Below are 461,373 nucleotides of genomic sequence, written 5' to 3'. Positions count from 1 at the left end.
TTACAGTGATGGTTCGCCACTTATCGCAGCTAATAACCTTTTTATCGCAACAGATGGTGTAGAAGGTTGTCATCCAAAGTACCCTTTGCCCATTGATCACATCGTGATATCGGCTTCCATGAGGCGCGCTTTGGTGCCATCTTCTGTGAAATTTCACAATTACAGCACAGATCATATGTTAAGCGATCACTGTGCTTTATCAGCGCAATTTAATTTTTAAAAGAAAGAGAAAACAATGAAACACGTACTCGCAACCGCGATTAGCTCAGCGTTATTATTAACGGCCTGTTCTGAGCCACAAACAACAGAAAATAAAACAACAACTGAACAAGTTGCAACAACCGCTGACGTTGAGCAAGCAAACCCATTATTAGTAAAAAGCGTATTACAATACGAAACGCCTGATTTTAGTGTAATAAAAGATGAGCACTTTATGCCTGCTTTCAATAAAGGCATGATAGAGCAAATGGCTGAAGTACAAGCTATTATTAGTAATCAAGCTAAGCCTGACTTTCAAAATACCATTGTTGCCCTTGAGCTAAGTGGTGAATTACTGACTCGCACCCGCAGCATTTTTTATAATCTAGCAGGGAGTGATTCAAACCCTAAACGTCGTGAAATACAAAAAGAGCTCGCACCAAAGCTTGCTGCACATAACGACAATATCTTTTTAAATAAAGACTTATTTGAGAAAGTCTCTGCTGTATATGCTGAGTCAGATAAACTAGCATTAACCGCTGAAGAAAAGCGTCTTTTAGATGTTTACTACAAGCGTTTTGTACGTGCTGGTGCGAAACTAACCGCGGAAGAAAAACAACAGATCCGTGATATTAATACAAAACATTCAAGCTTAACGACTCAGTTTTCGCAGAACTTATTAGCACTTACTAAAACGAACGTTGTGCTTGTTGATGACAAAGCTGAACTTGAAGGTTTACCTGCAGGTCAAATCGAACAGCTTGCTAATGCAGCAACAGAAGCTGGCCACTCAGGCAAATACCTAATTAAGATCACCAACACGACACGCCAACCTATTTTAGCGACACTTAAAAATCGTGATTTACGTGAAAAAATTTGGCGTGCCTCAGCTGAGCGTGCACTTTCTGGTGAAAACAGTAACCGTGAAATCGTTGCAGAACTTGCTCAGTTACGTGCTCAAAAGGCTAAACTACTTGGTTATGATAGCTGGGCGGCATTCGGACTAGAGTCACAAATGGCGAAAACGCCGCAGGCAGTATTTGATATGTTTGCTGGTATGATCCCTGCGTTAATGCAAAACGTTAATGCTGAGGCTGAAGCGATCCAAGCTAAGATCGATGAGTCAGGTGAACAGTTCAAACTACAACCTTGGGATTGGTTATTCTACGCAGAACAAGTTCGTAAAGATAAGTACAACCTAGACGAAAATGCAGTCAAAGAATACTTTGAATTTAATCGTGTGCTAGAGGACGGTGTATTCTTCACCATGAACCGTTTATACGGTATTACATTCAAACCACGTAACGATATTCCAGTTTACCATCCTGATGTTAAAGCCTATGAGTTATTTGATGAAAACGGTAACAGCTTAGCCATTTTCTTTGCTGACTACTTTGCTCGCGAAGGTAAGCGTGGCGGTGCATGGATGAGCTCATTTGTAAAACAATCAGGCCTTAAAGAACAAAAGCCTGTTGTTGTTAATGTAATGAACATCCAAAAAGGTGCTAATGGTGAACCTACGCTTATCAGCTATGATGAAGCGACGACTATTTTCCACGAATTAGGCCACGGCTTACATGGCATGTTCTCAAAAGTAAAATATCCTATGCTTTCAGGTACGTCGGTATCACGCGACTTCGTTGAATTCCCGTCAACGTTCGAAGAAGACTGGGCAATGTATCCTGAAGTTATCGCAAACTATGCGAAACACCATAAAACAGGTGAACCTATTCCTGATGAGTTACTGAAAAAAGTAATCCAATCACGTAGCTTCAACCAAGGTTTTGATACGTTAGAATATGTTGCTGCTGCACTTCTTGATATGGAATGGCACTCACTGCCTGCAGATGCACCATTACAAGACATTGAAAAGTTTGAGCAACAAGCACTTACAAAACATGGTGTAAATGTACCATTTGTACCACCACGTTATAAATCAGCATTCTTCTCACACTCTATGGGTGGCGGCTACTCAGCTGGTTACTACGCATATATGTGGAGTGAGATTTTAGCAGCTGATGCGTTTGCTTATGTACAAGAGCAAGGCGGTTTAACTCGCAAAATGGGTGACAAATACCGTAAAGAAATTTTAGAAATGGGCAACTCACGAGACTTGATGGAATCGTATAAAGCATTCCGAGGCCAAGAGCCAGATACTTCAGCGTTATTAAAACGCCGCGGTTTAAAAGCGACGGTTCAATAGTGTTGTAATGCAACTTTTTGCTTGCCCTGACATGGGCAAGTAAGAAAATAAAAAGTCAGCATATATTAAAAAAGCCCTTACAGAAAACTGTAAGGGCTTTGTTTTTTATCACTGTCTGATAATTAACTTAGCGTTTGCGGCGACGGCCTACTAACGCTAATGGAGCAAGTAGTAAGGTTAAGAAACCAAAACTACCACTGCTTGACTTTCTAGGCTCTGGGGTTTCAACCACAGGTTCAGCTTCATTTGTAACAGCAACCGTTACTTGCTCTGACACGGATGCAACACCGTCGCTAACAACAACCTCAAAGACGACTTCTTCATCCGCTGAGATTGAGCCAGGAGTGAAACTTAATGTTGCAGTATCTTCGCCTGATAGTGTTGCAGCTGAACCACTCACTTGCGTCCAAGCATACGTTAATTCATCATCACTATTACGATCAGTTGCAGTTACGCTTAACGTACCTGTTGCAGACTCAGAAATACTTTCATCGCCAGACACGCTAATAACAGGCATTGCATTATCACATGCAAAAGTATCACCCGCGATAACGTTTGATAGTATCGGTGTTGTTACATTGGTAAATGACACATTATCAATCCACCAACCAAACTCACGTACAGCGCTATCAGACGATAAACGGAAACGAAGCTTCGCGCGGTTACCATTTAATTCAGTACCAAATCGAATTGTTTCGTAATTACCATACGCACCGTTCTCATCAATGTTATTGCCTGTAAACGTATCACGGTCTTGAATTGCCTGTGCATCATTTTCAGTCAGCGGACCATCATAGCCAACATCAAATGTGCCACCCATTTCAGTTACATCAACCCAATTACCACCATTTACACTGATTTCAACAACACCACCATCCCAATTTTCTTCAATTAGATAGAAGTGCCAGAATGACACTGCAAACTCGCCAGCAAAACCAATCTCAAACTCTTTAGTTTCAACAGCAACGTCTGATTCAAAATCATTGTTATTTAGGTACATGGTTTGCTCACCAAGCCCAAAACCAAAGGTATTGAAAAAGGCTACGTTGCCATCATTAGCCATGCTTTGAGTGCCCTCTGCTAGGTCACCACCCGTCATTACGTTTTCTTTAAAGTCATTTAATGATGTCGCTGCGACTTCCATGTTATCTGAAGTTTGAGAACCTACAGGTGCTTTTGCTTCAAAGTCCATGTTAACCGTATATGAGAGTGTCTCGCTTGCTGCTTCAACAATTTCATCATCAGCAGAAAGTTCTGGGAATGACACTTGGATCTCAAGCGTATCTGCGGTACCCGCATCATTTAGTGTAAATTTAATAGGCGCACTTGTAGCCGATGTGAATGGAGTCATCTCATCAAACGTGATTAAGCCATCGTTTTCAAAAGTAACATCATGGTTACTAACAACGCTCAACTGTGCTTGTGTACCTGTTAGTGTTTCACTACCTGTATTGGTAATGCTCACAGTTAGTGTGCCAGTTTCACCTTTATCTAGAATGTTATCATTCGAGCAATAACCTAACTCTGCTCCATTAAAGTTATTGTTTACGCTCACATCTTTAAGAGTAAAGCTGGCAAGCTCCATATCATCAGATTCAACCACACCGGTTAAATCTGTGCTGAAACGCTCTGGAGCAACAGCACCTAAGCCCATACCACGCTTAGCAAATGCACCTAAAATAAGCTCGTAATCGTTTGTATCAACAGCATAAGCAGCAGCTAAGACAGCATCACGTGCTTCTGTGTATAGCGGCGCAATTGGTGTTAATTTATAACCCGCAACAAGGTAGTTAGCCATGCGGTTTTGTGCTTCTTCAAAGCCATGCTCGTTGATTAGTGCAACATAGCTCTCCCACAACATTGTTGCCCAAATTTCACCTGCTGCGTGTGGTGAACCTACATTAGTTGGAGCAATACCTACATCAGTACCGGCATTTTCAGTAATGTGACGGAAAGACAGTGGGTTTACTTCCATGTTTGTAGAATATGGAACACGGCGAATACCAAAATAGAAGTCTTCTACGAATGTACCGCTACCGTAAGCTTTTTGGAACTTATCGTTGCCAGGAATGTTGATATCGCCTGCTTTAGCAATAAACATAAGTGAGTGGAAATCACCCCAGCCTTCACCCATGGCACGGCCTTGGAAGTTGATAAGACCAGACGAGTTACCGACTAAACGGTTACTAATATAGTGACCCCATTCGTGTGCAATAATACCGTTATCTAACGTGCCATCTTTTAACGTTGCTTTGTTAAACATGTTTACAGTTACAGCATTACCTGCATCTATCGCGTCATACATTTTATGACCGTCAGCAAAGTTAAGTCCCATGTTTGGAATAAGCACGGCATCATCTTCACCGCCCATAGGTGCAGGATCATCGGTATTAGGATCATTATTTACAACGATTGCACCAATAGCGCCCGCTTCTTGAGCGTGGAATACTTTTGCAGTGAAGTTACACGAGCCACGGTCAATTAAAGCAATTTTACCAGCTAAATCTGCTGCATTCGTTGCAGGCTCACAACCATCCGTTACACTCCCTGAGTCAACATCATTACCATCGATTAGGCGTACAACTTCAGCTGCCACGTCTGCAAACTGACCTTGACCAAAACCAGAAACTTGCGTTGACTCAAGAAGACCAATCGTTTCATCAGATGTAACTACAACACCAAAGTCTACACCTACTTTCGCATCTTTTGAGTTGTATAAATACATTTGCATACGAGGGCTTGCACCATCTGCTGGCGTAAACATATTTGCGTTGTTTAGACCGCTGTTATCTTGTGCTTGCGCTTCAATTGGATCGCCTTCTACACCACCACGGCCATAGTTAGATACCTGTGCAACATTTGATGTTTCGTCAAAACCATGATCATAAAAGAAATCATGTAAGAAGTTGTTCATGTAGAACAAGTTAACGATAGCTGCTTTACGGTTGTCATAACTATTAGCAACCTGATCAACTTGATATGGGTAGTCAAAAGTAAAATCAGACGTTGTTTCAGCCGTAAAGTCACCCTCAGTAAAACCTTGTGGTGCAATAACATCAGCATACGCAAAAACGTTATTACCTGATGTAGTCGTTGCATCATCCTCAAGCCACGGGTCCATTGTGCTCAGCTTGCTGTAGTAAGATAAGCTAACTAAAGGTGCATCTAGAATTTCAGTTTCATCAACTTGATCAGGGCCATCAGCTGGGATTACGTCGCCGTGTGGACCTTCCCAAGGGTAACCATCTGCATCAGCCCATACACGATAGTTAAAGTCTACCGCGTGTGCTTTTAAGTCTTTTTTGAAGTAAACCTTATTGTTGTCAGCACCAATAACGTAGCTGAAGTAGTCGCTATCTAGACTATTTTTATCGGCAACTTCAACTTCAACATAATAAGCTGACTCAAGTTGTCCATTAACTTCAAAAAACACTTTCTTCGCACGTGGTTGACCAACGACAACTTTTTCACCATTTTGGTTAGTTACATTGTACTTAACATAGTCACCTTGCTCTGTAGACTTAACCAGCGAAACATTGATATCTGCTAGCTCTTGAATAGCGCGCTTGATACTTTGCTCAGCACCCACAAATTTAGCAAGTGGTGCAAATGATTTAGTCGCATTAGAACTAACGTTAGCAAAGTAACCAGAGCCAGCTACTAGGTTTTGCTCTTTATCCATGATTAAGTTGTATTCACGGTTGAATACTTCGATATCATGTACTTTTTGCTTGTATTTAGCCGTTATTGAGCCCAGTTTTTGCTCAGATAAATCTGTTAATACTGCACTTGATACACCTTTCTTAGCTGTACTTACACCCGTTAGCGCATTTAAATAAAAATCTGCAGCGTAAGCATTGCGTTGCTCTGGTAAAACAACTGACATATCTGGTTTCGCTTGACCAACAGCCTGCCATAAGAATGTCGCTTTGCCTAATTGAGCATCAAAAATAGATTTATGACCCGATACAGTGCGGCGCTCAGCTAATGCACGTTGCTGAGTTATTTGTGGGTTGAATTGCGCGTGTGAGCTTGTACTAGAGGCACTGTAGAAGCGAGTTTGTTCACTTGCTTGTACTTGTGATGATGCCAAAATAGCCGTTACTAATGTTGCTACAGCGCTTACTTTAAATTTAGCCATGCATAAGTTCCCTGTTGTTATATTTTTAATTTTGGTTAACAATTTAACCAACTATAATGTACCTAAAGCTGTTAATAAAAAATAGTAAAAACTGTAAACAAAAGTAACAATAGTAGGAGATTAGATGCACCAGATTAATAAAATACAACTAATTATAGTGTTATCCATGTTAACCTTAGGTTGCCAAGAAGGTGAAGATGTAAATAAAAAGGAAGACATACCTAAAAATACAGTTCTTCAAAAAGAGCAAAACACACCACAAACCACAACAAAAAAAACTGAAGAGTTAACGAAAACGAACAGTCGTTCTGTTAATAACAATGGTGAAAAACTAACTTATAACTCTGAGCAGCTTGTAAAAGGAACCATCGTCTTTAACCACGCAAATTCAGAGCAAGGTACGGTGACAGGCACTGTATTTATTACACTCAAAACCGAAGAAGCATCCTTAGCACTACTGGACACCTATAAATTAAAAAAGGTAGCTGAGCATACGTACAGCTTTTTTGTCGATAAAGGTACTGATTTAAAAGTAGTCAAAACTGAATTAGAAAAATACCCAGAAGTCGGTATTGTTGAAATTGCTGTGGATTACACACCCATTAACGAAATACGTTAATTTATTTTATTACAAAGTTAAAATAAGTCGCAGGGTAAGCCTGCGGCTGATAAGTGAAATGCCACCACTCCATTGAATACGGAGCAAAACCCGCATCACTCATAAGTGTTTTAAGCTTATAACGATTAGCTTTTTGAGTGGCACTAATTCGAGGATCATCTGTATTTGAAAGCGTATCAAACATGTCAAACGGTGATGCCATATCAAGCTCAACACCATATGCATCTACTAACGTTAAATCAATGGTTGAGCCACGGCTGTGGCCTGATTTAGCAGCAATATAATCACCTAACAGCTGATCTTTATTAAGGTTAGGATAAAACTCAGCTTTGGTGCGCGTATCACTTAAATCATTAACCCAACGTACAAAATGATCAACAGCGCGCTGTGGACGATAACAATCGAATATTTTTAAATTCAACCCCTCTTTCTGAGCCGCCTTTTGTACGTTTTTAAGCGCATTCGCTGCGGTTTTGTGCAATAAGCATTTAGGCGCAGTGTAACCATCAATAGGAGCGCCCACAAAGTTATGACGCCCAAAGTAGCGAATATCTAAAACCGCGTTAGGAAGGAGCTCACCAACATCAATAAACTCACTACGCTTATTCTCATTCGTCTTAGCTTGCACTGGCGATGTATTGAGTAAAATGACACTCAACACACAAGCCATTTTCATTAAACGAGACACACTGACGGATACCATGTGATTTTCCAAAATAACCTAATGGTATTTACTATTACATATAAAATAACTTATTCCAATACTGGCACTTCAGACACGAGTGGAAGATCTTGGCAAAAGGTGGCATCAAGTACACAACGATTTCGACCTGTTTTTTTAGCTTTGTAGAGTGCTTGGTCAGCTAATTTCATCACATCTTCAATACTGAGCTGCTCCAAAGGCCAGCCTGAAATACCAATCGACACATTAATACAGCCCACAGGTTCTATATAATATTCAGACACTTGCATTCTTAAGCGTTCAGCAAGCTGATAGGCACGTTTTGCCGTAACCTTTGGCATAATAACAATAAACTCTTCCCCACCTGTGCGAGCGACAACATCGCCTTCTCGCGTTGCATCAACTAATAATTTAGCCAATGATTGCAGCACTAAATCCCCAATATCATGGCCAAAATCATCATTGACTCGCTTGAAATGATCTATATCGATTGCTAAAACTGCAAATGGGCATCGCTGTGCCATCAACTGGCTTAACCTGATATCCAAACTTCTTCGGTTGTGCAGGCAAGTCAAGGGATCCGTCTGCGCTTCCTGCCTTAGTAGGCCTATTTTACTTTGCAAAAGCCCAACTCCTTTGAGCATTGCATTTCTTAACTCGTTACTTTCATAATACCAAGAACGAAGTTGCTTGAGCTCTTGCGATGTTGTTGGTCTATCTAATGTGCTTGCTGTTTCTGCCAGCTGTTTCAGTGGCTGTGAAATAAGTCTTGCTAACACCCAAATAAGTATAAAAGTAAACAAACCGATAGGTGCTGTACGTAAAAAGACCTGCCACATAAGATTATCAAGTGGCGCAAGTGTGCTTTGAAGGGGTCTTTGCGTGACGACTCCCCATGGAGCCACCGACAAGGGTGCATACCCAGCGAGCATTTCAATCCCCTGACTATTCTTAACGTTCTGTGTGCCAGCGTGACCACTTAAAACCGATTCAATAACTTTATTATCAAATACTTGCTCGCCTATACGATGTTTATTAGGGTGGTAAAGTAAGCGATTATTTTCATCAACAACATACAAGTATGAGCCATCTTGATAATAATGAACTTGCAATAATTCATTCAAAATACTGGCGCGTTTTAAATACAATGTACCACCTACATAGCCAATAAACTCCCCTGTTTTATCAAACAAAGGCTGTGACATAAAAATTAGTAGGTTGCCGGCCATGGAAATGTAAGGCTCGCTAATCATTGGCCTACGGTATGATAAAGCGGCTTTAGTTCCAAAACTGTCGACTTTGAGGTTTTGTAAGTTTAATGACGCTGGAGACACGCCTAAAATATTGCCTTTTTTATTTACAATAATCGTAGAATTAAAACTATTGGTTTGTAACCTTAAGCGTTCGGTTTCTGCATTAATTAACTCTTGGTTATTAAAATCTGCCTCTAATATTTTACCAACATAAGCAAGCTGTTGTTGAGCAGCTAGCAAAAAGTTATCTGTGGCTGACACCAATTTTGCAGCATAAGCTTTATGGTTATTCAAAGTTTCATTAATAAGTTGCTGTTTTTGAACTTGGTAACTTGAGTAATAACTATTAAGAAAAGTAATCAGCGTTGCTGAAAATGCTAGCAACAAAATTAAACGATGCAGGTTTAAACCTGTTCTAAGACTATTAAGCACGGTATTTTTCTCATATTAAACCCAATATCCGTATCGGGTACATCTAATACCTTTATATTAGCAACTACTACTTTGTACCTCTATAGAACTTTTGTCATAATTTGATTTAGCGCAAGAAAAAGAGCAAATACTCTACTCGTTACTCTGCTGATCTAACAAATACAAAATTGATTGATAGCTAATGCCACTGTGCTCAGTTAAACCAATTTCGCAACTACGACTATTTGACACACCGCGACGACAGTTGTTTGGTACTTGTTGTTTAAGGGTTTTTAACGCATTGTTATTGAGTTCTGGCAAATTAAAGCCTTTATCACCAGCAAAACCACAGCACTCAATATCAGCAGGTATAATCACCTCATTACTACATGCCTTGGCAAGTGATACTAGGCTTTGCTCTTTACCTAATCGCTTTGAACTACAGGTAACATGGAGCATCACCGGCTCATTTACGGGCGTGACTTGCAAATTAGGCAGTAAATGCTGGGCTGCAAAATCAGCACTTTCATAAATTGTGAGTGCCGTATTTTGCGAGGCATTAAGAGTAGTAAGTGCACAAGGGCTGGCATCAAAAACGATGGGATATTGGCCATTATTTGAAAGCGTCTCGAGTTCAGTAAGTAACTGCTCACTTTTGTTTTTAAACTCGTTATTAAAGCCTTTGCTAGCAAATGGCATACCGCAACAAAGTGAACCTGCTTGTTTCGGCAGAACTACTTCATAGCCTGCTTTGGCAGCGAGTGAATAAATAACATCTAGCAATGGGCGCTTATCATCAGCAAGTTTATCGGCCGCGAAAACTCGGCTTGCGCAGCTTGGCATATACACAAACTTTTTCGCTTGTTGGGGTTGTTGAAGCTTTCTATTTATTGGCTGTTCGGCCCTTGGCCACGCCGAGTAATACAGCGGTGTACCAAGCAACTTATTAGCAGGTTTACTCAGATTTCTAAGGTTACTACTGCCGATTGCTTTTTCGAGCACCTGCATCACGCTTAAACCAAACCGTGCCCCCGTAGCAACAACCGCAAAATGCTTGCTGGCAAAGCGTGATAGTGACCGCGCAACTTTGTTTGATAAGGCTAGCTCTGCTCTGAGCGATTTTATAAATTCGCCCGTGTTTATCCCCACTGGGCATTTAAGGCCGCAAAGACCCGTTGCCGCGCACGAATCAATACCAAGGTATTTAAAGTCGGCCTCGATAACACCGAGCTTTTGATTTAATTTCTGTTTGCTTGCTACATCATCAGTTGTTAGTAATTGATTGTGCAGTTCTGTGCGGTGTCGCCATAAAGTAATGCGCTGCCTCGGTGTTAAGGTAAGCCCTTTTGATGGGCAAACAACTTCGCAAAAGCCACATTCAATACAGGTATCGATAATATCATCACTTTTTGGCATGACTTTTAAATGCTGAGTGTGAGCATTTTTGTCGTGATTAATAATAACCCCAGGGTTAAAAATATTTTGTTTATCGAATAATGCTTTAAGCGCAACCATCACCGCGAAGCCATCATCTCCCCATTCGGTGGCAACAAACGGCGCCATGTTACGCCCAGTGCCATGCTCAGCTTTTAATGACCCTTTTAGTTCAACCGCCACTAAGTTCGCCACATCTGCCATAAATTGCTCGTATCGGCTTACTTGCTCATAGGTGTCAAAAGCTTGGGTGAATACAAAGTGTAGATTTCCGGCAAGGGCATGCCCAAAAATAATGGCTTCATCATAACCATATTTGATAAATAACTGATGCAGCGCATTCACCCCCTCAGCTAATTTATCAAGGGCAAAGGCAACATCTTCAATAATCACTGTGGTGCCTGTTTCGCGCACTGCGCCAACCGCAGGAAACGTGCCTTTACGGATATTCCAAAGAGCCGCATTACGGGCAGTATCTGCAGAGAACTCTATCGCTGCCAGTTGGCTTTGCTTAAACTCGGCAAGAAGTTGCTCGGTGACCTTTGTGAGCGCATCGAGAGCCTGTGCATTTTCAGCTCTTAACTCAATTAACAGTGCCGCTGATTGCTCTGGGTAGCTGGCCACTTCTTTTGGCATTATAACATGCTCAGACACCGACATCAGGGCGCGTTTATCTAGTAGCTCAACAGCTGCAACATCAAGCTCACTCAGCCTTTGTACCAGCTCACACACCTTGCTGATATCATCAAAAATAAAGAAGCCTGTGTGTTTGTACTTATGCTCAACCACGGTGTGGTAGGTGATATCGGCGATAAAAGCTAACGTACCTTCAGAGCCAATAATGAGGTGCTTGATGACTTCGATTGGATCAGCAAAATCCAGCAGCGCATTTAAACCATAACCCGTGGTATTTTTTAAACGGTACTTATGGGCGATGCGCTTACTCAAATCTGGGTTTTGCTTTACGCTATCAATCAGGCTCATTAACTCATCAACAAAGCGACTATGGCTTTGCAAAAAGGCATTACAGCTTTGGCTATCAGCCGTATTTAGTACAGTGCCATCGGCAAAAATTAGCGTCATATCTTTTACTGTGTGATAACTGTTTTGCGCTACCCCACAGCACATGCCCGATGAATTATTTGCCGCCATACCGGCTATTTTGCAGCTATTAATAGACGCAGGATCAGGGCCAATTTTTTTACCAAACGGGGCTAATACTTGATTTACTCGAGCACCGATGATCGCCGGTTGTAACCGTATTGCCTCGGCGTCATCAAGGATTTCAAACTTGCTCCAACTATCGCACAACAAAACCAATACCGAATCGGTAATTGCTTGCCCAGATAAACTCGTGCCAGCGGCGCGAAATGTGATGGGTACGTGTTGCTCGTTAGCAGCAATGATCACTTGCTGTGCTTGATTTTGATTGCTCACTAATACAATTAACTCAGGAATTAATCGATAAAAGCTGGCGTCTGTCCCGTACGCATAACGGCGCGAGTAATCTTCTATTAATGCAGACTCTGGTAAAAAAGGTTTAATTTGCTGTTTAAATGCGTGCAATCGAGTTAAAGCCATCTCGCCCCCAGGCTTGTCATATTTACGCTGATGATTATGGAATATATTATTACTTTAAATTGACCTAAAAAGCGACCTATTAAATTGATAAATTATCAACTTGCCAAGGTTTTTATCAGTATTAAGGGTTGGTTATTTAAGCCTATTAGCCTTATTTGGTGATCTAACTTAGCTTTTTGCAGTCGGACTCAAAAACCGCTAGGGTAGCAAAAAAATACTGTATTTATATTTAAAAACCCATTAACATCAAGAATAATTTATTCTAAAAACTAAATAAGCGTTTTGCTTTGGAGCTTGCTGTGTTAAATAAGTTTGCACTATCGTCACTGGTTATCGGATTAGGATGTTTCATGCCATTACAATCATCATTTGCTGAGTCTGCATTAACTTTAAAACAACAGTTAGGGCAAAAGCTCATGCTTGACCTGCGCTATTACTGTGAACAAGACCCAGGTGAGCAAAAATGCCGCACACCGGTGACAGAGCTGCCGGCCGATTTAGCGAATATCATCACTAAACATAACATTGGTGGGGTGATTTTGTTTGCAGAAAATATCGATACCGTGCCGCAAGTAATCAAACTTAATAATGATCTACAAAAAGCCGCTGCCAAGTCAGAGTTAGGCTTACCGCTGTTTATTTCGATAGACCAAGAGGGTGGCCGAGTTGCCCGTATTCCTCGTGATGTAGGTACGTCGTTTACCGGTAACATGTCGATTGGCGCGACCTATAAAGAGCATGGCACCCACTTCGCGACTGAGTCTGCCCGCATTATTGCCGACGAGCTATTGGCACTGGGTGTGAATGTTAACTATGCACCCACAGTCGATGTAAACATGAATCCAGATAACCCAGTTATTAACGTGCGCTCTTACGGTGAAGATCCGCAATTGGTTGCAAAACTAGGTGGTGCCCAAGTGGCAGGATTCGAAAGCAACGGCGTTATTTCATCGCTAAAGCACTTTCCAGGGCATGGCGATACCAATGTAGATAGCCACACAGGCTTGCCAAAAGTAATGCATGATAAAGAAACCATTTGGCAGCAAGACCTACCTCCTTTTAAAGAAATTATTAAAAACCAACAACCGGGTATGATCATGACGGCACATATCCAATACCCAGCCCTCGATAACAGTACATTTGTCAGTAAAGAAGGCAAAACCATGATCAAACCTGCGACGATGTCGCGCAAAATCATCACCGACTTATTACGAGAAGAGCTCGGTTATCAAGGTGTGGTGATCACAGATGCACTCGATATGGCGGGGATCAGCCACTTTTTTGAACCAATTGAAGCGGTAGTAAATACCTTTGCAGCAGGTGTGGATATTGCCCTTATGCCCATCGAAATCAGAAGCCCTAAAGACCTAGCTGTACTTGAAGCCCTGATTGAGCGATTAGAGCAAGAAGTACAACGCGGCACGTTAAATGCAAACGAAGTGAGCGCTTCTGCAACACGTATTTTAAAACTAAAAGAAAAATTTAAACTCAGCTCTTCACTTGATGACGAAGCAGCCATCAAAAAAGCGCAGCTTTTACTTGGCGATCAAAGTCACAGGAAAGTAGAAGCTGAGTTAGCATTAGCGGCTATCACCGAAATTAAAAACGAGAAAAACACCCTACCGCTTAGCATTAAATCGGGCAGCAAAGTGCATATTATTATGCCTGATACCCGCAAATGCTATGCTCTGCAACAAGCGTTAATTGATAACACCGATCAGCTAATCAGCTTTAGCTGCACGAGTTTGCAAGGCTACGAGCCGCTTGCAACATTACAAAAAATTAATGAAGCCGATATCATCATTGCCGCAAATGCGTCACCAAAACAAAGCGCTGTTGAAGTGGGCGGTATGGACGATTTAGCCGATAACCCAGAATTTGCAATTGCTAAGACTAATCAATCAGCTGCATTAGAGTCCTTATTAAAACAAGCAAAATTAGCCAATAAAAAGACCGTATTTGTAAGCTTGCGTGCCCCTTACGATATTGCGCAGTTCGGACAATTTGGCGATGCAGTACTTGCCACCTATGCTTACAATATAGATGTTGACACTGATGAAAAAATTGCTGGTCCTGCTTTTACAGCGCTGGCAAACGTTTTACTAGGGAAAGCCCCTGCAAAAGGGCAACTGCCCGTTACTATTAATGACCTAAACTGAGTGTTATTGTAATAACCTCGGTTAGGTTTTAATTTTCAAGGAGAGGCACTTGCAAAAAGATGCATCATTAACCACCCCAGCGGCTATTCGTAAAATAGTACGCACGGGTGATTACAGTGGTAATACGTCTGGGTTTGCGCCTGGGTTTGTACAAGCAAACTTAGTGATCTTACCTAAACAATACGCGTTTGACTTTTTGCAGTTTAGCCAAGCCAATCCTAAATCATGCCCGATTATAGCAACCAGCCGTTTACCAGGCGTTACCGATATGCCAACTGTTGGCAAAAACATCGATATTCGTAGTGATTTGCCGCGTTATCGTGTTTTTAAAAACGGACAAATGATTGAAGAAGTGACTGATATCACAAGCCATTGGCGCGACGATTTAGTCACCTTTTTGATTGGTTGCTCATTTTCATTTGAAGAAGCATTGATTGCCGCAGGCCTTGAAATTAGAAATATCAGCGAGCAAAAAAATGTGCCTATGTATGTGACCAATATAGCGTGTCAGAGTGCGGGGATCTTCCATGCTAATATGGTTGTGAGTATGCGCCCAATGAAACCCGCTGATGCCATTCGCGCCATCCAGATTTGCAGCCGTTTTCCAAGTGTACATGGTGCGCCAGTGCATTTTGGCGACCCTGCAGCAATCGGTATTAAAAATATTAACAAACCTGAGTTTGGCGATGCAGTGACCATTAAAGAAGGCGAGGTGCCGGTATTTTGGGCCTGTGGTGTTACTCCACAAGTTGCGATTGCCAATGCAGCACCTGATTTTTGTATTACCCATAGCCCAGGGCATATGCTGGTAACCGATATCCCAAATAGTAAAATGGCAGCATTTTAAATGACGATGAAACTAAACTGCGACTTAGGCGAAAGCTTTGGTATGTGGAAAATGGGCCTAGATGAGCAAGTGATGCCACATATTGATATGGCTAATATCGCTTGTGGCTTTCATGCGGGCGATGCCGATGTAATGGCAAGCACCCTCTCCCTTGCAAAAAAGCACAAGGTTACTATAGGCGCACACCCAAGCTATCCAGATAAACAAGGTTTTGGTCGTCGTTCGATGGCAATGAGCGAAAAAGAACTCACTAACTGCCTTCATTATCAAATTGCTGCAATTGATGGCATGGCAACTGTGCATGGTTTAACGCTGGAATACGTTAAACCACATGGTGCTCTTTATAACGATATGATGCGCGAAGAGCATACGTTAAATATCGTTATGCAAGCAGTTGCTCGTTATCCAAAACCACTAAAATTAATGATTTTAGCCACCAATGAAGCAACCAAACACAAAGCACTAGCAAGTGAATTAGGTATCGAACTCATTTTAGAAGCCTTTGCCGATCGCCAATATACCGATGAAGGAAAGTTAGTCTCACGCGCTCTTGCGGGAAGTGTTTTAGAGAAGCCAGCTCTTTTGAAGCAGGTAAAACAATTAATTGAACATGGTACTGTTACCACTCGAAGTGGCCAGCAGCTCACGCTCCAAGCCGACAGCCTTTGTGTTCACGGCGATAACGAAGCAGGCATTGCCCTCATTCAAGAGATCAACGCATTATGCCAAGTCTAAGTGATGAAGCACTCAGTCTAAAAATAGAAAGCATGATGGTCGAACTAAATCCACGAGGTATGCAGTATTTATATGCTAGGCAAACCAAGGGCACTTATTTACGCGCCGCTCAGTCACTTCACAAGGCACAACATACTATTCTGATTGGTACAGGCTTTGCGGTTAACAACACCTTTGAAACCGATGGCCCTGTTGGCGCTATAGCACTTTACAAAGTACTCGAGAAGCTTGGTAAACAGCCAATTTTGGTCACTGGCAACCCCCTTTACAGTGCCCTGAAAAAAGACTTTAACTGTTTTGAGCTGCCGATTAACAACATTGATAATGCGCGCACTTTTAGCATTAAAGCCCTTGAGCAGTTAAAGCCTGATTGTGTTTTATCAATAGAGCGCCCGGGGCTTAATCAGCATCAACGTTATTACAATATGCGCGGCATTGATATTTCTGAACATTGTGGCTGCTTTGATTTTTTTGTGACAGAAGCACACTGCCCCACTATCGCAATTGGTGATGGCGGTAATGAAATAGGCATGGGTAACCTTGCACAGCATATGCAAGATCTTAGTATTACACCTTGTTTAACACCTTGTGATGAGTTGCTGTTGGCTGATGTATCTAATTGGGCTGCTTATGGTCTCATTGGATTCTTAAGCCGCTGGCACAACACTGACTTATTGGCAGATATTGAGCCACTAGACATTCTGCATTACCTAAGTGAGCGCGGTAGTGTTGATGGTGTTACTCATAAAAACGAGCTCACTGAAGACGGTTTGCATGCTATGCATGGCCAACAATTAATAACTCAGCTTCGCCAACTTGGCGGCTTTATTACAGAGAATGAGGTTTAACAATGGGCACGGTATACCTAAACGGTGACTACCTTGGTGCTGATGAAGCAAAAATTTCACCTATGGATCGCGGCTTCTTATTTGGCGATGGCATCTATGAAGTGATCCCATCTTACCAAGGCAAAATGCTTGGCTTTGGCGCACATATTGAGCGTATGAATAACGGCTTAAATGAGCTTGAAATTAAGCTCGATTACAGTGCCGATACGTGGCGTAAAATCTGTAATGATTTATGCGAGAAAAACCATGGTGACAACTTGGGGATTTATTTGCACGTAAGCCGCGGCGCCGACACTAAACGTGCCCATGGCTACCCAACTAACATTACTCCAACAGTATTTGCATTTACTTTTGAAATTCCAGCAGAACCTGTTAGTGACATCGATAATGCGACAGTATATACCGTATCACTTGAGCAAGACCGCCGCTGGCAGCGTTGCCATATTAAATCAACGGCACTACTTGGTAACGTTATTCATTACCAACACGGAGCAGCTGCAGGTAACAAAGAAACCATTCTATTTAATCGTTTAGAAGAAATTACCGAAGCCAGTTCAAGTAATGTGTTTATTGTTAAAGATGGTGTGATCAGTACGCCACCTCTTGATAACCAAATTTTACCTGGGATCACCCGCTGGTTAATTCTCAATATTCTACACAGCTACAGTGACTTTAAAGTGCAAGAACGCATTATTAGTAAAGACGAGTTACTTGATGCCGACGAAGTATGGATCACCAGCGCGACTAAAGAAGTTGGCCCTGTCGTAAAAGTGAATGGCAAATTAATTGGCGATGGTAAGCCTGGTGCGGTTTGGCAACAAGTGCAAAGCTTGTTTACCAAGCATAAATTTGATTACTAATTTAATCGTACTCAAGAACAAACGCCTACTTTAAGTAGGCGTTTTTGTTTTATCTACTTTTTGCTGCTATTTGTTGCTTTTCATCTCAAACGGCCAAGCCTGCAATAGACCGTCACTGGTTTGTGAATATAACTGCGTACCATCGTAAGCCACACTCAGTACTGACGTGCGCTGACGCTGCTGTTTAGCTTCGTATTCAGCGATTAATTCACCATCTGCAACACGGTATAAACGCATCTTCATTTTTGGCGAGCCAGTTAATAGCCATTTGTCTTGGTTGATAAATTGCGATGCGGTGAACTCAATAAAGTTAGAGTATGAGTCCACTTCTGATAGCTCTTTTTTATTGGCCAAATCAAAGAATACACGATCATCAACCGAATCAATTGCAAAGGCCAAGCTTGCTGATTTATTTAAAGTTACGTGATTCACTCTAGTCGCTAAACGCTCTTCAAAGCGAATGCTACCATCACTCGTTGACCAAAGTTTAACGTACTTGTCGCTTGAGCCACTAAACGCCCACTGACCATCAACCGATAACGCCACGCTATTAATATCTAAACGATGAATATCAAAACGCTTAGTATCACCTGTGCGGGTGTTTATCACCTCAGCCTTGCCGCTACGATAGGCAATAACCAACGTATCGCCCACGGATGAAATAGCGATGTCTCTAGCAATTTCTTGCCCGGTGAGCCAAGTGCCGATACTGCGCCCCGTGCGAGTATCGTATAAAGTCACCGATAACCGATTTGAAATAAAAAAACGAGATTTGTTAGCGCTAAAACCCACAAGCTCAACATGCTCAGCGCCCTGCCCTGTTATACAATCGTATAAACGTGCTTTTAACTGATTATCCCAAACACACACTTCAGATTGGGTTGCCACTAACGCGTGACTCGCATCCTCGGTTAGCGCTGTGGCACTTAATAGCTCATCACCATGAGCAAACTCACTACTAGCAGATGCTGTAAACACCTCATTTGTGCCACATCCAACCAACGCTAATGTAACGGCACATGAAAGTGACTTAAACAGTTTCGACATTATTCTAACTCGCTTATTTTTATAGTTATTTTTTATAGCAGCAGTTTAATGAAAATAGGGAGAATTTGGTAGCTGTAAGAGCTTTAAGCTGTCAGCTTTGTAGGCGTGCAATTTATTTCGCGCGAGACTGCAACATGTTGTGGGATGTTGCAGCTGCGACTACATTTGCTAACTTCACTCATCCATGCGTAAAACAAAACACATTAAGTTTGTTACCGTCTAGGTCTCTGAAGTATCCCGCATAAAAGCCGGGCATTTCACGTGGGCCGGGGGCGCCTTCGTCTGTGCCGCCAAGCTCTATGGCTTTTTTGTAAAAAGCATCTACTTGAGCAGGAGTTTCAACTGCCAACGCAATCATAGTGCCATTTCCTACGGTCGCTTTTTCATCGTTGTAAGGCTTGGTAACCGCAAAACCAGGTTTATCTTGCCCAGTGTTCCATGCGACAAAGCGGTCAGTTTCTAAAAAGCGCTCGGCGTTTAGGGTGGCGAACAATTCATCGTAATACTTTACTGCTTTAGCTAGGTTGTTAGTGCCTAACATGATGTAACCTATCATTGTGTGTTCCTCACGTTTAAAAGTGTCTGTACTCAACATAAAAGGGAAATGACCATCTGTCTATTGATTTCTCCATTCATCGCAATGGACTATATTTCTGATGGTTGTTACTTTATAACAGGTTAAACACCGCTCACTAACAAGGAAATCAAATGAAGTTTAAAACGTCTGTAGCACTGCTTGCAGCAACCAGCTTTTACAGCCATGCGGGAGCTAGCAATACCTTTGGGCTCGAAAATGTTTTTGATCTTGAATACGCCAACCAAATAGAAATGACAAAAAATGGCGATACAATTTATTTTGTGCGTAATCGCATGGATATCAAAAGTGACCGTAAAGTTAGTAATATCTGGTCAGTAAACCCAGATGGTAAAACCATGCTACCGCTAACGTCTGGCGTGCATATGGATTACTCTCCGGTGTTGTCACCTGATGAAACTCGTTTAGCGTTTATTTCTACCCGAGATGGTAGCAGCCAAATCTATGTAAAATGGTTAAAAACCGGTAACGTAGCAAAAATTAGTAACCTAACGCAAAGCCCTGGCGGATTAACTTGGACGCCAGATGGCAAACAATTGGTGTTCAGCCAATTTGTGCCAGCAAAATCAGCCAGTCCAGTGTCTTTACCAGGCAAGCCTGAAGGCGCTAAATGGGCAGAGCCAGCTAAATATATTGACGATACCTATTACCGCGCCGATGGCGGTGGCTACTCTGAAAAAGGCTACCGTCACTTTTTCATTATTAGTGCAACAGGCGGCAATGCCCGCCAATTAAGCTCTGGAGATTTTGATCACAGTGGTGCTATTAGCTTTAATGAACAAGGCGATGCGTTTTATTTTTCAGCTAATCGTTATGAAGACAATGAGCTACATCCGACTGAATCTGAAATCTATAAACTTAGCTTAGCGGATCGTTCAATCAGCCAAATAACAGACCGTAAAGGCCCTGACTCAAGTCCTAAAGTCTCTCCAAATGGTCGTTATCTCGCTTACACTGGCTATGATGACAAAAAGACTAACTATGAAAATAACGACATTTATTTACTTGATTTAAAATCAGGTAAAAGCTCGGTGCTCACTGCTGATTTAGATCGCAGTGTCGAAAGCATTAAATGGGATGATAGCGGCCAAGGTCTTTATTTTAGTTACGATAGCGAAGGTAAAACACACCTAGCTTACCAGCCGCGTAGTGGTAAACATAAAGTGATTACCTCACAGATTGGTAGTGTCGCCTTTGGTCGCCCATATTCAGGTGGTGACTTTGATGTGAGCGAAGATGGTGAAGTTGCATTCACACTCGCTGATACACAGCGTCCAGCTGATGTAGCATTAATTAAGCGCGGAAAAACGGCTCGTTTAACGCAATTAAACGAAGATGCGCTGGGCGACAAAGAACTGGCTAAGGTTGAAGAAATTTGGGTTAAATCAAGCCATGATGGCTTGGCTATTCAAGGTTGGATTGCATACCCACCTGGTTTTGATAAAAACAAAAAGTACCCACTTGTTTTAGAGATCCACGGTGGCCCTGTTGCAAACTACGGCCCTCACTTTAGCCCTGAAGTGCAGTTATACGCAGCCAAGGGCAATGTTGTGCTTTATATGAACCCACGCGGCAGTGATTCATACGGTAAAGAATTTGCGCAAACAATTCATCACAACTACCCAAGTAATGACTTTGATGATTTGATGACAGGTGTTGATGCTGTTATCAATAAAGGCTTTATTGATGAGAGTAAGTTGTTTGTTACCGGCGGTTCAGGTGGCGGTGTTTTAACTGCATGGATTGTGGGTCATACAGACCGCTTTGCAGCAGCTGTTGTTGCTAAACCAGTCATCAATTGGATCAGCTTTGTACTAACTGCTGATTTCTATCCTTTCTTTGCTGACTATTGGTTCCCAGGTAAGCCATGGGACAATATTGAGCATTATATGAAGCGCTCTCCAATTAGCTATGTGGGCAATGTAAAAACACCCACTATGCTATTAACAGGCGAATCAGACTATCGCACCCCGATTTCTGAGACTGAGCAATTTTACCAAGCGTTAAAGCTACAAGGTGTTGATACAGCGATGGTGCGTATCCCTAATGCCTCACATGGTATTACCGCGCGCCCATCAAACCTAATGACTAAAGTAGCCTATATTCAATGGTGGTTTGATAAAAACAGTGGAAATGATTAACGACATCGAGCGAAGCGAGAACGCTTCATTTGCGCAAGGTGAACTGATTTCGTGATGCAGTTTCGCTTAACTTATCTCAAATTGTATTAGGCGCGATTCTATATCGCGCCATATCCAAATGATCATTTAATAAAACCATAACGCGGGGTAAACCTGCTGCTACTTGTTAACTTTACTCTTTCTCACTTTGCCCCTTGCGAGTTCCCTCTCTGTAAACCCCCTTTACAGTCAAAAATGTGAGTAACTCCTTACATACCTCTAATGAATATCGGACATTAAATAAAAAGCAGTTGGTAAAAAATCGGTTTATAGCCAAAATCAGTAACTTGAGTTAGTAAAAAATCGGTTTGTGCCGCTAAAAACCTAGCTTCAGTTAGTAAAATTTTGGTTTGTGAGGATGTTGAGTTGGTAAAAAATCGGTTTATAGCTTGGGTGAGTTAATAAAAAATCGGTTTATAGCTTGGGTGAGTTAATAAAAAATCGGTTTGTAAATCGCAAGATTTTACAAAACAGCATTAAATTGCCGTTTATATGACCTAATTTTAGCCATTCTAGAGGCTGTGCTCTGCCAATAAGCCCTAAATTAAGGCTCATAAGGCGGAGGTAGTTAAATCCTGATCTAAAATTCTTAAGCTGGTAAATGCGTGATCTGTATTTTTATAAAGCTAGTAAATAGCTGATCCAAGACTTGGTTAAAGAGTGATCCGAACCTACGAGGTGCGAGATACGAGATGCGAGGTGCGAGAAACGAGTCTGAAAGCTGATAGCTAAAAAGCGAAAAAGGGCCCGAAGGCCCCTAACAACATTATTGAATAGCTATAAAGGTATTACATCATTACTTGGTTAGAACTGGTTCATGGTATTTGCTTCACCACCGGCTTTAAGCGCATTTTCACCAGAGAAGTACTCTTTATGAGTATCACCAATGTTTGAACCTGCTAGGTCTTGGTGTTTCACTGATGCTTGCTCACGGCGAATTTCTTGACGTTGTACGTCACGAACATAGGCCAGCATACCTAGGTCGCCGAAATAGCCTTCTGATAGAATATCAGTGCTTAGCGCCGCTGTATGGTAAGTTGGTAGCGTGATTAGGTGGTGGAAGATACCCGCTTCACGTGCACCATCTTTTTGGAAATTTTGCACAAGTACGTCTGCTGCCGCTGCAAGCTCTGTGTCATCCATTTCTGGAGCCATTAATGCCTTGTTGTCATCGATGCTTGGGTAAGCAGATAGGTCTTTACCTTGTTCTTGCCACTCAGCATATACTTGCTCACGGAATTTAAGTGTCCAGTTGAACGACGGTGAGTTGTTGTATACCAGCTTAGCATTGGGTACTTGCTCTTTAACGCGGTTAACAAGCTCAGCGATTTGTTTAACGTTTGGCTTTTCTGTTTCAATCCACAGTAAGTCTGCGCCTGATTGTAAGCTAGTTACACAGTCTAGAACTACGCGGTCTTTCTCTGTGCCTTCGCGGAACTGGTATAAACCATTGTCTAAACGTGTTGGCTTGCAAAGCTGACCATTAAGCTTCATCGCTGTGTCGCCTTCGTTTAAGTCATCCACACTGTTTACTGGTGTTGTTTCAAGGAACGATGTGTATTGGCTAGCAAGGTCGCCAGGTGTTTTAGATACCGGCACTTTTTGAGTAAGGCTTGCACCTAATGAGTCAGTACGCGCAACGATAATACCGTTATCAATACCAAGCTCTAAGAATGCGTAACGAACTGCGTTAATTTTTGCTAAGAAATCTTCATGCGGTACAGTTACTTTACCAGCTTGGTGACCACATTGTTTTGCGTCAGATACTTGGTTCTCGATTTGGATAGCACATGCACCCGCTTCAATCATCTTTTTAGCAAGTAGGTAAGTTGCTTCTTCGTTACCGAAACCCGCATCGATATCAGCAATAATTGGCACAACATGGCTTTCGAAGTTATCGATTTTATTTAGCACGGCTTGAACATCACCGCCGTTTGCTTTCGCTGCGTCTAGGTCTTTGTAAAGGTGGTCAAGTTCACGTGCATCAGCTTGCTTTAAGAAAGTGTAGATTTCTTCGATTAGCGCTGGAACAGATGTTTTTTCATGCATACTTTGGTCAGGTAATGGACCAAACTCAGAGCGAAGTGCCGCAACCATCCAGCCACTTAGGTATACATAGCTGCGTTTAGTTGTTTTGTTGTGACGTTTAATTGCCATCATCATTTGCTGTGCAGTGAAACCATGCCAACAACCTAATGATTGTGTGTATTGGCTGTGGTCAGCATCGTAAGCTGCCATGTCTGCACGCATAATGTCTGCAGTGTATTGAGCTATGTCTAGACCCGTACGAAAACGGTTTTGTAAGCGCATACGGCTTGCGTATTCAGGGTTGATTGACTGCCACGTTTTGCCTTGTGTTTGACATAAAGTAGCTAAGTTATCGGTTTCGCGTTGATATGTTGTCATAATAAAAATCCTTCGAACGGGTTATCTATTTTTTGTTAGTGAGAGTGGCTACTTGGCGTTTGCTTCGTAGCGCTTAATTCAACATTAGGCGGATTTTTTGGATTTAGTAAATTTATAGTTGTTATTACCACTATATTTTCAGTGAATGACAAATAGCCTGCTTATTAGCCTTTTTTACGATATGGTTGAACCATGAATGATCAAATTAAGCTCGTTTAAAGGACATTATTATGACCACTCTCTCACTTAACGGTTTAAGCGTTGATCAACAACTTGCACAGTTTGTTGAGCAGCAACTTTTACCTGGAACAGGCATTAGCACAGACACTTTTTGGCAAGGTTTTGCTGATATTGTCAATGAACTAACGCCAATCAATCGTGCGCTTCTAGAAAAACGCGAACAACTACAAGCCAAGATTGATGGCTACCATAAGCAGCAACCAGTGTGGGATGCAGCGAATTATCAAGCATTCCTTGAAGAGATTGGCTACCTCGTTCCTGAGCCAGCTAGCTTTAACATCGAAACAGAGCAAGTAGAGCCTGAAATCGCAAGCACTGCAGGGCCGCAGCTTGTTGTGCCAGTGAGCAATGCACGCTTTGCCTTAAACGCTGCGAATGCTCGCTGGGGCTCTTTGTATGATGCGCTATACGGCACTGATGTATTAAGCGATGATGACGGTGCTGAGAAAGGCTCTACATACAACCCTGTACGTGGCTTTAAAGTGATGGCTTATGCCCGCCAGTTCCTTGATAAAGCATTGCCTTTAGCAAATGGCTCGCACATCGAAAGCACCAGCTATGCAGTGGTTAACAATGAGCTTTTAATCACATTACGTGACAGCAGTCAGGTTCGTTTAGCTAACCCTAAACAACTTATCGGTTACCAAGGTGAAGCGCAAAATCCAAGCGCTATCTTATTGAAAAATAATAGTTTACATATTGAGCTGCAAATAGACCACCATCACCCAATAGGCCAAGCAGATAAAGCAGGCCTTAAAGATGTATTACTTGAAGCAGCCCTTACAACGATTATGGACTGTGAAGACTCCGTTGCTGCCGTTGATGCCGAAGACAAAGTAAACGTTTATCAAAACTGGCTTGGTTTAATGCAAGGAAACCTTGTAGAAGCATTTAACAAAGAAGGTAAAACCATTGAGCGTCGTTTAGCAGAAGATCGCCAATATCAAGGTGTGAATGGTGAAACGCTGACACTAAAAGGCCGCAGCATGATGTTTGTGCGTAATGTTGGCCACTTAATGACAAACCCTGCTATCCAAGATAGTGAAGGCAATGACGTGTTTGAAGGCATTATGGATGCCATTATCACTAGCACCGCAGCACTTCATGACTTAAAAGGCACAGGCAGCCTTAAAAATTCAACGGCCAATAGCATTAATATTGTTAAGCCAAAAATGCATGGCCCAGAAGAAGTGGCCTTCACTAATACCCTATTTACTCGCGTTGAGCAGCTATTAGGCTTACCAGCAAACACCATTAAAATGGGGATTATGGATGAAGAACGCCGCACTTCAGCTAACTTAAAAGCGTGTATTTTCGAGGCTAAAAAGCGTGTTGTATTCATTAATACAGGTTTCTTAGACCGTACCGGTGACGAAATTCATACTTCAATGCAAGCAGGTGTAGTACTGCCAAAAGGCGCAATTAAACTTGAACCTTGGATCAGCGCATACGAAGACCGCAACGTAGATATTGGTCTTGCAACTGGCCTCAGTGGTAAAGCACAGATTGGTAAAGGTATGTGGCCAATGCCAGATAAAATGGCGTTAATGATGGAACAAAAAAGTGGTCACCCAAAAAGTGGTGCAAATACCGCGTGGGTGCCCTCTCCTACTGCTGCAACTCTGCATGCAATGCATTATCACGATATTGATGTATTTGCTTGTCAAAAAGCGCTTATGGACCGCAAAGAAGCAAGCCTTACCAGCTTACTCACTCCACCGCTTATGAAAGATGCCAGCAACTTAAGCAAAGAAGATATTCAAGCCGAACTGGATAACAATGCACAGGGTATTTTGGGCTATGTTGTACGTTGGATTGACCAAGGTATTGGTTGCTCAAAAGTACCAGACATCAACCATGTAGGCTTAATGGAAGACCGTGCCACACTGCGTATTTCAAGCCAACACATGGCTAATTGGCTGTATCATGGTGTGTGTTCTGAAGAGCAAATTCAAAAAACCATGGCGCGAATGGCAAAGGTTGTTGATGGTCAAAATGAAGGGGATCCGGCTTACAATAATATGGCTGATTCAGCCGAAACCTTAGCACAAAGTGTTGCTTATCAAGCTGCATTAGCCCTTGTATTAGAGGGAGTTAAACAACCTAGTGGCTATACTGAACCATTATTGCATGCGTTCCGTATTAAGTATAAGTCGTTAAATTAGCCACTACACAACTCCCCTTCGAGTTTCATGTGTCGTTCATAGCAGCCCAAGGGCTGCTTTTTTTTGACTAATATCAATTGAAATCATAACGACAGTGAATAGCCACCATTCATGGCATAATAAAAATCTATTAAAAAAGGGGCATTTGTTACCAAATGCCCCTTTTTAAGTGTTAATTTTTAAAAATTAGTTTTTAACAATCGCATTGTGATAAACGTTTTGAACGTCATCACAGTCATCAAGCATAGAAATAAACTTTTCAAAGTTTGCGATATCATCTGGATCAGTGATGTCAGTATGAACTTGTGGAACAAACGTAATCTCGTCTACTTCAAAGTTAATACCTTCAAATGCTTCTTCAAGAGCAGTTTTTGCTTTGTAGTACTCAGTATGTGGAGCGAAAACTGACACTTTGCCATCTTCTACTTCTACATCAGTTACGTCTACATCAGCCATCATTAGCGCTTCAAGTACAACTTCGTCGTCATCACCTTCAAAGCCTAAAACAGCTAAGTGGTCGAACATATGCGCTACACAGCCCGGTGTACCAATTTTTGAATCTGTTTTTGTAAACGGTAAACGTACATCTTTGATAGTACGGTTAGGGTTATCAGTTAAACAGTCTACAATTACCATACAGTTACCAGGGCCATAGCCTTCGTAACGTGCTGGAGAATAGTCTTCCCCTGCTCCACCGGCTGCTTTTTTGATAGCATTATCGATTACATGTGCTGGAACTTGGTCTTTTTTTGCACGCTCAATAATACGTTTTAGCGCTTGGTTAACTTCTGGATCTGGTTCGCCATTTTTAGCAACAACGTAGATTTCTTTACCGTACTTAGAATTTACTTTAGTTTTTGCATTGGCTGTTTTAGCCATGGCGTTTTTGCGGACTTCAAATGCTCTGCCCATCTTATGCCTCTATGAATACATTTGATAATTGCCGATATTTTAGCAACTCATGACGGCTTGGGCTAGTACTAGGACATTTTGAAAAATAAAAAACTAACAATTAATATCAGGAAAAATAAAAAACAAGACTATTTAACATAACACCTTACTTTCTTGGAATGAATCAACCAAAATTGGCAATTCTGAAAAATGATGCAGTACATAATCAGCTTGATTTGCATATTCAGGAATTTCATGTGGTGCGTATAAACAAGCTCGCATGTTAGCGTTGTGGGCTGCTTGTATATCAAATAAATAATCACCGACATACAGCAACTCAGATTGGTCAAGCTCCCACAGTGTGGCAATCGCATTTAATGCACTTGGATCGGGTTTAGCAGGTGCATCAGAGCGAGTCAAAACAGTTTCTATTGGCAGTGGATTATTTTTTAACTTAATGGCAGCTGCACGGTCGTAATTACGAGTCACAATTGCCATTGGAATATTACTTTCTTTTAGTTTGGTAATCGCATCAGCCACACCAGGCAATAAATGTGCGTGCTGCGCATCAATAAGCTCATGTTGATGGACAATATTCATCGCCTCTTCGCGCATGTAAGGCGAGGGAAGAGTGGCAATATACGCCAACAAATCCTCCTCAAGAGGACAACCCACTTGTGCTTTGATCAGTGAGAAATCCAGCTCTGATGACACCAAAGTGCCGTCTAAGTCAAAAATCACACCACGAATATTGTTATCATAAATACTCATATAAATCCTTGTATATGGCGATTGGGAAATGTTCATACCCACTAATAAGATAGTGTACGATATAGCTTTATTAAAGGATCAAAGGATTAAAAAGCCAAGTTTTTTAATCCTTTTGTATAAGACTAATGAGGTTCTAACGCCTCAAACTTAGCTTCAAGCCAGGTATCATCTTGGCTAAAGGTCAGTGTTTTTACCTTCCCTTTACCCTCAATATTTACCATATTCACTTGTGCAGGCCAAAGGTCGCGAAGTGCTCCGTTGCTCATACGAATGCCATGAATTCCCTTTGGGATCGTGACTTCCTGATAAACCCAAAAGAACTTACCATCAACTTGCGCACCGACTTCTTTCAGCTCAAGTGGCTTACCATCTAAAGTTTGCAGAGCAATATGTGACTCAACATAATCAGCAAAACGCTTTTGGTCGTCTTTATTACTTAAGATATCGGCATTGCCATCAAACAAGTGTTCAACAGCATGCTCAGTATCATGCAAATAAAAGCGATGCATTAGCTCTATGTTGTTGGTGCGTTTGTTAAACAGCACCGTTGTCACAGATGCTTTTAACTGGTGCGCCATGGTTGGCGCACTCAGTAATAAAACAAAAACAATGGCTGCGAAGCGCATTATTGTTGCTCCTGGGCGTCTTTCTCATCACCTTTTTTCAGCTCAGTTTTAATATCTTGCATGATATCGCGACTGACTTTCGCTTTACTCTTCTCACGCTTATACACTTCAATACGCGATGGAATAATACGACGCGGGTAGTTGTTGTTTTCTACATCTACATCCGCTGTTTCCCAGCGTGGGTCCACTGTAACTGACTCTAGATTTTTACCCTTTTCTGTGACAATTAGCTTTTGAACATGCTTGTGGTTACGACGCCAAATTTCAGCCGGAATGTACTGCTCTTCTTTGCTACCATCTTCATAAGTAAGCTCAAGTAAGATAGGCATGACTAAGCCACCTAAGTTTGAGAACTCAAGTACGTAGTAGTTTTTATCTTCTTTGATTGCACGCTCAAACGTTTTGCGTTCCCAAGGCTCTAAACCTTTAAGGAATTTGTTATACGCGTTGCGCTCTTTGTTAGTGACCGTAAAGCGGTCATTTTCGTCATAGAAGTCAGTTATATCTGGGTTTTCTTCAACCCACAGTTTTTTACCTTCTTCTTTATTACGTTTTACGAATAATGGCATTGGCTTATCAGCTTCAATGTCACGCAAACGGCTAAAGTCGATATCAGGGTTTTTCGTGTCTAAACGTAGTTGGTAAACTTTATCTAGCGAGATATCAACGTGATCTGTGGTATAGAACCAGCCACGCCAGAACCAATCTAGGTCAACACCTGATGCTTCTTCCATAGTACGGAAAAAATCAGCAGGAGTAGGGCGCTTGTATTTCCAACGCTGTGCATACTCTTTAAATGCAAAGTCGAATAGCTCACGACCAAGGATCACTTCACGTAATATGTTAAGTGCGGCAGCAGGCTTAGTATAAGCATTAGGGCCTAAACGTAATACGCTGTCTGATTGCGTCATAACCGGCACTTGGTTTTCTGACTTCATGTATTCAACGATATCGCGAGGCTCAACACCCCAAGGAATTGTGTGGTCCCATTCACGACCAGCAACACCATCTAAGAAGCTGTTAAGACCTTCATCCATCCACGTCCATTGACGCTCATCAGAGTTAACCACCATAGGGAAGTAAATGTGACCTACTTCATGGATAACAACGCCGATTAAGAAACGTTTTTCTGCTTGAGAGTAAGTACGTGTACCATCGTCTTGTAGGTCAGTACGCGGACCATTGAAGGTGATCATAGGGTATTCCATACCACCTACAGGGCCATTTACAGACTGAGCCACAGGGTAAGGGTAGTCAAACGAGAAGCGCGAATACACTTCCATCGTATGCACGACAGCTTCAGTAGAGTACTTCTTCCAAAGATCGCCACCTTCTTTCGGGTAGAAAGACATCGCCATCACTAACGGCTGATCTTTACCACCTTGATGATAGCCTTTTGCATCCCACATAAATTTACGTGAAGACGCCCACGCAAAGTCACGGACGTTTTCGGCTTTAAAGTGCCATGTTTTGGTTTTGTCTGTGCCTTCTTTCTCGTTTTCTAATGCTTCTTCTTCAGTCACGATGAAAACAGGGCGTTTAGCATCTTCAGCTTGCTCTAGGCGTTTGCGCTGCGTACTAGTCAGAACACTGCTTGGATTATCAAGCATACCCGTTGCCGATACGATATGGTCAGCAGGAACGGTTAATTCAACGTCGTAGTTACCAAATTCAAGGGTAAATTCACCACTACCTAAGAAAGCTTTGTTCGTCCACGCTTCATAGTCAGTGTATGCAGCAAGGCGAGGGAACCACTGCGCTAATAAGAAGATATCGTTGCCATCTTCTTCAAAGTGCTCATAACCAGAGCGGGCGCCAACGGCATCTTCTTCAACAATGTTAAAGGCGAAGTCCATGCTGAACTCAACGTCTTTACCCGGTTTAAGCGGCTCGTTTAAGTCAATACGCATTAAGGTATCAACGACTGTAACTTTAAGCTCTTTTCCGTCTTCGTCTTTAACATTGGCGATTTGATAACCCAGCTCGTTGTCGGCCATAAATTGCTGACGACGTAACTGACCTAAGCTCAATTTGGTTGATTTTGGCTGAGGGTCACCTTGCAATGTTTTACCATTGAAAGTTGATGTCATTTCAGCAATTGAGTCAGATTTAAAGATATTTTGGTCAAGCTGTAGCCAAAGGTACTTTAAGGTGTGAGGTGAGTTGTTTTTGTATTCAATTGTCTGGCTTGCTGTTAAGCGACGTTTCTTTTCATCAAGCTTAGCATCAATATCGTAATTTACCTGTTGCTGCCAGTAGTTTTCAGCAGGGGCACCCGCAGCACTTCTATATACGTTTGGAGTTGGGAGTGCTTCGTCAAGTTGACGAAACTTATCAACAAACGAGCCTTTAGTTTGCTCTACCGATGACGCCATGACTGCTGAAGACACTGCCAAAGGCAATACCAAAGCACTCAAATGGAGAACTGCTTTTTTCATTGTTAATCCTGTAAATTAAGTGTAAGCCTACCATCTCAAACAGCTAACAAGGTTGCAATAAAATCACGATAAAATGCTAGTTTTTTAGGTTAGTATTCGTCTTTGTGCAATGAATCGTTTATGGAGCCATATGCCTCTACTTTTGGGTTGTGTAAAGGGGGTTTACAAACAGATTGGTTGTTTTTAGTTCAGCACTAATTCATTGCAAAGTATTACAGTTAGTATTAAGCCAACTTGGTTAAATTTTATTTAACAGTAATAAAGGTGATTAGATGAAGTTTTATATTGTAAAAAAAGACTCTCGTTTAGCCGCTATTCCTGCGCAAGAATCGATTTTAAACGAGTACAAAGAACGTGGCTTTGAATATGTTGAAGTGATCAATGCATGTGATAAAGACGATGCATTAGCACGCACATCTCCCTGTTCAAAATGGACTAAAAAAGGGCTGTTTTTAGGCTCATCTTTAGTGATTTTGACTCTAATCCTCATTATTTTCGCAATAAATTAATTTTTGCGACATTTTCTATTGAAATTTACTGCCATTTGTATTTAAAATCGCCCACTTTTTTGATTTTGGGTCAATACAGAAGCTGTATTTATCCCAAAAATGTGTCGGTAAACAGCTTAGAATTCGGTGGGCTTATGGATTTCTATATCCTAAAAAAACAACAAGAACTAATTGCAATTCCAGCGGACGAACAAAATTGTAAACAGTACCTAGATTCAGGGTATTTTTATATTGATAAAGTAGCGGCATGTAATGAAACGAATGCCCTTAAAATTCTACAAGCAAAACAAACCAAAGCGCTTAAAGTTCCATTGATTATGGCGTTGTTAGCTCTACCTATGGTGGTTTTTGCTTGGTATAGCTTAAGTTAACAAACCAAGCTGGGCATCTTGGCTCAGCTTAGGTATATTGACGCTCTTAATAAATAATAAGAGCGTTTAATGAAAGTCCTTCATACATCTGATTGGCATTTAGGCCAGCAATTCTACGAGCACTCCCGATTCGATGAGCATCAAGCATTTCTAGCTTGGTTAACCGATACGCTTGTCTCAGAACAGATCGACTTATTACTGGTTGCGGGTGACATTTATCATACGGCAACGCCACCTGCCAGTGCAGAAAACCAACTCTATCAATTTATTAAAACCACTAAGCAGCATTGCGCTGACTTACACATAGTGATTATTGCAGGTAATCACGATTCAGCAAATCGTATTATGGCGGCAAAACCTTTATTAGCTCAGTTTGATACCCATGTTGTTGGCCGCTTTGATAGCAATGCCCCTCATGAAGTAGTACTGCCAATCAGCACAAAAAACGGCGATGCGAATGTTGTTGCTATGCCATTTTTACGTAGTAGTGATTTAAGCAGTTATAACCGCCAGCAAGAGCAGCCGCTAACATACAATCAAGCAGTAGCCCTTGCCTACAAAGATGCATTACAAGCAGCAAGCGAATTACCAAACGCGCCATTAATTGCCATGGGCCACCTGCATGCAAAAGGCGGAGATATCTCATCTGATTCTGAACGTAACTTAGTGATTGGTGGTGAAGATGCGATATCGGCAAGCATATTTACTGATCAACCTGATTATGTGGCGCTAGGGCATCTTCATAAAGCACAAACCGTCGCGAAGAAAGAGACCATTCGCTACAGTGGCACGCCAATGCCGATGTCATTTTCTGAAAGACGCTATCAGCATCAAGTTGTGATTGTCGATCTTAGTGACTCAGGTACTTCTGTAAACCCCCTTTACATCCCTAGCTTTTGTAAAGTTATGTTGCTACCAGAAAAAGACTGTGTGCCACTAAACGAACTCTGTGAGCTTATAAAACAGCTCGATTTAACAGATGAAGATTTAGCGCCATACCTGCGGGTTAAATTGAGCGCCCATGACACTGACACCACTTTCAGAGAGCAAATAGAACAAGCCCTTGAAGGTAAGCATGTTAAGTTCTGCGGCATTGAAAGGGTGAGACAGCAGAGTAATCAGCAAGACGATGAACAAACCCTATTTGAAGATGTCTCGCAAATTGAAGCGCTAAACCCACATTCACTTTTAGAGCAAGCATTTGCAAACAATAAAGATATGGCAGGGCAGGCGGTGCCAAAAGAGCTAGAAGGTTTACTTAGCCAAGTGATCGATGAATTGAATGCAGAGGACCTACTATGAAAATTTTAGCAATTCGTGTTCATCAACTCGCCTCTATCTTAGACGCCGAAGTCGACTTTAATGCTTCACCTTTAAAAGAAGCTGGGTTGTTTGCCATCACGGGTGATACCGGCGCGGGTAAAAGTACTTTGCTCGATGCTATTTGCTTAGCACTTTATAACAAAACAGCACGGCTACGTGGTGATACAGGCAATAAAATTGACTTTAATGGCGACAATATCAAACTCAATGACTCGCGAAACTTACTACGACGCGGGGCAGGGCAGGGCTTTGCCGAAGTCGACTTTATTGGCCAAGATAAACAACAGTACCGAGCAAGATTAAGCTTTAGCCGAGCGCGTAATAAAGCCGATGGTAAATTACAGCCTGCACAACATAGCCTTTATTCATTACCTGATGAAACCCTAATCGCTGATAGAAGCGCGGCAGGTAAAGAAATCGAGCGCATTATTGGTTTGAGCTTTGAGCAGTTCTCACGAGCTGTACTACTTGCGCAACATGAATTTGCAGCATTTTTAAAAGCAACAGGGGATGAGCGTGCGCAACTACTTGAATGCTTAACGGGCACCGATAAATTTAGCCGTATTGGTCAGCGAATTTTTGAACGCCACCGTGAACAGCTGCAAGCATTAGAGCAGTTAAAATTAAGTTTAAGTAATTATCAGGTTTTAAGTCCTGAACAGGTCGAAACGAAACAAGCAGAACAAAAAGCGCTTGAGGCTAAACTTGCTGACTTACAAAAACAAATAAAACAATTTGAACAGTACCAAGCTTGGTATAAGCAAGCATCTCAGCAGCAGCAACAGCTGAACCAAGCTGAGCAAGCAAAGCAAGAGTTACAGCTGCAAATGCACGCGCTTGCTGAAAAAGCCACTGAAGCCAAACAAGCCCAGCAATGCTTAGAAATAAAAGATAACCGTGAACGCGTAGCGACAATTACAGCTCAACATGGGCAACTTATTAAAAACCGTGAGCAGCTTTTAAACGTTGACCATAAAACACTGATCAAAGACGCTGAGCAAACACTTGAAAAGCAAACCGCGCAACTTAACCAAGCAAAGCAAGCACAAAAAGACGCGCAACCTATTATTAGCCAGGCCCGTGAGTTAGATAAGCAACTTGCCGTATTAAACCAGCAAGCAGCGGCGCAAAAAGTACAAGCTGATAAAGCGAAACACCATCATCAAGAGCTGACTAATACACTAAATAGCCATAAAGCCGAGCAGCAAAAACAGCTCGATCAACAAGCACAAATAAATAGCTATTTAGAAACACACGCACAATGGCAACCATTAGCGAAAGACTGGTCATTCTATAAAAGTGAGTTAAGCCGCTTTAGCCAGCAACAGCACACACTTAGCCAATCACAGCAAAACGTAAAGTCTCTTCAGCCTAAGATTGATGAGCAGCAAGCAGCTGCGCAGCAGTGTAAAACTCAATACCAAGCCCTTGAGCAAGAAATTAAGCGCCTAAATGAGCAAGATACCGCCTTTAAATCGAGTTTAAACACCCAATCAATGGCGGATATTGATGCGGGGCTTGAGGCGATTAAACACCTGATTGAAAAGCGCCAAGTATGGCAAACTAATCATCAGCAGTTAAAAAATTGGCAAACCCAGCTAAACACATTAAGCCAAACTGAGCAGCAACTGCAAACAGCACTAAAAGATGCGCAGCAAGGGGCAGAGCAAGCACAGCAACAGGTTTCGCTTTGTGAGCAAAACTTACAGCAAGTGCAGTTAAGAGCCAGTGAAGGGGTCAGCCAGTTACGTGCCACTTTAAAAGCAGGGGAGCCGTGTGCAGTATGTGGCTCAAAAGAGCACCCGTTTATGCATGAAGAAATGGTAAACGAGCAATTTAGTCAACTTATTAACGACTTTACCAGGGAGCTAACTAACGCCAAACAGCACTTAAAAGCTCAGCAAGCATTACAGCAAGCTAAAAGTAATGAGCTGGCGGCATGCAGCCAACAGATAAGCTCGTTAACTGGGCAAATCTCAGAACTGAGTGCTCAACAACAGAGCCTCAAAGAAACCATGGCGGCTAATCGTACTGAGCTAAATGATTTAACCGAAGATCAGTTAAACGAGCGTCAGCAACAGCTAAGCTTGCAAAAACAGCAATATTACAAAACCCTCGAGCAGCAACAACAACTCCAAAACACGCTTGCGGCTAAGCAAGCTGAGTATAATCAGCAAGGGCAAGCGCTTCATAGCAAAGAGCAGCAGTTAAACGAATTACAGCAACAGCTGAATAATCAGCAAACACGTTTAAACGAGCTCAATGATGAGCATCAGCAGCTTTATACGACACTGAATCAACAGTTCACTAGTGTACCTTGGTGGCAGGCACTCAATACACAAAGCATTTCTTTAGAGGTCATTGCAGAGCACGTTGAGGCTTATCAAGCTTCGCTGCAAACGGCGGATGAGCTTAAAACTAGCTTAAAAGCCATTGAGCAGCACCTTGCACATGTAACGCCGCAGCTAAACGAAGCACATACCTATTTAACTCAGTGCAACGAGCAACTAAGCCAAACTCAAATAGAATTAACGCAGATAAAATCAAAGCGCGAGGGCTTATTTAGTAACGCGGCGATATCAGTAGATGAGTTTATAGCAGAGCTTGAAAAGGCGATAGATTCAGCGCAGCAGGCACTGCAACTTGCCCAGACAACCCATAGTAACGCGGTAAAGGCGCGTGACGAACAAGCCATTCAAATCGCCAATTTTGACGAGCGTGAAAACGAGCTAAACGCTGAGCAAGCGGCGCTTAATGAGCGCTTTAGTCTGTGGTTTAACGATTTTAAAGCGCAGCACCCAAGCTTGGATGAGCAAGCCGTTAGTCAGCTATTAACAATAAGCCCCGCTGAAATTAAACAAACTCTGGCAGATTACAACACCGCCGAGAGCAGCTTAAAAGACGCTGAGGCTCTTTTAAAACAACGACAACAGGCGCTGGCTCAGCATCAAAATGATAAGCCAGCTCTCGGTGAAGATGAGCTGCAATTACAGCTTAATCAAGCCACAGAGCAACAAGTACAAGCGAATAACGCATTATTGCAAGTTGCGACTGAGCTTAAAACCCATCAACAAAATAGCCAAGCGCTTGAAGATAAACAAAAGCAATTAATGAAGCAGCAAAAAAGCTATGAGCACTGGCATTTACTCAATAAGGTACTCGGTGATGCCAGCGGCAAAACCATGCGTAATTTAGCGCAAACGCAAACCTTAAAAATACTGCTGCATTATGCGAATAGTCACTTACAAACACTAAATAAGCGTTACAAATTAACAGCCATAGGGCAAACGCTCGATATCGCTATTATCGATAAAGACATGGCCGATGAGCAGCGCTCTGTTAATACATTATCGGGCGGTGAGTCATTTTTAGTGTCGTTAGCACTGGCGCTAGGGCTTGCTTCGTTGTCGTCGAATAAAGTGCAAATAAACTCTTTGTTTATCGACGAAGGGTTTGGTACGTTGGACAGTGAAACGTTAAGCATCGCGATGGATGCTCTTGATTCTCTACAAGCACAAGGCCGCAAAGTGGGGGTTATTTCGCACGTATCAGAAATGACCGAACGCGTTGCCACGCAAGTGCATGTGGCGAAAAAACCAGGTGGTTATTCGACCATCTCTGTTATTTAAAGGATTAGCATGCCAACTTTTAATCATGAAGAAGCAAGTCACTACGACGAACGTATTTTGCGACTAGTTCCAGGTTATGAGCTATTACATCAAGCAACCGCAGCCCAATTAGCAACCACGCTGAGCGATGATGCGTGCATTTTAGTGGTTGGTGCCGGAACAGGTAAAGAAATCATCGAATTAGCAGCGCTAAAACCAAGCTGGCAATTTATTGCTCAAGATATTTCACAAGACATGCTCGATATTGCCGAGCAACAGTTTGGCCAGCATAACATCAGCGATCGCGTGACAGTACACTGCGGTGATATCAACGATATCGACACTCAATGTGACGCCGCACTGTGTCTTCTAGTAATGCACTTTGTTGAAGATAACGGCGATAAAAAAGCGCTGTTAAAAGCGATTCACAGCAAACTTAAAAAATCGAGCAACTTATATATTGCCGATTTAATGCGCCCTGAAACCGCTTTTGAGCGCGAATCTCAACTACAGCTGTGTACGCAGTTAGGTTTAACCGAAGCCGGTACAGAACGCATGCGCCACAACCTAGAGCACGAGTTTTACCCATTAGACCGCATTCGTTTTGCAGAGTTAATAAATGAAACCCGCTTCAGCACCCCAAAACAGTATTTTAAAGTGCTTGGTTTTGCAGGGTATGTGGTTGGGAGTTAGCTAGGTTCTAGAGCTGTCAGCTTTCAGCCGTCAGCTTTCAGCCGTCAGCTCTCAGATTTAAAACCGAAAGTTAGCGAGCTACGAGGGGAAAGGGGAAAGTTAGCGAGCTACAAGTGGAAAGAGTAAAGTTACATCACGTAGGCGTGAAATTTATTTCGCGTGATTTATGTTATTTAATTTAACTCTTTTAACTTGCTAACTTTACTTGGTAGTAGTGTTGAATCTTAGCGTGAATAACAGTTTTGTACCTTGAGTCAATCAACTTATTTCTAGACAAAGGCATGTTAGCTCGTCGGTTGTATTAGGTGAATTTCTCATAAAACTTTCTATGCACTAACGCCGCAATATGGGGCGGTTAAATATAGTGGCGATGGGTTGAAACATGCGAAAATCGCCTCTTAGTTTTGGTGTCCAACGGCGACTTGTTAAGTTTGTTATGTTTCTGCATGCTCAAGCCGATGTTGAATTTTCATGAACACATTGAGACACTCTTCAACTATATTTTGCTTAGGGTTTTGAACAACAAACAAATATATAATATGTATCAAGAAGGTAGCTCCTAGGTGCCTTTCTAAAAGCTCACCGATACTTCGAACGCATGGGATTGCTGTGTCAGATGCGTAAAGCATCTTATTACGAATATTGGCAACTTCCTTAATATGCCCGAAGATTGACGAAATCCCTTTATCCTGAGCCACTTTTTTCACATCTCTTAGATAGTCTTTAGCTTTCCCTGAAGGATCTACCGAGACTAAATTTAATGGTGGGTCAGGATAAATATATGTATCGATCCCATTGACCCCTCCAATAAACATTCGAGTTTTTATTAATTCGTTATTTTCATCACTTGGAATCTCAAATGTTATCTCGATTGGTAGCTCATGCTTCAAAATGTTGAGCGTTTCTCCCACTAACATAAGGAATGGATATACACCTGCCTTGTGTTTGTGAACGTTTTTCTTCAACGCTTTTGATGCTGTGTATTTTTTGTTCTTTAGGGCTTGAAATAGAGCTGTAGATGCCTCTTCCTCAGCGGTGATAGCTAAGAATGCAGATATTTCTGGCATTGAATCAGCCAGTTCAAAAGCTCTGTGAAGATGTTGGATGCTCGACTTTGCAGCATAGCCAGCAGGGCCTTTAGTTTTAGATGACACTTCTAAAACCTTCTTCTGAAACTCAGTTAACACCATAAGCTCCCTAAAAACCTACGCCCGCAACAACGGTAAATTACAGTGAGGTATTTTTGTGTAAAATGGCGAAGCCAACAAAAAATGCCTAACGGAGATTTGTCCGCGGCTTGCGTTTATTGTATGCAAACTTACCTGAAAAGCTCTAAGATTTCTTCACTGTTATAATTAACACTTAGTTGATTACAACCTTCAGATATTATTTGAACATCGACAAATGAATCTTGAGCTGCACTATACATTTTTGCATCCCAATTTGCTGAAGTTAAACCAGACTTAAGGCCTTTTAAAACTACTAACCCGACTGCTTTAGCATTGTTATCATGAGAATGAACAGAGATTTCGCCTTTACTTAAGTCGACTAGCAATTTTGCTAGCTTAGTTGAATGTTTCCAAATACCAGAGATATCGCAGTCAGCTTGAACCTCTGAGGAATAAATTGAGGTTACTAAAAGAGAACTTAAAACTAAGAATCTGAGCATGAGTATCCTTTGCATAGCGCTTGCAGCAGCGAAGATTGTTACGAGTCCTCTGACTGCACTTGTTATACCAATTTACATATTGTAGTACTTTGTTCCAAAGCTCACTGATAGCGGAGCTCCATCATATAAACAACTAGCGGTAACTTTCATTCGCTTTTTATGATCATAATATGTATGAAAATTAGTTCTTTTCTTGACGAGCTCTAGTTCGTGAATACCGATACTTAAAGCACCCAATAAAGCTTCACTGTTGAAGTCTTCACTTTGTGAATGTGGAGCTGTTTGGAGTAAATCCACTTCCACAAAACTCACAAAATTCCCTTCTCCCCATAAAATCATTTTACAGTGTTTACTCTCAACAATTATATTTCGAGCTTCATTTGCTTGAACACCAACAATCTTTTCTACATCGCTCAATACCATGCCAAGATACTGATAAGGCCTATGAAATGGAGAGGACATAATCGGTAAGCCTATCATGTTTGCAGAATCTAGAGATTGACCTAAGTTTGATGACGTCTGCGGAGCAACAACATTCTTATTAAATACTATTCCCATACTGGTAACTAGTCTTTTCAACTCATCATCGTATGAATTAGCTTTCGAAAAATTACTGTACAATTTCCCTATCAGAAAACTTGGCAGATCAACATCTTCAAGAATTATTGGTAGAATTTTTATCTTTCCTGCAATCTGATAATTCATCGCAACATCAAGCTCATTTACGACCCAAGGGGCATTTACTGAATTACTTGATAGGATTACAGCAAAATAGTCTACGTTATCAATTCCCTCTCTAATTTTTTGTACAAGAGAATCACCAATTTTCATTTCTGCTTCATCTAACCAAACTCTTATTCCATGACTTTCAATATCAATGGCAAGGCGCCTGACAAAATCCTTATCCTTGTGATTGTGGCTGAGAAATACACTCGTGCCCATAACTCCTCCTTATTAGTATAATGCTCTTCTAAAGGCTAAAAATGCTTGACTAAATTTAGCGACAAATGAGTGCTGTCAAGCGTTTTTCATTCAGGTGTTTGTTATATGCTATTTATCCTGCTCAAAATCAGGTTATAAAGATCTAAATGACCATCAAAATCTGGTTCTTGCTCACGATAGGTTCCATGCTTTTTAGCTACTTGAGCATAGGCAAAAATCCATTCTGATGAATGCTTATTTTGAACAGTGATTCTTGCATTAGTTATATTTGAAAACTGAGAACCGGTGATGTCGACGTACTTATCATCAACTTCGAGCCATGCATGACTCTTGATATATGGAGATTCATCCGAATCAACATTAGCGCTAATTAGCTTAACATTCTCAGCGCCTTGCTGTTGCAGATACATTCCCAATAAACTTGAGGATAAGAAACACGAGCCATTAGGGAAGCTATTTAAACCAGCCCAAGCAAAACCACCCAACTTAATTATTTTGTATGACTCAAACTCTACTAGATAAGACAGCGCATTTCTAAATTTGTGAACTTCCATGTGATATTTCACTCAATCCTCCATTGCATATAACAATTTTATTGTGCGCTTCGCACATCTTTTTGTCGATATCACGCTCATATATTTAATAAACTTATTATTAACAAATAACGTAATGCATTGCTAACTATAAATTTTTATTGATACTAAAGATGTTCAGAAAGAAAAATGGCTCAGCGCTGATTTTTATCGGTACTAAAGATGTTCAGAAAGAAAAATGGCTCAACGCTGACTTTCATCATATTTGCAGGGTATGTGGTTGGGAGTTAGCGAGTAATGAACCATCGCGCGAAATAAATTTCACGCCTACGCGATGTAAAATCGCTGCTACATCAAGGCTCGCTAACTTTCCCCTTGAAACTCGCTAACTTCCGAGAGCCTAATACCCCGCAGCCTGACCGTCTTTACGGGTTTCTGATGCGCCGTAATAAACGCCGGTTTTTGGGTCTTTCAATATTGCTTGATAACCACCGTATGGGCCAACCGCGTCTTGTAAGGTGTGGCCTTTTTTCATTAACTCACGGCGGGTTTCCATTGAAAAACCTGACTCTAAGCTAACAAAACCACCGTCTTCCATGATCTCACCGGTTGGCTGCGATGAACCTGTGTGCAAAATACGCGGTGCATCACCGGCTTCTTGTAGGTTCATGCCAAAATCAATCATGTTAATAAGTATTTGAGCATGCATTTGTGGCTGTGTGGCACCGCCCATCACGCCATAACTCATATATGGCTTGCCATCTTTGGTGACAAACGCAGGAATGATTGTATGAAATGGTCGTTTGCCTGGCTCATATTGGTTCATGTGGCCTTTTTTCAGCGCGAACATTTCGCCACGGTTTTGCAATACAAAACCTAATTTGGCTGGTGTCATACCTGAGCCCATACCACGGTAATTACTTTGAATAAGCGAAACCATATTGCCGTCTTTATCGGCAGTCGTCATATAAATGGTATCACCTTCTACAGGGCCTGCATGGTCACGTTTTGCGGCTTTATTAGGGTCTATCAGTTTGCGTCTTTGGTCAGCATATTGCTGCGAAATAAGTGTTTGCACTGGAATCGTATTAAACGCTGGATCGGCGTAGTACTTTGCACGATCTGCAAACGCGAGCTTTTTCGCTTCAACAAAGGTGTGTACGTATTCTGGGCTATCAAAACCCATTGCTTTGATATCGTAACCTTCAAGAATATTCAAAATTTGCTGTGCAGCAATACCTTGACCATTTGGTGGTAATTCCCAAAGCGTATACCCTCTATAATCGGCGCTTACAGGCTTAACCCATTCACTATGGTGGGCAGCTAAATCTTCATAGGATAAGTAGCCGCCGTTTTCTTTCATGTAGCGACCAATTTCTTTAGCAATATCGCCTTTATAAAAAGCATCGCGGCCGTCCTTGGCAATTTTACGATAGGTGTTTGCAAGGGCAGGGTTCTTAAAGATCTCTCCTTTTTCTGGCATTGCCCCATCAGCCATATATACATCTTTAAAGCCTGGATATTTACCACGCGCCGCCACACTTTTTTGCATGTAATAGGCAATCAGTTCAGACACTGGGAAGCCATTTTCAGCGTAGTCGATAGCAGGCTGCAGTAAGGCTTTCATTGGTGTTTTGCCAAACTTTTTATGTAACTCAAACCAACCATCTACTGCACCAGGTACCGACACAGGCAAGGGCCCATAAGCAGGAATAGTGTCACCTTGTGCTTTTAAAGTATCAAAAGACAAGCTTTGAGGTGAACGACCAGAGGCATTTAAGCCGTATAGTTGCTTACTTTTGTTATCCCAGACAATGGCAAATAAATCGCCACCAATTCCACACCCTGTCGGCTCAACGAGCCCCAGTACTGCATTAGCAGCAATCGCCGCATCAATGGCATTACCACCGTCTTTTAGTACTTGTAAGCCAACCTGCGTAGCTAATGGCTGTGATGTGGCAACCATACCTGATTGTGCGATGACTTCAGAACGACTGGCAAAATTATGGCCAGTGATGCGATCGTAAGCTTGAGTAGCACCTGTTGTACCTAAGCATACCGCTAGTACTAAGCTTTTTATATGTGAAGCTGGTTTCATCGTTATTGCCCTTTTTTATTGTTTTATTCACTATAAAAAGCAATTTAAAGCTAAGCAAAAGCTTTGCGTCCGAAGACCAAAAAATACGACTATTGCCAGAAACCCAGCTATATTAGACTCTCTTCAAGAGAAAACTAATAAATAGCGGTACCGGTAAAACACTCTTTTAACATAGCGGATGCATAAGGATGGCTTTGCTGAGCTGAAGGTATAAACTGACTAACAATATCGCCAACTTGGTTGGTTGCTTTTAACTGCTTTAAATGACTTTGTAACTCTTTTACGGTTTCAATTGATGTGCTTTTATTCAGAGCTAAGTAGTTCCCAGCCAGTGCAGGGTGGTTAAGCGCAAATACCGGAGCTAACTGTTCGGGACTCAACCCCACTTTTTCTAACTGAGAAGCCAATGTTAAAGCCGAGCCAATTAATAAGTCGTGCTCGCCTCTTTTAAACATTTTTAGCTCCTCAAATTTTTTAGAGTAAGTTAAAAAATGCTGACCTTCTTCCAGATTTAAATCCATTAAAACGGAGTGATATACATCTCCCCGCGCCACACCTACGGTGTAATTTCGTAAAGACGCCATACTATTCACAGTTATATCTGAGCGAGTCGCTAACTTATAAAAACATGTTTGGCCAGAGGCTAATGGACCAACCCAATAAAACTTAGATTCTCTTTGTACTGTGCGTGAAGTTGAAAAGATGCCAGTATCTGCTCTCGTAGAGACGAGTTGCATCGCTCTTTTCCAGGGGTATAAGTCAATAGTGCAATGTAAACTTGCTTTTTCGCAAAGAAGCCGAATGATCTCTGTGTTAATTCCTGTAATTTGGTCTTCTTTTTCGAAATTATAGGGAGGGAAAGACTCTGTATAAAGTGCCAGTGTTTTTTGCTTAGCAAACACATCCCCTACAAATATAAAAAACAACACGCTTAGAAGACGTATTAACATAGTCAACTCCAAACAAGGTCTATCACTCTAGTCATGTTTAACAATGCGGCTCAGCTGTTTATTTAGGGTATTCAAGCAAAATGGCTTAATAATAAAACCATTCACTTTGGCGCTAATCATATCTGTAACGGTCTGTTTACTGTCTTCGCATGTAACCATTAAAACAGGAATGTTATGAAAATCAGGGCTATCACGCATTTGCATAAGTAAGCATTTGCCATCCATTTTTGGCATATGCAAATCAGTAATGACTAGGTCAAAATGTTGTTTCCCTAATAATTCGATAGCTTGATTGCCATCAGTCGCTTCTGTAATGTCATCATAGTTTAGACGGCGCAGCATGTTTATTAGAACATGGCGCATCAAAGGCATATCATCGACGACAAGAATTTTCATACTAAGCACACTAGCTTTTATAATATCTTAAGCTTAGTTTGCATATTCAATAACGCAATGAAGTATTTAAGCCAAAACATCAGCCACTAATTGGCTTAGTCGAGCAATCTTAATATTACTCAATTGCCGATAATCGAAGTAAGGGCATACGATAACCTTGTCACTCTTGCTAATGGCAAATTCATCATCTAACCAAGTTAGTGGTGAATTAAGCAGCCCTGATTGAATCAGTTTTTTAGCATGGGTACGACCTGCAATAATATGCAATTGGTTACCTTCATCTAAAAGTGGCGGACTAAACAAAAGCGCAGTGCGGCTGTTAGTTTGCAGTAATAAATCATCTCGGAAGGTTTGCCAGTCACACGCTTGCTTTGCAAATTTAAAATGTTCACTAGGCAGAGCAAATAATACCTTGGCATATACGTTAAAAACTTTTCTCCAGCCATTACCGCAAGCTTGATTTATGCTATTAATTTCGCTTGCTTGCATTGCATGCAAAAAATTGAGTGTTTGCCACGGCACCATAGGTGGGCGCTTTTCAATGTATACCGCTACAGTGAATTTGCTGTCTCCAAAACCCTGTAGCTGCTTCTTTATGTCCATCATAGTTTTTTAGCTAGAATGCGATCTAAATTATTAGCAAAGTTTTGCCTGTCGGCTTGGCTTAGAGGCGGTGGTCCTCCAGACATTTCAACTCCACTAGAACGCATTGTTTCCATAAAATCTCGTACGTTTAATCTAGAGCGAATATTCTCCGTGGTATAAAGCTCTCCACGAGGATTCAGCGCTTGTGCATTTTTTTCTATTACTTCTGCGGCAAGTGGAATATCCCCTGTGATAACGAGATCACCCGCTTCAACGCGTTTCACAATCTCGCTATCAGCAATATCAAACCCTGATGAAACTTGTATACGCGAAATAAACTTTGAGGGTGGCACACGCATCGCATGATTAGCAACCAGCGTTGTAACTGTTTGCGTGCGCTCTGCTGCGCGAAATAATATCTCTTTGATAACGGTAGGACAGGCGTCCGCATCAACCCAAATTTTCATAGCACTCTCGACAGAATTTTTAAGTGTGAGATAGTTTACCGTAATTGAACTTATTTACCGCTATTAACGTATTAAAATATTTGATATTAAAAGGAGCTTTACGTGCGCAACTTCCATAAACTTCTCATTATAGCAATTACCTCTACGATACTCTCTGCCTGTACTGGCACTCCAGAGAATATAAAACCGGTTGAAAACTTTGAACTCAATAAATACACAGGTACCTGGTATGAAATTGCGCGGCTAGACCACTCTTTTGAGCGTGGCTTAGAAGGAATAACAGCTCAATATTCAGTTAATCCGGATGGCAGTGTAAAAGTAATTAACAAGGGCTACAATCTTGAGGAACAGGCATGGGAGCAAGCCCAAGGCAAAGCTAAATTTGCGAGCAAACCTAATATAGGTCATTTAGAGGTTTCTTTCTTTGGCCCATTCTACAGCTCGTATGTCATTTTTGAATTAGATAAAGAAAATTATCAATATGCATATATCACTGGCTACAACAAAGAATATTTATGGTTTTTATCAAGAACACCCAAGGTGAGCAAAGCACAATTAAAAGACTTTAAAGACACAGCTAAAAAATATGGCTTTAAAACCGAAGAATTAATATTCGTTGAGCATGACGAACTGTAAAGGGGATTTACAGATTGTCTTTAAAACATCATGAATGCGTAACACAACTGTCATTGAACCAAGGCAAACTCTGCTTTATTAAATTGAAGCAACATGTAATCCCCCCAATTTAATTCCCTGCTCGGGTAGGCTATGCCTACCCATTTTTTCAGATCAGTTTTTTACTAACTAAGCTAAAAAATCATTACCGAAAAGCAACTCAACAGTAAAATTGATAAATTGAGTATACTTATATGCTTTACCCATGAAACGGTAAAACTATATAAAATCATGAGCATAAGTACACTTAGCGCCATATAACCGCAAAATAATAATGCACCATATCCACCTTCGCTCAATACAGATAACACTAAACTTAGTAAAATAGTGATCCAGCCTGTAGTTAAAAAGCTATGTCGCTGTTTATCAGTTAGCTTTTTTTTAAAAACTTCACGAAAATGGTTAAACTTTGCTAAAGCAAAACAATTAAATGCCATAAAGCACAAGCTAAACTGCAGTAATTCCATCATCCTTGTTGCTCCTTAAGCTCCTTGGGCTTTTGAAAACGGCGAGTACTTACTTTTTTGCTAGCAGTACGTAATTTTTTGCCCTGTAAAATAAACAGGCTTCCCGCAATAATGAAACCAAAATCAACGCAAAACAGCGCCCAGTTTTGAGTTAGTAAATAACTGATCCAATCACCTTCTGTTGTCATAGCATTTACTAAAGGAACAGCAAAACATACCAATGCGTTAAGCCACGCAGCTAATTGCCATTGACGTTTGGAGCTACTTATTATTGCCAGCACAGTCATTGCTAACCATGCGAGGAAGAACACGAGTATTTCTTTATCGGCACGCGCTACCATCTCTAAAGGTAATAATCGATTAGCAATAAAAAATGATGCCGTAGCAAATGGTAACCCCATCAGAGTAGCTAGATTTAACGTTTCTACTAATTTCAAGCCAACCCCAGCTTGCTGCTGCGGCTTTAAACGCTCTCTTAAACGTTTAGCCCACATAATGCAGCCTGTAGCAATCATTGCGCAGCCAGCGATACCACATAAGAAATATAGCCAGCGTAATAATGGGCTAGCTAGTCGCCCTGCATGTAATGCTGTCATCGAATCATAAAAGCGTGCCGATGCCGACCAGTCCTTACCTTGCTCAGCGAGTAATTCGCCAGTACTACCTGAAAATAAAAATGCCGCCCCATTATCCACAACTTCTTTACCTGTATTCAAATACACACTCACGCGTGATGACTCTTTGTTTGCATCGCGAATAAAGAAAAAGCCAATATCAGCATCAGGTGACCTAGTATAAACCTGATCTAAAATAGTATTCATGCTCACTAGTGGCGCAGGAACATCACTCGATTCGACACGAGCCCTGATAGGACTTGCCTCGTTAAACATTTGTTGTAGCCCCTTCTCATACACCGTTTGAGCAGGGTAGGGGAAAACCATAAATATTAACGTTATCAAGCCTGTATACGTAATCATAATATGAAATGGTAAGGCTAATACCGATGATACATTATGAGCATCAAGCCAACTGCGACTTCCTTTGTTTTTTCTAAAGCTAAACATATCTTTAAAAATACGCTTGTGAATAACAACACCTGTAATCAAAGCAATCAGCATAAATAATGATGCTAGACACACTAGCCAACGTGCAGTTCTGACATCGATGTAATGTAAATCAAAATGCAGTCGATAGAAAAAATACCCGCCTTTGGTCTCTCTAGGCGGCGCAATTTCCTCTTTTGTAGCAGGGTCTAAATAAGTCTCAGTAAATTTAGCGCGTCGTTGCTCTGGCTGCTTAGGCTCAGCATAACTATAGGTATATAAAGGGTTACGAGGCTCAGGTAAATAAATACGCCATGATGATGAGTCTGCTGCTTTATTTTGCAACTGCTCTACGGCATAGTTAATTTGCTGTCTTTGCTTATCTAGACGGTTATCTTGATGAGTAATAGTGTGCGTTTCTGGCTCAGACCAATAAGTAATCTCGTCTTTAAAAAAACTGATTGTGCCAGCAAAAAAAATTAAAAATAATAACCAACATACTAACAAACCAACCCAAGTATGTAGCCAGGTCATTGAGCGAAAAAAGTTCTCTTTCATAACCAACCCTTAATCAACGAAAGAATTACAAACTGAACACCTGTAGTTAGTAAAATAGTGATCCAGACACGCTTTAATGACTTAACCGCAAACACCCAAATAAAGACACAACTATAAAAAAATACCGACAAAGTGGTGGTCAATAACACACTGTCTAGTTGATTTAAGGGAAGCAGGATGGCTAGTAAAGAGATAAGTACACTGGTAAACACATAGCCCCCAAAGATGGCAGCAACAAACCGAAAGAATACCGATATTCGATAAGAGATGCTCACAGAGCGCTTTTTAGGCACATTTTTAGGACGCTGCGAAGGCACTGCATCAATGGATTGTGAATGCATGATAATCCTTTAAATAAACACGAATAGAAAGCGCACTATTATAAACCGACAAAATAAAAAAGATAGTGATTATCATTTGCGTACCCATGAAGAATAAGTAAATTTATCGGGTACTCTCTAGTTAGTAAAATAATGATCTACTGGCTTTGCGAAGCCTAATATCATAAGGTGATATAAAAACCGGATAGGGGGCTAGGATGCGAACAATAGGATTAATTGGCGGTATGAGCTGGGAGTCAACGCAAAGTTATTACCAGCTTTTAAATCAAGGTGTTAAAGAAACCCTTGGTGGACTTCATAGTGCACAAATAGTACTGGTAAGCTTGGATTTTGCCGAAATAGCAAGATTACAACAGCAACAAGATTGGCCACAGATGGCAGAGATACTGATCAAAGCAGCCAAGCAAGTTGAGGCTGCAGGTGCGGATTATTTATTAATTTGTACCAATACAATGCACAAATTAGCTGAGCAAGTACAAGCTGCGATTTCAATTCCTTTATTACACATTGCTGATGCAGTTGGTGAAAACCTGATCCAAAATAATCATAAAAAGGTCGCTTTACTTGGAACCCAGTTCACTATGGAACAGGATTTCTATAAACAACGACTAGCAGATAAATTTTCTATTGATGTGTTAATCCCAGCAGCACAGGAGCGAGCCATCATTCATAATGTTATTTATAATGAATTATGTAAAGGGATTATAAAATCAGAGTCTAAAGCTGCGTACTTAGCAATTATTGATAAACTAAAACAGCAAGGAGCAGAGGCTGTTATTCTAGGTTGTACAGAAATCGCATTACTAGTACAGCAAGCTGATACTTCAATGCCGCTGCTTGATAGCACTGCGCTACATTGTGAAATGGCCCTTGAGCATAGCCTTAATAAGGAATAAATAATGTCAAACCATCATACTTTAAATTACGTTGAATTTGCTGCGAGCGATTTAACAGCAACTAAAGCTTTCTTCCAGCACGTGTTTAAATGGCAGTTTACTGACTATGGACCTCAATACACCGCATTTAGCTGTGAATCAGCAGGCCTAGACGGAGGCTTTTATCAAGCACCATTAAAATGTCTATCAACGAATGGTGGGGCGTTGTTAGTGCTTTACTCAAACAACATTAAGGAAACTCAATCACAGGTTGAGAGCCATGGCGGTAAAATAATAAAACCTCTTTTTCATTTTCCGGGTGGTTATCGCTTTCATTTCACAGAGCCAAGCGGTAATGAGCTGGCAGTTTGGTCAAAACAAGCCTAGATCATATTTTTACTAACTCATGAATACAAAAGTTTTAATAGAACAAGTTAGTAAATGCGTGATCTGTGAACCTCATTTACCACTTGGCGCACACCCTGTTATCCAGTTTAACAGTAACGCTCGTATCTTAATTGCAGGCCAAGCGCCCGGAGTTAAAGTTCATCAAACAGGTAAGCCGTTCAATGATGCAAGTGGCGATAGGCTTCGAAAGTGGCTTAATGTAAGTACTGATGAATTCTACGATGAACAGAGTTTTGCTATTTTACCTATGGGTTTTTGTTATCCAGGAAAAGGCAAATCAGGTGATTTACCGCCAAGAAAAGAATGCGCTATTGCATGGCGTGAGAAGCTTCTGGCGCAATTAAATAATATTCAGCTGACTATTGTTCTTGGCAAGTATGCGCGAGCTTATCATTTACCACAAACAAAGAAGCAGCCATTAACAGAGTTAGTAAAATCATGGCGTGACTACTGGCCAAGCCATCTTCCGTTACCTCACCCTAGCCCCCGCAACAATATATGGCTAAAGAAAAATCCTTGGTTTGAACAACAAGTACTGCCCGAGCTTAGTACAAAAGTACGCTCCATACTTAAAGGCTAATAATGCAAAACCGCTATTATGAAGAATATGGCTATTACCATGTAAAGGGCCTTTACAATGATAAGAGCCTATCAAAGGTTCGCCCAATTCTAGATAAGTTTCATGATAACTGGTTACAGGAAAACCAACATTTTTACAAAACTAAAGGCATCAATAGTTCAGGACTGACCGCAGCACGATGTTTAACGGATGACGAAAAATTAATTTTATTTAAGTTCATTAATTCAAATACTTTGCTCAACCACGTAAGACCAATTATTGCTGCACCGTGCTTTATGAATACCCAGCTTTTCTTTAACCCTTACAAAAAAGAACAGCGTAATTATTGGCACAGAGATATGCAGTACCATTTAAACCTAACCGAGCAAAAAAAAGCCCTTAAGGGCCCAGAGGTTTTGCATTGTCGAGTGGCTTTTGAGGATGAACTTGGTATTGAAGTCATTCCTGCAAGCCATAAACACTGGGACTCAAAAGAGGAGTTAACAGTGCGGCTAGAGAAACAGGGGGCTTCAAATAGTAATGCACTAAAGAGCGGAAAAACGATTGCTCTGGAAAAAGGGGACTTACTTATTTTTTCTGCAAATATGATTCATAGAGGCCTATATGGTTTAAATCGGTTTGCTTTTGATATTTTATACTTTGAACGCCATCCCAGTATTGAGCAATTTTTACAAACCGATTTTTTACCAACTGAAAATCAAAAGCTGCAACTCGACAACCCAGATGCCTTTATTTGGCCACAAAAAAACGGCTAGTTAGCCGTTTTTTATTGAATGGCAAGATTACTGTAACATTGCAAATAGTTGTTTTAGTTGTGGCATATATTCCTTAACCAAACTCACATTGCCTTCGTTCACGTTGGTGCTTGATTTTGCCCCTTCTAATGCACCTGCCAATGATCGTGTGCCCGAATTAGCCGAAGAAGCGCCGAAACTTTGCAAGCCTGTTACAGCTTGATCAACACGCTTTTGATTCTCACTAGACAAGCTACCTTTTAAATTAGCTAAATAGGCCATTGATACTTCAGAGCCAACGGCAATTAACTGCTCTGGCGTAAAACCATATTGCTCAGTTAAGCCCGCAAACTCAGTATATAGCTCGTGTTGTTTTATTTGATCAAGAAACCCCATCATTGATGATGTATTCGTTGCCTCAGAACCACTTAACATACTTCCTAAGTCAACGTTTTTAAGCTCAGGCTGATTCTGCGACCAATTAGCCACTGCAGGTAACGCTTTAATATAACTTTGAAGTTGGTTTTCCGTAATATCTTCTGCGAAGCTTGAAAAACTCATTACGAGTAAACTCATTGATATAAGTAACGCTTTCATCAGATTCTCCTTGTGTACAATTTTTAGCCGCCAGTTAGTTTTAACGGGTTATTATGATCAGCTAATTACAAATGTTAGAATATAGTTTTTATCATAGCTAACTGAACCTAATGTTAATTATTTCCAATACTGTAACAATCGATGAATGGGAGCTCGATATAAGCGCTATTCGTTCTCAAGGAGCGGGTGGGCAAAATGTGAACAAAGTGGCGAGTGCTATCCATTTACGCTTTGATATTAATCGCTCCAAACTTCCTGACTTTTACAAACAACGACTGTTAAATTTAAATGATTCTCGAATCACAAAAGAGGGCGTTGTTGTAATAAAATCGCAAAACCATCGTACTCAAGAACTTAATAAAGAAGATGCACTTAACCGCTTAAAAGAACTTATTATAAGTGCGACACAGGTTCAAAAGAAACGCAGACCAACCAAACCAAGTAAAAACTCTCAACGAAAGAGGATGGACAGCAAAACCAAAAGAGGACAAACAAAAGAGTTAAGAAAAAACATAAAATTATAACTTTATAACTATATCCTGGTATCAAAAATAAGCAGAACTGTAAAGAAGTGTAACTTGTTAACAAAGTTAATTGATGGTTAATCTAGCAGATACTATAATAATCATACTATCTCACTTTTGAAGGAACCGTGCATGGACTACAAAACACACCATTTTGCAATTGCAATGATAACGCTGTCAGTTTTGCCTATGTCTAGTTTCGCGCTTGACTCTTGGCAAGCCGGTAGTGCATATCCGCAAGGAAGTGAAACCTGCTACAACGAGATTTTATATAAGGCTCGATGGTGGGCCACCCCAGGTGAAGAACCTGGTAGCTCGCAGTGGGGAGCATGGGTTGCAGATGTTGTTTCAAAAACGTGTGTGCACAATGTGGTGAAACAAGATGAATTATTAAAATCATTGCCCACTATTTTTGAAGCAAATAATAAAAAAGGGAGTTCATCAGAGTAACTCCCTTTTTTATTAATCAAATGTATGATGCCGTGTTACAGCGAAACGATTGAGTATATGGTGCATAATATACACAGCACATAAACTGACTAGAATCGCCACAGATACTGACGAGAACCGATACAAAGCACTGTAAACCAAGTCCTGTCCTGGCCCTAACGATTGACCAAACAAAATACCAAATGTAGTAATAATACCAAAACCAACGCCAGGAATGCCGCCAGAAATTATATGGTATCGACTAAAGATGAACGTCAAAATCCATAAGATAAGCGCAGGAAAAATCAATATATCAGTGTGATTGTATAAAAAGAGCTGCGCAACTAACGCTAAATTACAGCCAATTAATGTGCCAATTGCACGCTGCCACGCCGCCATACCGGCCGCTTTCCAGCACAATGAAAATAAGATCAATACCGATGCCGCTTGCGCGGAGATTGAGTCTTGTAAATCAAACACCTGAAATACCACAAACGACAAGGTTGCCACTGTTGAGCAAAGTAAAACTTCATGGCGTATACTTTCTTTCGCTTTTTCTGGCATTACACGAGCTTGACGCGGTGCAACATCAGGAAACAAACCATGCATAAGCATCGAAAAAATAACAGTGACTACAACAGCAACAGCGTTACTAATAATAAGTGGATAAATACTGACTCCTCCACCTGTGTAAGTCGAAAAGTGTAATTGAATCGACAAACTCACAACCGTTGTAGCACCAAATAAAAAGTTAGCGCCACGGCTCATTTGATAAAACAAAAAAGCGAATGCGACAAAACTCATCATCGTCATAACAACAGGTAAGTGGGAAAATAATCCTTGCACAACAAGCACAAACAACGCACTGAATACAGCACCAGCGTAAAACTGACGAATGATATGCATATTAAGTACAGGGACTAAGCCGAGCAATAACATAGGGTAGACAGTAAAAAAGATGCCATTAGGCCAATTCATCAATTTTGCCAGTGCGAACCCTAATGCTGAACCCGTGGCAATGCGCAGCGCTTGGCGCAAGCCATTACCATCAAGTTGCAATACTGACATAACTTACCTTGCCTTAGTAAATGAAGTGCAGAACACTGATAAAACGAATTTGCATGCTCGCAAACCAACTTCCAACGCTTGAGTCAGGCAGAAGCTGAACTGTAGCACGGGCACCACTTGGAAATTTAGCTAACATTTGGTGCTCATCTAATTGAATATGAATACGTTGACGTTGTGCATCTCGTACCCAACGATTGCTGCTTTCAGTGGCACTGAGTAAACCGTTTGCATTGAGTTGACCATCACTCACCCCCGCTTCAAAACTAATAATTTTGCCAGTAAATACTTTCCCAGGTAGCGCATCAAAGCTTACTTTAGCAGTACTGCCAATTTGCACGTGCACCAAGGACTTTTCGCGAAAATCAGCCACAAGGTCAGCCTTGTTAGCAACAATCGCCATTAAAGGTTGGCCTTTATTGGCATATGTACCCGCTGTCACTTGTAAGTTGGCAGTTTTACCATCGGTATCAGCCGTTACTGTTGTATAAGACAAGTTGAGTTTAGCCTGTTCAAGCTGATTCAGGGCATGACGTAATGCTAAGTTATCATCACCTATTTTACCGCGAGCAAGTTTAGCTTCGCTAAGCTGAGCTTCAATTGCCGCTACATTTGCCTTACTTGATTGGTAATTTGCATTGATTGTTTCGTATTCTTGCTCTGAAATAGAGCGTTTTTTTAGTAACGATTCACCACGTTCAAACAATAATGTTTGCTCATGCAGCTTTGCTTTCGCTGCCGCAAGTTGCGCTTCAATTGCTTTCACACTGCTATCTAAACGTTGGTTTTGAAGTTTAGCATCGTCATAAGCAAGCTCAGCCTGTTGAACAGCCAACTCAAACGGTTCATCATTAATCTTAAACAATGCTTGGCGCTTTTCGACTGCTTGATTATTGGTTACTAAAACCTCCGTCACGCGGCCACTTACCTGTGGTGTCACTTGCACAACAGGGTGGTATACACGGGCCTGTGGCGTCACTGGCATATAAAGATCAGCAATTACAAAATACAAAAATAAAACAATGAAGCCCACTAAGGAGATTTTTACATAACGGGCAAATTTTTGATCCGGTGTCATAAAGTTATTTATCTCCTGAGTAGTGATTAATACACTGACGGGCATTCTTTTCCATCTGAACAAGGCCATGTGCCATAGTATCGAGCTGTTGTGTTGTTAAATCTGCATAAAGGTTTTGTTTTACATCTGCAATGATCACACGCAAGGTCTCCAGTAAGTTTAGACCTTGTTCAGTAAAATACAGTCGCTTACTGCGTTTATCCTCTGCATCAGCTTTACGTACAATAATCTGTTGTTGTTCAAGCTGCTTGATAGTGCGTGTTAAAGACGGCATTTCAATACCCAAGCTATGCGCCAACTCTTGCTGGGTACAACCCTGATTTAAGTGAAACAAATGAATCATAACAGTCCAACGAGACTGAGTTAGACCAAGAGGTTCCACAGCGAGCGTGACGGCATCACGACACAAACGATGTACACGACCCATGCTCCCGCAGAGGGTTAAATCTAACGTTTCATGAAAGGGGATAGTCGAAGACATAATGCACTCCAATTACTTAGCATGCTAACTATTATATTTTACTTAGCATGCTAAGTAAATATTAATGCATTTTATAAAACAAATAGGATCAATCGAAAAAAACGAAAAGTTGCGAAACTTATGCACAGCCAAACGATTTGAAGCAATACCCTTTCAGTTCTCACCCTTTTTCAATTAGTTTAGCCCTGTCAAAAACGGGGTAGGCAGGTATCGTTGCTCTGCCAACAGCAGAGCAACTAAATCAGTCTCATTAAAAAACATGTACTTATTGATAATTTAACAGATTTGCTGGCGAATATTGATCCGTCAGTACTTTAGTATCTTCAGGCCAATCCTGATTATCTCTGGTATAAAGCAAATGCTCGCTCAAAGAATGTATATCTACATCATATGGCGCTAACTTAACCGCTAATTGTTTTACGCGCTTTGCTATTTGCGGCTCACTTGGCATCGCATTTAACCCCGCCAAGATTATGCGGTTTGAGTTTTTATCTGTCACAACATTTACAAAGTCACCAAACACATCATAATAAGTAGCGGACTCATGCTGATAAAGCTTACTTGAAGAAAAAGTATTAGCAGCAACAATGCCTCCCTCAGCAAGCACACTTTTTACCTCAGCAAAAAACTCCTTAGTCAGTAAGTGCTCAGGAATGTAGTCACCATTAAAGGCATCAAGAATAATCCAATCGTACTTCTGCTTTTTTAATGCCGCTCGTTTAATAAAAATACGCCCATCTTGTACTTTTGAAGTCACTTTATCGGTTTCTATAAATTGAAAATAATCACGCGCAACTTTAATAACAGCGGGGTCTATCTCAACATTTTCTATACTTGCGTTAGGATAAAGCTCGTGGATAGTATTGGATAATGTCCCACCGCCTAAACCGATAATAAGCACATTTTGGGGGTTATCGATAAAAAGTAAACTCGCAAATGTCATTTTTGTATAGTTGAACACCAGCTTTTTGGGCTTACTTTTATACATGCAACTTTGCGTACTTTTGCGGGTTTTTTCATTAAATTTTAAACACAGTAAATCACCGGACTCTTCAACTAATATATTGCGATATAACGAGCGTTCCTTATGTATTACCTCACTGTAGACACCGAACGACAATATCAAAATTACACACCCTATCAAGACTCTAAACATACTGTACGCTCCTTAGTACGTGTTTGACTGACGACAATAGCAAGCAGGCCTAACGCACCGAGTACTGATGCAAATGTTTTAATAATATCGTTTACATCAAAAGCTAACACCATGTAGAAAGATGTGATAATAGTCCCAAGAGCACTACCTAAAGTGCTAACAAAATATAAACCACCGGCAACCTGACCGCTTTTTTCGTGATCGGTAACCAATAACCGCACTGAATAAGGCGAAATCATTCCGAGAATAGTCGTTGGAATAAAAAACAATGCTGTTGAGGCTAATAAAGAACCGTAACGGCTGTCTTCAATATGGCTAAAAATAAAAGCCATAATAGGCTCAGCAAATAAAACAATGGGTACGACCATAATACTGGCAATAAAAAAGATAGCGCCATATTTAGTTAAGGAAGGGTTACGTGTAGAAAGCTTTCCGCCTAGTAGATAGCCAATTGATAAGCTCAGCATAAACACAGTAATTATACTGCCCCAAATATGTACACTGCTACCAAAATAAGGGGCTAAAATTCGCCCTCCTAAAAGCTCAATCCCCATGATACAAAAGCCACTACTAAATGCGAGAAAGTAGATGAGAGCATTGATTTTATTCATAAAAACACCTGCTAATTTTATTTTAATTTAAATTCATCTTAACCTGATGGTGATTGCGATACTATGACTATTTTTTAGCCTGTTAGATATATCCATAAAGCTCAAGACTAAAATTTTCCAAAAAAGCTATATATCTAATCCAAAACTCTGATATTTTATAGGTACAAAATACACAAGGAAAAAGCGCTATGGATCAGCAAAAAACACATATCACTATCGATAACTCCACAACACTATTTGGTTTAAAAGTTCGCACTTGTAACAGTAATGAAATGAGTGGCCAAGGCGCTAAAATAGCGAGATTATGGCAAGCGTTTTATGCCAATGTTGCGCCAAAATTATCTCCTGAAAGCCAAGTTTATGGTGTATACACACATTACGAGTCAGATGTTACGGGTGACTTTGATGTCTATGCTTGTACCAATACCCCTGTACAATCAGCCAATACAGAATCAATAGACCTTGCAACGGGAAAATATCTTCGCTTTAGCGGTCAAGGAGCCATGCCTCAAACAGTTGTGGATGTATGGGGGCAAGTATGGCAATACTTTAGTAATGAGCACTGCGCATATATTCGCGCTTATAAAACTGACTATGAGTTTTACAAGAATAGTGAAGAGGTCGAGGTGTTTATTTCTGTAGAATAAATACCTCTAAGCTCCCTGCTATGACAAGCTTCTGGGAGCTTAATTGAAAAGCATTACTGTAACTGTAAGCAATCAACGAAAAAGCGCTCACTATTATGCGCACCTCCCCATAGACAACTTTGAAGAGGGCTCATTTGACCATCAGCATAAGTAAAGTGATGCTTTCGATCTTTTAACACTAACAGTGGCCCATCCAAATCGACATAACGAGCTTGTGATGCAAGTAATGAGGCTGGCGCCATCGCTAGAGAACTGCCCACCATACAACCAAGCATTATATCAAACCCCATCTCTTGGGCTTTGCTGGCTAACGAACAGGCTTGAGTTAATCCTCCTGTTTTATCGAGTTTAATATTGACAACTTGATATCGTCCCTGCAAATAAGGAAGATCATTTTCAGTATGGCATGATTCATCAGCACAAAGAGGGATTGGCGATGTAAAGTTAATCAGTTGCTCATCCTCACCAGCGGGTAGAGGTTGCTCAATTAGTACAACATTAAGTGCTTTTAGCGCCTCTACATTCTCTTCTAAATCACGAAAGCACCAATCTTCGTTTGCATCTACGATAAACTGACTATGAGGCGCTGCGTTTGCAATAGCCGTCATCCTAGCAATGATGTCTTGTTTATCTAGTTTTACTTTCACTAGAGGAGGGGAATTCATCGCTAATACAGCCTCTTGCATGGCTTTTGGTGTATCAATGCTAAGTGTATGCGCGCAAATACTCGTTATACTGGTTTTACTCAATATTTCTGCAACTGGTCGTGCACTTTGTTTGGCCTGAAGATCCCACATAGCACAATCTAGTGCATTACGGGCAGCACCAGCGGGAAGTGTATTAATTAACTCGGAAAGTTCCATTTTGCGAGTGAAGGAACGATCACAAAACAATGCTTTAATTTGTTTTGTCGATGTATTTATTGATTCATCATAACGCGCATAGGGGACCGATTCAGCCCAGCCGTAAAATTCTTTGTCTGCAATCACAACCACAATCACATCTGCGCTCTTTTTTGTTCCTCTAGAAATTTTAAAGTCTGATTTCAATGGTATTGATTGATGAAAAACAGAGACAGTGTAAACGCTCGACAACGTTTCTAAGGATATATTGAACAATCTTTCTGTTAGCATAAGTTGGCCACTATTGAATCGACGCCATCACGTAAGGGATCAACACATGGCACACCAAATGTCTGACTCAGACGCTCACAAATTTCACTTCCTTGTTCAATACTAACACTGGATGTATTAACGGAAATACCGACTACCTGAACATCAGGGTTCGTTAATTTTGCCGCAGCAATATTTAACTCTATCGTCGTTTCAATACTAGGAAAGGAAGTATGTGGTAAGCCACGCATATGGGTTCTATTTAAAGCATGACATATCACTAACGCATCAGGCTGAGAACCATGTAACAATCCCAAGCTAACGCCAGCAAAAGCAGGGTGTGACAGCGAACCTTGCCCTTCGATAATATCCCAATGGGTTTCCTCTGCATCAGGACTTAATGATTCCGCAGCACCGGAAATAAAATCAGCAATAACGCAATCTATCGCTACACCACTGCCTGAGATTAAAATTCCGCATTGTCCCGTAGCCCTAAAGTCGACATCTATATTTTGTTCTTTCATCGCTTTCTCTAGGCTTAAGCTTGTATACATTTTACCTACAGAGCAATCTGTTCCCACAGTAAGTAATCGCTTACCTTTGCGTTTATATCCCTTGCCTGTTGCAAATGCTGTACTTGGATGACGAATATCCAATAAGTTTGTATTGTGCTTTTGCGAAAGACTGACCAGCTCATCAAAGTTAGTGAGCTTATCGTGAAGCCCACTTACGATGTTCATTCCGTGCTCTATTGCCTCACTAATAATTGGCAACCACTTTTTGTCTAACACACCACCACTATTAGCAAAACCTAGAACGAATGTTTTTGCACCTAACTTAGCAGCTTCACAGATGCTACATTGATTGAGACCAGTACTCACTGTACAACCGTTAACGCTCAGCTCGCCTACACAAAGTTCAGCGCGCCAATCAGCTAAACTTTGTGCCATTTTAATTGAGAGTTTATCGGTCGCATCACCGATAAATAGTAAATAAGGAGGCTTAATTTGCATAATATATCTCTAATTTAGAAAGAAAAATTGACTAAACAGAGCATATTATTTTTTAAAATTTAGAAAAGAATGAAGAATTATTGCACCTATAACCTATGTTTATAGCCAGACAAAATACCCTTTAAATACAATTAGATAACTCATTTAAAAAGGCGTCTAAAACATGTGATAAAACTTTATTTTCTAAATGAAGAGCACTCACGTTGAAAAATAAAGGAGGACTGAATGAGGCGATAGCAATGTCATCTGACAAGTTTCCCATTGCAGTATACTTATCAACGATACATACACCCACTCCCTGTGCTACCAAGCGTGCAGCAATAAAGTAAGTTTGCACTTTAATTGTAGAGTCCAGTACGATATTTTCCTCAAGCATGCGCTTCCACAACAGGTGCCCTAAAGGGCCACTATCACTTATATCAATAAATTCTGCCCCTTCAAGTTCCTGAAAAGTCAGCTGAGCAGGTATAGATGGAAATAAACGTTTAGGAAATACCGCAACCAGCTCTGACTGTGCAATTTTAATAGCTTTAACGCCTGGCATCGCACTCGGCGAAAAAACAACAGCCAAATCGCACTTATGTTCAAGTAATGCTTGCAATGCTTCATTGTTATGAATCGTCTGCACATTAAAGTTAACTTTTGGATACGCGTGATGATACTTTGCTATTGCACAGGGAAGTGCATCGAAACCTAAGGCAGGTGTAACACTTAAATTTATATTGCCAAACTCAGCTTTTTTTATATTTTCAGCTGTGTTTTTAATCGACCGCATTTGCTGATAAATTTTGTCAACTTCGTTGAATAGCATCGACGCCTCCTCCGTTGGAATGAGACGTCCCTTTACCCGCTCAAATAACTTAAAACCTAATTGCATCTCCGCATGCGATAAAACTTTACTAACCGAGGGTTGTGATACATGTAAAGCTTTAGCGGCATTCGTTATTGAACCCGTTGTATAGATTGCATGGAACACTTCGATATGTCGCAGTCGCATTTATTAACTCCCAAAGTTAGGCAAAAAAGTAAACAGTCAAAGTCCAAAGTAAACCTGCCAGACCAGCTGCGATTGATGCAGGAACAAGCTGCGACTTAACATGATCCATCAGATCACACCCAGTGGTCATAGCGCTTAAAATCGTTGTATCTGAGATAGGTGAGCACTGATCACCAAATACGCTCCCATTTAAAACCGCAGCAAAGCATACAGCCATAAATAACTCTGGATGTGCGAGTTCTTGTGATTGACTAATAGCCCAAGCGAGTGGCATTGCTAAAGGAAATGCGACAGCATAGGTTCCCCAACTTGTGCCTGTTGAAAAAGCTATTGCGAGCGTGATCAGCTGTAGAAGTATTGGCAGCAACCAAAAGGGCAAACCATCCCCAAGTAGAGATACAAGATACAAACCTCCACCTATTTGTTTACTAATGGTTCCTATAATAACCGCAAGCATTAAAATAACAGAGGCAACAACAACCCCCTTTAGGCCTGTTGCAAACCCATCCATCAGGTCACTTAACGACATACCTTTACACAACGCAATAAACGCAGACATTAACAACGCAACCCCAAATGCCCAGTTAACTTCAGGCGTACCACTGTATAAAAAAGTAATTATGGCGATACTAATCAAACTTATCAAAGGCAATAAAAACTCTAATACATGTGGCGAGTAATGAGAAGGGACATGGGTTTGCTGTAACTCTTTTGCACTCAATGGTGTTGCATCTGGGGCATCAAGCTGTCCTGTTGATAATGCGCGTTGATGAGCATCTCTAATCCGCTTGCCAGAAAAACGTGTAATATTCATGCTCAACAAAAATGTGCCTAAAACGGCGAAAAAACTATAAAAACTAAATGGAATACTTGAGAAGAAAAATTTAATTCGCTCTGATTCTGTGGCAAGAAAAGAAACCCCAGGTACAAAAATTAGCGCTTGAATATAAGCAGGCCATGCATTAAATGCGAGGATTGATGCAATAGGGGAGGCTGTTGAATCAACAATATAGCTCATTTCTTCATGGCTCACTTTTGCTTTATCAGCAAGGGGGCGCACTGTGGTGCCAACTAAGGTTGTACTCATGGTACCGCCTTGAAAGAAAATAATGCCTAAAAACCATGAAATCAACTTGGCTGAGCGCTGCCCTTTCACAAAGTGCTTGGTCATAAAGTTTGCAAACGCTTGAGCCGCCCCAGTTCGAGACCAGATACCAATCAACCCGCCTAATAACCACAAGTAAAGTAATAACAAAGCGGCGCTACTTTCAGTTGCTAAATTCACAATGATAACGTCATTGGTTAAGTCGTAGTGACCAAGTAATAAAGCCCCAACAACAATGCCACTAAATAGAGACGTAAGTGGCTCTTTGGTAATCAAACACAATAAAATGGTGACAAATGCAGGCAGTAGTGACCATAAGCCATAATGAAAGGCAGGTTTTAGCAAGCGTACCTTGCCATCATCAGTCATAACCCATTGCTCTTTTAAACTCGGAGTTTGTTTACTCGCATCTAAAGAGGCTTGATTTAAAGGTGAGTCTTGATATGCCACAACTGAGTTTATAGTAACTTCTTTTCCTTTATAAATATAAGCATACTGATTATGCTCAGTTTGATATGTATCATATAAATAAGATTGCTCTAACCATGTTGGAGTGACAAAAAAGTTCACATACAGTGCACTTGCAATGGCACTTAAAAGGATCAGAAAGGGTAAAAGTTTATTGTTGCTTATCATTTTATTGTCTTTTTTTGAAATGCAAATGAACACCCAACTTGAGCCCGAAGTCGAACGCTTGGGGCTCAAAAATGCACACTATCTGGGCGATACGAATAACTTTGAAAAGAATAAGCTATTTAAAAATAGCTTCTCTGTTCCATAAAAGTAGCCTCTAAAGTTTGGATCATCGGCAAATAAAATAACACTTCCTTTTCCTAACCTTTGTGCAACTAAACTTGTTTTTCCTGCTAGTTGCTGTTGATTTTCAACTGAAACAAACCCTGTTAATAACGGTTTTTGAGCTATCTGTACAATAGACGCGTAAGGGTTTTTTGGCATTTCAAACGCCAGTAAGCCACTTCGGTGACTGGCAATCTCTCTTCTTACATAACCGTATCCAAGCGGGTGGGTAATGTCTAAGTCTCCTAACATGACTGCACCACCAATAATATCTTGCGCTTCAAGGTGTGACTTCTGGCCATAATTGATTCTTTCTCGCTGATTCTCAATACCCGGGCTAATCTCGACCGTAACAAGGTCTAGCAACTCTTTGCTGGCCCATTTGGCACCGTCAGCTATACCAATAAATGTCCCTCCCGAGCGGGTCCAAGTTAATAACTTATTGGTGGTTTTCTTATTAATATTTGCGTGTTGACCGTCAACAAGCACAATGTGGCTGTAGTTATTTAGATCTAACTTTTCTAACTGTGATTTAGTCACTAAAACACTAGGAATATTCATGCGCTTATCAAGTAGATGCCAAACTTCTCCAGCTTGATACTGTGAAATTGAAGGCCCAATAACAAGTAATACGTGAGGCTGTTCAATTGCTTCGATGTTATTACTACCCAAATCCATGCCAATACTCTGAGTATGCGATGATTGCAATGCGTAGCTAGCTATCGCATCTTGCTCCGCAGCCTGGCTCATTAATGAATGTAATTTACTTTTATCTTGATTCGATACAGGCACCACCACTGTACCGCGCATAAATGTTTTTTGCCCTTGGTCTGTTTCTGCTTGAAAACCATTATTAGCAACACGGGGACGAAAACCTTCTTGCAGTAATTGATACATCAATTTAGGGGCGTAATAATTGCTCCATTCAAATGCATAAGCAACCTGAGCCTCGCTTGGGGAAGGTTGGCGAGGAAAAGTAACCGCAAGCACTTCACCTACTTGGTAATTACTTTGTTTGAGCTCTTCATATTCAATGCCAAAAGCTAACGGCATCGTCCAGCCAGATACATCATAAAATGTATTATTTTCAAAGCGCGTTACTTTTGAGAACAACCCCTTGAGCATGGGATAACTCGCTTGTGCTGATTCAACAACGTATGCTTGATTTGCAGAAAATGATTTACCGTTAACGGTTATGTCTTTTGTCAGGGGCTTAACGTCTATTTTATTGCGGCTAAGTAGCTGTAAGAAATGAAAGATCTTTGCAGGGTCTTCTGGTGCTGAAAATACATACCCTTTAACACTATCGTTCTTCGCGGTTTCTTTAGTCTCTTTAGAAAACTGATACTGATAATTAAGTAAGGCCTGTTTTTTGTCTACAGCATTATTAAGAAGCGCTAGGCCTACATGATAATACGTTTTAATATTTTCTCGAAATGACAACAGCCCTCTTGGTGTTTCCAAAACCCCAGCAGAACTGGCCTGTTCAAATAGAATACCTAAACTGCCGTATAAATGTGGATAAGTCGCTCCTTTACCAAGGTAGAAATTATCATAGGCCTCTTCATTAAAAAACAAAGTAGCGGCGCTATCTAGATACGCGCGAGGTTGCTCAACAACATCCGATAACAACCCCATAGCCTGCTTATTGATTAATGGATGAACCCTATCAGGTGCGCCTGGGTGAAAATAAAACGACTTATAAGAGCGCATTTCATGAAAATCAGCCACGATGTTTGGTCGCCAGTCATGGAACTTTTTCACCCAACTCACGGGCTCTGGGTGTTGCTGCAACATCCACTGCCGATTTAAATCAAACCAATAATGATTGGTTCTCCCTGACGGCCATGGAGAACCATGTAAAGCATGCGCAGGGTCGCTAATAGCTACCTCTGATTGATAACGTAAATTCCAAGAGGCTTCACGACTATTGCCATCAGGGTTCATACTAGCTGTTAACAAAATAACGCTATTTTCTAATAGCTTTTCTGTTTCTTTACCTTGTGCAGCTGCAAGGTGGTAGGCAATAGGTATCGCAGAGTCTGTTGAGCTTACTTCACTGCCATGAACACCAAAGTTAATCCAACTTATCACTGGCATATTTGAAGTATTTAATGCATTACCTTGCTGTAAAAGCATATGCTTTTGCTGTATTTCGGGCAGCTTTTTTAGGTTTGCTGGCGAGCTAATTGTCAAAGTAATTATTGGCCTGCGCTCGTGACTATAGCCAATTACTTCAAAACTAACGCGTTCTGATTGTTCCGATAACATCTTAAAGTAAGCAACTAACTGATCATTACGAACCATTTGCTCACCTAGTTGATGACCCAAAAAGTTCTCTGGGGAAATTATATCTGTATTAAAATTCGTTGCTGAACTATAAAAGTTGCTCGCGGCGCTAGAGAACACATAACAAGAAGAAAACATGATGAGACAACAGAAAAGCGCCTTAAAAAACATTTTCATAATGACTACCTTAGTGATTGATTTTGTCGAATAGTTTGGCCTGCCAATACATTTAACACTTTGCCATTATCAATAGCTAACTGGCCGTTTATCAGCATCCATTGCACACCAGAACTTAGCTTTTCTGGGTTTAAATAATCTGCATTAGCAGCAAATTTTTCTTTATCAAAAATAACAATATCAGCGACATTTCCCACAACTAATTTTCCTCGATTAGTTAAACCAAATGTCTCTGCGGTTAGCGTGCTGCTTTTATGTATAAACTCAGCTAGATTTAGCCATTTTTTTTGATAAACATATTCATGATATTTTTTTGGGAAAGAGGCGTACTTTCTTGGGTGACCAGGGCTGCCATCGGATGAAGTCATCACCCATGGAGCTTGCATATAAGCTTTAATATCGTCCTCAGACATATTAAAACTGGCAACCCGCGCATTACCTGAAATAATTATTTTTTTTGCTGCGTCAATTGCATCCAACTGCCAGTCTTCAGCGATTTGAGCCAGTGTCTTACCACGTATATCAGGGCGCGTAGGGTCACTTATCAATAAAGAATCAGCGCCGCCTCTTCGCCTTAAGTTTTCTAACATGGCTGTACGAATTGCAGGCCATTGCGAAGCGTCTTGTAATCTCGCTAAATACTCTTCTTTGCTACCGGCAAGGACTTCACGTGGTACTAAACTACCCGCAACACTGGTTCCTGAGGCTCGCCAAGGATACTGATCCGCAGACACCTTAATTCCCCGTGCTCTCGCATTATCTATAAGTTTAATAACTTGCTCACTTTCTCCCCACACGTCGGTTCCTAACGCCTTAATGTGAGCGATGTGAACGGGCAACCTTGCTTCTTCACCAATTGTTATAACTTCTTCAATAGCGCCTATAAGACCAATACTGTAAGAGCTTTCATCACGAATATGGCTATCATAAACACCACCATGCTCTGCTGCGACTTTAGCCAGCTCAATAACCTCCTCGGTTGTCGCATAGTTACCAGGCACATAATAAAGCCCTGTTGATAAACCCAATGCTCCCGCGTTCATTGCCTCTTTTACAAGCTCTCTCATTTGCTCAAGCTCGCTGTTGCTTGGCGCGCGATTTACGCGTCCCATTACCGCCTTACGGACTGAACCATGACCAACATAAAGCCCAACATTGGTGCCAATACCTTGCTGCTGGTAATCTTGCAATGTTCCCGCAACATTAACATCGCCACCGCCATCGACGTTACAGAATACGGTGCTGACACCTTGCGTTAAGTAGTTTGCATTTAGATTTGTCAGCCCACCTTTAAAATCGTTACACGCATGTGTATGAGGGTCAATAAAACCAGGTGCGATGATAAAATCTTGCGCGTTAATTGTCTTTTTTGCTTTGATATCAGTAGGTAGATGTTTTTGAACGAAGACTATATTGCCTTTATCAATACCAATCACACCAGAAAACGGAGTTTCAGATGCTCCGCTATAAATAACCTCTCCAATAATAATTGTGTCGATAGATTGCGGGGTTCCCTGAGTACAACCCGCCAGTAAAATAACACTCGCGATGATGCTTGTTAGTTTATTAATTCGCATTTTTTATCCCATAAAGCAGATAAGAAGCACACAACCTCTCATCTAATTGAATGATTATTTATTCAAAACTAAAACTAAAGTTAGCGTATAAATAACGTCCCTCTGCATTGTGCAAGCTTGCGTTATAACCGTATGTTTCATCTGCTAGAGGTGGCTCTCTATCAAACATATTTCGCATACCTAAACGAACGCGAGTACCAGAATCAAACGTGTATTGACCATACACGTTAAAAGTACTCCAACTACTTACATGCCAATATTCACCGGTTTCATCATGAACGGCGCTCGTATCATAAAAATCACCAACATATTTACCATACAAGCCTGCTCCCCAATTGTTATAGCGCCAAGTTAAAGTACCGGTTGCTTGCCACTGAGGACGGCCGTCCATTTGAATTAAATCGCCCACATCTTCAAGAGGTAAACCTAATGCAGCTAACTTTGCCGATTCACTATCAACACTTTGATATGCTTTTAGTAATTTTGCCGCGTTAAGTTTTATATCAAAATCACCAAAGTCAGTATCAGCTAAGCGATAGTTGATGCTTAAATCGAGGCCCTCAGTAACACGAGAGTCTAAGTTTTCATATAAACCAACAACTTCAACCATGTCGCCTACCGCTGCCAAACCAGAACCGTCAAAAAAAGCGATATCATCAGCAGTTGCCTGTGAGCGAATAACATTTGGGTTAGCTGCGCCATTTAAACGGTAGAAATAATCTAAGTCAGCGATATTTTGATAGGAGCGTATACCGATCAGGTCTTCTTGTTCTATACGCCAAAAGTCGGCTGTAAGCGTTAGGTTGTCAATAAATTCGGGTGTATAAACTAGGCCTAATCCATAGTTGTAATCATTTTCTGGTTTTAGTTTTGTGTTCCCTAAGCGAATATTAGAGACGCTGTCGCTGCCATTACATTCACTTAAGTTGCTCAACTCCCCTTTATTTATTCGCGCTTGGCATCGATAGTAATCTGTTGGGTAATTAACACGAGTTGTACTGGCGGTATGAAGTTGCTCAAGATTAGGAGCTCTAAAACCTTCTGAGTAAGAGCCTCGTACTTGTAAACTAGAGGTAGGATACCAGCTGAGTACTGCTTTTGGCTTAAATACACTTCCTACGTCATTGTACTGCTCAAAGCGACCAGCAAGCTGAAAGTTAAGCTTCTCGACTAGAGGGACTTCCATTTCAGGACTTATCAGCGCTCCTGCAAACTCAACGAACGCCGACGCTACATTACGTGAACCATCAGCATTTGGTTGACCACTAGAGCCCATAACATCAGAAGCATAATTACTCCCCGTTACGGTATCTGTGTAGGTTATAGTGCCATTTAATCTGTCATCATAAGTGTTTGCGAAACTTTCATAACGCCACTCAGCTCCCATTGCTATACCAACATCACCAGCAGGTAGTGAAAATAAAGCAGGATTCGACACTTTAAAATCAACTAATGCGAGTTCTGTTTCACCCTCACGACTGATATCGATTAAAAAGCTATCAATCGTCTCTTGAGAGTTACAAGATGCATTACAAAAAGGGTTATATGCAGAGCTGTCTTGGCGGTTTACACTGTCTTGAAAGAGACTTAAACTTATACGGTTATTCGTTTTATCAACTGTTTTAGCTTTGGAATAAAGTACCGCACTGTCCCAACTCCATGCATCAAGATCACCTCGGGCACCCGCTAAAGCACGATAAGATTTATTGTCCACATTAATCCCTCTAGCACCAGCATCAACAACACGGTAAGCATCAATAGTGACATCGAGTCCTTGTACAGGAATACCAAAACCAGACACTTGATTAATACCATTCCCTAGCGGGTTCCAATATGCATCACTTGAGATTGTCACCGGTGCAGAGGTTAACGTAGCGGTTTCACCTCGCTGTGAGTTTGACTCGGCTTGGTAATAACCTAGTTCACTGTATAACTCGGTACCTGAGCTTAGTTCATGATTAATAAAAACAAATGAATTTAACCGTTCAGTTTCAGGAATAAGCGTACGGCTACTATTGGTGTTATAACCTTGAGTGTCACTTGAAATGCTGCCACTATCAATGCACAAGCCATTGCTTAATACACATCGCTGATTTGAATCACTGGCATCCACATCTTCGATATGAAACCGTCCGGCTGAACTTGTCAGGCCGTCGACTGCTTGACTCGCATCAAAACGTCCCCAAGGAGTTGTTGTTGAGTTATTTCTAAAGTTAGAATCTCCCTCCCAACGCGTGCCCTCTAAGAATGGTCTTAAATCATTATTGCGTGAAAACTTCGTTTCTGAAGCCATAACCTCAGAACCATGATAGTAATTAACTGAGGCTGTTATATTGGTTGAACCATCATTAACATCCCAGCCAGCTAACGCATTTAAATTGAGCTTTTCACGACTCGTATTTTCAGCCTGGCCATACTGCATATCAAAACGGTAACCGCTAAAATCCTTTTTCATTTGCGTATTAACGACCCCTGCAACCGCATCGGAGCCATAAATAGCAGCAGCGCCATCATGTAAAACTTCAACAGCATCAATCCCCATTACTGGAATCGAATTCATATTAACGGTCGTTACTGGCACTGAGTTTTCTGTTTGCGAGCCTGGGTGTTGTACCAAACGTCGCCCATTCAATAATACAAGTGTGTTACCCGTACCAATACTACGTAAGTTAATTGATGCTACATCCCCTCGTGACGCATACACACCACTCACTACATCGTTACCATTAAAACTTACTGTTCCATTACTAGGTATCGATGCAAACAACTCACTTCCTGAAGTCGCGCCAATTGCGTCAACATCATCAGAATCAATAACAGACACAGGGAGCGCCCCTTCAATATTAGCCCCTTTGATCATTGAGCCAACGACACTGATAATCTCTAATTCTTCATTTTCAGGTGTCTTAACCTGTTTCTTGTCAGCTTGCTGTGCTGCAACCTCAGATATATGGAGTAGATTAAGAGCAATTAATAAGGATAAACTGACTTTATTTAATGGGTATTTTGTTATCTTTTGCGAAGGCATTTTCTTCATCCTGTTTTATATTTTTAATTATTCCATTCATTACCTTGCACAATTAACTTAACCTAAACAATTGACAAAAAAGCTTTAAATCATAGCCTTGGGTTATAGGCTGAAACTATTGGATAAATGTTCTAACTTTAAGCTGTTCTAAAGAAGATCTAATGAGGTAAAGCAAAATCTTTGAATAGTGATTTGTTACCAAGATGAACAAGTAAAAACCAAAAAGTGAGAAGACGTTAAGAAAGCGGTGATATGAATTTTAACTCTCGTCGTATCTGTAAACCCCCATTACAAAAACTAAATAAGCCGCATCAAGCGGCTTTCTTTATTTATATTGAGTGAATGCTAATTGCTCAGCTTTCGCGTAAGCATTGGTAAGTGAACGCTGATGTCTATCATCTTTAAACTCTTGGTATTCACAGGCAATTTCGTCAATTTTATCGACTCCTAAATACTGACTTAAGGTGCGAAGGTGAGGCACCAAATGACTCATATGTTCACGTATTCCACCTTGTTCAAAACCAAATTCTCCAGTGGAGGTAATGATCACTAATCGTTTCCCTTTAAGTAGCGGCTTTAGAGGAAAATCTCCTCGTTCTAAATCAAAATCAAAGGTTTCGTTAATTCTTACAATTTGATCAAACCATGCTTTAAATTGTGCTGGCATGCCGTAATTATACATAGGCGTTGATATCACAATAGTGTCGGCTTTTGCCACTTCACCAATCAGCTCGTCAGATTCAGCTAGCAGTGTCTGCTGCTGTATAGTCCTTTTTTGAACAGGGGTGAACACAGCCTCTATCCAAGCTTGAGTTATAAAAGAGGGAGGATGTATCCCTACATCACGATAGATATACTCAGCTATAGCATTATTTTTTTGTAAGGTATCAATATAATATTTAGCAATATTTTTAGAAATAGAGTTATGATTTGGATTATCATTTTTCACTTCACGTACACTAGCATCAATGTGTAAAAGAGTAGTCATAATTAAAACCTTATTAGTTAATGTATAGATATCATCAACAAATTGAGACGTTTTAGCAAACGAGTTAAAATTCACTATAAATAAGTTTTACTCAGCTATTAATATAAGTGAGTTTAGTTATGCATATATCATTACAAGCTTTAAAAGCCTTTGAATCAGCAGCCCGCCTTGGAAGCTTTAAAGCTGCGGCAACTGAACTTGCCATTACGCCCACAGCGGTTTCACACCACATCGCAAATCTAGAAAGCCGGTTAAATACTGATTTATTTCATCGCGAAGTGAGAAAAATTACCCTAACTCACGCGGGTAAGTTCTTAAGCCTCAACGCATCAAAAGCCTTTAAACTTATTCATGATACAATAGAGGAGCTAAACAGCTCGCATAACCAAATTCACATAAGCACAACTTCATCGCTTGCAGCGCTGAGACTCATACCTGCATTACATGAATTAAATACAGAACATCCTCACCTAAACGTGGATATATCAACCAGTGAATCTCTAGATAAACAATTACATACTTTACCCGTTAGGTTAGGAGAAAAAGGGAAAGTTAATAAAAATGATATTATAAATAGTGAAGTATTTAATGTATTTGCTCCAACCACACTACGAACAGCTCCTTGGCTGAATAATCAAGTAACGCTATACACTTGCCACTGGAAAAACAACAACTTACCTGAACCACCTTTTGCTGACTGGCTCACTAAAAATAACTTAAGTTCAAAACAGTTTAAAATTAAGACGTTTGATCAAGAACTATTCGGCATTCAACAAGCCTTAGCAAATAACGGTATAGTATTTTGTTCAAACACATTGGTAAAACCTTACATCGAAGCAGGTTTGTTAACGCAATTTAACAGCCAAGCGATTGAATCTGAGCTATGTTATTACATTCCAGATAAATCTCGATTTGCAACAAACACATATAAAATCATAATTGAGTGGCTTAAAAAGATAATCAATTAACCCTTATACCTGATCAAAAATCGAATAGCCTAATAGCTATTTTTACGTGATAAATACTATTACTTCTCAACTGAGTAATTTAGAAACGAGTATCTTCTACCAGCTTTCTGTAACGGGGGTTTACAGTTTGCATAAAAAACCGCAGCTTAAGTGCATAAGCTGCGGTTTATTACTGAAGCATATTTACTTGTTAAGTAAATGCTTTTCGAAGAAGTTAGCCATCATAGTGTGGTAGTGCAGGGTAGTGCCTTCACCTTCACGTAGGCTGTGAGAACGGTTCGGGTAAGAGAAAAAATCGAACTGTTTATTGTGCTTAACTAATTCGTTAATTAAACGCTCTGAACCTTGGTAGTGTACATTATCATCTCCGGTACCGTGGATCAGTAGCAACTTACCTTGCAGGTCTTTTGCAAAGGTGATCGGAGACGTGTTGTCGTAACTTTCTGGATCGGTATTTGGGTTACCCGCATAGCGCTCTTGGTAGATAGTATCGTACAAGCGAATATCTGGCACTGGGGCAGAGGCAATACCCACTTTATATTTATCACCATGGCGGAATAACAAATTAAGCGTTGAACTACCGCCACCTGAGTGACCCCAAACACCAACACGGTCAGTATCAATGACATCCCAACGTTTTGCCATTGCATCAAGGGCGTCAACTTGGTCACGCACAGTAATAGAGCCTATTTTTTTGTAGATAGACTTACGCCAATCTCTGCCTTTTGGTGCGCGCGTGCCTCGGTTATCAACTGAGGCAACAATAAAGCCTTGCTGAGTTAAGTACGATTTGTATAAGTAACTGTCGCCTTCCCAGCGGTCTTGTACTGTTGAGCCCCATGGCTCACCATAAACATAGAAAACGATTGGGTATTTTTTGCTTTTATCCATATTCGCTGGGAACATGATGTAGCCATCAAGCTCAACACCATCACGGGCATTAACTGTAAAGAACTCGTGAGTCGGTAATTGCTCAGTCGCTAATTTCTCTTTTAATGCTTTGTTCTCAACTAAGGTTTTCACATTACTGTGATCGCTTACTTTGATGATCTCTTTCGTTGGTGGAGTGCCAAACTTAGAGAAGGTATGCATTGCCCAAGAGGTGTCTTTAGACATGTAATAGCTGTTTGAACCATCGAATGACGCTGGCGTTACACGCACCGGTTTAGAGCTGCCATCTAGCGAGGTACGGAATAAATAACGTTGGCCAGGATCATCCGGTGATGCAGTAAAGTACATAACGTTTTTATCTTCGTTGAGCGCTAACATATCAATGATGTCGTACTCGCCCGGTGTTAAATCAACAACCGTTTTGCCATCACGAGATACACGGTACAAATGACGCCAACCATCACGCTCACTGTGCCAAATAAAGAACTTACCGTCTTTTGACCAATTTGCTTTATAAAACCACTCAATAAAGGCATCGTCTTTATCTTCAAGAATTTTAGTCAGCTGCTGTTTTTGCCAGTCGAATAACCAAACTTTATTGTGGCTTTGCGGGCGGTTGAGATCTTGAATCATCAATGATTCACCAGTGCCTGCCCAGCTAATACGTGGAATATAACGATCGCGATTATCGCCACCTAGTTCAGCCCAACGGGTTTTCTTGTCATTAAGACTAACCACACCCACTTTAACCGCAGAGTTCATTTCGCCAGCTTTTGGATACGGAAATTCTTTAAGGGTAGGGTAGAGATCATCGGTGTTATTGATCATGGTGAAGTATTTCACGCCACTGGTATCAAGCTGCCAATAGGCAATTGATTTGTTGTCTGGACTCCAGCGGAAACCATCACGAATGGTAAATTCTTCTTCGTATACCCAGTCAAAATTACCATTAACAATGGTGTCGTTACCATCAGTGGTTAAAGCAGTCACAGCCTTGCTACCCACTTTTTCCATGTAGATATTGTTATCACGCACGTAAGCTACTTTTGAGCTATCTGGTGAGAACTTAGCAAACATTAGCTTTTTCGCTTCGATGTTTTCGCCACCTAACTGATATAGCGAATCGGTTTCGAGGTTTAAAAGCCAAAAATCACCACGGCTACGTGAGCGCCACACTTGCTCGCCATTGGTAAAAACCATCAGCCATTTACCATCTTTAGACCATTGGTAGCTTTCAACGGTGAGTGGCTCTTTATCACCTTTGGGAATTAATTTTTCGTAGTTAACAAGTACCTTACGACCCGTTCCATCGGCGTTATAAAACACAATATCATTGCCTTTTACGCCATGCTCATCGTCTTTAGCTTTATCGTCTTGGTTGTTTTTATCGCTTTCGCGCTCTTCAAGTACCGTATAACCAGTACCATCATCGAGCCACGTAAAATAGGTGCTACGCTCAGCTTTAAAGTCTTTTTCTTTATAAATTTGTTCAAGCGAGAGCGGATTAGCCGTTGCGTTCACTGTTGCTGATGGCGTGCTCGCTTGCTCTGTACTTGAGCATGCTTGCAAACCTAAACCCGCAACCACAGCAAACGCAAGGGTTGATGTTTTTATTAAGTTCATTTTGTTATCCCTTGGTTTTAACCAATCAAGCGTAACAAATTAACTTAATAAAATCTTAACATTTATCGTGAAAACAATGTGTTTAAACTTAAAATCACGCGTTCCACAAGAACATACTGGCTTGCTTGTTAGCAATACTTAGTTCGTAAATATCACTACACGGGCGCATCGCCGCACCATAGCAAACATGTAATGGCAATAAGTGTTCTTCACGAGGATGACTAAAACGCGCCGCAGGGGCCATTTGCCATTCTAATAACTTAGCTTGTCGCTGTTGCTCACTCAGCTCAGCATTACCACATACATCAACTAGCCATTGCTCAAAAGCCATATTTTGCGCTTGAATTTCAGCGCTTTCAGGGGTGAAAAATGCGCGCATATTATGAAAAGTAAAGCCAGACCCAATGATCAATAAATTATCGTAATCAAGTTGTTGTAAAACCTCACCTATCGCTAGGTGTAAGCTTGGCTCAAGGCTTGGATGTAACGACAATTGCACACAAGGTATATCTGCTTCTGGATACATAATTTTCAAAGGCACATACATACCGTGATCAAAGCCACGAGATGGGTTTAATGCGCTATCGATATTAGCTTTTGCCAATGCCTGATGTAATTTTTCGGCAAGGGCTGGTTCACCAGGGCTTGGGTACTCAATACTGTAAGCAGGGTCAGGAAAACCATAGTAATCATAAATTAGCTTAGGAGCAGCGCTCGAAGTGATGCTAATAGGATTCGCTTCCCAGTGTGCACTCACCATCAAAATAGCTGACGGCTTTTGAATTTTTGCAGCAATAGATTGCAAACAAGTTACCATATCAGCATGACTTGGATCGCCAAGTAAAGGCATAGGACCGCCGCCATGAGAAACAAATAAAACGCGTGGCTTTTGCATAAATGTGCTCCTTAAATACGCTTATCACTATAGTGCACGCACAGAGATACAATAACCAGCCAGAAAAACGCACAACTAGAGTGTGAATTTACACACCACTAGTTTGTAAGTACTAACTTAAATGCCAAGCTACGTTCATAGCAGGGACTTGCCCTTTTAAGCCACCTTCGAGAGGTTCTTTGCACAGTAATGTTAGTTGATAAAAAGCATCGTAGTGCTGATGTAGCTCATCGGCTACTACACTAAACGGCGGGCCCGAAAACTCATTTTGCTGATACTCAAAGACCACCACTAATTGTTTAGCTCTATTGGTCAACTCTAGTAAATGCTGGGTATAGCGAATGCGCATGGGCTTTGGCAGCGCAACTAAGGCAGCACGGTCATAAACCGCGTTGATAGTGCCAAGTTCATTCGCGGTCAGTGCAAAGATATCACCTACCCAAACGGTTAGATTTGCGCCTTGGTAACGTAATAGCTCGCCGTGTTGGCTGATTTCGGGTTCTAGTTTTAACTCATCAAATAATTGCTTAATGGCAATCTCACTAAGCTCAGCCCCAACAACACGCATACCTTGCGCGAGCAAATAATGAATGTCGTGAGTTTTGCCACACAGTGGCACAAAAACAGTATCGCCTTGCTGTAAATTTAAGTTAGTAAAATAGTGATCTAGGTAACGGTTAACGTCTCCTTCATGAAAACCTATTTCGTTATTTTCCCAACGTTGATGCCAATGCTTTGCGTCCATTACTTACTCCTAAATAAATTGAATGAATTGAGCTGATAAATATAATCCGACACCAAAAAGTAGGTGAGTTACACTACTCTTTAAGCGGGCTTGAAATGGGTTTGCGCTTTTCGTAGCCATTATCCCCATCCCTAAAGCTGGCTGCATAACAAAAAATGGCATAGATACGCTAGCTAATCCAAATATACATGCAGCGATTAAGGTGGGCTGTTCAAGCCAAGCAATACCGACCAGTAATATAAATAGAAACGAAAATAAAACACCAATAAAGTAGTGTAAGCACCAGCCAAACACGCACTCAAAATGCTTAACAGGGCTAGCTGCTATATTCTGGTGCATAAACTTTCCATCTAATAACCCCAAGCCCCAACGGCCAACTAAACAAAAGTTTAATGAAGGTACCTTAAACACTTTAGCCAGCAAAAAAGCATAAAGATCAATGAACAAAGTCGCCGCTATGCCTACAAAAGTTATCACATAAATATCATTAACACTCATAATTAGATGCTCTTAAATGATTTAATAAAAGGCATGATATCTAATTGCAAAAGTGCTAAAAATAGCAAGATAAACAAACAATGATTGCATTAATGAGAACATGATTGACGATATTGCTCTATTCATACAGATTGTTAAACAAGACGGCCTAAGTAATGCGGCTAAGAACTTGTCGCTGCCTACCGCAACAGTGTCACGACGCTTACAGCGACTTGAGCAACGCCTAGGTGAGCAGCTTTTAAATCGCTCAGCAAGGCAATGCACGTTAACGCAAGCAGGGGAGGTGTATTTTCAAAGTTATGTTGAATTAATTGAGCAATTTGAACAAACTCATCGCCAGCTTAATGAGCAAAAAGCACAATTGTCAGGAAAGCTTAAAGTGTTAGCACCTCTGAATATTAGTCATGGTTTCTTAAAGCCAATGTGGCTCGCATTTACTAAACAGTTCCCTGATATTCAACTTGAGCTACTGCTTAATAATCAACTTGAGGATCTGAGTAAAAGCCAAGCTGATATAGCGATAAGAGTAGGGCCACAGGCAGATTCTATGCTCCATCAGAAAAAGTTAGGCAGTGTTGATACTTTATTTGTATGCACTAAAGCATACCTTAATTCGGCATCTGCCATAGAAGAGCCTGCTGATTTAAAACAACATAGGTTAATTGGTACCACGTTGAGAAATAAGTGGCAGCTAACCAATACACAAACGAATGCAACTTATACTCACATGTGCCGATTTGCTAGTACTTTTAACGATACAGGATTTGTAAAATACTTAGTTTGTGATGAGCAAGGTATCGCCTTGTTACCTCGGTTTGAGGTTATAGATGAATTAAAATCTCAGCAGCTAGTTCAAGTACTGCCACACTGGCGAGGGGAAAACCGCGACATTTATGCTATCTGGTCAAGCGCACGTTTACTGAGTAAAAAGGCTGCCTGTTTAAAACAGTTTATAACCGACTATATTGCTGAACAATTATAAAGTCTGCCATTGATATTCCATCTGTTTGGCAGTCAGTAGGGCGTGTTCGTAACTAATAAACTCAGCGACTAACGCTAGGCTCATATCAATGCCAGCAGAAATTCCCCCAGAACTGGTAAACTTATCGTCGGTGACCCAGCGAGTATCTGCAATCACATTGAGATCAGAAAACATAGCAGCCAGCTCAGGTTGATCTTGCCAATGAGTCGTGACATTTTTACCGTTTAAAAGCCCAGTTTTAGCAAGCAAAAACGCCCCCGTACAAACACTCGCAACACGCTTGGTGTTAGTGGCTGTGTGTTTTAACCAAGTAATAACCTCTGCTTTTTCGAGCTCTCGTGTATGGTCGCCACCAACCACAACAAGGAGATCAAGCAAAGGGCAACCAGCAAAGCTGTAATGGGGGTTTACACTATAACCACCACGGGCAAGTACAGGCCTATCATTTTCAGCAATTAAACTCACTTGCCAGTCATTATTCGCTAGGCGCTTGGCAGTACTAAACACCTCAAACGGACCTGAGAAATCGAGCACTTCGGCATCATCATAGATGTAAATTCCAATATTCATACAATTGTTCCTATTATGTGGATTTATTTCTCAAGTAAAAAAACGTACTATGCCATTTTTGCAGTTCGTTAATGACATATTATTAAATTGCGCACTGTATACAAACAAAACTTCAAGGCATTGTTAATGCGTTTTTTATTTTTATTGAGCGTGCTGCTGGTTGGTTGTAAAACAACACAGCAAAGCGTTGCTGAAATTAGTGAAGTATCGCCGGGCACTATTTATTTTCAGGGCGAAACATCAAAGCAAAATGTTGAAAAGTTTGAACAATTATTAGTAAATAGCGATCAGCAAATCAACACCTTAATTATTAATAGCGAAGGTGGTGATGTGATGGCAGGTCTCCATTTCGGAGGCTTAGTTCATGAATATCAACTCAATGTTGTGGTGCGAGAGCTTTGTGCATCGTCTTGCGCTAATTATATCGTTACCGCAAGTCCACATGTCCTCGTTGAAGAGCAAGCCGTTGTAGGCTGGCATGGCGGCTCATTACAGCCACTATACGTGCCAATGAAGCAGCCGCCAGAGGTCGCTAGCTATATAGCAAAATGGCAAACCGCAGAGCGACAATTTTTCGATATTATCAATGTTGAACAAGCGGTTACTATCATAGGTATGATGCCTGGTATTACCGAGAAACGTGACGCTGCTATTTATAGTTACGATACCCAAACCCTGAAACGTTTAGGGTTACATATCGAGTTTGCAGGTGCGCAAACGGGGATGTCAGCAAGTGGTGAAAAAATCGCGCAGGTATTCGAACTTGAAGAGTCAGTACTTAACCACTTTTTGATGCTCAACGATATCGTGTCAGCTGAACTTATTAATTAATAAAAAGCCAACATGACGTTGGCTTTTTTGTTAGATATTAATCTAACTCTAAGTGGGCTTTTTCAACAGTTTCCGCGGGTAGCTCTTTTTGAACAGAAACCCCCAGTTCTTTGAACTCAGAGGCCTGCTTAATTAAGTTTCCTTTACCACGATACAGCTGAGAAAATGCTTTGTCGTAGCTTTCTTTGGCGCGGTCTAATTGCTTACCAACCCCTTCCATACTGGTTAGGAAACCATTGAGTTTGTTGTAAAAACGCTCTGCACGAGCGGCAAGCTCTTTTGAATATTTAGTTTGCTCTTCAAAACGCCACAGTTGTTTTACGATATTCAAGCTAGTCAATAAGGTCGTTGGAGTAGCAACTAAAATGTTTTTTTCGATTGCTTGCTGATAAATATCACTTTGGTACTTAAGCGCTTCAACAAATGCCGACTCTATCGGTACAAACATGATCACCACTTCTGGTGAGTTAATACCGGGTAGTCTGTCGTAGGCTTTGCTTGCTAACTCGTTAATACGCGATTGCACCGCCATAACATGCTCTTTAAGCGCTTGCTGAGCCTCAAGCTCTGTATCGGCATTTACATAGCGTGTATACGCGTTTAAAGAGGTTTTAGCATCAATAACTAAATGACGTTGCTGGGGTAAATACACCACAACATCAGGGCGTAAACGGCCATCTTCGGTGTTAAACGACACTTCACGCTGATAATCTACTCCAGCACGCAGCCCTGCGCTGTCTAGTACATTTTCAAGCATTAACTCTCCCCAATTACCTTGGGTTTTCTTTTGCCCTTGTAATGCGGTGCTCAGCCTATCAGCTTGTTCAGTGATAGCTTGGCTTTTAGCTTGTAAATGCAATAACTCAGTTTTTAGTGCTGCACGTTGCTTTAGATCTTCAACGTGGATCAATTCCATTTTATCGCGAAAGCCTTTTAGTTCACCCTGAACCGGTTTTAATAATTGCTCAATACTTTCTTGGTTTAAGGTTTTAAAACGCTGCGATTTTTCTTCAAGGATTTGATTAGCGAGATTTTCAAACTCTTTTTTCAGTTGCTCTTTGCTGTCTTTGATATGACTAAGCTGCTCTTTAAAATGCAGTTCTTTTTGCTCTATAGTGCTTCGTAAGGTACTTAAATCAACATCCCGCTGATTAAGTGCAGCTTTTGTATCAACAAGTTCAGCTTCAACTTGACGCCAAAACTGGTTGTATTGTTGTGCTTGTTTTTCTTGTTCTACGAAACGGGTTTTAAAGTGTTGAGACTCATCACGTTGTTCAGCGTAATCTTGCTGTAGCTGCGAAAGGGTAAGCTGGGTTTCTTGCAATTGCAGCTGCTTTTGTTCTAAATGATTTTGCAGGATTTGCTGGCTATTTTGCAGTTCGGTTAACTGATTTTTTAAGCGACTTTTTTGTAGGGCAAAAATGACACCACTAGTAACAGCACCTACAGCAGCACCAAGTACTCCACTTTGCCAATTAATCTGTGTAATTAGCTCTGTAATCATAACGAAAACTCAATAACTTAAAGACACATCATCATAACGAATTAGCGCACAGCAGAGTAGGGGGTTTAGGCATAAAAAAAGCCAGCTCAAGGTGAGCTGGCTCTAACATTACTAAAATTTAGTAACCAAATGGGAAATCAACATAATGCTTATGTAAACTGCAATTTAACAACAAGCATAACAATAGACGCCCCAAAATTTGATTAGTTCAAAAAAACTTTAAAAAAATTTAATTTTTTATCAGTGCGAGCATTTGCTCTTCATCAAACTGAGTGAAGCTCATTGATTTTTCAGTAAATAAAGCATCAACAAGGGCTTGCTTATGCTGCTGCATTTTAAATACTTTTTGTTCAATTGAGTTAGCCATAATCAATTTATAAACAAACACTGGGTTCGTTTGGCCAATTCGATAGGCACGATCTGTCGCTTGTTTCTCAACAGCAGGGTTCCACCAAGGATCAAAATGAATCACAGTATCGGCTTGAGTTAGGTTTAGCCCTGTACCGCCGGCTTTAAGGCTAATTAAAAACACGGATGTATCACCTTGAGTAAACTCTTCGATAACACGGTCACGGTGTCGTGTTTGTCCAGTAAGCATACTAAAGCGAATGCTAAGCTCATTTAATCGCTCAGCTATCACATCAAGTGCCATGGTGAATTGACTAAATATAATCACCTTTCGACCTTCGCTAAGCATGATAGGCAAATGCTTAGATAACCACTCAAGCTTTGCGCTGCCAGCCTGTGAACTAGGGTCGATCAATTTTGGATGACAGCAAATCTGTCTGAGCTTTAACAATGCATCTAAAAAGGCTAGCTTACTTTTTTGCACACCTTGCTGCGCAAATAGGTCGACTAATTTCTGTTCTAAAGATTCAGTGATACCGGTGTAGATTTCTTTTTGTTTGCTTTCAAATTCAAACTCTTTAACTAGCTCGGTCTTCTCTGGTAGCTCTTGCGTTACCTGAGCTTTAGTTCGACGCAAGATAAATGGCATGATCAACGATTTAAGTTCATCTGCACGGGCAACATCGTTATCACGCTCAATAGGCGTTTGAAAATAACTCTTAAAATGTGTTTGCGAACCAAGCAAAGAGGGCATTGCAAAGTCGAGCAAAGATTTAAGCTCAAATAAGTTATTTTCAATTGGCGTGCCGCTTAAGCACAGTTTGAAGTCAGCATTCAGACGCTTGACCAAGCGTGAAACCTGCGCAGCATCGTTTTTGATATATTGAGCTTCATCAAGAATGATGTTTTCAAAATACAGCGGCGAATAAAAGGCAATGTCACGCTTCAACAGTGGGTAAGTTGTTAAGATACAATCTGCTTGCGACAACTGTTGTAATTGGTCGCTGCGCGCAGCACCAAATACGGTGGTGATTTTTAAGTTGCTCGCAAACTTATTGATTTCGCTTTGCCAATTACCGACCAAGCTGGTTGGGCAAACAATTAACGTAGGGCCTGCTTGTGGTGATTGCTTGGCATTAGCTAAAAAGGCAATAACTTGTAAGGTTTTACCTAGCCCCATGTCATCTGCCAAAATACCACCAAGTTGATGACGTTTTAAAAAGTTAAGCCAATCAACACCGTGCTGTTGGTACTCACGTAATTGCACACCTTGGTTTAAGCCTTGAATATCGGACTTTTTAATAAGTTGTTGTGAGCTATTTAGTTCAGATAAGTACGCATCGAGTGCATCGTCGACAATATTAACCTTAATTGCTTTTTGCTCGATAAGCTTAGGCAAAAACGATAAAGGCATTAAGATTTCGTCACGGGTTTTAATGTACTCAAATCGCTTGCGATAGTCATTTAATTGTGTGATTGCATTTTTTTCTACTACAGCAAAACGTTTTCCCACATTGAAGTAATAAAACAGTTCGCTTTGTCTATTGAGAGATTGGAAGTCGGGATTCTCTGTAGTAAATAGTTGTAGTGTTTTGACTCCCGAGATCACGATTTTACTAACTATTTGATGGCCTTTACCACGCTGGACTTGGAGTGATACTTGCTTCAAGCCTTTGCTGACACTTAGCTTATCGTCTATTTTCCAACCACGTTTCAATAAGTTAGGAACTATTTCATACTTAAGCCAGTGCCCATGAATCGCCGAGTTTCTATTAAAAATGAGCTCGGTTTGTAAAGCCCCTTTACAGAGTTCAAAACCGAGATTTGTTAGCTCATTTACAACCGTATTCTCAAGCGACTTGTTCAGTATATCAGCAGGTGCCTGACCTAAATCATACAGCGAATTATGATAATTAAACTTTAAAGAGAGTGTAATTACGTTCTCATCACTATTGATACTAATCACAGGAAAAACTGTACGGGAGTTATTTTTCTTACTTTGTTTAAAAGCGTGAGGGATAACACCTTCACCAAAGTTATCATTGAGTTGCTGATAAACGCGATCAAAGTTCTCTGTGTGAATAGCTGGCATATTTGCAAGTAAAGCAATCTCATCAGCCGTTAACGGAGTACGAATACGGCCTACCTTCAGTTTTTCAGGGTCTAGGTAAGTAGGGGGCGTTGTTTTTAATAATAACCAATTATCTTGGCCTGCAAGTGTCATACTCAATGACGTTAAGTCTTTACGTTGTTTCCAATCAAACTCTAGCGCTTGCATGCTATCAGCTTTAATAGCTTGGCGAGAGCGACCTAAAAATAAACGCTGGGTGGCAATTAACTGCTGCAGTGCTGCAAAGCCCCATTGACCTTTAAGCTCTAATTTACCAAGGGCATTTTGAGAACGGATCCAGCTATATAAACGAAAATCCGATTCTAATAAATCAGTAGGAGTCACAAAGCTATTTAATTGCTGCTCAGTTAGGTTTCGACCTAATGTATAGTCGTGTTCTGAGTCATAATTAGCAATTTTTGGAGTGAGGGTTACAACAGACTTCTCTACATCGAGGACAAATAATAGAACCTGTTTAGCAGTATTACTGGTATTTTGTTTTAGCGTTTTTAGTTCACTAAACCAATCATTAATGATGTAGTCTTCGCCATAGTCACCTGAATGTTCAATTTTTAGCTTAAGAAGCACAGCTGCGACATGACGACATTTAGTTTTAGAGCCACAAGTACAATGCGAATCAACCGAAAAACCACTTGGTAATTTACTGATCTCAATATGCTGAGTAAAGGTATTTCCTTCGTTACCAAACATTGATGCATCGATAATACTAAAGTCACTGTTATGCTCTAACCAGTTGATTTGACCGTTCTGATGATATTCTTTTGCTTTACTTAACACATGTGGCTTAAATAGCTGTTTAATGAAGCGCTCGGATAGAGGAAACTGAGTTTCTTGCTCTTGTTTAATTTCTTCAAAGATAGCTAGCAAGTCACTTTTAGATAAGTTAGCAGACATAACGTTTTTGGCAGTAAAAACAAAAAATAATTCTGCCAGTATATGATCTATCGGCCCAGAGCTAAAGCACTATTGGGCAATATTGGACTGGTTGGAGCTGATAACTTGGTAAAAAACTGTTTTAAACGAGAATCAAAGCTACAAACTGACATACTGAGCATTTAACAAACAACAATCGCACAAGATACAAACAGGTTAATAACAAGGCAGGGGCTTTACAGATCAATTTTTTACTAAGCAATCTAATTATGAGAGTAAAAAGCCTGTAAAGGGGTGATTAGTTGGTAAAAAACTGATCTGAGAGTGTAATAAATACCAATTTTGCCCGTCATAGATCATTATTTTACTAACAAAAGAGAGGAATAGATCACGCTTTTACTAACAGTAAAAGCGTGAGGGATCATTCTTTTACTAACTAATTAAAGCTATTTAAAAGCTTAGTTAACTGCTCTAAGCGTTTGTCTGTCATCACTTTATTATCGATTTTAACAGATAAATCGCCGCTTTTAATGTTACGCTGTACGCTGACAAACTCACTGTCGATAAGCGCTTCACGGCGGCTTGGCGCTGCAGGCTCGGCTGTCAATAACTTAGTAATTGCTAACGCACGTTTATCATCACTACTAATTTGCGCTATTTCGCTATCTCTGCTGACATCGTTTACTAGTTTGGTAAACAATTGTTCATCACGCTCTTTGGCACTTATAAGCTTTTTCGCTACTTCACGGCCAACATGGTTTGCTGTTGGGTAAAGGCTTAAAACCGTTGAAGGTAGGTTCTCATAAGCTTTGATAGCATCAGCAATGGCTGTGTGTGATACTCCCTCAATCGCAGCAATCTCACGATAAGAGCCCTTTTTACCTTCAGCAATAAGCTCATCACGGGTCTGTTGATATGCTTGACCAAGCTCCCATAGGCTTGGAGCAATATATTGATCAGATGATACAGCAAGTATTTTAGCATCTTGATCTGTGAAATCTTTAGAGCTTAAAACTAAGTAATCAGAGTTACTTAAGATACATGCTTTACGACGACGAGAGCCGGCTAAAACAAGCATTTCGTCACCTTTATCCCAACATAGGGCAGGGTGCTGATTACGACCGTCTTCGGCAATCGCTGGAAGAATATCAGCGACTGATTTTTCATTTAATAATGATTGTACTCGTCGGTTTTTACCATATACCTTTGTTTTAGCTTCAATTTCAGAGCTAGGGATAACCTTACACACTAAGGTAATTAAGCGAGTAGGATCGCTAGGCGAAGGCATACTCACTACATCTCCAGCTGTTGCTTGTTCCAGTAACGCATCTAAGCTACTGCTTTCAATTGACGTTGAAAATGGATCTAAGCTGGTATCATTCTTACGTTTTTTAGCCATTTTTATTATTAACCTTACTTAGCTGGATTGAGAGATGATTGGGTTGATTGCCAATTAGAACGAATCAACATTTCTAGTTCATCAACGACATCTTTGATATTTTCTTGAGCACGAAGTAGTGACTCTCGGCTAGCTAAGCTATCAGATGTTTTTTGATCAAAAATAGTATTAAAAGATGATGAACTAGCAGTAATAGCTGAGCTATGATTAATCGGATAGCTCATAACTTGGCGACCAAATGCACTACGTACATCTTTGACAATGTCACGCTGCGAGTGATTTCCTTTCACATAATTAGTTACCAAGAATTGCATAAAATCCCAGCCTTGATGGCCTAGTGCTGCAACAGTATGATAAATCTCACCCAATCGTTTTAAGTATTTATTATTTGCATCAAAATCTACAGCTTCTGGATGAACTGGGATAAGCATGGATGTTGAGGCCATTAACGCGTTGTAAAACATAAAGTTAAGGGAAGGTGCGGTATCTATTAAGATAAGATCAAATTGATCTTTCACGGGTTCAATGACTTTCTCAAGTAACTTATGATAATGACGTGTTCTATCGTAACTAGAGCTATCTTTTAATAGAGTTGCTGTTTCATGCTCAAAGTAAAAATCATCCATACCAGAAGGCAAAATACGAATATTTGGGATATGAGTTGGTAAAAAAGAATTAGTAACCAATTCATCCCAGGTTTCGTTTTCTTCAAGTTCAATACAATCACGCATTAAGTCACCGACAGTGATCGGATCTGGCTCGCTAGGAGGAAAGAAACTTGATGAAGAACCTTGCGGATCGAGGTCGATAATACCAATTCGGTAACGCTTGATATTTGTAGTAGCAAGTGCCGCAGCGATATTCACCATGCTAGTTGTTTTACCACAGCCACCTTTTAATGAATTGATAACAATAACTTGTAATTTGTCATCTACAGTACGGTGATCAGGCTTAATATCCATGATGTCAGCCATAGCAAAGATATTGACTAACGTGTAAGCATAGTGACCATTAGCTCCACGTTTGATATTAAGTTCATCAAAATCACCATTGTCGTGGCGTCTTTTTAACGTACGATTATTACAGCCTAATAGATCTGCGGCTGCTTTTTGAGTGTAAGTCCGAAGTTCTTTTTCTTCAGACTTAAGATGAGCACGATAATGTTGAATACGTCCTTCTAGCGATTTTTCAGCAACTTCTGCTGTCGCTTTTAGTAACCTATAAGTGGCTAGCGCATTATTATTGATAGACATACTTTCTTCCTCAAAGTTATGATTTAAGTATAATGTCCATTCAAATTGCTGTAAACAACTATTTAAGGCGACATACCTTTTATTTATAAGACATTTAATAAAAATTTGTAACTTTACTAATGCTAAGTATAAATAAGTAAGTTTAATATCGGTTAAGTATATAGGTATATAAGATTAAGATGCTAAAATAGTGAAATATATAGCTGATTTCATTGAATATTTACTAAAAAGCCAGATCGTGTTTTTACTTGGTAAAGATCAGATCTTTAATGACTCGCAGATCAACCAATTACTAAGCAAAAGATGAGCTTTCGACTTATACACAGTTTAGTCACTGCTTTACTCACAAAAATAGTGGTATAGATCAATTTTTTACTAACTAAATTATAAAGTTATACACCGAGAGCATGACTAAAATGCGCAATAAGTTGGTATGGATCTGATCTATAGTTGGTACAGATCAGATCTATGCTAACTAAAGGGCTGTTTATCCACATGCTGTTTTAAAAAAGCAATTTATGTCGTGTTAATTTGCTTTAAAAAGGTGATAAGCAGGACATAATTTGAACTGAGTTAGTAAAATCGCGACCTATCAACTATAACTTAGTAAAAATCTGATCTGAAAATCAGCAATTACGAAACAGTTAGTATAAAACTGATCCAAAGAAATTAATTATGATCGGATCAAGTTTATACTAACTTAAACATTTAACTTTTGAAGTTTTATGTGTTGTTATTAACTGTCGAAGAAAAATTGGAAATAAGAACAATGAGCCGAAAGGTCAACATCTCGGTAGATAACTTACCCGATACATTACGCGGGCAGATCCACGGGGTGGAAAGTGCAATAGATAATGAAAGTCTTGCACTATTTACAGACAACAAAGATGTGCGTGTTTCAATTGAAAATGCTGCACATGGTTTGAGAGCTTACTCAAATACATTTAATCATTATGATCTATGGGGACGATTTGTCCGTTCTGGTCATAAGAAGCTTCCGGTTGAAGAAGCACCAAAGAAAACCATCGTTACACGAAAAATCTCTGAAAAAGTAGACGGCATTCTATATGATGGTGAAATCAAAATTACACCTGCGGTAGTAAGCACAAGAAAAGATGGTGAAGATGTTGAATATCTTGTTTGGCCATCTGATCGTGAAGAAAAGGTCGAACGTGCCTTAATTCGATTAGCCTCTAAAGGTAAAATTGTAAAAATCAATTTTAAGTCTGGTATTCAATACGCAGTTGTTTTTTCTATGAATGAATTAGCGCAAGAGCTGAAAGCTGTTGGTCAGTCGATGCCTTATCCGCAAATCAAAGAATCATTAGAAGCATTACAAGGTTCTAAACTTTCTTTTAAATATTCAGCAACAGATACGCGTAACTCGGATATTGATGACTCATTTTACGAATCGAACATGAACTTTTTATCGTCACTTCATTTTAGTGGTAAGAAAGGTCAGGGTGGTAACGTAAAATGTGTAGCTTGTTTGAATGCCTTCGTTCATAACATGATCGATAACCTTGAATACAAAGGTTACTACTTTAATAGTGCTCAAGAATTAAAACGTGGTTTATCTCGTTGGATGATGCTTCGTTTATATCATTTATGGCGTTATGCGGCACCCGGTAAGACCTACCATTTCCGACTATTATCGATTATGGAAAAATATGGCTCTATTTATTCAACAGACGAAATTACCGAGAATAAATTAAAAGCTTTGCGTCGTGATATGACAACGACAATGAAAGACTTAATTGAGAAAGGTGCTATCTCTGAATATAACATTACCAATGTCAAAGATGACAAAACGGGTAATATTATTGATTACACATATGAGATGCATCCATCTGATCAATTTTGTGATGAGATTCTTACGCTAAATAAACATAACAAACGAATCGAAATTCAAGGTGGTAAGCGCATTGTTGAAAATGCTGTTTTAATCGATGAAGATAAAATTGAAGAAATAGTAGAAGACTAAATTTTTAAATACTTCTAACTATAAAGAAAAGGCCACATATGTGGCCTTTTTAACATAATCAATCTGTTACTTGTTCTAAGTAAAGTCTATCAACTAAGAAATCATATTCCCTTTTTCGAGGATGACTTTCTGGTTTTTGGTAATCAGATAATGTACCCAGTTTTACATCTGGTTCTGGGTTTATCAAAATAAAAGGTAAAGCAGCACTAACATGATATCGGTTTTGAGCTGTATATCTTACATTAACTTGTGGACTAACTCTTGTTGGTCTACGAATTCGTAATTTTTCTTTATCACCTAAACTTGCAACACGACTTTGCTCTTGTGCAACTAGCGCTTGCCAAGAGTGTTGGTCTATCATTCTTGGATTAGAATAACTAGCCGATTTATCGAGCATTGCTAAGGCCATTTTTTTAGTTAGCGTTTTAGTTGCGTGTTTGTGCATCCAAGTAAAACGAACAGAGTAGGGCGATTCAGTTTCAAAATGGATTTTACGATATGCAGAAAGTGTAATGAGATTAGGCACAGCATTGTGAACCGCTTCAAATCGCGCATCATTATTATCGATAGCTATTACACTATTTTTAAAATCAGCTTTGGCTTTATTTAACTGATTTATCCTTGCAATGAAATGTTGCTTATCGACATCTTTTAAAACTAATAAACCTGGATGTCTTTTTAATACTCGACTGCTTAATCCAGTCTTTTTATAAAAATCACCAAAAGAATTTAGAATTAACTTATGAGCATCATTGCCTTCAATTTTTTGTACACTAATTGAAGAAGGGACTTTCTTTTCGTCGTTTATATCGATATCTGGCAATTGATAATATGATGCTTTATGAAAACCCACTTCCTTTAATTCTTCACAAAACAAATGAGTTAACTCACTTACTAAATCAAACTGACTGCGTATTTCTAACTTCGTACTCATAGGAACACATCTTACTTAAAGTTAATTCAATTCTAACCTTATCACTTGATTATTTAAAGTTAATTTCTTCTTATTGCTGACCTTACACTTGAATATAATAAAGTATGATGTGTTCTTTAGTGTATTTGATAGTACAACTTTTTAATTTGATCAATGTAGACTTAAAAAAGGATTTTTTATACATGTAAAGCTGAGGTTACACTATGGCTTGCTTAAGGTAAGATGTGTTCTTTTATGATGCATCAACGAAAAATATCGTAAAACAGGTGTAACTAACTGGTTTAGAACAATAAAATATTGGAGTTTTAATTGTTAATATCGAAACTGTTTATCAAATAACGAAATAATCATAAATAGCTGAATATTGTCCTTGAACTTAGTACGTGCAATAAGTTAGTTTTCGTTAACGGTCTATGTTAGGAATGAGGAAAGAACATGCAATCGTGGAACCCAGACAGCTGGAGAAAACTGCCGATACTTCAGCAGCCAGAGTACCCAGATCAAGAAGCCCTAAAATCAGTTGAAGGGCAATTAAAAAGCGCACCACCTTTAGTATTTGCTGAAGAGACTCGTAGCTTATACAAGCAATTAGAAGCTGTATGTGAAGGCAGAGCCTTTTTATTACAGGGTGGTGATTGTGCAGAGTCATTCAGTGACTTTAATGCAGCAAATATCCGCGATACATTTAAAACGCTTTTACAAATGGCCGTTGTTTTAACTTATGGCGGTAAATGCCCTGTCGTGAAAATTGCGCGTATGGCTGGTCAGTATGCAAAGCCACGTTCATCAGATTATGAGACAATTGACGGTGTATCTCTGCCTTCATACCGTGGTGATATCATCAATAACTTTGAATTTACTGAGCAAGCACGTGTACCTGATCCACAGAGATTGATGACTGCATATCATCACAGTGCAGCAACGTTAAATTTATTACGCGCATTCGCACAAGGTGGTTTAGCCGATTTACATCAAGTAAACCGTTGGAACATGGGTTTTGTTGCTGCAAATCCACTTAAAGAGAAATACCAACAACTAGCTGACAGAATTCAAGATGCGCTTGAATTTATGGAAGTGTGTGGTATCGACTCAACCGTTGCACCGAGCTTAAAAGAAACAGACTTATTTACATCACATGAAGCGTTATTATTAGGCTATGAAGAAGCTCTAACACGCCGTGACCACTTATCAGGTGATTGGTACGATTGTTCTGCACACTTTGTTTGGATTGGTGAACGTACACGTCAACTTGATCATGCACACATCGAATTCTTTAAAGGCATTAAAAACCCAATTGGTGTGAAGGTTGGCCCGGGTATGGACCCAGATGAGCTAATCAAACTTATCGATGCAGTTAACCCAGATAACATTCCAGGTCGCTTAACGTTAATTACACGAATGGGCGCTGATGTTCTTCCAGAGAAACTACCGGCACTTGTACGTAAAGTACAACAAGAAGGCCGTAAAGTTATTTGGAGCTCAGATCCAATGCATGGTAATACTGAGAAAGCGAGCTCAGGTTATAAAACACGTAGCTTTGATAATATTCTTCGTGAAATTAGCCAGTTCTTCGCAGTACACAAAGCTGAAGGTTCATACCCAGGTGGTGTTCACCTTGAAATGACTGGCCAGCACGTGACTGAATGTACTGGTGGTGCGTATGGCTTGTCTGATGAAGATTTAGCACAACGCTACCGCACACAGTGTGACCCACGCTTAAATGCGGATCAAGTTTTAGAACTAGGTTTCTTAGTTGCTGACTTATTAAAAGACGCTCGTAAGTAACACTAAGTTATCCAAAAAAAGGCTGCACATTGCAGCCTTTTTTAATGTCCGATACTAAAATAAGTTAGTACTTACGTCTTTCAAGTCCAGTATCAGATATAATCTTTGCAGAAATTTCTTCTACAGAATGATGAGTTGAATTTAAAAATTGAATCTTCTGCTTTTTATAAAGCATTTCTACTTCACGCACTTCAATACGACACTGTTTTAAAGACGCATATTTTGAATTTGCCATTCGACGCTGGCGAATATCGGCAAGGCGAACAGGGTCAATCGTTAAACCAAATAGTTTATGTTTGTAAGCTTTTAAACACTCAGGCAGGCTGCCTCTTTCTAAATCATCTTCTGTAAGCGGGTAATTAGCTGCTTTAATACCATATTGTAATGCCAAGTATAAACTAGTCGGTGTTTTACCGCTTCTGCTAACACCCACTAAAATAATGTCGGCTTCAGAGTAGTTTTTAATGTTAGCGCCATCATCATTAGTCAACGCATAGTTAACCGCATCAATACGAAAATCATAACTTTTCTCGTGCATTGAATGCGTTCTATGAACCTTCGGTACCGGCGCAACTTTTAACTCTTGAGAAATTTTATCACTGTATTGTGATAAAAAGTCATAACACACTGCGCAAGACGATTTAATAATTTCACTTAGCTCGTGGTTAACAAAAGTAAAGAACACGAGTGGCTGCTCACCATCACGTTGAGCAGTCGAATTAATTAAGTTCTTAACTTCAATTGCTTTTTTTTCTGTTTCAACAAATGGGATTGTTTTGTGATTAAACTCAACAGGAAACATAGATAAGGTCGCATGACCAAAGACTTCAGAGGTGATAGCTGTTCCGTCAGAAATATAGAATGCAGTTCTCATAATTAACCTTTTTATTACCTTTATCTGCAAAATAGGGGCTTCACGGTTTACGTGAGGTCTGTTGCCAGTGTAGAATGAAGCTGACCTTTTTAGAAGGTTTTCTTTCTTAACTCTCACAGTTAGTACTACAATTTGTTTTATGGAGAAAGATCCGTGCAAGAATACGTTCTCTGGTATCAAGAGCTTGGTATGCAAGATGTTCCACGTGTTGGCGGTAAAAACGCTTCACTGGGTGAAATGATCTCAAACCTAGCTAACGCTGGTGTTCAAGTGCCAGGTGGTTTCGCTACAACCGCTGATGCATTCAACGAGTTCCTTGAACAATCAGGGCTAAACTCAAAAATCCACGATATTTTAGACACATTGGATGTGGATGATGTAAATACACTCGCTAAAGTCGGTGCCGAAATCCGCCAATGGATTATCGATACACCATTCCAACCTAACCTAGACCAAGCCATCCGCGACGCATATAGCCAATTACATGGCGACGCATCACAAGATGTTTCATTTGCAGTTCGCTCGTCTGCTACAGCAGAAGACATGCCAGATGCTTCATTCGCAGGACAACAAGAAACGTTTTTAAACGTACGTGGTATAGATTCAGTAATGACTGCAATCAAACACGTGTTTGCCTCACTATTTAATGACCGCGCAATTTCTTACCGTGTTCACCAAGGTTATGATCACCGTGGTGTTGCATTATCAGCTGGTATCCAACGCATGGTACGTTCAGATAAAGCTTCTTCAGGTGTTATGTTCAGTATTGATACTGAATCTGGCTTTGAAGATGTTGTATTTGTAACTTCAAGCTATGGTCTTGGTGAAATGGTTGTACAGGGTGCTGTAAACCCAGATGAATTTTATGTTCACAAACCAACTCTTGCTAACGGTAAACCAGCAGTAGTTCGCCGTAATATTGGCTCAAAAGCAATTCAAATGATTTACTCTGCGGATGAGTCACATGGTAAGCAAGTTGAAATTGTTGATGTAGATTCGTCACTTTCAAACAAATTCTCAATCACAGATGCTGAAGTTCAAGAACTTGCAAAGCAAGCTGTGATCATTGAAAAACACTACGGTCGTCCAATGGACATCGAGTGGGCAAAAGACGGTAACGACGGTAAACTGTATATCGTTCAAGCACGTCCAGAAACAGTTCGTTCAAACGAAGACGCTAACGTGATGGAGCGTTTCCAATTAAACGGTACAAGTACAGTTGTTGCTGAAGGCCGTGCAATTGGTCACAAAATTGGTTCAGGTACAGTACGTGTACTCGATTCAATTGATGAAATGGACAAAGTACAACAAGGTGACATTCTAGTTACTGACATGACTGACCCTGATTGGGAACCAATCATGAAACGTGCTGCTGCGATTGTTACAAACCGCGGTGGCCGTACTTGTCATGCGGCAATCATTGCACGTGAATTAGGTATTCCTGCAGTTGTTGGTTGTGGTAACGCAACTGATTTAATTAAAGCAGGCCAAGATGTAACAGTATCGTGCGCCGAAGGTGACACAGGTTACATCTACGAAGGTATTTTAGATTACGAAGTACTTACTTCACGTGTTGATGAAATGCCTGAATTACCAATGAAAGTTATGATGAACGTGGGTAACCCTGATCGTGCATTTGACTTTGCACGCTTACCCCATGCAGGTGTAGGTCTAGCGCGTGTTGAATTCGTAATCAACCGAATGATTGGTGTTCACCCTAAAGCACTTCTTAACTTTGATGCACAGTCAGACGAGCTTAAAGCTGAAATTTCAGAGATGATGGCAGGTTATGAATCGCCAGTTGAATTCTACATTTCTAAGCTTGTTGAAGGTATTGCAACACTAGGTTGTGCATTTGCACCTGAGCGTGTAATTGTTCGTATGTCTGACTTCAAGTCAAACGAATATGCAAACCTTGTTGGCGGCCAGCAATATGAGCCGGAAGAAGAAAACCCAATGATTGGTTTCCGTGGTGCAGCACGTTATATCTCTGAAGATTTCCGTGACTGTTTCGCGTTAGAGTGTGAAGCGATTAAACGCGTTCGCAACGAAATGGGTATGACTAATATTGAAATCATGATCCCATTTGTTCGTACACTTGAAGAGGGTAAACGCGTTATTGAATTACTAGAAGAGCACGGCCTTAAACGTGGCGAAAATGGTCTTAAAGTAATCATGATGTGTGAATTACCATCAAACGCGTTACTTGCAGATGAGTTCTTAGAGTATTTCGATGGTTTCTCTATCGGTTCAAATGACTTAACTCAGTTAACATTAGGTCTTGACCGTGATTCAGGTTTAATTGCCCATCTATTTGATGAGCGTAACCCTGCAATCAAGAAACTATTATCAATGGCTATTCAAACAGCTAAAGCAAAAGGCAAATACGTAGGTATTTGTGGCCAAGGTCCTTCAGATCATGAAGACTTTGCAGCTTGGTTAGTTGAGCAGGGCATTGATTCTGTTTCTCTAAACCCAGATACAGTATTGGAAACGTGGTTATATCTTGCTAAGAAATTAGCCGACTAAGTACTTTATTTAACTAAAATAAAGAACCTAATATAAAAATGCCAGCACTTAGCTGGCATTTTTGTTACTTCGAAGGGCGTGTTGACCTTTTATGATTGATTTTGCAGCAGTGTGTTTGGTATTTAGGCAAGGCAGAGCCTGTGTAGTGTGGTTGTTCCACATAAATAGGTGATAACGCAGCATCAATGTCAAACACGCGCTGCTCTTCGGGTTCTTCCTAGGGGCGATTAACTCTTTGTTGCTCGATTTTTACTTAGCCCACTAGGTTACAAATCTCGCGCCGCGATTAAATCGCCCCTAGAGTGAACAAAGTCTAATCTACAAAGGGCAACACGCCCTTTAAATCAGCGAGCAAGTTTTTTATCAATATAGGCACATGACTTAGTAAGTGCCTTTTGGCACAAGGTTAAATAATCACGCGCTTTAGGATAGTAAAAAGATAAACAGAAAAGTCCTGCAATAAAGAAGATCAGCGACGGTCCGGGAATAATGACAAAACTAAACCCAATAACATGCACAAGGCACCTAAACTGATTAATGCAATTTTTTTCATCTGACTATCTCATTTGCTGCTTTAATACACAGTATAAAAGTATTGCCCCCTAAATCGATAAAAAGAGTGTTACAAACTGTAAAATCTTCAATTTATCTTGGCTATTAGCATGATATAATTTGCAAAATGCCTTAATTTATCACCGTCATGATAGCAACAATAAGCCAACAACAAGCCGCCACAGAACTCGTTTCTAATTACTTAGAAACAATTAAAAAACAAGGTTTTAGTGGTGATACCGATGCAAGCTTTTCTACACGTTTAAGTTTATCGACCGATAACAGCGTTTACCAACAAGTACCTCAAGGTGTCATCTTTCCAAAGTCTGCAAAAGACATACAACTTGCTATGCAAATTGCTTCACGTGATCCGTTTTTATCACTGACATTTGGTCCACGCGGTGGCGGTACGGGTACTAATGGCCAATCGCTAACACCCGGTATAGTTGTTGATTTATCACGTTATATGCGTGAAATCTTAGAAATCAATGTCGAAGAAAACTGGGTACGCGTGCAGACAGGTGTAATCAAAGATCAATTAAATGACTTTTTACGCCCTTATGGTTTTTTCTTTGCGCCCGATTTATCAACAAGTAACCGAGCAACAATCGGTGGCATGATAAATACAGATGCCTCTGGTCAAGGCTCTTTGGTTTATGGCAAAACCAGTGATCACGTTTTAGGCCTTACTACTTATCTTGTTGATGGCACTGAAATGTCAACAACCTCTATGCCTATTGAAAAAGCAAAAGTAATTGCTGAACAAAACACGACTGTAGGTAAATTATATAAAACAGTTATCGATATTGGCCTTGAAAACCGTGATGCTATTTTAGAAAAATTCCCACGTTTAAACCGTTTTCTTACCGGTTACGATTTAGAACATATTTTTTCTGATGATTTACAAACCTTTGATATGAGCCGATTAATTACTGGCTCCGAAGGTTCTTTAGGTATTGTTACAGAAGCGAAACTTAACATTACGCCAATTGCAGAATTTAAGACTTTAATTAACATTAAATACGATAGCTTTGATTCTGCACTTCGTCATTCCCCCTTTCTAGTCGCAGCAAATGCAACTTCGGTAGAAACAGTCGACAGTAAAGTGCTTAACCTTGCTCGAGAAGATATCATTTGGCATTCAGTATCGAACTTAATAACCGATGTTGAAAACAAAGATATGCAAGGGCTCAACATGGTTGAGTTTAATGCGGTTTCACCAGAAGACATAAAAGACAAAGTAGACACTCTTTGTAAGTTACTTGATAAATGTGTTGCAAAGCAAACTAATGGCGTGATCGGTTATCAGTTAACGAATGACAAGGCTGATATTTTAAAAATTTATGCAATGCGTAAAAAGTCAGTGGGTCTTTTAGGGAATGTAAAAGGCAATCAAAAACCATTAGCTTTTGCTGAAGATACTGCAGTACCTCCAGAAAACTTAGCAGATTTCATTGTCGAGTTTCGCGAACTTCTCGATAACCACAATCTTCAATATGGTATGTTTGGCCATGTTGATGCGGGTGTTTTACACGTACGACCTGCTTTAGATATGTGTGAACCTGAGCAAGAAAAATTGCTTCGTCATATTTCTGATGAAGTCGTTAAACTGACGGCCAAATATGGCGGCTTAATGTGGGGTGAGCACGGCAAAGGATATCGAAGTGAATATGGCCCTGAATTTTTTGGCGAGCATTTATTTACACAACTTCGAAAAATTAAAGCGGCATTTGATCCAAATAACAGAGTAAACCCTGGTAAAATCTGTACGCCAATTGAAAGTAAAGACTCACTCGTTTCTGTTGACGATCAAAAGCGAGCCTGGTTCGACAAAGAAATTTCTATCGATGTTAAAACAGAATTTAATAACGCGATGACCTGTAATGGTAATGGTCTGTGTTTTAACTACGATGAAAAATCACCAATGTGTCCGTCTTATAAAGTAACAGGTGACCGCCGATATTCACCAAAAGGTCGCGCGAGTTTAATGCGCGAATGGTTACGACTTCAAGAGTCTGAAAATATTGATTTACTCAATGTTGAAAAAGAATTGATCAATGGTGAAGTAATCACTTGGTGGGAGCGCTATCAACATAGTCGCGATAAGAAGAAGGGCGTTTATGATTTCTCTCATGAAGTGAAAGAATCAATGGACGAATGTTTAGCTTGTAAAGCATGTACAACTGCATGCCCAATTAAAGTTGACGTACCAACATTCCGTTCACGCTTTTTAAATTTCTACCATAGTTATTATGCACGCCCAGCAAAAGATTACTTAGTGGCAGGCATCGAACAAACGGCGCCGGTAATGGCCAAGTTTGCTAAAGTGGTAAATCCGATTGTAAATACAAAACTAGTTTCTGGTTTAATTAAAAATACAATTGGTTATGTTGATACGCCAAGCTTAAGCGTACCGCAACTTTCTAAACGTATTTCTAAAGATCAGCAATTTAATTTTGAATTACTTAATTCGCTTTCCAAAGAACAACAAGCTGAATATGTATTGATAGTTCAAGATCCATTTACGAGTTTTTACGAAGCCGAATTAGTTGAAAGCTTTATTAAAGTCATTAAAGCGTTAGGCAAAAAAGCAATGCTATTACCATTTAAACCTAATGGTAAAGCACAGCATGTAAAAGGGTTTTTAAATGAATTTAAAACAACAGCAAAAAATGCAGCTGAGTTTTTAAATTCACTCAGTGAAATCAATGCACCTTTAGTTGGGCTCGATGCATCTTTGGTTATGTGTTACCGAGATGAATATGTGTCAATTTTAAAAGAGAACCGTGGAGATTTTAAAGTTGAACTTGCGCATGAATGGCTTCAAACGCAAAACTTCAAACAGGTTACTCTTGCCACAAAATCGAATTCGCCATTTAAATTGTTAAGTCATTGTACTGAAACAACAGCTATGCCAAATGCATCTAAAGTTTGGCAAACTATTTTTGCTGATTTAAATTTACAACTAGATACGACTAGTACAGGTTGTTGTGGTATGGCAGGAACCTATGGCCATGAAAAACAAAACCAAGAAAATTCACGGGCACTTTATGAAATGAGTTGGCAACCGATTATTTCTAATAATGAGCCTGAAACTATTTTAGCAACTGGATTTTCTTGTCGTAGCCAAGTGAAACGCTATGAAAAATTTAAACCAAAACATCCACTGCAATTAATTGCAGAGCTACTCTAATTTTTAAAATAAATAAGGCGCGTTACGCGCCTTTTTTATTGGTAACTTTTTGCGATCGGCTTAGTACTCACGCCATGAATAAAAACACTAAATAAAATGGTTGTTAATGTTACGGTGGCTATTTGCTCTTTGTTCACAATATCTGTATCCATCACCATTAAAGTAAAAACGATAGACGCCAAACCTCGTGGACCAAACCAAGCAAAAGTTAATTTATCTTTGAAGTTTAGATTAGTAAACATAAGTGAAAGCAGTACCGGCACAATTCTAAAAATCGTCACACTTAATAGCGCATAAAAAACAATTGGCCAGGTAATATCATTCACAATTAAGTGACCACATACAAAACCGAATAAACACCAAATCAGTAGCGCAACGAATTCAGCGATATGTTCAGAATCTTTAACTAATGTTAAACGTACTTTTTTAGGGGCTAAGTAATCGAATAAAAGTCCCGCTACAAAAACAGCAATAAAACCACTGCCATGAAAATTCTGTGTTAAAGAGAAAATTGCCATGACTAAACCAATCAATAAAAATGGACTGCTATTATTTGCAAAGTAATGACGTGCTAATGCAATTTTTAAAAGTGGAATAAAGACGGCCATCGACACGCCAGCAATAACAAGTGCTACTCCTAACTCTCTTGCAAAAACAAGTAGAGTATCAACGGTAGTTACAGCACTTTCTGGATTTTGAGCTAATAAAAGTAAAACTAAAAAGATGGGTACGCAAAGACCGTCGTTCAAACCACTTTCCGTATTTATTCCTTCGCGAACTTTCTCTGGAACCGATGTACATTCTAAAATTCCCTTACTAAGCGCGGCATCAGTTGGCGTTAAAATAATCGCGATCAATGCAGATTGAAAAAGTGATAACTCAGAAAAGAAAAACAAAGCACCGGCAACACCTAACAGTAATGTCAATGGTAAAGCTACAAAAAGTAACAGGCTAGGGTACTGATAACTATGTTTTAAAACGGTTAGTTTTGATTTTGCTGCATCGGTAAATAAAAAAATGCTTAAGGTTAATTCAACCAAAGGTAAAATGTCACTGAGTCCAGCATCGCCTAGCTTAAACTCGCTCGGTAAAAAGTAAGACATTGCAATTCCTACTAACACAAAAAACATCGGCCCAGTAATTTCTGTTCGCTCTAACTGACGGATTGTCAGTGAGTAAAATAAAAGAGCTAAACCGACTAACGCAAGTATTGTATATTCCATTAGATTTTCCTTTTTATTCCAGACTTTGCGCGTTCTTTTATATTAGTTTGAATATAAATTTGATCTGTTGTAGCTATTTTGGCATGACCTAAATCTTCAGATAAATGCTTAAGAGGTCTTGTTTGCGCATCGTGTGTTGCACCTGTATGTCTTAGCCAGTGAGCCGTGGCAGCTTCAAGTTGTTCCGCATCATCTTTAAAGCCGTCATCTAATAATGATTGTTTTGCTAAATCAAAACTTTGCTGTACTAAACGGCGAATTTGTCGAACAGTCATTCCCCCTTTACCACGAATTTTGTGAACAAGCGGTTCAGCTTCATCAACGCGGGGCAGGGCAGGTAGACCACGGTAAAGTCTGTAACGTTTTAGGTACGTGATAAAATCTTCGCTTAAAGTAACATCACGTAATTTATTGCCTTTCCCCATTATTCTTAAAAACCAAAAGCCATCATTATCTTGCCAAAAATGTGACATAACGGGTGACCACTGAGGTCGTTCTGATAACTCAGATATTCGTAAGTACAATCCTTTTAAGCAAGCAAGAGTGAATAAATTTCTTTCTAAATCAGGTTGTTGTTCACATAAATCCCGAGTAACACCAAAAACATATTCCCATTGAATATCACTGAGTGTATCGGGGATTTTGATTTGCGATTGCACCACTAAGTAAGGGCTATTCTTTTTAACAACGGGTACAAAGTTAGCAAATGTTTTTTCTTCTAAAATTGCAAACTTATAAAAAACATTGAGTGCTGTAAACATAGCGGCGAGTGTTTGTTGGCTTGCTATATTTTCTCTATTGATGAAAGGGCGCCAATTTGTATTTAGTCGTCTTATCCCTTGTTCATCTTTATAACGCCATTGAACTGAATTTGATAACCAGGCTGAATCTGGTTCAACCATAAAATCAACATAGGCTTCAATATCGTCACGCTTTAGATCAAAAACTGATTTTTCAGCAATTAACCATGCCCATAAGCAGAATCGCTCAAGTTCATTTCGAAAGCGATTAAATGTTGCTTCTGATTTTCGGCCGTAAACATACAAGAATTGATATAGAAAAGTTAAGTCTTTTCTTGATTCAGCAACAGTCAATCCAACTTGATGTATAAAGTTATCAAGTTCAGGATATTCTGTAGCAAGAGTATCATCTTCAAGATGGGCAATTTGGTAGCGCAGTTGTTTAAGTGTATCGACGAGAGCAACGAGCATAATGATTAAATATCTTGTAAAATAACAAGTTATAAGACTAACACAAAGTCCGATACTGTCTAGTATTGGACTTTAAATATTATCTTTTTAGTCTATATTTATCATAACCATTGCCATACAAATATTCGAGGAATATGTATGAAAAAGTTTTTTACTATAAGTTTAATTTTAGTTACAGCCATCCTAACTGGTTGTGCTACTACAGGAAGCGCTTCTCCCGATGAAAAACGTGCTTTAGTACAAAGCATGAAAAATAATACACTAAGTGAGCTTTACGCACAAAAACCCGATGTAAAACAGCAAATTGCTAACTCAGCAGGTTATGCAGTTTTTGATAATGCCAACGTAAATGTTGTTTTAGCTAGCTTTGGTGGTGGCTATGGTGTAGTTAAAAATAACCTAACAGGTAAATCAACTTACATGAATATGGGTGAAGCTGGTTTAGGCTTAGGTCTAGGCGTTAAAGACTTTAATGTCGTTATGGTTTTTCATAACCAAGCCGCTGTAAATCGCTTTATTGAACACGGTTGGGCATTCGGTGGTAACGCAGATGCAGCTGCTAAATATGAAAATAATGGTGGCGCTTTAGTTGCCGAAGCAATTGCCGACCAAGTAACAGTTTATTCTTTAACCGAAAATGGTCTTGCGTTACAAGCAGTACTTAAAGGCACTAAATTTTGGGTAGATTCTGAGCTAAATTAAGTTATTTAAAACCCTTCTAAAAGTGGGCTAGTTAGCAACCTAACTCCCACTTTTAATTATTTAACTAAATTTAACATAACGTAATTTATGGGATATTAGTTTATTAACAGTACAAACCTCAAGCTAGCTATCTTTTATCCTTCAAAATAATTTTGTTATGGTTATCAGGCTTTAAAATTTAAATATACAACTTAGGTAAACACTAACAAAAAGCTATACCATTGATTTAATTAATTATTTTATTTATTAGATTAATGGAAGATTAACAAGCATTGACTATACTAAATTAGTATTAGCTAATTTTTAGTAAGGAATTATCTTGCCAGTTCCTGGATATAGTTTGGTTGATTATATCAACAGCGGTAGCTACTTTTTATTACACAGCGCTAAGTCACAAAAAAATGGTGACTTAGTAATAATTAAATCATTAAAAGAGGCAAACAGAAACAACGATACAATAAACAAACTTGTATTAGAGCATGCTTTTTTAGAAAAACTAAACCATCCCAATATTTTAAAACCAATTAGTTTCATCAACGAAGATGAATGCACAGCAATTGTTTTTGAGTATTTCCCTGCAAAACTTCTTTCAGAGCGTATACATAAGAACCCACTTGAAGTAAGAGATTTTTTGCCCCTTGCAGTTAAGCTTTCAGAAACTATCAGTTACCTACACTCTAAAAAAATAATCCATAAAGATATTAGCCCTAGTCATATTCTAATTAGTGATGATCTGTTTAGCTTCAAGTTATTTGGTTTACATATTGCGACCTCAATGAGTAGATCTTCACAAAGATTAATCAGCCCAGCAGTTTTAGAAGGTACATTAGCTTATTTATCACCTGAACAAACCGGACGCATTAATCGTAAAATAGATTGCCGAACTGATCTCTATTCTTTAGGTGCCAGTTTCTATGAAATGTTAACTGGTCAGCCTCCTTTCAATGAACAAGATCAACTTGCTCTCGTACATTGCCATATCGCAAAAAAAGTAACTGCAGTTAATAAAGTAAAGCCTAATATTCCAAAAGTTCTTGCTGGTGTTATTACCTATCTCCTTAAAAAAAATGCGGAAGATCGTTATCAATCTGCTTGGGGCTTAACTAAAGATTTAGAGCTGATTAATAATCGCTTTAAGGAAGATTCATCACTAACTAATTTTGAGCTTCCAAGTAAAAATCTTAAAGCAACAGAGCAATTTAGTATTCCACAAAAACTATACGGCCGAGAGAAAGAAATTAATGAATTAATGCAATCCTTCGCACGAGTTGCTACAGGAAGTTGTGAAATATTCTTAGTCTCTGGCTATTCAGGTGTGGGTAAATCAGCACTGGTCAGAGAAGTCTATAAACCAATGACAGGGGAATATGGATATTTTAGTTCAGGTAAGTATGACCAATATCAACGGAATATCCCCTACTTTGCTATTACTGATGCATTAAATAAGTTTTGTCGATACATATTAACAGAGCCTAACGATGAGTTAATGATTTGGCAAGATATTATCAATGAGCATCTAGGTGAAAATGCTATATATTTGTGCAACATAATCTCTGATTTAAATTTAATTCTAAATATAAAAAAACGAAACATAGAAAATAAAAATATCGACAAGACAATTTTGCATAATTTATTTTTGAATTTTATTACTGCAATTTGCAGTAGAAACCGCCCTTTTATTTTATTTTTAGATGACATGCAATGGGCTGATTTAGCATCGCTAGAGTTAATCGCATCTTTATTTAGCCACTCTAAGTTACACCACTTATTAATAATCCAAGCATATCGTGATAACGAAGTTGATGAACAGCATGTTTTTACTAAATTTATAACAGACATCAAAAAACAAAATACAACTATAAATCACGCTTTCCTTAATAACTTATCAAAAGCGGTAATAAATAAGCTTATCAGTGACACCATAAATATTCCTGAAGCAGATTGTCGGTCTTTGAGTGAAATTATATTCAAAAAAACATTAGGCAACCCCTTTTTCGTTTTACAATTCATTACGGAATTATATGAAAAAGGACTTCTATACCATGATATTGAACAAGATTATTGGTACTGGGATAAAAACACAATTTTAGCAGAAAACATTACGGATAATGTTGTTGATTTTATGGCAAAAAAGATAAACGAACTACCAAACAAAGCTTGTGAGTTACTAAAATATGCTGCGAGTGTTAGTAATACTTTCGACACAAATTTGTTAGTTGCACTATCAGATAATCAATACACCGCAAAACAGATAATTGAAAACTTGATCCCTGCTATTGATAAAGAACTAATATTAACACCTCAACCTATTTCAAATGTTATTACTTCACAAGCTGCCTTTAATGAAAATGTACAATTAAAGTTTTTGCATGACCGCGTACAACAAGCCGCCTACTCACTTATCCCTGATAATGAACGGCAGCAAGTTCATATTAGTATCGCTAGGCTGCTTTATCAATATGTACTTAATAATAACATACTTGAAGAAAGCTTGTTTGAACTTGCCAATCAGTTTAATAAAGCAATTGAACTATTATCTAACCCATTAGAAATAAAGCAAGTAATTGAAATTAACTTTTTAGCGGCAAAAAAGGCATTTGATTCGGCTGCTTATAACTCCGCACACGGTTACCTTTGTTATGCTAAAAACTTAATAGGATTGGAGCATTTTAAAATTAACTATAGTGTCACCTTTGAAGCTTTACTTTTGTTATGCAAAGTAAATTGTATTTTAAACAAATATACTGAGTCCGATGAATTCTATGAATTGCTATTAAAATATAAGCACACACCTTTAGATCATGCACGAGTTTTACTGATTAAAATGGATGATTATCATCAACAAGGGCTCTACCAAGAGGCCCTAAATACACAATATTTAGCTCTAAAAGTACTAAATTTAACTCCCCCCTCTGAGTTAGATGACTTAGATAGCCAAATAGCGAACGAGATTTCACTCATAGATACATACCTTGCGCACCGTTCTATTGATAGCCTTTCTGATTCCACCCCTTTAAAGGATGAAAAAGTATTAGCTCTATTGGATACACTTACCAGCCTTTGGATCACTGCATATTTATTATCTGATGAAGATGTTGTGCAGTGGGCTTCAGTAAAAATGTGCAGGCTCTGCCTTGAACATGGCAGATGTGAGCAGTCAGCTTTTGCATATATTCTTTACGGTTACGTTTGCGTTAATAGACTTAATGAATTTAATAAAGCAGATGAATTTGGCAAAGTTGCACTAAAAATTGCAGACAATTACTCTAATCTTGCATTGCGCGGCAAAGTTTACTTTATGTATGGCTTAACAATTTGTCACTGGAGTAATCATCTCTCACTTTCTACCAAAAGTTTTCGAAAAAGCTATCAATTCAGTTGTCAAGCTGGTGATTGGACCTACGCCAGCTATGCAGCAGTTAATATTATTTCAAATTTAATAATAGAAGGAGCACCTTGCGATCAAATCTTTTCTGAGGCAGATAACTATTTAAGTTTTTTAAAGGAAAAGAATGAAGAATCTACTAAGAGTTTTTTCATACCAGGTGCATATGTGCCATTACTGCATTTTATGGGGAAATGCGATAATAACAACAGTTTTGACTGTGATATTTTCAATGAACAAGAACACCTTATTTGTGCCGAAGACTCCCCTATCACACAGGCGTGGTATTTCTATGCAAAAGTGAGGGCTCTTTATTTGATGGGACAATATTGTGAGGCACTTGCGGTTATTGATCAGATAAATATCATCCCAATCGGTGTTCCCGGGCAAATTAAAACACCTGAAGCCTATTTTTATTCCTGTTTAGTTCTACTTGCTAAACCAGAAGCTTATCTAGACTCCATTAAATATCAGGGCATCTTTTATCACATGTATGAACGGTTGAAAGTTTGGAGTTGCTCTTGTGAAGATAACTTCCTTCATAAGGTAAAATTGATAGAGGCAGAATTGGCTAGTTTGCATAACCAACCTTTCTATGAAGTGTTTGCTCTATATCATCAAGCAATCGAGCTTGCTAAAACAGCCGACTACAGGCTAATTGAAGCATTAGCTAATGAGTTATTCGCCAATTATCTTATCAGTCAAAACAAACTCGATTATGCAGCACTCCACCAGCAAAGGTCTCATTCAGTTTATAATTACTTATCGATTAATATAAAGAAAGAAAACTCACTATTAACTAACGATAAAACGTCTGTGCCGCCGACCAATTTACCAATGGAAGTGTCAACGGGTTCAATTGCTCTTCAGTCAATGATGCAAGCTGCTAACGTACTTTCAGAAGAGATGGTTATAAATAAGTTAATGGATAAATTAATTGCTATAGTTATGGAGTTTTCTGGTGCCTCAAAAGTTGCTTTGTTACTTAAGAAAAATTCAAAATGGTGGGTCGAAAATATTGGCATTTTAAATGAGCCAAATTACCAATTTAAATCTGTACCTTATACTAAATCAATTGATATTCCAGCCAGTGTTATCCGCTATGTAATTCGTAGCGAAAGTATGGCGTTAATTGGTAATGTGTCTGTTGATTCAGTGTTCGCTAATGATCCTTACATTAAAAAACATCAACCAAAATCTATTTTGTGCTTACCCCTTATCTACAAAAATCGGGTCAATAGTATTGTCTATTTAGAAAATGAACTTACTAGTGATGCATTTGGCCAAAATCATTTAGACATGCTCAACTTGCTAATAGGGCAAATGGCGATATCTATCGAAAATTCTGTACTCTATAGTCAAATGGAAGAAAAGGTGGTTGATCGAACTAATGATTTAGAAGAATCGCTAAAACAATTAAAACAAACGCAAAACCATTTAGTTGAATCAGAAAAAATGGCTTCATTAGGTCGTTTGGTCGCCGGTGTAGCTCATGAGCTTAACACCCCATTAGGTGTTAGTGTAACTGCATCGTCGAACTTATTAGAGCTTGCTGAAAAACTGCGCACTGCATTTGAATCACAAACCCTAACACGAAAAGACTTTGTTTCATGCATCGACAATATCAATGAAGCAGGTACTATCGTTTACCGTAACTTAAATAGAGCAGCCGAACTTGTTACTAACTTTAAACTTGTTGCTGTAGATACCAGTAACGATGAGCAACGTGAAATTAACTTAAAAGAATATTTAAGCGATTTAGTCAGTAGTTTATCCCCTGCTCTTAAAAAAGGCCGCCATAATATTCAGATTAACTGTAGTGAAAACTTAGTGATTAAGGTTGATCCAGGTGTTATCGCGCATATTTTCACAAATTTGATCCTAAACTCACTCATACATGGCTTTGAAAATAGACAAAAGGGTCAGATAACAATAACAGCAGAACTTCAAAGCTCTAAGCTTACCGTTCATTATAGAGATAATGGCAAAGGCATGAGCGAGGAAGTACAAAGTAAAGTATTTGAGCCCTTTTACACCACTAAAAGAGGGGCGGGTGGAAGCGGCCTTGGGATGAATATTGTTTATAACCTTGTAGTTCAAAAACTCAAAGGCACGATTAGTTGCCAATCAAAAATAGGTGAAAGTACCGAGTTTTTTATAACTGCAGATTTCTAGAAGATTGAATTTATATTTTTAATTAAGCCTTGTTGGTTTTGAACTAGATTAATTGCAAATATTGTTACTTCTGAGCATTAATTCATATTTTAAACATATTATTTAAGGTTAACATCATTGTTATTCAAGGCTATTAACTTGCTTTTAAATACAGCTATTGAAGCTACCTGAACTGATATTCAATTCCATAGATTTGACTTTGTTGCCGATGAAGTACCCGCACTTCCAAAACAACTTCAGGATTTAACTAAAAGGTGTTAAATCACAGCTGCTTTGCGAAGCACTTCTCAGTAAAACAACAAAACTAACATCTTGATTAATTAGTTTAAGTAGTTAAGGCAAAGACAAATTATTTAATAAGGTGTATTTTCGGAGTGTGAGTTTTAGTACACACCGCATCAAATGCCTCTGCCAGTCGTTCGGTTTTTTTGAATACTTGCTGCCAATATTTAATCCGTGTATCGGCATCAAGCTCAGTAAAGTCTTTCCGATCAGGGATTTTGCCATAAGGTAATGAAGCTACAAAGTCAGCTGATGGAGTGATCATCACCACATTATCATAGTTCCTAGGGGTAATACCACGTTTTAAACTTTTATCAAACCACCCTGCTTTAGGGTTGTTATTAAAATGCGGATATAAAATAAGTCCGTCATTATGAATAGTTAAGTCAAAGTGATAATCAATGATACCGCCATCACGGTACATACCAGGCGGTGTTCCTGTTATGTTTTTAATGCCTTGCATGACTAATGGAATAGAGCCTGAAGCAAGTAACGCATCGGCTAAATTATCTTCGCTAAGCTCAATAGTATGGGTATTGAAGATGTTGTTATCTGAAAACGATAACTGACTATCTGCAGGCTGAAATACATAACGCTCATATTGCTTACTCAGAAAACGCCTATTCATTCTATTGGCTAAGTAACTTTTAGATAACCCCATTAACTGCATTACTTTGTTTTCTGATGCTGTAAAGCCATTCGATTTTGCAACTATAAAGTGGGCTTTAAAAATCGGGTTGTTAATGATTTCTTGAATACCATTTTCAGCAAAAACAGTGCTTAATAACTCTCGTGCTTTTGTTGTTATTTCTTCTGGTTTTGCTTTATTCGATGAATAACGTGTTTCAGAATATGACTTTGCTAATCGAGATATTGCAGCAACAGGGTCGTTTTGTGCAAAACAGGCAGCTCTAAATGCCCCTGCACTTGACCCTAACAAGTTTAGAGGCGTGGTACGGTCTTTAAAAAATTCACCAAATAGATATTTATCCAAACCAAATAATGTAAACCATTTGGGGCCGCCGCTTGCTCCTAAAAAGGTATTAAACAAATCAGCAGACAGGCCTTGCTCTTTTATTATTTTTGCAGCACTTGGCCCTGCGTAAATATCTATCATGGTTACTTTTCTCGTTATTGTTTTAGATTACTTTCGCCAAATCCCTTGTTCTGTTTGACCTTGAACCTGTACTTTTTCAGAATCAAAACTGGGTTCTTGCCCTGCTTCACGTTGACTATGGTAGTCCTTTGTCACAGATAAGATGGTTGGCGTTAAGCGTATGATAGCGATAACGTTCACCACTGTCATTAAACCTAAAGCAATGTCTGCGAGATCCCACACTTGTTTAATCGTGGCCGATGCCCCCCAAATCATCATGGATAAATATAAACAGGTATAAATACCTCGGCCGAGTTTATTATCTAGTTTAAATAAATGAAGGTTACTTTCTGCATAGGCATAGTTTGCAACCACAGAAGTAAACGCAAATAAACAAATAGCAGCTGCTACAAAGTAAATGCCACCAGCGGCCATATGAGCTGTCATTGCAGATTGAGTTAAGCGTATTCCTTCCATTTCGCCACTAATATCAATATCAGCTAATAAAATAATCACCGCAGTACAACTACACAGCACAATAGTATCGAAAAACACGCCTAGCATTTGAATGTAGCCTTGAGTGACCGGATGATTAGGTACTGGCGATGCGCACCCTGATGCATGGGGTACACTACCCGCTCCGGCTTCATTGGAATAAAGCCCTCGCTGAATACCATTTTTAATTGCTGCGCCCATAGCCCCTGCGCCTGCCTCTTGTAAGCCAAAGGCTGAAAGTAAAATATCTTCAATCATCGCAGGCACTTTGCCGATATTCAGTAAAGTAATTATGATGGCAGCAAGTACAAATAAAATGCCCATTACTGGCACAATACGTTCAGCAAAGCGGGCAATAGCTTTAAAGCCACCTAAAATAATAGAGCCTGCCAGTATAGTGATCACAATACCTGAATAGAGTGTTGGAATTTCAAATGCGTAATTAAGGGCATCGGTAATGGTATTCGTTTGCATGGCACTAAACGTAAACCCATAACCAAGGAACAAGCAAAAGGCAAAACACACTGCAAGTGTTCTGCTGCCTAATCCTTGTTGAATATAATAAGCTGGCCCGCCTCTAAACTCGCCGTTGGCATCCCTGACTTTATAGACTTGCCCAAGTACGCTTTCGGCAAAGCCTGTGGCCATGCCCAAAATGGCAATCACCCACATCCAAAATATTGCACCACTGCCCCCTAACGAAATAGCAACGGCAACCCCTGCAAGGTTACCAGTTCCGACACGGGCTGAAAGACCTGTACATAAGGCTTGAAATGAGCTAATTGAGTTTTTATCTGTGCTGCTACTCGACTTTAACAAGCTAAACATATGGCGAAACTTAACCAGTTGGATTGCTTTTAGCCTTACCGAAAACCAGATCCCAGCAAACAGAAGAATATAAATAAGAATTTGGCCTTCTCCCCAAAGAAGACCATTGATTGTCGATACAGCTGTGTTAAACATGGCAAGCCTTTATTGCTCTTTAGATAAAAAGTCACAAAAAGTGAATAGCCAACCACTTTAACTCTATTTAAAAATATCTCAAGTAGGCAGTGAGATTAATTAACTGAGCCTGCTCCCAACTAATTTAGCAGTTGTTGCTGTAGAAATGCACGGCCTGCTGCTAAACCTAATTTGTGATCATAACGAAGATCTGAATCTGTACTACCTAATAGCTTACTGCGTAGTTTATCGCCTGCAAAAATTTGTGTGATACGGGCATCACTTGGCGGGTTTGCAATGAAATCTAATTCATCTTGATATGCTTGTTCGTGCTGAACTAGGTAATCAAATGTTTTGGGGCAATAGCCTGATACGCGAACGAGTGTCTTTAGCTTATTAACCCATTCCGATTGCACTTGGAAGTTTTCATCAACAGTACGAATAACCACAATATCGCGGGCACCACGGTTATAGGCTTCTTTCACGGGTAAAGGTGCAGCTAGGCCACCATCTAAATACATATCATGAACTAAATCAGTATTAGAGCTTTGAATAATGGCATCATTTGCGGCTTTGGTAGTAAGCCAAGGAGTTAAGTTAACACCATCTTTATATAAAAACGGTAATGCACTTGATGCTTTTAACAGGGCCAACCATTGCGTATCTTCACCATTCGGGCTCAAGTAATACGGTTTACGGTCAGCCGCGTTAGTGGTTGTAATCAACAGTTCGCGATTACCTAGGCTTTGTGTTGCTGTTTTAAAATCTAAGGCACGGTTTACTTCTTTGGTTTTGTCAAAATACCAATCAAGATCGACAATGCTTTTACCAAACAGTCCACGGCCAAGTTGAAAAAAACGTTTATGGCGAGAAAGCCCTCTGATCAGACGTTTTGCATAACCTTTTTGGCGCGCTAAATAACTTGTTAAGTTTTGTGAGCCTGCCGATGTGCCAATGAATAAATCGAATGGGTCGTAATTATTTTCTAACCACGCATCGAGTACACCTGCGGTAAAAATCCCTCGTTGCCCACCACCCTCAGCGATTAATGCTGTTTTTGTTTGTGGTTCTACTGCGGCAATTGTTTGAGATTTCACGGTGCACCTTCCTAGGGTAATGGTTAATAAATGTATTGTATAAAGTTAAATTCAATCCTTAAAACGGAATAATTAAATTAAATCAATCTATAAAACCGTTTAACAAGTGAGTGCAAGGGCTTAAGCAATGCGCATAAAAAATCATTACACGCATTCACTATTTGCTAAACCGTATTAGTGCATGATGCTTGCTAATATTTCCAGCGCATATTGTCTGTCACTCAATTCATACAGGTCATTTGTAAAAATAAACTCATCAACCTGTAGCGTTTGTTTAATCATACTCAGCTTATGCTTAACACTCGCTTGACCGCCAACAACTGAAAGCCCTAAAAAGCTTTCTACTTGCATTTTTTCTTGTGCTGTCCATAACCCCTCCATGGTTTGAACAGGTTCTTTAAGCCAAAGTGGCTTACCGCGCATAAGTGCTAAAATACGTTGTTTCGCTGTGGTTGCTAAAAACTGTGCTTGTTCGTCGGTGTCAGCGGCAACAACAGGTAAACCGAGCATGACGTATGGCTTATCTAACACCTCAGATGGCTGAAACTCTCTGCGATACAAAGCAATGGCATCTTCAACAAAGCGTGGCGCAAAATGACCAGCAAATGCATACGGCAACCCTTTTTTAGCTGCAAGCCCAGCACTATAAAGGCTTGAGCCAAGTAACCAGATAGGGACATTCGTATTTTCACCTGGAATTGCGCGTACTGGAGAGTCACCTTTATATGGGCCAAGTAAACCTTGAAGTTCAGATACTTCATCATTGAAGTGCTCAGCGCGCTGTTCGTCACGGCGCAAAGCACGGCTGGTAATTGGGTCACTACCTGGGGCACGGCCTAGCCCTAAATCAATGCGACCGGGGTATAAACTTTCTAGGGTGCCAAATTGCTCAGCAACCACCAGCGGTGGGTGGTTAGGTAACATCACCCCACCTGCACCTACGCGGATATTCTGGGTTTTGCCTGCTATGTGGCCTATCAGTACAGAAGTTGCGGCACACACGATACCACGCATATTGTGATGCTCTGCCATCCAAAACCGATTAAAACCCAGTTTGTCGGCTGTTTGTGCATAGGTAACGCTATTTGCTAGTGTTTGCGAAACGGTTTCGTGCTCTTTCATTGGGCTCAATTCAAGCAATGAAAAAGGTGTATTGCTAAGGTCTGACATTCGCTCTCCAAAATTTAACTCTTTATAATTATTTAATGAGAGCGAATGGCTATTTTTCAAATGCTAATTAAGCACGGCTTTGTTGCTGTTTTTCCACCTTTAGGCCATCGGCATCAATACCACGCTTCCAATAGGCCGATGCAACAATGTGTTCATGGTCAATCGCAAAACTGCTTGTTACTAAACGGCGAATTGCTTTTACCAAGTTTGCTTCTAGTGCCATAAACACCATAGGTTGCGTGTTATAGCTTGCACATAAGCGTGTTACTTGGTCGAGCAGTTCTGTTTCTGGCTCATCTGTAACTAGCCATTCAACACTATGTTGGCTGTGTGCTTCAATTTGCTCAAGCTCAATGATGTCGGCTTTATCAGCAACATGAATAATGACATCGACAGTGGCATCTTGTGGCAGGGCTTGTAAGTAGCCATTGATTACATTGACAGAGGTTAAATCTGCCAGCATTAAATAATGTGTTTGCGTAAAATCAGTGAGTTTTTTAGGGCCCGGGCCTGCTATACCTACCTCGTCGCCTACACACGCATTTTGTGCCCAGTTGGTTGCCACGCCTTGATGTTGATTAACAACAAAATCAAGAGTAATTGCACCGTTAACGGGGTTTATATCACGAATAGTGTAAGAGCGCATTAATGCTGGATGCTCTGCGTGTAAATCAAGTTCAACCTTAGATTCACCGGCATGCGGGAGTAATACCTTTACGTACGCACCTTTTGCATCTTGTGGAAAATCGGCAAACTCCTCTGAGCCAACAACAATTCTTTGTAGATGTGGGGAAATACGTGTAGTACTTAATACGTTTGCACGACGAACTTTTCTAGCCATGTTAGTCTCCTAGCTGGTTAAATTGCACAACGCCCCAATAGTTGATATAGTCAACTATACGCTTTTGATTGACTTTGTCAACTAATAATAACTAGGTGAACCATGCCACAAACCTCTCTTTCTTCTGCTTTATTTACTCTGGCACAAAGTTACCGTGTTACTGTACGCGAAGCCATTAACGCCAATGAGCTTGGCCTTAACGCATTACATGTACGCTGCTTGCACATTATTGCTGAAACAAAGCACTGCACAGCGAACGATATAGTTGCGAAAACGGGGCGTGATAAGGCGCAGATAGCACGCTTAGTGAAAGATCTCATCAAGCTTGAGTTGGTGTCTAAATGTGCCGACGAAAATGATAAGCGCTGTTTGATTTTGTCGTTTACTGAGCAAGGTAAAGCCCTGTTCTCGCGCTTAGAAGTTGCAGAGCAACAGGTTGATTCTAGGCTTTGTGAAGGGTTAACTGAAACTCAGATAACTGAATTCATATCAACAGCGACAACAATGATCAACAATATTAAAAGCTAGATTAAATTATTACTTAAAAATTTACGTATTGACCGCGCGTTAAAGTCATAAGATCTTTTGGATTTAAGGCAATCTCTAGCCCACGTTTACCTGCGGATACATAAATGCTTTCAAAGCTTTTTGCGCTAGTATGAATATAAGTTTTTAGTTGTTTTTTTTGTCCAAGCGGGCTTACTCCACCCAGAATGTAGCCAGTGGATTTTTCAACAGCTTGTTGGGGAGCCATCTCTATTTTTTTTACCCCCGCAAACTTAGCTAACATTTTTAGGTTAAGCTGCTGGCTCACAGGCACCACGGCAACGAATAAGTTCTGAGTATTGTCTTCAACAACCAGGGTCTTGAAAACCTGTGCTGCGGGTAAATTTAATTTTTCAACGGCTTCTAGCCCAAACTGCTTTTGATTTGGCTCATGGTCATAAGAAAGCACATCAAATTTAATTCCTTTTTTCTTCAACAAATTGATTGCTGGTGTCATTAATTCTAATCCAAGTTACTCTATAATCATTTTGTTCAACATAACATAAAATTCTTAATAAAGAACCAATCGTACTAGGGTATGAATTTTATAATCAACTAGACTAATAGAACCAATCGTTTTTGGACAATTGTCATGTTGAAATCACATACTCTGTATTGGTTAAAGCAAATATTCATTCTTTTAACTTGTTTCTTCGCTATTAACTTTGTGTGCAATGAATATATACGGTGGAATGCTTTTGTGGATTGTCAGAATAAATGTCAGTTACTCGGGATTGAAAAAGGCAGAATACAAAAAACTCAATATGATGACGACGTCACACTTTGCAGGTGCTTAGCTAATAGCGACTACTACGTGGTTCTAAATTAGATATTTTAAACGACTAGAGTAATTTTTAGTAATAAAAAAGGCGCTTATCAGTAAGCGCCTTTTTATTAACTAACCAAATTTATTTAGTTAAATCATCGAAAAACTTCTTCACACCATCAAAGAAACCTTTCTCTTTAGGTCGGTTTTTCGATCCATCTTTCCCCATGCTTTGCTCAAGCTCTTCAAGCAATTCACGTTGACGGTCATTTAGGTTAACCGGTGTTTCAATGACCACTTTACAGATCAAGTCACCTTGAGCACCGCTGCGAACCGATTTCACACCTTTACCGCGCATACGGAACATTTTGCCCGTTTGGCTTTCCGATGGGATCTTAAGTTTTGCTCGACCATCCAGTGTTGGTACCTCGATTTCGCCACCTAAAGCAGCCGTAGTGAAACCGATAGGAACTTCGCAATAGAGGTTATTACCATCACGTTGGAAAATCGGGTGTTCACGAACAGAGACCTGAACATACAAATCACCTGCTGGGGCTCCATGTATACCTGCTTCACCTTCACCAGATAAACGAATACGGTCGCCCGTATCTACACCCGCTGGGATCTTAACAGATAAAGTTTTCGTTTTCTCAACGCGACCTTGACCATGACAGCTATCACATGGATCAGAAATAATCTGACCTGTGCCCTGACACGTCGGACAAGTTTGCTGCACAGCAAAGAAGCCCTGGCGCATTTGAACTTGACCAGCACCATGACAGGTAGTACAGGTTTTTGGTTTAGAACCAGCTTTTGCACCAGTGCCATCACATGGTTTACAGCTAACCCAAGTAGGAACTTTAATCTCTACATCTTTACCACGAACTGCCTCTTCAAGGCTCAAGTCCATGTTATAACGTAGGTCAGCGCCACGTTGTTGGCGAGATTGACGACGGCCACCGCCACCAAAAATATCACCAAACACATCACCAAAAATATCACCAAAGTCACCGTGACCGCCACCAAAGCCACCATGCCCGCCACCGCCGTTTTGATCAAAGGCGGCGTGACCGTATTGATCATACATTTGGCGTTTTTGCGGATCAGTCAGCACTTCGTAGGCTTCTTTTACTTCTTTGAACTTCGATTCAAGTTCTTTATCGCCCGCAGTACGGTCTGGATGATATTTCATCGCTAAGCGCTTATACGCTTTTTTGATGTCTCGTTCGCTTGCATCTTTGCTTACGCCGAGAGCTTCATAATAATCGCTTTTTGACATATGTATCACACTACTCTTTTTAATGCAGTTTTACTGCATGATGCTAAACGTTTGTTTACCATCTATATACATGCAAAAGGCGCGTCAAGCGAATTCGCTGGCGCGCCTCAATGATTCATCCTAACTTAAATAGCACAACAAAGCAGCTAGTTTTAAATTAGGCAGAAGCGTTACGAGCAATTACTTGTCGTCTTTCACTTCTTCGAATTCTGCATCAACAACGTCATCATCTTGCTTAGCAGATGATTGTTGCTCACCAGCATCTGCACCACCTTGCTGTTGCGCTTTAGCTTGTGCAATTTCCATTAGCTTTTGTGATTTTTCAGCAAGAGCTTGAGTTTTAGCTTCAATCTCTTCTTTATTATCACCTTTAATCGCCGTTTCTAGCTCTGTAAGCGCAGCTTCGATTGCTTCTTTATCTTCTGCTGGTAATGCGTCACCTGCTTCTTCGATTTGCTTGCGTGTACCGTGAACCATTGCATCAGCTTGGTTACGAGTCGCTACTAGCTCTTCGAATTTTTTATCTTCTTCAGCGTGCGCTTCAGCATCACGTACCATTTTTTCTACTTCTTCATCGCTTAGACCTGAAGAAGCTTGGATTGTGATCTTCTGCTCTTTACCTGTATCTTTGTCTTTAGCAGATACATGTAAGATACCGTCCGCATCTACGTCGAATGTTACTTCGATTTGAGGTGTACCACGTTGTGCTGGGCGAATACCTTCTAGGTTAAATTGACCTAGAGATTTATTGTCGCTTGCACGCTTACGCTCACCTTGTAGTACGTGAATCGTTACCGCTGATTGATTGTCTTCAGCTGTTGAGAAAACTTGTGATTTCTTAGTAGGAATCGTCGTGTTTTTCTCAATTAATGCTGTCATTACTTGACCCATAGTCTCGATACCTAGTGATAACGGAGATACGTCAAGTAATAGTACGTCTTTAACGTCACCAGCTAGTACACCACCTTGAATCGCAGCACCTACAGCAACAGCTTCATCAGGGTTAACATCTTTACGTGGCTCTTTACCAAAGAACTCAGCAACTGTTTTTTGTACTAAAGGCATACGTGTTTGACCACCAACAAGGATGATGTCATTTACGTCGCTTACTGATAAATCAGCATCAGCGAGTGCACGCTTAAGCGGCTCGATTGACTTAGTGACTAAGTCTTCAACAAGTGACTCAAGTTTTGCACGAGTAACTTTAACGTTCATGTGCTTAGGACCAGTTGCGTCAGCAGTCACGTACGGTAAGTTAACTTCTGTTTGCTGTGCAGAAGAAAGTTCAATCTTCGCTTTTTCAGCAGCTTCTTTAACACGTTGCATTGCAAGCGGGTCATTTTTAAGGTCAATACCTTGGTCTTTCTTGAACTCTTCAACTAAGTAATTGATAACGCGGTTATCAAAGTCTTCACCACCTAGGTGAGTGTCACCGTTAGTTGCTAGCACTTCAAATGTGTGCTCGCCTTCAACTTCGTCAATTTCGATGATAGAGATATCGAAAGTACCACCACCTAAGTCGTATACCGCAACAACGTTTTCACCTTTATTTTTGTCCATGCCGTATGCAAGAGCAGCGGCTGTTGGCTCATTGATGATACGTTTAACTTCAAGACCCGCGATACGGCCAGCATCTTTAGTTGCTTGACGTTGTGAATCGTTAAAGTATGCAGGTACAGTGATTACTGCTTCAGTAACCGCTTCACCTAAGAAGTCTTCTGCTGTTTTCTTCATTTTTTTCAGCACTTCTGCTGAAATTTGTGGTGCAGCACGTTTCTCGCCACGTGCTTCAACCCATGCATCACCGTTATCAGCTTTTACAATTTTAAAAGGCATAATACCGATATCGCGTTGTACTTCTTCGTCTTCAAAACGACGACCAATTAGACGCTTGATTGCAAATAATGTGTTAGTTGGGTTAGTTACTGCTTGGCGTTTTGCAGGTTGACCAACTAATGTTTCACCGTCTTGCGTGTATGCAATGATCGATGGTGTTGTGCGATCGCCTTCCGCGTTTTCGATAACGCGTGCTTTATCACCGTCTAGTACTGCTACACAAGAGTTAGTAGTACCTAAATCGATTCCAATAATTCTACCCATGAATCTTCTCCAACTTCAAAATTCGTTAAAACGTTCGATGACTAGTAAATAGGGGTGCAACAAACTGAATTCAACTATTAAAATGAAAAAAATTTACTTTTTTTTGAAATATTTTCCAAATGGGCATTTTTTCTTCAAAAAGAGGTGTTTTCTTAGCTTCATTGCAGGGTAAGTAAACTGGTCTGATCACTTTTGCTATGCTATAACCAATAATATAATAATAAATGTTAAGGAAAGTTATGCATTTTGAACAATTACTCGCCAAAGCGAGTGAACTAGGCTGCGACAAAACGAAAGTGATGCAGTTCCCAGAAAACTGGTGTCAGGGCCGTACAGCCTTTGGCGGGTTATCAGCCGCTTTGTTGTATCAAGCAATTCGTCAACATATTGATAGCTCTCGTCGTTTACTATCTTTAAGTACCAACTTTGTGGGGCCTTTAATTGCTGATACTGATTTTTCCATTGATGTTGAAGTATTACGCGAAGGTAAAAACAGCGCTCAAGTGCTTGCTAAAGTGGTTCAAAACGGCGCTGTCTGTGTTATTACTCAAGCCTGCTTTGGGGCACAGCGCCAATCAACTGTACGTGTTGATGTCACTAAAGTAATGCAACTTAAACCTGTTGATGAGCGTTTTACGCTACCTTATAAGGAAGGAGTAATGCCGGCATTTTTTCAACACGTAGCACTGTGCTTGCAAGATGGTCAAATGCCCTTTTCAGGTGCTGATACCTCTCATTTAGGTGGCTGGATGAAATTTAAACATACCCCAAAGCAAATGAGTGAAGCACATATTATTGCCCTAACAGATTCATGGCCACCAACGCTTCTTCAAATGTATAAGCAACCTGCGCCAGCAAGTAGCATGTCGTGGTACCTTGAGTTTGTTGAGGAACCTAACATTGCATCGGATGCATGGATAGGCTATGAGGCAATCACTCACCACAGTAAAGATGGTTATGGCCTTGAAGATGGCTGTATTTGGAGTGAAGACGGCAAACTAATCGCACTTAGTCGTCAAACTGTTGCGCTATTCGCGTAATTCCTCTGTTGATAGCTGCGCATACTCAGTGCCATCTAGGCGGATAATTGCTTGATATTCGCCTGATTCAATAATCTTACCTAAACCAAGGTTAAAGCTATCTTTAAGTGCTTTGTTAGAAAAGTACGCAGGTCTTGGCGCTTCTTTAAATATTGGGTGAACAACAAAAGGAAGTACCTTGCTAGATTGTTTATATTTTTCTAAATAAAAAAGAAAGACACGACGCTCTATTATTATAACATCTACCCACCCTTTCATTAGATGGTCAACTTGTGCTTCTTGATTAACGACTTCGTCGTAGGAGGCCAAATTTTCTGAAACAGACTTAAATGGTTGCTCTATAAAATTTATTGCATTTTGAAATGCTAAAACACTCTTACCAGCAAGATCAAACACTGAATTAATAGCAAACTCGTTTGTTGCCAAGCTTATTGCCACATTCTGATACATTACAAGTGGCTCACTTTTATAAATGTCTGCTATGGCAGTCGGAGGAAAGTTCAGAACGATATCAACTTTACCCTGCAATAACTGCTGCTCGGCTCGTTTATTAGACATGTAGTGTATAGTAGGGTCAGCAATACCTTGTGCTTGTAACGCTGCTTTTAAAATTTCAATTTGAATACCGCTGTTTGATTGCTTGACTATATAAGGAGGTAAAAAAGAGCTTGCAGCCACAACAAGCTGCATTTCGTGGCTCTGCTCAGACACGCACTCGCCTTTAAAAGAAAACATAAATAACAAAAGTATTAATGTACGACTCACATTCCACCTTAAAGTTTTGGGCCGAAATATTTTCACTGACACTATGCTCAATACTAGTCCAGAACTTGAGTGCTTGCATTTGTATTTAGCGGTTAATTGGTGCAAAATTAACTAAGTTCTTGTTTAAGAGTACCAAAGTTTGCAAACAGCATGTCCTAGTTGTGATCTTGTCATCGAGATACCGCACCTTAGTGCAAAACAAATGGCTGTATGCCCTCACTGCAATACTAAACTGTCGGTTTCAAAAGCCAATCAAGACAGTAGTGTTGTCGCGCTTAGCTTAAGTGCTATCTTTATGCTGCTTAGCAGTATGTTCTATCCATTTTTATCATTCAGTAGTAGCGGCATAACCCAAACGATTACCCTCCCAGACGCAGCTCGCATTTTATTTAACTACGACAATGACTTTTTAGGCCTCTTTATTGATACAAGTATCATCGGGCTGCCTATGTTACTTTTAGTTTTGATCATTCCCTTACACTTAGGTTTACTTAAAGCTTTACCTTATGAATGGGGAAAACGCTTGTTAAAGGTTACCTTTGCACTTGAACCTTGGATAATGTCAGAGATATTTTTGATAGGTGTTATGGTCAGCATGGTGAAGATCATGTCCATGGCAGATATCACGTTTGGCGTTAGTTTCTGGTCTTATGTTGCCTTTGTTGTCTGCTACGTGGCCGCAACAACGCGCTTAAACAAACAACGTTTATGGCAACAACTAAGAGAACCTATTTATATAGAGCAAACGCTACCCAATACAAGAGCAATTGATCAAGGCCTTAAAGCCTGCCATGTATGTGGTCAATTATGTAATACAGAGGTGTGTTCACGCTGTGAAACTAAAACCTTTAGCCGCAATCCCAATAGCATTCAAAAAGCGGCTGCTTGGTTAATTACGTCGGTTGCGTGTTATATCCCTGCTAATGTCTACCCTATCATGTATACAACCAGCCTTGGTGACGAAACGCCATCAACTTTAATCGGTGGTGTTATGATTTTATGGGCGAGTGGCTCATATCCCATTGCTATGATTATCTTTCTAGCAAGCGTTGTGGTGCCTTTGGCAAAAGCACTGGTACTGAGCTTTCTATGCTTTATGGTTACACGTCCTGCTAATAGGCAAACCAAAAGTTACACACGAGTTTATCAATTAACTGAATTTATAGGTAAATGGTCAATGATTGATGTCTTTGTGGTAGCAATTTTAGTAGCCTTGGTGCAACTGGGGAATTTGATGTCTGTAACACCTGGAATAGGTACCGTCTTTTTTACAACTATGGTTATTTGCCAAATGCTTGCAGCCCATGCATTTGATCCTAGATTATTATGGGATAGCCCTGCTAATTTAAAAACCGCTAAACAAGAGAACTTGGCATGAGCGAAACAGCTAAAATAAAAACAGCGCCAAATATTTCCGCTATTTGGATTATTCCATTAGTGGCATTACTGATAGGCGCCTGGATGCTATATCAATATCAGGCAAATCAAGGCACCACAATTTTTATAAGAATGCCTCACGCTGAAGGGATTGTCGCTGGCAAAACAGAAATTAAAGTTCGAAGTGTAAAAATAGGTCAAGTTGACCATGTTAGACTATCTGACAAACAAAATAGCGTCATTGCACGTGCCCAGATAGATAAACATTATGAAGACTTACTCACCGATGATGCAAAAATATGGGTGGTAAAGCCACGAATTGATGACACAGGTATCAGTGGCATGAGCACGCTATTATCGGGCGTATATTTAGAGTTTTCGCCTGGTGAAAGCAAAAAGCTAGCGGATGAGTTTAAGCTTCAAGATGAACCTGCTTTGATTGCAAATGACGTTAAAGGAGGGCGTTTTACCTTATTGAGTTATAACGCTGAAGTGCTAGACGTTAGCACAGGAATATACTTTAAAGACTACAAAATAGGCCAAATAGAAACCGCGACTTTCGATTGGAAAAACCAGGCAATGAAGTATGGTATTTTTATTAATGAGCCTTATCAAAACTTAATCACATTGAATTCTATTTTTTGGGTTAACTCTGGTATTGAAATTGACCTCTCTGCGGATGGAATTAATGTCAATACGGGTTCATTAAGCAAACTTCTAAAAGGCGGAATATCTGTAGGTATACCAGAGCAACAAACACCGGGCGAAATTGCAACTAATGGCCATAGCTTTTCATTAAGTAACAGTTATAAAGCAGCCCTTGAAGAACGTTTTTATGACTTTGACTACTATTTAATTGAGTTTGAACAATCGATTCGAGGCTTAAGAGCAGGTGCCCCCGTTGAGTACAGAGGAATGAGAATTGGAACCGTTGTTGAAGCACCTGCAAGCGTTATTATCAATGGGAAACCTGCACACTTTAGAACAGACAACACCGCTGTTCCTGCGCTTATAAAGGTTGAATATGGTCGCTTATATCACGACAGTACAGCAGCACGTGAGTTTTGGCATTCAAGTTTAGATGGCTGGGTAAAAAGTGGCCTTAGAGCCTCTTTAAAACCAGGTAACCTTTTAACAGGTGCAGTTTATGTCGACTTAGATATTTACAATAACGCCGAGCCGGCCAGTTTATCAAAAGTTGCTGAATATACTGTATTCCCAAGTATATCCAGCGGTATTACTGTTATTGCCGATCAAGTTTCAGATGTTTTAAATAAAGTAAATAATTTAAAAATAGAAGACAGCTTAGCGCAAATGCAAACCACATTCTCAGAATATCAAGCGCTTGCGCATGACATGCGTGATTTGCTCAATAAGCAAGATACGCAAGACTTACCGGGTGATATTAATAGAAACTTTGCAGAAATGACCAAAAGTATGCAGCAGTTTGATAAAACCATGAAACAGTTCGAAAAAACCATGGCAAGCTATCAACAAGGGTCAGCGTTTCACCAACAATTGCAGACTACTCTTTCTGAGTTTAAACGCTTAAGTGAAGAGCTACAGCCCCTAACGCGTGGCCTAAATCAGCAACCAAATATGTTGATTTTCGATAAAGACCTTCCTGCTGATCCGACACCAAGGAAACAATAATGAACTATAAACTAATTGCTTTTGTAAGCTCGCTATTCGTACTATCTGCATGTAGTCAAACGTCATTTTCAACAATGCAGTATTACCAATTCTCGCAGCCTATAACTGCGATGAAACGTTTAAGTGACGAAACCCAAGCTCAACTAAGAGTTAATACGGTACAACTACGAGGTTCATTAAATAACCGGGGTATTGCGATGGTGCTCGATAATAACCGCATAAATGCAGCTAATTATCACCTTTGGAATGAGTCACCGGATTTAATGCTTACGTCAAGTGCGCATCAAACTCTCTATACAAAGCTAGAAAACTGGATGGTAATTAAAGGCTTACCTGTCATTACAGATATAGACCAGCAAACTTATTATGAATTAGAGTACGAGCTACACCACTTTAATGGTGATCAAAATGGTAATGCGAATATAGCTGGATTATGGCGCTTATATTACACAACACCTGAGTCGGGTAGACAGCTAAAAGCGATAAACTACTTTAACGAAATTACGCCTCTTGACGAAGATGGTTATGAAGGTCTTGTTATGACGTTAGAATCAACATGGCTTGAAATTAACCAAGAAGTCGGTGCAGAGTTATCAAAACTTACTCTTTAAAAGAACTTTCAGAGGTTGGTGGTCATCATTGATAATAAGGTCACCAACATCTTCAAACCCTAATTTTATTAGCACTTTTTGCGATGCGACATTTTGTAATGATGTCATAGCAGCTAACAAGTCAATATTTCTCACGTACTCTTTTGCAAACAATAAAGATGCCGCTTTTGTTGTAATTCCCCGCCCCTCATACTCAGCTAAAAGGGCAAAACCTAAATCAGGAATTGCCAATGCATCTCTTTGAAAAAGCCCAATCATTCCAACGGGTGTTTCGTCAGCGAGGCAAACGATATAACAGCCCAAACCATTTTGCTGGTGGCTATTGATAAAAGTTTGTTGTATGTAATGCTGAGCTTGAGCATGCGTTTTGATACCTTTATCGCCAATATGCTTTAAAAACGATGTCTGATTTAACAGTTTTAGAATAAAACTATCATCACTTGGGTACCCGGCACGTAAAAAAATATCGCTCATAACACGCTCCTAAAATACTTTACTAACAACATCTGAGGTAAAATTGAGACAATCAAGGACACGTTCCTTTTGAACATCAGAAAGCTCATCAAGGTTAAAATACCCATAGTCAGTATGCTCGTCGCTTAGGGTTATTTTTGCATGTTCAGGCAGAAAAGCTCTAAATATAAATGCATGCGAATTAAACGCTGTGTGGTAATAAACACCACTTAAGTAGGCAATCTGTACATCACAATCTAGTTCTTCATCGCATTCACGTATGAGTGCTTGATGAATGGTTTCGCCCTTATCTAAAGCGCCACCAGGTAGCCCCCAGCTTTTTTGTCCGTAATTAGCTTTCAGCAATAACACCTGACCTTGTGGATTAGTGATTACCGCATGACTACTTAATCTGTATGTATCTGAAAAAGCCATAAAAACCCCCGTTAAACTAATTGATAGCCTAACATAAATACTGCAATTAAATTAATTTGGATAAGATAAAAATTCTTATTGACTAAATTAAAATTCAGGATTATTTTTCGTGCGATGTTTTGGGCAAAACAAAAGCAGTATACCCTCTATACTGTCTGGCGCCAGCCAACGCAGGCACTTTCCCTTATGGGTCCATAAAAGTGTGTTCGCGTAAAGCAGTTACTTGAGTCGAAAGACTTTTGATTTCTGTAAGCAATCTCGCATTGCTTAACTGTGTGAAAAATATAATGCAAGAACCTTCTGCGTTAAGTTTACTACCTCCTATATTAGTAGTGGTTTTGGCCGTATTTTTACGCCGCCCTATATTATCATTACTTATTGGTGCTTTGTTTGGTTTAGCCATGCTAGGCCCTACTGCTGTATTGTCTAATTTTGCTGATATCTCATTAAAAGTAATGCAAGACGAAACCATTGCTTGGCTTATATTAGTGTGCGGGGGCTTCGGTGCTCTCATCGCTTTATTAGTGCGCACAGGCGGCGCAAGTGCATTTGCTGAATTAGCATTAAAATTTGCTAAAGGACAACGTTCATCACTCGTTATGACATTTGTGTTAGGCGTCATTATTTTTATAGACGATTACCTTAATGCGTTAACGGTTGGTGAAACCATGAAACGTATTACCGATAAATTTAAAATCAGCCGTGAAATGCTCGCCTATGTGGTCGACTCAACTGCCGCGCCTATCTGTGTACTAGTCCCGCTATCAACGTGGGCAGTATTTTTTGGTGGTTTATTAGTTGATAACAATGTAGCACCTGAAGGCCAAGGCATTGCTGTGTATATTCAAGCAATTCCATACATGCTCTACGCGTGGTTTGCTGTACTCGTTGTATTACTTGTGAGCGTAAACATCATCCCAGCCTTTGGCCCGATGAAAAAAGCGCAGCTACGTGCCATGAATCATCAAATCGAGATATCAAACAGTCAATACACCGATATCCAGACAGCTGATGAATATGCAGTAAAAGCGGCCGAAGAGAACTTTGAGACTGCCGCAAGTAATGGCAAACTTTACAACTTTTTAGTGCCCATTATTTTGCTGGTGGCATTCACTGTCTACTTTGAGATTGATGTATTTAAAGGGCTGCTCGCAACTTTTGCCATTGTATTACCCTTTTATATGCTGCAAAAGCTAATGACGTTGTCAGAGCTAGTAGAACGCATGCTCGATGGATTTAAAAGTATGATTCCGGCAATTGGCACTGTAGTCGCTGCATTTATTTTCAAAGATGTGTGTGACCAATTAATGCTACCACAATATGTTATTAATACACTAAGCCCCTACATGACGGCACAATACCTGCCTGCAATGGTATTTTTAGCTATGGCAGTGCTTGCCTTTGCAACGGGTTCAAGCTGGGGTATTTTCGCGGTCACTATCCCTATAGTTATGCCTCTTGCCTATGCAATTGATGCGAATATTCCTTTGGTGATTGGCGCATTGCTGTCGGCTTCTTCTTTTGGCAGCCAAGCGTGCTTTTATTCTGATTCAACGGTACTGGCTGCACAAGGCTCTGGTTGCGATTTAGTGAGCCATGCTATTACTCAACTACCCTATACCATATTGGCAGCAACAGCTGCATTTATTGGTTTTTTACTTATTGCATAAGAACAAAAGCCCAAGCATATGCTTGGGCTTTGATTTATTGAAATATAAATCCTATTTTTGGAATTGAATTCCTTTGTAATAGGTTTCTAAGTTATCAACTTTAATCTGATTTTCCAGATCAGCGAATGGCTTATCCGCAAATTTACTACCACGCAGTTGAATGTTCAAACGCGGTGCTTGAGCATTTAACATCGTTTTCTTATAGTAATCTTTAAGATCAGCTAAGGTTACTTTTTCAACCTCAGCAATCAGTTTATCTTTAGAATCAAAGTTAAAGTTTTCGCGATACCAATCAGAAATTAAAGGGGCCATTTCATCGCCAAGATTTTTAGGCTGCTCTTTTAAAGACACAAGGGTGGCGTTCTTAAGCTGCATAAAGGTGTCTTCTGTCATATTATCAAGCTCAACTGCGTATTGCTTTTTAAATTCATCAAAGCGAGCTTGCATTTCTTTTGGACCTTTAACTGGCGTTTGGATATAAAGCCCAAGTGCTGAGTAATCTTCAATTGGGCGAGCAAGTGCACCAACCGCATAAGCAAGTTGTTCTTCAGTACGTAGTTTATCAAAAGCAACTGTTCTAAAGTGGTTTTGTAATACTTGAGCTTGTGCTTGCTGCTTATACCCTGGGGTCGGATGAACAACCATATCGATAACTGCAACGTCAGCGACAATAATATCTTTTTGTAACACAATGCGCTCACCTAGCTTAGGTAACCACGCTTTGCTGCGAGCAAATTTCGATACTTTGTGCGTCTTAGGCAAGATAGCTATCAATTTATTGGCAATCGAGTTTACATCGTCTTGATTATAATTGCCGAAGGTAAATACACGTAGGTCATTAGCTGCCAAGGTCGACTGCTTAATTGCAGTAAAATCAGCGAGCGTTAAAGCATTGGCTGCTGCAATGAGTGCCTCGGTGTCAAATTTACCGCTGCGTGTTAATTTCGAGTATTCCCCAAACGCTTGATAGAAAGGAAACTGTTGCTGTTGGTTCAATAAATCGCGCTTATAGCGGTCAATTGCTTGTTCAAAGCCTTCTTTTGATACTTCTAGCTGTAAGTTTTCAAGTGCTTGTGCCAATAAAACATCTTGTTTATCAGTAAAGCCGCTTAATGATAAAACCAGACCATTACTAGGCTGTAGCCCTAAACTCATACCTGCAACGGCTGCTTCTGTGCTTAATTTACTTTGCTGTAAGTTATAGATATCCGCCCAAACCGAGTAAAGAACTTTCGCCTTTGCATCAACCAGTGCGTCAGGTGTATTGATATAAACCTCAACAAGCCCTTTTGGCTGCTCTGCAAATTGTTGACTTGCTTGACGCCATACCTTCACTCCTTGTTCATCAAACACCAGCTCTGGATGAGCCTGTTGCTTAAATTCAGCTGTTTTGATTGCAAAACTTTCGGGTAGCAAGCGGTTTACAGTCGGTAGAGCTAATTCATACTGACTCGGCTTATTCCAACTGCCAATTTCTTCTTCACTGATATCTTCAATACGGTATTTGCCATCATAAAAATGCAGCTGTGAATCAGTCTCTTCTTGTTTTGATATGTACCAAATGCGAAGAGTATCTTCATTTAATTGCGACAGTACATTCTGCACAGCGTCAGCATCAAATTTTGCATAATAATAAGGCGCATTGATTGCATTATTTACAGGGAATTTCTGCATACTATCGGTTAGATTACTGACATAACCAAACTCGTCACCTTTTTCTAAAAATTGGAATTCATTATTTAAAGATGTTCGAATTTCATTGAAGTATTTACTATCAACACCCTGCTCTTTGATTAATGCAATGTACTGCATGATAGTCGCAACTATTTCTTCACGGTTTTGCATGCCAGAATCGGTCAACTCAATACTAACTTTAAGGGTGCCATAGTTGCCATATTGAGTCGGCGCATCGCTTGCAGATAAATGCGAAACCCAGCCTTTATCTCTAAGGATTTGTGCAGGGCTGCCTTGCATTTCATTACTAAGTAAATAAGACACAAAGCGATTAGGTTTAACAGCGAACTCAGCGCTGTTGTCTTTGATAGTAAACTCCAACTCTAATTGTTTAACATCTTCATTCGGAGAGTAATAAACACGTTTACCACCTGCTTTACTAAAGTCGAGCTTATCAGTCACAGTTGGCTTTTCTATCTGCTTATTTTCAATGTCTGCAAAATACTGCTTCGCTTTTGCTTCCATTTCAGCTAGCGGACGATTTGAAATCATCGCTACTTTCATGATGTTAGACGAGTAATACTTGTTATAAAAAGCCACAGTTTCTTTATGAAGGTTACTGCCCTCTTTATCGCCTAATGTTTCCAAGTTACCAATTAAGAATCGGTTTGCTGGATGCTCCCCCATCATTTGTCGAGCAAGCTTAAACTGGCCGAAAAAGTCCATTTCACGACGCATAGACCATTCTGCATTTACGGCATTTTTTTCTTTATCAGTGTACTCAGGATAAAGCTTGGGCGATTTAAAGAAATCAGCAAAACGATCAAGCGCTTCGTCGTATGCGTCGTTGTTAACTTTAAACATGTAATTGGTAATATCTAACCAAGTATAGGCGTTATGTGCACCACCATTTTTAGTCATAAAATCACTATAGCCCTTGGTATCAGGGTATCTTTCTGTGCCAAGGAATAACATATGCTCTAAATAGTGAGCCATCCCCTGTTGACTCATAGGGTCGTGCAACAAACCAACCCCAACACTCAATGCAGCAGCTGATTTTTCGGCACTTGGGTCCGAGATTAAAATCACATCAATTTCATTGGCTAACTTGAGGGTTTTATATTCGCGAGTGTCATTAGGACTAACAATAAGCGATTCGGGAATTAAGTTTGGGTTAGTTGTTTGATTTGGTGCTGAACTACACCCTGCTAAGACGGCAAATGCAATAGCACTCAAGCCCATTATTTTTTTCATTATTTCGTATCCATTAGAAATTGACTGTGTTTTTATTTATCATGTGCTCATATAGGCCGCAATTCAATGCTTATTAGGGTATAGACTCTAAAACTTTGTAACACATTGTGAAAAATAAGTACTTACGGCTCGAATATCAACTGAATAACTATAACAAAGGATGAGCTATGGAAAAGTGGCTAATTGCGGCAATGTTCACTCAGGTATTACTTACATTCTCTATCATGGTGATTATGGGAAGGCGCCGTTTCACAGCGGCAAGAAATAAAGTCATAAAAATGCAAGACTTTTTAACAATGGAACTAGATAAGGCTGGTTCTGAGGTTAGAGTCGCAGATCGAAACTTTATAAACCAGTTTGAAATGCCGATTTTGTTTTTCATTGCCTGTTTAACGGCTTTACAGGTTAACGCAGCTGGGTTTGTATTTGTAATTCTTGCATGGATTTATGTTGGACTAAGGTTATTACACAGTGTAATTCACTTAACAACAAACACACTAAAGCTACGTTATTATAGCTTTGTAATCAGTAGTTTCATCATGCTTATCATGTGGTTAATGATTTTAATAAGAATTTTCTAAGGCGCAAATTGCGCCTTACATTATTTTTCAAGGTATGAACCTTCTACTGTATAAACTTTCTACGGTAGAAAACGCTGGCAGCCAAAATCGACATCAACCAAGCCATTGAGCCACTGCTTGAACCAGAATCTCCACCCTTGTCATCATCGTCTATTAATGTATTTTCTACTGGTGACAAACCTGCTGATGAATCAGGATTTTCATCAATAACCACAACACTGTTAATAGTCACTAAATTTTCACCATTAAAGCCAGCGGTTGTTTCTGGGCATTGGTCTTCGTTTAAACCAACTACGGGGATTTCGCCACAATGTACAAGATCAGTGATTTTAGTCAGCACCTCAAAGCTTTCTTGTGTGATCTCACCAAATACTGTAAAGCCACCGTTTTGAACGTCTAAATTAGCGCTATTATCTTTTAAGTTGAAAAACCATTGGCTTGTGGCACTGTTTGCATTACCACTTTGTTTAGCCATAGCAATGGTTCCTTTTACATTAGATAGGACTGGTTCATTCGCAATGGCTGCTTTCTTTTCTATTGCTGTAAAATCTGTATCGAATGTGAAACCACCGCCTTGCACTACAAAATCGTCCACAGAACGATGAATAAGACTTCCATTATATGAGCCATCTGACACATATTCTAAAAAGTTTGCAACGGTCACAGGGGTATGTTGATCATAGAGATTGACTGTAACCGTGCCTTGATTCGTTTGCATTTCTACGATGGTTGCATTCGATTGAAAACCTATTATGAGTAATGCAGACGCTAACAAATTTTTTTTCATTGTCTCTTCCTGATAGTTTTTATTTTGAGATGATGAGGTTAAATAAAAACTAACTGCTATTGAATAGAGGGAAAACTTGTTACACAAAACAAATCAAGTTGATTACATATTAATTACAATTGTTCACACCGTATATTCATTAATGTTATAAAAACTTGATAAATTAAAGCCAAATCGTCTTATCAAATTAGCTGAGTTTGTTAGTATTCACACGACAACAATGAACACATAGGAATTAACCATGGCGAATAAAGAAAGCGCTATTTGCGATTTTGGCTTACACCAAGGTGAGCCTTACAATAAATTACCGGCCAGTTTTTTAAACTGGATGGTAGGTAATAATCATCAAAAATCACACTATGCTGAGCAAGAGCTTCAACGGCGTCAATTAGCCGCGACAGGTGAGTTAAATTTTGAAAATGACAATAAAAATTATTAAAAGTCATTTAATTTAAACCTAAGTCGTTTAAACTAAGCGCATAATTAACCTACTGCTTTAATATGGCAAACAATTATGCGTTTTATTATTTTATCGTCGCTGCTGTTTTCACTAACCGCTTGCAGCACCTTCCAAGAAAAAGATACCAATTCTCAGTACTTTACTCTTCTACATACTAATGATAATCACGGTCGTTTTTGGCATAACGAACAAGGTGAGTATGGTATGGCAGCCCGTAAAACTCTGATAGACCAGCTAAGAGCTGAAGCAAAAGCTCAAGGCCATGCTGTTTTATTACTTTCGGGTGGTGACATCAACACAGGTATTCCAGAATCGGATCTTCAACATGCAGAACCTGATTTCAAAGGTATGTCACTCATCGGCTATGATGCAATGGCAATTGGTAATCATGAGTTCGATAATCCGCTCTCTGTACTTGATCAGCAGCAAAAGTGGTCAAACTTTCCGTTTTTATCTGCCAATATTATAGATAAAGAAACAGGCAAGGCGCGCTATCAAGGCTACAAAATATTTGACAAAAATGGACTTAAAATTGCGGTAATTGGTTTAACAACGACTGACACAGCAAAAATAGGGAACCCGCAGTACATTGGCGGCCTTGATTTTAAAGATCCAACTCAAGTAACAGCAAATTTAGCGCCGACACTCAAAGCCCAATATCAGCCAGATATTACGATTGCTGTAACTCACATGGGCCATTATGTAGACGCTAACTTCGGTATCAACGCGCCTGGAGATGTAACGATGGCACGTAACCTCCCAAAGGGTACACTTGATATTATTGTTGGTGGTCATTCGCAAGAACCCGTTTGTATGTCAAGTGCGAACGTTGCCGATAAAAGCTTTGCGCCTGGTAAAGACTGTAAACCAGACCAACAAAATGGTACTTGGATTATGCAAGCTCATGAGTGGGGTAAGTATGTTGGTAAAGCGGAATTTAAATTAGAAAATGGGCAATTAACTCTACTAAATTATGAATTGATCCCCGTGAACTTGTATACCACAAATAAACAGGGCAATAAGCAGCTTGCTGGTGACTATATTGAACCAGATAAGACAGTCCACGATGTGCTTGCGGTTTATCAGAAAAAAGGGGCTGCTCAGATTGCGGGCAAGATTGGCTCAGTCGATGCTAAACTTGAAGGCGACCGCAGCAAAGCACGCTACGAACAAGTTAATCTTGCTCGTGTAATTATCGCCGCTCAAATGCAATCTGTTGGAGCTGATTTTGGCTTGATCAGTGGCGGTGGTATTCGGGATAGCATTCAAGCAGGTGATGTTAGTTATAAAGATATTTTGAAAGTTCACCCCTTCAAAAACCGCATTACTTACATTGATATAACAGGAAAAGAACTGTTCGATTATCTGTCAGTTGTGACCTCATTCCCACCCGACTCAGGCGCTTATTTACAGTACCATAAACTTAGTTTTAGTAGACAAGATGGGCAGCTCAACGATGTAAAAATTAATGGTAAGGCACTCGATATGGACAAAATTTATCGTATGAGTATCAATAGCTACAACGCATCAGGGGGCGATGGTTACCCAACATTGACGAATAGGCAGGGATTCGTAAGTACAGATGACACGGATGCCCAAGCATTGAAGCGCTTCTTCGAAGAAAATAGTCCTTTAACAGCGGCTGATTACGCACCTGAATAAGTAAAGCATGGGAAGTAGTATGCTACTTCCCTATTACTTCGATATCATCACAGGAAATTGCTTTTAAACCATAGTGATGCAATCGAGATCGAGAACCTTCACCATATGCTTTAGGAGGGTAATATATTTCTTTAAGTTCAGGCTCATCCTGCCAAACTTCATCCAATGCAGCCCTAATTTCACTTAAGGTTTTCTCAAGACTATTGGTAAAGTTCGGGCGCTTTCTGATTGTATGACCAAGCTCTACTAAACGATAAAAATATTTATTAGCAAGGTTTAACAACTCATCTGGCACATCTTTATTTTGATTAAGCACAACATCAGGATATTGGATACAAAACTCAACCAATGCTAAATAAAAGCACAATGGCTTATTCGCTAGCGCAACTGACTTTTCTTCAAGTGCGCTTGATGAAAATGTTTTCGTGTTTAAATCGACAACAAGTTTAGCTGCCTCAGCAAGTATTGGTTCATCATCAGCTGTCGCTTCAATTGCACTAAAAGATGACTGCCTGCTCTGGCTAACTAAATATGTAAATAATGACGCTATTAAAATCACAAAAATTAAAACGGCAATATCAGACTTTACTAATAGACTATTGTTAAAAGTAAAAGTAATTGACACACTTCTGTTCGGGGTTTGTAATTGAGTTGGAAAATGCGCCCCTTGCACTGTTGAATTTGAAATTCCCGCTATAGAATAAACTGCTACCCCTGATTGATTAATTCGAGCATTTAGCTGAGTAATGTAATTTGAAACCATTTCTTTACTGCCTGAGTGCTTCAAAAAATCATCAGGTAAGTTTAAGTAGTTCAAGTCCAGCGCGATCCTGCTTTGCACCTTTGCAACAGACAATTCATTATTCATCTGCATTTTGTAAAATTTTGCACTATAGAAGCTTGCAACTAAGAGTGCAGTTGTAAACAAAAACACGATTGTATTAAAAAGCTTATCTTTATTTAGAAGCATTGATGACCTCTACTGACTGCTTATTTGCATCGCTTTTACAATCCCAAAATGATTCAACATGATTAAAGTAGTGAGAACTTTGATTGCGAGCTAAATCCGTGAGGCGTGCCTGAACAGCACATAAAAGGTCAGTGTTTTCATCTTGCATTTTTAAATACCAGCGGCTGCCACTAATGTTATCTCTTATCGGTGTTATATAATTAACTGAAAAACTAGCTTGATCACTGTCTTGCCAATAGGATGAAATTAAGTCAACTTTACCACTGGCCAGTAATTCTCTTAATTCTGTATGAGAACTCGCATAAGTAATATTTAAGTTTTCTAAATTTATATCTAATGTTTTAAAAAGTTGTTTGGGTAATATGTGGCCTGAACGGCTTGTTGGATAATCCAGTAACCCAATACGTTTGTCTAAAAAGTACGACTTTTCAATTCGTGGCTTTTCTTTACTTGAAATAAGGTAAGCGGTGTAATCAGGAAAACCGACAACAGCTTGATAGTTATAAGTGGATTGTGCCATGAATGCGTCAATTAAATTCTCTTTTGCGAGGATTAAGTCTGCAATTCCTTTGCCTAAAAACTCGATAGAATCCGATGTTTTATAGCCCCAGTAAGACGTAACCTTTCCATACTGTTTACTAATAGTTAAATCATCACACAAGGATGTTGCTACATCTTCAGCGAGTGTTTTTCCAGACACATAAACGACCAAATCATTTAAATTGCTGTCTGACTTTGTACTGCAGGTAAACGAGGTTTCAATAAACGATTTTAAGTCAGGTGCAACTGCTCTTCCCTGTATGAAACCAATGCAGAAAAACAAAATAATAGACAGAAACAAAAATGTAACAATCGATGATTTTTTTATTAATATAGTTCTTAAACTCAATTTTACTAACCACTTGCTCGTGCTAGCCTCTATTTGAACAATTATTCTTACTTATTACAACAAGTAATTTTACTTAAACACTGTAAGGTAATGATTTTATTACTTTATGAACAAGAAATTATGAATCTTATTGAGTCCTTTCTATTTATCTCAAAATTCAGGAGAATTGGCACCAGAAAATTTGATTAAGCAAACATTCACTTTGGACGCTCAACCAATGTTACTAAAAACAATGAAGATGTTGCTGTTAACTACACCAGTAATTTCTGTTTTATCTGCCGCCCCTGCACATGCTTGGGGTCAAAATGGCCATCGAATTGTTGGTGAATTAGCAGCAATGCATATTACCGACACCACACGAGACGCTTTAGTTCCCTTACTAGATGGTGAATCGCTCCCTCAAATAGCCACATGGGCTGATGAAATGCGCTCTGCACCAGAAGAATTCTGGCAAAAAAAGTCATCACGCTGGCACTACATAAACTTTTCTAAAGATGATGCAAAACCAAGCTATGATGCACACTCTCATCACAACAAAGAAACAGTCGCAGATATCCTAGAAGGTATCGAATATTCAATTTCAGTATTAAAAAACGAAAAAGCATCATTAGCTGAAAAGCAATTCGCATTACGCTTTTTAGTACACCTTGTTGGTGATAGCCATCAACCTTTCCACGCTGGTCGCAGCGAAGACCGCGGTGGCAATCGCATTTCTGTCACATTCTTTGGGCAAGATACTAACCTACACAGCCTTTGGGACACTAAATTAATAGAAAACGAAAATTTATCTTACACAGAGTTTGCCAAGTTCGTTGATACATCAAACCAAACATTAATATCAGATTACCTTGCAAGTTCGCCAAGTGATTGGTTGATTGAATCAAACAACATTGCTAATTCACTCTATAAAGAAAATGAAACAAATGTAAGTTACAGTTATATCTATAAAAATTTACCAATTGTAAAAACTCGTCTACAACAAGGCGGGATTAGATTAGCCGGTTTATTAAACTCATTATTTGATAAATCAGCAAAACCGTTAGTAAAGGCACTTAAGATGCCAGCTAACAGTGAACTATAAACCAACAAACCTCTAACACGGGAAATAACATAATGAATAAGTTACGCCTTTCGAAATTAACCGGAGCAGTTATATTAGCTCTTGGTGTTTCAACAAGTGCTATGGCTGCAGATACCTCATCTTCAATGAGAGGTAAAATCACAACGCCTTCTGGTGAAGCAGCTGCAAATGTTAAAATAAAGGTTATTCACCAACCAACTGGCACAGTCAGTGAATTAACTACAAATGAAAGCGGTACTTTCATCGCCAATGGTCTACGTGTTGGTGGCCCATACACTGTATTTATCGACTCAGATACACACAGTGACAGCATGGTAGAGAATATCTACTTAGAGCTTGGTGATACTTACCGCTTACAAGAACAATTAAACTCATTAGCAATGGAAAAAATTGAAGTTTCTGGCTATAAAATTGTTCAACAGTCTGGCGGTTCGAGCAGTGTTTTCGGTGAAGACACAATCAACAATATGCCAAGCTTTAACAAAGACATTAAAGATGTAGCGCGATTAAACCCTCTTGCAAATATCAATGGTAGTGGTGAGCTTACATTTGCCGGTAATAACCCGCGTACAAATAGCCTAACTGTTGATGGTATCGGCCAAAACGATGACTTCGGTTTAAACTATGGCGGCTACCCTACTGCTCAACCACCTGTTGCACTTGATGCAATTGAGCAAATTTCTGTTGATGTATCACCTTTCTCAGCATCAAAAGGTAACTTTGGTGGTGGTACAATTAATGCCGTAACAAAATCTGGTACAAATGAATTTAAGTTCTCAGGTTTCTACGAAACCTCAACACCTGATATGGCAGGTGATGTAGACAATATTTCAGAAGTTTATGCTGATGGTCGCCCTGTTTTAGACGAAGATGGCCATAAAACATTTGAAATTAACAAAGTAGAACCAATTCAAACAGAAGAACGTTTTGGTTTTAACGTGGGCGGTCCATTAATTAAAGACACGCTTTTCTATTTTGTAAACTACAACAGCTGGAAGAGCGAACTAGATTTAGATTATGGTTTTGAAGGCTCTGGTGCAACGAACGAATACGATGTAACAGAAGAGCAACTAAATAACTTTTTATCTGTATTAGACAATGTATATGGTTTCCAAGACTCTTTAGGTGGCGATCCTGAAGATACAAATGAATCATTACTTGTTAAACTAAGCTGGAACATCAGCGATGCACATCGTCTAGATTTCACATATCAGTGGCAAGACGACCAAGAAGAGCGCAACTTCGGCACTGGCGGTGACACGGTATTACTTGCTTCAAGCCGTTATACTTATGCAACTAAGTTCAACAATTTCTCGACAAAACTTTACTCAGATTGGAGCGATGTTTTCTCATCAGAAATTGGTATCGCGTATAAAGATGTCAGTTCAAACAGCTTAACAAACTCGAATATTGGTAGCGTAAAAGTTGAAGAATACTACCGTGGTCCAGCGTATGAATTTGGTACCAACCAATACCGTCACGCGAATGAGTCTTCAACTGAAAACCTAACATTAACATTTGATGGTACTTACCTTCTGGATGAGCATGAGCTTAACTTCGGTATTCAGTATGAATCACTCAATCTGTATAACCTATTTGCTGCAAATTCATTAGGTTCATGGGAGTTTGACAGTGTTGCAGGTTTTGCAAACCGTGAGGTGGGTAACTTTAATGGTACTTATGACTTCTCTTACGCAAATGCCTATACAAACAATGCTGCAGACACAGCATATGATGCAACGCGTAGCCAATTAGCAATCTACCTAGAAGATACTTTTTATATTGGTGACGATTTAGAAGTAAATGCTGGTATTCGTTATGAGCGTTTAGCATCTGACGACAAGCCAACTCTAAATGAAAACTTCCTAGAGACTTACGGTTTTTCAAATCAAGAGAATCTTGATGGCGTCGATATCATCCTACCACGTGTTGGGTTTAAATATTACGCAACAGAAAACCTAACAATCAGCGGTGGTGTAGGTCGTTTCCAAGGTGGTATTCCTAACGTTTGGTATAACAACTCGTACCAAAAAGACGGTATTACACTTGTTGATGCACCACAATCAGTTATTAATGATTACTACGCAAATAACCCTGCAGATATCACATCTGTACCAGGTGCAATTCAAGATTCACTGACAAAAGGTGCGGGTAGCACAAACTACATTGACCCTGATTTTAAATTACCTTCAAGCATCCGTAGCCAAATTGGTTTCGAGTATGACTTTGACTCTGAATTACTTGGTAATGGTTTCAAATGGCAAGCTGAAATCGCTTACCACAAGAAAGAAAACGAAGCAATTTGGCACAACACAGCTATCGTACCTGTGGGCGTTGCGGCTGATGGCGAGCGTTTAATCCAAGAAAGCATCTACTCAGGTGATTTAGCTGATAACTTCGATATCATGCTAACAAATTCATCTGATGATGGCCGTTCAGTTATCTTCTCAACAGCACTTGCAAAAGAATGGGATAACGGTTTATACATCTCAGCAAGCTATGCACACCAAGATATCACTGAAGCGTCTTCAGGTTCATCTTCACAAGCGCAAAGTAACTACCAGCACAGTGTTACTAAAAACCGTAACCAAGACTTAGCACAGCGTGGTGCCTATGAAGTAGAACATAGCTTCAAAGTGAATATCAGCTACCACACTGAATTCTTTAAAGGCTATAACACTAAGTTTGACCTTTACTTTGAGCGTCGTTCAGGTCGCCCTTACAGTCACACAATGGCTTCGTACCAAGACGGTGCGCTAGGCGACTCGCGTGACTTCTACTCAAGCTCTGCATACTTAGCTTATATTCCAACTGGTGCGGATGACCCGAATGTAAACTGGGATGAATCGCAACTTACTTGGGGTGAGCTTGAAACACTACTTGATAGAGCGGGTATTTCTGAGCGTGGTGAAATCTTAGACCGTAATACAGGTACTATGCCTTGGGTAACAACTATGGATATCAGCGTTAAGCAAGAAATCCCAGGTTTCGCTAAAGGTCATAGCGGTGAAGTGTATTTCATGATTGATAACTTTGCTAACTTACTTAATAGCGACTGGGGCATTGAAAAACGCCTTAGCTATCAAGACCAATCAGTTTATGACTTTGGTGGTTTAGATGACCAAGGCCGCTATATAATTGATGAAGCGTACAATGGTGCCGATGTAAGAAATTACACACTAATCGACCAAAGTGCTTCTGCATGGCAAGCTAAAATTGGTATTAGTTACAAGTTCTAATCTATACTGTTTAAAGCCCGTTTAATTACGGGCTTTTTTATATCTGTAATAAAAATGACACACATTGATTTTAAAAAAGGAAAGGTACTTACACCCAGTAAGTATCATAATTTAATAACGGGAAACCTCATGAAATCAACATTTAATAAAAGTACACTGGCAATCGCTGTTGCGACTTGTTTAACGTTCAGCCATGCTGCAATGGCTAATGAAACCTCGTCTTCTATCAAAGGACAAGTTACAGGCCCGAATGGCAACCCTGCTGCTGGCACACAAATAACAATAATCCATGTCCCTTCAGGCTCAGTTAAAAAAACGACAGTAACAAATGAAGGTAATTTTTCAAGCCAAGGCCTTCGCGTCGGTGGCCCTTACAAAATTATCGTCGATTCTGATCAATATGAAGATCAACAACTTGATGGTATTTATTTGACTTTAGGTCAAGATTACCCTGTGACTGTTAGTTTACAAACACAGCAAATGGAACAAATCGTGGTATCTGGCGCACCGATAAGCGCACAAACTGGCAGCACAGGTCCTGCAAGTCATTTCTCACTTGAAGATCTAGAGTCTCGCCCTGCCATAAACCGTGATTTGAAAGACATTATTCGCGCCGACCCGCGCATCTTTATTGATGAAACAAATGCAAACTCAATTAATTGTGGCGGCGGTAATCCTCGCTTTAACAGCTTGACTGTTGATGGTGTGCGCATGAATGATAACTTTGGTTTAAATTCGAGCGGCTACCCTACCGAACGCATGCCATTTTCATTCGATTCTATAGACCAAGTGGCTGTTGAACTTGCGCCATTCGACGTGCAATACGGTGGTTTTACATCATGTAATATTAATGCGGTAACAAAATCAGGTACCAATGAAATTCATGGTGGTTTATTTTACGACTATACCAATGACTCAATGTCAGGCGACTCTATCGAAGGTAAAAAGCTTGATACAGGAAACTACACTGAGAAACGTTATGGTTTTAACCTAGGTCTACCTTTAATTGAAGATAAGCTATTCTTTTTTACCTCTTATGAGAAACTAGAAGGCGCGCAAATCTTCGATTATATTCCATTTGCTGACAACCGTATTGATCAAGCAACGATCGATCGCATTACACAAATCTCAAAAGATAACTACAACTACGACCCAGGTAGTATGATTCCAAGCCTACCTGTCGAAGACGAAAAGATTTTAGTAAAGCTTGATTGGAACATTAACGATGCCCACCGTGCAAGCCTAGTGTATAACTATAATGATGGCTTCTCTCTAGCTCAATCTGATGCAGATTCTAACGAAATAGCTCTTTCAAACCACTTCTATGAGCGTGGCGCTAAATTAGAATCTTATGTTGCCTCTGTTTACTCTGATTGGACAGATAACTTTTCAACAGAAGTAAGAGTGGGTTATTCAAAACTCGATAACCGCCAACAATCATTAGATGCTGCATCTGGTTTTGGTGAATTCCGTATCGACACAGGTGATATTGATGTTTATATCGGCCCTGATGATTCTCGCCAATCAAATATCCTAAATTATGACAACCTATCACTTAAATTAGGTGGCACATATTATTTAGAAGATCATGAATTATCATTTGGATATGAGCGTGAAGAACTGGATGTATACAACTTATTTGTTCAGCACACAGAAGGCGAATATCGCTTTAGTTCAATAGAAGATTTTGAAAATGGTATTGCGCGTGTTTACTATGGCAACGCATCATCACAAAATCCAGACGATGCAGCAGGCGAATTTGCTTACGCTTTAAACACCGTTTACTTTCAAGATAAATTTGAGCTAATTGACTACGATATCACGATTACAGCGGGTCTACGTTATGATTGGTATACAAGCAGCGATAAACCAACCCATAACCAAAACTTTGAAGACAGATATGGCTTTTCAAATAGCCAAAACCTCGATGGTATTGACCTTCTTCAACCGCGTTTAGGCATCAACTGGATTTATAACGATCAATTAGAGTTGCGTGGTGGTTTTGGTCTATATTCGGGTGGTAATCCAAATGTTTGGGTTTCGAACAGCTACTCTAATGACGGTGTACGAAATATTCAGATTGACCAAAGAGGTTTACAAATTCTTGGTGATGATGCCATTGCATTTAATGGTGGCGGTATGCCAGGTTATGACATTCCTCAATCACTCTATGACGAGGTTGGACAAGGTGGTGCAGATGCAAGCGCAAATGTGACAGACCCTGACTTTGAAATTCCTTCAGAATGGAAGTTCTCTTTAGGTGGTACTTACATCACCAGCAATGATTATGTGTTCAATGTTGATTATCTCTATACAGATAAACAAGACTCAGCAATCATTCGCAACATCGCCAACGTACAAACAGACACAGCGCCAGATGGCCGCCCTGTTTACAACGATGTTTTACACCCACGTGTATCTGACTTTATGCTGACAAACGTAGAAGGCAGCGATGCTTATTCACATGTACTTTCTTTATCGATGAATAAAGCATTTGATAATGGCATAGATTTAGCGCTTTCTTATGCTTATACCGTGGCTAAAGATGTGAGCCCAATGACAAGCTCTGTAGCATTCTCTAATTACCACTTTATTGCGGTATCTGATTCAGAGAATCCTGGGGTGACAACTTCTAATTATGAGATACCTCATCGCTTTACATTATCTTTAGGTTATAGCCATGAAATTTTTGATGGCTACGAAACTAAGTTCAACCTATTTGGTCAAGCACAACAGACTAACCCATACTCGTATACCTTTGATAGAGATTCAGGTGGTTTAGGCTTTAATGATGCGAGTCGCCAACTTTTATATGTACCAGAAGTTGATGATGCAGCAGTTGTTTATGGACCTGACTTCGATCAAACCGCCTTTAATAACTGGATTGAAAGTGAAGGCTTAAAACGAGGTGAGATCCAAAAACGTAATAATATTGATGGCGACTGGTGGGTTACATTCGATCTAAAAGTTGAGCAAGAGTTCATGGGCTTCACGCCTGATCAAAAAGGCTCTGCTTATTTCGTAATTAAAAACATCGGTAATCTGTTAAATGATGATTGGGGTGTTTTAAAATCAGGTAGTTCGTTACAAAGTGCTGTAACAGCTGACATTGTTGATGGTCAGTACGTTTATAGCTCTTTCAACAACCCTGCTGGTACGAGTGTACAAACTGAACCTTCTTTATGGGAGATGCGTATCGGGGTTCGTTATAGCTTCTAATAGTTAAAAGCAAATTATAAGCCCGCCTAATTAGGCGGGCTTTTTATTAGTTAGCGCGAATATACGGCCAGCGGATGGGTTGTGTTAATTGATACATGTACGTGGTCATTCGGCCGCACAACGACTTCATGGCTTACACGGCTTGTAACTGTTGTTTTGCAGGCAAGTTCTACAGCACATAAACGGCTACCACCTTCGTAGCGCACCCATGTAACCACACCATTTGACGATTGTGCATTTTGAATTAAATGAACATCATCAGGTCGCAATAGCACATCAACCGCTGCGGCATTGTGGTCAACTTTAATTGCAGGGGCATTACCTAAGTCTGTTGTAGCTATATCACCTTCACATTGACCTGCTATGAAACTCGCTTCACCTAAAAAACGAGCCACAAAACGGTTTGTTGGTAAGCTAAAACAACGCTCAGGGGTATCGATTTGCTGAATTACCCCCTCTTTTAGTACACCAACACGGTCACCAATGGATAGGGCTTCTTCTTGGTCATGAGTGACCCAAATAGCAGGGACGCCAGCATCTTTTAATGCATTACGAATATCCCATCGTAAAGTATCTTTAAGCGCTGCATCAAGATTAGATAAGGGCTCATCAAGCAGTACAAAATCAGGTTCATGAGCCAATGTACGCGCAAGCGCGACACGTTGCTTTTGGCCACCTGATAGTGTTGCAGGCTTTTTATTACGAAACGCCTCAAGACCCAGTAACTTTATCCAATGATCTGCTTTGGATGTATCGGTCAACCTAAAGCATATATTCTGTTGCACCGTTAAATGCGGGAACAACGCAAAGTCTTGAAAAACCATACCTACTTTGCGTTTCTCAGGCGGCACTTTGAGCTTTGGAGTAGCACGCCATGTGCCTAAATTAATTTCACCTTCGCTGATAGGAATAAGCCCTGCCAGAGCTTGCAAAATTGTACTTTTACCACAGCCAGTTGGACCAACTAGCATAAGGATCTCACTCTCTCCAAGTGATAAATTAAGATCACTCACCACACGATTGCTACCATAATCGATAGACAGCTTACTAACTGATAGCATTTATACTGATCCTTAATGTTCTAATTGACTGCGCTTTTCACCAGAGAGCATTATAGCCAAGCCACAAGCTGATATCACTACCAACAATAAGCCTGGTATTGCAGCACGGCCAAAATAGCCGGCTTCATAAACACGCCATAAATACGTTGAAAGGGTTTCAAACCCTGTCGGGCCTAATAAAAGTGTCGCTTCAAGCTCACGCATTGATTCTAAAAATACCAAAGCCGCACCGGCAATAATACCGCGCAGTGTTAAAGGCAAGGTGATACGCATAAATGCTTCACGTGGACTTGCACCTAGTACGCGCGCTGATTTGATTAAGCTTGAATCTAAGTGTTCAGTACTAGTACGCACAGAACCAACAGCAAGCGGTAAAAACCGCAGTACATAAGCGATGACCAATAATGCCAATGTTTGATATAAAAGCGGTAATTGTAAGCCACCATAAACTAGGGCAGTTCCCATTACGATACCTGGAATACCAAAACCAAAATAGGTTACTCGTTCCATAAAGCGCCCTACTTTACCGCTTAGTGCGGCATGAGCAACTGGCACAGCAACAACCACAGCTGCAATAGCAGCAATCCCAGAAGCATAAGCCGAATTCCAAGCAATGCTGAAATCAAAATCAGCAATTCCGTCACGGGCAAGCCATAGGGTAAAAATTGCCAGTGGTAAACATATTGCCAATAACAATACTGGCAAAAATGTTACTAGCATTGCCAGTTTTTGCGCATTTGTTGGAAATAACATCAAAGCTCGACCATGACGCTCTGACGTGGTTTTAATTTGCGATTCGATGAACAATAAAAAGCCAACTATCACCATTAACTGCAGCGATAACATCGCAGCACGACTTAAACCAAATGCATTGTATTCGACATAGATAACACGGGTGAAGGTATCCAAACGCATCATCGCCGGCGTGCCAAAATCTGATAGTGTGTATAGGGCGACCAGTAATGAGCCAGCGGCAATCCCATTAACTACACGCGGAAGAATAACTTTAAACACACTCATGCTCATCGACATACCTAAAGTACGAGCAGCATTTACCATACTCGCATCGAGGCTAAGTAAAGAAGAACGTGTTGTTAGCATAACAAACGGAAAAGTATACAGGGTCATTACAATGGCAGCACCAGGTAAGCCATACATAGCTGGGGTTTCAAACCCTAACAGCTGGTTAATTTCACCACCTGGGCCAAATGCCGCATAGAGTGTAAACGCACCAATATAGCTTGGAATTGCAAGTGGAGCTGCAAATAACACTAACCAAAGCTTTTTAAAAGGAAGTTGTACATAGGCACTAATAAACGCCAGAGGCACGCCAATTAAAATAGAGCCTAATACAGTTAACACCATAAGCGATAAGGTGTTACCAAGAATTTTTAAATTATGACTATCAAAAACAGCCGTCGCATCACTGGCTAGTGTGATCAGAATATAAACTGGCACTAACGCCAAAAGCGCTGCAAGCAGCGCCATGGGATAAGAAGCAGGTATGCGCATTATAAAACACCGCTACTGCGCATAAGGTCGAGTGTTGGCCTTAAATCTGCCAATTGAGTTAAATCGATTTTCGGCGGTGAAACATCCATTAATGCTGGTAAACCAGCTGGTTGTTCAATACCTTGGATCAGTGGAATTTCATAGGCTTCGCGCGCTAAGTAACTTTGTACTTCTTCACTTAACAAGTAACGCATGAAATTCATTGCATTAGGATTGTCGGTCAGCGATAACACACCTGACGCATTTACTAAACAACCGGCATCTTGATTCGTGAACGCAAGGTCTAGGTTAGCATCTGGTTTACCTGACTTAAGACGTAATGTGTAATAATGATTTGCAAAACCAATATCAACTTCACCACGTTCAACCGCCATCACTACACCAAGCTCACCCGCATAGGTTTTTGAGCGCTTTTGAACTTTCTTAAGCCATTTAGCTGTTTTATCTTCACCTTCAAGAATACGCATTGCTGTTACAAACGATTGAAATGACGCATAAGCCGGTGCCCAGCCGATTGATAAATCGCTATCTGCAATCGCCATAATACTATCTGGGATCTGATCTTTGCTAAGGCGCTTAGTGTTATAAGGTAATGTACGAATGCGACCTGTCACTGGAGCCCAACCAGGGTAGCGAAACTGTGGTTGTAACTGTGTTTCTAAATCACTTGGTAAAGGTTTAGCCAGGCCTGCGTCTGTAACTAAGCCAATTGCACCAGAATCAACGGCCCAAAATAAATCAGCACGTTTTACACCCGCTTTTGCTTCCGCAACAATCATATTAGCTAATGCTGCAGTAGGCCCACGTCGAATCGATAAATTAAGTTTTGGGTTTTTCTTTTGGATTGATTGCAGTACATTTTCATACAAACCGCCTTCGCCGCGGCCTAAATATAATGTTAAATCACCCTCAAGGGCTGGTAAGTCTTTCACTGAAATTGGGCTTGCAGCAGTCGCTGCAAAGGCTTGTGATAGAGGTAGCGGCATTGCGCCCACTACCCCAAACGCAGCCAGGCCTTGAATAAAGGTCCTACGCTTCACTAAAATACATCCTTACGTGCTTTTTCGGCTTCTTCTAGTAACACCTTAGCGCGATCTAGTTTTTCTTGCATATCAACAACCACTGCACGTACTTGGTCAACAGACCCTTTATCTGAAATAGCTTTTGGCAGGGTTACGTTAAAATCTTTTTCGAGAACTTCTACTAACTTCGCATCTTTTTCAATCAGTGTACCTTCAACACCTTCGAATAAGTGAAGGTAAGTATCGTGTACAATCTGTGTTGCTTCTTCGCTTAAACGCTCTGCATATTTTGCAACAACACGATCTAACTTGTGTTTAATTTCATCAATTGTTGCACTTTGCGTCATTGTTTCAGAAGCCGTTGCTTTTACAGCTTTTAATAAACCTTTTTGCTGAAAGTCGGCAGCCAGTTTAACAGCTCCTAAACCTTGCCACAAGGCAGCATTCAAGGCCTTTTGGTGCGTGCGTACTTCGCTTGCTGGCTTTTTATCATCAATGGCCATTTTAATGCCATAGATACTCTGCCAAATTGATGCATAAACCGGTACGTAGTTTGTTTCTATCGCACTGTGAAACTTCACCGATTCCCAATATTCGAGTAGGTCATCGCTTTTTACCGCTTTTGCACCTTTTGTTTCGTAATCGGTTACCAAAGTGTCTACTTTGCCGATCATCCACTCTACGTCCTCAGAATAATCTTTTAAATTTTCTTTTAGATGATTAACGTGCTCACCAATTGGGCCATTTGCCAATACAGGTTGGGCAATAAAAGTAGATGCTAATACTAGGCTAAGGCCTAGCGTTTTCACGGTGTTTAACGCTAATTTCATAGGGAGACATCCAAGTTTCTAATTGTAAATGATAGCCATTATCATATACGTATAGATTGCCTAAATCAATTGCTATAAAGCACTGATTACAGATTTACACATTTTTATTTAAGTGATTGGAAAGCTTAGTAAGAATGTTAAAAAATTGTGTTAATTCATGATTATCTAAGCCACTAACTAAATGTGCTTGCCATGCAATTGCTTTGGGTACAATTTGTTCATGTAAACAGACCCCTTTTTTAGACAACATAAGCAAGTTTGCACGTTTATCTATCGGGTCTGGTTTCGCCGTTAAGAGCTCTCTTGCTAATAGTGACTTTACTGCACGGGATACAGTCGATTTATCCATTTGTGCCATATCACACAAAGCTTTTGAACTACACTGACCATATTGAGCGAGATTGGCAATAACGCGCCATTGCGGCACCGTTAAATCAAATTGTTGTTGATATAGTTCACTAAACTGATCACTCATTTGCACAGCTATATTAGTCAGTGAGTAAGGTAAGAATTTTTGTAAATCGAGTGTTGGCTGTTTATCTGTTGTCATGGCTTCACTACTGTCAAAGAATGTTTACATAATGAAATTCAGCGTGGTTTGAATTTACTCTCACATGAGAGTATCTTACCTAAAACCTTTCAGGAGTCTAGTGATGAATAACGAATTACAATATATGACAGGCTTTGGTAATGAATTTGAAACCGAAGCATTACCCGATGCATTACCTATCGGTCAATTCAGCCCACAAAAAGTAAAATACGATTTATATGCTGAGCAGTTCAGCACAACGGCATTTACAGCGCCCCGTGCTGATAACCGACGAACATGGTTTTACCGCATTCGCCCATCAGTTGTACAAGGTGATTATACACCAATTGATAATGGCCTTATTCGCACTGCACCTATCACAGAAGTACCAACGCCACCCACCATGCTACGTTGGGATCCAATTGAAATACCTGAAAAGCCAACTGATTTTATTGATGGTTTAGTCACCATGGCTGCCAACGGCAGTGCAAATGCACAAACAGGTATTGGTATTCATATTTATGTAGCCAATAAATCAATGCAAAACCGTTACTTTTATAATGCAGATGGTGAAATGTTGTTTGTGCCGCAACACGGTGAGCTATTGCTGAGAACCGAGTGCGGTAAACTGACCATTCGTGCAGGTGAAATTGCAGTTATTCCTCGAGGGATTAAATTTGCAGTTGATTTATTAACAGATACAGCCCGTGGCTATATTTGTGAAAACTATGGCCATGCCTATATTTTACCAGAGCGCGGCCCAGTGGGTGCTAATGGTTATGCTAATGATCGTGACTTCCACTACCCTGTTGCGGCCTATGAAGACATTGAAGGTGATTTCGAACTAGTTGCTAAATTTAATGGCAATATGTTCCGTTGTGATATCGGCCATTCTCCTTTGGATGTGGTTGCTTGGACGGGTAATAGTGCACCTTACAAATATGATCTTGCCCGATTCAATGTTATGAATACGGTAAGTTATGACCACCCAGATCCATCAATCTTCACCGTATTGACATCACCATCGGGGACTGAGGGGGTTGCTAATATCGACTTTGCTATCTTCCCTCCTCGTTGGATGGTTGCAGAGAATACATTCCGCCCACCTTATTATCACCGTAATATTATGAGTGAATTTATGGGCTTAATCGAAGGTGTGTATGATGCGAAAGAGCATGGTTTTGTGCCTGGTGGCTCAAGTTTACATAATTGTATGTCGCCTCACGGTCCAGAAGCTGATGTATTTGAAAAAGCTTCAAATGCTGAGCTTGAACCACAACGCTACGAAAATACCTTGGCATTTATGTTCGAATCACGTTACGTTATTTCACCAACAAAATATGCCCTTGAAGGTAAAGAGCGTCAGCCTAATTACACAGACTGTTGGCGTACTATTAAAAAACATTTCACTGGTAAACAGGACGCATAATGAAACTTTATAGCTATTTTCGTTCATCTGCTGCATACCGAGTGCGCATTGCCCTTAATTTGAAGAACATTGATCACGAGCTGGTGACAGTTAACTTATTAAAATCAGAGCAACAAAGTGACGAGTACCTAGCAAAAAACCCACAGGGTTTATTACCTGCACTTGAAACTGAGCAGGGTGTACTTGCTCAGTCTCTGGCTATTTTAGAGTGGCTTGAAGAAACGCACCCAGACACACCGCTTTTGACTGGTGATGCATGGCAAAAAGCTCAGATCCGCAATTTATGTTATGCCGTGGCGTGTGATATCCACCCTATTGATAATTTGCGCGTATTAAAGTATTTAGCTAACGATCTTGGTGTTGACGAAGAGGCAAAAACAACCTGGTATAAGCATTGGGTAGAAGTTGGTTTTCAAAGCATCGAAAAGCTACTTGATGAAGCGAATACTTTTTGTGTTGGGAACAAACCAACGCTTGCTGATGTGTGCCTTGTTCCGCAAGTATTTAATGCACTGCGCTTTAAGGTCGATATGACTAAATACCCTAAGATTGCAGCTGTCTACGAGCAATGTAATAAGCTTGATGCTTTTATTGATGCTGCGCCGCAGAATCAACCTGATGCAGTTTAATTAAACTAACTTGCAAGGAACAAAGTAAAGGCCCGTTAATATCGGGCCTTTTAAATTTTATATTTTCTAACTGAGCGCTGAATTAATAACGCTTACATGCTTGATCAAATCCAGTCCTAAATCCGTTAAATAGCCACCATCTGGACTATCAGTAATGCCTTTATCATAAAGGCGCTTTGCAGCATCCCTTATTGAAGTATCTGCATCTGAGTGGATTTTAATACCCTGCATTTGTGAATCACGCGGAAACTTTGCAAGAAGCGTTAACTCATCAAGCATATTAGTATCAAATTGCATGTGTTCTCCTTTTTATTATAGATATGTGTATTTTTATAGTAACAAGGATTAAGCTTAGTGTAGTTATATAAAACTGCATACACAGAGGTACATTTTGAGTCTATTAAAGCATACGTTTTTAATGTTTAGTATTTTATTTTCAGCGAGCTCAATCGCAAGAGATAAGCCTGTTGTTGTATTTGATTCTCAAGATATATATGACCAATCAAAGCTGTGTTGGTATGACAACAAACGCTACATTGAGGGCGCTATTATTCAGATAGGTCAAAGCGAGCTCGTTTGTGCAGCAAAGCATACACACTTTAACAACAGCGAGTTATCTTGGTTAAGAATTGATAAAGATGGCAACATTATGAGACCACGTCCAGCCAAAACTATTCGTGTTAACTAGATCTGTAAATAGCAAAGGTAGCGGTTCTAAGTTAGAATGCACTGGTTTAAAGTTATAAAGAAGAGTCATGGACAATCAACCTAACAATCCTCTACATGGTGTTAAACTCGCTGATATCGTAACTAAGCTGCAAGAAAAGCTCGGTTGGGATGGTTTGGCGGCGCAAATTGATGTGCGCTGTTTTCAAAATGATCCGAGTGTTAAATCAAGCCTCAAGTTTTTACGCAAAACACCTTGGGCACGCGAAAAGGTAGAGCAATTATACATTGATACCTTTTCTAATACCTCTAACGATGACGACGCACCGTTCCAATGGAAAAGTATAAAAAAGTAGCGTTAAGCCTGCTCTGAGGTTATCACCGAAAGTGATTTCGGTGATACTTCAACCACCAGCTTATCGGCCGTTTTAACTTCACCATCTATCACATAACTCAGCGGTTCATCCGCACTTATAGTCACTTCCCTTGCATTTGTGTGATGGCTGTCAATCGCGAAACTTGTTTGCGTAATACTCGAGAAAACCAATTCGGCAATACTCAAGGTGCTTGCTTTTGAATCTGTATTAGGTGTTAACCAATTCACATCTAATAGACCATCTTGATGATCAGGCTGACCCGCTGACTGAGCCAACAAAGTAGTAAAAGGTGCTGCATTTGCCACAATCAAACTTGTGGTATTAATCACTTGCGGCTCATTACTGTCGATTGTCACTGTATAGTCCTGTGCTTCATGCTCTCCCAACGCCTGCCAAAAGCCTTGCAAGTACGCAAGTTGACCAGATTCATTCTTAGCTTCACGGTGGGCTTTTTCAATCATTTGTTGCTCGAACCCTACACCGGCTAAAAGTAACATTCTTTCGCCATTACAAACCGCTGTATCAATGCGCGTCGCCTGTCCTTCTATAATTAATTCGCAGGCTTGCTCAACGGGAATAATTTTTGACTTAATTCCCATTAAAACATGGGCAAGCGCATTTGCTGTACCAAGCGGGATGATACCTAGTTTACAATCTGTATTAACCAATACTGTAGCAACCTCTGTCACAGTTCCATCGCCACCACATGCAATGATTACATCTGGTTGTGACTTTATCGCCTCTTTGGCAAGCTCTGTTCCATTTGTATCCTTAGTGGTTGTATGCACAGTAAGATCATAATATTGCGATAATCGTGAGGTTATTTGCTTATTTTTAGATTCCCATAATTTGGTGCCCGAAACTGGGTTTGCAATTAACACAGCTTTATTTTTAATTAATAAATCGCCATTTCGATGACGACGAACTAGATGGCGCAATTGGCGCTTATTTAAATTTGCAGTTTCGCGGGTTTCTTTAATTTTCAATAGAATGTCGTGCACATCTGCATCTTTATTTTGACTTAACAGATAAGCAGCCATCACAAAAACGGAGCGTCCACGGCCAAGAGCACAATGAACGACAACACGGCGGTCTTGTTTAACCTGATGATGGATCCAGTTAATTGCTTGGTTTAATTGTGCCCTAGTTGGCACACTATGATCTAAAATTGGGATATTTAAATAACGAATATTTTCTTGAGTAGATGACCACTCAAGCCCATCAAATTCACATGTAACATCTAAAATAGCTGTTATACCCATCTCTTTCATAGTGTCTATGTCAGAGGGGAATAAACGGCATGCTAAAAATAACTGCTCGTCAATTTGCTGTAATGGCGGAACTTTGTCATTTTTGCGAGACCATGCATTGTATAGTTGTGCACCCATCAGAAAAGGGATAAATGCCCAGCGGATATAAATGGGAATAACGCCATTTTCACGCTTACGAAATATACGTGCCAAGTTAAAGAAATAAGCACCGCTTACGAGAAGTAAGGATAAAGCAGTCCAATAAAAAAATAACGCAAAATAAATAGCCTTAACACTCAACCCTGCAATTATAAATGCAATTCCCAACGCCAAATAACTTATAGCAGCCCACATAATCACTCCTTGTTTTTCTAATTTATTAATTAAAAGCAAGTTTCAAACCAGTAATTTACTTAAACACTCATAATTAGAGCTAATAAAAACAGTGACTTAATAATTTAAAATAAATCTATCTTATAGTTTAGGTCATATTTTCACAAAATTATGAATAACTTACATAAGTGCATGAAAATAAATGAGCTAAAGTTGCCAAGTTGGACATCCATGCTAGGCTAACTAATAGAAAAGGTGTGGTTTTATCATTTAATTACAGTCTTTTCTCTAAAAGTAATGTTTTTTTGCATCTAAAAAGATGAGTTAACCGTTAATTAAATACAACAAGAAAAACAGGAACTTTATGGACAATGATCAACTATTAGCACTGCTCAGTGCAACAGCAAAAGGTGATAAACGCGCTTTTGCTGATTTGTACCAGACAACCAGTGCAAAGTTATTTGCTATCAGCGTAAAAATGCTGGGTAATCGAGCTCAAGCTGAAGAAGTTTTACAAGATGCTTTTGTTAAAATATGGCATAACGCCAGTGACTATCAGGTATCTAAAGGTGCTGTAATGTCTTGGATGATAAGTATCGTGAGGTATCGCTGCTTAGATCTGTTACGTCATAAAAAGGTACGTAAAGAGCAAAGTTTAACTGATGAGCAAGAACAAGAAGATCTGACCTCCATACAGGTGTCCTATGAAGATGACTCAAAATTAGTAGACTGTATTGAACAACTTGATCCACAACAAAGACAAGTTATTCACTTGGCTTATTATAAGGGTTTGACTCATCATGAACTTGTTGATCATATATCGTCTCCTCTAGGTACTGTTAAAAGCTGGATCAGACGCGGGTTACAACAGTTACAAAGGTGCTTAACATTATGAATTATGAAAACCAAACACTTATTGATATGTTGGCCGCTGAATATGTGCTTGGCACTTTAAGAGGCCCAGCCCGTGATAGGTTTGCCAGGTTAATGCTGACATCAACTCGAGCCAGAGAAGCAACATGGATGTGGGAGCAGCATCTTAACAACTTAGCAAGTTCCATTGAGTCTATCCCTCCTGATGATCATGTCTGGGAAAAAATAGTCAATCGTGTCGACCCAGATGTTATTCCTATTAACAGCAAAGCAAAAAAATCGAGTTCATCGATACTCCAAGCATGGTCATTAATAGCAACTGCTGCATGTATTGTGCTTGCTCTGATCATTTGGCAGCCTCATGAGTCTGCAAAATCTCAAGCACAACAAATCGCATTATTCAAAAACCAAGAGCAAACACCTTTATGGTTTATTGATGTTCAACAAAATAACTTATCAGTGAAAGCATCTGCCGCGTTAATTCCTCGCACCGATAAGGATTATGAACTTTGGATGATAATAAAAGGGCAAGAAGCGCCTATCTCCCTTGGCCTATTACCAAAGTCAGGAAGAATAGAACTACCTAAGGATGCCCGCTTTAATGCGGATGACATAAGCTTACTTGCAGTCAGCCTTGAACCATTAGGGGGCTCCCCAAATGGCTCACCAACTGAGGTTCTTTACACCACAGAGCTAGTTGTTCTTTAGACTAATAAGCCGTGCTAAGCACGGCTTTTTATGTTTTTGTTAAAAAACTTTAAAGTTATTGCATCCAGTTAAATTACTAATACGTATTCACTATGACTTAATTTAAAAAACTAAGGATAAAGTCATGAAGAACGTAACTCCATCTCTTATTGCAATTGTAGTATGTAGTACCCTATTCAGCTCTCCAACTGAAGCTTCAAGTCATCGTGAAGCGCCAAACATCGCGCGCTTTCCGACATTAGATTCAACTGACTTTTACGCGTTTAATAGCTACGAAGAAGGTCGTGGCGACTATGTCACCTTTATCGCTAACTATATCCCACTTCAGGATGCATATGGCGGCCCTAATTATTTCGCTATGGATCCTGATGCAACTTACAGCATTCATATCGATAATGACGGTGATGCCATAGAAGATATGACTTTTGCTTTTAATTTCAAAAGCATGCTCCCTAATGACAATATGGGAGTTGCACTCACAGTGGGACCAGAAGGCAACCAAAGAACCGTGGCAGTACCTCTTAAAAACGTAGGTGGTGTCGCAGCTGGAAATGACGCTGCAGTAAATTTTAGTGAATCATATACTGTTAGTGTTATTTCAGGCCCACAACGTACCGGCACTAAAGCAATGCTGACCAATACCATGAACAGCAGTAATGAGTTTTACAAACCACTTGATTACATCGGTAACAAAACATTTTCATCGATGTCTGCTTATAAAGAGTATGCAAACCAGTATATCTATACTGTTGCGATTCCAGGATGTAGCGGTATGGGTAAAGTATTTGTAGGCCAGCGCAAAGACCCATTTGTTGTTAACCTTGGTAAAACCTTTGATTTAGTTAATTATGTGCCAGTTGAAGGCGACAGTGCCCCTGGGGCAGGTGACGGTAATGGCTTTCCTGGAGGTATTACACAATCTGCAGACAATGATGATTTAGCAATGAAAAATGTCACTGCAATCGCAGTTGAAGTACCCAAAGCATGTGTCACTGGTGAAGGTAACGGCACAATTGGTAGCTGGACAACGGCAAGTTTACCTCAAGCACGCATTTTAAACCCAAATGCTTCATTTGCTAAAAATGCTGTGAACGGGGGTGCCTTAACACAAGTGTCTCGCCTTGGTAACCCACTTGTAAACGAGCTTGTCATTGGCCTTAAGGATAAAGACACTTTCTCTACATCTGCTCCTGCTGATGATGGTCAGTTCGCTGATTATGTAACACACCCTTCACTACCCGAACTACTTAACATCTTATTTAAAGATGCTGTAAATACTACCTTAGGTACGAATATCGAAACCCTTGCACCAACCAACTTCCCTCGTGTTGACTTGGTAACTGCGTTTTTAACTGGTTTCCCAGGTGTAAACCAGCTTGCAACTGTAACACCATCAGAAATGCTACGTTTAAATACCGCTATTGCAGCAACGGCGCAGTCAGAACAATCCGCATTTGGCGTAGCAGGTGATGATTTAGCAGGCTTCCCTAACGGTCGTCGTCCGGGTGATGATGTTGTTGATATTGCGCTTCGTGTTGTAATGGGTCGTTTGTGTTATCCAATCCCTGTCAACGGCACCGACACAGACTTAGGCTTATGCACATCAGATGATGCGAGTGTAGGTACTGTTCCATTCACAGATGGTGCACCATTGGATGCAAGTATGATGGATGCTAGTTTCCCTTATCTTGCAACGCCAATTGCTGGGTCTAAGTAAGGAGGCAATTATGTGTAAATTCAATCGTTCTACCTTACTCCTTAGCGTTTTTGCAGGCGTACTCGCAGGCTGTGGCGGTAGTGATAATGATGACAAAATGAAACCGACACCTGTAAACAATGCACCCAGTGCAATTGATGCAATGGTAACAACACAAACAGAAGTTGCTATTGAAGATATGCTAAAAGGGTCTGACCCTGACGGGGATGCACTCACTTACAGTTTAGTGTCAGAACCGAGCTTAGGTGATGTTGTTGTTAATGCTGATGGTAGTTATACGTATACGCCAAATCCAGAAACAACAGGCTCTGACAGTTTTGATTTTGCTGTGACTGATAGTAAAAACAGTCAAGCAACAGCCACTGTGAGTATCACCATTGAGGCGTTGCAAGTTGACTTTGCAACAATTGGCCGTGCTGCATTTAGTCAGAGTGCATCAGATAAACCATTGAGCCTAAACGGTCGTGTATTTACAAATACAGGCGCAGAGGCAAACTTTGATGATCTGGTTAGTGGAAATTAATTGCAAACTTGGCCATGGATGGCCTTTATAAGGATAAATCATGAAATTATTTTCTTTCTTCCTACTATTTACAACAACGCTATTGCAAGCAGAGCCATATATACCAAACGACGAAGATGTAATAGCAAGTTCAAGAAGTCCTTTACCTGCCACATTAACAAAATACGAATTGGCAACGTTATTTGAGCAGAATCAATGGGCTGGTAAAACAGAATCAAACCAAGGCCTGTTAAAAAATTACTTATCAGAAAAAATTCGCGAAACTGATGACCCTGATATCCACTACTATTATGCACGCCTGCTGCAACGCGAGCACAAGTTCGAACTTGCTTTGGCGGTACTGAATGATTTATTAAAAAACGACCCTAGCCATGTGAATTCAATTTTACTAAAAGCAAATATTCTTAAAGTACAAGGCCAATTTGCAGCAGCAAATTCAAATTGCTTATCGCTGGTGGGTAAAGCCAGTATTGAGACAATTTCAACCTGCTCACTTGATGTTAAAAGTCAAATGGGTGATTTGGCAAAAAGCTATGAAGGCTTAAAAAAAATTATCAAAGAACGAAACATAAGCATGAATACACGCCATGTTCTTGCAGAAATGGCTTATCGATTAAACATGCCAGAGCAAACCTTACAGTATTTAAATGAAGTTGACTTAGCCAAAGCACCTGTCAGCTTAGTTGTGTTGTGGGCAAATGCGCAATTAGCGCTTGGTAATAACGAAAAAGTGCTTGTGACACTTTCAAAACTTACAGCAGATGAAAGCAATCTAGAAGATGCTTTATTACTTCGCTTGGCACAAGCAGAACTAAATAAAGAAGACAGCCAATCAAGTAAGTGGCAAACACTGCTGAAAAAGCGAGTAACACTACGAGAATTGAGACAAGATACCTATCATGCCAGTGACCTTGCTTGGTATTATTTAATGATAAATCATGATCCTACAAAAGCCACTTATTGGGCAAACGTTAACTGGCAGCATGCTAAGTTAGAGAGCGATAAACGCCTGCTCGAATTAGCGACCAAGAAGAACTAGGAAATTACAATGAAACAGTCACTTTTAATTGCTTTAATGCTTTTTGCTTGTAGCTTTACGTTAAAAGCACACCAGTTAAGTACAGCCTATTTGAATCTCGAAGCTGATTCGACCGAGCAGTTAAAGTTATCGGGTTCTTGGCAGGTTGCCGTTGGTGATTTAGAACAAAAAATCCCCTTTGATTTAAACCAAGATAACGTGATTACATGGCAAGAAATTAAAACCAAACAATCGGCAATTACCTCTTATCTAAGTAATCATTTTTCTACAGTGCAATCTGCAGCGCCTTGCTTGTTATCTTACAATGGAGAATTAAAAGTAGACTCTCACTTTAATCAATCATACATTGATGTCCCTGTTCAGATAATTTGCCCAAACGCGTCTGCCGCAATTACCTTAAAATACACCGCGCTATTTGATATAGACTCAAATCATAAAGCGATTGCAGCTGTTGCTAATTCAAGCAGAGTATTTAGCCAGAACAAACAATCGCAAGTCATTAATTTCAATAAATCGAGTTACAGTGACACATTCATCGAATATGTCTATCAGGGCGTGTTACATATTTGGATGGGTGTCGACCATATTTTATTCCTTGTGGCTCTATTATTAACATGCGTTCTCGTTAGAAATGATAAACGTTGGCAAGGGATTAATTCTAAAAAGAAAATAGCCGTGGATACAGCGTGGATCATCACCGCTTTTACACTCGCCCACTCAATCACATTGACAGCTACTGCATTGGAACTGGTATCACCTAATAGTCGTTGGGTTGAACTGGGAATAGCAATTTCAGTGCTATTTGCAGCGCTTAATAATATTTGGCCACTAATTGTTCGCTTAGGATGGGTAACCTTTGCATTTGGTCTTTTGCATGGAATGGGCTTTGCCAGCGTACTCGGTGAGCTTGGCTTATCTTCTAATTACCAATTGATGAGCATACTTGCATTTAATCTAGGTGTAGAGCTAGGTCAACTTGCAATTTTAGCTGTTTGCTTACCGTTACTTATTGCTATGCGAAATTATGATTGGTACAAAAAATGGGTCATGCCAGTAGGGTCAGTTGCAATTGCTCTTATCGCGTTACAGTGGTCAATAGAACGATTTTAAAAATAGAGGCGTATCGCGCCTCTATTTGATATTACTCAAAAGGGACTAACAAAGTCTTCATGGCGGGTTTTAGTGCCTTCATTATCTGCTCAGTATCAAGGGAAGGGTTAAGCATCTTTCTGAGCAATAACCCGCCCATTACTGAAAACATTACTTCAATACGAGCATTTACCTCAGACAGCTCTGTGTCTTGCAAAGGACCTCTTTCACCGATTAGTAACTCACGCATAGAATCACGAGCATGGGTATCGGACTCTCTCAGTAAATTAGCCACTTTTTCATTGCGCGCAGCTTCAGCTAACATTTCTAAATCAAGCGCACCTTGGTTTAAATCAGTATGGCGTTCAACCCCTCGCTCTAGGCCATCGAGCAGCACCGTAACACGGTCACCGGGTTTATTAGCAAACTCTTTAAAGATAGAGAACATCTCTTCCATGTCGCGCTCGACAATAGATTCAATGATAGCTTCTTTACTCGCAAAGTAATTGTAGATATGGCCAGCACTCATACCCGCTGTTTTAGAAATTTCAGCCATACCCGCACCATGGTAACCTTTGCGTCGGAAACAATCAGCAGCCGCACAAAGCACTTGATTCCGTCTGGCCTCAGCAAGCGCAGGGTCGTTGTGTCTTTTGGTTTTTTGCGTCATTTTGTCTCCGAGGTAATGTGACGTGGGTTAACTATAACTTAAATAAGGTTTACATGATCTTAATCATTGCTTGGTGGTAAAACAACTAAGATCATGCAAGTCCTTAAATAAATTATGCAATTGATAGTTTATTGAGCAACCTGTTGGGCACTCCAGCCACCACCGAGGGCTTTGTAAAGGTTAATTTGGCTCGCAAGATACGCTTGCTTACCTAAAATTAACTGCTGCCCTGCACTATACCAATTACGTTGTGCATCCAGCACTTGCAAATAACTATCAGCACCTTTTTGGAAGCGTGCATCCGACAAGGTAAAAGACACCTCATTGCTACGATAAAGATCATTTAAAGCATCAAGCTGTTGTTTATAACCTTGACGGTCTGCAAGTGCATCTGATACTTCTTTAAACGCCTGCTGGATGGTTTGCTCATAACTTGTTAACGCAGCTTCTTGCTGTGCTTTAGCCACATCTAAGTTAGCCTGATTACGTCCCATATTAAAAATAGGTAAGTTAATCGAAGGTACAAAACTCCATGTGCCTGAGCCTGAATCAAACAAATTATCAAGATCAGCAGAAGCTGTTCCAGCATTGGCTGTTAAACTAATGCTTGGATAAAAAGCCGCTTTCGCAACACCAATATTTGCATTAGCAGCAAGTAGGTCATGCTCAGCAGCTCTTATATCAGGACGCTGTGTTAATAACTCAGACGGTAAACCAACAGGCACCTCAGGCATGTTAAGCACTGTATCAATACTTTGCGTAGGTAATAAATCGGCACTCACCGTTTTACCCACTAAAAAGTCTAAGGCATTTTTATCACGCTTAAGTAGGCGTTGATAATTTGCAATATCCACCTTTGCTGTTGCTACTGTGCTTTCTAACTGAGATAGGGTTAACTGTGAGGCAGCCCCCAATGCGAAGGTCTTTCGCGTTAACTCTAATGACTCTTGTTGTGATTTAAGCGTATCGTTAGCAAGCGCAAGTAACGCTTTATCGGTTGCGTAGTTTAGCCATGCATTAACCAATTCAGATATCAAGCTGATGCGAACACTGGTCAAGCTATACTCTGCTGAATATAAGTTTTGCAGTGCCTGCTCAGACTGATTACGTACTTTCCCCCACAGGTCAAGCTCGTAAGCCGTTAAGCCAACCGTTGCAGAGTATTGCTCTGTGATTGTCGCTTGCCCTGTGTTAGATAAATCTGCTGGTAAACGCTGACGTGTGCCTGATGCATTTAAATCGATACTTGGATACAAATTTGAATCCTCGATTTGATACATAGCTCTCACCTGCTGCACATTGAGTGCAGCAGTTTGAATGTCTTTGTTATTCTCAAGCGTGAGTTGAATTAACTGTTGTAATTGTTCATCACTAAAGAATGTTTGCCAATGCAGCGCGTTTATATCGCCTTCACTACCCTCTACATCATAGTTTTGCGCAACGGGTAATTCACGTTGTTCAAGGTCTGGCGCCATATTACAAGCAGAGAGTAACAAAGCTGCCACAGAAACAGAAACGAGTTTAAGGGTCATTATGCTTGCTCCTCATTTGTCGCTTTATGCTTACCAGGGAAGATACGACGTACCAATACAAAGAATAACGGCACAAACAACACCACAATACTTGATGAAGCAAGCGTACCGCCGATAACCGCAATACCTAGTGCATTTTGAGCACCCGAGCCTGCACTTGAGGCTATTGCAAGAGGTAATACACCACATACAAACGCCATTGAAGTCATAAAGATTGGGCGTAAACGTAGACGAATAGCTGCCACAGCCGCATCAACTAACTTCATTCCTTCATCCATTTTATGAATAGCAAATTCAACAATAAGAATGGCATTTTTGGATGCTAAACCTATGGTGGTTAATAGACCTACCTGTAAATAAATATCATTCGATAAATTAAATACAAATGACGCAACTCCTGCACCAAATACACCCAATGGTACAATTAACATTACAGCAGCAGGCACAGACCAGCTTTCGTATAATGCGGCAAGGCAAAGGAATACAACTAATAATGAAAGCGCATACAATAATGGAGCTTGACCACCGCTTAGGCGCTCTTCATAAGAAATACCGGTCCATTCAAAGGCAACACCTGGCGGTAATTTCTTAATAATTTTTTCCACTTCAATCATTGCTTGACCAGTACTATAGCCAGGCGCAGCTGCACCTTGGATTTCCATAGCTGAAAAACCATTATAACGTTCTAGTCGTGGTGAGCCATACGTCCAGAATGAACGTGCAAATGCTGTAAATGGCACCATATCACCTGCAGAGTTACGCACATACCATTCATCCAAATCTTCTGGAACCATACGTGATTCAGGGATACCTTGCAGATACACTTTCTTAACGCGTCCACGGTCAATGAAGTCATTTACATAACTACTACCCCAAGCGGTTGATAGCGTATTATTTATATCAGCCTGTGTTAAACCCAATGCCTCGGCTTTAGCCAAATCAATATCAAGTTCAAGCTCTGGCTTATCTTCTTGACCATTTGGGCGTACACCTGAAAGAACAGGGTTTTGAGCCGCCATACCAAGGAACATATTGCGCGCTTCAAGTAACTTGTCATGCCCCAAGCCAACACGATCTTGTAGGAATAAAGTAAAACCATTTGCCGTGCCTAGCTCAACAACAGCGGGAGGTGGAAAAGCAAATACAAAAGCTTCTTTAATAGTTGAGAAAAAGCCCATTGCTTTACCAGCTACTGCACCAACAGATAGATCGTCACGTTGACGTTCATCCCAATGCTTTAAGCCAACGAAGCCAATTGCAGCATTTTGCCCAGAACCTGCAAAACTGAAGCCTGTTACTGTAAAGATAGAGCGAACAGCTTCAGATTGGTCTTCTAAAAAGTGACGTTCCATCTTTTCAACAACTTTTAACGTTTGTTCTGTTGTTGAACCTGCAGGTAAGCTGACTTGGTTAAATAAAATCCCTTGGTCTTCATCTGGCAAGAAAGCAGATGGCAATTGCGAGAAAATAAATACCATGCCACCAACAATCAAACCATAACAAAGTAAGTAACGTTTGCTGTGCTTGATCATGCGTGACACAAAGCTTTGCGCACCATTATTGGTTTTATCGAATCCTCGGTTAAATCCTAAGAAGAAGCGGCCAAAAAGTGATTTATCATTATGGACATGGCTAGGCTTTAACATAGTTGCACATAAAGCAGGTGTTAAAATTAACGCCACCAATACCGATAAACTCATTGCTGTTACAAGGGTGATCGAGAATTGACGATAAATAACGCCTGTAGAGCCCGCAAAGAATGCCATTGGAACGAACACCGCTGAGAGCACCATAGCAATACCGACAAGCGCACCTTTAATCTCGTCCATCGATTTACGTGTTGCTTCCAGTGGAGATAAGTTCTCTTCGGTCATTACACGTTCCACGTTCTCAACAACTACGATGGCATCATCAACAAGCAAGCCGATTGCCAGTACCATTGCAAACATGGTTAATGTGTTAATTGAATAACCAAACACCTGCAAAATCGCAAAGGTTCCTAGTAATACAACAGGCACCGCTATGGTTGGAATAAGTGTGGCTCTAAAATTCTGCAAGAATAAGTACATTACTAAGAATACCAATACAACGGCTTCAATTAATGTACTGACTACTTTTTCAATTGATAATGATACGAATGGCGTCGTGTCGTAAGGAACAACAGTTGTTAGCCCTTCAGGAAAAAATGGCTCAAGCTCAGCAAGTGCTGCTTTTACACCATCGGCAGTATCAAGTGCATTAGCACCGCTGGCAAGTTTTACACCTAAACCAGAGGCTGGTTTACCGTTAAAGCGCGCAACAACGCCATAGTTTTCGCCACCAAGTTCCACTTCTGCCACATCGCTTAAGCGAACAACTGAACCATCTGCATTCGTTTTTACAAAGATATTTCTGAATTGCTCTGGTGTTTGTAAGCGGCTTTGTGCGGTTACTGTAGCATTCAATTGCTGACCATCAACTGCAGGCAGCGCACCGAGCTGACCAGCGGAAACCTGCGCGTTTTGAGCACTAATCGCAGCGCTGATATCCGCTGGTGTTAGTGCGTATTTTTGCAGTTTTGATGGGTCTAACCAAATTCGCATGGCATATTGTGAACCAAAAAGCTGAACTTCACCAACGCCGTTCACACGGGAAATAATATCAAGTACATTCGATGAAACATAATCACCAATATCAATATTATTCATGCTGCCATCTTCGGATACAAAGCCCACTACCATTAAAAAGTTTCTAGCAGACTTAGCAACAGAGACACCTTGACGCTGCACCTCTTGCGGAAGTAATGGTGTTGCAAGTGACAACTTATTTTGTACTTGAACTTGCGCTATATCAGGGTCCGTATCAGCACTAAAAGTCAATGTTAATGTCGCTGAACCATTCGATTCTGAGGTAGACGACATATATAACAAACCATCAAGACCCTTCATCTTTTGTTCAATAACCTGGGTAACCGTATCTTCTAATGTACGGGCCGACGCACCTGGGTAATTGGCTTGAATACTGATTGCTGGTGGTGCAATTGATGGATACTGTGCAACCGGCAAACTTCTAATTGCTAGAATACCTGCCAGCATCACTACAATGGCAAGTACCCAAGCAAATATGGGCCGATCAATAAAAAATCGTGACATTAAGTTTCTCCGTTACTGGCTATTTGCAACTGACTCTGCAGGCATAGGATTAACAGGTGCACCAGGTCTAATTTTCTGAAGACCTTCAACAATCAGCTTATCGCCGCTTTGTAGTCCCTCAGTCACTAACCAGTTAGCACCGACTGTACGGTCTGTTTTTAAAATACGAGGCTCAACTTTGTTATCTTTACTCACCACCATCGCAATTGGCTCACCTTTAGTATTACGGCTTACACCACGTTGTGGAGCGAGGATAGCGTCGTTCTTAACGCCTTCAACAACAACAGCACGTACATACATTCCCGGTAATAACAATTTTTCAGGGTTAGGAAATTCAGCACGAAGAGTGACAGAGCCTGTGCTTGGGTCAACTGTCACTTCAGAGAACTTAAGTGTCCCTTTATGAGCATAAGTGGTGCCGTCTTCCATTTTTAGCTCAACTTTAGAATGCTGTGCGGCATCTTTATCAAGCTGACCTGTTGCAATTGCTTTTTTAAGACGGGTTAATTCACTGCTTGATTGCGTTAAATCCACAAAAATAGGATCAAGTTGTGTAATTGTCGCTAATGCCGTTGCTTGATTCGCACTGACAAGTGCACCCGCTGTAACATCTGACTTACCAATTTGACCGCTAATAGGTGCTAACACTTTGCTGTAGTTCAAATTAATCTCTGCAGTTTTTAATTGTGCTTGAGCTGTCAACAAATCTGCTTTAGCGCCTTTGTATGCCGCATCAGCTTCATCATAATCTTGTTGACTCACTGCTTTAATATTTAACAGTTCTTTATAACGCTCTGATTTAGCTTTTGCATTTGCAATACTTGCTTCTGCTTTTGTGATTGCCGCTTTACTTGTTGCTACTTGCGCTTCAAACGTCGAAGGGTCAATTTGATAAAGAGCTTGGCCTTTTTCAACCTCAGCACCTTCAACAAATAAACGCGATTGTATAATGCCGTTCACTTGCGGTCTTATTTCAGCGATACGAGACGCTGATACGCGACCAGGAAGTTCTTTTGTAAGTGTAAGTGGTTTGCTTTGCATCTCAATTACACCAACAGGAACCGCTTGAGCTGCCTGAGTCTGCCCTTGAGCCTGTTCTGATTGGCCGCAGCCTGATAAAAAAACAGCACCAGCAAGAGCTGACACTGCAAAAAATGGAATGCGAGAGCGCTGCATGTTTAAATCCTTAGTTTAGAGTGAACGATCATTCTAAACTAAAAAGCACGCAGATCAAGCGTCTTTAAACTAATTTACATTAAATAAAAAGCTTGCCTTGGAGCATGTTTTTTGTGCAATAAATAATTACTATTCGCAGATTTGCGGTGATAACTGATAATTTTGATTATAAAATCGTTTTAAAACTATCAGTTAGGGCCGTTGACTAATCGCCTAAGCAAATGCCCATTGCACGAGCACTTGTAATTAACGAATGTTCTGAAGGGATAACACGATATTCTGAAGTTGCTTCTTTTAAACTGATCGGTTTAATTTCACCGTCTTTACTAACAGGAATAAAACCGAATCGCCCCTGCTTAACTAGCTCGAATGCTTGCACACCGAACTCTGCTGCTAACACCCTATCAAACGCATTAGGTGTACCGCCGCGTTGAATATGACCTAACACGGTTACTCTGACATCAAGGTCAAGCGCAACTCGTATTTGTGAGGCAAGCTGCTCAGCAATACCACCAAGCACTGGGTTTTCGTAGCCAAATTCATTTGATTGTTTACTAACTACAGTACCAGCAAGGGATTTTGCCCCTTCTGAAATGACAATATTGGCGAACCCATGGCCTTTATCAAAACGTGATGCTAGTTTGGCTTTTATCGCCTCAATATCATAGGGAATTTCTGGGATAAGCGCCACTTCTGCACCAGCAGCAATAGCTGAATGCAAACAAATCCAACCGGCATCGCGACCCATTACTTCGGTAATAATCACTCGGTTATGGCTTTGTGCTGTTGGTATTAAGCGGTCTATCGCTTCTGTAGCAGTGTCGACGGCAGTCTGAAAACCGATTGTATAATCAGTACCATATAAATCATTATCAATGGTTTTTGGTACGCCTACGATATTTAAACCATGTTCAAACAAGTGCTGAGAGACTTTATGAGAACCGTCACCACCAATATTGATAACCGCATCAAAACCAAGCTCTGCTAGCTTCTCAATTAACTCCTTAGAACGGTCAACTAGTAGGTGTTTACCATCAACATTTATAGGAAAGGCAATGGGGTTGCCCTTGTTCACCGTTTCCAATATTGTTCCACCACGAACATGAATGCCTGCAATCAGCTCATTTGTAAGGTGGACAATGTCGTTCGGTGTTTCTAATACACCGCAGTAGGCTCTTCGGCTACCATATACTTGCCAGTTACCATCATGTTCAGCGGCTTTGACAACCGCTCGGATCACCCCATTGAGACCAGGGCAATCCCCTCCACTTGTTAATAGCAGTAATTTTTTCATACATTTTCCACTGACGCTAAAGCACTTTTTACAGGTTAGCTTATATTAGTAAGAAAAGCGTATGACCTAAATCAACTCAATAACAAAATCTATACAGACATTAAGTTAAAAAACTAAAAGGTCTTAATAGAAAATGCTAGGTTGCTTACAGCACACCCTGTTTGTGAATTATTAAGACGATGATACTCTGTATTTTTATTTGCATTAAGAGCAAGTAAAAACTCATCTTGTTGCGCTACTGCTTGTTTTTCTTGTGTTAAGCAAATAGCTTGCAATAAAGAACGCAATTTTTCAGCTTCAAAAATATTTCCAAATCGCTGCATGGGTAGTGGTGGAATTTTGATTGTAGGTAGCGCCTTATCTGTAGAACTTTTTGATAAAGTAAAATCATTGTCCTTAATCTCGATGACAGCCCCCGTTGGCCAATAGTCTATTAAACCTTTATTTTCACCCTCAGACTGTATATGCGTTACACCACTTTGACCAATAACGGTCATTAAGCGAGTATCAGTAGAGTGGATCATAACAAGCGCAGTTGCTTCATCAATTCCAAAGCCATTTCGCTGGCCTGTTGCATTTAAAATGCTCATTAGCCTAGGCATACGATTATTTTCACTAAATTGACTATCAACAGGGCCGTAATTGAATGTTCCGAGTCCGCCAATAGATGAGTAAATAAGTCCACCTGTTGCTTGCTCGTTCACACAACCCATACATGCTTGCTCTATGGGCTTGTCTCTCAGTGAAGTAATACCGCCACCACTAATTATGCTAGGCACAGAACCGAATGTATTCTGGCCACCTGCTTGCAATAAACTACTGACTCCAGTTGACATAATCACTGGACGAGATTGCAAATCATCAAACCAAGGCAGTTTATTGCCTTTGTTATCAAACAAAACTTGTTGCAGGTTTGTTTGCTGTTCATCGTTAAAGATCACAGCCGTTGCCGACTGAATTTTTTCCCGCACAGTTTTTATACCAGCATCACACATAGCTTGTTCAGCTAATACCCTATCTGCGTAGACTTGTTCACGGTTATAAACATGCATTGTTGCTTGGCGAATATTTTTTAAATCAGCACATTGATTATGTGTAATAGCAAACGCTGAGGCTGGTGTTAACGCAAGCCACTCTGTTTTGATTCCTTTATTTTCAAAAAGCGACTCGTAAAAATCTGCTGAAGCATATGGGTCACGATCTGCTGCTGTTATAACAAGCACTGTCGGTGTTTGACTCGAGACTTTTATACTTGCTCCAACAAAGTCAACAATATCTGAGTTCGCCTGTTCTAGGTTAAGGTCATTAAAAACCTGCTCTTTTAGTCTATTCCCATTAGAATCGAGAACAGCTACTTCGAGCATATCCAACATAAAGTTAAACTCATGGCTGCTAAGTTGACTCAAGCTTTCATTGTCAATATCACGCCACGCCCATAACAAAGCTGACTTTGTCACTGTCTCTGAATGACTTTTAGCCAACTTGCTGAGTACCTGAATTACTCGTTTACGGTGTGATTCGTTATTACTCGGCCATGCGTTTTCTAATTCTGTTAAAGCACGCTCAGTGATCTTAAATTGAGCAGCTTGTTTACCTTGTAGCTCGTTTTGATTTGTACAGTGATGAGTTTTGGCACTACTACATACGTTAAGAGCACCACCAACCATTACTAAGGTTTGATTTTTTGATGATTGCGCAAAACTTGAAATCGATAATATTGATAAACAGGCTATAAATGTGGTCAGAAAAATACGAGACAAGGTTTTAAAAAGAAACATAAAAAATCTTTTAGTATTAAAGGAGCTAAACTGCAGTATACAGATTTTTCATTACACTTAAAATAATGACGAAGGCGCTTACGCGCCTTCACTTTCAGTCACTCGTGAAACAATTAACTGTTCGATTTTCACGCCCTCAACATCAACTATTTCAAACTTGTATCCGGCAAAATTGATAAATTCTGCCCGCTTAGGTAAACGTTTCATGGTGTAGATCAAAAATCCTGCGACAGTTTCATAATGAGATTGCTCAGGAAACTCTTCAATCTCAAGAACCTTAGCGAGTTCAACTACGGGTGTAAGGCCATCCACCAGCCAAGAGGAGTTATCACGTTTAATAATGAGCTCTTCACCTTGGTGAGTGATCAAGTCGCCCATAAACCCTTTCATTAAATCTTTAACAGTGACAATCCCCACCATTAGCGCATACTCATTTACTACAACCGCAAATGGTTCTGCCGCTTTTTTAAAGGTATTAAGTGCTTCTGAAAGACTCAAGGTTTCTGGTAAGTAGAAGACATCACGAGTAATAAGTTCGCTATCAATTTCAGCGTTTTGCCCTTTGAGCACTTTACGAAGGATATCTTTAGACTCAACAGAGCCAATTAATTTATCTAAACTACCGTCACAGACTAAAAAGTGATTATGTGGATGCTCAATAATTTTTGTAGCAACCTCTTGTGCATCTGCTCTAACATCAAAATAAACAATCTGATCCCTTGGTGTCATCACACTGGATAAAAAGCGCGCTTCTAAATCAAACACATTACCAATCAATTGATATTCTTGCTGCTGAAGACTGCCATATTCAGCACCCGCTTCCATCATCGCAACAATATCTTCGGTAGTAACAATATCCTCACGTTCAGCAGGCACCTTAAAGGCACGCAAGATAACATTCGTTGTGCCATTAAAAAACATAACAAACGGCGTTAAAGCAAATGTGACCCAACGCATAATTGACACAACTCTGACAGCGACAGCTTCAGGCATAATCATCGCTAAACGTTTTGGTAATAAATCAGCAAATAAAATAAATAAAGAAGTAATACTTAAAAACGAAATCAAAAAACTAATTTGACTAAGCAAAGGACCTTGGTAAATCATCACAAGGATTTGCTCTATATAAGGCGACAATGCCTGCTCACCGACAATACCACCAAGAATTGCAATCGCGTTCAAAGAAATTTGAATCATTGCAAAAAATGCCCCTGGGTTTTCCTGTAAAGCGAGAACCGCTTGGGCTTTGTTATTCCCTTCATCAACCATGACTCGTAATTTAATTTTCCGTGAAGCTGCAATGGCAATTTCGCTCATCGCAAATAATGCACTTATGAAAATTAAGAAAACAATAACGAGCAGATCACTCATTTTAAAACTCCTAAAAAAACAGGCGCATTGAATTTTTCAATGCATAATACTTTTTGCACGTTTTCACGCTGAGTTACCTGATTAAACTGGCCTACATTTAAAATGTTTAACACTAGAAAATCGGTTATTTGGATTAGCAAAATTGTTCAAAAAGCAGCTGATTATAGCTAGTTTACTATAATCAACAAGCCTATTTTGCTTGGTTCGATGAAAAGGCGTTAGTTAATTTTTCTAAGGTGGTGCTTTCAAGATTTTTATTACAAGCAAAGTACAAATCTTGATAATCGGTAGGAATTTTATAAATAGCTTTTAGCAATGAAAGGGTTTTATCTTTTTTAAGCTCATAATTGAATTGTTCATCGCTAAGCACAACCATATCAATGCTAGAGCGGCGGCTTTTGAGAACATCATAAATGTTCTCAAAGCTATCTAGCAAAATAAGCTGATTTTGTTCATTAAAACCGCGTTCAGACAAATATACGTGGCTGTAGTTGTCTTTTAAGACTGCTATTCGGTATTTTTTTGCTTGCTCTAGGTTTTCAATTTTAACCTGTTGTGACTTAAAACTATAAAAAGAAGCTGTGAAATTACCTAGCTTTGCAACCCAGCTAAACTTATCTTCTCTGCTTGGTAATCTAGCGATGGAGAATATACACGTTTTTTCATCTCGTAAGGCGGCATTATATGATATGGGCCATGAATTTACTGATAACGTATACTCAACACCACTTTTCTTTAAAGCGTTAGTTACTTCTTCAACCACAGTCCCTACAAGAACACCTTGCGCATTCTGATATTGAAAACTAGGAAGATTTTCTGTCACAACGGTGATTGCTGCAAAGCAAGGTTGCAACAACATAGCAAGTGACAGAATAATAGGTTTGAGCATAAATTGACCATACCAAAAAGTTATAATTATTTTTTATATAAATATAGTCTGAAGTGTAAGATTTGGAAATAAAATTTGAAGTACCCAATGATAGGTGAAAGGCAAACTACGCCTTTCACCTAAACCAGTTACTTATTTATAGCGTTAATTAAGAAAGCTGAAATCTTTGCCCCTTCACGAAGCGTTGTCTCAGAACTTGTTTGGCCAATTAAAGAGCTATCTGTAAATGGCGCTATTTCCATCATATCCGCCCCCGTGATCGGAAACTCATCAGCAATAGCAACTAAGATATCAAGTGCATGCTGCGGCGTTAGTCCGCCGGCTTCAGGCGTGCCGGTGGCTGAGGCAAAGCTTTCATCTAATGCGTCAATATCAAAGCTAACATACAGCTCATCAATGTTATCGGCTTTAAGTTGTGCAATTACTTCATCAGCGACAGCTTGCGCGCCGCGTTCTAAGATTTCATGAGCCCAATGCTGTTTAACACCAAACGTTGATTCCCAATGCTCTTTCGGTTTACCACTCGAACGAATACCAAACTGAATTAAATTACGCGGTGAAGGTAAATACTCAAGAATATGTGTACACCATGAGCCAAAACATAAATCAATACCTAAGCGCTCAACTAATAAGTCAGTATGTGCATCAAAGTGAATAATTGCCGTGCGTTTGCCTGCATCACGTTTTGCCTTTAAATATGCTTTTGTTAGCGGGTAACTAATTGAATGGTCACCGCCAATACCGAAAATTCCTTTGTCTGGGTAGTTAGCGTAAAAACCATCACACACATCTTCTGTAATCGACAAAGGTGATACATGGTACTCACTGTTTTCGTCTGCGTACAGCGCCTTTTGACAGTTAGTGATTGTCGCATCGTTTAAATATTTATCGTGTAGTAAGTGAGGGATAACACGTACATCACCAAGATCAAAAGCACGTGCTTGTGGCTGTTGGTCGATTAAGGTTGAACGTAAGAATAACGGGCCCCAGTTGGCGCCTCGTAAAATACCACCACCACAATCAGAGCTAATACCCAAAATTACCGCTTTGTGATCAGAATCAGCCAGTGTTTCAAGTGACTCCTTCCAAAGCACATCAACGTTATCAGTTTGCCCATAAAGCTTTGTACGTAATGCATCTTTTCGTTCCTTTGCCGTATTAACGGTAAAAACACCATCACCTGGTGGACATAAACACTGGCTTAATTTTTCATGGAACGCTTTTTGTGTGTTACTCATTTTCACTCCGCTGGTAAGTATCTGCATATTCATGCGTAATTCAAAAAATTACACTCTCCTCTACTTTTGATTATGTTCAACTCAATCAAAGGTAAAAGATAATAAAACCTGAAAAGACAAGCAATTGATATAATTGAATTTCTTTTTCAAAACAGAAGGGTTTTGCTGGCTTATCTCGAGCATAAGCACCTTGCTTTTGGCAGATATAACATGGGGAATTTTAAAGTCAAACTTTGCAGCAACCCTTTAAGTTGCTGCGTTAAATTAATATTCAATCAGAGTGAATACTCATTATTCGTAGCCTCTTGGCTTCTTAGTTTTAATAACGGCTATGTATGCATGCCAGCTGGCATAACTAAGTAATGGCATGATTACAATAAAGCCAGCCGTGCCTGTAATAAAACCGACAAACACTAAACACAAAATTAATGCAGCCCAGACAATCATGGCGCCTACATTATTTTTTACTGCATTAATAGAAGAAATAACCGCAGTCATGATATCTACACGACGCTCCATCATTATTTGAGGCGCGAATGCTGAAATGGCGAAAACAGTGACTAGGAGTATTCCACCGACAATACTACCCAATGTTAAAAAAGCAGATAGCTGTTCAAAGCTAGGATTAACCACATTAGGGTATAAAGCATGAATAAGCGCTGCCAATCGCATCCAAACTATCATGATCACCATGAGTAAAACGGCAAACCCCCACTCCCCAGCGGGATTCCTGAACATTGATTTTAAGCTGTGCAGTAGTGTTGGCTTATGGCCTTTTTCTAGCTCCCACGCAACGTCATACAAGCCAGCAGCAAATGCAGGTCCAACTAATGCAAAACCAACCACGGCAGGTAAAATAACCAAATGCGTGTCGAACCTGTATACAAAAAACATAATCGCGGCAGGTATTAGGGTAAAAACTAACCCATAGACTAAACTGAGCATCGGTGCATTTGCGATGTCTTTAAACGCCAACGCCAACCAGTGAAAGGGGGCCATAGCAGAAATTTGAGTGCTTTGTAAACAACGAGCAAATTGTTGATGTTTACTCATAGAAGATGAAGCAGGCATAATATATCCTCATTTATCATTATCTATTAAGGTTTAGGTTATCTGCTCGATTCTTGCAACAATGGCATTTCAGGACATCTGTCCTGTACATTCGCAGCAGATATATAAAGTATTACGCTTTAGCTAAAAATAAGGTTCAAAAATGGAAAAGGTATTTCACTTAGGACTAACACGTGACGACTTAAAAGGTGCAACTCTTGCAATAGTTCCTGGGGATCCAGATCGTTCTGCACGTATTTCTTCTCTTTTAGATGATCCTGAATGTCTTGCAAAAACCCGTGAATTTCATGTCTACCGTGGTGTCTTAAATGGTCACAATATAGTTGTGTGTTCTACTGGTATTGGTGGTCCATCTACATCGATAGCCGTTGAAGAACTAGCACAACTTGGTATTAATACCTTTTTACGAATTGGTACCACTGGCGCTATTCAACCGCATATAAGTGAAGGTGATATTCTAATCAGCCAAGCATCTGTTCGTTTAGATGGGGCAAGCCAACATTTTGCTCCACTTAGCTACCCTGCTGCATCAGACTTTTTTGCAACACAAGCAATGGTCAATGCCTGTAATGAGTTAGGTATTCAATTTCACATTGGCATTACAGCCTCTAGTGACACCTTTTACCCAGGGCAAGAACGCTATGATACCCATTCGGGTTATGTGCCTCGCGCTTTTCAAGGTAGTTGTGAAGAATGGCAAAAACTGGGTGTAATGAACTATGAAATGGAATCAGCGACCTTATTCACTATGTGTGCTGCTTTAGGATTACGTGCAGCCTGTGTAGCTGGGGTGCTTGTTAACCGTACTAAGCAAGAAATTCCTAATGTAGACCACGGCGAGATTGAAAGAAAATCAGTCGCCGTAGTGATTGAAGCTGCAAAACAATTACTCGGATAAAGCAGCAATAATATGTTCAAATGCTGGTGAGAAATCAAAACTTGCCAGCACGCTTTTAGTCACCTCTAATTGATTCTCTGCACCTTGTGTTTCGAGCAAACTAATCGACTCCACATTTTCGCCAGTAAACGCGACTCCAGCCAAATAAAGTTGGCTTAATGCACTTTGTAAAGGTGAAAGGCTTGGGTTATATGCTGCATTCTCTGCATAGCCGCCATAAAAATCTCCATGCTGATAGGTAGCGATCTTCACGGCACTGTAATTGCCTGTATAAGGCACATAAGAATTTAATGCGGTGATAACTAATTTTTGCTCAATGCTATCTTCATCAACAAAGCTAAGTGATTGACTGGTGTTAGATAATAAGCTGACCTTGTTACCTAAATCTTTTGGACCAAATGCATTGGGGAGGAGCTCGCGTAGTGTAAAATCATGCTCAGGAAGATGAATATCCAGTGTGTCCGCGGTGTTTAGTTCATTCATAAATTGGCGGCAATAACCACACGGAGCGTCACTTATCGCTATTTTTACTATACTTGATGCACCATTTAACCACGCATTATTTATCGCCGATTGTTCTGCATGAACAACTAAGCTGAGCGCTTGATGGGAAAACTCGACGTTTGCGCCAAAATAAAATTGCCTGTCACCTTGTTCTGTTATTCCAAGGGCAACTGCGCCTACATAAAATTTAGAGATAGGTGCAACAGAAAATAGGCTAGCGACTGGCACGCATGCTTTTAAAAGCTCTAATTCGGTAACTTGGTGCTCATTGCAAAGCTGGATTATGTCACTGTGGGATAAAATACCGCGCTTAGTTTTAAGTTCAGTGAAAAGTGTATCTTGTTGTTGTTCAGAAAAGCTAAATGGCGCTTGTTTTTGCTCTGTTTGACTATGTTCTCTATTACTTGCTGTCATAACAAATTATATTTATTAATTGGCTATACAGTGTAAAAGGTTACATCATGAAATACTAGGTTTTCATCGTCATTCTAAAACTAAAACAAGCCTCATATCTCAGTAATTAAAGTCAATTTATTGCGCGACCAACCAAGTTTTGGCCTTTTGAAAACACTCAAAGTTTTCAGCATGTAAGTTATAACGCTTCGCCTTTTGAACAAACAAATCATGCATGAAACCATCAAAACTTACCACGATTGCTACACATGCTTTTTTTAATGAATGAGCAATTACTGGCATAATATTGAATAACTCAGCAGGAGCAAAGTTATGAGTTAACTCTGACACATCAACTAAAATTTTATCTGAGCCATATAATAACGAGTATTGATGCGCTATTTGGTAAAAATTAATCACATCCTGTGCACTTGCAGTCCCTCTTAACGTCATCATTACTAATGACGTCGTTGTATCATAAGTGATACAAGTAGACACGTTCGACATAAACTAACTCGGGAAAAAGACTATATAAAAGCTTAAGCGATGGGGGGCAAAAGCCGAGTCATTCTAGTGCGATCTTCTAACGAGTCAATAGCCTAAGCCCAAATAGGTCTGACCGGACATAAAAACCATACTTTATAGCTATCTAGTGTTAGGCCATTTGTAACGGCTTTTAACAGTTAACTTACTTTTACAATAACTAAGGATTTTCCCAGATAAGAATAAGCTTTTTCAGATAACGCTCAGTTTAAATACAATTTAAAGTACTCACCTCAAATTATGCTGTGCATCGACTATCCTCGCCTGATGCTTTGGTTTTTACTGTTAACCGGAATAATACGTTATGAGTGCTCGTATCTTCTTTTTTATAAGCCTACTCTTTTTTGCTGGCTTAAATACAGTGGAAGCTGAAACTATTTCTAATGCTGAATTTGATAAACTCCGCGAGTCAATTCGACAAAGCTATGCTCGCTCCCCTATAGAAGGTCTTGAACGTGTAAACTTTTTGCTCGATAGCCAATCTTTCACGCTCGAACAAAGCATCATGGTTACTAATTACAAAGCTTGGTTTTTACTAGAGGTTGATGAATTAGAACAGGCAATGAAAACCATTGTTGAATATAAAAGTATGGTTGCACACTCAGAAGAAAAAAGCTTGATGTATGGGTACTTCAATATATCAGGCGGTATTTATGCGCGATTAGGGCTATACAATGAGGCATTAAATTACTATCGAGATGCCATGCCATTTGCTAAATCAAGAGATGAACGCCTTGTTTATCAAACAGAAAACAATATTGCGCTTATTTACCTTAAATTAGAGCGCTTTTCTGAAGCCTTGGTTACCTTCGAAAATTATAAGGACTATGCCAAAAAAAATAACCAACATTTAAATGAGTCTTTTGCATCAACCAATATAGCATTAGCTCTGATCGGACTTAACAAGTACGATGAGGCATTAAAAATATTAGATCAAGCAATTGCCTTACAAGAGCAGCATAATTTCACAAACCATTTAGCCACAAGTTTAGTATTAAGAGGAAAAGTACTCCGTTTAAGTAACCGTTTAGCTGACTCAGAAGCGGTGCAAATTCAAGCCTTAAAGCTTATCAACGAGAAAGATATTGATAGCGAATACATGAATGCAATTTTGTGCTTAGCAACGACCTATGATGCTCAAAATAATGTTAAAAAGGCAATAGAAATACTCACCTCTGTTGGTTTAAAAAATAATAAATATGTAGATTTCACTACCCAGCTAGATATTGCTAAATTTTCTTCACACTTATACGAAAAGCAAGGGAACTTTGAAAGCGCCCTATCTGCTTTTAAACAATATAATGAAATTAAAACCGCTGTATTAACCCGACAAGCTAGCGTAAATATTGCAAAAGCATTAGCCGAGGCTGACTTAGCTGCAAAAGAAATACGAATTGCAGAACTCACCAAAGCAGAACAAATAAAAGCAACCAAAGCAAAGGCTTTTAAAGAACTGACAATTGCTATATCGATATGCTTAGTTGTTATTTTGTTTGGCTCATTCGCCGCAATTCATAGCATTGATAATAAAAATAAAAAGTTAGCCAATGCACTCAAACAACTCCATGATACCCAAAAGCACTTAATCGAAATTGAAAAAATAGCGTCTCTTACGGCTTTGGTTTCAGGTATGGCGCACCAATTAAATACGCCTATCGGCACAATTGTCACTGCCAGCTCTTTAATTGATGAATATTTGCTATCAATCTCAGAAAAGTTCAAGGCTCAGCAGCTTACCAGTAAGTGTTTTCACCAATTCATTACTAACACAGCCAGCGCAAAAGAATTGGTCATAAGTAATATTAATCGTCTGGCAAGTATTGTCGAAGAGTTTAAAGCACTCAATGTGTCGATTGCTCTTGATAAACCACCCGTTGAAATTTCACTGCCTGATTATTTGAAGCAACAACTCTCTTTTTTAGATAATTATTTAGGTAAGCAAATCTCATACTCTGTTACAGGTAGCAAAGTATCCATAGTTTCGCACCCCTCTATCATTACAGACGTGCTTAAAACCTTGGTAATAAACAGTTATGAACATGGTTTTAAAAATCAGGACAATGGCAGTGTTAATATGCACCTAGTTGAGCATGGAGACTACGTAGATATTGTCTATCAAGATAATGGCGTGGGTATTAAAGATGAAATTTTGTCAGAGATATTTACACCTTTTTACACCACAAACTTAGGTGAGCAACACTTAGGTTTAGGCTTGAATGTGGTATTCAACGCTGTTCAATATAACTTAAAAGGTGAGATATGCGCCGAGTCATGTGAACACGGCGCACGATTTATTATTACTCTGCCTCTAGATATTCGTTTAGTTACAAACAATCAAGAGGCATTTGATTAGCCAGTATTACGCATACCCGCTGCGATGCCTGTCATGGTGATCATCAAGGCATTGTCGATATCACCCTCAGAGCTCTCATCTGCTTCACGTGAACGGCGCAACAACTCAACTTGCAGTAAGTTAAGCGGATCGGTATACGGATTACGAAGCGCAATAGACTCTTTAATCCAAGGTTGATCTGCCAGTAAGCTTTTTTGTGGGCTGAGTGACTGTACAAGTTCAATCGCTTCACTTAACTCTTGGCGAAGTTTTACGCCAAGTGGTCGATATTGCTCAGTGACTAATGCATCGTCATAATGTGCACTTAACCAGCTATCAGCTTTACTGAATACCATTTCAAGCATCTCTAAACGAGCACGGAAGAAAGGCCACTGTAAACTCATTTCATGAAGTGTTTCAATCCCATACTTATCAAGCGCAGCCTTAAGCCCTGTTAATGCCCCAAGCCATGCAGGCAGCATCAATCGGTTTTGACTCCAAGCAAATATCCAAGGAATTGCACGTAGGCTTTCCACGCCACCATTAGGATTTCGCTTCGCAGGACGTGAGCCAAGCGGCAATTTCGATAGCTCTTGCTCTGGCGTTGCCATTCTAAAGTAAGGTACAAAGTTTTCATCATGGCGGACAACTGCACGGTAATGCTCACATGACTCATTACTGATAAGCTTCATAACATCACGCCACTCGCTTTTAGGCTCTGGTGGCGGCAATAAGTTACTTTCAAGCACTGCTCCGGCATAAATGTTTAAGCTTTGTAGTGCAACAGCTGGTAAACCAAACTTAAAGCGGATCATCTCACCTTGCTCAGTTACGCGCAAACCACCTTTTAAAGAACCCGGCGGTTGTGAACGCAATGCTTGTGCGGCAGGTGCACCACCTCGACCAACAGTACCACCGCGACCGTGGAATAAAACAAGCTCAATACCACGTTGTTCAGCTAATTGAACGAGCTTATCCATTGCTTCATATTGTGCCCAGCCTGCGGCCATCATACCGGCATCTTTTGCCGAGTCAGAATAACCAATCATAACATTTTGCTGATTTTGAATATGACCACGGTACCAAGTGTTATCCAACAGGCATTCAATTACATCTTTACCTGCATTTAAATCATCAAGCGTTTCAAAAAGTGGGGCAACAGGCAAATTGAACGTACAGCCGCTCTCTTTAAGCAATAATTGTACAGCTAATACATCAGATGCTGTTCGAGCCATTGATATTATATAAAGACCAAATGTCTGTGAATCCTGAGCAGCAATAACATCAAAGGTATCAAGAACCTCTTTCACTTCTGGGCTTGGTTGCCAATGTTTCGGAATAAGCGGCCTACGAGAGTTAAGCTCTGCAAGTAAGAAGGCTTGCTTGTCATCTTCTTGCCACTGGTGATAATCACCTAAACCTAAATAACGTGTTAATTCAGAAAACACATCACTATGGCGGGATGAGTCTTGGCGAACATCAAGCTTGGCAAGTCGCAGGCCAAAGCTGTTTACGCGGCGTAAAACATCTAATAGCAAACCATCTGCGACAACTTTCATGTTGTTTTTAAGCAATGAGCGATAACAAACATCTATCGGTTGCTTAATTTGTGCTATGTCAGTGATCAAGTCTTGCGCATCAGTGCGCTTTTGCTTGATCTTTGCCCCCAAGTGGGCAACCGTTTCAACAATTTGATTTCTTAGGTTTTTAAGAACAGCACGGTAAGGTTCAAATTCTTGTCCTGCAAGTGCTATTAGCTCATCACTGGCTTCTGACATTGATAACTCATTACTGAGTGTTTCAATGTCGCGGGAATATAAATCAAGTGCCATCCAGCGGCCATGATCAAGCACTTGCTGAGTCACTTCGGCAGTTACAAATGGGTTACCATCACGGTCACCGCCCATCCAAGAAGTAAACTCAATGGGACTATAATCAATAGGTAGCTCTAGATTTAGTTGAGATTTAACATCTTGACTAAACTCTCGTAAAAAACGCGGCACAGCATGCCAAAGGCTATTTTCAATGACTGCGAAACCCCATTTAGCTTCATCAATTGGCGTTGGTCGTGAGCGACGAATATCATCGGTATGCCATGCTTGGCTTATTAGCTGTTCTATCCGATTTAAAAGCTCATCACGTTCGGTTGGTAAATTATCTTTGCGCTCAAGCGTCGCTAAGCAATCACTTAATTCAACGTGTTTATTGATCATAGTACGACGTGTCACTTCTGTTGGGTGAGCTGTCAGTACAAGGTTTATGTGGAGTTTTGAGAGAGTTTGCGCAAGGTTATTAGGGTCAACCTGCCCTTGTTTTGCCGCTGATGCTAACGCTTTTAATGTTTGAGTGAGAGGATTTAGTTGGCAAAAACCAACGTCATTAAAGCGCGATACTGTATGAAATTGTTCAGCAACATTAGCAAGATTCAAAAAATGATTAAATGAGCGTGCAACCGGTAATAGTTCTTCATCTGTGAGAGCGTGTAGTACATCGATAAGTGCTTGCCTATCAGCTTCGTTACCACTACGTGACGATTTAGATAAAGCGCGAATCTCTTCTACCTTATCTAAAATGGCTTGACCCTGAGCATCTTTAATAGTTTGACCCAGCATTTGTCCAAGCATACTAACATTACCGCGAAGTGCAGCGTATTGTTCACTCATTCTCATACTCCTTTCTTTAACTAAGTTGAAAGTACTTACTGCACAGTATTTAAGCTTGCAAAAATGCCGCTAAATACTGATCCTTTTTATTAATATCATTGTCAGCGTTAATTTAATAGATCGAATTTTCTAACAAACTCGTAAAAAAGAACAACCAATATCTCAACATAAAAGTGCAATAAATACGCAGCTTGGTTAAGTGTTGCACTTTGCAATACAGCCAATTGGTAAAATGGACTTACCAATTAAAGCGGTAAAATCCCCATGTGTTAAGGCATCCTTGATGTGCGCGTGGTCAACTTTTTACCTTTCACTTATTCTGCGCTTTAGCTTTGCCGTATGAGAAAAGGAGCTGCTGTCACTTTATTAGTGGCTGATAATTTAGACGAAATTTTTTTCAAATATTTTTAAAACAGGTCAAAAATGCAACTATATATTCTTTGTGGAGCAAGTAGTGAGATTGCAAAAGCCTACTTCACAACACTCAATAAACATCTATCGTCATGTCTAATAGTGACAATTAGTCGACAACCTCAACCTTTGATTGATAGCACACATATAAAGCACAGCAATAAACACCTTCATTTTGAAACAGATTACAGCGAAGCTAGCTTATCGGCGATAGCAAAAACCCTCACAGAACAACAGGCCCCTTTGAGTGAGTTAGTTATTTTTAACGGGATTTTGCATGATCTAAACAACCAACCGGAACGTAAACTTGAACAAATTTCTGACACGCATTTTATTAATAGTATGCAAACAAACGCGCTACTGCCAATTCGCTGCGTAACGGCCTTTTCTAGATTATTAGATACAAAAACTAAAAGCGTTATCTGTGCACTGAGCGCCCGTGTAGGCAGTATTAACGATAATAATTTAGGGGGTTGGTACAGTTACAGAGCATCAAAGGCCGCATTAAATATGTTATTTAAATCAGCAGCAGTTGAGCTTAACCGTCGTTACAAACAAAATCGTTGTGTGCTTTTCCATCCCGGTACAACGGATACACCACTATCAAAGCCTTTTCAGGTAAATGTACCTGATGGAAAGCTCTTTACCCCTGAGTTTGTAGCAGAACAGCTATTTAAATTTCTGTCAGACACTCGCTTTTTAGCTAATTTTGACAACCCTGCTTATTTTGATTGGCAGGGACAACCCATAGATTGGTAATAAGGAACTTCATGCATTTAACAAAACAAGCAATTGCAAACCTTGATAGCCGTTATCGCGCTCATTTAATTAATAGTTTATCAGGGTTCAAAAGCGCTAATTTGATAGGTACTCAAAATTGCCATAATCAAACAAACCTCGCTATCGTCAGCTCAGTATTTCATTTAGGCGCGCATCCTCCGCTAGTGGGTATGATAATCCGCCCTCATTCTGTACCGCGACATACCCTTGAAAATATTCTTTCAACAGGTTGTTACACCATTAATCAGGTTAATAAAGATATTTATCATCAAGCACACCAAACATCTGCACGTTATGATAAAGAAGAGTCTGAGTTTGATGCTACAGGGCTAGAAACACAGTATTTGAATGATTTTTTAGCGCCTTTTGTTGCAAACAGTCGGTTAAAATATGCTGTTACCTTAAAAGAACATCACCACCTAGCTATTAACGGAACTGAGCTGATTATAGGTGAAATAACTGACGTACACTTAGATGAAAATTGCCTAGCTGAAGACGGCTTTATTGATATTGAAGCTATCGATACAGTCGCAGTTAGCGGGCTCGATAGTTACCATGTAACTGAACGTTTAGCCCGCTTAGCTTATGCTAAAAAGTAATCACTAGATTATAAATGGCTTAGGCGCATGGGTTAACATCTCAAAGCCAGATTCGGTGACAACTATGTCATCTTCTAAGCGCACACCGCCGTAGCCTGGTATATAAATGCCAGGCTCAATGGTGATCACATTGCCAACCTCAAGGTTGTAGTCCGTCAGTGTGTTGATAAATGGCACTTCATGTAAAAACAGCCCTAAACCATGACCTAAGCCTTTACCCGCATATTCGCCAAAGCCCGCATCAGCAATCACCTTGTTTGATATAGCATTTAAATCTAAACAATTAATGCCTGGTTTAACCATTTCAAGTGCCGCATTTTGTGCATCAAGCACCGTGTTATAAATACGGGTTTGTTTTTCTGACGCTTCGCCAATAATGTAACTGCGTGTCATATCAGAGCGATAGCCATTCACAACCGCGCCAAAATCAAGCGTTACAAAGTCACCTTGCTTTAAAACCTGATCTGATGGATTACCATGGGGCAAGGCTGAGCGCTCAGCAAACAGCATAATGGTTGCAAACGACATTCCTTCTGAACCTAGCTTTTGCATTCTAAATTCAAGCTCTAAGGCCAAGTCTCGCTCAGTCACACCTGGTTTAAAATAAGGTAGCGTTTGTGCTAGTGCTTCATCAGCGATGGCTGCGGCCGCTTTGATTTGCGCAACTTCCCAGTTATCTTTAACGCGTCTTAGCTTTTCTATTAATCCGTTTACAGCTGTTAAAGTGTGGCCGTTTAGCTCATCTGCCACACCTTGCCAAATTGCTACTGTGACATAACTTGCATCAAATGCGACATGGCTGTTTGGGTTAAGGTGTCTGTTAATACAATGCCCAAGGGTTTCGTTGTCTCTATCTCGACAAACAACTTCAAACCCTGTTGTTTCTGCAATTGCACGTTGGTGATAACGATAATCAGTGATCAACACGCACGCGTTTTGAGTGATTAATGCATAAGCAGCATTACCACTAAAGCCACTTAAGTAACGAATATTTTCATGCCCTAGTACTAACATGGCGCTGTAATCGTGTTGTGCTAGCAAGGCTTTAAATTCAGCTTGTCTTTTTAAGTAATTAACTTGCATTGTCGCTCCTTATTTTTTGCGCATGCTAACAGTAAAAACCATAAATACGAATATTATGCGATTAGTCGCAGTGAGTTTGCATCAAGTGTTTACTCAAGCCACAATGCACAAAAAAACCAAGGAGTACACGATGACAACACATGGTATTGGCACACAAACGCCAGTTCAGGCGCTTGACTCTTTGTCAGATATGACAACAGATTTAACCCCTATTCAAAATGACGAATTTCATGCACGTATCGCAAAAGCACAAGCGTATATGCAAGCAAATAATATTGATGCAATTTATTTAAATGCAGGCACTAACCTTGCCTATTTTACGGGTATGCGTTGGTACGCAAGTGAGCGTTTAGTAGGTGCTATTTTACCCGCCAAAGGTGACGTGCAATACATAGCGCCGTTTTTTGAAATCGGCAGCTTAAACGATTTCATGGTGATTGATGGCCCAATTCGTGGCTGGCAAGAGCACGAAAACCCATACCAACTGTGTGTTGAAGTACTTTCAGAAATGGGTATTAGCAAAGATGGCACCCTTGGTATTGATGAAAGCGCACAGTTTTTCATCTACGACGGCATTAATAAAGCGAACAGCGATTACACCATTATTAACGCGCAGTGCGTGACTGCTCATTGCCGCATGCATAAATCGGCAAATGAACTTGCCTTAATGCAGCGTGCTATGGATATGACTTTAGAAGTACACAAAGCAACAGCAAGTATGCTTTATGAAGGCATTACCACCACTGAGGTTGAAGCCTTTATTAAAAAAGCGCACCAAAAGGTCGGTGCACCGGGTAACTATTTTTGTATTGTGCTATTTGGTGTTGCGTCGTCTTTCCCGCATGGTGTTAAAAACCCGCAAACCCTTAAAAAAGGTGATGTGGTACTGATTGATACTGGCTGTAAAGTACATGATTACCTCTCTGACATTACCCGTACGTATGTATTTGGAGAAGCCACCGAACGTCAACGTACGTTTTGGCAGCACGAGAAAAATGCCCAGCTTGCTGCTTTTGCTGCCGCAAAAATTGGTGAACCATGTGGCATAGTAGATGATGCGGCAAGACAGTACCTAGCCGAAAATGGCATGGGGCCAGAGTATCAAACACCAGGCTGCCCACACAGAACAGGCCATGGCATTGGTTTAGATATTCATGAATGGCCATACCTAGTCGGTGGAAACCCTACCCCACTCGCTGCAGGCATGTGTTTTAGTAATGAGCCTATGCTTGTAATACCTGATGAGTTTGGTATTCGCTTAGAAGATCACTTTTATATGACAGACGAAGGCCCGCATTGGTTTACCGAGCCAGCTCATAGCATCGATGACCCATTTGGTTTAGCTAAATAAAATTAAAATACTTTTAAAAGGCCAGTGTTCTGGCCTTTTTTGTATCTGAATTATTACAATCTTTAACAGTGTGGACATTTTAGAGACAACCTGTCAGCTTTTATTATGTTATGATTTTAAGAATTTAACCTAAATACCACATATAATTACGGAGAATAAATGGGTTTACGTTTTAAAGTCCCGCATACGCTTATCTTACTGCTAAGTATGATGGTCATTGCACTTATTGCTACTTGGCTAGTACCACAAGGTTTTTTCACCACAACACTCAGTGAATCTGGTCGCGAAATGGTCGTTGCTGGCACCTATCAAACAGTTGAAGAACGCCATTACTTAACCCCCTGGGATTTATTACAAGCCATCCCCCGCGCGTTTGCTGCTGCTCAAGATGTTATTTTCTTTGTGTTAATTGTTGGCGGCGTCTTAGCTGTTGCACGTGCCACAGGTACAGTCGATGCACTTATTGGTAGACTTTTAGAGCGCCACGGCAAAAAGCCACAACGATTAATCTTTATGGTGGTATTTTGCTTTGCTTTAGCATCAAGCAGTATTGGTACCGCTGGTGAATACATTCCCTTTGTTATTATTCTCGTCGCGCTTTGTAAAGCAATGCGGCTGGACGCAATGACCGCTGTAGGTATGATAGTCGCAGGTTATGGTATTGGTTATGGGGTATCGGCATTTAACCCATTTACCGTCTTAATCGCACAACAAATTGCAGGTATTCCTGTTTACTCTGGGTTGTGGTTACGTTTAGCTATATTTATTCCATTTGTGCTCATTGGTTTTCATCATGTTTGGCAATACACCAAAAAGGTAGCGAACGATCCATCTAAATCAATGATGATTGGCGTACCTTGCCCACTTGAAAATCAAACAGCCACCAGTTACCCAGCACTTGCCCTGCGCCATAAACTTATTTTAGGCAGCTTTATTATTACCCTTGCAATTGCAGTATGGGGCATCGCAACGAAGGGCTGGTACTTATACGAGCTAGGTGGTGTTTTTATTGCGTGGGGTGTGGTTGTCGCCATTTTAGGCAAACTATCTGCTGATGAAGCAGCAAACAAATTTATAGAGGGCGTCTCTGATCTTGTTACAACCGCAGTCTTAATCGGTGTAGCACGCGGTATCGCACTTATTTTAGAAGACGGTCAAATCCTGCATAGCTTGGTACATGGCATGTCGTTACCACTATCTTATGTATCAGCAGAAATATCAGCAATTGGCATGTTGGTTATTCAAACCCTGCTTAATACCTTTATCCCATCAGGTTCAGGGCAGGCTTATGTCACCATGCCACTGATGGCTCCGCTGGGTGATTTAGTGGGTGTACCAAGACAAGTTGCCGTGCTTGCTTATCAATTTGGTGATGGCTTTTCCAATATGATCATTCCGACCAACGCCGTACTTATGGGTATTTTAGGTATGGCAGGTGTGCCTTACGGACATTGGTTTAGGTTCTGCTTACCACTACTGATCAAACTAATGGTCGCAGCATCGGTTGTATTAGTTTTAGCAGTAATGTTTGGCTATGGCTTAGATGTGCAGCCCACACTAAATTAACTTAGTTGATTTTAAAAAGCGCCCTAGGCGCTTTTTTGTTGTGTATTGACTAGAGGAAATGCTGCGAGCAGGTGTATAGATTCTTTGGAGATCCCATAACTGTAAGCTAAATTTTTCAATATAAACAACCATCATCAAAAATTTTAACCCAATTTATATCCATACACTCTATTGAGTAACTATCACCTTGTCAACAGCAACCAACTATTTTAGTCCTTACTAACTTGCTTGTTAGGCACTTCTTCGGGGAGAATCTGCTCTAGTTTTAAACCGTATTGTTCTTCATTAAGTACATACTCTTCTTTTAAATATTCGAAAAACTGAGTTAGATGAACATAATGCTCTTCATAATCATCACGGTCACGTAGAGTTTCACTTTTTAATAATTGCTCGTTATATAAAACAGAATCTCGTATCGCAGATAAAAGCATTGGAACATATGCTTTAGGTATTTTCATCTTATGCAACCTCTTTAACAACTGATTTTGCCAACTGATTAAGTAAAAGCTTAAATACAGTTAAAGGCATATTATATGCTGGGGCGATTGTATAATGATAGGCGCCTAACCTTGAATTGTAGTTATCTTTTATAATAGCTAACCCCTTTGGTAAGGGTGTCCCAGCAGATATTCTATAGTGTTCCCAATTAGGGCCTTGAGGAATACCAGGCTTATCATTATGCCTCTAGGACTTTCTTTAACATTAATCTTAGCGTCTGCACCTTCACCGATTACACTAATATCCGCAGGTCTCGGACGACCGTTTGATAAAATAACGTCGTCTTCAATTAATTCGAATAACTCCATATTTTTTTTGACATTTAACCCTCTCCATAAATTTACAGGAACCATTCCCTCGTAATATTTATGGATTTGTCCCTTATCTAACAAAATATCCTTTAACAATGTAGTACTTTCCATGTTATCTCCTTTTTACATTTATCATGAGCATGATACTTAGCGCTGCAGCTAAAATTTTAGTATTTATTAGACACTAAATAATACTTATACCGTCCCTAGTAAAGCTAAACACTCGTTAAGCAGATAAAAATGGTTAGCTTTAATCGCGAAGCGATGGCCAACTGTTTTCACTCTGTTCAAACTGATTACCATACAAACTAGGGTAGATCAATAATATATTTAATAGATTGACTAAAGCATTGAAAATATAATTGCTTATTAATGAAAATTTAATACATAATAAGCGTTAAGAAATGCAGGGAAAGCTTAAATAACAATAGCTAGCACAGTGGTAGCCTCCGAAAAGCCTATTTCTTATAAGTAAGCCACAGCATAAACAATACCAAAAATGGTTTCTCAACACATTTTGATGCGATGCCGCTTGAGGTTCAGCAAGCGCTATTGGATATGTCTTTTAACCTCGGTATCACGCGACTGAAAAGTCAATATATCAATATGAATGCACACATAAAGAAAAAGAAATGGGCTGATGCGGCATTGCAGAGCAATCGCATTGGCATACAGACTCAGCGAAATCTCTACGTAAAAACCTCTTTCTAAAAACGCAAGCCAGCGCTAAAAAACCATAAGGATAATATTGATGAACCTTAAATATTCTACTACATCCTCAGTATTAGCTTTGTGTGCGCTCTGTTTGTCAGCTTGTCAGCACGCGCCTACGGTAAATGAGCAGGAAAGACAAATGCGCTGGATAAACCCCGATGTGTTTGATGCATCAAAACATACCAACGGTAGCTTATACAGTTTTGAATTTGACATGACGTTCACTGCAGTGAATGGCGAAAATGCAACCGTTACAAACTGCCTTGAATTAGCTTTGTTTGGTGAGGAGAAAGTTAGCGCGCCAGAATACATTTACTGGCAATCAATGAAAATCGACTGCGAAGTAGTAGAAAGATTTTATCTTAGCTCTGAAAACGCTGTAAGTTTCTGGCCTAAGTCATTTGACTATGAACTAATTAAACAGTTTCCAGCAACTGCGATCCCTTATTTAGGCGGTCAAGCGCTCGACGGGCGAACTGGTATGCTTTCAGCCTATGACGCTAGCCTTAAGTTTATAGAAAAAAAGAATGACAATCAGATTCATGTCGAAGTTGACGATATGGATGTGTATTACGTTCAAGTGGCGCGCGCAGATTTTAATCGAGACGGCGTTCAAGATATTTTTGTTCGTATAGATTGGTATGTGAAAGATGCGTTTGGTAAAGGAACCGATTGGGTAGTGTTAACGAAACTATCACCCGATGCAGCCCCCATGATGCTTTGGCGAAAATAGAGTTCAGAAGATGGGGGTTGTGTTCTAACAAAAGGCTCCACGCACACGTCCTATCCGAAGACTTAAAAGCCCTTGTCCTGAGAGGAGTTATGTATATAACTCGCCTTTGCCCAAACAGTGTTAACTTAATTGCTTTAAAAGTCTGCTATGAGCGGACATTGAATATTTTCTTTTTATATTCAGAATTTACAACTTTCCCCTATATTCAGGATAATGAGCAATTAGCGCATATTTGTCGTCAGACCACTTTACCAATATGAAAATACTTTGTTAGCTAGCCAAAGGGTAGCTAATTTGATAAAAATTTAGTAATGATAAAAGTGAGTAGTTGTATGGTAGAAATATACTCGATTTGCGCACTATTAAATTGTTAGGTTTTCAAAATGGAACTTGAGCAAATTAATCATTATCTTTCAAAACTTGAAGGGCCAGCTGATATCGAAAACATATCGGCAGACAAATTTGATGTTTCAGGCTCTCTATTAATTAAATTCAATGGCGATACTGGAACCAAGGATGATGGCGAAATAGAATTAGAATTCTTTGGTGTTGATTCTATGTGCCTTTCTTTTAGATTGTTGGCGCCTGTTAAAATCGAACTATCTAATGATCTATCAATTGTTTTACTAAATTCTAATTATCTTGAAAACGGGTTAAATCTCTATCAGCTAACTGATGATGTTGGCGCTAAATGGTGGATTTATGCCAAAGGCTTTAAGGCAAAATTATTACCGGTGTATTATGGGTAATGAAAACCTAACAAGCTGTTTAAGTGGGACTGCTAAAGTTTGGCTCGGTTTCGCTTCGCTTCACAAGTATAGCCAAACATTTATCAGCCCCTTAACAGGGCGTTAGGTGTTTCGTGAGAGTCGAGGCGATAAATCAATTCGTTGGATGTATTGAACGTCTGCTAAATGGAGAACAAATAGATCTCTACGGTGAAAGTGTGTCTTCATCATTTGAATACATTGCTGCAGAAATATTAACGGAACAGCTCATAGAAGGGATTTGGTACGATGGTGTATCAAACATGGTCGCTAATGTCGAAAATTCAAATAGAGTTGTGTTTTCTGGCTACATGTATGTTTGCCTAAATCAGGAAAAATTCTGGCAAGAGCCATTCAAAGCCGTTGTTAAAGATGAGAGAGTCTCACACAACGGGGTAAGGGTTTACGTGAAAATAGGAGAGTTAGAAGGTGAAAAGGAACTACTATCAATGGAATGGCACTATAGAAACACCTAACAAACCGCTGTAGACGCACGTGGAGCGTGCTGGGACAAAAACACGTGGGCTGTCCTCGCTTCGCTCGATATTATAGCCCACGTATTTTTGCCCCTAAGCGGGGTGTTATTTTTTCTGGATTCTCGTATATTGCATCAAATTGAAAGGTGGATTGATCAGGTGAACATTGAGTACCAAGAACAAAGGATTTCTTGCTCTAAATTCTTTGGTGAATTCAAAGGTTTTTATCCTTTAGAGTTCCTTCAACAATCATATTTTGTGATTGTCGATACAATCCCCAAGCCTAACTTTCCTGAGTTACGTCATACGGGGTTGGGTGACTTTATAGATATGGAAGTGCACGGAATTACGTACAAAAGCACTTATTATGTTCTCCCTCAGTTTGCATCGGATTTGCGCTTACATTTTCACGAACTTGTCCATGTTGCACAATGGAGGCATTTAGGTGCAATACCATTTATGGAACGCTACATAACTGAAATTCAAACTTCGGGATATTATGAAGCACCTTTAGAGAAAATGGCATACGCTTTTGATGATCATTTTACGAAAGGTGGCAAGAAAATAGATGTTCCAAATTATGTAGCGAAAGAATTTAACAAGGCATTTAAATAAAAAAACAGTGGGTTATGTTACGCTTCGCAAAGCATTTTAACCCGTTATCTTTGCCTGCTGAATGCTATGTTATTACCGTCCACTCATGGCACTCTAAAGACTGAGGTGATAAATGGAAAATTACTACTTAGAAATTGCGATTGGAATCGCCGCACTTTGCAATATAGTAGCAAGCATTGTGATATTGAGGTCAGACTCATTTGAAAAAGCTCAAAAGGTTGCACAGATTATTATCGTTTGGTTAATACCCTATGGCGCTTCTATTGGGATTATGATCTTTATAATTAGTGAAGATAAACCAAAGCTACCGCCCTCTGCACCAGGCGGTGGTTCCGCAGATCGAATGAGTCAAATGGAGTAGACGAAATGTCTCTTGTTGGCACAGTTCCGTCCTTAGGCCCTTGCCCCAAAGTGAGTTAACGTAATTACTCGATCGATCACCTTTGAGCTATCAGATACAGTGATTCACCTAATGATATTGGCTCTACTCCATAATCTGATATTCCACTAACTTTTATGTTGGTGATGACATAAATAACAGTATTAATATACAGTTTTATTATTGTGCTCCCATATTCAAGAAAATGAACGACGAGCGCATTTTCTTTTTCTGAATACCTATAGTGTCAATATAAATATTAAAGTTGGCAATGCATTACGTTATTTGTTAAAAATAGATTCATTAATACATGCGCGTAGCATCGGCACAAAGATGCGCGACGAGCGCACTATAAAATTATTGTACGTAAGGACACTATGAAGTACGAATATGCATTGAAAAAAAATGGCAATGGAGAGTATGAACGTGTTTACCCAAGCTCTCTACATGATGCGGTATTTCGGGAATCACTGAAGAGTGAGCTTTTGCTGGATAGTGAGAAAAAGGTTCGTCTATATGCTAGATATAGAAAAGATGCTCCCCACTTTTATGCTCGTAGCGCTATCCGCAGACGTCTAGTATCAAAGCCAAAGGATACAACCGCTCATGACAAAGAAATTAAGTCGCTTGTTACATTTGGCAATAACGCAGACCCTTTAACCATTGGGTATTATGATTTTCCGAATGGAAAAAAGGAGTTTCAGGAAACATATCGACTACGTGACTATGAATGGGGTAGTGAATGCAGTTACGTAATTGATAGATACAATTATGTCCAGTTTGATGTGTTAGGAAGGTCGAAGAAAATTGGACTTAGGGAAAAACAGCCTTTAGTCGCTATAGAAGTAGTTGACACTCATTTTATAGACAAGAAGTCGTTTAACAAAATTAGGCAAATGACTAAATTCAACCCCTTAGTTGTAGTTGTTTACTTCTTATTTGGAGATGGAAAACTAAATCATAAAAAATATACTCGTGGTAATGCTGCAAGATTAAGAGCAAATTTTTACATAGAAGATGGCTCATTTTGGGTTGATAAATATAGATTAGAAGAGAAGCATTTCAGCAAGAATATTAATTTCAAAAATGAAGATGATTATTATGATGCGGTTAGAGCTTTGGAAGTAAACGAGTATATTAGGCAAAACGTACAACAAGAAAATGCAGCGGACTCGTAAACTCGCCGCTGATTTTGGCGTTACCGCATAAATACTCTAACGTGTTTATGTCCAAAAATGAGTTAAAACCTAAAGCTTTAACTTTACGTTCTATACAGCACTTTAATTACATGCCAACCAAAGCGGGTTTTCACTAAATGTGGCTCTAAGATTTCGCCGCTGAATGCTACTTTGTCAAACTGTGGCACCATTTGACCACGTCTGAATTCACCTAAGTCGCCACCTTTTTTACCTGACGGACAGGTTGAATGTTTTTTAGCTAAAGTCTGAAACTTCGCACCTTTTTTAAGTTGCTTGATAATGTCTTCAGCTTGTTCTTTATGCTTAACTAAAATGTGCAGTGCGTGCGCTGTATTTGCCATGGGAGATCTCAAAAATTTAAACGCGCGTATTTTATCACGGCTAAGCTAGCACAGCCACAAAGCCTACTTGCTTTTGTCTGAAGCTTGTAAAAAACCTTTCACTAAACAAAATTGTGCTAAATAATAACTACACATAATAGCGATATCAGCGTAATAAAAGGGCATATAAAAATGATTCAAAGCCAGTATTGAGTCAGATATAACAAAAACCGCCCCACCTAATACTAAGAAGCCGTTCGATTTATCTGTCATCCAAGTAAGGCTTGCCATTATCATCAAAACAATCATATAGAAAATCACAGGGATAAGCATTTCATTTAAAGTGGGATACAATAAGCAAAATACCCCTATCGCTAAAAATAAATAAAGCAGCAACACATCAATGCGGTACTTTTTAACGGGTAGCATTGTGATGATGTAAAATAAGTGACTAACAAAGAATGCAGCTAAACCGCCTATAAAAAGCTGTCCTGTATCAAGGGCTAGCAGTACATCCCCTAATGCAGAAAAGCTAAGAGCTAATAATAAAGTAATAACAGTACGGTTTTGTATTTGCGCTCGATATTTAACTACCATCACAATTAAAAAGAGTATTGGCGTTGCTTTTAATAGCGCAGTAACACCTTGAGGAAGCGCAGCTTGTAACATCAATAGAGCGATGTAAAACGTTGCTAAGAGTAAATAGAGAATGTTCATTTTTTTGTTATTGTTGTTCGTTCCCAATAACGACAATAGCAAGCTTTAAATAAAAAGTTTATAGAAAATGCTGTTTTTGTTTTTCTGTCAGCAACCTGCACTGTGCTTGTTTTCCAAAAAATCGGTATCGGTTACGACCAACCCAATCATAAAAACGATCACGCAAGCCTTTTGGGGTTAGATAAAACACTTTAGCAAGGGAAAATGGAAAACCTAATTTAGTGGCAATAAATAACACAGCATCACTTTGTTTATAAAGCTGGTTTTTATCAATCACTAACATTGAGGAAAGTGGTTCGTCAACTTGATGCGCCTTTAATAAACGTTCACCTTTATCACTTTGCATGGGGCATAACTTAAAGGTTATTTGCTTATCAAAGCGAAGAATAAAGCGCACACAAAAATGGCACAGGTTGCACTGACCATCAAACAAGATAATTGGGCTGCTCGTTTGCAAACTTAACCACTGACTTGTACAACTTGTTTGCCCGTTAAGCCACCAGCAAGTTGTTTATTTAATGCAGCTGAAACAGCTTCAGCGGTAAAATCTACAGCATGAATTTGCGGCAATTTGATCTCGCCTCTGGCTGCATTATCAAGTAATAAATTACCCATAAAACTCAGCCTTTGCTGAGCACATAAGCTATTTGCAAGCCACGCACCACCTAACGATACAATGCCAATGTTAGGTGCACGCCTAAACATGAGCTCTTGTTCAAATTTAGGTAGTTCATTTAAACATGCAATGTGGCCACAAAAACGCATTAACTCAACGTTACGAATGGTGGTATCGCCACCAATACAGTCAAGCACGGCATCAAAACCTTGGGGGCCAAGCTCACGACGAATTTTATCTTCAAGTTTTAGGTCTTTGTAATCAAACACCACATCAGCACCTAATTGCTTAAGTAACTTATGATTGTGTTTGCTGGCAGTGGTAAACACTGTTGCCCCACGTTGCTTAGCAAATTGAATAGCAAACTGACCTACACCACCTGCGCCTGCATCAATAAACAGTGAATCCCCTTCGCTTAGCTGCAACTTATCAAGGGCAATTAATGCCGTCATACCTGAACAAGGTAAGGTTGCGGCATCGCACGGTGAGACGTTATCTGGCACAACCGACACTGCATAGTTTGGCACTGTTGTGTATTCAGATAATACACCTTGGTCGCCAAGGCTAGCGTGCCACACAACACGTGCGCCTACGCCAGGAAACACACCTTTATTGGCATGAATCACAACACCCACAGCATCATGACCAAGTATATGGGGATAACTCCACTTGCAAAACCCCTGCTTTGCAAAGTTAGCATCCCCATGGTTTAAACCCACATATTCAACTCTGATCAAAAGTTCGTTGCCTTCAGGGCAAGGGACTGGCACAGATAACTCCGATAACGCAATAGCGTCATTAGGCTCAAGCAGTGCTAGTGCGCGCATTGTTGAAGGAAGATCAGTGTTTTGTTGAATATGTGACATTTAATACTCTGGGTTAAAGGTTGTTTAGTTCAAAGCTCCAGCGACCATTAAACGCTTGATAAGCGCTCACTTTGGCCTGTAATGAAGCAATTGTTGAATCAACAGCATTTTCTTGCGCTATTAAAACATCCTGTCGAGCATCTAACAACTCTAAGTAAGGAATTTGCCCTTCTTCGTACATTGCTTGTGCTTGACCAAATGCTTTATTCGCATAATTAAAACGCTCGTCAGCGAAGTTTAACTGCTCACTTTGTTTGACTAACCTTTGCAGCGTAAGTTCACTGTCGCTTATCGCTTTTAACACTTTACTTTGGTAATCGCTATAAGCCGCTTCACTTAAAAATTGCTGCGCATCACGTTGAGCTAATAATGCAGGATAACTCAGCAATGACCATTCAACTTTTGGTGTCACTTGCCATTGTTGCACGGTATCTTCTAAACCATTGCTAGTTAAGCTCACTACGCCTGCAAACCCTGCCAGACTAATATCGGGCAGTAACGCTTTGGAAGCTGCAACACTCAGTGAATAAGCCTGACTAAACTGATACAAGGCACTGGTGATATCGGGTCTCAGTGCCATTGCTTCACTGGCTTTATTAAACGACACGCTAAATTCGTGGCTTAATAACTCAGGCTCTTCTATCAATGATATGTCACTTGCCAGTCGCCCTGTTAGCACCGCAAGGGTTGCCAAATCGCGATATTGCAAGTAACTAAGCTCAGGAATAAGCGCTTGTTGCTGCTTTAACTGCGCAAGTGTGCGGTTAAGGTCAAGCTCATTCGCAACCCCCTCCTCTACTCGCGCTTTGAGCACATCAATACTTTGCTCGAGTGCCTCGATTTGCATCTCAATAATCGCTTGCTTTTGCACATTACCTTGATAGCTCACATAGCCTTGCACCACAGCTGAAACCACTTCAACCTGTAATGCTCTGAGCTGCTCTGCTTGGTTGAGTGCCCCCGCATTAGCAGCATCGACTAACGCTGTAATACGACCAAACAAATCAAGCTGCCAGTTTACGTTAACACCAGCGTTTGATTGGCGCGTAATTGCGCCATCTAAACTGCTGCGCTCTGCGCCTACACTTAGGCTGCCCTGCGGATAATAATCCGCACGGGCTGCACCTAAACGGGCAATGGCTGCATCAAGTTGAAGTTGACTGGTTTTTAAATCGTGATTCATAGCTAATGCATCAGTCACTAAATTGTTTAACTGCGCTGAATCTAAACGGCGCCACCAGTTATTTTCGCTCGCACCTTGGTTTTGTTCACCAATTTGTGTATTTCTAACAAATTGTGTCAGGCTCACTTGCTGCGCTTGCATATCGACGCTTTGTGCGCAGCCAGCCAGTGCTCCGGCTAACAGCATTGCACTAACCAGTTTGCCGTGTTTAAAGAGTTCATGAAGAGGCTTATGCATCGTGTTGCTCCTTCTGCGATTTTTTAGTTACTAACATATAAAATACCGGGGTGAACAATAAGCCAAACACAGTTACACCAATCATGCCTGAGAACACTGCGTTACCCATAGCATGACGCATCTCAGCACCAGCACCTGTTGCTAAAACAAGGGGTACAACACCTGCCGTAAAGGCTATTGACGTCATTAAAATTGGGCGAAGTCGTAAGCGACACGCTTTAATTATGGCTTCAAGGTGAGACATTCCCGTTTTATGCTGATCTCGTGCAAACTCAACCATCAAGATGGCGTTCTTACTTGCTAGTGCAACCAGTACGATTAATGCGATTTGCGTGAAGATGTTGTTGTCATCACCAACAAACCACACACCTAACAAGGCCGAGAAAATCGTCATAGGCACAATCAAAATAATAGCCAGTGGTAATCTTAAGCTCTCGTATTGCGCAGCAAGCACCATAAACACAAGCAATACAACAAGTGGGAAAACATACACCATGGTATTACCCGCTAATATTTGCTGATAAGTTACTTCTGTCCACTCAAACTCAATACCATTTGGTAATGTCTCTGCAAGGATTGCTTCTATCGCATGTTGCGCTTGGTCAGAGCTATAACCTGGCGCTGGGCTACCATTTAATTCAGCTGTAGGATAACCGTTATAATGCATTACACGATCTGGACCTGTTGTTGGTGTGACCGTTAATACAGAGCCTAATGGCACCATCTCACCCATGCGGTTACGGACTTTAAGATTCAAAATTTGCTCAGGATCTTGGCGGTAGTCAGCATCAGCTTGTGCATTAACCTGATAAGTACGACCAAATAAGTTAAAGTCATTTACGTACATAGAACCTAAGTACACTTGTAAGGCATTGAATACTTCATCAAGTGGAATACCTTGAATAAGCGCTTGCTCACGGTCGATATCGATATCCATTTGTGGCACTTGAATTCTAAAGCTTGAGTAAAGCCCCATTAATGCTGGGTCTTGCTGCGCTTTATTAATGGTTGCTTGTAAGCTGTTAAAGAGTGCTTCAAAACCTTTGTTAGCACGGTCTTCAATTTGCAGTTTAAAGCCACCTGTTGTTCCTAAACCCTGAATTGGCGGTGGCGGAAATACCGCAACAAATGCTTCATCAATACTGGCAAACTTTTGATTTAACTGCGCCGCAATCGCCATTGCTGACATACTCGGGTCTTGACGCTCTTCAAAAGGGGCAAGCGGAGTAAATACAATGCCGCTATTAGGACTATTAGTGAAACCATTCACCGATAAACCAGGGAACGATACTGTGTTTGCAACACCCGGTACTTGCAATGCAATTTTTTCCATTTCTTGCACGACTTCTTGGGTTCTGTCTAAGCTTGCCGCATCAGGCAACTGTGCTACAGCCACTAAATATTGCTTATCTTGCTGTGGAATAAAGCCACCTGGTACAGCATCAAACAATTTAACTGTACCACCAACAAGTGCAACATAGGCAACTAATACAATCACACTCATACGAATCAGTTTTTGCACCAGCTTTTCGTAGCCATTGGCGCCTTTATCAAACAAGCGGTTAAAAGGTTTAAACAGCCAATTACCGAATACACGGTTTAATAACTTCGTTAAACGGTCTGGTTTTGCATCATGACCTTTTAATAATAACGCCGATAACGCAGGCGATAATGTTAACGAGTTAAATGCTGAGATAACCGTTGAAATTGTAATAGTTAACGCAAATTGCTTATAAAACTGACCAGATAAACCTGTAATGAAAGCAGTAGGAATAAATACCGCACACAGTACGAGTGCAATGGCGATAATTGGTCCTGTTACTTCTGTCATCGCAACACGAGTGGCTTCTAGTGGTGATAAGCCTTGCTCGATATTACGCTCAACGTTTTCAACTACAACAATGGCATCATCAACAACAATACCAATGGCAAGAACCAAGCCGAATAACGATAAGGTATTAATCGATACACCCAGCCATTGCATAACTGCAAACGTACCAATCAAAGATACCGGTACTGCAATCAGTGGGATTACCGATGCACGCCATGTTTGTAAAAACACCACGACAACGATTACCACTAATGCAATTGCTTCAAGTAGCGTTTTGATAACAGCATCAATAGAGCCACGTACGAAAATAGTTGGATCATAAACAATGTCGTATTCAACACCTGCCGGAAAGTCTTTTGATAATACTTTCATCGTTTCACGTACTTGATCAGACAACTCAATCGCATTAGAACCCGGACGTTGGAATACCGGCATTGCAAGAGCTGGTTGACCATCTAACATTGCTCTTAGCGCATAGGTGTCTTGACCTAATTCAAGGCGTGCAACATCACTTAGGCGTGTAAGCTGACCTTGCTCACCCACTTTGATGATCACATTTTCAAACTCTTCTTGTGAGCTTAAGCGCCCTTTTACATTCATCAAAATTTGAAATTGATTACTTTTCGAGGTAGGTTGCGCACCTAAACTCCCCGCAGCAACCTGTTGGTTTTGCGCGCGTAATGCATTTACTACATCCATTGCTGTTAAATCGCGTGCCGATAGCGCATCTGGGTTAAGCCATACCCGCATTGAGTATTGACCACCACCAAACATACGTACATCACCCACCCCAGGAAGGCGTGCAATTTGGTCTTTGATATACAAATCAGCATAGTTCGCTAAGTAAGTTGTATCATGCGTTTTTTCAGGCGAGTACAAATGCACCACCATGGTTAAATCTGGTGATGATTTTTCTGCTACAACACCTAAACGCTGAACTTCTTGTGGTAAGCGTGGTAGTGCACTATTTACACGGTTTTGCACTTGTACTTGTGCGCGGTCTAAATCAGTGCCTAACGCAAAGGTTACCGTTAACGTCATACGGCCATCACTGGTTGCTTGCGAAAACATATACAACATGTTTTCTGTACCATTGATTTCTTGCTCAAGCGGCGTTGCCACTGTTTCAGCTATCACCGTCGGGTTTGCACCTGGGTAACTTGCCGTTACAACAACTGTTGGCGGCACCACTTCAGGGTACTCACTCACTGGCAATTGAAATAACGAGATTGCCCCTGCGATGAGAAAAATAAGCGACAGCATCGCTGCAAAGATGGGTCGCTGGATAAAAAAGTGTGAAAATTTCATTTTGCCCTACTGTTTTGCAACCAAATCTGAATGATTATTTGAAAGAGTGAACGCAATACCATCGCTATTAATGGTTACTGTGTTTGGTGAAATTGGCATACCAGGGCCAACACGCGCAGGACCATTCACAGCAATCACATCGCTTTCGTTTAGACCCGATGTAATTGCTCGTAAGCTGCCGTAACGCTCACCTACTGTCACTAATTTGTATTCAAGAACATTGCCCTCACCCACAGTGAGTACAAAGCGGTTCTTTAAGTCTGTTCCTATAGCGCGTTCAGGCACGATGACTTTTTCACTGACTTTATCTGCTGCAAGCTTAATGCGAGCGAATGAACCCGCACGCAGTTGTTGTTCATCGTTTTCGAACACAGCACGTACACGAAGAGTACCGGTAGTTTGGTTGATTTGGTTATCTATGAAGTTGATTTTGCCATTGAAGTTAAAGCTGGTTTCACCCACTTTTTGCATCACAACTGCTTGTTCACTTTGCGCTGTTACATCAGCAAATGACTGGTTCCACGTGCGCTCATCAATATCAAAATAAGCATACATTTGCTGGTTTGACACAATGCTTGTTAACACACTTTGACCAGCAAGTACGTTGTTACCTTTGGTGATATTCGCACGCGATACAACGCCATCAATGGGTGAACGCACTTGGGTGAATGCTAAATCAAGTTCAGCAGCTGTAAGCTCGGCCTGTAGTGCTAGCAACTGCGCTTCGCGTTGTCTAAGCGTTGATTTACGAGATTCAGCTTGCTCAGTTGAAATCGCTTTACGCTCTGTTAAGCGCTCCGCGCGTTTGGCTTCACTTTTAGCTTGCTCAAGTGCTGCCTTAGCACTTTCGATTTGTGCTTTTAGGCTATCAACCACAGCTGCAAAAGGACGTGCATCAAGGGTGAAAAGCAAATCACCCTCTTTCACGCTGTCGCCTTCTTTAAAATTAATTTTATCAATAACACCCGAAACACGCGGCATAAGTGCAACTTCTTGTGGCGCTTCTAAACGCGTTGTATAGGTGTGCCAATTTTGCACTGGCTTAACAAGTACTTTTGCTACGTCAATGGGTTGTAAATGTTGTTGCTGGGCTGCTTGGTTGGCTTCTGTACCACACCCTGCAAGCGTTAAGCTCGCAATGGTCACCGCCACTGCAAGAATAGATTTGTTCATCACGACTCTCCTGTTAATAGATTGGAGACAATGTTACGGAACTAATTAGCGGATAAAAACGATAGATTTTTAAATTCATTAATGCCAGAATGGCACCAATAAAGTTTAAGGAACTACTATGGATACCACCAGCCGCTTATTAATGTTGCTTGAAGTGATTGAACGAGGCTCATTTGCTAAAGCAGCAGAGTCTAGGAATATAGACCGCTCGGTCATATCAAAACAAATTAGCCGCCTTGAAGATGAATTAGGGGTGCGCTTACTCAATCGTACAACGCGCTCTTTTTCATTGACTGCCGCGGGTGCTGAAATGGTAAAAAAAGCAGCCGAACTCAGAGATTTGTTATCAGATACAGTAAGACTTGCTGAGAATTATCATCAAGAACCTCGTGGTACATTAAAAATTACCTCATCAAGTATTATTGGTAAACGGTATATTCAGCCAGTAATTAATGACTTTCAAAAACGCTTTCCGCAAGTTGAAGTAGAGCTTCGTTTAGACGACAGACTGATTGATTTAGTGTCAGAAGGCTATGATTTGGCATTTCGTGTTGGCGAACCAAAAGACTCGTCATTTATAGCTCGTAAAATTGCCCGCAACCGGATGTTACTACTAGCCTCACCGGAATTTATTGAAACCTACGGCATGCCAAAACATGTTGAAGATTTAAAAGACCTGCCTGCTGCCAGTTATTCGAGCCCAAGTAAACGCATTATTGGAATTCGCTATCGTGATGCCAAAGGCGATGTTGTTGAGCAAAACATTAAAAGTGTTTTTCGCGCTAACGATGCCGAAGTACTTCTTATGAAGGCAATTTCAGGCAATGCTTATGTTCTTGCACCAGCGTTTATTCTTGATGATGAAGTAAAACGTGGTGACTTAGTGCCTATTTTAACCGATATGGAATTACTCGATTACAGCGCAGTATACGCGGTTTATCCGCACAGAGATTTACCAGTAAGAACGCGGTTATTCTTTGATGCGATGCGTGAATTCATCGGTAAAGATATCCCTATATGGGAAGCGAATATTCCAGAGTTTGATAGCATGTACAAAGGCAGTGCGTAGTATCTTAACTCGCTTTATCACACTTAAGCACTTGTTGATTTAACTCATAGGCTGTTACTACCCTGTTTCGCCCCTGTTTTTTTGCTTGGTAAAGCGCATCATCTGCACGTTTTATAAAGTTTTTAAGCGTTTGATTTGGCATATAGCAAGCAACGCCAATACTGATTGTTAAGTTTATCGCTTGTTCATCAATAGTGTGAATCGTCGTTGATAAATTCTCCCTAAGCATGTCCGCAAACTCATAGGCGCTTTGCGGATCACTATGGGAAAGGAATATAGCAAATTCTTCTCCGCCGATGCGGAAAATAACGTTTTTATTGATTTGCTCAGCAAAAAAAGCCGTTACATTAATTAAAACGCGGTCACCAACTCCATGACCAAACTGATCGTTTATTTTTTTAAAATAATCAATGTCGATCATTAATACATATGTGCCAGGTTTATCAGCCAAATCCACTTCAAAGTAGTGAGTCATTGCTAAACGGTTACCAGCCCCTGTAAGTGGGTCTAAAAGTGCTAAATTTTCAAGCCGTTTTCCGTACTCTGCCCGACTATTTTCAAAGGTATGAGACACTGCCCAGATACTAATATAGGTAAACGAAAAATTAAGTAGAAAGTTAACCGTATTCAAAGGCTCTAAGCTCTGCTTAGTACCGAGAATTAATGCTTGAACAACTGCCACTATAAGCGAAAAAACAACGCCATATTGTTTACCTAGCAATAGGTAAAACAAAATTGGTAACGAGCACGTCCAAATGAACAACAAACTCTTTATATTACTGAAATAAGTACCTATTGTGATTAAGACAGTTAGGAAAACAGACAAAGTAAGCGATTGCCACAATTGACCAGTGTGCTTACGTGTATACCAGTAAATATAAAAACAAAAAGCCGCAAAACCAACTTCTAAAATACCGAGTAGATAAAAGTCGTTAATAAAAAGATTAAGAAGGGCAAAAATACTTGCAAGGATCCCCAAACAAAATCCCATCCATTTAAGAACATTATTTCGTAAAGCTTCGGTGCCACGCAGTGCGCCAATATCCATTATTAATCTCATTAACTTTGTTATTGACTAATTTTAACGCGAAACCTGTATTTTCGGAACATTTTTATTTAATGCAATAATGCACACAATTTAAGTACTTTGTAAAAACACGATTCTGAAAAGTTCTATGAATCTAGCATACTGATTCAATTAGTAGCTTACTTTTAAATCAGCAGATAAGCCCTTGAATTAACCTATTTAGTCATCAATTAGATCACTCACTTGTTCGATTAATTCATCAAACTCGTCATGAATGTTACGTCGCTGCTTCTGTGTGAGGGTTCCTTTTAACGCGACAAGCAGCTCCACATAGTTATCAAGGTTCTCATCATCAGCCTTAATTAGCGCTTCGCTCATATACAAACTGCGATTATTAATTATCACCACTAGGGCTTGGTCAAAATCTTCTCGTTTACTCTCTGCTGTAAAGAGTTGTTTTAGTGCATCCAAACGTGTTTGCTTATATTCCAGCCAAAGTAAAGAGGTTTCAATTCGATCGTTAGCTGCTGTTTCAATTAACTTTTTTTGCTCATTAGAGAGTTTTCCGAGCCATTCTTTATAATTTTCAAGATTCTCTTCTAAGCGTTCTTTTTTATGCTCTGCAAGTGTTTTCTTTTTATATTCCTCATACTCATCGTCAATTGAGGCTTGGATAGCAGCAACAAATTCAGTGCGCTGTTCTATCGACAACGAGTTTGCTAAATTGATCAGATCAGGTTCAAGCTTTTCAACTAACGTTTGCCAATGTTGTTTAGCTTGCAAGAAGTGTTGTTTTAACTGTTGTTGATTAACATCAACATCAAGCATCGATTTTAGACTCTCTAAATCTTTCTTGTATAAAGGTAACTGTGTTTCCCTGTGCCAATCTCTGCTGGTTTTAACTATTTGCTTAAATTTGTCTGACTGCTGAGAATTTAGATCAACATAATCATCAATCCAAAAGCCTGATAACCAACCCAGATTGTTATATGTAAAACTGGCAGAGCATCCTACCGTGGCAAAAACTAAACATAAAATGACGAAATATTTTAATAAATTGTTCATTGTTCTTTTACTAAACCTTGTTCCTAATGAGTACTTTAGCAAGTTAATAGACTGTGTAAATATTATTTGGCCAACTTAAATGAAATTAATTATCATTTAACTATTGACGAATGCGAGAACCTAAGTAATAATCGTTATCAACAACTTGGTTCACTTCAAAATTCTCACAGCAAAATCAATGCTTATAAAAGATTGATATTGCTTCGCCAAGTTTGTTCAAGATGTAACTCTTGATTGTAAGTTGCTTCCTCGACCCGAGCATCGACATAAAACGTTACACTTTACTTGCTACATTGCTCATATCGGTGACGGTAGATATGACACGAAAAAGCCCGCTAAGGGCTTTTTTTATTTCTTTAATTTTTCTGTAAAATCTGTATCTTAGGCCTACTTAAAATTTTTAAAGCATGCCATTGCAGCTAAATTGGGCAATTGAAGTGGTTGGGTCTAAACTAAAAGTGATGTTTCGCCCTTTGCTACGATGGCAATGCAATTATCAATAAAAGTTGATATTTAAACACACATTTGGAGGCCGACTATGTTCAAGCCTAATTTAAAATCACTCATACTTTGTGGTGCGCTAATTATTTCACCTTTAGCAGCAAGTTCTAGCTTTGAAGACGCCCAACTAGCCGCTAATGAGGGACGATTTGAAGAAGCTCTACAGACGTATAATTATATGGCTGATAGAGGTTATGCCCCTGCCATGTATGAACTTGGTAAATTATACGAAGGTGGTTTTGGTGTAAAACGTGACTACCATAAAGCAGCAGAGCTTTATCAAAAGGCAGTTAAGAAAATTCATGCTGACTCTATGTTTGCCCTTGGCGTACTCTACCAAGAAGGCAAAGGTGTGAAGCTAGATAAAGAAAAAGCAATTTCACTTTTTGAAATGGCGGCGCAAAAAAATCACCCTGCAGCACAGTACAATTTAGGTGTGATGTACGCGAATGGCGAAGGTGTATTACAAGACTACCGTACTGCCATGAGTTGGTATCAAAAAGCAGCTGCGAACAACTTTTCCCTGGCGCAGTTTAATATGGCACTGATGTATTATGATGGCTTAGGCGTTCCTAAGAATCTCGAAAAATCATATATTTGGAATACAATTGCTGAATACAACGGCAATATGGATGCAAGTCATAGTCGTAAACTAGACGAGCGAAACATGATGCCAGCAGAGGTTGAAGCAGCAAAAGAAAAGGCTGATGCCATTTACGCTAAAATTCAAGCAGGTCTCTATGCGCCTGATGGACGTCTGTAATCTCTGGTACTTGCGCCTACTGGCGCAAGTACATCCATTTTAATAGCTTTATTAATAATTTATTCTGTTTTAACAGCATTGATGTGCGTGGGTTAAACCTTCCTGATACCAGTGTGTTGCGAGCATGGCTAAAGGTCTTAAACCCTTCTATACCATGATAATGCCCCATTCCAGACTCACCAATACCGCCAAACGGTAGTTGATCCGCTGTTACCTGCATCAAAACATCATTAATCGCAAGTGTACCACTTCGTATTGCCGCACTAAGATCAGAAATGACAGTCGAATCATGACCAAAAATATACAAAGCCAACGGATGCGGACGACCATTAATATAGGTGGTTACTTGGCTGAGTGAGTCATAGGTCATAATTGGTAATATCGGTCCGAAAATCTCCTCTTGCATTATTTTCATATCATCACTTACTTGAGTGAGGATATGCAAACCCATACGATGCTTAAGCTCATCAGCCGTATTCTCTTCGTGAGCTGTAAACAATTGCGCGCCCTTTGCCTGTGCATCTTCTACATAGCTAGATAAACGAGCAAAATGTGCATCGGAGATTATTGAGGTAAGATTTTTTCCTTCAACACCTTGCTGATAATGCTGTTTATAAAGTTCACAAAGCTGCTGAATGAGTTGGTGCTCTAGGTTTTTTGGAACAAATACATAATCAGGCGCAACACATATTTGACCTGCATTATTAAGTTTGCCAAATAATAATGTGCGAGCAACGGCTTTAATATTCACATCATCAAGCACAACAACGGGAGATTTACCTCCTAATTCAAGGGTCACAGGAGTTAAGTGCTGACTTGCAGATTGCATCACTTTACGACCAACCGAGGTTGAACCCGTGAACAACAGATGTGCAAACGGTATGTCACTAAATGCGGCGGCAATGTCAGGGCCTCCTTCGACTACAACACAATGGCTTGCAAGCTCATCTTTGAATATTTCTGTTAACTGTGCATTTGTATGGGGGGTAAACTCGCTGAGTTTTAGCATAACCCGATTACCAGCAGCTAAAGCACTAATAACAGGCACAAGGGATAATTGAATAGGGTAATTCCAAGGCGCAATAACACCCACAACCCCTTTAGGTTGATATTGGATGTGGGCATGTGAAGGCCATAAGCTGATCCCAACAGAACGAGATTCGTTACGCGTCCACTTGGGTAAACGTTTTATGGTATCAGAAATCGCTTTAACTGTCGGGAGCAAATCTCCGAGTACAGTATCAAAACTTGTTCGATAGCCAAAGTCTTTACTCGCAGCAGCAACAAGCTGTTGCTCATTCTCAATCAACCTCTTTTTAATCGTTTTTAAGAGGTTTATACGTGTCTGTATTGGCAGGAAAGGTTGAGATAAAAAAGCGTTATTCAGCTGCTCGAATTGATTAATCAAACCCATTTGAGTATTCGTCAAAATTGAACCCCTTAAAAGATTAAGTTCAGACTATAACCTTCTATAATTCTGTGGGCAATATTACACATTGAAAAACAGCACCCAGTTGGGTGCTGTTTATTGGTTGGATGGTTGGTTTAAACGTTGACTGTTCAGAAGCCGAAAACAGCAGCTACAAGGGTCATTGTCACTATGGTGATCATCGCAATGGCGATAATATTCAGTGCAAAACCAGAGCGGATCATGTCACGCATTTGAATTTGCCCAGAACCAAACACAATGGCATTTGGTGGTGTTGCTACAGGCATCATAAATGCACAACTACACGCAATTGCCGCTGGAATAACCCAAACAAGTGGGGTACCAAATACTGATTCAGCAACCGGACCTAACAGTGGCAAGAAGCCAGCAGCTGTCGCTGTGTTACTGGTAATCTCTGTTAAGAAAGTAATTAACGCGGTTACGGCTAATACGCTCAGTACCAGAGGTATAGCACTGGCACCTTCAATCATATGCGCTATGTATTCAGCTAAGCCTGATGACTTTATTTGTGCTGCCAATGTTAAACCACCACCGAACAGTAGTAACACACCCCACGGTACTTTCGCTGCACTTTCCCAATCAAGGATACGCTCACCATCGCCTTTATTAGCAGGCAGTACAAATAACAGAAGCGCAGCTGCAATAGCAATCCCAGTATCTGATACATTCAACCCTGAGTAGTCAGCGATCAAAGGTCTGAAGATCCAGCAAATAGCTGCTAAAGCAAATACCAAGGCAACGCCCTTCTCTGCACGCTGCATTGCTCCAAGCTCTTGAAGCTGAGACAAAAAGAGTGATTTAGTGTCTTTACTGGCCGCTTTTGCACATTGTGTATCTACTTTATAAGCAAATTTAGTCAACCACACCCAGCATAAAATAAGCATAACGGTCGCAAGTGGTACACCGACTTTCATCCACTCAGCAAAGCCAATATCTATCTTGTAGCTGTCTGATAAATAGGCGGCCATTAATGCATTTGGAGGAGTACCAATAAGTGTTGCAATACCCCCAATACTTGCACCATAAGCGATTGATAATAATAATGCTTTACCAAATTGGTCATTTTCTGGGTTTGACTGCTTAACCAACATAGTAATCGACATCGCAATCGGTAACATCATCACTGCTGTTGCTGTATTAGACATCCACATTGACAAGAATGCCGTTACCAACATCATGGCTAAAATTTGTAGGCTTGGCTTTGTCCCCGCACGAAGCATGGTATTGAGTGCAATACGCTTATGTAGACCCCAACGCTCCATCGCGATGGAGATCAAAAAGCCGCCTAAGAATAAAAAGATCAAAGGGTGTGCATAAGGTGCTGCGACGCCTTTGATTGCTGCAATGTCAGCAAGAGGGGATATAACAAGAGGCAATAAAGATGTTGCAGGAATTGGCACAACCTCACTCACCCACCAAGAAGCCATCCAAAAAGCAAGACCTGCCGTTCTTAAAGCTGGCACACTCATACCAGCAGGTGGCTCAATAAAACACGTTAACAGCATCACTAATGGGCCTAGTAATAACATAACTGTGCTCATTAATGGACGTGGCTGTGTACCATCTTTTGTTTGATTAACTAATGACATACTAACTCCTAGAACTTGTATTTAAGACCAAGCGCAATACTGTTGTCTGATTCAAGTTCAAGATCTAAATCAGTGTAAAATAAGTAAGCCGTAGTTTGTTTATCAAATACGTAGTCAAGTCCCGCTGTCCATTGCTTGCCCTCTTCAGCATGACGGATTTTAGAGTCATCTTTCACGTATTGAAGCTTTGGTAACCACTTATCAATCGTGTAACTAGCACTGAGTGCATAACCATTCCCTTCTTTTATGCCGTCGGTAGATTCACTGCGTTGAAATAAACCACCCAGTTGCAAATTGTCATACTTCCAAGTTGCAACAACACGACTTGCTGTTAATTTATTTAACGCATCAACATGGCTTATAGCAACATAGTATGTTTTTGATTTTAATGCTCGGTCACCATAAATAATAGTTGCAGCAAAACCTGCCTCATCATTACTGCTATCATCTTTAGGCGCATAAGTAAGTGCTAAAGATGCGCCACCATAGGTTTTAGAACTGTATGTAATCGTGTCACCAATACGATCTTGGCCTGGAATAAGCTGCGCGATATCTGCTTGGGTTTCGTTAAAGCCGTCTATCTTACCTTCTGAGTATTTAAAACGGGTATCATTACGACCAACAACCACTTCACCAAAATTGCCAGCAAGGCCTAAGTAGGTGTTGCGAGCTGAAAACGGTTCGTCAGTATCATCATGCTCAAAGCCTTTTACTTGCACTTCATATTTGAAAACGGCTTTTAAAGACTCGGTTAGTTTATGACTACCTTTAATGCCAATTCGAGAAAACGGTGCTTCAATTTGAGTACCTTCATCGACATAGCGCATAACACCTGTATCTGTGTTTGCGATTTGGACTTCTGCTTTACCATATATTGCATAATCAGCAGCAAATGCTGAGTTGGCAAAACAGGCGATAGCCACACTCGCCGCTAGGTATGTTTTTGTTTGAGTTAATATTGTTGTCATTATGTGCCCCCTGTTATTAGGTTCAAATTGCTGTTCCTAACTACAGAGGCAAATTGGTTGCCAACTCAGAATGTTAAATTAAATACCTTTAATAACAGTGTTATGTCACTATTTAATCAGTTTACATGGCGAAAAACGTGCGGTTTTCCACACAATTAAAACGCTTAGTTGTCACCAAATCCACACTAGTCTTTAAACATTTCGCGGTTGATTCCATATTTTGCCATCTTGTCATAAAGAGTTTTGCGTGCAATCTGCAAGGTGGCCATGGTATTTTTGATACTCGCATTATTTCGCTCTAGCGCATCTTCAATTAATGATTGCTCATAAAAACTGACTTTTTCCGCTAAGCTTAAATCCTGAGCAAGTTCATTATCATTATTGCTTTGGTTATAAGAAGCAAATGCTAAATCAGAGCCAAGTAACACAGCACGCTCAGCTTGGTTTCTGAGTTCTCGAACATTCCCAGGCCAATCATAGGCGAGCAGCCGCTGTTTAGCCTCGGTGCTAAGTGGTGCGGGCGGCTTATGAAAGCGTGTCGCAGCAATCGAGCTAAAGTGCTTAAATAACAATGGAATATCTGCCTTTCTATCTCGAAGAGCAGGAATACTGACTTTAACTAAATTTAACCGATAGTATAAATCGGCTCTGAATTCACCCGTTTCGACCAGTTTTAGCAAATCAACTTTGGTCGCTGCAACAATTCGCACATCAAGATCAATTGCATGGTTATCCCCCACTGGAGTAACTCTCCTTTCTTCAAGAACACGAAGTAACTTTACTTGTAAGCTTGCCGGTGTTGATTCGATCTCATCTAGAAAAACGGTCCCACCTTTGGCAAATTCAAACTTACCTTGGCGCGACTGAGTCGCTCCTGTGTATGCACCACTGGCCGCACCAAATAATTCACTCTCGATTAATTGCTCTGGAATAGCGCCGCAGTTAATAGCAACAAAATTAGCACTAGAACGATTACTTTGATCATGTAGGTAACGAGCCACAAGCTCTTTACCGGTACCTGTCTCTCCCTCAATTAATACATCTGCGGGCGTATCTATCACGGCATTGAGTAAATGCATCATTTGCTGCATTTGTTCGGTTTCGCCTAAAATACGCACACCAGGGGCAGAGGTTTTTTCGACTGCGAGTTTTAATGCGCGATTCTCCATTACTAAAGCACGCTTTTCACAAGCACGAGCAAGACAGTCAAGCAGTTGCTCTGTGAGTGGCTTTTCAAATAAATCATAGGCGCCAAGTTGCATGGCTTTTACGGCAACAGAGACATCAGCAAACCCCGTTAAAAAGATAACGGGTAATTCGCTATCAAATGCTTTTACTTGCTCAAGAAAAGCCAAGCCGTCCATTTTCGGCATATTAATATCACTTAAAACAACTCCCTCAAAGCGGCGACTTAACTTTGTTAAAGCACTCACAGGTTCATTAAAACATTGCACTTGATAGCCTTCAATTTCCAGTAGTTGCTTCAATGAATCTCGGATCATGGCCTCATCATCAATAACAATGACTTGCTTACAAGCCCCCGTAACTAAGCTCATTGTGTTTCCTTATTCGTTTGCAATGTAATAATAAATTGGGCACCACCAGCAGGCCGGTTATGGGCACTTAAGCGGCCATTGAATGAGTCTATTATTTGCCGTGAAATTGATAAACCCAACCCTAAACCATTACTGGTCTTAGTGCTGTAAAATGGCTCAAAAATATTTCCTAAGGCGTGCTGATCAATACCAGGCCCCGTATCTAATATCGATAATTTCACACGATTATCAAATAACTCTAATTCGAAACTTAACTCTCGCTGATAACACTCAGACATAGCTTGGCTGGCATTGGTTATTACATTCACCAAAACTTGTTCAAACTTAACGCTATCGACCCACACGCTTATATGCTCATCGATAGCTGCGCTTTTAATAGTAACGGCATCTTGCTTAAGTTGCGCGCTTGCGATCATCAAGGCATTTTTTAACATCTGGGCGAGGCTATGTTGGCGCAACTGAGTCTGTGATGGCTTACTAAAGTGCTTAAGTTGTGCAACAATTTTATGAACGCGTTCAATTAATGACTGAACTAAAACGAGATTTTCACTTGCCCGCGCTATATCGCCTTTTATAAGCAGGCGTTTGGCACTCACCAAATAAGTATTCATCGCGCTAAGTGGTTGGTTTATTTCATGGTTTATACCTGCACTTAACTGCCCTATTGTCGCAAGCTTAGCGGTTTGAATAAGCGCCTTTTGTGCTTTCTCTAATGCTTGTGTGCGTTCGATGACTTCTTGTTCCAGGCTATGACGAGAAAAAAGTAACTTTTTATAGCCAGCAAACCTCACCATTGACATGTGAATTAACGCCGCAACAACAACATAAAATACACAAAACCATAAAAGTCTGGGGATTTGTGCCGCAGATAAATGACTTATATCAACCAGCACAGTCGCTCTCGCTTGAATAATATCGATATTTTGGGATGCGGCAACAAAGCTTGCGCGTTTATCGTTGAGCATAATTCGCTGTAATGCAACATTTTCGCTAAGCGCTTGCCCTGAATAAGCTAATCTTTCTGGGATGTGCGATAAATACCGCCTTGAATCAATGAGATTAGCCATCTCTTGTTCACTTAACTTATTCAACGAAGTCAAACGCCAACTTGCTACATCAGACATCACGATGACACTATCGGGCAAAGAAATATAAAAATGTGTGCTTTGAGATGTATTTAGTAGTTGGCGATCTTGTTCAAACTTTTTTGCATTGACTTTTAAGCTGACAACGGCAATTACTTTGCCATCTTCAATCACAGGTTCCGAAAAATAAAAGCCTCGTTCACTAGAACGCATTCCAAGGGCAAAGTAGGCTACTTTTTGTTTGTTTTTAGCTAAATAAAAGTACGGCCTAAACGCAAAGTTACTTCCTAAAAAGGTATAGTCAACTTGCCAGTTACTACTTGCGATGACCGAGCCTGTTAAGTCCATTAAGTAAACATCCGATGCTCCGCTGGCTCTTTGAATATCTTCTAAATAATAATTAACGGCTTGCTCGCCAACTTTATTATTCGAAACGAACGATTTAACTAAGTTATTTGCACTAACAAGGGAGGGGATAGTTGCAAAGCGAGCCAATTCACTTGAAAAGTAATGGCTCAATTGCGACGCTTGAATAGCACTTTGCTGCTTGGCTTTATCAAAATCGTGTTGTCTACCAAAGTAAAAAACAAGTACTAATAAGCACACCAACAGCGCTACCGCGCCCACTAATTTTTTACTTAACGATGACATTGTGACCTTAAGTCATAACACTACTAGAATTTGACTTGGTAGTGTAACGATAATTCTTCGGTTGTTCCAGCGACAGCACCACTGGCAACGCGAGGATCAAAAACGTCATAGCGTTTGCCAAATAAATTCTCAGCTTTTAAGGCTAAATGGCTTTTATCCGTTAACTGCCATTTGATACTTCCACCCAGTAAACTATATGCAGATTGTTTAAAGTAATCGCCATTTTCAGCAGTTACCTCTACTGTATCACGCCAAATTACATTTAAATTGAATTGCCAGTTATCAAAAAGATTGTAGCTGGTAATTAAACTAGCAAATCGCTTAAAGCTAGGGTTAATTGGATCATGGAAGTACTGCGTGTAAGTTCCAGACAAGCGTAGGTTTTCATCAATTTGCCATACGCCATCTAGCTCAACACCACTATTTTGCGTATTAAATGAGTTAGCAAAGGTAAAGAAAGCCTCATTTCCTTCGTAAGGTTCTACGTTTACAAAGTCATTTAATTCGTTGTAGAACAAAACTGTATTCGTTTGTAATTTGTCAGTTTCGTAATGCCAAACAAGCTCTGTCGTTTTTATTTGTTCAGAGCTAAGTGAAGGATTGCCAATGGTTACATTGTCGTTTGAAAATAACTCATTAGTGACAGGCGTCCTGAACGACTCGCCATATTGAACTTTTAATGTATGTTGAGGGTTAATAACAAGTATACCTGCTAAGCGCGGTGATAATTTACTATCAATGTTCTTAACGTTGTCATAACGTGCTCCAACAAAAAACGTTAACGTATCAGAGTAAGGAATTTTTACCTGCCCATAGGCACTGTACGTCTCAAAAGTATATTTCAACGAGTCAAATTCAGGAAAGTCTAATACAGTAACAATGCCTTGTTGATAATACTCTGGCGCAACTATGACTAGTTCAGATTCGCTATCATAATAGGTGGTTCTAACGCCCGCCTCTACCTGCTCAGCTTGAGCATATTCTAAACCCGCTACTAACTGCCATTGATTATCAAATTGGTAGTTTAATTCGGTATCAAATTTAGTGTCTGTCGTTTGCCACTTAGGCCCAAGTAAAAAATCGGGTATATCAGTAAAAGCCGCAATTAAGCCTGCACTAGAAATAGCATGTTCGGTATAAGATACATGGCTATCAATGGTTAAATTCTCGCTTTCAAACCATGTGTAGTTGGCACCTAAAAACTGATTATCACTTGTGTGTTGGTTTTGAGATGAGTAACCAGCAAGATTTAAAAATTCATCCAGTTTTGTTTTGTTGTATCGGGCACGCAGTTCAAGTTGCTCAATATCAAGCCCAGCTTCAAAATAAACAGCTTCTAAAGGATCTCTTACGCCTTGTGAGTATTTCTCGCCGTCTTTTTTGTCATAAGAAAATGAAAAAAATGCAGATGTTTGTTCGTTAAATTGTTTGTGGAACTGCCCAGTCACCCCAAGACGACCGTTACTACCAGCAAGCAGATTGATTGAATTACGATCTTTACTTGTGACAATATTCATCACACCAAGAAACGCATTACTACCGTACAAGGCCGAGCCTGGACCTCTTATAAACTCAATTTTTTTAATAATATCAATAGGAATATATGGCATGTAAACTGATGCTTTACCAAATGATGATTCATTGACTCGCTCTCCATTGATCATCACTAAGACATTACCATTATCTAAATAGACGCCGCGTGCATGTTCTTTAGGTACCGCACCAACCCAGTCTCCTCGCGTTGATTGCATGCCAGGAACAAAGTTCATCACCTCATAGGCATTATCGACCCCTAAAGCCTGTATTTGTTTTCGAGTAAACACACTCATCGTTGAGGGAACTGAAGAAAGGGTTTCATTCGTTTTACTAGCGATATCAACCTGCACATTGAGTAAATCTTCAAAGCTTAGGCTAAATAAATCTTGCTCAATATTCACCAGTTCAGCAGCTGAAGCGGCCGAATACAAAGAAAGTGAGAGAATTGCTGAACATCTTAAAAACATTTGCTGCGTAAGACCTGTATCAAAGCAACGTGCTGACATGCAACACACCATTTACACTATTAATACAAAAGATAGACACGCTTGCAATATTTTTATAGTTAAAGACACAAAAAAGCTCATTAACAATAGCTTAAATGCGTAATTAATGAGCTTTTATCTCTTAGCCACAAAGAGATTATTAAACTTTTCTAGCTAAATTGCTTTGCGCTGTCTGTGCGTTTGTTTTTGATGTATTTATACAGCCCGATTACAGAGGCAGCAATCCAGAAGATCTCAATAACAAAACTGGCTAAGTTGAAATTGTAGCACAGGCTAATTAACAGCAAAATCGCGCCTGTTAAGTTCATCATGTTGTAAACAAGCCCCGTAGGAGATGCTTTGTTTAGTTGCAGTAAGAAAAAAGCACCAACAACTAGAAATGTACCTGCCATGCCAATAATATCAAATAAAAGTGCTATCACGTTTATGCGTCCATTATATTCAATTTGTTTATACCCAAATAACTGGCCCAATCCATGGGGAGGGTTGATTTCATTCGTTGAAACAGCAAACCGAGTAATGGTATCAAAACAAAATGTATAAACGAGGATAAATGTCCGTATTTTAAATTCTATTTATGGGTCACCTTGCCACCAATAATTTTTAATGCGGGTGCACCACGGATCATCGTTTCGCGTGCAAACGGGCGTTCACATTGCGGACATACACCCTGTTTAGAAGTAAAGTCTTGACTTATGCGCTCGATAAAACATTTAACCAGCGCGCCTTTGCCACCTTTTCGATATTTGAATAACTGTGTTTTACATTGACTACAGAAAATATCGACCGTTTTTGTCGGCCCTTTTTTATTGGGTTTAGCCATGAACCTCTCATCACTTGAATTTGACGAGCTATGCTAACATGGCTAAGGCCATACACCCAAAACCAAACCAATAACTGAAAATTGTAGAATTGAATAACCAGCGTTAACTAAAAACAATTTTAATGGCCGTTGCTCAAAGATGTAGCACAAGCCAAGTGAACTACTCACCCAGCATAGTCCTACCATAAAACCTGTTCCAACAGACAAACCAACACTTATTTGCTTTCCAATAAACAAAGCTAAGGTAAAAGAAATGACGCAACATAGAATAAAACTGCCGCCAAACACACGAAAAGGATTAATTTGCTGTAAATCCATCTCGGTTAAGCCACAACTTTCCATCCAAATACGTTTAAATAACCATGGAGAATACCAAACAGCGCCCAGTAAAAAGGAAGCAAGTGCAGCAAATAAGATAGCCAAAAAATTAAGCTCTGAAAAATCCATACACCAAGACTCATACAGCTAGTGATTATTTCTGAATGTAGTTAAGGATCCACAAAGCAGCAAATAAAATGGGACAAATGGAAGGTGAGCAGTTTGGAGTTACTGCTGAACAGGCTTTTTTTGTAATTTTCGTTGTAACGTACGCCTATGCATATTTAATTGCCTAGCTGTTTGGGAAATATTCCCCTCGTTCCTGTGCAGCACATGCTGAATATGCTCCCATTCAAGGCGCTCAGGCGACATAACCTGACTCGGCTGAGTGTCACTCAGTGATGAGCTTATCTCAGTGTCACCTAACATGGTTTTTAATAATGAATTAAAATCGACAGGCTTTGGCAGGTAGTCGTCAGCACCTAAACGAATAGCTTCGACAGCGCTGGCAATACTAGCAAACCCTGTTAATAGCACTATTCGAGCCGTTGGAAATTGTGTTCTGATTGGTTTAATTAATGTAAGACCATTATCATCGCCAAGTTTTAAATCCACCAAAAAGTGGCTTGCCTTAAAAGCGGCAACTTTTTCAAATGCATGTTCACTGCTATGAGCAAGTTCACATTCAAAACCCTGTTTTGCAAAACGTCTTGCCAATGTATTAGCAAGATTTACATCGTCTTCGATAATTAAAAGTTTCATACAATTTTTAAACTAACCATCGCAATGGCACCTTGCTTAGGGTGATTACATAGTGTTAATGAGCCATTTAAGCGCTCTAAGGTCGCATTAGATAGCATGACTGCCATACCCATACCTGCGCTACTTGGCATTAGCTGACCACCTAATGATGCCATTTGCTGCTCACTAAAGCCTTGACCAAAATCACGTAAAGACAATGAAAGTTGTTGCTTATCGCTTTGCCAATCGGCTTCAATAGTATTTTGCTGGTTATTATTATTCGCCGAGACTGCATTTTGCAATAAATTTAAAATGGCAGGCAACAGCATGGCATCACTTAATATAGAGCACCTGGGCGCATCATTTAGCCAATGTAAGCGTTGCTCAGGAAAATGCAGTGTCATAGCATCTTGAATGGTGTTTTGTAATGTTTCGGCGCTAATCACCTGCTGAGTTTCGCCGGTTCTTAAGGCATTTGAAAGTGCTCTGAAATGCTCAAGTTGTTCTTTACATTGTGCTAATGGCTTAGCCATTTCTCGTACAATAGGATCATCAGACTGTTGCTCTTGCAGCTCTTCGAATAACAACTGTAAGTTGGCAATCGGTGTTGCTAATTGATGTGTCACTTGGGCTGCGGCACCATCGAGTGTCAATAGTTGCTCATGTCTTAACTGCTGTTCGCGGGTTCGAGCAATAGTGGCTTCTCTTGATCTTAACGTGCTATTTAATGTGCCAATGACAAACGCGATAACAATGGCACTAATAACAAAGTTTATCCACATACCGATAAAGTGATGCGTCATCTGCATTTGGTGCATGGTGTGTTCAGGCATTTTTATCAGTAAAAAACTGTAGGCAGCTATTGCTAACACTGCGATATAGGCAAGCCCCTTAGCATTCACAGAAACCGCGGCTATCATTATTGGCAACAACAATAGCGAGACAAATGCATTCGTTGCACCGCCACTTAACGAGAGTAAAATAGTTAAAAATAGGAGGTCAGCGGTAAGTTGCATTAAAACAGCCGTTGGCTTGGCTTTTGTTACTTTTCGATAAGCAAAAATACTCAACAGTTGAAAAACGGCTTCAACGCAAATAACAGTGAGTAGAGGCAGTAAAGCAATCTGATATTCAAATAGAAAATAAACCGCAATCACCGCAATAAATTGCACTGCAATAGCGGCACTTCGAAGTACTAATAAACGACTTATAGCCGGATCGGTTTGCATAGCGGACTCTTTAAGACTTAATCATCGTCCATAGAAATAGTAAACACAGCACAGGGGGTGCCTTGATGAAAGACCATTTGCCATTGCTTGCCATTAAAACGCCAAAGCGACATACGCACAGAATAATTAAATTCTGCACGCGCAGAACGCCTAAACGCAGCTTGATAGCTTAATTGCGCAATATCATCACTCAGCATACGGCCTTTAAAGTGTTGATTATAAAACTGTGGAACAACTTCTGTAGGTAGACGGGTTAACACTTGGAATTTATTAAATGACGTGCCGTCTGCGGCAATCTCAATAAAATCATCATCGAGCAATGCATCAAGAGCCTCAGTTGATTGTCTCACCTCAGGCTCTAACAATTGTCTTTCCGCATCAATCAAATGATTAAATAACGTCGCTTTAATTTTTCCGCTCATTTTTACCCTTATTGTTTGAGCACTTTACCGTCCTGCATAACAAAGTTGACGCTGTTTAGCTGACTTATATCATTAAGAACGTGTGTATTAACACTGATGATATCCGCTTGCTTACCAACACTCAAGTCACCCAGCTTATCGCTCTGCCCTAACAACTTTGCCGCCTCAACAGTCGCTGATTTTATAGCCTGCGTAGGTGTCATACCATACTTTACAAGGAGTGCAAATTCATCGGCGTTATCACCATGCTTAGAGACGCCTGAATCAGTACCAAATGCAATTTTAACGTTATTTTTTAGCGCTAGTTTAAATGAGGCTTGCATTTTTGGAGCCACAAACTCAACTTTATCTGCTATGGCCTTAGGCATGTTTGGATTACTTAAAACCTCTTTTTTAACAGTAGCACCTGCTAACAAGGTTGGCACCAAATACGCGTCATGCTGTTTAAATAGCTTTATCGTTTCTTTATCTAAAAACGAGCCATGTTCAATTGAATCAACCCCCGCCTTTAATGCGGCTTTTATTCCTTGTGTACCGTGTGCGTGAGCCGTTACTTTTCGCCCCAAATGATGCGCTGTATTAACGATTGCAAAAAGCTCTTCATCGGTAAATTGTTGATTAACACCTGCGGCAGTATTACTCAAAACCCCGCCAGTTGCCGTGATTTTGATCACATCAGCGCCACTTTTTATCACATCACGAACTGCTCTAGTGCAATCGTCAGCCCCATTACAGACCCCTAACCCCGCACCTACAGCTTCACTGATGTCTCGACGATAGCCATGCATATCAGCATGACCACCCGTTGGTGTGATCATATCTCCTGCAGCAAAAATACGCGGGCCCACGATATCGCCACGTTCTATAGCTCGCTTCAATGGAAAAATAACTTGATAGCTACTACCAAGGTCACGCACAGAGGTAAAACCAGCATTCACGGTGCGCTGTAAATACTTTAAAGAACGTAGTGCATTATCTGCTTCGTATTCGGTGGTCCATTTATGTGGGTTACGTTTTGCATCGCGCTCAAACGTAACATGTACGTGCATGTCAATAAGACCTGGCAATACCATCTGATTTTTTAGATCAATAAGATCAGCATCACTGAGATTTAACTGCTCTTTAGTTAAGTAGCCTGATTTTATCGCTGCTATTTTGTTGTCTTCAATGACAAGTGTTTGCTTCTCTTTTACATCTTGCTCAGTGCCTGCGAGCATTTTTCCAGCGTAAATAATCGTAGTTTGTGCGTTAACAGCAAATGCGGATAATAAAGACAGTACCGATAATGTGCTTATTTTTAGATTTATTTTTTTCATGATCGCCTCTTTTTTATACTAGGTTTAACTTAAATACCGAGTAAATGCCATTATTTACGATGTGAAACTGCGTTACGCTAGTCTTAGGATGTGAATTTTGATATAACTTCGAAAAAATTAAAGTCGTCTGACCACATAAAGAGAACACATTATGTCTTATGCCCAAATTACTGGCTGGGGTAAATGTATACCACCAGCAAGCATCAGCAATGATGAAATTAGCAATATTGTTGATACCAATGATGAATGGATCACAACACGTACAGGCATTAAATCTCGTCGTGTCAGTCATGTTTCTACTGCCGATTTAGCCACTGTTGCCGCAAAGCAAGCCCTTGCCTGTGCTGGTGTTGACGCTAAAGACATTGATTTGGTGTTATTAGCTACATGTACCCCTTCAACGATGGTTGCTAACACAGCGTCTTTGGTTCAAAAAAATATTGGTGCGGTAGGCGCCGCAGCGATGGATACCAACGCTGCATGTTCAGGCTTTTTATATGCATTACAAGCTGCAACCGCACAAATTCGTGCAGGCATGATCAAAAAAGCTGTCGTTATTGCTGCTGAGCGTATGACTTGGTATGTAAACTGGGCTCGCCGTGACAGTGCGGTATTATTTGGCGATGGCGCTGGTGCAGTTGTGTTAGAAGCGTCAGATACACCGTCTGGTTTGCTTGCAACCAAAACGGGTTGTGATAGCGAAGACAGAGATATTCTTCACATCGAAAACTTTGGTAGCGATCTTAACAAGTACCAACCAATTGGCCCGTCTAATTTATTATTTGAAGGCCGTGAAATTTTCAAACGTGCAGTAAAAGGCATGAGTGAAGCCTGTGATGATGTTTTAAACCAAGCACAGTTACAACTTGATGATATTGATGTATTAGTACCTCATCAAGCTAACTTACGCATTATCCAAGCAATTCAACAGCGCCTAAAAGTTGCTGACGAAAAAGTAATGGTTAACATAGCGGATTACGGCAATACCTCCGCAGCAACAATTGCCATCGCACTTTGTGAGGCCGTAGAACAAGGCTTAATCAAGCCGCATTCAAATATAATGTCTGCTGCCTTTGGCGCTGGTTTAACGTGGGCTGCAAGCTACATAAAATGGGGGGAGCGCGTAACGCCAATAGCGAAGTCTGACGCAGCTTTACCACCTTGTGATAAAACAGGACTAGAGTTAGTGGCTCCTGCGGTAGCTGCATGTAAAGGCACTGAATAATTCAAATTAAATTAGATATAAGCGCGGCAATAGTCGCGCTTTTTTGTGAGGGTTTCAATGGAATTGTTAGGCATTCATCATGCAGCTATCATTTGTAGTAATTACGCTCACTCAAAGCATTTTTATACAGAAATTTTAAAACTGCCTGTCATTCATGAGCAGTATCGCAGTGCACGTGATTCTTATAAGCTAGATCTAGCACTTCCTGATGGCAGTCAGATTGAATTATTTTCTTTTCCTGATGCACCACAAAGGCCAAGCTATCCAGAGGCTCAGGGATTACGCCATTTAGCGTTTAAAGTTGCTGATATTGCTAAAGCGAAAGCATATTTAGAACAGCATGGAATTGTAGTTGAAGAAATTAGGCAGGATGAAATCACCGGGAAGCAGTTTACGTTTTTTGCCGATCCCGATGATTTGCCATTAGAGCTATACCAAGTTTAATTTTATTGACAGCGCTCTTGTAGGTAATTAAACACCGCTCGAATACCCAGTGCTTCACCGCCAACAGGGCGTCCAGGTAATGCGCGTAAGTTCCAAGCCATTACATCAAAATGAACCCAAGGCGTGCTCGGTTCAATAAACTCTTTCAAATAAAGCGCTGCGGTAATTGCACCGCCGAATGGAGTTGACGCACAGTTGGCAATATCTGCCACATCACTTTTTAATAGTGCTTTGTATTGATCAAACAGCGGAAGTTGCCAAATTGGGTCATGACAGCTTTCGCCGGCATCTAATAATTTATTGGCAACATCACGGTTGTTCGCGAAAAAACCAGGTAACTCAGTACCAAGGGCAATACGACATGCGCCTGTTAACGTTGCAAAGTCGATAATAAGTTCTGGATTATCATTTTGCGCTTCAGCTAAAGCATCACATAAGACCAAACGACCTTCAGCGTCAGTGTTGTCAATTTCAACCGTGATCCCTTTACGTGTTTTGATCACATCGCCTGGTCTAAATGCATTACGTGATACGGCATTTTCAACCGCAGGTACTAAAACACGTAAACGAATAGGCAGGTTGGCAGCCATGATTAACTGTGCAAGACCAATCACGTGTGCAGCACCACCCATGTCTTTTTTCATGTTGCGCATGCCCGAACTTGGTTTTAAATCTAAACCACCTGAGTCAAAACAAACCCCCTTCCCTACTAGCGTTATTTGAGGTGCATCTTGTGCTCCCCAACGTAAATCTAGCAAGCGAGGTTTATTTTCACTCGCACGACCCACCATATGAATAGTTGGGTAGTTTTGTTCTAAAAGCTCATCCCCAACCCATTCACTGAAATCACCATCGTAGGTGTCGGCTAGGTCTGCCATTACCTGAGATAGATGCTGAGGCATCATATCTGCAGCGGGCGTATTTACTAAATCACGAACAAGATTAATCGCATTTGCTTGTTGTGTTAATCGCTCAACAAGGCTTTTATTTGTAATTGCTAATTGCGCGCGCGGTGAAGGCTTCTCTTTGTATTCGCTAAATTCATAGCCGCCTAGCATAAAACCAAGCGCAACCTGTTCTATGAACTTTTCTTCACCTTGTATTTGGTAACAACCAGCAGGCAGTTTTGTCGATAGCTCACCGGCTAACCAAAAATCTTGAAGATCTGCCACTAAACAATAAACGTGAGTAAGCTCACCGGATTCACTGTCGGCAACCAAAGCCAAACCTTTATTCTTAAAATCGCAATTAGCAAGCCAATTTTGCAGTGCCTTTGATTGTGATTCAAGCCAATCTGAAAGTTGCGCTTTTTCAACGAAAGATAAAGGAATACCCGATGAAGAATGACGAATTAATGAACTCATTAAACGACTCTAAATGAAGAAAAGATAATTAAGCATACCAATAACAAGCAACAAAAGGTATAGCATTCAAGCTATTTAGCTAAATCAAAGAAATAAAAATTATTTTTGATTTTTCTCTTCGGCCTCTTCTTTGGCTACTTGCTGATCGATCTCTTTAATTGACTTGTTGATATTAAAAGAGCTAGGTAAAACATCTACACCAACCCAATGACCTAACTTTACAACTAAGGGGATCGTTATTGGTGCAAAGGGTAAAACAGCAAAGACGCCAAGACCCAAGCCTTTTAAAATATCTAAGAATTGTTCATTAGCAGTGTGTAATTCTTCTTTGCTGGCATTGCCTTGGGTGTAACGCTTGTAGATATGCAACATTTCTTTGGTTTCTTGCTTTTCTTGGGCAAGTGCAATTTTTAGTGCCACCATAGCGCGCTTGAAACGTAATTGCTGACGTCTTTTTGTAATTTTAGCCACCCTAAACGGGGCTCTATGAATGACTTTATATAATCGCATGTTGCTATTCTCACACAGCAAGGGGACTTCACAAAGCATAATTTACTTATATTAATTTTTACATTACCCTGCAGTTCTTTTATTACTATTTTAAATTTCACATGTACGAAACTAACCAGCACAGCGATAATAAACCACAAAAGCCTGCCCCAGATGAGTGCTGTGGTGGAGGTAGTTGCTGTCCTTGTGTTTGGGATGAATACCGTGAAAAATTAAAGCAATGGCAATTAAGTAATAAAACACAACAAAATAAGTAAATCGTTCCAACCCGTTTTTAGCTCAAAAATCATACAAACAATCAATAATTAAATTTTTTTTCTAACAAACCGATAAATCCTGACTATTTTTAATCAATTTAAGAATAATTTATCTTCTTAACTTTCATGCACATAATAAAGATAATCACAATAAATTAAACTCCTCCCAACCAAAAACAACACACCATTAACAATTTGCAAAATAAATTTACAGTCGGTATAAGTTGTTTACACCAAGTTTAAATACCTATTTGGTGGCATAATCATAACTATTCTAACTGGGGAAGTCAGAATGAAATTAAAAAATAGTGCGCTACATCACGCAATTAAGTTTGCACTAGCAACCACAACTGCTGGTCTATTTGTATCAGGTTCGGTCGTTGCGGCAGAGCAGACAGCTGAAGAAACAAAAGTTAATAAAAATGTTGAAAAAATTGCTGTTGTGGGAACACGTTCAGCACCACGCTCAATTGGTGACTCACCGGTACCTATTGATATTATCGGTGGTGAAGAATTAACGAAAGCAGGTAACACAGACATGCTTGAGCTATTAAAAGGCTCAGTTCCGTCTTTTAATGTGCATCAAAACCCAATCAGTGACGCTGCGTCACTTGTTCGCCCTGCCAACTTACGTGGCTTACCGTCTGACAGTACATTAGTATTAGTAAACGGCAAACGTCGCCACCGTGCTTCTGTTATTGCATTTTTAGGCGGTGGTATTAATGACGGTGCTCAGGGTGCTGATATTTCAGTAATTCCTAGTATTGCTCTAAAACAAGTTGAAGTACTTCGTGATGGTGCTGCTGCACAGTATGGTTCTGATGCTATCGCGGGTGTAATGAACTTTGTATTAAAAGATGCCTCTGAAGGCGGCTCTTTTGAGATCCGTAAAGGTGAATACTATGAAGGCGATGGCGATACCACGCAAATCTCTGGTAATGTAGGTCTTCCTTTCACTGATGATGGCTTTGCAAACTTAAGCTTCCAATACAAAACGGCTGACGCAACAAGTCGCTCAGTTCAGCGTCCTGATGCAGCTGCACTTGCTGATGCAGGTGTTCCTGATGTCTCTCCTCTAGCGCAAGTTTGGGGGGCACCAGAAGTTGATGACGATATTTCAATTTTCGGTAATATCGGTCTCGATTTAAGTAATACATCGCAATTTTACATGTTTGGTAACTACTCTGAGCGTGATGTGCGCGGTGGTTTCTACTATCGTAACCCACATACTCGCCCAGGTGTGTACTCAAATGACGGCGGCGAAACGCTACTTGTTGGTGATTTAACTGGCGACATGAGCGGCAACTGTCCGACTGATATCATGATTGATGACAACGTGTTAGATAACCCCGATTACATTAACGGTGTTGCTAACAACCCTGACTGCTTTGCATTTAATGAAATTCTACCAGGCGGTTTTACACCTAACTTTGGCGGTAACATTACAGATACTGCACTAACAATTGGTACTAAAGGCGAAGTAACTAGCGGCTTTTTAGAAGGCGCATACTACGACTTAAGTGGTTCTGTTGGTTTTAATGAATCTCGCTATTTCATTTACGATACAATCAATGCTTCGCTTGGCCCTGAAAGCCCGCGTGACTTTAGCCCTGGTAAATACACACAGTTAGAAAAGAACTTTAACGCTGATTTATCAAAAGGCTTTGACTTTGGTTTAGCTTACGACGTAAACGTTGCCGGTGGTTTAGAATGGCATGAAGAAACATTCACTGTTGTTTCAGGTGATGTGGCTTCTTTTACTGCGGGTCCTTTAACAGAGCAAGGTTTTGGTATTGGCTCAAATGGTTTCCCAGGTTTCAAACCATCTGATGCTGGTGAATACACACGTCGTAACTACGCAGCTTACGTCGATATTGAAGCACCATTTACCGAAGACTTTTTAATGGGTTTAGCACTTCGTTACGAAGATTATGACACCTTTGGGTCAACCACTAACTACAAATTAACAGCGCAATACCACTTAACTGAAGACTTAAATATTCGTGGTTCATTAAGTACAGGTTTCCGTGCTCCAACCGTTGGTCAGGCTAACGTTAGTAACGTGCAAACAAACCTAAGCAGTGGTGTGTTAGTAGATTCTGCCCTATTACCACCAACAAACCCAATTGCAGTGCAATTAGGTGGTACAGAGCTTGAGCCAGAAGAATCGCAAAGCTATACATTTGGTGCAGTTTGGACATTGGGTGACTTATTCTTAACGGTTGATTATTACAACATTCAAGTTGATGACCGTATCAGTCAATCAGACAAAATTGAGCTAAGCCAAGCGGATAAAGACACACTAGAGGCAGCAGGTGTACCTAACGTACAAAATCTTGCCCAAGTTAGTTTCTTTACCAATGATTTTGATACCACAACGCAAGGTGTTGACCTAGTAGCCAACTATGCAACTGAATTGTTAGGTGGTAGCTCTACATTCAGCTTAGCTTATAACTGGAATGACACTGAAGTAACTAAATCAAGCCCAATCACAGGCGAATTTAAAGTAAGCCGTCTTGAAAATGATTTACCAAATCACCGCGCAACACTTAGCTGGGCGCAACAGTGGGAAGATTTCTCTGCATTTACACGTGTGAACTATTTCGGTGAATACCAAGGCGTGCACGTAGATTACGACGCAACAGCTAAAACAGCTGATGCAGCTGTAACCATTGATGCAGAAGTAACGTACTTCTTAACTGAAGAAATCAGTTTCTCTGTTGGTGCACAAAACCTGTTTGACCAAGAAGCTGAAAAACTCGATTTCTTTGATAACACAGGCATTCCAAATAGCAACTGGGGTGGTAAGTACTACGAAACCTCTCCGTTTGGTATTAACGGCGGTTTCTACTACGTAAAAGCAACCTATACGTTCTAAGCGAGCTTAGTAACTAGCTGTGCTTCATACAGAGTAGGAACTAACCAAGCTAAATAAAAAGGCGAAAGACATTTCGCCTTTTTCGTTTTATAGTGAATAAAAATAATAATTTCATCGTAATGTCATGTTGCTAAATAAAGCCAATCAACTCCTTGCAGAAAACAAATTAAAAGAAGCTGAATTTCACTTCAAAGCATTGTTAGATGCCAACCCTGAAAGTGGTGAAGCCCTATTTGGTCTAGGTAGAATTGCGCTACGCTTAGAGCGATATGACGCCGCTGTTTACTTATTACAACGCGCTTGTGAGCGGCTTCCTTATATGCTTGAGCCTTTGCATGCACTTGCAGATGCGTTTAATGGTGTTCACTCTCCAAACGATGCTTTAACTGTGCTTGAGTATGCAAAGTCCATCGCCAGTCACAATCCTGAGCCTCATTACTACCTTGCTCAACACTACTTAACTTATGGCGAGCTAGATAAAGCGTACAGCACATTGCAACATGCTTTGACTATGGGTGACTACCCCGTAAAAGCCTATATTTTATTTGAACTTGTGCAGTTTGCTCGGTTTAATCACGAGCAAAACTACATACAAGAACTGCATCAGTTTCTCACACTCACGAATAACTTACGCTTAAAAATGGTTTGTTATTATGCGCTAGGTAAAAGCTACGATATTTTAGACGACACAGACCAAGCATTTAATTACTTTACACTTGCCAACAAACTACAGTCTAAGTTAACAACATTTAAAACCGCAGCGCTTACGCCGTTTTACCACGATATTATTCAACATAATAGCCAGGCTTTAATCAATTCTCGCGATCGCTTTTTTAGTGGTACTATTACGCCAGTGTTTATTATTGGTATGCCCAGAAGTGGCTCAACTTTGCTTGAGCAAATGTTAATAAGCCATGATAGCTTTTCAAGCTTAGGCGAAGATGCAAGCATTAGTAATGAAGTAGTCGCGTATATTGAACAACAAACGCAGACCCCTTACCCTGCTTGCTTGGCGAAGCTTGATCAAGGGCTGATCAATCATGCCCGTAACATCTACATTGAACGAATAAAACAAGCGCCCCAAGTGCGCCCATTTATGATCAACAAACTACCCGCTAATTATCAATCTCTCGGCTTAATCTATTTGTTATTTCCAAATGCCAAGTTTATTAATATGCAGCGCGACTACAATGCGATTGCATGGTCAGTCTTTAGCAATTATTTTGCTGAAAACGAACCCTACTTTTGCTCTCTCACTGAGTTCAAACAGTACTTTGATTTATACACTGAGCTTATGGCACATTGGCAGCACATTATGCCAGAAGCGATTTTTGATCTTAACTATGAACAACTTGTTACAGAGCCAAAGCAAACATTGCAATCTTTAAGCGAGTTTTTGGCTATTAAATACAGTGACCACTTTTTAGATTTTTATAAATCGAACAAGCCTGTAGCGACACTCAGTAAAGCGGCTGTCAGGCAACCGCTTTCGACAAAGGCAACAGAAAAATACAAACGCTACGAAGTAGCAATACAAAAGCTTATGAGTGGCCCTCAAACCAGTTCAGAAGATCAACAAACTGATCCTGACGAGCCTGTGGATGAGTAAGCATGTTAATGTGGTCATAATCGACTTTATGACCATGTTTTCGCCCATAAATAGTCATAGTTTGTTTACCTATACCTGACTCAGCCATAAACTTTTCGATATCAATGGGCTGGCACAGTGCTTTGTCTTTAATCCCCGCAACATGCATGATAGGTGGTAACGATTTATCGGCTAATGCTTTAGCGTAATCAAAACCATCATCAGTATCGACCCAAGGTTTGCGCTTAGCCCATTGCATACTTTGGTAATGGGATTTACGGGTTTCATCATCACTGCCCCACTTAAGTTTTTTAGCAGGAACAAAGCCATGCTTGCGGGCAACTAATGGCGCCAGTCCATACCAAATTAAATTACCTTGAATATACTTACTCGGATGGTGGTTATACAAAGACCGCTTAGAGCCAAAATAAGCACACGCTTTTACATCGTCAATCAGCTCAGGAAAACGCGCAAATACACTGTTCATTAACACCCCGCCCCAAGAGTGTGCCACCCAATAACGAGCAGGCTCACCTTCAAGCTGTTTAATCTTTTCTAAAAATGCGGGAATATCTTCTAAAATAGCTTCAGTTTGACCATACTTTGCATGCTTTGATATGGCAGGCTTACTCTCTCCACGACCACGTAAATCAGCTACATAGCAAACATAACCCTGCTCAGCTAAAAAAGGGGCCAAGCCTTTATTACTGTGGGTGTAAAAGATTTTGCCATTTTCTACAGCACCATGCATAAAAAACACTGCAGGCCCTTTGGCATCCGTTCTACTAATACGGCGTAAGTGTAATGTTTGGCTTTCGGCGAGCTTTATAAATACTGATTCTTGTTTAATCGTCACGTTTGACCTTTTTATTCTTATAGACTCATCGTACCAGTATTAAGTTACGCCAGTCTATTAAGCAAAGCAAGCATGATGCGATGAACTCTAATTGTATTTTTAAAGCCAAATATGTATCAAATGTTTAAAAAGTTAAACCCTAGAAATTTTGCTTTTAAAGCTGCCTCCTTTATTGAGCCTTACCATTTAATGAAACAATTCTCACAATTTGCAAAAATAAACCTCTAAAGTCACAATTACCTTGTAAAGAATAAACCTAGCTTTCTTCACTAGTATCTTGCCTAGAGAGTCGCTTTACCCAACTGTAACACCAGCTCAAAAGAAAAATACCACTTAAAATAAGTAAATATAAAGCAGAGATATTAATAACATCAAATACGTTCAAGAATTCTATTAGCTCACTTGCACTAAAAGAGCCTATGGGAAATGACAATAAAATTAGCATTGTTGAAATAGAGACAACATTAGTAATATTAGACTTATCAACTTCTTTCTGTCTTTCTGTATATAAAATAATAAGATTGATTGTACTCATCATTGTTATGACACTCCATGCAACAACCACTGCTACAAAACCTATCCTAATAGATAACAAATATATGCATAATGCAGTTACCAAGCCTGTGCACGTTAATAGTAATTCTATATCAAACCTATAATTATAAATAAAAGACGTAATTCGTTTACCGACTAATAACCCAATAAAAGAAATGGCATAAACAATACCGACATCTACATCTGAAAGAAAATATTCTGTTTTAAGTAAAAACATAAATAAAGAAACAAAACAATTCAAACCAATACCAGCCATAAAAAACCGTAGAATAGCAAAAGAGAGAAATCTTGATTCAATTATTATTTTGAATCCGTTTTTAATAGTTTTATAAAGGCTGCCAGTTTTCTCTAGCTCACGATCATGAAATACAATAAATAAAGTTATAAACCAAGAAACTAAAAAGCCAAAACCAGTAAGAAGCAAAGCAGATTTATAGCTTATAACAGAAGCCACAACAGCTCCCAGCATAGGCCCCAGAATGGGAAAGAATGAATCTATAAAAGCGATCCCACCTGACACAGAATGGATTTGTTTTGATGTGAAAGCTCTTGGGATAGCACCATGAAAAAAGCTATGATAAGAAGTTGTTATAGATGCAATTAAAAATGAATATAATATATATAGCTCACTAGGCATTTCATCATGCCACAGACTAAATAAAGCTAAGCACAATACAAATCCTATAAAATCCATAAGCAGCAACAGTTTTTTATTATCGAAGCGCTCGGATACGTAGCCAACAAACAACGAAAAGAGAACGACAGGTAAAAATTGCGCTGCATACGCCAAAGCCATTAGCTGTGCGGAGCTTGTTGCAGTAAATATATATAAGGGGGTGGCAAATTTGAAAATCCAATTTCCAGCAGACGAGATAAAATAAGCCATCATTAGCAATGGCATATTTTGATTTTTCTTACAACTGCTCATAAATTAAGGCCTAATAAATCAAACGCTATGTCGCAGAAACGACTATCAAATCAACTTCTTTATTTATGGTTTGGTATATATTTAAACCTCGTTCAGTAAATTGACCATGCTGATCGATTATTTCTTTGCCATGATAGAAACGCCTCTTTGCACTTGATAACATCTCTTGAAATTCTGCGTTTTTTTTCCATTCTTCCAAACACGATAAAGTATGAAATGTTTTAAAAATATTCCCCAACACATAGTGAGCATGAAATAGCCCCGCCATAGGTCGCAAGTCAGAGCGGAATGGAGCTGGATATTTTTCATTAGGTGAGTTTTTTATTAATTCATCATGTGCTTGCTCTAAGAATAATCTATGATGCGCCAACTCATGAATCAAATCTTCAAGATATGTGCATATAGAACTAGTTCCGTATGATCCAATAATCACACATCCGAATAACTTAACTGTTGAAGCAGAAGTAATAAACCGCGTGTCCGTAGGACCAGTAATTAGCAAATTAGGAATAAAGTTAACTAATTGTTGATAATATTCTGGCAAGTGAGTTTCAATGGTTGAAAGTGCTTTATATATTTTTTTCTTTTCCTGCTCTAAATCATTTGAAAAAGCACCAAATAAATAAGCTGCTTCATTGTTATCAGGTCTATCATATATGGAACGAATCAATGCATGCTCTTCGCTTTTCATAAACATTTTATCCGCAAAAGTTACCTTTATTTCTGATAACTTATAATGATAACTATCTATAGCTTTTTGTAGGAAGGATTTAGCAACCACTAAATCATTTTCCTCAATTTTCTTCAAACACGAAAAGTAGTAGCCATAAGTCATCCAACTAGGAGAAAGCTCTGAAGTATTATGAATTTCAACTTTCAATGCCTCACTCAAATATAAGATAGAGGCAGTTACTCTTTCATCAAAATATTTCTTTTTTTCCAGTAATTTTTCGAGTGTTTCCATTGGAATTTAAACCTTTCAATATATGAAATACAAGAAATCAAAGACAAAGCTAAGCTTTGTCTTTGAGAAGTATTAGAGTTAAGACTTCTTAACTTCATTTTTTGACCACAGTTTTACTGCAGTAAATAAAACACCTTTCGGATGAAATAATTTTTCTTTATTTATATTCATAATAAAATCCTCCAATTTATTTGACATTTTTAAAGTGCACCTACAAAAGGTACACTTTAAAAATACCTTGAAAGGGCATAAAGTCAACATAAAAAACATCTTAATTTAACTATTTTCACAACCCATTAAATTACATTTGCAAAAAACAAAATAAAACCAAAAAGTTACAAAAGCTAATTTGGATATAAAGAAAGGTTTAGAAATAATTATTTCGTGAGAAATCGTTTAGCAGCTATAAGAAACTTATACTATTAACCGATCACTTCCATTAATTTTAAGAAAATTTTCTAGGTATAAATTTAAATTTTTAAACTTATACTGATAAAATATAAAGCTAAACTTTCCTATTTATAAAAATATGCATCTGTATTTATAAAATTAAGCTGAGTCAGTCTGGCTATCGTCACGCCTATGAAGTTAAAGGCAATATAATCATGTGACCGTTTTAGCAGTTGGAAAACGCGAGCGTAACGATGTTTATAGTAAAATGTACATACCACTTGCCACCGTAACTGAATAACCTATGGCGTTTAATAAAACCAGCAGGTAGCTTTTGTTTTTCTGAGTAATCGTTTGGCAGGCGAATATATAACTTATAATCCAGTCCAGTTTCTTGAGATTTTATTTGCAGAGTATGCGTATTTCGAATTTTAAATTCCGTCACTTCCTTGGCACTTAGAGACGCAGAGAAAAAACAACAGAAGAAGCTAGCTTATTAAACTTAAAAATTATTTATATTAAATTTCAGTGGGTTAAAAATAATCTGTGAACTATTAAAAGTACAAACAACGCAACCACCTGACCTAACTTGCTGTGCTGTAAACACTAACGTTAAAACTAATCGAAGATGCCAAGCACTGAGAATCCCTTTGATACGCCCTAATATGTATACTCTCTATTGAAACGTCGAACTTTAGTACGTATTTTTCATAGGGGATAACGTATTCAACTGGACCATACGCCCTAAAGTCCATTGCTCATACAACGCGACACCATATAACTCATGGTCACTTAAACTTGAAACAAGTAAAAGTATCTCGTTCACCGTAGACTCAAGCTCCATGAGAAGAACATCGTATTTCCAATCACGATATTCTTCGTAGAAACTTTCGGCGAGTAACCCCAGTTGATTCCATTTATAACCGGTTTCAGGGAAATCCACATGCTGATTTTGAGATTTTAGGTGGTACCATTTAAGAACGAGCTTGCTCCAACCAATCAGGTAAGCCACTGTGTCACTAACGCTAATGATTGTACCTTTGACGTTTCCCTCTATGCCAAGCTTACGAGCTTTGCTTTGTGGAATTGAGCGATAATCAGCCATTAATTTTGGAAATGTTGAGTCTATAGCTAACTTCAATTCAACCTTATTTCTTGGTACAGAAGACATTTTAACCTCTATCTTAATACTACCCGTTAAAGGTGAGCAACATAATATAGCCGTTTCGGCCTACCACCTAAACACCAAAGCTAATGTGGTTGGAGCGTTTTATTAGGTTTTTATAGCTTAATAAGAGCGAGCATGTCTTGACCATCTTCGTCCATGCCAACCTCCTCAAAACCAAAACTAGAATAAAAGTCTTTTGCCACTGGGTTTTTGGGATTGTAGCAAATCTCGATTTCCTTGATTGTCGAATCTGTCGTGATTTCTTTTAAAACCATCTTTAACGCTTTTCTTCCAATGCCCCTTTTCTGATGATGTTGGTCTACCATAAAACGCCAAATTGAAATTTTGGATGGGTTCTCTAAAACCCACATAAAAAAACCAACTGGCTGACCATTGTGGCAAATCGCTTTGCAGATATACCCTGAGTTATAATGAGCTTCTACAAGAGACCACATGTTGCTAGCTACATACTCTTCTTGCTCATCGGTTACATCTAAATCACAAACAGCTTCGTAATTCGATTTACCTATTCCTTCCAGTGAAATATCCATGTTACTCCTTAACCTTAATAATATTTGAACGATTAGTTCAATTCTTTGCCTCAAACCGTCTCGCATTTCTACTTACGGATGTTTACTTTACGAGGTAATTAATTGATAAAGTTAACAAAAAACAAAGTTCTGTGATTCGCTCTTTATCGAAGCTTGGCTCAGTTAAAGAACCAAGCGTTAGCTATGTGTGTGGGCTCTTGATTGCATAGTCATGCATATTTTAAGATGAGTTCAGTGCAACTTAATTGTTTATTATTTAATTTTATAAAGTTTGGTGTTGTACTAACAGCTTCAAAACCAAATTTGTGCAATATGTGCATTGAAGTAGGATTATTATTTAGCACTTGGGCGTTGAGTTGTTTTAAATTAAGCTTACTTTTTCCAATATCAATTAATTGCTCTAAACAGTAAGTTGCCACACCTTGAGATGTAAAATCTTTGCCAACACGATAACCGACATAAGCACTTTGGTCTGAAATATTTTTTAAGTTAGCTCTCGCGACAATAACATTATATTTAAGTATAACTCCGCAAAAGGCATTACCTGAATTTATTTGATTAAGTAGAGAATCAATATGTTTATTAACACCGCTGTGAGAGTAAAAGTCATTAGGCCTTGGCGAAATATAACTTTCAAACCATTCTCTATTTTTCAATTCAAAGTCCAATAGTTTACTTACATGACTTTTAGTGAGGACTTCAAATTTCATATGTACCTTTAATGTGGTAGTAATTTAGAAAATATTCCAAGACTGCATACTTGTAAAGTTGATACCGGTTGTCGTTCATTCTTAAACCAAGTGCAGTTGAATATCAAGACACATGTTAGTGGCGTCTAAGAGAGCTTGTTATAAATTACTTTCTACCATCTCTTTGATCGTTTTTGCTTTAACAAAGTGATCTAACTTATGAGTTTGGATCCACCATGTAGCCGCTTCCATTAGCAATTCAGGGCAATCATTTTTATTTTTAAAAAAGGCGTAAAATGACAGACTAACATTCTCTCCCTTGCTCTTCATTTTTTTATCGCAAACTTCCAGTATTTTGGCTCTCAATTCTTCTCTCATAAATTTCCTGTCAATCTATTGTTTGTATTTTTAGTGCTATCAGCAGACTTCAACTATGTAACTAACCTTATATTAATAACAAAGATAGAACACTTAGCCAGATCAACTTGACCCAGTACGATAGACGCTGATAAAAGCCAGTTAATTTTCTATTTTTCAAACCTTTAGCCATTTTTACTAAATAAAAAATAGCTAACAAAACGACAATAATTGAAAACACTCTAAACTCAAAAGGAATATAAGTAGAGGCAGGGCTTAATGCGACTATTACAGGGGCAATTAAAAGAGATAAAAGCATCATAACACCCGCCCATGAGTGTATTTTACAGCTCAACGTTGGTGACTGGGTATAAGGGTCTTTATCCATTGGAAAGTAACCCGCAACCCATGTTCCTATTCCATGGAGCATTATAAGAATACCTGTAACGACAAGAGCAATGTTCGCATTATTAAGCTGTGTTAAATGCCAACCAAATAAGCAAAATATAAAACCGAGTGGATAATTATTGATAATAGGTGATAACTTTTCAGTGGGGCTACCCGCAGCGCCTAATTCACTGCAAAATTGGTTTTTATGATCGTAATTCGGGTAAAACTTAGCCGTTACGAAAACACCGACAGAAATCCAAATCGTAGCCAGTAAGCCAGATAGCGCAGAGATGCTCTCAAACATAAAAATCCTTTTATAATAAAATACATCTTAATAAAAATTGCCGATGAGAATATCCTATTGAGCTTAATTATACTAGCGCAAGCAATTTGCTTATCGCTGCCTGTGACATAAACAAATTCAGTGAGTTATTCATGTTAATGCCAAAACAGGAGTGTAGTAACGCTGTGTTAGGTAATAGGTAAGGTTTGCTCCGACCTAAACAATTGCGACGTAAACACTAAAGCTAATTTAGTAAGATGCCATGCGTTATGGTTCTGCTTTAAGCAGCTTGTTATGCGAACTTTTCTTACACGTATCAAACGAAGGTTTTCACTAGCCATTGGTGCTTCAAAATACTGGGTTACTTGATGATATACAGCTTTTGTGTCAAACATAGCTCTTTCTGGTTGTTCAATCCGACGTTTAGCGAGATGAGATAAACATTGCTCATCGGTTAAATCTAAATACTAAAATTCATGTTCACTGTTTATTTCACAACACAGTGATATAAACCAAGCTCTTTGCTTTACGGTATTAGCTGGAAAATCCATAACGACGTTAACCCCAGCATTCAGCAAGTTTTGAACATGACTATTAACAAAGGTCTTAATCAAGCTTGAGTACTTTATGTAATCATCAAATGTTTGTATCGAACATACTAACCTTTTGCTAGTTATAAAAATATCCACCGCAACTGCGCCAGAGCCAAGATTAATTTGTTACAATCTGCTTTTAATATGGCTAATACATAGGTTTTTCTTAATGCATCCGCGAAATCGCCACTTAAATGGCTACGACTTTACTTTGCTATGCAAAGATACCCCTGCCCTAGCAGCCTTTATAAAGCAAACGCCAACGGGGACTGATACGATAGATTTCACCAATGCATTAGCGGTCAAAACGCTCAACCAAGCGTTATTAAAAAGTCATTACAAAATCGATTTTTGGGATTTGCCCGACACCTACCTTTGCCCGCCGGTACCTGGGCGTGTTGATTACATTCATCACTTAGCTGATTTACTAGCAAAAGATAACCAAGGGCACATACCAACAGGTAAACAAGTAAAAGTGCTTGATGTAGGAACAGGTGCAAATGTGATTTATCCACTTACTGGTAATCTCGAATATGGCTGGCACTTTACAGGTTCAGATATCGATGCCTTATCCGTTAAAATTGCAAAGCAAATTGTGCAATTTAATCGACTTAAAATTACCATAAAGCAGCAAAGCAATACCAATAAAATGTTTACAGGGATTATTTCTCATAAAGATGTGTTTCACCTTACTTTATGTAACCCACCATTTCATACCAGTGAACAACAGGCCAAAGAAGGTACTGACCGTAAGTGGAAAAACTTAAACAAAGCCCCGCAAAAAGTGCTTAATTTTGGTGGCCGACAAAATGAGCTCTGGTGCGAAGGTGGTGAGCGCGAATTCATCAGTAAAATGATCATTGAAAGCCAAGAGTTTGCCGAGCAGTGTATTTGGTTTACGTCACTGGTTTCTAAGTCTGACACCTTGCCAGCTTTAAAAAAATTGCTTAGTACACTTGATGTGAAAGATGTAAAAGTTATAAAAATGGCACAAGGCCAAAAAATAAGTCGCTTCATTGCTTGGAGTTACTTTGATAAAAACGACCGCCAAGCCATTCTAAACGAACTAGTATAAGGATAATAAGATGATCGACTTTCGTTCAGACACAGTAACTAAACCTACAGCACAGATGCGCGCAGTTATGAATGACGCAGCTGTCGGTGATGATGTTTACGGCGACGACCCAAGCGTTAATCAGCTTGAACAATATGCTGCTGAGCGCCATGGTTTTGAAAGCGCCCTTTATTGTAGCTCAGGTACACAAGCAAATTTACTGGCACTGATGGCGCATTGTGAACGTGGCGACGAATACATTTGTGGTCAACAAGCACATAACTACAAATTTGAAGGTGGCGGTGCTGCTGTTTTAGGTTCTATTCAGCCGCAACCTATTGAGAATAATACTGATGGCACTATAGATTTAGACAAAGTAGTGGCTGCAATTAAAGCTGATGATTTTCACTTTGCAAAAACCAAACTACTGAGCTTAGAAAACACTATTGGCGGCAAAGTACTCCCACTTAGCTACCTTAAGCAAGCAAGAGAATGTGTAAATAAACATAACCTTGCTCTGCACTTAGACGGTGCCCGTGTGTACAACGCTGCGGTTAAGTTAGGGGTTGATATTAGAGAAATCACACATTATTTTGATTCGGTGTCTATTTGCTTATCAAAAGGGCTTGGAGCCCCTGTAGGCTCACTTTTGTTAGGAAAAAAAGCATTAATAGATAAAGCGCGCCGCTGGCGTAAAGTGCTCGGTGGTGGTATGCGCCAAGCGGGTATGCTTGCGGCCGCAGGGCAGTATGCACTTGAGCATCACGTAGCACGACTTGCTGATGACCACGAGAACGCTGCTTATTTAGCACAGCAGTTAAACGCGTTAGCGGGTTTTGACACATCATCGTTTCAAATTGATACCAACATTGTTTACGCAAATGTTGATGAAAGTATCGATTTAAGCGCTGTAGTAAAAGCCCTAAAAAAGCAAAACATACTATTTTCAGCAGGTAAACCACTGCGCTTAGTAACCCATTTAGGGGTCACTAAGCAAGATATTGATAGCTTTATTTCGGCGCTATCGGCCGAGGTTTAACGCTTCTTTATAATGTTTGCGGCACACCGATACGTAGCGGTCGTTGCCGCCAATTTCTACCTGATTACCGTCAGCTATTGCATTGCCCTGTTCATCTGTGCGCAGTACATGGTTCGCTTTACGGCCGCAATGGCACACCGTTTTTAGCTCAATGAGTTTATCTGCCCATGCAAGTAGGTATTGTGAGCCGCTAAACAACTCGCCCCTAAAGTCATTACGTAAGCCATAACAAAGTACCGGTATACCTAATTCATCAACTACATCAGTCAGTTGCATAACTTGCTCTTTTGATAAAAACTGACATTCGTCAACTAAAATACAGTGACGCTTTTGCTCCGCGTGCAACGTTTTAATCAATTCAAATACGTTTTTATCAGCATCAAAAATGTGTGCATCAGCTTGTAAACCAATTCGCGATGACACTTTACCCACCCCTGCACGATCATCTATTGCCGCAGTTAAAATAACGGGTTCCATACCTCGTTCACGGTAGTTAAATGCAGATTGTAAAAGTGTTGTCGATTTTCCTGCATTCATCGCAGAATAATAAAAGTACAGCTGTGCCATGAGGTTGCCCATAAAATAAAGTCGCAATATGCTACCTTAATCACGCCGTAACATCACCCTTTCCTTTGCGTTTTAAAGTGCAGTGTTTTAATCGGTCACGTTTAGATGAAGAAGTTGAGCGTAATGAGAGGAAATAGGTTGTTTTGCTAGCTGCTGCCACACTAGTTTAACAACATTTTCATGTTTTGAATAAAAGCTGTTTGAAAAAGCTAAATAAGCCGTTGTCGTATTAAGCGGCGGAAATACAGGCGCTAATTTATGTTTATGGTATACAGACAAATCAACTGTGTTATTACCGATTTCGCATATTGCTAACGTTGCATCTGCATTTCCTGCTATAACTCGATTCACCGCCTCTTGTTGCGTAAATGAATGCTCTATAAAAAATGTTTCTTCACTTGCAGCATCACCAATAAATAACCCATTTGGCACAACAAGAGAGAACGCTTTTCGCTGAAACACTTCCCGCGACTCCCACTTGGTATGAAAGCGCCTATTACCAAGTAAACATTGGCTAAATCGTGTAAGTGCAAATTCGCTAATAGGTTGCTTATTGTTATTAACAGGAAAAGCCGCATAGCTTAACTTTTCGTTATTAAATGCGCTTAGATGAGCATCCATTTCGCCTGTTTTTATTGCTTCGATACAAGATTGCCGTGTTTTTTTGTGCAAAATAAAATTTATCTTAGCTAGGTTATCGTCAATATGTTTTAAAATATTGAATTGGGTTTGCGCTGCAAAAATGGGGATTTCATTCCGAGCGTTCAAAAATAGTGGCGCTTTCGCAGAATCAGCATAACAAATATTGATAGTCTGTATGCTTCTGGCTTGCGAATAAAATGTGGCAAACACGGCAATGGCTACTACACACCTAATATAAAATAACGTCACTGTCATAATAAACTACGAATTTAGTAAATTAATACCAGTGTAGAAGCCAAACTTAATTTTTACAAAATGCCTTCGTGCCTAAGCAACCACTCTTTTCTACTAAGTCCCCCAGCGTAGCCTGTTAGTTTACCATTTGCGCCAATAATTCGATGGCATGGCACAATTATACTGATTGGGTTTTTGCCATTTGCCGCCCCTACTGCACGCACTGCTTTTGGGTTATTAATAGCCAGCGCAATATCTTGGTAACTCTTACTTGCGCCAAATTCAACGTTCATTAGTGCACGCCAAACTTGCCTTTGAAAGTCTGTACCTTTGGTATCTAACGGCACAGTAAACGCAGTACGCTCACCGTTAAAATATTCATTCAGTTCGCTAATACAGATTAAAATCGGTGTTAGTGTATGTTCATTCACCTTATCTGTTTGCATAATTTCAACTGGGTAAAAGCCTACATAGCTAATACCTTTTGAAGTACTTTGAATGGTAATGTCGCCAATGGGGCTTGGCATAATAACTTGTTGCATGCTCATAGTTGCTGCCATAGTTGAAAAGTTAAATATGAACGAAAAGGTGCGCATCGTTCGCTATCAAATTCGCTTACTCCAGCGAGGGCTTTTTTAACCCCTAAATCGCCAGCCAGTAAAATATCAGGGTGGCTTTGACCACGCAGTTTGGCGTAATTAACTGTCCATGGGCCAATACCTTTTAGTTCTAGCCAATTATCAAGTTCTTGGTTGTCTGGGTTTTGATAACAATAAGCACTTAAACGCCTAAGCGCATCTTTACGTGCTTGCGGCATTTTAAAAAAGTCGAGCTCTGAGTTAGCGACCCACTCGGGGCTTGGAAAATAAGAGGTGTCGCTGTGCTGATTAAACTCGTTCACAAGCTGCGTTACTAGGTTATGAGCAGCCGTTACACTTACCTGCTGACCAAGGACGGCGCGAATACCCGCTTCATACTCTGACCAAATCCCAGGTAATCGCAGCCCTTCACTTAGCGGCATTGCACCTTTGAGCTCTGCATTTAAATGCAGCTCTATGGTGTGCGTATCGGCATCTAAATCTAGCACACGTCGAATATTGTTGATCACTTGCTGTAAATAACGGGTGTTATCAATATCAATGACCACTTTAAAGTGATTTTTATGCTCAACAAAATGTGCGGTAAATTGCCCTTGGCAATGTTTGTCTTTAAAGGTTCGACCATAGCTCGTTGCAGTAAGCCATTCAAGGCCACTAATCAAACGGCGCTGTAAAAAGCCATGGTATGCCTGCCAATTATAAGGCGGCCTAAAAGCCAGTGTTAAATTTAATGTCGCACTTGGCTTTTTATCTGACTTACGCAGCTTGGACGGGGCAATATTTAATTGCTTCAAAAATGCATCATTAAAACGGCGGATACTGTTAAAACCTGATGCAAATGCGATATCTGCCACCGACAAATCGGTTTCTTGTAATAACTGCTTGGCAAAATTGCATTGATTAAATAATCGATATTGGGTGATCGAGAGTCCAAAATGTTGATTAAACAAACGACGTAAGTAACGACTCGACACCCCTAGCCTATCAGCTAATACCTCACAATCGTAGGCTTCTCCTTTATCAATGAGTTGCTTAGCACGTAATGCGGTGGTTTTGGTCCCTAACCATGCAGGGCTATTGGGGGCACTGTCTGGACGACAGCGTATGCAAGGTCTAAAACCAGCTTGCGCGGCTAAATGCGCGTACTGATAGTACTCAACATTTTTTTCTTGCGCAGTCGGTGCGGGGCAAATAGGTCTGCAATAAATGCCCGTACTTTTAACAGCAACAAAAAATACGCCGTCAAAACGAGCGTCACGGCTTTGCCTCGCTGTTTGCCATTGTTGGCTAGTCATAATTATTCTCGTTACTCGCTAATATGCTTAGCTTAACTGAATAATTTTTTTTGACTAGCCAGTTTCGGACCTTAACCTATTTGATAAACGTTTATTTAGTTGCTGCTAAATAACGGCGCTCAACTTCAGGCCAATTAATAACCTCATAAAATGCGGCGATGTATTCAGGACGACGATTTTGATATTTCAAATAATAGGCGTGTTCCCATACATCTAGGCCCAGTATAGGTGTGTGGTTATGCATCAAAGGGCTATCTTGATTTAGGCTACTTTCAACAACAAGCTGGTTGTTCTTATCAACACATAACCAAGCCCAGCCACTACCAAAGCGACTAACCGCTGCATTGGTAAATTGCTCTTTAAACTGATCAAAGCTACCGAATGCTTCAACAATCGCTGTATTTAATTCACCACTTGGCTGACCGCCACCGTTTGGTGTCATCACTTGCCAAAATAATGAATGATTATGGTGACCGCCCACATGCTCTTGCACCGCTTGTTGTAATGATTCAGGAAGTGAGCCTATAGTACGAAGTAACTTTTCAGCATCCTGCTCACTATAGTGGCTGCCTTCTAATGCGGCGTTAGCTTTATTGATATAAGTTTGATGATGGAGTGTATGATGAATTTCCATCGTTTTCGCATCAATATGTGGTTCAAGTGCTTCATAGCTATATTCTAATGTCGGTAATGTGTAAGCCATCATGTTTCCTTATCATTAATGAAGTAACTGTGTTTTGTGAGGATGATCACTCAATACATGATTTATGCGTGTGATCAATTCAGGAAAATCTGCGGACATTTGGGCAAATTTAACCAATTCAAAATAGGTTTTGTGATGATGATGCAGAACGAGATGTCGTATTTTTTCATTGGGATGGCATAACACCAAACTAAGCTTTTGATGAGCATGGCATAACCAATTACATGCTTTTTCTGGTTGACCCATCACTTTAAACGTATCTGCTAAGTTATGCGTTGCAACAACAAACGCCGGGAAGCAATGTGATAGTGAATCGGCCACTGTGTCGCTGTAGGGTATATTCGTAAACTGTGCCATTAGTGTCTCCGCAATATTTGCAGCGACTGTATAGTGGTCACGAGCAACAACTAAGTCCCCACATTCAAATGATAAATTTCCTTCATAAATTGCCTTTTGCCATGGGGCAAGTGCATCGTCAATTGGTTGATATGTTGGCGCTGTGTGGGATGTTGTTTGAGTCATAAAATCACCTGCACTTAAAACCTGTGTATTTAAACTACACACAGAAAAGACCAAATGCAAATGATTTTTATTTATATTTTAATTTATTGTTTTACAGCTAAACTTAGTTGCTTTTACTGATGCGCAAAATCAATCAGCTCTTGACCTGTTAAGCGGTAGATAATCCATTCGTTTTGTGGTTTAGCACCAATGCTGTCGTAAAAATCAATGGCTGGTTTATTCCAATCAAGTACCACCCACTCAAAGCGACCACAGTCTTTTTCAAGAGCTTGCTTAGCTAGGTATTGCATAATCTGCTTACCCGCACCTTTACCACGGCTATCTGCACTGACGTAAAGATCTTCTAAATACAAACCATTTTTGCCAAGCCACGTTGAGTAATTATAAAAATACACTGCAAAGCCAATAGGTGTGTCCCCATCTAAACAAATAACACTGTGCGCCGTTGCACCTTCACTGAATAACGTTTTTAAAATAGCTTGTTCGTCTGTTTTAACTGCGTCAGGCTCTTTTTCGTAGATAGCGAGCTCGGTAATAAAATGTAGGATTGTTGCAGCATCACTTGCTACTGCTGGACGAATTGTAATTGCGTTACTCACTCTGTATTCCTTTTTACATCATTATTGTAACGCCCATTTTATAAGGGCTTCAGCATAGTGTAAACGCCCTTTACAGAAATACAGTGCATTAAAAATGGGGCAACTAAAAGTTAGCCCCATTTTGCTTTATTTTTACTTACTCATCGACTTATAAAGTACCGGAAGTACAAATAAAGTTAAAAAGGTTGCACTGACCAAACCGCCAACAATAACGGTAGCGAGGGGCTTTTGTATTTCAGCCCCTATTCCGGTACTGAGCAGCATCGGAATAAGCCCCAGCATTGAAGTGAGCGCGGTCATGAGTACAGGTCTAAGCCTTGAAACAGCGCCTTCAAATACCGCTTTATCTTTGCTATCGCCAGCACTAACTCGATGGTTAATGCTTTCAACCATCACTACACCATTCAATACCGCAACGCCAAATAAGGTAATGAAACCAACGGAACTAGGCACTGATAAATATTGCCCAGAAACATATAATGCTATCACCCCACCAATCACAGCTAGAGGAACATTAACTAAAATTAGCAACACTTGCGATAAGTTACTAAATGCAAAATAAAGCAATAATGCAATGAGTAGCAATGCCACAGGCACTACAATCATCAGCCGCTGTTGTGCCCGTTGCTGGTTTTCGAACTGGCCGCCAATAGCCACACTGTAACCACTTGGCAGCTGCATTTTATCAGCAATGGCAGCGCGTATATCAGCAACCACAGAGCCCATATCTCGCCCCTGCACATTTGCTTGAATAACCACCCGCCTTTGAACATCATCACGACGAACTTGTGGAGCGCCAGATTCAATCTGTACATCGGCTACATCCCCCACCCTTACAATGGCACCCGCAGGGGTTCGCAGTCGAAGATCAGCAATCACATCTGGGTTTTGGCGATAGCTTTTTGCTATACGCACATAAATATCATAACGCTCATTAGCATTGATGATTTGCCCTGTCGATTGCCCACCAATACCATGCTGAACCACATTCATTAAATCAGCCACCGATAAACCAAAGCGCGATAATGCTAAACGGTTGGGTTTGACTATGAGCTGTGCTTCACCGCCTATTTGCTCCATCGCGACATCTTTAGCGCCAGGTATTTGTTGAACTAGCTGCTCAATTTGTTGGCCTTTTTCACTCAACACCGCCAAGTCACTACCGAACAACTTAATTGCCAATTGCGCTTTAACACCCGATAAAAGCTCATCTACTCGGGTAGCTATAGGCTGTGAAAAATTGAACAAAAGTCCAGGGAATTGCTCAAGCTTGGCTTCCATTAGCTGTTGCAATTCAACACGCGTTTTCGCATTTACCCATTGTTCATGGGGTTTTAAGCCTAAATAGATTTCAATATTGTTAACCGGTTCAGGATCGCCCCCCACTTCAGCACGACCGATTCGGCTTAGCGCATATTCAACCTCACTAAATTCAAGCAACATGGCTTCAAGCTTTGGCGCAACTGAGATTGCCGTATCAAGACTTGCAGAGGGAGCAAGTGTCACACGTAGATTAATAGTGCCTTCTTCAAGCTCTGGCACAAATTCAGTACCCAGCCTTGGTAGCATAACGGCCGCTACAATCAGTAATAACCCTGCTATAGCTAAAACGCTGCGCTTAGCCTGCAATGCTTTTTGTAAAGCCCGTTGATAAAGCATATCGATAGGTTTTAACAGAATACTCTGTTTTACTGTCACGCCCTTAGTAAATAGGTACACACACAGAGCTGGCACCACAACCAAGGCAACGATCACAGCACTAATAATTGCTAACATGATGCTCACTGCCATTGGTTGAAATAACTTCGCCTCAACGCCTTCAAAGCTAAACAGCGGTAAAAATACCGTTAAAATGATCAAAGAGGCAAAAAAGATAGGCCGTGCCACTTCTTTTGCAGCAATAGCAACCAGCTGTGAAGAAGGCTTATGTTGATTATGCTTTAGCCCTAAATGCCTAAATACATTCTCAACCATCACCACTGAGCCATCTACCAGCATACCGATGGCAACAGCAATACCACCTAACGACATTAAGTTTGCCGATAATCCAAGCCATGCCATGACACTCAGTGCTAATCCTATCGAAATAGGGATCGACAATAACACCAAAAATGTTGCTCTTAAATCTAACAAAAATAGCGCTAATACTATGATAATAAATACAAAAGCTAAAAGCAGTGCATCAATAACGGTTTGTACCGCTTGGCTTATAAGCTCTGCTTGGTCGTAAATTGCTTTAAATTCAACCCCCTTTGGCAGTGCTTGATTTATCATCTCGATACGCGCGTTGATGCCATCAATTGTTTGCTTGGTATTTGCGCCCATTCGCTTTAGCACGATACCAGTAACCACTTCACCACGATTGACTATTTCGCCTTGATCATTTCGTTTAGATAAGGTGACAGCACCTTGACGAATTTCACTGCCAAGCTCAACATTCGCAACATCGGCCACTTTAACGACCGTACCATCAATGGTTTTGATAGGCGTTTGCGCAATCTCACTAAGCCCTTTTTCCCCTGGGGTAAACCAACCTGTACCTCGGATAACAAGCTGCTCTTGACCACGGTTCATATACCAGCCACCCACATTAGAGTTGTTAGCATCTAGTGCGTTACTAACATCTTGTTGTGTTAAGTCATAAGCTAATAACTTATTGGGGTTTAAATTTACTTGATACTGCTTTACCTCACCGCCAAATGACAGAATATCGGTCACACCATCAATGGGTAATATAAGTAATTTAACCACCCAATCATTTAAACTACGCAGTGCCATGCTATCTATGTTTGCATCTGGCTTTGCTTCAAGTAAATACTGATAGACTTGTCCAAGCCCTGATGTGTTAGGGCCCATTGTTGGCATACCCACACCATCTGGTATCAACTCTTTAGCAGATTGCAAACGTTCAAAAACCAGTTGCCTAGCAAAGTAAATATCAACACTTTCTTTAAACACCACAGTGACGCCCGATAGCCCCGTTTTAGAAATAGAACGAACCTGCTCTACATCGGGCAGTGCATACATAACCGCTTCTATCGGGTATGTGATCAATTGCTCAACTTCTTCAGCCGCGAGCCCTGGCGCTTCGGTATTTACCGCAACTTGCACATTCGTCACATCGGGAAACGCATCTAGATTGAGCTTTGGGATCATAAATACACTCACCGCAATCGCTGTAAGCAAGGCCAGTACCACCAGTAGACGGTTCTTTATCACCGCCTCGATTAATAAATTAAACATGCGTCACCTCTAGTGGTTATGCGGATCGAATCCGCCTTTAGCTAGCTGTGATGCAATAAAAAAAGCACCTTGGGTGACAACTTCAAGTCCTGCTTCAATATCAAACACTTCACGGTAATCACCAAAGCTTCGGCCGAGAGTCACTTCTTTTGCGATAAAGCCACCATCATCATCTACAACAAATAATTGCCAGTCACCATCTGCACTGCGAGTTAAGGCATTTTCAGGTACGGCAAGTACCTCTTGGTCTGTTTCAAAATGAAAATACACATCCGCAAACATGCCTGGGTGCAAACTATGCTGGGTGTTTTTTACCTCGAGCCTAACAGTTCGTGAACGTGTTTGTTCATCAATGGTATGTGCTTCTTGAATAACCCTTGCTTGATAGCGATGGCCATTTACTTCTAATTGCGCCGTAGAGCCATTACTGATAGTACGGTCTTGATTAGCTGAAAGCTGAGCAGCAACCCAAAGCGCTGACTCATCGGCTATAAGCATCAGCTCAATCCCCGAATCAACTCGCTGACCTTGGGCAAAGTTATCAGTTAAAACAGCACCCGATGTTTGTGCAAATAAGGTGTATTCACCAAGTTTTTCAGGCGTTATAGTAAGTGTTTGCGCAATGGCTTGTTTCGATAAACCAAAGGCAACAAGTCGGCTATAGGCGACTTCATATTCGGCTTTAGCGGTCAGGATTTGCTTTTCGCTCAGTGTGCCGCGTGTCATTTTAGTGACTCGTTGCCACTCAGCTTCTGCTAATCTAAATTCAGTTTGTTGGCTGGCAACTTCACCACTAAATAAGGTGACTAAAGAGTCTCCTTTATTTACGTGTTGCCCAAGCAAAGCATGGCGCTTTACAACAATTGAATCAACACGCGGTGATACCACATAACTGGCATAGCCATTGGCTTTAATTTCACCTGGGGCATACAAAGTTTGATTGTGTGTTTTTAGTACAAGACGTTCAACCTTTATATTAGCTAGTTGCTGTTGTTGCTCAGTTAAACTTACTTCATTAGCTTGCTCATTTTCTTGGTGATCATGCGCCTGCTCTGAAGCGTGATTATTTGTGACATACATAAAACATACGCACAGCAATGCGTAACGCATAAAATTTCTTAAAAACATATATTTTCTCTTACTTAAAATGGGCTTGGCCCAAAACGAATCTAAAGGATAGAGTTAAGTAAGAGCTAAAATTGGTGGGCGATGTAGCGGTGCTAAGTCAGCTGATTTGAAGTTTAAATCGAGTGATTCTATTTTAGTAAAATAGATATCAGTAGGCTCAGACAATTGCAGCGAATCTACAAATGCAGGGCTATGACAAACGTGACAATGGCCTTTCTCAGCTGAGTCAGATAACTGTTTTGCAAGCTCGGCATGTTCAGATTGGTGTAGTTGATGATCGCCATTGACAGCGCAATGGGCTTCAAGGTCGATTTCTTCAGATAACAGTACCGAAGCTTGGTTAAACGCAACATTATGATCGGCCACATCAAAGCTATCCAGCAATGGCTGGAGCAATAATACGCTAATCAAAATAAAAAATGCTGCTTTCACATAGAACCTAAAAATTGGTACATCAATGCTAAATTAACAAATCCACCTGCATTTGAACAGTAAATTATTAGTGTACGCAAGCAAATGATTACAAACATTTCAAAACGCGTATTCGCATGATATAAAAATAAGGCAAATCAAAAACTAGGTAATTTTTATGGGACACGGACACCACCATCATCACGATACAAGTAACCAAAGCACCCGCCAACTTATGTTGGCTGTTGCGATTAATGTGTTATTAACTGTCGCTCAGGTGATTGGCGGACTTGTTTCTGGAAGCTTATCTTTAATTGCCGATGCATTACATAATTTAAGCGATGCGTCGTCACTCTTTATTGCTTTGATTGCGCGTAAAATTGGCGCAAAACCTGCCAATGAACGCTACCAATATGGTTATAAACGCGCCGAAATCCTTGCAACCTTGTTTAACAGCCTAAGTTTAATTGTTATTGGCGGTTACCTAATTGTTGAAGCCATCTCCAACTACTTAAACCCAGAGCCCATTGACGGCTGGATCATCATTTGGGTTGCAGGCCTTGCGCTTGTTATTGACCTAGTCACCGCCCTTTTAACTTACAAAGCGGGTGCAAAAGACAGTATGAACATTCGTGCTGCATTTATTCATAATATATCGGATGCAATGGCTTCGGTGGTGGTGATAATCGCGGGTACCTTAATCATTTTGTATCAGTGGTACATTGTTGATTTAATTGCCACCATGCTGATTTCGATGTATGTCATTTACCACGGTATTTTACTGTTAATTGCCAGCAGCAAAATTCTAATGCAAGCGGCCCCTGATAACTTTAACTCACCAGAAGCTATAACCCAGTTGAAAGCACAATTTACAATGGCTGAAATTGATTATCTTAAAACATGGCAGATAGATGACCATCATATTCATTGTGAGCTTAAATTTAGTGCCAAGCAAAACATCAATAACGATGAAATTCGTCATTTTTTACATGCTAATTTTGCCATCGAAAGCTGTACTATTGAACAAGTTTTAGTGTAAATGTTACGCGTTATCATTTACTATTCAGTTTTGTTTTAACAGCAAACTGAAGGAACAAACCTTGTTGAAGTTGTGGTTACGTCGTACGCATTTATTCTTTGGCTTAATAAGCGGTTTATTTTTAATTTGTTTAAGTTTGACCGGTGCGCTGCTTATTTACGCAAAAGACATTCAACACCTCACTCAAAGCGATAAGTGGACAGTTACCCCAGCAACATCAACACTTGATTTTGATAGCCTTATCAAACACGTTTCAGCTTCTACCGAGCAACCCGTCACTCTGTTAATGCCTGAGCAGCGAAGTGATCTTGCGTGGCAATTACAGCTTGCCAATAACCGTTATGTAAGTGTTAACCCTTACAACGGCCAAATTTTATATGAATACGATTACTACAGCACTATTTATGGCTTTACCATGGCTTTGCATCGTTGGCTACTTTATGAAGATGGTGATAAAAACCGCCCTTTAAGAAACTGGGTATCTGTGTGTGCGCTCATTCTTATTATTGAAATTTTGCTTGGCTTTTATATCTGGGTTAAACCAAAAAATCGTATGAAACGCTTGGCTATTAAGCGTAAAGCAAAGTTTAGAGTGTTGATGTATCAGCTACATACCGTTCTGGGCGTGTACTTTTTAATTCCTCTTATTTTAATTGCTTATACAGGTATGGCGTTTAACTGGAAAGAACAAACAAAAGCCGTATTAGAGTTTGTGATGCAAGGCACTATTGAAGACAGACCTAAACCACCGGCAGTGATTCCCCCTTCAGAGAACGCACCTCATCAAGTTCAAAAAGCATTTGATAATACACTAACCGTATTTCCGACAGGTCAGTTATTTAGAATTTACTTACCTAAAAAGCCAAGTGACAACATTGGTTTTAGGATAAAGAATCCAGGTGAAAGTCATGCTTATAGTTGGGTATGGGCTAACCCATACTCAGCGGATATTGTAACAAGTTATGATGCCAGTAAAAGCTCTTGGACCACACAAACATGGAACTTTAAATATAAGTTTCATATAGGTGATTTTGCAGGACCGATTGTGCAATTACTGTGGTTAATACTTGCTATTTCTCCTTTATTTTTTGTGGTTTCGGGCGTTTACTTTTGGTACAAGAGGCACAATAAGTAGCAAGCTTTTAATCTTGATTGCTCTTTTTCATGTGGACTGATTATGAAAACTAAACTCAAAAACGCGTTCAATAACGAAATGCAGCAAGCAAAATCAGCATACAATAACGGCGAATACACGCAGGCTTTTACACATCTAGAAAGAGCCCATATTCTAGGCCAATCTTATATTATTCCTCACACATTATCGCACTGGTGGATGTGTAAAATTGGCTTTAAAACACATAATTACAAAGAAGTGGTTGGCCAGTTTATGCGCATTTTTGCATCGGTTATATTTTCTCGTTTATGGGTTCCTAAGGGAAATACAGGAGGAACTGACGTTAATCCATTTAAAGTAATGCCAGTACCTGAGGACTTAAAACAGTACCTAGACTAATTTATTAGCCAAGGTACTCGTAACCATTTTTATATTTTATTTTTTACCCATTATTGCAAATCATTATCATTACCCTTGCCTTTACACTTCTTTACATTTACACTTCTGCCCCACTAAACAGTCTATTTATCTTTTTTTAACAAGGACAACCATGTTAAGAACGTCGTTAACACTTATTGCACTGGCAGTAAGTAGCTATTCTTTCGCTGATGACTCAATCAATAAAAAATTAACCGCTGAAGAAATGGAGCACGTTGTTGTTTCAGGTAGCCGCGTATTTGAAAGCATCGATGAAGTTCCTGCATCAATAACCATCATTAACCAAAAGCAAATCGAAGAGCATTTAAAGGTTAATCCAGAACTACAAAGCTTACTATCACAGATGGTTCCAGGGCTTGCACCAGACACAAATAGTTCAAGTAATACGGGTCAGAGCTTACGTGGTCGTGCTCCACTGGTTATGATTGACGGTGTGCCACAATCAACACCACTTAGAAATGGCTCATTAGGCGTTAAAACACTCGACCCTAGTGCCATTGCTCGCATTGAGGTAATTAAAGGTGCTACATCGGTATATGGTAATGGCGCATCAGGCGGCATTATTAACTACATCACTAAGCAAGCTAGCAGCGATGGTAAAACAGAAGGTGAAATCAGCCTATCGTCACGTTTTAGTGCAGTTAAATTAGAAGAGAGTGCAGGTGCACGAATCTCAGCAGCAATTAATGGTCGCGCAGGTAAATTAAGCTACTTATTTACAGCTAGTTATGAAGAAAATGGTGTGCAACGTGACGCAGAAGGCGATATTTTAGGCCTTCAGTACGGCTTATCTGATGCTGTAACTGAAAACTACTTCACAAAGCTAAGTTATGACTTTGATGACGAAAAGCAACTACAATTTAGCTATAACTACTTCAGCTCACAACAAAAAACTGATTTAGGTGATGTAGTTGGTGATGGTAACAAAGGCGAGAAAACATACGCTATTCACGTACCAAAAGAGCTACAAAAACGTGGTAAGCCGCAGGGCCCAGACGGTAATGAAAACATTACTTTAAAATACACAGACTACGCGTTATTTGAAAACACCCAAATGACCCTAGATCTGTATATGCAAGATATCGAAAATATATTTTTCTTTTCACCAAACCTTGCTAACCCTGACGAAGGTTACGATGGCGGTCAATCAATCATCCGTTCTGAAAAAGAAGGTGCACGCGCTACATTTAACACACTTGTTGATTTTGACACTGTTGAGGCAACATTTATTTATGGTTTAGATGCTTTGAACGATACCACTTCTCAACCGCTTGTAGATGGTCGCGTTTGGGTTCCTGAAATGGAAATGGAAAGTATTGCTGGCTTCCTACAAACTAAATGGGTTATCAACAACGACATCATTGTTAAAGCGGGTGTTCGTAAAGAAAGCATTGATTTAACGGTTGATGATTACAACACTTTAAAGCTTTGCCGCTCAGCCACACAATGCTCAGTACCATTGAGTGTTAAAGGCGATACCATTGATTACGACGCTACAACCTACAACATTGGCGTAAAATACAACTTATCGGATGCATTTAGCCCGTTTGCAAATTACTCGCAAGGCTCTGATATTTCTGATATTGGCCGCCTTTTACGTTCTGCAACTGTGAACGATATTGGGTTAATTCAAACTGAAGCTTCAATTATCGATAACTATGAGGTTGGTTTTACATCTCAATTTGATGATGTACGCTTTGAATTTGCAGCTTACCGTAGTACGTCAGAGTTTGGGACAACGAATAGCTTTAATGAAGTAACGGGTGTTTATGAGCCTGTACGTGCACCACAAGAGATCTGGGGTTACGAAACAATAGTTGACTACACTATCAACCCAACTTTAAGTCTAGTTGCTACTTACAGCTATGTTGAAGGTAAAAACACAGAAGACGATATCTACCTTGGCTCTCGACAAATTAGCCCACCAAAAGGCACAGCTAACTTAAACTGGCAGCCAAGCGATGAGCTTTCATTAAGTGTGAGCTACCTCTATGTAGGTTCGCGTAAACGCTTTGAACCAAATGCAGACGGTGATTACGTAGGTGATCAGGGCCCTATTGATAGCTATAACATTTTCAACTTGAGTGGTCGTTACAATTTTGCTGACAATTGGCAAGCATTTATGGGCGTAGAAAACCTCTTTAATAATGATTACTTCCCTGCTCGCGCTCAAGCATATACATATGGTGGCTATAACATTAAAGGTTTAGGCACCACAGTGACACTCGGTGCTAAATATAGTTTTTAATATTTAACTGAATATTACTTTATAAGCCCTTCTAGTAAGGGCTTTTTTATTTGTGAAAATACAAACAATAAATTGTTCACAAATCGATCACTAACGCAAACTTAAACGAGAATCACAATCAATAGTAACCAACTGATTTGCAAGGAAAAATATTTGCATTCTTGTTTTAATGTACTACAATTATCGCAACTTGGAATTTGAGGACAGCACGATGAAAGGTAACCAAAAAGTCATAGACAGTTTTAACAAACTTCTCGCTAACGAATTAGCCGCTATAGATCAATACTTTATCCACTCTCGCATGTATGATGATTGGGGCCTAAATAAACTGTACGAGCGCCTTAACCATGAAATGGAAGAAGAGAAAGATCACGCAGATTGGCTAATCAAACGTATTTTATTTTTAGAGGGCGTGCCTAACATGACGAAACGTCGTGACCTATTAATTGGTTCTGACGTGAAAAGCATGATGCAAAACGACCTAACTCTTGAACTAGAAGTCGTTGACTGCGTTAAAGAAGCCATTGCAATTTGTGAGCAAGAGAAAGATTATCAATCTCGTGAAGTACTTGAAAAGCTATTATTTGATACCGAAGAAGATCATGTTTATTGGCTTGAACAGCAACTTGGCTTAATCGACAAAATTGGTAGCCAAAACTACCATCAATCTCAAATGGGCGAATAGAGGCTAAACGTATGAAAGGCGATAAAAGCGTAATTGCAGCATTAAATAAAGTGTTAGCCAACGAACTAGTTGGTATTAACCAATACTTCTTACATGCACGCATGTTTAAAGATTTTGGCTTTTCTAAACTAGACAAAGCTGATTACAAAGTATCTATTCAAAAAATGAAAAACGCTGACCGTCTAATTGAGCGTATTTTATTTTTAGAAGGTCTACCTAACCTACAAGACTTAGGGCGTCTTCGTATTGGCGAAAACTCTGAAGAAATGATCGAAGCAAACATGAGCTTTGAGCTTGACTCACTCCCTGATCTTAAAGCAGCCATTAAACTTGCTGAAGAGAAAAAAGACTATATTAGCCGTGAAGCGTTAGATAACATTTTAAACGAGCAAGAAGAACAAATTGATTGGCTTGAGACACAACAGCAGCTAATCAAAACCGCAGGACTTGAGAATTATCTGCAATCGCAAATGTGATACTAATTTGATCTACAATAAAGCAGCGCCAGCTGCTTTTTTTTATTCTATTACCCTATCCACAATTTAAAACTTAAATACTAGTTAGACTGAGCAGTTTTAAGCCAAACAGATCAGAAAAATCAGATATTACTGTAATTGTCGCAATTAAAAATGACTACACGATGAACAAAGTAATGATTTTTATTATCATCTCATTGTTTTCTTTTTAGAAACGGATGCTGCCCTTTTTAAATTTAAAATCAGGTCAAAAATACACGACTAAATACTGACCAATCGCATCTATTACTAACATAAATTTAGGTTAAATAATGAATGATTTAGGTAAACGAGTAGCCCTTTCACCTTCTTCTAACAACTTTAAGGAGTGTGTAGATAAAACCCTAAACGAAGGCATTATTGCCGGCAAAAAAATAACGATGAACTGGCTAGTTGACGCACTCAACTACCCCAATAGAAAAAAGCTAGAACGGGATTTTCGGCGCAACTTAAATACTACTTATCGTGTCTATGTGATGGAAAAACGCTTAGCTGTTGCCATTAAGATGTTAGATGATAAGAAGCTTTCAGTGAAAGCGATTGCACTATCGAGTGGCTTTAGTAACTCAGCCACCTTTTGTAATGCATTTAAACGAGAGTTTGGCTCTGCCCCATCGGTTTACAGAACAGATAAATTGAAGGAAATTGTTAAAAGCAGTTGCCACATGATAAAGACAGATCAGCCAGCAACTTTTCATTCATAAGTTATTTTTGCGCACTTTATTGGTGCGCATAAGCTCATAACTTTTCATATACGCAGCTTATTTCCGGTTGGTTAAGTGTGTAAATTATAGTGTTCGAATCTTTAAAGCGTAAATCTTCCACTATGGTTGTAGCATCACTTTCATCATCGCAACGAAAATAACGTTTGGTTCTAACAATACCGTTTACGAAATATTTCAGTTTTGAACTAACAATACAAAAGTTCGGTATTTTTCTCGTACGCGTGCCGTTATGTAAATCACTAAAATCAATAAGAGTACCTAAATTAAAGCCTTGCGTAGGTTGCTGAACAAGTTTGAAAGGGGCACCTTTGCATAGTGCATTACTGCTCTCTTTCGCTTGATAATCACCCTGTTTAGTCTTTATAAGAGATAAGAACTGCGTTTTATTACTTGGTTTCACATCAAGCAAAGCACTTGCAAAAAGCGACGTTGAAAATAAAAAAAGTATTAAATAGGCGTAATATCTCATTAAAAATCCGAAAGCTTATACATGTTCAACTAGCATAGCATGCTGATGATACTTGTTGAATCTCCAAACAATTTACATTCATACGTAATAAGTCACAAATTCGTTTGAGTTAAGTCGCTTTTTCACCTCTAATTTTTTTAGCTAAGGCTGCCAGCTCCTCATCACACGCTCTTTCGCAGTCGTGTGATGATAAATAACCTTCATACTTTTCAATAAATGGGCCAAACGTAGGCTCAATATGGGTGAAGTCAGACGAATTTCCAGTACCATGCAGCGGGGACAGCTTGCTATGTAGATGATCAATTTCATAGCCTTCCAAAAACATACCTGAACGCCCTACATCTTCAAATGCATCATCAAGAAGAATAGCGACTTTTTTAGTGACTATTATTAATTTTGATAAATCTTCATCCGTTTGGGCAAAAGCATAGCTAGAGAGGTGTTTTTTCGGAATAACAACCGTCGCACCTCGCGTATTGGGGTAAATAGATAAAAAAGCCAAATGTTCATCATCTTCCCAGAGTTTATGGCACGGCTCTTCACCTTTAACTATTCTACAAAAGATACAATCATGCATCCCAAAAATATCCTTATTTTAGTTTTGTTATACGACAGACCATAATTGCAAAGTCTGACATGATTTTATTAATTATGCCTTTTTTTAGCTCAGACCTTAGCTAAAAAACTAAAGACAGTGCTAACAATATACACTGTATTTGAACTCCTTATATTTCCTTATTGTGATATACCATTTATGTTAATTTTTACCGACCAAAACCAATGACCTTTTTGCCACTTAACCCTTTTTTATGCCATTCGGTTTGTTCTTCACAAAATATTTGTGCATCTAATTCTTTACTTGGCTCTTCGTTTAAGCTGCCTGCAGGCACAAGTAAGTATTTGTTGTCTTGAGATGCAAAAGGCAGCGCAGAGCCACAGGTTTTACAAAACGCCCTAGATAATGCACGGCCAGGGTAATTAAACCGCGTAATGTGATTTTGGCCTTTAACCCATTCGATAGCATCAGGTGAGGTAAACAAGTTTGCAGCGTGAGCAGTGCCAGTTAGTTTGCGGCATTGTTCGCAATGACAGAAGAAAAAACGCCTAAAGTTATCAGCGACTTTATAACTCACTTCGCCGCAGCAGCATCCACCAGTAAGTGTTTTAGTCATATCTATCTCCTTATTCGCTAAGCTAAAAATTTATACCCTAAACGATGCGCTATTTACTAATTTTTGGCAATAAAAAAGGCCATGTTGCACTTACAACATGGCCTTTTTGCATTGATACAACTTAGAAATCTAAGTTTGATAAAACTTCATCATCAACGTTATTAGACAAGGTCACTTTAAGTTTAGGGGTACGAGCCATTTCACGTTTAATCGCAAAATTAGCTTCTTCGTTACGCGCCCAACTACGACGAGCAATACCGTTGTTAACATCAAATAATAGCATAGATTTCAAACGACGCTCGGCAGCTTCACTTCCGTCTAGTAGCATACCAAAACCACCGTTGATCACTTCGCCCCAGCCAACACCACCACCATTGTGGATAGATACCCAAGTAGCACCACGGAAACCATCACCAATTACATTGTGAATCGCCATGTCTGCGGTGAAGCGGCTACCATCATAAATGTTTGATGTTTCACGGAAAGGTGAATCCGTACCACTTACGTCATGGTGGTCACGCCCAAGTACAACCGGACCAATTTCGCCACGATTAATGGCATCGTTAAAGGCTTTAGCGATTTCAGCGCGGCCTTGTGCATCTGCATAAAGAATACGTGCTTGCGAACCAACAACAAGTTTGTTTTGCTTCGCATCTTTGATCCACGTGATGTTGTCTTGCATTTGCTGCTGGATCTCTTCAGGTGAGTCCGCCATGATTTTATTTAAAACGTCTGCAGCAATCGCATCTGTTTTATCAAGATCTTCTGGTTTACCTGATGTACATACCCAGCGGAACGGGCCAAAACCGTAGTCAAAACACATTGGGCCAAGAATATCTTGTACGTACGATGGGTATTTAAAATCAATACCGTTTTCAGCCATTACATCGCCACCAGCGCGTGATGCTTCTAACAAGAACGCATTACCATAATCAAAGAAGTAAGTGCCTTTGGCCGTGTGCTTGTTAACAGCGTCGGCGTGGCGCTTAAGCGTCGCTTGTACTTTTTCTTTAAATACTTCTGGCTCTTCACGAATTAAACGATTTGACTCTTCATAGCTAATATCAACCGGGTAGTAACCGCCTGACCATGGGTTATGAAGTGAAGTTTGGTCTGAACCTAAGTGAATGAAAATATCTTCAGCTAAGAAGCTTTCCCATACATCAACCACGTTACCAATAAAGGCAATTGAAACCACTTCTTCATTTTGCTGAGCCTTACGTACACGCTCAACAAGCTCTGGCATGTTATCGATTAGCTCATCAACCCAACCCTGTTGATGACGCTTAATAGCTGCCTTAGGGTTAACCTCGGCACATACGGTGATACAGTTAGCAATGTTACCCGCTTTAGGCTGGGCACCACTCATACCGCCTAAACCAGCAGTTAAAAAGATCTTACCTTTTGGTGATTCGCCTTTTTCCAGTACTTTACGGAATGCATTCATTACCGTAATGGTTGTACCGTGAACAATACCTTGTGGGCCAATGTACATAAATGAACCCGCAGTCATTTGACCGTATTGAGTTACACCCAGTGCATTGAACTTTTCCCAGTCATCCGGCTTTGAATAGTTCGGGATCATCATACCGTTTGTCACAACCACGCGCGGTGCTTCAACTGATGATGGAAATAACCCCATAGGGTGACCCGAGTACATGTGTAGCGTTTGGTCTTCTTCCATTTCGCTTAAGTACTTCATGGTTAATAAGTACTGCGCCCAGTTTTGGAATACCGCACCGTTACCACCGTAAGTAATAAGCTCTTCAGGGTGCTGTGCTACTGCTGGATCAAGGTTATTGTCGATCATTAACATGATAGCAGCAGCTTGTTCGCATTTAGCTGGGTAATCGCTGATTGAGCGCGCTTTAAGTTCATAGTTAGGCTTAAAGCGATACATGTAAATACGGCCAAATTGCTTAAGCTCAGCGGCAAATTCAGCGGCTAAGTCGGTGTGCCACTCTTTAGGGAAATAACGCAATGCGTTACGAATAGCTAATTGCTTTTCGTCTGCCGATAAAATGTCTTTACGTTTTGGAGCTCGGTTTGCATCACTTGGATACGGTTTTGGCTCTGGCAATACGCTTGGGATACCTTGCTTAATTTGTTCTTGAAAAGTCATTATTTGCTCCCTTAGTTAACTTTAAACGCTTGCGATTTCACAAGTGCAACCATGGCATCAATGTCAGGCTTAAGTAAGCGGTCTTCTTCTAGTTTGGCAACTTTGCTGCGAATGAGCGCAAAGTTTTCTTCAATGATGTCTGAACACGTATTAGGACGTCTAAATTCGATTGCTTGCGCTGCATACATCAGCTCAATAGCAAAGATTTTATCAAGGTTACCTAAAATCTGGTTTAACTTACGGCCAGAAATACTACCCATAGATACGTGATCTTCTTGGCCCATTGATGTTGGTACGCTGTCTGCTGATGGCGGGAAACACAATGATTTATTTTCTGTTACCAACGCCGCAGTCACATATTGCGGGATCATCATGCCAGAGTTTAGGCCACCCGATGTCGTTAATAAACGTGGTAAGCCGTGTAACCCCTCAAGCAGTAAATAACAACGACGATCAGCAATGTTACCAAGCTCTGCCGCTGCAATTGATGCGTAATCTAATACCATCGCAAGTGGTTGACCGTGGAAACCACCACCCGAAATGGCTTCTTCTTCGCTGATCACAATTGGGTTATCTGTTACAGAGTTCATTTCTGTTTCAGCAAGCTCTTTTAAGTGGTAATACGCGTTACGTGATGCACCATGAACTTGTGGAATACAACGCAATGAGTAAGGGTCTTGTACACGGTCACAATCAGTGTGTGAAGCCATGTTTTCAGAGCCTGCAAAAAAACTACGCATACGCGCTGCAACTTCAACGTTACCTTTAAAAGCACGAATTGCGTGCAACTCTTCACGGAACGGTGATTGACTACCTTGCATACCTTCAATACTCATAGCACCTGCGATATCTGCAAGGTCTAATAAGTAACGCATTTTAGTAAGCGCAGTAATGGCATGCGATAAAATAAACTGAGTACCGTTAATTAACGCTAGGCCTTCTTTAGCATGTAAATCTAAAGGTGCTAAACCGTGCTCTTTTAATACGTCTGCTGCTGGCTTGATTGTGTCGTTTACCCAAAACTCACCTTCACCTAAAAGAGGTAAGAATAAGTGTGATAACGGTGCTAAGTCGCCCGACGCGCCTACTGAGCCTTGCTCTGGTACAACAGGGATAATATCAAGTTCAATAAACTTAAGCATACGCTCAACAACGGTTAAACGAATACCTGAAAAACCTTGGCTTAATGCGTGCACTTTGGTGATGAGCATCAGCTTTGAAATAGGTTTAGCGATTGGCTCACCCACACCTACCGCGTGTGTGATCAATAAGTTCTTTTGTAATAGGTTGGTTTCTTCTGGAGAAATTTGTGTATCACACAATGGACCAAAGCCCGTATTGATACCATAAATGGCTTTATCTGAGGCAGCCATTTTGTCTACGTTTTGGCGGCTTTTATTAATTTTATCAATTGCATCTTGGCAAAGCTCTGCCTGTAACGTACCGGCTGCAATAGCATTAACGCTGTCTAACGTTAATTGGTCAACACCATACTTAAATGTCATTTATAACTCCTAAAGAACAGGATTAACTTTTATTTAGATGGAGTCTAGCTTGCCCTCGTTGTTTTACAAATGCATAATTATCGTTATTCATTCCAGATTTATCGAACTAAAAGAAGTGCTATGCAAGTTCATGACGTAGACCTGCGCTTATTGCGCGTTTTTGTAGCAATTGTTGAGTGTGGCGGGCTTTCAGCCGCAGAGTCACGTTTGAATATTGGCCGCTCAACCATTAGTGCGCATTTATCAGATTTAGAAGTAAGGCTTGGTATCAAGTTATGTAAACGTGGCCGCAGTGGTTTTGAAATTACAGACGCGGGCGCCATCGCTTATCAGGCATCAATTGAACTGCTTCAGCAATGCGAGGCCTTTGCTAATACCGTAGCAAGCTCTAAAAACGAGTTATCGGGGCGTTTAAGTATTGCCATGATAGATACCATGGTCAGTGACCCACGTTGTGCTATTCCCCGCGTAATCGCAAAGTTAAAAGGCAAAGGTAAAAACATTCAGTTCGATATTAATGTGTGCGAGGCACGAGAGGTAGAAACCGCAGTAGCCAATGGCCGTTCATTAGTGGGAATTGGTGTTAGCCGCCATCATATTCGCGGGTTAGATTACACCGCCCTACACAACGAAACTAACTTTTTGTATTGCGCAGTCGGTCACCCATTATTTGAGTGTGATGACAAACAAATAAATGAGCTCATTAAAGAAGCCGAAGTCATTACCAGTAACTACATGCGCGATAAAGAAAGCCGAAACGACGGTTTAAACTATCAAAATAGTGCTGTGGCTTATCACGATGAAGGTATTGCACATTTAATTTTATCGGGTGAGTTTATTGGTTATTTACCCGACCACTACGCACAGTTCTGGGTTGATAAAGGTATTTTCAAAGCTATTCAACCGAGTAAATATCACTACGATATTCCTGTGGTATTGATCACCTCAAAAACAAATGCCAGCTCGCCTCTAACAAACGCCATGATTGACGAAATTAAGCGTTGTTATGCGGTTTAGTGTTTTTGTTTAAAGCTTTTTGCTCATTTAAAAGCACGAGACTAAACGCGATCATGGCAAGGTTTGTAGTCACTGGATTAAACGCTTCGATTAAGAGTGCGGGTTGTAAAACGGCAACAAACAGCATTAACCCTACTAAAGCAGCTATATTGAGAATATTGATTAAGATTGAACGATAGAAAATAAAAAACAGCACGGCAAAAATCATTTCACCAACCCCAGCTGCTTGGGTAATCAGCGTTGAGATTTCAGCATTAAAACCAAAACTGGCTGTCATTTTTAGTTCAAGGGGAGCAATGTGAAAAAGTTTTGGCATCAGCCCATGATAAAGCCAACTAAAGCTGATAATAAATCGAGCGATTTGAATGCTAGTGAGGTATTTCATAAAAGATTATGTGCAGAGTTATTGTGTGCTCAGACAGAGCACACAACGAATACGGCTTAAACCGTTGGCTTACCAAAACGGTTTTCTGCTTCATCACCCGCTAAGAAGCCATTTTCAATCAGTACCCAAATACCACCAATCACTGGTACTAAACCAATTAGTACCCACCAACCTGACTTGTTGCGGTCGTGCCAGCGTTTAACTTGAATAGCAAGCGATGACCAAATTAGTGGAATGTAAATTAAAAGTGGAAGGAAAATGGCCGCATTTTGTGAAATCATTGCGCCAATACCACTTAACACAAGCATACCTAAAACACTAATTAGCATTAATACTAATACTGATAACCAATAAGTTTTACGCGGGATTCTACCTTGGAAAGAGAATAAGATATCTTTGCGACTCATGGTTGTTGTATCTGTTGAAATATTAGCAACATCTGATTCAGGAGCTTGATAAACGTTTTCTGACACTGTCATTTCCTTTTGAGTTTTACTTTGGTTTTAGCAAGGCTACCACTCCGTGCAGCTTACTGATTAATCAAAAAATAATTTTTGCACTGTATTAGATCCAACTGAAACCATTGCTGAATCCAACATGAACAAAAGTACCATAAATAATACTATTTAAGGAACTAAAAATTAATAATACAATTAAATTTAATACTTTTTAACTAGCAAAAATAAATAAACTTTAGCTCTCGATATCTCTTTCAACTACAAAAAGCCATTTTAATGGTTGCTACTGCCAATATTTAGCAAACAGACGAGGATATGCCTGTTTTAAAAATTTCGGCTTATCTTTAAAACGCTTGCCTTTTGGCTGTTCAAGCCCAGATGGAATAAATGGTAGCTCATCGTCATTACGCTCTTCAAACAGCATACCGGCGATTAAATCATACTCATCTAAATAAGGATAAGGTTGTTCGTTCAAATGATAAACGGGTGTGCAGTCAGCAACAGAGTCTGGGTTCTCTAAGGCTTTTAGAAATGCGCCTTCACCGCGAGATATAAGCCAACATAAAAACTCTGAAAATCCATAATCATCGTTACAACCAGCCATTACAAACGCAGCACCAAATAAGTCCCAAGTGTAAGCTTTACGCATACGCAAACTAAACTGCTTGTCAAACTCCATAAGTTGCTCATCGGATAGATGTGTTAGCTTTTCTCTTAGTGCATTACACACAGATTCTGGCTCTGCCGTTTTATCTTCTGCGGTCACTAATTCCCAAAATTCACTTTCGGTTAGAACGCTCATGATAGGATCTCTTTAACACGACCAACTTGACCGTCATCGAGTTGTACTTTAATGCCATGGGGGTGGTTTGGTGACTTAGTTAATATACGAGAAACAACACCTTGCGTTAAATGACCTGTGCGTTGATCTTGTTTAAGAACAATATTAACTTCACAGCCTAGGGTTATTTGTGAGCGTGTTGGTACGGCCATAATAAACTCTCTTACAATATTTTTGCAGATTATAGCCATTTGCGACTGTGTTACCAATGTTAAACTCACTTGATGTGTATGTTTTCATGCACTTGACATGGTGTCAGTCAAAGCTGTGTCTATTGTAAGGAAAAAAAACGGCGTATTTAATCCTTACAAAACAGAATAGCTTTTGCTGATATCACTACGTCTATCTCTTTCAGCTCTTTTATAATGACTTGATTTATTTGGTTTGCAAGCGGCGAATTTGATAGAGGCATTTGCTCAGCAAAATAACAACTTACTTTCATAGATGATGGCAGTCTCTTTAAATCAGCGGTGTAAGTTAACCATAAAAAGTTGTCGCTTATGTCTTTTAGATTTTCACATGCCGACGTTAGCGCTGTCCGAATAGCTTTATCGAGGCGTTTTTCAGTTTTGGTCATTGTTCTGACTTTTGCTTTTTAAAGTTTTCGTAGCTATCTTGCTGGCGCTTGACACACTCGTGATATTCTTTATCAGCTAAATAATTGCATTCAGTTAAGCGTGCAGACTGAAGTTCATGAAAACGCGCATTTGAACTACACCCTGTTAACAAAATAAACATTGATGCAATCCCAGTAAACTTTATAGCGTTTAAAAACATTAAATTTCCTTTCTTCAGTTATACATTGGTACTGCGATTTATTGTATATTGCGTGGGTTTAAATACTATCACCAAAGGGTCATATATGATGTTGTCGCAGTTACAAGAGCTGTTTCAGCGTATCGATAAAAGCAAAGTTTTTCAATCATTCGTTATTGCCGTTATTGTTATTTCAGCATTAACCGTTGGGGCTCATACTTATTCGCTTCACCCAACTGTAGAGTTAGCTCTTTATTGGATGGATATGGGGATTACCGTATTTTTCCTTGTTGAGCTTGTGATCCGCTTTATTGCAAGCCGCGGCTTTAAAGACTTTTTCAGTAAAGGCTGGAATATTTTTGATTTTATCATCGTAGTGGGTAGTCTTTACCCTGCCGCGGGCTCTACAATTTTTATTGCTCGCTTACTGCGTATCTTCCGCGTTCTGCGACTTGTATCCATGATCCCCGAACTTAGGCTGCTGGTTAACTCGCTTTTAAAAGCGATTCCACAAATGGGCTATATTGCCCTACTGATGTTTGTAATCTTCTATATTTATGCCGCCATGGGAAGCATGTTATTTGCCGACATTAACCCCGTTTTATGGGGGGATGTATCAATATCCATGCTCACCCTTTTCCGTATAGCGACATTCGAAGATTGGACAGATGTCATGTACGAAACCATGGCCGTGTATGAACTTAGCTGGATTTTCTACCTTACATTTATCTTCTTAACTGCATTCGTATTTTTAAACATGATGGTAGGAGCAATTTTAGAGGTTATGTCTGAAGAGCATCGTAACGCGCGAGAAGAGCAGATAAACGACGATGATATGCCAGCAACCAAAGGGCAAATAACTCAATTACAGGCTGAAGTAGCTGAATTAAAACAGTTACTTAAGAGTAAAGAATAACTCATGGCAAATTTTAGGGCTCGCTTTATCAGCGAGCCCTTTATGTTCACCGCAAAACCACTCTTAAGGGTTTAAAGAACGTAGGCGTGAAACTTGTTTCGCACGTTTGCCCTAGCATTTATACTTTAAACTTACCCACTAAATCAGTCAGTGTATTGGATAACAAGTTTAATTTATCTCCGTTGCCACGTGCACTGTCTGCAATCTCACTCACATCATCAGCCGCATTTTTAATTTCAATAACATTACGATTGATATCTTCAGCTACATGTTGCTGCTCTTCTGCTGCCGTCGCTATTTGAGTATTTAAATCACTGATATTAACGATTGATGCGGTTATTTCGCTAAATTGATGTTGTGCTGAATGGGCTAACTCAACTGTTTTATTTGTGCGGTTTAAACTGGTTGTCATTTCTTTTGACACTTGGTCAGACATCTTCCGTAATGTGTCTAACTGGCTTGCTATTTCTTCCGTTGACTCTGAGGTTCTTTGTGACAGTGCGCGAACTTCATCTGCAACTACCGCAAAACCGCGACCATGTTCCCCTGCTCTGGCGGCTTCAATTGCAGCATTTAATGCAAGCAAATTAGTTTGCTCTGCGATGCCTCTAATCACGCTCAATATCGACATAATATTTTCACTTTCAGCGTCCAGCTGATTAATATCTTGAGTAGCTTTAGTTATGACCTCAGACAGCGATACAACACTCTCTACCGTTTCTGAAATCACACTTTGACCAAGCTCTGAGGCATGCTGTGTTTGTGTTGCAAGCTCAGCAGCATTTGCACAGCTCACCGAGACTTCATTAGCGGTAGCCGCCATTTCATTAATAGCCGTTGCAGCCATTTCTAAAGCTTGTTGCTGCTGTGAAGTAGAACCTGATAACTGCCCTGCTTGAGCTGATGTTTGCGCTGATGTGTCGCTTACATTATGCGCACATTCATTTATTTGTGTGACTAACTCTGAAATCAAATTCAAAAATAAATTAAAGCTATTTGCCAGCTTCCCAGTTTCATCACGCGTTTTAATAATTAACCGCTTGGTTAAATCTCCGCCGCCTTGCGATATTTCTGTCAACCCATCACTCACTTCAACAATAGGTGCAGAAATGAGTTTTGAAATATAGCTGGCTAACAAAATAAACACAGCGATTAAAATTGCACTAATGATCACAATGGTAATTGTCATCGTGTTTGCAGCTTTCATTACTTCAGACTTTTCAACTAAGCCAATAAATTTCCAGCCAAGTTTTTGAGAGGTATAAATATTCGCCACATAATCAGTGTTTTCGAGGTTAATTTCAAATTGACCGCTGCTGTTATTTGCTAGCTGTTTATATTTACCTTCATTAACCTCTGCTAATTGCTTAAAGCGATAATCTGCATGTTTAACATCCACCAGCACGTTACCACTGTCTTCAATAAGCATAAGATAACCGGTCTCACCTAATTTAATATTAGCTATAATATCTGTCAGACCTTGCAGAGATACATCCATGCCCTGAACACCAATAAGCTGACTATTTTGTTTAATTGCTTTTACCGTTGATACAATCACCATATCATCAGCGGCCCAATAATAAGCATTCGTTCTTACTGTGCTTCCATCAGCGGCTTTCGCAGCTTCGTACCATGGCCGTTTTCTAGGATCATAATTAGCGGTTACTTCGCCTTCTGGCCATTGAATATATCCACCTTGCTCATTCCCCATGTAAATATAAGCAAGGCCTGGATGCGTATCGCCAAAGTGGTCAAATAATGTATAAGCAGCTTGTTCTGTATCACTGCCAGACATATGCGCAAGTTTAACTGCATTGGGCGATTGCATATGTGTTTTAACGTCTTGTTTGGCTTCTAAAATAGCGGGGTGCGAAGCTAGGTAGTCTACATTTTTTTCAATCTCTGAAAAAAACATATTAATACCGTTATCTACTTGCTTTGCTTCTCGTTCACTTAATTGGGCAAAACCATCTAATGCCTGTTGTCTTGTTTGTGTGATGACTAAAACGGCGATGATTATTAATGGTAAAACTATTGCGGATGCAAATGACAGCTTTAACTTCTTAGAGATATTCATGATTTAGATCCAATGTATGACTCACAAAAATATAGTGAGCATCTTTATATTCAGCAAGTTATTAGATTTCAATAAAATGAAAAAGTACTGTGTGAATTAAGTAGAGCGTCGTTGAACTTGAATATGACAGTTAGTTGACACTGAAATGAACTGTACTAAATTTACCTATAGCATTTAACATAATTATAACAATCATGTTGAATGCCATCCAACCAATATTGGCAGCATTCGCAGGATGCTAATGTGCTGCCTATTCTACTTTAACTGTCAAAGCTTGCTTTCTCTTCAAATTGTAATCAGGACTTTCGGACATATTTTCAGTAATGCAAGATATATTTAGTTCGTTGATTGTTCACTACTATGTTTCCTAAGTTAAACATAATTGGAGAATAACTATGAAACTTTACCACGCATTTAAAGGGATCGCTGCTGTCGCTCTTTTAGGTCTATCGTCTTTATCTTACGCTGGAAATGACACCGAAACAGATGAGAATGGGGTAATTTTAGCGGGTCATGATGTCATTGCTTATTTTAAGCAAAATAAACCTGTATTAGGGAATGCTAAATATACAGCGGTATACAATGATGCGATTTACCGTTTTCAGTCTGCTAAAAATAGAGATATGTTTAATTCAAACCCAGAGAAATACGCGCCTCAATACGGTGGTTTTTGTGCTTATGGCGTAACCTTTGGTAAAAAGTTTGATATTGATGGCAAAGCATTTGAAATCAAAGACGGAAAACTCTATGTAAATAAAAATATGGATGTTTATAAAGCATGGGCTGAAAACATTCCTAAACACATTAAAGAAGCAAATGATCATTGGCCAGACGTTGAAAATGTAAGTGCTGATGACCTTTAATTTATAGTTAGTGACCAACCATCGCACTTCTAACAGCACCTGGGGCTTCGCCTTGGTGCTGTTTAAACGCTTTTCTAAAAGCGGCTTCTGTCTCGTAACCACTTAACTGTGCTATTTCTGCAATACTAATATCACTACAAATCAGCAATTTACGGGCTTCTATTAAACGCCATTTAAGCAAATATTTCATCGGACTTAAGCCAACTAGTTTTGTGAACTTATCTGCAAAATTAGAACGACTCATTGAAGCTTTACTGGCAAGTGACGCTAAATTCCACGCATATTCTGGTTGTTGATGAATTGCATTAAGTGCTTTGCCTATACGATTATCAAACAACGCCACCAACATACCATTATTTAACTTGCCAGCTTCAACTTGCTCTCTAAGTATTTCTATAAACACCAAATTAGCGAGTTGATCAACTATGGTATAACAGCCTGTGCGCCTTTGCTGTAACTCCACAATCATCATATCAATTAATTGCATTATTCTTGAATTACACGATGAACTTGTAGCGGGAATGTGTAAAAACTCAGGTAAAGCATCTAAAAGCGGATTAACTAGGGTGTGATTAAACTGAAAAAAACCACAAACCATATTCGTTGTTTCACCCGCCCCCTTTGCAGGCTGATTGACTAATTTTTTTGCTGGTTTAATCGGTGAGCTCGATATTATGTGTTGATGATCTCTTGGGAAAACAACAAGATCTTTTTCATTCAATACGATAGTTTCATTCTCAAAATGCAGCCATGCTTGCCCTTTACCAATTAAATGAAATGGAATCCGGCGAGAGCCCGATGTATCAACAGCCCACGAGCCACAAAAATCACCATTAACGTATACTTCGGCCCTCAAGGACATTCGCTCAAGTAACACACTAAGCGGATCAGGATCATTTAAATAAATATTTGGACTTTCAGACATAATTTTAGCTACATGCAACATAGAGAAAAAATTAACACAGCTTAAACTAGCCACATCGGTTAAATCACTTAGGACTAACTCATGGCTAAGATCAAAATGTACCACAAAGACTATTGCCCATACTGTCGAGCGGCAAAGCAACTGTTTAAAAAGTTAGGTTGGCAATACACAGCAATAGAAATCTCAGATAACGACCGACTTTTTCAGGAAATGGTTTCACTGAGTGGTCGTAGAACTGTCCCACAAATATTTATTAATGATGAACATATTGGTGGTTTTGATGATTTTCAGCACTATGTTAAACAGCTAAGCCATAGCTAAATTAGCTTTAGCAGTAGGGAAAGATACACGCTACAGTAAGTAAAACTTAGCTATTGATATCTTTTCCTATACCTACCTCAGTTTTCAACATATATGATAATAAGCTTTGCGCATCAGGATGCTTATCTTTTTTTAACCCTGCTACAACACCTTGTTGATCAGCTACTGATTTATGCTGGCCTAACTTTTCTTTTGCCTGAATTGAGTCAAGTTTGATTTTAATACCAACAATCCCCCGTAGTAGCTTCGCTTGATAATCATCTGGTAGCAAACTCGTGTCGTTTAAAATACTCGGTTCGTATTGGCTAATTAACTCATCTAAGCAAGCTAAGGTATTGTCGTCATCAAGGTATTCAACCTTGCCTTTTGTATGAACTGCGGCGTAGTTCCACGTCGATACAGCAGGCTTTTCTGCATACCAAGTGGGTGATATATAGCTATGCGGTCCATTAAAAACCACTAATACACGCGTATCTTGCAAGCTTTTACCATGACGATTCGCCCGTGACACATGACCATATAAAGTACCAAACTCACCTTCATCGGGTTTATACACCAATGGCAAATGTGTGGCTTCAAATTCACTGTCTATCATCAGCGCAAAGCTATAGTTTTTTATAAATTGTGAGACTCGCTCTGGTGTCATTTTCCACTTGTTGGGTGTGTGCATGCTTTTCTCATATTATTAAAATTGCTCTGATTGTTTGAATCTATCATTGTAATGGATAAAGAATTTTCTACTAGTCTTTACCCGCTACCTAAAGCACAAATAGTGTCATGCCCTTTAACCAATTCGGAAAACTAACAAATCAAGATACCGTTAAATTAGAGTAAAATAATTAAATGATAATTGTTTGCATTAACATTTAATGCATGATACCTTCCTAATTATCGGTACAGGGTGTTGCGGATTTTAATTAATTGGAGACGGAAAAAGCTTTTCTTGTCTCTTGGTTACTAAATCAATGTTAAAGGATATACAGAATGGAAAATTTTAAACCGCCGCAATATCAATGGATTAATGATTCTAACTATCAAACTAAAACCAAACAAACTGATGCCCCACTTTTTGGTGTTTCGCCAATGCAGGATTACTCACAATTAATGCAATTGGGTATAAGCACTCTAAGCGAGCGCATTAAAAAAGTTAATTCCCCGACCAGCGGAGTGCAACCTGCACAGTTGCAAGAAGAATTTGCAGCCATTGATCTAAACACACCTTTAAGTGACATAAATCAAGTCCTCGAAGAGCTAGATCACCTTTATTTAAAACACGCGATATACTTCCATCATCCAGATTACCTTGCTCACTTAAATTGCCCAGTAATGCTTACATCCCTGCTGGCAGAGTTGTTTAGCTCTTCGATAAACACCGCTGTTGAAACATGGGATCAAAGTGCAGGCGCAACACTTATAGAACAAAAAGTGATTGATTGGACATGCCAAAGAATCGGTTACGATGAAGGCGCAGACGGCGTGTTTACCACTGGCGGAACCCAGTCAAATTTAATGGCATTATTACTTGCACGTGAGTTGGCAGGCAAATTAGAACCACAAAGCCATACAAATATTACTTCTGGCTTAAGCAGTAATGCACATCGTTATCGCATTCTTTGTTCTGAATATAGCCATTTTAGTATTCAAAAAGCAGCCGCATTATTGGGTCTTGGCCATGATGCTGTTATCAGTGTTGCGTGTGATGAAAATCGCTGTATTGATACCCATAGCCTCGAAAACACATTAAATGAACTTCAAAGAGCAAATTTATTACCAATTGCGGTAATCGCCACGGCTGGTACAACAGATTTTGGCGCAATCGACCCGATAGCAAGCATTGCTCATTTATGTAAAAAGCATAACTGTTATTTACACGTCGATGCGGCTTATGGTGGCGCTTTGTTAGTATCACAACGCCATAACGAACGTTTGTTAGGCATTGATTTAGCTGACTCTGTCAGTATTGATTTTCACAAAACATTTTTCCAGCCAGTATGCTGCTCTGCCCTATTGGTTAAAGACAAGCGGTTATTGAGCTTTCTAACTTATCACGCCGATTACCTCAATCCAAAGGCTCAAGCACAAGCCGGCGTTCCTGATTTAATAAATAAAAGCTTACAAACAACGCGTCGATTCGATGCGTTAAAGCTCTGGTTAAGCTTAAGAACAGAAGGGCCAGATGCGATTGGTGCCATGTTCGATACCTTGCTTGAAAAAACACAACAGGTATACCAACGCTTAACACGTCATAGCCTGTTACAAGCTGCACAAGTTCCATCACTCACTACACTCGTATTTCGATTTAACGATAGCGCCTTGAGCCAAACTCAGCTTGATGAATGCAACCGCACTATTCGCAGGACCTTAGCTCAGAGTAGCCGTGCCATGATTGCAGCAACAAAAGTGAACAATATTCAGTATTTAAAATTCACTTTATTGAACCCTCATGCATCGATAGACAGCATAGACGACGTATTGAATGAAATTTGCAAAATTGGCGAACAATATGTGATCGACTGCAAAAGCAAACAACTGTGCACAGCTTAAGGAAAGGACAATGAAACCAGAAATTTATGATTTAATCGGAATAGGTGTAGGCCCGTTTAATTTAAGCTTAGCAGCGCTTTCTTCGCCCCTTTCAGACTTGAAGACGCTATTTGTTGACAGTCGCCCTAAATTTGATTGGCATCCTGGTATGTTATTAGACTCTGCGAGTCTGCAAACCCCTTTTATGTCAGATTTAGTGACGATGGCAGACCCGACAAGTCAGTTCAGTTACTTAAATTTTGCCAAGCAGACTGGTAAATTGTATTCGTTTTATATTCGCGAGAACTTCTTTTTACCGCGACAAGAATATAATCAGTATTGCCAGTGGGTGTGCCGTCAGTTAAATAATCTCAAGTTTAATTTTCACGTAGAAAACCTCGAATACGAGCAACAGCTCGACTGTTACCGAGTCTCTGGCAAAGATAAAGTGACTGGCAAGGTACAAGATTTTTATTGTAAACATTTAGTGCTTGGTACCGGTACTCAACCTTGGCTACCTGAATTTTGCCCGACCGATAAGCACATAACTCACTCTTCACAGTACCTTAATAACAAAGCAATGTTACAAAGCAAGTCTGACATTACTATTGTTGGCAGTGGTCAGAGTGCAGCAGAGATTTTCCATGATTTACTGCTAGATATTGATAAATTTGGCTATCAATTACGCTGGTTGACGCGTTCACCGCGGTTCTTTCCTTTAGAGTACACCAAGCTTACTCTTGAAATGACATCGCCTGAGTATATTGATTATTTCCATAATTTACCAAGTGCGAAGCGACAACAACTTATCCACTCGCAAAAGTCGCTATATAAAGGAATTAATTCAGAGCTCATTAACGATATTTACGATTTGCTCTATCAAAAGAAACTGAATTGCGATTTCTCAGCCGAGCTTTTAACGAATACCTCATTAACTAACATTAAACAAGAAGGCCAAAAACTTGCCCTCTCATGCCTACATAACGAGCTAGAGCAAGATTTTAGCTTTAACACTAATGCACTTGTAATGGCGACAGGCTATCAATACCAGTTACCCACCTTCATTGAACCATTACGTCATAAATTAAACTTCGATGAGAACGGCGAGTTACAAGTAGAACGTAACTATAACATTGATGAGCAGGGTCGCATTTTTGCACAAAACTTAGGCCTCAACAGCCATGGATTAACCGTGCCAGATCTCGGAATGGTGTGTTATCGCAATGCCATCATTTTAAAACAAGTATTAGGTAAAGCGCCTTACAGCATTGAAGAGCGCATCGCTTTCCAACAATTTGGCATTCCTAAAAAAGAGAGCTTTACGCCCTCACGTAGTAAAACAACTTCAATGTCACAGGAGGCTATGTGAGCAGTTGTAACCACGCAGAGGTCAGTAAAAGCTTCGCTAGCCAGTGCCAAGCAATAATAAACACAGACGCCTTTGTTATTGATGACTTTCGTTTTTACATTTACCAAGCACAGAAGCACTTTTCCTTATTAAATAGCTGGCTTGCTCAAGATTATGCCCACTTTTGGGGAATGCAAAATATGAATGCAGAGCAACGCCAAAGTGAACTTGCTCCCGCACCTCATAAACTAGCACTTATAGCTTACCAAGATGCGACTCCTGCTTTTTTTATTGAATTGTATGACCCGCAGTTTGACGAAATCGGTAAACATTTTGAAAACCAGTCTGGTGATTGTGGGATGCACCTTTTACTTGCCCCCGTAATCACCCCGCAAAGTGGTTTTAGTCGACGTGCTATTACAGCAACAGCAAAACTCATCTTATCTAAATTAGGTTTTACTCGATTGGTTGTTGAGCCTGACATTAACAATCAAAAAATACATAAGCTAAATAAAAAAATAGGCATTCAGAGTAGTCATATCGTTCGCCTTACAAACAAAGATGCATGGCTAGGTTTTGCTGATCTAGCAAGCTTTGAAGCAGCTACAACACAAGGAGACTAATTATGGAAATCATTAAAAATTCATTCCCTCAACATTTATCTGAATCTTTATGGCAAGGTGCTAATCAACATTTAGTCGCCAAAATACTGTGTGAGTTTAGTCATGAAAAACTAATAAACCCTATTGCAGCAAAAGAAGATAGAAAACAAACAGTGCAGCAATTTCAGTTATTATTAGAAAGCAACCAAGGGCTTTTAAGTTATGACTTTAGTGCTCGTCACTATCAACTAGATCACCTACATATTCAGCCAGAATCAATCGTCTGCAAACTAGATGGCATTAACCAAGATTTAGATGCAGTAACGCTCATTATTTCCCTAAAAGATCGTTTAGGTATTACCGATAGCCTCTTACCAACTTATTTAGAGGAAATCACCAGCACTTTATACAGTAAAGCATTTAAATTGCTTCACCAAAATAAACCCGTTTCAGAGCTGGTACATTGTGATTATCAACAAATTGAAGCGGCCATGACCGAAGGCCACCCAGTATTTGTTGCTAACAATGGTCGTATTGGCTTTGATATGGATGACTGCCACGCGCTTACACCTGAAAGTGGTCAAGCAATGAAATTAGTCTGGTTAGCTGTTGCGCGGGTAAACACAAGCCTAGCAATGATAGAGGAGCTTAATTACGAGCGCTTTATTGAAAGCGAATTAGGCAACCAGCAAATTGCAGCATTTAATAACATAATTGCTGAGCATGGTAAAAAAGCTGAAGACTATTACTTTATGCCTGTGCATCCTTGGCAGTGGCGCGAAAAAATTAGCCGAATTTTTGCTGCTGATCTTGCTCGTAAGCAACTTGTTTATCTTGGTCACAGTGAAGATGACTATCAGGTACAACAGTCGATTCGCACATTCTTCAACTTAAATAACAACAAGCGTTGCTATGTGAAAACCGCGTTGTCTATATTGAACATGGGCTTTATGCGCGGTTTATCTCCTTATTATATGAGCCGAACGCCCGAAATAAACACCTTTGTTGCTGAGCTTGTGAACAGCGACCCATACTTTGCTAAAAAACGCTTTGTCGTTTTAAGAGAAACCGTCGCAATTGGTTATCACCATAAATATTACGAGCAAGCTTTAGAAAAAGACACGCCTTATAAAAAAATGCTCAGTGCACTTTGGCGAGAAAGCCCTTTCAGTTTAACGTTTCAAGGAGAACCGTTAGTTAAAGAAAACCAACAGCTTTTGACATTAGCTGCCTTGCTACATCAAGACAGCCAACAAAAGAGCTTGCTTGTTGAACTCATTAATACCTCTCAACTCACAGCAACTGAGTGGGTAAGCAAATTGCTGGATCTTTATTTACAACCTCTATTACATGCGTTCTTTGCGTATGATTTAGTGTTTATGCCCCACGGTGAAAACCTAATCCTTGTTTTAGAAGAACACCAACCAGTAACTATTTTAATGAAAGATATTGGCGAAGAAGTCGCGATTCTAAACGGCAATTCGCCTTTACCAGGTCATGTCGCTGACTTAGCGGTGAGCCTAGAAGAGGACATGAAGTTAAACTATATACTGCTAGATATTTTCGACTGTATCTTCCGCTTTATCGCACCTCAGCTTGATGCGCAAAATTGTTTAACTGAACATGATTTTTGGCAATTAGTCGCTGATAAAGTTTATCAGTATCAGCATGAAAACCCGCAATTTTCCGAAAAATACACACGTTACAACTTATTTAAGGCTCGCTTTACGCGTACCTGCTTAAACCGCATTCAATTGAATAATAATCAGCAGATGATTGACCTTGAAGATAGAGAGAAAAATCTCCGTTTTGCTGGGGATATCAAAAACCCACTGCATGATTTTGCCACTCGCCATGACTTTCAACATGACACAACAATGGCCTAAGCATAGGCCTCACTATTTATAGACGTAATAGGACTACGGATAAAAATGAAAAAGACTAACTACTTTAAACTCACGCCTGTCGCACTTTCTTGTTTAGCGATATTTAGCCACTCTTTACAGGCTGAGCAAAAAAAGCATCACGATATGGAAGTACTCACAGTCGTTGGTGAACAAAGCAATGCTCAAGGCTATAAAGTCGAGCAAATGAGTACCGCAACGGGTTTAGAATTATCATTTCTAGAAACACCACAATCAACCACAGTCGTGACTGAGCAAGCGATAAAAGATCAACAACTAAATTCAGTTATTGAAGTGATGAACAGCGTAACAGGGATTAATACCCGTCCTTCTGACAACGACCGCTACTCAATCAGTGCCCGCGGTATTGGCGTAAGCAGCATTTTGTATGACGGCGTTGCAACAACCTACGATACACGCTTTAATTATGGTGACAACTTAATGGATAGCGCAATTTATCAGCGCATAGAAGTTGTTCGCGGTGCAACAGGTTTGATGCTCGGGGCGGGTAGCCCATCGGCTGCGATTAATTTAGTTCGTAAGCGTCCGACAGAAGAGTTTCAAGCAAGCGTAAGCTTAAGTACAGGTTCATGGCAACAGTTACGCGGTATTGTTGATTTATCGGGAGGCTTAAATCAAGACGCAAGTGTTCGAGGTCGAGTCGTCGTAGCGTATCAAGATCGTGAAAGCTATCAGCATCGTTACGAGCAGCAACGACAAACTCTTTACGGTATTATCGAAGCAGATATAGGTCGTAATACATTGCTGACGTTAGGTGCTGACTATCAACACACCAAACCTGAAGGCTCAATGTCTGGCGGATTACCGTTATTCGACAACCAAGGCAATAGAACTAACTACAGCCACCATACGTCAACAGCTCCACGCTGGGCGTCATCCAAAACCAAAGCATTGAATAGCTTTGCCACGATTGAGCATAACTTTAGTGATGACTGGCAACTCAAAGCAAGTTACATCTATGGCGATAACGATTTAGAATATGATGTGTTATGGGCTACAGGTCACCCAGACCCAATAACCAACGAAGGGATGATACCTGGCTCACTGGCATTTATTGATGGTAATCGAACCCAACATACATTCGACTTAAAATTAACGGGCCGCTTTACCCTCTTTGACCGCTCACAACAAATTCTAATTGGTGCAAATCAACAGAAGCAAGAGTTTGCCAATCCATATTATGGCTCTTTAGATGAGGCTCCACCTTTAGGTGACTTTAGAGATGAAGATTTTACATATCCGACCCCTACATGGAGCGATGAAGTTCTGTATGGTTCATGGGGGGAAACAAAACAACAAGCAATATACCTTGCCTCTGATATTGAGTTAACCGACGCACTTTCAATGGTAATAGGTGGGCGTATTGATAATTGGGAAACTGACCAAGACAATTTTGGCACCGTTCATGATTACGAAGTTGATAATGAATTTACCAGCTATGTCGGCGCCACCTATGCTATTGGGAAAAATGTATCACTGTATGCCAACTACACAGATATTTTTACACCACAAAGTAGAGTGCAAGCTGATGGCAGTTACCTCGATCCTGTTAAAGGAAAAAACTATGAAGCAGGTATAAAAGCCAGCCTATTTGAAGAAGCATTAGACACCTCACTTTCGGTGTTTGAGATCCGTCAAGATAATGTTGGTGAAGCAACGGGAGAAACCTTACCAGGAACAACGGTTCCTATATACCGCGGTATTGATGGCACTAAAACGCAGGGGTTCGAATTTGAAGCCAATGGTTCAATCAATGAACAATGGAATGTCTATTTTGGTTATAGTCAATTTGAAACAGAAGACCCTGATGGTGAAAAAATAACGACCACCAGCCCAAAACATCAAGTAAAGCTCTTTACTACCTATGAATTGGATAACTGGGTAAATGGCTTACAACTGGGTGCTGGTGTTAATTGGCAAAGTGAGATCCGCAGAGATGTCACTAAGCCAGATAGAAGCTCAGTGGAGGTTAGCCAGCAAAGTTATGGGCTTGTTCGATTAATGGCAAGATACAATGTAAACGATCAACTAACATTGCGCGCTAATTTAGACAACGCATTCGATAAACGTTATTACAGCCAATTAGGCTTTTATAACCAGTTTCAATATGGCGCACCACGAAACTTTAGCATCACTGCTCAATATAGTTTCTAAGTAACTCGACATTATTGCGAATTGCTATTATGCCGCCTCTGTATGAGGCGGCATAATATACACTTTAAAGACGCAATTTTATGAAGAAACTTCCACCCCAGCACAATGAAAGTACAAACATACATGGCGTTACACGATACCACTGAGCTAAACTCTTTACTGGAGCGACAAGCTCCATTTTATAGTCAGCATTTTAAAATTATTAAGCCACATCAACCTCTCCCTGAAAACTGCCAACCATTATCACAACGATTAAATAAACCACATTATACCAAAGCGCTTATGACTTTTTCTAAGAGCTATCAACAACAGCAAGAAGCAATCGATCTTAATGCATTACATTCTATGTGGAGCCAATGGTTTTTCGGCTTTTTACTTCCGCCACTATTAGAATACGCATTAAGAAGCCAGACGAGTGTATTACATGCTGCAATGAACCTTAAAAACTGGCATTGGACTTATCATCAAACGGGGCGAGTAGAATGTTTCTATTTAGTGCTTAGAGAAGATCAAATTCAAAGACCGACTGAGTTAGCTATCACATTGCTAGAGCGGTTACTTGTTAAGCTGATAACGCCTATTATAAAACAACTAAGTACCCTGTCGCCGGTGTCAGAAAAGTTATTTTATAGTCATGTTGCGTACTGTTTTTATTGGTATTTATCAGAAATGTCGTTAGCTCAAGAATTTAAACTTAATTTACTAAACCAGTTATTTAGTAAAGACACATTATTACTCGCTAAAGACGCTACTTTGCCACACCCTTTATGGCGCAAAATTAGACTTAAAAATAGTGACTACCCGCGTATTATGTGTTGTTTACGGCATAAATTACCTAACACACAAATGTGTACTATTTGCCCATTGAACAAAAATAAACACAAGGTCTGTAAAACTGCGATATGAAGGCTCTGTAAAAGAGCCTCTATAGAATAGAATGTTTGAGCAAGGCTTTATTGCTCAAACATAGCCTTATTTAGCCATCAACAATTATGCGTAACATACGACGAAGAGGTTCAGCAGCGCCCCATAAAAGTTGATCACCCACTGTAAATGCACTGATGTATTCTGGGCCCATGGCCAATTTACGAATACGGCCTACCGGAATAGACAAGGTGCCCGTTACTTTTACAGGGGTTAGGTCTGTAGCCGTAATGTCGCGGTCGTTTGGAATAACTTTGACCCATTCATTGTGAGAAGCCAGAATCTCTTCCACTTTCTCCACGCTGATATCTTTGCGTAGTTTAATCGTCATTGCTTGTGAGTGACAACGCATAGCACCAATGCGAACACATAAACCATCAACAGGGATAGGTTGCTGGCTACTACCTAAAATCTTGTTTGCTTCAACTTGTGCTTTCCACTCTTCTTTACTCTGACCGCTTGGCATTGGTACATCAATCCAAGGGATAAGACTACCTGCTAAAGGCACACCAAATTGGTCTTGTGGTAAATCACTTGAGGCGATTTTTTCAGTGACTAATTTATCAATTTCAAGAATTGCCGCGTTAGGATCAGCAAGTTTGTCAGCAACCGTTTCGTGAATTGCACCCATTTGTGCGATTAACTCTTTCATATTGCGGGCACCAGCACCAGAAGCCGCTTGATACGTCATAGGGCTAACCCATTCAATCAAGTCTTGCTCAAATAAACCACCTAGCGCTAACAACATTAACGATACAGTACAGTTGCCGCCAACATAGGTTTTAACCCCCTGCTCTAAGCCTTGATCTATAACGTCTTTATTAACTGGATCAAGAACAATAATGCTATCGTCACTCATACGCAGTGCAGATGCAGCGTCAATCCAGTAACCTTGCCAACCTGATTCGCGTAACTGCGGGTAAACGGCTTTGGTATAATCACCGCCTTGGCAAGTCACAATAATATCCATCTTCGCAAGCTCAGCAATATCATTCGCATCTAAAAGAGGCTTAGCAGGACCCGCAATATCAGGGCCTAATTGACCGGTTTGTGAGGTGGTGAAAAAAGTCGTGTCGATCTTAGAAAAATCATTTTCTTGCTGCATACGCTCTAATAACACAGAGCCAACCATGCCCCGCCAACCGACTAATCCTACTTTTTTCATTGTTTGTTCCACTGTTTGATTCATTCAAATTACCTAAACTGTTAAAAATTAAAGTCCATTGCGTGAGAATTTAATTTTTACAGAGGTAATCTAGCATTGCGGCCCAAGCAAAACTAGTGCTAGTCATAGAATATAAAATTTTTTCATCTTGGCTTAGTAATCTCATCTCAAATACCCAATTTGTTGCTCATACTTTTTCTAGTTCTAGCGAACTCTAGTCACTTATGATGTAAAAACTGAGCTGATTTCTTAATGCAATTAATACAAATGCCATAAACAAGATTCATAATCATTTCGCACTTTGTAGTAGGAAGTACTGTGTATTTTTTATTTTTAAAAAGGAATCAAATAAATGAAAAACCTATACTTTTCTGGTCTAATTGCGGCTTTGCTATCTTGTGGAGTCTCTGCAAACACTAACGAAATTGATGTGGAGACGAATACATCTTTCACACGCTCTACAACCAGTGTCGAGCAAGTTGCGGGTTCTGCAACAAGCCTATCTACTGCAACTTACCTAAACCCAGTAGTTAAAGTAAATAACAGTTATAGAAACTTTTTCGTAGGCTCATTATCTGGCAACCAATTTTGCAAAGAACAAGGCCATAAAGAGGAAGTAACAGGAAGTAGCGTAAAATGCGGCGAAGATGAATCTTCTTATGCAGAATACGACTGGTATGATAGCGCATGGGTTTCAAAAAGCACGGGGAGCAAAAACCAGTGTTACCCACTCTATGCAAGCATAAAATGTGGTAATTAGAATTTAGAAAAGAACCCAGTGCTTTCTGGGTTCTTATCCTGTAATTGTATTAGCAATCTAGCCACTAATTTTTACCTGCCTTTTAAATCCTAAGCTTATTAAAAACGTCTCAATAATAGAATCACTGTCATGAAAATGATTTTACAAAAGTGATGTCGCTAACTTTGCTAGTTAGCTTAAATAGTTGCTACATAAATCCCTCGACAAAAATAAAAAAGCCCTGCTATTGCAGGGCTAAATCAATGTTAGGATTTATTATTATATCCTTCCTTGGCTAGAGTAAGTTAAAACTCGTAAGAATAACTGATACTTAGCTCTGTGCCTTCATCACGAGAACGCACAATAATATCTGACTGAGTCACTTCTTTATCCTCATTGAGTAAGTTTTGCACTTTGAATTTAACTTTAGAATTAAAATCAGGATACCAAGTATAAACTAAGTCCAATGAATTAAAGGGTTGCTCATAAGCATCATCACGTCCTGCAACGCCTGCAGCAAGTATGCGCTCACCAAATACGTTGTACACTAGCGAAGCACTATGAATACCATCAGGCGAATCATAGTTAAGCTGCATATTAACAACGTATTGTGAGTGACCTGTCATACGCTTTTTAGGATTCGTTAAGTTGCCAGCAAATGCAGGATCTATCGTCGCTTCTGAGTCACTCAGTGTGATATTACCGCTGGTAAATAGACCTTCAGTTACCATTGTAAGATCTTGTAACCACTCAGCTTCTACACCGTATACTTCTGCTGTTTCGCCGTTTACAAAGCTAGCCGAGTAGTCATCATCACCAACTCTTAATACAGTTTCGATTGGTGCTTGGATATCTTTATAGAATGCAGCCACACTAAATGAATTACCCGCCTCACCGTAATATTCATAACGTAAGTCATAGTTCTTAATTGGGCTGCTTTTAAGTCCTACACGCCCAAAAGTACGAATATCAGTGAGTGGGTCAAAGTAAGTGACAGGTACAACTTCACGAAAATCAGGACGTACGACCGTTTCACCATAACCTGCACGAATTTGATAATTTTCACCACCGAGGTAAGTTAATGACAGTGCAGGATACCAATCATCTTCAATAATAGTACCATCTTCAATATTCTCTGGAGACCAAATATTTTGCAGATCGTCACCATCAAAGATTAAACTTGACGTACCAACCGATGTTTGTCGGAACTGCTCATAACGAACACCACCACTTATACGTAACCACTGTTCATAAATAACATCAAATGAGGCGTAGCCTGCATCTATTTTTTGTGCAGCGATATAATCATCGGCATCAGGTGCCGTAGGTTCATTAAAGTCAACTAAGACGCCATTATTATCAATAAATTCGTCAGATAAGTAGCCACTGTTTGCAAGCGGATCATTTGTACCGTCGTTAATCGATATAGGCGAACCTGAGCTGTTATTAATGGTAAAGCTTGACGTGTTATAAACACGGGCTCTATCAGAGAAGTCATAACCAAGCTTAAATTCAATATCCAGAGCATCAAAACTAAGTGGCAAGTTAAAGTTGCCACCATATGACGTCACATGCTCTTCCATGTCTGTATAAGACATGATTACACGGTTGTCATCACCTGTAATTGTCGAACCTGCGTAGTCTCCTTCACTATCGTATTGATCTCTGAATTTGTAGTCCGCATTAGTTGGGATATCTGTTGTTGCTTCAGAACGAGTGTATTGCCAATCAAAGCCAATCCCCCAGTAATCAAGAAAAGTATGTTGACCTAAAAATTGGCTAACATTTAACTCTCTTTGTTCAAGATTAAACTCATGATTACGGTTTGCAATGCCATTCCCTGCAATACTAAATGTAGAGCTGCCTGCAGGGCTTTGAGAAATTGACACTTCAGTTTCATCTTCGTTATCGACAATGTATAAATGCTGTGCTGAAATACTGTGCGTTTTATACGAATAACCAATACTACCTGTTAAGTTATAGCGCTCATTTTCAGTAGTAACTGTAGAGTCTTTTAATGTATTGTAACAAGACGAAGCCACATCATCAGCGGTTTTCAATGTCGTTGAACAGTTTTCTAAATCTTCTTGGTCTTGTGTAATAACAGATGAGAACTGTGTTCTAGAATCCCATTCATTGGCATACGCACCCGAGAGTAAAAAACCAATTTTTCCACCGAAATAAGACTCCTCAAAGCTATTACCTAAATGTGCTTTAACACCATATTCAGGATCAATAGAGTCTTTTTCTAACGCATAATTTCGTGGCAACGATTTTAGTAATTGATTGTTAATTGCTGTCGCTTGCTCGGCACGAGTTCCTTGCTCACTATCAACTAATAGATCTCTGTTAACAATATTGCTGACACTGAAGTTACCATGGTATCGCACAATAGCGTCTTTTAACGCCTGTGGTATGCCACTATCTGAACCTGAATAGGTATACCCATCATCTGCTGAAGTGTTATACCCTACTCCAAGCTCAACGCCCGCAGTAAATTCTGTTGGAATAGATTTAGTACGAATATCTATGTTACCACCACCAAATGCAGCAGGCATATCTGGTGAGTAGGCCTTCTGTACAGCCATACTTTCAATAATACTCGCAGGGAATATATCTAATGGTAGTACGTTACGAGTTAAATCAGGGCTTGGGACATATGCACCGTTTAAACGAGCACTGGAATAACGCTCACCTAAACCACGCACATAAATAAATTTACCATCTACGAGTGTTAGGCCAGTAACACGACGAAGTGCTGATGCGGCATCACTATCGCCCGTTCTTGAAAGTTGTTCAGCACCGAGAATATCCGCAACAAAAGCTTGATTTTTTCGTTCTTCAACGACCGCAGCAGCACTACCTTGAAGGCGTGTGCCCACAGCAACAACTTCTTCAATTTCGTTATTTTCGAGTTGTTCTTCAGCTGCACTTACATAACTAGTGTGGACAAACAATCCCAGGCCAATTGCGAGTGAAAGTTTACTCAGCCTATGTTGTTTTGACATGATTTACATCCTAATCAATTTGATAAAAAACAGGCGCCAGTTGCTTTGAAATAAGCATTATGGCGCCTACATTTCATAACTCTAAATGAGCAGGTATTAGTCTTGAGCAGCAGCTGCTAGTGCAGTTTCTACCCATTTGTACCAGCTTGAGCTAGTATCTTGATCAGATACTGCACCGATGTAATCAACCGTTTCGAAAAAGCTATCGTTAAGCATAGATAAGTCATTCGCAGAGATAGTTACATCTGTAGAGGCTGTATTAGTCGCAAACTCATTATCAGCAAATACTGCAACATCATCAGTTAAAATTTCATTGCTAGCGCTGTTTTCAAACCATGATGCTTTTGTTTGACCTGCTAAAGGGCCGCCTGCAAATGTGTCTGTATCTGCGAAGTTTGATGAACACGCCATAACTGAACTATTAAATGCAATTTTATCAGCTTGCTTTTCACCATCAGAAGAAAATTCGATACAGCTTGAATCCACTGAATTTTTCTTAAATATCAATGCATTGTAGATATTAGCATTAAATTCATCATCAAATTTAAAGGCTTGTGAAGGGTCATCATCACGTACTGATTTTCCATCAGTCGTAATAACCGTGATGTTCGCTAGCGTAGGGTTACTTGGTGCTACTTCAGCAGAAGACTCACCTTTAACACCATCTGACTCAAACCCATTGTTACCCATGTTTGCAACTGTGCCATCAGCAAGCGTTACAGTGCCATGTTTGATAAAGAGGAATTGACCCTTACCTTGCCAACCTGCATCAAAGTCAAATGAATCATCTTGTGTATCAGTCACAACAATATGTTTAATTGTCGCAGCACCACCGAAGAACTCGATACCATCATCAAAGCCTTGGTGAATATGTAAATAATCAAACGCAGAACCTGAACCTACCGCGTTAAGAGTTAGTGAGTTAAGGTCGTCACCTTCACCACCTACTTTAGGGCCTGAACCTGCGTACCAAATTTTAGCCCACTTGATGCTACCACTTGAATCTGCGTTATCATTACCACCAAAGTAACTTGTGATACCCTCAGAAGGTACATTACAGGTGCTTGCAGCGCGCTCTGCATCAGTACATTGGTCAGTAATACCATTACCGTTGATGATGATACCGCCCCAATCAGCGTAACGCGGGCCATTGCCTGTGCTATCGAAACGATCAAACGCATTGGCAGATGTGAAAGTAATAGGTTTAGATTCAGTACCGTTCGCTTGAATTTTAGCGCCACGGGCGATTCGGATTATTGCTTCTCCAGACTGAAAAGCAAGTGTGGCACCTGGCTCTACTGTTAAAGTAGGTCCATTTTGAGGCACTTCAAAGCCACTTGTTGTGTCGCCATCTTGACCAATTAATAAAGCATCAGCAAATAAATGAACACCGCCATCAGGGATTTCTTGGAATGTGATATTACTTGTAATTTCTATTGATTTACTTGCGAAAGAATCATTGTAAGTACAATCTTTACCATCGAAAACACCTTGAACAGTACCAGCATCTGACTCATAGCTAGCACATTCAAAATCATCGTTTGAACCATTATCAGTATTGTTGTTTGAGTTATTAGTACTATTATCAGTATTAGTGCTGTTGTCATTTACCGTTGGTGTGATTTCGATATCGCCGCCACACGCTGTCAGTGTTACTGCAGAAGCAAGCAGGCTGACCTTAAATAAGTCAGATAGTTTCATTATTGTACTCCGTTGAATTTCGATTATTGTTAAGCTTTAAAAAAACTAAGACTTAAGATACTGACAGTTTGTGACAGGCGAGTTACATTTTCATAAACATAAAATGACAATGTAATTGACTTTAAAATTAGAGGGTTAAGTAAAATTGAGGAACCGAAAAAAGCCGCCCGAAGGCAGCTTTGGTGTTGCGATTATAAATGAGTTCTTTTGTACGCTTACCTGTTGAATTCGATTTAGAGTAAAGCGGTACGTAGTGTTTCGGCGTGCACTTTTTCACGCTTCACATACTTGATCCATTGCTCGGCTAAACGCTGTGATTTTTTGTGTTTTTCCGCTTGCTCGAACGCTAAAATCGAGGCATCAAAGTTTTGTAAGTTATATTGCGCCATACCTAGAGCTACATACACATTGGATTCAAACTCTAAGCCGCCTTTATCAAGTGCTTTACGCGCTGCATCCGCTGCTTCTTCGTATTTTTCAAGGTTAATGCTCACCTCTGCGATACGTTGTTCGTACTGACCGTGCGTTACTAAATCAGCAGCCTTAGCAAAATAAGTAAGCGACTTTTCAGCCTCTTTTGCTTGTACCATAGCCTCGGCTACGAATGCGTAGTTTTTTGCTGACTGCTCGGCAATACCATCTTGCATCGCTTTGCTCATTACACTCGCCGCTTTATAAGCAAGGCCATTGTATAAATACACTTGCGATAATTGGCGTAAATCAGATTTAGATGTTAAAAAGCCTTGCTGATATGCCGCTTCTAAAACCGCTAGCTGCTCTTTTTCTGCGCCTGTTTCACCGTACATACCACCTAATTGAACCCAATACTCTGGCTTATTGTAAAGCTTCACTAAGCGCTCAAGTACCTCGACCACTTTGTCAGATTGATTAAGTGAATAGTACATAGCACGTTGTAAAATTAGCCAGTTTTCTTTTGGCATTTCACCTTTGCTGTCAGCTTCTGCGATAGCAAGATTAATGTTTTCAATGCCTTTTTGGTAATCTTTAAGCTGATAATACGCTTGAGATTTCAATACGTAATAAGCATCTGTTTTAGGTTTGTCGTTAATCACATCCCACTGTGCTAAATATTTGATTACCTTTTCGTAATCGCTATTAGCCATGGCAAGTTGCGCTAAGCTAAAGGTGGTGCTTACACGTAATGTTTCTGGAATTGCATCTTCGTTTACTACTTTTTCAAACGAGGCAATTGCTTTATCAAGGTCGTTTTCGTTGTAGTAAATAAAACCGTAGAAATTATGCATCATGGCAATTTCATACGAGTTCATGCTTGAAGAGCGCTCTTGAATACTATCAAGGGCTGCTAACCCTGCTTTTGCATCACCATCATCAGCCAGCTTTTGTGCTCGTGCTAATTGGCTATACACTTTTTCGCGCAGTGCAGGTACGCGTTTGGTTTTTTGCTCCTCAGCGTAAGCTGTTGCCAGTGTGACACCTGGTAACATGCTAACAATGCTTGGTAATACTAGGCTGCTAGTGAAAGCAGCCGCGCAAATCACGGCAACTTTTAAAGGTTTCATAATCGCATTCCTCTTTTCTAACCGTTAATTTGGAAAGAAATTTTGTTCTGTACGCCCGCTACTTCAACAGCTTCACCGTTAACAACGCGCGGTTTATATTTAAATTTAAGTGCTGCATCCATCGCAGCGCGGTCAAACAGTGACTCAGGTTCAGCTTTCACTACTTTCGGGTCACGTACTGTGCCTTGTTTAGTTACTGTAAACTCAACAATCACATAACCTTCGATACCACGCGATAAAGCTCGGCGCGGATAAACAGGCGCTACTTTTACAATCGGTAGGTATTCACCGTCGCTTGATTCAAGGGCTAAGCCACCGGCTAAGTTAACGTCGGCTTCAACACTGGCACCAAAGTCAAAGTTCGCATTACTCGCGTTAGGATCACTGTTTTGCATTTGCGGTGATTCCATTGGCGGAGGTGGCTCTTTTGGCGTTGGTGGCTTTTGCGGTTTACGTTCTTTCTTTTGCACTGTCTCTTCTTTTTTCAGACGAACAAAATCAAGTACGTTTCCTTTTACGGGCTCAGACATGGCCCCTTCACCACCGGTGATCAGTGCCTGCATGCCTAAAAACAGCATGACAGTCACGATACCAGCGATGATTAATGCAACTATATAACGCATCGCTCACATTCCTTATGATGCTTCTTGCGCAGCAATCGACACATCAAATGCGCCTGCAGCTCGCGATGCATCCATTACTTTAATAAGTACATCGGTTGTGGCTTTCTTATCTGCTTGAATAACCACGCTACCTTGTGGGTTTTCAGCTTTTAAGCGCTCGATATTTGCTTGAACTGCACGAACATCGACTTGGCGTTTGTTGATCCAAATTTCACCTTTGTCAGAAATAGCAACTAAGATGTTGGCACGCTCTTTTTTAACTGCTGTTGCCGCTTCAGGACGGTTTACATCAATACCGGCTTCTTTTACAAAAGATGCTGTTACGATAAAGAAGATAAGCATGATGAAAACAACGTCTAGCATTGGCGTCATGTTGATTTCTTCTGCATCGTCTTCTTGAAATAAGTTACCTAGTGGCGCTCTCATTGTTAGTCTCCTAGTGGGTGATGCTCACATCACCCTAAAATTCGTTTAGTGGTCTAAGACCATGTTGTCTTCAAGTAATTGCACTTCGCGTTTTGCACGACGTTGTAAAAACGTTGAGGCGAATACCCCTGAAAGTGCACCCACCATGCCGGCCATTGTTGGGATAGTGGCTTTAGACACCCCTGATGCCATCGAACGTGCACTGCCTGTGCCTGTGATTGCCATTACATCAAATACTTCGATCATGCCGGTTACGGTACCTAACAGACCTAAAAGTGGACATAACGCAACCATTACGTTGATTAGCGCAAGGTTATTATTTAGTTGCATGCCAGCGCGTGAAATCATCGCTTGACGAATTTGCTCTGCGTTCCAGCTGTTACGCTCTGCTCTATTGCTCCAAGTGCTTTTTACGTCTTTCTTATAGCGTTTAAAGCCACCAAAAAAATACATAAAACGCTCAAGTATCAATAACCACATCGCGAAGATGAGCACCCCGATGACCAAGAGAACTTGGCCACCTGTGTCGAGGAAATCACGTAGAGCATTGATTGCATCAATCAATAGCACCATGATTTATGCTCCTTTCTCGCTTCGCTCTGCGATAATACCTGCGCTTTGCTCTTGTAAAATCAACAGCATGTTTTTAGAGCGCGTGTTAAGAAGTGTGTATAAGAATACTGTAGGGATAGCCACAACCAGACCAAGTACCGTTGTTACAAGTGCCTGAGAAATACCACCCGCCATTAGTTTAGGGTCACCTGTACCGAACAAAGTAATTGCTTGGAAGGTGTTAATCATACCGGTTACTGTACCTAGTAGACCCAGTAGCGGTGCTACCACAGAGATAATCTTGATTAGCGTCAGGTTACGAGTAATTTTTGGCATTTCACGAATGATTGCTTCGCTTAATTTAAGTTCAAGCGTGTCATACGCTACATCTGGGTACTGATCTTTCACTTTCATTACGCGACCTAGTGGGTTGTCATCACGTGCCACTGTGTCTTTAAGCTGACGACGGATTTTGCTACCCATAATCATCAGAGATACAAAACGCTCAAGTGCGATTAGTAAAGCGATTAAGCCAACACCTAAGATGATGTAACCAACCGTACCACCTTGGTGAACTTGCTCTTCAGTATCTGGTGCTTGTACTAAAAGACCTAAAATTGAACCACCTGTAGGGTCAAGTGCAAACGGTACAACACCTGAATTCGCTTGTTGTAAGTCAGTCGCAGTTGCTGTGTAGCGACTGCTAGGCTGACGTGTAAGCTGGCTAATTGTATTTGTAGCCGGTGTGTACTCTAGGTATTTACCATCAGCGATTAAGTTAAATGCACCAACACGCACCACTTCTTTCTGTGCTTTGCTGCCACCTTCAACGATAACATCTGTTGTAAAGCGAGATACTTTACCTTGCTCAGTCATTTCGCGTTGTAATTCAAACCATACTCTTTCGATATCATCGATAGAAGCAAGCTTTGACGTTGAACCCATTTTTTGTGCCAGCTCATCCATGAAGTTACTACGACCAGGAAGCTCAGCAGAAACAACTGACGTCATGAATTTGTTGCTTGAATCGCCCGCTACTTGTTGTAACACACCGAATAGCTCTTTAAGTGAGCCCATGCGGTTTGAAAGTGTTTCGGTTAAGTTGGCTAGCTTTACTTCGTTTTCTTCAAACTGCGTTTCTAAACGTTCAGACTCGTTAAGCATTGCAGTACGCTTTGCTTGGGTATCTTTAAGCATTTGTACTTGTTCGTTTTGACGCGCCATGAACGCTTGTTCACGTTGTTTATTCTCAACGCTTTGCTGTGCTTTACCTTGCTCTAATGTTTTTAGTAATGAGTCTAAATCCATTGGCTCAGCCGCTAGGCTGCTACCAGCAAATCCAAGGCCAGCTGCAAACACGGCCATTTTTGTCATTTTCGTTAATAATTTCATCTCAAACCTCTTATTCAGCAGCGTGGACTGGCAGTGTTAACATATCTGGGGCAAGTTGCTTACGAGCAATGCGTAAACCTTTATTGATTTGGCTGATTGCAGAATCTGGTAATTCAACAAACGATTTTGTTTGTGTGTCCCAGCTACCTGCTTTTTTGCCGTCGCGTGTTAAATAAATAAGTTCTAAACGACCGATGCGTAAGAAATCTACTTCGCGCTCTTGGCCATCTACATTAAGTAATGATGTGTACGCTTCGATAGTGCGACCGTAATCAACTTCTACTTGGTAAGCTTCAAGTAAGCGGCGGAATTTTTCACTTGAAGTGATGTCTGCGCGGTCCATCATTTCTTTTAATGATGCAATACGCTTGCTACGTTCTTCAGTTAAGAAAGGCACGTCGAGTGCAACAAATTGCTCAAGACCTGTGATCATGCGCATCATTAACGGCGTAATTTGACGCTCAATAACTGATACCTGATCCATTGACTCGTTTAACGCGTCCATTTCTGCAATTTGGTTGTTTAATTGCTTAGTTAGCTGCGCGTTATAAACAGTTAAGCCGTCAATTTCTTTATTAAGGGCTTTGAATTGTTGTAAACGACCTTGCATTGAATCTGCAATCTTGTCGATTTTTGTTTGTGATTGCGCGGCAGAGTTGTTTATTTCGCTGCTTTTATCAATTACTTTATCTAGATCGTTTGCATGTACTGTTGCAGATGCCGCTACAATACCTGCTAAAATCAGTGGTTTAACGCCTTTCATCGCATACACCTTTACTCGTTAAGTTAGCTTAATTTGCTAGTGGGTTTGTTTTAATGTGCGAAAGGATAACGATGAAAAATGACAAGCATGTTGCGCAAAAAATACAAAAATATGACAGCTGTAACAATTCGTTTATATTGCGCAAAGATAAGGCAAAAGTTGCAGGGTTTCGGGAACTAAATATGAGATGTTATTTGCTGGTAAGTGCTTTGCCAGTCTTGATAATTAACAGGCACAGCATAGTAATTTCCCTTATTTTCAATAACTAAAGACGGAAAACCTTGGACAGGCAAGCTCCTAACCTCGTTTATTTCATTCATTAGTAAAGTATTAATTTTTTCACTTTGAATTTCTGTAATAAAGGTGTTTTTTGCTAAACCAATTTGCTCGGCTAGATTGGCAAGCGTGCTTATGTCAGATGGGTTTTGTGCATTTAGGTAGTAGGCTTTTTGAATTGCGTAGAGCATCTCAAGCTCTTTGTTGTATTGCCTTGCAACAAGCACAGCACGGCATGCAGGGTAAGTTGAGCGGCGTGGTTGAGTATTCAACCAAAAGTTATGATTAAACTTAGTACCAAGCTGCTGTTCTATACGTTGCCATGTTTGCTGTAAAAATTGCTGCATATCTTCAGGCATTGGTTCATCAGAATCAGGCGCAAGACCACCCACTTTATATTCAATAGCGAGTTTATCCCCTAGGGCTTCTTTCAGTTTTAACCAGGTCTCTCTATAACCCCAGCACCAACTGCACATTGGGTCATATACATAAATCAGCTTTGCCATTTAGCTCACCTCATGGAAATCAGACACCACCACATTACGCCCTTTTGCTTTGGCTTTATACAAATTATCATCAGCTTGCTTTATCGCTTTACTAAATTGGCTACCATGTTCAAGGTTTGCAATACCAATACTGCAAGTAATAGAAATAGACTGGCCAACATCATAAGCTATTTGCTTATTTGATACGTATTCACGTAGTTTTTCAGCAACACCATGGGCTGTTTTCAAACTTGCTTTTGGTAATAGAATCATAAATTCTTCACCGCCATAGCGTGCTTTTATATCTGTGCCACGTAGTTTATCGTGAAGCATGGAGGTAAAGGCAATTAAAACCTGGTCGCCAAAGTCATGGCCATAGGTGTCATTGAGCACTTTAAAGTTGTCTAGGTCGATTAATAACACAGACATAGGTAAATAACTGTTCGCTTCTGTATCAAGCCTTGGCTGAATGTGTTCATAAATATAACGCCGATTGGCAAGGCCAGTTAGGGGATCGGTTAATGCATCTCGCTTCTCTATCAATGTAATATCTGCAATTTTTTGATGGCTCTTTTTTCTAAAGTATTCACTTATCGCAGAAAATAAAATAACCAGCGAAAATGAGGCCAAAAAACGAGAAACTTCAACATCGCCATACTGCACTTGCCCAAAGTTGGGGCCAAATAGCATTAATAAAGTACTGATATACATCACAGCCATTAATGCACTGCCAAACATCAACCCCAATGTGACATAAGAAACCACAGGGTAAAACATAACCCAATAAAGAGCTGTATTCTCTTTTCCTCCAGTGTAGATAAGAGAAATACACAAAAGTAAAACGATCGACATAATAATACAGGCAATTGTCATTAGGTTGCCTGTTTTAAAGTAATACAACAAACAAAGCACGATTGTTATATCACTAACAATTAACATCACAGTTAGTGGCATTTCATAAATATGGAAATTAGAAATGACTAACGATGTAATCAATACAAGTGCAAAAAATGCCATTGTAAACAAGGTAAAGGCACGGCGTTGTTTATCCGCCGTGTCAACGGTTTTTGTGGTTACGGCTGTAAGCCAATTTTGGTCCAATACAGTATAATTCCGTTGTTAATTAAACTTTAAAGGTTAACACGAGCTTTTCTAGCTCATAAAACTGTGCTTTGAGTTTAGTGCACTCATTCAAGGTGTTATTTAAGTTGTTTTGACCTTGGTTAGACAACTCACTAATTGAGTGAATATCACTATCGAGGCTCTTTATAACATGATTTTGTTCCGTCGTAGCGTTAGCAACACTATGATTTACTTCATCTATTGACTCTATAGCATGAGTTACTTCAGACATTTTTTCGCCCGCAACATTGGCTTGTGCCACACTTTTTTCACTGTCTTTTATACTCGCAGTCATTACTTCTACTGCCGAGGCAGAACCCTGCTGAAGCTGCGAAATCATCTCTTCAATTTCTTGCGTCGATTGTTGTGTACGATGTGCTAACTGACGCACTTCATCTGCCACAACAGCAAAGCCTCGCCCTGCTTCACCAGCCCTGGCAGCTTCAATTGCAGCATTTAGTGCCAGTAAATTAGTTTGCTCACTCACCCCTTTAATCACTTCAAGGATCTGACCAATGCTTACGGTATGTGCATCTAGGCTGTTGATTGTTTTTTGTGCTTGTTCCATATTGCGTGACAGTGCATTAATCGCAGCGAGGTTATCTGCCAGTGCAGCCTGACTTTGAAGCGATTGGTTATTAGCACTTGTAGCAAGTGTTGATGCATGACTTGCACTGTTGGATATTTCCACTGCACTTGAAGTAAGCTCGTTAATTGCGGTTGCCACGTTATCAGTACGTTTAGTTTGATCTGCGTACATAGCTAATGTGCCTTGGGTTTGATTAACCAAGCTCTCTACCAAGCGCTCTAACTCTACTGTGGTGTTTTTAACCTGCTCGATAGAGCCATGAATTTTTTCAATAAAAGCATTAAAGTAGTGACTTAGTTCACCAAACTCATCATTGTTTTCAACTTCAAGGCGGCGGGTCAAGTCCCCTTCACCTTGAGCAATGTCTTTAATGGCATCGTTTAAACGCTGCATCGGGCGCATTAAATAACGAAGTAAAAACTGCATCATTAGCACAATGGCGGCGATACCGATTAACATATAAATGGCCGCCATGTTTCTAAATGAGGCCACCGATGAGTAAGCAATTTCTTCGTTGATCACCACACCTAAATACCAGTCAACGTTTTGAATTCCTTTTATTTTAGTGAACGACACGAGTTTTTCTAAACCACCAACTTGCACTTCAACAAACTCAGATTGTAAAGACAGGCTTTTACCAAACAAATCGCGCATGTTCTTATCATTAAACTTTGTGTCTGGGTGGCTTAATATGCGCCCTTCACTGTCGAGCAAAAAGCCATAGCCAAACCCTAAAAAGTCAATTTCGTTAACGATCTTTGTAATGGTTTTCATATCGATATCGGCACCTGCAACACCACTAAATACGCCGTTTGCTTGCATTGGTGCTACAGCAGAAATAGTTAGCTCGTTAGTGGTTACATCAATATAAGGTGCAGTAAATGCGGTGTTTGTTTTGTTTTCAACAAGCTTGTACCACGGGCGAGTCGTGGCATCGTAATCAGGTGGTAATACAACTGATTGGTCATTCAAAACAAAGGTGCCATCGGTAATGCCAATGTAGGTGTTTTTAAAATCGCCTGCTTTATCCGCTGTGTTTAGCTGTGTCAGTGTTAGGCTTTTACTGTCTCCTAACTGATAGGTTTCGGCAACAGATGAAACAATAGCCAGCTTCGCGTTTAGCCAATTTGCTATATTTTGCGATACCGATTGAGAAATCTCTTGAAGAACGAGCGAAAGCTGCTCCTGCGTTTGGCTACGCATAGAGATGAAATTGTTAATGGTGAATAAACCGAGCACTATCACTAAAACCAGTGATGCTGCCACAGTTACCTTGGTGGTAAATTTAAGAGTGCTTTGCATGACAAACCTATTTGTTATTTTTTTCGTTGTTAGCTGTTTATTTTTAACAAATTAAAACCACTTTGTCTTATAAATTTAGGCTAAAACAGTAAAAACGTCCCAATTTAAAGTAAACGCTTTCTATATAAATCAATTACTTTGTTAACGGCAGGCAGCTTTGCTTCTAAAGTTAATAAATGAAATATGTTTAAATTAAAAATTGGAACGTTCCTACGGCCAATGCAATATTTGCACCTTGAATACGTATTCATTAAACAGTTATATCATGTAAATTTACTTGTCCAGTGTTCATTAGGCATAAAAAACCCCGCAACATTGTGCGGGGTTTCCATCATTAAAAGTGACTATGCAATTCGCTTTTTCCAGCTATCCGCTAAGCGAACCACGTTTAGTCCATACCAAGCAATAAATGCGTAGCACACTACAGGAACGAAGAAGCTCTGTTGAATACTCACAGTGTCGGCAACAACACCCTGTACTAATGGTACAAGTGCACCACCAACGATGGCTAAACATAACCAACCCGAACCTTTACTAGTCAGTGAACCCAAGCTTTCGATTGCAACTGAGAAGATTGTTGGGAACATAATTGAGTTAAATAAACCAATTGCCAGTACAGAGTAAAGTGCCACATCACCTTCTGTGAAAATAGTCACGAGCAATAATACAATTACCATCATTGCATTAAAAAATAATGCTTTTGAAGGTGCCACTTTTTGTAGTACCGCAGAGCCAATAAAACGACCTACCATTGCACCACCCCAGTAGTAAGCAATCAAGCTTGCTGCTGCATGTTCTTCAAGGCCTGCAATGTGTGCTTCACCAAAATAATTGACTAAGAAGCTACCAATTGATACCTCAGCACCCACATAACAAAAAATCCCCACAACACCCATTATTAAATGTGGCGCTTCTTTAAGGCTGTGACTTTTGGCTTTGCAGTCTTGCTCTTCTGAATGCTCAGAAATCACTGGTAACTTAAAAAATGCAAATACCACTGCAATCGTTAAAAGCGCTGCAGCTAACATCAGATAAGGGACTTTAACAGACTCAGCTGTTGCAGCATTCGCAGCTAACGTGCCTGCTGTACCGAAAAATAAAATCCCCCCTACATAAGGGCCAACAGTGGTACCTAGTGAGTTAAGTGCTTGTGCTAAGTTTAAACGTGATGATGCGGTTTTTTCTGGACCCAGCGCAACAACATAAGGGTTAGCTGACACTTGTAATACCGTAATACCCGAGGCTAAAACAAATAATGCACCTAAAAATAACCAGTATTCATGCACAACGACTGCTGGGTAAAATAACATACAGCCAATTGATGCCACCACAAGGCCTGTTAGTACGCCATTTTTATAACCAAGCTTTTTCACCAACATACCCGCAGGTAATGACACAATAAAATAAGCACCAAAAAAGCAAAACTGAACCAGCATCGCTTCTGTATAAGTTAAGTCGAACACCCCTTTTAGGCGTGGGATCAACACATCATTAAGAACTGTGATAAAGCCCCATAAAAAGAACAGGGTTGTCATTGCCGTCAGTGGTAGCAGATAGTTTTTATTTTGCTGCGAGCCATCAGCGACAAACGATTGGTTTGTATTAATTTCACTCACGTGGTTTTCACTCCGTTAACAAGTTGTGTTCGATTCTACACATTGATGTAAAAATAGCACAAGGATTTAATAGGAACGTTCCAATTATTTAATTTCCTGCTATGATTGTATTATCTTAAATATTCAGCTGGAGAAGATGTGCAAACCATCAACTTCAAATCGGTGCCTTTTTTACAGCAGCACATAAAAGATACGCTTGCTTTTTATCACCCTCATTGTGTTGATCAGGCTTCAAATGGGGCCGGTGGATTTTACCAATATTTTAAAAATGATGGTGAAGTTTACGACAAACAAACTCGCCATTTAGTATCTAGTACGCGTTTTGTGTTCAACTATGCAATGGCTTATATCGAGTTTAAAAACCCTGAGTACCTGACACTGACAAAACATGGTCTAGATCATCTTGAAAATGTTCATAAACAACTCTCGGGTGGCTACGCATGGCTGTTAGAGCAAGACGAAGCCGGTTGCGTCACTATTTTAGATGATACAAACCACTGTTATGGACTTGCATTTGTGTTACTCGCGAATGCGGTTGCTCTTAAGGCAGGAGTAACTGAATGTGAGCAAACAATATCGCGAGTTTGGGATTTACTCGAAAAACATTACTTTGAACAACATCACAACGCGTACTTAGATGAGCGAACAGGTGACTTGAGTCAAGCAGATAGCTACCGTGGTCAAAATGCCAATATGCATTTATGCGAAGCTTTACTCATGTGTTTTGAAGCAACAAATAATGCCCGCTACTTAGCACGAGCCAAGCTACTTGCAGAAACCTTTACGGTTAAACTAACTGAACATAGCCGACAATTTATTTGGGAGCATTATTCTCACAACTGGCAACTCGATTTTGATTATAACAAGAATGATCCTAAACACTTATTTAGACCGTGGGGCTTTCAACCTGGTCATCAAACTGAGTGGGCTAAACTGTTACTAATTTTAAATCGCCACATTGATGAGCCTTGGCTCGTTGAACGTGCTAAAAGTTTGTTTGATGAAACACTTACTGTTGCATGGGATAATCAGTATGGTGGTATATTTTATGGTTTTTCACCAGATAAACAAATTTGTGATAGTGATAAATATTTTTGGGTGCAAGCCGAGTCGTTAGCCGCAGCTGCCCTACTCGCTGATGCGACAAATGATGAAAGCTATTGGCAATGGTACGAAAAAATTTGGCAGTACAGCTGGCAACATATGGTCGACCATAAATACGGTGCTTGGTATCGAATTTTATCTGCCGATAACCAACCCTATAGTGATGAAAAATCACCCGCAGGTAAAACTGACTATCATACTATGGGTGCCTGTTACGAAGTTTTAAGAACGATTAGATTGAGGAATGCAAAATGAGTTTAGTGTGTTTTGGCGAAGCATTAATTGACTTTCTATCCGATGGCAAACAGCCTGAGTCATTTACCAAATACGCCGGTGGTGCCCCTGCAAACGTGTCAGTGGCTGCTGCTAAACTCGGTTTAAAAACAAGCTTTTGTGGTATGTTAGGCGATGACATGTTCGGCCATTTTATAAAAGATGAATTGACTCAACATAGCGTAAATACCCACTATTGCCAATTTACCGATGCAGCGAAAACAGCCCTTGCATTTGTTTCATTAGATGAGAGCGGTGAACGTTCGTTTAGCTTCTACAGACCCCCTGCCGCAGATTTGCTCTATCGCGTTGATGACTTTGAACATAGCATGTTTTCTGAGCACGCAATCATGCATGTATGCAGCAATAGCTTAACGGAACATAACATCTATCAAACAACTATTTATGGCCTAACACAGGCCAAAAAAGCCGGTGCTGTTTGTAGTTTTGATATGAACCTACGTGAAAATTTATGGCCAAGCATGCGTCACACACTTGATCGTATTTGGCATGTCATATCGCTATCAGATATTGTGAAACTTTCACATGAAGAGCTGGAATTTTTAAATAACCGCAGTCACAAAGACCAACCATTCGAGCACACTATAAAAACCATTTTAAAAGCTGGGGTTACCTGTTTGTTGGTTACCAATGGTGGCGAGGCTATTCGGTATTACCATGCTGATTTTACAGGTGAAGTCGCTCCACCAGCCACCAAAGTTGTTGATACTACAGCCGCCGGCGACGCATTTATTGGTGGTATGCTGGCTAAAATTGGCCAGTATTGCCCCAATAAACAGAGTTTTAAAGAATATTGCCAAACGCAAAGCAATATCGAAGAGACGATTGCTTACGCAGCTAAAGCAGGTGCTTTTGCAGTCAGTCGCTATGGCGCATTTGCGTCATTGCCAAGTGAAAATGACTTATAATACAAGTATGAACACGGCTTGTTAAGGCCGTGTTCTTTACCGCATTATTGCTCTTTTTTACATTTATCAATGATAGGTAGGTAACGCAGTACTTTCATGCTTGGGTCAATCACGACATGATCACCTTCTTTTAATGTGATACGCAGCTCTCCTTTATCCATTTGGTATATTTTCTCTATGCCATTTATCGAAATAGGAACTGGCATTGGGAAACGTTCAGCTGCAATTTGTGGATGTTGCCAGCTCAATATTAACGTATCGCCGTTATATGTTTCTTTTAATACAGGTAATTCAGCCTGCTTAAGATACATATTAAAAAACCATTGATAGTCTTTTTCAGTTAAACGATTAATTATGGCAATAAACTCGTCGGTATTACGATAACGAGGAGCAATTGGGTATGTTAACGACGCTGTGTTGTTCACACCATAAAGAAGCTCTCGTGTTGCTTGCCAAAATATGTCTTCACCCACAAGCCAGCGAAGAGTATGTAATGTCCAACCACCTTTGCCATATATATCGGAGTTAAACGCTTGGTCAGATGTAATTTGTCCATCAAGTACCACTGGTTCACAGTTTTTCAGCCCAAGGTAAGCTGAATACATGCTGTGGTTATACGCTGCGTCACCAAATTTATATAAGCTGTAACTGGGTTGCATGTAAAAACCAAAGCCCTCATGCAGCCATGCATCATTGAGCTTTTCATGGGTCATTAAGTTGCCAAACCATTCATGAGCCAGCTCATGTTGCAGTAACCAATCATAACCATTTGGATCACGTTTGTATTTTTTACCATACGCGTTGACTGTTTGATGTTCCATGCCTAAGTGAGGCGTCTCAACAAAACCTAACTTTTCACCGCCCCACGGGTATGGACCAAGCATCTTTTCAAAAAACGTAACCTGCTGGCGTAAATCATTTTCGATAAGCTCACGTGCTTTTTGCTCATTTTTTGTGAGAGACCAGAATTCGATAGGTACAGTCGCGCCATTCACACTGGTGTAATCCGTTTGAATACGCGTGTAAGGGCCAATATTAAGTGCAATGTTATAATCACTGGCAGGCACTGATAACAACCAATCAAACTGTTGTTTATTACCCTCTACTGGCTTCACTTCTTGTAATACGCCATTAGTCACCGCACTCAGCCCTTGCGGTACTGTTAAACGAATTCGCATACTGTCTGCTTTGTCTGCAAAATGATCTTTACATGGCCAGAATAAGTCGCAGCCTTCTCCTTGCACAGCGGTTGCTATCCAAGGTTCACCTTGCTCTGTTTTTGAAAATACGAACCCGCCATCCCAAGGGGCATTTTTAGCTATATGAGGAAACCCTTGATAGGCTACAGCAACACTAACCACACTGTCTTTTGCTTGTTGCTCACCTAAATCAACACGAATTACACCGCCATCTCGCTCATATTTAAGAGCCTCGCCTTTTGAGCTCACCTCATTAATTGTAAAGCGACTATCCAATTTTAATTCTACAAATTGAGTGGCTGCTAGCAGTTTAAAGTCTGTTGTAGCAATACCTTTAATACGTTTGTTATCAGGAAATACCTCAAGTGCCAAATCGTAGTGTTTAACATCACTTTTAAGTGCAATCGCCGATAAAGCTTGCCCTGTATCACCAATAACAGGATCTAATGCAATAGGTTTTGAACTACACGCAGCTAGCACAGCCGATGCTACGACAGTAGTGGCTACTTTAAAAAATTGATTTACTTGCAAAATACTTTTTCCTTATCGTTATTTTTATCGATTTAAAATGGCATGAGCAATTATTTATTACTAAGATTTGCGATGAAATTCAGACCTATATTAAAAACAGATAGAGGTGATGCTCTGGATATGTAGAGTATCTAAACCTAGGACTTTTAAAGATAATCGTGGTATGTTTTTCAGCGTATCTAATTATTAAAAAGGAATTTATGCTATGAATAGCAAACTTCTTGCAGGAGGCGCAGTCGCTATTGTCGCTGGCGCGTTCCTCTATTCACAAAGTAATACAAGCGTTAATGTAGAGTTGTCGCAACTTCAGCACGTCCCTGCCGACACGCCAATTTTTTACGGTCAATTAAAACCATTTCCGTATGCTAAATACTTTGAGCTTATGCCGAGTGCAATGAAAGGCGGCAACGATTTAACGCCCGTTGTTGCTCAGCTAAGAACGAGTGGCGATCCAAATGCCCTCTTTATTGCAGCGCTTTTAGAAAAGTACCAAACATCGTTAACGTCATATGACACGTTCAAGTCTACATGGGGGTTCAGCGATGAATCTATGGGGTTATTTTACAGCCAAGGGTTAATGCCGATATTTCGTATTAAAGTGGGTGAGCAAACTGCACTTTTAAATAGCATTAAAGAGTCTGCTGATGAAGCAGGTATTTCCTACTCTGATGAATCTTCACAAGGTGTCACTTACACACAATTTGCACTCACTTTAGATGGTATCGATGATATTCATCTGATTGCATCTGCAACAGATAATTGGGTAACACTCACTTTGAGTAGTCCTTTAACAAACGAGCAAGACTTACGAATTGCTTTAGGGGTTGAAAAGCCTGTTAAATCATTAGCAGATACCGATAAACTGGCAACGCTTATCAATACTTTTTCATTGGATGGAAATTCTGTAGGCTATGTTGATCATCAACGGATTGCTAACGCCCTTACTGGTAAAGAAAACTCTCGCTTACATCAAATGCTAAAAGAGTTACTCAATAAAGCACAGCAAGGCAATGCATTATCGGCTATTTCAACCCCTGAATGCCAAGATGACATCGCCACCATTGCGGCTAAATGGCCTGCAACTGTGTCAGGGACTACAAAAACACGTATCACTACTGATTACGCCAACTTTGATGTAAAAGCTGTTCTACAAAGTACAGATCAAGACTTACTAAATACTCTACAAGCAATACGTGGCTTCGTGCCAAAACACACTACACAACTTGACGGTCAAGTTTTAAGTGTTGCCTATGGTGTTGATGTCGCAAAAGTAATGCCGCTTGCCAATACACTCACGGGTGCAATTAAGTCAGCTGAGTTTAACTGTGGCCCAATTGTCGCACTACAAAATGAAATGCAAGATGTGAGCACTGCAGGGCTTGCCATGATGTCAGGCTTTGCAAATGGCGTACAAGGCATGAGTGTGAGCGTTCAAGATGCTGCATTTACTATTGATGACTACCAAGGGCCACAAATTGATAAGCTTGATGCTATCGTTACCCTATCAGCTACCGATGCCCATGGTTTGTATTCGATTGCGCAAGGTTTTGTACCACCACTTGCCAATATAAAACTGCCTGCCAATGGTGATGCGGTGCTGATCAACGAATACATTCCCTCACCAGTGCCACTTAACTTTGATATTAAAATGGCGCTAAAGGGCAATCATATTGTGATTTTCACTGGTGATAAGTCAGCACAAATTGCCGATACTCTAGAGTCGCAAAGTGTCACTAAAAATGGCTTTGTTAATATGGCATTTGACGTTCAAAAAATTCTTTTACCTTTGCTCGATAGCGTTGCAGCAACCGGTCAATTAAGTGATGAGGAAATGGCTGAACTTGATTCACTGCGTCATCAACCTGTTAGTGTTTATTTTGCCACCGACATCACTGATAACGGTATTAACATGGAAAGTAATGTACAAATCACAAAAGAGTGATTAATTTAATTAAATACACAAAGAGCGCAATTCAGCGCTCTTTTTTTACACTCTCTTTCAGTACTATAAACCCCACTTCATTTAAAAGTGTATTCATGCAGCTCGCTAATGATGGTAAATCAGTTGTTTCTTGATCAATACTTCATGTTTAACTCACTGTATATGTAGATAACTAAAGACTATACTTGTTCCATTAAATGTACATGTTGAGGTTATTATGAGAATCGTATCTTTTACTGAAGCTAGAAATGGCCTCAAAGCTGTTTTGGATGGTGTAGTTAATGATGCTGATACAACTGTTATTACCCGCCGTGACTCTGAAGATGCTGTAGTTATGTCTTTGGATTACTACAATAGCCTCATGGAAACAGTTCACTTATTACGTTCACCTAAAAACGCTGAACACCTAATCCGTTCGATTGCACAGTACCGTGCTGGTAAAACAACAGCACGAGAGTTAATTGATGAATGATAGTCAACAATTACTGTCGTGGACTGATGACGCATGGGATGACTACCTGTATTGGCAATACTCAAGACAAGAAAACACTCAAGCGGATCAACAAACTCATTAATGATGTTAAGCGTTCAGCATTTGAGGGCATCGGAAAACCAGAGCCGTTAAAAGAGAACTTATCTGGTTTTTGGTCTCGTCGTATTGATGACACCAACAGACTTGTCTACATAGTCGATGATCAAGCGATAACGATAATTTCGTGTCGTTACCACTATTAAATCTGGCACTAACAAAGCTATTATGAGTGATTACTCAGTGTCGGCTTTCTCAGATTGATTTGGTTGCCATTTAAGTGAGTTGTTAGTGTCTCGACTATTGCAAATGGTGTCGTTAGAGCTTTCGATGCCACCGAGTTTGGCAAGCCGATCGTAGAGCACAACATTGCAGGTCGCGGCTAGGTTCATACAACCTATTGTTGGCACATACACTACTTCATCACACCACTTCAGCACGTCCTTACTGACCGAGCCATCTTCAGGGCCAAACACATAGAATGCGTTTTCAGGATGCTTAAATTCAGGCAGTGGCGTTGCACCTTCAACCAGCTCAATCACCACCGTTGTGGCACCTTCAGGCTTGGCTTGCTCTAGGCTTTCAACTTGGGTTAATGGAATATGCTCAAGCACATTTTTGGTATCGGTATGGTACTTATTAGCGCGTAAATAGCGGCTACCAGTAAAAAACACTTGCTTGGCATTATAACACCCAGCGGCGCGTAGCACCCCACCCACATTCGTTGGGCTTTTTGGGTTTAACAGGCCAATGCTTGCTTTAAGGGCGCTCATTAATCAATGTCTCTGGTTGGCCACTCAGCCACGTATAGGTCAAAGTCATCTAGGTCGACATCACAGTCTTTCACTGTTTTGTCACGCACAGAAATACCCAGTTGATGCATCATATCTTTACTGCCACCGTTCAGTAATGGGTGCCAAGAAGCAAGGCCACGACCTTCGTAAAGACGGCGGTAGCTACAGCTTTGCGGCATAAAAAAGATATCTTTGAGGTTTTCTTTAGTGAGTTTTACACACGAAGGTACTAAGATTTGACGGTTCGCATATTCGCTACAACCGCAAGTGTCGTTGTCTAGGTACTGGCAAACGATATTAGTGAAAATAAGTTCTTCACCCTCACGAAGTTGATCCGTTGCGGTAAATTCATCTTCGTCTTCACTGTCGATAAATGTATTTAAACAACATTTACCACAGCCGTCACAAATGGCTTCCCATTCAGGTTGTGACATTTGCTCAAGCGAGCGCTTAAGCCAAAATTGATCTTCTAACATGGTATTACTCAAAGCCCCTAAACAGCGCGCATTCTAGCGTAAAGCCAGCATGCGCGCAAAGGTGCTATTTTTGCTCGTTAACCCAACGCTTAATTTTCTCTTCAAGAATTGGCATTGGTAATGCGCCATCAATCAGCACTTGCGTATGGAAGGCTTTAATATCGAACTTATCGCCTAGCTCTTTACTCGCGTAGTCACGTAGTTCTTGGATTTTGAACTGACCTAACTTGTACGAGAGCGCTTGGCCAGGCCATGCAATATAACGCTCAACTTCGGCAATAATGTCACTTTCGGCCATTGATGAGTTAGCCAACATGTAATCAATACCTTGTTGGCGTGTCCAACCTTTTGCATGAAAACCAGTATCAAGCACTAAGCGCATTGCACGTAATTGCTCATCCGATAAACGGCCATACCACATGTAAGGGTCAGTGAATAAGCCAAGTTCTTTACCTAAGCTTTCTGCATATAGTGCCCACCCTTCTGCAAACACAGTGTAACCACCAAACTTACGAAATAGCGGTAATCCTTCAATTTCTTGCTGCAATGCAATTTGAAAATGATGGCCTGGTGCTGCTTCGTGAATAGACAGGGTTTCAAGTAAAAACTTAGGCTGTGCTTTAAGGTTAAAGGTATTGATATAAAAAATACCTGGGCGCGAACCATCAGGTGCTGGTGATTGGTAAGAAGCACCCGCCGCTGATTCTGCGCGGAAATCTTCAACTGCTTTTACTATATATGGCGCTTTTGGCGCAATATCGAACATTTGCGGCAGCTTAGCGTCGATTTTTTCTTTTACTGCTTCGTACGCGGCAATTAGCTCTTCAGGCGTATCGTAGTAAAACTCATCTGAGGTTCTTAAGTGTTCAAAAAACGCTTTTAAATCGCCTTCGAAACCCACAGTCTCTTTGACTTTTTTCATTTCAGATAAAATGCGCGATACTTCGCTTAAGCCAATGTCATGAATTTCATCGGCATTTAGGCTCAGCGTTGTATGCTGTTTAATTTGATACTCATACCATGCTTTGCCATTTGGCAGCTCACTGTAACCAATGCTTTCACGGGCATTTGGTACGTATTCGTTGGCTAAAAAGTCAGCCATTTTTTGATACGCAGGCACTAAACGCTCGCTGATCATCGCCGTGTATTCGCTTGTTAGCTGTGCTTTTTGTTCGTCGCTAAATGACTCAGGTAACTGAGCAATTGGCCCCCAGAATAATGACTCTTCTGGTTTTTCTACGATATGAGTTTGAAATTGCGGTAATAGTTTTTCAGCAAGCGGTTTAGGAAGAACCACTTTGTCTTTCATGCCTTGGCGCATTGATTGCTCAACACTCTCTAACCAAGCGATGAAACCATCGGCACGCTTTTCAAATACTTGATAATCTTCAACCGTGTTAAAAGGCTGTGCGCTTTGCCCAGAACCTAAAGCTGCAAAGGTATTATGCGCACCGCCCATTTGATTAATTGGCATTAAGTAACTTGGAAACTGAGCGCCTTCAATCGCAAGGTCTAAATCGCGCGCTAGAATTTCGTAGCTCAATAATGACTGACCTGTTAATTGCGCTTTATCGATATTTGCTAGTTTGTTTTTGTATTCTTTAACAAAGTTAAGCTGCTCGTCACGGTTTGCTTTATTGATAGGTGCAATAAATTGGTCGTTATATTCGCTGCGACCGATGTAAGTGCCGCCGATAGGGTTAAACTGTAAACCATCTTCAAAGTAATCGGCTAATAGTGTGTCGAGTTGTGCTGCAGGTGCTTCTGCTTGCGTCGTAGTTTGTGCGTTTTCAGTCGTCGGCTTTTCATTTTTAGAAGCAGGTTCGTTACAACCAACTAATGCAAATAGAACTGCCGAACTGATTATTGCTAATTTTATATTTTTCATTCTTTCCTTGCCCTGATAGTGATTACAGATAAATTATGCGGCTTTAGCTTGCTAATAAGCAAGTATCCCTGCAATTTATCGCAGTTTATTTACACTATGCAAAGTGGTTGCTAGAGTTGCGATTCGACTATCTAACTTTGAATAAAAATGAAAAAGACTCTGCTATCAATAAGCCTTGGCTTAACGGGCTTTATATCAATGAATATAAATGCTGCAACCTATATATCTGCAAAAGAAATGGTTGATGTTCATTCAGGAAAACTGATTAAATCACCACTTGTTAGTATAGAAAACGGTCAAATAACAAGTGTAGATAGTAATAAAGAACCACGGCTAAAAGAGGGTGATAAACATATACAGTTGCCAGAACTAACCTTAGTGCCTGGTTTAATGGATATGCATGTGCATTTAACGAGCGATCCTACTGTGCCGCGCAGTGAGCGAATTGGTCAATCGATTCCGCGTAAAGCAATTAAAGCGGCACACTTTGCCGAAAAAACACTGTATGCAGGTTTTACAACGCTGCGTAACTTAGGTGCAGAAGGCTACAGTGTGATTGCTGTACGTGATGGTATTAATGCAGGCGACATTGCTGGCCCACGTATTTGGGCAGCAGGGCCGTCTTTAGGTGTTACTGGCGGTCACTGTGATAACAACCGTTTACCACCAGAAATGAAATACACCGCCGAAGGCGTTGCTGATGGCCCGTGGGCTGTACGAGCTAAAGTACGCGAAAACATTAAATATGGTGCCAATGCGATTAAGTTTTGCGCAACAGGCGGGGTTTTCTCAAAAGGCACTAAGGTAGGTATTCAGCAGTATTCACAAGATGAAATGAACGCCATTGTGAACGAAGCACACCTACGCGGCCTTACCGCTGCGGCACATGCACATGGTACGAGTGGTATAAAAGCCGCAATCATTGCTGGTGTAGACAGTGTAGAACACGTTAGTTTTGTTGATGACGAAGCCATTAAACTTGCTAAAAAACATGGTACTTGGTTCTCAATGGATATTTATAACACTGAGTACACACTTGCCTTCGGTGAACAAAACGGGGTTGCAGAAGAAAACCTCAACAAAGAGCGCCAAGTATCTAAAAAACAGCGTGATAGTTTCAGCCGTGCCGTTAAAGCGGGTGTGAATATGGTATTTGGTACCGATGCCGCAATTTACCCACATGGCGATAACGCTAAACAGTTTTCGCGTATGGTTGAGTTTGGTATGACGCCACTGCAGGCATTACAATCAGCGACAATTAATAGCGCTAAACTGCTAAAAGTGGATGATCAACTTGGTCAAATCAAAAGCGGCTTCTTAGCCGACATCATTGCGGTTAAAGGCAACCCGCTTGAAAACATTGCCGTACTGGAAGATGTAAAATTTGTAATGAAAGACGGCAAAGTCTATAAATAAATTGATTTTCTGGCTTCTTATTTAGAAGCCAGCTCTCCCCTTTTTTAACAATTCACCGCTCACAAGTTAAATAAGCTTTAACAAAACATCTCTTTTTTGTATTAAAACGAAAAAAATACCTAATTTAGATAAATAAAACTTGAAATGAAAATAGCTCGCATTATCATTGCCGAAAATTTTCGACAAATTCCCCATAATAATGACACATAAATACTCAATTTTAGCCCTTGCCTGCTTAAGCGCATTCAATGCAAACGCCAACGATTTAGACTCAGTTGAACGAATTACCGTTTACGACAAACAAAATCGTGTGGTACTTGAATCTGGCCTTGCCACTAAATCAAATATGACCTTAATGGAAACGCCAGCCCCTGTTGTGGTTGTTGATCAAGAGCTTATCAACTCGCAAGGCGCTACAAATCTACAAGACTTAGTGCGTAACATCAGTGGTGTAACCCAAGCGGGTAACAACTACGGTATTGGCGATAACTTGGTGATCCGCGGTTTAGGTGCTAACTATACCTACGATGGCATGTACGGCGGTGCAGGTCTAGGTAACACTTTTAACCCAACCCGCTCAATGACCAACGTTGAATCTGTAGAAGTACTTAAAGGCCCTGCAACGGGCTTATATGGTATGGGTAGCGCAGGTGGTGTTATCAACCTAATCGAAAAGAAACCACAATTTACTGAAAAGCACACCGTTAATGCAGAGCTTGGTCAATGGGATAGCTACGCATTAGGCTTTGATAGCACAGCAGCATTAACCGACAACCTTGCTTATCGCGTTAACGCAAAAACCGCTCGCAGCGATGGCTACCGCGACTTAAAAGACGACCGTGACGAAATTTATGGTGCGTTAAAATACGTATTAAGCGACAAACAAGACATCATGATTTCTGCCGCTTATATCAAAGATGCCATTGCCGTTGATTCAATTGGCCACCCTATTCGTATTTTTAACAGCGACTCAGTAAATGGTAAAACCGCAGGTGAAGTAACAGCTGCCGATTTAATTAACGATGCAACAGCAAAAGGCCTGCAACTAACCGTTCAGCAACGTCAACAATTAGCAGACTCATTGGCAGCAAATGATGGCCTAACACCTTATACCTTTGGCCATAACGGTATTATTTCGCCAATGGCAAATGATAACAAAGGCGAAGAGCTACGCTTTAAGTTAACCCATAACTACTTCATTACTGATAATTTATTTTTAAACCAGCAACTACAATACCGTAATTACGAATCGAGCTTTGCCCGCCAAACAGGTGCTTATAACTACGTTTATTGGAACCGTAATGGCGTGATCAATGCCGACCCGCGCGCTCCTTTAGTGGTTGATGACGTACTTTACCCATTTGCCGCTCGTCGCCAAGAATACCGCCAAGTAGAAGCTGACGAAAAATCATGGCAATACTTTGCTGATCTTCGTTATGACTTTAGCTTTGCCGGAATTGATAACGAGCTACTGGTAAACGCCAACTACGAAGACCGCGATATTCGTTTTAAACAATACTCAATTTACGATGCTGACAAGGTCATTAAAAACAAAGATGGAGAGGTTATTTACCAAGGTCAATTACCTTACATTTTTGATATTCGTAACCCAAACTGGGGCGAAGGCAGCTTTTATGATTACGACCCGCTAAAAACCAGCAATTACAACAAAAAGGTTCAGGCTTGGGGTGTAGGTATTCAACATGTTGCCTATATTCACGACACTTTCACTACCCGTGTAGGCGTTGCGTTTAACCGTATTAAACAAAGCTACGAACACTTTGGTGTAGATGCGCGCTACCGTGCCAGTGCCGCCGAGCCAACACCAGAAGCAGATACATCAGACAGCGGTATGACCTACAACCTAGGTGCAACCTACAAACTGAGCGATGATATTTCGTTCTTTGTAAACCATTCTAAAGGTCGTACTGCCTACAGCGTACTTGGTAGTGTGTCGGGTAACGAAGCTGACCGCGATGACGCAGAATCAGTCAGTAACGACATTGGTATGCGTGTAAAAGCCTTTGACGATCAACTACTAGCATCACTTGTGGTGTTTGATAGTGCCCGTACAAACCTTGAGTATGCCAACCTAGATTACGAAGCCGGTGTATCTGATGCCTCAGTACCAAAAAGCTTTTACGATGGTGAAGAGCAAACCAAAGGTGTTGAACTTGATTTAAATGCCGATTTAAACGAGCAGTGGAAACTTAACATCAACGCGGTCTATCAAGACGCGCGTGATAAGAAAAACCCTAACTCATCATCTTTCGATACTCGCCAAAAAGGTGTGCCTTACGTAACTGCAAGTAGTTGGTTAAGCTATGACGCTAAATGGTTTGATTTAGCCGAGCCACTTACAATTAGCGCAGGCGTGCAATATGTTGATGACCGCAGCACCAACTCAACCTCGTTTGGTATTCCTGATGGCTACGTACCTAGCTACACGGTTTACGACGCCGCAATTCAATATCAAACAGATGATTGGAAACTACAGTTAAACCTAAATAACTTGTTTAACAAAACCTATTACTCAAAAGCAATGTTCTTAGGCGGTATGCCAGGCGAAGAGCGTAATGCTAAATTAACCTTTAGCTACACACTTTAATTGTGAATTGATAGCAAAAAGCGCGGCTTAGTTAAGCTGCGCTTTTTTGTTTTAGAGCAACGCCCCAGTTAAAAATGAATGCGTTTCTTCTACTAACTGGTTTCGCGAATTAGATATGCCACGTTTAAAATTGCACCGCAAAATTCTATTTGCTATTTTACACGCTCATAAATGGATAATTTAAAGATTTAAGGATGAACCCACTACAGCAATACCCTATGCCAGATCGACCAAGTAACCCAACCCCTTTAGAAATTGCTATTTATAATTATGAATTACTAGCCAAAAAATATAAAGTGGGATGGTAAATCATGAAGCTGTTTTCGTTAAAGCCTGTTACTAACTCTTACGACATGGTTGAGTGGGACATACTTTCATTCGCTGAAAAAATACAACCAATGTTGCCATCTAATCAAGATGCTTGCATGTTTCTTCTTGATATCCATATGAATAATGACTCTTTATTAGAATGCTGGCCTGAAGATTATGAGTTATCGTTTTTACCTGGTTATCTAAAGGATAACTACGATATCAGCATCATGGATGGATTTATCGCTCTTCGTATGAATGCTTATGATGTTTTAAAAGATTTATTAGCTCCTTTAGGTGAGTTCATTGAAACAAAAGCTGATGGTGAACCAATTGTGATTTTTAACTTGCGTACATTTGGTCAAGAAGATGAGACTAAATGTGAGCGTGAATATCTAGATGGCTATCCTCTGGATTATATTAAAATTGCTTTCATCGATGATGATGTAGAAAATAAACCTGTATTTAAAAGTAAGTTAACAGGTGGTTCTCGTTTATTTTGTACTGATAAGTTTAAATCTGCCGTCGAAGCTAATAATTTGACTGGTGTCTTTATTGACGAAGATCTCGATAATATATTTTCTCGTTAAGTAATGTTCTTAGGCGGTATGCTAGGACAAGAGCATAATGCTAAATTAACCTTTAGCTATACACTTTAATTGTGAATTGATAGCAAAAAACGCGGCTTGGTTAAGATGCGCTTTTTTGTTTGTTTAGTGAGAGCGAGTTTGAGTGATGGTTTGTTTTTGGGCATAAATGAGTTATAGCCGAAGGACGGCTCTGTATAAGAGAAAGGCCTTGGTAACGCCGCGTTAAGTGTTGGACAATGCCAACCACCAAGCCTAAAACACTTAACCTGACTGGAACTGCAATCGCCAAGCGTTGTGAATCTGTCTTAAACGCTTTGTTAAATTTCTTGTCTAGCCAGATTCGCTAGATTTGAAGACAAGTACATAAACGATACTGCATATTTGTTCGAAACCTCTACTACCTCCATATAATCTAACTTTAGATAATCTTCTTTACCATATTTGCCACCCATCGAATAGTCAGCACAAAGTTCAATAAATTTTTGGGTATCGTCATTGATACGAACAATGTAATTCCCCATCTCTGGCAAATATAAGTTAATAATAAGATTAAGTTTAGAAACGTTACCATCAATTTTTGATTGGAGAATTCTAATTTTTGTAGAGTCATAGTGCTTGTCATAATTTTCAAACCACTGTTCAAAAACTGACTCGATTTGTGATATCAGCTCGACCTGTATGTTACACAAATCAATGACTTCTTCCTTTTTTGCAAGTAATAGCTCTTGGTGTTTGAGCGACCTTTGGTGCTTATGATCTTTCCTTTGTCTCGAGTCAATCCAAATTTGAGTCAGAATCACAGACACTATTGCTATTAAACCTGTAACGATAGTGGCTACCGGTGGATGAGAAATTACGAACAAAAATATCTCTTTCAAATTCTGCCGACCTTATTGATGACTGAAATTTAACGCCCCAAGCAGGGGGGGAGGAGCACGTTTAGCGAGTAAAATTCTCGCTGACTTGGCTTGTTATATGCCATATTTACTCAAAACCTGTTCGGTCAATTGGCGAATAACCATAAATTCGCAAAGATGTTGCTCCTTTCTCGTATTCAAATCCAATAGACTTGATAAGTGATTCCAAACGAGCTGAGTGATCAATCGTTACAATCTCAGTAAGATTGTTTTTAGCGCTTTCTTCTTTATACTCGATTTCAAACCACATTACACTTAGCATCGGGTATGGTAAGTGGTTATACCATTCATTGTCCCAGACAGAAATGTAGTCTGAATCGATGCAGTTGAATCTGAAGCATGGAAGCCACTTTGTTTCAAATTGAATACTTTCTCGCATGTAAGTAAACAGCTCATTCCATTTTGTATTGTTAGCAAGTCCCACAAGATTTTTAACAGTTATTAACTTTTTTAATTGAGGGATTTCACTAACAAATGGGCGGTCATGTGGGTGTAGCTCTGAATTAGCGTATGGTGCAATATTTTTCACGACTCCCCCGATGGCATATAACGCCGCAATAAACGGCAAAAATAGCTGGCTATACTTTGTGAGGAACGAACAAAAGCCAGCCGTTTTTGTCCGCACCTTTTAATTTGCCTTGTAATGTTTTGATTTGCACTCGATCTTTTACAAGAGCAATAGTTCCAGGCCATTTATTACCTGCTGGAAGCGCCCACTGTTTTACTTGGGGATCCAAAATGCCGCCTATTTTTTCATAGTGATGAGCAACTTTAATCCGCTTCCATTTTAAACGTAAGAAGTAGGGCTTTAGTCTTTTAGTGCCATATACTGGATGTGCTCTTCTCTCAGAACCAAGTAATCTGCAAAGTAAAACCCTCACCTCAATTTTATCCATTTTATGGAATTTTGCGTGAAGCAATTTTTCAGGTGGCTTATAAATCGACTTTAGATATTTCAACAAATCTCCAGAAAAACGTAACGCCGCATTAAGGTGTGAGCAACGCTACCACCAAACCCAACAATGGAATGAAAAATGCCAAGCGTTGGGAATCACTCTTAAATGCTTTGTTATACATCGGTTTCGACCAAGTCTGAGTAAACATGCAAATACCCACCTTCCATCAAACTCTTAACAAATAAGTTGGGATATTTTGACTTTAACAAACTAACTTTTTGTAAAATGTCATTTTGACTTTTCTCACCCATTGCATACGAGTAACGATCAAAGATGAGAAAAGTCGATAAATTCAAAGGTAAATGATCTAAACGCATATGCTCTAGAAAACCGTAACGCTCAAGCAAAGCATAATATTTTTGTAAGTTATTTAAACCTTCATAGGAAGGTATACAATTTAAAGCGAGTACAGGAAGTAGTTTTACTGGGACAAAACTTCGAACCAAACTTGCATACATTTTTTCTTCATTTTCGTACTCATCAATCGTGTTTCTTTTCCCCAAGTAAGCTTCGCTAAAGTCTCGGTCACTATTCTTAATATTATTCTTAGCGATGAACTTTAATAGCTGATACAGCACTCTAAAGTACTGTGAAAGCTCAACATTCTTTAGTATATGCTCCTGTCTCTCCTTTAGGTAAGACGAAATATCGCAGTCATCATCAAGTTTATTTAGATTTGCAATATCTCCGCTAAGATCATTTGAACTTAATTCAAGAGAACGAACCGCATCATTGTGAAGTTCTAAAAGAGAGTAAAACGTAGTTTCGAACTTTTGAGCTTCATAGTTTTCGACTTGTTTTTGTTGAGACTCAGCACTATCCTGTAGCGCTTTGATCGCTGTAGTTAATTCCTCTCGCTGGAGATAAACTGTATATAAAAGAGCTAAGAATGATAATGAAGCGAAAAGAGCACCTACCGTACCACCAATATAAGATCCAAAACTCCCCCAATCAGACTGATTTGTACTAAAGTCACCTGAAAACACACGAAAATATGCTCTGCAAACTACAATTGCAAAGATAACAGCAACTAAACCCACAATTGGGATAAACTTTTTAAACATACTATATCTCTAATACTGAAATCAATTCAGATGTGTAACAATTTAATAGTGCGATCATTGCGCATATTTCTACCACACAACAGCTCACTTTTCTGATTACTACGTTTTTATCAAATTAGCTAACCTTTTGCTAGTTAACAAAATAATTTAAATTGGTAAAGTGGTCTTACGACAAGAATGCGCAAATTGCTCATTTTCCTGAATATAGGGGAAAGTTGTAAATTCTGAATATAAAAAATGTATCAAAAGAAAATATTCAATGTCCGCTCATAGCCGACTCTAAGCAAATACGTTAATTTATTTTGGAGCATTAACGAGCTACAGCTCCCTGCTTTTTAGCATATGAAAAACTGCCAGGTTCAATTGATTACTCAACCGAACCTGACAGCATTAACTGACTCAGCTTAAAGCGTCATCACAATACGGCCTGTGATATCGCCTTTTAGCATGTCGTCAAATATATCGTTGATATCTTCTAGGCGTTTTTCTTCAATAATGGCTTTAACCTTACCTTTGGCAGCAAAGTCGAGACATTCTTGTAAGTCTTTACGCGTACCAACGATTGAGCCTACAACAGACACACCATTTAATACGGTGTCGAAAATTGGCAGTGGCATATCTTCAGGTGGTAAACCTACAAGCACACATTTACCGCCACGGCGTACACTTTTGTAAGCTTGCTCAAAACCTGGTTTTGATACGGCTGTACATACAACACCATGCGCACCACCCACTTGCTCAAAAATGGTTTCTGATGGTACTTGCTTCATAAAATCAATAGTAATATCTGCACCAAGCTCTTTAGCAAGGTTGAGTTTGCTTTCACCAGTATCAACGGCAATTACGTTAAAGCCCATCGCTTTTGCGTACTGCACCGCTAAGTGGCCAAGTCCACCCACACCGACTATAGCAACCCAATCACCTGCTTTTGCACCCGTTACTTTTAATGCTTTGTACGTCGTAACACCGGCACAAAATAATGGCGCAGCTTCTGCAAAGCCTAACCCGTCTGGTACTTTTACAACAAAGTCACCATGTGCAACACAATACTCAGCGTAACCACCGTCTATTGAATAACCTGTGTTGTGCTGCTCAAGACACAAGGTTTCTTTGCCTTCTAAGCAGTAATCACAATGCCCGCATGCACTATACAGCCAGGGGATCCCTACTCTATCGCCTACAGACAAGTGCTTTATATTAGCCCCTACCTTTTCAATTGTACCGACCCCTTCGTGGCCAGGTACTAATGGCATTTTAGGTTTTACAGGCCAATCTCCGTGGCATGCATGTAAATCAGTGTGGCACACACCGCACGCCGCTATTTTAACTAACACGTCATTTATCCCTACCTCAGGGCATGGAATATCTTCAATAGTTAGCTTACCTTTGTATTCTTTATTTACTGCAGCTTTCATAACGTTCCTCCGTGGTATTATTTTGATTGAGCACTTTGAGCCTATACGATAACGCAAACTATTGTCACCAATATTGATACAGATCAAGTTGTTTATTTTTCGTACAGGATATAGTTTTCTGCTTAACTCTTAGTAAAATCAACTGACTAGCTCGAAATTTAGACTTTAGTCGCGTAACATCGAATAGTGGCTATTTCTTTTAGTTATACCAACACCGTGCTAGCATTAAATTTCTGAAGTTTTTGAATACTAAAAATTATGAGCCTATCTGAAAAAAATCTAGCTTTTGTAATGCACTGTGGCGAAATGGGTAGCCGTTGGGGCTTTAACCGCACCATTGGTCAAATGTGTGGTTTGCTCACCATTACGAAAGAGCCGATGACCGCCAATGAAATTGCCGACACCCTAAGTATTTCACGTGGTAACGTGAGTATGGGCATTAAAGAACTTCAGTCTTGGCGTTTAATTAAGGTGCATCATATCCCTGGCGACCGTAAAGAATACTACGGCCCTGCCGGCAGTATTTGGGACATGGCCAACCGCGTATTCGAAGAGCGTAAAAAACGTGAGATAGACCCAACTCTTAGCTTACTTCGTGATAATATTTTAGAAGAAGCCCACAACGATGATGAGCGCTTTGCTCAGCAGCAAATGCAAGAAATTCACGACCTACTCGAAACCGTTACAAAATGGTCGGCAGAGCTACAACGTTTGAGCCCTGAACAACTCCAAAGCCTAATGAAACTAGGATCGGGCATTGGCAAGGTACTTGATTTTAAAGATAAGATTTTGAAGAAGCCCGGAAAAGAGTAAGTTACGAGTTACTAGGAAAAAGTTTGCGAGTTTGACATCGTAGGCGTGAAACTTGTTTCGCGCGCTTGCTTGAAGACAGTGCTTTAGCACGCAGTAAGTACGGATATGTGTCGCCGTAGGTGACAACCTCATACCCAAAACACTCTATTCAATTAACCACCAAGCTTTGATTAAACTTGGTGGTTAAAAATCAATTACTTAACCGCTGGGTAACCGATGCGATCTGATAAGTAACCAACACTGGTTGCAAAGTAATACGAACGATTCCAGTGCATCAATGCTTTATAATTGTCGTAGGCTAAGTACATACGGCCATTTACGTCATCTGGCATTACCATTGCGGCGGTAATATCAACTTGCGGTAAGTCGCTACCATCCATTTTACGAACACCGATTGCTTGCCAGTCAGCAAGGCTGCGCTCAGAATCTTTCCAGTACTCTAACCATTGGCTGCGCGTTTTAGTGCCACGTTTAAGAATGTTTGCGTTATCAAAGCCTTCAGGTAATTTAACTTGACGACCCCAAGTTAAATCATCGTTCCAACCTGCTTGCTTTAAGTAATTTGCGATTGAGGCAAATGCGTCTTCTTCTGTGGTCCAAATATCTTTGCGGCCATCACCGTTGTAATCAACAGCGTAGGCGTTAAATGAAGTTGGCATAAACTGCGTTTGACCCATTGCCCCTGCCCAAGAACCTTTGAACTTATCAAGGGTAATGTGACCCTCTTTTAAGATATCAAGCGCTGCCCAAAGTTGGTTTTTGTACATGGTTTCGCGGCGACCATCAAAAGCAAGTGTGACTAATGATGCTATCACACTATGACCACCTTGGATTTTACCAAAGTTACTTTCAAGGCCCCAAAGTGCAACAATAAAGCGCGCTTGAACGCCGTATTCTTTGGCTACTTTTTCAAGAACCTCTTGGTTTTCTTTGTATAGTTTACGCGCGCGGTCAATTTTCCATTGCGGCACACGTTTTGGTAAATAGGTTTCGAGGGTTTCTTTTACTTCAGGCTGATTTTTGTCAGCTGAAATGACCTTCTTTTTAAATTTAGCCGTTGCGAATGCTTGCTCGATTAAGGCTTGATCATAGCCTTTTTCTGTCGCTTCATTTTTTAATGCAGCAACGTATACGTCGAAGTCAGCTTGTGTTTTTTCCTCTGCCAATACAGATGTGCTTAATGAAGCACTTAGTAGAACTACGGCAAGTTTTTTAATCACTCTCAACTCCCTTGTCTTTTTTAAATTGGGTTAACAGGTTTTCTTCTGGCGGCGGTAATTGCAAGTAGAAACCTTGGTCAATTAACGCTTGCTTAACCGTTTCTAAGTCTGCCAAACCTAACTTTTCACGACTAGCAAGATTAATTATCATCACATACTGTGGTTGACCAAATGTGTCCATTAAAGGTTCAGGAACACGCGTAAAATCATCTCTTTTTTCTACAAAAAGGTAGGTATCCGCTTTTTTCTTACTTTTATACACCGCAGTTAGCATTATGACCCTTTAATATCTTGCTTAACGAGGGCGCACACTATAACATGACTCTTATAAGAAGATTAAAAATTTCGGTTAGATTTTTACTGTATACGCCTTGTTCAGCCTGCGTTTATTTAAAAAAGAGCTAACCAAGACAATTCAATTGAGCATGTATGTCGGAACAAATTTTTGAACTAAAAGGGAACCTTTTTACTTTATCTGTGTTGCATCTATTTTCAGCAGATACCTCTCTTTTAAGTAAGCAGTTAGATGAAAAAATAGCCCAAGCACCTAAGTTTTTTGCAGGCGCGCCCATCGTAATTAACTTAAGTGATGTACAAGGTGACTCGTTTGATTTTTCTTTCTTAAAATCAATGCTTACCAGTCTATCGTTTAACCCTGTTGGTGTGTGTAATGGCAGCCAAGAGCAAAACGAAAACGCCAAAGCGGCAGGCTTATCAGTCCTAAATTATTCACAGGACGTTAAGGGGGCAACCGCTAAACAACAAACAAATACATCTATCGTTGAGAAAACCGTTCACCTACCTGCACAAGTGATTCACGGCACAGTTCGCTCTGGTCAGCAGGTCTATGCAAAAGATCGTGACCTTATTGTTATTGGTGCGGTTAGTCATGGCGCAGAGGTGATCAGCGACGGTAATGTTCATATTTATGGCACATTGCGCGGACGTGCAATTGCAGGTGCTAAAGGCTACAACGAAGCACAAATATTTTGCCAAAAATTAGAAGCAGAACTTGTTTCAATTAATGGTAGTTATTGGATCAGCGATTCCCTACAAGGTGAACACTGGGGCAACGCAGTACAAATCCAACAAAAAAATGATTCATTAGAAATTTCAGCTTTGGTTAAAGGATAAATCTCATGGCAAAAGTAATTGTCGTTACTTCTGGTAAAGGTGGTGTTGGTAAAACCACATCGAGTGCTGCAATTGGCACAGGTTTAGCGCTTAAGGGCTTTAAAACCGTTATTATCGACTTTGATATTGGTCTACGTAATCTTGACCTTATTATGGGTTGTGAGCGCCGTGTTGTTTATGACTTTGTAAACGTAATCAATGGCGAAGCTAACTTAAATCAAGCCCTTATTAAAGATAAGCGAGTTGATAAGTTACACATTTTACCTGCGTCACAAACACGTGATAAAGATGCCTTAACCCGTGACGGTGTTGAACGTGTACTAAATGATTTGAAAAAAGACTTTGATTACATCGTATGTGATTCGCCAGCGGGTATTGAAGCGGGCGCAATGATGGCAATGTATTTTGCTGATGAAGCAATTATAACAACAAATCCTGAAGTATCATCAGTACGTGACTCCGACCGAATTTTAGGTATTTTGCACAGTAAATCTAAGCGTGCTGAAGAAGGCCTAGAAAGCGTTAAAGAACACTTATTATTAACACGTTATAACCCTGAGCGTGTTGAAAAAGGCGAAATGCTATCAGTTGAAGATGTGCAAGAAATTCTTGCGATTAAACTTTTAGGTGTTATCCCTGAATCACAAGCAGTATTGAGTGCATCAAACTCTGGTCAACCAGTGATTTTAGACGGTGAATCAGATGCAGGCCAAGCCTATACTGATGCAATTAATCGTCTACTAGGTGAAACAGTCGATTTCCGCTTTTTAGATGTAGAGAAAAAAGGCTTATTTAAACGGATTTTTGGAGGTTAATGTGTCTTTACTTGACTACTTCCGCTCAGAGAAGAAAAGCAGTGCGTCATTAGCAAAAGAGCGATTGCAGATCATTGTCGCACACGAGCGCTCACAACGTGGTACACCTGATTATCTGCCACAGCTAAAGCAAGATATTCTTGATGTGATACGCAAATATGTGAATGTAAATACCGATGCTGTTCAAGTTCAGTTTGATCAAAATGAAGATGACTTAGCAGTACTTGAGTTGAACGTGACTCTGCCAGAAGAAGAAAAGAAATAGTCAAAATTGGGCGCTTTGTTAATGCTAACAGCGCCCTTTTTTATTTCTGCCACTGCATATGAAACTCATAGTCGTCTGCACCTAGCGTTTTGAATCCTGCCCGTTGATATAGCCCATACGCTGGGTTTGCTTTTAGCACCGTTAAATTAATTTCTGATGTTTGTGCTTTTAGTGCATCTAACACCTGAGTGCCTAGCCCTTTGCCCTGCTGTTTGGGTGCTATTTGTAGCTGTAATAAACTGATTGTTTTGTCACTAACAATGAACTTAGCAGCGCCTACACATTGCCCATCATTTAACACTAAGTGGCTGTGTTCAAAGTGTTCTGCCACTCTTGCTTGGTGTTGTTCAAGTGATAAAAATAAACCTTGATTCTCAAGGTGTTCAACCATGGTATTTAACCTTAAGTCGAGTAAATAGGCTTTGTCTTGTTCTGTAGCCGCTACAAATTCAATCATTATTGTCTTAAAAAAGAAAAAGGTACTTTAGTAAAAGTACCTTTTTAGGTTGCAACAAACAACATGTCGGTTAGAAGTTATAATTTGCGCCTAAGTAAAAACGACGACCTGAATACTGGTTATAGGTAAAGCGATTACTCTGTTTCCAATAACCTTCTTCAAGCTCTTCTGTTAGGTTTACTACAGATGCAGTAAACGAGAGCTGCTCAGTTAGATTATATGATGCATTTACATCTAGCTGACCATAGTCTTTGGTGTAAAAGTTATATCCTTTGTGTATACCGTTAGCACGGTCATCTTTCCAGTTATAAGAGGCGCGAACGCTAAAATCATCGTTCTCAAAATACACTGAAATATTATATTGATGCTTAGCTGTACCTGGGATCTCAGCATCTGTTTTTTGCCCGTCAGTCGAGACTTCGCTAGTGCTGGTATCTGTGTAGGTGTAGTTAGTTAAAATACCAAAACCATTATCAAACGAATGCTGGAAGAACAGTTCTAAACCCTCTGATTTTGCATCACCTCCCCCTACTTTGGTGTTCATTTCAACTTCAATTGGGCCATTACAGCAATCATGCTCTCGCTGCACAATTTCGAGAGTGGATATTGGTAGGTTTGAGATATCTTTTGAAAATACCGTCGCCCCTAACGCAGAACCTTCTCCATAATACCACTCGACACCTAAATCGAATTGATCAGACAACATAGGGTCAAGACCTGTATTCACAGATGTTCCTCGGCCTCGTCCTGTCCATGAGTCCGGCGAGTTTATATTCACCGGAGGACCATAAGTTTCAGACTGGCTTAAATCTGAATAACTAATTCGTGACATAGTTCGTGCCGCAGCAAAACGCACAACTAAATCTTCTGTGGCATCCCAAGCGAGGTTAAAACTTGGTAAGACTTCGCCGTCATCACTGCTACGCTCATTTGGTTCGGTATCATTATTGTCTTGGCCAATCACTTCATCATACGTAAGTGTTGTCAGCTCAGTATTAACATAGCGTACACCCAAGTTACCGCGAAAGTTTTGCCATTCGAAATCAGCTTGCGTATACACAGACCAGATCTTTTCTTCTAATGCATAAGTACCCGAAAGTGACGGTACAACAGTTCGACTAAAATTGTCTTTTAAGTAATTATCAAGGGCATTGAAATCAAACGCTAAAAAGTTAAATGCGCCTGTATCCCCTGCGCTATTATCCACCACATGATCGCTCACCAGTGTTGGTGCATCTGGGTGAAAATCAGGATTATGGAACCACTCTGTACCTGGTAAATAGCCACGGTAACCGCCATTGTCAGCTATGCCGTCATCCCATCGAAAATCATTACGCATGCCTTTAATTTCGTGGTCGCGATATTTGCCCCCCACATACACGCGGGTAAAAAAGCTGCCATCAAGGTCAAATTTTACGTCTGTTTGAATATAATTTTCAGAGTCTTCATTTTCAGATGAGTAAGAGTCAAACCAATCATAGTATTGATACGCTTCTTTATCGGTGGCTAAATCTGTAGATACTTCATAAGATGGCTTGCCCCCTTTTGTTGACCAATGCCAGCTATTTACAGAGCCAAGGCGAGCATCAATATTTGCATAGGTTTCTTTTGATGTACCACCGTCAGCTTTTGTGTGCCCAAGCTTTAACGTAATGCTGTATGCATCACCATAATAAGTCCCTTCAAAATCAAATGTATTAGACTTTGATTCACCAAAACGCTCACGACCCGTTAGTTGAGGCGACAATAAACCACGGCGAACCGGCACGCCGCCGTTTACATCGGCATCACCCCAGTTATTCTCATTCAATAAACCATTATCACCATTACCATAAGCAACGACTGTGTCGCCGTCTAATTCGACACCAAAATAGGGATTGTGATTATCATTCCACTCGGCAAAGAATACTTCTTGTCCGACTTGGTCATAACTTAATTTTGCACCAAAATAATTAAAGCTCAGATCTAAACGGTCTGTTGGCATCCATTGAATAGCAACTTGATACCCATCACGGTCACGATCTTGGTCTGCGTTTTTCACATGTATGCCAGACGATGCCCAAACATTATCATAAACTTCACCTGTAGCTTGGTCTACAATAGCTGGTTGATCTGCATCTTCCGCCGAATCAGAGTAAAAACGCCAACCAAAAGACTCATTTGAAACAGTAACCACCCGTCTTTCTTGGCGTGTAAAGCCTGCTAAAATCCCGAAGTTTTCCTCATCGTTTTTCCATGAGTACAATACATTCACTTGTGGTTTTGTGTCCTCAGACACATCATCGTAAGTCACCTCAGCGCTTAGGGCCCCTGAATTTGCTTCCATTTCAAGTGGTTTACGGGTGTGTAATATAACCGTGCCGCCAATACCGCCTTCATCAATACGAGCTTCTGCACTTTTGTACACTTCTACACTTTTGATCATGCTTGATGGCAATAGTGTGTAGTTGAAACTGCGTGCAGGGCTCCCTGTGCCAGACGAAGCAATATAGTTACCGTTTAATTGGGTGAGAGTCCAATCCGGTGACGTACCACGAATACTGACACGACTACCTTCGCCACCATCGCGATCAATGAGTACGCCTGATACACGTTGTAATGAATCAGCGACGTTTTTATCAGGAAATTTACCAATATCTTCTGCGGTGATTGCATCAACCGTGGCAGCTGAAAGTCGTTTTATTGCCAAGTTTTCTGCGGTTGATGAACGAATACCACGGACTTCAATCACTTCTACGTCTTCATTCGCTTGTTCTGCCGCGTAACCTGTATTGATTACCGCGAGTAACGAAATCACAATTGCATTGTGTTTAAAATGCCGTCCTTGCCCTTTTATTTTTATCGCACTTTGCTTGCCCATGCCTATCTCCAGTTGTGTGTTCTGCAAGCTTTATGAGGTCTATACATCTCATAAAACATCTTATTGTTGTCGGTTTTAAACTGATTATTGGGAGTTAATAGCTTGTTAAACTCAGTTTCAGAATAGGGGGGAGCGGTCAAAAAGTGATAATAAAAATTCGGTGACCGATATAACAAAATCGGCGTAAGGAATATTTTATATTCACTTTTGTATTTTCTGACTTATAGTTAGCCCAACATCGTTTTAATTTTTAAGCAGTGTTATGAAACAACCGAAATAAAAATAAATCACTGATTATAAATAGTAAAACAATAAAAACTGTTCTTATTGAATAGGTATAAAATGAGTAACTAAAAACTAGGTGTAATAGATATGGTAAAAACACGACCATGAACAATGGTAAAATTCTCGAAGTGTGCATAAACGAAGGCGATTTAAAGCAGCTAGCTAACAATATTTCGACGGCTAGTAACTTAGGCGCAAGGCGCTTTGAACTGTGCAGTAATTTACACCTAGGTGGTTTAACTCCGAGTTTGTCTGCAATTGATTGTGCTGTGAAAAGCCTGACCAATAGCGCAGAGTTAGTGGTGATGGTTCGCCCTGAAGCGGGCGATTTTATTGTTAGTGCTGAGTGTTACGAATTAATGGAAAAGCAAATAACAATGGCAGCTAACGCGGGGGCGCACGGTGTGGTATTTGGTGCAGTTAAAAGAGGCGAACTTGATTTAGACGTGACCCGCTCTTTAGTTGCCACAGCTAAACATTATGGTTTAATGGTGACCTTTCACCGTGCATTCGATACCCTAACAAACCCGTTAAGCGCACTTGATAAACTCATTAGCTTAAGAGTAGACCGCATATTAACAGCAGGCACGCCGTGGCAAAGCGGCCAAAGTGCTGTAGATGGTCTAAATCAGATCAACACATATTTAGCGCACAGTGCTAATCAGATAGAAATTGTTATGGGTGGTGGTGTGACCTTAGACAATGCGGCAACACTTTGGCAATTAATAAATAATTATTCAGCAAAGGCAGCTGTGCATGTACATTCATGTGTGCACAACGAAAATGGTGCAATTAACGCCGAGGCTATCAAGAAGCTTCTTTCAAAGGATTAAGCATGGCAAGCAAAGCAACGTATTTTTTAGGTATTGATGGCGGTGGCAGTAAGTGTAAAGTTCGTTTAGAAAACGAAAACGGCTCTTTACTTAGCGAAGCCATAAGTGGCTCAGCAAACGTAGCCACCAGCTGCCAACAAAGCCAAGAATCTATACTCCACGCCACCGAACTTGCATTTCATGAAGCAGGGCTTGCCTTAAGCGAGCTAAAAAACACCTATGTGCATGCAGGACTTGCCGGTGCTAATATCGACTCGGCCTATCAAGCCATGACAAAATGGCCGCACTCTTTTGCTAAGTTTACCCTATCAACAGATATGCTGATTGCCTGTAAAGGTGCACATCAACACCATGATGGCGCGGTGATTATTCTTGGTACGGGCTTTTGTGCAGGTTACCAGCAGCAAAGCCAATTTAGTGAATTAGGTGGTTACGGATTATTACTGAGCGATGGTGCCAGTGGTGGTTGGTTAGGCTTACAACTTTGCCGTAAAGCATTTGAAGTACTTGATGGTGTTGCGAAAAGTTCTGCAGCAATAAATACCCTACTCACCGAGCTTAACTGCGACTCAAGCCAAGCGTTAAGTCAGCGTTTAATATTAGCAAGCCCTGCTGAGCTTGCCAAATTTGCGCCGCTTGTTTTTAGCCATTCTGACGATGCTTTTTGTCAGCAATTAATCAATGAAGCGTGCGCATACATTACCCGATATATCACTTACTTTGAAAAGCAAGGTATTGAAAACGTTACCTTAATGGGCGGCATTGCCAATGCCATCACGCCTTACTTACCTGATGCCAGTAAAGCGCATTTAACCCCCGCTCTTGCCAGTGCTGAGCAAGGAGCTATTTTAATGGCAAGAGCTGCAATTTAATCACCTAATTGCGAACGCATTTGTGAGGGAATTTCACCAAACAAACGCCGAAATTGTTTGCTAAAGTAACTCGGTTCAGAAAACCCACACTGGTAGGCCACTTGTGAAATGGGCAGTTGCGTTTCAATTAGTAGCTTGCGGGCATTTTCGAGGCGCACTTCGTTAATAAATTGATTGGGAGTTTTTGCTAAGTGCTTTTTAAAGCGGCGCTCTAAAGCACTTACCGACAAATGCGCAAGTTCTGCCAATTCATCAATGCTGATCTGACGATGATAATGCTCGCGAATAAATTTTACCGGCTCTTCAATTGCCCTTACATGAGAAAGTGCTTTTGAGGTTTTTTGTAGATGTCGGGTCACTCCGTAAGTGCCAATCACATTGCCATCGTGATCTTTTAAAGCATGCTTTGATGTAGAAAACCAACCAAGCTCACCTTGTTGAGTTTGGTTGAGCTCTAAACGGTCAGTCACTATGTAGCCTTCCATCACCCGTTTATCGTCATTGACGTATTGAAACGCGAGGTGCTTTGGCGAAAAATCAAAGTCTGTTTTTAGCAATATTTGCTCCAGTGTTTTATAACCCTGATGCTCAATAAAATGCTGATTACAATGCAAGATTCTACTATCTGTGTCTTTTACCCAAAAGAGGATATCTGGCAGTAAATCAAATGCAGCAATTAGCTGATTTACGCCAGCTTTTTTTATTATTTCTTGAATATCCATCGCTTAATTTCGTCTCAATAAATAACAGCCCTATATATTTTAAACGCCGATTTTGTTGCATTGTCAACCGAATTTTTATTAGCGCTTATTGGCTAAGCTTTCCTATTATCAATAACATGACATTAACAGTAGCAGACGCTATTTAAATTTAGGAGCGCTTAAGATGAGCAAAGCTAAGATCCGCATGGCAATGGTAGGCGGTGGCGATGGGGCTTTCATTGGCGCTATTCATCGAATTGCAGCACGATTAGATGGAATGATAGAGCTTGTTGCAGGCGCATTCAGTTCAGACGCAAACAAATGTAAAGCTACTGGTGAACTACTCGGGCTTGATAGCAGGCGTTGCTACGACAGTTACCAGACGCTATTTACCGAAGAAGCAAAATTACCTGCTGATGAGCGTATCGATTTTGTGGCTATTGCCACCCCAAACCATTTGCATTTTCCGGTCGCTAAAATGGCGCTTGAACATGGTTTTCATGTGCTCTCAGATAAACCCGCAACGCTCACACTCGCAGAGGCAGAGCAATTACAAAGCATTATTGCAAAACAGCAGGTTTTATATGGGTTAACCCACACTTACACCGGTTACCCTATGGTCAAAGAAGCCAAGCATCGCGTAAAAGCAGGTGAGCTCGGCAGCATACGTAAAGTGATTGTTGAGTACACTCAAGGCTGGTTAGCGCGCAGCGAAGACGAAGGTTCAAAACAAGCCAGCTGGCGTTTAGACACCAGTAAGTCAGGTATTAGTTGTTGTATGGGCGACATTGGCGTGCATGCAGCTAACTTAGCCGAATATGTCTCTGATCTCGAAATCACCGAGCTTTGCGCCGATTTAAACCATGTGATTGAAGGACGAGCCCTCGATGATGATGGCACTGTGCTACTTAGATTCAATAATGGTTGTAAAGGCGTTTTACTGGCAAGCCAAATTGCTGTTGGCGATGAAAACAACTTACGCCTGCGTATTTATGGCGATAAAGCCAGTCTTGAATGGTCGCAACTTGAGCCTAATAGCTTATGGCTACGAGGCCACAATCAAGCCGCCACATTACTTAGAGCGGGCGTAGGTGAATTACACCCTGACACACAAAATGCCCTGCGCGCCCCTGCCGGTCACCCAGAGGGCTACCTTGAAGCATTTGCCAACATTTACAGCAATTTTGCAGCGCAAATTCATGCATTTAAGCAAGGCGATAACGCAACGAATTCAGCATTTGATGTGCCTGGCATTAAAGATGCTGTGCGTGGCATGGCGTTTATTGAGCATGTTGTTGCTTCATCGAAGCAAGATACTAAATGGCACAAATTACAGATTGGATAAAAAAGAATGAATAAAATCAAAGGGCCAGCAATATTTTTGGCGCAGTTTATTTCAGATCAAGCCCCGTTCAATAGCTTTCAAGGTTTATGTAAGTGGGCAAGCGGTTTAGGTTACAAAGCGATTCAAGTGCCAACCTCAAACCCTGAAATTTTCGATTTAGAAAAAGCAGCTCAAAGCCAGCAATACTGCGATGAAGTCACTGGTATTGCCACAGAGTATGGACTTACAATTTCAGAGCTATCAACACATTTGCAAGGCCAGTTGATTGCGGTACACCCTGCATACGATGAAATGTTCGATAACTTTGCCGCAGAGCATGTAAAAGGTAACCCTGCTGCACGTACTAAGTGGGCAACAGAGCAACTGATGCTAGCAGCGAAAGCAAGTAAAAACCTTGGTTTAACAACCCATGCGACCTTCTCGGGTTCTTTTTTATGGCATACCTTTTACCCGTGGCCACAGCGTCCGCAGGGACTTGTTGAACAAGGCTTTAGTGAACTTGCTAAACGTTGGTTACCTATTTTAGATTGCTTTGACGAGCATGGCGTGGACGTGTGTTATGAATTGCATCCGGGTGAAGACCTACATGATGGTGTGACATTTGAGCGCTTTTTAGCGGCAACCAATAATCACCCTCGCGTTAATATTCTTTATGATCCGAGCCATTTTGTATTGCAACAGCTCGATTATTTAGCGTTTATCGATATCTATCATTCGCGCATTAAGGCGTTTCATGTCAAAGATGCCGAATTTATCGCAAATGGCCGCTCAGGTGTTTATGGCGGATTTCAAAACTGGCAAGACCGACCAGGGCGTTTTCGTTCTTTAGGTGATGGCCAAGTAGATTTTAAGCAAATCTTCAGCAAGTTAACTCAATATGGTTTTGATGGTTGGGCTGTACTTGAATGGGAATGCTGCTTAAAGCACCCAGAAGATGGGGCAAGAGAAGGCGCTGAGTTTATTAAAGCACACTTAATAAACCCAACAGACAAAGCCTTTGACGATTTTGCCAGTGGCGCAACAAACACTGAGCGTAACAATCGAATTTTAGGTTTATAAACCGACAACAATAGAACACACAGGACACACAATATGGACAACAATAATTATAACCGCATTGTCTTTCGGCTTTGCTGTATAGCACTGATTGTGACCTCTATGACCTTTGCCATCCGTGCTGGTATTTTGGGTCAACTTGGCAGTGAGTTTGGCTTAACCGACACCGAATTAGGTTGGGTTAATGCCATGGCATTTTTAGGCTTTCCGGTTGCGACTATGGTCGGCGGTATTATTTATAATGCCATTGGCGCGAAAAAATTAGTGGCGTTAGCGTTTATCTGTCATTTACTTGGCCTTGTTTTGACGATAACAGCTGATGGTTTTTGGGGCTTACTGGTTTCTACCTTTTTAATTGGTTTTGCCAACGGCGCTGTTGAAGCTGGCTGTAACCCATTAATTGCAGAAATGTACCCTAAAAACACCACCACTATGCTAAACCGTTTTCATGTTTGGTTCCCAGGTGGCATTGTGATTGGCGCACTTGCGTCGAATTTTATGTCGGGAGCAGGTTTAAACTGGCAATGGCAAGTAGCGTTAATTTTAGTTCCTACGGTTATTTATGGCGCTATGCTGATTAAAGCACAATTTCCACGCTTTGATACGCGTACTCACTCTACCAGCAGCAATATTCGCCACTTATTCACGCCGTTATACCTCTTTTTAATTGCCTGTATGACACTCACAGCAACCACTGAGTTTGGCACACAACAATGGATTGAGCGTATTCTAGGTTCATCGGGTGCCTCTCCTATGGTGGTATTAGCTTTAATAACAGGTCTGATGGCAGTTGGTCGCTTCTTTGCAGGCCCTATTGTGCATAAGCTCAACCCTACTGGGGTATTACTTGGCTCTGCCATTTGTGCAAGCTTAGGTATCTTTATGATGAGTCAGGCCGAGGGCAGCATGATTTATCTGGCAGCGATGCTTTTTGCACTGGGCGTTACCTACTTTTGGCCAACCATGCTTGGTTGCGTTGCTGAATACATTCCAAAGTCAGGCGCGCTGGGTATGTCGTTAATGGGCGGTGCTGGCATGTTTGCTATGAGCATTTGGAACCCTGTGATTGGTAGCTGGATAGATACAGCACGCTCATCAGCACAGGCAAGTGGCGCAAGCGCTGAACAAATTGAAATTTTAGCCGGACAGGCTGTATTACAAAACCTACTAATCTTCCCAATTATTTTAATCGTCGCATTCATTGGGTTGTATTTAGTAATTAATAACAACAAACGCACCGAGAAATGTGCGTCTTAAGCAAGTAAATCGTCGAGGAACACTATGTTTAAATCTCTTAAAGCACTGACTTTAATGCTCACCGTTAGTAGCTGTGCACTCGCTAATACGGCTGACAATCAGCTTACACAACAAGAAAAGCAAGCTGGCTGGCAGTTGTTATTTGACGGCAAAAATATGTCGCAGTGGCGTAACTTTAAAAGCGAATCTTTAAATCCTGCATGGGTCGTTGAAGATGGCGCTATGACATTAACCAAAGGTGGTGGCGACCTGCTTACTAAAAAGCAGTACAAAAACTTTGAACTACAGATTGATTGGAAAATCTCTACCAAAGGCAATAGCGGTATTTTTGTATTGGCTGATGAAACCGGACAGATGATTTACTCTCATGCGCCTGAAATTCAAATTATTGATAACGAAGAACATCCAGATACCGAAATTGACTCGCACTTAGCAGGGTCAATTTACGATTTATTTGCTGCGCCAATTGCGGCGCACAAGCCAGCAAATAGCTGGAACCATGTGCGTATTAAAATGCAAGACAACCATTTACAAGTTTGGCAAAACGGTATCAGCACCACCAGCATTGTGATTGGTAGTACAACATGGAACACCCTTGTTAAAGGCAGTAAGTTTGCAACTTGGCAAAACTTTGCAACTGCAGAGCAAGGTCATATCGGGCTTCAAGACCATGGTGACAAAGTGTGGTTTAAAAATATAAAAATCAAGGAGCTATAAGATGTCTGATTTTAAACATAAGATATTAGTTGTTGGCTCTGGTGCTGGCGGTGCAATGGCCGCATACACGTTAACCAAGCTTGGTCACAAGGTGTTATTACTTGAAGCGGGCCGTAATTATGACCCGAAAACAGAAAGCCCGATGTTTCGTCGTAACAACGAAGCCCCACTTATGGGTGCAGGTAACAAAGACAAAAACTTTGGCTTTTACGACGCAACCGTTGATGGCGGCTGGCAAGTACCTGATGAGCCTTATACCAGCGCCAAAGGAAGCGACTTTTATTGGTGGCGCGCACGTATGTTAGGTGGTCGAACTAACCACTGGGGCCGCTATTCATTACGCTTTAGTGAGCACGATTTTAAAGGCAAAAGCCGAGATGGTCACGGTGCCGACTGGCCATTTGAATACGCTGATTTAGCACCTTGGTACGATAAAACTGAAGAACTTGTGGGTGTATGTGGCACCAATACAGGCCATGAAGATATGCCAGATTCGTCACCGGGTATTTTACAGCCGCCACCAAAGCCGCGTGTTCCTGAGCTTTTAATTGCCGCTTCTGCAAAGAAAATGGGCATTCAAGCAGTGCCTATGCATCGCGCGGTATTAACTCGCCCTAAAGATGATCGCATGGCGTGTTTTTATGCGACACCTTGTGGCTCGGGTTGCTCAATTGGCGCTGCCTTTCAAACGACGACATCGTTACTGCCTATGGCAAAAGCCACCGGTAACTTAAAAGTTATTACTGATGCCATGGTTAAATCAGTCAAAGTTAATGAGCAAGGTAAAGTCACTGGCGTCACCTATGTTGATAAACACACGGTCACCGAACACGCGATTGATGCAGATGTGGTTATCTTAGCCGCCAGCGCCTGTGAATCAGCGCGTATTTTATTAAATTCAAAGAATAAAAAGCACCCTAAAGGCCTTGCTAACTCAAGTGGTCAAGTAGGTCGAAACTTAATGGATTCGACGGGTGCATGGTTAGGTGCGCAAATTCCGGCACTTAAAGGTCGCCCACGTTATAACGAAGATGGACACACCGCTAATCACTTATTTATTCCTTGGTGGGGACACCAAGCACAAGCTAACAATGAATTAGATTTCCCACGTGGTTATCACTTTGAAATTGGCGGTGGCTTTAGACAACCAGGTTCGGGTGTATCGGGTGATAAACAAGGCTATGGTCCTACCCTTAAACAGCAAATTCGTGATGCATATGGCTCTTATGTTGGTTTTGCGCTGCGTGGCGAGATGTTACCGAACAAAGATACCTACATGGAAATTGACGAAAACGTGAAAGACAAATGGGGTATTCCGGTATCAAAGTTCCACTTTAAGTGGTCTGACAGAGAGTTAAAGCAAATTGAACATGGTTTAAAAACCGCGAAGCAAATCTTAGAAAACATGGGGGCGACCGTAGGCGAACTCCCGCCTGCAGAAAAAGCCATTTCTAAAGGTGGCGAAATCATTCACGAAGTGGGCACAACACGAATGGGCAGCTCAAAGAAAGATTCTGTTACCAATCAATGGGGTCAAACATGGGATTGCAATAACCTATTTGTAATGGATGCAGGTGTATTTGCTTCTAACCCTCATAAAAACTGTACGCTCACCATCATGACACTGGCAATGCGTAATTCAACTTGGCTTGCTCAACAAATTGATAACGGGGTACTTTAATTATGCATCATCGTAACGAACACGACTCATATAACTATGTTTCTAACATGAGCCGCCGTGAGTCTTTAAAATGGCTTGGCCTATTAGCTGCGGGCTCGGCTGTTGGTTTAACTGCTGGCTGCACAAAAGCACTGGAAGATGACGTTGTTGTCTCTGCAAAAGAGCATTGGCCTGATTTAGATATCAAGCCTGTAACCGCTAAAGGGTATGGTCAAGATCCTAATTTGGTGATGCCACCAGAATCACCTTGGCCGCTGACCTTAACAGCAGACGAACTCACGTTAGTAGCGCTTTTATCTGATTACATTGTGCCGCGTGAAGGAGATATTCCTTCAGCCAGTGAGCTACAAGTACCGGCTGTTATTAATGAGTGGGTGAGCGCACCGTATGAAGGCCAACAACGCGATAGAATTAAAATTTTAAATTCACTCGCGTGGCTTAACGATGAAGCACAGCTTCGTTTTAAAAAGCAATTTGTTGCGCTTAACGAAAAGCAACATCGCGAGATTTTAGACGATATTGCGTTTTTAAACGAACAAACACCTCTGCAATTTCAGCGTATTGGTAAAGCCTTTTTACGCTTTAAAGAGTTAGTGCTCGCAGCCTTTTTCTGTACACCTGAAGGCTGTAAAGACATAGGTTACCTTGGCAATGTTCCTATTGCAGGTGATTACCCTGGTCCTTCTGATGAAGCAAAAGCTCATTTAGATCAGGTTTTAGATGAGCTTGGTTTAAGCGAGTACGCCTATACCGATTAACTTTCCCCCTTGTGTTGTTTTATAACACAGTTTAATGCAGGGGAGCTCCCCCCTGCTTTTTTAGGATGTAAGTATGTTTAAAACCCGCATTTTATTGATCATTTTTAGCCTTGTATTTAGTGGTCAATTATTCGCAAAACTGCCAGTGAGTGTGCAGTTATGGTCAGTCAAAGACACCTTAAAAAATGACTTTCATGGTACGCTTAAGTCTCTTGTAGAAATGGGCTTTGACGGCGTGGAGTTTGCCGGAGATTTTGGCCCATACTCAAATAACCCAGCAGCCTTAAAAGCAAAGCTCAGTGAATTAGGCTTAGTCGCCAGTAGTGCCCATATAGGCTTTGATGCACTCAGTGAAAACACAATTGATAACACCCTGCTGTTTTACAAGACTCTTGGCGTTACGACACTTTATGTACCTTGGGATGAAAGAGCATGGCACCCAGAAGGTGTTAAATCTCTGGTTAAAGAACTCACTAAAGTCAGTGATTATGCAGGCCGCTTTGATATGAAGATCGGTTTTCACAATCATAATAAAGAGTTTAATGCTTTTAATAACGCAACGTTTTGGGATTATATTGCCAGTAATACACCCAAAACTATGCCATTGCAGTTAGATATTGGCTGGATCAATTACGCAGATAAAGATCCAATCTACTTTATTAAAAAGTACCCTAACCGTACACTTGCAACGCACATTAAAGTACGCACGACTGAGGGCAGCAACATGAGCCCGATTATTGGTGAAAACAACATTGATTGGCCTGCCATCATCGATACTTTAGAGTCTCACGGCAACACCAAGTGGTTAGTGCTTGAACAAGAAGAATATCCGAGCGGATTAACCCCACTACAAAGCGTTGCTAAATCAAAACAGAACTTGGATAAGATTTTAAATAATCGCTAAAGAGCTTGGTATTATAGGCCCACACTTTTTGTAAAAATAAGTATGGCTTTGCTAATTCAACTCCACGTGTTTTTTTGCTCTACCGGCTAACTCTAATAAAAAAGCCAGCACAAAAGTGCTGGCTTTTGAACAGTTAAAATTGATAGTTCATTGAAAAAGCAATTTCATTAATATCATTCTTAGAAACAAAATACCGCGTGTAGTCAACACCAATACTAACCGAATCAAGTACTTGGTAATTGATACCTGCGCCAATAAAAAGGTCAGTTCCTTCATCCCGTTTGACGATAGTATTTAAATTATCTCTACGACTGTTTATTTTATATTTCCAGTGATACGCACCTAGAAACAATTCCCCTTTGAGCGATGAGACTAAATCAACTAAGTAGTTAGCTTGGATTGCCAAGCCATTAGGTAAGGCTGGCGCTTTGTCTAAAACCTCTGAATGCGCTTGCTCTGGGTTACTCGTTTCTTTAGAAAAATTAACACTCGCTTCGCCTAAATCAATATATCTAATGCCCAACTTCCAATTAGGTTTTAAATTATAAAAAGCACCAACGGACCAACTAACGCTTTCGTCATCAATAGCGGTTTGTACCCATTGCTCAGATGGATATGAACTTTGGGCTGTCGCTTGACCTAGGGTTGCAGACACTTGCCAATCTTCCGCGGCTGCTGAACTTGCTAATACACAACTAGCGGATAGAAAAGCAAAACTCGGTAACCGAGACACTCTACGTCTCACAACAAAAGCAGAAACAACGAGCAAAGTGATCATGCCAAGGCCACCACCTGATGATTTATTGCTCACATTAACAGTTTGTTTTAACTCAACGGTTACTGAAACGCTTCCCTGAGATTGCGCACCTTGTGCATCTCTCACAATATAGTTAATGGTATCCACCCCTTCAAAACCACTCGCTGGTGAGTAGCTCAACGTACCATCACTGTTAACAACGGAGGTACCAAATTCTGTAGTAGCCGAAACTAAGAACAGTTCACCTTGTTCTGGGTCGCTGTCATTAGCTAAAACATCAATTGTGATGGTTTCTCCATTGGTAGATGCGCTATCATTTTGTGTCACTGGAGCTTGATTAACTTTAATAGTCACAATTGCAGTACTATTAGCCGTTCCTCCCATCCCATCAGTGATACTGTATTGAATAGTCGCATCCCCGATAAACCCGACTATAGGCGTGTAAACAAGCTGATTATTCTCAATGACAACAGTACCGAAATCAACCGTTGCACCAGTAATGGTAAGGGTATCATTGTCGATGTCTTCATCATTGGCGATCACATCAATAACGACAGATTCCTCAGCCATAATTGTCACAGCATCCGCATTCGCGATTGGGGCGTTATTTCCTGTGGTTGGTACAGCAACACCACCAGGGTCTACAATACTACCATTGGCAACACCATCATCATCATTTGGACCACCGTCAACAATACGTAGTTGTACACACCAATCCCCTTCAGATAGCCCTGTAGTCCATTCATTACTACCAGGCGGAGGACAGAAACCTACTTCACCTTGTGCTGACAGTACTTCATTGTCGTCAACAGTTACAAAGTTCTGCCAATCTCCATTAATTAATTTCCGATAAACAGCATTTACAGGAATAGGTTGTCTCTGCGGTAAAACAATACTGTAGGTATCACCAACTTGTGGTAAACCCGTTGCTATAAAGTCGAATAGCCCACCAGTGTTGCTTGCAGTTGGATCTTCCGGTAATTCTGTTTCTAGCAACTGCAAACCGCCCGTATTATTTTGCGGGACCGTAGCCCCTTTGCGTAGACATACTCCAGGGTCTCCTTCTACTAAAAATTGTGACGACTCTAATGCTTGCTCTTGCATTACGTTACAATCAGAGATTGCATCCATAAAATCAGGAATACCATCACTATCAGAGTCAACATACCCTTCTTGATCATCAGGTATTAAATCGCCATCGCTATCAACCGCAGTCAGTTCAGGTAGTGACGGTATTACTTCAATATAAACATCTTTCATAGTCGACAAACTTGGTACTGCATCATCTTTTGCAGTAACACGTACTTTGTAAATACCAGAAGCTACAACGGCTGGATTAAACTCAAAAATGAACGGATCATTTGAAGTATTTACAAACTCTGGCGCAGAATCCCACTCAACAGTTACTTCATCCGTTGGATTTGGATCTGATACGTTTGCGGTAATTGTCACCAATTCATCTGAAGCAGTAATAATGCTGCGTTGTTGATTATTCTGTAAAACTAAGGTCTCAATATTTGGCGCGACATTGTCTTCGACAATTGTCACCGTTGAAGTAGATTTTGCGCCCTTATTTACGGAGTCACCAAGTGTTATAACGATAGTTTCGTTACCTTCATCACTACTGTCGGCAAAAATCATTAGTGGAATACTCGCCGACACGCCAGAGCTAATAACCAGTTCGCCAGATTGTAAATCATGATCAGCGCTGTCCGCTGTGCCAGATACAGTGTAAGGAATTACCACTGGATAACTTGGAGCAGGTCCGTTTAAATACACTTTAACGGCATGCTCTTTATCTTCAGCAACTCGACTATCTTTTTGTAATGATACAAGAGGATTGACGTTTAATTGCTGACTTGTCGTTACTTGTTGACCTTCATTATCCTCGGTTTGCCAGTACACTAAGTGTTTACCCGGTGCAAAAATGGGGGCTCCACGTACGAGCGAAACAGGTAGAGGATTATCTGAGCTATCAAACGCCATTGCTATCCCCAAATCAACTTTGGTGAATAAACCCGTTGCATTGACAGTTAAATCTGCAGGGGCTGTGATTACTGGCATTGCTGACGAGTCATCACTATTGATAGCAATCGTTGCGGTCGCTTCAGCTCGAGCTTTATTCTCATCTTCAATAATATAATGAATAAGAATTGGGCCTTGAGTATTCTCAATTGCTTGATAACTCAACGTGTTATTGTTGATAGATACTGTGCCTATCGACGCTTTTGCACCAATGATACGCAATGCATCGCCATCAGCATCGGTGTCATTTTCAAGTACTGATAATGTATATTGATTATCAGATACGGCTGCAAAATTAAAGTTATCGTCATTCGCCACAGGGACATCATTTACCGCACTTACATTTATCACCACTGAAGCGTCATTAGATGATAATTGTCCATCAGAAACACGATAAGTAAATGTATCATTGCCATTAAAATTTGGACTCGGTGTATAAGTAAAAATCGTCCCTTGTACTTGTACGTTACCATTTTCAGGTTGCGAGATAAGTTCGATAACTAATGAATCATCATTGGCGTCTTGAACATCTGCCACAAAGCTCGTTGTCCCATCTTCTTGGACATTTCTCTGCATGTCATTGGCTACTGGCGCTGCGTTAGTCGCAGTAACAAGGATAGAGAACCCTTCTAAACTTGCTTGTAATGAACCATCACTGACACTAATGACAATATTTTCATAATTACCTATGTCAGTAATATCAGGCGTGCCTGACAGTCTGCCCGTAGAAGTATCAAAACTCAGCCATGCAGGTAGATTAGAGACAGAAAAGCTGAATGTATCTGAATCCACATCTTCAACGGTAGGCGTGAAACTATAGTTTTCACCTTGCTTCACCTCGATAGGCGGTACACCGAAAATAACAGGTGCATCATTAACTGGATTCACACTAATATTAAATGTAGGTAGAGCTGATTCAAGTTCACCGTCAGAGACTGTAATAACAATATTATCGTAACTACCACTTTGTCCCTCAATTGGCGTGCCTGAGATTGTTCCCGTCGTATTATCAAAACTAGCCCATAATGGTAAGTTCGTTATACTGAACTCCAAGCTATCGCCATCTGAATCTGTCGCAGAAGGCGTAAAGCTATAAAGTGTGTCTTCATCTATCGAAGTAATAGGTTGACCTGAAATGACAGGTGCATTATTCGACGGAACACTTGGAGGTACAATTGTCACAATCGCCTGATTGGTGCCCGTACTATCTATCACCCCATCATTAAAAGTATAGTTAAGCGTGACTGGTGAGGCAGGGTTATTGGCATTATTAATGTAGCCAATTGCTTGCAACACACTATCAACGATAACTGAAGTCGCATTACTGTTGAAAGTAAGTTGTAATGTTCCTGCTGAATTAGTGGTTACCGCTCCCACCACATTGCTATTATAGCTCAGCGCACCACCTTGAGTTAATGCTCCCAGCAACCCTGTGTTAGTAAAGAGATCATTACTGTTGGCCCCACCCGCTCGCGCGATAGTTACCGATGCGCCATCATAATTACCATTGCCACTATTAAGTGCGTCTAGCTCACTATCTGCGACTGTGACATTGGCATCAATTACGATCGCTGAACCGCCCTCAGTAAACGTGCTTCCTCCATTCAAGCCACTAAAAACAGGGCCACTATTTGAAGATCCAAAAGTAATCACAGTATCACTGCCCGAATCAGCAACTGTATACACAAGATCACTCGCTGGAGAGTTTGTAAGTGAGAGTGATATTTCAGGACTTGAGAAGTCAGTAGCATCAGTATCAATCTCAAGAGTACTGCTGCCATTAAAACGCACATTACTGGTTGATAATCCAGTAATACCAGTAATCGTTATTACGTCACCAATACTCAGATCTGTTAGTGTATCGCCATTCAAATCACTTGATTCACCAATAAAGTTATCATTTCCACCATTACCTGTGATGGTATCTGTTCCCCCACCTGGGCGGAAAGTATCTGCACCACTACCACCAATCATGGTATCTGATCCATCGAAGTCAGCAGCGGTAATTTCAAGAACATCGCCAACAAACGCTGAAGCATCAATTACTAGATCAGCAGTTATTGCACTGCCAGTGGTATTAGTAACAGACACTGTTTGTGTATCTGCATTGAAGTTATCAGTTAAATTAATTGTTGCTAAATTATTAGTGCCAATTGCGATCCCTTCGATCCCCGTAACATTAGTTGTAGCAAAGTCAAAGGTTCCCCCATCCATAAGGTTTAGTGTTTCAATGCCTGTACTGCCAGTAATCCCAGTTGTAAAATCATTTAAATTTTCAGCATCAACAGCAACACTTGCACCACTCGCTAAGCTGAGCGTTCCTATACTATTAAATACACCACCACTGACGTCTGCACCATCAGTTACTAATAGACTGTCAGCAACACTACTATCGCCAGTTAATGTGCCACTGTAGGCACTTCCGCCGATAGCAAATGTGATAGCATCTGAGGTTGAATTAGCTGTGACAGATGTCGTACCGCTTAAAATTGTGATTGTTCGAGTATTAGAACTATCATCACCAACCAGATAGTTTTCGATACCTGTTAGTGCTGTTATATCCCCGTCACCACTTAGCGTAATAGTTTCCGACCCACTGGCTGTCAATGTACCGTTAAAGCTCTGGTGCTGGCTGACTGTCATTGCAACATTGGCACCCGATTCTACCGTTAAATTACTTACTCCATTGATAGTTGCAGCGGTAATATCAGCACCAGAACCCAAAGATAATGTGTCCGCAGTCGTATTGTCACCCGTGATTGTGCCTGTGTAAGTAAGCGAACCTAAATCGAATATCACTGCGTCTGAAGTTGAAGTAGCTGTAACAGAGTGGTTAGTGTTGCTTACTGTCACTGTTCGTGCGTTTGTAGAATCATCGGACAGTGTATAACTCTCAATCGCAGAAATAGTGGTAATATCACCGTCGCCTGACAGTGTTAAAGACTCACTTCCACTACCAGAAACTGTTCCGGTAAACGACGATAATTGCGCTACCGAAATTGTAGCTGAACCATTTTCTGCTACTGATAAATTTTCAAAACCACTAACCGTTGCGCCAGCAATATTCCCACTATTGCTGAGTATGAGTGTATCTGTACCACTTCCTCCAGCCAGCGTTCCCGTTGCATTCAATGTGCCTACATTTACTGTATCGTCACCACTGCTGCCTGTTACGCTTTGCCCAACAGCTCCGAGCGTAAAGGAGTTAGCTGCTGAAAGTATGTAAGTTTCAATTGCACTATTACCCGTTAAACCATCACTCACATCACTGATTGTAATCGTCTCGGTTGCCGCAGCTGTGATTGTTGAGAAGCTGTCATGCTGAGCTTCCGTCATAGTGACTGACGCATTATCACTCAAGGTCAATGACTCAAAGCTGCTAAGCGTTGCACCACTGATGTTTGCGCCAGTATCCGCTCGTAACGTATCTGTACCCGCACCACCTGCAAGCGTACCTGTCGTCGTAAAACCTGCAACATCTATAGTATCAACTCCCGTGCTTCCCGTAACACTCTGCGCAGAACTAGCCAGTGTAAAGCTCATTGCCGCACCCAGCACATAAGACTCGATATCGCTATCACCGATTAGGGTTTGATCTCCATCAGCACTCGATATTGTAAATTGGTTAGTACCTGAGCCATTGATCGTGGTAAACGCATCATGCTGCGTTTCTGTAAGTGTCAGAGATCCATCATTTTCTGGCGTTAATGTTTCGAAATTAGTTAATGTCGTAAAATTAGCTAGATTAGAGCCTGTTGCTACAGACAAGATATCAGTACCCGCGCCACCATCTGCAATTGAGCCGACAATATGGCTGGGATCAGCAATAGTCAGTGTTTCATCATCACTGGTGAAGGTAATTGCTGGAGATAAATTCGTGCCGTTTGTTGTATTAAAACTGGCTGCAGTACTGCTCGCCGCTGTGAGATTACTCACAGAAATAGTCGCTGTGCGAGAGGTACTATTATCTGTACCGTCATTTATGACAACGGTGACGGTTCTAGACGTTTGATTCGGTGAACTGGAAGTATTGTTGTAAGTGACGGCCTGTAGGAAGGTTTGCACTTCTGCAGCAGAAGCAGTTGCACCCGTTATAGATATTGTATCTTGTAGCGTAATATCAGACGACCCTGAAACTCCCGTCAATGCATCTTGGGCTGATGCACTAATATTTAACCCTTCAGATACACCATCTTGATCGTTTGTAAGACTTACGGTAATGGTTGTTATCGTGTCGCCATCTGTTTCTGTCACAACCGCATTCGCTGCAATATTTACCGCTCCAGCCCCTTCAGAGAATGATACACTGCTATCGTCACTGCCGCTCGTTGAATCTAAATCAACTGCAGGTGCAGTGTTACCTGTCGAGAAATTAAAGCTTGTATCATCATTAATACCTAGAAAGCTGTTTCCCGCAGAATCATCAACAGCAGTTGCATCAATACGAATAGCGTAGTTACGATTACCCGTTAAATTATTGCTAGGGTTTATATAAATTTTATCATTTGTAATACCGATGCGGCCGGCACTTGGGCTTGTCGTCGTACCATCGCTCTCAGTTGTTACATTAAATACTTCAAAGTCACTACTACCACTGATGTCACGAATAGTAATGTTCCCCGTTCCAAGGGATATATTTTCATTAAAGTCGACAACGATATTCGCATTTCCTGCAACACCTGTAGCATCATCACTTGGCGTCGAATTTGTCCCATCAAACGTAGGCCCTATACTGTCAATTGTAAAAGCAGTTATCGCCAGTGGCGTATTAGCATTACCCGCAGCATCCGTTATTGTAATCGTACAATTACTGTATGTACCATCGACGAGCGGTGTGCTGTTATCGGTTTGCGTCAGAGTAATGGTTTGGTTACCTGTTGAACTAATCGTTGTTGAACTTGAGGTGCCACAACTCCCTCCTACTGATAGTGTGCCCGTTTCAGTGGTACTAAATGTATAGCTTGGAGTACTGTCACTCCCTGGAGTGGTCACTGCGGTCACTTCTGCAACCGCTGGCGCTGTAGTATCCACTGTGAAACTGGTTATATTCAAAACTGAACTAGGATTATTAGCTGCATCGGTCACAGTGATAGTACAGTTGCTGTAGGTGCCGTCAGACAAGGCTGTTGAATTATCAGTTTGAGTTAAAGTTATAGTTTGATTACCTGTACCACCGATAGTTGTAGATGTCGACGTACCACAGCTACCACCTACAGACAAGGTACCAGCCTCATCGGTAGTAAATGTGTAATTAGGCGTGTTATCGTTAGTTGGGGTAGTAACAGGTGTCACTTCACTAATGAGTGGTGCAGTGCTATCTGAAGGCGCCAGCATAAACTCAATATTGTCAATGCCTAAATTGTGTCCATTGAACCCTCCACCCACATAACTAACAACAACCGTTGATACAGAGGTCCAGTCGGATGCCGTTAATGTTGCTAAACTGTCACCACTCCAGTCAGGGTCATTATCAGAAATTGTAACTGCCGTTCCACTATCTGGAGTAAACGTATAGGTTCCACCAACTCCACCACCACTAAACTGCCCGAGATCAAATTGCGTAATGCTAATATTCGAACTAAAGGACATCGTCCAAGTTTCTCCGGACTGAGAAGTAGTTGGTACCATAAACCCCGATAAAACATTTTGGTAACTAATTGTTCTACCTGCAGATTGAGTCGCTGTCAGCGTCACACCGTCACTGGTTGAAGTGAACGTAGTCGAGCCATCCCCTGTATTATTTGCGCTATTATCAAAAGTAAATGTACTTGCTATTGCACTAGTACTAAAAACCGCAGATAAAAGCAAAGTAAGTTTCGTAAAGTTAAACTTACCATTCAATAGGTGATATCGCCCCCAGTTAGAGCTTAAAAGATGCTTACTATTCATAACTCGACCAAACATTTATATTTACACAACAAAAAAGAGACATTAAACAATCCCATCTACGTGGTAGGCACATTAATTTTTATAACGGCACTAAAATCAAATAATTTTTTCAACCCACAATGCATAAAGGACTAACTCTGTTGGAAAGCTAGTCCTATGACAAACAACTATGCACGAGAGGGATAAATTCCCTGCAAAGCAATTAACCAATTGAGCGGTAATACTGGGTTAACTATATTAACTGGCGAACTAGAGCCAGTATCAAGGTTTGTAACCGTTCCCCCACCAGAACCACCGTCTTGAATATTTAGCCCTTTGATCTCAACTAAATCGGCTCCACCCAAACCTGGTTTAAAGAAACCTGGACTAGTATTTGCGCCTATATACGTGTCTGATGTTGGTGTTCCTGTCGACGCAGGATTAGTCGCCACCTGTAAAGAGCCACTCGCAGCAGTATCGCCACTAGCTGTAAAAACAGCGGTGTGGGTATGTGTTGGCATTTGTGGAACTGTCAAAGTGATAAACTCGCGACCCATTTTAAAACCTTGCCTATAGTCTTGTCCGCCAGGCATTTGCCCATGTCCAACTGGACTACGCCCACGCAAGTCAGGCAAGCCAAATGTGCTGCGAGCATCACCACCATACTGGGCTCCAAGTAATGAGAACAGCGCCGTGTTATCGCTAATTGCTTGGATTTGGCCGAAACACATTGCCCAGTTCTCAATCGTGAATGTGCCGCCAAAAGTTGTCATAGTTCCAATAAAGGGTTCAGTAGCCATGTTGATTCCTCTAAATAATTTACATACCTTGTTGTGATTGTGTTGTTACGAAATCAGCGGCAACACAAGCCTTTTAGTTACTCTTTTTTCTTTTACTGCTTACTACTCATTACTTAAAATTTTATATGGATCAATTTATTCAGGATCGGGGGTTGTTGTACCTGGTAACCCTGCATTAAATACTGGAGGAATAAAAAACTCTGGTAACGAAACCTTAAGCGCCTCACCGGAAAGTACTTTATCTAAACAAACCGTACCTAGTTCATTAACACTTAATTGCAACTGCGCATCGTCGTCACTGCTTGGAAAACGCCAATATAACTCTGTCGTTTTGTAGCGTATCAAAGCCATTTGTTCATACTTGTCGAAGTTACTCGGCTCCTCACAAAACCGATCGTGAATGTTTTCCAGTCTTTGTTCTCCTAAAAACTGCACCAGCAGTGAACCCATTCCGGGTATATCAACAACGCTACACTCACCGCTTTTAACCACAATCTCCCCCCTTCCCTCTTTAGGGGCAACCTTCTGTGCATCATTTGCACGTGGATAATTGCCCCCATTAAATGGGTAAATGAGCAACTCAAAATCATAACGATTAGTTAGATTGATCTTTATATTCATACCTATCTCGCTTCTGAGGTTAATGTCAGCGCATAGTTAGAATGCAGAATTGATAAATACACCAGACAAGCCACTATCAGTTCTATCTTAACTAAGCCTCTAAAAATTAGCTTATATTTATCAATACGTTTTGATCTTAAATAACTCTACTTTCATAATTAGCACCGCAGCTAAGCTCCATACCAGGTTCAAGCGAAAATAACAATGCGAAACGATAGCCATCAAATACACCTTGTTGCGCGCCTATGATATCTAAGCGCACGGCGCAATCATCGGTTTTAACAACAAGCCCTGCATTTTTATCTAATTGCACAACCGTTCCTGCTTTGACACCAACCAAATTACATTCAACAGGCGTTGCTTGCAGCAACTGAAATACATTTTGGCGATATTGGAACAATGCACACGCGATATCTGCATTACCCGCTCGTGCCATATTGGCGACTTCTCTTGCACTATGTTGTCGCCAATCTACCAATAAATCAGAGTGTATAATTTGTGGTGCAGTTTTAAGGCTTGTTCCTTGCTCTTGTTGTCGCCATACTGCACCACCACTTTGCTCGATTTGGACAAACTGAGAAACTAAATATGGCAAGGCTTGAGCCATTTTTTGGTGAAGACACTTATTAGTATCAAAAGGATGAATATCTATTTCGACTTCGCAACCAATATCCCCACTGTCTAACTCTTCATTTACTTTATGAAGAGTTAGTTTTGTACTACTTTCACCCTTACGGAGCTGCCAATATATCGGTTGAGGCCCTCTATAATCCGGCAGTGGACTTGGATGAATATTGACTAAGTGTTCTTGAAAATACTGGATAAGTGTTGTCTTAATTTTATGTCTAAACAAATAAATGACACCGCACTCCACGCCCATGTGATCTAGTTGCTTAATGAGGGGCTTGTCATCTTTTTTGTCATACTTCAGCATGACTACCTGCTTTTGCTCTAACCACTGCTGTAATTGTGAGAGGTCTGAGTTTTCACCAGAATCTGGCAACACAACACATGCCAGCAGTCCAACTTGATCTAAATACTCGATGACAGGGACACTAAGGCAACTACCCGTAAACACCGCATACCTTTGCATCATATACTCTCCTGTACTTTTACAGGCACAAAACCCGGCAGCCCAGTAAGTTGATAGTAAAACTGAATGGTATCCCCGCTACTAGCAACAAAGTGAGTATGTTCAATATCTTTAGGTTTAAGATCTATGTAAACGCTATTATCTGGTCTTGGATGTGTGATCCCTGAATCATATTGGCCAACCTCTTCTTGCGCGAAGGTTTCTATGTGGGCATAGACCGCAAAGATACGTTTGCTCATATCTTCGACACCCTTAGGTAGTACAATTTGATTCGCAGGGATTACTTTTATGCCGCCTTCAAGTTCAAGCTCGTGCATTTCTAACAAAGTAGACTTATTGATCTTAAGGATTTCGCCCAGTTCCACTCGGTCTTGTTGTGCCTCATTAGCTACATTACTTGAATGACTAAACTCTTGAGTTTTCCATTGCTGATTAAACTCAGTTTCCCCAACAACCATCATACCTTTTACAGACACATTTTGCGGGATCATCCAACCGTCTATGGATAAGTATTTTACTAAATGTTTAGCAATACTTAATTGACCCTCTTTCGTAAAACCATGTTGCATCGCTTCTAACACTAAAAGATCAATCGTATTTTCTGGCTCAAATACGGTCGCATCGGCCTCTTCAATAAGTGAAATATACTCTTCTAGCTGTAAATCACTAACGAGCTGTTTAAGGGTTAATATTGCACCGGGCTGAATATCCACAAGTGTCACTTGGATTTGGCTCGGCTTGAAAGTTTGAGTCTCTTTGTAATAACTAAGTAAAGGTAGTAATAAAGGGGCGAAAGGGCCACATGCTGGATACAACACATTAATTGAGGATTTATTTTTTAACTTACCTTGAATTGCTTTATCGAGCCCGCGTGCATATCCCTTTATCCGGTATATATCCTTTATTGTGTGCTTACAGTTATAGGGTGACATAATCAAACCCGTCGCTGAAATATACTGATGCGTAAGTTGCTCTTGGCTTAATCCCGCAACGGCCATAGACAGCACTGCTTGGTCATACATATTTTCAAATGTTTTCACTAATTGAGTGTGAGGGGCAGTTATTTCAGAAAGTGCCAACGTCATAGCTTCAACAAAACTCTGTTGCAATACAACGAGCCTTTGTTCAACACTAATAGAAGTCTTCAGCAATGATTCCAACTGTGTTCTGACAGAGTGTTTGAGTAACGTGTCTATCTCAGGGTTAGCGAAATCGTATAAAGTCTTATTGTTTGTACCGTCTATTCTATCCATGTAATAAAAACTCAGATTTGTTAAATTGCCAATACCTATAGTTATAGATAATTTTATCTTTAACTAAACAATGTCACGCTGTTTTAGATCAAAGCGAGTTACATCAGTATAGTTTTAATACTGTTATTTACAATTTAAGGGTACACTTAAAACAACAAATTATTTATTACACTTTATTACAGGACATTGCATTACCAATTACCTAGTGCTACTTTGAAAAAATGGCATAAAATAAATTAATAAAATGAAAATACTATCAAGTGTGGTAAATATTATTAACCATATTTATTTGCTAGGATTCAGCCAGTATTTGAAGAGAAAATCACAGAAAAGCTTGCCATGAACAAATTTGAAAAAATATCTTTTCAGATGGAAAATAGCTTGTTATTTCATTCTCGAAAATAAACTTTCGAGATCCACGTTTATAGCATTCCAAAAAGTTTTCACTGTTCTTCCCTCATTTTTTAGAGAGGATCTCTAATATGAAAAATTATATTGAGACTATTTTAAATTTTTTAACAGAAATAAAAATAGCTTATGAAATGACTGACCTTAAAAATAAAACCCTTTTACCTGGGTTATTTATTCAAAATGGAATTCTTCAAATAGATATAAATAAGCTTAAGTATCCCGGAGATATTTTACACGAGGCAGGCCATATCGCTGTGTGCGAACCTATTTTTCGCGAGCAGCTAACGGGTGATGTTTACAAAAATGGTCTATCGATTAAGAGAGAGCCTCAAGCAATGCATGGTGAAGAAATCGCCGCTACAGCTTGGTCAGTTGCTGCAGTAAAATATTTAGGCTTACCTATGGAGCTCATTTTCCATGAAAAGTCTTACAAAGGATCTGCACAAAACCTTTTCGATTTATTTGAAAATGGCGGATTGTTTGGTCAACCGTTATTGCAAGCGTGGGACATGACTTGTCCAAACTCTGGCTTTCCAATTATGCGAGAATGGATAAGAAAAACAAGATGGATTAATTCGCTTTCTTAATGGGCGACTAGGCGATTAGTAAAGAGCTAGCTTATAACAAAAAACACTTTATAATGATGAACTTATAGTATTTGAGTTGGCTCTGCCACATATCAGACAAAGCCACAACAAAGCTCTTTTAAACTAAACGAGCCTTATTTTTCCCAAGCAAAGAGTACATCTTTCACCAACTCATAGCGCCATGAGTTAAAAAGGTCTGGCTTTGACGCAGCTTTACGTTCTTCATCATCGAGCTTCCAATTCCAGCTGATAAGTTGATTAATCTGTTTTTTAGAGGCTAATACATCTTCAGGAATACCCTGCTCTTTTGCAGCTTTAGTAATTTTTTGTTTAATATCTTTAGCGGCTTTTTTGTATGCCGGAAAATCAATTAAACGTTTTAATTGAGCTGGTTGCTCGCTTACAGGGATGGCTTTACCACGTTCAATACATTTTAAAATTTCGACGCCAGAGCGGTTAACTTCCATCGACTCAACACCAGGGACTCTGCGAAGTGCATTTAAGCTTGTTGGCTTACGTTTGGCAATTTCGACCATGTTATGCTCTTTTACCACAAAGTTAAGAGCAAGGTTTTTGCGCTCTGCTTTTTCACGTCGCCATGCAGCAAGTTCGCGTAATACAGCTAAATCATGCGGTCGTAATTGCCATGCATTTTTAATGTCTTTGTAAAGCTGCTCTGCAGGGGTTTGATAGGCACGTTTTTGCGCAACTAACTCGCTTTCACTGAGCACTATGTCAAAAAAGCCAGCTTCATCAATTTGTTTTTTGATAATTTCAAAACAAGGCAGTAAATGATACGTATCGGCAGCGGCGTAATCTAGCTGTTTTTCTGTGAGTGGACGTTGTAACCAGTTAGTGCGCGATTCACTTTTATCAATTTCGATATCAAGCAACTCTCTCACCATGTGCGCAAAGCCCATGCAATTGCCATGTCCTAAAATTTGCAGTGCAAATTGGGTATCAAACAGCGGCGTTGGTACAAAGCCAGCATACTTTTGAAACACTTCAATATCTTCTGATGGTGAATGCAGTACTTTTAGCACTTCTGGGTTTTTAAGTACTTGCCAAAAATCAAAAAGCGACAACTCAGCCAGTGGGTCGATTAACGCTAAATGCTCACCATCATATACTTGAATAAGTGCAACTTCAGGATACAGTGTGCGACGACGCATAAACTCGGTATCAATTGCCAGTACCGGTTTACCTGTAATTTTTTCTACAAAATCATTTAATTGGTTTTGTGTTTCGATCAGTTGATATTGCACTTACACTCCTATAGGAAACATAAAAAAGCCGGCTGATGCCGGCTTTAATTATTTCTTTTCGTCCTTTAAGGCTCTTCTTAGAATCTTACCAACGTTTGTTTTTGGTAATTCATCTCTAAACTCAACGAGTTTAGGTACCTTATAGTTCGTTAAATTATCACGACAGTGCTTTATTATATCTTTTTCAGTTAAAGATTGATCTTTTTTCACAACAAAAACTTTAACTTGTTCACCACTTACCTCATGAGGAACACCAATCGCTGCCACTTCAAGCACGCCATCGTGCATAGCAACAACTTCTTCAATCTCATTTGGGAAAACATTAAAGCCAGATACGATAATCATGTCTTTCTTACGATCAACAATATAGAAGAAACCTTCATCATCGTAAGTTGCAATATCACCTGTTGCAAACCAACCATCTTTTAAGCATTCGGCTGTTGCATCTGGGCGGTTATAGTAACCTTGCATAACCTGCGGACCTTTAACCCAAAGCTCACCAGGCTCACCTTTCGCTGCTTCTTCACCATTTTCAAGCATAAGCTTAATATCAGTGCTTGGTGCAGGTAAACCAATGGAACCATTATAACCTTCAAGATCGTATGGGCTCACTGTTACAAGTGGAGCACACTCAGTTAAGCCATAACCTTCCATTAATTTGGTTTTCGTTACAGCTTGCCATTTTTCAGCAACGGGGCGCTGTACCGCCATACCACCGCCAAGTGACATTTTTAAGCTTGAGAAATCTAGTTCAGCAAAGCCTGGGGTATTTAGTAAGCCGTTAAATAACGTATTTACCCCCGTCACCGCAGTAAATTTGTGTTGTGCTAACTCTTTTACAAAACCTGGCATATCGCGAGGGTTAGTAATAAGTACGTTTAAACCACCGTATTTCATAAAGGTTAAGCAGTTCGCAGTCAGTGCAAAGATGTGGTAAAGCGGCAGTGCCGTAATAACCACTTCTTTGCCTCGCTCAAGAACAGTATCTAAACAGCCCGAAACTTGTTCAAGGTTACCAACCATGTTGCCATGCGACAGCATTGCGCCTTTTGATACACCTGTTGTACCACCTGTGTATTGTAAAAACGCTAAATCGTTTAAATCTACATCAGGCTTTTTATAGCTTGCTTCATCACCTGCCAATGCATCTGAAAACTTGATTACATCTGGTAGTGAGTAACTTGGCACCATTTTTTTGATGTGTTTAACAACAAAGTTAACAATGTGCTTTTTAAGACCACCTACCATATCACCCACTTGGGTAACAACAATGTGTTTAACATTGGTTTTTGGAAGGGCTTTTTCTAGAGTATCGGCAAAGTTGGCAAGAATGAAAATTGCTGCTGACTCTGAGTCATTTAATTGATGCTCTAATTCACGCACGGTATAAAGTGGATTTACGTTAACCACCACACAGCCAGCACGAAGAATACCTAAAATAGTCACAGGCGTTTGTAGTAAGTTCGGCATCATCACCGCTACTTTATCGCCTTTTTTTAGACCAAGGTCGTTTTGAATATACGATGCTACACGTTTTGTAGCACTGTCTAGCTCACTGTAGGTCAACTCTTTACCCATATTGGTAAAGGCTGGAAGGTCACTATAGTCAGCAAAACTTTTTTCAAACAAGTCGAGTAACGAGTGATAATGCTCAGGGTCGATTGTTTCAGGCATACCTTCTGGGTAGCGCTTAAGCCAGATTTTTTCCACTCTTAGCTCCTGTTTATAATTATATTTTTTAATAACCTTAATCTAACTAAGGCTGTTTCACAATGGAGTAAATACTCTAATGGTGCAGATAATCCCACATTTGGTGCAATTATACAATTAACTTGCTTTATAGTGCTCAATAAATGCATGAATGTGCTCTAAGGTTAATGCAGGATTTTGCATATGGCAATGGTGACCGCCAGGTATCTGATGAATTTTCAACTCCTTGTAATATTTGCCATATGCTTCTAGGTTTTGCTTAACGAACGGGAACCCTTGCTCACCAAGGATTAGCTGGCATGGTGCCTCAATTTGTTTGATGGTTGCAATACATTGTGCTTCATCAAAACGAAAACCTGAGTGATTTTTAAGCTTAGGATCCGTTGTTAAATACCACTTACCTGCTTTCTCGTAACTATTTCTGCTCATCAGTAATTCAGCTTGTGGGTATTCAAGGTCGCCACTGGCAAGCCTTGCACTAATAATGTGCGCTTTGGACTCAAATGCCCTGGGCCCTTTAGTACTGACTCTTGCTCTATTTAATATTGCTTTACGAAGCTGACTGCTGACATCATTACTGTTTGTTGTAACGCCCCCGATTCCCTCAAGAAAATTCACCGATGCTACTTTTTCAGGGAAGCAGCTGGCAAAAACGCCAGCAACCATAGCGCCCATTGAATGGCCAACTAAATGCACTTTGCTCACTTCAAGTGACTCAATAAACTTATATACGTCGTCAATGTAGTCAATAAAGTAATAATGGGCATCGTTACTTCGCCAATCAGATAAACCATGGCCAGGGAAGTCTATACAGTACCAAGTATGATTGAGCTTGGCATTCTCTAACATAGGAATGTAACTATGTGCATTATCAAGCCAGCCATGTAAGGCAACAACAGCCTCTTCGCCATGGCCAAAGGTTAAGCCACGTAATGTCTGAGTGCCAGTTTGAAAAGAAAAAGGTTGCACAATTACTCCTATTTATTAAGCGTTTCAACTTAAAGGCGTTTATTTATCGTCTAGCTAGTATACAATAATCCTCGCAGTATAAATAAGGGCACAATAATAAGGTTACATCAATGAAATTAAAATTAAGTCTTTTAGCATTATTATGCTCAGCAGGCTCAGTAATGGCTGAATCAGCACCAAAAAACATTATTTACATGATTGGTGATGGTATGGGCCCAGCATATACAACTGCATATCGTTACTTTAAAGATGATCCAAATACTAAAGTTGTTGACCCAACTGTTTTCGATACGATTTTACGTGGTATGGCGCACACTTATCCTGACGATCATACTTATGTAACTGACAGCGCAGCAGGTGCAACAGCGCTTAGCAGTGGTCATAAAAGTTATAATGGCGCAATTGCTGTTGATACTGATAAAAAACCGGTAAAAACTATGCTTGAAGTTGCTAAAGAGCGCGGTATGACAACAGCACTCGTGGCAACATCACAAATCAACCACGCAACACCAGCAAGCTTTGCCTCACATAACGAATCACGCCGTAACTACGACGAGATTGCTAACGACTATATCGATAACAAAATCGCGGGTAAATTACCGGTTGATTTAATGTTAGGTGGCGGCACTAAATATTATGTTCGTGAAGACCGTAATCTAGTTGAAGAATTCAAAGCAGCAGGTTATCAGTACAGCGATGACTTTGCAGCAATGAATGACTTAAAACAAGTTCCAGCACTTGGTTTATTCGCTGAAGTGGGCTTGCCTTTTGCACTTGACGAAAATCCGACTCGTCTTACGCAAATGACAACTAAAGCGCTTGATTTACTTGATGGTCAAAACGACAAAGGCTTCTTTGTGATGATCGAAGGCAGCCAAATTGACTGGTGTGGTCATGCAAACGACATCGCATGTGCAATGGGCGAAATGGATGACTTTGCTAAATCGATTGAACAAGCAAAAGCGTATGTAGATAAAAACCCTGATACCCTCCTTGTTATCACTGCCGATCACTCAACAGGTGGTTTAACGCTGGGTGCTCATGGTCAATATAAGTGGGAAACTGACGTTGTTAAGGGTGTAAAAGCAACGGCGGGTACCATCACAAAAGCCTTGCTTGAAAGCGAAGATTTGAAATCGGTATGGCAAAAGTATTCTGATATCGAGTTTACTGAAGCAAATGCGATTAAGCTCAGCGAAGCGAAGAAAATGGGCAATAAAGCATTAGTACTCGCAGTTAAAGATATCATTAACCATGCCAGCTTCACGGGTTGGACTACTGGCGGCCACACCGCTATTGATGTGCAAGTGTTTGCCTATGGTAAACGTGCTGAAGATTTCTACGGCTCGCAAAACAATACTGCGATTGCCGACAAGCTGATTGATTTTATTAAGCTGTAATTTATATACCTTCGAAATACTATCCAATCATAAAAAAAAAGCCTAAACATTTTGTTTAGGCTTTTTTGTGAATTCAATATTAGCAATTAGTTAAGCATATACATCAACGCCAATAAGGCTTTGCACTTCGGCGCGACGCTCTAAGTTAGCAAATTCCGTATAGGTTGAAATTGCACGGCTTATTTTTGGGTTGCTTGGTTTGTCATAAATTGTTTGCTGATAGTTTTGCGACTCAGCTTTAAACTTATCGGCAATAACAACAGCTTGAGGACTCGATTTAACATACTCTGTCGACGATTTTTGCTCAGCCGTTCGATCTGGTATCGCCTTAGACGTATCAGTAACGGTATTTTTACGGCTATATTGACCAGGGATGTCACCGGTATAAAAGCCTGAGCCAATAGGTAAAGTCAAACGAGTATTTCCACATCAAACATGACTAAATTATGAGCCATAACTGACGGGCACGCAAGTCCCGTTGCTCTTTCAATTACTCTCGGCCTGGTAGCTTTTTCCAAGTCACTGTATCACGAACATATTTAGGCTGTGCATTCGCAGCAGTTACCGTTTCACCGTTAGCAAAAGCAGATTCAACAGAGGCCAGCATGTATTTCGCATCAGGCAATAAGATGTTTTCACACAAGCTTACATTTGCAAGTTCTGTAACAAGCGAAGGATAGGTCTGCCAACCCGTACCCACCGCTGTTGCAGCCATTTCAGGTAGCGTTAGCAACTCAGGTTTAATAACTTGCTCTTCATCAACAAGTAGCATTAAGCCATGTTCATTTGCTTTATAGTGAGCGTAATAAATCTCACCCATACGCGCATCAATCGCAGAAAACACATCACGTACTTGATGTTGCTCAAACGCTTGTTGCGCCATCATCTGTAATGTTGATACCCCAACCAAAGGCAAGCGTGCGGCATAAGCTAAACCTTGTGCAATCGCAACACTTATACGCACGCCCGTGAAGCTTCCAGGCCCTTGACCAAACCCAATCACATCTAAATCGGTTAATTTACATTCTGCCTTTGCGAGTAACTCATCAATTAAAGGCAAGATCTTTTGGCTGTGCTGCTGTGGGCACTCTTCAAAATGATGAAATGTTTGCCCTTGATAATGTAGCACCAGCGATAAAGCTTCAGTTGATGCATCTAAGGCAAGAATATTGTGTTTAATCATCTAAGTTACTCTAATTGATCTGTTCTAAAAACGCGTTTGCCATTGCTAAATCACGCGTGCGGCGCATGGGTGGCAAACTTTTTAAAAATACTTGGCCATAATGGCGCGTTACTAAGCGGTTATCGCAAATAACCAGCACACCTTTATCTTTACTATCGCGAATAAGCCGCCCTACTCCTTGCTTTAATGCAATCACTGCTTGGGGTAATTGAATATGTGCAAATGGGTCTTTACCTTGCAACTGGCAATCTTGCATTTTTGCTTGCAACAATGGGTCATCCGGCGCGGCAAACGGCAATTTATCTATAATAACACAACTTAATGTGCTGCCTCTAACATCCACGCCTTCCCAAAATGAGGCTGTACCGAGTAAAACGGCATTACCATGGCGGGTAAACTTTTCAAGGATAATGCGCTTTGACATTTGCCCTTGCATATAAACTGGATAATCCATTTGCGTGGTTAAACCTTCCGCCACTAAGTGCATCATGCGATAACTTGTAAACAGCACAAAGCAGCGACCTTTTGCTGATTTAATCAACTCAAGGGTCAGCTTGATAATAGCATGGGGCATATTATTCGCGTGAGACTCAGGTAAGTAGCGCGGTAAGCAAAGCAGTGCTTGTTGTTGATAATCAAACGGACTTTCAACAATCATGCTTTGCGTAGGTTTTAAACCAAGGCTAGCGTTAAAGTGCGCTAATTCGTTATCGACCGATAAAGTCGCCGAGGTAAACACAAAACCTGCACCTGTGTCTTTCATCATTTGTGCGAATTTAGCCGATACATTAAGTGGTGTAATGTTTACCGTTAGGTATCGGCGAGTGGTTTCGTACCAATAACTATAGCCTGTTTGTGCAGTATCAAATACACGTTCTAACTGACCTTTAAAAGCGAGTGTACGTTCAAACGGATGCTCTATTTTTTCACTACGATCTAAACATAACTTCAACACTTGATATAAAAAGTCGAGGTCGCTTATCACGCGGTGCAGTGCTGCACAAATAGCTTTATCGGCCAACTTTTCACGCCAGTCACCGCGACTGCCATCTAAGCCAAACTGCAGACGTAAATCTGCCACGCTAGTTTCTAACTTATTGAGGGTTTTACCTAATTGCAGCATATCGGGGATATCTGCACGGTAAATCGCGCGTAAGTCATTGATTAAATCCACCAGCTTTTTAGTACTAACACTTTCACCAAAATAGTCACTGGCAATTTCACTGAGCTGATGAGCCTCATCAAAAATATAGGCATCAGCAGTAGGCATCAATTCAGCAAAACCCGTGTCTTTCACAGCCATATCAGCAAAAAACAAATGATGGTTGATCACCACCACATCGGCTTCCATCGCATTTAAGCGCGCTTTACGAATATAACAATCTTGAAAATCGGGACACTCTTTACCCAAGCAATTATCAGCAGTTGAGCTAACATAAGGCAGTACTTTGGCGTCTTCTTCTATGCCAACACAATCTGCTAAATCGCCAGAACGCGTTTCACTGGCAAACTTTGCCACCATCGCCAGTTGATGCATGACATCTGGATCATCTGTTGGTACATGCGCAACGTGCTGACTTAAGCGATAGGTACATAAATAATTTGCACGGCCTTTTAATAGGGCTACTTTTTTCGTGGCACTGAGTGCTTTTACTAAATTGGGTAAATCACGATGAAACAACTGTTCTTGCAGTGCTTTTGAGCCCGTTGAGATGATAGTTTTACCTTTTGATTTTAACGCAGGCGCTAAGTAAGCATAAGTTTTACCTGTACCTGTTCCCGCCTCAACCACTAATTGGTGACGTTTTTTCAAGGCATCATCAACCGCAACAGCCATGTCAATTTGTGGCTGTCTTGGAGTGTATCCATCAAGAGAAAGTGCAAGCGGGCCCGTGGCACTGAAAAGTTGTTTGATAAACTTCGCCAATAAGATTAAAAGTGGTGGGCAGATTTTACGTAACTGGTTAACCTAGGGCAAGACTAAATGAGGAAGCAAGGCTTCCTCATCATTAAAAACATGGGTTATTGTGCTTCTATAGTGAGTGTCACACCCAATGCAGAGCTATAACCTTGCAAGTCTATATACCAAGTACCCGCTTGAGGATTACTAATCTGACATGTCTCTTCGTTGCCATTTTTATAAGGTCGACATTGATAATTTGAACTCGTCGAAGGTGAGCCGTAATTAACATATAAATCAGCATCACCACTGCCCCCAGAAATAGTCACTGTTAGATTACTCATACCGCTAGGGATCGCTTGAGTAAACCTCTGCCAAGTACCAATGGGTACATTAACATTCGTTTCTGTGCGGTCTATAGGTGTACTGCCAGAGCTTTGGCTATAACTTCCCGTTAATGCAACACCAGCAATTTCATTCCATGCTTCAACCATAACGTGATAAGTCCCCGCTTGTATTGATGAAATCGCACAGCTTTCGTTACTTGAAGATGTTGTACTTTTACAATCAAAATCTTGTAAAGTCGGCTTGCTGCCAAATTTGACATATAAATCGGCATCACCTGTACCACCTTGTGTCGTAAACTCTAGGTTGTTGCTCATTGCTGGCACTTCAAGGGTAAAAAATAGTTGCTGTTTTGCAGCCGCAGATAAACCCGTTTTTGCTACACCATTTTCAAGTTCATTACTTGGTTCGCTCACAACATCACCGGCATTTTTTGCCATTTCAGCAAGGTAGCTCACAGCCAGTTTGGCAAATTTGCTGGCATGTTGCGCGTCGAACTGTGAATCGTTTGAAGTATGGATGAGAGGGTTAATATCGCTCATTCTTGATTCAAATGGCATTGAGGCGGCAAAGCCTTGCTGATACCAAGATGCATGATCTGAACAGCCATAACCGCATTGGTCAAAACCGTAGCTAACACTTGGTTGATAAGCATCAAGTAATTGCGATAAATACTGGTTTTGTGGTGAATTGGTGTAATCTGTCATCATCACAATGTCTGTGCTGCTGCCGTTATTACCTGTCATATCAAATTGCACCATACCAACCACATTTTTAGCCTGTGATTTATAACTCTGGGCAATATCTTTAGAGCCCCGAAGGCCGACTTCTTCTGCAGCAAACCCCATAATTTGGATAGTTCGTTGAGGTTGATAGTTATTATCAACAATCGCTTTTAAGGCCTGGGTAAGCACAGCAATGCCTGATGCGTTATCGTCTGCACCAGGCGCACGCCCATTGCTTGGGTTTGATTGATTTATTGAATCTAGGTGACCACCAATCACGACAATTTCATCGGCTTTTTCAGCACCTGGAATAGTCACAACAACAGACGACTGTGAAAAGCTATGATTGAAGTATTCGACGCTAATATCACTACGGCTACTTGCTATTTGTTGCCAGTGATTTTTTAACCACTGAGCTGCATCTACACCGCTTTGCACTGAATAGTATCGATTATGGAAATTCATCATACTATTCACTGTATCAGTAAGCTCACTTGCATTAATTGATGAAAGCAACGCATTGACTGTCGTAGCGTTATCAATAGTATAACTTGCAAAGCTGCGCGTCGAAGCAAGTTGTGAAACACTATTTAGCTTTTGAGTATACAGTTCGGCATCGGCAAGAGATTCATGAGCCACAAAACCACCACAGCGATGGTAGTTATCGTGCATAAACTCGCTTAACCCTGCTATATCCTGTTTATTGACACGCATAAAGTTTACATCATTTATAACTGACGATTGCAAAGCGAGGTTACGTGTTTGTTTTTGTTTACTTAGCGCATCTTGTTGAAAATGTTTTGCGGCTAGGGCATCAATTGTCACCCAGACTGTTTCATCATCTTGAGCGAAACACATTTGGCTTAACGACAGTGAGGCTACACCGACTAAGCACTGCTTAAGAAGGGTTGTCATAATGGGTCCTTTTCTTTGTGAGGGAAAGCAAAGGGAGCGAATGCTCCCTTTTTATGATTGGCTAATTAGCCGAGATGGAGAGTGTTACGCCACTCGCTGCGTTGTAACCACGTAAGTCAATATACCAAGTGCCTGCTTGAGGATTGGTAAAGGTACACGTTTCGCTGTTACCATTTTTATATGGGCGGCAATCATAGCTAGAAGTTGTTGATTGCGAACCAAACTTAACGTAAAGATCTGCATCGCCAGTGCCACCTGAAATAGTGACATCCAGTGATGAATAACCCGCCGTTAAATCTTGTGTGAAGCGTGTCCAGCTACCTGATGCAACACTCACATTTGATTCTGTACGATTGATAGGTGTCACTCCACCTGAACCATTATCAAAACTACCTGTTAAAGACACACCAGAGATTTGGTTCCATGCTTCTACCATCACATAGTATGTGCCTGCTTGTACATTACTGATCGCACAGCTTTCAGTGCTAGTAGATGACGTACTCTTACAATCAAAGTTGTTAAGTGTTGGTCTAGAGCCATACATTACATACAGATCGGCATCGCCACTTCCACCTGTGGTATTGAATTGCAGGTTTGTAGCACCACTCGGAACATCTAAAGTGAAGAACAGCTGTTCTTTGGCTGCGCCACTAATCCCTGTGCGCGCAACACCATTTGTTAACGCTTCGTCAGTCGGTGGCTCAGTTGTACCACCACAGCTACTACCTGCGCTTAAGCTTGAACTAACACCTACCGCAGCAAGCGCTGCTTGAACATCGGCAGGATCGTAGTTTAAGTCACATGCCGCATCCATAACGCCATTACCTGCAAGGTCCCAGTTAGTGCTTGCTGTCCAATAAAGTTGGTTAGCGCGTGCCATAACCACAAATGCCTTTTGCGTATCCCAACCCGATGTCGTTGCAAGATTATAAAATGCTTTATTGAATACGCCTGAGCTGTAGTGAACATCCATACCTGAGTAGTAATCATTTTGATGATCAATTGAGCTACCATCTTGAGTTGGATTATTCATGTAGCGAAGTGCGCCATTACCTTTGAAGATCTCCTGACCAACTAACCAGTCATTTGAGCCTTTCATGTAAAACTCAGCGGCTTCACCAGCCATATCAGAGAAAGCTTCGTTTAAACCACCCGATTTACCAGAATAAACAAGTCCTGAGTTTTGCTCAGTAAAGCCGTGACTCACCTCATGAGCTGATACGTCTAGACTTACTAGAGGGTAAAACGTATTTTGGCCATCACCAAAGGTCATAGCACTGCCATCCCAAAATGCATTTTCGTAATTGTTACCATAGTGAACACGCATTTTTAATTGGAAAGTTAGAGGTGCAGTACCTAACCAATCGTTATACATATTAAAAATAACGTTACCAAAATAATGTGCGTCATTGAGTGGTGAATATGCACCATTAATTTCTTTAAAGGTATTTTCAGGGCACGTAAACGAATAAGCCGTAGAACCACTCGTGCCGCCATTGAGGTTAATCGTTCTTACGTTGGCGTTATTCATCGTACATGTGTTGCCCGACTGAGAAACATCAAGGCTACTGAAGTCACTGCCATAGAGGTACTTACCCGTTTTTAAATTACCGCCTGGGCCTGTTGCACTTGCATGTTGGAGGTTATCCATACTAAAGAGTACTTCACCAGTATTCGCATCAATAATTTGATAAGGGCGAGACGGGTTTTCACCATAAGTGACGTATGACACTTCGTAAACCAAATGCGCAACGCTATTCTCATCAAGCCAAATAGCTAAACGAGACTGCTCATTGTGTCTCTCTAGGCCTGACGATTTTTTTGCAACGGCTGAATTAGCAAGGCCATGCGCTAGCGCTTTTTGTTTTGGTAAAGCAGGTGAAACAGAGCCGATATCTGAAGCAATATCATAGACCGCAGCACCATGTGCTGTTTTTAACTGCCCCGCATCATCAAAGGTAAGAATAACTGTATCACCAATAACTGGGATATTCTTATACATTTGCTGGTAACGGCGGGTTGTCGTACCGTTATTGCTTTTTATTTCTTTTAAAACAGTTAGTTCATTTCCAGCTTCCAAACCAATTAAATGTTTCGGATTAGACATTAATACTGATGCAGCATTAGTCTGTAATGCCTTATTAATACCTGTTTGCTTGTTTAGATATTTTTTATTTGCAGCTTCTGCATTTGTTGCTTGAGCTAATGCCAAAGCAGCAAGAGTAGCTATTGTGAGTTTTGATAAATTCACGTTTACGCTCCGTTAGATTGTTATTTAATATTTTCCTAATAATCGGGTTACACACGTTCCCGATTGCTAACCAGCCTAGCGCGATCAAAAAGAAAACAAAAATTAAACAATAAATTAACAATTGAAATTACAAGATCTCTTTAAAGTGCTTATTTTTTAGTAGGTTAACAAAAAGACATGATAGATAAAGCTTAGAATCGGCGTGAAATTGTAAAAAAATAATTACAGATCGTTAACAAATTTACTACATCAGTCCCTTTTTTATTGATTATTTCTTAGTTTTGTTTAATCAGCTCCCCATTCATTTCCTGTTCGTTGAGCACTTTAAAGCTGGGTACATAAATTGCAACGACGACACAGACTTTAGCTTATAGGATTAACTATGTTAGGCGAGCTGTCGCAAAGCGAATGGGTAAACAAACCATGGTTGCTAATAATTGGTGGCACAACCCTAGCTGCTATTATCTTGTTTATAATAAGGTTTTTAATTGTTTACTGTTTAAAGAAATGGACAAGACGAACAGACTTTGTATTCGATTCACTACTTGTAGACTCACTTATTACTCCGCTTACCTTGTGCACAATGATGGTGCTTGTGATCATATTTGGGCAGTTATTAAGTGTTACCGGATTTATGACAGAGCACCCCTTGCCTATTTCAACCACTGCTAAAACAATATGCATTATTGCGTTTATATTGTTTTTAGATCATTTTTTATTTGGCACAGTTGATTATTATAGTGCGCGTTCAGCAATGGTATCGAATAGTCATAGCATTATTAAAGGACTCATACGCTGTGTAATTGTATGTGTTGGCCTGCTGGTTTTATTGGGTACTTTGGGTATATCAATCACACCTATAATTGCATCACTTGGTATTACGTCTCTTGCTGTTGCACTCGCTTTGCAGCCTACACTTGAAAACTTCTTCTCTGGCGTTCAGTTGGTGATTGATAAACCGATTCGGGTGGGTGACTTTATAGAGCTTGAAAGTGGCGACCAAGGCCTTGTCGAGAAGATTGGTTGGCGCTCAACTTGGGTAAAAATGTTGCCGAATAACATGATAGTCATCCCAAACAGTCAGCTGTCTAAATCACGCATCATTAATTACTTTTACCCCGAAAAAGAGCTCAGTGTACCTGTTGAAGTGGGTGTTCATTATGGGTCGGACCTAGAAAAAGTTGAACAAGTGACACTGGATGTAGCAAGGCAGGTTTTAAAAAGTCATAAATGGGGCGTGGCTGACTACGATACATTTGTGGTATTTCATACCTTTGATCAATCAAGCATCAATTTTACCGTGATGCTAAGAGCAAAAGAATACTTCAATCGATTTTGGGTAAAATCTGCTTTTATTAAGGCACTGCACAAGCGTTACGCTGAAGAAGGAATTGTGATCCCTTATCCAATAAGGGCTATTAATACGAGTCAGGAATCGACGCAATTAAAAAAAGTTGATTGACCTAGCTAAACTAATCCTCAGCGTACTTTTAATCAGGTTTATTTTGTCTCTTTTGAGACATTTTTAACAGCAATTATACAATTGCAATCATCCATCTGAACTTTTACTCTAAAATATCATAAAAATCGCATAAACACTGTGACATACATGAGATAGAGGCGTACCATATGCGGCCAGAAAGTGACAACTTTCTGCGTCTTGTTATACAAATATTTAAGGTCAAACAATGAATGCTTGGTACCTCATTTGTTTTCTTTCAGCATTAGCTATTTTTATTGCTTTTGCTAACCAATATATCCTCAAAATGCAAACCACAATTGCTATAACAACAGGCTCTGTTGTTATTTCTTTACTGCTTATACTTGCCGTTAAAATGCTCGGTGATAGCACCGCCCTCGAAATGACCCAAATAGTCTCTAGTATCAACTTTAATCAGTTGCTATTAAAAGGCATGCTCGGGTTTTTACTGTTCGCAGGTGCACTTGAAATCAACCTAGCAGCCCTTCGTAAACAACGCTGGGAAATAACCGCATTAGTGTTATTTTCAACCATTACATCCACGGTCATCGTTGGTTACTTAAGCTACTACTTATTTGCTTTTGTTGGCTGGCCGGTGCCATTTATTTACTGCTTATTATTTGGTGCATTAATCAGCCCAACCGACCCGATTGCAGTGTTAGCCATTATTAAACAAATGCGAGCCCCAGAAGGTATTTCTGTGCAAGTCGAAGGTGAGTCTTTGTTTAATGATGGTATTGGTTTGGTGATTTTTACTACTATATTTTCAGTTGCATTTTATGGTACAGAAGCAAACTTTACCGATGTTGCCGAGCTATTCTTAGTTGATGCAATTGGTGGCATTGTATTTGGTTTAGTAATTGCTTTAGTCGGACATTTTTTAATTATTAATAGCCGCGATGTGAACATTCGTTTGCTACTAACCCTGACCATTCCAACCGCTGGCTTTGCTGCTGCAAACATTTGGGAAATCTCAGGTGCACTGGCGATGGTAACAAGTGGGATTTTACTAGGTAATATCACTCGCTCAAAAGCAACAGAACGCACAGGGCCTGAAGATACTCGCTACGTAAAAGACTTTTGGCATGCCACCGATAGCTTTTTAAATGCCTTGCTGTTTTTGATCATCGGTATGCTCATTGTCACTATGCCTATTACTCTTGAAGAGATTGGCCTTGGCTTACTTATGGTACCTGTGGTGCTACTGGCACGCTTTGTAAGTGTGGGTGCACCGTTTGTGTTCTTTAAAAAATACCGTCAATACGACAAGCACTCAGTGAAAATTCTCACTTGGGGAGGCTTAAGGGGTGGTTTAGCGTTAGCTATGGCTGCAGCTATCCCACGCGATCAAGTGATGATTGCAGGCTCTGACCTTCACAATTTAATCGTAATAGTCACCTATGTGGTGGTGATTTTTTCAATTATCGTACAAGGCTTAACAATATCGCCGCTGATCCAAAGTAGTATTCAATCAGCAGAAGCGAAAAATTAAGCACTGCTTTAAACCATGAAGGCTCGTTTATCGAGCCTTTTTACGCTTCTTGCACATACGACCACCACCAGCTAACTTTTTAGTTACTAAATAAGACCGTAGACGAGAAAAATTCGCTATGCCCACGTATCGAGATGCTGATTGCCTTCTTCATCTTCTTCGGTGGTGTTTTTATTATTTTTATCCGCTTTTTGGGCTGTTTTTTTTCGTAACTCAATCTCTCGCTTTTGTCGCTTTTCAAGCTCAATTCGCTGCACGTTCGCGTCTTTTACTCCCGCAATATGAAACGCACCTTTACTTTCAAGCTGTAGGCGAGTTATACGCCCTAAAAAGGGGATCATGATATCCATATGTACCTCCTATCTATCCATTTATTATCGGCAGTTATAGCATATACTTTAATTTCGCAAAAAAATGCTTGCCAAAGATTAGCAAAGCATGTTTATCTATATGCGTAACTTATTTAAACAGATTTACGCACTGGTTTACACAAACGAGTGCAACACAGGAAAAATTATGCGCTTCAATCTGACAACTATCCATCATCACCATCATTCATCGGAATAGCCTGTCAGGTTTTTCGCTGAGAGGTTATTCCTAAAAGGAACCTCTGGCGAGCAATCAACCAAATTATTTATTTTCGCCCTGAGGTTCCCTCGGGGTTTTTAGTTTTTGAATTAAAGGAAAATGAATAATGAGCAATACCAACCGTTTACGAATCGCCATCCAAAAAGGCGGCCGCTTATCAAAAGACTGCCAAGAGTTACTAAAACAACTTGGTGTTAAATTAAATCTTCGTGAACAACGTTTAATCGCACACTCTACCAACATGCCAATTGATGTACTTCGTGTACGCGATGACGATATTCCGGGCCTTGTTATGGACGGTGTGTGTGACCTAGGTATCGTTGGTGAAAACGTACTTGTTGAAGTACAAGCCGAGCGCGAACGCCAAGGTGTGGCATTCGAAGTGAATAAACTTTCTAAACTTGATTTTGGTTACTGCCGCCTAGCACTTGCATGGCCGCAAGAACTTGGCCCGCAAGATAAAAGCTGGTTCGAAGGTAAACGCATTGCCACTACTTACCCAGAAATCTTAAGCCAATATCTAAAACGCGAAGGCATTAACGCAAGCACAGTCATGTTAACGGGCTCTGTTGAAGTTGCTCCGCGTGCCGGTTTAGCTGATGCAATCTGTGACCTAGTGTCTACCGGTGCAACCTTAGAAGCTAATGGCTTAATGCAAGGCGACACCATCTTAGAATCAAATGCATGTTTAATTCAAAACAAAGACCTTACTGATCAAAGCAAACTTGATTTAATCAATACGCTAATGCCGCGTCTACGTGGTGTACGCCAAGCAAAAGAAAGTAAATACATCATGCTACACGCACCAAAAGCCAAGCTTGATGAAGTGTGCGACTTACTACCGGGTACTGGCCAACCGACTTTACTATCGCTTGCTGGTAGCGAAGATTATGTTGCACTACACATGGTTAGCAGCGAAACCCTTTTCTGGGAAACTATGGAGCAGTTAAAAGCACTGGGTGCCAACTCAATTCTTGTTATGCCAATTGAAAAAATGATGGAGTAATTATCCATGTTTCGCTGGAATGAGGAAAATCAACAAGCACAGCAGGCGGTACTTACCCGCCCTGCTGTTACTGCAAGTAAAGAGGTTGAAGCAATTTGCATCGACATCTTAAATGCAGTTAAAACACAAGGTGACGCAGCGTTATTAAAGATGGCAAAAGAGTTTGATAAGCGCAAAACACCTCGCTTATTAGTGCCAGTTGAAGAAATAAACCAAGCTGAGCAGTTATTATCAAACGAGTTAAAAGCCGCCATCGAAACGGCCTATGCCAATGTTAAACGCTTTCACCAAGCACAATTACCTAAAGACATTAAGTTAACCACGCAACCTGGCGTGTTATGTGAACTTAAATATCAAGCCATAGAAGCGGTAGGTATTTACGTACCTGGTGGCAGTGCACCATTGCCATCGTCAGTGATTATGCAAGGGGTGCTTGCACAGTTAAGTGGTGCACAAACCGTTGTACTAACTACACCTGTAAAAGCCGATGAAACTATCAACCCTGCCATTTTATATGCGGCAAAACTATGTGGTATTAAAACCATTGTAGAAAGTGGCGGCGCCGGAGCGATTGCAGCTATGGCTTACGGTACAGAGTCAGTGCCTAAAGTGAACAAGATTTTTGGCCCGGGAAATAGCTTTGTCACCATGGCAAAACAACTTGTTGCGCAAACTATTCCGGGCATGGCGATTGATATGCCTGCAGGCCCTTCTGAAGTGCTAGTGATTGCTGATGAGCGTGCAAACCCAGAGTTTATTGCGGCAGATTTATTATCGCAAGCAGAGCACGGTGCAGATTCACAGGTTATTTTACTGTGTAACAGCGAACGGATTATTGAAAAAACACAGCAAGCATTAACAGAGCAGCTAGCAAAATTAAGTCGTAAAGACACTGCCGAGCAAGCCCTTGCTAACTCAAGCTTGATATTAGTGGACTCGGTTGAGCAAGCCTTTGCGGTGTCTGCTCAATATGGTCCTGAGCACCTTATTATACAGCTTGCTGATGCGCAGCCTTATTTAAGCTTAGTAAAAAATGCCGGTTCAGTATTTGTGGGTGATTACACTCCGGAGTCTGCCGGAGACTATGCATCTGGCACGAACCACGTACTACCAACGTATGGTTACAGTGCGACCTATTCGAGCTTAAACTTACTGGACTTCTTTAGAACTTACACAGTGCAAACCATCAGTAAAAATGGCTTACGTGAATTATCTAAAGCAATTTTACCTTTAGCTGCAGCAGAGGGGCTTGATGCTCACGCTAATGCTGTTTCAATTCGTCTTGAGGCTATGAACAATGAGCGATAATTCAAAAATAACAACGCTGCTGCCAGATAACATTGCAGCGCTAACAGCTTATAGTTCGGCGAAAAGTGAAAAGCTGACAGGCACAACGTGGTTAAATGCCAATGAAAGCCCGTATTCACGTACGCCAAATATCAATTTAGCAGATTTAAATCGCTACCCAGATCCGCAGCCTCAGCAAGTGATCAATCGTTACGCTTGCTATGCTAATTTAGAACCAGAGCAAGTACTGATGACTCGCGGTGCTGATGAGGGTATTGAACTATTAGTACGTACTTTTTGTAGCCCTGCTAAAGATAGCATTGCACTTTTTTTGCCAACTTACGGCATGTACAAAGTCACTGCTGATACCCACAACATTGCGATTAACGGTTTAACTCAAGAGCTGTTATTAAAAGGCACAGTTGATGAGATTGTCACTGCGGTTGCTGATTCAAAGCTGGTGTTTATTTGTAATCCAAATAACCCTACCGGCAGCATGACAAGCCTAGACAAAATTAGAAAAATCACCCAGCAACTTGCGGGTAAAGCGATTGTCGTGGTGGATGAAGCTTATATAGAATTTTGCCCAGAACAAACAGCGGCAAGCCTGATCAACGAGTTTAGTAACCTTGTGGTACTAAGGACTTTATCAAAAGCATTTGCACTAGCGGGTTTAAGAACAGGCTTCACATTAGCCAACAGCGAGCTACTTGCGCCTATTCGTAAAGTGATTGCGCCTTACCCTGTATCAACGGTGGTTGCGAGCATTGCCGCAGATGCATTAAGTAGCGACAACATCGCTTCAATGCGCCGTCAGGTGACTATTCTAAATAGCTTAAAAGCCAAACTGAAAAGCTGGCTTGAGCAATCACCTGCTGTTATCAAAGTACTGAGCGGTGAAGGTAACTTCGTCACCTTAAAACTAAAAGACAAACAATCATTTAATATCGCACTTGAGCAAGGACTCGTGATGCGTGCCTTTACTTTATATGGCGAAAATGATTGGTTACGAATTTCTATCGGTAACGAGCAAGAACTAGAACAAGTAAAAATTTGGTTAGATGGTTTATCACTGACCAGCAATACAGTAGAACAGGAATTATCATGAGCAACCCGTATTTATTTATTGACCGCGATGGCACGATTATCGAAGAGCCTATCACCGACAAACAGGTTGATAGCCTAGAAAAATTAGTGTTCTTGCCGAATGTGATCCCTGCTCTTTTACAACTTCAAGCGGCAGGTTACCGCCTTGTGATGGTTTCAAACCAAGATGGTTTAGGCACTGATAGCTTCCCGACCGCTGATTTTGATATTGCCCAAGACAAGATGATGAATATCTTAAACAGCCAAGGGATTAAATTTGATGAAGTTCTGATCTGCCCTCACTTTGATGAACAAAATTGTGACTGCCGTAAACCAAAAACTGGTTTACTTACTGAGCTGATGCGCTCGGGTAAAGTTGATTTAGCGCGCTCATTTGTGATTGGCGATCGCCAAACTGATATTGGACTTGCTAATAACTTATGCTGCGAAGGTATTTTGTATGATGGCAGTTGGGGTGCCATTGTCACTAAGCTGACAACCGCGAACCGTGAAGGCCGTGTCACTCGCAATACCAAAGAAACGCAAATCGATGTGCAAGTTAATTTAGACCAAACAAAAAATGGCGAAATTAGCACTGGCCTTGGCTTTTTCGACCACATGCTTGACCAAATTCGTACACACGCCAATATCGGACTTAATATTCAAGCCACTGGCGACTTACACATTGATGAGCACCACCTAGTTGAAGATATCGGCATTGCACTTGGCCTTGCCCTTAAACAAGCACTAGGAACAAAAACGCAAATTGGTCGCTATGGTTTTGCACTCCCTATGGATGAATGCAAAGCAGAAGCGCAAATTGACTTATCAGGCCGTGCCTCATTTGTATTAAACGCCGATTTTAGCCGTGAAAAAGTGGGCGACTTAGACGTGCAAATGGTTGAACACTTCTTTAAAAGCTTAAGTGATAATGCCGCCATGAGCCTTATTTTGTCGGTTAGCGATGGTAACTGTCACCACCAAGTTGAAGGTCTATTTAAAGCGTTTGCAAGAGCACTTCGCGCTGCGATTGCAAAAGATGCTTCACAACAAACAGCAAGCTCTAAGGGGTGTTTATGATTGCCATAATTAATACCGGTTGTGCCAACATTAACTCTGTTCGTTTTGCCTTTGAACGCTTGGGCGAAAAACCTGAGGTGATCACCTCACCTGAGCAACTAAAAGGCTTTGAACGTGCTATTTTACCAGGCGTAGGCCATGCTTCTGTTGCCATGAAACGCCTAAAAGACGGTGGTTGGCAGCAAGCAATTGATGAATATCAGCGCCCGCTGATGGGCATTTGTTTAGGTATGCAATTACTTTGCGACAGCACTGAAGAAGGCAACGTTGATTGCCTTGGCAAAATTCCAGGTATTGTTAAGCACTTAGATGTGGGTACATTAACCTCACCGCACATGGGGTGGAATGACCTAAGCGTGTTAAAAGAGCATGCCCTTACCAAAGGGTTATCAGCGCAAGATCAAGTGTACTTTGTGCATAGCTTTGCTCACACAGTAAACGATGCCACCCTAGTTAGCGGTGAATACGGGCAAGCTTTTTCAGCGATAGTTGCCAAAGATAACTACGCAGGCATGCAGTTCCACCCTGAGCGAAGCGCCAAAGTAGGCACGCGACTTTTACAAAACTTTTTAGATTGGCAGCTGTAAGCGCAGCAAAAAATAAGAGAAATAAACGTGATTATTCCAGCACTCGATGTATTACAAAACCAAATTGTGCGCTTATACCAAGGTAAGTATGATACAGCACAATTTTACCCTTACGAACTTGGCGCACGCTTACAAGAGTACGCAAACAGCGGCGCAGGCAAACTGCACTTAGTTGATTTAGAAGGCGCGCGCGATCCAAATAAAAAACAGTGGCAGCATATTCAAGCTGCAACCAAAGCGCTTAATGTGCCTTATCAAGTGGGCGGTGGTATTCGCTCAGAGCAAGATGTTGCTGACTGGCTTGAAGCCGGTGCTAATCAAGTCGTGATCGGCTCAATGGCCGTTGAAAAGCGCGAACAAGTAAAGGCGTGGATTGAAAAATTTGGCAGCTCTCACTTTGTTATCGCACTAGATGTTAATAAAACTGACAACGGCTGGGCACCCGCAACACATGGTTGGTTAAGTGAATCTGAGTTTGGTTTGTTCGAACTTGTTGATTTTTACGTGGCACTGGGTGTGGTTGATTTTCTGTGTACTGACATCAGTAAAGACGGCACCATGACTGGTCCTTCGTTTGCACTTTATGAAGATTTAACCAACCACAACAGCAAGATTAAAGTTCAAGCTTCAGGCGGTGTAAGCTCACTGGATGATATTGCAAAGCTGAAGAAACTTGGCGTTGGCGGTGTTATCTTAGGTAAATCATTGCTTGATGGTGCCTTTAATGTTGAGGAGGCGCTAGCATGTTATCAAAACGCATAATCCCTTGTTTAGATGTAAAAGACGGCCAAGTCGTTAAAGGTGTTAAATTTAAAGGCCATGAAGTGGTTGGTGATATTTTAACGCTTGCTAAGGCATACAGCGATGCCGGTGCGGATGAACTAGTGTTTTATGAAATCAGTGCCAGCGTCGAAAAACGCCTACTTGATGTTAATTGGGTAGAGAATATTGCACGCCACATTGATATTCCATTTTGTGTGGCAGGCGGCATTAAATCTGTTGCCGATGCAGCACGTGTTTTAGAACGTGGTGCAGATAAAATCAGTATTAATAGCCCTGCAATTGCTCGCCCAGAGCTTATCAAAGAGTTACACGATGAGTTTGGTAAACAATGCGTGGTTGTGGGTATTGATAGCTTTTATGATGAAAACACTGGCGAGTATTTAGTGTACCAGCTGACTGGCGACCCAAATGCATCAAGCCGTACTCGCTACAAAACCGAAGAATGGGTTAAGCGCGTGCAAGACCTAGGCGCTGGTGAAATTGTACTCAACTGCATGAACCAAGATGGCGTGCGTAAAGGCTACGACAATGTTCAGCTATCAAAAATGCGTGCACTGTGCGATATTCCTCTGATTGCTTCAGGTGGCGCAGGGACGATGCAAGATTTTGTTGATGTATTTCAACAAAGCCAAGTTGATGGCGCGCTCGCTGCCAGCGTATTTCACAAGAGCGTCATTGATATTGGCGAACTAAAACAATTTTTAATCGATAATAATGTAGCGGCAAGACTATGCAATTAACCAAAGACACTCTTTCTCAAGTCGATTTTGCCAAAAGCGAATTGATCCCAGCTATCGTGCAAGACGCACGCTCTGGGGTAATTTTAATGCAAGGCTTTATGAATCAAGATGCATTAGCTGCCACTTTCGACAAGCAAAAAGTAACCTTTTACTCGCGTTCTAAAGAGCGTTTATGGACCAAAGGCGAAACATCAGAAAACTACCTTGAAGTCGTTTCAGTACACACCGACTGCGATTACGACTCACTATTAGTACTGGCAAACCCACTTGGGCCAACATGCCACCTAGGTACACAAAGCTGTTTTGGCGATGATGCTAAACCTAGCTTATCGTTTTTAGCTGAGCTTGAACAAGTGATTGTTTCGCGTAAAGACGATGATCCAAGCAAAAGCTACACAGCGTCTTTATTTGCAAAAGACTTAAGCCGTAGTTGCCAAAAAGTGGGGGAAGAAGGTGTTGAAGTTGCCCTTGCAGCCATGAAACATGATAACGATGAATTAACCAATGAATCGGCAGACTTACTGTATCACTTAACTGTGTTATTACAGCGCCAAGGCCTATCATTGGCTGATGTGGTGAGCTGTTTACAAGGCCGCCATAAGTAAATGATGTTCAGTTAGATGCACCTTTTTAGGTGCATCTTTTTCTAGTGTTTCTTAAATCCACTCTTATCTACCCAGTGCTTTTAAAACATCACGGGTAAAGTCATGTTCACTAAAGCCTTTAAGCCCTGCAAGGTCGTACCCTCGCCTTACAATCACTAACTGCTCGCTTGGAATAATCACCAAATATTGACCACGGTTGCCTCGCGCTGCAATAGTGTCGTTTGGTAACTCAGGGAAACGTTCGTTATAAAGCCACCACTGTGCGCCGTATCCCGGTGCCGTTTCTGGGGGTTGAGCAGGGGCTGGTTCACTAATATAACTTTACCAGTCTTTTGGTAATATTTGCTCCCCTTGCCAGCGGCCATTATTGAGGTGTAATAGCCCTAAGCGAGCAAGATCCCTTGAAGTAGTCCACACTTGCGATGACAAAATAAAGTCACTTTGCCAATCTGACTCTAAAAATGTGTGCTGCATACCGATTTTATCGAGTAAATTGTCATACGGATAACGCAAATAGCTCGCCTCATCGTTGAACGTTTCTCGTAAGGCACGTAGCGCTAACATGGTGTCGTTATTGGCGTATTTCCAGCGACTGCCTGGCTTTACCTCTAACGCAGTATGTGTTGCAGTGTCAGACACTAAACCGCCACCCATATACACACGATCCGTACGATTGCCCGCTTTATTACTGTCTAAGCCCGATGCCATATGAAGCAAGTTTTCAAGGGTAATTTCGCCACGAGGGTCAAGCGGGTGAGACCAGCTTTCAAGCCCCGCAGGCTTTGTAACATCAAGTCGCTTTTGCGCTACCGCCACACCAACGATGCTCGCGCCAATACTTTTTGCAACAGACCAAGTACGCTGTGCGGTTTCTGGGGAAAAGCCTGCTTTATATTGCTCTGCTAAAATCGCCTGAGGGCTTGCTATTAAAATTGCTGAAGTGCGTGCGCCTTCACCATAATGACGAGTAAAAGCCTGAGCAATAACCTCATCAAGCGCCTTATTACCCGTAGCTTTATTAACACCATTTAACGTTTGCCAAGGCTTACCATCATCCTTTTGGTAGGCTAAATTTTCTTTAAACGGTGCTTGCACGAGTGTTGCAGCTTGAAGGCTTGCCCCTACGGGTAAATCAACACAACCTAAACGAGGCCGCCACACCGATATACGCTGTTTATCTTTATCGTAATCAACAATAACTCGCTTGTGCTCAGTATCAATGTTAGCTTTCAGTGTTTTTACAGTGTCTGCGATTAAAGGGTAAATACCGGTAAGTTCATCAATATCAATTTGATCTTTGCTTTTACCAGCGTTAAATGTGGCACTACAGGTAAAATTGGCGACGTACCCTGCGGCATAAGCGTTTAAGGTTGTATCTGTTTCTTCGCTACAAACAAAAAAGCTAGTGCACAACAAAGCACTCAGGAAGGTTATTTTTTTCATTATTACTCCTTAGGGGCCAAAAAGTTTAAATTAGCAAAAGAAAAAGATAATGGTATATTTTTACGGTAGTATTCAGGCTTTTAGCGATAAGGAGCTTTTTAGTTAAAAAATAAACGAAGTAAAGCGGTTTTTCCCAAAAGTTTTTAAATAGTTTAAACCTTTTTTATCAGCGCCTGCGACTAAGCTAATAACACCACATATATGAAAGGGAAGAACCATGTTAAGTACAGTAAAAACACTCTCACTCATTGCCGCAGGTTTATTATCAGCACAGACATTTGCTTGGGGTGAAATGCCTCTACAAGCAACTAAAAACCTCACGCTAGATGCAGCATCATTAAGCGCTTTAAAAGTAGAAGCGGGCTCTGGTTTTTTACACATTACCGGTAGTGACAGTGATCAAGTGACCGTTAAAGCCGAGATTTATCAAGAAAAGCCTCATGATGAATACTGCTTAGACCTTAAAGCCAAAGGCAATAACGCAGCACTTAGTGCAGGTCAATGTGAATATCAAACCAACAAACAAACTCGCATTGATTTAACCGTTGCAATCCCTCGCTCATTTAATGTTGATGTGCACGATGGCTATGGTGAAATTATTATTAGCAAAGTCGCTAATACAGTGATCAACGATGGTTCTGGTTCAATTACAGCGAGTGACATTGAAGGTACATTAGAAATCAATGATGGTTCCGGTAGCATTGATGCACGTAATATCAGCGGTGATATTAAAATTCATGACGGCTCAGGTAATATTGATGTTGCCGACGCACAGGGTAATATTGAAGTGCACGATGGCTCAGGCGGTATCGACTTAAATGATATTTCGGGTGATGTTGTCGTTTCAGATGGTTCGGGCAGCATTCGCGTTGATACCGCAGCAAACTTTGAGTTACTAACTGATGGTTCTGGCTCAGTAAAAGTAACCAACATTGCTGGTAAAACAAAGATGTAAGCATAGTATTACTAGTTTAAAGGCGGTGCTAATTTGCAGCACCGCGCTTACTATTTATTCTACCCCGCCAATTTTTTATAGTGGCTAACTATCTTTTTTCGGTCATCCTCAGCGAATATTTTCAGCGGGATCTTACGAGTGATTGTTTTTTCCTTTGTAGCAACTTCTAAGTGCAAAAAGTCTTTTATTACTTCAACGGAGTTTATATCTTTGTTTTTGATAAACCACCTTGGTCTTGCAATAGCTAACTTGACCTCAGAGTAGTCTTTATAAAACCTCACTGCCTCTAACCTACTATGAAAGAAGAATATGGCTATCATAAAAACTCCCATGCCGATTAAATGCGGCATAAAAAGCAACCCTATTACCAGTGAGGCAATGCCCATATATAACAAAATGTTTTTATGTTTATCAGCGATATCAAATGTTTCAAACGGCTCGACTGTAGCATCATATTCACTCATTATGTAAACTCCTTAAAAAATGACGTTTGATTTCCTTATCCATTTCACTTCTCAAAGCAAAAACTCCGAGCGCGCCAATAGGCACAAAAACAACACAACCTAGCATTCCTATGTAAGCTAACCATTTATTTTTTAAAATAAAATACAAGCCGCCAAATAAAGATAACAGGATGGCTGGAGCAAAAATCAGTGCTAATGTCTGATAATTAGGATCTTGATATAAAATGACAACTGCGAAAGTTTGGATCAGTATCGTGAGGGTATATAAGTACTTCATCTAATTCCTTTTGTTTGCGAAAGTTTGCATCCTGCAATACGAGGAGATTTTATACACGTCTGTGAAAAAGTAAATATCTGTGCATTAGATCAAGCCTAATTAATTCAAAATTAATATTTTTATGTCTTTCATAGCATTTTTACAAGGGCTTAGGTATCCTTTATAAAACGTTTAAGGAACTGCTATTTAAAAGGATAGCCTGATATGAAAAAGCCACTCGCCGCTTTACTAACTAGCCTTGTTTTAACAGGATGTACGGGACTGACAACTGAGCAACAAGCTGCCATTGATAACTTAACCCCTTGCGAGAAAATTAACGCCCTATTGGGTGCTTATGATAACCGCTTTGAAGGCTTAAAACGTAGCCGTGTAAATACTAAGTACATGGAAACATGGACAGCAAAATACAATCTAATTAGTGATAACTGCCAAATTACCGCGCTTGATAAAGACAATGTTACCTACCGCTGCGTAGGTAGTTATGAGCAACAACAACAAGCTGTCGCCGATCACACTCGTGCAGTTAACTTTACTCAAGCATGTTTAGCAGATAACAATTGGCATCAAACACAAAAAGAGTCCGCAGAATCGTTGCGCACAACTTTTGTGCTTGACGAAAACAATCCTGTTATCTCAATTCATACAGGTAAAACCCTTTCACGTAAAAAACAATGGTCTACAACGCTCGAGATTGGTAAACCAGTTGAAGGTAAATAGCTGATTTATTGAAGGCTAAGATAATTAGCCTTCAGAACACTATGACAAATTCCCATAAAGAAAATAGCCAATTTAAAACAGACTGTGTAGGTCAGTGCCATCGCCTTAAAGGCTATTGCACAGGCTGTGGTCGCAGCAATGATGAAATTTTTGATTGGATCATTTTATCCGAGCAAGAAAAGCAAACAATTTTAAATACCCCTCGCCCTGACATAAAAAATAAATAGTACTGACACTCAAGCGTCATTGACGATTGCTAGCCTGCTTAAAACGGCTAATTAGGTAATTATCATGACTGCTATTTTTGTAATTAATTTAGCAAGCTCAACTGAGCGGCTAAATCATGTAAGCCAAGAGCTAAAGGCACAAAACTTACCCTTTGAGCGCATTCATGCAGTTGATGGTAGGGAACTGTCTGAATCAGCGATTGCTCAGCATTACAGTGCTGATTTAAATCTAAAAAAATACCACAAGCCGTTAAGTAAAGGTGAAATTGGTTGTTACCTGAGCCACCGAAAAGCGTGGCAAACAATAGTTGATAGACAACTCGACTACGCTATTATTTTAGAAGATGACTTTGTTCTCGACCGCTCTATTCACAGTGCAATTGAAAACATTAATACGTTAAAGCAGCCTTGGCAGCTAATAAAATTGGCGGCTTATAAAGCCCGTCAGCGTGGCATTGCTTTTACCAAACCCCTTTCTGATGAGCAGCATTTAGTCATTCACAAAAAGCTGATGTCTGGCTGTTGTGCAACAGCTGTTAGCTTGGCAGGCGCAAAAGCGCTGTTAAGAGCCACTGCCACATTTGGCCGCCCCGTTGACTGCGATTTACAACATGTTTGGGAAACGGGCGTTTATGGTTACTCTTTGCTGCCCTACCCAGTATCGCAACCTGAAAATTCACAAAGCGATATTAGGGATAGATCAAACAAGGTTAAAAAATCATTTTGGCGACGTAAAAAGCAGCAACTTCACAGCGCATTATTAAACACAAAGTACACTAAGCAGTTTGTGAAAGCGCAGCAAACTCCAAACAAAAAGAAAGGAGCCGCAGCTCCTCTCTTACCAGTCAAAAATCATTAAACATTAGATTGGCTGTTATTTTTCTTGGTTTGGGTGGTCAACACCCATCCATGCTTTAAACAATGCCATTTGAGCGGGTGTTGCATCTTTTAATGCTTTTACCTTTTTCTCTTTATCAAAGTCTTCACTCAGTGTCAGTGTCGTGCTTTGCAGGGCATCACGTCTAATGAAATCAACAGTCACAGTGTCGCCTGCTTTAAATGTTTCAAGGCTAGCTGTTAAATCTTTACCAACATGCTTTTTGTTGAATGCAACAATTTTGTCATCTGTCGTTAAACCCGCTTGCCAAGCAGCACCACCACGGCGAACGTGAGTCAATGTAAGTAACTCACCACTGTTTTTAGCAAACGAATCAATACTCGGTACTGATTTTGCCCCTTCTGGGCGAATTAAACCTAAGCCTACTTTTTCAAGTAATGCATCGAAGTCGATAGCAGCTGGCTCATCCACATTCGCTTGCCACCAAGCGCTATAATCACGACCTGTTAGCTCTTTTAAAATCGCTTTAACATCATCTGGCGTAAAACCATCTGGTAAACGGTGCTTGTTGTAAAGTGCACGGTGAACATCGCGGTAGCTAATTTTGCCATCGCTTTTTTCAAGTAAATCAATATCAAGCGCCATTGAAATCAATGACCCTTCTAGATAGATATTAGTGCTGTAGTTGCGAGCGTGATCGCCGCCTTGGTTGATCCACTTATCAAAACTGGTTTCGGTTGCGCTTTGGACTTCGCGACCCGGTGTTTGTAAGTGACGATTAATTGTTTTCGTTAACGTACCAAAAAACTCATCGGTTGTTTCAATACCCGAGCGCACCATTAAGTGATCTTCAAAGTAGCTGGTTGAGCCTTCTGCTATCCACAACGTTTTCGTGTAGTTAATATTTGTGTAATCGTAAGGGGCAATCCCCTTTGGACGATACGCTTTAACATTCCACGTATGAATAAATTCGTGGGCAGCAGTGCTAATAAACGCGAGGTAATCTTTACGAGAACCAAAACGGTCACGTGGACGCTGGATAATGGTTGAGTTTAAATGCTCTGTTGCCCCGCCTGCACCTGATGTGGCATGTACCATAAATACATAACGTTCATACGGATAGCTATCCCAAATTACATTGCCGGTTGCCACTAGCTTTTTAAGGTCGGTTAGCATTTGCTCTACGTTGTAGTTGCCATCACCCCAAATAACGAGTTCGTATTCACGGCCATCAACGGTGAACTTATGTAGCTCATTGATGCCACTTTCGATTGGTGAATCGACTAAGATATCGTAATCAGCGGCTTTGAAGCTATGTTTAGAACCCGCATTTTCCATACCTGACACTGAACGCCACGCTTTTGGTACGTTTAGATTTACAGTAACAGGGTCTTGGCGAAATGATTCACTGAACATAAAAAAGCCCGAGGCATCAATAAAGGCATGGCTATCATCAATGTGACGAGCACGCTTACCAAGCTCATTGGCATATACTTGGTAATCAACATTTACTTGCGTTGGCTCGTTTAGGTGAACACGCCAAGTGCTGTGGTCAATTTTCTCCCACTTTAATGCCTTACCGTCATCATCTTTTGCTTCGAAAAAGCGTACGCCATTGGCAAGATTTAAAATTTCGTAACGACCTGTACGCCAAGCGGGAAGTTTAATATCTAAATGTGCTTGCGCAGTTTCAGGAAACTCAACACTCACATTACCTAAATGGTGTTCAGGTTCAGTAATAGACAGTGAATAATTAACATCAGCAAATGTACTGCTTGAGCACGCCGCTAATATTGACATGGCCAACAACTTTTTCATAACAACTCTTTTTTCTTAGTATCAAAATTACAAGCTAGCCTACCAACTGAGTAAAAAAATGTGAATTAAAAACCGATAAAGCCCCAATGCAATAAGCTTGATAAACAAATTCGCTAAGTTTTTGACTTCGCGCCTACATTTCGCATTAATTTGTTGTAAACTTAGGGTATTGAAATTTGAATCTTAATGGCGGTATTACTCGGTGCAACAGCAGCATGATGTCCTTAATAAAAAGTTAAAACAAGCGATCGACGCACGCATGGTCGTCGAAGACGCTCGTAAGCATCAAGTTGAATTGCTCTCACAGTTTGCGGCGAAATTATCGCTCAGCTGTAAAGGGCTAGACATTGAACTAGACAACCGTCTTGCAAAATACCGTAATGCATTAAGAAAAGGAGTAGACTTTCAGCTACTAGAGCCCTTTATTAACGATATTCTTGGGCTGTTAAAAAACCAAGAAACGAAACAAATGGCGCTACAACGCGAGTTGAATGACACTGTTCTTGATGCCGGTAAGCAACTTCAAAAAGTAAAAGGTTTACCAGACGATGCGCGCAGAACACTTCGTCATCTGCTTGATCATGAATTAAATAATATCCAGTCAAATCATGACTTTGTTCCATTACTTTCAAAGTTGATTGTAATCTACCATCAAGCATTGCAAGCGAAACTCTCCGCAGCAAATGAAGCTGAAGCACTCATAAAGCCAGAACTTGCCAAACAGTTAATGCTACTTGCCAATGACCTTGTGCTAGAAGATGAAAGTGCAGAACAAATAAAGAGTATAAAAAATAAAATTACCTACAATGACAGTGTCGATGACCTGCTAGATACAGCAATCGATATTATCACTATCATTACACGTAATATGAGCAAAGAGCGCCAATCTGCGCAAAGCTTTTTAATCTCATTAAACCAAACAATCGAAGACCTACATCACTCGATTGTATCAACCAGTAAGCATTCAGAATCACTCAGTGCTGAATATGAAACGCTCAATAAACAAATAGAAAGTAAAATTAAGAATTTGCATAAAAAAACACAAGATGCGACATCTATTTCAGCGCTGAAAGAGCTGGTAGAAGAAGAGCTAAAATCGCTAAGTGACGACTTAATTGCAAAAGAAAAGCTTGAGCATACCGAGCGTGAAAACTTATTAGCCAGTTTCAACGACATAAATAGTCGAATTGGTCATTTAGAATCTAAACTGACCACTTACAAGCAGCGTTTGAATGAACAAAGGTTCAAAAGCTTGCTTGATGGGTTAACTAAATTACCAAATCGAGCTGCATTTGATGAGCGCTTTAACCATGAGTTTCATCTGTTTGATGCCCAGGAATCAGACCTCACATTAGTTGTGATTGATGTTGACCATTTTAAATCAATTAATGATAAATATGGTCACAGTGCCGGTGATAAAACACTACAAGTGATAGCCAAAGCACTACAAAAATCAATTCGTAAATCTGACTTTATTGCCCGTTATGGCGGTGAAGAATTTGTCATGTTAATGACCGGAATGTCTCTTGATAATGCATCATTGCCGCTTGAAAAACTGCGTAAAACGATTCAAGCCATTCCATTTAAATTTAAAGATACTCAAGTTGAAATAACCATTTCAATCGGTGCTACACAACTTAAAAAAGGTGACACACCTATTATCGCATTCGACCGTGCTGACGATGCACTCTATCGTGCCAAGAACGAAGGACGTAATAGAGTGTGCGTCAGTCGATAAATTAATTATACCAATTTACTTAATTAATTGAGCAACCTACACCTCAAAATGATTAAGTATTATTGCGACAGGTATTAGTTTAAGTCTTGTACATACACAATGATATAGGCTCATAGATGAGCTAGGAGAGTGCTTATGTTAAAACAATTGAATCCTACAGGCGTACTGGATTTATTATCACAACTAGAAGTAGACTTACTCGAACAATCATCCACCAGTGAGCGCTATAAATTATTTAGAAACTGTGTGCTCGCCGTCCTAAATGTGGGCAGTCATACCGACTCAAGCTCTGAGATATACGATAAATTTGAAGATTTTGATATTCGCCTTCTAAGCCGTGAACGTGGTATTAAAATAGAACTTGAAAACCCTCCTGAATCGGCGTTTGTCGATGGCGAAATTATCACCGGTATTCATGAACATATTTTCTCAGTTATCCGCGATATTTTGTTTATCTGCCAAAAATATGAAAAAAACCTGACCGAACAAAAAGCCATCACGCATATGGTGTTTGACATGCTAAGAAATGCGGGTGCGCTCCGCGTCAACAGTGATCCTAGTATGATTGTTTGCTGGGGCGGTCATTCAATTAACGAAGTTGAATATAAATACACCAAGCAGGTGGGTTATGAGCTTGGCCTACGTGGTTTAAACATTTGTACAGGTTGTGGCCCTGGCGCAATGAAAGGGCCAATGAAAGGGGCAACTATCGGACACGCTAAACAACGTATTTCAGATAACCGTTATTTAGGGTTAACAGAACCTAGCATTATTGCTGCTGAGCCACCGAACCCGATTGTAAATGAATTAGTTATTTTACCCGATATCGAAAAGCGCCTCGAAGCTTTTGTAAGAACGGCACATGGCATTATTATTTTCCCAGGCGGTGCAGGAACAGCTGAAGAGCTATTGTATTTGCTCGGTATTTTGCTCCATCCTGATAACGAAAAACAACGTTTACCTGTTATACTTACCGGCCCTAAAGAGAGTGAAAATTACTTTATCGAGCTTTGCAAATTTGTTGAGAAAACACTCGGTAAAGTCGCTCTTGAAAAGTTCGAAGTTATTATTGATGACCCTGCCCGTGTAGGTAAATCGCTTAAAACCCAAATGGCCGAAGTTCGCGACTACCGTAAGAGCCAAGGTGATGCCTACTACTTCAATTGGACATTGAAAATTGATAATGATTTCCAGCAGCCCTTTGTACCAACGCACGAAAACATGGCAAGTTTGGACTTGCATTTAAATCAACCTACACAACAATTAGCAGCAAATTTACGCCGTGCTTTTTCAGGCATCGTGGCTGGTAATGTTAAAGATGAAGGCTTACAAGCCATCAAGCAACATGGCCGCTTTGTGCTAAGTGGCGAACCCGCGCTTATGGCTGATATGGACAAACTGCTGGCAGCATTTGTTGAGCAAGGCCGTATGAAGTTACCCGGCAGTAAGTACATTCCTTGCTATGAGATTAAAGCCTAACAAGGAGACTTTGTGAGCACCCAGTTACTTTTAATAGATGCGCTTAATCTAATCAGGCGCATCTATGCTGTTGATAGTAATCAAAGTCACCACAGTGAAGAGCATATGATCAAAGCAAGTTGTGCCCGTGTAGCTCATGCTTGCAAAAAGTTACGTGCGCAATGTAACGCCACCCATGGCGTTGCAGTGTTTGATGGCGACAGAAGCTGGCGCTACCATTACTTTAAAGATTACAAATCTTCTCGGGCTCCAATGCCTGATTTACTTAAGAAGAACCTTGCATTATTTAAGCAAGCGATAGAACAAACGGGCATTGTTGTTTTCTCCCCTGATAACGACGAAGCAGATGACATTATCGCAACTCTCGCCCACAAGGCCGCCTCAAATAAAGTGCCCTCAACCATCGTTTCAACTGATAAAGGGTTTTTACCATTTTTATCTGAATACATAAGCGTTTTTGACTACTTTAAAAAACACTTTATCAGCCAAGATGATATTCATACGCGTTTTTCAGTGCCACAGCACAGGCTAATTGATTTTTGGGCTTTAGCAGGTGATAAAACCAACGATATCCCAGGCGTTAAAGGGATTGGCAATAAATCAGCACAACAATTGATAAATCAATATAATGTGATTGATGATGCCATAGGCGATGAAGCGCTTAACGCGACTTTAAAACGTAAGCTCATTGCCGAAATGGATTTGTTTATCATTTCCAAAAACTTGGTTACCTTACGAACAGATATAAACTTAGGCTTTAGTTTAAAGCAGTTAAGGCTCAATTAGTCGCAATCCATTAGCACTGTAGAACATCTGATCGTATACTGAAAACAGCGTTCGTATTGAAGAGTGACACATGTTTAAAAAGGTTTTCCAATATCTGATACTAGGATTGGGTGTTTACGCACTCATAGCAGCCTTAGTTATCACTTTTTATAAAGATGATCCTCAAGCAATGATTTGGCAAGATCGTGAAGCGTTCAATAAACGTTATATTGCCAAGCTTTCAATCGATAAACCTGAAAACCTTAATGCCGTACTTGATTATTTAGGTAGTCCAGACCTAACCTATGCGAAACGAGCAGAAGATGTTGTATGGCAAATTGTTTTTTATCGCACGCAACATGTTAAATCTGATGGCATTACAACAATTGATGAGTGTACTGGTCTATTATTTAAAAACGGTCAACTTGTGCTATGGGGACCCAGTGCCTATGAAAGCTATCAACAAGAAGGCTAACACGCTATGATGGAGTCAGTCACGCCACGGGAGTTGGCGCGCTTGTTTGATAGCACACACCAATTATTAAAGCTTTATCATCACAAAAATAAATGGCCACAAATATATCCCCTATTAAATAATCTTGCTGAGCGTTACTACCTCATTTATCAAGCTTGTCCTAAAGGCCTGCAAGCCCAACTAAGCTTGTACGTTCCAGATTATGGCTATACAACTAATTTAGTTGTAAACCAATGTGTACTCGCCTGTGTGTTATGTCGAGCCCTTAACTACAACCAAGCGATCAGCGAACAAATTATTGCAACCTGCTTGGCTAATTATTTATGTGTGCAATCACAAAGCAATAAGTTAGCCTGTGCACAAGCTCTCACAGCGCAAGATAAAAAACTGTGGCAATGTCGCCACCAGCTCGCAGTAAAGTTATTGCATGCCTCTGGCCCTATGACATTAAGTGTGCAACATATACTTGCGCGCCTTAATAAATACAAACAAGCCTTATTAAGTGCTCCAAAAACAATGATTTACGATGGTGCGACGACTCTTGTTGCCTTAGCTAATATCATTGCGATGAATATAACTTACCGTCAAACAGGCGAGCACATTAGTTTACATAAAGCACTGGCTGACATTTACTTACGAACCCCAAATGAATTTGCTCAAAAAGCGATAAAAAACTTTATTGCCCACACTGGCTCATACCTGCCAGCCAGTGAAGTAAATTATGCCGAGCAGTCACTCATTTATTTAGCAACGGATGATCGTGCACGGCATATACTTGTCGATGTTTCTCGCCCTGAAAAAGTGCGTTGGCATAGAGTGAAAGCAACGCTTAGTACCTTTGAGAAACAACGAGCATGTAGTGATAACCGCTTACTCTATACAGTTTGGTTCAGCGACAATATAAATTTTGCGCACCCTGAAGACATCGCAAAATCTCAGCGACAAAAATACCTCAATCTCATTAGTCAGTTAAAAATATCGAAAGAATACAGCTTTAGCTCACTTAATAAGTTACTAAGCCCATTTCCTGAGCTCATTTTGCAATTAACTCTAGCCGTTAAACCCTATAATAAAGAGCATCAACGTGCTAAAGGCTTACGTCATTGTTTATCGATGGTGGGCTACGACAATGCCCCTGCTATCATTCAAAAGGTGCTCTTTCAACGTTTAGTCGCAACCATTTCACACCCATTAGAACTACACATAGTTAAGCGACTAGAAAATATTGCTGTTATTATTCAAGCTTTTTTTAAGCACTCAACGATTCAACAGTTTGAACAAGTCACCCTGCCCTTATACGCGTACTGTGTGTTTTTATGCGAAAATCATGCTACTGCCTTATCCCGAAAAACATTATTTGAACAAGCCGAATCAAACATAGTTAGTGCCCCTTTAGCCTGTTTATTTGGCGTAAGTGCAATTGATCAAACATCACTCAATGAATACCTCACGCAATTACTCGGTGATAATCCATGGACTGGATACTTACTAAACAGCGAACAAAAGGAAAAGCAGCAATTAAGTATCGAGGAGAAACACTGGATTGCAATAAAATTATTTGCTCACTATGTCTTTCAACCCAACGCAGCTTTCAGCAGTTGGCAAGAACAAATTATGACGCAAAGCCTTAATCTAGTTGGCTGGCAATCAAAAGCGGATTTTTATTCATATCTACAAACCTGCGAGTTTGCCGATAATTTTTAAATTGTGTTGTTAAAACGTGCAAAATCGTTAAATAATTATGAACTTTCGCCTATTTATAGTCAGTATTCACAGGATAAACTGGCAAAAAGCTGAATAAATTGCTATAAAAGCCGCTTAAATTTTCAAACACATCCACGTAAAGTTTCTAACAAGCAAAGTCGTGCTCAATTTCGCGATGTATTTACGTGTATATCTACTCATAAATAGGAAAAGTAAATGGCTAAACAAACCATCACAGTGATCAAAGGCGACGGCATTGGTCCTAGCATTATTGATTCAGCACTTGAGATCCTTAAAGCTGCAGGTTGCGATTTTGATTATGAATTCGTTGATGCTGGCCTTGCTGCCCTAGAAAAAACTGGTGAGTTACTTCCGCAAGAAACCATTGATACTATTGCACGTAACAAGATCACTTTAAAAGGTCCTTTAACTACACCAGTGGGTGAAGGTTTCACATCTATCAACGTTACATTACGTAAAAAGTTTGGCCTATACGCAAACGTACGCCCTGTTAAGTCTTTTGCAGGTACAAAAGCGCGTTACGATGACATCGATATCATCACGGTTCGCGAAAACACACAAGGTATGTACTCAGGTCTTGGCCAAGTTGTGTCTGAGGACGGTAACGAAGCTGAAGCGATGTCAAAAATCACACGTGAAGGTGCAGAAAAAATCGTTACTTTTGCATACGAATTAGCAGTACGCGAAGGCCGTAAAAAAGTCACTGCGGTACACAAAGCTAACATCCTTAAATCAACGTCTGGTTTATTCTTAAAAGTTGCACGTGAAGTCGCTGAGCGTTACCCGCAAATTGAATCAACTGAGATGATCGTTGATGCAACATGTATGAAGCTAGTAATGACTCCAGACGAGTTTGATGTAATTGTTACAACGAACTTATTCGGCGACATTCTATCTGACCTATGTGCTGGTCTTGTTGGTGGTTTAGGTATGGCACCAGGTGCAAACATCGGTGAAGATGCAGCTATCTTTGAAGCTGTTCACGGTAGTGCTCCTGATATCGCAGGTAAGAACCTTGCTAACCCAACTTCAGTTATCTTAGCGTCAATTCAAATGCTAGAGCACCTTGAAATGGGTGAAACAGCTGAGCGTATTCGTAACGCTGTAGCAGACGTTATTAAGACAGGTGACCGTACTACACGTGACCTAGGTGGTAGCCATGGTACAACTGACTTCACGCAAGCAGTAATCGACCGCCTGTAATTTTAGTCACAAACTCATTTTAAAAAGCCAGTCACTCGACTGGCTTTTTTTATGGCTAGATTATGCATAACTAAGGAGTGGTTATATTATTTATTACTGTTAAGCCATAAAACAACATAATCAAATTAATGCATAGTTATTCCTTTAAAACCGCCAATAAAAACAAACAAAAGAACAAAAATAACCACAACAACAAAAATAAGAAAAAATAATGCAAAAACCACCTTTTGCAGTTGACATCCCTTGCTAAAAAGCTTAAAAATAAGTCAATCATTTTTTAGGCAGCAACTCTATTTAGGAGTTGCCCTTTTATAAGAATTTTAAAACTATGAATATTCGCAGTCACCTTTTAGTCGTCAACGTTCTCGTACTGGTCTTTTTAACAAGCCCAGCGGGGAGCTATTAAAAGGTGAAAGCATGCTTTTAAAAAACCCCCGCCCTATGCGGGGGTTTTTTTATGCTCTCGCAGCTAGCACACAGAGGAATGAGGATGAGTAAAACACAATACAATGGGTCAGAACTGGTAGTTCGGGCATTAAAAGAATTAAAGATTAAGTATATTTTCGGCTACCCCGGTGGCTCTGTACTAGACCTATATGATGCACTTTTTCAACAAGACGATATTGAACATATCCTAGTGCGCCATGAACAAGCCGCTACACATATGGCAGATGGTTATGCCCGTGCCACGGGTGAGGTCGGTGTTGTGCTTGCAACTTCAGGCCCAGGGGCGACAAACTGTATTACCGGTATTGCTACCGCTTATATGGATTCTATTCCTATGGTGGTTTTATCTGGCCAAGTGCCCACAGGCCTAATTGGTGACGACGCTTTCCAAGAAACAGATATCGTTGGCTGTTCAAGACCCATAGTAAAGCACAGCTTTAATTGTCGTAGCGCTAAAGATATCCCAGCCATTCTTGCAAAAGCATTCTATATAGCCAGCACGGGGCGTCCTGGTCCTGTTGTTGTTGAACTACCAAAAGATATGCTAAACCCTGCGCTTACTTTTGAATTTGATTTCCCCAAAGCAACAGAGCTAAGAACCTACAACCCCAATACGAAAGGGCATTCAAAGCAAATAAGAAAAGCCGTTACTGCGATTCTAGAAGCCAAGAAATTAGTTATCTATTCAGGTGGTGGTATTGTGCTCTCTAATACCTCTGAGCAGTTAACTCGACTTGTTGAGTCACTCAATGCGCCTATTACGAATACATTAATGGGTTTAGGTGGCATTAGCGGCACACATCCGAACTTTATTGGTATGCTTGGAATGCATGGCAGTTTAGAAGCCAATAAAGCAATGGCCAACGCAGATGTTATTTTAGCGCTTGGCGCCCGTTTCGATGATCGGGTAACTAATAACGTTAAAAAGTTTTGCCCAAATGCAACGATTGTCCATGTAGACGTAGATCCAACATCAATCTCTAAAACCATTAAAGCCCATATTCCAGTGGTTGGTTGCTTAAACACGGTTCTTGAACAACTTCAAACAGCGATAGATAAAAGTTCTATTGCGATCGACCGCTCAGCACAAGAAGATTGGTGGCGACAAATCATTAGCTGGCGTGAACAGAAGTGTTTAAGCTACAGCACAGATGGCGATAAAATTAAGCCGCAAGCTGTAATAGAAGCCATTTATAAAGCAACCAATGGCGATGCTTATGTAAGTTCTGATGTAGGCCAGCACCAAATGTTTGCAGCTCAGTACTACCCGTTTAAACACCCACGTCAATGGATTAATTCAGGTGGCTTAGGCACCATGGGCTTTGGGTTGCCAGCTGCAATGGGCGTAAAGCTTGCTTTCCCTGATAAAGAATCAATCTGTGTGACAGGGGATGGATCTATTCAAATGAATATTCAAGAGCTATCAACCTGTTTACAATACAATTTAGCTGTAAAAGTAGTCTCACTTAACAATCGTTCACTTGGCATGGTTCGCCAATGGCAAGATATGATGTATTCAGGACGTCATTCGTCTTCTTATATGGAATCATTACCTGACTTTGTAAAGCTAGTAGAAAGCTACGGCCATGTAGGTATTCGCGTTGACCATATCGATGAACTAGAACCAGCAATCGACAAAGCTATGTCAATCAACGACAGGCTCGTATTTTTAGATATTTGTGTTGATGAGAAAGAACATGTTTACCCTATGCAAATCAAGTTAGGAGCTGTAGACGACATGTGGTTACGTAAAGGAGTAAAAGCATAATGCGCCGTATTTTATCAATCTTATTAGAAAATGAACCAGGCTCGTTATCACGCATTGTTGGTTTGTTTTCACAGCGAGCTTACAACATTGACAGCCTAACCGTCGGCACAACGGATGATCACTCATTATCAAGAATTACCATCACAACTATGGGTGACGACCGTATCGTTGAGCAAATCACTAAGCAAGTTAATAAACTTGTTGATGTACTTAAGATCATTGATCTAACTGAAATGGCACATATTGAGCGCGAATTGTTACTTGTGAAAGTGTTTGCCCAAGACGAAAACACTCGCGCAGCGGTTACCCGTGTGGTTGATGTATTTCAAGGTGCGATTCTTGATATGGGTCGCCATAGCTACACGTTACAACTAGTGGCTAGTACTGAAAAAATAGAGTCTTTCCTTGATACACTGCGCCATGAAACAGATCTTATTGAAGTTGTACGTTCTGGTGCGGTTGGCATTGGTCGAGGTGACAAAGCGCTAAAAGCATAAACGTTTTAAAGCTAAATCAAAGAGACAAAAAAAGGGCTTATTAGCCCTTTTTTTAATAATAAGCAATCAGTCTTATTAAGGATTAACTTGATCTTTAAGACCTTTACCCGCTTTAAAGCTTGGGATAGTTGCTGCTGCGATTTGAATTTCTGCACCAGTTTGTGGGTTACGGCCAGTACGCGCTGCACGCTCTTTTACTGAGAATGTACCGAAACCAACTAATGCTACTGAGTTACCTTCTTTAAGAGAGTTAGTAACCGCGCCAGTGAACGCATCAAGTGCACGTGTTGCTGCCGCTTTTGAGATTTCTGCATCAGTAGCAATTTTTTCAACTAATTGAGCTTTATTCATTGTTAGATTCCTATTCGTTATTATTTTGCCTTCGCAAAACCTATCTTTATGTATTTTTGAAAAGTTAGCAACAGCAAATTGCTATTTTTACGTAAATTCTTCAAAAATGACTACATTTTAACTATCTGTCACTAATCTAGTGACTTCAGGGTTAATAAAGACTGAATTTAACCATCTTTCAAATGGCTTAGAGACAATTAAACTATCGTTCGATTTTCTCGATAACCAAGGTCACTTCCCCGACCTCGATGCCAAACTTATCAATAGCAGTACGGTTAATCAAGCGTGATTGTGTTACCAAATACATCCAATCATCAAAATTCACTACTAAAGTACTACCATCATAAGGTAATTCCACCGAGTAGGTCCAATGAAAAACACTGCCATTGCTGTCACCGTAAGCCGTACCGATAACATCAGATGCTGTCCCCTCAATGCTGCCATCCTCTTTTAGAGTGATGTACCAAGTACGCGTTTGAGTTTCACCATCATCATAGACAAATTGCTCCTCAATAACTCCTTGATTACCTTGCCAGCTTGCTTGCATATCAACCACTAACTTACGCGTTAACTCGCCTTTGTGGTCTTGGACAACACCATAGGCTTTCAACTCGCCATTAAAGAAGCGTTTAAAATCAAACTGTGGCTCTGTTCCTTGGTAATAATCAACGTCAGGTGCAGAACAACTGGTGACTAACATTACCATGATAAAAATAAAAATTGCTTTGAGCTTAATCATGTTTCCCTCCAATAAGCTGTTTTCGAAGTGACGGCTCTGAGGTATCACTACTGAGCCAAATTGCTAAAAAATGCTCTGCAAACTTCTTGTCTTCAACAACACCTAGCTTATCGTTATTAAAGTAAAAAGTGCCTATGCCTTGTGGGTTCGTTTCAAATGATAAAGAGTCGTTTTTTTTGATATTTGGCCAAAGCGCTAACAATTTTTCGTCATAAGTGTTAACCATATCGACTAAACCGAGATGCTGCCATTGTTCATTGGTCGCTTTGACGATGTCTTTGGCGTCAAAATTACGCAAATAAGTAAGTGTTAATTTCACCGGATGTTCACCAAACTCATAGCTTCCTGTGGGAGTTTCTAGTTTCGCGTCATAGACATCCCAAAATAAATACTCCATTTTCGCTTCACCGACTGTCTTGAAGCCGTTAGCATTGACATACGCTGACAAGGTCAACGTGATGAATAAAAGCGTTACATGTATTAACTTCATAATTGCTTGCCTAAAAGTGAATTTATAGACACTACGACTTAAGCTAAGAAGTTGATCATTTATTGGCAAGCATTCTGTTATTTAAAGTAATTATAACGAGAAACATTGATGCCCAGCCTGTGCCATACATAATCCAAAACTGCCATACAGGTAACTCGATATTAAGCACACCAAAACGCGCACCAGCAAAGTAACTGGCTGGCGCAAATACAGCGCAAATTAACCACGCTAAGTACCAAGGAAGCTTTTGCAAAAATTGCATTGAAGTATTAACGGTAAGCAGTAAAGCAGTCCAAAGCACCGCAAGCCAAAAAGGAAACGGTGCCTCTTTAAAACTCAGTAAATTAAATGCTGTAGCCAACCATTCAAAAGTCAGTGCAATAGGTAGGGCAAAAACCAGTAAAAAAGCATCTTGTCTTCGTTGCAATGACAAATACATCATCAGTGAAACACAAACAAGGGCCGGTAAAATAGACTTTTGTTCAAGGAGTAAGGCCATAAACCAGACCCCTTGGAACAAGGAAAAATTAATAATTGAGCGCAATGTCATCGCCGGAATGCACAAAGCGTGGTCTGCGGGCAACAAGATGAACCGTGCTTATCGCACGTGTTCTAAACGCCCCTTCGCAGTAGGCAAGATAAAATAACCACAAACGATAGAAACGTTGATCAAACTTTACTTTATCGATTTCGGGCCAACTGGCAATAAAACGTTCACGCCAATCAGCAAGGGTTCGGGCATAATGCACTCCAATATCTTTTACACTGTGTACGACCATGTCCGTTTTCAGCTTTATTTGTTTGTTCATCTCGTCTAAACACGGCAAACAACCACCTGGGAAGATATACTGCTGAATAAAGTCAGAATTTTTTAGATAATGTTTGTAGCGTTGGTCGGCAATGGTAATCGCTTGAATTAACATAGCGCCGTTTTCTTTTAACAGTGATTGGCACTTAGCGAAAAAGCCTGGTAAATACTCATGACCCACTGCTTCAATCATTTCTATGGAGACAAGCTTATCGTAACGCCCTTCAAGCAAACGGTAATCTTGTTTGAGTAACGTAATTTTACTTTCTAAGTTTAGCTGTTGAATTTTCTCAGCCACATAAGCGTGTTGTTCATCAGAAATCGTCGTAGTTGTCACATGGCAATCGTAATGGGTGGCAGCATATATTGCAAAGGCGCCCCACCCTGTACCAATTTCAATTACCTTGTCACCCGCTTGCAAATCAACTTGCTCGCAAATAAGCGCTAGCTTGTGCGACTGGGCTTGCTCTAGTGTTGCTTTTTGGGATGGGTAGACAGCGCAAGAATAAAGCATTTCGTCACTTAGAAAAGAGCTATACAAATCATTGCCTAAGTCATAATGAGCAGCAATGTTCTTTTTTGAACCACTTGATGAGTTCTTATTTTTTAAATGATTAATGCGATGCGCTAAGCCACTTAAAAAGGCAAATTTTTTCTCAAACGCGTCAAGCTGATCTTGATTTAATGCAAATATTTCAATCAGCTGTGTTAGATTATCGCACTCCCAATAACCTAAAATATACGCTTCCCCAGCCCCTACACTACCGGATAATGCAAACAACTTATACATTGCATGATCTTTGACAGTCACTGTCACATTTAAAGAGCTACTTGGGTTACCGAATTGAATACGTTCATTTTCTTCAACAAGTGTGATGCAACCAATATTAATGCTATTAAAAGCACCGGTTACAAGCTTTTTGTAGATTTTTGTTAACCAACTCGTTGTATGAGCCTGTGTTAAGTTTGATACCTTTTCCATCACATCACCTAGTTTGTTTCTCTTGCTTGCCCGAGTGACCAATAAAAGGCACACGTTTACAAAACAACTTCAGCGCATGAATATAAATCCCATTGAAAATACTAAGGGTCATCGCTGGGAAACGTTTAAGTACAGCACTTACTTGTTGTTTAGTAAGCGGCTGCCTTTGCAGTCTCAATGTTGCATCAAACAAGAGTTTTTCGTCTTTTTTATTTTCAATATGAATCATGGTGTTATCAGAACTTTGTCTGACACTCCAATGATAGTTCATATCTAAGTTCATGAAAGGTGATACGGAGAAAACCTTTTTAAAGTTCACTTTTTTTTGCAGGGGTACGACATAATAATGACGTTCATTCCAAGGGGTATTACTTACCTCAGCAAGCATGTGGCTAAATTCGCCATTCGGTGTCTGATAAAAGAAAAAGTTTACAGGGCTAAAATAAATTCCGAAGCAGCGCATTTGCCCAAGCATGAAAACATGACTGAATGTTTGCGTGACACCGAGCTGTGCGATTTTATCGAGTGCTCGCTGTTTTACAGGTAATTGCATGTCAGTTTGATAGTTAAAATAGTCGCTTTGATTGAACTTCAGCGCTTTAAAACCATCACAGCCGAGCCAAGGATGAATACCGTTCAATTCTTCAGGCCGTGATAAATCAACCCACATCATATAAAGTGGGTATTTGAAGTGGTGCTCCTTCACCGCAAATCGTCGGTGACGAATATCACCGACATAAATTGCGCTATTCAAACTCTACTCCGAGTTGCTTTGCGACATTTACAGCACTTCTAACACCATCTTCATGGAAGCCGTTATACCAATAGGCACCACAAAAATAACTGTTATTTTTTCCGTCTATGAGTGACTTTTTCTTTTGGGCCGCAATAGATTGTTTATTAAAAACAGGGTGATGATATGTAAACTCTCTGAGGATTTTATCTTTACTGATCCCTTCAAGGTGGTTCAACGTGACACAAAATTGCGTATCACTTTTGATGCCCTGTAAAATATTCATTTGATATGTTACTACAGCCGCTTTATCCGTGTTGTCATTCAGTAAGTAATTCCAACTGGCCCAAGCAGCTTTACGTTTAGGTAAGAGCGCCGTGTCTGTATGTAGCACCACTGAATTAGCTGTATATGGCATTGCAGCTAGCACTGCTTTTTCATCTTCACTTGGGTCTAGTAATAATTTGAGGGCTTGATCTGAATGACAGGCAAACACCACTTTATCAAAGGTTTCAGTATGACCATCGTCAAAATGAATATGAGCACAGTCTTCAGTGCGTGAAACCGAGCTAATGTTGCTGTTCAAACGAATTTTTTCCGCAAAACCTTGTATCATAGGTTTAATATACTCGCGCGATCCACCAGGTATCACGTACCACTGTGGGCGATTAGTAATGTCCAATAAACCATGGTTATAGAAGAACTTAACAAAAAACTCAACGCCTACTTGGGTCATCTCTTTTATGCTAGTTGACCAAATAGCTGCGCCCATCGGTAAAATATAATGTAAGCGGAAAAATTCATTAAAATTGTGCTCATCTAAAAGCTCGCCCAGCGTTTGATTTTCTGTATAAGTTTGTTTGGCATGCAGCGCTTTACAGACATCATTGAAGCGAACAATATCTTTCAATAACTTCCAAAATTTAGGGCGGAAAATATTGCGCTTTTGAGCAAATAAACTGAAAAAAGTATGACCATTATACTCAAAGCCAGTGCCTTCATTATGCACACTAAAACTCATTTGTGTCTTTTGTCGATCGACACCTAAACGGTCTAATAACTTTTCAAAATACGGGTATGTTCTGTCGTTAAATACAATAAACCCCGTATCAACAGCATATTCAACGCCACCGAGGTTAACATCGATGGTTGCAGTATGGCCGCCTATGTAATCGTTTTTCTCAAATACAGTTACATCGTAATGTTTATGCAGTAGATGTGCGCAGCTTAATCCCGCTATGCCAGACCCAATTACAGCCACTTTTTTCAACGTGATAATCCTTTTGCAAGCTTCAACCATAATGGCATTGGAAGCATTCTTAAAAATTTTAAAATGAAGGTAAAACGATGGGGAAAATGCACTTCTTTGCGCCTTTTCTTAACCCCTTTGTAAATATAATTCGCAGCCTGTTCAGCCGTTACAGCCATAGGCATTGGGAAGTCATTTTTATCTGTTAATGGCGTTTTCACAAAACCTGGGTGAACAAGAGTGACATCTACATCAGTTAAATCCACCGCGAGGCTATTGGCTAAATAACTCACTCCGGCTTTGGAAGCTCCATATGCTTGACTGCGAGGCAAAGGAAGATATGTCACACTGGAACTTACAATAACAAGCTGGCCACCAGATTTAATTCTTGGCAGCAATGCCTCTAAGCAATATCCCATACTCAATAAGTTGGTGGTAACAACACGCTCAAACAAGCTGCTGTCAAAGTGACGTGCATCATCAATGTACTCACAATTACCTGCGTTTAAAATAACGCGGTCAAACTCGTTATAAGCAACTGTACTGGAGCGTATATCCTGTAAGTTTGTAGCATCAAATTGGCAGCTTTCGATGTGGCTATGTTGACTCAGCTCAGCAAGTTTCTCTGTATTTCTACCACAGGCAATAACGTTTTCACCCTGCTCTGCGTATAACCTAGCAAGTGCTTCACCAATCCCTGAGGTTGCTCCTGTAATTAGAGTAGTCATTATGCACTTGTCCTTTTATCAATATAACGTATTGCTGTACCAAGAAGCGGAATATGCCTATATAGGAGTGCGCCTACATCAAAGTAATCCTGATGATTAACTATTTTATCTCCCTCAAAAACTAAACGGCTGTGTCCCTCAATGGCAATGCTATTGCCATTATTTAGTTTTGGGTGGCGATAATGCATCGTCCAATAGATAAAGGCTTTGTTGTTGCTACTTTCAGTGTCTTTTATCGAAAACTGGCAAGACACCACATTAGCGTATAGGTTTTCAAAGTAATGATGGAGTGACTCAAGACCGTTCACGGTATGCAGTGGATCAGTAAACTGGATATCTGGGTGATAGATATCATCAAGTAGCTGCACGTTATTTTTGTTCAGTGATTGGTAAATTTCAATAAACCTATCGAGAGTCACCTTATCCATATCACACCTTAAATGCGTTTAGCGCACGTTCTCGTGCAGCTTTATGATCAACAATTGCTGGCCAATAACTGCTAGACTTTCCTTGCTTAGCTAAATAATCATGAGGAAAGTGAATTTGCTTCGCAGGTATTTTTTCCAGCTCTGGTAGATATTTACGAATAAATTCACCATCTGGATCAAAACGCTCACTTTGAGTAATTGGATTAAAAATACGGAAATAAGGTTGTGCGTCACATCCAGTGCTTGCTGCCCACTGCCAACCGCCATTATTTGAAGCCAAATCACCGTCAATCAAGTGCTTCATGAAAAAGCGCTCACCCTTTCGCCAATCAATAAGTAGGTGCTTTGTTAAAAAGCTCGCAACCACCATACGTAAACGGTTATGCATCCAGCCTGTTTGCACTAACTGGCGCATTGCAGCATCAACAAGAGGATAACCCGTTTTCCCCTCGCACCATGCTTTAAAGTCACTGTCGTCGTTACGCCACTCAACCGCATTATATTTGTCGTTAAAATTTTCGTACTTGCTTAGGCGCGGATAAACCGATATGAGGTGTCGGTAAAATTCTCGCCAAATTAACTCATTGACCCAGCAAAACAAATTGCTTTTCGCACTTTTTAATATATCTGGGTGACGCTGTTGAATCAGCGCAAGAAGCTGATGAACACTAATAATACCTAACGCTAAATAAGGACTCAGACCTGATGTGCCTTTAATGCTTGGGATATCTCGCTGCTCTTGATAAGAGGCAAGCTTTTCATCTATAAAGCGGGTACAGACATGACTTAAGGTCTCATCATCAACGGGCCACTTTTGCGAGCTTCCATCTGATTTGAGTAATTTACTTTCTTGCCACTCGATTTTGTCATGCATTTTAGGCGGCTCAGCAAAGTAGAAATGTGTATCTTGATACTCTTTAAGCCAAGCATTTTTAAATGGAGTATAAACCTTAAACATCTCACCACTTTGGTTTTTGATACTACCTGGGGGGGCAATCACATCACCATCATAAGTGTAAAATGAGACCCCAAGGCTGTCGGCTTTATCTACAAAGGCACGATCGCGCTCAACTTCATTTAGCTCATACTCGTTATTAACGTAAACATTTTTTACTGCGTTTTCTTCGCAAAAATCGGCTAGTTTCTCAACGCAACCGGCGTAGTCTCCAGCATCAATGAGATGCAATTTTATACCTTTAGTTGCTAATAACTCGCCTAAAAAGGCAAGCCTGCGTTTTAATAAATCTAGCTGAATATCAGCGACATCATGCGCTTGCCACTGCTTTTCAGTGATAAAAAATACAGCATGTTGGCAGCCATTCTCGATCGCTTGATACAGAGCGTCGTTATTAAAAAGGCGCAAATCGCGCCTAAACCAGAATAGTGTGTTCATTAAATTCCGTAGCGTAGTTTAAGTTCGTTCGGATAAGGGTCTAAGTACACTTGTTGACTTAGATATTCATTTGGATGAACTTTGAGGTGATGCTTTATCAGCGTTAATGGGACATACAGTGGCACTAACCCTTGCCGATACTCGTCTATCGCATCGCGTAACTCTTGCTTTTCAATCTTAGAGAGTGACTTTTTAAAATAACCTTGCAAGTGCATAAGTGTGTTCGCATTATTTTTGCGAGAAGCAGGCTTTTTCAAAGCTGTCATCAAACCAAGAATGTAATCACTTGCTAATGCTTGAATATCGTGACCATCAAATGTGCCCAGTAAATTGCCTAAATTACGGTATGCTTCGTAGTTGTGAGCCATCAAAAGATACTTATACTGAGCATGAAATTGGGTCAAACGATGCACGGTTAAAGGTTGTTCATTCAGCGTTTGCCAATGTTTGTAAGTGTATACACGCATAACGAAATTCTCTCGTAAGTGCATGTCGTTCAAGCGCCCGTTCTCTTCACATGGCAATAGTGGATTATGCGCCATTATTTGCTCAGCAAAAAAGCCCACACCTTCAGAAGTATTGCCTGTACCTTCTTCGTTGTAAATTTTGATACGCTCCATACCACAGCTGGGGCTTTTGGCGCAAAAAACAAAACCACTTAGCTCAGCTGTTTGCTCCGTAGCAACTCGCTTTCCGTATTCTGTAAGTTTTGGTCCTACGTCCCCCGTGCCGTCAGGGCGACAAACTTTAATTGTATCACCCACTCTCACTTGGCGGATGGTTGGTCGTGGGATAGGTAATCCGACAGCCACTTCAGGGCAAAACTTCTTATACTCAACATGGTTAGCAAGCTCGTCCATACAAAAGTTAGATTTTTTATGACCACTATCAAAACGAACTTTATCGCCAGCAAGACAGGCACTAATACCTATTTTAATTGTTGATTGCAGCATAGGATCCCTAATAAATTAAATTACCAATTGGGTTAAGTAATTTGCTAATACCTTTATTAAAATGCAGCGCACTACTTACCACTGTAAAACACAAACACCCTTCAGTTGTTTTTGGTGTGTGGTTATGGCGTCCATCCAGCATCATAAAATCTCCTGGTACGTAACTGCCATCTTCATCACTAAACTCACCATCAAGTAATAAGGTTAGCTCAAAACCTGTGTGAGTGTGCTCTGGAATTTCACCACCGGCGTCGATATGTAAAAGACTTGCTCTGAGCGCCCCATCATCCAATGCAATTCGTGAACGTGCTAATTTACCTATTTGCATAAAGCTACTATGCCCAATGCGAGTTAGCGCTCTAGGTAAGGTGTACTCTTTATCCTTAACCTCTACTTTGATAGCCGGTTGTTCATATACTTCATCAACACTCTCATCCGAGGTGATGTTATCGAACATGATCTGATCAAAGTAAATGTCATCGTCGTTAACGACGTCTTCAAATGCAGTGTTTGCATTTTTAGCTTCAAGTGTAGCGAGTTGCTTTTGACAAACAGGGCACATCTCAACATGAATAGCAACCGCGACACTTAGCGTAGCCGGCAAATTGCCCTCACTAAATTGCACTAATAATTCGTTGCTCGGATGATGCTTAATCATGTTGCTCTCCCATTTCGTTGCGTAACTTCTGCAAGGCTAGACGAAGTCGAGACTTCACCGTACCTACGGGAATGTTTAAATGCTCTGCAAGTTGCTCTTGTGACATATCTTGAAAATAAACGCCACGCACTACTTCACGTTGAGCTTGTGGTAAACGATCTAGATACTGTTTAATTTGCTTATCTTCAAGGTGATCGCTGAACTCATGTTGCCCAGGCTCGGCTTCGTCAATAAGCGGCCAAATATCTTCACTAATACACTCTTCTTTGCTGCTTTTCATTTTTCTGAGCATATCGAAAGATGCATTTCGCATCACTGTGTATACCCATGTTGTCGCAGCACCTTTTTCTGGATGGTATAAGTGTGCCTTTCTCCAAACCGAAGTGAGTGTTTCCTGTACCAATTCCATAGCTTGAGCCTCAGAACCAAACTGTTTGATTCCAAAACGCTTTATTTTTGGCGAAAAATATTGGAAAAGAAAAGCAAATGCACGCTTGTCACGGGAAGTGGCAACAGCGAATAGCGAATCAGCAAGCTCTTTGCTCGGTGTCTCTGGCATGGCAGTAAATTGACCTGTTTTAGGTTTACAACCTGTTTGAAGTTGTTGACTTACCATTTTAATGTCATCCAATTATTGTCGTAAAAAGCAATACGCATTCAGACTGGGTTCGGATCATATTAATCAGTAAATTCTGTATTAATTAAAGTATGGAGGAAAGTGAGTAAGTTTTCAAAGTTAGATTCAAAGGCAAGTTGTTGTTTTTTAACTAGTGAAATAGGTAAAATTTCAAGCCAACGCGCAGCAACCCAAGCCAAATCATCGTAGTGTGGCGCTGAGTAGAGTGCAGATAAATCAGGCTGATTAGCAAACACTGAACGAAGCGTCTCGCTTAATAAAGCATTGTCCTGATCCAAAGGTGTTTTTTTATACCAAACAGGCTCAATTACTGCTTCAACATCAGCATAACGAAGCATATTTTTGTCTTGGAATGGATTGTGAATTGTGACAGCAGTTTGTGCATAAACATCTATCAAGAGCTGACCACTGTCGTCTTGATTGAAGTCATTAATTTGCATCAAACAACCTAGGTTAGGCAAGTTGAACTCAGTATCGTGCTGATAAGTACAAAGCACAAATCCCGTGTTATCTTTCGCGGCTTCTTTAACCATATCAAGATAACGCTGCTCAAATATTCTAAGTTTAGTTGCCCCTTCTGGAAGAATAAAAACCGGTAGGGGAAAAATCGCACGCTTCATAAAGTCTACTATTCAAAATACCACATGCCTCTAATTACGTGCGCTTTTCATTTGCCGATCAATATTTCATGAAATCTTCATTTATGCCCAGTAAATTAAAAGTTGAACCATTGTGCAACGTTTCTAAATAACTCGATTGACGCGTACGCACTCAGTAAACTCAAAACGGGTGCAACCATAAGTAAAAATAAACTGATTTCACTACTCATTAGATGTTTCCTTACTGCTTATTTTCTACAACAGGTGCTTTAGCAATAACGGTTGATTTGTCATTTTCCTTAACAACCTCTTCGCTCATGTATTCATTGAGTAATTGCTGAGCATCAAATTCAATACTGTTTGTCACATTTTGTTTAAGCTCATTACTCGCTTGTTGAACATAACTTTTTAGCGATTGAGTAATTGTGTTACTAATATCTAATTCAAAGTCAGTCGCACTTGCTTGAGTAGACCCTAATACAAGTAACGCAGCTGTCGTAAGTTTAAGTGAGTTATTCATAATGATATTCCTTGTCTCTTTAAGTAATTAGTCGTAACTACTTAATCAAAGGTTGTGCCAGCATGAAAATATTTTACAACCACATAATTTTTAAAGACTTTTAATAAGTTTTATTTTTCCACCCCATTCAGCATTGGTTAATAAAACCAATCATCTTAATATTTTTGACTAACTATTAGCGAAAAAATAAACGTTGATATGTTCAGCGTACACTTGTACACTGAAATTGTTTTTTACAATCACTTTTAGAGAGTTTATGACTGTTCAGTTACCCTACTCACGTCAAGAAGAACAACTCAATGTACTCACTCATAGCTTGGGCGTGTTATTTGCTTTTTACGTACTGTGGGATTTGATTTCGCAATCAAAAGCTGTGTCAGCAACAGTCAGTGCGATTGTTTATGGTTCAAGTTTGCTGGTGCTTTTTATGGCATCAACACTTTACCATGCAAGTACCAAAGCGCGTTTGCGTGCCATCTATAAAAAATGTGATCATTGCGCTATTTATTTACTAATTGCTGGCACTTACACACCATATCTCGTCATATCATTATCGGGAATGTGGGCAATTGCAGCGCTGGTATTTATTTGGAGTTTAGCAATAGGCGGGGTCATTTATAAATTGGCGGTAAAAAATGGCAATAAAAAAGTATCACTCGCAACCTACTTATTAATGGGTTGGTTTGCCCTTGCCCTTGTCTACCCCCTGTACTTAAATTTAGATCACAGCGCCTTGTGGTGGTTATTAGCAGGAGGCATTGCTTACAGTCTTGGTACTTTTTTTTACAGTGCTAAAACACGCCACTATAGCCATGCTATTTGGCACGTATTTGTACTTGTTGGGTGTGTATGTCACTACCTATCAATCAGTTTATATGTTTTTTAATCCCATTGGTGTAAACACATATTGATTTTAGCTTTATTAAAGCTCACCCCTTCACTGATTAATTTTTGCCGTTGTTCAAGGTGTTTACTCGTCCCTTCTGGAAAAGAGATTTTACCTTGGCTATTCACAACCCGATGCCATGGAATAATTGAATCACTAGGCATTTCTTTTAATAAGCGGCCAACCAGTCTGGCATTTTGCGGGTAACCCGCAAGCGTAGCAACTTGCCCATAACTTGCTACTTTACCTGAAGGAATAGAGGCTATTATTGTAAAAATTAACTCTTCTTTAGTTGCCTGTTGCATAGGCTTGCTCCGTATATTCTTTACTTACCTCACTAAAGGCTTGCCAAATTGATCTTGCAACTGGACCATGATGCACTGAATGTTGCCTAAACACGCGAATTTCTGCGCCAAACTGGTGCTCTCTATCCGTAATTTTTATTTGCTGTAACAAACCTGATTCTATTTCAGCCTGACAATGTTGCAGACTTATCATTGCCCAGCCAGCACCAGAGAGTAAAAACGACTTAACACTGGTAATATCATCTATTTTCATTAAAGCTGAGCCAAGGTTGTAAGATAGCCTGTCAGAGTCAAAACTCAGATCACTTTCAAACATAGCCAGACATGGGTAATTTTGTATCTCGGCAAAACTAATCTCTCTTGGCACGACATGAGGAGCACTGACAATACCAATATCAAACTTACCTATCGGTAAACTTTCGAGATCCCCTGTTGCATGAAACAAATCAAACCATGGCCCAATACCTAAATCTGCCTGCAAGCTATTAACTTGCTCTAAAGACACAAATCGTTTTCCTGAAGAAATACTAAACTCAGTACTTGCAAAGCACTTAAAGGTTTCGCTTATCACTTGATTATAACTATGCTGATGACACAGTTGCTCGTAGCAAATTCTATAACTGGCTTCATTACCCAGCGCAAGTTCTTTTGCTAAAGAAGCCAACTCACTGTTTGCATTGAGTAATTGGCGTGCTTCACGATAAAAAATGCGCCCTTTCTCTGTTAAACCTAAGCGATACTGATTTCGGTCTAACAGTTCAAAACCAAGCTCCGACTCAAGCTTCTTTATAGCAAGCGTCAATGCAGGTTGTGTTTTGTGTAATGCCACAGCTGCTTGGCTTAAACTAGAGCTTTGCACGATTGCATCTAAAATTGTTAATTGATTTAAATTCATTAATCGCCAAAACCATTAAAAAAACTAATGATGTTTCTAAAATTTAATAATTTTTATTTTATATCTTTGCAGCGTATCCTGCATCAAATTTATGCTTTCATATCTATGGAGAAGACAATGAGATTGGCATCCGCCGTATTAATGAGCAGCGTGCTTTTGTTACTTACGGCATGTACAGAGCAAGCAGCACAAAGTGACGTTGAACAAGTTGTTCGCCCAGTTAAACTTTTCAATATAAACAGTAACTCAGATCAAGCAATCCGCAGCTTTCCAGCTGAAGTTGTGGCTAACCAAGGCTCTTATCTCGCTTTTAGAGTTAACGGAGAGTTACTTGAGTTTCCAGCACTTGCAGGTCAACATGTTGAAAAAGGAGAGCTTTTAGCCAAACTCGATCCAGAAGATTTCGAACTTCAGTATGAAGAGCGTAAAGCACGTTTTGAACTTGCTGAATCGCAACTTGAACGTGTACAGAAATTATTTGACCGCTCCATTGCCAGCCAGTCAGAGTTAGATCAGGCCATTGCCAATAAACAAGTGGCAGAATCTGCAATGAAAATTGCCAAAACCAACCTAGATAACAGTGAATTACGCGCTCCATTTGCAGGCACTGTCGCAAAAGTATTTGTGAAAAACTTTGAGAATATCCAAGCTAAACAAAATATTTTACGACTTGAAACCCGCGACTTAATGGATGTGGTTATCCAAATACCTGAAAAGCTTATCGCTCGTATAGACAAAGACGTGCAATACCAACCAGAAGTCGTCTTTGATGGTTATCCAGATAAATCTTATCAGCTGACAATAAAAGAGTTTGATACCCAAGCCGACCCGACAACGCTGACCTATAAAGTGGTATTTTCGTTACCTGTGCCAGAAGATTTTAACCTACTTGCAGGTATGACAGGTCGTGTGGATATTGATTTAAGCAAAATCACTAGCTCACAATCAGCCTACACATTACTGCCAGTTGAAGCGGTTTTCTCTGAGCCTACAGAGCCTGAAGGAAAGAATAGTTATGTATGGGTTTTTGATGAAAATAGCGGCCAAGTACATAAACAAGCAGTTAAAGTCGGGCAATTACACCGCGATGGAATTGAAGTACTTTCAGGCATTGAAAAAGGCCAAACAGTTGTCGCGGCTGGCGTACACTTTTTAGAAGAAGGTATGAAAGTTCGTCCATGGCAAAAAGAGCGAGGCTTATAATGAGTTTTGCAGCACTGGCCATTGAACGTAAAGTCGTAAGCTGGATGTTTGCCCTGTTTCTGCTAATTGGTGGCACAGTGGCATATTTTGGCTTAGGACAGCTTGAAGACCCTGAATTCACCTTAAAAAAAGCGATGGTGATCACCCTATACCCAGGGGCCTCTCCCCAGCAAGTTGAAGAAGAGGTCACCTTCCCTATAGAAAATGCCATTCAACAACTCCCCTATGTTGATTATGTAACAAGTATTTCATCTCCTGGTAAGTCGCAAATAACCGTTGAAATGAAAAGTAATTATCGCAAACAAGACCTACGTCAAATTTGGGATGAACTGCGCCGAAAAATTAATGATCAAGCATCGTCAATGCCTTCAGGGGTATACCCAAGCAAAATCATGGATGATTTTGGGGATGTATACGGTGTGATGTACGCCGTAACTGGTGACGGCTATTCTTATGATGAACTCAAAGATTACGTTGATTATTTAAAACGCGAACTTGTACTAGTCGAGGGTGTAAGCAAAGTGACCGTAGGCGGTGAGCAACAAGCCCAAGTGATGGTCGAAATCTCTACGCGTAAACTTGCCCAACTCGGCATTTCACCAAACCGTATTTATCAACTGTTACAGACTCAAAATAGCGTCTCTAATGCCGGTAAAGTACGTGTCGGTGATGAATCAATTCGCTTACACCCAACAGGTGAATTTAAAGATGTTAAAGAGCTTGAAAACCTGCTTATTTCAAAGCCAGGTGAAAACGAGCTTATCTACCTAGGTGATGTAGCAACCGTGTTTCGCGAATACGCCGAAGTCCCCACCAACATCATTCGCTATAATCAACAACAGGCTTTATTGGTAGGTGTGTCTTTCAGCTCAGGCGTTAACGTTGTTGATGTAGGCATGAACATTGATGAGCACTTAGCTTCACTAGAATACCAACGCCCCCATGGTATGGAAATTAACAGTGTATATAATCAACCTGCTGAAGTTGAAAAGTCTGTCAGTGGCTTTATTATCAGCTTACTTGAAGCTGTTGCCATTGTAATTGTAGTGCTGCTGCTCTTTATGGGCTTTAAAAGTGGTGTCTTAATTGGCGTTATTTTGCTTTTGACCGTGCTAGGTACTTTCATATTCATGAAGTTATTTGCCATCGATTTGCAGCGTATTTCACTAGGTGCGTTAATCATTGCACTCGGTATGTTGGTTGATAATGCAATTGTTGTCACTGAAGGCATACTCATCAACCTAAAGCGCGGGCAAACAAAACTAAAAGCCGCAACCAATATTGTTAATCAAACAAAATGGCCTTTGTTAGGTGCAACGGTTATTGCTATCACTGCATTTGCTCCGATTGGTTTGAGCTCAGATGCAAGTGGTGAATTTGCCGGAAGCCTTTTCTGGGTGCTCTTTATTTCATTATTACTCAGTTGGATTACTGCAATTACCCTCACTCCTTTCTTTGCTGACTTAATGTTTAAGCAAGCCAAAGAGAAAGAGCCGCACCATGACGAAGACCCCTACCAAGGTGTTATTTTTAACGTTTATAAGGGTGTTCTTCATACCTCTATGCGTTATCGGAAAACCACCCTTTTATTGATGGTTGTGATGTTAGTGAGTGCGGTGTTTGGTTTTAAGTTTATAAAGCAATCATTCTTCCCAGCATCAAACACACCGATGTTTTATGTTGATTACTGGCAAACACAAGGTGCTGATATACGCAGTACGATAGACGGTGTTGCTAAGCTTGAAAAATTCTTACAAGCAGACCCGCTAGTTGAAGAAATCACCACCACGGTGGGCCAAGGTGCACCGCGCTTTATGTTGACCTACGCACCAGAAAAATCATACCCAGCCTATGGGCAATTGATTATTCGCGTAACAGATCGAGAAGCCGTTACAACCATGATCGAGAAGGTGCGAGATTATCAACACAAACATGTACTTGACGCTCAACTAAAAGTTAAGCGCATGGAAATTGGCCCGTCGACTGATGCTAAGATTGAAGCGCGTTTTTCGGGTGCTGATCCTGTCATACTTCGTCAATTGGCTAAGCAGGCAAAAGATATACTGCATCAAGATGCAGGTGCATTTAATATTCGTGATGATTGGCGAGCACGTTCGAAACTTATCCGCCCACAGTTTAACGAGCAAAAAGCCCGTCGCTTGGGTATTGCCAAATCTGATCTAGACCAGCTACTACTCACCAGCTTATCAGGCAAGCAAGTTGGTGTTTATAAAGACGGCACACAAATGCTACCTATCATTGCTCGCTCACCTGCGGAAGAGCGTTTAAACGTTGAGAGCTTACGTGACTTACAAATTTACAGCCCTGTACTAGGTGTATTTGTGCCTGTGACACAGGTGGTTGATGACTTTGTGGTTGAGTGGGAAGACAGCCTCATCATGCGTCGCGATCGCAAACGTACTATTACAGTCATGGCTGATCATGATGTTATTGGCGATGAAACCCCAGCCAAGCTGTTCGCCCGTGTCCGTAAAGGTATAGAAGCTATTGATTTACCACGTGGTTATGAGCTGCAATGGGGCGGTGAATATGAATCATCAACAGACGCCCAAAAAGCAATCTTTGGCTCATTGCCGCTTGGCTATCTAGCTATGTTTGCCATTACTGTATTGTTATTCAACTCAGTGAAGCAGCCTCTCGTAATTTGGGCAACCGTGCCGCTTGCCATTGTTGGTGTGAGCGCAGGCTTATTGCTAATGAATGCGGCTTTTAGCTTTATGGCTCTACTAGGCTTACTCAGCTTAAGTGGTATGTTAATTAAAAATGGTATCGTCTTGGTTGATCAAATAAATATTGAACTAGATAGTGGCAAAGAACCATACAAAGCGGTATTCGATTCAGGCGTGAGTCGTGTTCGTCCTGTTGCTATGGCTGCAATCACCACCATTTTAGGGATGATCCCACTGTTATTTGATGTATTCTTCCAATCAATGGCAGTAACCATTATGTTTGGTCTAGGTTTTGCGACAGTACTTACGCTTATCGTCGTGCCTGTTTTATACACTATGCTGTTCAAAATCAAGGTGCCTAAACAGCGTCATAGCAGCTAAATACGCTTGCTTAAGGTATCCCTTGAAAAGTTATTTTCAAGGGATACACTAAAAACTAATGGTATTTATAGCCAATTAACTGCTCTATACGATAAGCAATTTCTATTAATTCTTTCTCACTTAATGAGCCACCTGTAACTGATAGCCCAACAGGCATATGATGCACTTTCCCCATGGGCAGAGTTAAGTGAGGGTATCCCGAAACAGCAGGATAACTAGAAAAGCTGCCAGTAAAGTGATCGCCATTAATGCGATCTATTGACCAAGCAGGGGTTAGAGTAACGGTAATAATGGCATCGAGGTCATGCTCCTTGAGCATTTTATCTAGGCCACCTTCTCTGGTCGCTTGGTGAATATTTTGCAAAGCTTTTATGTAACTTGGGTCAGTTAACTTGGCTTTTTTCTGAGACTTCTCAAAGATCTCTTGTTGAAAATAAGGCATTTCGAGGGCTGCGTGTGTTTGATTAAATTCGATTAATTTTTTCAGTGTCAGTGTATTGTACTCGTTTGGTAATTGAGCGAGGTAGTCGTTTAACGTCGCTTTGAATTCATACAGCAATACATCATAGCTATCTTGATAAAAATTAGCATAAGGCTCTGTCGATAACCCCTCCACTAATACCGCTCCCTCTTTTTCAAGTACTTTTTTAGTCTTATTGAAAAGTAACTCAACGTGCTCATGAGCGAGTGGCGCAGCATAAAGCACGCCTAAGCGTTTTCCTTTTAGAGAATGTTTCGAAGTTTCAGGTATATAGTCATCGTTCATACGCTCTCTGGCTATTTTTGTTGCAGCGTCTTTATCATCAACACCTTGCATCACTGAAAGTAAAATAGCCGCATCAACCACAGAGCGAGTCATAGGGCCTGCGGTATCTTGCGTATGTGAAATTGGCACAATACCAGTGCGACTTAACAAACCCACTGTGGGCTTGATACCAACAATCCCATTTGCAGAAGATGGACAAGTAATTGAGCCATTGGTTTCAGTGCCAATCGCTGCAACACTTAAAAATGCCGCAACAGCTGCACCAGAGCCAGAACTAGAACCACATGTAGAACGATTTAAATCATGTGGGTTACGGGTTTGTCCACCAACCGCACTCCACCCAGATGATGAACGCTCAGAGCGCATATTAGCCCACTCACTTAAGTTTGTTTTACCTAAAATAATAGCACCTGCATTTCTAAGCTTGGCGATAATCGGCGCATCTCTATGTGTAAAGTTATCTTTTAATGCCAACGAGCCTGCCGTTGTCGCCATCTCTTTAGTTTCAATGTTATCTTTTATTAACAGAGGTATGCCGTGTAGAGGACCACGTATTTTCCCTTTGCTTAACTCTTCATCCAGTTGCTTTGCAATACCTAAAGCGTTTGAATTCATTGCAATCACTGCATTAAGTTGCGGATTAAGTGTCTCTACTTGCTGAATAAAAAACTGTGTTAATTCAGTTGAAGTTAGCTGATTAGCTTTCATCGCTTGAATGAGTTGTGGAATAGTACTTTGCTGAACAATTTCTTTTATCGCTTGAGACCTTTGCTCTGTAACGGGTGTGTTTTCGTTTGCAGATAATTTAAAACTCAAACACATTGTCATTAAAGATAAGCCTAATGTTAACTTAATGAGCATGCGCCTAACCTTGTTTTTTCCTATGTACATTTTTTACCCCTTTTTTATAATTTTTATAGGGTTGTTCTTAGCAATTACTGCTGCATTGTTCTACTTTCATGCAAGAGCAATCTGCAACTTTTAACGCAGTGAGCGTAAAATTAACCCTCTAAAATGATTAAGTATTTTTGCAGATTAGTATCAGTACCGATTTATAGTCTACCCTGATTAGAATAAAAGGCGCTAGTTTTTAGGCTTTAAATATCGAAAAGTAAATAACGAATGGGTGTGGGCTGTTATATTAAAATATACTGAATTGGGGCAATGCTAGAGACACCCAGCATTGCTCCATTTTTAGTAGGCTTAAACCTTAAAGAAGCTTATAAGTTTAACCATAGCTTGTGTTTGATTTTCGAGTAGTCGCGTTTGTTTGCTGATATCACTTAAGCTCGATGCGTTATCATCCGCAAGCGCCTTTATTTTCACAACATTCGCATCGACTTCTGCGGCAACAGATGACTGCTCTTCAGCCCCCACGGCAACTTGATTATTGGCCTCGACGATATCGTTAATCGAATACACAATTTTCTCAAGTGATGCGGTCGAATCATTTGTTAAAGCTGCAACCATTTGCCCTTTTTCATTTGATGTTTTCATAACATCAACGACATTGTCAGCACCAAGCTTGATTGCTTCGATAATGTTGGTGATCTCACTAATAGAGTCTTGAGTGCGCTGTGCAAGTGTGCGCACCTCGTCAGCAACTACCGCAAAACCACGCCCTTGCTCACCGGCACGGGCCGCTTCAATGGCTGCATTCAAGGCAAGTAGATTGGTTTGATCTGCTATATTGCGGATCACATCTAATATCCCTTCAATGTTAGCTGTATTTGAGCTTAAACTTGTGACAACTTCCATCGCGTTTAATAACGCATCCGCAAGCTCACTCATTGCAACATCGGTTTGGCCAACCACAGCTTTAGACTGTTCTACGCCCTCTTCTGCATTGTGGCTTGTTTGTGAAGCACCACTTGCACTTTGTGCAATTTGTAACGCAGCTGCAGCCATTTCGTTTATAGCAGTTGCGACCATATCTGTTTCAAGTTGCTGTTGAGAAACAGAATCTGTTGCGCCCGATACTGAATTCGTTATTTGGCAACTTGATGCTTCTATTTCTTTGGTAACTTGAACAACTTGATCAACAACATTACGTAACGCATTCGCCGATTCGCTCAACGCGGTATTTAACTGGCTAAACTCATCGCTGCCTGTAACCTGAATAGTTTGGCTCAGATCCCCCTTCGCTATATGAGATGCAAAATCAATAGACAGATTTAACGGCCCCATAATGCTGCGAATAATCCACCAGCCAACGGAGATCGCAATGGCAAACGCAATCATAACAACTATAGCCATTATCAGCTGCACGGCGTTTTCTCGCTCACTGGCAATCACTTGTTCTTCTTCAACAAGTTTTGATGCTGCCTCTGAAGCGCTGTTAGCAACACGTAGCATATCAGCTTGAATAGTGTTTAATTCATCGTAAGTAGCAACTGTCGATTTAAACACTTGATAATAATGAGCTATATCATCCAATAAATCATTGAGTAAGGCTTGTGTACTGGCAGCAAGCATTATTTTCTTTAGACTATTAACATTACTTTTAAGTTGGCTAATTTGATTAGAAATATCGCTCTCTAGTTGCTTAGTAGGCGCAGTATTATAACGCCACACATTGACACGAATTTCTGCAAAATCATCCCGTACTTGCTTGGCTTTTAAAAAACGGCCAAACTCCGAAAAATCTGATTGATGAGTTGAAAAGTATTGCTCAATACTGTTTAGCGTCTCGTCTATGCCATTGATGACAGAATGAGCTGCTTGATTAACCTCATCGCGAGCATTGATTTGTTTTTTCTTAGCAGATACGAAACGTTCAAACAATTGCGTGAAATCGTTAATTCCCTGTTTTATTGTATTGACTTGAGTCACACTCTGCTCAACTGCCATTTGGCTTTTAGCCGCATTCAATGTGCTAATTGCTTCTTGCGCTTCGCTCAATACTTTTTTGGTGAAATCAGGGTTTTCCTGAATCATATAATCAGCTTGAGCCAATCGTGATGTATATAAACTTGCATCAGCAAATGTGAGATTTAACATTATGTCTGTTTGTGTTGCTTGAGATTTTAATGAAAATGAAGCGTACACACCCAACCCCAACATTAAAAACAACACAGCGGCAAACATTGCATAAAGTTTTTGTTTAATAGTCAATTTTTCGTATCCATTAATAAATTCAGTACGAAAAATATTATAGACAAAGATTGATAAAAAAATGACAAAAATTTCAATAAAACTATGTTTTTATTAGAAAATAGCCTAAATAAGGAAAACACATATTAACCAGCAGCAAACCCTTTATTCATAAAAACCATATAATCGTTTCTAGCTATATTTCCCCCATAAAACCAAGCAACTGATAACAATGCTCTTTTGGATGCTCTCGCTCTGAGAGGTTTATTTTTAATTCGAAAATCGAGTGCCTAATAAGAAATTATGGCCATAATATTTACTTTTTTGAAATTTATGTTAAAAATTAACAGGTGAATATAAAAACAATGTTACTTAGTATCGCGTTTTTTCACAGACAGGCATAGTTTGTAGTTATGCCTAAAATCGTTACCATGCAACAAAGTAAATATAATAAAAATCAAAGGACTATAAACATGTCGGCATCTCAGAACAACATAACTACTTACTGTAATAAACGCACCAAGCTCAGCCTTGCCATTTCTACCGCTCTATTGAGCCTAAGCTCATTGTCTGTTTTTGCGCAAAATGCGCCACAAAATGACAGCGATGTCATCAACGAAAAAGATGAGCAAATGGAAGTAATAGAGGTTTCTGGTATTAAGGGAAGCATTTTTAGTGCGCAAAACCTTAAACGTTACGCAGACACGGTTAAAGATGTCATAACCGCGTCGGATATTGGCGCGCTACCTGACAAATCGGTTACAGAAGCATTACAGCGTGTTCCCGGTGTGACCATCGAGCGATTTGCGTCTTCAGACGATCCTAAACATTATGCTGATGAAGGAACTGGCGTGCTTGTTCGTGGCCTAGACCGTGTTCGTTCTGAGGTCAATGGCAGAGATGCGTTTAGCGCGAACTCTTCTGGCGGGCTAAGCTATGAAGACTTTCCTGCGGAGTTATTAGGCGCAGTGGAAGTTGTAAAGAATCAAACCGCCGACCTAACAGCAGGTGGTGTTGCAGGTACCGTAAACCTCATTACCAGAAAACCTTTTGATTCTACAGATCAGTTAATATCATTTAATGCCAAAGCAAATTATGGCGATTTTAGAGAAGAAATCACGCCCTCTTTCTCTGCGCTATTTTCAGATAACTGGGAAACACAAGCAGGTAAATTTGGTTTCTTAATTGCGGCTTCATCGAGTGAATATAAAACCCGTGGTGACGGTGTTGGCTTAGGAAACTACCACTCTCGTGGTGACTCATTTGTGCCTACTCTTGACCAGTGGGGTGGTATTACGGGGATTGATCCAAATTCACCCGTAGATGGCCCTGCACTGCCAGGACAACCTGCTGGTAGCACATGGCATGTACCGGTAGCTATTCATATGAGCACAGCAGAAAATGATCGCAAAAGAAAAGGCTTAACAACCTCTTTTCAATGGGCAAATAGTGATGACACAATTATTGCAACCGTTGAGCATATTCGTTCAAAAGCTTCTTTAGAATGGAATGAAAGACAATTGGGTCAGGCCGCACAAGGTTTTAAAGGCTTCATGGGATCTTCTCAAAACTGGCAAGATGATAGCGAGAATGGCTACCCGCTCACGGTAGACGATAACTTTGTTACGTCGGGAGTTGTACTTGGTGTTAGCCCTGAAACCCCATTCTTTTACCGTAGTCGCTGGAACCATAATGAAAATACCGTTGAAGATACTTCATTTAATTTAAAGCTCAAACCAACAGACAGATTAAGCATGGAGTTTGATTACCAGCACGTCGATTCTGAAAAAGTAGTTCATAACTACAGTATGTCGGCACAAACTCGAGGAAACCATGTTCATGCGGTACTTCCTTATTACCTTGATACACGAGGCTCTAGACCAAGCGTTGAATTTTTAAGTGATAATATTTTAACTGCGGGCTGGTCACCCAATGAAGATTGGGACGGACCCGTTCCGAATACTTTTCTAGGAAGTGGTATGGAACAAGAAGAGCACAATACCGCTAAAGCAAACAGCTATAAATTAGATTTTAAATACGAACTTGATGGTAGCTTTACCAGCGTGCAAGCTGGTGCCTACTACTCAGATAAAGACCTAACAGTACGCGATACTGCTTATGAAGGCTGGTCGGCAATCGGCACGCCATGGATACAAGCAGACCGAAATGCTGCAGCAGCTATTAACCGCCCCGAACTTTTCGAACGTGTTGATTTCTCAGACTATTATCATGGCCAAGTACTGCAAGGCGATGTGAATAGCTTTCTTTTCCCTAGTATGGATCTGGTAAAAAATTACGCTGACTCACTTCGTCAAGGCTGCCAAGATGGTTGGCATAATGCTACCAATAGCGCAGCCAATAACGGTGTTTGCAGTGGCACATATGTGCCTTATGAAGACAAACCTAACCGTGTTGAAGGTCCGTTTGCAGCTCATAATATTAGCTCAACCAATGAAAAACGTAGCGAGTTTTATGTGCGTGCAGACTTTGATTTTCTCGTTCAAGACCTACCAGTTGTAGGTAATGTAGGCCTGCGTTACGTGAACTACCAATTAGAGTCAACCGGTGCATTTGTACAACCCATGGAAATAAAGCGTGGCGAGCCTGGCACCTCACTAAATGAAGTAATGCAACAACCTGAATATAAACGCTACTACGATATTGCAACTGGGGAGTCTACTTTAAGTACAGTCGAAGGCACTGATTACAGTACCGTTCTACCAAGTTTTAACTTTAGCGTGGCATTAACAGATGATGTGGTTATTCGTTTTGGTGCCTCTAAAGCACTTTACCTCCCTAACCTGATTGATACCCGAAATATAAACATCGTAAACCTTGATTATACTCGCCGCTTACAAACCCCTGGCGCTGATTATGACGAAGTTAATAATCCTGTTGTAGCTTTGGATGATATTGAACTGACAGCCCTATCTGGCAATCCTAATTTAAAACCTGAAAAGTCAATCAATACAGACCTTTCTGCTGAGTGGTATTTTGCCCCTGCCGGTTACGTTACTATTGGTTTATTCCATAAACGACTCGACGACATAATTCGCAGCCGTGCATTTGATTTAAATGCAAACTTCAATGGCGAAGACTATGCAATTTCGGCCTACGGACCAGCCAATACAGGTTCAGGTACTATTCGTGGTGCTGAATTCGCTTACTCTCAATTTTACGATATGTTGCCGGGTGCATGGAGCGGACTTGGTTTACAATTTAACTACACCTACATCGACCAAAACGGCTTAGAAGATCCCAATGAAGTATCGACCGGCACACTCGGGTTTGATGAAAACGGTAACCCAATCACTGACAACCGAAATACATTCCGTGTATTTAGTGGTTTGCCACTTCAAGGCTATTCAGACCAAAACATGAATATTGTCGGTATGTACGAGTACGAAAACATTTCGTTTCGTCTAGCTTATACTTGGCGCTCAGAATACCTGTTGACCTTAAGAGAGTCAGAAGAGTACGTGCCAGCCTATGTAAAACCAGCAGGCATGATGGATGCGAGCATTTACTACACGCTAAATGAACATTGGAAAATTGGTTTCGAAGCAAGTAATTTACTCGACACAGAAACTAAAACAGAATATCAAATGGACCAAGCAGGCACCCGCACAGATGCCCTAAGCTTTACGACCGACCGTATTTACGCACTTAGCGTACGAGCTACTTTTTAATTAATGTTAGCCCATCTGGTATTGATTAGATGGGCTTTAATAGTAAATGTCCACCTAGCTTTATTTGCCGCTAAAAAATAGTTAAAAATTTTTTAGTTAGTTCTGAATTCGAAGCTAAATATGCTTTATGTTATTAGCTATTTTTTAAGACTCAATGTGCCTACACGTTTAGTACTACTGCGCTTTGTTTGCGTATTTTTTGCAGAATGAGTTTTCGTTTGTTTTGAGTCTGTGCGCGCTTTTTTTACGTACTTCGAAAAGTCGCGCTTTTTATCGTTTTCTGCGCGAGGTTTTGGCGAAGGTTTGGTTTGCTGTTTGTTTTCATCAATGGAACGTTCTTCAGTTTTACCTGAGTTTGCAATGGAATTATTAATTTCAGCCATTTCTTGTTCTGTCAGGTGACGCCATTGGCCTACCTTCAAGCCTTTTAACGTCACATTCATGATGCGCGTGCGTTTTAGAGTCACAACTTCATAGCCTAGGTATTCACACATGCGGCGAATTTGGCGGTTGAGCCCTTGTGTCAATACAATCGTAAATTGCTGAGGACCAGTTTGTGTGACTTTACATTTTTTTGTCACCGTATCGAGGATGGGAATACCATTTGCCATTTTATTTACAAATTGGCGGTTTAACGGTTTATCAACGGTGACGACGTATTCTTTTTCGTGATTATTACCCGCGCGCAAAATCTTGTTAACGATGTCACCTTCGTTAGTTAGAAATATTAACCCTTCGGATGGACGATCTAAACGACCAATAGGAAAAATTCGCTCAGGATAGTTTACTGCTTTTACAATATTACTTTGAATTTTACGTTCTGTGGTACAAGTTATCCCCACAGGTTTGTTGTAAGCGATATAAACAAGTTTAGGCTTTGCTTTGAGTGCTTTGCCATCGATAAGTACGTCGTCGGATTCACTGACTTTAACGCCCATTTCAGGTAAGTTACCGTTAACAGTTACGCGACCTTCTTCAATATATTTATCGGCCTCGCGACGTGAACAGAACCCTGTTTCACTGATAAATTTATTTAATCGCTTTAACTGTGTCATAACGTACTTCTATTGGAATGGTAAAGCCGCTAGTTTATACCAGAATGCTTAGGCAAACCAGACGCAATAGAGGCCGTCTAAAAAGCGGATTCATCAATAGCCACATCGGCGTTTTTTTGCAGCAATAAGGAATGCAGCCGCTCAAAATCGAGCTGATAGGCAGTATTATTTGAACCGCTGAGCAAAAATGCGTCAAAGGGAATCGTAGACCAATCTTCGATGTCTCTTATCCAATTGTAATCGTTTACGTTTTGATTGGTGATCACGCCTAATAAAAACTTTATAGAATTATTATTCGTCCAATATGAGTGACCATTGTGATGATCGACCAGACTTATTAATGCCCATGCCCCCATCATAAAATGCCCACCGGCACTTGCGGTTAATCGTCCTTGTTCAATCAGTCTTAAGTTATCATCAAGCCAGTCCATGCCACCAATAAAGTACTGTTTATTATTTTTCTCTTTAACAGCATCCAGTGCGCCAAGCGCCATTAAGTCAGAAGCACACCAAATAACGTTTGTTTGAGGGTAGCGATGTAATAGCCTGCGCACTTTATCAGTGGCCTCAGTTTTGTTCCAATTAGCATACACCACCTGCTCTAGCTCAACTTGCTGATTTTTTAAAAAGTGCTTTAAGCCGTTACTACGTGTGTCAGATTCGGTGCCATAGTGGCCATTAATAGCAACAAAATGCGCTGTTTGACCTGCTTTTTGAGCACTGTCTAGCAGAGCTTTGCCAAGTTGTTCACCGGCTTTAAAGTTGTCGTGATACACTTCGCCTAACCAATATTTAAAATGCTGTTTTGGCTCACCGATTTGGTCTCGCTCAGCCCCTAGAATAGTTTCTTCTAGGGTAATAAACTTTACTTTGTGTTTTTCTAACAAACTCATCGACTGCTCAGCGCCACCTGGATAGTTAATTAAGACAACATAATCAGGTGTCGCATTGTATTTGAGGTATTGCTTGAGTTCTTCCAGTTGAATATGGCGATTCGCCCCGCCATAGATAATATCCAAATCGACATTAGTTTGCTTTGCGGCCGCCTGCATTACGTCGGTCACTTTTTGCCAAAATGGTTCTTCTTTAATGGATGGATTTACAAATAACACATTAAATTGCTCGACTGCGCACAGTGGCATTGTGCATAACATTAGTAAGCTAATTATCCAAAACCGCATAACATCCCCGAACAATTTTCTTTAAGTTAAGTGTAGTACATACAATGCGACTATGACGATAATTTACGCCATACATATTCACATGGACCATGCTTAAATAAACGTAAATATAAGGCACAAAAGCTCAGCTGAAGCACGGCAATAAAAACGCTAAGTAGCCAATAATCAATCCGATTAAAGGTAAGTACCCACGAAGGAAATACAACTCGAAAGCACAACAAAAAGATGACTGTTTGCATCAAGTATAAGGTCAATGACATACGACCTGCATTTTGTAAGACTGTAAATTTATTTTTATTATTTCCGACAAGCTTCACAATTAAATGGATATAAAGTAAAGCAGTGCTAAGGGCTGCAAACCAGTTAAATGGTTCAGCTAAAGCATATGTTAAAACGCTTGTGCTAGGCTCAACTATTAACCTTAAAAGCGTAAATCCAACGGCAGCTGGTAAAATAAAGTTAAGCTGCTTTGTTGTTAAACCGTTTACAAAAATGCCTTGTTTATAGAGTGCTACACCAATAAGCATAATACCCGCTGCCATCCATAATGTTATAAGCGGGAGCGCTATTAGCATCACAACAAACATGAGTATGTTACTCATAAACCCAGAAAAAAATGATGAATGCCAGTCTTGGTAAGCCTCTACAAAAGTATCTGATTCTCGTGTTAAAGGGCTCATATCTGGTTCAATAAAAGCCAGTAAAAATGAAATGACTGCGCCAAGCGCTAAAAATCCAATGCCTTGTTTTAGTTGTTGATTATAGGGTTGGTCAATAAACTTTAACGTTAACCAACCTGCACACGCATAAATTAATAAAATATCGCCAGCCCAAAGTAGAAGGCCATGTGCTAGACCAATAAAGGCAAGTATTTTTAAACGGTTATATTGTTTATCATGTAACTGAGGATGCTGCCGTTGAATAACTAAGCCTGCGCCAAATAACAGGCAAAAGAGTGTTCTGAATCGCCCATCAACAAAAATGAGATCGGCAGTATGAATTATATTATCAGATAAAGGTGGTTGTGTACTTGGCACGTATCCATATTCAAAAACACCGAAAAAATAGGCATTCATAAACATCAGGCCAAGTACCGCAATACCCCGTAAAACATCCATATTTATATTGCGCATAAATCACTTATAAGTTTTGCCGACAGCTGTCGCTCCAATTTACCGCATTTTCATAGATTTTGGGAAGATCTGCACTCTCAATATTAATATAAGCGACAGCTTGCTCTAATGCCCACCAACTGCCTGTTTCGTAAGCTTTAACAGTCTCAAGTATATAGTAGAGAATATTCTTTTCCTGCATCAATGCCGCATGGATATCATCAGGAAAAGGTAGTCTATCAAGCAGCTTTTCCATCGGTTGGTCAAGTATAGCATCCAGCAAAGAAAACAAACCTGTAAGAAACGCTTCGCCAGTGTGTTCTTTAGCGACTTGCAAGGCTATTAACTCACAAAAGCGTGCCCTAACAACACAAAGCCGAGTTAACTCGGCTGGTTTTGATTGCGCACTATGGGCGGTAATTATAAGACTTACAAACTTTTTCAGTCGTTCATTACCCAAATAAACAAGTGCCTGTTTCAAAGAACCTATCTTGCTTTTTATTGGAAATACGCCACTGTTAATCAGTCGCAACAGCTTATAGGCAAGCGCAGTATCAAGAGAAAACAAACCTGCCACTTCATTAATATCAGGTGAAGGTCGCATAACTTCGGCGTAAATCGACAACACTAAGGCGTAGTTATAGTTAATATCACGCTGTTGGATCATGGTTGGTTTTGCAAAAAAGTAGCCTTGAAAAAAATCAAAGCCCATTTCATAGGCTTTTTTATAATCTTCTTCTGTTTCAAGCTTTTCAGCGAGTAGTTTTATTTTTTTGTGCTTTTTTAGCTTATTAACGACAGGAGAAATTTCTTCGAAAGGCGTTTGTTTTACATCAAACTTAATCAATCGTACTAATTTTAAAAAACGGTCCCATTCTGGTTGATAAACGAAATCATCCAGAGCAAGCTTAAAGTTATTATGAAAAAGTTCACGACAAAAAGCGTAGTTTTCGTCTGTTGGCTCCATGGTTTCCAACAGTTCGATAACAACATCCTTATTAGGCAAAAAAGCGCATAAATCCAGTTTCAAAGACTCTGGACCAATATTAATTAACGCTTTTTTCCCCGATGTAATATGACGTGTACCTAAGTTGAGCTGGTTTTCCATAATGAGTCGCGCTGTCGCAGTACTCTCAGCAACATTCGGAAAACAGTTTTTTTCACTATCACGAAATAGTAACTCATAGGCGACAACTTGTTGACGACGATTAAAGACAGCTTGCCTAGCAACAAATACAGCCACTTTACCTACTTTTTATTTATTATGTAACACTAAGTAATTAATAGCTGAAATTGAAACAAAAGTCACCCTATTCCCAATAATAGTCCACTTTTTATTGATATAAGTTCGATAAATAATCTGAGGCGACTTGCTGCCAAGTAAAACGAGCACTTTTCGCTCGCTCGCAAATTGTACACCATAATTCAGAGTCTGTTTCTCTTAACGCTAATACCTCACTAAAACGATTAATGAGTGCACTACTTTGCTCGCTAAGATTAGCGCCTTCAAAACTAAAACCATTTTCTAAATCAACGACCGTATCTTTGAGCCCTCCCACACTATGAACAAGGCATGGTTGGCCTGCTCGCATCGCTAGCATCTGGCTTATACCACATGGTTCAAACGAACTAGGCATTAAGAATAAATCGCCTAACTGGTATAGGTATTCGCCTGTTAAGTGTGCGTACCCTTTTAAATATAATAAGTTAGTATTTCGCGCCATCGCCGCGGTCATTAATTGCTCAAGCGAGTCATCACCCGAGCCCAATATAATCATATAACCATGGTATGTGCTTAAACGAGCACACAATTCATCAATAACAGGATGTTGATTATAAGATTGCCGCAACAGCAAGGCTTTTTGATCCGTTAAACGGCCGACACTGGTTACTAATGGGCCTGAAAAGGGACGTGTTTTAAACTGTAAAAGCCGTTGATGCGCAATGTAGTGGGTTGAGTCAAGTATCGGACTTTTTGCCATCCATTGAAACAATGCCAACTCGGCATGCTGATACAGGCTAGCCAAAGTACAGTTATCTGGCTCTGCGACTGAGTATTCACAGCCATTGAGTATGCCAACTACTCGCCCTTCTTTATTGGCTGCCTGTAAGTCTTGCTCTAATCCTTCGCCACCAAAAAAACCATTGTCAGCATCACTTGCTTTAAGGACCTCTTGACAATAAGTTGGAGACACCAAGTGAACTTTATCAACTAAATTAATCGCTGTGCGCATCGGATTAAAACAATCTGGGTAGCGAGGATCACACAATTTTTGACCATCGTAGCCTAAACTTGGAAACCATGCTTCTAAGCTCGAGCTATCCCCCTTGAATGGACGAATACCTTGTAGAGCTAAATTATGAACCGTGTAGGCTAAAAAGAGGTTTGAAAAACGATTAAATCGCTTATCTGTTTTTAGTAACAATGCAACACACGCACTATGCCAATCGTGTAGGTGCAAAACATCTGGGGTGTTAATAACTCCTTGTAATAAAGCCTCACAGACTGCCGCATTGAACAGAGCAAACTTACTGGCATCTGTTGCAAATGGGCGGCCTATTTCATCATTACAATACACAGCACCGTGATGTCGGCTAAATTCCCAATGCGAAATAACAAGTTGCTTTATGCCCTGTTCCGACTGAGCTAGCTGCCAAACTTCTAATTGCTCTATTTTGCCTGCAAATGAAACCGATATAGTGCCTAGGTGCTGACGCTCCAAATAATGAAAACCATAATCAGGTATAACAACATCAACCGTTAAGCCTTTTTCAATCAAAGCCTTTGGGCAATCTCTAACAACATCAGCTACACCACCTACTTTGGCATTGGGTAAAGCATCATTCTCTGCAGCCACCATCAACACATACATGTTTGCAGTACTCCTTTTGAATATATTTAAATCATGCAGCCACGGCAATACGCGCTAACTGCATGAGCACGGCATTAAGCAAGACGTTTGTTATCCTGCTCTTGTTGCTTTAGTTTCTTTGCAAGTTCATGCAACATGTCACGGGTAACAAGCACAATGCCTTTTTTGGATACCCTAAAGCCATTCTCTTTATCGACCTTATGATCGTAGCCAATTTCCAGCCCTGCCGGAATTTCACAGCTACGGTCAATAATCGCGCGTTTGATTCGACAATTACGCTGAATTTTTGCACCGGGTAGAATCACCGACTGTTCTATTTCACAATAAGAGTGTACATGCACATTTGAAAACAACAGTGACTTTCTCACTAACGAGCCCGAAATAATACACCCACCTGAAACAGTGGAATCCACTGCCATACCGCGCCTCTCATCATTATCAAAAATAAATTTAGCAGGTGGAAGTTGCTCTTGGTATGTCCAAATTGGCCAACTTGGGTCATATAAATCAAGTTGCGGTTCAGGCATCACTAGCTCCATATTGGCTTCCCAAAACGAGTCAAGCGTGCCTACATCGCGCCAATACGGCTGACCTTCAAAGCCTGGATCTCTAAATGGGTACGCATACACATTATGCTCTTCGATTATGGCAGGAATAATATCGTGGCCAAAGTCTCGGCCAGAGCCCTCTGTTTCAGCATCTTTTTTTAGCTGTTCAAACAAAAACTCAGTATTGAAAACATAATTTCCCATTGAGGCTAAGCAAGTGCCCGGTTTGCCAGGCACAGAACTCGGGTTTGCTGGCTTTTCATCAAAGCGGCGAACCCGTTTAGTATCATCAACTGTCATCACACCAAAAGTATTTGCGGCTTCTTCACAAGGCACTTCAATGCAGCATACTGTCATATCAGCCCCTGTTTCTACGTGCTTTGCTAACAGACCGCCATAGTCCATACGGTAAACATGATCCCCAGATAAAATCATTACATACTTAGGTAGTTCATGGCGAATAATATCCATATTCTGAAAAACAGCATCCGCAGTACCACAATACCACTCATCACCATAACGCTGAGATGCTGGCAGTATTTCAACTGATTCTCCAAGCTCTTTCTTAAAGTGCCCCCAAGCACGATTCACATGACGAATTAATGAGTGTGATTTGTACTGAGTAGCAATCCCCACTCGACGAATTCCTGAGTTTATACAGTTGGACAATGGGAAGTCGATAATTCGATGCTTACCACCAAAGTACACAGCCGGTTTCGCTCGCCAATCTGTTAATTCGTGTAAACGTGAACCTCGCCCACCCGCTAAAATTAGGGCATACGTTTCTCTTGTTAAACTACTTATATATCGATTTGCATAACTTGGCATAACTCTCTCCGTCTTAAGTTAGCTACTTTTTTCTGTGTGTTGCTGTGTGCGAGTATCCAAAAGTGGTTCCAAATGCCATATGTCGTCACTGTATTGGCTTATGGTTCTATCGCTCGAAAACATACCACTGGCGGCCGTATTCAAAATGCTCATTTTGGTCCAATGTGATGTGTCTAAATAGGCTTGCTCAACATGTTCTTGCGCTTGTACAAAGCTGGCAAAATCATGGGCGACTAACCAAGGGTCGTGTGGACTTTTAATCGCGGCAATTATGTCGTCAAATAAATTGGGTTCAAAAAGATTAAAATGACCACTTTCAATGAGCTGCATCACTTTATATAAGCTGTCAGTTTGTTGGATAATTTGCTCAGGGTTATAGTGGGCTTTAATATCATCAATTTGTTCTGCGCGGGCACCAAATAAGAAAAAGTTGTCTGCACCAACCGCATCTCGAATCTCAATGTTTGCACCATCTAATGTGCCAATGGTCAGTGCACCATTCATCATGAATTTCATATTACCCGTACCAGATGCTTCTTTACCTGCTGTTGAAATTTGCTCTGATAAATCCGTTGCAGGACAAATAGTTTCCATAGCGGTTACGTTATAATTAGGCAAAAACGCAACTCGTAAGTAGGGCTGAGCGAGTGGATCTTTATTGATAACCTCAGCAACGTTATTAATTAACTTAATGATCTTCTTCGCCATGTAATAGCCTGGTGCTGCTTTGCCACCAAGTAGCACACAGCGTGGCACGATATTGTCTGTGTGACCTTGACGAATTCGATCATATAAATGAATGATATGCAGTACATTTAAAAGCTGGCGTTTGTATTCATGAATACGCTTAACTTGCACATCGAACATCATTGAAGAATCAAACTCAACACCACAGCGAGCTTTGACTAAGTCAACTAAACGCTGTTTATTAATGCATTTAACTGCTTGCCATTGTTTGTGGAAGGCTTCATCGTCGTAATAACGACGTAGCTGGCTAATTTTGCTGAAATCAGCAACCCAACCATCACCGATTTTGCTGGTAATTAGTGTGCTTAACGCAGGGTTACAATGAGCAAGCCAACGACGAGGAGTCACACCATTTGTCTTGTTATTGAATTTGTTAGGCCATAATTGATAAAAGTCATTAAATAAGCCAGCTTTCAACAGCTCAGTATGCAGGGCTGCTACACCATTGACGGAGTAGCTACCAACAATCGCTAAATACGCCATACGAATTTGCGGTTCGCTACCTTCTTCAATTAACGACAAAGCTTGTTGCTTGCCAACATCCCCTGGCCACGCTTGTGCAACCTCAGCTAGAAAACGTGCATTAATCTCATAAATAATTTCTAAAATACGGGGGAGTAAACGAGAAAATAATGACACCGACCACTTTTCAAGTGCTTCAGGTAAAAGTGTATGGTTTGTGTATGCCATTGTTTTTGTGGTAATTAGCCACGCTTCATCCCAATCAAGCTCATAATCATCCACAAGTAGTCTCATTAGCTCTGCTACCGCAATACTAGGGTGAGTGTCGTTTAACTGAAATACATGATGATCGGCAAAGTCAGAGAAGTCTTCACCGTACTGATTAACCCAAATATCAATAATGTCTTGAATACTGGCCGATGATAAAAAATATTGTTGACGTAAACGCAGCTCTTTACCGTTTTCGCTACTATCGTTGGGATATAGCACCATGGTAATTTGCTCTGCTAAGTTCTTACGTGCCACTGCCTCAGAGTAACTACCTGCATTGAACTCACTTAAGTCAAACTCATCAGTGGCTTCTGACTTCCACAAACGCAAGGTGTTAACTATGTCATTTTTATAGCCAGGGATTGGTACATCATAAGGTACGGCGAGTACGTCTTGGGTATCAAGCCACTGACGATGTACTCGTCCTTGTTTATCTGTATAGCTTTCTAGGTGACCAAAAAATTTAACCCGTTTTGACTGCTCTGGTGCGCTTAATTCCCACGGATGCCCTTCTCGTAGCCAGTTATCTGGTTGCTCAACTTGATGACCATTTTCTAGCGCCTGATTAAACATACCGTACTCGTAACGGATACCATAACCAATAACAGGCAGAGCAAGACTGGCGCAGCTATCCAAAAAACACGCTGCAAGACGCCCTAAACCGCCATTACCAAGCCCTGCATCGTGTTCAGCTTCTGCAACTTGTTCAAGCTCAGTACAATATTGCTGCAATGCTTTTTCAACTTGCTCATCTAAATCAAGATTCAAAATTGCATTGCCAAGTGCTCGCCCCATTAAAAACTCCAGTGATAAATAGGCAGTTTTTCGGCGCTTTTGCTCATGTATTTGCTGCTTGGTAACACGGCAGCGAGCCACCAGCCTGTCACGTATTGTTAATGCTAACGCATGATATAAATACAGTTGTGACTTGCCGACTTTGTCACGCCCTAAGGTGTAGTAAAAATGGCGTGATAAATCATCCTCTAAGGTGCTTTCATCAATAATTGGCGCGTCTTGCCACCCTTTTACAACACATGCTTGCTCAGCATTTTTAGTCATGACTTTAGTCCTCTGAATTGGCGGTAAAAACCCAGCTACTCATTGCAGCTATTTGTTGTTCCATATCTTCATTGGCGGATATTGGATGAATACTGCTAACAGCGAGCTGCCACTTCGCTTTTTCTAAATGAGGAAGTTGACAGCTAACAGCCTCAGATCCTGCATTTAGAATGATTAAGAGTGCTTGATGTGTATGTTTATCGGTTAAGCTATACATTAGGAACTGACGCTCAGCTTCATGCCAGTCGTCCTGTTGCATCGCGATACCTTCTTCGGTAAACCATGCTACGTCATACCGCGTGTCATCATCGTGCACAAAGAAACGGTGCTTAAAGACACTAAATTGTTTGCGTAAACGCAGCACATCGTCAATGAATCGAGTCAATGGGTGGCTTAATTGAGAATCTTTCCAAGCAAGCCAACTGGTGCGGTTATTTTGGCAATACGCATTATTATTACCGCCCTGTGAGTGAGCCATTTCACTGCCCGACGCAAGCATAGGCACGCCTTTGGAAAGCAATAACGTTAGCAACATATTTTTTTGTTGTTGTAATCGTAATGAGCTTACTTTTGCATCGTTAGTAAAGCCTTCAACTCCACAGTTAAATGAATAATTAGCACTATGACCATCACGATTTTGTTCACCATTAGCCTCATTATGCTTTTGTTCGTAACTGACTAAATCTGCAAGCGTAAATCCGTCATGGCTAGTAATAAAGTTAATACTATTTAAAGGGCCTCGTAAGTTATGCTCAAATAGATCGAAAGAACCATGCAAACGCTTTGCAAGTTCACCTATTAAGCCAGGCTCTTGTTTCCAAAAACGCCGAACAGTATCGCGGTATTGATCATTCCACTCACGCCAAGGCGCAGGGAAAGCACCAAGTTGATAGCCTCCTGGCCCAATATCCCAAGGCTCAGCAATTAACTTTACTTTATTAAGTACAGGGTCTTGGTTTATTGCCTGTAAAAATGAATGAGCTTGATTAAAACCATGTGGGTTGCGCCCTAAGATAGTCGCAAGATCAAATCGAAAACCATCTACGCCCATTATTTCAACCCAATAGCGTAAACTATCGAGTACCAATTGTAATGTGCGTGGAGAGTCGATGTTGAGCGTATTGCCACACCCCGTATCATTAATATAATGTGATGGTTTATCAGCCACTGTTCGGTAATAGCCTAGATTATCTAAGCCTCGCAGTGATAATAAAGGTCCATCCGTGCCAGCCTCGGCAGTGTGGTTGTAAACAACATCTAAAATAACTTCAATGTCTGCTTTATGAAGGGCTGCCACCATATCTTGAAATTCACTGACATCATCTTTAACCAAGTAATCTTTGTGGGGAGTAAAAAAGTTTAAGGTGTTATAACCCCAATAATTTTGTAACCCTTTGGCAGTAAGAAACTGTTCACTAATAAAGGCTTGTACAGGCAATAACTCCAAGCAAGTTACGCCCAACGTACGTAAATGCTCAATGAAACGAGGATGGCTCAACCCTAAAAACTTTCCCTGTAATGATTTGGGAATGTCTGGGTGTCTGCATGTTGCCCCTTTAACATGACACTCATAAATCACGGTTTTGCCCCAGCTGTGATTTGGCCTTTTACCCGAATATGGCGTAACTTCTCCGACACGCGATTTTGGCATATCAATGGCATTATTCACTTCACTTAAGGTGCCTACCGGCATTTGCCCATAGTGGCGTTCACTCCAAGTAAATTCACCGTAAAAGTCCTGCGCATATGGATCTAACAGGAGTTTGTGTTTATTAAAAAACAGTCCTTTATCAGGTGCATATTCACCATCGGCACGAAAGCCATACAACGCCCCTTTTTTTAATGGGCTTACCAAAAGTGTCCACACACCCCCTTCGTTCATATTCATCGGTAGCGTTAATACTTCCGAGTGACCACTACTATCAAACAGGCACAGTGACATATGCTTTGCCTGTGGCGCGTACACGGCAAAGTTTACACCTTCTTCAACAACGGCTGACCCCAAAGGCTGCGTAGAGCCGACTTCCAATCGCACACTATGACTCATGATTCACCTTTTTAAGGTAAATTGTGGCAAGGCCAGGTAAAGAAATACTCAAACTTTGTTTAAAACCATGACTTAGCGTCATTTGCGTACTTATTGTTTGATTTACCTCGCCTGTCACCTCTACACCTGAGCCAAAGTAATCTTGCTTATCGGTGTTAAAAATAACCTGATAATCACCCGCTTTTGGTACGCCAACGATGAAGTCATGATAGACCTGCGGGGTAAAATTGCTGATCACGATTACAAAATCATCGGCTTGTTTTGCATAGCGAATGAAACTAAAAATACTTTGCTTTGCATTGTTGCTATCGAGCCAAGCAAATCCAGCAGGACTGGTGTCTTGTTCGTACAGTGCGGGGGTGTTGCGATAGAGCTCATTTAACTCTTTAATGGTTTGCTGCACACCACGGTGACTAATATGTTCAAGTAAGTGCCAATCTAATGATTGGTCGTGATTCCACTCGTTACGTTGCGCTATTTCAGCCCCCATGAAAAGGAGCTTTTTGCCTGGGTGAGCCCACATAAAAGCATAATAGGCTCTTAAATTAGCGAACTTTTGCCAGTCATCGCCGGGCATTTTTTCAATAAGCGACCTTTTGCCATGTACAACCTCATCGTGACTGAGTGGCAAAATATAATTTTCACTATAGGCATAAACCATTGAGAAAGTCATTTCGTGGTGGTGATGCGCACGGTATAGTGGGTCTCGCTGCATGTAGTGCAGACTGTCATTCATCCAGCCCATATTCCATTTGTAGCCAAATCCTAAGCCATCATGATCAACTTGGCGTGTAACACCAGGCCATGCTGTTGATTCTTCTGCCACCATCATGATGCCAGGATTATTTGCGTAGCAGCGCATATTCACTTGTTTTAAACACTCAATGGCCCCGAGATTTTCACGGCCGCCATATTGATTAGCAACCCACTGTCCTTCTTCACGGCTGTAATCTAAGTAAAGCATTGACGCCACAGCATCAACACGCAGGCCATCAATACCAAATTCATGCAGCCAATACATCGCATTCGCAATCAAAAAACTGCGCACTTCAGCCCGATCATAGTTGTAGATATAGGTATTCCAATCTGGGTGAAACCCTTGACGACTATCTGCATGCTCATAAAGGTGAGTGCCATCAAAACAATGCAAACCATGCGGGTCACTTGGAAAATGCCCAGGCACCCAATCTAATATAATTCCTAAGTTTGCTTGATGACATTGATTAACAAAATAAACAAAATCTTCAAAGCTCCCATAACGGCTTGTTGGCGCAAATAAACCTACCGGTTGATAACCCCATGAACCATCAAATGGGTATTCACTAATTGGCATTAACTGTAAGTGGGAAAAACCAAGCTCTTTGGAGTAAGGGATCAGACAATCGGCGAGCTCTCGCCATGTTAGATATCGATTATTATTTTGACGCTGCCAAGAACCTACATGCACTTCATATATACTTATTGGCGCATCAATACTATTGCGCTTGGCACGATTAGCCAGTGCGTGCTTGTCAAGGTGCACCTCTGCCTTGATACACTGTAAAACAGAAGCAGTGCCAGGTGCCTGTTGCATTTTGAATGCAAATGGGTCCGCTTTTTCAAGTACTTCACCACTAAGAGTGGTAATCGCAAACTTGTAACATTGGTCTACTTTAAGTGCAGGAATAAATAACTCCCACACACCACTTGCAGGATGAAACCGCATAAAGTGGCGACTGCGTTGCCAATAATTAAAATCCCCAATGACTGAGACACTCGCGGCGTTAGGTGCCCACACGACAAAACGGACCCCTTGTACACCCTGCTGATCTGTAAAATGAGCACCAAAGTGTTTATAAGCATGCTCAAGGCTGCCCTCATTGAATAAATACATTGCCTGCTCGTCGAGTGTACTGACAAAGCTATATTCATCGTACTTTTGCTCGCCCCCTTGCTCATAGTTGACGTCAAGTTTGTACTCAGGAGCAGACTCTGTTTGGATTGTCGCAACAAACAAATCACTTTGCCCTTGCCTGTGTGCAGGCACTGTAAGTGAGTCGAGCACAACGGATACTGTTTTTGCTCCTGGTAAAAAGCAACGTACCTCATAACTTTCACTATTCACTTTATGTGGCCCTAAAAAGCTGAATGGATCTTTAAAGCAGCCCGCAGTTAAAGCCGTGATCTGTGCCTGATAAATCAGTGGTTGTTCAATGTGCTCTTGGCGGACACGACTTTGCATTTATTGCTTCCTTATGGAGATTAAATTGGCTAACAATGATGCTTTAGAATCGATAATATGCTTTGTCGGACGTGACAATAAACGCCGCCAATTTGGGTATTCTTGATCAGTGCCAGGAATGTTTACGGGCAATACTTGCTCGTCTAAATCATCTATTTGAATGGTAAATAACTGTGCAGGAGCCTTAGCAAGACATGTCGCTAATGCTTCATACACTTCTTGTGCCTGTGCATCAGGGCTTAACTCCTTAGCACTTTGACGATTAATAAAATGCAACATCCTTTGCTTTTCAATGTCTCGCGCAGCAATGAGTTCATAGCTCTCGGCCTCATCTATCAATCCATATTGCTGTTTTACAGTGATATCATAACCAGTCCACCAACCAGAAAATGGCGGGACATCATGATTAGCAATCATTAATAAACTATGCTGCGAAAAATGTTCAGCCGATAGGAACTCCCCATCCTGATCTTTTTCAAAATAAAACAAACCATTTGAATAAATAGCACTTGCTGCAAGTGCCTCTCTTACTTCATTAGGGACAACCCCTAAATCTTCACCAATTACGACACACTGATTAAGATGAGATTCTATTTTTAAAATGGCTAGAAGGTGCTCAAATGGGTAATAAACATAACAACCATCTTGCTGTCCTTGACTCTCAAAACACCACCATAATCTGCGTATAGCCATAACATGGTCAATTCTCAGCCCGCCTACATCTTCCATATTGGCGCGAATTAAAGAACGGTAAAATGCAAAGTGATCTGTACTGAGTTTTTGTGGGTCTAATGCAGGTAGCCCCCAGTTTTGGCCTTGTTCTGCCCAAGGGTCCGGTGGTGCACCAACATAAGCACCATGAGAAAATAACGCATATTGACTTTTAAACTCACTGCCATCTCCAGCGCAGCCCACTGCCAAGTCGTTTATTAAACCAATATCCATATAGCAATCAGCTGCTAACTGTTGGCAAAAGTTTAGCTGAGAGTGCGCAAGCCACTGTAAGTAACTTGCGTATCGGCTATCTTCGGCATCCAGTGTTGCTAGGCTTTGGCTATGTACGTTACAAAACTCGTCGAATTGGGCTTTACGTTCGTCCGATGCGGTATTGCAAAAGTATGCGTATAAGCAATTGAACACTTTATATTTAAAATCAGTAACTAAGGTGTAATCTATGAACTGTTCTGAGTTTATTGGCAGCTCAGCCATTAATTTTTCAAGCTCAGTATTGTGCTTTGCGTCCTCACATAGAGACACCGCTATATACAGCGGATTCAACAAAGCACGGCTGTTTGGGCTATATGGGCTTGCCCGCTCTGGGGTGTGTTCAAAAAGTAAATGTAGTGGGTTTAGTAAAATATAATCCATCCCATGGCTGGCCGCATCACGAATAAGGGAAGCCAAGTCAGCAAAATCACCAATACCAAAGCCTGCATGATTCACTAAACTGTAGAGTTGAATAGATAAACCCAAACGTCTTTTATCTTCAACTTGATAACATGTTTGAGGGGTTATCCAAAGTTGACTGCGACTGTGTTGATCTGCCACAGATATATACGCATCATGATAACCAATAGGCATATGCGGCACAGGTAGTGCAACCTCAATATAACGAACACCATTTAAGCCATAGTCACCTAATACATCTAAACCTACAAAGCTTTCTCTGTGAGCGGTTATTCCGAGTGACGGGATTGATAGCTCACAATGATGCTCAAGTAAGCGCTCATCTATACGCACTTTTAATAGTCGGTTTTCAGCGTTAACAAGGCTTACCGGCGGCAATAAATTGAGCCAATTACCTGCATCAAACGTAAAGTTTAGCTGTTCAATTGTATTTATGTCGTCAGTATGAATACCGCAGCAACGTAAGGCAGAAGCGCGAGTATTTTCATCGAAAACAACGTGCTCACCTGTGTACTTTGTATACTCGTAGCCAATACCATAAAGATAAAATAACTGCGAAAGTGACTGCATTAATGCACCTATTAAGCGCGTTGAGTGTTTACAACACTATTCTCAGTACCAAAAACGTTAGGAGTATAAGCGTCAGCTTGATGGTCGTTATCCCAAACATGACCGTTAATGAGGTAACGAAAGTGAAATTGTTTATCGAGCGGTAAACGCTGCTTGCACTTGAAAACCTGTTCTTTTTTGTTGTATTTCATTGGCACTGGCTGCCAATCTGTAAACTCTGCAACTAATTGCACATTTTCAGCATCAGGGTGCTGAAATTCAAAAGTAACTTCGGTTTCGTCTTTGGTTTTAAAAAAACGTTTACTTAACATAGTGGGCTCCAATTCAACCAAGTGGTTAATTAATCCTTGCCACAGTGCCGTGTTCAACTACTCAACAGTCGGGGCTGTGTATTACATGCGCTAAAAACTGCTTAAAAGAACATGTGCCTTACTTAGTAAATCAAATCTTTGTTTACGCATTATGACAGTGCAAAATATTTGCATACGCACCATAGCAGTGCACAAAACAAACAAAAACATGATTAATCAAACTTCTAACCTTAAGTCAGCAATAAATGAACCAATTTGAGAGTTAAAGTTATTATTTACTCTTAGTACTAAACTTAAGTAATTTCTCAGTAAAAAGTAGTTAATAAGTGAGGGTTGGTAAAGTGAATAAAATTGAAGTTAACTATGCAATTAAAAGCATTTTCTAAACACTCAGGGAGCTTATTATTGCACTAAAAAGCACAGCTTTTTTCCTATTTAATCATTAACAATCTAATTACATTACAAAAGGTTTGTCTATTTTAGTGACAAGCCATATACTGAAAAAATTAACTTATGGGTTGGTAAACAATATAATAGTGCCCAGGACGGTAGTGAATAATGGCCAATGCTCTTCGTATAGTATGCAGTTGTATGATAACCATAGTAGCTTTCTTGTATGGTTTGAATATTTTATTAGTTAAACAAGTTAACGATCTTTCTTATCAACCAAGCACAACTGTGCTTTCAACTTTTGCAAGCACCTCATCAAATATAGAGCCTGCCCCTTGGTACAACATCCTGTTAAGTGGTCAATACACGCTCACTCATAACAACCAAAATTACGTTGTCGTTAAAGCCGACACACAAACAGTCACGGCAATTGAGACAAAGCAGCTCATTACTTCAACTTTGATGGCACCTATTAATATTATCATTTTGTTGCTGTTAATTATTGCTATCACTTGGTTGGTCAGCCTAAGACGTCAAAGCGATAGCATGAAACAGACGATTAAAGAACTTAACATTCAAACTTCAGCCCTACTCTCCAGCCTAAACCTTACTAACACACATTCAGCTTCGCAATCTACCCTTTGTAATTTGCAAGCAAATGTTCATGCCTTGAGCGCGCACATTACCACCTACACTCGCGAGTCTCAGGCGAGTATTTGCCAAGACAAATTAACCCTACTGATAGACCGTCATGCATATTTAGAGCATTTAGCCAGACAACTAAGTGTTGCAGAGATAGATAAACTCAATTGTGCGCTTTTATTTATCGATTTAGATGGTTTTAAGCAGGTAAATGATTCATTTGGCCACAGCTTTGGCGATGAAGTACTTATTCAGGTAGCAGCTCGCTTAACGGGTGTGCTTCGCCATCACAAGCTCAATAATATTTCTGCCACCAGCCAGCTTGAACAAAACTTAGCTCGCTTGGGAGGAGATGAATTTTCTATCTTTATTAATCACCTGACCTCGAAAGAGCAAGCACTTGAAATTGCTAAAAATGTTTTAAAAGAAATCGAGAGGGATTTTGTGCTCGGTAATAAGCTGATTAAGATCAGCGCAAGCATAGGCATTGCAACCTACCCTGACAGCGCAGCGACACCTCACGCATTACTGCAAATGGCTGATGTGGCGATGTATCGTGCCAAAACTGATGGCCGTGGTATTTTTAAAGTGTATTCGCCTGAAATGGGCAATAAAATGCGTCGCTATCATTACTTACTTGAGGAAATGCGCCTTGCAATTGCCTCTGAAAATTTTCATTTATTTTTTCAACCGATCGTAGATGTTGACGATTGCGCAATCGATTATTTTGAAGCTTTGGTACGCTGGGAGCATCCAGTTGAGGGCGCTATTTCACCTGTTGAGTTTATTCCCATTGCTGAAGAATCGAATCTTATTTTAGAACTCGGCGATTGGATCATGCTTGAATCATGTCGGCAGATGGCTGCATGGTATAACGCGGGGATGAAGAAAGTTAAAATATCGGTGAATATTTCTGGCATTCAGTTAAAACACCGTGCAATTTATGATTGGGTAATGGCCAAACTTTCTAAAACAGGACTGCCAGCAACTGCTGTTATGTTGGAAATAACAGAGTCGACATTAATCACCGCAAGTAAAAAAATTATAAACGACCTAGAAAAATTACGCCGTGAGGGTATCACTATCGCCATTGATGACTTTGGTACTGGTTTTAGCTCTTTAAGCACCCTTGCTGACTTACCGATTGATGTAATAAAACTGGACAGACTGTTTATTGCGCAAGCCAATGACAACCCAAAATATAATAAAATACTTCACTCTGTCAGTGAGTTAGGCCATAAACTGGGGTTAAAGATTGTGGCTGAAGGCGTTGAAGAGCTTGCACAATTTGAGCTAGTTAAATCAATGGGTATTAGAAGTGTGCAGGGTTACTTAGTTAGCCAACCAGAATCATCTTTTAATGTAGGCCATAAAGTACTCCAAGATAACGTCAATTTTATTGCAACAACAGGCACAAGTGTTTGGAATATACAGAGACAACATTAATAAGCTATAATCACATTTAATATCTAAATCCCAATTCCTTGTTAATGTTGAAAAAAAGCCTATTAATTACACTAACCCTGTGCGTGACACTTACCGGTATTTTTATCGGTACATCAATTTATACTTTATACAGTAAAAAACGCTTATCTGTTGATCCTAAAGTCAAAGAAATATCAGGGATAGAATTTGATAAAAAGCATCGCCTATGGGCAATTAACGACAGTGGCGACCAGCCAAAACTGTATCGTTTAAATGAGGATGGCTCAATCGCAAAAGAAGTGTTAGTCACTAATGCCAAAAACATTGATTGGGAAGATATGACTCAAAATAGGTTCGGGCATTTCTTTTTAGGGGATTTTGGCAATAATAATAATGACCGAAAATGGCTAACCATTTATAAAATAGAAAATCCTATTGATATAAAAGGCAATACAACACAAGCTGAAATCATAAAATTCACCTACCCTGAAATGGATGGCAGCCCAATCCTCCCCAATAAACGTAACTTTGACTTAGAAGCATTTGTTGCTTTTAACCATCATTTGTATTTATTTACCAAAAACCGTACCGAGCCATTCGATGGCATTACCAATGTTTATAAAGTAGGTGACCATGCAGCAAATTTCGATGCCGAATTAATTGACTCATTCAAAACCTGTACAACGATGGAAAAGTTATGCTGGGTTACCTCTGCCGCATTAAGCCCTGACAGAAGTAAACTTGTTTTACTTGACTCGACTAGCATCTGGTTATTTGAAAACTTCAAAGGCGATAAGTTCTTCTCAGGTGATGTATCACGTATAGACTTAGGCATAGTCACTCAAAAAGAAGCCATCACATTTTACGATGACAACACCATCGTGTTTACCGATGAAGAATTTAAAGGTATTGGTGGCAATGCTTATGTGATTAAGTTAGACGAAGTTAAAAAAGTGATTATTAACAAAGCACCGCACTCTAAATAACCTTAACGTTTAAACTTCGTCTCTAAAATCACCGATGACGTTGTTCGCTCAACACCATCTAAGTTACCAATGTCATCTAGCAGGTGGCTTAACTTTTCAAGGTTTTGCGCTTGCACAACGGCAATCAAATCAAACTCACCACTAATTGCATAGAGCTGTGAAATAGCATCAATCTGCTTTAGTTCAAGATTCGTTTTGGTAGTCAATTTTTGTTTCACTTTAATCGAAACGTGGGCCGATACCATTTGGCTCAAATAAGCATCGCCATAATCTACGCTATAGCCTTTGATCACACCTGTTTCTTCTAGTTTTAACATTCGGCTTTGCACTGTTGAGCGCGATAAGTTAAGCGCTCTGGCAAGGTCTGAAATACTCGCACGGGCATTTGTTCTTAGTATAGATAATAGCTTTTCGTCTTGTGTCGTTATCACTTTGACTACTCTTTTCGTTAATTTGCTTTTTATTTTAGTCATTTTTCACAAAATAGCACTGCAAATTTAAGTTCCTAACCCAGATAATAGTAAAAATAGATAAGAAAAATAATTTCATCGTGCTTAATTAGGCAGGAACGGCTTAACTGACCTATTTTTTGCAATTTAACTTTTTTCATACTAAGCCATATTTAGGTGCAACAAATGCAAGTAACAAGAGAACTTTTTAACGACGTAATGGTACCAAACTACAACCCATCAGAGGTTATTCCTGTTCGCGGTGAAGGCTCACGTGTTTGGGATCAAAACGGTAAAGAATTTATCGATTTTGCAGGTGGTATTGCTGTTAACTGTTTAGGCCATTGTCACCCAGCGCTTGTCAATGCACTAAAAGAGCAAGGCGAAAAAATTTGGCACTTATCAAACGTAATGACAAATGAGCCTGCACTGCGCTTAGCTAAAAAATTAACGGACGCTACATTTGCCGATAAAGTGTATTTTGCAAACTCAGGTGCAGAAGCTAACGAAGCAGCATTAAAATTAGCGCGTCGCTGGGCATTAGATGTACACGGCGAGCAAAAAAACCAAATCATCGCGTTTAACAAAGGTTTCCACGGTCGTACATTCTTCACTGTTACCGTTGGTGGTCAAGCTGCTTACTCTGATGGCTTTGGCCCTAAACCTGCTGCTGTTGATCACTGTGACTATAACGATTTAGCTGCGTTTGAAGCACTTATCAGCGACAACACATGTGCCGTAATGATGGAGCCATTACAAGGTGAAGGCGGTATCATTTCGCCAACGAGCGAATTTATTAAAGGTGTTCGCGCGTTATGTGACAAACACAATGCTTTACTTATTTTTGATGAAGTACAAACAGGTGTTGGCCGTACCGGCGATTTATACGCATACCAAGGTTTAGGTGTAACACCAGATATCCTAACAACAGCAAAAGCACTAGGTGGTGGTTTCCCTATCGGTGCGATGATCACAACGGCGAGTATTGCAGAGCATTTAAAAGTAGGCACACATGGTTCAACTTACGGCGGTAACCCACTTGCATGTGCTGTAGCTGAAGCGGCTTTTGATACTGTTAATAGCGAAGAAGTACTCGCTGGTGTTAAAGAGCGTGAACAACTTTTACGCGACGGTTTTGCTGCAATCAACGAAAAATACGACGTATTTAGTGAAGTACGTGGTAAAGGCCTATTATTAGGTGCGGTACTTAACAGCAAATTTGAAGGCCGTGCACGTGATTTCCTAGTAGCAAGCACAAAACACGGTTTAATGAGCCTTGTTGCGGGTACAAACGTTGTGCGCTTTACGCCATCTTTAGTTATCCCTCTTGAGGATATCAAAGAAGGTTTAGCTCGCTTTGAAAAAGCGGTTGCAGACGTTGTAAACGGTTAATTCTAGTTGGCGTGCTGTTAAACCAGTGCGCCATCGGAGAGCAATGAATGCAAGTATTACGTCCTATCACAGCAAATGATTTTGCTGCGTTAAAGCAAATAGCGATGGAGTCTGGTCATGGGTTTACCTCATTACCTGTTGATGACACCTTGCTACAAGAAAAAATCGACCGCGCCGAGCAAAGTTTTGCAAAAAACATCAATAAACCACAAGACGAAACCTATTTATTTGTTTTAGAAGACAGTAAAACGGGTAACGTTATCGGCACTACAGCTATTGAAGCCGCTGTAGGTATGTCGGTGCCTTTGTATCATTACCATCTTGGAAAAACTGTTCACCATTCACGTACTCTCAACGTGTATAACACCGTTGATATTCTGAGTATGTGTAATGACTACACAGGCTGCTCAGAGATTTGCACCTTGTTCTTACGTGAGCAAAATCGCAAAGGTTTAACGGGTCGCTTTTTATCACGTTCTCGCTTTTTATTTATGGCCCAGCACAGTGAGCGTTTTGCTGACACCATCATCGCAGAAATGCGTGGTGTAAGTGATGAAGACGGTCATTCACCTTTTTGGCAGTGGTTACAAGAACACTTTTTTAGCATTGAGTTCCCGCAGGCTGATCATTTAGTGGGTTTAGGCGATAAAGTTTTTATCAGCGAATTAATGCCTAAGTACCCTATTTATGCCAACTTATTAAGCAAAAAAGCGCAAGCTGTGATTGGTAAGGTTCATGAAAAAACTAAGCCTGCACTTAAACTTTTAGAAAAAGAAGGGTTTGAGCACCGTGGGTATGTCGACCTATTTGATGCAGGGCCCACTGTTGAAGCAAAACTTGGCAATATTCGCAGTGTTCGTGAGTCACAAGTGTGCCCTATCACCATCGGTGAGCTTGCACATATTAATGAGAAAAGCTCAGATACATTAGCGATATGTAATCAAGGCGTGAATGACTTTAGAGCAACATTCACCAAACATGCTCATTATAACCACGCTAAGCACACGCTAATCATCAGCCAAGAAGTGGCAGATGCACTTAAATTAAAACAAGGGGATGCAGCACGGTTCTTCCGTTTGTAACCACTTAAGGAGTTTAAAATGAGTGTCACAACTCAACTTATCGATAACCAATGGCAAGCAGGCCTTGGTCATGATTTTAGCTCAATCAACCCAAGTAATGGCGAGGTTGTTTGGCAAGGTAAAACAGCCACGGCTGGGCAAGTCGCTGATGCAATAAAAGCAGCTCGTTGTGCGCAGCTAGGCTGGGCTGATATGGCCCTTGAAGAGCGTATTGTTATTCTTGAAAACTTTGCGGCTCAGCTTAAAGAGCACAGCGAAGAGTTTGCAACGATTATCGCCCGTGAAACAGGTAAACCACTTTGGGAAACACGTACCGAAGTAGGCGCAATGACGGGTAAGATTGCCATTTCAATTAAAGCTTATCACGAACGTACTGGGACCACAGAAAACCCAATGCCTGGCGCTAAAGCATTTATTCGTCATAAGCCACATGGTGTTGTTGCGGTGTTTGGTCCTTATAACTTCCCGGGTCACTTACCGAACGGTCATATTGTGCCTGCTATTTTAGCGGGTAATACAGTTGTATTTAAGCCATCAGAACTAACGCCTCATGTTGCTGAGTTTACCTTAAAGCTTTGGCTAAAAGCAGGCTTACCAGCCGGTGTCATCAACCTTGTTCAAGGTGAAGTAGACACAGGTATTGCTTTGGCCTCTCATCAAGATATTGATGGCTTATTCTTTACGGGTAGCTCCAATACAGGTCACCTATTACATAAGCAATTTGCAGGTCACCCAGGTAAAATCTTAGCGCTAGAGATGGGTGGTAATAACCCACTGATCGTAAAAGATGTCACAGATGTAAGTGCCGCTGTTCACGACATTATTCAGTCTGGTTTCATTACGTCTGGCCAACGTTGTACGTGTTCTCGTCGTTTATTCATTGAGAACTCGGCAAATGGCGATGCAATTTTAGAAAAGTTAATTGCTGCAACAAAACACATTAAAGTCGCCGACAGCTTCAGCGAAGATCAACCATTTATGGGTGCAATGATCAGCGAAAAAGCAGCCTTAGGTATGGTTGCAGCTCAGCAGCAGTTACTTGATATGGGAGCAACCTCGCTTGTCGAGCTTAAGCATCTTGAACCGGGTACTGGTTTTGTAAGCCCAGGTATTATTGATGTAACGGCTGTTAAAGACATGCCTGATGAAGAGCACTTTGGTCCGCTTATCAAGGTATACCGTTATACAGATTTCGATAGTGCGATTAATGAAGCAAATAACACCTCATTTGGTTTATCTGCTGGTTTATTAAGTGATGATAGCGATGACTACCAGCATTTCTTAAAACGTATTCGTGCCGGTATCGTTAACTGGAACCGACCAATTACAGGCGCATCAAGCGCCGCACCGTTTGGTGGTATTGGTGCCAGTGGTAACCACAGAGCAAGCGCTTATTATGCTGCTGACTACTGTGCATACCCTGTTGCTTCTGTTGAAGCCGATAAAGTTAACTTACCACAGACCCTTGCGCCGGGCTTAATTATTGAATAATTGTTTGGCGGCCTCGCCGCCTTAATTGAAGGAATTAAACATGCACACAGATGTAAACGCCCTATTTGAAAACCTATGGGACAACTATTTATCAGTTACGCCATCAGCGGTTAAAGTACATGAGTTACTTGGCTCTACACAACAAGATGACGTGATTAACGATCACATCGCTCTACGTACTTTTAACCATGAAAAAATTGGTTTAGAAAAACTAGCTGCGCACTTTTTAGCCGTTGGCTATAAAGAATGCGGCGAGTATCACTTCGAAGCGAAAAAACTATACGCTAAACACTTCGAACACTCAGATCCTAAGCAACCTAAAGTTTTCATCTCTGAATTACTTGTTGAGCAATGCTCAGACGAATTACAAGCTATCGTTAACGATATGGTTGAACAGATTGACGAAAACGCTGTAACAGCGGATAATTTCCTTTACTCAGGTACGCACTGGCAAGTAAGTTCAGACACTTACAAAAAACTGCTAGCAGAAAGCGAATATGCAGCATGGATGTCGGCGTGGGGTTACCGTGCTAATCACTTTACCGTGAGCATCAATGAATTGGCTAAATTCGATGATATCGAAAGTGTAAACCAAGCACTTAAAGATGCGGGTTTTGCGCTAAATACATCGGGTGGTGAAATCAAAGGTTCACCAGAGGTTTTACTTGAGCAATCTTCAACCCTTGCTGATGACAGCGAAGTTGAATTTAGCGATGGTGTTGTTGCCGTACCGAGTTGTTTTTATGAGTTCGCTCTGCGTTATGCAAAGCCAGATGGCGAGCTATACACAGGTTTTGTTGCAGCATCAGCAGACAAAATTTTTGAGAGCACCAATGCTCGATAAATAGCACATACCAATTCGCTTAGTGCAATAAGCGAGTTGGTACACAAGGAAATGTATGAGACTAATTGCGTTTATCGTAATTCTATTTACCCTAAACACAGCAACGGCAACAGAAAAACCCAAGCTTACAATTTGGTCTCATGCATATTTTGCCAGCGAAGCAGATAAACTCAGTATTAACCTCCACCTTGCTGCTGTCATAAAACCAGCGCTTTCAAAGACGTTTAATATAGATGTTGAATTTACTAATCATGCGCGCGTAATTAAACACCTATCAAGTAATGAGGCCAGTTGCACCTTTAACGCAATCAAAACCCCTGAACGCGAAGAAAACATGGTGTTTTCCAAAGTCCCCACCTATATGCATTTGCAACGTCAACTGTATGCACTTAAAAGTGCGTTGCAACCTAGCTCAGAGCCAATCTCTGTAGCAGAGCTACTCAAAAATAAAGGCAGCTTCGGTATTATTGGTTCAACCAGCTACCGCGAGCTCGATGAAATTTTTGCAAATAAGCACCACAACGTTGCAGCTATTTATGGCGAAAATGCCTTTTTACAATTAAGTCAGCTCCTGATCAATAAGCGTATTGATTACATTATCGCTTACAAACAGGCGCTAGAGGCTCATATACCCGCCCACGAATTAGACTTACTTACTTCACGACGTATTGCTGAATACCCTGAGTTTATAAACGGCTTTTTTGCATGTAGTAAAACAACCATAGGTTATCGTGCTATTGCACTGATTGATAACTTTATGAAAAGTGCAGAAATGGCAGCCTACCTTCAACAGTTACATCGTCAGAATAATCACCCAGATGATGCAAAAGCGATGCTTGATATTTACACACAAAGGTATGGAATACACTTTAAAAACAGTCACTAATCACACACCTTAAACTGAATAAAAATAAACCAAAAAAATTTTAAAATAATGCTTGCGCAAATAAAAAAGCAGATCTATTATCTCGCCGCTTCTTGATGATAGCCAATCCGAGTACATTACAAATCTAGTTTGTAGCAAGGCGATAGAGCAACTATCCAAGAGTGTATTTGATTGCACAGAACGTACTGTGCGCTTAATAACACTCAACTGACTTGGACTTCCATTTTTTTCCGAGCAGTTGCTTAATTGCCGGAGAGTAAAATGGCTATTTCAACACTTACACAAGACTTAACAATCAAAGTACCTGCAGCGTCGGTTGCTGCAAACGAGTCTACTGCACAACCATCAAATCAATTTATTGAGCAACTTGTTGCACAACATGGTGCGCCATTAATGGTGCTAGATTGTGAATCCGTACGCCACCAGTACCGTGCATTAAGTCGTGCTTTACCAGGCGTTGTTTTACACTTTGCATTAAAGCCACTTCCTCATGCAGCAGTTGTTCGCACGCTTTTAGAAGAAGGTGCCAGCTTTGATTTAGCAACCAGCGGTGAAGTTGACTTAGTCGCCAGCCAAGGCGTACCAAGTGATCGTACGATTCACACGCACCCAATCAAACGTGATCGTGATATTCGTGATGCACTTGAATACGGTTGTAATGTGTTTGTGGTTGATAACATCAATGAATTAGAAAAGTTCATTGCATACAAAGACCAGGTTGAGTTACTTGTTCGCTTAAGTTTTCGTAATACGGAAGCATTCGCTGATTTATCGAAAAAATTTGGTTGTAGCCCAGCAATGGCCATTGAAATCATTAGCTATGCGCAACAACTAGGTATTCGTATCAAAGGCTTGTCGTTCCATGTTGGTTCACAAACAGCGAGCCCAGCTAAATATGTAACCGCAATTGCTGCATGTAACCAAGTGATTAACGACGTAGCTGCATTGGGGTTACCTGCACTTAGTACGCTTGATATCGGCGGTGGTTTCCCAGTGCCGTACAATAAAGACGTGCTACCAATTGATGAGTTTTGTGCGCCGATTAATGATGCTTTAGCACAGTTACCAGAGACAGTTCGCGTAATTGCTGAACCAGGTCGCTTTATTGTAGCCAGTGCTGTAACCAGTGTTGCATCGGTAATGGGTCAAGCAGTTCGTGATGGCAAGCCTTGGTACTATTTAGATGATGGTATTTACGGCTCATTCAGTGGTTTATTGTTTGATGAAGCCTCGTACCCTATCGACTCGTTCAAACAATCAAACGAACGTGTTGAGTCAGTGTTAGCAGGCCCGACTTGCGATAGCATCGACGTAGTAAGTGAGTCAATCATGCTACCAAAATTAAACAATGGTGATTTAATCATCAGTCGTATGATGGGTGCTTACACACTCGCAACCGCAACAGATTTTAACTTTTTCAAACGTGCAGAAGTTATCGTTTTGAATGATGTAGTGCAGATTGACGCACTCACCGGTTAATCGTTTCCTCGACTAAAAGCATGTATGGCAACATGCTTTAACTCTTAAAATGCAGCTGCTCATTCCAGCTGCATTTTTTTATATATTTATTTAAATAAAGAGTGGTTTGTAGTCGTTTTCTAATTGTTCAAACGACAAGTTACCAATAAAACGTCCAAAGCTTAGCCAAGTTGCTAGGCCTCGTAAGTCTTTAAAGTGTGGTGGAATAAATTTAGGGTCTTCAATCACACCTAAATCATGTAGTTGCGATATCAGTCTAAAATCATCTATTGAGATTTTACCAACCAATAATAAGTGCAGTTGATCAATTCGACCTAACTGAATGGCAACTCGTATAAGGTTATACACCAACACGAAACCTTTGATATAAGCGATATCTTTGGTAAAAGGCAAGCCTGTTGCTGTACTGCCTCTAAACACCCGCTGAGTAAGTGTATAACTGTCGTCTTTACTCAAACCTTGCGCTACATAGTCACGATAAATATCAACAAACTCCGCACCATCAATAACCTTAGTAATACCTTGAATACGGTTCACTAACTTTGCTAAGCGTCGTGGCGTCGACTTTAAGGTAATAATTTCGGTCAATACCGCAAGGCCTTCTTGGGTAACCGTAGAGCTCGGTGTGCCTTTACTTAAACAAGTTAAATAAGGCTGCGCAAGACCGTTTTGGGTCGTCCCTACATGGATCCAGCCTTCATGCACTTCAAGAATATCAAGCTCACGCTGTGAAAACTTAACATCTTGATTAAGTTTAATATTATTTGCACCCGCTGCAGCGTCACTAACAATACCGTCGCTCAGAATGACCTCAACATCGATACCCGGCATTGTTTGTGACACTTGCGATGCTAAAATTTTCACTGCATCTTCTGCATCAATATTTTTGGGATCATCAGGTAATATATCGGCATCAAGCATACTCTTTAGTGGCTGCTCAAGCATGGTGGCAAGTTCGGCAAGTGAAGGCTCTCCAGCATGAAATAAATCTTTTGGATGACCAAATAGCTCAACAGACAAATCATGAAATTCAGGCGTGCCACGATACTCAATCATACTAAGTACAGTTTTATATTCAGTACACATCTTGCTCATGTATTGGGCAATCGGATTGAGTTGCCCTAACTGGCTGATGATATCGCGATTTAAATCAGAGAACGCCCGACGTAACTCACTTGGTACAAAACCAAGATCACGTTGCTGGTAATAGGCTTGATCAACCGTTGGGTTTTTCTGGCATTTGTGCTTAAAAAACTCTTCTTTGATTTGTTTATCCCAATTAATCGCATCAAGAATACGAATGGGTGTTTGCAGTGCGATTAATCGGTCAGATAACTCGCGTGTTTTTGCTAATAATGCCTTATCTATCATGCTCTAGGCTCACTGTGTAATGAGCCTAGAGCATAGGCTAAATTTGTATAATTACAAAGCTAAATTAATCGGTTTTTAGCTAAAATTTAGCCTGTGTAGTGGCTAACTTTCCATCGTTGTAGATAAGTAAAGTTGGTACCGAATTAATGCCATTTTCGAGAAATAAATCGTTACCATAATCGATTGAAACCGGCATACTTGCAGAGAATTTATCAACATATTCTTGCACTGCACTTTGATCGGTCCATAGCTGGCTCACTTTAACCTCTACATCAATCCCTTGCTCTGCCAACTTATTAACATGTTGCTGCGCTAATACACACTGCTTTGCCATGGCAGGGCGAGTGTCGGCTAAGTACCAGTCGCACCACGTTGCGGTAAATAGTACTGCTTTTTTACCTTTTTTCGGAATAGTCAATGGAGTCGCTTGGCCTTGTTTTTCGCTAAGCAGTCGTGCTTTTTCAACTTTGCCATTGTGTGATAACAAACGTAATGTGTTATCAAGCGATTTATCGGCTTCGTGGCCTTGAAAAATCACTTTCTCATCGCTATCAATTAACACATGAAAAGGGGTGCCCATAAACTCATAATGTTTCGCAACTTGGCCTGTGTGATCGGTAAATAGAGGCATGCTAAGTGAAAAACGTTCTTTAACCTTAGCAACAGCGTGTGCATCATCATTTAGGTCAATATTAATAGCTACAAATTGAATTTTATCGCCATATTGCTCATAAGCATGCTGAAAATGCGGCATCTGCTCCATACATGGCTTGCACCACGTAGCCCAAAACTTTAAGTAAACTGGTTTTTTGCCTAAGTAACTGCCAAGTTTAACAATTTGCCCTGCTTCATTTTCTAAAACAAGGGGGGTTGTATTCGCCGATATTCTTTGGCTTAAAAGCAACAAGCCTGTTAGCAGTACCAAAGGAAAAAATTTATATTTCATTGTGCGATCCTCAAATAAAACTTAGCTTAAGCGTAAGGTAAGCCAAAAGATTGTAAATTTTCGACATCAGCCATGCTAATGTCATTTTAATGATTTATCGCAAAGTAAAGCTTATTAACACTCAAAACATTAAGAATAGCACTAAACTTTTTATAGATAGTAAACGTATTACATCAAAAAGGAGTCATCATGAAAAACGAGTTAGACGGTAAATTAATTCTTTCTGTGTATGAGAAAATTATTCAACACGGTGAAGATCACGAAGACGGTAAACTCTACGAAGGTATTTGCGCTTTTTCAGATATTGATGGTTATACAGTATATCTAAAAGGCAGCGGTGTATTACTACGCTTTGGTTTTCATAATACCTATCACCTTGACTATCAACACGAAAAAAACAAAGAAGACTTTTTAAAGAAAGTGCTTTATATCGCAGAAAAGGAACTCTAAATACATAATGAAACGACGGGTAAAAGCTGAGTCAAAACAACAGGCTGTATTTATCAATGAGGTTATTAATGAACTTAAATCTAACCCAGATAAGTTAGATATCATACGCGATAATCTGAGTTACTATCGTGAGCAACAGTTTCTTAAGCGTGGTTTTCTGCTGGCAATAGAGCGCTTTGATTGGGTGTTTGAAGCAAGCAATGATGTAGAGCAAATTTGCGCGCAAATTCTAGCTGATGATTATATTGGTAAACGTTTGCGCCGCTACCCCTTGCTGTACAAGGGTGTCATTGAGCGTACCTAGAACGATTCCCACCGCTAAAACATGATCTGTCCGGCAAAAAATGCTAGGTTAGCGCCATTTTGAAAATACGAGAACTGGACATGTCAAAAACAATAAACTCTCACAACACCCATGAGGGTGGTAACAATGGGTTATTTAACCGATTTTTAGCCACTGTTGAATTTCTGGGGAATATGTTACCCCACCCTATTACATTATTTGCAATGTTCTGTGTTGCGATCATCGTATTCAGTGGTATTGCCGATTGGTATGGTTTAAGTGCCATCGACCCACGCCCAGAAGGTGCTGCAGGTCGCGACCCTGATGGTGTAATTGAAGTTGTAAGCCTACTTAGTGCCGAAGGCCTACAACGTATTGTTACTGGGCTTGTGACTAACTTTACCAGCTTTGCGCCGCTTGGTACGGTACTGGTTGCTTTGTTAGGTGTTAGTGTTGCAGAGCACTCTGGCTTACTTTCGGCAGCTATGCGTGGCATGGTAATGGGCGCATCTAAACGCCTAGTTACTTTTATGGTGGTGTTTGCTGCGATTTTATCAAATACGGCATCAGAACTTGGTTACGTAGTACTTATTCCACTCGCTGCAATGATCTTCCACAGCCTTGGTCGTCATCCGCTTGCGGGTCTTGCTGCCGCATTTGCGGGTGTTTCGGGTGGTTACAGTGCCAACTTATTATTAGGCACCATTGACCCTTTGCTAGCCGGTATCACAACGCCTGCAGCACAAATGATTGATCCGAACTACCAAGTTGGCGCTGAAGCAAACTGGTATTTCATGATGATTTCAGTATTTTTAATCGCTATTTTGGGTACTCTCGTTACTGAGAAAATCGTTGAGCCGCGGCTTGGCAAATACAACCCAGAAGAAGCTAGTAATGATTTACCAAAAAACGACATTGCCGGTTTAACCGATAGAGAAAAGTCAGGCCTAAAGTGGGCTGGTGTTTCATTGTTAGTGGTTTCATTATTACTTGCATGGACAATTGTTCCTGACGACGGCATTTTACGTAACCCAGAAACAGGCCTTGTAGCACACTCGCCATTTTTAAAAGGCATTGTAGTATTTATCTTTGTGACTTTCGGTATCCCAGGGTTTGTTTACGGCCGCGTTGTTGGCACCATGAAAAACGATAAAGATGTCATCGATGCCATGAGTAAAAGCATGAGCTCGATGGGGATGTACATTGTGCTGGTTTTCTTTGCAGCACAGTTCGTTGCCTTCTTTAAATGGACCAACTTAGGCACAATTTTAGCCATTAACGGCGCTGCTCTATTACAAGCGCTAAACCTAACTGGTCCTGAAGTTTTCGTGCTATTCATTTTAATGTGTGCGCTAGTAAACTTAAGCTTGGGCTCTTCATCAGCACAATGGGCTGTCACTGCACCAATCTTCGTACCAATGTTAATGCTTATAGGCTATGCGCCAGAGACTATTCAAGCAGCGTATCGAATTGGTGACTCGGTAACAAACCTTATTACTCCAATGATGAGTTACTTTGGCTTAATACTAGCTGTTGCAACTAAGTATAAGAAAGACATGGGGATTGGTACACTGGTTGCGACCATGCTTCCTTACAGCATGATCTTCTTTGTGGGTTGGGTCGCGTTATTCTACTTGTGGGTGTTTGTACTGGGATTACCAGTGGGCCCTGAATCACCGATTTATTATCAGCCTTAATTAGCATCTCTTCAGAAGAAAAAGCCAAGCACTCGCTTGGCTTTTTCCCCCCTGTGTAATTACCCTTGTGGTACTCAGCTTTATAGTAAAAGTCAGTTAGCAGCTTCGAAAATACAGTTTGACTTTAATCAAATTTAAGCCCATTTTTTAAACACAAGCTATGTAAACAGACTATATTCTTATACTGCTCAAAGACATAATTAATAAACAAGGACGCTACACATGAAGCCTCACCTCGCACTCGCTTGGTCATTACTCGCCTTAACGGCCTGTGATGAAGCCCCAGAACAAACAGCTAAAACACTGCCACTGCAAGTTAGCGCTGCAGATGTCATTTATTATGGTGGCGATATTCTTACAATGACTGGCGATAAACCAGAATATGCACAGGCAATCGCTACCCAAGGTGAAAAAATTATCTTTGTGGGTAATAAAAACAAAGCGCTTGAGCATAAGTTTGGCAAAACAAAGCTGGTTGATTTACAAGGTAAAACCTTAATGCCTGGTTTTGTAGATGGCCATAGCCATGTCTATGGTGTTGGTTTACAAGCCATGGTTGCCAATGTCCTACCTAGCCCAGATGGTGATGCCAATAGCGTTGAGCAAATAGTCAATATCCTCACAGCGGCACAAAGTAACCCTGACTACACTACATTTATCGAAAAAACGGGGGCAATTTTAGGCTTTGGTTACGATGATGCTGAGCTTGATAGGTATCCAACTAAAATGGATTTAGACCTAGTTAGTAAAGATAAACCAGTGATTATAATCCACACCTCAGGCCACTTAAGTGTTGCAAACAGTAAAGCATTAGCCATGGCTGGCATTGATGCCAGCACTGAAAACCCTGATGGAGGACTGATACGCCGAATGCCTAACTCACAAGAGCCAAGCGGTGTACTCGAAGAAAACGCACACTTTGGTTTACTGTTTAAACTCATGCAGTCTTTTGATCCTGAGTTACAAGATATGATGCTTGAAAAAGGCCAGAAAATGTATACCAAATACGGCTACACAACAGCGCAAGAAGGCCGTGCAACCCAAGAAGCTTATGATTCAATGGTAAGAGCATCAAAAGCGAATAAGTTCGTGATTGATGTGGTAGCTTATGCGGATATGGCTACGAGTAGCAGTTTCATGGACTCAACCTATAACAGTAAAAACTACACCAACCATTTTCGCATTGGGGGTGTAAAACTTAACTTTGATGGCTCACCGCAAGGTAAAACCGCTTGGTTATCTCATCCTTATTTAAAAGCCCCTGAAGGCCAAGACCAAGGCTATGCAGGCTATCCAACTTTTAATGATGCACAAGCTTTTGAATATGTTGAAACAGCCTTTGCCAATGGCTGGCAAGTTATGACTCATGCGAATGGTGATGCCGCCATTGAGCAGTTTTTAAATGCTGTTGAAAATGCGAATAACAAGCTTGGCAAAAAAGACCGTCGTCCTGTACTCATTCATGGTCAAACAATTCGTCAGGACCAAGTTAACCGCCTTAAAGAGTTAGGCGTTTTTCCATCACTCTTTCCAATGCATACTTTCTATTGGGGCGATTGGCATGTAAATTCAGTGCTTGGCCACCCCCGTGCAGATTTTATTTCACCCACTCATGCGGTTCGCGAGCAAGGATTAATGTTTAGCACCCATCATGATGCGCCAGTTGCACTGCCCAACGCTCTTCGCGTATTAGATGCAACGGTTAACCGCACTACTCGTACTAATCAAGTATTAGGTCCAGAGCAACGGGTTTCTGTGTATACAGCATTGCAAGCAATGACAACATGGCCTGCGTATCAACACTTTGAAGAAACCTCAAAAGGGCAATTAAAACAAGGGATGCAAGCGGATTTAATCATTCTTGATAACAATCCGTTGAAAATAAAACCTGAAGAGCTCCATAACTTACAGGTGTTAGAAACTATTAGCCGTGGTAAAACCGTCTACAGTAAAAATTAAATACATTTAAAGGAAAAATATGAACAAGTTAATACAATTAGTATTTACCGCTTTGCTGTCATTTTCAGTGCTGGCTACACAAACAGTCATCACAGAGTTGGATATTTTAAACCTTAAAGCTCAGTCTGAATATGTATTGACCTCAGGTCAGCCAAATCAAACTGATTTTGCAAAGTTAAAAGAGCTGGGGGTTGAAAACATCATTAACCTACGTGGAGATAATGAAACTAATTGGTCTGAGCAGGATTTAGTGACTGAGCTTGGCATGAATTATTACCATATTCCTGTGCAATCGAAAGCTGATATTACGATTGAAAATGCCACTAAACTACAAAACTTGCTCAATGAACATCAACAGCAAACAACCTTGCTTCATTGTGCTAGCAGCAACCGTGTTGGTGCACTTGTTGCGCTTTACAATGCTATTACCTTGAAAAAGCCAATTGATGAAGCTGTCGAGATTGGAAAGCAATGGGGCTTAAAAAGCCTTGAAGGGGTTGTACGAAGTAAAGTAAACGAAGAAATTGGTCAGCCCTAAGCTGACCAACTTTTAAATGAAACTAAAGCTGCCACGCATAACTTAACTTTGTAAAAAAGGTTCGTTGGTCTCTTTCTAGTCCTTTAAGAGAGTCATCCTCATACCCTCTATCTGAGTAACCTAAGTAAAATAAAGTTTGGGCATTAATTTTGTAGGAATAGACCAGTTGACTACCATAGTCACGATTCGTTTGGCTTACATCATAAAGATAAGCTTCATGATTTCGATCCACATCTTCAAATTGTAAAACGAGTTTCAGCATCGAGCGCATATTAAATTTATAATAAACTCGCAGATCCGTTAAGTTAGCGGTATAAACACGGTCGTTTTGTTCGTTATCTAAATAACTGTAACTGTGCTCTAATTGAACCTGCCAATGGTCGTTAATGTCCCATGTCATTTCTGGTTCAATTCGTACCATGGTGCCAAGGGCAGCATTGCTATAATCTATTTTGCTACCATATTGCGCATACAATAAGAAACGCACGTCACGAATAGGCCTAAAACCACCGTAGATATAGCCAATATTTTGATTAAAGAACTCACCAGCATAAAACTCATTACGGTGAATAAAACCAATTTCTGTTTGTGACTGCATTTTGCCTTTAAAAGTAATAAAGCCATCGTACTCTTCTTCGAGTAAATCACCATTTTGCGCCCACGTTTTATCCCACTCAGCATTATAACTGTACTCAGTAATTACATCCTCAGCGTCACGATACCAAGTTTGACCTCCACCAAGTTGAACTTGCTCATAGTCAGCCTTTGCCTGATAACCTAAGTCAGAGCGATAGTCTTTGCCTATATTTTCATAGTTTACGTAAAGCTCGTAGTCACGTTTATTGCGGCTAAACTCAATATTGTAGGCTTCGTCTGATTGATTTTTTTCAAGACCATACACATCAACTAAATAATCAGAGTTTTTCGTGTCTGTTGTTACAGCTTGGTATTGAAGACTATCGGTTTGATTAAACCAATAGCTACCATCAAGGGATAAAACCGTGTTGTGATAATCACCACTTTCACGGTGTGTTGTCATAACCCCAATCGTCCCCTTTTGGCCTATATCAAGTTGATAACGTCCTACAGCTGAATGTGTTTTATCACCAAGATTGGCAAAACCAGAGCCTTGGTTAGTCGGTAGCAAAACGCTGGTATTTTCATCATCCGCATACATAAAGCCATAGCTATGCGTCCCTGTTTTACCTGTTAACTTAACACCGACTTCTGGCTCTGCAATGGTACGTGTATACAGTAATTCAAGTTGGTTAGTGTCAAAGTAAGACGCACCATCTAAGAAGAATGGACGTTTTTCGGCGTAGTAAATTGAATAAGTGGTATTCACATCAAGCTCAAGTGAGTCAGCCTCAACTTGCGAAAAATCAGGATTAATTGTAGCGTTAATGACCGCATCTTGAGTCACCCCCCAACGCAAATCAAGGCCAGCCTCAGTGTCGATATCTCCATTTTGCCAATCTCCTGGCACAGTGTCTTTTGTATCATGGCGAAGTGCTGTTAATGTCGGTGTGAGCTGAATATTTTTACTCTCACTCATATTCCTAAAACCAGTTAATTTATCAAATTGACAAAAACTGCACTTAACATCACGGTCAAAACCGACATTCGACATTTGATAAAATACGTCTCGCGGGTAGTTACGCCAAACAGCAAAGCTCCATGTTAATTGCTCTTGGTTTTTAGGAAAACGTAATGCAGTAAAAGGGATCCGCATTTCCACCACATAACCGTCTTCAGTGATCTGCCCTGCACTATCCCAAATTGCATCCCATGAAGGGTCTTCAACCCAATCATCAATGTCTGTCATACGCATATCCCCTTGAGCACCAAGCGGATTTACATAAAACTCATACCCTGTACGCTCGTCGTTAAAGGTATCGATCATTAAGGCGACATTGTCATCTTGCCACAGCGTATCACGGTCCCGAAGTGCTGCACGAATTTGACTAGGATCATTATCTTTGGCAACAAATCCAACATACAAATACTTACCATCTTCATACATATAAGCATCAGTTTGTACAGGTGGCTCACCTTTTTCATTGGGTTCGTTTTGATATTTAAGAGGTATCTGGGTTGCGTGCTGCCAATGTGCTTCGTCCATGACACCGTCAACACGAATAGACTCATTGATATGAGCTAATGAAAATTCGACTTTATCATAAGCAACAGCTTTGAGGGGTACATGTGCAAGGCTAAAAAAAATGCCAGGTAAAATAGCACGGGTAATTATTTTTCTTACGTACTGCATAAACATCCATTTAAATACAAGCGTGACCTTCACGCCATTTAATTTTATCGAAAAGCGATTGTAATTCAACGAGGTAGACTTGTTAATAATTTTGTCGATAAAAATTAACAAATACGCAATTTGTATTAGTTTTGAGCAGATAACAAAAAGCCCCGTAGCGTATTCGCGACAGGGCTTTTTAAAATTAACCAAAATTCAATTAGTTATTTTTTTAAGCTTAGTTTTCCGCCTTTTAACGACTTACGTACCTTGGCAATCCGCGAGCGATTCTTAGCACGTGCTTCGCCTGTCGCCTGACCAGACGCCTTGTTTGTACGGCTGCGGCGTAAATGCGATGGCTTTTTACCAATTTTATCAATCAGTACATCACGACTACTGACTTCATAGCCAGGCAACACAATACGTTTAATACGCTGGCCGATTAACTTTTCGATATCGAATAGGGTATTTTCTTCTTCGCGGCTAACGAATGAGATAGCTTGTCCTGGTTTACCAGCACGGCCAGTACGACCGATACGATGTACATAATCTTCAGCAAGCCAAGGCAGGTCAATATTAATAACACGTGGTAAGCCTTCTATATCAATACCGCGGGCTGCCACCTCTGTTGCAACTAATACGCGAACTTTACCTTCTTTGAACTCACGTAATGCACGACGGCGATTGCCCTGGGTTTTGTCACCATGACATACAACTGCAGGAATACCATCAAGGTTTAGCTCTTCAACAAGCTCATCAGCGGTTTCTTTCATGTTTACGAAAACCAAAACCTGTTGCCAATTTTTCTTACCAATAAGCTCAGACAACAACTCTTGTTTACGACGCTCTTCAACTGGATAAACCACGTGCTGAACGGTTTCGGCAGTACTATTAGTTTGGTCAACGCGGATGATTTCAGGTTGTTTAAGTATTTTACTTGCGAACTGCTTAATTGCGGCAGGGAACGTCGCCGAGAACAGTAAAATCTGACGAGCTTCATCACAGCCATTAATGACTGTTTGCATGTCATTAATAAAGCCCATATCAAGCATGCGATCAGCTTCATCAAGCACAAGGTGTTTAACACTTGCTAAGCTGATATTACCTAAACGTAGTTGATCTAATAAGCGCCCTGGTGTCGCTACGACAATATCAACACCTGCTTTAAGATCATTTGCTTGGCCGGCTAGGTTAACTCCACCAAATAAACACACTGTTTTTAACTCAGTGTATTTTGCAAATGCTTTAAAGTTATTGGCAATTTGCTCTGCAAGTTCACGAGTTGGCGCAAGCACTAAGGCACTCGGTGCATTATTATCACTCAGTGTGATCTCTGACAGCTTTTGAATAAGAGGCAGTGCAAAAGCAGCTGTTTTACCCGTACCAGTTTGCGCACTGACAAGTACATCTTTGCCTTTTCTTATTGCAGGAATAGCACTACGTTGTACGGGAGTAAGCGTTTGGAAATTAAGTTCTTCTAACGCCTGAAGAATCTCAGAAGAAAAACTAAATGATTTAAAATTCATGCTGTATAACCTGCGGCCATCTTATCAAGGGTCGCAAATTATACAGAAAAAAAATGGTTTTAGTTAGTTATAACTTAACTAAAGTGCCTTTTAATGCTACGCCAGCGATAAAAGTACCCGCACCACACTGATATTCAGTCTCACTCACAAACTCGCGCTTTTTATAATAAGATTGAATATTCACGACTGCATTCATGCCTTCACGTTTAGCACGCTCTTGTAGAGCCTTAAGCGCACTTAACATTACCCACTCACATGCTTCGCGGTCACTTTTGTTAAACGCATTGGTTTTTTTATTTGTTATCACTTCACCATAACTGCTTTTGATTTTGCTATGGCTTTGACTGGCAAAATAAAGAGGAATATCAAGCAGCGCATTTTTTGCTTTCGTCGTTTGCAATAATGCTTCAACTGGTAGCGTTTGCAGATCATCGCGCGCAGCGCTATTAGCAGAAAATAAACAACCGATCAGAGCAAAAGTGGTAATAATTAATTTCATTTAAAGTTCCTTTTGTGTCGTTTCCATGCAAGCTTTAGTGAAATAGAGTTGTTGTTATTCTGATTTACTAAGACTTGCATAAAGTTCGATGTTGTTGATAAATCTCATTGAACATTGCAGTAGGTTATGCCTGCCACTTCTTAAAAATCAGCGAAGTATTAATGCCACCAAATGCAAAATTGTTACTCATTATGTAATTAGTTTGTATGTCTCGGCCACGACCTTTTATGTAATCAAGGTCTGCACATTGGCTATCAACTTGACTCAAATTGATAGTCGGTGCAAACCAACCATCATTCATCATATTAATACTTGCCCATGCTTCAATCGCACCGCAGGCACCTAATGTATGTCCTAAGTAGCTTTTTAATGAACTAATCGGCTTTTTACCAAGCGCATTATAAGTTGCATGAGACTCAGCAATATCGCCTTTGTCTGTTGATGTACCATGGGCATTGATATAACCAATATCATCTGCGGTAAGATTGGCATCGGTCATCGCCATATCAATGGCCACTTGCATTGTATCAGCAGTCGGTTGGGTTACATGCTGACCATCTGAGTTACAACCAAAACCAACTAGTTCAGCGTAAATAGCTGCACCACGCGCAATTGCGTGTTCATATTCTTCTAAAATTAATGTCCCTGCCCCTTCACCAATCACAAGACCATCTCTATCTTGATCAAAAGGACGGGGGGTTGTTTTCGCGGCATCATTTTTAGTACTGGTAGCATATAGTGTATCAAATACAGCCGCTTCGGTAATACATAGCTCTTCAGCACCACCAGCAACCATCACTTTTTGACGTCCATATTTAATTGCTTCATACGCATAACCAATGCCTTGTGAACCTGATGTACACGCTGAGCTCGTTGTAATAACACGCCCTTTTAAGCCAAAAAACACGCCCACATTAACCGGTGCAGTATGTGCCATCATTTGAATATAACTCGTTGCTGTCACCCCCGTCATTTCACCTGTTCGCATCATGTTTGCAAAAGCAAGTAGCGGCGGTGTTGACCCCGTTGATGAGCCAAAAGCGATACCCGTAGAACCGTCGGTTAAACTTGGGTGCTCTAAAAGTCCAGCCTGTTCAAGTGCAAGTTCAGTGGTGCGCGTAGACATCATGGCAACGCGGCCCATTGAGCGTACTTGCTTACGCTTATAATGACTAGGCTTTGTAAAGTGCGTTACAGGCGCAGCTAAACGTGTATTTAAATCAGCAGCACAATCCCATTGCGACATGTATTGAACTGCGTTCTCACCTTTTTTAAGCGCACCTTTAAACTCACCCCAAGTATCACCCAGTGCAGTAATTGCGGACATACCTGTAACAACAACGCGCTTCATTACACCATTCCACCGTTAACTGAAATAACTTGTCGAGTAATATACGCAGCATCTTCAGAGCATAAAAAAGAAACAGTGCCAGCCACTTCGCTCACCGCTCCCATACGCTTCAATGGAATCATTTTTAGCATTTTATCGACAGGTAAATCATCTGTCATTGCCGTTTCGATTAAACCAGGAGCCACACAATTGACGGTAATTTTACGCTTAGCAAGCTCTAGCGATAATGCTTTTGTGGCACCAATAATACCCGCTTTCGCCGCGCTATAGTTAACCTGACCACGGTTACCAGCAATCCCCGATACAGATGCCATAGTAACAATACGTCCCCCCTTGCGTGTTTGCACCATAGGCATCACGGTTGGATGAACCACATTGTAAAAACCATCAAGCCCTGTGCGAATCACTTTATCCCAATCATCGCCCTGCATCGCTGGAAATGCCATATCATTGGTTATCCCAGCATTACAGATCACACCGTAATAGGCACCATGCTCAGCTATATCTGACTCTATTTGTTCTTTTGCCAATGCTCTGTCACATACATCAAACTGTAATAAACTGGCATGCCGACCCAATGCGATAATCTCTTCGCACGTTTGTTTAGCTTCAGCCAAACCGCTTCGGCAATGTACGGCTATATCAAAGCCGTCGCCTGCTAATCGTAATGCGATTGCTTTACCAATACCACGGCTTGAGCCTGTCACTAAAATACGTTTTGTCATTAACTTTCTCTTATAAACTGCATTGGATCTTGTGGCTGAAACACATTGATTTTTGCTTCGGCTAATAGCGTTTCGTCGTGGTGAATTTGACACTCAAAGACGCTTAATCCTGACTCTTCTTGATACAACTTTGTAACCGTCACCTTAAGCGTTTGCCCTTTTGCAAAGACCGGTGCATAGGTTTTGTATTTACGCGTACCTATTAGAAAACCTATTTGTACATCGTTCCCTTTATCTTTTGCCAGAGCACCCGCATATGCGGCAATGGTTTGTGCCATATACTCACAGCCAATATAACTGGCAACCCCTTTTAAAGACGCATTGTAAAATGGACTCTGAGGGCTAATATCCACCTCACAACAAGCACTCTCGTCAGTATAATTGGCAAGACGATTGAGCAAAATCATAGGCGCACTATGAGGTACAACCTGCTCAATTTTATAATTCTTCATTCAGATGTCCTAGTACTACACTGACATTATTGCCACCAAAGGCAAATGAATTTGATAAACAATGGCTAACCTTTACGTGTGTAGGCTGAGTTATCAGGCCAATATCGGCTAGTGTTTCGTCAATTTCGATTTGATTAAACACCATACTCGTAAATTCAGGATGCGCTAAGTAGAGCCAACAAAGGCCTGCTTCTAGCGCACCGGCAGCACCTAATGTATGGCCCGTTAGATGTTTTGACGAACTAACCAGCGTATTGTTGCCAAACACATCATTGATTGCAAGTGACTCCATGGCATCATTTTGCGGTGTTGCAGTGCCATGAGCATTAATATATTGAATATCTGAGGGGGTAATACCCGCATCAGTCAATGCTGCTTTCATTGCTGCTATGGCGCCTGACCCATCAGGGATCGGCGCTGAAATATGATGGGCATCAGAGCTCTCACCTCCCCCTAAAAAAGCAACACTGTGATCACTGAGTTTTTCTTTACTCATTACAAATAATGCCGCAGCTTCACCAATATTGATGCCTTTTCTACCCTTGCTAAATGGTTTACAGATGCCATCACTGATTGAAGACAGTGAATCAAAGCCATTAATAGTAAGCTGGCAAAGACTGTCTACACCACCACATATCACCACATCAGCTAAATCTGCACTCAATAAAGCGCGAGCACTTATCATGGCTTTTGCGCTTGAACTACAAGCTGTAGAAATACTGTAATTTGGGCCTGATGCATTTAGTTTTTTTGCGATATAAGTGGCAGGTGCAACTAAGGCCTGATCATAATAATCAAATTGGCTTGGCCACTGCCCTTTTTCAGCATGTACTTTTCTGGCTCTTTCGCCTTCTTGTATAGCAGCTGTACTGGTACCAATTACCACAGCAATACGTTCCTTTGGGCACATGATTTTTGCTAAAGTATCGGATAACTGCTCAAGGGCTAAGTCAATTAACTTATAAAAACGCATCGATTCAGATAAAGGTATCTCATTGACTAACCCCACACAGGTAGGTCGCTTTTCAAATGCCAGTGAAGTAACTTCTGTTAGTGTTTGCTTAGGTTGAGCATACACACTTTGCATAGTTTGCTCTTGCCCTACGCCCATCGCGCTAACAATCCCTAAGTCATTTAGCCAAAATGGCATAATTAATTAACCCTTTGAAAAATTATTGAGTAGTCTCGCTCGTAGTTAACAAGCTTGGTTTGACTGTCTAAAAATTGAATTTCGCTGATCAGCCGTTTTCCTTGGTAAAGGCGTCGTGTTGCCCCTTGCTCATCAATTACCAGGCCATAAAGCTGTGAATTAAGTACATCTATAGGCCAATGCACAAGCATGATGTCAGCTAAAATATAGCGTGGATCAACCGCACCAATCGGCAACATTCTTTCACTTTTGACCGCTCCTAATGGCGCTTTTTCGAGTTGAAAAATTGGCATTCCTTGCACCGTCATTACAACTAAATTTATACCCCTTTCACTGCTCAAATTTAACTGTGCTAACAGGGTATGCTGCTCTGCATCATGGGTTACTTGAAGCACTTGCTGCCAATTATCAAGGTCTAACGAAACAGGCGGATCCGATAAATAAATACCAGCATTTGGTGCAAGCTCAAGCCCTGTTTTAACTGCATACTCACTGGCACAGCTGACTAAAAATAAGCTAAAAACTACAATTACATAACGCATTATTGCTGACATAACTCGACCAAGGTGTTTAAACGTTTATCGCTTTGTTTAACAAATGGATTATCAAGATCCCACGCATAACCCGCTAGAATAGCACTGATCATTTCACGTATTTGTTGATTTTGTTCACTATAAAAAATGACATCCTGAAATGAACCATCATACCAAGCACTCACATAGGTTCTAAAGCAATTGACGCCTTGTTGTAAAGGGGTGCTGTACTGCTTTTCAAAATCAACTTTTTCACCCCGCAAATAGCTATCAACCAAAGGAGCCACCAACGAAGCTGATTTTAAAGCGATAGTGACACCAGATGAAAAAACAGGATCTAAAAACTCCCCCGCGTTCCCCAGTAACGCAAAATGCTCACCATATAAAGACGACACATTCGCTGAATAACCTTTAATGGCACGCGCCTCACCCTTTGCCACACGATTTGCTAGTAATTTGCTTAAGTAAGCATCTTGTTCAATAAACTGATTTAAGCAAGTTAATGGTTCTTGCGGCTCAAACTGATTCGGTTTGCCAACCACACCGATGCTTGCTGTGCCATCGCTAAATGGAATAAGCCAATACCAAATATCTTTAAATTCGGGGTGAATATTAATGAGTATTTTCTCGCGGTCAAACTGCTCGTCACGAATATTATCCTCAAAATGACTGAAAAAAGCCCAGCGCACCGGAAAGCTTGATGCTGTTTCTAAGTTAAGTAGTCTTGGTAACACTCGACCAAAGCCACTGGCATCGAGCACAAATCGGCCTTTAATTTGATACCTTTGCTGATTTTCATCAATAACGCTAAGTAGTGCACCATCTTCACAATCTGTGTAAGCTGATACGCTATGTTGGTAGCGAATTTCTGCCCCCTGTTGTATCGCACCATCGGCCAAGCATTTATCAAAATCAGCACGTTTAACTTGAAACGTTGTGCCTGGGCCTGCACTGAACTTTTCTGTAAAGTCGATATGTGTATGCTGGCCACGGCGCTGAAACGCCGCGCCGTTTTTAAACTGAAAACCTAAATCTTGAGCCTGCGACTGCACAGCCTCTTCAAGGTTTGCTTCAGCTAAAAAGCTCATGCATTGGGGTAACAAGCTTTCACCTATCGAAAAGCGAGGGAAAACTTGTTGCTCTAATACCACAACACGCCACCCTTTTTTAACCAATAAACTGGCTGCCACGGCTCCTGATGGGCCCGCACCAATGATAATCACATCTGCCTGTTGAATTTGCGTATTCACCTATTATTTTTCCTTATTATTAGGTAATGCAACACTAAGTGGTGCGAGTATATAAATACACATTAGCCCCACTAAAACCGTTAAACCAAAGCTAAAAATGGCTGGTGTTTTTGACACTGCGAGCATACCAAATACCCACATTGATGATGCTGCTGACAAACTAATTGCCAAAACATTACTCGGTACCAGTTTATTAATTTGATAAAATACGAGGTAATCAATTGCTAACGCTAAAATCAATAAACAGCCCAATAAGTTAAAAATCGATAATTGGCTTTGTATCAAACTGCACAACAATAATACTGCGGTTAAAGTTAAAGCGAGTATCAAGCCTTGTTTGCATGCAGTTTTAAACCCAAACTTAAAGGTAAATAACAAAACAGCGAAGGTCATAGCAATCAGTAATGTGACTAATAATGACTGTGAGTAATGACTCAGCCCATCAGTGATCAGCGCAACTTTATCATACACAATTAAATCGCTGTCGGCGGCTGCCCACTGCTTTAATTGCTGTTTTTCAACGCCAGTTACCATGAACCAACTGGCCAAAAATGAGTTGTTTATAAACACTTGATTATGTATCAGTGGTGCTAGTGCTGAATCAAGTGCGGTCTCTAAAGTTAAGGTCGACTGGCTAAACTGCACTGGATTGGCGGTCATTTGGCTAACGATATTTATAGCAGCTTGATGGGTTAATAAATCCGCTTTATTCTCGCGTTGTCGATGAGTACTTGGTACAAGATCACTGAGCATCACAGCCTTGCCTTTATACTCATTAATTTTGCTTTTTAACGTTTCTTGCTTTTCTAAAAGTTGCTGTGCATTTTCAGCAAACAAAATCATTATCTGGCCATTGTCTTTTCCTAGCAACGCCATGTGCAGTGCTTCGTTATCCATCAATGCTTTTGGGCTTGCATTTAATAGTTTTACATCATCATTTACTACTGGAGGTTTAAGTAGTGTAAATACACTTAACAGCACTAATAGTCCTATTATTAGTGCTGTTTTATACTCGTTAACCTTCTGTAATTGCTTGCTAAGAGATAACGTAAGATGATTAGCACTTTGAATCACTGTTAACTTATTTTGCCAGTGGGGTAGTAAAAATCGCGTGCTAAACCATGCAGTTACAAGCCCTGCAACAACAAACACACCGACTTGAGTTAACAGCTGAACGGGCGAGAAAAATAAACTTGCATACCCCATCGTCGTAGTCAGTAAAGAGAGCGCTAACGCAAGCTTGAGTCCACGACTAAAACCGCTCTTATGCTGCGTTAAATCAAGCATGCCATGAAATGCATAATCAATAGCGATGCCAATCAGTGTGACCGCAAACACAAGCGTCAGTACATGGATCTGATTAAACAAGCTAACGAGCACTATCGAGCCACCAAGTGCAGCACTGACCACAGTCACCGAGGCAAGCCACAATGCATTTACTGATCTAAATACCCACACAACCATTATAAACAGTGCAACTAAGCTCAAGGAGCCAAATAAAGTCATTTCAAATTTTGCTTGTTTAGCATTTGCAGCGGTATGAAATAAAGCCCCTGAATAATGGACAGTTGTATTTGGGTACTGACTTTCTAATTGGGTGAGTTTAGTTAATATTTCATCATTTAAAGCGATTGCCTTATTAATCGAAAAGGCATTATTGGTGCTGTTAACAAACAAAAGTAAGTAATCTTCGCCTTGGTAGTTAGCAGTTATTCGGCCATCTTGTAATTCAAATTGTTGTATATTGGCTAAAACATGCCTCAAAAAACTTGCGGTACTAAGCGTAGGATCTTGATTGATGGTGCTAGATACGAAGGGATCAGCAATTTGGCTCAATTGCCCCAAATAGTACTGCTCGAAAACTTTAGGTTCACGTAGGCTTTGTTGGTACTCGGGTGCCAACAAGTAACCCGCGTATTGGCTATAAAAATCGGCAAGAGTCTCAATCTTCGGCAGTGTAAAGCGCGGTTGAATATTTTTGCCAGCTAACCAACTCAGCATTTCGTCATAAGCTTCGGTATTATTTTCACCGCTAAATGAAAAGCTCAGTTGTTGCTTGTTGGCTGAAAAAAAGTGCTCTTCTACCTGTTGTAACCTTGGCTCAGACTTGGGCAGCAAGGCTAAAATGTCATTATTTAAAGCCGGTTGTTTTACCACAAAAGCAACAACTAACATAACAGTGAGTAAAGTTAGCCAAGATAATGTAATTGCCCACGCTTTCACTTTTGCTGCTCATTTTCAGTATATGAGAAACGCAATAAGGTAAAATTCTCATTTGGCTCTTGTAAGCGCACGGTAACCACCTTATTCGCATCAAAACAAAGTTCAAACTGGCTAAAAACTTGTTTTAGTAATGCTTGGTTAGGCAACAGGATTTCGCAATTAGGCTCAACGCTTTTATTTATTGTAAATTGCTCTGCTAACGCCGCTTTGTCGTGTCTTAAAATTGCTCGTAGCAGGCTCACATAGGGCTCAGCCCCTTTTTGTAATTGTTCGTTTCCTTGACTGTCAAGAGTATAAACTTGGCCCTGTTTAATAAATAAAGTGCTTTTTACCGGTGATTGCACTTGCCATGTTAAGCTCTCTTCATTAAGTTCAAAAATGCCTTTTGAAATAAAGGGCTTGCTAAAGCCCTTAAAGTGTTTTTCTTGGCTGAATGAGCCATGCTCTATCACATTCTTAGCAAGAGCCGGCGTTATAAAAAACATACTACATAGTAGAAAAATGCTCATTCGCATTAGATCACCTTTTGTAATTTCTCATGCAGTACAGGCGGTGATACAAATTGCATCTCTTTGTTTTCTATATCAACCGCCACCTGAATAGTCGTCGCTTTCGTCAACTTTTTGCCCGTCGCAACATCGCTGATAATATAATCAATACGCAATCGCGTTTCATATTCTTTCAAATATGCATCAATCCGTATCTTTTGCGTAAATAATGCAGAACCCACATATTTAATATGCATATCAATAATAGGCCACGCATAGCCAGACTCCTGCATTTGCCCGTAATCATAATCAAATAAACGCAGTAATTCGCAACGTGCCACCTCTAAATAACGTGGGTAATTACCATGCCATACCACGTTCATAGGATCACAATCATGAAAAGGGATTTCAATTTCTACATAAGTACTCAATAAAGAGCCACGACTATGCATATAAACTCCAACGTTTAGTTTGAATAGCATCAACGGTAAAACGTAACACCGCCTCAAGTGGGCGATCTTCATCAAGCTGTGGGAAAAACTCACTAATATCTTGATACATACTCTGCACTTCAGGGGTTAAACTTGCGTAGTCAAGCTCACCGTTATTAATACGCAAACGTAAACCTTGTATACAAGCTAACAGTGTACTGGCAACGACTTGCTCGGTTAACTGGAGCACACGTAAACAATCACGTGCCGCAATAGTTCCCATGCTTACTTTGTCTTGATTATGACATTCGGTTGAGCGCGAAAATACACTAGCAGGCATGGTCAACTTTAGTGCCTCAGCGGTATAGGCACTGGCACCAATTTGCACCGCTTTAAAACCGTGATTAATGTAACGACGTTCATCTGTGCTTGCTGACAAGTTTGAAGCTAAACCATTGTTATAACGAGTATCTACAAGTGAAGCGATTTGCCTGTCTGCTAAATCAGCTAAATTAGCCACCGCCGTTTTCATACTATCCATAACCATTGCAATGTGGCCACCATAGAAATGACCGCCATGCAATACGTGCTCACCTTCACCATCGATGATTGGGTTATCATTCGCCGAATTAAGCTCATTTTCAATCATTTGCCTAAACCAAGGGAGGCTATCTTGTAATACACCAATGACATGTGGCGCACAGCGGATTGAATATCTATCTTGTAAGCGGTCAGCATTACGTGGGTGCTCTACATGGTTTAAGTCACCACGGATCCACGCAGCCACTTGCTGTTGGCCTGGGTGAGGTTTTACCGAAAACAAAATATCATCAAAATGATGACTATTACCTTTTAAAGCAAGACTGGCAAGCGCTGTAATTCGGCTGGTTAATTTAGCAAGGTAGTCGGCTCTATCGAAAGCAAGGCATGCCAAAGCAGTCATTACGGCAGTACCATTCATCACCGCAAGCCCCTCTTTAGGGCGAAGCTTTAATGGCTTTAAGCCAAGTGATTGCATAACGGCTAAACTGTTTTTAATTTCGCCTTTGTAATACACATCACGCTCGCCAACCATAGCCCCCGCGACATACGAAAGCGGTGTGAGGTCACCACTGGCACCCACAGAACCTTCTTCGGGAATCACTGGCACGATATTGTGATTTAAAAAATCACGTAATAAATTAAGCATATCCCAGCTAACGCCTGAGTATCCTTGCGACAGTGAAGCTAGGCGAGTCGCTAAAATAGCGCGTCCTTGAGTTAAGTTAAATGTATTGCCCAGACCACAACCATGAAATCGAGTGAGGTGAAGAGGAAGTTCATTAACCAAATCAAGAGGTACTTTTACAGTCACCGAGTCACCATAACCTGTGGTGACACCATAAATTACGCCATCGTCTTCTAAGAGTTTATCTAAAAATGCTACGGCACTGTCGATTTTTTTGGCAAATTGGTGATCTGAGGTTAATGCAACAGCCCCTTTCTGCAAGGCAATATGAACAATATCTTCAATAGATAAACGTTGCTCACCAAATAATGTAGTCGTGTGCTCTGACACTTTAGTTCTCCTTGTTTTGGTCGCGAGACACTTGCTCGTCATTTTGCCAAAAATCATAAAAATTAAACCATTGATATGGATAGGAAGCCGCGTAATAGCTCAGCCTTTGTGCATAATCGCTCACAATTTTTTGTAATGTTTGCTGCCTAGTTTTGCGTGGCAGCGTAAGTTTGTCTGCGTATTTTTCAAACACCACCCGATAAACCCTCTTGCCTTCTGCCGACTTATCTTTTAAACAGAATAAGTGAAAAACAGGGCAATCTAATAAGGCTGCTAATATAAAAGGGCCCTGTGAAAATGGCGCTGGTTTTCCTAAAAAGTCAGCCTCAACCACACGCCCAGCCGTTGTAGTACTGGTTCTATCTCCTACAATGACAACGATTTCGCCCTGCTCTACTTTATCTTTGAGCATAATCGCCATGTCTGGCCCAAGATCAGTGACTTGAATTAAGTTAATGCCTACATCAGGGTTTATGCTTTTGAGTAATTTGTTAAATTCAACCGCATGATGGGTAAATACCAATACATTAATAACTTTACGATAGCGATGTTGACTAAGTGCACGACAAACTTCTAAATTACCCAAGTGTGAGCCAATAAAAATGGCCCCTTGCTGTTGCTCGTCAAGCTCTTTAAATAGTGCTTCATTAGTATAGATAATATCGCTTTGCTGAATACGACCAAGCCAAGCATCAATTTTATCAAACGCACTGTCAGCAAAAGCGCGAAAGTGGCGAAAACTATCGCGCCATGTAACCGCTTTATGGTTACCATTTACCTTACGTGCTTGAGTTAAAAATGCATAAGATGCTTCACGAGCTGTTTTACCTGTTAAAAACAAATAAAACACGACTGGAAACAATACAAGCCATAAGCCTGAACGGCCAAAAACACGATAGCAAATTAATAAAATTTGCATGCCGAGCCAATTACCACGCTCTTGCATTTTAGACCAGTGCTTAACAGCCATCAGCCAACCACCTTACGCCAAAGTAACTTAGGTGAGCGCAGTAACATGCCAAAGAATAAACGCGTATGCAGCCAAGAAATACCCACATTATCGTGTAAGGCTCGAAAGTGAGATACGCCATTTTCGGGGTAGATCACTTGGGTTGGCAAGAAAGTAACCTTCACACCTTGCCAATATAGTCTAACTAGAATTTCGATATCAAAGTCCATGCGTTTGCCTAACGTCTGTTTAGACATTAATTCTTCAACAGCCGAAAGTGGATAAACGCGAAAGCCACACATCGAATCGACAATATCAAAGCTTAAAGTTTCAACCCACACCCAAAAATGAGTAATGTAGCGACTTAAATAACGGTGTTTTGGCACAGAGCTATCATAAATAGGACAACCACTGATCACATTATTGGGAGCGCAGTGACTTAACTCAATTAACTTTGTAATATCATCGAGTGAATGCTGGCCATCGGCATCAACTTGAATCGCATGACTAAAGCCCTGCTTAAGCGCATACATTAAACCCGTTTGAACAGCCCCGCCCTTACCTTGATTTTGAGCATGGGTGAGCAACGTTAAAAAATCGTACTCGGCGTCAAGTGCTGAAAATACTTGTTTCGCACTTTCGTCACTGCCATCATCAACCATAATGATCGGCAGTTGTAATGCCTTTAGCTCATCAAGTACCGCAGCGATAGCATGGGTGTGATTGTAATTTGGAATAACAATACAAAACTGGTTCATCGTTTAATCACAAAATACGATTCGGCCAGATGCATGCTGACCTTTGTCAGAGGAATAACTAAATAAACATTTGCCTTTTGCATTGCGTTCTAAGCTTAAGTTAACCGTCATATCAGGCGTAGTAACCACTTGAAATTTCAATATTTCCAGGTCTTGCACTAAAGAGCCAAAACCAAGGTATTGCTGCGCATATTTAACAGCCCAATCTAACTGTACGACCCCTGCTAAGATAGGCGCATTAGGAAAGTGTCCCCGAAAATAATCTAAATCAGCCGTAATCGTTAACGCTAAGCTGACGCTATCTTTTGCTTGTGATAAAACACTCACCTGTGGCGTAACATTATTCAGACTTGGCAAAGTACTGCTCCAATATTTTGATGCTTAATTTAGCTTGGCTGTTAAAAGGAAGCGCATCGATATAGCGCCATTTACGTGGCAGGCATATGCGTTCAAACCGATTAGATAAATAATTTTGTAAAGTACGGTTTATGATTAGCTTCCCTTGTTTAAGGCGTTCACTATTTCCATCATCTGTTAATACAACAACAGCACCTATTTGTACTCTTTTCGCAGGTAAGACGACAACTTTAGCCTCTTTCACCCAAGTATGACTTATTAAGTAATTTTCTAAATCGTCTAAATTTAGGCGTTTTTCTTCAATTTTAATGGTTCTATCAATACGTCCTAATAATTTAAATTGGCCATTGCTGTGCACCTGTGCCCTGTCATCTAGCGCAAAGCCAGATTGCTCTAGAATATAAGAGTCGAGTATTAAACGACCTTCTTGATTAATTGATAAGTAATTACCGCTAAAAGGCTGCCATGGAACCTCAACCGCTGCTTGAGTAACTTGCCTATAAGCAATGCCGCCCGTTTCTGTACTACCAAAAACTTGTGTGACTGGACGAGCCAATTGATTAAAAAGCGTCTCTGCGTGCTGATTATTTAACGGACCACCCGATGAAAAAAGCCACTTTATGCGTGCTCGCTCGGGTATCAGTACATTGTCTAAGCATAAGCGTCCAAGCTGTGCGGGGCTCGAAATCAATACAGCTTGTTGGGTCTTTTTCAGCTTTTGCACTATGTGCTCTGGGTACTGGATTTGTGTACTATCAATAATGTGCCCTTTCGCCAAAGGCCAAAGTAACCTGAATAACAACCCATAAATATGCTGATGTGACACTGTTGCTAAAAATGTAAATTGCCCCTTTAAATCAAAGGCCATAGATAACACTGACAGTTCACGATTTAACACGCGCCATGGCTTTACAATCGGCTTGGATTGCCCAGAGGAACCTGAGGTATAAAAAATCACCGCGGTGTTTGTAGGCCACTGGAGCTGAGTTAACGGTGTAGGCGCACAAGATGCTTGCTGCTCAAGGTTCGTAATAGAAAACTGCGTATCTAAATCTGCAGTATCTCCTGCAAATACGGGGGCTTGAGCCAACAATAAGCGTAATGTTTCAGGTTGTCCATTGGGCGGTAAAATGACATTATGCCCAGCACAAGCAAGTGCAAACAACCGAACAGCAAATTGATAAGTATCAGGGTGAAATAAAACAACATGACATGGGCTTTTTAACGTATGTAATTTCGCTTTAAAGGCCGCTATGTCAGCAAAAAATTGCTGGTGGTTAACGATTTTATCTGAGACAACAAAAGCACCGTTTGGGTGAAATTGTAAGTTATTAGCCAACATTATTTTTTACCTTTTGTCGGATCAACCACTCAACTAGCATTAAACCAGCGATAAGTATGTATGCGATTAAACCATTGTAAAGCGTCCACACTGATAACGAGGTGAATAGACATGTATATAAAGCCACTGAGGCGTTAAGCAGGAAAAATACACTCCATACTTTCGTCACTTGACGCGTGTAACGTACACCGTTTTCATCGAGCTCACCTTCCTTTAACCGCGCTAAACTCTCAATGACTGGAGGCCCCTTTTTTAGCGAATATAAAAAAGTAGCTGCCATGACGCTGTTAATAATCACAGGATAAAGCTTTAATCCTAATTCGCTATTAAAAACCTGTGTTACCACTAACGCCACAATTGCTAGTACAGAGGCTGGTTTTATCCATGGCATTTTATTCGCTAAGCGCTTGCTAAGTATCAATCGTAAAATTAATAAAGCAATCAGTACTAGACTAACCTGCTTAATTGAACTGTGCTGCAAACCAAAATACACAATGAATGGGTATAAAGATAAGCCGATGATAATTAACGTAGTGGTAATTGCTTTAAGCATGTTGCTAAATTAAGAAACTAGTTTTTCTACTTCGCTAACAACATCTTGCACTGTGCGTACTTGCTTAAACGCATCCGGCTCAATTTTTTTACCCGTAATTTCGCGTAATTTA

At 40.4% G+C, this 461,373-nt stretch carries 395 protein-coding genes and 2 pseudogenes (2 of these 397 running past the window's edge); 155 read left to right on the top strand and 242 right to left on the bottom strand.

What is annotated here, in order from left to right:
* On the top strand, positions 1-220 hold the 3' portion of the coding sequence (locus tag LY624_RS19640) for an endonuclease/exonuclease/phosphatase family protein (protein WP_130151995.1). It extends 716 nt beyond the left edge of the window; 220 of the gene's 936 nt are visible here — the last part of the coding sequence; its start codon lies beyond the left edge, outside the window; it ends in the stop codon at positions 218-220.
* Between the two features lie 15 nt (positions 221-235).
* Positions 236-2,401: a M3 family metallopeptidase gene (locus LY624_RS19635; RefSeq protein WP_341804450.1), complete on the top strand. Its 2,166-nt coding sequence runs from the start codon at positions 236-238 to the stop codon at positions 2,399-2,401.
* Between the two features lie 127 nt (positions 2,402-2,528).
* On the opposite strand, the gene LY624_RS19630 is transcribed toward LY624_RS19635, so the two are convergent.
* The gene (locus LY624_RS19630) at positions 2,529-6,542 is read right to left on the bottom strand and encodes a rhombosortase-dependent M36 family metallopeptidase (protein WP_341804449.1); all 4,014 of its coding nucleotides are present in this window, start codon (positions 6,540-6,542) and stop codon (positions 2,529-2,531) included.
* A gap of 124 nt (positions 6,543-6,666) precedes the next feature.
* On the opposite strand from LY624_RS19630, the gene LY624_RS19625 reads away from it, so the two are divergent.
* Positions 6,667-7,161: a hypothetical protein gene (locus LY624_RS19625; protein WP_341804448.1), complete on the top strand. Its 495-nt coding sequence runs from the start codon at positions 6,667-6,669 to the stop codon at positions 7,159-7,161.
* Between the two features lies 1 nt (position 7,162).
* Here LY624_RS19625 and LY624_RS19620 read toward each other — a convergent pair whose 3' ends face one another.
* The 3 genes from LY624_RS19620 to LY624_RS19610 form a co-directional block, all read right to left on the bottom strand.
* Complete coding sequence (locus tag LY624_RS19620; RefSeq protein WP_205989587.1) at positions 7,163-7,864, bottom strand: M15 family metallopeptidase; 702 nt, start codon at positions 7,862-7,864, stop codon at positions 7,163-7,165.
* A gap of 50 nt (positions 7,865-7,914) precedes the next feature.
* The gene (locus LY624_RS19615) at positions 7,915-9,528 is read right to left on the bottom strand and encodes a sensor domain-containing diguanylate cyclase (RefSeq protein ID WP_341804447.1); all 1,614 of its coding nucleotides are present in this window, start codon (positions 9,526-9,528) and stop codon (positions 7,915-7,917) included.
* Between the two features lie 132 nt (positions 9,529-9,660).
* Positions 9,661-12,522 (bottom strand): FAD-binding and (Fe-S)-binding domain-containing protein, encoded by a 2,862-nt coding sequence (locus LY624_RS19610; RefSeq protein ID WP_341804446.1) that lies wholly within the window; start codon positions 12,520-12,522, stop codon positions 9,661-9,663.
* Between the two features lie 350 nt (positions 12,523-12,872).
* Here LY624_RS19610 and LY624_RS19605 point away from each other — a divergent pair, with 350 nt between their 5' ends.
* The 5 genes from LY624_RS19605 to LY624_RS19585 are packed head-to-tail and all read left to right on the top strand — an operon-like array spanning position 12,873 to position 17,971.
* Positions 12,873-14,681, top strand: coding sequence for a glycoside hydrolase family 3 protein (locus LY624_RS19605; protein WP_130152000.1), 1,809 nt, complete (start codon positions 12,873-12,875; stop codon positions 14,679-14,681).
* Between the two features lie 49 nt (positions 14,682-14,730).
* Entirely contained in the window at positions 14,731-15,528 is a 798-nt protein-coding gene (locus LY624_RS19600; protein WP_130152001.1) for a putative hydro-lyase, read from the top strand.
* A gap of 6 nt (positions 15,529-15,534) precedes the next feature.
* A complete protein-coding gene (locus LY624_RS19595; RefSeq protein ID WP_341804885.1) occupies positions 15,535-16,263 on the top strand; it encodes a 5-oxoprolinase subunit PxpA in 729 nt (242 codons plus the stop codon).
* A complete protein-coding gene (locus LY624_RS19590; RefSeq protein ID WP_341804445.1) occupies positions 16,251-17,111 on the top strand; it encodes a glutamate cyclase domain-containing protein in 861 nt (286 codons plus the stop codon). The genes LY624_RS19595 and LY624_RS19590 overlap by 13 nt, the downstream gene beginning before the upstream one ends.
* A 2-nt stretch (positions 17,112-17,113) precedes the next feature.
* The gene (locus LY624_RS19585) at positions 17,114-17,971 is read left to right on the top strand and encodes an aminotransferase class IV (RefSeq protein WP_341804444.1); all 858 of its coding nucleotides are present in this window, start codon (positions 17,114-17,116) and stop codon (positions 17,969-17,971) included.
* Positions 17,972-18,037: 66 nt separating this feature from the next.
* On the opposite strand, the gene LY624_RS19580 is transcribed toward LY624_RS19585, so the two are convergent.
* Together LY624_RS19580 and LY624_RS19575 are read right to left on the bottom strand one after the other, a co-directional pair.
* Positions 18,038-19,018 carry a WD40 repeat domain-containing protein gene (locus LY624_RS19580; RefSeq protein WP_341804443.1) on the bottom strand — a complete coding sequence of 327 codons (981 nt, stop codon included), beginning with the start codon at positions 19,016-19,018 and terminating at the stop codon, positions 18,038-18,040.
* Between the two features lie 178 nt (positions 19,019-19,196).
* A complete protein-coding gene (locus LY624_RS19575; protein WP_130152005.1) occupies positions 19,197-19,574 on the bottom strand; it encodes a VOC family protein in 378 nt (125 codons plus the stop codon).
* Between the two features lie 152 nt (positions 19,575-19,726).
* On the opposite strand from LY624_RS19575, the gene LY624_RS19570 reads away from it, so the two are divergent.
* Positions 19,727-21,754 (top strand): S9 family peptidase, encoded by a 2,028-nt coding sequence (locus LY624_RS19570; protein ID WP_341804442.1) that lies wholly within the window; start codon positions 19,727-19,729, stop codon positions 21,752-21,754.
* A gap of 843 nt (positions 21,755-22,597) precedes the next feature.
* On the opposite strand, the gene LY624_RS19565 is transcribed toward LY624_RS19570, so the two are convergent.
* Positions 22,598-24,199 (bottom strand): isocitrate lyase, encoded by a 1,602-nt coding sequence (locus LY624_RS19565; RefSeq protein WP_237115520.1) that lies wholly within the window; start codon positions 24,197-24,199, stop codon positions 22,598-22,600.
* Positions 24,200-24,429: 230 nt separating this feature from the next.
* Here LY624_RS19565 and LY624_RS19560 point away from each other — a divergent pair, with 230 nt between their 5' ends.
* Positions 24,430-26,604 carry a malate synthase G gene (locus tag LY624_RS19560; protein ID WP_445936746.1) on the top strand — a complete coding sequence of 725 codons (2,175 nt, stop codon included), beginning with the start codon at positions 24,430-24,432 and terminating at the stop codon, positions 26,602-26,604.
* A gap of 186 nt (positions 26,605-26,790) precedes the next feature.
* Here the strand turns inward: LY624_RS19560 and LY624_RS19555 are convergent, their stop codons facing one another.
* The 4 genes from LY624_RS19555 to LY624_RS19540 all read right to left on the bottom strand — a co-directional run bounded on the left by LY624_RS19555 (position 26,791) and on the right by LY624_RS19540 (position 31,330).
* Positions 26,791-27,516, bottom strand: a complete 726-nt coding sequence (locus LY624_RS19555) for a YebC/PmpR family DNA-binding transcriptional regulator (protein WP_054553380.1) — start codon at positions 27,514-27,516, stop codon at positions 26,791-26,793.
* A gap of 132 nt (positions 27,517-27,648) precedes the next feature.
* Positions 27,649-28,266: an HAD family hydrolase gene (locus LY624_RS19550; protein ID WP_130152010.1), complete on the bottom strand. Its 618-nt coding sequence runs from the start codon at positions 28,264-28,266 to the stop codon at positions 27,649-27,651.
* 122 nt (positions 28,267-28,388) lie between these two features.
* A complete protein-coding gene (locus tag LY624_RS19545) occupies positions 28,389-28,892 on the bottom strand; it encodes a DUF6702 family protein (protein WP_341804441.1) in 504 nt (167 codons plus the stop codon).
* Entirely contained in the window at positions 28,892-31,330 is a 2,439-nt protein-coding gene (locus LY624_RS19540; protein ID WP_341804440.1) for a M1 family metallopeptidase, read from the bottom strand. The genes LY624_RS19545 and LY624_RS19540 overlap by 1 nt, the downstream gene beginning before the upstream one ends.
* A gap of 272 nt (positions 31,331-31,602) precedes the next feature.
* Between LY624_RS19540 and LY624_RS19535 the strand changes: the two genes are divergently transcribed.
* The 5 genes from LY624_RS19535 (at position 31,603) to LY624_RS19515 (ending at position 37,834) form a co-directional block, all read left to right on the top strand.
* Entirely contained in the window at positions 31,603-31,839 is a 237-nt protein-coding gene (locus tag LY624_RS19535) for a hypothetical protein (protein WP_341804439.1), read from the top strand.
* 134 nt (positions 31,840-31,973) lie between these two features.
* The gene (locus LY624_RS19530; RefSeq protein WP_062567824.1) at positions 31,974-32,210 is read left to right on the top strand and encodes a hypothetical protein; all 237 of its coding nucleotides are present in this window, start codon (positions 31,974-31,976) and stop codon (positions 32,208-32,210) included.
* Positions 32,211-32,279: 69 nt separating this feature from the next.
* Positions 32,280-33,512: an exonuclease SbcCD subunit D C-terminal domain-containing protein gene (locus tag LY624_RS19525; protein WP_341804438.1), complete on the top strand. Its 1,233-nt coding sequence runs from the start codon at positions 32,280-32,282 to the stop codon at positions 33,510-33,512.
* Entirely contained in the window at positions 33,509-37,162 is a 3,654-nt protein-coding gene (locus LY624_RS19520; RefSeq protein ID WP_341804437.1) for an SbcC/MukB-like Walker B domain-containing protein, read from the top strand. Before LY624_RS19525 ends, LY624_RS19520 begins: the two co-directional genes overlap by 4 nt.
* 9 nt (positions 37,163-37,171) lie before the next feature.
* Entirely contained in the window at positions 37,172-37,834 is a 663-nt protein-coding gene (locus tag LY624_RS19515; RefSeq protein WP_341804436.1) for a class I SAM-dependent methyltransferase, read from the top strand.
* 434 nt (positions 37,835-38,268) lie between these two features.
* On the opposite strand, the gene LY624_RS19510 is transcribed toward LY624_RS19515, so the two are convergent.
* The 9 genes from LY624_RS19510 to LY624_RS19470 form a co-directional block, all read right to left on the bottom strand.
* Positions 38,269-39,024: a hypothetical protein gene (locus LY624_RS19510; protein WP_341804435.1), complete on the bottom strand. Its 756-nt coding sequence runs from the start codon at positions 39,022-39,024 to the stop codon at positions 38,269-38,271.
* A 128-nt stretch (positions 39,025-39,152) separates the two neighbouring features.
* Complete coding sequence (locus LY624_RS19505) at positions 39,153-39,503, bottom strand: hypothetical protein (protein WP_341804434.1); 351 nt, start codon at positions 39,501-39,503, stop codon at positions 39,153-39,155.
* Between the two features lie 72 nt (positions 39,504-39,575).
* Entirely contained in the window at positions 39,576-40,445 is an 870-nt protein-coding gene (locus tag LY624_RS19500; protein WP_341804433.1) for a toll/interleukin-1 receptor domain-containing protein, read from the bottom strand.
* A 101-nt stretch (positions 40,446-40,546) separates the two neighbouring features.
* The gene (locus LY624_RS19495) at positions 40,547-41,011 is read right to left on the bottom strand and encodes a hypothetical protein (protein WP_341804432.1); all 465 of its coding nucleotides are present in this window, start codon (positions 41,009-41,011) and stop codon (positions 40,547-40,549) included.
* Between the two features lie 367 nt (positions 41,012-41,378).
* Positions 41,379-43,076, bottom strand: a complete 1,698-nt coding sequence (gene ggt / locus LY624_RS19490; protein WP_341804431.1) for a gamma-glutamyltransferase — start codon at positions 43,074-43,076, stop codon at positions 41,379-41,381.
* Positions 43,077-43,210: 134 nt separating this feature from the next.
* Entirely contained in the window at positions 43,211-44,026 is an 816-nt protein-coding gene (locus LY624_RS19485; RefSeq protein WP_341804430.1) for a substrate-binding periplasmic protein, read from the bottom strand.
* A 27-nt stretch (positions 44,027-44,053) separates the two neighbouring features.
* On the bottom strand, positions 44,054-44,422 hold the full coding sequence (locus tag LY624_RS19480; RefSeq protein ID WP_237118786.1) for a response regulator: 369 nt from the start codon (positions 44,420-44,422) through the stop codon (positions 44,054-44,056).
* A gap of 66 nt (positions 44,423-44,488) precedes the next feature.
* Entirely contained in the window at positions 44,489-45,019 is a 531-nt protein-coding gene (locus LY624_RS19475; protein ID WP_341804883.1) for a DUF6942 family protein, read from the bottom strand.
* 5 nt (positions 45,020-45,024) lie between these two features.
* A complete protein-coding gene (locus LY624_RS19470) occupies positions 45,025-45,474 on the bottom strand; it encodes a YaiI/YqxD family protein (RefSeq protein WP_341804428.1) in 450 nt (149 codons plus the stop codon).
* Between the two features lie 102 nt (positions 45,475-45,576).
* Between LY624_RS19470 and LY624_RS19465 the strand changes: the two genes are divergently transcribed.
* A complete protein-coding gene (locus LY624_RS19465) occupies positions 45,577-46,110 on the top strand; it encodes a lipocalin family protein (RefSeq protein WP_341804427.1) in 534 nt (177 codons plus the stop codon).
* A gap of 173 nt (positions 46,111-46,283) precedes the next feature.
* On the opposite strand, the gene LY624_RS19460 is transcribed toward LY624_RS19465, so the two are convergent.
* From LY624_RS19460 to LY624_RS19450, 3 genes are read right to left on the bottom strand one after another with little or no spacing between them, the layout of a single operon-like run.
* Positions 46,284-46,619, bottom strand: coding sequence for a DUF3325 domain-containing protein (locus LY624_RS19460; RefSeq protein WP_130152020.1), 336 nt, complete (start codon positions 46,617-46,619; stop codon positions 46,284-46,286).
* Positions 46,616-48,217, bottom strand: a complete 1,602-nt coding sequence (locus LY624_RS19455) for a PepSY-associated TM helix domain-containing protein (RefSeq protein WP_341804426.1) — start codon at positions 48,215-48,217, stop codon at positions 46,616-46,618. Before LY624_RS19455 ends, LY624_RS19460 begins: the two co-directional genes overlap by 4 nt.
* The gene (locus LY624_RS19450; protein ID WP_240701269.1) at positions 48,214-48,558 is read right to left on the bottom strand and encodes a hypothetical protein; all 345 of its coding nucleotides are present in this window, start codon (positions 48,556-48,558) and stop codon (positions 48,214-48,216) included. The genes LY624_RS19455 and LY624_RS19450 overlap by 4 nt, the downstream gene beginning before the upstream one ends.
* A 197-nt stretch (positions 48,559-48,755) precedes the next feature.
* Here LY624_RS19450 and LY624_RS19445 point away from each other — a divergent pair, with 197 nt between their 5' ends.
* From LY624_RS19445 to LY624_RS19430, 4 genes are read left to right on the top strand one after another with little or no spacing between them, the layout of a single operon-like run.
* Complete coding sequence (locus LY624_RS19445; RefSeq protein WP_341804425.1) at positions 48,756-49,454, top strand: aspartate/glutamate racemase family protein; 699 nt, start codon at positions 48,756-48,758, stop codon at positions 49,452-49,454.
* A gap of 3 nt (positions 49,455-49,457) precedes the next feature.
* Positions 49,458-49,820 (top strand): VOC family protein, encoded by a 363-nt coding sequence (locus tag LY624_RS19440; RefSeq protein ID WP_130152023.1) that lies wholly within the window; start codon positions 49,458-49,460, stop codon positions 49,818-49,820.
* 19 nt (positions 49,821-49,839) lie between these two features.
* Positions 49,840-50,421, top strand: coding sequence for a uracil-DNA glycosylase family protein (locus LY624_RS19435; protein WP_341804424.1), 582 nt, complete (start codon positions 49,840-49,842; stop codon positions 50,419-50,421).
* Between the two features lie 2 nt (positions 50,422-50,423).
* Positions 50,424-51,176, top strand: a complete 753-nt coding sequence (locus tag LY624_RS19430; protein WP_130152025.1) for a phytanoyl-CoA dioxygenase family protein — start codon at positions 50,424-50,426, stop codon at positions 51,174-51,176.
* Positions 51,177-51,203: 27 nt separating this feature from the next.
* Here the strand turns inward: LY624_RS19430 and LY624_RS19425 are convergent, their stop codons facing one another.
* Entirely contained in the window at positions 51,204-51,752 is a 549-nt protein-coding gene (locus tag LY624_RS19425) for a short-chain dehydrogenase (protein ID WP_237118794.1), read from the bottom strand.
* A 110-nt stretch (positions 51,753-51,862) separates the two neighbouring features.
* On the opposite strand from LY624_RS19425, the gene arfB reads away from it, so the two are divergent.
* Complete coding sequence (arfB, locus tag LY624_RS19420; protein WP_062567841.1) at positions 51,863-52,276, top strand: alternative ribosome rescue aminoacyl-tRNA hydrolase ArfB; 414 nt, start codon at positions 51,863-51,865, stop codon at positions 52,274-52,276.
* Between the two features lie 132 nt (positions 52,277-52,408).
* Positions 52,409-52,726: a hypothetical protein gene (locus tag LY624_RS19415; RefSeq protein WP_130152028.1), complete on the top strand. Its 318-nt coding sequence runs from the start codon at positions 52,409-52,411 to the stop codon at positions 52,724-52,726.
* Positions 52,727-52,738: 12 nt separating this feature from the next.
* On the opposite strand, the gene LY624_RS19410 is transcribed toward LY624_RS19415, so the two are convergent.
* The 5 genes from LY624_RS19410 to LY624_RS19390 form a co-directional block, all read right to left on the bottom strand.
* On the bottom strand, positions 52,739-53,773 hold the full coding sequence (locus tag LY624_RS19410) for a DUF2955 domain-containing protein (RefSeq protein WP_237118796.1): 1,035 nt from the start codon (positions 53,771-53,773) through the stop codon (positions 52,739-52,741).
* Between the two features lie 13 nt (positions 53,774-53,786).
* Entirely contained in the window at positions 53,787-54,848 is a 1,062-nt protein-coding gene (locus LY624_RS19405) for an HlyD family secretion protein (RefSeq protein WP_130152030.1), read from the bottom strand.
* Between the two features lie 4 nt (positions 54,849-54,852).
* A complete protein-coding gene (locus LY624_RS19400; protein ID WP_130152031.1) occupies positions 54,853-55,329 on the bottom strand; it encodes a MarR family winged helix-turn-helix transcriptional regulator in 477 nt (158 codons plus the stop codon).
* 265 nt (positions 55,330-55,594) lie between these two features.
* Positions 55,595-56,485 (bottom strand): spermidine synthase, encoded by an 891-nt coding sequence (locus LY624_RS19395; protein ID WP_130152032.1) that lies wholly within the window; start codon positions 56,483-56,485, stop codon positions 55,595-55,597.
* Positions 56,470-57,096: a fused MFS/spermidine synthase gene (locus LY624_RS19390; protein ID WP_130152033.1), complete on the bottom strand. Its 627-nt coding sequence runs from the start codon at positions 57,094-57,096 to the stop codon at positions 56,470-56,472. The genes LY624_RS19395 and LY624_RS19390 overlap by 16 nt, the downstream gene beginning before the upstream one ends.
* A gap of 188 nt (positions 57,097-57,284) precedes the next feature.
* On the opposite strand from LY624_RS19390, the gene LY624_RS19385 reads away from it, so the two are divergent.
* Positions 57,285-57,743, top strand: coding sequence for a GyrI-like domain-containing protein (locus tag LY624_RS19385; protein ID WP_341804423.1), 459 nt, complete (start codon positions 57,285-57,287; stop codon positions 57,741-57,743).
* A gap of 53 nt (positions 57,744-57,796) precedes the next feature.
* On the opposite strand, the gene dgcA is transcribed toward LY624_RS19385, so the two are convergent.
* The 8 genes from dgcA to LY624_RS19345 all read right to left on the bottom strand — a co-directional run bounded on the left by dgcA (position 57,797) and on the right by LY624_RS19345 (position 70,827).
* Positions 57,797-58,876 (bottom strand): L-Ala-D/L-Glu epimerase DgcA, encoded by a 1,080-nt coding sequence (dgcA, locus tag LY624_RS19380; protein WP_237118801.1) that lies wholly within the window; start codon positions 58,874-58,876, stop codon positions 57,797-57,799.
* A complete protein-coding gene (gene dgcN, locus LY624_RS19375) occupies positions 58,870-59,868 on the bottom strand; it encodes an N-acetyltransferase DgcN (protein WP_237118802.1) in 999 nt (332 codons plus the stop codon). Before dgcN ends, dgcA begins: the two co-directional genes overlap by 7 nt.
* A gap of 121 nt (positions 59,869-59,989) precedes the next feature.
* Positions 59,990-60,865: a LysR family transcriptional regulator DgcR gene (dgcR, locus tag LY624_RS19370; protein ID WP_062567850.1), complete on the bottom strand. Its 876-nt coding sequence runs from the start codon at positions 60,863-60,865 to the stop codon at positions 59,990-59,992.
* 16 nt (positions 60,866-60,881) lie between these two features.
* Positions 60,882-62,606 carry a Na+/H+ antiporter NhaC family protein gene (locus LY624_RS19365; RefSeq protein ID WP_341804422.1) on the bottom strand — a complete coding sequence of 575 codons (1,725 nt, stop codon included), beginning with the start codon at positions 62,604-62,606 and terminating at the stop codon, positions 60,882-60,884.
* 78 nt (positions 62,607-62,684) lie between these two features.
* Positions 62,685-65,234 carry a M14 family zinc carboxypeptidase gene (locus tag LY624_RS19360; protein WP_341804421.1) on the bottom strand — a complete coding sequence of 850 codons (2,550 nt, stop codon included), beginning with the start codon at positions 65,232-65,234 and terminating at the stop codon, positions 62,685-62,687.
* Positions 65,235-65,239: 5 nt separating this feature from the next.
* Positions 65,240-66,811, bottom strand: a complete 1,572-nt coding sequence (locus LY624_RS19355; protein WP_341804420.1) for an N-acyl-D-amino-acid deacylase family protein — start codon at positions 66,809-66,811, stop codon at positions 65,240-65,242.
* 58 nt (positions 66,812-66,869) lie between these two features.
* Complete coding sequence (locus tag LY624_RS19350) at positions 66,870-69,839, bottom strand: TonB-dependent receptor domain-containing protein (protein ID WP_341804873.1); 2,970 nt, start codon at positions 69,837-69,839, stop codon at positions 66,870-66,872.
* Between the two features lie 325 nt (positions 69,840-70,164).
* Positions 70,165-70,827: an FMN-dependent NADH-azoreductase gene (locus LY624_RS19345; RefSeq protein ID WP_341804872.1), complete on the bottom strand. Its 663-nt coding sequence runs from the start codon at positions 70,825-70,827 to the stop codon at positions 70,165-70,167.
* Between the two features lie 119 nt (positions 70,828-70,946).
* Here LY624_RS19345 and LY624_RS19340 point away from each other — a divergent pair, with 119 nt between their 5' ends.
* Positions 70,947-71,795, top strand: coding sequence for a LysR family transcriptional regulator (locus LY624_RS19340; RefSeq protein ID WP_341804871.1), 849 nt, complete (start codon positions 70,947-70,949; stop codon positions 71,793-71,795).
* A 183-nt stretch (positions 71,796-71,978) separates the two neighbouring features.
* Here the strand turns inward: LY624_RS19340 and LY624_RS19335 are convergent, their stop codons facing one another.
* From LY624_RS19335 to LY624_RS19320, 4 genes are all read right to left on the bottom strand, one after another.
* Positions 71,979-74,309, bottom strand: a complete 2,331-nt coding sequence (locus LY624_RS19335) for a S9 family peptidase (protein WP_341804870.1) — start codon at positions 74,307-74,309, stop codon at positions 71,979-71,981.
* 94 nt (positions 74,310-74,403) lie between these two features.
* On the bottom strand, positions 74,404-75,204 hold the full coding sequence (locus tag LY624_RS19330) for a DODA-type extradiol aromatic ring-opening family dioxygenase (RefSeq protein ID WP_341804869.1): 801 nt from the start codon (positions 75,202-75,204) through the stop codon (positions 74,404-74,406).
* A gap of 112 nt (positions 75,205-75,316) precedes the next feature.
* Positions 75,317-75,949 (bottom strand): thiopurine S-methyltransferase, encoded by a 633-nt coding sequence (tmpT, locus tag LY624_RS19325; RefSeq protein ID WP_341804868.1) that lies wholly within the window; start codon positions 75,947-75,949, stop codon positions 75,317-75,319.
* A gap of 9 nt (positions 75,950-75,958) precedes the next feature.
* Entirely contained in the window at positions 75,959-76,447 is a 489-nt protein-coding gene (locus tag LY624_RS19320; protein ID WP_341804867.1) for a DUF2938 domain-containing protein, read from the bottom strand.
* A gap of 100 nt (positions 76,448-76,547) precedes the next feature.
* Between LY624_RS19320 and LY624_RS19315 the strand changes: the two genes are divergently transcribed.
* Complete coding sequence (locus tag LY624_RS19315) at positions 76,548-77,429, top strand: LysR family transcriptional regulator (protein WP_341804866.1); 882 nt, start codon at positions 76,548-76,550, stop codon at positions 77,427-77,429.
* Here the strand turns inward: LY624_RS19315 and LY624_RS19310 are convergent.
* Complete coding sequence (locus LY624_RS19310; protein ID WP_341804865.1) at positions 77,424-77,999, bottom strand: DJ-1/PfpI family protein; 576 nt, start codon at positions 77,997-77,999, stop codon at positions 77,424-77,426. The two genes, LY624_RS19315 and LY624_RS19310, sit on opposite strands and share 6 nt — an antisense overlap.
* Positions 78,000-78,125: 126 nt before the next feature.
* Here LY624_RS19310 and LY624_RS19305 point away from each other — a divergent pair, with 126 nt between their 5' ends.
* Positions 78,126-78,830: a hypothetical protein gene (locus LY624_RS19305; protein ID WP_341804864.1), complete on the top strand. Its 705-nt coding sequence runs from the start codon at positions 78,126-78,128 to the stop codon at positions 78,828-78,830.
* A 37-nt stretch (positions 78,831-78,867) separates the two neighbouring features.
* Here LY624_RS19305 and rmuC read toward each other — a convergent pair whose 3' ends face one another.
* From rmuC to LY624_RS19285, 4 genes are all read right to left on the bottom strand, one after another.
* Complete coding sequence (gene rmuC / locus LY624_RS19300) at positions 78,868-80,334, bottom strand: DNA recombination protein RmuC (protein WP_341804863.1); 1,467 nt, start codon at positions 80,332-80,334, stop codon at positions 78,868-78,870.
* A gap of 229 nt (positions 80,335-80,563) precedes the next feature.
* Entirely contained in the window at positions 80,564-83,707 is a 3,144-nt protein-coding gene (locus LY624_RS19295) for a DEAD/DEAH box helicase (RefSeq protein WP_341804862.1), read from the bottom strand.
* Positions 83,708-84,122: 415 nt separating this feature from the next.
* Positions 84,123-85,085, bottom strand: coding sequence for a transcriptional regulator (locus LY624_RS19290; protein WP_130152052.1), 963 nt, complete (start codon positions 85,083-85,085; stop codon positions 84,123-84,125).
* 14 nt (positions 85,086-85,099) lie between these two features.
* Entirely contained in the window at positions 85,100-86,338 is a 1,239-nt protein-coding gene (locus LY624_RS19285; protein ID WP_341804861.1) for an AAA family ATPase, read from the bottom strand.
* Between the two features lie 769 nt (positions 86,339-87,107).
* On the opposite strand from LY624_RS19285, the gene LY624_RS19280 reads away from it, so the two are divergent.
* On the top strand, positions 87,108-88,322 hold the full coding sequence (locus tag LY624_RS19280; protein ID WP_054563104.1) for a hypothetical protein: 1,215 nt from the start codon (positions 87,108-87,110) through the stop codon (positions 88,320-88,322).
* 58 nt (positions 88,323-88,380) lie between these two features.
* Here the strand turns inward: LY624_RS19280 and LY624_RS19275 are convergent, their stop codons facing one another.
* On the bottom strand, positions 88,381-89,256 hold the full coding sequence (locus LY624_RS19275; RefSeq protein ID WP_341804860.1) for a DNA replication terminus site-binding protein: 876 nt from the start codon (positions 89,254-89,256) through the stop codon (positions 88,381-88,383).
* 435 nt (positions 89,257-89,691) lie between these two features.
* On the opposite strand from LY624_RS19275, the gene LY624_RS19270 reads away from it, so the two are divergent.
* A complete protein-coding gene (locus LY624_RS19270; protein ID WP_341804859.1) occupies positions 89,692-91,041 on the top strand; it encodes a class II 3-deoxy-7-phosphoheptulonate synthase in 1,350 nt (449 codons plus the stop codon).
* 64 nt (positions 91,042-91,105) lie between these two features.
* On the opposite strand, the gene ppsR is transcribed toward LY624_RS19270, so the two are convergent.
* Positions 91,106-91,915 carry a posphoenolpyruvate synthetase regulatory kinase/phosphorylase PpsR gene (gene ppsR / locus LY624_RS19265; protein ID WP_130152056.1) on the bottom strand — a complete coding sequence of 270 codons (810 nt, stop codon included), beginning with the start codon at positions 91,913-91,915 and terminating at the stop codon, positions 91,106-91,108.
* Between the two features lie 153 nt (positions 91,916-92,068).
* On the opposite strand from ppsR, the gene ppsA reads away from it, so the two are divergent.
* Both ppsA and ydiJ read left to right on the top strand, forming a co-directional pair.
* Positions 92,069-94,444 carry a phosphoenolpyruvate synthase gene (gene ppsA / locus LY624_RS19260; RefSeq protein ID WP_237118819.1) on the top strand — a complete coding sequence of 792 codons (2,376 nt, stop codon included), beginning with the start codon at positions 92,069-92,071 and terminating at the stop codon, positions 94,442-94,444.
* A gap of 700 nt (positions 94,445-95,144) precedes the next feature.
* Complete coding sequence (gene ydiJ, locus LY624_RS19250) at positions 95,145-98,189, top strand: D-2-hydroxyglutarate dehydrogenase YdiJ (protein WP_341804858.1); 3,045 nt, start codon at positions 95,145-95,147, stop codon at positions 98,187-98,189.
* A 35-nt stretch (positions 98,190-98,224) separates the two neighbouring features.
* Here the strand turns inward: ydiJ and LY624_RS19245 are convergent, their stop codons facing one another.
* A complete protein-coding gene (locus LY624_RS19245; protein WP_341804857.1) occupies positions 98,225-99,412 on the bottom strand; it encodes a cation:proton antiporter in 1,188 nt (395 codons plus the stop codon).
* Positions 99,412-100,623 carry a tyrosine-type recombinase/integrase gene (locus tag LY624_RS19240; RefSeq protein ID WP_341804856.1) on the bottom strand — a complete coding sequence of 404 codons (1,212 nt, stop codon included), beginning with the start codon at positions 100,621-100,623 and terminating at the stop codon, positions 99,412-99,414. The genes LY624_RS19245 and LY624_RS19240 overlap by 1 nt, the downstream gene beginning before the upstream one ends.
* Before the next feature lie 138 nt (positions 100,624-100,761).
* Here LY624_RS19240 and LY624_RS19235 point away from each other — a divergent pair, with 138 nt between their 5' ends.
* Both LY624_RS19235 and LY624_RS19230 read left to right on the top strand, forming a co-directional pair.
* Entirely contained in the window at positions 100,762-101,325 is a 564-nt protein-coding gene (locus tag LY624_RS19235; protein WP_130152062.1) for a lipid-binding SYLF domain-containing protein, read from the top strand.
* 319 nt (positions 101,326-101,644) lie between these two features.
* Positions 101,645-106,885 carry an AAA family ATPase gene (locus LY624_RS19230; protein WP_341804855.1) on the top strand — a complete coding sequence of 1,747 codons (5,241 nt, stop codon included), beginning with the start codon at positions 101,645-101,647 and terminating at the stop codon, positions 106,883-106,885.
* Positions 106,886-107,234: 349 nt separating this feature from the next.
* Here the strand turns inward: LY624_RS19230 and LY624_RS19225 are convergent, their stop codons facing one another.
* From LY624_RS19225 to LY624_RS19205, 5 genes are all read right to left on the bottom strand, one after another.
* Positions 107,235-108,284: a patatin-like phospholipase family protein gene (locus tag LY624_RS19225; protein WP_341804854.1), complete on the bottom strand. Its 1,050-nt coding sequence runs from the start codon at positions 108,282-108,284 to the stop codon at positions 107,235-107,237.
* A gap of 27 nt (positions 108,285-108,311) precedes the next feature.
* The gene (locus LY624_RS19220) at positions 108,312-109,721 is read right to left on the bottom strand and encodes an alanine/glycine:cation symporter family protein (protein ID WP_341804853.1); all 1,410 of its coding nucleotides are present in this window, start codon (positions 109,719-109,721) and stop codon (positions 108,312-108,314) included.
* Between the two features lie 119 nt (positions 109,722-109,840).
* Positions 109,841-110,797 (bottom strand): patatin-like phospholipase family protein, encoded by a 957-nt coding sequence (locus LY624_RS19215; RefSeq protein ID WP_341804852.1) that lies wholly within the window; start codon positions 110,795-110,797, stop codon positions 109,841-109,843.
* A 174-nt stretch (positions 110,798-110,971) separates the two neighbouring features.
* Positions 110,972-111,967 (bottom strand): LLM class flavin-dependent oxidoreductase, encoded by a 996-nt coding sequence (locus LY624_RS19210; RefSeq protein ID WP_341804851.1) that lies wholly within the window; start codon positions 111,965-111,967, stop codon positions 110,972-110,974.
* Between the two features lie 67 nt (positions 111,968-112,034).
* Complete coding sequence (locus LY624_RS19205; protein ID WP_341804850.1) at positions 112,035-112,808, bottom strand: siderophore-interacting protein; 774 nt, start codon at positions 112,806-112,808, stop codon at positions 112,035-112,037.
* Between the two features lie 102 nt (positions 112,809-112,910).
* Here LY624_RS19205 and LY624_RS19200 point away from each other — a divergent pair, with 102 nt between their 5' ends.
* Entirely contained in the window at positions 112,911-113,336 is a 426-nt protein-coding gene (locus LY624_RS19200) for a MarR family winged helix-turn-helix transcriptional regulator (protein WP_341804849.1), read from the top strand.
* Positions 113,337-113,349: 13 nt separating this feature from the next.
* On the opposite strand, the gene ybaK is transcribed toward LY624_RS19200, so the two are convergent.
* From ybaK to dnaK, 3 genes are all read right to left on the bottom strand, one after another.
* A complete protein-coding gene (ybaK, locus tag LY624_RS19195; RefSeq protein WP_341804848.1) occupies positions 113,350-113,811 on the bottom strand; it encodes a Cys-tRNA(Pro) deacylase in 462 nt (153 codons plus the stop codon).
* Positions 113,812-114,262: 451 nt separating this feature from the next.
* Complete coding sequence (dnaJ, locus tag LY624_RS19190; RefSeq protein ID WP_341804847.1) at positions 114,263-115,399, bottom strand: molecular chaperone DnaJ; 1,137 nt, start codon at positions 115,397-115,399, stop codon at positions 114,263-114,265.
* 180 nt (positions 115,400-115,579) lie between these two features.
* Positions 115,580-117,499, bottom strand: coding sequence for a molecular chaperone DnaK (gene dnaK, locus LY624_RS19185; RefSeq protein ID WP_237118831.1), 1,920 nt, complete (start codon positions 117,497-117,499; stop codon positions 115,580-115,582).
* A 239-nt stretch (positions 117,500-117,738) separates the two neighbouring features.
* On the opposite strand from dnaK, the gene LY624_RS19180 reads away from it, so the two are divergent.
* A complete protein-coding gene (locus LY624_RS19180; RefSeq protein ID WP_237118832.1) occupies positions 117,739-118,539 on the top strand; it encodes a thioesterase family protein in 801 nt (266 codons plus the stop codon).
* On the opposite strand, the gene LY624_RS19175 is transcribed toward LY624_RS19180, so the two are convergent.
* A complete protein-coding gene (locus tag LY624_RS19175; protein ID WP_240701270.1) occupies positions 118,528-119,250 on the bottom strand; it encodes a substrate-binding periplasmic protein in 723 nt (240 codons plus the stop codon). The two genes, LY624_RS19180 and LY624_RS19175, sit on opposite strands and share 12 nt — an antisense overlap.
* 193 nt (positions 119,251-119,443) lie before the next feature.
* Between LY624_RS19175 and LY624_RS19170 the strand changes: the two genes are divergently transcribed.
* From LY624_RS19170 to LY624_RS19160, 3 genes are read left to right on the top strand one after another with little or no spacing between them, the layout of a single operon-like run.
* Positions 119,444-120,682, top strand: a complete 1,239-nt coding sequence (locus LY624_RS19170) for a PqiA/YebS family transporter subunit (protein ID WP_130152073.1) — start codon at positions 119,444-119,446, stop codon at positions 120,680-120,682.
* The gene (pqiB, locus tag LY624_RS19165) at positions 120,679-122,334 is read left to right on the top strand and encodes an intermembrane transport protein PqiB (protein WP_341804846.1); all 1,656 of its coding nucleotides are present in this window, start codon (positions 120,679-120,681) and stop codon (positions 122,332-122,334) included. Before LY624_RS19170 ends, pqiB begins: the two co-directional genes overlap by 4 nt.
* Positions 122,334-122,945 carry a PqiC family protein gene (locus LY624_RS19160; RefSeq protein ID WP_341804845.1) on the top strand — a complete coding sequence of 204 codons (612 nt, stop codon included), beginning with the start codon at positions 122,334-122,336 and terminating at the stop codon, positions 122,943-122,945. Before pqiB ends, LY624_RS19160 begins: the two co-directional genes overlap by 1 nt.
* On the opposite strand, the gene LY624_RS19155 is transcribed toward LY624_RS19160, so the two are convergent.
* Together LY624_RS19155 and LY624_RS19150 are read right to left on the bottom strand one after the other, a co-directional pair.
* A complete protein-coding gene (locus LY624_RS19155; protein ID WP_341804844.1) occupies positions 122,928-123,419 on the bottom strand; it encodes a GNAT family N-acetyltransferase in 492 nt (163 codons plus the stop codon). The genes LY624_RS19160 and LY624_RS19155 overlap by 18 nt on opposite strands.
* 9 nt (positions 123,420-123,428) lie before the next feature.
* Positions 123,429-123,833, bottom strand: coding sequence for an NUDIX hydrolase (locus LY624_RS19150; protein WP_341804843.1), 405 nt, complete (start codon positions 123,831-123,833; stop codon positions 123,429-123,431).
* A gap of 287 nt (positions 123,834-124,120) precedes the next feature.
* Between LY624_RS19150 and LY624_RS19145 the strand changes: the two genes are divergently transcribed.
* The gene (locus LY624_RS19145; protein WP_341804842.1) at positions 124,121-125,503 is read left to right on the top strand and encodes a Na+/H+ antiporter NhaC family protein; all 1,383 of its coding nucleotides are present in this window, start codon (positions 124,121-124,123) and stop codon (positions 125,501-125,503) included.
* 51 nt (positions 125,504-125,554) lie between these two features.
* Here the strand turns inward: LY624_RS19145 and LY624_RS19140 are convergent, their stop codons facing one another.
* Entirely contained in the window at positions 125,555-128,431 is a 2,877-nt protein-coding gene (locus LY624_RS19140; RefSeq protein WP_341804841.1) for an insulinase family protein, read from the bottom strand.
* 167 nt (positions 128,432-128,598) lie between these two features.
* On the opposite strand from LY624_RS19140, the gene LY624_RS19135 reads away from it, so the two are divergent.
* Positions 128,599-129,012, top strand: a complete 414-nt coding sequence (locus tag LY624_RS19135; RefSeq protein ID WP_237118840.1) for an MAPEG family protein — start codon at positions 128,599-128,601, stop codon at positions 129,010-129,012.
* 43 nt (positions 129,013-129,055) lie between these two features.
* Here the strand turns inward: LY624_RS19135 and LY624_RS19130 are convergent, their stop codons facing one another.
* Positions 129,056-129,799: a peptidylprolyl isomerase gene (locus LY624_RS19130; RefSeq protein ID WP_341804840.1), complete on the bottom strand. Its 744-nt coding sequence runs from the start codon at positions 129,797-129,799 to the stop codon at positions 129,056-129,058.
* A gap of 241 nt (positions 129,800-130,040) precedes the next feature.
* Between LY624_RS19130 and LY624_RS19125 the strand changes: the two genes are divergently transcribed.
* Both LY624_RS19125 and ushA read left to right on the top strand, forming a co-directional pair.
* Positions 130,041-130,238: a hypothetical protein gene (locus tag LY624_RS19125; RefSeq protein WP_237118842.1), complete on the top strand. Its 198-nt coding sequence runs from the start codon at positions 130,041-130,043 to the stop codon at positions 130,236-130,238.
* Between the two features lie 75 nt (positions 130,239-130,313).
* On the top strand, positions 130,314-131,921 hold the full coding sequence (gene ushA / locus LY624_RS19120; RefSeq protein WP_341804839.1) for a bifunctional UDP-sugar hydrolase/5'-nucleotidase UshA: 1,608 nt from the start codon (positions 130,314-130,316) through the stop codon (positions 131,919-131,921).
* Between the two features lie 22 nt (positions 131,922-131,943).
* Here ushA and LY624_RS19115 read toward each other — a convergent pair whose 3' ends face one another.
* Both LY624_RS19115 and LY624_RS19110 read right to left on the bottom strand, forming a co-directional pair.
* Positions 131,944-132,738, bottom strand: a complete 795-nt coding sequence (locus LY624_RS19115; RefSeq protein WP_341804838.1) for a hypothetical protein — start codon at positions 132,736-132,738, stop codon at positions 131,944-131,946.
* 139 nt (positions 132,739-132,877) lie between these two features.
* Entirely contained in the window at positions 132,878-133,591 is a 714-nt protein-coding gene (locus LY624_RS19110; protein WP_341804837.1) for a hypothetical protein, read from the bottom strand.
* A 406-nt stretch (positions 133,592-133,997) separates the two neighbouring features.
* Here LY624_RS19110 and LY624_RS19105 point away from each other — a divergent pair, with 406 nt between their 5' ends.
* The 3 genes from LY624_RS19105 to LY624_RS19095 all read left to right on the top strand — a co-directional run bounded on the left by LY624_RS19105 (position 133,998) and on the right by LY624_RS19095 (position 141,319).
* Positions 133,998-134,861 carry a S1/P1 nuclease gene (locus LY624_RS19105; RefSeq protein WP_130152086.1) on the top strand — a complete coding sequence of 288 codons (864 nt, stop codon included), beginning with the start codon at positions 133,998-134,000 and terminating at the stop codon, positions 134,859-134,861.
* A 32-nt stretch (positions 134,862-134,893) separates the two neighbouring features.
* Positions 134,894-138,100, top strand: a complete 3,207-nt coding sequence (locus LY624_RS19100) for a TonB-dependent receptor (RefSeq protein WP_341804836.1) — start codon at positions 134,894-134,896, stop codon at positions 138,098-138,100.
* A 129-nt stretch (positions 138,101-138,229) separates the two neighbouring features.
* Positions 138,230-141,319: a TonB-dependent receptor gene (locus LY624_RS19095; RefSeq protein WP_341804835.1), complete on the top strand. Its 3,090-nt coding sequence runs from the start codon at positions 138,230-138,232 to the stop codon at positions 141,317-141,319.
* Positions 141,320-141,369: 50 nt separating this feature from the next.
* Here the strand turns inward: LY624_RS19095 and LY624_RS19090 are convergent, their stop codons facing one another.
* The 5 genes from LY624_RS19090 to LY624_RS19070 all read right to left on the bottom strand — a co-directional run bounded on the left by LY624_RS19090 (position 141,370) and on the right by LY624_RS19070 (position 146,294).
* A complete protein-coding gene (locus tag LY624_RS19090; RefSeq protein ID WP_341804834.1) occupies positions 141,370-142,380 on the bottom strand; it encodes an ABC transporter ATP-binding protein in 1,011 nt (336 codons plus the stop codon).
* Between the two features lie 12 nt (positions 142,381-142,392).
* Positions 142,393-143,892 carry an ABC transporter permease gene (locus LY624_RS19085; RefSeq protein WP_130152090.1) on the bottom strand — a complete coding sequence of 500 codons (1,500 nt, stop codon included), beginning with the start codon at positions 143,890-143,892 and terminating at the stop codon, positions 142,393-142,395.
* Complete coding sequence (locus LY624_RS19080) at positions 143,892-144,932, bottom strand: extracellular solute-binding protein (protein ID WP_341804833.1); 1,041 nt, start codon at positions 144,930-144,932, stop codon at positions 143,892-143,894. The genes LY624_RS19085 and LY624_RS19080 overlap by 1 nt, the downstream gene beginning before the upstream one ends.
* Positions 144,932-145,744, bottom strand: a complete 813-nt coding sequence (locus LY624_RS19075; protein WP_130152092.1) for a hypothetical protein — start codon at positions 145,742-145,744, stop codon at positions 144,932-144,934. The genes LY624_RS19080 and LY624_RS19075 overlap by 1 nt, the downstream gene beginning before the upstream one ends.
* A gap of 94 nt (positions 145,745-145,838) precedes the next feature.
* On the bottom strand, positions 145,839-146,294 hold the full coding sequence (locus tag LY624_RS19070) for a MarR family winged helix-turn-helix transcriptional regulator (protein WP_341804832.1): 456 nt from the start codon (positions 146,292-146,294) through the stop codon (positions 145,839-145,841).
* Between the two features lie 103 nt (positions 146,295-146,397).
* Here LY624_RS19070 and hmgA point away from each other — a divergent pair, with 103 nt between their 5' ends.
* On the top strand, positions 146,398-147,702 hold the full coding sequence (gene hmgA, locus LY624_RS19065) for a homogentisate 1,2-dioxygenase (protein ID WP_341804831.1): 1,305 nt from the start codon (positions 146,398-146,400) through the stop codon (positions 147,700-147,702).
* Entirely contained in the window at positions 147,702-148,331 is a 630-nt protein-coding gene (gene maiA, locus LY624_RS19060) for a maleylacetoacetate isomerase (RefSeq protein WP_341804830.1), read from the top strand. Before hmgA ends, maiA begins: the two co-directional genes overlap by 1 nt.
* A gap of 66 nt (positions 148,332-148,397) precedes the next feature.
* Here maiA and LY624_RS19055 read toward each other — a convergent pair whose 3' ends face one another.
* On the bottom strand, positions 148,398-148,628 hold the full coding sequence (locus LY624_RS19055; RefSeq protein ID WP_130152096.1) for a TIGR02647 family protein: 231 nt from the start codon (positions 148,626-148,628) through the stop codon (positions 148,398-148,400).
* 121 nt (positions 148,629-148,749) lie between these two features.
* On the opposite strand from LY624_RS19055, the gene LY624_RS19050 reads away from it, so the two are divergent.
* Both LY624_RS19050 and LY624_RS19045 read left to right on the top strand, forming a co-directional pair.
* A complete protein-coding gene (locus tag LY624_RS19050; RefSeq protein ID WP_341804829.1) occupies positions 148,750-149,019 on the top strand; it encodes a DUF1496 domain-containing protein in 270 nt (89 codons plus the stop codon).
* 67 nt (positions 149,020-149,086) lie between these two features.
* Positions 149,087-149,353, top strand: coding sequence for a VF530 family protein (locus LY624_RS19045; RefSeq protein ID WP_237118853.1), 267 nt, complete (start codon positions 149,087-149,089; stop codon positions 149,351-149,353).
* A 2-nt stretch (positions 149,354-149,355) separates the two neighbouring features.
* Here the strand turns inward: LY624_RS19045 and LY624_RS19040 are convergent, their stop codons facing one another.
* Complete coding sequence (locus LY624_RS19040; protein WP_341804828.1) at positions 149,356-150,978, bottom strand: diacylglycerol kinase family protein; 1,623 nt, start codon at positions 150,976-150,978, stop codon at positions 149,356-149,358.
* A 343-nt stretch (positions 150,979-151,321) separates the two neighbouring features.
* Between LY624_RS19040 and LY624_RS19035 the strand changes: the two genes are divergently transcribed.
* The 6 genes from LY624_RS19035 to LY624_RS19010 all read left to right on the top strand — a co-directional run bounded on the left by LY624_RS19035 (position 151,322) and on the right by LY624_RS19010 (position 156,927).
* Positions 151,322-151,852 (top strand): sigma-70 family RNA polymerase sigma factor, encoded by a 531-nt coding sequence (locus LY624_RS19035; protein WP_341804827.1) that lies wholly within the window; start codon positions 151,322-151,324, stop codon positions 151,850-151,852.
* Complete coding sequence (locus LY624_RS19030) at positions 151,849-152,538, top strand: anti-sigma factor (protein WP_341804826.1); 690 nt, start codon at positions 151,849-151,851, stop codon at positions 152,536-152,538. Before LY624_RS19035 ends, LY624_RS19030 begins: the two co-directional genes overlap by 4 nt.
* 124 nt (positions 152,539-152,662) lie before the next feature.
* A complete protein-coding gene (locus tag LY624_RS19025; protein ID WP_130152101.1) occupies positions 152,663-154,255 on the top strand; it encodes a DUF4331 domain-containing protein in 1,593 nt (530 codons plus the stop codon).
* 10 nt (positions 154,256-154,265) lie between these two features.
* Complete coding sequence (locus LY624_RS19020) at positions 154,266-154,778, top strand: Ig-like domain-containing protein (RefSeq protein ID WP_130152102.1); 513 nt, start codon at positions 154,266-154,268, stop codon at positions 154,776-154,778.
* A 40-nt stretch (positions 154,779-154,818) separates the two neighbouring features.
* Entirely contained in the window at positions 154,819-155,817 is a 999-nt protein-coding gene (locus LY624_RS19015) for a tetratricopeptide repeat protein (protein ID WP_341804825.1), read from the top strand.
* A 9-nt stretch (positions 155,818-155,826) separates the two neighbouring features.
* Positions 155,827-156,927: a HupE/UreJ family protein gene (locus LY624_RS19010; RefSeq protein WP_341804824.1), complete on the top strand. Its 1,101-nt coding sequence runs from the start codon at positions 155,827-155,829 to the stop codon at positions 156,925-156,927.
* Positions 156,928-156,958: 31 nt separating this feature from the next.
* Here the strand turns inward: LY624_RS19010 and LY624_RS19005 are convergent, their stop codons facing one another.
* The 10 genes from LY624_RS19005 to LY624_RS18960 form a co-directional block, all read right to left on the bottom strand.
* A complete protein-coding gene (locus LY624_RS19005; RefSeq protein WP_237118857.1) occupies positions 156,959-157,576 on the bottom strand; it encodes a TetR/AcrR family transcriptional regulator in 618 nt (205 codons plus the stop codon).
* A 128-nt stretch (positions 157,577-157,704) separates the two neighbouring features.
* Positions 157,705-159,108, bottom strand: a complete 1,404-nt coding sequence (locus LY624_RS19000; RefSeq protein WP_341804823.1) for an efflux transporter outer membrane subunit — start codon at positions 159,106-159,108, stop codon at positions 157,705-157,707.
* The gene (locus LY624_RS18995; protein ID WP_341804822.1) at positions 159,108-162,239 is read right to left on the bottom strand and encodes an efflux RND transporter permease subunit; all 3,132 of its coding nucleotides are present in this window, start codon (positions 162,237-162,239) and stop codon (positions 159,108-159,110) included. The genes LY624_RS19000 and LY624_RS18995 overlap by 1 nt, the downstream gene beginning before the upstream one ends.
* Positions 162,240-162,251: 12 nt before the next feature.
* Positions 162,252-163,415, bottom strand: a complete 1,164-nt coding sequence (locus LY624_RS18990; protein ID WP_341804821.1) for an efflux RND transporter periplasmic adaptor subunit — start codon at positions 163,413-163,415, stop codon at positions 162,252-162,254.
* 205 nt (positions 163,416-163,620) lie between these two features.
* The gene (locus LY624_RS18985) at positions 163,621-164,709 is read right to left on the bottom strand and encodes a 6-phosphofructokinase (RefSeq protein ID WP_341804820.1); all 1,089 of its coding nucleotides are present in this window, start codon (positions 164,707-164,709) and stop codon (positions 163,621-163,623) included.
* Positions 164,710-164,822: 113 nt separating this feature from the next.
* Complete coding sequence (locus LY624_RS18980) at positions 164,823-166,487, bottom strand: cyanophycinase (protein WP_341804819.1); 1,665 nt, start codon at positions 166,485-166,487, stop codon at positions 164,823-164,825.
* Between the two features lie 78 nt (positions 166,488-166,565).
* Complete coding sequence (locus LY624_RS18975; protein ID WP_341804818.1) at positions 166,566-167,858, bottom strand: hemolysin family protein; 1,293 nt, start codon at positions 167,856-167,858, stop codon at positions 166,566-166,568.
* 190 nt (positions 167,859-168,048) lie between these two features.
* On the bottom strand, positions 168,049-168,747 hold the full coding sequence (locus tag LY624_RS18970; protein ID WP_341804817.1) for a substrate-binding periplasmic protein: 699 nt from the start codon (positions 168,745-168,747) through the stop codon (positions 168,049-168,051).
* 128 nt (positions 168,748-168,875) lie between these two features.
* Positions 168,876-169,985, bottom strand: coding sequence for an arginase family protein (locus tag LY624_RS18965; protein WP_130152113.1), 1,110 nt, complete (start codon positions 169,983-169,985; stop codon positions 168,876-168,878).
* Positions 169,986-170,276: 291 nt separating this feature from the next.
* Complete coding sequence (locus tag LY624_RS18960) at positions 170,277-171,056, bottom strand: DUF2189 domain-containing protein (RefSeq protein WP_341804816.1); 780 nt, start codon at positions 171,054-171,056, stop codon at positions 170,277-170,279.
* A 142-nt stretch (positions 171,057-171,198) separates the two neighbouring features.
* Here LY624_RS18960 and udp point away from each other — a divergent pair, with 142 nt between their 5' ends.
* Entirely contained in the window at positions 171,199-171,954 is a 756-nt protein-coding gene (gene udp / locus LY624_RS18955) for a uridine phosphorylase (RefSeq protein WP_341804815.1), read from the top strand.
* Here the strand turns inward: udp and cdd are convergent.
* Together cdd and LY624_RS18945 are read right to left on the bottom strand one after the other, a co-directional pair.
* On the bottom strand, positions 171,943-172,872 hold the full coding sequence (gene cdd / locus LY624_RS18950; protein ID WP_341804814.1) for a cytidine deaminase: 930 nt from the start codon (positions 172,870-172,872) through the stop codon (positions 171,943-171,945). The two genes, udp and cdd, sit on opposite strands and share 12 nt — an antisense overlap.
* Before the next feature lie 117 nt (positions 172,873-172,989).
* The gene (locus tag LY624_RS18945; protein ID WP_237115598.1) at positions 172,990-173,358 is read right to left on the bottom strand and encodes a hypothetical protein; all 369 of its coding nucleotides are present in this window, start codon (positions 173,356-173,358) and stop codon (positions 172,990-172,992) included.
* A gap of 340 nt (positions 173,359-173,698) precedes the next feature.
* Here LY624_RS18945 and LY624_RS18940 point away from each other — a divergent pair, with 340 nt between their 5' ends.
* Positions 173,699-175,747 (top strand): tetratricopeptide repeat-containing sensor histidine kinase, encoded by a 2,049-nt coding sequence (locus tag LY624_RS18940; protein ID WP_341804813.1) that lies wholly within the window; start codon positions 173,699-173,701, stop codon positions 175,745-175,747.
* Here LY624_RS18940 and ppc read toward each other — a convergent pair.
* Positions 175,744-178,389, bottom strand: coding sequence for a phosphoenolpyruvate carboxylase (ppc, locus tag LY624_RS18935; protein WP_130152118.1), 2,646 nt, complete (start codon positions 178,387-178,389; stop codon positions 175,744-175,746). The two genes, LY624_RS18940 and ppc, sit on opposite strands and share 4 nt — an antisense overlap.
* A 423-nt stretch (positions 178,390-178,812) precedes the next feature.
* On the opposite strand from ppc, the gene LY624_RS18930 reads away from it, so the two are divergent.
* Together LY624_RS18930 and LY624_RS18925 are read left to right on the top strand one after the other, a co-directional pair.
* The gene (locus LY624_RS18930; RefSeq protein ID WP_341804812.1) at positions 178,813-179,559 is read left to right on the top strand and encodes an SDR family NAD(P)-dependent oxidoreductase; all 747 of its coding nucleotides are present in this window, start codon (positions 178,813-178,815) and stop codon (positions 179,557-179,559) included.
* An 11-nt stretch (positions 179,560-179,570) separates the two neighbouring features.
* Positions 179,571-180,179, top strand: a complete 609-nt coding sequence (locus LY624_RS18925) for a flavin reductase family protein (protein ID WP_237118868.1) — start codon at positions 179,571-179,573, stop codon at positions 180,177-180,179.
* Positions 180,180-180,182: 3 nt separating this feature from the next.
* On the opposite strand, the gene LY624_RS18920 is transcribed toward LY624_RS18925, so the two are convergent.
* Positions 180,183-181,262 carry a M24 family metallopeptidase gene (locus tag LY624_RS18920; protein WP_341804811.1) on the bottom strand — a complete coding sequence of 360 codons (1,080 nt, stop codon included), beginning with the start codon at positions 181,260-181,262 and terminating at the stop codon, positions 180,183-180,185.
* 130 nt (positions 181,263-181,392) lie between these two features.
* Between LY624_RS18920 and LY624_RS18915 the strand changes: the two genes are divergently transcribed.
* Both LY624_RS18915 and LY624_RS18910 read left to right on the top strand, forming a co-directional pair.
* Complete coding sequence (locus LY624_RS18915) at positions 181,393-182,613, top strand: M24 family metallopeptidase (protein ID WP_341804810.1); 1,221 nt, start codon at positions 181,393-181,395, stop codon at positions 182,611-182,613.
* Between the two features lie 159 nt (positions 182,614-182,772).
* Complete coding sequence (locus LY624_RS18910; protein WP_130152123.1) at positions 182,773-184,179, top strand: YfcC family protein; 1,407 nt, start codon at positions 182,773-182,775, stop codon at positions 184,177-184,179.
* 209 nt (positions 184,180-184,388) lie between these two features.
* Here LY624_RS18910 and LY624_RS18905 read toward each other — a convergent pair whose 3' ends face one another.
* Genes LY624_RS18905 through LY624_RS18900 form a run of 3 tightly spaced genes read right to left on the bottom strand, consistent with a single transcriptional unit; the run spans position 184,389 to position 185,099 of the window.
* The gene (locus LY624_RS18905; protein WP_341804809.1) at positions 184,389-184,610 is read right to left on the bottom strand and encodes a hypothetical protein; all 222 of its coding nucleotides are present in this window, start codon (positions 184,608-184,610) and stop codon (positions 184,389-184,391) included.
* Between the two features lie 28 nt (positions 184,611-184,638).
* Positions 184,639-184,809 carry a Tse2 family ADP-ribosyltransferase toxin gene (locus LY624_RS21365; protein WP_445936756.1) on the bottom strand — a complete coding sequence of 57 codons (171 nt, stop codon included), beginning with the start codon at positions 184,807-184,809 and terminating at the stop codon, positions 184,639-184,641.
* Positions 184,776-185,099 carry a hypothetical protein gene (locus LY624_RS18900; RefSeq protein ID WP_341804808.1) on the bottom strand — a complete coding sequence of 108 codons (324 nt, stop codon included), beginning with the start codon at positions 185,097-185,099 and terminating at the stop codon, positions 184,776-184,778. Before LY624_RS18900 ends, LY624_RS21365 begins: the two co-directional genes overlap by 34 nt.
* A 742-nt stretch (positions 185,100-185,841) precedes the next feature.
* On the opposite strand from LY624_RS18900, the gene LY624_RS18895 reads away from it, so the two are divergent.
* The 6 genes from LY624_RS18895 (at position 185,842) to LY624_RS18870 (ending at position 189,850) form a co-directional block, all read left to right on the top strand.
* Entirely contained in the window at positions 185,842-186,435 is a 594-nt protein-coding gene (locus tag LY624_RS18895; protein WP_341804807.1) for a hypothetical protein, read from the top strand.
* A gap of 383 nt (positions 186,436-186,818) precedes the next feature.
* Positions 186,819-187,184 (top strand): hypothetical protein, encoded by a 366-nt coding sequence (locus LY624_RS18890; RefSeq protein WP_341804806.1) that lies wholly within the window; start codon positions 186,819-186,821, stop codon positions 187,182-187,184.
* Positions 187,185-187,297: 113 nt separating this feature from the next.
* Complete coding sequence (locus LY624_RS18885) at positions 187,298-187,678, top strand: hypothetical protein (RefSeq protein ID WP_054552631.1); 381 nt, start codon at positions 187,298-187,300, stop codon at positions 187,676-187,678.
* 126 nt (positions 187,679-187,804) lie between these two features.
* A complete protein-coding gene (locus LY624_RS18880) occupies positions 187,805-188,293 on the top strand; it encodes a hypothetical protein (protein ID WP_341804882.1) in 489 nt (162 codons plus the stop codon).
* Between the two features lie 112 nt (positions 188,294-188,405).
* On the top strand, positions 188,406-188,654 hold the full coding sequence (locus LY624_RS18875; protein WP_341804805.1) for a hypothetical protein: 249 nt from the start codon (positions 188,406-188,408) through the stop codon (positions 188,652-188,654).
* Positions 188,655-189,049: 395 nt separating this feature from the next.
* Positions 189,050-189,850, top strand: coding sequence for a hypothetical protein (locus LY624_RS18870; protein ID WP_341804804.1), 801 nt, complete (start codon positions 189,050-189,052; stop codon positions 189,848-189,850).
* A gap of 83 nt (positions 189,851-189,933) precedes the next feature.
* Here LY624_RS18870 and ppiC read toward each other — a convergent pair whose 3' ends face one another.
* From ppiC to LY624_RS18835, 7 genes are all read right to left on the bottom strand, one after another.
* Positions 189,934-190,212, bottom strand: coding sequence for a peptidylprolyl isomerase PpiC (gene ppiC, locus LY624_RS18865; protein ID WP_055021968.1), 279 nt, complete (start codon positions 190,210-190,212; stop codon positions 189,934-189,936).
* 63 nt (positions 190,213-190,275) lie between these two features.
* Positions 190,276-190,908, bottom strand: a complete 633-nt coding sequence (locus tag LY624_RS18860) for a lysoplasmalogenase (protein ID WP_341804803.1) — start codon at positions 190,906-190,908, stop codon at positions 190,276-190,278.
* A 58-nt stretch (positions 190,909-190,966) separates the two neighbouring features.
* The gene (locus tag LY624_RS18855) at positions 190,967-191,305 is read right to left on the bottom strand and encodes a thiol-disulfide oxidoreductase DCC family protein (protein ID WP_341804881.1); all 339 of its coding nucleotides are present in this window, start codon (positions 191,303-191,305) and stop codon (positions 190,967-190,969) included.
* Between the two features lie 62 nt (positions 191,306-191,367).
* Positions 191,368-192,390, bottom strand: coding sequence for a zinc-binding dehydrogenase (locus LY624_RS18850; RefSeq protein WP_341804802.1), 1,023 nt, complete (start codon positions 192,388-192,390; stop codon positions 191,368-191,370).
* Between the two features lie 13 nt (positions 192,391-192,403).
* On the bottom strand, positions 192,404-193,810 hold the full coding sequence (locus LY624_RS18845) for a TolC family protein (protein ID WP_341804801.1): 1,407 nt from the start codon (positions 193,808-193,810) through the stop codon (positions 192,404-192,406).
* Complete coding sequence (locus tag LY624_RS18840) at positions 193,803-196,949, bottom strand: efflux RND transporter permease subunit (protein WP_341804800.1); 3,147 nt, start codon at positions 196,947-196,949, stop codon at positions 193,803-193,805. Before LY624_RS18840 ends, LY624_RS18845 begins: the two co-directional genes overlap by 8 nt.
* A gap of 6 nt (positions 196,950-196,955) precedes the next feature.
* Positions 196,956-198,122, bottom strand: a complete 1,167-nt coding sequence (locus LY624_RS18835) for an efflux RND transporter periplasmic adaptor subunit (RefSeq protein ID WP_341804799.1) — start codon at positions 198,120-198,122, stop codon at positions 196,956-196,958.
* Between the two features lie 118 nt (positions 198,123-198,240).
* Between LY624_RS18835 and LY624_RS18830 the strand changes: the two genes are divergently transcribed.
* Entirely contained in the window at positions 198,241-199,191 is a 951-nt protein-coding gene (locus LY624_RS18830; RefSeq protein WP_341804798.1) for a LysR family transcriptional regulator, read from the top strand.
* 4 nt (positions 199,192-199,195) lie between these two features.
* Here the strand turns inward: LY624_RS18830 and LY624_RS18825 are convergent, their stop codons facing one another.
* Together LY624_RS18825 and LY624_RS18820 are read right to left on the bottom strand one after the other, a co-directional pair.
* Positions 199,196-200,251, bottom strand: a complete 1,056-nt coding sequence (locus tag LY624_RS18825; RefSeq protein WP_341804797.1) for a GGDEF domain-containing protein — start codon at positions 200,249-200,251, stop codon at positions 199,196-199,198.
* 186 nt (positions 200,252-200,437) lie between these two features.
* Positions 200,438-201,283 (bottom strand): DUF6279 family lipoprotein, encoded by an 846-nt coding sequence (locus LY624_RS18820; RefSeq protein WP_341804796.1) that lies wholly within the window; start codon positions 201,281-201,283, stop codon positions 200,438-200,440.
* Between the two features lie 538 nt (positions 201,284-201,821).
* Here LY624_RS18820 and LY624_RS18815 point away from each other — a divergent pair.
* Positions 201,822-202,547, top strand: coding sequence for a tetratricopeptide repeat protein (locus LY624_RS18815; protein WP_341804795.1), 726 nt, complete (start codon positions 201,822-201,824; stop codon positions 202,545-202,547).
* Positions 202,548-202,563: 16 nt separating this feature from the next.
* Here the strand turns inward: LY624_RS18815 and LY624_RS18810 are convergent, their stop codons facing one another.
* The 13 genes from LY624_RS18810 to LY624_RS18750 form a co-directional block, all read right to left on the bottom strand.
* Positions 202,564-203,961, bottom strand: a complete 1,398-nt coding sequence (locus tag LY624_RS18810; protein WP_341804880.1) for a coniferyl aldehyde dehydrogenase — start codon at positions 203,959-203,961, stop codon at positions 202,564-202,566.
* Between the two features lie 146 nt (positions 203,962-204,107).
* Entirely contained in the window at positions 204,108-205,538 is a 1,431-nt protein-coding gene (locus tag LY624_RS18805; protein ID WP_267136340.1) for an SLC13 family permease, read from the bottom strand.
* Between the two features lie 56 nt (positions 205,539-205,594).
* Positions 205,595-206,554, bottom strand: coding sequence for a porin (locus LY624_RS18800; protein WP_341804794.1), 960 nt, complete (start codon positions 206,552-206,554; stop codon positions 205,595-205,597).
* 185 nt (positions 206,555-206,739) lie between these two features.
* On the bottom strand, positions 206,740-208,110 hold the full coding sequence (locus LY624_RS18795; RefSeq protein ID WP_130152142.1) for a sigma-54-dependent transcriptional regulator: 1,371 nt from the start codon (positions 208,108-208,110) through the stop codon (positions 206,740-206,742).
* Positions 208,107-209,846 carry a sensor histidine kinase gene (locus LY624_RS18790; protein ID WP_341804793.1) on the bottom strand — a complete coding sequence of 580 codons (1,740 nt, stop codon included), beginning with the start codon at positions 209,844-209,846 and terminating at the stop codon, positions 208,107-208,109. The genes LY624_RS18795 and LY624_RS18790 overlap by 4 nt, the downstream gene beginning before the upstream one ends.
* A gap of 23 nt (positions 209,847-209,869) precedes the next feature.
* Entirely contained in the window at positions 209,870-211,888 is a 2,019-nt protein-coding gene (locus tag LY624_RS18785; RefSeq protein ID WP_341804792.1) for a TonB-dependent receptor plug domain-containing protein, read from the bottom strand.
* 149 nt (positions 211,889-212,037) lie between these two features.
* Positions 212,038-212,310, bottom strand: a complete 273-nt coding sequence (locus LY624_RS18780; protein ID WP_341804791.1) for a CBU_0592 family membrane protein — start codon at positions 212,308-212,310, stop codon at positions 212,038-212,040.
* A gap of 149 nt (positions 212,311-212,459) precedes the next feature.
* Positions 212,460-212,711: a hypothetical protein gene (locus LY624_RS18775; RefSeq protein WP_237118885.1), complete on the bottom strand. Its 252-nt coding sequence runs from the start codon at positions 212,709-212,711 to the stop codon at positions 212,460-212,462.
* Between the two features lie 42 nt (positions 212,712-212,753).
* Positions 212,754-213,158 carry a DUF1761 domain-containing protein gene (locus LY624_RS18770; protein WP_341804790.1) on the bottom strand — a complete coding sequence of 135 codons (405 nt, stop codon included), beginning with the start codon at positions 213,156-213,158 and terminating at the stop codon, positions 212,754-212,756.
* 99 nt (positions 213,159-213,257) lie between these two features.
* Positions 213,258-213,791, bottom strand: coding sequence for a response regulator transcription factor (locus tag LY624_RS18765; protein WP_130152146.1), 534 nt, complete (start codon positions 213,789-213,791; stop codon positions 213,258-213,260).
* On the bottom strand, positions 213,788-214,999 hold the full coding sequence (locus LY624_RS18760) for an ATP-binding protein (RefSeq protein ID WP_341804789.1): 1,212 nt from the start codon (positions 214,997-214,999) through the stop codon (positions 213,788-213,790). The genes LY624_RS18765 and LY624_RS18760 overlap by 4 nt, the downstream gene beginning before the upstream one ends.
* 17 nt (positions 215,000-215,016) lie before the next feature.
* On the bottom strand, positions 215,017-215,421 hold the full coding sequence (locus tag LY624_RS18755; protein ID WP_062567970.1) for a nuclear transport factor 2 family protein: 405 nt from the start codon (positions 215,419-215,421) through the stop codon (positions 215,017-215,019).
* 8 nt (positions 215,422-215,429) lie between these two features.
* The gene (locus tag LY624_RS18750) at positions 215,430-216,737 is read right to left on the bottom strand and encodes a metal-dependent hydrolase family protein (protein WP_341804788.1); all 1,308 of its coding nucleotides are present in this window, start codon (positions 216,735-216,737) and stop codon (positions 215,430-215,432) included.
* 151 nt (positions 216,738-216,888) lie between these two features.
* Here LY624_RS18750 and LY624_RS18745 point away from each other — a divergent pair, with 151 nt between their 5' ends.
* Positions 216,889-217,962: a ketoacyl-ACP synthase III gene (locus LY624_RS18745; protein ID WP_237115620.1), complete on the top strand. Its 1,074-nt coding sequence runs from the start codon at positions 216,889-216,891 to the stop codon at positions 217,960-217,962.
* Positions 217,963-218,019: 57 nt separating this feature from the next.
* Positions 218,020-218,406 (top strand): SMU1112c/YaeR family gloxylase I-like metalloprotein, encoded by a 387-nt coding sequence (gene gloA2 / locus LY624_RS18740; RefSeq protein ID WP_341804787.1) that lies wholly within the window; start codon positions 218,020-218,022, stop codon positions 218,404-218,406.
* 2 nt (positions 218,407-218,408) lie between these two features.
* Here gloA2 and LY624_RS18735 read toward each other — a convergent pair whose 3' ends face one another.
* A complete protein-coding gene (locus LY624_RS18735; protein ID WP_341804786.1) occupies positions 218,409-219,770 on the bottom strand; it encodes a leucyl aminopeptidase family protein in 1,362 nt (453 codons plus the stop codon).
* A gap of 99 nt (positions 219,771-219,869) precedes the next feature.
* Positions 219,870-220,280 carry a hypothetical protein gene (locus LY624_RS18730; RefSeq protein ID WP_062567975.1) on the bottom strand — a complete coding sequence of 137 codons (411 nt, stop codon included), beginning with the start codon at positions 220,278-220,280 and terminating at the stop codon, positions 219,870-219,872.
* Between the two features lie 101 nt (positions 220,281-220,381).
* Here LY624_RS18730 and LY624_RS18725 point away from each other — a divergent pair, with 101 nt between their 5' ends.
* The 3 genes from LY624_RS18725 to LY624_RS18715 all read left to right on the top strand — a co-directional run bounded on the left by LY624_RS18725 (position 220,382) and on the right by LY624_RS18715 (position 225,024).
* Positions 220,382-220,537: an oxidoreductase-like domain-containing protein gene (locus LY624_RS18725; protein ID WP_130152154.1), complete on the top strand. Its 156-nt coding sequence runs from the start codon at positions 220,382-220,384 to the stop codon at positions 220,535-220,537.
* Between the two features lie 292 nt (positions 220,538-220,829).
* Positions 220,830-223,415, top strand: a complete 2,586-nt coding sequence (locus tag LY624_RS18720) for a TonB-dependent receptor plug domain-containing protein (RefSeq protein ID WP_130152155.1) — start codon at positions 220,830-220,832, stop codon at positions 223,413-223,415.
* A 124-nt stretch (positions 223,416-223,539) separates the two neighbouring features.
* Positions 223,540-225,024: a tetratricopeptide repeat-containing sulfotransferase family protein gene (locus LY624_RS18715; RefSeq protein ID WP_341804785.1), complete on the top strand. Its 1,485-nt coding sequence runs from the start codon at positions 223,540-223,542 to the stop codon at positions 225,022-225,024.
* Here LY624_RS18715 and LY624_RS18710 read toward each other — a convergent pair.
* The 8 genes and pseudogenes from LY624_RS18710 to LY624_RS18675 form a co-directional block, all read right to left on the bottom strand.
* The gene (locus tag LY624_RS18710) at positions 224,957-225,859 is read right to left on the bottom strand and encodes an alpha/beta fold hydrolase (protein WP_341804784.1); all 903 of its coding nucleotides are present in this window, start codon (positions 225,857-225,859) and stop codon (positions 224,957-224,959) included. The two genes, LY624_RS18715 and LY624_RS18710, sit on opposite strands and share 68 nt — an antisense overlap.
* Before the next feature lie 256 nt (positions 225,860-226,115).
* Positions 226,116-227,342 (bottom strand): MFS transporter, encoded by a 1,227-nt coding sequence (locus LY624_RS18705; RefSeq protein ID WP_130152158.1) that lies wholly within the window; start codon positions 227,340-227,342, stop codon positions 226,116-226,118.
* Between the two features lie 25 nt (positions 227,343-227,367).
* Positions 227,368-228,306, bottom strand: coding sequence for an aKG-HExxH-type peptide beta-hydroxylase (locus LY624_RS18700; protein WP_341804783.1), 939 nt, complete (start codon positions 228,304-228,306; stop codon positions 227,368-227,370).
* Between the two features lie 1,050 nt (positions 228,307-229,356).
* Positions 229,357-229,867 (bottom strand): annotated as a pseudogene (locus LY624_RS18695) (ClbS/DfsB family four-helix bundle protein).
* Positions 229,868-229,977: 110 nt separating this feature from the next.
* Entirely contained in the window at positions 229,978-230,415 is a 438-nt protein-coding gene (locus tag LY624_RS18690; protein ID WP_130152161.1) for a GNAT family N-acetyltransferase, read from the bottom strand.
* Positions 230,416-230,624: 209 nt separating this feature from the next.
* Complete coding sequence (locus tag LY624_RS18685; protein WP_130152162.1) at positions 230,625-231,125, bottom strand: GNAT family N-acetyltransferase; 501 nt, start codon at positions 231,123-231,125, stop codon at positions 230,625-230,627.
* A 138-nt stretch (positions 231,126-231,263) separates the two neighbouring features.
* Positions 231,264-231,482, bottom strand: coding sequence for a DUF6500 family protein (locus tag LY624_RS18680; protein WP_341804782.1), 219 nt, complete (start codon positions 231,480-231,482; stop codon positions 231,264-231,266).
* Between the two features lie 67 nt (positions 231,483-231,549).
* Entirely contained in the window at positions 231,550-232,155 is a 606-nt protein-coding gene (locus LY624_RS18675) for a DUF998 domain-containing protein (protein ID WP_341804781.1), read from the bottom strand.
* A 741-nt stretch (positions 232,156-232,896) separates the two neighbouring features.
* Between LY624_RS18675 and rlmF the strand changes: the two genes are divergently transcribed.
* Both rlmF and ltaE read left to right on the top strand, forming a co-directional pair.
* Entirely contained in the window at positions 232,897-233,802 is a 906-nt protein-coding gene (rlmF, locus tag LY624_RS18670; RefSeq protein ID WP_341804780.1) for a 23S rRNA (adenine(1618)-N(6))-methyltransferase RlmF, read from the top strand.
* A 10-nt stretch (positions 233,803-233,812) separates the two neighbouring features.
* Positions 233,813-234,820 (top strand): low-specificity L-threonine aldolase, encoded by a 1,008-nt coding sequence (gene ltaE, locus LY624_RS18665; RefSeq protein WP_130152168.1) that lies wholly within the window; start codon positions 233,813-233,815, stop codon positions 234,818-234,820.
* Here the strand turns inward: ltaE and LY624_RS18660 are convergent.
* The 10 genes from LY624_RS18660 to LY624_RS18615 form a co-directional block, all read right to left on the bottom strand.
* Positions 234,803-235,387: a thymidine kinase gene (locus LY624_RS18660; RefSeq protein WP_130152169.1), complete on the bottom strand. Its 585-nt coding sequence runs from the start codon at positions 235,385-235,387 to the stop codon at positions 234,803-234,805. The genes ltaE and LY624_RS18660 overlap by 18 nt on opposite strands.
* An 87-nt stretch (positions 235,388-235,474) precedes the next feature.
* Positions 235,475-236,284 carry a hypothetical protein gene (locus LY624_RS18655; protein ID WP_130152170.1) on the bottom strand — a complete coding sequence of 270 codons (810 nt, stop codon included), beginning with the start codon at positions 236,282-236,284 and terminating at the stop codon, positions 235,475-235,477.
* A 53-nt stretch (positions 236,285-236,337) separates the two neighbouring features.
* The gene (locus LY624_RS18650) at positions 236,338-236,805 is read right to left on the bottom strand and encodes a methylated-DNA--[protein]-cysteine S-methyltransferase (protein ID WP_205989608.1); all 468 of its coding nucleotides are present in this window, start codon (positions 236,803-236,805) and stop codon (positions 236,338-236,340) included.
* Positions 236,806-236,807: 2 nt separating this feature from the next.
* A complete protein-coding gene (locus LY624_RS18645) occupies positions 236,808-238,157 on the bottom strand; it encodes a DNA-3-methyladenine glycosylase 2 family protein (protein WP_130152172.1) in 1,350 nt (449 codons plus the stop codon).
* 91 nt (positions 238,158-238,248) lie between these two features.
* Positions 238,249-238,860 carry a superoxide dismutase gene (locus LY624_RS18640; protein WP_130152173.1) on the bottom strand — a complete coding sequence of 204 codons (612 nt, stop codon included), beginning with the start codon at positions 238,858-238,860 and terminating at the stop codon, positions 238,249-238,251.
* A 15-nt stretch (positions 238,861-238,875) separates the two neighbouring features.
* Positions 238,876-239,382, bottom strand: coding sequence for a hypothetical protein (locus tag LY624_RS18635; protein ID WP_341804779.1), 507 nt, complete (start codon positions 239,380-239,382; stop codon positions 238,876-238,878).
* A gap of 113 nt (positions 239,383-239,495) precedes the next feature.
* Positions 239,496-239,981 (bottom strand): GNAT family N-acetyltransferase, encoded by a 486-nt coding sequence (locus tag LY624_RS18630; RefSeq protein WP_062565571.1) that lies wholly within the window; start codon positions 239,979-239,981, stop codon positions 239,496-239,498.
* Positions 239,982-240,113: 132 nt separating this feature from the next.
* Positions 240,114-243,224 (bottom strand): efflux RND transporter permease subunit, encoded by a 3,111-nt coding sequence (locus LY624_RS18625; RefSeq protein WP_341804778.1) that lies wholly within the window; start codon positions 243,222-243,224, stop codon positions 240,114-240,116.
* 9 nt (positions 243,225-243,233) lie between these two features.
* On the bottom strand, positions 243,234-244,352 hold the full coding sequence (locus LY624_RS18620; RefSeq protein ID WP_341804777.1) for an efflux RND transporter periplasmic adaptor subunit: 1,119 nt from the start codon (positions 244,350-244,352) through the stop codon (positions 243,234-243,236).
* A gap of 54 nt (positions 244,353-244,406) precedes the next feature.
* Positions 244,407-244,784: a hypothetical protein gene (locus LY624_RS18615; protein ID WP_341804776.1), complete on the bottom strand. Its 378-nt coding sequence runs from the start codon at positions 244,782-244,784 to the stop codon at positions 244,407-244,409.
* 157 nt (positions 244,785-244,941) lie between these two features.
* Here LY624_RS18615 and LY624_RS18610 point away from each other — a divergent pair, with 157 nt between their 5' ends.
* From LY624_RS18610 to LY624_RS18580, 7 genes are all read left to right on the top strand, one after another.
* Positions 244,942-245,802 (top strand): cation diffusion facilitator family transporter, encoded by an 861-nt coding sequence (locus LY624_RS18610; RefSeq protein WP_341804775.1) that lies wholly within the window; start codon positions 244,942-244,944, stop codon positions 245,800-245,802.
* Positions 245,803-245,866: 64 nt separating this feature from the next.
* A complete protein-coding gene (locus LY624_RS18605) occupies positions 245,867-246,937 on the top strand; it encodes a PepSY-associated TM helix domain-containing protein (protein ID WP_341804879.1) in 1,071 nt (356 codons plus the stop codon).
* A 42-nt stretch (positions 246,938-246,979) separates the two neighbouring features.
* Entirely contained in the window at positions 246,980-247,315 is a 336-nt protein-coding gene (locus LY624_RS18600) for a DUF3703 domain-containing protein (protein WP_341804774.1), read from the top strand.
* A 151-nt stretch (positions 247,316-247,466) separates the two neighbouring features.
* Positions 247,467-249,602 (top strand): TonB-dependent receptor, encoded by a 2,136-nt coding sequence (locus LY624_RS18595; RefSeq protein ID WP_341804773.1) that lies wholly within the window; start codon positions 247,467-247,469, stop codon positions 249,600-249,602.
* A gap of 211 nt (positions 249,603-249,813) precedes the next feature.
* Positions 249,814-250,287, top strand: coding sequence for a bacterioferritin (gene bfr / locus LY624_RS18590; protein ID WP_054552096.1), 474 nt, complete (start codon positions 249,814-249,816; stop codon positions 250,285-250,287).
* Positions 250,288-250,298: 11 nt separating this feature from the next.
* The gene (gene bfr, locus LY624_RS18585; protein ID WP_054552095.1) at positions 250,299-250,763 is read left to right on the top strand and encodes a bacterioferritin; all 465 of its coding nucleotides are present in this window, start codon (positions 250,299-250,301) and stop codon (positions 250,761-250,763) included.
* Positions 250,764-251,074: 311 nt separating this feature from the next.
* Positions 251,075-251,506: a helix-turn-helix domain-containing protein gene (locus LY624_RS18580; RefSeq protein ID WP_341804772.1), complete on the top strand. Its 432-nt coding sequence runs from the start codon at positions 251,075-251,077 to the stop codon at positions 251,504-251,506.
* Between the two features lie 34 nt (positions 251,507-251,540).
* Here LY624_RS18580 and LY624_RS18575 read toward each other — a convergent pair whose 3' ends face one another.
* The 5 genes from LY624_RS18575 to hutH form a co-directional block, all read right to left on the bottom strand.
* Entirely contained in the window at positions 251,541-251,996 is a 456-nt protein-coding gene (locus LY624_RS18575) for a hypothetical protein (RefSeq protein ID WP_341804771.1), read from the bottom strand.
* Positions 251,997-252,105: 109 nt separating this feature from the next.
* Positions 252,106-252,573, bottom strand: coding sequence for an HIT family protein (locus tag LY624_RS18570; RefSeq protein WP_341804770.1), 468 nt, complete (start codon positions 252,571-252,573; stop codon positions 252,106-252,108).
* Positions 252,574-252,760: 187 nt separating this feature from the next.
* Positions 252,761-253,168 carry a GFA family protein gene (locus LY624_RS18565; protein WP_341804769.1) on the bottom strand — a complete coding sequence of 136 codons (408 nt, stop codon included), beginning with the start codon at positions 253,166-253,168 and terminating at the stop codon, positions 252,761-252,763.
* A 121-nt stretch (positions 253,169-253,289) separates the two neighbouring features.
* Positions 253,290-255,290, bottom strand: a complete 2,001-nt coding sequence (locus LY624_RS18560; protein WP_341804768.1) for a urocanate hydratase — start codon at positions 255,288-255,290, stop codon at positions 253,290-253,292.
* 11 nt (positions 255,291-255,301) lie between these two features.
* The gene (gene hutH / locus LY624_RS18555; RefSeq protein WP_341804767.1) at positions 255,302-256,795 is read right to left on the bottom strand and encodes a histidine ammonia-lyase; all 1,494 of its coding nucleotides are present in this window, start codon (positions 256,793-256,795) and stop codon (positions 255,302-255,304) included.
* Positions 256,796-256,915: 120 nt separating this feature from the next.
* Here hutH and LY624_RS18550 point away from each other — a divergent pair, with 120 nt between their 5' ends.
* Positions 256,916-257,812: a LysR family transcriptional regulator gene (locus LY624_RS18550; protein WP_341804766.1), complete on the top strand. Its 897-nt coding sequence runs from the start codon at positions 256,916-256,918 to the stop codon at positions 257,810-257,812.
* On the opposite strand, the gene LY624_RS18545 is transcribed toward LY624_RS18550, so the two are convergent.
* From LY624_RS18545 to LY624_RS18520, 6 genes are all read right to left on the bottom strand, one after another.
* The gene (locus LY624_RS18545) at positions 257,790-258,128 is read right to left on the bottom strand and encodes a DoxX-like family protein (protein WP_341804765.1); all 339 of its coding nucleotides are present in this window, start codon (positions 258,126-258,128) and stop codon (positions 257,790-257,792) included. The two genes, LY624_RS18550 and LY624_RS18545, sit on opposite strands and share 23 nt — an antisense overlap.
* Before the next feature lie 125 nt (positions 258,129-258,253).
* Positions 258,254-258,670, bottom strand: coding sequence for a DUF805 domain-containing protein (locus tag LY624_RS18540; protein WP_341804764.1), 417 nt, complete (start codon positions 258,668-258,670; stop codon positions 258,254-258,256).
* Positions 258,671-258,938: 268 nt separating this feature from the next.
* The gene (locus LY624_RS18535; RefSeq protein ID WP_130152191.1) at positions 258,939-259,457 is read right to left on the bottom strand and encodes a DUF4240 domain-containing protein; all 519 of its coding nucleotides are present in this window, start codon (positions 259,455-259,457) and stop codon (positions 258,939-258,941) included.
* Positions 259,454-259,648: a YwbE family protein gene (locus tag LY624_RS18530; RefSeq protein WP_130152192.1), complete on the bottom strand. Its 195-nt coding sequence runs from the start codon at positions 259,646-259,648 to the stop codon at positions 259,454-259,456. The genes LY624_RS18535 and LY624_RS18530 overlap by 4 nt, the downstream gene beginning before the upstream one ends.
* 146 nt (positions 259,649-259,794) lie before the next feature.
* A complete protein-coding gene (locus tag LY624_RS18525; protein WP_341804763.1) occupies positions 259,795-260,073 on the bottom strand; it encodes a hypothetical protein in 279 nt (92 codons plus the stop codon).
* Positions 260,070-260,273: a hypothetical protein gene (locus LY624_RS18520; protein WP_130152194.1), complete on the bottom strand. Its 204-nt coding sequence runs from the start codon at positions 260,271-260,273 to the stop codon at positions 260,070-260,072. Before LY624_RS18520 ends, LY624_RS18525 begins: the two co-directional genes overlap by 4 nt.
* Positions 260,274-260,361: 88 nt before the next feature.
* On the opposite strand from LY624_RS18520, the gene LY624_RS18515 reads away from it, so the two are divergent.
* On the top strand, positions 260,362-261,168 hold the full coding sequence (locus LY624_RS18515; RefSeq protein ID WP_341804878.1) for an ion transporter: 807 nt from the start codon (positions 260,362-260,364) through the stop codon (positions 261,166-261,168).
* Between the two features lie 118 nt (positions 261,169-261,286).
* Here LY624_RS18515 and LY624_RS18510 read toward each other — a convergent pair whose 3' ends face one another.
* On the bottom strand, positions 261,287-263,245 hold the full coding sequence (locus tag LY624_RS18510) for a methyl-accepting chemotaxis protein (RefSeq protein ID WP_341804762.1): 1,959 nt from the start codon (positions 263,243-263,245) through the stop codon (positions 261,287-261,289).
* A 395-nt stretch (positions 263,246-263,640) separates the two neighbouring features.
* On the opposite strand from LY624_RS18510, the gene LY624_RS18505 reads away from it, so the two are divergent.
* Positions 263,641-264,108, top strand: a complete 468-nt coding sequence (locus LY624_RS18505; RefSeq protein WP_130152197.1) for a YHS domain-containing (seleno)protein — start codon at positions 263,641-263,643, stop codon at positions 264,106-264,108.
* Positions 264,109-264,115: 7 nt separating this feature from the next.
* On the opposite strand, the gene LY624_RS18500 is transcribed toward LY624_RS18505, so the two are convergent.
* Positions 264,116-265,033, bottom strand: coding sequence for a cupin domain-containing protein (locus tag LY624_RS18500; protein ID WP_165381510.1), 918 nt, complete (start codon positions 265,031-265,033; stop codon positions 264,116-264,118).
* Between the two features lie 81 nt (positions 265,034-265,114).
* Between LY624_RS18500 and grxC the strand changes: the two genes are divergently transcribed.
* The gene (gene grxC / locus LY624_RS18495) at positions 265,115-265,354 is read left to right on the top strand and encodes a glutaredoxin 3 (RefSeq protein WP_062568018.1); all 240 of its coding nucleotides are present in this window, start codon (positions 265,115-265,117) and stop codon (positions 265,352-265,354) included.
* A gap of 46 nt (positions 265,355-265,400) precedes the next feature.
* Here the strand turns inward: grxC and LY624_RS18490 are convergent, their stop codons facing one another.
* Positions 265,401-266,024, bottom strand: a complete 624-nt coding sequence (locus LY624_RS18490) for an FMN-binding negative transcriptional regulator (protein WP_341804761.1) — start codon at positions 266,022-266,024, stop codon at positions 265,401-265,403.
* Positions 266,025-266,338: 314 nt separating this feature from the next.
* On the opposite strand from LY624_RS18490, the gene LY624_RS18485 reads away from it, so the two are divergent.
* From LY624_RS18485 to fhuF, 6 genes are all read left to right on the top strand, one after another.
* Complete coding sequence (locus tag LY624_RS18485; protein ID WP_341804760.1) at positions 266,339-267,898, top strand: pyridoxal phosphate-dependent decarboxylase family protein; 1,560 nt, start codon at positions 266,339-266,341, stop codon at positions 267,896-267,898.
* 10 nt (positions 267,899-267,908) lie between these two features.
* The gene (locus LY624_RS18480; protein WP_341804759.1) at positions 267,909-269,246 is read left to right on the top strand and encodes a lysine N(6)-hydroxylase/L-ornithine N(5)-oxygenase family protein; all 1,338 of its coding nucleotides are present in this window, start codon (positions 267,909-267,911) and stop codon (positions 269,244-269,246) included.
* Positions 269,243-269,848 (top strand): GNAT family N-acetyltransferase, encoded by a 606-nt coding sequence (locus LY624_RS18475; RefSeq protein ID WP_341804758.1) that lies wholly within the window; start codon positions 269,243-269,245, stop codon positions 269,846-269,848. Before LY624_RS18480 ends, LY624_RS18475 begins: the two co-directional genes overlap by 4 nt.
* A gap of 2 nt (positions 269,849-269,850) precedes the next feature.
* Complete coding sequence (locus LY624_RS18470; RefSeq protein ID WP_341804757.1) at positions 269,851-271,713, top strand: IucA/IucC family protein; 1,863 nt, start codon at positions 269,851-269,853, stop codon at positions 271,711-271,713.
* 45 nt (positions 271,714-271,758) lie between these two features.
* Positions 271,759-273,906 (top strand): TonB-dependent siderophore receptor, encoded by a 2,148-nt coding sequence (locus tag LY624_RS18465; RefSeq protein ID WP_341804756.1) that lies wholly within the window; start codon positions 271,759-271,761, stop codon positions 273,904-273,906.
* Positions 273,907-274,029: 123 nt separating this feature from the next.
* Entirely contained in the window at positions 274,030-274,812 is a 783-nt protein-coding gene (gene fhuF, locus LY624_RS18460; RefSeq protein ID WP_341804755.1) for a siderophore-iron reductase FhuF, read from the top strand.
* 70 nt (positions 274,813-274,882) lie between these two features.
* Here the strand turns inward: fhuF and asd are convergent, their stop codons facing one another.
* Positions 274,883-276,019, bottom strand: a complete 1,137-nt coding sequence (asd, locus tag LY624_RS18455; RefSeq protein ID WP_130152206.1) for an aspartate-semialdehyde dehydrogenase — start codon at positions 276,017-276,019, stop codon at positions 274,883-274,885.
* A 328-nt stretch (positions 276,020-276,347) separates the two neighbouring features.
* Here asd and LY624_RS18450 point away from each other — a divergent pair, with 328 nt between their 5' ends.
* Positions 276,348-276,755 (top strand): hypothetical protein, encoded by a 408-nt coding sequence (locus tag LY624_RS18450; RefSeq protein ID WP_341804754.1) that lies wholly within the window; start codon positions 276,348-276,350, stop codon positions 276,753-276,755.
* Positions 276,756-277,039: 284 nt separating this feature from the next.
* Here the strand turns inward: LY624_RS18450 and LY624_RS18445 are convergent, their stop codons facing one another.
* The 12 genes from LY624_RS18445 to LY624_RS18390 form a co-directional block, all read right to left on the bottom strand.
* Entirely contained in the window at positions 277,040-279,742 is a 2,703-nt protein-coding gene (locus LY624_RS18445) for a TonB-dependent receptor domain-containing protein (RefSeq protein ID WP_341804753.1), read from the bottom strand.
* Between the two features lie 96 nt (positions 279,743-279,838).
* Positions 279,839-281,443 carry a hypothetical protein gene (locus tag LY624_RS18440; RefSeq protein WP_341804752.1) on the bottom strand — a complete coding sequence of 535 codons (1,605 nt, stop codon included), beginning with the start codon at positions 281,441-281,443 and terminating at the stop codon, positions 279,839-279,841.
* Between the two features lie 233 nt (positions 281,444-281,676).
* Entirely contained in the window at positions 281,677-282,984 is a 1,308-nt protein-coding gene (locus LY624_RS18435; RefSeq protein WP_341804751.1) for a tetratricopeptide repeat protein, read from the bottom strand.
* Between the two features lie 17 nt (positions 282,985-283,001).
* Complete coding sequence (locus LY624_RS18430; protein WP_062568031.1) at positions 283,002-283,607, bottom strand: energy transducer TonB; 606 nt, start codon at positions 283,605-283,607, stop codon at positions 283,002-283,004.
* A 12-nt stretch (positions 283,608-283,619) separates the two neighbouring features.
* On the bottom strand, positions 283,620-284,033 hold the full coding sequence (locus LY624_RS18425) for an ExbD/TolR family protein (RefSeq protein WP_036971869.1): 414 nt from the start codon (positions 284,031-284,033) through the stop codon (positions 283,620-283,622).
* Positions 284,034-284,078: 45 nt separating this feature from the next.
* Positions 284,079-284,606: a MotA/TolQ/ExbB proton channel family protein gene (locus LY624_RS18420; RefSeq protein ID WP_054552070.1), complete on the bottom strand. Its 528-nt coding sequence runs from the start codon at positions 284,604-284,606 to the stop codon at positions 284,079-284,081.
* Positions 284,607-284,609: 3 nt separating this feature from the next.
* Positions 284,610-285,977 carry a MotA/TolQ/ExbB proton channel family protein gene (locus tag LY624_RS18415; RefSeq protein ID WP_341804750.1) on the bottom strand — a complete coding sequence of 456 codons (1,368 nt, stop codon included), beginning with the start codon at positions 285,975-285,977 and terminating at the stop codon, positions 284,610-284,612.
* 10 nt (positions 285,978-285,987) lie between these two features.
* The gene (locus LY624_RS18410) at positions 285,988-286,740 is read right to left on the bottom strand and encodes a DUF3450 domain-containing protein (RefSeq protein ID WP_341804749.1); all 753 of its coding nucleotides are present in this window, start codon (positions 286,738-286,740) and stop codon (positions 285,988-285,990) included.
* A 176-nt stretch (positions 286,741-286,916) separates the two neighbouring features.
* The gene (locus LY624_RS18405; protein WP_341804748.1) at positions 286,917-287,522 is read right to left on the bottom strand and encodes a DsbA family protein; all 606 of its coding nucleotides are present in this window, start codon (positions 287,520-287,522) and stop codon (positions 286,917-286,919) included.
* Positions 287,523-288,602, bottom strand: a complete 1,080-nt coding sequence (locus tag LY624_RS18400) for a GGDEF domain-containing protein (protein ID WP_130152216.1) — start codon at positions 288,600-288,602, stop codon at positions 287,523-287,525. It lies immediately after the preceding gene.
* 22 nt (positions 288,603-288,624) lie between these two features.
* Positions 288,625-290,514: a methyl-accepting chemotaxis protein gene (locus LY624_RS18395; protein WP_130152217.1), complete on the bottom strand. Its 1,890-nt coding sequence runs from the start codon at positions 290,512-290,514 to the stop codon at positions 288,625-288,627.
* A 344-nt stretch (positions 290,515-290,858) separates the two neighbouring features.
* Positions 290,859-292,130 carry a sugar MFS transporter gene (locus tag LY624_RS18390; RefSeq protein WP_341804747.1) on the bottom strand — a complete coding sequence of 424 codons (1,272 nt, stop codon included), beginning with the start codon at positions 292,128-292,130 and terminating at the stop codon, positions 290,859-290,861.
* A 147-nt stretch (positions 292,131-292,277) separates the two neighbouring features.
* On the opposite strand from LY624_RS18390, the gene LY624_RS18385 reads away from it, so the two are divergent.
* Both LY624_RS18385 and LY624_RS18380 read left to right on the top strand, forming a co-directional pair.
* A complete protein-coding gene (locus tag LY624_RS18385; protein WP_341804877.1) occupies positions 292,278-293,489 on the top strand; it encodes an AGE family epimerase/isomerase in 1,212 nt (403 codons plus the stop codon).
* Positions 293,486-294,436 (top strand): carbohydrate kinase family protein, encoded by a 951-nt coding sequence (locus tag LY624_RS18380; RefSeq protein ID WP_341804746.1) that lies wholly within the window; start codon positions 293,486-293,488, stop codon positions 294,434-294,436. The genes LY624_RS18385 and LY624_RS18380 overlap by 4 nt, the downstream gene beginning before the upstream one ends.
* Positions 294,437-294,480: 44 nt before the next feature.
* Here LY624_RS18380 and LY624_RS18375 read toward each other — a convergent pair whose 3' ends face one another.
* Positions 294,481-296,166: a M1 family metallopeptidase gene (locus LY624_RS18375; protein ID WP_341804745.1), complete on the bottom strand. Its 1,686-nt coding sequence runs from the start codon at positions 296,164-296,166 to the stop codon at positions 294,481-294,483.
* Between the two features lie 205 nt (positions 296,167-296,371).
* Here LY624_RS18375 and LY624_RS18370 point away from each other — a divergent pair, with 205 nt between their 5' ends.
* The 3 genes and pseudogenes from LY624_RS18370 (at position 296,372) to LY624_RS18360 (ending at position 298,843) form a co-directional block, all read left to right on the top strand.
* On the top strand, positions 296,372-298,108 hold the full coding sequence (locus LY624_RS18370; RefSeq protein WP_341804744.1) for a hypothetical protein: 1,737 nt from the start codon (positions 296,372-296,374) through the stop codon (positions 298,106-298,108).
* 217 nt (positions 298,109-298,325) lie between these two features.
* Complete coding sequence (locus LY624_RS18365) at positions 298,326-298,580, top strand: type II toxin-antitoxin system Phd/YefM family antitoxin (RefSeq protein ID WP_341804743.1); 255 nt, start codon at positions 298,326-298,328, stop codon at positions 298,578-298,580.
* A pseudogene (locus tag LY624_RS18360) lies at positions 298,573-298,843 on the top strand (Txe/YoeB family addiction module toxin). The gene LY624_RS18365 and the pseudogene LY624_RS18360 overlap by 8 nt, the downstream one beginning before the upstream one ends.
* Before the next feature lie 30 nt (positions 298,844-298,873).
* On the opposite strand, the gene LY624_RS18355 reads toward LY624_RS18360, so the two are convergent.
* The 3 genes from LY624_RS18355 to LY624_RS18345 all read right to left on the bottom strand — a co-directional run bounded on the left by LY624_RS18355 (position 298,874) and on the right by LY624_RS18345 (position 301,795).
* The gene (locus LY624_RS18355) at positions 298,874-299,410 is read right to left on the bottom strand and encodes an RNA methyltransferase (RefSeq protein ID WP_237118945.1); all 537 of its coding nucleotides are present in this window, start codon (positions 299,408-299,410) and stop codon (positions 298,874-298,876) included.
* A complete protein-coding gene (locus LY624_RS18350; protein ID WP_062568047.1) occupies positions 299,410-299,907 on the bottom strand; it encodes a YcgN family cysteine cluster protein in 498 nt (165 codons plus the stop codon). Before LY624_RS18350 ends, LY624_RS18355 begins: the two co-directional genes overlap by 1 nt.
* A 64-nt stretch (positions 299,908-299,971) precedes the next feature.
* Positions 299,972-301,795, bottom strand: coding sequence for a DUF885 domain-containing protein (locus LY624_RS18345; protein WP_341804742.1), 1,824 nt, complete (start codon positions 301,793-301,795; stop codon positions 299,972-299,974).
* 147 nt (positions 301,796-301,942) lie between these two features.
* Here LY624_RS18345 and LY624_RS18340 point away from each other — a divergent pair, with 147 nt between their 5' ends.
* The 3 genes from LY624_RS18340 to LY624_RS18330 all read left to right on the top strand — a co-directional run bounded on the left by LY624_RS18340 (position 301,943) and on the right by LY624_RS18330 (position 306,718).
* The gene (locus LY624_RS18340; RefSeq protein WP_341804741.1) at positions 301,943-303,211 is read left to right on the top strand and encodes a Xaa-Pro dipeptidase; all 1,269 of its coding nucleotides are present in this window, start codon (positions 301,943-301,945) and stop codon (positions 303,209-303,211) included.
* Positions 303,212-303,410: 199 nt separating this feature from the next.
* Positions 303,411-305,819 (top strand): TonB-dependent receptor, encoded by a 2,409-nt coding sequence (locus tag LY624_RS18335; RefSeq protein ID WP_445936753.1) that lies wholly within the window; start codon positions 303,411-303,413, stop codon positions 305,817-305,819.
* Between the two features lie 311 nt (positions 305,820-306,130).
* Positions 306,131-306,718, top strand: a complete 588-nt coding sequence (locus LY624_RS18330) for a hypothetical protein (protein WP_341804740.1) — start codon at positions 306,131-306,133, stop codon at positions 306,716-306,718.
* 317 nt (positions 306,719-307,035) lie between these two features.
* Here LY624_RS18330 and LY624_RS18325 read toward each other — a convergent pair whose 3' ends face one another.
* The 5 genes from LY624_RS18325 to adhP all read right to left on the bottom strand — a co-directional run bounded on the left by LY624_RS18325 (position 307,036) and on the right by adhP (position 311,070).
* Complete coding sequence (locus tag LY624_RS18325; protein ID WP_341804739.1) at positions 307,036-307,596, bottom strand: hypothetical protein; 561 nt, start codon at positions 307,594-307,596, stop codon at positions 307,036-307,038.
* Positions 307,597-307,702: 106 nt separating this feature from the next.
* Complete coding sequence (locus LY624_RS18320) at positions 307,703-308,164, bottom strand: DUF6678 family protein (RefSeq protein WP_341804738.1); 462 nt, start codon at positions 308,162-308,164, stop codon at positions 307,703-307,705.
* Between the two features lie 49 nt (positions 308,165-308,213).
* On the bottom strand, positions 308,214-308,594 hold the full coding sequence (locus LY624_RS18315; RefSeq protein ID WP_341804737.1) for a hypothetical protein: 381 nt from the start codon (positions 308,592-308,594) through the stop codon (positions 308,214-308,216).
* Between the two features lie 110 nt (positions 308,595-308,704).
* The gene (locus LY624_RS18310) at positions 308,705-309,655 is read right to left on the bottom strand and encodes a putative phage abortive infection protein (protein WP_341804736.1); all 951 of its coding nucleotides are present in this window, start codon (positions 309,653-309,655) and stop codon (positions 308,705-308,707) included.
* Positions 309,656-310,059: 404 nt separating this feature from the next.
* The gene (gene adhP / locus LY624_RS18305; RefSeq protein WP_237118949.1) at positions 310,060-311,070 is read right to left on the bottom strand and encodes an alcohol dehydrogenase AdhP; all 1,011 of its coding nucleotides are present in this window, start codon (positions 311,068-311,070) and stop codon (positions 310,060-310,062) included.
* 258 nt (positions 311,071-311,328) lie between these two features.
* On the opposite strand from adhP, the gene LY624_RS18300 reads away from it, so the two are divergent.
* Entirely contained in the window at positions 311,329-311,883 is a 555-nt protein-coding gene (locus tag LY624_RS18300; RefSeq protein WP_062568054.1) for a GbsR/MarR family transcriptional regulator, read from the top strand.
* A 194-nt stretch (positions 311,884-312,077) separates the two neighbouring features.
* Here LY624_RS18300 and LY624_RS18295 read toward each other — a convergent pair whose 3' ends face one another.
* Together LY624_RS18295 and LY624_RS18290 are read right to left on the bottom strand one after the other, a co-directional pair.
* Entirely contained in the window at positions 312,078-313,103 is a 1,026-nt protein-coding gene (locus LY624_RS18295; protein WP_130152228.1) for a lytic murein transglycosylase, read from the bottom strand.
* Positions 313,096-313,377, bottom strand: coding sequence for a YcgL domain-containing protein (locus LY624_RS18290; RefSeq protein ID WP_062568056.1), 282 nt, complete (start codon positions 313,375-313,377; stop codon positions 313,096-313,098). Before LY624_RS18290 ends, LY624_RS18295 begins: the two co-directional genes overlap by 8 nt.
* Before the next feature lie 155 nt (positions 313,378-313,532).
* On the opposite strand from LY624_RS18290, the gene minC reads away from it, so the two are divergent.
* Genes minC through minE form a run of 3 tightly spaced genes read left to right on the top strand, consistent with a single transcriptional unit; the run spans position 313,533 to position 315,317 of the window.
* A complete protein-coding gene (minC, locus tag LY624_RS18285) occupies positions 313,533-314,237 on the top strand; it encodes a septum site-determining protein MinC (protein WP_062568057.1) in 705 nt (234 codons plus the stop codon).
* A 5-nt stretch (positions 314,238-314,242) separates the two neighbouring features.
* Positions 314,243-315,052, top strand: coding sequence for a septum site-determining protein MinD (minD, locus tag LY624_RS18280; RefSeq protein WP_062568058.1), 810 nt, complete (start codon positions 314,243-314,245; stop codon positions 315,050-315,052).
* Position 315,053: 1 nt separating this feature from the next.
* The gene (gene minE / locus LY624_RS18275) at positions 315,054-315,317 is read left to right on the top strand and encodes a cell division topological specificity factor MinE (protein ID WP_062568059.1); all 264 of its coding nucleotides are present in this window, start codon (positions 315,054-315,056) and stop codon (positions 315,315-315,317) included.
* Positions 315,318-315,357: 40 nt separating this feature from the next.
* On the opposite strand, the gene LY624_RS18270 is transcribed toward minE, so the two are convergent.
* Complete coding sequence (locus tag LY624_RS18270) at positions 315,358-315,774, bottom strand: GNAT family N-acetyltransferase (protein WP_341804735.1); 417 nt, start codon at positions 315,772-315,774, stop codon at positions 315,358-315,360.
* Positions 315,775-315,844: 70 nt separating this feature from the next.
* The gene (locus LY624_RS18265) at positions 315,845-318,634 is read right to left on the bottom strand and encodes a TonB-dependent receptor (RefSeq protein ID WP_341804734.1); all 2,790 of its coding nucleotides are present in this window, start codon (positions 318,632-318,634) and stop codon (positions 315,845-315,847) included.
* Positions 318,635-319,023: 389 nt separating this feature from the next.
* On the opposite strand from LY624_RS18265, the gene LY624_RS18260 reads away from it, so the two are divergent.
* Together LY624_RS18260 and LY624_RS18255 are read left to right on the top strand one after the other, a co-directional pair.
* On the top strand, positions 319,024-319,752 hold the full coding sequence (locus LY624_RS18260; protein ID WP_341804733.1) for a copper homeostasis protein CutC: 729 nt from the start codon (positions 319,024-319,026) through the stop codon (positions 319,750-319,752).
* A gap of 2 nt (positions 319,753-319,754) precedes the next feature.
* The gene (locus tag LY624_RS18255) at positions 319,755-320,624 is read left to right on the top strand and encodes a BadF/BadG/BcrA/BcrD ATPase family protein (protein WP_341804732.1); all 870 of its coding nucleotides are present in this window, start codon (positions 319,755-319,757) and stop codon (positions 320,622-320,624) included.
* On the opposite strand, the gene LY624_RS18250 is transcribed toward LY624_RS18255, so the two are convergent.
* Entirely contained in the window at positions 320,621-321,346 is a 726-nt protein-coding gene (locus LY624_RS18250; protein WP_054552042.1) for an AraC family transcriptional regulator, read from the bottom strand. The genes LY624_RS18255 and LY624_RS18250 overlap by 4 nt on opposite strands.
* Before the next feature lie 163 nt (positions 321,347-321,509).
* On the opposite strand from LY624_RS18250, the gene LY624_RS18245 reads away from it, so the two are divergent.
* The 7 genes from LY624_RS18245 (at position 321,510) to LY624_RS18215 (ending at position 329,043) form a co-directional block, all read left to right on the top strand.
* Positions 321,510-322,670, top strand: a complete 1,161-nt coding sequence (locus LY624_RS18245) for a Gfo/Idh/MocA family protein (RefSeq protein ID WP_341804731.1) — start codon at positions 321,510-321,512, stop codon at positions 322,668-322,670.
* 6 nt (positions 322,671-322,676) lie between these two features.
* On the top strand, positions 322,677-323,729 hold the full coding sequence (locus tag LY624_RS18240) for a sugar phosphate isomerase/epimerase family protein (protein WP_237118956.1): 1,053 nt from the start codon (positions 322,677-322,679) through the stop codon (positions 323,727-323,729).
* 33 nt (positions 323,730-323,762) lie between these two features.
* On the top strand, positions 323,763-324,983 hold the full coding sequence (locus tag LY624_RS18235) for an MFS transporter (protein ID WP_130152236.1): 1,221 nt from the start codon (positions 323,763-323,765) through the stop codon (positions 324,981-324,983).
* A 24-nt stretch (positions 324,984-325,007) separates the two neighbouring features.
* Positions 325,008-325,700: a 3-keto-disaccharide hydrolase gene (locus LY624_RS18230; protein ID WP_341804730.1), complete on the top strand. Its 693-nt coding sequence runs from the start codon at positions 325,008-325,010 to the stop codon at positions 325,698-325,700.
* 1 nt (position 325,701) lies between these two features.
* Positions 325,702-327,381: a GMC family oxidoreductase gene (locus tag LY624_RS18225; RefSeq protein WP_341804729.1), complete on the top strand. Its 1,680-nt coding sequence runs from the start codon at positions 325,702-325,704 to the stop codon at positions 327,379-327,381.
* A gap of 2 nt (positions 327,382-327,383) precedes the next feature.
* Positions 327,384-328,139 (top strand): gluconate 2-dehydrogenase subunit 3 family protein, encoded by a 756-nt coding sequence (locus LY624_RS18220; protein ID WP_341804728.1) that lies wholly within the window; start codon positions 327,384-327,386, stop codon positions 328,137-328,139.
* Between the two features lie 73 nt (positions 328,140-328,212).
* Positions 328,213-329,043 (top strand): sugar phosphate isomerase/epimerase family protein, encoded by an 831-nt coding sequence (locus LY624_RS18215; RefSeq protein WP_341804727.1) that lies wholly within the window; start codon positions 328,213-328,215, stop codon positions 329,041-329,043.
* A gap of 133 nt (positions 329,044-329,176) precedes the next feature.
* On the opposite strand, the gene LY624_RS18210 is transcribed toward LY624_RS18215, so the two are convergent.
* From LY624_RS18210 to LY624_RS18190, 5 genes are all read right to left on the bottom strand, one after another.
* Entirely contained in the window at positions 329,177-337,714 is an 8,538-nt protein-coding gene (locus LY624_RS18210) for an Ig-like domain-containing protein (RefSeq protein ID WP_341804726.1), read from the bottom strand.
* 167 nt (positions 337,715-337,881) lie between these two features.
* Positions 337,882-338,493: a phage tail protein gene (locus LY624_RS18205; RefSeq protein WP_130152241.1), complete on the bottom strand. Its 612-nt coding sequence runs from the start codon at positions 338,491-338,493 to the stop codon at positions 337,882-337,884.
* A 135-nt stretch (positions 338,494-338,628) separates the two neighbouring features.
* The gene (locus tag LY624_RS18200) at positions 338,629-339,114 is read right to left on the bottom strand and encodes a hypothetical protein (protein WP_130152242.1); all 486 of its coding nucleotides are present in this window, start codon (positions 339,112-339,114) and stop codon (positions 338,629-338,631) included.
* A gap of 136 nt (positions 339,115-339,250) precedes the next feature.
* On the bottom strand, positions 339,251-340,210 hold the full coding sequence (locus LY624_RS18195) for a formyltransferase family protein (protein WP_341804725.1): 960 nt from the start codon (positions 340,208-340,210) through the stop codon (positions 339,251-339,253).
* The gene (locus LY624_RS18190) at positions 340,207-341,460 is read right to left on the bottom strand and encodes a hypothetical protein (protein WP_341804724.1); all 1,254 of its coding nucleotides are present in this window, start codon (positions 341,458-341,460) and stop codon (positions 340,207-340,209) included. Before LY624_RS18190 ends, LY624_RS18195 begins: the two co-directional genes overlap by 4 nt.
* 482 nt (positions 341,461-341,942) lie before the next feature.
* Between LY624_RS18190 and LY624_RS18185 the strand changes: the two genes are divergently transcribed.
* The gene (locus LY624_RS18185; protein WP_130152245.1) at positions 341,943-342,458 is read left to right on the top strand and encodes a hypothetical protein; all 516 of its coding nucleotides are present in this window, start codon (positions 341,943-341,945) and stop codon (positions 342,456-342,458) included.
* Between the two features lie 134 nt (positions 342,459-342,592).
* On the opposite strand, the gene rnd is transcribed toward LY624_RS18185, so the two are convergent.
* The 3 genes from rnd to LY624_RS18170 all read right to left on the bottom strand — a co-directional run bounded on the left by rnd (position 342,593) and on the right by LY624_RS18170 (position 346,402).
* Positions 342,593-343,723 carry a ribonuclease D gene (rnd, locus tag LY624_RS18180; protein WP_341804723.1) on the bottom strand — a complete coding sequence of 377 codons (1,131 nt, stop codon included), beginning with the start codon at positions 343,721-343,723 and terminating at the stop codon, positions 342,593-342,595.
* A 48-nt stretch (positions 343,724-343,771) separates the two neighbouring features.
* Entirely contained in the window at positions 343,772-345,433 is a 1,662-nt protein-coding gene (gene fadD, locus LY624_RS18175; RefSeq protein ID WP_130152247.1) for a long-chain-fatty-acid--CoA ligase FadD, read from the bottom strand.
* Between the two features lie 117 nt (positions 345,434-345,550).
* Complete coding sequence (locus LY624_RS18170; RefSeq protein ID WP_341804722.1) at positions 345,551-346,402, bottom strand: alpha/beta fold hydrolase; 852 nt, start codon at positions 346,400-346,402, stop codon at positions 345,551-345,553.
* 110 nt (positions 346,403-346,512) lie between these two features.
* On the opposite strand from LY624_RS18170, the gene LY624_RS18165 reads away from it, so the two are divergent.
* The gene (locus LY624_RS18165) at positions 346,513-347,802 is read left to right on the top strand and encodes an alkaline phosphatase (protein ID WP_130152249.1); all 1,290 of its coding nucleotides are present in this window, start codon (positions 346,513-346,515) and stop codon (positions 347,800-347,802) included.
* A 90-nt stretch (positions 347,803-347,892) separates the two neighbouring features.
* Here LY624_RS18165 and LY624_RS18160 read toward each other — a convergent pair whose 3' ends face one another.
* From LY624_RS18160 to LY624_RS18140, 5 genes are all read right to left on the bottom strand, one after another.
* Positions 347,893-348,216: a hypothetical protein gene (locus tag LY624_RS18160; protein ID WP_130152250.1), complete on the bottom strand. Its 324-nt coding sequence runs from the start codon at positions 348,214-348,216 to the stop codon at positions 347,893-347,895.
* A gap of 76 nt (positions 348,217-348,292) precedes the next feature.
* On the bottom strand, positions 348,293-348,985 hold the full coding sequence (gene tsaB, locus LY624_RS18155) for a tRNA (adenosine(37)-N6)-threonylcarbamoyltransferase complex dimerization subunit type 1 TsaB (protein WP_130152251.1): 693 nt from the start codon (positions 348,983-348,985) through the stop codon (positions 348,293-348,295).
* A gap of 10 nt (positions 348,986-348,995) precedes the next feature.
* The gene (locus LY624_RS18150) at positions 348,996-350,912 is read right to left on the bottom strand and encodes an ATP-dependent DNA helicase (RefSeq protein ID WP_130152252.1); all 1,917 of its coding nucleotides are present in this window, start codon (positions 350,910-350,912) and stop codon (positions 348,996-348,998) included.
* 95 nt (positions 350,913-351,007) lie between these two features.
* Positions 351,008-352,870 (bottom strand): M28 family metallopeptidase, encoded by a 1,863-nt coding sequence (locus tag LY624_RS18145; protein WP_130152253.1) that lies wholly within the window; start codon positions 352,868-352,870, stop codon positions 351,008-351,010.
* A 61-nt stretch (positions 352,871-352,931) separates the two neighbouring features.
* Positions 352,932-355,121: a M4 family metallopeptidase gene (locus LY624_RS18140; RefSeq protein ID WP_341804721.1), complete on the bottom strand. Its 2,190-nt coding sequence runs from the start codon at positions 355,119-355,121 to the stop codon at positions 352,932-352,934.
* Between the two features lie 382 nt (positions 355,122-355,503).
* Here LY624_RS18140 and LY624_RS18135 point away from each other — a divergent pair, with 382 nt between their 5' ends.
* Positions 355,504-356,583 carry a mechanosensitive ion channel family protein gene (locus LY624_RS18135; RefSeq protein WP_341804720.1) on the top strand — a complete coding sequence of 360 codons (1,080 nt, stop codon included), beginning with the start codon at positions 355,504-355,506 and terminating at the stop codon, positions 356,581-356,583.
* 226 nt (positions 356,584-356,809) lie between these two features.
* Complete coding sequence (locus LY624_RS18130; RefSeq protein ID WP_237118973.1) at positions 356,810-358,093, top strand: cation:proton antiporter; 1,284 nt, start codon at positions 356,810-356,812, stop codon at positions 358,091-358,093.
* A 116-nt stretch (positions 358,094-358,209) separates the two neighbouring features.
* Here LY624_RS18130 and LY624_RS18125 read toward each other — a convergent pair whose 3' ends face one another.
* On the bottom strand, positions 358,210-358,443 hold the full coding sequence (locus LY624_RS18125; RefSeq protein ID WP_062568088.1) for a hypothetical protein: 234 nt from the start codon (positions 358,441-358,443) through the stop codon (positions 358,210-358,212).
* 344 nt (positions 358,444-358,787) lie between these two features.
* Here LY624_RS18125 and hisG point away from each other — a divergent pair, with 344 nt between their 5' ends.
* Genes hisG through hisIE form a run of 8 tightly spaced genes read left to right on the top strand, consistent with a single transcriptional unit; the run spans position 358,788 to position 365,855 of the window.
* Positions 358,788-359,687: an ATP phosphoribosyltransferase gene (hisG, locus tag LY624_RS18120; RefSeq protein WP_341804719.1), complete on the top strand. Its 900-nt coding sequence runs from the start codon at positions 358,788-358,790 to the stop codon at positions 359,685-359,687.
* 6 nt (positions 359,688-359,693) lie between these two features.
* Positions 359,694-360,995 carry a histidinol dehydrogenase gene (gene hisD, locus LY624_RS18115; protein ID WP_341804718.1) on the top strand — a complete coding sequence of 434 codons (1,302 nt, stop codon included), beginning with the start codon at positions 359,694-359,696 and terminating at the stop codon, positions 360,993-360,995.
* A complete protein-coding gene (gene hisC, locus LY624_RS18110; protein WP_253039112.1) occupies positions 360,985-362,082 on the top strand; it encodes a histidinol-phosphate transaminase in 1,098 nt (365 codons plus the stop codon). The genes hisD and hisC overlap by 11 nt, the downstream gene beginning before the upstream one ends.
* Positions 362,079-363,140, top strand: a complete 1,062-nt coding sequence (gene hisB, locus LY624_RS18105) for a bifunctional histidinol-phosphatase/imidazoleglycerol-phosphate dehydratase HisB (RefSeq protein WP_341804717.1) — start codon at positions 362,079-362,081, stop codon at positions 363,138-363,140. The genes hisC and hisB overlap by 4 nt, the downstream gene beginning before the upstream one ends.
* A complete protein-coding gene (gene hisH / locus LY624_RS18100) occupies positions 363,137-363,727 on the top strand; it encodes an imidazole glycerol phosphate synthase subunit HisH (RefSeq protein WP_237118978.1) in 591 nt (196 codons plus the stop codon). The genes hisB and hisH overlap by 4 nt, the downstream gene beginning before the upstream one ends.
* 27 nt (positions 363,728-363,754) lie before the next feature.
* Positions 363,755-364,489 carry a 1-(5-phosphoribosyl)-5-[(5-phosphoribosylamino)methylideneamino] imidazole-4-carboxamide isomerase gene (locus tag LY624_RS18095; protein WP_341804716.1) on the top strand — a complete coding sequence of 245 codons (735 nt, stop codon included), beginning with the start codon at positions 363,755-363,757 and terminating at the stop codon, positions 364,487-364,489.
* Positions 364,471-365,250, top strand: a complete 780-nt coding sequence (gene hisF, locus LY624_RS18090) for an imidazole glycerol phosphate synthase subunit HisF (RefSeq protein WP_341804715.1) — start codon at positions 364,471-364,473, stop codon at positions 365,248-365,250. Before LY624_RS18095 ends, hisF begins: the two co-directional genes overlap by 19 nt.
* Positions 365,241-365,855: a bifunctional phosphoribosyl-AMP cyclohydrolase/phosphoribosyl-ATP diphosphatase HisIE gene (gene hisIE, locus LY624_RS18085; RefSeq protein WP_054552013.1), complete on the top strand. Its 615-nt coding sequence runs from the start codon at positions 365,241-365,243 to the stop codon at positions 365,853-365,855. The genes hisF and hisIE overlap by 10 nt, the downstream gene beginning before the upstream one ends.
* A 321-nt stretch (positions 365,856-366,176) precedes the next feature.
* Here hisIE and LY624_RS18080 read toward each other — a convergent pair whose 3' ends face one another.
* Positions 366,177-367,298, bottom strand: coding sequence for a serine hydrolase domain-containing protein (locus LY624_RS18080; protein WP_341804714.1), 1,122 nt, complete (start codon positions 367,296-367,298; stop codon positions 366,177-366,179).
* Positions 367,299-367,515: 217 nt separating this feature from the next.
* Here LY624_RS18080 and LY624_RS18075 point away from each other — a divergent pair, with 217 nt between their 5' ends.
* The gene (locus LY624_RS18075; RefSeq protein WP_341804713.1) at positions 367,516-368,253 is read left to right on the top strand and encodes a hypothetical protein; all 738 of its coding nucleotides are present in this window, start codon (positions 367,516-367,518) and stop codon (positions 368,251-368,253) included.
* A 59-nt stretch (positions 368,254-368,312) separates the two neighbouring features.
* Here LY624_RS18075 and LY624_RS18070 read toward each other — a convergent pair whose 3' ends face one another.
* The gene (locus tag LY624_RS18070; RefSeq protein WP_130152263.1) at positions 368,313-368,717 is read right to left on the bottom strand and encodes a hypothetical protein; all 405 of its coding nucleotides are present in this window, start codon (positions 368,715-368,717) and stop codon (positions 368,313-368,315) included.
* Positions 368,710-368,994 carry a hypothetical protein gene (locus LY624_RS18065; protein ID WP_341804712.1) on the bottom strand — a complete coding sequence of 95 codons (285 nt, stop codon included), beginning with the start codon at positions 368,992-368,994 and terminating at the stop codon, positions 368,710-368,712. The genes LY624_RS18070 and LY624_RS18065 overlap by 8 nt, the downstream gene beginning before the upstream one ends.
* A gap of 204 nt (positions 368,995-369,198) precedes the next feature.
* On the opposite strand from LY624_RS18065, the gene LY624_RS18060 reads away from it, so the two are divergent.
* The 3 genes from LY624_RS18060 (at position 369,199) to LY624_RS18050 (ending at position 370,797) form a co-directional block, all read left to right on the top strand.
* Positions 369,199-369,711, top strand: a complete 513-nt coding sequence (locus tag LY624_RS18060) for a hypothetical protein (RefSeq protein ID WP_130152265.1) — start codon at positions 369,199-369,201, stop codon at positions 369,709-369,711.
* Between the two features lie 41 nt (positions 369,712-369,752).
* Positions 369,753-369,938 carry a DUF1289 domain-containing protein gene (locus LY624_RS18055; RefSeq protein ID WP_130152266.1) on the top strand — a complete coding sequence of 62 codons (186 nt, stop codon included), beginning with the start codon at positions 369,753-369,755 and terminating at the stop codon, positions 369,936-369,938.
* A gap of 64 nt (positions 369,939-370,002) precedes the next feature.
* The gene (locus tag LY624_RS18050; protein WP_341804711.1) at positions 370,003-370,797 is read left to right on the top strand and encodes a glycosyltransferase family 25 protein; all 795 of its coding nucleotides are present in this window, start codon (positions 370,003-370,005) and stop codon (positions 370,795-370,797) included.
* A 15-nt stretch (positions 370,798-370,812) separates the two neighbouring features.
* On the opposite strand, the gene LY624_RS18045 is transcribed toward LY624_RS18050, so the two are convergent.
* A complete protein-coding gene (locus LY624_RS18045; protein WP_341804710.1) occupies positions 370,813-372,594 on the bottom strand; it encodes a M61 family metallopeptidase in 1,782 nt (593 codons plus the stop codon).
* A gap of 259 nt (positions 372,595-372,853) precedes the next feature.
* Here LY624_RS18045 and LY624_RS18040 point away from each other — a divergent pair, with 259 nt between their 5' ends.
* The 8 genes from LY624_RS18040 (at position 372,854) to ilvN (ending at position 382,691) form a co-directional block, all read left to right on the top strand.
* A complete protein-coding gene (locus LY624_RS18040; RefSeq protein WP_130152447.1) occupies positions 372,854-374,332 on the top strand; it encodes a GGDEF domain-containing protein in 1,479 nt (492 codons plus the stop codon).
* 135 nt (positions 374,333-374,467) lie between these two features.
* Positions 374,468-375,811, top strand: a complete 1,344-nt coding sequence (gene ppnN, locus LY624_RS18035) for a nucleotide 5'-monophosphate nucleosidase PpnN (RefSeq protein ID WP_341804709.1) — start codon at positions 374,468-374,470, stop codon at positions 375,809-375,811.
* Positions 375,812-375,823: 12 nt separating this feature from the next.
* Complete coding sequence (xni, locus tag LY624_RS18030; RefSeq protein ID WP_341804708.1) at positions 375,824-376,597, top strand: flap endonuclease Xni; 774 nt, start codon at positions 375,824-375,826, stop codon at positions 376,595-376,597.
* A gap of 70 nt (positions 376,598-376,667) precedes the next feature.
* On the top strand, positions 376,668-377,051 hold the full coding sequence (locus tag LY624_RS18025) for a DUF3192 domain-containing protein (RefSeq protein ID WP_062568106.1): 384 nt from the start codon (positions 376,668-376,670) through the stop codon (positions 377,049-377,051).
* Between the two features lie 6 nt (positions 377,052-377,057).
* Positions 377,058-378,755: a hypothetical protein gene (locus LY624_RS18020; RefSeq protein WP_341804707.1), complete on the top strand. Its 1,698-nt coding sequence runs from the start codon at positions 377,058-377,060 to the stop codon at positions 378,753-378,755.
* A gap of 216 nt (positions 378,756-378,971) precedes the next feature.
* Positions 378,972-379,979 (top strand): isocitrate dehydrogenase, encoded by a 1,008-nt coding sequence (locus LY624_RS18015; protein WP_062568108.1) that lies wholly within the window; start codon positions 378,972-378,974, stop codon positions 379,977-379,979.
* A gap of 490 nt (positions 379,980-380,469) precedes the next feature.
* Entirely contained in the window at positions 380,470-382,194 is a 1,725-nt protein-coding gene (locus LY624_RS18010) for an acetolactate synthase 3 large subunit (protein WP_341804706.1), read from the top strand.
* Positions 382,194-382,691 (top strand): acetolactate synthase small subunit, encoded by a 498-nt coding sequence (gene ilvN, locus LY624_RS18005; protein ID WP_036972002.1) that lies wholly within the window; start codon positions 382,194-382,196, stop codon positions 382,689-382,691. Before LY624_RS18010 ends, ilvN begins: the two co-directional genes overlap by 1 nt.
* A 75-nt stretch (positions 382,692-382,766) precedes the next feature.
* Here ilvN and LY624_RS18000 read toward each other — a convergent pair whose 3' ends face one another.
* From LY624_RS18000 to LY624_RS17930, 15 genes are all read right to left on the bottom strand, one after another.
* Positions 382,767-383,042, bottom strand: a complete 276-nt coding sequence (locus tag LY624_RS18000; RefSeq protein WP_036972004.1) for an HU family DNA-binding protein — start codon at positions 383,040-383,042, stop codon at positions 382,767-382,769.
* A gap of 202 nt (positions 383,043-383,244) precedes the next feature.
* Positions 383,245-383,781, bottom strand: a complete 537-nt coding sequence (locus LY624_RS17995; protein ID WP_130152272.1) for a DUF3833 domain-containing protein — start codon at positions 383,779-383,781, stop codon at positions 383,245-383,247.
* Positions 383,774-384,271, bottom strand: a complete 498-nt coding sequence (locus LY624_RS17990) for a chalcone isomerase family protein (RefSeq protein ID WP_341804705.1) — start codon at positions 384,269-384,271, stop codon at positions 383,774-383,776. Before LY624_RS17990 ends, LY624_RS17995 begins: the two co-directional genes overlap by 8 nt.
* Before the next feature lie 55 nt (positions 384,272-384,326).
* Positions 384,327-384,770 carry a DUF2878 domain-containing protein gene (locus LY624_RS17985; RefSeq protein WP_341804704.1) on the bottom strand — a complete coding sequence of 148 codons (444 nt, stop codon included), beginning with the start codon at positions 384,768-384,770 and terminating at the stop codon, positions 384,327-384,329.
* 28 nt (positions 384,771-384,798) lie between these two features.
* The gene (locus tag LY624_RS17980) at positions 384,799-386,061 is read right to left on the bottom strand and encodes a cyclopropane-fatty-acyl-phospholipid synthase family protein (RefSeq protein WP_341804703.1); all 1,263 of its coding nucleotides are present in this window, start codon (positions 386,059-386,061) and stop codon (positions 384,799-384,801) included.
* Positions 386,062-386,065: 4 nt separating this feature from the next.
* Complete coding sequence (locus tag LY624_RS17975; RefSeq protein ID WP_341804702.1) at positions 386,066-386,815, bottom strand: DUF1365 domain-containing protein; 750 nt, start codon at positions 386,813-386,815, stop codon at positions 386,066-386,068.
* Positions 386,808-388,064 carry an NAD(P)/FAD-dependent oxidoreductase gene (locus LY624_RS17970; protein ID WP_341804701.1) on the bottom strand — a complete coding sequence of 419 codons (1,257 nt, stop codon included), beginning with the start codon at positions 388,062-388,064 and terminating at the stop codon, positions 386,808-386,810. Before LY624_RS17970 ends, LY624_RS17975 begins: the two co-directional genes overlap by 8 nt.
* Positions 388,061-388,771: an SDR family NAD(P)-dependent oxidoreductase gene (locus tag LY624_RS17965; RefSeq protein ID WP_341804700.1), complete on the bottom strand. Its 711-nt coding sequence runs from the start codon at positions 388,769-388,771 to the stop codon at positions 388,061-388,063. Before LY624_RS17965 ends, LY624_RS17970 begins: the two co-directional genes overlap by 4 nt.
* Positions 388,771-389,199: a nuclear transport factor 2 family protein gene (locus tag LY624_RS17960; RefSeq protein WP_341804698.1), complete on the bottom strand. Its 429-nt coding sequence runs from the start codon at positions 389,197-389,199 to the stop codon at positions 388,771-388,773. Before LY624_RS17960 ends, LY624_RS17965 begins: the two co-directional genes overlap by 1 nt.
* A gap of 1 nt (position 389,200) precedes the next feature.
* On the bottom strand, positions 389,201-390,592 hold the full coding sequence (gene phrB, locus LY624_RS17955) for a deoxyribodipyrimidine photo-lyase (protein WP_341804697.1): 1,392 nt from the start codon (positions 390,590-390,592) through the stop codon (positions 389,201-389,203).
* Positions 390,592-391,545 (bottom strand): YbgA family protein, encoded by a 954-nt coding sequence (locus LY624_RS17950; protein WP_237119003.1) that lies wholly within the window; start codon positions 391,543-391,545, stop codon positions 390,592-390,594. Before LY624_RS17950 ends, phrB begins: the two co-directional genes overlap by 1 nt.
* A gap of 7 nt (positions 391,546-391,552) precedes the next feature.
* Entirely contained in the window at positions 391,553-392,203 is a 651-nt protein-coding gene (locus tag LY624_RS17945; protein ID WP_341804696.1) for a ChrR family anti-sigma-E factor, read from the bottom strand.
* Positions 392,196-392,819 carry a sigma-70 family RNA polymerase sigma factor gene (locus tag LY624_RS17940; RefSeq protein ID WP_130152283.1) on the bottom strand — a complete coding sequence of 208 codons (624 nt, stop codon included), beginning with the start codon at positions 392,817-392,819 and terminating at the stop codon, positions 392,196-392,198. Before LY624_RS17940 ends, LY624_RS17945 begins: the two co-directional genes overlap by 8 nt.
* A 62-nt stretch (positions 392,820-392,881) precedes the next feature.
* Positions 392,882-393,460, bottom strand: coding sequence for an LON peptidase substrate-binding domain-containing protein (locus LY624_RS17935; RefSeq protein WP_341804695.1), 579 nt, complete (start codon positions 393,458-393,460; stop codon positions 392,882-392,884).
* 220 nt (positions 393,461-393,680) lie between these two features.
* Positions 393,681-393,959, bottom strand: a complete 279-nt coding sequence (locus LY624_RS17930; protein ID WP_062568123.1) for a hypothetical protein — start codon at positions 393,957-393,959, stop codon at positions 393,681-393,683.
* Between the two features lie 256 nt (positions 393,960-394,215).
* Here LY624_RS17930 and trhA point away from each other — a divergent pair, with 256 nt between their 5' ends.
* Complete coding sequence (gene trhA, locus LY624_RS17925) at positions 394,216-394,845, top strand: PAQR family membrane homeostasis protein TrhA (protein ID WP_130152285.1); 630 nt, start codon at positions 394,216-394,218, stop codon at positions 394,843-394,845.
* Here the strand turns inward: trhA and LY624_RS17920 are convergent.
* Positions 394,842-395,150: an MGMT family protein gene (locus LY624_RS17920; RefSeq protein ID WP_341804694.1), complete on the bottom strand. Its 309-nt coding sequence runs from the start codon at positions 395,148-395,150 to the stop codon at positions 394,842-394,844. The genes trhA and LY624_RS17920 overlap by 4 nt on opposite strands.
* Positions 395,134-396,045, bottom strand: a complete 912-nt coding sequence (locus LY624_RS17915; protein WP_130152287.1) for a LysR family transcriptional regulator — start codon at positions 396,043-396,045, stop codon at positions 395,134-395,136. Before LY624_RS17915 ends, LY624_RS17920 begins: the two co-directional genes overlap by 17 nt.
* A 117-nt stretch (positions 396,046-396,162) precedes the next feature.
* On the opposite strand from LY624_RS17915, the gene LY624_RS17910 reads away from it, so the two are divergent.
* Together LY624_RS17910 and LY624_RS17905 are read left to right on the top strand one after the other, a co-directional pair.
* Entirely contained in the window at positions 396,163-397,248 is a 1,086-nt protein-coding gene (locus LY624_RS17910) for an efflux RND transporter periplasmic adaptor subunit (protein WP_341804693.1), read from the top strand.
* Positions 397,248-400,319, top strand: a complete 3,072-nt coding sequence (locus LY624_RS17905) for an efflux RND transporter permease subunit (RefSeq protein WP_341804692.1) — start codon at positions 397,248-397,250, stop codon at positions 400,317-400,319. The genes LY624_RS17910 and LY624_RS17905 overlap by 1 nt, the downstream gene beginning before the upstream one ends.
* A gap of 55 nt (positions 400,320-400,374) precedes the next feature.
* On the opposite strand, the gene LY624_RS17900 is transcribed toward LY624_RS17905, so the two are convergent.
* Both LY624_RS17900 and LY624_RS17895 read right to left on the bottom strand, forming a co-directional pair.
* The gene (locus LY624_RS17900; protein ID WP_341804691.1) at positions 400,375-401,946 is read right to left on the bottom strand and encodes an amidase; all 1,572 of its coding nucleotides are present in this window, start codon (positions 401,944-401,946) and stop codon (positions 400,375-400,377) included.
* A gap of 342 nt (positions 401,947-402,288) precedes the next feature.
* Positions 402,289-404,199 (bottom strand): methyl-accepting chemotaxis protein, encoded by a 1,911-nt coding sequence (locus LY624_RS17895; RefSeq protein WP_130152291.1) that lies wholly within the window; start codon positions 404,197-404,199, stop codon positions 402,289-402,291.
* A gap of 452 nt (positions 404,200-404,651) precedes the next feature.
* Between LY624_RS17895 and LY624_RS17890 the strand changes: the two genes are divergently transcribed.
* The gene (locus tag LY624_RS17890) at positions 404,652-407,867 is read left to right on the top strand and encodes a TonB-dependent receptor (protein ID WP_341804690.1); all 3,216 of its coding nucleotides are present in this window, start codon (positions 404,652-404,654) and stop codon (positions 407,865-407,867) included.
* 137 nt (positions 407,868-408,004) lie between these two features.
* Here the strand turns inward: LY624_RS17890 and rluF are convergent, their stop codons facing one another.
* The 11 genes from rluF to LY624_RS17835 form a co-directional block, all read right to left on the bottom strand.
* Positions 408,005-408,922 (bottom strand): 23S rRNA pseudouridine(2604) synthase RluF, encoded by a 918-nt coding sequence (gene rluF, locus LY624_RS17885; RefSeq protein ID WP_237119011.1) that lies wholly within the window; start codon positions 408,920-408,922, stop codon positions 408,005-408,007.
* Positions 408,923-408,999: 77 nt separating this feature from the next.
* Complete coding sequence (locus tag LY624_RS17880) at positions 409,000-410,103, bottom strand: ABC transporter substrate-binding protein (RefSeq protein ID WP_341804689.1); 1,104 nt, start codon at positions 410,101-410,103, stop codon at positions 409,000-409,002.
* 50 nt (positions 410,104-410,153) lie between these two features.
* On the bottom strand, positions 410,154-411,236 hold the full coding sequence (locus LY624_RS17875; protein ID WP_237119012.1) for a DUF418 domain-containing protein: 1,083 nt from the start codon (positions 411,234-411,236) through the stop codon (positions 410,154-410,156).
* Positions 411,237-411,243: 7 nt separating this feature from the next.
* Positions 411,244-412,458, bottom strand: a complete 1,215-nt coding sequence (locus LY624_RS17870; RefSeq protein WP_130152296.1) for an EAL and HDOD domain-containing protein — start codon at positions 412,456-412,458, stop codon at positions 411,244-411,246.
* 91 nt (positions 412,459-412,549) lie between these two features.
* Entirely contained in the window at positions 412,550-414,088 is a 1,539-nt protein-coding gene (locus LY624_RS17865) for a glycogen synthase (protein ID WP_341804688.1), read from the bottom strand.
* 74 nt (positions 414,089-414,162) lie between these two features.
* Positions 414,163-415,464: a glucose-1-phosphate adenylyltransferase gene (glgC, locus tag LY624_RS17860; protein WP_341804687.1), complete on the bottom strand. Its 1,302-nt coding sequence runs from the start codon at positions 415,462-415,464 to the stop codon at positions 414,163-414,165.
* Positions 415,465-415,482: 18 nt separating this feature from the next.
* Positions 415,483-418,002 carry a glycogen/starch/alpha-glucan phosphorylase gene (locus LY624_RS17855; protein WP_341804686.1) on the bottom strand — a complete coding sequence of 840 codons (2,520 nt, stop codon included), beginning with the start codon at positions 418,000-418,002 and terminating at the stop codon, positions 415,483-415,485.
* A gap of 4 nt (positions 418,003-418,006) precedes the next feature.
* Entirely contained in the window at positions 418,007-420,049 is a 2,043-nt protein-coding gene (gene glgX, locus LY624_RS17850) for a glycogen debranching protein GlgX (RefSeq protein WP_341804685.1), read from the bottom strand.
* Complete coding sequence (gene glgB / locus LY624_RS17845) at positions 420,039-422,270, bottom strand: 1,4-alpha-glucan branching protein GlgB (protein ID WP_341804684.1); 2,232 nt, start codon at positions 422,268-422,270, stop codon at positions 420,039-420,041. Before glgB ends, glgX begins: the two co-directional genes overlap by 11 nt.
* Positions 422,271-424,247, bottom strand: coding sequence for a 4-alpha-glucanotransferase (gene malQ, locus LY624_RS17840; RefSeq protein WP_341804683.1), 1,977 nt, complete (start codon positions 424,245-424,247; stop codon positions 422,271-422,273).
* An 11-nt stretch (positions 424,248-424,258) separates the two neighbouring features.
* Entirely contained in the window at positions 424,259-424,558 is a 300-nt protein-coding gene (locus LY624_RS17835; protein ID WP_062567102.1) for an isoamylase early set domain-containing protein, read from the bottom strand.
* Positions 424,559-425,149: 591 nt separating this feature from the next.
* Here LY624_RS17835 and LY624_RS17830 point away from each other — a divergent pair.
* Entirely contained in the window at positions 425,150-427,036 is a 1,887-nt protein-coding gene (locus tag LY624_RS17830) for a putative bifunctional diguanylate cyclase/phosphodiesterase (protein WP_341804682.1), read from the top strand.
* Positions 427,037-427,080: 44 nt separating this feature from the next.
* On the top strand, positions 427,081-428,001 hold the full coding sequence (locus tag LY624_RS17825; protein ID WP_341804681.1) for a hypothetical protein: 921 nt from the start codon (positions 427,081-427,083) through the stop codon (positions 427,999-428,001).
* Positions 428,002-428,003: 2 nt separating this feature from the next.
* Here the strand turns inward: LY624_RS17825 and LY624_RS17820 are convergent, their stop codons facing one another.
* Positions 428,004-428,432, bottom strand: coding sequence for an Lrp/AsnC family transcriptional regulator (locus tag LY624_RS17820; protein WP_130152305.1), 429 nt, complete (start codon positions 428,430-428,432; stop codon positions 428,004-428,006).
* Positions 428,433-428,636: 204 nt separating this feature from the next.
* On the opposite strand from LY624_RS17820, the gene LY624_RS17815 reads away from it, so the two are divergent.
* From LY624_RS17815 to LY624_RS17790, 6 genes are all read left to right on the top strand, one after another.
* A complete protein-coding gene (locus tag LY624_RS17815) occupies positions 428,637-429,842 on the top strand; it encodes an aspartate aminotransferase family protein (RefSeq protein WP_130152306.1) in 1,206 nt (401 codons plus the stop codon).
* 47 nt (positions 429,843-429,889) lie between these two features.
* Positions 429,890-430,924 (top strand): arginine N-succinyltransferase, encoded by a 1,035-nt coding sequence (astA, locus tag LY624_RS17810; protein ID WP_130152307.1) that lies wholly within the window; start codon positions 429,890-429,892, stop codon positions 430,922-430,924.
* An 18-nt stretch (positions 430,925-430,942) separates the two neighbouring features.
* Positions 430,943-432,415, top strand: coding sequence for a succinylglutamate-semialdehyde dehydrogenase (gene astD, locus LY624_RS17805; RefSeq protein ID WP_130152308.1), 1,473 nt, complete (start codon positions 430,943-430,945; stop codon positions 432,413-432,415).
* A gap of 40 nt (positions 432,416-432,455) precedes the next feature.
* Positions 432,456-433,259, top strand: coding sequence for a DUF1338 domain-containing protein (locus LY624_RS17800; protein ID WP_130152309.1), 804 nt, complete (start codon positions 432,456-432,458; stop codon positions 433,257-433,259).
* 55 nt (positions 433,260-433,314) lie between these two features.
* Positions 433,315-434,145 carry a hypothetical protein gene (locus tag LY624_RS17795; RefSeq protein ID WP_341804680.1) on the top strand — a complete coding sequence of 277 codons (831 nt, stop codon included), beginning with the start codon at positions 433,315-433,317 and terminating at the stop codon, positions 434,143-434,145.
* 261 nt (positions 434,146-434,406) lie between these two features.
* Positions 434,407-435,624: a type III PLP-dependent enzyme gene (locus tag LY624_RS17790; protein ID WP_341804679.1), complete on the top strand. Its 1,218-nt coding sequence runs from the start codon at positions 434,407-434,409 to the stop codon at positions 435,622-435,624.
* Between the two features lie 90 nt (positions 435,625-435,714).
* On the opposite strand, the gene LY624_RS17785 is transcribed toward LY624_RS17790, so the two are convergent.
* Positions 435,715-436,995, bottom strand: coding sequence for a flavohemoglobin expression-modulating QEGLA motif protein (locus LY624_RS17785; protein WP_130152312.1), 1,281 nt, complete (start codon positions 436,993-436,995; stop codon positions 435,715-435,717).
* A gap of 79 nt (positions 436,996-437,074) precedes the next feature.
* A complete protein-coding gene (locus tag LY624_RS17780; protein WP_130152313.1) occupies positions 437,075-437,941 on the bottom strand; it encodes a TlpA family protein disulfide reductase in 867 nt (288 codons plus the stop codon).
* Between the two features lie 189 nt (positions 437,942-438,130).
* Between LY624_RS17780 and LY624_RS17775 the strand changes: the two genes are divergently transcribed.
* The 5 genes from LY624_RS17775 (at position 438,131) to LY624_RS17755 (ending at position 442,868) form a co-directional block, all read left to right on the top strand.
* Positions 438,131-438,391, top strand: a complete 261-nt coding sequence (locus tag LY624_RS17775; protein WP_062567116.1) for a DUF3081 domain-containing protein — start codon at positions 438,131-438,133, stop codon at positions 438,389-438,391.
* A 7-nt stretch (positions 438,392-438,398) separates the two neighbouring features.
* Positions 438,399-438,695, top strand: coding sequence for a hypothetical protein (locus LY624_RS17770; RefSeq protein WP_130152314.1), 297 nt, complete (start codon positions 438,399-438,401; stop codon positions 438,693-438,695).
* 80 nt (positions 438,696-438,775) lie between these two features.
* Complete coding sequence (locus LY624_RS17765) at positions 438,776-440,371, top strand: AbgT family transporter (protein WP_341804678.1); 1,596 nt, start codon at positions 438,776-438,778, stop codon at positions 440,369-440,371.
* Positions 440,372-440,593: 222 nt separating this feature from the next.
* The gene (locus LY624_RS17760; RefSeq protein ID WP_341804677.1) at positions 440,594-442,330 is read left to right on the top strand and encodes an amidohydrolase; all 1,737 of its coding nucleotides are present in this window, start codon (positions 440,594-440,596) and stop codon (positions 442,328-442,330) included.
* Between the two features lie 19 nt (positions 442,331-442,349).
* Entirely contained in the window at positions 442,350-442,868 is a 519-nt protein-coding gene (locus LY624_RS17755; RefSeq protein WP_341804676.1) for a protein tyrosine phosphatase family protein, read from the top strand.
* 22 nt (positions 442,869-442,890) lie between these two features.
* On the opposite strand, the gene LY624_RS17750 is transcribed toward LY624_RS17755, so the two are convergent.
* From LY624_RS17750 to LY624_RS17660, 19 genes are all read right to left on the bottom strand, one after another.
* On the bottom strand, positions 442,891-445,137 hold the full coding sequence (locus tag LY624_RS17750; protein ID WP_445936752.1) for a DUF5916 domain-containing protein: 2,247 nt from the start codon (positions 445,135-445,137) through the stop codon (positions 442,891-442,893).
* Between the two features lie 203 nt (positions 445,138-445,340).
* A complete protein-coding gene (locus tag LY624_RS17745) occupies positions 445,341-446,642 on the bottom strand; it encodes a DEAD/DEAH box helicase (protein ID WP_341804675.1) in 1,302 nt (433 codons plus the stop codon).
* Positions 446,643-446,709: 67 nt separating this feature from the next.
* Positions 446,710-447,141, bottom strand: coding sequence for an excinuclease ABC subunit A (locus tag LY624_RS17740; RefSeq protein WP_237119029.1), 432 nt, complete (start codon positions 447,139-447,141; stop codon positions 446,710-446,712).
* A gap of 124 nt (positions 447,142-447,265) precedes the next feature.
* On the bottom strand, positions 447,266-448,492 hold the full coding sequence (locus tag LY624_RS17735) for a beta-ketoacyl-ACP synthase (protein ID WP_237115328.1): 1,227 nt from the start codon (positions 448,490-448,492) through the stop codon (positions 447,266-447,268).
* Positions 448,492-449,217, bottom strand: a complete 726-nt coding sequence (gene fabG / locus LY624_RS17730) for a 3-oxoacyl-ACP reductase FabG (protein ID WP_341804674.1) — start codon at positions 449,215-449,217, stop codon at positions 448,492-448,494. The genes LY624_RS17735 and fabG overlap by 1 nt, the downstream gene beginning before the upstream one ends.
* Complete coding sequence (locus LY624_RS17725) at positions 449,217-449,669, bottom strand: hotdog family protein (protein ID WP_237119031.1); 453 nt, start codon at positions 449,667-449,669, stop codon at positions 449,217-449,219. Before LY624_RS17725 ends, fabG begins: the two co-directional genes overlap by 1 nt.
* Positions 449,656-450,819, bottom strand: coding sequence for a beta-ketoacyl-ACP synthase (locus tag LY624_RS17720; protein ID WP_341804673.1), 1,164 nt, complete (start codon positions 450,817-450,819; stop codon positions 449,656-449,658). The genes LY624_RS17725 and LY624_RS17720 overlap by 14 nt, the downstream gene beginning before the upstream one ends.
* 2 nt (positions 450,820-450,821) lie before the next feature.
* The gene (locus LY624_RS17715; RefSeq protein WP_237119033.1) at positions 450,822-451,373 is read right to left on the bottom strand and encodes a DUF3261 domain-containing protein; all 552 of its coding nucleotides are present in this window, start codon (positions 451,371-451,373) and stop codon (positions 450,822-450,824) included.
* Positions 451,361-452,602, bottom strand: coding sequence for an NAD(P)/FAD-dependent oxidoreductase (locus LY624_RS17710; RefSeq protein ID WP_341804672.1), 1,242 nt, complete (start codon positions 452,600-452,602; stop codon positions 451,361-451,363). The genes LY624_RS17715 and LY624_RS17710 overlap by 13 nt, the downstream gene beginning before the upstream one ends.
* Before the next feature lie 3 nt (positions 452,603-452,605).
* The gene (locus LY624_RS17705; RefSeq protein ID WP_341804671.1) at positions 452,606-454,825 is read right to left on the bottom strand and encodes a transporter; all 2,220 of its coding nucleotides are present in this window, start codon (positions 454,823-454,825) and stop codon (positions 452,606-452,608) included.
* Positions 454,822-455,334 (bottom strand): outer-membrane lipoprotein carrier protein LolA, encoded by a 513-nt coding sequence (locus LY624_RS17700; RefSeq protein WP_237119036.1) that lies wholly within the window; start codon positions 455,332-455,334, stop codon positions 454,822-454,824. Before LY624_RS17700 ends, LY624_RS17705 begins: the two co-directional genes overlap by 4 nt.
* A gap of 5 nt (positions 455,335-455,339) precedes the next feature.
* Positions 455,340-455,765, bottom strand: coding sequence for an acyl-CoA thioesterase (locus LY624_RS17695; protein WP_062567131.1), 426 nt, complete (start codon positions 455,763-455,765; stop codon positions 455,340-455,342).
* Positions 455,758-457,302 (bottom strand): HAL/PAL/TAL family ammonia-lyase, encoded by a 1,545-nt coding sequence (locus tag LY624_RS17690; RefSeq protein WP_237119037.1) that lies wholly within the window; start codon positions 457,300-457,302, stop codon positions 455,758-455,760. Before LY624_RS17690 ends, LY624_RS17695 begins: the two co-directional genes overlap by 8 nt.
* A gap of 1 nt (position 457,303) precedes the next feature.
* A complete protein-coding gene (locus LY624_RS17685; protein WP_341804670.1) occupies positions 457,304-458,272 on the bottom strand; it encodes an LpxL/LpxP family acyltransferase in 969 nt (322 codons plus the stop codon).
* The gene (locus LY624_RS17680; protein WP_341804669.1) at positions 458,272-459,009 is read right to left on the bottom strand and encodes a glycosyltransferase family 2 protein; all 738 of its coding nucleotides are present in this window, start codon (positions 459,007-459,009) and stop codon (positions 458,272-458,274) included. The genes LY624_RS17685 and LY624_RS17680 overlap by 1 nt, the downstream gene beginning before the upstream one ends.
* Before the next feature lie 3 nt (positions 459,010-459,012).
* On the bottom strand, positions 459,013-459,366 hold the full coding sequence (locus LY624_RS17675) for an ApeI family dehydratase (protein ID WP_341804668.1): 354 nt from the start codon (positions 459,364-459,366) through the stop codon (positions 459,013-459,015).
* On the bottom strand, positions 459,350-460,708 hold the full coding sequence (locus LY624_RS17670; RefSeq protein ID WP_341804667.1) for a class I adenylate-forming enzyme family protein: 1,359 nt from the start codon (positions 460,706-460,708) through the stop codon (positions 459,350-459,352). Before LY624_RS17670 ends, LY624_RS17675 begins: the two co-directional genes overlap by 17 nt.
* Entirely contained in the window at positions 460,698-461,261 is a 564-nt protein-coding gene (locus tag LY624_RS17665; RefSeq protein WP_341804666.1) for a septation protein IspZ, read from the bottom strand. The genes LY624_RS17670 and LY624_RS17665 overlap by 11 nt, the downstream gene beginning before the upstream one ends.
* 9 nt (positions 461,262-461,270) lie before the next feature.
* Positions 461,271-461,373: the 3' portion of an acyl carrier protein gene (locus LY624_RS17660; protein ID WP_130152334.1), read on the bottom strand. It continues 143 nt past the right edge of the window; the window shows 103 of its 246 coding nt (coding positions 144-246); the start codon falls outside the window, past its right edge; the stop codon is at positions 461,271-461,273.

It is taken from the genome of Pseudoalteromonas sp. N1230-9, from assembly GCF_032716425.1.
Taxonomy (GTDB): domain Bacteria; phylum Pseudomonadota; class Gammaproteobacteria; order Enterobacterales; family Alteromonadaceae; genus Pseudoalteromonas.
This window is presented reverse-complemented; position numbering and strand designations above follow the sequence as displayed.

Bases quoted from the DNA above. Each gene is read 5' to 3' on its own strand.
- LY624_RS19635 (WP_341804450.1), top strand. From the start codon at position 236: ATGAAACACGTACTCGCAACCGCGATTAGCTCAGCGTTATTATTAACG.
- LY624_RS19630 (WP_341804449.1), bottom strand. From the start codon at position 6,542: ATGGCTAAATTTAAAGTAAGCGCTGTAGCAACATTAGTAACGGCTATT.
- LY624_RS19625 (WP_341804448.1), top strand. From the start codon at position 6,667: ATGCACCAGATTAATAAAATACAACTAATTATAGTGTTATCCATGTTA.
- LY624_RS19620 (WP_205989587.1), bottom strand. From the start codon at position 7,864: ATGGTATCCGTCAGTGTGTCTCGTTTAATGAAAATGGCTTGTGTGTTG.
- LY624_RS19610 (WP_341804446.1), bottom strand. From the start codon at position 12,522: ATGGCTTTAACTCGATTGCACGCATTTAAACAGCAAATTAAACCTTTT.
- LY624_RS19605 (WP_130152000.1), top strand. From the start codon at position 12,873: ATGCCATTACAATCATCATTTGCTGAGTCTGCATTAACTTTAAAACAA.
- LY624_RS19595 (WP_341804885.1), top strand. From the start codon at position 15,535: ATGAAACTAAACTGCGACTTAGGCGAAAGCTTTGGTATGTGGAAAATG.
- LY624_RS19590 (WP_341804445.1), top strand. From the start codon at position 16,251: ATGCCAAGTCTAAGTGATGAAGCACTCAGTCTAAAAATAGAAAGCATG.
- LY624_RS19585 (WP_341804444.1), top strand. From the start codon at position 17,114: ATGGGCACGGTATACCTAAACGGTGACTACCTTGGTGCTGATGAAGCA.
- LY624_RS19580 (WP_341804443.1), bottom strand. From the start codon at position 19,018: ATGTCGAAACTGTTTAAGTCACTTTCATGTGCCGTTACATTAGCGTTG.
- LY624_RS19575 (WP_130152005.1), bottom strand. From the start codon at position 19,574: ATGATAGGTTACATCATGTTAGGCACTAACAACCTAGCTAAAGCAGTA.
- LY624_RS19570 (WP_341804442.1), top strand. From the start codon at position 19,727: ATGAAGTTTAAAACGTCTGTAGCACTGCTTGCAGCAACCAGCTTTTAC.
- LY624_RS19565 (WP_237115520.1), bottom strand. From the start codon at position 24,199: ATGACAACATATCAACGCGAAACCGATAACTTAGCTACTTTATGTCAA.
- LY624_RS19560 (WP_445936746.1), top strand. From the start codon at position 24,430: ATGACCACTCTCTCACTTAACGGTTTAAGCGTTGATCAACAACTTGCA.
- LY624_RS19555 (WP_054553380.1), bottom strand. From the start codon at position 27,516: ATGGGCAGAGCATTTGAAGTCCGCAAAAACGCCATGGCTAAAACAGCC.
- LY624_RS19550 (WP_130152010.1), bottom strand. From the start codon at position 28,266: ATGAGTATTTATGATAACAATATTCGTGGTGTGATTTTTGACTTAGAC.
- LY624_RS19545 (WP_341804441.1), bottom strand. From the start codon at position 28,892: ATGCGCTTCGCAGCCATTGTTTTTGTTTTATTACTGAGTGCGCCAACC.
- LY624_RS19540 (WP_341804440.1), bottom strand. From the start codon at position 31,330: ATGAAAAAAGCAGTTCTCCATTTGAGTGCTTTGGTATTGCCTTTGGCA.
- LY624_RS19535 (WP_341804439.1), top strand. From the start codon at position 31,603: ATGAAGTTTTATATTGTAAAAAAAGACTCTCGTTTAGCCGCTATTCCT.
- LY624_RS19530 (WP_062567824.1), top strand. From the start codon at position 31,974: ATGGATTTCTATATCCTAAAAAAACAACAAGAACTAATTGCAATTCCA.
- LY624_RS19525 (WP_341804438.1), top strand. From the start codon at position 32,280: ATGAAAGTCCTTCATACATCTGATTGGCATTTAGGCCAGCAATTCTAC.
- LY624_RS19520 (WP_341804437.1), top strand. From the start codon at position 33,509: ATGAAAATTTTAGCAATTCGTGTTCATCAACTCGCCTCTATCTTAGAC.
- LY624_RS19515 (WP_341804436.1), top strand. From the start codon at position 37,172: ATGCCAACTTTTAATCATGAAGAAGCAAGTCACTACGACGAACGTATT.
- LY624_RS19510 (WP_341804435.1), bottom strand. From the start codon at position 39,024: ATGGTGTTAACTGAGTTTCAGAAGAAGGTTTTAGAAGTGTCATCTAAA.
- LY624_RS19505 (WP_341804434.1), bottom strand. From the start codon at position 39,503: ATGCTCAGATTCTTAGTTTTAAGTTCTCTTTTAGTAACCTCAATTTAT.
- LY624_RS19500 (WP_341804433.1), bottom strand. From the start codon at position 40,445: ATGGGCACGAGTGTATTTCTCAGCCACAATCACAAGGATAAGGATTTT.
- ggt (WP_341804431.1), bottom strand. From the start codon at position 43,076: ATGAAACCAGCTTCACATATAAAAAGCTTAGTACTAGCGGTATGCTTA.
- LY624_RS19485 (WP_341804430.1), bottom strand. From the start codon at position 44,026: ATGTTAATACGTCTTCTAAGCGTGTTGTTTTTTATATTTGTAGGGGAT.
- LY624_RS19480 (WP_237118786.1), bottom strand. From the start codon at position 44,422: ATGAAAATTCTTGTCGTCGATGATATGCCTTTGATGCGCCATGTTCTA.
- LY624_RS19470 (WP_341804428.1), bottom strand. From the start codon at position 45,474: ATGAAAATTTGGGTTGATGCGGACGCCTGTCCTACCGTTATCAAAGAG.
- LY624_RS19460 (WP_130152020.1), bottom strand. From the start codon at position 46,619: ATGATGGAATTACTGCAGTTTAGCTTGTGCTTTATGGCATTTAATTGT.
- LY624_RS19455 (WP_341804426.1), bottom strand. From the start codon at position 48,217: ATGAAAGAGAACTTTTTTCGCTCAATGACCTGGCTACATACTTGGGTT.
- LY624_RS19450 (WP_240701269.1), bottom strand. From the start codon at position 48,558: ATGCATTCACAATCCATTGATGCAGTGCCTTCGCAGCGTCCTAAAAAT.
- LY624_RS19445 (WP_341804425.1), top strand. From the start codon at position 48,756: ATGCGAACAATAGGATTAATTGGCGGTATGAGCTGGGAGTCAACGCAA.
- LY624_RS19440 (WP_130152023.1), top strand. From the start codon at position 49,458: ATGTCAAACCATCATACTTTAAATTACGTTGAATTTGCTGCGAGCGAT.
- LY624_RS19435 (WP_341804424.1), top strand. From the start codon at position 49,840: ATGAATACAAAAGTTTTAATAGAACAAGTTAGTAAATGCGTGATCTGT.
- LY624_RS19430 (WP_130152025.1), top strand. From the start codon at position 50,424: ATGCAAAACCGCTATTATGAAGAATATGGCTATTACCATGTAAAGGGC.
- LY624_RS19425 (WP_237118794.1), bottom strand. From the start codon at position 51,752: ATGAAAGCGTTACTTATATCAATGAGTTTACTCGTAATGAGTTTTTCA.
- arfB (WP_062567841.1), top strand. From the start codon at position 51,863: ATGTTAATTATTTCCAATACTGTAACAATCGATGAATGGGAGCTCGAT.
- LY624_RS19415 (WP_130152028.1), top strand. From the start codon at position 52,409: ATGGACTACAAAACACACCATTTTGCAATTGCAATGATAACGCTGTCA.
- LY624_RS19410 (WP_237118796.1), bottom strand. From the start codon at position 53,773: ATGTCAGTATTGCAACTTGATGGTAATGGCTTGCGCCAAGCGCTGCGC.
- LY624_RS19405 (WP_130152030.1), bottom strand. From the start codon at position 54,848: ATGACACCGGATCAAAAATTTGCCCGTTATGTAAAAATCTCCTTAGTG.
- LY624_RS19400 (WP_130152031.1), bottom strand. From the start codon at position 55,329: ATGTCTTCGACTATCCCCTTTCATGAAACGTTAGATTTAACCCTCTGC.
- LY624_RS19395 (WP_130152032.1), bottom strand. From the start codon at position 56,485: ATGTTTAGAGTCTTGATAGGGTGTGTAATTTTGATATTGTCGTTCGGT.
- LY624_RS19390 (WP_130152033.1), bottom strand. From the start codon at position 57,096: ATGAATAAAATCAATGCTCTCATCTACTTTCTCGCATTTAGTAGTGGC.
- LY624_RS19385 (WP_341804423.1), top strand. From the start codon at position 57,285: ATGGATCAGCAAAAAACACATATCACTATCGATAACTCCACAACACTA.
- dgcA (WP_237118801.1), bottom strand. From the start codon at position 58,876: ATGCTAACAGAAAGATTGTTCAATATATCCTTAGAAACGTTGTCGAGC.
- dgcN (WP_237118802.1), bottom strand. From the start codon at position 59,868: ATGCAAATTAAGCCTCCTTATTTACTATTTATCGGTGATGCGACCGAT.
- dgcR (WP_062567850.1), bottom strand. From the start codon at position 60,865: ATGCGACTGCGACATATCGAAGTGTTCCATGCAATCTATACAACGGGT.
- LY624_RS19365 (WP_341804422.1), bottom strand. From the start codon at position 62,606: ATGATAAGCAACAATAAACTTTTACCCTTTCTGATCCTTTTAAGTGCC.
- LY624_RS19360 (WP_341804421.1), bottom strand. From the start codon at position 65,234: ATGAAAATGTTTTTTAAGGCGCTTTTCTGTTGTCTCATCATGTTTTCT.
- LY624_RS19355 (WP_341804420.1), bottom strand. From the start codon at position 66,811: ATGCGAATTAATAAACTAACAAGCATCATCGCGAGTGTTATTTTACTG.
- LY624_RS19350 (WP_341804873.1), bottom strand. From the start codon at position 69,839: ATGCCTTCGCAAAAGATAACAAAATACCCATTAAATAAAGTCAGTTTA.
- LY624_RS19345 (WP_341804872.1), bottom strand. From the start codon at position 70,827: ATGACTACTCTTTTACACATTGATGCTAGTGTACGTGAAGTGAAAAAT.
- LY624_RS19340 (WP_341804871.1), top strand. From the start codon at position 70,947: ATGCATATATCATTACAAGCTTTAAAAGCCTTTGAATCAGCAGCCCGC.
- LY624_RS19335 (WP_341804870.1), bottom strand. From the start codon at position 74,309: ATGAACTTAATAAAAACATCAACCCTTGCGTTTGCTGTGGTTGCGGGT.
- LY624_RS19330 (WP_341804869.1), bottom strand. From the start codon at position 75,204: ATGCAAAAGCCACGCGTTTTATTTGTTTCTCATGGCGGCGGTCCTATG.
- tmpT (WP_341804868.1), bottom strand. From the start codon at position 75,949: ATGGACGCAAAGCATTGGCATCAACGTTGGGAAAATAACGAAATAGGT.
- LY624_RS19320 (WP_341804867.1), bottom strand. From the start codon at position 76,447: ATGAGTGTTAATGATATTTATGTGATAACTTTTGTAGGCATAGCGGCG.
- LY624_RS19315 (WP_341804866.1), top strand. From the start codon at position 76,548: ATGATTGACGATATTGCTCTATTCATACAGATTGTTAAACAAGACGGC.
- LY624_RS19310 (WP_341804865.1), bottom strand. From the start codon at position 77,999: ATGAATATTGGAATTTACATCTATGATGATGCCGAAGTGCTCGATTTC.
- LY624_RS19305 (WP_341804864.1), top strand. From the start codon at position 78,126: ATGCGTTTTTTATTTTTATTGAGCGTGCTGCTGGTTGGTTGTAAAACA.
- rmuC (WP_341804863.1), bottom strand. From the start codon at position 80,334: ATGATTACAGAGCTAATTACACAGATTAATTGGCAAAGTGGAGTACTT.
- LY624_RS19295 (WP_341804862.1), bottom strand. From the start codon at position 83,707: ATGTCTGCTAACTTATCTAAAAGTGACTTGCTAGCTATCTTTGAAGAA.
- LY624_RS19290 (WP_130152052.1), bottom strand. From the start codon at position 85,085: ATGGCTAAAAAACGTAAGAATGATACCAGCTTAGATCCATTTTCAACG.
- LY624_RS19285 (WP_341804861.1), bottom strand. From the start codon at position 86,338: ATGTCTATCAATAATAATGCGCTAGCCACTTATAGGTTACTAAAAGCG.
- LY624_RS19280 (WP_054563104.1), top strand. From the start codon at position 87,108: ATGAGCCGAAAGGTCAACATCTCGGTAGATAACTTACCCGATACATTA.
- LY624_RS19275 (WP_341804860.1), bottom strand. From the start codon at position 89,256: ATGAGTACGAAGTTAGAAATACGCAGTCAGTTTGATTTAGTAAGTGAG.
- LY624_RS19270 (WP_341804859.1), top strand. From the start codon at position 89,692: ATGCAATCGTGGAACCCAGACAGCTGGAGAAAACTGCCGATACTTCAG.
- ppsR (WP_130152056.1), bottom strand. From the start codon at position 91,915: ATGAGAACTGCATTCTATATTTCTGACGGAACAGCTATCACCTCTGAA.
- ydiJ (WP_341804858.1), top strand. From the start codon at position 95,145: ATGATAGCAACAATAAGCCAACAACAAGCCGCCACAGAACTCGTTTCT.
- LY624_RS19245 (WP_341804857.1), bottom strand. From the start codon at position 99,412: ATGGAATATACAATACTTGCGTTAGTCGGTTTAGCTCTTTTATTTTAC.
- LY624_RS19240 (WP_341804856.1), bottom strand. From the start codon at position 100,623: ATGCTCGTTGCTCTCGTCGATACACTTAAACAACTGCGCTACCAAATT.
- LY624_RS19235 (WP_130152062.1), top strand. From the start codon at position 100,762: ATGAAAAAGTTTTTTACTATAAGTTTAATTTTAGTTACAGCCATCCTA.
- LY624_RS19225 (WP_341804854.1), bottom strand. From the start codon at position 108,284: ATGATAGATATTTACGCAGGGCCAAGTGCTGCAAAAATAATAAAAGAG.
- LY624_RS19220 (WP_341804853.1), bottom strand. From the start codon at position 109,721: ATGTTTAACACAGCTGTATCGACAATCAATGGTCTTCTTTGGGGAGAA.
- LY624_RS19210 (WP_341804851.1), bottom strand. From the start codon at position 111,967: ATGTCAGACCTTAGCAATACACCTTTTTCATTGCTTGAATTGAGCCCA.
- LY624_RS19205 (WP_341804850.1), bottom strand. From the start codon at position 112,808: ATGGCTAGAAAAGTTCGTCGTGCAAACGTATTAAGTACTACACGTATT.
- LY624_RS19200 (WP_341804849.1), top strand. From the start codon at position 112,911: ATGCCACAAACCTCTCTTTCTTCTGCTTTATTTACTCTGGCACAAAGT.
- ybaK (WP_341804848.1), bottom strand. From the start codon at position 113,811: ATGACACCAGCAATCAATTTGTTGAAGAAAAAAGGAATTAAATTTGAT.
- dnaJ (WP_341804847.1), bottom strand. From the start codon at position 115,399: ATGTCAAAAAGCGATTATTATGAAGCTCTCGGCGTAAGCAAAGATGCA.
- dnaK (WP_237118831.1), bottom strand. From the start codon at position 117,499: ATGGGTAGAATTATTGGAATCGATTTAGGTACTACTAACTCTTGTGTA.
- LY624_RS19180 (WP_237118832.1), top strand. From the start codon at position 117,739: ATGCATTTTGAACAATTACTCGCCAAAGCGAGTGAACTAGGCTGCGAC.
- pqiB (WP_341804846.1), top strand. From the start codon at position 120,679: ATGAGCGAAACAGCTAAAATAAAAACAGCGCCAAATATTTCCGCTATT.
- LY624_RS19160 (WP_341804845.1), top strand. From the start codon at position 122,334: ATGAACTATAAACTAATTGCTTTTGTAAGCTCGCTATTCGTACTATCT.
- LY624_RS19155 (WP_341804844.1), bottom strand. From the start codon at position 123,419: ATGAGCGATATTTTTTTACGTGCCGGGTACCCAAGTGATGATAGTTTT.
- LY624_RS19150 (WP_341804843.1), bottom strand. From the start codon at position 123,833: ATGGCTTTTTCAGATACATACAGATTAAGTAGTCATGCGGTAATCACT.
- LY624_RS19145 (WP_341804842.1), top strand. From the start codon at position 124,121: ATGCAAGAACCTTCTGCGTTAAGTTTACTACCTCCTATATTAGTAGTG.
- LY624_RS19140 (WP_341804841.1), bottom strand. From the start codon at position 128,431: ATGAAAAAAATAATGGGCTTGAGTGCTATTGCATTTGCCGTCTTAGCA.
- LY624_RS19135 (WP_237118840.1), top strand. From the start codon at position 128,599: ATGGAAAAGTGGCTAATTGCGGCAATGTTCACTCAGGTATTACTTACA.
- LY624_RS19130 (WP_341804840.1), bottom strand. From the start codon at position 129,799: ATGAAAAAAAATTTGTTAGCGTCTGCATTACTCATAATAGGTTTTCAA.
- LY624_RS19125 (WP_237118842.1), top strand. From the start codon at position 130,041: ATGGCGAATAAAGAAAGCGCTATTTGCGATTTTGGCTTACACCAAGGT.
- ushA (WP_341804839.1), top strand. From the start codon at position 130,314: ATGCGTTTTATTATTTTATCGTCGCTGCTGTTTTCACTAACCGCTTGC.
- LY624_RS19105 (WP_130152086.1), top strand. From the start codon at position 133,998: ATGTTACTAAAAACAATGAAGATGTTGCTGTTAACTACACCAGTAATT.
- LY624_RS19100 (WP_341804836.1), top strand. From the start codon at position 134,894: ATGAATAAGTTACGCCTTTCGAAATTAACCGGAGCAGTTATATTAGCT.
- LY624_RS19095 (WP_341804835.1), top strand. From the start codon at position 138,230: ATGAAATCAACATTTAATAAAAGTACACTGGCAATCGCTGTTGCGACT.
- LY624_RS19090 (WP_341804834.1), bottom strand. From the start codon at position 142,380: ATGCTATCAGTTAGTAAGCTGTCTATCGATTATGGTAGCAATCGTGTG.
- LY624_RS19085 (WP_130152090.1), bottom strand. From the start codon at position 143,892: ATGCGCATACCTGCTTCTTATCCCATGGCGCTGCTTGCAGCGCTTTTG.
- LY624_RS19075 (WP_130152092.1), bottom strand. From the start codon at position 145,744: ATGAAATTAGCGTTAAACACCGTGAAAACGCTAGGCCTTAGCCTAGTA.
- LY624_RS19070 (WP_341804832.1), bottom strand. From the start codon at position 146,294: ATGACAACAGATAAACAGCCAACACTCGATTTACAAAAATTCTTACCT.
- hmgA (WP_341804831.1), top strand. From the start codon at position 146,398: ATGAATAACGAATTACAATATATGACAGGCTTTGGTAATGAATTTGAA.
- maiA (WP_341804830.1), top strand. From the start codon at position 147,702: ATGAAACTTTATAGCTATTTTCGTTCATCTGCTGCATACCGAGTGCGC.
- LY624_RS19055 (WP_130152096.1), bottom strand. From the start codon at position 148,628: ATGCAATTTGATACTAATATGCTTGATGAGTTAACGCTTCTTGCAAAG.
- LY624_RS19050 (WP_341804829.1), top strand. From the start codon at position 148,750: ATGTTTAGTATTTTATTTTCAGCGAGCTCAATCGCAAGAGATAAGCCT.
- LY624_RS19045 (WP_237118853.1), top strand. From the start codon at position 149,087: ATGGACAATCAACCTAACAATCCTCTACATGGTGTTAAACTCGCTGAT.
- LY624_RS19040 (WP_341804828.1), bottom strand. From the start codon at position 150,978: ATGTGGGCTGCTATAAGTTATTTGGCGTTGGGAATTGCATTTATAATT.
- LY624_RS19035 (WP_341804827.1), top strand. From the start codon at position 151,322: ATGGACAATGATCAACTATTAGCACTGCTCAGTGCAACAGCAAAAGGT.
- LY624_RS19030 (WP_341804826.1), top strand. From the start codon at position 151,849: ATGAATTATGAAAACCAAACACTTATTGATATGTTGGCCGCTGAATAT.
- LY624_RS19025 (WP_130152101.1), top strand. From the start codon at position 152,663: ATGAAGAACGTAACTCCATCTCTTATTGCAATTGTAGTATGTAGTACC.
- LY624_RS19020 (WP_130152102.1), top strand. From the start codon at position 154,266: ATGTGTAAATTCAATCGTTCTACCTTACTCCTTAGCGTTTTTGCAGGC.
- LY624_RS19015 (WP_341804825.1), top strand. From the start codon at position 154,819: ATGAAATTATTTTCTTTCTTCCTACTATTTACAACAACGCTATTGCAA.
- LY624_RS19010 (WP_341804824.1), top strand. From the start codon at position 155,827: ATGAAACAGTCACTTTTAATTGCTTTAATGCTTTTTGCTTGTAGCTTT.
- LY624_RS19005 (WP_237118857.1), bottom strand. From the start codon at position 157,576: ATGACGCAAAAAACCAAAAGACACAACGACCCTGCGCTTGCTGAGGCC.
- LY624_RS19000 (WP_341804823.1), bottom strand. From the start codon at position 159,108: ATGACCCTTAAACTCGTTTCTGTTTCTGTGGCAGCTTTGTTACTCTCT.
- LY624_RS18995 (WP_341804822.1), bottom strand. From the start codon at position 162,239: ATGTCACGATTTTTTATTGATCGGCCCATATTTGCTTGGGTACTTGCC.
- LY624_RS18990 (WP_341804821.1), bottom strand. From the start codon at position 163,415: ATGCAGCGCTCTCGCATTCCATTTTTTGCAGTGTCAGCTCTTGCTGGT.
- LY624_RS18985 (WP_341804820.1), bottom strand. From the start codon at position 164,709: ATGAAAAAATTACTGCTATTAACAAGTGGAGGGGATTGCCCTGGTCTC.
- LY624_RS18980 (WP_341804819.1), bottom strand. From the start codon at position 166,487: ATGTTTCTTTTTAAAACCTTGTCTCGTATTTTTCTGACCACATTTATA.
- LY624_RS18975 (WP_341804818.1), bottom strand. From the start codon at position 167,858: ATGAGTGATCTGCTCGTTATTGTTTTCTTAATTTTCATAAGTGCATTA.
- LY624_RS18970 (WP_341804817.1), bottom strand. From the start codon at position 168,747: ATGCTCAAACCTATTATTCTGTCACTTGCTATGTTGTTGCAACCTTGC.
- LY624_RS18965 (WP_130152113.1), bottom strand. From the start codon at position 169,985: ATGAGTAACACACAAAAAGCGTTCCATGAAAAATTAAGCCAGTGTTTA.
- LY624_RS18960 (WP_341804816.1), bottom strand. From the start codon at position 171,056: ATGCCTGCTTCATCTTCTATGAGTAAACATCAACAATTTGCTCGTTGT.
- udp (WP_341804815.1), top strand. From the start codon at position 171,199: ATGGAAAAGGTATTTCACTTAGGACTAACACGTGACGACTTAAAAGGT.
- cdd (WP_341804814.1), bottom strand. From the start codon at position 172,872: ATGACAGCAAGTAATAGAGAACATAGTCAAACAGAGCAAAAACAAGCG.
- LY624_RS18945 (WP_237115598.1), bottom strand. From the start codon at position 173,358: ATGTCGAACGTGTCTACTTGTATCACTTATGATACAACGACGTCATTA.
- LY624_RS18940 (WP_341804813.1), top strand. From the start codon at position 173,699: ATGAGTGCTCGTATCTTCTTTTTTATAAGCCTACTCTTTTTTGCTGGC.
- ppc (WP_130152118.1), bottom strand. From the start codon at position 178,389: ATGAGTGAACAATACGCTGCACTTCGCGGTAATGTTAGTATGCTTGGA.
- LY624_RS18930 (WP_341804812.1), top strand. From the start codon at position 178,813: ATGCAACTATATATTCTTTGTGGAGCAAGTAGTGAGATTGCAAAAGCC.
- LY624_RS18925 (WP_237118868.1), top strand. From the start codon at position 179,571: ATGCATTTAACAAAACAAGCAATTGCAAACCTTGATAGCCGTTATCGC.
- LY624_RS18920 (WP_341804811.1), bottom strand. From the start codon at position 181,262: ATGCAAGTTAATTACTTAAAAAGACAAGCTGAATTTAAAGCCTTGCTA.
- LY624_RS18915 (WP_341804810.1), top strand. From the start codon at position 181,393: ATGACAACACATGGTATTGGCACACAAACGCCAGTTCAGGCGCTTGAC.
- LY624_RS18910 (WP_130152123.1), top strand. From the start codon at position 182,773: ATGGGTTTACGTTTTAAAGTCCCGCATACGCTTATCTTACTGCTAAGT.
- LY624_RS18905 (WP_341804809.1), bottom strand. From the start codon at position 184,610: ATGCTTTTATCTGCGATACGAGATTCTGTTTTATATAACGAGCAATTA.
- LY624_RS18900 (WP_341804808.1), bottom strand. From the start codon at position 185,099: ATGGAAAGTACTACATTGTTAAAGGATATTTTGTTAGATAAGGGACAA.
- LY624_RS18895 (WP_341804807.1), top strand. From the start codon at position 185,842: ATGCGCTGGATAAACCCCGATGTGTTTGATGCATCAAAACATACCAAC.
- LY624_RS18890 (WP_341804806.1), top strand. From the start codon at position 186,819: ATGGAACTTGAGCAAATTAATCATTATCTTTCAAAACTTGAAGGGCCA.
- LY624_RS18875 (WP_341804805.1), top strand. From the start codon at position 188,406: ATGGAAAATTACTACTTAGAAATTGCGATTGGAATCGCCGCACTTTGC.
- LY624_RS18870 (WP_341804804.1), top strand. From the start codon at position 189,050: ATGAAGTACGAATATGCATTGAAAAAAAATGGCAATGGAGAGTATGAA.
- ppiC (WP_055021968.1), bottom strand. From the start codon at position 190,212: ATGGCAAATACAGCGCACGCACTGCACATTTTAGTTAAGCATAAAGAA.
- LY624_RS18860 (WP_341804803.1), bottom strand. From the start codon at position 190,908: ATGAACATTCTCTATTTACTCTTAGCAACGTTTTACATCGCTCTATTG.
- LY624_RS18850 (WP_341804802.1), bottom strand. From the start codon at position 192,390: ATGTCACATATTCAACAAAACACTGATCTTCCTTCAACAATGCGCGCA.
- LY624_RS18845 (WP_341804801.1), bottom strand. From the start codon at position 193,810: ATGCATAAGCCTCTTCATGAACTCTTTAAACACGGCAAACTGGTTAGT.
- LY624_RS18840 (WP_341804800.1), bottom strand. From the start codon at position 196,949: ATGAAATTTTCACACTTTTTTATCCAGCGACCCATCTTTGCAGCGATG.
- LY624_RS18835 (WP_341804799.1), bottom strand. From the start codon at position 198,122: ATGAACAAATCTATTCTTGCAGTGGCGGTGACCATTGCGAGCTTAACG.
- LY624_RS18830 (WP_341804798.1), top strand. From the start codon at position 198,241: ATGGATACCACCAGCCGCTTATTAATGTTGCTTGAAGTGATTGAACGA.
- LY624_RS18825 (WP_341804797.1), bottom strand. From the start codon at position 200,251: ATGAGATTAATAATGGATATTGGCGCACTGCGTGGCACCGAAGCTTTA.
- LY624_RS18820 (WP_341804796.1), bottom strand. From the start codon at position 201,283: ATGAACAATTTATTAAAATATTTCGTCATTTTATGTTTAGTTTTTGCC.
- LY624_RS18815 (WP_341804795.1), top strand. From the start codon at position 201,822: ATGTTCAAGCCTAATTTAAAATCACTCATACTTTGTGGTGCGCTAATT.
- LY624_RS18810 (WP_341804880.1), bottom strand. From the start codon at position 203,961: ATGGGTTTGATTAATCAATTCGAGCAGCTGAATAACGCTTTTTTATCT.
- LY624_RS18805 (WP_267136340.1), bottom strand. From the start codon at position 205,538: ATGAGCACAGTTATGTTATTACTAGGCCCATTAGTGATGCTGTTAACG.
- LY624_RS18800 (WP_341804794.1), bottom strand. From the start codon at position 206,554: ATGACAACAATATTAACTCAAACAAAAACATACCTAGCGGCGAGTGTG.
- LY624_RS18795 (WP_130152142.1), bottom strand. From the start codon at position 208,110: ATGAGCTTAGTTACGGGGGCTTGTAAGCAAGTCATTGTTATTGATGAT.
- LY624_RS18790 (WP_341804793.1), bottom strand. From the start codon at position 209,846: ATGTCATCGTTAAGTAAAAAATTAGTGGGCGCGGTAGCGCTGTTGGTG.
- LY624_RS18785 (WP_341804792.1), bottom strand. From the start codon at position 211,888: ATGTCAGCACGTTGCTTTGATACAGGTCTTACGCAGCAAATGTTTTTA.
- LY624_RS18775 (WP_237118885.1), bottom strand. From the start codon at position 212,711: ATGGCTAAACCCAATAAAAAAGGGCCGACAAAAACGGTCGATATTTTC.
- LY624_RS18770 (WP_341804790.1), bottom strand. From the start codon at position 213,158: ATGGATTTTTCAGAGCTTAATTTTTTGGCTATCTTATTTGCTGCACTT.
- LY624_RS18765 (WP_130152146.1), bottom strand. From the start codon at position 213,791: ATGAAACTTTTAATTATCGAAGACGATGTAAATCTTGCTAATACATTG.
- LY624_RS18760 (WP_341804789.1), bottom strand. From the start codon at position 214,999: ATGCAAACCGATCCGGCTATAAGTCGTTTATTAGTACTTCGAAGTGCC.
- LY624_RS18755 (WP_062567970.1), bottom strand. From the start codon at position 215,421: ATGAGCGGAAAAATTAAAGCGACGTTATTTAATCATTTGATTGATGCG.
- LY624_RS18750 (WP_341804788.1), bottom strand. From the start codon at position 216,737: ATGAAAAAAATAAATCTAAAAATAAGCACATTATCGGTACTGTCTTTA.
- LY624_RS18745 (WP_237115620.1), top strand. From the start codon at position 216,889: ATGTCTTATGCCCAAATTACTGGCTGGGGTAAATGTATACCACCAGCA.
- gloA2 (WP_341804787.1), top strand. From the start codon at position 218,020: ATGGAATTGTTAGGCATTCATCATGCAGCTATCATTTGTAGTAATTAC.
- LY624_RS18735 (WP_341804786.1), bottom strand. From the start codon at position 219,770: ATGAGTTCATTAATTCGTCATTCTTCATCGGGTATTCCTTTATCTTTC.
- LY624_RS18730 (WP_062567975.1), bottom strand. From the start codon at position 220,280: ATGCGATTATATAAAGTCATTCATAGAGCCCCGTTTAGGGTGGCTAAA.
- LY624_RS18725 (WP_130152154.1), top strand. From the start codon at position 220,382: ATGTACGAAACTAACCAGCACAGCGATAATAAACCACAAAAGCCTGCC.
- LY624_RS18720 (WP_130152155.1), top strand. From the start codon at position 220,830: ATGAAATTAAAAAATAGTGCGCTACATCACGCAATTAAGTTTGCACTA.
- LY624_RS18715 (WP_341804785.1), top strand. From the start codon at position 223,540: ATGTTGCTAAATAAAGCCAATCAACTCCTTGCAGAAAACAAATTAAAA.
- LY624_RS18705 (WP_130152158.1), bottom strand. From the start codon at position 227,342: ATGAGCAGTTGTAAGAAAAATCAAAATATGCCATTGCTAATGATGGCT.
- LY624_RS18700 (WP_341804783.1), bottom strand. From the start codon at position 228,306: ATGGAAACACTCGAAAAATTACTGGAAAAAAAGAAATATTTTGATGAA.
- LY624_RS18690 (WP_130152161.1), bottom strand. From the start codon at position 230,415: ATGGATATTTCACTGGAAGGAATAGGTAAATCGAATTACGAAGCTGTT.
- LY624_RS18685 (WP_130152162.1), bottom strand. From the start codon at position 231,125: ATGAAATTTGAAGTCCTCACTAAAAGTCATGTAAGTAAACTATTGGAC.
- LY624_RS18680 (WP_341804782.1), bottom strand. From the start codon at position 231,482: ATGAGAGAAGAATTGAGAGCCAAAATACTGGAAGTTTGCGATAAAAAA.
- LY624_RS18675 (WP_341804781.1), bottom strand. From the start codon at position 232,155: ATGTTTGAGAGCATCTCTGCGCTATCTGGCTTACTGGCTACGATTTGG.
- rlmF (WP_341804780.1), top strand. From the start codon at position 232,897: ATGCATCCGCGAAATCGCCACTTAAATGGCTACGACTTTACTTTGCTA.
- ltaE (WP_130152168.1), top strand. From the start codon at position 233,813: ATGATCGACTTTCGTTCAGACACAGTAACTAAACCTACAGCACAGATG.
- LY624_RS18660 (WP_130152169.1), bottom strand. From the start codon at position 235,387: ATGGCACAGCTGTACTTTTATTATTCTGCGATGAATGCAGGAAAATCG.
- LY624_RS18655 (WP_130152170.1), bottom strand. From the start codon at position 236,284: ATGACAGTGACGTTATTTTATATTAGGTGTGTAGTAGCCATTGCCGTG.
- LY624_RS18650 (WP_205989608.1), bottom strand. From the start codon at position 236,805: ATGCAACAAGTTATTATGCCAAGCCCCATTGGCGACATTACCATTCAA.
- LY624_RS18645 (WP_130152172.1), bottom strand. From the start codon at position 238,157: ATGACTAGCCAACAATGGCAAACAGCGAGGCAAAGCCGTGACGCTCGT.
- LY624_RS18640 (WP_130152173.1), bottom strand. From the start codon at position 238,860: ATGGCTTACACATTACCGACATTAGAATATAGCTATGAAGCACTTGAA.
- LY624_RS18635 (WP_341804779.1), bottom strand. From the start codon at position 239,382: ATGACTCAAACAACATCCCACACAGCGCCAACATATCAACCAATTGAC.
- LY624_RS18625 (WP_341804778.1), bottom strand. From the start codon at position 243,224: ATGTTTAATTTATTAATCGAGGCGGTGATAAAGAACCGTCTACTGGTG.
- LY624_RS18620 (WP_341804777.1), bottom strand. From the start codon at position 244,352: ATGTTTTTAAGAAATTTTATGCGTTACGCATTGCTGTGCGTATGTTTT.
- LY624_RS18610 (WP_341804775.1), top strand. From the start codon at position 244,942: ATGGGACACGGACACCACCATCATCACGATACAAGTAACCAAAGCACC.
- LY624_RS18600 (WP_341804774.1), top strand. From the start codon at position 246,980: ATGAAAACTAAACTCAAAAACGCGTTCAATAACGAAATGCAGCAAGCA.
- LY624_RS18595 (WP_341804773.1), top strand. From the start codon at position 247,467: ATGTTAAGAACGTCGTTAACACTTATTGCACTGGCAGTAAGTAGCTAT.
- bfr (WP_054552096.1), top strand. From the start codon at position 249,814: ATGAAAGGTAACCAAAAAGTCATAGACAGTTTTAACAAACTTCTCGCT.
- bfr (WP_054552095.1), top strand. From the start codon at position 250,299: ATGAAAGGCGATAAAAGCGTAATTGCAGCATTAAATAAAGTGTTAGCC.
- LY624_RS18580 (WP_341804772.1), top strand. From the start codon at position 251,075: ATGAATGATTTAGGTAAACGAGTAGCCCTTTCACCTTCTTCTAACAAC.
- LY624_RS18575 (WP_341804771.1), bottom strand. From the start codon at position 251,996: ATGAGATATTACGCCTATTTAATACTTTTTTTATTTTCAACGTCGCTT.
- LY624_RS18570 (WP_341804770.1), bottom strand. From the start codon at position 252,573: ATGCATGATTGTATCTTTTGTAGAATAGTTAAAGGTGAAGAGCCGTGC.
- LY624_RS18565 (WP_341804769.1), bottom strand. From the start codon at position 253,168: ATGACTAAAACACTTACTGGTGGATGCTGCTGCGGCGAAGTGAGTTAT.
- LY624_RS18560 (WP_341804768.1), bottom strand. From the start codon at position 255,290: ATGACTTTTCAAGAACAAATTAAGCAAGGTATCCCAAGCGTATTGCCA.
- hutH (WP_341804767.1), bottom strand. From the start codon at position 256,795: ATGACATTTAAGTATGGTGTTGACCAATTAACGTTAGACAGCGTTAAT.
- LY624_RS18550 (WP_341804766.1), top strand. From the start codon at position 256,916: ATGCAAGTTCATGACGTAGACCTGCGCTTATTGCGCGTTTTTGTAGCA.
- LY624_RS18545 (WP_341804765.1), bottom strand. From the start codon at position 258,128: ATGCCAAAACTTTTTCACATTGCTCCCCTTGAACTAAAAATGACAGCC.
- LY624_RS18535 (WP_130152191.1), bottom strand. From the start codon at position 259,457: ATGAGCGTTCTAACCGAAAGTGAATTTTGGGAATTAGTGACCGCAGAA.
- LY624_RS18530 (WP_130152192.1), bottom strand. From the start codon at position 259,648: ATGGCCGTACCAACACGCTCACAAATAACCCTAGGCTGTGAAGTTAAT.
- LY624_RS18525 (WP_341804763.1), bottom strand. From the start codon at position 260,073: ATGACCAAAACTGAAAAACGCCTCGATAAAGCTATTCGGACAGCGCTA.
- LY624_RS18520 (WP_130152194.1), bottom strand. From the start codon at position 260,273: ATGTTTTTAAACGCTATAAAGTTTACTGGGATTGCATCAATGTTTATT.
- LY624_RS18515 (WP_341804878.1), top strand. From the start codon at position 260,362: ATGTTGTCGCAGTTACAAGAGCTGTTTCAGCGTATCGATAAAAGCAAA.
- LY624_RS18510 (WP_341804762.1), bottom strand. From the start codon at position 263,245: ATGAATATCTCTAAGAAGTTAAAGCTGTCATTTGCATCCGCAATAGTT.
- LY624_RS18505 (WP_130152197.1), top strand. From the start codon at position 263,641: ATGAAACTTTACCACGCATTTAAAGGGATCGCTGCTGTCGCTCTTTTA.
- LY624_RS18500 (WP_165381510.1), bottom strand. From the start codon at position 265,033: ATGTCTGAAAGTCCAAATATTTATTTAAATGATCCTGATCCGCTTAGT.
- grxC (WP_062568018.1), top strand. From the start codon at position 265,115: ATGGCTAAGATCAAAATGTACCACAAAGACTATTGCCCATACTGTCGA.
- LY624_RS18490 (WP_341804761.1), bottom strand. From the start codon at position 266,024: ATGCACACACCCAACAAGTGGAAAATGACACCAGAGCGAGTCTCACAA.
- LY624_RS18485 (WP_341804760.1), top strand. From the start codon at position 266,339: ATGGAAAATTTTAAACCGCCGCAATATCAATGGATTAATGATTCTAAC.
- LY624_RS18480 (WP_341804759.1), top strand. From the start codon at position 267,909: ATGAAACCAGAAATTTATGATTTAATCGGAATAGGTGTAGGCCCGTTT.
- LY624_RS18470 (WP_341804757.1), top strand. From the start codon at position 269,851: ATGGAAATCATTAAAAATTCATTCCCTCAACATTTATCTGAATCTTTA.
- LY624_RS18465 (WP_341804756.1), top strand. From the start codon at position 271,759: ATGAAAAAGACTAACTACTTTAAACTCACGCCTGTCGCACTTTCTTGT.
- fhuF (WP_341804755.1), top strand. From the start codon at position 274,030: ATGGCGTTACACGATACCACTGAGCTAAACTCTTTACTGGAGCGACAA.
- asd (WP_130152206.1), bottom strand. From the start codon at position 276,019: ATGAATCAAACAGTGGAACAAACAATGAAAAAAGTAGGATTAGTCGGT.
- LY624_RS18450 (WP_341804754.1), top strand. From the start codon at position 276,348: ATGAAAAACCTATACTTTTCTGGTCTAATTGCGGCTTTGCTATCTTGT.
- LY624_RS18445 (WP_341804753.1), bottom strand. From the start codon at position 279,742: ATGTCAAAACAACATAGGCTGAGTAAACTTTCACTCGCAATTGGCCTG.
- LY624_RS18440 (WP_341804752.1), bottom strand. From the start codon at position 281,443: ATGAAACTATCTGACTTATTTAAGGTCAGCCTGCTTGCTTCTGCAGTA.
- LY624_RS18435 (WP_341804751.1), bottom strand. From the start codon at position 282,984: ATGAAACCTTTAAAAGTTGCCGTGATTTGCGCGGCTGCTTTCACTAGC.
- LY624_RS18430 (WP_062568031.1), bottom strand. From the start codon at position 283,607: ATGCGTTATATAGTTGCATTAATCATCGCTGGTATCGTGACTGTCATG.
- LY624_RS18425 (WP_036971869.1), bottom strand. From the start codon at position 284,033: ATGAGAGCGCCACTAGGTAACTTATTTCAAGAAGACGATGCAGAAGAA.
- LY624_RS18420 (WP_054552070.1), bottom strand. From the start codon at position 284,606: ATGGTGCTATTGATTGATGCAATCAATGCTCTACGTGATTTCCTCGAC.
- LY624_RS18415 (WP_341804750.1), bottom strand. From the start codon at position 285,977: ATGAAATTATTAACGAAAATGACAAAAATGGCCGTGTTTGCAGCTGGC.
- LY624_RS18410 (WP_341804749.1), bottom strand. From the start codon at position 286,740: ATGAAAGGCGTTAAACCACTGATTTTAGCAGGTATTGTAGCGGCATCT.
- LY624_RS18405 (WP_341804748.1), bottom strand. From the start codon at position 287,522: ATGGCAAAGCTGATTTATGTATATGACCCAATGTGCAGTTGGTGCTGG.
- LY624_RS18395 (WP_130152217.1), bottom strand. From the start codon at position 290,514: ATGCAAAGCACTCTTAAATTTACCACCAAGGTAACTGTGGCAGCATCA.
- LY624_RS18380 (WP_341804746.1), top strand. From the start codon at position 293,486: ATGAGTTTAGTGTGTTTTGGCGAAGCATTAATTGACTTTCTATCCGAT.
- LY624_RS18370 (WP_341804744.1), top strand. From the start codon at position 296,372: ATGAATAGCAAACTTCTTGCAGGAGGCGCAGTCGCTATTGTCGCTGGC.
- LY624_RS18365 (WP_341804743.1), top strand. From the start codon at position 298,326: ATGAGAATCGTATCTTTTACTGAAGCTAGAAATGGCCTCAAAGCTGTT.
- LY624_RS18355 (WP_237118945.1), bottom strand. From the start codon at position 299,410: ATGAGCGCCCTTAAAGCAAGCATTGGCCTGTTAAACCCAAAAAGCCCA.
- LY624_RS18350 (WP_062568047.1), bottom strand. From the start codon at position 299,907: ATGTTAGAAGATCAATTTTGGCTTAAGCGCTCGCTTGAGCAAATGTCA.
- LY624_RS18345 (WP_341804742.1), bottom strand. From the start codon at position 301,795: ATGAAAAATATAAAATTAGCAATAATCAGTTCGGCAGTTCTATTTGCA.
- LY624_RS18340 (WP_341804741.1), top strand. From the start codon at position 301,943: ATGAAAAAGACTCTGCTATCAATAAGCCTTGGCTTAACGGGCTTTATA.
- LY624_RS18335 (WP_445936753.1), top strand. From the start codon at position 303,411: ATGACACATAAATACTCAATTTTAGCCCTTGCCTGCTTAAGCGCATTC.
- LY624_RS18330 (WP_341804740.1), top strand. From the start codon at position 306,131: ATGAAGCTGTTTTCGTTAAAGCCTGTTACTAACTCTTACGACATGGTT.
- LY624_RS18310 (WP_341804736.1), bottom strand. From the start codon at position 309,655: ATGTTTAAAAAGTTTATCCCAATTGTGGGTTTAGTTGCTGTTATCTTT.
- adhP (WP_237118949.1), bottom strand. From the start codon at position 311,070: ATGAAAGCTGCAGTAAATAAAGAATACAAAGGTAAGCTAACTATTGAA.
- LY624_RS18300 (WP_062568054.1), top strand. From the start codon at position 311,329: ATGAGCCTATCTGAAAAAAATCTAGCTTTTGTAATGCACTGTGGCGAA.
- LY624_RS18290 (WP_062568056.1), bottom strand. From the start codon at position 313,377: ATGCTAACTGCGGTGTATAAAAGTAAGAAAAAAGCGGATACCTACCTT.
- minC (WP_062568057.1), top strand. From the start codon at position 313,533: ATGTCGGAACAAATTTTTGAACTAAAAGGGAACCTTTTTACTTTATCT.
- minD (WP_062568058.1), top strand. From the start codon at position 314,243: ATGGCAAAAGTAATTGTCGTTACTTCTGGTAAAGGTGGTGTTGGTAAA.
- LY624_RS18270 (WP_341804735.1), bottom strand. From the start codon at position 315,774: ATGATTGAATTTGTAGCGGCTACAGAACAAGACAAAGCCTATTTACTC.
- LY624_RS18265 (WP_341804734.1), bottom strand. From the start codon at position 318,634: ATGGGCAAGCAAAGTGCGATAAAAATAAAAGGGCAAGGACGGCATTTT.
- LY624_RS18260 (WP_341804733.1), top strand. From the start codon at position 319,024: ATGAACAATGGTAAAATTCTCGAAGTGTGCATAAACGAAGGCGATTTA.
- LY624_RS18255 (WP_341804732.1), top strand. From the start codon at position 319,755: ATGGCAAGCAAAGCAACGTATTTTTTAGGTATTGATGGCGGTGGCAGT.
- LY624_RS18250 (WP_054552042.1), bottom strand. From the start codon at position 321,346: ATGGATATTCAAGAAATAATAAAAAAAGCTGGCGTAAATCAGCTAATT.
- LY624_RS18245 (WP_341804731.1), top strand. From the start codon at position 321,510: ATGAGCAAAGCTAAGATCCGCATGGCAATGGTAGGCGGTGGCGATGGG.
- LY624_RS18240 (WP_237118956.1), top strand. From the start codon at position 322,677: ATGAATAAAATCAAAGGGCCAGCAATATTTTTGGCGCAGTTTATTTCA.
- LY624_RS18235 (WP_130152236.1), top strand. From the start codon at position 323,763: ATGGACAACAATAATTATAACCGCATTGTCTTTCGGCTTTGCTGTATA.
- LY624_RS18230 (WP_341804730.1), top strand. From the start codon at position 325,008: ATGTTTAAATCTCTTAAAGCACTGACTTTAATGCTCACCGTTAGTAGC.
- LY624_RS18225 (WP_341804729.1), top strand. From the start codon at position 325,702: ATGTCTGATTTTAAACATAAGATATTAGTTGTTGGCTCTGGTGCTGGC.
- LY624_RS18220 (WP_341804728.1), top strand. From the start codon at position 327,384: ATGCATCATCGTAACGAACACGACTCATATAACTATGTTTCTAACATG.
- LY624_RS18215 (WP_341804727.1), top strand. From the start codon at position 328,213: ATGTTTAAAACCCGCATTTTATTGATCATTTTTAGCCTTGTATTTAGT.
- LY624_RS18210 (WP_341804726.1), bottom strand. From the start codon at position 337,714: ATGAATAGTAAGCATCTTTTAAGCTCTAACTGGGGGCGATATCACCTA.
- LY624_RS18205 (WP_130152241.1), bottom strand. From the start codon at position 338,493: ATGGCTACTGAACCCTTTATTGGAACTATGACAACTTTTGGCGGCACA.
- LY624_RS18200 (WP_130152242.1), bottom strand. From the start codon at position 339,114: ATGAATATAAAGATCAATCTAACTAATCGTTATGATTTTGAGTTGCTC.
- LY624_RS18195 (WP_341804725.1), bottom strand. From the start codon at position 340,210: ATGATGCAAAGGTATGCGGTGTTTACGGGTAGTTGCCTTAGTGTCCCT.
- LY624_RS18190 (WP_341804724.1), bottom strand. From the start codon at position 341,460: ATGGATAGAATAGACGGTACAAACAATAAGACTTTATACGATTTCGCT.
- LY624_RS18185 (WP_130152245.1), top strand. From the start codon at position 341,943: ATGAAAAATTATATTGAGACTATTTTAAATTTTTTAACAGAAATAAAA.
- LY624_RS18165 (WP_130152249.1), top strand. From the start codon at position 346,513: ATGAAATTAAAATTAAGTCTTTTAGCATTATTATGCTCAGCAGGCTCA.
- tsaB (WP_130152251.1), bottom strand. From the start codon at position 348,985: ATGATTAAACACAATATTCTTGCCTTAGATGCATCAACTGAAGCTTTA.
- LY624_RS18145 (WP_130152253.1), bottom strand. From the start codon at position 352,870: ATGACAACCCTTCTTAAGCAGTGCTTAGTCGGTGTAGCCTCACTGTCG.
- LY624_RS18135 (WP_341804720.1), top strand. From the start codon at position 355,504: ATGTTAGGCGAGCTGTCGCAAAGCGAATGGGTAAACAAACCATGGTTG.
- LY624_RS18130 (WP_237118973.1), top strand. From the start codon at position 356,810: ATGAATGCTTGGTACCTCATTTGTTTTCTTTCAGCATTAGCTATTTTT.
- LY624_RS18125 (WP_062568088.1), bottom strand. From the start codon at position 358,443: ATGGATATCATGATCCCCTTTTTAGGGCGTATAACTCGCCTACAGCTT.
- hisG (WP_341804719.1), top strand. From the start codon at position 358,788: ATGAGCAATACCAACCGTTTACGAATCGCCATCCAAAAAGGCGGCCGC.
- hisD (WP_341804718.1), top strand. From the start codon at position 359,694: ATGTTTCGCTGGAATGAGGAAAATCAACAAGCACAGCAGGCGGTACTT.
- hisC (WP_253039112.1), top strand. From the start codon at position 360,985: ATGAGCGATAATTCAAAAATAACAACGCTGCTGCCAGATAACATTGCA.
- hisB (WP_341804717.1), top strand. From the start codon at position 362,079: ATGAGCAACCCGTATTTATTTATTGACCGCGATGGCACGATTATCGAA.
- hisH (WP_237118978.1), top strand. From the start codon at position 363,137: ATGATTGCCATAATTAATACCGGTTGTGCCAACATTAACTCTGTTCGT.
- hisF (WP_341804715.1), top strand. From the start codon at position 364,471: ATGTTATCAAAACGCATAATCCCTTGTTTAGATGTAAAAGACGGCCAA.
- hisIE (WP_054552013.1), top strand. From the start codon at position 365,241: ATGCAATTAACCAAAGACACTCTTTCTCAAGTCGATTTTGCCAAAAGC.
- LY624_RS18080 (WP_341804714.1), bottom strand. From the start codon at position 367,298: ATGAAAAAAATAACCTTCCTGAGTGCTTTGTTGTGCACTAGCTTTTTT.
- LY624_RS18075 (WP_341804713.1), top strand. From the start codon at position 367,516: ATGTTAAGTACAGTAAAAACACTCTCACTCATTGCCGCAGGTTTATTA.
- LY624_RS18070 (WP_130152263.1), bottom strand. From the start codon at position 368,717: ATGAGTGAATATGATGCTACAGTCGAGCCGTTTGAAACATTTGATATC.
- LY624_RS18065 (WP_341804712.1), bottom strand. From the start codon at position 368,994: ATGAAGTACTTATATACCCTCACGATACTGATCCAAACTTTCGCAGTT.
- LY624_RS18060 (WP_130152265.1), top strand. From the start codon at position 369,199: ATGAAAAAGCCACTCGCCGCTTTACTAACTAGCCTTGTTTTAACAGGA.
- LY624_RS18055 (WP_130152266.1), top strand. From the start codon at position 369,753: ATGACAAATTCCCATAAAGAAAATAGCCAATTTAAAACAGACTGTGTA.
- LY624_RS18050 (WP_341804711.1), top strand. From the start codon at position 370,003: ATGACTGCTATTTTTGTAATTAATTTAGCAAGCTCAACTGAGCGGCTA.
- LY624_RS18045 (WP_341804710.1), bottom strand. From the start codon at position 372,594: ATGAAAAAGTTGTTGGCCATGTCAATATTAGCGGCGTGCTCAAGCAGT.
- LY624_RS18040 (WP_130152447.1), top strand. From the start codon at position 372,854: ATGGTCGTCGAAGACGCTCGTAAGCATCAAGTTGAATTGCTCTCACAG.
- ppnN (WP_341804709.1), top strand. From the start codon at position 374,468: ATGTTAAAACAATTGAATCCTACAGGCGTACTGGATTTATTATCACAA.
- LY624_RS18025 (WP_062568106.1), top strand. From the start codon at position 376,668: ATGTTTAAAAAGGTTTTCCAATATCTGATACTAGGATTGGGTGTTTAC.
- LY624_RS18020 (WP_341804707.1), top strand. From the start codon at position 377,058: ATGATGGAGTCAGTCACGCCACGGGAGTTGGCGCGCTTGTTTGATAGC.
- LY624_RS18015 (WP_062568108.1), top strand. From the start codon at position 378,972: ATGGCTAAACAAACCATCACAGTGATCAAAGGCGACGGCATTGGTCCT.
- LY624_RS18010 (WP_341804706.1), top strand. From the start codon at position 380,470: ATGAGTAAAACACAATACAATGGGTCAGAACTGGTAGTTCGGGCATTA.
- ilvN (WP_036972002.1), top strand. From the start codon at position 382,194: ATGCGCCGTATTTTATCAATCTTATTAGAAAATGAACCAGGCTCGTTA.
- LY624_RS18000 (WP_036972004.1), bottom strand. From the start codon at position 383,042: ATGAATAAAGCTCAATTAGTTGAAAAAATTGCTACTGATGCAGAAATC.
- LY624_RS17995 (WP_130152272.1), bottom strand. From the start codon at position 383,781: ATGATTAAGCTCAAAGCAATTTTTATTTTTATCATGGTAATGTTAGTC.
- LY624_RS17990 (WP_341804705.1), bottom strand. From the start codon at position 384,271: ATGAAGTTAATACATGTAACGCTTTTATTCATCACGTTGACCTTGTCA.
- LY624_RS17985 (WP_341804704.1), bottom strand. From the start codon at position 384,770: ATGGCCTTACTCCTTGAACAAAAGTCTATTTTACCGGCCCTTGTTTGT.
- LY624_RS17980 (WP_341804703.1), bottom strand. From the start codon at position 386,061: ATGGAAAAGGTATCAAACTTAACACAGGCTCATACAACGAGTTGGTTA.
- LY624_RS17965 (WP_341804700.1), bottom strand. From the start codon at position 388,771: ATGACTACTCTAATTACAGGAGCAACCTCAGGGATTGGTGAAGCACTT.
- LY624_RS17960 (WP_341804698.1), bottom strand. From the start codon at position 389,199: ATGGATAAGGTGACTCTCGATAGGTTTATTGAAATTTACCAATCACTG.
- phrB (WP_341804697.1), bottom strand. From the start codon at position 390,592: ATGAACACACTATTCTGGTTTAGGCGCGATTTGCGCCTTTTTAATAAC.
- LY624_RS17950 (WP_237119003.1), bottom strand. From the start codon at position 391,545: ATGCTGCAATCAACAATTAAAATAGGTATTAGTGCCTGTCTTGCTGGC.
- LY624_RS17945 (WP_341804696.1), bottom strand. From the start codon at position 392,203: ATGATTAAGCATCATCCGAGCAACGAATTATTAGTGCAATTTAGTGAG.
- LY624_RS17940 (WP_130152283.1), bottom strand. From the start codon at position 392,819: ATGGTAAGTCAACAACTTCAAACAGGTTGTAAACCTAAAACAGGTCAA.
- LY624_RS17935 (WP_341804695.1), bottom strand. From the start codon at position 393,460: ATGAAGCGTGCGATTTTTCCCCTACCGGTTTTTATTCTTCCAGAAGGG.
- LY624_RS17930 (WP_062568123.1), bottom strand. From the start codon at position 393,959: ATGAATAACTCACTTAAACTTACGACAGCTGCGTTACTTGTATTAGGG.
- trhA (WP_130152285.1), top strand. From the start codon at position 394,216: ATGACTGTTCAGTTACCCTACTCACGTCAAGAAGAACAACTCAATGTA.
- LY624_RS17920 (WP_341804694.1), bottom strand. From the start codon at position 395,150: ATGCAACAGGCAACTAAAGAAGAGTTAATTTTTACAATAATAGCCTCT.
- LY624_RS17915 (WP_130152287.1), bottom strand. From the start codon at position 396,045: ATGAATTTAAATCAATTAACAATTTTAGATGCAATCGTGCAAAGCTCT.
- LY624_RS17910 (WP_341804693.1), top strand. From the start codon at position 396,163: ATGAGATTGGCATCCGCCGTATTAATGAGCAGCGTGCTTTTGTTACTT.
- LY624_RS17905 (WP_341804692.1), top strand. From the start codon at position 397,248: ATGAGTTTTGCAGCACTGGCCATTGAACGTAAAGTCGTAAGCTGGATG.
- LY624_RS17900 (WP_341804691.1), bottom strand. From the start codon at position 401,946: ATGCTCATTAAGTTAACATTAGGCTTATCTTTAATGACAATGTGTTTG.
- LY624_RS17890 (WP_341804690.1), top strand. From the start codon at position 404,652: ATGTCGGCATCTCAGAACAACATAACTACTTACTGTAATAAACGCACC.
- rluF (WP_237119011.1), bottom strand. From the start codon at position 408,922: ATGACACAGTTAAAGCGATTAAATAAATTTATCAGTGAAACAGGGTTC.
- LY624_RS17880 (WP_341804689.1), bottom strand. From the start codon at position 410,103: ATGCGGTTTTGGATAATTAGCTTACTAATGTTATGCACAATGCCACTG.
- LY624_RS17875 (WP_237119012.1), bottom strand. From the start codon at position 411,236: ATGCGCAATATAAATATGGATGTTTTACGGGGTATTGCGGTACTTGGC.
- LY624_RS17865 (WP_341804688.1), bottom strand. From the start codon at position 414,088: ATGTATGTGTTGATGGTGGCTGCAGAGAATGATGCTTTACCCAATGCC.
- glgC (WP_341804687.1), bottom strand. From the start codon at position 415,464: ATGCCAAGTTATGCAAATCGATATATAAGTAGTTTAACAAGAGAAACG.
- LY624_RS17855 (WP_341804686.1), bottom strand. From the start codon at position 418,002: ATGACTAAAAATGCTGAGCAAGCATGTGTTGTAAAAGGGTGGCAAGAC.
- glgX (WP_341804685.1), bottom strand. From the start codon at position 420,049: ATGAGTCATAGTGTGCGATTGGAAGTCGGCTCTACGCAGCCTTTGGGG.
- glgB (WP_341804684.1), bottom strand. From the start codon at position 422,270: ATGCAAAGTCGTGTCCGCCAAGAGCACATTGAACAACCACTGATTTAT.
- malQ (WP_341804683.1), bottom strand. From the start codon at position 424,247: ATGCAGTCACTTTCGCAGTTATTTTATCTTTATGGTATTGGCTACGAG.
- LY624_RS17835 (WP_062567102.1), bottom strand. From the start codon at position 424,558: ATGTTAAGTAAACGTTTTTTTAAAACCAAAGACGAAACCGAAGTTACT.
- LY624_RS17830 (WP_341804682.1), top strand. From the start codon at position 425,150: ATGATAACCATAGTAGCTTTCTTGTATGGTTTGAATATTTTATTAGTT.
- LY624_RS17825 (WP_341804681.1), top strand. From the start codon at position 427,081: ATGTTGAAAAAAAGCCTATTAATTACACTAACCCTGTGCGTGACACTT.
- LY624_RS17815 (WP_130152306.1), top strand. From the start codon at position 428,637: ATGCAAGTAACAAGAGAACTTTTTAACGACGTAATGGTACCAAACTAC.
- astA (WP_130152307.1), top strand. From the start codon at position 429,890: ATGCAAGTATTACGTCCTATCACAGCAAATGATTTTGCTGCGTTAAAG.
- astD (WP_130152308.1), top strand. From the start codon at position 430,943: ATGAGTGTCACAACTCAACTTATCGATAACCAATGGCAAGCAGGCCTT.
- LY624_RS17800 (WP_130152309.1), top strand. From the start codon at position 432,456: ATGCACACAGATGTAAACGCCCTATTTGAAAACCTATGGGACAACTAT.
- LY624_RS17795 (WP_341804680.1), top strand. From the start codon at position 433,315: ATGAGACTAATTGCGTTTATCGTAATTCTATTTACCCTAAACACAGCA.
- LY624_RS17790 (WP_341804679.1), top strand. From the start codon at position 434,407: ATGGCTATTTCAACACTTACACAAGACTTAACAATCAAAGTACCTGCA.
- LY624_RS17785 (WP_130152312.1), bottom strand. From the start codon at position 436,995: ATGATAGATAAGGCATTATTAGCAAAAACACGCGAGTTATCTGACCGA.
- LY624_RS17780 (WP_130152313.1), bottom strand. From the start codon at position 437,941: ATGAAATATAAATTTTTTCCTTTGGTACTGCTAACAGGCTTGTTGCTT.
- LY624_RS17775 (WP_062567116.1), top strand. From the start codon at position 438,131: ATGAAAAACGAGTTAGACGGTAAATTAATTCTTTCTGTGTATGAGAAA.
- LY624_RS17770 (WP_130152314.1), top strand. From the start codon at position 438,399: ATGAAACGACGGGTAAAAGCTGAGTCAAAACAACAGGCTGTATTTATC.
- LY624_RS17765 (WP_341804678.1), top strand. From the start codon at position 438,776: ATGTCAAAAACAATAAACTCTCACAACACCCATGAGGGTGGTAACAAT.
- LY624_RS17760 (WP_341804677.1), top strand. From the start codon at position 440,594: ATGAAGCCTCACCTCGCACTCGCTTGGTCATTACTCGCCTTAACGGCC.
- LY624_RS17755 (WP_341804676.1), top strand. From the start codon at position 442,350: ATGAACAAGTTAATACAATTAGTATTTACCGCTTTGCTGTCATTTTCA.
- LY624_RS17750 (WP_445936752.1), bottom strand. From the start codon at position 445,137: ATGCAGTACGTAAGAAAAATAATTACCCGTGCTATTTTACCTGGCATT.
- LY624_RS17745 (WP_341804675.1), bottom strand. From the start codon at position 446,642: ATGAATTTTAAATCATTTAGTTTTTCTTCTGAGATTCTTCAGGCGTTA.
- LY624_RS17740 (WP_237119029.1), bottom strand. From the start codon at position 447,141: ATGAAATTAATTATTACCACTTTTGCTCTGATCGGTTGTTTATTTTCT.
- LY624_RS17735 (WP_237115328.1), bottom strand. From the start codon at position 448,492: ATGAAGCGCGTTGTTGTTACAGGTATGTCCGCAATTACTGCACTGGGT.
- fabG (WP_341804674.1), bottom strand. From the start codon at position 449,217: ATGACAAAACGTATTTTAGTGACAGGCTCAAGCCGTGGTATTGGTAAA.
- LY624_RS17725 (WP_237119031.1), bottom strand. From the start codon at position 449,669: ATGAAGAATTATAAAATTGAGCAGGTTGTACCTCATAGTGCGCCTATG.
- LY624_RS17720 (WP_341804673.1), bottom strand. From the start codon at position 450,819: ATGCCATTTTGGCTAAATGACTTAGGGATTGTTAGCGCGATGGGCGTA.
- LY624_RS17715 (WP_237119033.1), bottom strand. From the start codon at position 451,373: ATGTCAGCAATAATGCGTTATGTAATTGTAGTTTTTAGCTTATTTTTA.
- LY624_RS17700 (WP_237119036.1), bottom strand. From the start codon at position 455,334: ATGAGCATTTTTCTACTATGTAGTATGTTTTTTATAACGCCGGCTCTT.
- LY624_RS17695 (WP_062567131.1), bottom strand. From the start codon at position 455,765: ATGCATAGTCGTGGCTCTTTATTGAGTACTTATGTAGAAATTGAAATC.
- LY624_RS17685 (WP_341804670.1), bottom strand. From the start codon at position 458,272: ATGGCTGTTAAGCACTGGTCTAAAATGCAAGAGCGTGGTAATTGGCTC.
- LY624_RS17680 (WP_341804669.1), bottom strand. From the start codon at position 459,009: ATGAACCAGTTTTGTATTGTTATTCCAAATTACAATCACACCCATGCT.
- LY624_RS17670 (WP_341804667.1), bottom strand. From the start codon at position 460,708: ATGTTGGCTAATAACTTACAATTTCACCCAAACGGTGCTTTTGTTGTC.
- LY624_RS17665 (WP_341804666.1), bottom strand. From the start codon at position 461,261: ATGCTTAAAGCAATTACCACTACGTTAATTATCATCGGCTTATCTTTA.